This window comes from Flavobacterium sp., assembly GCF_965262375.1.
GTDB lineage: Bacteria > Bacteroidota > Bacteroidia > Flavobacteriales > Flavobacteriaceae > Flavobacterium.
This window is the reverse complement of the sequence record NZ_OZ253527.1, coordinates 864,747-1,326,119: the sequence shown is the minus strand read 5'-3', so window position 1 is coordinate 1,326,119 and position 461,373 is coordinate 864,747. Positions and strand designations below refer to the sequence as shown.

Sequence of the window (461,373 nt, the reverse complement as noted above, 5' to 3'; positions counted from 1 at the left end):
AATTTGGCGCACGTTCTAATGCGCACAACCCTATTGAGGATGTAGCCGAACTGGTAAAATATGCCCATTTATACAACGTACAAGTTTTTGTGGTTATTAATACCATATTATATGACAACGAGTTAGAAACTTGTCGTCAGTTGATTTGGAAATTGTACGAAATAGGCGTTGATGCGCTTATTATCCAAGATATGGGCTTGTTAGAACTGGACTTACCTCCTATTGCTTTACACGCCAGTACACAATCTAACAACCGTGACCCTAAAAAAATCAAATTCTTAGCAGACGCTGGTATCCAACGTGTGGTACTGGCCCGCGAGTTAAATCTTCATCAAATCAAAGAAATAACCGAAGAAACGGATGTAGAATTAGAATTCTTCGTAACTGGTGCGCTTTGTGTTTCGTTTAGTGGAAACTGCTATATGAGTGTGGCTAATGGAGAACGTTCTGCAAACCGTGGTTCTTGTGCACAAAACTGCCGTTTACCTTATAATTTAATAGACGGTAATGGAGATACGCTAATCAAAAATTCACATTTACTTTCTATAAAAGATTTCGATGTGTCGAATCAAATTCCAGAATTAGTAGAAGCAGGTATTGTTTCTTTTAAAATTGAAGGCCGTTTGAAAGACGTGGTGTATGTAAAAAACAATGTTTCGTACTTACGCAAAAAACTGGATGCTTTCTTAGCAGAAAACAGCGATAAATATAGCAAGGCTTCTTCAGGAACCTGCACTTATAGTTTTGAATCGGCTTTAGACAGAACCTTTAACCGTGGATATACTGATTATTTTGTAAACGAAAGACATCAATCCATTGGTTCTTGGGAAAGTCCAAAATCGAAAGGGCAGTACATTGGAAAACTTATCAAAACGGTAGGCAATTCGTACGTAATTGAAAACGGAGAAATGCTTAACAACGGCGATGGTCTTTGTTTCATCAATGCGAATAATGAAGCGGAAGGAATTTATGTCAATAGAGCCGAAAACGGCATTGTATATCCCAATGTATTGAAAGAAATTGCCAACGGAACGGAAATTTATCGTAACAACGATGCTGCTTTCATCAAATTGGTAGAAAGAGAAGATAGTGCGGTTCGTAAAATCAGTACAAAATTGGTTTTAAAAGAAATTGAAAACGGTTTTGAATTGATAGCTACCGATGAAGATGGCAACCTAAGTACCGTACAACTCGAGCATCCAAAAGACCAAACCAAGACAGGGGATTCGCTAGCAGAGAATTTTAAAATAAATTTGGCTAAAACTGGATTTACACCGTATACTGCGGATGAAATTACGATTGATTTCTCTGAAAATTGGTTTCTTCCAATTTCTAAAATCAATGAAATGCGTAGAAAAGTGTACGAACAATTGTCTGAAATTCGTTTAGCAAATTATATTCGACATGAACACCAAATAGAAAAAACATCCCATCCTTATCCAGAAACACATTTGGATTACATGTATAATGTTTCTAATAAATATGCACGTGCTTTTTATGAACGTCACGGCGTGGCTGAAATAGAACAAGCTTTCGAATTGCAATGGGAACCTGGAAAATCACGCGTGATGACTACTAAATATTGCATCAAATACGAATTAGAACGTTGTCCGAAGTACCACCGTGAAAACATGGACCAAAAACTAGCGGAACCACTAGTTTTGAAACAAGGTGAGGTAGAATACAAGCTTAAATTCAACTGTAAACCTTGTGAAATGGAAATTTGGGAAAAAGATGCCGAATTTGAAATTGAAGAAGATTACTTTCATTAATAAACAAAATCCGATGCTCTTTAAAGCATCGGATTTATTATTTTAATTCGTTATCTTTAACATATGAAATCGCATAAAAACTTGCAGTTTGCGTATGCAAACACCTATGAATAAAGGCGATAACATATGTGACCTATAACAAATAAATTTTACACATATGAAATACATTATCTATAAAGCAAACGAAAGAGGTCACGCTAATCACGGATGGCTTAATGCTTACCATAGTTTTAGCTTTGCCAATTGGCATCATCCCGATAAAGTACATTTTGGTGTGTTGCGTGTTTTAAATGACGATACTATTGCTGGCGGTATGGGATTTGGGATGCATCCGCATGATAACATGGAGATTATTACCATTCCTTTAGAAGGTGCTTTAGCACACAAAGACAGCATGGGCAATGCAGCTACTATTGAAACGGGGGACATTCAAGTGATGAGTGCAGGAACGGGCGTGATGCATAGTGAGTTCAATCCGAATCCCGACCAACCTACAAAACTGTTTCAAATTTGGCTATTCCCTAACAAACAAAATGTCACCCCAAGATACCAACAAATCACTCTAGATGTTAATCATAAAGAAAACCAACTTATTCAAATTTTATCACCCAATTCTGAAGATGAGGGTGTTTGGATTCATCAGGATGCTTGGTTTTATTTAGGTAATTACACCCAAAAACTAGAAGCTACCCATCACGTTCAAAAAAACGGAAATGGAGTCTATTTGATGTGTATTGAAGGCTCCGTAAGCGTGAATAATGAAATAATCAATCGCCGTGATGCAATAGGTATTTGGGAAACAGAATTCATCACATTTGAAGTTAACGAAGACACAAAAATCTTATTGATGGATATTCCTATGGAAATTAATCTTTAAATTTCACTAAAATGCACCCAGAAATTTCAGCTTACAACAACAAACAAGTAGAAAACGAGAAATTAATCTGTGAAACCTTAGCTACACTTATCCATACGCAGTTGCCGGAAGCCGAAAACAAAATTTGGCATGCGCATCCCGTTTGGTTTTTAGAAGGAAATCCAATAGTAGGCTATAGTAAACTAAAGGCAGGCATTCGACTAATGTTTTGGAGCGGCATGAGCTTTGACGAACCTCTATTACAAGCAGGCAGTGGAAAATTTAAAGACGCATCATTCACTTACACCGACATTTCTCAAATTAACTCGGATGATTTGAAGCGATGGCTTGAAAAATCACGAATTATTCAGTGGGATTATAAAAATATAGTAAAAAACAAAGGACAATTAGATCGATTAAAATCATGAATTGTTACATTTCCAACAAATTAATAATGATAAATCAAAAAAACAACATATATACTTTTGTCAACTTATTATTTTTTAACATTTACTCAGCATAATTCTTACAAAAAAACAAAACATCTTACAAAAAAAACACAAAATTCTAACAAACAGTTAGTTATATATCAAAAAACTGTAGAAATTCTTCTATTATTGTCAAAAATTTAAATTTTGATAGTAATTTCGCAATGTTAACTTAACCTTATAATAACATGAAAAAAAACCTACATTATTTAAATTTAATGTTTTTTTTAGCTTTCACAACTTTAGTGCTAGCACAAAAAAACGTTAAGATTACAGGTGTTATAAAAAACAGCAGTACGTTAGAAAACATTTATGCTGCAAAAGTAGCAATTGTACCAGCTGATGGAGATAACGAAATTTACTCGACCTATACCGATTTTACAGGGGCTTTTACCCTTAAAGGACTAGTTTCTCAAAATCGTTTAAAAGTGAGTTTTTTTAACTTCAAGACAACTTACATAGTTATTAATGAGATGGCCAGTACTGAGAGTGGTTTAATTGATTTAAAGACAATAACACTTACTCCTGATATTCAGAAGCAAATCGAAAACGCTTCTTCTATTGTTGACGTAGTTCAAAACAGAAAAACCCCAATTGCTTCATCAACCGTTTTTCAATCAGACTTACAGTTAAACGCAACCAACAACGATTTTATCGAACTAGCAAACGACATGTCTGGAGCTTACGTTTCACGCATGGGAGGTGGTTTTGGCGACTCGCAATTGCGATTAAGAGGTTTTGACCAAAACAATATCACTCCTATGACAGAAGGTATATCACTATACGATCTTGAAAATGGAAATGTAGACTGGACTGGCATGGTAGGCTTGACTGACGCATTAAGTTCTGTACAGCTTCAAAAAGGTTTAGGAGCTTCGAAATTAGTTAACTCATCAGTAGCAGGCAGTATCAACTTCCTATTCAAAGATGCTTTTGCTGCAAGAGGTGGCGAAATTTTCACTTCTACAGGTATTAACGGATTTAGAAAATTTGGAGCTTCTTACGGAACGGGTAAACTTAAAAACGGCTTTGGCTTTAATATCATGCTTAACAATATGAGTGGTGATGGATATATCCAAAAAACCGATTTTAATGCGACAAGTTATTTCCTAGCTTTAGGCTATGAGAACAGAAAACATAATTTCCAATTTAAATTAATGGGAACTCCACAATGGCATAATCAAAGAAATACCATGACGACTATTGGCAATTATTTTGACCTAAACGGAGAAAATTTTGACAGAACCTATAATATTGATTGGGGACTTTACCAAGGAAACACTTTTAACGCACAAAGTAACAACAGCCACAAACCAATGGCTATATTACAATGGGATTACAAATTTAACAGCAACGATCAACTTTCTGTAAAAGCCTATAGCTCTATTGGTAAAAGTAGTAATGTTCGATTAATAGGACATGATGTTTTTGCATCTTTTGACAATGTTCCTACGCCTTACTTAACAGACCACCCAGACTTTCAAAACAACCATACTCAGATTGATTTTGATTACGTTAATGGTTTTAATACTGGCAAATATTCTTTTCTAAGATACACAAATTTTAACCTGCCAAAATTCCCTATTAATACAATCAATATAAATTCAATCTTACCATCTTTTATTTTCTATAATTTACCAGATGGCACCCCAACCTACGCTATTGGAGATATAAGCGGTGTAAGTCAATCTGCCGATAACAAAGAAACCAGAACTTACGGAGCCATTGCAAATATCGACAAAAGCCTTACCAAAATATTGAAGATTAATGCTGGGGTTGATTTACGCAAAACTTCTTACAATAATTATCGTACAATTGAAAATTTATTTGGAGCAGATGCTTTTGCAGTAAGTAGCGACTTCACAGCCCTTACAAATGACTTAAGCATTTACAACAATATCATCACTGAAAAAGATCTACACAATACTAGAAACAATATATTAAATTCTTTTAAAAGTGTAAACCAAAGCTCAAAAGTAAATTATGACTTTACTTCTAATATCAACTATGCTGGCGGTTATGCACAAATTGAAGCCAATTTCGAAAAGATAAACCTATTAGCTCAAGGAGGATATAACAGACAGTTTTTAAGCAGAAATACATACAACTTAATCACAAAAGAGGGTCACAATTCAGAACTGGTAACTATAGATGGTTATAATGCAAAAATAGGAGCCAACTTTAACATCACAAACAACCATAATGCATGGCTTAATGGAGGGATTGTTTCAAGAGCACCTATATATACCAATGTATTCTCAAGTTTTTCAGAAACGCCTAATACGAATTACAAAAACGAAGACTTCTATTCTGCCGAGGCTGGATATGGACTTACTTTAAACAATTTACTTTTTAAAGTAAACGGTTACTGGGCCTTACACAAAGATTCAACGATTCCATATGCCGATGCAGCTTCAGGTTTCTTTGGTGCGACAACAGGTATCAATCGTGAAAACTATGGTGTAGAAGCAGATTTGAGTTTTTACCCGTTCAAACAAATGAATATCTTTTCAAACTTCTCATACGGGGTATGGAAATACAAAACGAATGCAGATTTTACTTATTACAACAGCGGAGCTGTAAACACCTTATACGTAAAGAATAACTTTATAGGTGGCATCCCACAAACCATGGCTAACTTAGGTTTTAAAGTATTTGTTGCTAAAGGCCTTCAATTAGGTATGAAAGGAAGATATTACGATCGTTTTTATACAAATTCACCTATTGAACGTTTTGACCCTGTTTTCTACAATACAAATTATTTTGACAACTCTTTACAACTTCCTTCTTATGCTGTGATCGACTGTTTAGCTGACTATACGATCGAACTTAACAATCAACATAAACTGAAGTTAACCTTAAACATGGACAATATGTTTGATGCGGAATATATTATGGAATCTAATTCTAGTTTTGGTAAAGATCAAAACATCCCTAATACACAAACCACTTACGGGACTGTTTTTGGCGATTATAATGGCATTGCAAAAAACAACAGTGCATTTTTCGGGTTTGGAAGAACTTGGAATTTTTCAGCAAGATATTCATTCTAATAAAGTGGATAATAAATTCAAGGGAGGCAATTGCCTCCCTTTTATATTACTACAAACTTAAATTTCTAAAACTCGATACATCTATCACTTCTTCTGTATCCGAATCAAAGAGTATCTCAACTTGATCTCCCACTCGAGTAATCGGTAATTGATTTGACAATTGTGAAGAGCCAATAAAAATTTTACTTTGCCCACTTACAGTAAAATAATAAAAACTATTTCCGTTTTTCACATCATTTTGAATACGAGTAATTGTCGCCACAACACTTCTCTTATCCGTTGCTGCATCAGGTTTTATAATATTTCCCGACATATTATATGCATTTTTGTACGCCATCAATGTTTCACGCATCGTATTCCCTACTCCTACAATAGTGTAATCGTTAATACACACCATGGCATACATTTTCACCAACCCACCACGGTCTTTCAAAGTCATCACATAGGTAGGAATATTATTAATATTGTAAGGTATAGGTGAAGAAGCGTTATAACCTTTTTCCTGAACTTTACCTTGAGCCGAACTTTGTGCCGCAAATTCCGTAGCTCCACTTTGTTTGTAAAAAGTTGCCTCTTTAGTACGAGTATCAACCAACACAAAGCCCACTGCCGATTCATCTTTACCCACAGAGGTCAAACCGGTATACCAATACGATTTGTTATTTTTCCCATACACTAAGGTCATCTCTTCCGTAATCTGTAATTTATCTGTATTGGAAAAATTCCAATAACCATGAATAAACTCACCCCAATCATTCAATTGTTCTTCAATAAAATCAATAGGCTGAATACGATCTACCCATAAAGGTGCGCTTTTAATACTATATTCTTTCATTGTACCTGTTGTCACATCAACAACTAAAACCCCAACAGCATCCTTACCATTAAACCCTATTTTTTTCTCATACAGCGTGACTACCCAATACGGTTTACCCTGATCATCTAATTCAAATGTAAAATCAGTCAATCCAATGTTTGCGTACCCATTCATATAAATATGACGTTTTAGCAAATCTCCAAAATAAGCCTCTGGCTGGTATTTAATTTTCACAGGTTTACCACCAACGTTTTGCACCAATTTCACATCTCTTTCATTAGTTGCAGAAACCATAACATACCCAGGAGTCCCCTCAGTATTATTCATCCATTTAAAAAAACCAGAATGCAATAAAGGAGCTACCCAATACAATTTATTTTGAACTTTTTGAATAAAAAATTCCCCCAAATGTACCTGACTCCCTAAAGCCGGTTGCGAACCCAAAACTTTCTCCCCTAATAGATAAGCTAACTTCTCATCAACCACACGAATTTCATTCATGGAAATAGGAGCAATATGCCGTGCAATTTTATCTCCATTTTCAACTTTACCAATAAGTTTTTGATACGATTGTGTGCGAAACATTTTACTACTCACCATTGGAAAAATAAAAACATACACCAATAACAAATAAATCAAATATTTTATTTTACCCGCCGAATACCCAGTAATCTTTAGCTTTTTCCCATCACGGCTAATTTGAAATTGCGTAAAAACTATCATTATCAACAAACACAAAACCAAAAGAAGCATAGGCAATTGCACAAAACCATAACTTACCACAGGAAGTGTTATATAAAAGAGTAAAAAAGCAATCCCTATTAGAAAAAACACTTTAACAAAATTTTTCATACATACATAATTTAGTTCTTTCTATTATACGCTAAACCATATGAATTGTTACAAAATTTTAGAACAATAAAAAATGTGTACTTTTGTCCTTTGAAATAAAAACTCAACCAAACGAATAGTTAAAAAAATAAAACGATATGAAAGCATACGTATTTCCTGGACAAGGAGCACAATTTACTGGAATGGGTAAAGAACTATACGAAACGTCACCTTTAGCCAAAGAATTATTTGAAAAAGCCAATGAAATTTTAGGCTTCCGCATCACTGACATTATGTTTGAAGGCACGGCAGAAGAACTAAAAGAAACTAAAGTTACACAACCAGCTGTTTTCTTACACTCTGTAATTTTAGCAAAAGTACTTGATGTTCAACCAGAAATGGTGGCAGGTCATTCTTTAGGCGAATTCTCTGCCTTAGTTGTAAATGGCACTTTATCTTTTGAAGATGGTTTAAAGTTAGTTTCAAAAAGAGCCTTAGCAATGCAAGAAGCTTGCGAAATTACACCATCTACCATGGCAGCAGTTTTAAACTTAGACGACAAAGTAGTTGAAGCTATTTGCCAATCAATAGATGGCGTAGTAGTTGCAGCTAATTACAACTGTCCTGGACAATTAGTAATATCAGGCGAATTAAAAGCAGTTGAAGAAGCTTGTAAAAAAATGAAGGAAGCAGGAGCAAAACGTGCTTTAATTTTACCTGTAGGAGGTGCTTTCCATTCCCCTATGATGGAACCAGCAAGAGAAAAACTAGCAGCCGCTATTGAAGCAACAACATTCAGTACACCGTCTTGCCCAGTGTATCAAAATGTTACAGCGAGCGCAGTAAGTGATCCTACAGAAATTAAAACCAACTTGATTGCACAATTAACAGGAGCCGTAAAATGGACACAATCTGTTACACAAATGATTGAAGACGGAGCAAGTAGCTTCACAGAAGTAGGCCCAGGAAAAGTACTAGTAGGCTTAATCAACAAAATCAACAAAGAAGCACAAACATTATCAGCTTAATAAAAAATTTGGAATTATAGAATATTTTTACTAATATTATAACTGAAATAGTTCAAATTATTAATTCTAAAATTTTTAAGAAAAATGAGAAAAACACTTTTTAGCTTAGCCGTAATTGCTGCCTTAATGACATCTTGCAAAGACAAAACTCAAGAAGCTACTGGTGAAGCTGTAGACGCTGCTGCAACAGAAATGACTGAAGCTGTAGATACTGCAACAGCTGCCATGGATTCTGCTGCTACTGACGCTACACACGCTGTAGACGCTGCTGCTGGAGAAATGAAAAATGCTGCTAAAGATGCTGCCGCAGCAGGTGCCGCTAAAGTTGAAGAAGCTGCAAAAGCTGTAAAAGAAGAAGCTAAAAAATAGTTTTAGTACCTCTCAAAAAACAGAAAGGTTGGTTGCAGAAACCAACCTTTTGTTATTTAAAAACAATCAAAAACTAAAAATAGCAAATCCACAGACCAACTTTTAAACCCGCAAACTTTTAAACTTCTAAACTATCACCTATCTTTGCATCGATTTTTAAAAATTTAGCCTTGAGCACTTCACATTCGTCTTTTACATTAAAATCAATGTTTGTTGACTTTAAAGAAATTACCAAAGCTGGCTTGGCGATCAGCGTAGTTTTTTCATCTATGGCTGGTTTTTTACTTGGCGTAGAAGAGATCAACACCCACACATTAAAGACTCTCCTTATGCTTGCCGTAGGCGGCTATTGCATGGTTGGAGCATCAAACGCTTACAATCAAATCATTGAAAAAGATTTAGACGCGCTAATGGATCGAACTAAAAACCGCCCCATTCCTGCAGGTAGAATGTCTGTTAATACAGCTTTTTCAATCGCAACCGTTTTAGCAGTACTTGGCATAATAATCCTGTACAATATCAACGAGAAATCAGCCATGTTTGGTGCCATTTCAATTTTTTTGTACACTAGTGTTTACACACCGTTAAAAACAAAAACCCCATTATCAGTATTTGTAGGTGCTTTCCCGGGCGCTATCCCTTTTATGTTAGGCTGGGTTGCAGCCACAGGAGAATTTGGCATTGAAGCAGGCACCCTCTTTTTAATTCAATTTTTTTGGCAATTTCCACATTTCTGGTCAATCGGTTGGTTTTTGTTTGAAGATTACAAAAAAGGAGGCTATTTCATGCTTCCTTCAGGCAAAAGAGACAAAACTACCGCCATGCAAACGCTACTTTACACACTATGGCTAGTAGTAGCCTCGGTACTACCCAGTTTCGGATATACAGGACAATTGTATTTGTCTGGAATATCAACCTTAATCGTTTTAGCTATGGGAGTTTGGATGTTACTTTACGCTGTAAAACTATACCAACAACAAACCGACAAAGCAGCCAAAAGCCTAATGCTTGTGAGTGTATCCTACATTTCGCTTTTGCAAATAGTATATGTATTAGATAAATTTTTGAGATAAATGGAACTTACAATAAAAGAAGAAAAACAAAAACAAGCCCGTTCATACAAGCTAATCTTATTGTTCGGCATGCTAAGTATGTTTATGATGTTTGCAGGTCTTACAAGTGCTTATTTAGTAAGTGCTTCACGCAAAGACTGGGTACACGACATGATTTTACCCCCCGCTTTCACTATTAGCACCATCCTAATCGTCTTAAGCAGCATAACCATTCACTTAGCAAAACTTTCGACAAAAAAGAACGATAGAAATAAAACAACTTTATTTTTACTAGCAACCCTAATTTTAGGATTATCATTTGTTTTTTTTCAATTCAAAGGGTTTAGCGAAATAATTGCAATGGGGTATTACTTTACAGGTAGCGAAAGCACTGTTACTACTTCGTTCTTATACATGCTAACTTTATTACACTTAGCACACCTTTTTGCTGGAGTAATTTCGCTTTTAATTATAATTTATAATCATTATAAACAAAAATACAACGCGTCTCAAGCCACTGGAATTGAGCTTGGTGCAATGTTTTGGCACTTTTTAGACTTCCTATGGGTGTATTTGTTTGTGTTTTTATATTTCGTATAAAAAATAAAAAATGTAAATTTGACAACTTTTTAAAATGAATTCTATGGCAACGACAGTTACTACAAGTACTGAAGGTAAAGTTTGGGGCGGAGGAAACGAGCCTATGAAAGCAAGCTATGGTAAAATGATGATGTGGTTCTTCATTGTATCAGACGCTTTAACTTTCTCTGGATTCCTAGCTGCTTACGGTTTTTCAAGATTTAAATTTATTGAAACATGGCCTTTGGCCGATGAGGTGTTCACACACTTCCCATTCATGCACGGAGTACCAGCACCTATGTACTACGTAGCTTTAATGACTTTTATCCTTATCTTCTCATCCGTAACTATGGTATTAGCGGTTGATGCAGGTCATCAAATGAAAAAGGACAAAGTAGCTGTTTACATGTTCCTAACCATCATTGGTGGTTTAATATTCGTAGGCTCTCAAGCTTGGGAATGGAAAAACTTCATCAAAGGAGAGTATGGAGCAGTAGAAACTAAAGGTGGTTCAATTTTACAATTCGTAAACAAAGAAGGCAAACGTGTTGCATTACATGAATTTGCATCAATCTTGCCAGAAGAGCGTGTACAACACACTCGTAGCAAAGGTTTATGGTTTGTAGAAGAAGGTACACTTCCTGAAATTTCAGTTGCTGAAGTAGTTGATGGTTTCAAAGCAAACGAAGACATCTTAGTTCGCTCGGAAAAAATTGACGCTACTACAAAACAAAAAATCGTTTTAACTCGTGAAGAATCATTAAAAATGTTAGAATCAGCTAAAACCGTAGTTGAAGGAGCTAACTTAAAACAAAACGAGTACGGAAATAAATTATTTGCTGACTTCTTCTTCTTCATTACTGGTTTCCACGGTTTCCACGTATTTTCAGGAGTAGTTATCAATATCATCATCTTCTTGAATGTATTATTAGGCACTTACGAAAGAAGAGGTAGTTATGAAATGGTAGAAAAAGTTGGTTTATACTGGCACTTTGTAGACTTAGTTTGGGTATTCGTATTCACTTTCTTCTACTTAGTATAATTAAAAAATATAGTTGTAGTTATGGGACACGCACACGAATCAAACGCTGGTAAAATTTGGAAAGTATTCGGGATTTTATCTGTAATCACTATAGTAGAGGTAATTTTAGGTATTTACAAACCTCACAGCTTACACTTTACAAATGTTTTAGGGATGAATTTATTGAACTGGATTTTCATCATCCTTACAGTAGCAAAAGCATACGGAATTATGTGGTCATTCATGCACTTAGAAGGTGAAGTTGCTTCTTTGCGCTGGTCAATTGTGGCACCATTAGTATTCTTAATCATATATCTAGTTTTTATCTTATTAGTTGAAGCTGATTATGTATTCGAGGTGTTTAAAAATTCAACCATTAAATGGAATTTTTAACAAGATATTAATTCAAAAAGAATCCCGATTTACGTCGGGATTTTTTTATTTTTGTAGACATTTAAAATTCTTTTCTTATGAAGAAAATGGTACTCGTTATCCTATTAGTATTACCCATACTAATTTATCTTATTTTTGCTACTGCCACTCACAATCAACTCTTTTTACCCACAATTTCTAAAAACAATTTAGAATTACCGCAATGGAAATCTTTAGACAATAAGCCGATATCTTTTAAAAATAAAATTTCGGTTGTTGGCTTCATTGGAAGTGATATCAAAGCTATCCAAGGAAATATTTTTAACTTGAATCAAAAAATTTACGATAAATATGTTGGTTTCAAAGACTTTCAAGTGGTATTAATCGCTGTGGATGGTGCGCAAAAGGAGGTTGCTGATTTGATTGAAAAACTGAATGGTTTTACAGAAAACATGTCGGGTTATAAAATCGTTTTTACTTCTAAACCCGAAATTCAAGCTTACTATGATTCTTTTAAATTAAAAGGAAAATTGAGCCCAGATTGTATGACCTCGGAGGTGTTTATTTTAGACAAAGACATTAACCATCGCGGTCGAAAAGGCAAAAACAAAGAGGGTAAAGAAGAATACAAAGAAAGCTACAACTCTACTTCTGCAGCCGATTTGCATAATGAAATGACCGACGATATTAAGATTTTATTGCGTGAATATCGTTTGGCATTAAAACGCAACAAAGACAAAGATAATTTCCGTTTACACGAAAAGAAATAATATGAAAAATAAATCATACATAGGTGTTAGTGCCATTATTTTGATTTTCGGAATCCTTTTCATTCCAAAAATCATTTCTAGAATAAAAAATGGTGAAGTTGTAAAAGGCGATCGTTTGAGTACTGTTACCGAAGAAGGAACAGGGAAAAGCGATTTGTTTACAGTAGGAAAAGCACCTGCATTTTCGTTAACCAATCAAGATAAGAAAACTATTTCAAATGCAGATTACAAAGGAAAAGTTTATGTTGTAGAGTTTTTCTTTACCACTTGCCCTACCATTTGTCCAATCATGAATAGAAACATGAAATTAGTACAAGATAGTTTTGCTTCAAACGCTAATTTTGGAATTGCTTCTATCACGATTAATCCTGAAACAGACACACCTCAAGTATTGAAAGAGCATGCAAAAGGATTAGGTTTGAAAGGAATGTATTGGAACTTCTTAACGGGTGACCAAAAATATATTTATGATTTAGCACAAAAAGGATTTAACCTCTACGTAGGAGCAAACAAAAAGGCTAACGGCGGTTTTGAGCATTCAGGTATGTTTGCCTTGATTGATAAAGAAGGGAATATTCGTTGTCGTAAAGACGATTATGGCAACCCAATTGTGTATTACGACGGATTAAAGCCTGAAGGTATCAAACAAATCAAACAAGATATTTCGAAGCTTTTGGCAGAGTAAATTCAATATGCACTAGCAATTTCAAAAGCACAATAATTTCAAAAACGTAATTCTCGCAATAAGTTATCTTTTAATTTTTAATTTATCCTATTTAATTGAATTTATGGAAAACAATAACATCGAAAAAAAATACAGAATTTGGATAATCATATTATCCATCGCCATTCCTTTAGTAGTAGCCTTACTTTTCAGAGTTAAGTTAAAAAACTTCGGAATCGACGTTAAGCCACTAAGCTTCTTACCTCCTATTTACGCAACGATAAACGGTATTACAGCAGCATTATTAGTCTGGGCAGTAATGGCTGTAAAAAAAGGAAACCGCTTGCTACATGAGCGCCTAATGAAATTAGCCATTGCATGTTCGGTAGCTTTCTTAGGGATGTATGTAGCTTATCATATGACTGCCGAGGCAACCTCTTACGGTGGAACTGGACTAATGAAAGTTATTTACTTATTCATTTTAATTACCCACATCATTTTATCCATAGCAATTATCCCTTTGGTTTTAATTACTTATGTAAAAGCTTTAGCAGAACGTTTTGACAAGCATAAGAAAATTGCAAAAATCACATTCCCTTTATGGTTATATGTAGCCGTTACTGGGGTAATAGTATATCTAATGATTTCACAGTATTATGTTAGCTAGTCAAAGGTTACAAACTAAAGCACTATGCGTTAGTAGTGTTTTGCTACCCATGCTCTCTCAGGCACAATGCGCCATGTGTCGTGCATCCTTAGAAAGCACAGGCGATACAGCTCAAGCTGAAGCGGTCAACGACGGTATAGTATATTTGATGGCTATCCCTTATATACTAGTAGCGCTCGCAGGATATTATATTTATAGAATGTACAATAAGAAAAAGAAAAGTTAGCTCTAAGCTAACTTTTCTTTTATCTACTCAAATTTAAGCCAAAATCCATTCTCAGTTTATTTAAAAATTCAACTTTAAGTTTGTACTTTTGTTAGCGATTTATAAAAATTCATCGTATAACCTTATAATAATCAATACAATGCTTAAAGGATTTTTTAACGTACCTAAAGCGGTTAACGAACCCGTAAAATCGTACGCACCGAATTCTCCAGAAAGAGCAGCAGTACTTGCGGCTTATAAAGAAATGTGGAACGCTACTGTAGAAGTTCCTTTATATATTGGAAGCGAAGAAATCCGTACTGGAAACACACGCAACATGACGCCTCCGCACGACCACCAACACGTAGTGGGCACTTACCATTTAGCAGAAAAAGCACACGTAGAAAAAGCGATTGCAAATGCATTAGAAAGCCGTACCAAATGGGCTAATATGGCATGGGAACAACGTGCTGCTATTTTCTTAAAAGCAGCTGAATTGATTGCTGGTCCTTACCGCGCAAAAATCAATGCGGCTACTATGATTGCACAATCTAAAACAGTACACCAAGCAGAAATTGATGCCGCTTGTGAGTTGATTGATTTCTTACGTTACAACGTAGAATTCATGACGCAAATTTACAAAGACCAACCGGCTTCCGATTCATCAGTTTGGAACCGTGTAGAATACCGTCCGTTAGAAGGTTTTGTTTATGCCATTACACCTTTTAACTTTACGGCTATTGCGGCTAACTTGCCTGCAAGTGCTGCTTTAATGGGTAATGTAGTGGTTTGGAAACCATCGGACAGCCAAGTATTCTCTGCTAAAGTAATTATTGATGTATTTAAAGAAGCGGGGGTTCCTGATGGTGTAATCAATGTGGTTTTTGGTGACCCAGTAATGATTACTGACACCGTTTTAGCCTCTCCTGATTTCGCAGGAATTCACTACACTGGTTCGACTTTCATTTTCAAAGAATTATGGAAGAAAATAGGCGAAAACATTCACTCGTACAAAACATATCCAAGAATTGTAGGCGAAACAGGTGGTAAAGACTTTGTAATAGCACACCCTAGCGCTAATGTAAAACAAGTAGTGGCTAATACCATTCGTGGGGCTTTCGAATTCCAAGGACAAAAATGTTCAGCGGCATCAAGAGCTTATTTCCCTGCTTCCTTATGGCCTGCTATTAAAGAAGAAATGGGTAAAGAATTAGCGACTTTCAAACAAGGTTCTCCAGAAGATTTCTCAAACTTCGTAACGGCAGTAATCCACGAAGGTTCATTTGATAAATTAGCAAAATACATTGACCAAGCTAAAGCAGATGCTGATGCAGAAGTAATTTTTGGTGGTGGTTATGATAAATCGAAAGGATATTTTGTGGAACCAACGGTTATCTTAACTACAAACCCTAAATATGCAACTATGGAAACCGAATTATTCGGACCTGTGTTAACAATTTATGTGTATGAAGATGCTACTTGGGCGGAAACATTAAAATTAGTAGACGCCACTTCAGAATACGCTTTAACAGGTGCTGTTTTCAGCGGATGTCGTTATGCTATTGAAGAAGCGACGGTTGCCTTACAAAACTGTGCTGGTAACTTCTATATCAATGACAAGCCAACAGGTGCTGTAGTGGGTATGCAACCTTTTGGTGGTGCTAGAGCTTCAGGAACGAATGACAAAGCAGGTTCAGCTCAAAACTTATTACGTTGGGTATCACCTAGAACGATTAAAGAAACCTTTGTAACTCCAGTAGATTATAGATATCCGTTTTTAGGATAATCCTATCTGATACAATATCCTTATAATACCAAAGAGCCGAATTTGAAATTTCAAATTCGGCTCTTATTTTTATTTAATTCTTCTAATTTGCTATATAAGCATTAGCAATTTCTTTCATAAAATCTTGTGGATGAGACCCCATTAAATTAGTCAAAACCACAATAGCAATATTATCCTTTGGATATATAAACAAAACATTTCTTGCGCCTCCCAAAGAAGCTATTACAGGATTTTTCTCGTTGGTGGATAGCGAAAATCCCATTGAACTTCTATTTAAAAAATTGTTTGTCTCATACACTTCGCCGTTCTTTAATTCTATAGGGCTTAATAAAGTTTTAAGACTTCCAGCATTAAATAAAGTATGATTTTGCAATGCAATAACCCACTGTGCTAATTCTGTTGCCGTTGAATATATTCCTCCAGCTGGATATAAACTATCCGGCATAGGCTGATATACATTGGTCAAAACTCCATTTGGAGAATAATAATAAGGTCTGGCAGAGTGATAGATTATTTCACCAAAGGCTCCAATTCCAGCTTTTATAGAATGCTTCATCCCTGCTTTTTCAAACTGATTTTCTTTGATAAAACGCTCAAAGGATTTTTCACTAATTTTTTCAATTAACTTACCCAGCAGTATAAAATTAGTCTGATTATACCTTACTTCTACACCTGGTTGAAAGTCAAGGGGCATTTCTTTTACTTTTTTAAACAAAGTCTCACTGTTATCTGACAATATATTTCCCTCTGCATCCCAAATATCAGGAATTCCCGAGGTATGGGTAGCCAATTGTTTTATCTTAATGTTTTTCCAAGTTTCAGGTAAACTATCTAAATATTTAGAAATTGGGTCTTCAAGATTGAGCTTTCCTTTTTCTACTAATTGCATAATAGCAACACTTGTAAAAGCTTTAGTTATCGAATTAATACTAAAAACAGTTTTACTATCTACAGCTATTGAATCTTGAATATTTGCAAAACCATAATTACCTGTTTTAATTATCTTACCCTCTTTTACAACTGCTAATTGCAAACCAATGATTTTGTTTTTTTGCATCAAATCCTTTATGAGCATATCAACTTTGTCCGTTTGGGAATAAACAATTGCACTACTCCAAAAAACAATAAATCTAATCAGTACCTTTTTTAAGCAATTCATCATCATTCTATACCTACTGTTTCTTAATTATTAATATTAAAACTTGAAATAGTATGAAACTGGTCAAGTTCTTTATTTTTTTTACCTAAAAAAGTATCATAATTTACCACTAGAAGCTTCCCTTTATAAACAATCGTTTCACACGGATTATCGAGTTGCCCGTCAGCACCATCAGCATTTTCATTTTTCCAAATTAAGGAAATTGTTTGTTTAGTTAAATTAAATTCGTGAACACTATTATCAGTATAATTTGCAATAAAAATGGAGTTACGTAGTTTATCATAATAAAATCCGTCACAACATTGCAATTTATCAGAGCTAAAAACATCCTTTCTAGATATTAACCTTCCTTTTCTATCAAATTCAAACTTAGTAATTACCCCATCACCAAAATTGCCTGCGTATAAGTTACCCTTTGAATCAAAAGCGATTCCGTCAATTCCTATGGTTGGTTCAGTTACAGTAGATTTAAGCGTAAAACTGCATAATAAATAATTAGTCCGATTCATGGGATTTAAAAAAATTTTACCCGAATTCAATTCTTTTAGAGAAAAAGAAAAAATGCTACTTTCTTTATCCTTTTCAGCCAAAGCATCAGTAACAAAAACTCGATTATTTCTCCATCGGACAGCTTCTCCAAAATAAAAGCCTTCAACAAGCACTTCGCAATCTATCGGATTTCCATTTTTGACAATGATTCTAATTAATCGTGATGCATTCTTTTGACCAGCAAAAAATTGATTGTCCATAAAATACAGATTCCCATCTGGACCAAATTCCATTCCCATAGGATGCACCCGTTTTGAAATGGGATGTAAAGGCAATTTATCACACCAAATGAAAGGTTTGTCATTTTCATCAAACTTTAAAATTTTTGCCCCATTTTTTTCATATGAAGTTGGATTCAAAACAGATAAATATAAATTTCCCTTTCTATCAACTGCCATTCCATCAGGTGTGGTACAACTTTCTCCTAAATCTGCAAACAAAGTAGGCTTGATTAGTGGATTAGTATCAATAATTTGAATTTCCTTTGTTTGGGAAATACCACAAGCACTTTGCATAAATGCAATCAATGCAATTATTTTTATTTTCATCTCATTTTTTTGACCAATTTAAAAAAGTCAACCTTTTCTATACTAAGTCAACGACAAAGAGGTGGGCTACGCAAACGTAAAAGCTTTTTGAATAGATGTTCGCATTGGTAGTCCCAAAAGTATCTTTCAACTACGAGAACAATGCATTTATCATCATCCAGTAAGATTGCTGACTAATTTTACTATCTTTCCCTTTTAAATTGGATTATGCTTTTTTTAAAGAATATAAACACCAAAAGAATACTACAACATTTTATTTTTTGGTCATCTATTTTACTCTTATATGTTTCCTCAAAGCCAAGTAATATTAGTTACTCCACATTCCTATATGTTTATATTTGGAAAATAATAATGCAAGCCATAGGCGCTTATGCAATTATCTATTGGATTATACCTAATACACTCAACAAGAAAAAACACATACTGTTTGCAATTACTTCGTTTGCTTGGATATATTTGGTTTTTACTACTTTAATGTTTTTGAAATTCTACTATCTAGAACCCAAATTTGAAGGTTTTTTTGATAATTGGCCAGGACATAGAATGTCTTTATCTCAACGACTAACATCTCCCTATTTAATTTTTGGAGAATTTTCATTTATTACCTACCCCATCATCATTATGGGCTTCATCAGCTTCAACAGAAAGCAACAACAATTATTAAAAATAGAAGAAGAAAAGAAAAATATGGAGTTGAAAATACTAAAGAATCAATTAAACCCTCATTTTCTTTTCAACACACTTAATAATCTTTACACTTTGGCACTAAAAAAAGATGATAAAGCACCTGAAGTTATTGCTAAATTATCTGAAATCTTAGATTTCGTACTATACCGTTGCAATTCTGAATATGTTACAATTTCCGATGAAATTAAATTATTAGAAAATTATATTTCACTCGAAAATTTGCGGTATGGAGATAAAAGAGTTGCTATTGTGTTTGACAAACACATCAACGGAACAACACCTATTTCACCTCTAATTCTTTTAACTTTTTTAGAGAACGCTTTCAAGCATGGAGTGGTAAACGAAACCGGCAAAGCAAAGATTCATATAAGTCTATTTTCGTTTAATGGTACTATTGAATTTAAAATTGAAAATACAATACCCCAAAATGACTCTAATTTGAATTTAAAAAAATCCCAAATAGGGCTAATTAACATAAAAAGACAATTAAATTTATTATACCCTAACAAGCATACTTTAAGTATTGAGGAAACTACTAATTTGTATACTGTAAAACTACAATTAACTATCTGAATGCAATGAAATACAAGTGTTTGATTATTGACGATGAACCGCTAGCAAGAGAATTGATTGCTTCACATTTATCACATTTTGAAAATTTCGAGCTAGTTCATTCTTGTGAAAATGCTCTAGTGGCATATAACTTCTTAGAATTAAACCAAATAGACTTGATTTTTCTTGATATAGAAATGCCCTTGCTAAAAGGAAATGATTTTATAAAAAAATTAAAAAATCCTCCACAAATCATTTTCACTACTGCTTACAGGGAATATGCACTTGAAGGTTATGAACTCAATATTATTGATTATCTCTTAAAACCTATTACTTTCGATAGGTTTTTTACCGCCATTGAGAAATACAAACAGCTACAGACTCCAAAAAACATAGTAGAAAACACAGAAATCAAATATTTATTTCTGTCAACAGCTAATAAAAAAATCAAACTTATTTTTGAAGAAATCATCTTTATAGAAAGCTTAAAAGATTACATAACGATACATTTAGAAAATGGAGTTTCACATCATTTAAAACATAACATTTCGTCTGTAGAGACAATGCTACCCAAAAATTTTGTACGTATCCATCGTTCATTCCTAATAAATTACGAAAAAATTACTGCTTACAGTAAAAATGAAATTGAAATAAATACTATAGAAATCCCTATTGGAAGTAGTTATAGAGAGAATTGGTTGAATTTTTTAGCACTAAAAATTAACTAAACAATTCCCATTATAACGGCACAACTGTCTCTGAAAACACTTTCTAAAAATTGTAGCAGTACCTAACCGCTTTTGCATATTTCAGATCATCGTAGCAGTACGACAACTCTAAGTGTTTCATTTTTGGCTCGTCGTAGCGGTACGATGCTCTCTTGGAACTCAGTTTAAGCCGTCGTAGCGGTACGACGCTCTCTTGGAACTCAGTTTAAGCCGTCGTAGCGGTACGACGCTCTCTTGGAACTCAGTTTAAACCGTCGTAGCGGTACGACGCTCTCTTGGAACTCAGTTTAAGCCGTCGTAGCGGTACGACGCTCTCTTGGAACTCAGTTTAAGCCGTCGTAGCGGTACGACGCTCTCTTGGAACTCAGTTTAAGCCGTCGTAGCGGTACAACGCTCTCTTGGAACTCAGTTTAAGCCGTCGTAGCGGTACAACGCTCTCTTGGAACTCAGTTTAAGCCGTCGTAGCGATACGATGATCAGAAATTTTCTTATACAGGGTATAATTTTTTTGAAAATTTAATTTACAGAAATGCGAACAATTCATTATATTTGAAAGGCAAACAACTAAAAACTAAATCATTATGAAAACAGCACGAAGTACCTCTTGGTTGCAAAGAAATTACTTTAAGTAAGCAAGAACCCCGCAATTCCTAACAAGGAAACTCCCTTTAATTTTAAAATAAAGTGTATTAAAAAATCAAGTTATTCCGTGTGAAATGCTTGGTATGTTTTTTCTATTTCATTCCAAAAATTACTCAAATTGATGGCAAATTATAAAATCAGAATCATCGTTAGCTCGAATGCGAAGCGTATCGAGAGCTAGCACAAAACTTAATGCTTTTATAAAGGCATACCTCAAGATCATAAATTCAAAGTTAGAAATGGCACAACATAAGGTTATACCATGTCAACTAACCGAACAATCAATGAAGTCTTTACACATAAATTATACTAAGGCGCAAACTTAGAAAAGGAAACCATAACACTATAGACATATAAACATAAATAAACAGCTATATTATGAAACTAATTGAAATTTCAACCACCAGATTACAAAACTTAGAAGTTGGACAGTTTATCATCCGTTTTTTGACTGATTTTGAAAATCAAAATTTAGATGTAGCTACCGATACTGATTTTAAGCGCTTATTTGATACTTTAAAAGAGCAATCACCTATTTATGATGCAGCTTTAAATCAGAAACGTGCTAAAACAGAAAGTGAATTGCTACTAAAACTAGACAATTCACGCGACAAAGCCATTCGTTCTTTACGCCGTGCCCATTCTGTGTTTGAGTACACAGATGACACCACGGAACAAGACGCCTATGCAACCCTCAAAATTGTATTGAAAGCTTACAAAGACATACAAGAAGAAAATTATGAAGCTGAAAGTTTAGGTATAGACAACTTGATTGTCGAGTTGCGCCATGCAAAAAACAGCTCAGCTATTCAATTGCTAGGCTTAGAACGTCATATTAACAAACTAGAAGAGACAAATAATGCCTTTAAAAACACCTTCAACCAGCGCTCAACCAATACCATTTCGGCAGAGGTATTTAACACCAAGTTACTACGAAAAAACATATTAGAAACATACAGAAATCTTAGTGAATATGTATTAGTCATGGCAAAAAACAGAAACAATCCTTTTTATACAGATACGCTTACGGTTGTCAATAACGGGCGCAAATATTTTGCTGATTTACTAGCCCGCCGCCACAGTGGACAAGAAGCTAATCCTGAGGAAAATAGTGTAGTAAAGTAGTCATGTTTTAAAGTTATAACGTTATAAAGTTTAAAAGTTGGAATGTTTTAAAGTAGTCATGTTATAATGTACGGAAGTAACTTTACATTTGCCATCCATTTAAACTTTTAGACCTGAGTCCGATGTAAATTTAGTCCTTCCCGTCTGTTCAAGTATTTTTTGTGTAATAAAATGGAACATAAAATGTATCGAGAACTTATGAATGATACTTCTCGATATAATTTTCCTTTATTTCTCTACGGAAAATCACTCGAAGTGACGGATAATCAGACTAAAATTACATCGAACTCATGCTTTAAACTTTTAAACTACTAAACTTTTAAACTACTAAACTTAAAAGTATCTTTGCACCTCAACACAACAATTGAAAAAAATGAAAAATACTCTTATTGCTCCATCGGTATTAGCAGCGGATTTTGCTAATTTACAGCGTGATATTGAAATGATTAATAATAGTGAAGCCGATTGGTTTCATATTGATATCATGGACGGTGTTTTTGTACCCAATATTTCATTTGGTATGCCAGTGCTAGAAGCAATTAAAAAACACGCAACAAAAACTATTGACGTACACTTAATGATTGTAGATCCTGATCGTTATATTTCCACTTTCAGAAAACTAGGAGCTGATGTACTAACCGTTCACTTAGAAGCTTGTACACATTTGCACCGTACACTTCAAGCTATTAAGGCAGAAGGCATGAAAGCGGGTGTAGCTTTAAACCCTCATACTAATATTTCCTTGTTAGAAGATGTTATTCAGGATATTGACTTGGTTTGTATCATGAGTGTTAACCCTGGATTTGGCGGACAATCCTTTATTGAAAACACTTACGAGAAAGTTGAAAGACTAAAAGAATTAATCAAGCACAAAGGAGCATCCACCTTAATTGAAATTGACGGAGGAGTGACTACCAAAAATGCCAAACAATTAGTAGAAGCGGGCGCTGATGTATTAGTGGCTGGAAGTTTTGTTTTCAACTCGGAAAACCCGCAACAAACGATAGTTGATTTGAAAGCGATTACGAAATAATACAAAAGGCGGTCGATGACCGCCTTTTTAACAAACTTAACTTTACTTGCGATAGCTAACTTATTTTGGCACTTTATAATCCTATCGCTAATTATAAATCTTTTAAACAAATTATTTCTTAACCAATTGAGATGATTTAAAACCTCCTCCTCTCACATATACATTCAAAATATAGTTTCCTGAAGGTATATTTCTAACATCAAGGGTAACTTCCTTCTCATTTCCTTTTTGGGTTAAAATTTCTTGCCCTAACAAATTGTACACTATCACTTTTTCAACTTGCTTAGAACATTCTACTTTTACAATATCTGAAGTTGGATTAGGATAAAGTGTAAAATCTCCATCCTGAATAAAGTTTCCAGCACTCAAAGTTCCTAAAGACAAACTATAAGGCGAAGCTTCTAAGTGACTCAACACTAATCCTGGAGGCGACGCAGGGGTAGTCGTACTATAAGCATATTGTGAAGTAGAAGAACCATAAGGATATCCATTAACGGCTGAACGTGTTCTTCCTGACTGAGAAACATCTTGCAACCATAGATTAGCATTACCATCAGCCCAATTCACGGTATTTGAAATACGATAAGTTCCCAGCGTATAGGTAGTTCCTACTGGCATATCTACTGAGGTAGCCCCACTTGAAAAAGCTGAGAGCGGGATACGTATGGTTCCTACAGTAGCCGAGTTTAAAGTTCCAAAAGTCATAGCGGATAGTTCAGGACTCCTAGTTCCAGAAACATAACTAGCGGTTATCGTTCCTCCGTTAATAATAGCGGAATTAAAATTGATACTGGTTTGAAAACCAAACAAACGCATGCCAGACGAAGGTCCCAAGACGGTAATACTTAAAGTTACGTCTATGGTATTACTGGTTGCCGTAGCTGCAGAAATACTCAGTCCATATTGACCATCGGTTACTTGTGCTTGTGCAAATACAGTTGCGAAAACTAAAGCGATTAGAGTTATAATTTTTTTCATGTTGTCTTTTATTTTTATGTTTTATTTTTTTCTTCTACTTGTTAAAAAAGGTTTCAATACCTCTATTAGATTATCGTTATTATTATAAAGTGTTGGCAAATCAAATGAATCTACAAATCCATCCCCATTTACATCAGTAGTTTGATAGCCTTCCACCAGCGCATCGACATCATTTACCACAGGCACTACATCAAATGCATCTACAAAACCATCCTGATTGACATCGCCAGAATAAAAAGCAAAAACTCCACTTTCCATTTCTTTCACGTTAAATCCATAGGTCATATCATTAGCATTTGAAAAATTATACTCATTTATTCCTCCAGTAAGAGCAACACCGTATTTACTCCATGCCTCAATGGAATTTCTATGTTTGATAACTATATAATAAGACCCATTATAATTGGTATTGAACTCGGCAGTAGTATACCCATCAACTTCTAAAACAGCGGATGTACTCGCTACTAAACTGCCATTTGAAGTGTTACGCAACTCCACTGTAATATCATCTACATCATCTGAATCTGTAGATAATCCTAAATTGTATTTAACGGGAGTCATTTCATGCGTAGCCGAATTATAATACCCTTCTAAAAAAAGTTTCAAACTTATAACTGTTGGGTCGTCCTCGTCGTCATAAATAGTAAAGGTTTGTGTTTGAACACCTGATTTTGTTCCGTTAAGTATAGTTAAAATATCAAAAACCAATACCTCATCTCCTTCTAATACAGAATCATTCACTGTATTTAAAGTAATGGAAGCTGACACATTGCCTGCAGGAATGGTTATAATGGTACCCGAAGGGAAAGTTACGTCTGTTCCATAAGCAGTAGAAGCACCCGCATCAATCCCACAAACAACCGTAACTGTTTTACTGGAAACTTCTGAAAGTGTTGCCGTTATAGCAGTCGAACCTCCATATTCATTTAAAAACAAGGTGGAAGCTGACAAACTAACCGTAGGAGGCGCATCATTATCTACAATTGTCAAAGTTGCGTTTGTAAACGATGGATTTACACTACCATTCACCACATTGTTAATTCCTAAAACATACGTCTCGTCATTTTCATCGGTAGTATCGTCTAAAAGGGTCAAGTTAAAATCTTGAGTTAAATTCCCCGCAGGAATAGTAAAAGTACCTCCAAAAGTTTCGGTAAAATCGGCTCCATAAGTCACTGTCCCTGTAGATGTATAATCTATATTTACATCTCTTTCAGATATCGCCGATAGCGAAGCTCGAATTATTGTAGTTGTATTAGCCTCATTGACTGAAGATTCTACAAACTGTAACGTTGCATAAGGCACCTCATCATTATCCATAATAGCAATACTAACTTCTTGAACACCATTTTCTGTTCCATTAGTCACTCCTGCTATATAAACAATGGCAGGTTGGGTGTCTTCATCTGTAGTATCATCGGTTACTGAAAGCGTTACCGATGCTGATGTTTGACCCGCTAAGATGGTAATCGTATTATTACAAGTATAATCTGAATTTCTTATGGCATCGCCACCAAAAGCTAAACTTACCACGGTATTTTGATTATAAATAGCACTCGCAGTAGCCGTAATTGTAATCGCATTGGTATCGCCTTCTGTAATTGTAGTTGCACTTGCAGACAATGAAACAGAAGGCAAAGTATCATCATCAGTTATGATTATCGTTTGCTGTTGTGTTCCATTTTCAGTTCCATTAGTAACCGAAACTATATCTGCAATAATGGTTTCATTACTTTCTGCTACATTATCACTAATAGTTGTAATCGTAATAGATGCAGACAAACTACCAGCTGGTATAACGATACTACTCACATTGGCATAATCTGTTCCGTTAATCGCCGTACCGGAATAAGCCAAATTAACTGTAGTGGCTAACCCTGAAACGGCCGATAAGGTTGCCGTTAAAGTTACACTTCCGCCTGTTTCAATCATACTACTTGCCCCTTTTGTTAAAGTTACCGAAGGCATGGCATCATCATCATTCTGAGTCATAAATGCAATTGAAGGATTTCCAATAGTAGCATTTGTGGCAGAAGCAATAGTCACTCCAATATTTTCAGAACCTCCTTCATAAAGTGTATCCGCAATATTATTCATTGTCACATAACCCGAAGTCGAACCCGCAGGAATAGTAATGGTACTTCCCGTTACCGTGTAATCTGAGTTTAAAGTAGCATTGCCACTCCAAGTCATATTAACCGTAACTTCTTTAGCCGATACTGCTGATAAAGTAGCTATAGCATTAGAATTACCCGTTACCGCTTCGCCTATAGAGGTTTTAGACCAAGCAATAGTAACAGTAGGTTCGGCATCGTTATCTGTAATCGAAACAGTTTGTTGTTGGGTTCCATTTTTTGTACCATTAGTCACTGTAGCAATATCCGCTATTATAGTTTCATCGGTTTCGTCTAAAGTATCTTCGACCGCTGTTACGCTTACAGAGCCAGTGGTATTTCCCGCTGGAATCGTAATACTGGTGTTTGTACGTGTATAGTCTGAAGTTAACGTTGCAGTTCCTGAATAATCAAAATTGACCGTAACATCTTGATAAGAAGTACCTGATAAAGTAGCTGTAAAAGTAGTTGTTCCAGAAGCTTCTGAAATCAAACTAGCACCTTTGCTTAATGAAACGGTTATTGCATCGCCAAAACTTAACAACTCTAAATTTAATTGTTGCGTTCCATTTTCAGTTCCATTCGTAACCGATGTGATATCAACAATAATACTTTCAGTATTTTCTAAATTCGTATCATCAATGGTATTTAACGTAATAGTACCCGTTGTACTACCTGCTGGAATGGTTATGGTTGTTCCTGTAACCGAGTAATCGGAATTATAGGTTGCTGTACCACTAAATCCTAAATTCACTGTAACTGCTGATGAAGGCGCAAAACTTGCAGTTGCAGTTATCGTTACAGTATTTCCTACTTCTCCAAAACTAGTTAAATTACTTGATAAAGTCACCATAGGTTTATCATCATCTATAATGGTCACTGTCTTTTGTTGCGTACCACTTTCTGTACCATTAGTTACCGAAGAAACGTCAACGATTACCGTTTCATCCGATTCCATGGTAGTATCACTAATGGCATTAATAGTCATATTCGTTGATGAAGTTGTTGAACCCGCAGGAATCAAAATATAATTTGAAACCGTACTATAATCGGTGTTTTGAGTAGCAGTACCAGATAAGGAATAATTAATTGTAATATCTTGTTCCGAAACCACGGAAGAAGTAGCCGAGATAGTTGCTGTGCCACCTGTTTCTGCAATAGAAGTAGCCGAAGTCGCTATAGTAATCGTAGGAGAAGCGTCATCATCTGTTATGGTGATGGTCACTTTTTGTGTACCACTTTCTGTTCCATTCGTTACCGCAGTAATATCCGAAATCACGGTTTCGTTAGCTTCGTCAACGGTATCTTGCACCGCAGTACACGTAATCGTAGCTGTAGTACTACCCGCAGGAATGGTTATGGTTGTGGCTTGTGTATAATCGGTAGATTCTGCTGTTCCACTAATCGTCAAGGTTATAGTTGTAGCTACTCCAGAAATAGCCGACTGTGTAGCCGTGATAATCGAACTTCCAGCTGCTTCTGCAATTGAGGTTGGTGTTGCAGACAAAGTCACTGACGGAGCAGAATCATTATCAAACAAACTAATCGTTTTTTGTTGGGTGCCATTTTCTGTAGCATTCGTTACAGAAGCTATATCAATAATTATTGTTTCTGTTCCTTCATATAAGGTGTCATCCGTATTTGTTATGGTCAACGAACCCGATGTAGCACCAGCAGCAATGGTTATGGTTGTTCCTGTACCACTCACTGTATAATCAGTACCATACGTTGCGGTTCCCGAATAAGCCAAGGTTACTGTTGTTGCCACCGAACTAGCTTGCGATAAAGTTGCTGTTACCGTTCTATCCGACAAACCTTCTGTAAAAGAATTATTATCTGTACTTAAAGTAACTGATGGTGCACTTTCATTATCATTAATTGTAATAGTTGCTGTTTGAGTTCCATTTTCAGTCCCATCAGTCACTGAACTTATGTCGATGATTACTGTTTCAGAACCTTCATATATAGCATCGTCGGTTAACGTTAGGGTTGTGCTGGCTGATAGACTGCCTGCAGGGATTGTAATACTACTTACGCTAGTATAATCAGTCCCTGATATTGCTGTTCCCGAATAAGAGAAGTTTACAACTACATCTGCATAGTTTTGTTGGTTTTGCGTAGCAGTAATGGTAAATGAAGTACCGTTTTCATTAATACTACTCACCGACGTACTCAAAGTTACCGATGAGGTACAATTTAAAGTTTTGTGTACGCTCGTACCACAATTTGCTGTAGCTGTACTTTGCCCAACCCAATAGGTACCACCAGTAGATGCTCCTGTATCTATACTTCTACGGTATTGTCCTGTTCCAAGAGCATAATGCATAATTTTTGTTGGGGTTGTAGCGGTATCGATAATATGTCCTAACTGATTCGCATGACCAAGTTCATGTAATACCGCTGTATAATAATCATAGTTTGAGAAACTAGTTGCTGTACCATAATAATACGTCAAACTGCTATTCACTTGAACATCAATTTCATCGACATACCAAGCTAATGAACTTCCTGAAGTACAACCTGAAAATCGAGATACCGCTTGCGCAATAACCCCAGACCCAGTACCCAAGGCGTCGTAATCTACTGTATTTTCATTATCATCGGCTACAGTGGTTGCTGTTGAAGCCGTACTACTAATTAAAAATTGTGCCCCTGTAGTACATCGCCAGGCTCTAGCCGCTGTTTCAAAATAGGTTTTTCCATTGGCAATTACATCTGAAGTATATTTAAACGTATATCCTCCAAATCCGTTTTGGTCTCTTAACTTGGCATTATATTCATAAGTCGAGGAGTTGTAAGTATAATCAAAAGTTGCTATAGCATAATCTACAGTAAGCGTCCCAGAAGAAGTATAATTCGTTCCGCCTACATTGACACGAATGGTTCCTGTCCCTGCATTTCCAGGCACTTTTACCACAATTTGTGTATCTGACCAAGAAACATATTGATTGGAATAGGCTTGAGTATAAGTTCCTCCACCATCATCAGCATTTTTAAAAGCTACATAACTAGTCCCTTGTGTACTCCCGAAACCCGTTCCTGTAATGGTTAACTGTACATCGCGACCAGCCTGCACCGTTGTGGGTGAGAAACCAGAAATGCTTGTTGCTAGTATTCCTTTTTGAGTGGTTTTAGGATTATGTTCTTCCTCTAAACTAGCAATTCGACTGCTTACTTTAGCCCAAGGAATATCTTTATTACGCTGAAAAGTTTGTTTTGTATTTTTTTCAATTTTTGTAAATAAATCACTTTCTAAAGAAGCATAAGAATCGAATATTCCTTTAGCTTTTTTTGATTCGGGCAAATACTGAATAAATCCTTGAGACAAAGCACATAACTCATACACCGTGGTACTTCCTGAAACGTTATAGGTATTCGATTTGAGGATAAATACTCCTGTTTGTCCTACTTCTAAATTTAAAGAAGCACCAAAACTGTGTCTTTTATTCTCTAGCGTACCCCCAGGGGTTGCGATAGCAATGGTTGTAGCTGTATTTGTTCCTTTGAAAACGCCTAATACCTCCACTTGAGAAATGGTGTATATATTTTTGTGAGCATTGTCCCAAGTAGCTTGCTGGCTTTTTACCATACCTTCTACTACAAGAGATGAAGCGCCTATACGTTCTTCTAAGGAAACCTCATACAGGTTGCATTTTTTTTGTCCGAATAAGTAACTCGCGAACAAAATAGTAATGAGCAAGTAAAGTTCTTTTTTCATCATAACTAGACAAAATTTTAGGTTAAATTGTTTGTTATGACTTTAGACGCGAAAAGGTTTTTAAAACTTGCGCAAAATTTTTAAAAAAAATAGCGTCTCCGAAAAAACATTTAAATCAATCGTTTATTCTTCCTTTAAAACTTCAACATCTTGTATCATTTGTTCGACTTCTAAAGCTAAAGTTCCGTTATAAATTCCACGAATGCGCTTGTTTTTATCGACTAAAAGAAAATGTTCAGTATGCAAAAAATCGGTGCTGTCTTTAGTAAAACCTAAACTTTCCTCAGCAAAATAAGACTTGCGTGCTAAATCATAAATTTTTGATTTATCACCTGTTAAAAAGTGCCAATTCTTTTTAGTGATTTGGTTAGTCTCTTTATATTTCTTCAACACTTCAGGTGTATCTATCCAAGGCATCACCGAATAGGATAAAATGACCACCTCATCGTCTTTTTCGAATTGCTTTCCCGCTTTGAACAATTGTTTGGTCATATAGGGACAAATACTGCCACAGGTGGTAAAAATAAAATTGGCTATATGAATCTTACCTTCAATTTCCTGTTGTGAGATGGTTTTTCCTAGTTGATTGGTAAAAGTAAAATCAGCTATGTTGTGCGTGATTTGTTTGTTTATTGCTTCTTCATCCGTTAAAAAAAGAGGAGTAAAATCTGGCGTATTATAATACGGGAGTCTTTCCGATTCGGTTTTACATCCAAAACTCAAAAACAATGTTAAGACAACAAATCTATTTAAATAATTTTTCAGTGACATTTTTGCAATTTTTTGTTCCAAGCAATCCGTACCTTCTCCCATTCTTTATTACATAATTGACTTTTATTCGTCCATCACTATTATAAACTTGTTGAACACCTTCTTCCAATCCATTTACAAAATGCTGGTCCCGATACAATTTCCCGTTTTCATACCATTCTTTATACACCCCATGAAACGCTTCGTTTTTGAATTGATACACAAACATGGGTTTTCCGCTTTCATACCATCCTTTTGCAGTTCCGTTTTGAAAACCATTTTTGAATCTCCGCTTTTCGTTGATTTTTCCAGATACATAACATTTTATCTCCACTCCTTCTTTAACCCCATTTAGATACGTTGCTTTATAAACCGTATCTTTATTAGTATTCAAAGCGAAAAGCTTCCCTGAAAACAGTTGGTTTCCAAGGAAAGCTTGTCCGTTACGGTCGGATAGTTTAATTTTAGTAATATCATAGACTTTCAACACTCTTGTTTCCTTCGGTTCTTTATGGCAAGACAACAGGAAAAACAATAAGAGACTACTTACTCCAAGTACCTGGCGTACCATAATATCCATTTCCATTTATATAAGGAGCATCAGCAGTAATGTGATAATGATAAATCCCGTTGGGGTAGTCTGCCGTAGCAGTGGTGTGCCCATGATATACATCTAGATTACTACTGGTAAGCGTTGCACCATTTTCCATTGGGCCATATACTGGAAAACCGTCTAACAAGAACCCCATCAAAGCACTTGACCCTTTTGAAGTAGTAAGCGCATTAGGTTCTATATGATAATGGTATTCGTTAAACGGTGTGGGGTGTCCGCCATACAAATCAAAAGAAGTATACTCTCCTGAACTAGGTGTGATTAAAGTTCCCTGCATTTGATATTGATTAAATAAAGGCACTCCATTGATAGCTACTCCTATGGTGGCCGCACCCAGCGCAGTATGCGTTGAAGCTAACTTAGGATTTAGAGGTATTTTAAAACTATAATTGAACGTTGCAATTTTATTCCCTGGTGCTTGGGTAAAGCCTGGGCGGGTATCCGCTACATACATAGTACTAGACCATTCCGTATTAGCATAATAGGGACTTTTATGGTCTGGAAGTCCATTTGATTTGATGTACACATAGGTACCATCAGTAGTAATACTCGAAGCCCCGTATATTTTTTTGTAAACAGCGGGCACTTCCGTGGTAGTTGTATTTCCACCTGAATTGGTTGAAGCGTCATTGGAATCGCTACTACAAGCCCAAATTCCAAGTACTAAAGAAAAAAAAGAAGCATAAAAATAGTTGCGATTCATCATAAAATGTTTTTGTGGTTAAAACTGTTATTTATTATTTAGACGTAGCTTACTTTAAAAACTTGCGTTGGAATAAAAAAAAAGCTTCCAAAATATGAAAGTTTTTTTCGTTCACTTAATTTATCTTACGCCATTCAGTTCCATCAGATATAATTTGAACACTTGCTCCAACGGCAATTGAGGTCGCAGTTGTAGCAATAGCTGTTCTATACGTTGAGGTTGTTAAAGCAACACTACCTTGGTTTACTATTAAGTAAATTCTTCCCGTACAAGAAGAGGCCGATGGCAGTGTAAAGGTTGATGCTGAGGTTCCCGTAAAAATCACACAATAATCTGTTCCTGTAAACGTATAATTTGAAGATTTAGTGGCAACTGCTGTCGCTACACTCCCATTGATTTTCAATGTATTTTCAGTTGTACTAGGAGCATTATTTCCGATAGTCACAGTTCCATTTGCTCTTGAGATAGACAATGGTTGTCCATTGTAATTCCCAGAGTCATCATATCTATTGATAAAGAAATCAGCACCTGAGTTACTCCCTGTTTCATTATTTTGTCCTTTTCCTAAAATCCATCTTGAGGGTTGCGAGCTACTCGAGACATAGGTATTAAATTTTATTGCTGCTTCATTTGTACTAGGTGAAGTTGTTGAAAAGTAAGCTTTAGCCCCACTGCTTTGAATACTGGAAATCAAAGGTGAAGCTATATCAGATTGAATATCTAATTTATAAGTAGGAGAAGTTGTACCAATACCAACATTACCTGACAAAGCATTGTATTGATCTGTACCATTTATGGTCCAATTACCATTGCTTAATGAAGTAGGATTTACCCAAATCCCGTTCCCAGAGGCATCTGATTGTAGAACAAAACCATTAGAGGAACCATTAGTTAACTGAAATTCAGTCGCTTTTATTTTACCATTTACTTCAAATTTTTCAGTAGGTGTTGTTGTACCTACACCAATATTTCCAATATTATTTATAGTTAACCTTTCAGTGGAATTATTTGCTCCAACTTGAGTTGTTTTAAATGTTATTTTACTTGGAATGCTATTTGTTGCCACACTTCCATCAACCTTAACTTCAATACTTGCAGTATTTTTGAAATTTGTCCCATCATATCCATTTGAGTTTAACAAAAATAAATCATCCCCATTTTGAACACTTTGCATCGCGGTTAAAGTCCCTCTTGCTTTCCCCCAATTAATCCAGGGTGCATTCTTTGTATTAGTAGCCAAAATATTATTAAAATCGGTTCGATCTTCATCATTACTAGCAATGGTAAATCTTGAATAATTAAAGTCCCCATTAAATAGGGTTTCAGTACCTAAAAACAATCGATCATCAGATTGATTTAACAGGCTATTTTCAAAGACCGTTCCATTCCATTTTGGGATATAATTACTAGTCAGTGTACTTGTTCCCGAAGTTACATTAGGGTTCACCCAGGTTGCATTACCTGAAGCATCTGATTGTAAAAGATAACCATTGGTTGCACCGTTAGTCATTTGAAAATTAGTGGTTTTGGTTTTGCCATTGACTTCTAATTTTTCAGTTGGATTGTTTAAGCCAATTCCAACATTGCTATTCCTCAATGAAAGTAAATCATTTGAATTACCATTATATATTACAAAAGTTTTAGAGATTTGTCCACCAATGGTAAAAGCACCAGCGTAATTACCTGTAAAACGATTTGCTCCTATAAACCAATTTATACCACTTGTATTTGATAAAGCTAATTCAGAAGTAGTATTGTTTCCATTACCAAAAGAGGTATAACCTTCGGTAAAATTAAATAAACCATTACCATCAGATTTCAAGCCTTTGTTGGTACCATCATCACTGATATAATTTGTACCGATATTTATATTTTGTGTAGCAGTATGGTTTCCTAAATTATCTCCTGAACTTGCCCCCGAACTATTGGCATACAGCGCATAAGGCACACTTAACAATTGACTTATTCCTGAAATAGTGTAATTACTCCCGCCTGTTGAGTCGGTCTCCGTTTTGATATAATAATTCCCAGTACTCCAATCAATACTAGAAAATGTTCCAGAAACCACCGCTCCTGTTCCAACTTCTAAAGTAATTAAACCATTTGTGTTTGTAGAAGTAGTATGTGTTTCTGAATACACAACGGTTCCTGCTGATGAGCCTTGCAATACAGAAACTTTTGTTCCAATTAAAGTATTCGTCAATAAGTTATTACTGGCATCACGAATAACGGCTTGATAACTCATTTTATTAGGTGCCTGACCAATCGCTAAGCCCGACACAAGTAACAAAAAAAGGGTAAGTATTTTTTTCATCTTAATGTTGTGTAATTTTATTTTTTACTGATTTTAAAAGTTTTTATCAAGGTATTTTCTTTATGTATTTGAAGAAAATAAGTGGAGGCAGGTAGGGATTCCATGCTAATTTGCGAGGATTCTTGGGATATTGTTGAAAAGGTTAACCTACGCCCCTGTAAATCAAACAGACTATACGAAAGTTGCTCCAACGGATAATTGGAAACCTCCAAAAATACCTGAGCTGTAGTTGGATTGGGATAAACTCTTGCATTTAAAACTATTTGAGGCACCTCATCAGTTCCTAAAGTGGTAATTTCAAACGGTTGTTGCACGCCATGCGATACACTTCCACCTGTTCCACTAATAGTTTGATAAAACACTTGCCCCACACTATAGCTCACATGACCATTGCTTCCAGTAGCTGTCCCCCCTGAACTCATTGTTCCTGATTGAGCGAAAAAACTACTAGTAACCAATAAAAAGGGCACTAAAAATATTTTTGCTTGCATAAAAAATTAAGTTTATAATCAATTAGACGTGGATAGCAAAATAAACTTGCGCGAAAATTTCATATTTTTTCAAAACGAAATAATAAACCTGGTAACTAAACCTACTTCATCAAGAACTTCTCAAAATAAACCATCAATGATGTTTCAAAATAGGGACTCTACAAAAATGAAACATGATGCTACAAAAAAAGCTGCCTTTAAAGACAGCTTCATTTTCTACAAATTAATAAACCTATTATTCAAACTTTGATTTTACTTCTTCTTTTGGCCACGAGTTATTAGTTACATCGATATCTGCCGTTTCCTCTTTAGGATCAACTTTTATCTTTTTGATTGTTTTTTGAGTGGCAAAGATTCGAGAAACTTCCTTTTCATTTTTTGACCAAATTTGAGCAGGAAACTTATAATTATCCATCGTACCATCTTCATAAGTAACTTCTACTAAAATAGGCATCACTAATCCACCTGGTTTATCAAAAGTCACTTGATAGAAATATTTAGGATTAGTTAGTTTAGCTCTTTCTTCGGCTGAAAAATTAGCGGTTAAAAACTCATCTAAAGTTTTAATTTCTTTGGCATCAAATGATTTATTCATTTCAGGTTTAAAATCGGCACTTGCACTATCCACCATATACACTTTAGGGCCAGAGGCTCTAAAACGATTTCTGCGTGTAACTTCCTGTGCTTTGTAACCTGCAGGCTCCTCATTACTTGCATAAAACTGCTTTACCTCTTTAATTCCAATATCGTTATAATCGGTCGTATAAAACCATCCTCTCCAGAACCAATCTAAATCCACCCCCGAAGCATCTTCCATGGTTCTAAAGAAATCCTCTGGAGTTGGGTGTTTGAATTTCCAACGATTCGCGTAGGTTCTGAACGCATAATCAAACAATTCACGCCCCATGATTACCTCACGAAGAATATTCAATCCTGCCGCAGGTTTTCCATAGGCATTATTTCCAAATTGTTTTATCACTTCGGAATTAGACATAATAGGCTCAATCCAAGCTTGGTCACCACTCATGTAAGGTACAATTAACTTGGCAGGACCGCGGTCAACAGGAAAATCGGCTTGCCATTCAATTTCCGCTAAATATTCTAAAAAAGTATTCAAACCTTCATCCATCCAAGTCCATTGACGTTCATCAGAATTAACAATCATAGGGAAGAAATTATGTCCAACTTCGTGAATAATAACCCCCATCATCCCGTATTTTGTATGGTCTGAGGTTACGCCATTTTCATCAGGACGACCAAAATTCCAACAAATCATCGGATATTCCATCCCTTGGTCTTGTGCGTTTACGGACACTGCTTTAGGATATGGATAGTCAAAAGTATGAGACGAATAACTTTTTAAGGTATGAGCAACAATTTTTGTGGAATATTGCTCCCATAATGGATTTCCTTCTTTTGGATAAATAGAAGTTGCCATTACTGTTTTTCCTCCTAATTGCACTGCCATCGCATCTAAGATAAATTTACGCGAAGTAGAAATCCCAAAATCACGTACATTTTCTGCTTTAAAACGCCAGGTCTTCTTTTGGTCTGACCAAGTTGCTTTTTCACGAGCTACGGCTTCGTCTTGCGTTGCAATAATCACAGGCTTGTCAAATGTTTTTTCTGCCTGTAAGTAACGTTGGTATTGTGCAGGAGTGTATACTTCCGCTTTATTTTGCAACACCCCTGTTGCTTCCATTACGTGGTCTGCAGGAACCGTAATATTCACTTCATAATTCCCAAAAGGTAAAGCAAACTCCCCTTGCCCCCAAAATTGCATATTTTGCCATCCTTCTACATCATTATAAACAGCCATTCTTGGGAAAAATTGCGCCAATACATACAAACGGTTGCCGTCTTTGAATTGCTCAAAACCACTACGACCACCGTCCACCATATAGTTCCCGATGTTGTACCACCATTTGATGGTAAACACAAACTTTTCGCCTTTAGCTAAAGGTTTCTTCAAATTGATACGCATCATCGTTTCGTTCACAGTGTACGAAACGGGTTGTCCCAACGCATCTTTTATATATTCAATTTTAAAACCTCCATCAAATTTTTCTTCCATATAGGTGCGCGAAAAACCACGAGCGCTAATGGCTGGTTCAATTTTTTCGCTACGTACTAGAGGTGTTTTTGAGGTTTTCGCAAAAAGATTTTGGTCTAATTGCACCCACAAATAATCAAGAGATTCCTTAGCATTATTGGTATACGTTATCGTTTCAGTACCGTACAAACGTGCCTTTTTATCATCCAACTCCAAGTCCATTTTATAATCGGCGCGTTGCTGATAATATTCTGGACCAGGGGCTCCTGATGCGGTACGATACATATTAGGAGTAGCCATCAAATCGTACATTTGACGGAATTTACTTTGGTCAGTATGACCTTCTTGCTTTGGTTTTTGTGGTTGTTCTTGAGCAAACATTGAAAAACCAAGAGAAACGATTGCGATAACGCTTTTAAAATTTTTCATTTTTCATTTATTGGCACGATAAAAATAAAATCTTTTTCAAATCTTCAGCTATTTTTATCAATACTTTAACATTGCTTTAAAATTTGTTCCCGAAAACAGAAAACTTTTCTTAATTCCTTTGACCTGGGTATGCATGATATTTTGCTGTTCGTCGTTCAGTTCTAGCAACATTGAATTCTCTATTTCCAATTGTTTAATTTTTGAAATATCTTTTATGCTATAATAACACACCAAAACGTTGCCTTCGATTTCTTTAGTCGCTAAGCGAATAGGCTTGATTTTTCCATTAACTTTAAACAAAAAACGTTCAGCTGCATATTTTTTTAGCAATTCTAAATCTTGAACCGATTCAGCAGGTTCACCAAAATTTACTTTGGTTTTATATTTGTCACTCAACACTTTATTAATGTCATCCACAAAAATACGAGAGGTAATTTGAAGCATTTTTTTATCCTCAGCATAGTTAATTTGATAAATGGAAACATAAAATTTATGTAAGGCAAATGATGCCATTGTCAAAACGAGTATAATATATAGGAGTGCTTTTTTCATGAATGTGGTACGTAATTATTTTTCTTGCGTTATCATTTCCTTATACTTAAAAGCCATTTCAATGAGTAAAAACCGAAGAGCTCCCGTATTTTTAGCTTTCAAATTCTGAATTACTTTTGGATTTTCTGACACATATACTAAAAAACCATCGATATATTCTGCAGGCATCGCTAAGGTAGTTGTATAAAAATCCTCTGAGAATAGCGTTCGCAATTTGGCATTATTCATTTCAAAACGCTCTACTTGCACTTCTTTTTTAAGCATCGCCGTACGCCCAGATATACTATTTATAACACCATCCACGCTGATCCCCCCAAAAGGAATCAACAAAGGGCTGTACCATTTAAATTTTTCCGCCGTACGTAATCTTCTTTCCGCAGGGGTATAGGTCTTCACATCACCTACGATTCCTAATCGCTTGGCAGATATGGAGGCTACTTTGATTTCAGCTAGCTCATTTGCTTTTACCCGCACCCGAACATATAACGGATTTTGAAGAAAAGAATTAGAATTTAAACGAATTTCTAAAGGTTCTATTTTTTGTGCCGTAAAAACTATAACATCATTTGGATAGGCTTCTAATTCAAAATAGCCTCCATTTTTTGAAACGGTTTGTATTTTCAAACTACGATTAACCACTAATATCCCGTCTAATTCTCCTAACTCCGAATTAATTTTTCCAACAATTTTATTTTGTGCGAAAAAACACGAACACCATAAAAGAAGAAACCACCAGCTATTTCTCATTTTTCATTTCTTTAAATCTAAAAGCCAATTCAACCAGCCTTAATTTTAACAAAGCTATGTTTTTTTGATGCAACAATTGCGTGATTCCCGAATTTTCAGAAGCCAGTACTAAAAAACCACCCACGTCCTCCGACTTAATTTTCAGCGTATGAAGATAGAAATCCTCTGTTAGTAATGAAAAAAGTTTTTGTGCATCTGTTTCATATTTTTCATATTCGACTGCTTTTTTGAGACTTTTTTTATTTCCAGTTATCCAATTTGAAATGAGACCTACAGGACCACCTGTACTTGCCGTGTACAAACGACGTTCAGCAGGTGTATATTCTTTTATATTTTTAGGTACAATCCCCAAGGATTTGGTGGTAATACTTCGAACTACAATTTCGTCTAATTCTAACGGTTTGACTTTTACATAGACCACTAGTGGCAATTGCTTAAAGGAATTCGCATTGAGTTTAATTTCTAGAGGCTCAATCCGCAACGACGTAACTACGATAATATCATTAACATGCGCTTCAATTTCAAATAACCCGTCCGTAGTGGTCGTAGCAGTTGTTTTTTGAGTTTGATTGACAATTAAGACACCTTGAAGCACTCCTTGTTCTGAATTTACTTTTCCTTTGAGTAAATTTTGAGAAAAAATGAAGCTATTGAAAAACAAAAAAACAAGTACAAAGCGCATAAACATCGGTTTTTGGATGTGGTAAAAATAGCGGACAGCCTTCCCAAAAAGCTATTAAAGGATTGGTAAATATTTGTTAATTAAAATTTTAACCCCCAAAAGAAGTCTTGAAATTCGTTGTAAAAATCTATAAACAATCCACTATTGATTTTAATACGTCTCTTTAAGATAATACCATTCAGAAATCAAAAATCGTTAATCAGAAATCCACCTTCTTTAATTATCTTTGAATTTTAGAACGTTACTTACATGAAAAAAATACTATTAGCCAGCACTTCCACTTTATACAACGGGAGTTATTTAGAATATCTACTTCCTACCTTGGAACAGCATTTTGAAAATGTAAAAACCTTATTGTTTATTCCTTATGCACAACCTAGTGGCATCTCTTACGATGATTATACGACTAAAGTAGGCGAAGCTTTTGCAAAAATTAACATTCAAGTAAAAGGCATACATGAATATGAAAACCCTGCGGATGCTATAAAAAATGCCGAAGGCATATTTACTGGGGGCGGAAATACTTTTTTATTGGTTTCAAAACTTTATGAAAACCATTTGATAACAGTTTTGAAAGAAACTATGGCAAAAGGAACTCCCTATTTAGGCACCAGTGCCGGTAGCAACATTGGTGGAAGAACCATGAATACGACTAATGATATGCCTATCATTCTCCCACCTAGTTTTGACACGTTAGGCTTCATTAATTTCAACTTGAACCCACATTATTTAGACCCTATCGAAGGCTCGACACACATGGGAGAAACCCGAGAAACCCGTATTGCAGAGTTTCATAAAATCAGCACCATACCTGTTTTAGGGCTACGTGAAGGGAGTTGGCTTGAAATATACGGCGACAATGTAATCCTGAGAGGTGATTTAACCGCTCGATTATTCAGAGCAGGTGAATTTGCTGTAGAACTGGCACCGAGTGAAAATTTGAATTTCTTATAAAAACAAAAAACGGATATCGCATTTGAATATCCGTTTTTTTTACTGCATAAAAAAACCTCAAACATAGCTTGAGGTTTATAGAGCGGAAGACGAGGCTCGAACTCGCGACAACCAGCTTGGAAGGCTGGAGCTCTACCAACTGAGCTACTTCCGCATAGTAATTTTTAAAACTTTTCTTGTTTTTAGAGCGGAAGACGAGGCTCGAACTCGCGACAACCAGCTTGGAAGGCTGGAGCTCTACCAACTGAGCTACTTCCGCAATTGTGATTTTTAAAACTTTTCTTGTTTTAGAGCGGAAGACGAGGCTCGAACTCGCGACAACCAGCTTGGAAGGCTGGAGCTCTACCAACTGAGCTACTTCCGCAATTTTGATTTTTAAAACTTTTCTTGTTTTTAGAGCGGAAGACGAGGCTCGAACTCGCGACAACCAGCTTGGAAGGCTGGAGCTCTACCAACTGAGCTACTTCCGCAATTGTGATTTTTAAAACTTTTCTTGTTTTTAGAGCGGAAGACGAGGCTCGAACTCGCGACAACCAGCTTGGAAGGCTGGAGCTCTACCAACTGAGCTACTTCCGCATTGCGGGTGCAAATATAAGAAGCCTTTTCGTCTCTGCAAATACTTTCTTAAAAAAATAAATATTTTTTTTTCACACCATTTCATTTTAAATCCTTACATCGTGTTTTATATCCCAAAAAAAATTATCTTTAATTTATATAACCACAACTATGACAACTATTCAACTGATAGAAAAAGAAGATACTTACCTTATTAGAAACGAAGCACTTAGAAAAGAACTCCCTATTGAAAATTGCTTTTTCGAAGGGGATGAATTAACCACTACCACTCATCTAGGAATCTATAATGGGAAGGAAATTTTTGGGGTCATATCAATTTATAGAAAACTTTCTACAGCTTTCCAAGAAACAAAACAATTCCAACTCAGAGGCATGGCCATACTTGAAAGTGAACAAAAAAAAGGGCATGGCAAAACATTAATACAGTATTTGGAACAATTTTTGAAACCACAAAGTCCATGCTTAATTTGGTTCAACGCAAGAGAAACTGCAGTTCCTTTTTATAAAAGCTTAGATTATAAAATTCAAGGTAATGCTTTTGAAATTCCAAGCATAGGCTCACATTATTTAATGTATAAAGAAATTTAAAATGAAAAAATTCTACCCTGTTTTCTTAGGCGTTTTAATTTATATAGGTTGTGCAAACAATACGAACCTTGACATACTTACAACCGACCAAAACATAGCTAATGCACTTAAAAACGAAGAATTACTAGAAAACTGGGATATAGAAGAGAACAGAAATGCACTTTTAGAAGCCATACGAAAATGCGGAGACGAGGGCCTGTTCCCCGAAGATTACCAATACACGGAATTGATGAAATACGAAGATGCCATTATTTTATCACCCGATCAAAATGAAGCCTACCACAAATTACTTACCATTGCGCTAATCAAATATAGTTCGCATTTAAAAAACGGTAAAATCAACCCTAACGAAATTTACACCGATTGGGAAATTAAAACAAAACCCATAGCAAACGACACAATAATTGAACACATACTTGCAAAAAAACAAGTTGATAGCCTAATCACTGAAAGCAAACCCAAACACTACATTTACAATCAACTAAAAAAAGCATTAGTCAAATTAAACAGTATGCCCGATGAACAATTTGACACTATTAAACCCAAAGAAAAACTGTATTTAGGACTTAAAAACAGCAACACCATAGCTAAAATCAAAAAAAGACTACGCTTTTGGGGCGATTTAAAACCTACAGATACACTGGCTAATAAAAACTTTGATGAAAATTTCAAAAAAGGCATCATCAATTTTCAAAACCGCCACGGATTAGAAGCCGATGGCAAAATAGGTATTGGCACACTCAAAGCTTTAAACACCAGTAAAGAAACCCGAAAACAGCAAATCATCGCTAATCTGGAACGCTGGAGATGGTTTCCAGAAACACTAGGAGAAAATTTCCTAGGTGTTAACTTACCTGATTATAAACTTCAAGTTGTAGAAAACAACGACACCATAAAAACCTACAGGGTAGTTGTAGGAAGAGACAAACGCAAAACACCTATACTATCTTCAAAGGTAGACAACATTGTATTCAACCCTACTTGGACCGTACCCCCTACAATTATCAAGGAAGATTTGATTCCTGATGCCACCAAAAGCAGAAGTTATTTTTATAAAACTAAAATCAAAATCTTTAATTATAAAAACGAAAAAATAGCACCGTATAGCTGGAAACCCGAGGACGCTTTAAAATACAAATATGTTCAAGATCCTGGCTATAACAATTCGCTTGGATTAGTCAAAATCAACTTCAACAACAGTCATTTGGTCTATATGCATGATACAAATCACAGAGAATTATTCGTCAACAATTATCGCGCTTTAAGCTCAGGTTGTGTACGCATAGAAAAACCACTGCCCTTAGCCGAGTATTTATTAAAAGACAAACTAAAAAAAGAGTATATCAAAGAAGAAATAGTCCAAAAAAATAAGAATAAAGACAGCAAACCTATTTACAAGAAAAAACTAATTGAAGTACCTACCTATTCATTAGCTGAAATAGACACTATCATCCAAAAGAAAGAAACAAAAACCGTAAAGGTAAGTCAGAACTTTGGAGTTCATTTCTTATACTTTACGGCTTGGTATGACAAAGATATCTTACAATTCAGATACGACATCTATCAATATGATTCTGATTTATACTTACGACTGAGCAATCAATTTGCTAGCAATATCGTAAGCTCTGTTAGGGTGGAAAATAAATAAACATGTTTTCCCCTTAACGGTATTAATAATTTGATTCTTCACCGCTTCAGGAATCGCAGGACAACCTTGACTTCTTCCTAAATAGCCTTGATTTCTAATGATGGTTGGATTTGCATATTCCGCACCATGCATTACTACCGAACGATTTCTAGCATTATCATTAATCCCTCTTTCCTGACCATCTAATTTCAAAGACAAACCATGTTTCCCTAAATAAGTTTCACCTGTTACATAAAATCCTAAACTGCTTTTATTTGAATTCATTTCATTAGAAAAACTATCAGCATATTCAAGACCTGATTTCATTCCGTGAGAAACTACGGTATTAAACAAAATTTTATTTGCCATTAAATCAATAACCCACATTCTTTTTTTAGTTGATGACATACTAAAGTCAATCACTGTTAATATATCTTTTTCAATTAAGCCTTTTTCTTTTAAAGTATAAAAACCTAACATTGCTTTTTTGAAACACTCGATTTGAGGCATTGCAAAACTGTTTGCATCTAAAGAATTGTAGACCATTTCAATTTTAGCCATCACATTAGAAGCCGAAACGCTTTCAGAAATATTAAAATTTACGTTATTGGTAGTCTTTGGAGCAAAAGACATTAAAAATAACAAAACAAGGGGCAAAAATCTGTAAATCATTGACAATCTTTTAATTACGTTATTAATACTTCATTACAAATATTAATAAAAAAAAATTACCAACCAAATTTTTTTTGCATTTTATCGATATTTTTTTGCATTTCGTCGATATTATAGAAATTCTACTACGTTAAAAATATCACAACTATTCTTCATCTCTATTGACGTACCCTTTTTTTAAGTATATTTAAAACCATCAATTAAACAACAAACGCTTTCATCTATGAAACAGCTTTTTATAGTCATTGCTACAACTCTTATCACTCTTACAACATGGGGACAAAACAGCAAAACCGAGATCCCAGCTATAAAAACTAAAAAAAGTATCCTAGCAACATTAAAATCAAAAAACATCACTATAGATGGCAATCTAAACGAAGAAAACTGGACACAGGCTGAATCCGCTAACAATTTCATCATGCTTGACCCCGATAATGGTAAATCCGAAAACCAAAATCAAAGAACTGAAGTAAAAATTTTATATGATAATCGAGCCATCTATATTGGCGCTATACTTTATGACACTGAGCCGCAAAAAATTCTAAGAGAAATGACAACCAGAGATGAGATAGGAGCAGCTGATTTTTTTGGGGTTTTCATTAACGGTTTCAATGACGGACAACAAGAATACAGTTTTTTTGTCACTGCCAGTAACGGACAAGCCGATTGTATTAGAACATCACAAGAAGAGGAAGATTTTTCTTGGGATGCCATATGGAGTAGTCAAGCAAAAATCACTGATAAAGGATGGGTTGTAGAAATGAAAATCCCTTATGCAGCATTAAGATTCCCTAAAAAAGACATTCAAGAATGGGGATTGCAATTTTTTCGAGAAGTCAGAAGATTGCGTCACAAATACACTTGGAACAGAGTGGACAACAAGGCGGGTACCTTTACCCAACAAGCAGGTATTCTAAAAGGAATTAAAAACATTAGCCCTCCTACTCGTTTATTTTTGATGCCTTACCTTTCATACTACGCTAACACTCCTGCACACGAAAACACAACAGGCACTTTAAAAGGAGGGGTAGACCTAAAATACGGAATCACTGATGCTTTTACCGTTGATGCTATGTTGATTCCTGATTTCGGACAAACAAAGTTTGATAACAAAATTTTAAACCTAGGTCCTTTTGAACAGCAATTCAACGAGAACAGACCTTTTTTCACCGAAGGTACAGATCTATTTAAAAAAGGAAATTTGTTCTATTCGAGACGAATAGGTGCCGAACCTAAATTCGAACTAGATTTAAAAGATAACGACTCTATTGCAGAAGAAATTCCTGCAACTATAAAACTAATCAATGGTCTAAAATTTTCAGGTAGAACCAATAAAGGATTAGGTATAGGTATTTTAAATGCGGTCACTGAAAACACTAACATTACAGTAATTAACAAAGCCCCTAATGATACTAAAAAAACAGAAAGCAGAAGAGAAACTTTAGAACCCCTTACAAATTACAATGTATTTGTACTTGACAAACGTTTCAATCAAAATTCTTCTATTTCATTTATAAATACTAATGTTACTCGAAACGGCGAATGGCAAGATGCCAATGCGTATGCCCTAGTATATGATTTGAATACTAAGAAAAATACTTTTAATCTATCTGGATCCACAAAACATTCAATTGTTCAAAACAGTAAAGCAGGAAAATACCTAAGCGGTTACGCTAATGAAATTAACTTTTCAGAAACATCAGGAAAAGTACGTTTTAACCTTGGCGCAAATTTTGTTTCAAAAGATTTTGACATCAACGATCTTGGTATAAATTATATTAATAACTTCTATGAATTATACGGCAATGTAAATTTCAGAACTTTAAAATCCACAAAAAAACTCAATTCGTTCCGAATCCGTTTTGATTCTTACCAGCAATTTAATCTTGAAAGCAACAAGTTACAAGAACAAAATTTCGGATTAAACGTTAATTTAACAACCAAAAAAAATCACTCCGCAGGGATTGGCACTAACATTACTCCCTTTGAACGATACAACTATTATGACTCAAGAACAGAAGGTCGTTTTGTAATATACCCAAAACATACAACATTTGGGGTTACATTTCATCAAATTTCAACAACAAATTTGCCTTCGAAACCAACCCATATATTGGATTCTTAGAAAAAGAAGGATGGTGGTATTATTACTTGGATTTTTCCCCTAGATATCGATTCAACAACCGCCTGCAATTGACTTTTAGAAACAGCATCAATCAAGAATTCAATGATTTAGGTTGGGTTCAAAATATAGATGACAAAATAATTTTTGCTAGAAGAAATCGCTTAACCTACGAAACAGGTTTAGAGGGAAAATACGCCATCAATTCTAAAATGAACTTTTCTTTAAACACTCGCTTCTATTGGTCATATGCCGAAAACAAAAGTTTCAGAACCCTAGAACAAGATGGATACACCTCGCCGACGGATATAGTTTTAAAAAAAGATTCAGATTTTCAAAGTTGGAATGCTGATCTAAATTTCTCTTGGTGGTTTGCTCCAGGTAGCCAAATGACCATTTTATACAGAAACAATGCCATCAATTCCTCTAATGAAATAGACAAAAGATTTATGCAAAAGTTTGGTTCGGTACTCAATCCAGACAAACTACACCAAACCCTATCCGTCAGTGTACGTTATTTCTTAGATTATAATCAAGCTAAAAAATGGTTCAAAAAATCATAAAAATGATATTATACCGCAAAGCCGAGACACAATTCCGATCTCGGCTTTTTTATTTCAAAAGTGATTTTTTACCTTTGAAAGCTCATTACACAAAAGCACAACACGACAAAAATGAATAAAAAAGTAATCTTAATGATTTTAGATGGTTGGGGAAAATCACCCGACCCGAAAGTTTCCGCTATCGACAACGCTAATACTCCTTATATAGATAGTCTTTACACAAAATATCCTCACGCCACGTTACGTACCGATGGTTTGAATGTAGGTTTACCCGAAGGTCAAATGGGAAATAGCGAAGTAGGACACATGAACCTTGGAGCAGGACGCATAGTATATCAAGATTTAGCTAAAATCAACTTAGCCATTCAAAATAAAACACTGAACCAAGAAAAAGTTTTGAATGACGCCTTTGCTTATGCTAAAAACAACAACAAACCTGTCCACTTTTTAGGTTTAGTTTCTGATGGCGGAGTACATTCACACATTGACCATTTAAAAGGCTTGCTAGACGCATCGACTGATTTTGGGTTGGAAAAAGTTTTTGTCCATGCCTTCACTGACGGACGTGATGTTGACCCTAAATCTGGAATACAACATCTAACGGAATTGGAAGCTCATTGTCAAAAATCATCCGCTAAAATTGCTACAGTAGTGGGACGTTACTACGCTATGGACAGAGACAAGCGATGGGAACGTGTCAAATTAGCCTATGATGTTTTAGTCAATGGTTCAGGAACACCTTCCACAAACATTGTAAAAAGTATCACTGAGAGTTACGAGCAAGCTATTACGGATGAATTCATCAAACCGATTGTACATGTTGATGCTAACGGAAATCCTTTGGCAAAAATTCAAAATGGTGATGTGGTAATCTTCTTCAACTTCCGTACCGATAGAGGTCGAGAACTTACCGAAGTCTTATCACAAGTGGACCGTCATGAGGAGAATATGCACAAATTAGATTTGTATTATGTTACCATGACCAATTACGATGATACCTACCAAAATGTTCACGTTATTTACGACAAAGACAACATTACTGAAACTTTAGGAGAAGTAATTGCAAAAGCAGGCAAGAAACAAATAAGAATAGCAGAAACGGAAAAATACCCACACGTTACTTTTTTCTTTTCAGGCGGACAAGAAGCCCCCTTTGAAGGAGAAAGCCGCATTTTATGTCCTTCGCCAAAAGTTGCCACGTATGACTTACAACCTGAGATGAGTGCTTTTGATTTAAAAGATGCTTTAGTTGATGAATTACAAAAAGGAGATGTAGATTTTGTATGTCTGAATTTTGCAAATGGCGATATGGTGGGACATACAGGCGATATGCAAGCAGCCATAAAAGCTTGCGAAGCCGTAGATGTGTGTGTAAAAGAAGTAGTAGAAACAGCCTTAGCGAACCACTATACCACACTATTAATTGCTGACCATGGCAACTGTGACACTATGATAAATCCTGATGGAAGCCCTAACACCGCACATACAACTAACCCTGTGCCTTTAATTTTAATTGACCAAGATTTAAAAAATATTAACGATGGCGTTTTAGGCGACATAGCTCCTACCATTTTGGATTTAATGGGGATAGCACAGCCAGCAGCAATGACTCGAAGTTCTTTGTTATAAAACAATTTTGAAGATAATGTAAGCCACCATAAGGTGGCTTTTTTTATTAATTAAAAGTTAAACTTCCAATATTAATAGCAATACTATTAATTTTGTTTGTATATTTGTTTAAAATTTAAAATATGAAAAACCTAATTAGTAATTTTCGCATCACCGTACATGATAAATTGTATGTAAAAGACCCTGAAACTTCAGACTTAGGTAAAAAAATCATACAACACAGCATTTTGTTAATTGATGAAATTGGTTTTGAATTATTCACCTTTAAGAAACTAGGCGAGCGTATACAATCCAACGAAAGTTCTATTTATCGTTATTTTGAAAACAAGCATAAACTCTTGCTTTACCTTTCTTCTTGGTATTGGGCATGGATGGAATACAACATTGTATTTACAACAACCAATCTGCAAAATCCAGTTGAAAAACTTGAAAAAGCCATTGAAATCATTACACAAAATGTTTCGGATGACTTAAGCACTCCTCATATCAACGAGGCGATACTGAACCATATAATAGTTTCAGAATTCACCAAAACATTCCTAACAAAAGAAGTTGATGAAGAAAACAAAGAAGGTTTTTTTATAGTATATAAAAGAGTGATACTACGTATCGTGGAAATCATACAAGAAGTAAATCCTGCCTACAAATACGCGCGTACCTTAGCCACCACTATAATTGAAGGGGGATTACATCAACAATTTGTAAAAAAACATTTTAAAACCATTACCGATTTTAATCCTACAGATAATATCTCCGAATTTTATATTGATTTAGCAAAAAATACATTATTATGACCCCGATAGAAAGATTTAAAAACTTAATTCGTTTGGATAAAAAAGATATTTACCAAATCTTTTTATATGCCCTTTTTGCGGGAATTGTAAGCCTGTCGTTACCATTAGGTATTCAATCGATTATCAATTTCATACAGGCAGGACAAGTAAGCACTTCTTGGATAGTATTAGTGGTTATGGTTATTATGGGTGTGGCATTAGTAGGCATACTTAAAATCATGCAGTTCCGAATTACAGAAACCTTACAACAAAAAATTTTCGTGAGAGCTTCTTTTGAATTTGCCTACCGATTCCCAAGAATAAAAAACAGCGAGTTCTATAATGAATATCCACCTGAATTAGCTAATCGTTTTTTTGACACTTTAAACGTTCAAAAAGGCGTATCAAAACTTTTATTAGATAGTTCCACGGCACTTTTACAAATCATTTTTGGAATCCTATTATTATCCTTATACCATTCATTCTTCATTTTCTTTGGCATCCTATTAATTGGATTATTATACCTCATCTACAGCGTTAATTTTAATATCGGTTTAGAAACCTCTTTAAAAGAATCTAAATACAAATACAAAGTTGCCCATTGGCTACAAGAAATCGCTCGTAACCACATTAGTTTTAAAAATCAGAAATTATTTCTATTTTCATTACAAAAAAATGATGCATTAGTAAACGATTATCTTACCTACCGTGAAAGTCATTTTCGTGTCTTAAGAAAGCAATTTATACAGCTTACACTTTTTAAAATCCTACTTACAGCTGGTTTATTAATTATTGGAGGCATCTTAGTACTCAACCAACAAATGAATATTGGTCAGTTCGTCGCCTCGGAAATTATCATTTTAAGTATCATTGCGGCCGTTGAAAAATTATTCTCTGGATTAGAACTTTATTATGATGTTTTAACTTCTTTAGAAAAATTAGGAACTGTTGTAGATAAGAAAGTTGAGAATTTAACTGTAGAAAATTCGCTTTACAAATTAGATAAAAACACGCCGATAACCATTGAAGCCAAAAACCTTAGTTTTCAATACCAAGGAGATGAAAAACCTATTTTAAACAACATCAATTTAACCATAAAACCTAATGATAAAATATTAATTAAAGGCGAAAATGGCGCTGGAAAAACCACTTTAGTCCGCTTATTAGCGAGGCTTATAGAGCCTACTGCTGGAGCCATTTACTTAAACGAAATAGGATATAATAAATATTCTTTAGATGAATTTCGTTCCCAAATAGGAGTTATCACCCTAAACGAAGCGCCTTTTGAAGGTACAATTTTAGAAAATATCACCTGTAACAATCCAGAAATTACTATGGATATGGTGACCGATATACTGAACAAAGTACAACTAACAGAAGTTATTAAAAACTTACCCAATGGTTTAGAAACACAATTATTTCCTGAAGGGAAACAAATCAATTCTTCAGTGGCGCAAAAAATCGTTCTAGCCCGCTGTCTAATTCAACAACCTAGAGTTTTATTCTTAGAAGACCCTGTTGATAAATCAGATGAACAATCAACCAAGGAAATCATTGATTATTTGACAGATAAAAACGCACCTTGGACTTTAATTGTAATCAGTAAAAATACGTATTGGGAAGAAAAATGTACCAAAGTATTTCATGTTCAAGAAGGAAAAATAATTTAAAAAAACTTGTATGCTTAATATCACAAATAATAGAATTGAAAAATCGGTTGACTTACACAAGTATCAGTCAATACGTGTTTTCAAAGAAAACCAGCAGTATAAAATCATCAAAAGAATTTTTATTGCTACTGGTATTCTCTTAGTACTGTTTTTGTTTTTACCATGGACTCAAAACATCAAGGGAAGTGGTTATGTAACAACTTTAAAGCCAAATCAACGTCCCCAAGAAATACACACCGCCATCGCAGGACGTATCGAAAAATGGCATGTACAAGAAGGCGATTTTGTAAAAAAAGGAGACACCATAGTGTATATCTCTGAAATCAAGGAGGATTACTTAGACCCAAACTTAGTTGAAAACACAGGCAATCAAGTAAAAGCTAAAGAAAGCGCTGTCGTATCTTATGGCGAAAAGGTGAAAGCGCTCAACAGTCAAATTGGTGCTATCGATGCCGAAAGAAATTTAAAATTTCAACAAGCACAGAACAAGTTAAAACAAGCTTATTTAAAAGTTAAAAGTGACAGTATAGATTTTGAAGCTGTAAAAACACAATTAAAAATTGCGCGTACACAATACAACCGTTCTGTAAATCTGAATAAAGATGGACTCAAACCATTGACAGATGTAGAAGAAAAAAAAGTTAAACTCCAAGATGTAGAAGCAAAAATCATTACCCAAGAAAACAAATTCATAGCTTCTAAGAATGAAGTTTTAAATGCACGTATGGAATTAAGTCGTATTCAAGCAGAATATTCAGAAAAAACAGCTAAAGCCAATAGCGACCGACAAACCGCAATAAGTACACGATTTGATACGGAAGCACAAGTAAACAAATTAAAGAATCAATATAATAATTATAAAATAAGAAACGGACTTTATTATATCACCGCACCACAGGATGGTTATATCAATCGTGCGTTGCAAACGGGTATTGGGGAAACTCTAAAGGAAGGCACTTCAATTGTGAGTATCATGCCTGCAAATTTTGAAATTGCCGTTGAAACCTATATCGAACCTATTGACTTTCCCTTAGTTCATAAAGGCGAAAAAGTACGTGTGTGGTTTGACGGTTGGCCTACCATCGTTTTCAGCGGTTGGCCAGGAGCTTCTTATGGTACTTTTGGAGGAACTATTGTCGCTAAAGAAAATTTTATTAGCGAAAATGGCAAATACCGAGTGCTCATTGCTCCCGACCCTAAGGACAAAAAATGGCCTGAAATGCTAAGTATAGGTGCGGGTACAAAAAGTTTAGCCCTCTTAAATGATGTCCCTATTTGGTTTGAAATTTGGAGAACACTAAATGGATTTCCTCCTAATTTTTATACAAAAGAAACGAAATCTAAATCTGAAAAGAAAAAATAATGTCACGATTCATAAACCTATTACTCCTATTTCCTTTTTTAATTTTTGGGCAAACCCAAGAGCTGACCTATACGGAATTTTTAGGTTATGTCAAGAAATTTCATCCCCTAGTTAAACAAGCACAATTGAACTTGTCAGAAGCTCAAGCAGAACTGATGCAAGCTCGTGGTGGTTTTGACCCAAAATTTGAAGGTGATTTTAACCAAAAAGAATACAAAAACAAGAATTATTACACCCATTTCAATAGTAGTTTCAAAATCCCAACATGGTATGGTGTGGAACTTAAAGCTTCATTTGATACTAATGATGGTATTTATCTAAATCCTGAAACCAACTTACCTACTCAAGGTTTAATGGCAGTGGGCGTGAGTGTTCCTTTAGGACAAGGTTTACTTATTAATCAGCGCATGGCGGACATTCGAAAAGCGAAAATCGCTCAAACTTTGAACACCGCTGAACGCGATTTGCAAGCATTGGAAGTTATTGTTCAAGCCTCTATTAGTTATTTCAATTGGAAAAGAACGCATCAAGAACTAGAACTATATCAACACTATTTTGAAAATGCTAAAATCAGAAAAAATGGTATTTTGAAACTTATCGAACAAGGCGACAAACCCGCTATAGATAGTGTAGAAGCTGGAATAACGCTGCGTAATCGTGAACTCAACATTGAAGACGCCAAACTAAAATTGACCAAAGCTCGTTTAGAAGTTTCAAACTTTCTTTGGACTAATGATAATATCCCTTTGGAAATAAGTGAAAAGTTAGTTCCAGAAACAAATTTAGAACTATCCATCACAGCCACGCTAAAACAAGAAGATTTAACCTCATTTAAAACGGCCAATCACCCTAAAATAAAAGCCTTACAATCTAAATTAGAAATTCTGGAGGTAGAAAGAAAACTAAAAGCGAATCTGCTCTTACCAAAATTGAATGTCAGTTATAATTATTTGTCTGAACCTAAATATTTTGACAACTACCGTTTTCAAGATTACAAACTGGCATTGAATTTCGCCATGCCTCTTTTCCTGAGAAAAGAAAGAGGAAGTCTGAAATTAGCCCAATTAAAAATTCAAGACACAGAATTCAAACTCCAATTTGAGCAATTGCAATTGCAAAACAAGCTATCAGCACAACAACAAGAAGTAATTTCTATAAACAAACAGCTGAATATTAACAAAAAGCTGGTTAATGATTTTGAAACCTTATTAAAAGGAGAAGAAAAACTTTTTGAAATTGGGGAAAGCTCCCTGTTTTTAATGAATACGCGTGAAAATGCCTTAGTCAGCAGTAAGTTATCGGATATTGCCCTACAAAATCGATTTTATAATACGTTGATTAGTTATTACCAATTGTGGGGTAATCCGAACTTATAAGAAAAGGTTGTCAATACAAGTAGTCTTTGCTCATTTCTTTTTCGTGTTTCTTTGTAAAGTATGTCACATATAGGGTTAAAGTTTCAGACATACTTTTGAGGAAAGCTACTTGTGACAATCTTATAAACATGAATTTTCAAAGTCACAATTAAATTTTTAGAAACTATATTAAAAAGCCATCTCCGAATTTAATCTTGAGATGGCTTTTATTCTATTATTAATTCACAAATTAGTTAGCAAGTTCAGGCATTAACATCCCTATAACTTTATCTCCTGATAAATATTTTTTAGCAACTGCTTGAATTTCTTTTGCCGTCAAAGCATTGACTTTAGCTTCAAAATCAAGAATATTTTCAGCTTTTCCACCATTAGTATAAGATTTAGTGAAATTAGCTAACCAAGTTTTATTTTCTTTAACTTCTTTTTTATAATCCTGTAATTCAGATTCTTTGAATTTAGCTAAATCTTTTTCTTCAGGTCCATTAGTAATTAATTTATTTAATTCATCTAAAGCTGATGCAGTCAATTTCTCCGCATTTTCTGGCCCACAAGGGAAATTAATAGAAAAATTAAATCCGCCATAAGGAATCTTATTCATACTTCCTCTAGCACCTACACCATACACACCGCTTTCAGTTTCACGAAGTCTTTCAATTAATTTAATTGTCAAAACTTCACCAGCTGCCTGTAATGCAAAAGCTTCTTTTTCTGAGTAAGTTGCATCACCATAGAAACTGATTCCCACCATACTCTTAGGGTCTTTACCTTTATTAATTACTTTTTTGTGTGACCCTTTGATGTTACGGTATCCAGTATCTTTGGTCGTTTCTTTAGCTGTTGTAGCAGGTAAACTTGCAATATACTTAGTTACTAAAGTTTCTAACTGCTTTTCATCTACATTTCCAACAAAGAAAAATTCAAAATCGGCAGCATTGCTAAAACGTTCTTTAAATATTTTATGTGCCAAGGTGTAGTCAGTTTGTGCCCAAGTCGTTTCGTTTGGAACTATACCAATAAAGCGCTTATTATCTTTATTTAAAAACGCTTGCAATTCTTGTTGGTAATAAAAATTAGGCATAGCGCTTAAATTTTTATAGAATGCATTTTGTTTTTGTTTGTATGCTTCAAAAGCAGAAGCATCTAAATTTAAATCTGTAAAATACGCATGCGCCATTTGTAGCATATATTCTAAGTCCTTAGGTGTAGTGGAACCTTTCATTCCTTCTGTACTTCCAGACATATACGGATTCACTGACGCAATTTTACCCGTCATGAATTTAGTAATATCATTCAATTTCAATCCAGAAAAACCTGCTTCTGTTAAACCTTGTTGTGCAAACATTACTTTCTTGAAAGTCTCATCGTCATACAAGTTAGTTCCTCCAACGCTGACTGCTTCGAAAACTATTTCATCATTTTTGAAATCAGTTTTCTTATAAGTTACTTTAGCTCCATTAGACAATGTAAGTGTAGTAGCTCCAATTTTAGCATTAGTTTCTCTTTTAACCACAGTTCCTGCTTTAGGCTCCGCTTTCAACAATCCTTTAGCTACTGCTTTATCCTCATAAGCTTTTAAGCCTGTTTCATCTACCTGAATCGCTTTTAATACCTCATTTTCAGAAACTTTAGTCATCCCTTCTTTTTCAGGACCTGTTAAAATCACAACACGGTTTTCATCACTTAAATATTGAGCGATAACTGCATTAACTTCTTTTAAGGATACTGAAGGCAACATTTTTTTAGCTGTTTCAAAAGTCCACTCAATACCAGGTACAGGTTCTTTACTTAAGAAATGCGATTGAAATTCATCAACAAAGTTGTCTGAATCAGTTTTCGTTCTATTGTTAAAGCTTTTTTCTAAATTAGCCATAAACTCTGCTTTAGCTCGCTCTAATTCACCTTCTGTAAATCCAAACTTTTTAACTTTTGCATTTTCTTCCACTAAAACTTTTAAAGCTGATAATTGCTTGTCTTCTCCAACCATAGCGAAAGACTGTAAGGCTTCTTTGTTACGAGCCCAACTCCCTCCATGAAATGTATAACCATAAGTAAATGGTGGTGTGCTAGAGTTCCTTAATTCTTCTAAACGTGCATTAATCATAGAAGAAAATAAATTATCTACTAAATATCCTTTGAAATCCCCTACAGTTACAAGAGGTTTTTTCTCCGTTTTGTCTTTGTACATTAATTGCACTTGAGCACTTGGAGCTTCTTTATCAGTTTCAATTGCTACAAAAGTCTCTTTGTGGTTTGGCACTTCAAAAATTTGACGTGGACGCTCGTTTTTTGGGTTGTCATAGTTAGAAAAATGGTTTTGAATTTTCTTTTCCATTTCAACTACATCTATATCCCCTACTACAATGACACTCATCAAATCTGGACGATACCAATCTTTATAAAAACGTGTTAAAGTAGCGTAATTAAATTTTTCTAAAATTTCTTTTTTACCAATAGGTAAACGTTCAGCATATTTTGAATTGTGCATGATTTTTGGCAAAAATTTACCCATCATACGTTTTTGAGCGCCTAAGCCTAAGCGGTATTCTTCGAGTACTACACCTCTTTCTTTATCAACTTCTTCTGGAGTTAAGACAGCATTAAAAGCCCAATCTTCCAAAATCTGAAACCCTTTTTCAATTTTTTCAGGGTTATCCGCAGGAATCGGTAAAAAATAAACGGTTTCGTCAAAACCTGTGTAAGCATTCAAATGTTGCCCAAATTTTACCCCAATACTTTGCAAATAATCTACTAGAGCATTTTTAGGAAAACGTTTTGTTCCATTAAAACACATGTGCTCCATAAAATGCGCCAATCCTTGTTGGTCGTCATCTTCTAAAATAGAACCAGCATTGATAACCAGACGCAAGTCAACCTTTTTTTCAGGTTTCGCATTCTTTTTAATGTAGTACGTTAATCCATTTTTAAGTTTACCTGTTTTTACTGAAGCATCAAAAGGAATGGTTTTTGTTAAATCCAATTCTTGAGCAGTAACTAAACCTGAAAACAATAAAGCGCTTAGTGCAAGCGTTGAAAACTTTTTCATCTTTTAGTTTATTAAAATTTTGCTCGCAAAACTATAAACTAAACTATCTTTGAAAAAATATTTTAGTAAGAATTTAAGAAAAATGAAAGAATTAATTAAACATATCCCAAAAACTCAAACGCTATTTATACTAAGCGTAATTTCATTTTTTTGTCTAACTACTCAAGCTCAGGCACTAACCGAAACCCCACCTCCTTTCAACATAAAAACCATTTCTTTTAAACAATCGGGAAAAATTATTTTTCCTTTTATACAATTAGGCGATGGCTTCGAATTTAGTTTTGATGATTTATACGGGAATGAAGAAGACTATTACTTCACCCTAACCCATTGTAATTACGACTGGAGTAAATCCGATTTGAGCCGAAACGAATATTTAAGTGGTACTGATGACCAGCGCATCCAAGATTATCAAAACTCGTTCAATACTTTGCAAACGTATTCTCATTATCGCTTAAAATTCCCTAACAACTTCTGCCAAATTATAAAAAGTGGGAACTATTTAATCAATATTTTCAATCATAATAAAGAATTGGTTTTTTCTAGAAAATTTATCCTCTACGAACCCCTTGTAGATGTTCCTATGCAAATCAAACGTTCAAGAAATGTAGCCGATATTCAAGAAAAACAAAATGTAGAGTTTGCCATCAAGTCGCAAAACATTCTTTTTCAAAACCCGAATCAAAATATAAAAGTGGCATTATTTCAAAATGGGAAATGGGAAACCGCTAAATACAACATCAAGCCTCAATATACTGTAGGCAACGACTTGATGTATCGTTATAATAACGAAACGCAATTTTGGGCAGGAAATGAGTATTTGTTTTATGACAACAAAGACATTAAAATCCCATCGAATAACATTGCAAAAGTAGATTCAAATTCAGGATTGTATAACACCTTATTATATACCGCATCAGCCAGAAAAAACAAAGGGTATACCTTTTTCCCTGATGTAAACGGTTTTTTCCAGCCTCGTAATGTTTTCGCACAAGACAACAATGATGTAGAATCCGATTATACTTGGGTTTATTTTTCACTTTATTCTCCAGAAACACTACCAATTAATGAAGTATATGTTACTGGTCTTTTCAACAATTACCAATTGACCGAGGAAAGCAAAATGGATTATAATTCAAAAAAAGGAATTTTTGAAAAAGCTATTATGGTCAAACAAGGTTTTGTCAACTTTAATTTCACCGTTCGCAATGCTCAGAAAGAAATTGACGAAGCACATGCGGTGGATGGAAATTATGCCATGACTGAAAATTTATATACTCTTTTTGTGTATTACAGAGCCAATGGCGAACGTTATGACCGTGTAATTGGAAAAGGAGAAACCAATTCAACCAACATAACCAACTAATATTGCAAAAACAATTCGTCAAGGAGAGTTTTTTCCTCGATATTTTAACAAGAATATAAAACAGCTTTATTTACATTTTCACTAACTTTGTTATATAAAGCTTGTAAGAAATGGTAACGCTAATCACAAACGGCATCAAAATTACGGTGGAAACCGCATTTGAAGGGACTTATTTCAAAAATCAAGTCACTCAATACGCTTTTTCTTACCATATCACCATTGAAAATCACAGCAAAGACCAAGTACAACTTCTAGCCCGACATTGGGACATTTACGATGCCCTCTACCCTCGCGAATCTGTAGATGGTGAAGGAGTGGTTGGAAAAAAACCTATTTTAAAATCAGGAGAAACTTATACCTATAGCTCGGGTTGTTTGCTTTATGCACCTCACGGTAGTATGAGCGGTTATTTTACCATGATAAACTTCACCACAACAAAGATGTTTAATGTAACTGTTCCCGCATTTTATTTAAATGCTGAATATGCATTAAACTAATCCGTTGAATACGCATTCCTTCCATTCATGAACAGTGAACACAATTGTATATAAGGAAACTACAATCCGTTTACATCAACTTTTAAATTCCCATTTATATTCAACAACCCCATTATAGCAGTATCGGTTAACAGCACTTTATCAAAATCTATATCACTTATTTTCCCATTAATAAACACACCTTGCATGGGTGAATAATTATTTAAATAATTAGCAATACTCTTTTTACCTTCTTCTAAATTTGGAGCAATTGAATAACGACAATTCTCTTTAATTTTTTGCAAAACAACTCCCTGAAACAACCAGTTAGCTGTTTTAAGTAAGCCACTTTTTGTTTCCAATGCATAATCCAGATCATCAAAATAGAATTCTTTTTTCTCAGCTTTATATTTTGGAAAACCAGACAAATAAATCCTACCATTTAAACTCCCCGTCATATCCAATGCAATAATCATTTTGCCGCTTTTGTGCCAAATTTCAACATTTTGAATAGTAACTTTGCGCTTACCATTTGCAAATTCTTTACCTTTAAAATTCGCATTCATGATGCGCGATGCATCCTTAAAAGTCGAAATAGCAGCAACTACAACTTGCACTTTGTTAGGAAGTTGACCAATAGTCTTAAGTTGCAAATTCACTTTATTAAAGTCTGATTTTGGACGTTGCCCTACAGTTGATTCCATCAAACATTTTAACCCTACATTCAAAATAACCGAGTTATTCTTTAAGACAGCCTCTGTTGCATGTACTTCTTGAGGAGTCACTTTAAGCCATGTCTCATACGTTTTATTCATTTCAACAGGTTGACTCGCCTTCAACATCAAGTCTGAAATATGGGTTTTAAAATCTAATGACTTAAGCATAACTTCATCAATTAGTCTTTCAATTTTAGACTTAAAAATCGAAATGGCAGGATTGATTAAAAAGGTAATTTTGATATCTTTCCCTGCTATTGCAATGGTAGGACTCTCTTTCCAACTGATATTTTGCAATTGTGTTTGCGTTTGAACTTGCCAGTTGCTCATACCTACTTGACTTAGCAAAGTAACAGCCCCATCCAAATTAAACTCCCGAACATCGTATAAATCGACACCTAACAAAGAAGTACCATATTTAACTTTCGCCCATATTTTCAAAGGAACAACTGACTGTAACTTTCCTCCCACCTCAGTCATTGTTAAGGATTCATTTTTCCAAATTTTTATGGCAATCTTATCGTCCTCTAGATTATTATCCTCATAAATTAATCCACTAAGCGATTTATTAGTTTGAGCTTCTATATCTTTCAATGGCAAATGGATTGGAAAACTAATATAGGACGAAGTAACTGGCAGCACAACGGGATTAGCACCATCCGGCTCAGGTTTCATTAACTCAATTTTTTGGGTGGTCGAACAACTAAATAAACTAAAACACATCGCAAGGAATTGAAAAATGATAACAGATTTTCTCATTGAATTTAAAGAATTTAAAGCAAATGTAAAATTATTTTTGATCAAGCTGTAACAAATTTGAAAGCTTCTTTACTAATAGTATAGTAAACAAACCAGTTTTATTAGAAACTATTAAATGAAAAAATCAAAAATCGTTGTTTCCTTTTTTACATTCTTAACAATGTCTGCTTTTAGTCAAACCAAAAAGTGGACATTGGAAGAATGTGTGAATCATGCCATTGTAAACAACAATGCCATACAACAGTCGCTTCTAGATGTTAAAACAATCAATCTTGCAAAGAATGATGCCATTGGTAATTTTTTACCTAGTTTGAATGCAAATGCTGGACATTCCTGGAATATGGGGTTAAGTAATGACCCTTTAACGGGGGTAAAAACGAATCAAACAACGGAATCTTCAAACTTTGGTGCCAGTTTAAACCTTGATCTTTACAAAGGATTGCAAAATGTAAATCAATTTCGTAAAGCAAATTTGAATAAAATAGCCGCACAATATCAATTAACTAAAATTCAAGAAGATGTAACCTTGAATGTAGTAAATGGTTTCTTACAGATTTTATTCAACAAAGAAAACTTAAAAGCTCAAAAAGAGCAGCTAGCTTTTGACAACAAACAATTACAACGTACCACTGAGCTTGTCAACGCTGGTGTAGTACCTAAAGGAGATTTACTGGATGTAAAAGCCACAATTGCAACGGATGAACAACGCATTGTGAGTACTGAAAATGCTCTTTTGTTAACAAAATTAAGCTTAGCACAATTATTACAACTAAGAGATTATGAGATTTTTGACATTGTTGACACAGATAATGATGTAACTAAAAGTACCGTTTTATCTGAATCAGTACAATCTATAATTGCAAAAGCAAAATTAAACCGCACAGAAATCAAATTAGCAGAAGTAAACAAGACTTTAGCACAAAGTGACATAGCTATCGCAAAAGGGGCTTACCAACCCAGATTATCCTTTTTTTATGGATTAGGAACTAGTATTTTACATAGAAACACCTTAATCCCTAAAAATCTAATTCCTTCATTTGAAAACCAGTTTAAAGACAACATTGGACATAGTATTGGTTTACAATTAAGCATTCCTATTTTAAATGGTCTAACAGTTCGAAATAGCGTTAGTAGAGCTAAAATTGCCTTCCAAAAATCTAAACTGAATTTTGAACAAAAAGAGTTGGATTTAGAACGTACCATCTACACGGCATATAGCGACACTCAAGGCGCTGAAAAAGCCTACGCTACAGCAACCGCAACTTTAGAAGCACGCCAAAAAGCAATGCAGTACGCTAAAGAACGTTATGATGTAGGTTTGATGAATGTCTTTGATTATAACCAAGCGCAAACTCTATATGTAAGCGCACAATCAGAAGTTTTGAGAACTAAATTTGATTATATCTTTAGAACTAAAATTTTAGAATTTTATTTCGGAATTCCAATTGCACAAAAATTAAAATAAAATGACAACAAAAACAAAATACATATTAATGGGTGCTGCGCTATGCAGCGTATTAGGATTGATAGGGCTTAAAAAAGCAGGTTTTTTAGGAGAAACTAAGCAAGGCATTGAAGTTGAATTTGCAAAAGTTAACCAAAGAACTATTATTGAAACCGTTTCCGCAACTGGTAAAATTCAGCCAGAAGTAGAAGTTAAAATATCATCAGAAGTTTCTGGTGAAATTATTGAACTACCTGTCAAAGAAGGACAAATAGTACAAAAAGGCACTTTATTAGCACGCATTAATCCAAAACTATACGTACAAGGTGTAAACCGTTCGCAAGCTGGTTTATCAAACACAAAAGCAAGTTTATCGCAAATAGATGCGCAATTCAAAGAAGCCAAAGCCAGCTACGATAGAAACAAAAAACTATTTGACAAAGGTATTATTTCTGGCGCAGAATGGGATAAAAGCGTAGCAGCATTTGAAGGTGCAAAAGCTGCAAAACAAGCGGCCTATTATACTGTAGCAAGTGCCTCGGCAACAGTAAACGAATCACGTGAAAGTTTAGGAAAAACAGCCATTTATGCTCCTATGTCAGGAACGGTTTCTAAACTGGCTGTAGAATTAGGCGAACGCGTTCTGGGCACACAACAAATGGCTGGAACCGAAATGATGCGTGTGGCAGACTTGAACAACATGGAAGTTGAAGTGGATGTTAATGAAAATGATATTGTAAAAATAGAAATAGGTGATGAAGCCAAAGTACAAGTTGATGCTTACTTAAAAAAAGAATTTAAAGGAAGGGTTACTAGCATTTCAAATTCAGCTAACGCCACAGCATCTGCAGATCAAGTGACAAATTTTAAAGTAAAAGTTAGAATTTTAAAAGAATCCTATGCCGATTTATTAGAAGGAAAACCAAACACCTACTCTCCATTTCGTCCTGGTATGACAGCTACTGTTGATATTGAAACTACACGTAAAGAAAATATTGTAGCCGTTCCTATAGGTGCAGTTGTAATGCGCACGGACACCACCGCGAACCGAAAATCGTACCTAGAAACTGAAGAAGGCGAATACAACGAAGAAACAGAGGAAAATCCTATAAAAAATGAAAAACGATACGAATGTGTTTTTGTTAAAAATGGAGACAAAGTTAGACTGCAAATTGTAACAACAGGAGTACAAGACGACGCTTATATTGAAATTAAAGGAGGTTTAAAAAAAGGTGACGTAATTATAATTGGTCCTTATGCAACTGTCACAAAAGATTTAAACCCTGGAGATAAGGTAAAAAAAATGTCCAAAAAAGAAAAAGAGAATGGTAAAGAAAAGGCTAAAGAAAGCTAACCCTCTCAAAAAAGTAAAATGAATCTCATAGTCAACTATGAGATTTTTTTTATTGTTGTATTTTTGCACCTATAAATTATAGGTAATGGCATATATACTTCATTTGGAAACTGCAACTAAAAACTGTTCGGTTGCATTAGCAAAAGATGGTGAATTAATTGCAATTCGAGAAGTAGCAGAAATGGGATATACTCATTCAGAAAAGCTACATGTTTTTATAGAAACAGTACTAGAAGAAGCTCAAATAACCATGCAAGATTTAAGTGCCGTTGCGGTGAGCAAAGGCCCTGGCTCCTACACAGGACTTCGCATAGGCGTTTCAGCGGCTAAAGGCTTATGCTATGCATTAAACATCCCTTTGATAGCTTTAGATACATTAGAAATACTAGCTCGCAAAATCACTATTTCGGACGGTATAATCATCCCCATGATTGACGCAAGACGCATGGAATGTTACACTGCAATTTTCAACCCTAATTTTGAAACAGTCCGTGATATTGCATCACAAATTATAGACGCTATAACATTTGATACCATAGAAGGCAACATTCATTTTATAGGTGATGGGGCTCCTAAATGCAAAGAAATTCTTAATCAAGATCGCTTCAAATTTCATGACGATGTTATTTTCCCATCAGCTCATGAAATGATTAACATCGCTTTTCACAAATATTTGAATAATGATTTTGTGGATGTAGCTTACTTTGAACCTTTTTACCTTAAAGAATTCATGATAGGCGGAAAATAAAAAAACCGAATTGGGAAGATTCGGTTTTTAAAGATTTGTGTTCAAATGGGCAACTTATTACATCTTCTTTGTAATATCTTTTTTGTATTTATTTAACAACGCTTTTGTCATTCCTAAATTAGCTTTTTTAGCATCAACAGCTAAATAAATAAAATACTCATTATTTTCAGAAATATCAATCAAATGTATCTGAGAACTTAAGTTAATCATGATATTTTCAATAGATTCATTTAAACCTAAAGCATTAATCGCATTTAATTTTGCCTTAACAACTTCTAAATTAAATGCTGATGCTAATTCTGGATCAAAGTTCGGATCAGCTGATAAAGTGTAGTATGAAATACCACTTTTAATTTCTGCTATAGCAACGGCTACAAATCCGGGTACATTGCTTTTTAAATCTTCTCCGAATTGTTTTAAAAAATCTGACATAATGATAAATTTTATGGGGTTATGTTGTACAGGACAAATGTATATTGTTGTCTGTTATAAAAAAAAATTATCCTGTAGAAAGAATTTTACAACAATCTATTTTCCAATCCATTACAAAACAAAAAACCGAATCTTACGATTCGGTTTTTAAAGATTTGTGTTCAAATGGGCAATTTATTACATCTTCTTTGTAATATCTTTTTTGTATTTATTTAACAACGCTTTTGTCATTCCTAAATTAGCTTTTTTAGCATCAACAGCTAAATAAATAAAATACTCATTATTTTCAGAAATATCAATCAAATGTATCTGAGAACTTAAGTTAATCATGATATTTTCAATAGATTCATTTAAACCTAAAGCATTAATCGCATTTAATTTTGCCTTAACAACTTCTAAATTAAATGCTGATGCTAATTCTGGATCAAAGTTCGGATCAGCTGATAAAGTGTAGTATGAAATACCACTTTTAATTTCTGCTATAGCAACGGCTACAAATCCTGGTACATTGCTTTTTAAATCTTCTCCGAATTGTTTTAAAAAATCTGACATAATGGTAAATTTTATGGGGTTATGTTTATAAGACAAATGTATATTGTTGTTTGTTATTTAAAAAAAATAAACTGTAGAAAGAATTTTACAAAACACTCATTTATAACCATTTAAAACGAATCATTTTCAAAACGCCGTTTTTAAGCATTTATAAATACAATTGTTCCAATTTACCATTAACCTAAGTACTACCTTTTTTTAGTTAGATAAAAAACAATAAAACTGCTAAAAAACTACATTTCATCGTTACAAAATAGCATTTTAAAGATAAATTTGTTAAAATTAAAAACCAACACAAACTGATTTTGTAGCTTTAGATATAGAAAAGTTGAAGACCCACGACTTTAAAATGTATTGAGCTGGAAATTGACATCAAACTACGATGTATATAGCAAATTTATGTTGCAGGTCTTTCTATTTTTTCCAGCTTTACTTGAATCCCTAATTTTGATTTTAAAATAGAAACAGCGTAAATGATTTTCATTTAGGCAGCACATACGTTATGATCCATTGGATCAAACTTGAATTATTAAAACTAAATAAACTAGCTATGATTGCACATTTTGTTAATGATTGTAAAAAACTACCTGTCGAGATTTGGTTTTTTGTCTTAATGACATTAATTAACCGCATGGGGGCTATGGTAGTTCCGTTCATGTCGAAGTACTTATACGAAGATTTGCATTTCACTTATGCTCAAATCGGTTCGGTGATGTTTTGTTTTGGGGTAGGTTCTATAGGAGGAACGTTTTTAGTAAGTCGATTAGCACGAACATATAGCGCTTACAAACTCATGGTATTAAGCATGCTATTAAATGGACTAATGCTTTTTTTACTTCGGTATACTAAAGATTTCTACATGCTTTGTGGTATGGTTTTTATTTTAAATGTATTTGCTGATATGTTTAGACCTTCCATGATTGCTACACTTAAAGAATACGTAAAAAAAGAAGAATTAATCATTTGTTTTTCTTTAATTCGATCTGCCACTAATTTTGGGTTCATCATTGCACCTTTGATCGCTGGATTTCTAATTCTTTACCAAGGTTATGATATGTTATTTGTAATTGACAGCATTTCATCCTTCATTGCTATTGGTTTTTTTGTCTATTTTGTAAAAGAAAAGAAACTATTGTATCAGATAAATTTAGTAAACATAAAGTCAGATCCATTTGTTTTCTTTAAAGATAAATTGTTGTTACTACATTGCTTAATTACTGTATTAACTGGTGTTGTCTTCTTTCAAATCTTCACAGTATTACCCTTGTATTACACAGATGTTTTAAAATTAGAAGTAATATTCAACACCTATGCACTCGTTTTCTACGGTTGTGTCTTGTTTTTATTTGAGGTGGCCTTGGTCTCGTTTATCAGAAGAAAAGGAGTACGAACTTTAAATGCAATTTTATACGGATTGCTAAGTATGGCTTTAGGTTACACCTTATTAATGGCATTTTCATCAGTTTACACAGTCTTTTTTGCCTTAATCTTCTTATCTTTTGGAGTGATGCTAACTTTCCCTTTTGCTACAGATTTTGTATTGGAACGAGCGTTTAAAAAACAAGAAGTTGAATTTATGTCTTACTTTCAGATGAGTTATGGTTTGGCACAACTTATAAGTGCAAAGTACAGTCAATTCCTTATAAGCGGATATGGATATGCAACAGACTTTGTAGTCAACGTAGTCATTGCTATTTTAGGCGCAGTCTTAACTTATTTCTTAATAATTAGCGTCATAAAAGAACGCAAACTGAAAAAACAAATGATTTCAGAAGCCGTATTTTCATAATTCTTATTTATGTAAAACAAAATCGAGTTTCATAACTTCAACTCGATTTTGTTTTGCATTATCCTAACTAAAACAATCAATCTTTGATTATTGCAACAAATAATCCAAATTATCACGAATAGCCTCAGGAATACTGCTTTCATCAATAATACTTTCAGAAAGCTCTTTTTTGTTTTCTTGTAATTTAAGAATTTTTTCTTCAATCGTGTTTTGCGTAATAAAGCGCACCACATTGACTTTGTTTTCCTGGCCTATGCGATGGGCTCTAGCTATCGCTTGCTTTTCGGCAAATGGATTCCACCAAGGGTCAAGAATAACAATATAAGAAGCTTTCGTTAAGTTGAGTCCTACACCACCTGCTTTGAGTGAAATAAAGAAAAACAAGGTACTCTCGTCCTCCTGAAATTGTTTCACTGCATTTTCGCGTGCGCCCGAAGCCGTACTTCCTGTTAGCGAGCAATAACGAATGTTGTTAGTCGCACACCAGTTTTCATAAAGTTCTAAATGACTGACAAACGAACTAAACACTAATGTCTTGCTTTTGGATTTGGCTAGCGTTTCTAAATAAGCCGTAACGTGTTCAAACTTTCCAGAATCCATGGCAGAATGAGGTTCTATCAGTTTCGGATGATTACTCCATTGACGTAATTTCATTAAAACGTTCAATACATGGATCGCGGAGGTGTTTTCATCGAGTTTTAATAAATAATTTCGTGCCTTCGATTTTTCCTCTTCGTAGTTTTTTTCTTGTTCCTCGCTCATTTCGCAAAGCACCACTTGTTCTATTACTTCAGGTAAATCTTTTAAAACTTCCGTTTTGGTTCTTCGTAAAATGTAAGGATTGATGATGTTTTTTAGCTCCTCAATTTTGGTTTCATCTTTATGCTTTTCGATGGGTTTTTTAAAATAATGTTCAAAAAAAGCATATTCCCCCAAAATGGAAGGATTTATAAATTGCATTTGCGACCATAAATCGGCTAAAGAATTTTCGATGGGCGTACCACTCAAAGAAATTTTATTATCCACCTGTAGCTGATTGATGGCTTTGAAAATTTTTGAATTTCTATTTTTAATCTGTTGGCTTTCATCCACAATTAAATAACGGAAATGCTGTTTTTCTAATAGCGCAATATCCCTGCTCAACACTGAAAAGCTGGTAAAAACAAGGTCGTAACGAGTGAGTTTTTTGCTGACTAATTTTCGGTCATTGCCCACATATTTGAGACAACTGAAATGGGGAGCAAATTTTTTAGCTTCGCTATACCAGTTAAAAACCAAGGATGAAGGTGCTACGATAAGCACTTTTAGTGGCTCACTTTGAGCTTCGGTACTGCTAAATAAATCAAAAGTAGCTATAGATGCAGGTGCTTCAGCTTTCAAATCCTCCTGAACGGCTATCAATAAAGCCAGCGTTTGCAAAGTCTTTCCTAATCCCATATCATCTGCTAGGCAAGCTCCAAGCCCATTGGCATAATGATTTAACAACCACTGCACGCCTTGCTGTTGATACGGACGCAAAGTAGCTTTTAGCGACGATGAAGGCTCATAAGTAAGGGTTTGTTTGATGGGGGCTTCGTTTTCTAAAGCCACATTTTCTAAATTTAAGTTTTGAAAATGACTTTTGGGCAATGCTATACTTCCATCGTTTCTTTTGGTGCCAAATTGTGCCAACGTTCCATAGGTTTTCATCCAAATCTTCGGAATAATAAAATAGGTATCATCGGGTAACAAGTACCACGGGTTCCCATTTTTGATATGCGAAATGATTTCTGAAAATGGAAAATGATGCGCCCCACAACGAATAGTCATTTTCAAATCAAACCAATCGGATTGCTCGTCACTTTGTAAAGCCAGTGTACTTTTCTTTAATTGGATTTTTTTTTGGTCAATATGAAATGTGGTTAAATCGAAACCTGCTTCTGTAAGCGCTTCATGGTTATCAATGACAAATTCTATGCACGCCATTGTTCCAGTGGCATTAGCAAGTGTGAAATTACCCTCTTTATTCTTTTCAAAACCAAAAGCTATGAGTTGGTTAGCAATTTCTTCCTCTTGTTCAAGATTTCTTTTGTGTTGAATTACCGAAACAGTATTATTTTCATCAAATGAAATAAAAGAATGTTGGTTTTTCTTCTGTGTGGTTTCAAAACAATAGCCCTCATAATCAAACACCAGTTGTAATACATATTGGGTGTTGAAAAAATCGTGACTACCTTTAAGACTAAAGTTGACGATGTTATTTTTGCTGATTATCTCAAAACCATCGGTAGTAACATCGGCTTTTTTTATAATATCATTAATAAAAGTCTTGAAATACGTTTCTTCAATGCGTTTTGGAATGTGTACGGTTTCGTTTTTTAGGAATGGCTTTAATTTTAAGCCATCAATATCAGAAATTGTTACCAATTGTTTGTTCCAAATTGCCCAACAGGGAAATTGATTGATAATGGTAAGTTCTTCTTTTGAAGGAACTATTTTTGTCTCGTTATCGAGTAGCGTTAGTGTGTAATCTATCCCCACTTCATGTTTAGAAAAATGCAATTGCGGTTTTAAAACAATTTCTGAAAAAGTAACTTGATGATGATAAAATTCTTTTTTGCCTCGTAAGTCTATACTCAAAGGGAGTTCTAATTTTTGAGTTAATTCCAATAATTCATTTCCTTTGCGATTGAGGTATTCTTGTAAAATATTCTTTACAGTTTTGTCTTCTTTGAGTAACGCTAACGAGGTGTTTTTTTTGTTTTTAGTTAATTTTTTTAAGATGGTTTCCGTTTTCAAATCATATACGAGATTCCAAATTTTTTCCTCGTCATGATTAATCGTTTTACCCACACTTTTTACGGTTTCTTCGTTGGCAATTTTGAAAACATATAATGGCGGTTTAGTAATATCAACCAGATATAGCGAAGGAATCCAACGGTCTTCATCAGCATTCCACGAAAAATCTATGGCTAAAGAAATTGACATATAATACGTAGGTTAGTAGTGTTTTAGTTTAAAAAGGAGGAATCCCAATTTTTAAATTATGAGATTCCTCCTTAGTAGTGGTTTTATTTTGGAGCAATTTATTTATAACAAACTGGGATGATTTCTCCTGGAGCTAAACAATATTTTTCAACTAAAGTAGCCCCTAGTTTTTTAGTATAGTCTACTTCTTCTACTCGAAAACCGATGCTTCTTAATTTGTCAAAATAGTCCATCCCATATACACGCACATGGTCGTACTGACCAAATATTTTGGCGCGTTCCTTAGCGTCGGTAATACTGTCGTCACTAAAGGTAGTTGCTCGTGAATAATCTTGTGGAATTTGGAAAATCCCCATGCCTCCAGGTTTCAGCACACGATACAATTCCTGCATGGCTTTAGTGTCATCAGGAATATGTTCTAGTACGTGATTGCAAAATATAATATCGTAGGTGTTGTCTTCAAAGGGTAAATTACAGATGTCGGCTTTTACATCGGCTAAAGGCGAAAACAAATCGGTAGTTGTGTACTGAATGTTGTTTTGTTTTTTGAAGCGTTTGTAAAACTCTTGTTCTGGGGCAAAATGAAGCACTTTTTTCTGCATAGAGGCAGTAAAAAAATCGGTTTCATTTTGTAAATACAACCACAACAAACGGTGTCTTTCTAACGAAAGTGTACTTGGTGAAAGCACATTGTTACGCTGATTTCCGTAGCCATAAGGCAAAAACATACGGAAACTCTTCCCATCTATAGGGTCGGTAAAACGATTTCCTTTTAGCAAAAAGGCTAAAATAGGACGCACGATAAAACTAATTCTGATAAGAATTGGTCTCGGAACGATATTTAAAATTAATTTGAATATTTTTTTCATAAATTTTGAACACTAATTTCACGAATTAGCACGAATTAATTATAAAACTATTCTTTGGTATTTTAAGCTGTCTTCTCCGAAGTTAACTAGTATTCCAAGTTTGCATTTAGAAGCAGCCAAATAATTTAATACTTGTTTTGTTTCACTTGAGGATAAAGTTTGAATAGCTTTGATTTCTAATATGATATCATTGTAAATTGTAAAATCAGCAAAATAATAGCTAGATAATGGGATACCCTTATATTCTACCGTGTATTTTTTTTCACGTTCAAATGGAATATGATTTAATTTGAATTCGATTTCTAAAGCATCACCATATACTTTTTCACTATGACCTTTCCCAAGAAAATTATGGACTTCCATGCAAAGACCTATAATTTCATAAGCTTCTTCTTTATAAATCAAATCTCTGTGCATAAATCATTAGTGTAAATTCGTGAAATTCGTGTTTTTACATTATATCGCAAACGGAGTTGCTCTAAATTCGTTTTCTTCAGTGCTTTCAATGCCTAGTGCTTTATAGATATAAGCAAAAGTGGATAACAATTCAGGTTTTCCGTCTACAATGGCTACATCATGTTCAAAATGAGCAGAAGGTTTACCATCAGCAGTGGTAATGGTCCATCCGTCTTTGTGTTGTTTGATGTTTTTTGTTCCCATATTAATCATAGGTTCAATAGCCACGACCATACCTTCTTGGATTAATTTACCACGTCCTTTTTTGCCATAGTTAGGCATTTCAGGAGCTTCGTGCATGGTACGTCCTAATCCGTGACCCACAAGCTCGCGAACCACTCCATAACCATGACTTTCACAATATTTTTGAATAGCATGCCCCACATCTTCGGTACGGTTGCCTGCTTTTAATTCGCGGATACCTACGTATAAAGATTCTTTGGTTGTTTTAAGTAACATTTTGGTCGCTAAAGCCACTTCACCCACCTCAAAAGTATAGGCATGGTCACCATAAAATCCATTTTTTAGCGCGCCACAGTCTACCGAAATAATATCCCCATCTTCAAGAGGTTTGTCGGTAGGGATTCCGTGAACAACTTGTGCATTTGGACTCATACACAAACTGTTTGGAAAACCATACATCCCTAAGAAAGCAGGAGTGGCTCCGTGGTCTCTAATAAAGGTTTCGGCTAATTTATCTAAATACAAAGGGGTAACGCCCGGTTTGATTTCTGAGGCTACCATTCCTAAAGTTTTTGAAACAATTAAAGCACTTTCGCGCATTAATTCGATTTCTTCACGTGTTTTTATAATTATTTTACTCATCTGCTTAAAAGTAAGTGTGCAAAAATACAATATTAGTTTAATTTATTTATACTAAATTAGAGATGAGATTTGTCATTTTTTAGCAATGTTTCTCAAAGTACCTTTGATTAAAATTTTTAGGTTATGGGCAAATATGTTTCGGCAGCAGAGGCTGTCAAAGTTGTAAAATCAGGCGATAGAGTTTATGTACAAGCAGCTGCGGCTACCCCCAGTGTACTTACCAACGCACTAGCGTCACGCGCCTCAGAGTTAGTGAACGTTGAAATCTGTCATTTGCATACGGAAGGAGAGGCTTTATATGCTAAACCCGAGTTAGCTCGCAGTTTTCATGTAAATTCTTTTTTTATAGGTACTAATGTGCGTCATACATTAAAAGCAGGAAACGGTTCTTACACACCAGTTTTTTTGAGTGAATTACCAAATTTATTCCGTAAACGTGTGGTTGTCCTAGATGTGGTTTTTATCCACGTATCACCTCCAGACAAACATGGGTATTGTTCGTTGGGAACATCAGTAGAAGCTACTTTGGCAGCTATCGAACAAGCTAAAATAGTCATTGCTCAAGTAAATCCGCAAATGCCAAGAACTTTTGGCGATGGCATTCTACATGAAACCGAAATTGATTATATGGTGGAAGTAAATCAACCGATTTTTGGGCATGAAGTGGCACCAATATCTGTAGAGGAAGCCAAAATAGGAGCCTATGTAGCCAGTTTGATTGAAGATAAAAGTACGCTTCAAATGGGCATAGGGTCCATACCAAACGCGGTATTAGCACAATTAACCCAGCACAAAGATTTAGGACTGCACACAGAAATGTTTAGCGATGGCGTGATAGATTTGATTGAAAAGAATGTCATCAATTGTAACTACAAAGGGATTTTACAAGGAAGAGCTTTAGCGACCTTTTTAATTGGGTCACAACGGTTATACGATTTTGTGAATGACAATCCATTTATTGAGATGAAAGAATCATCGTTTGTAAATGACACGGCTCGAATTCGCAAAAACAAACGAATGATTGCCATCAATTCTGCCATTGAAGTTGATTTGACGGGGCAGGTTTGTGCTGACTCCATTGGTATGCAAATGTACTCAGGTGTTGGTGGGCAAATGGATTTTATTCGTGGTGCGTCATTAAGCGAAGGCGGTAAAGCTATCATTGCCTTACCTTCTGTAACTAAAAGAGGTGAAAGTCGCATTGTTCCTTTTTTAAAGCAAGGTGCAGGAGTAGTAACCACACGTTCGCATGTGCAATATATTATTACTGAAAATGGTATTGCAGATTTATACGGAAAAATGTTGAAACAACGCGTAAATGAAATGCTTAAAATTGCACATCCGATGCATCAAGAGCGTATTGAAAAAGAATATTCCTTAGCATTGAAAAGTATATAAATGCTTATTGAAAACGAAAGCAAGAGCAAGTCAAAAAAGACTTGCTCATTTTTTATAATTTAATAGCAAAACCAAAATTAATATCTTGTTGTCCTAAGAATTGAGGTGGTATTCTATAATTTTTTGATTGTACCGATTGTAAATGAGGCAACTCTTTGATGGGCACAGGAATTTTTCGGATACTTTTTTGATGTACCGCCAGTTCTTCTAAATGGGTAAGTTTTGAAATGTTTTCAGGTAAATTTTGTTCTTCTATAGTGACTAAGTGTAGTCTTTTTAAATTTGGAAGTAAGGCTAATGCACCTATAGTTTTTTCTAAATTTACAAGCGAACTATGGTCTAGGCGTAATTCTTCCAGTTGTTGAAGATTAGTAAAACTATCAGGTAATTGGGTCAACTCATTTCCACTTAAATCTAAAAATTTCAAATTAGCTAAGGCTTCGATGCCCTTTGGTAGTTCCTTCAAATGGTCGTTTTTAAAGCTTAAAAATTCTAAATTTTTGAATTTTGACCAATCGAAATTCTCAAAACTGATTTGTTGCCCTTCCAAAGAGAGTTTGTGTACTTCTGTTGGCGATTTAGAAGCTTCCTCTAATGATTGGAATACTTTTTTAGCATTTATTTCTTGAGCAATTGCTGAAATTGTAAAGCATGCGAGAAGTACGTAACCTATTTTAAGTATCGCTTTCATGATGTACGGATTTTATACTTAAATTTACGATATTTTTTTTTCAAAAAACTGAAAAAGAGTCATTTAAAAACACAATCCAAATTACTCATTCATATACAATGCTATAGCAACTAAAAAAGCACAGACTTCAACAATCTGTGCTTTCTAACCTTGCAATCAAAAACTTAATTACATTTTTTTTGTAATATCTTTTTTGTATTTATTTAATAATGCTTTCGTCATACCTAAGTTCGCTTTTGTAGAATCTACCGCTAAATAAATAAAATACTCATTATTTTCTGCAATATCAATAATATGAATTTGTGATTTCAAATTAATCATAATATCTTCTATATGCTCATCTAAGCCCAAAGCATTGATCGCATTTAATTTTGCTTTAACCACCTCTAGATTGAAGGCAGAAGCTAATTCAGGATCAAAATTAGGGTCTGCTGACAAAGTAAAATAAGAAATTCCACTTTTAATTTCTGCCACGGCCACAGCTATAAAACCAGGCACGTTACTTTTAAGGTCTTCTCCGAATTGTTTTAAAAAATCTGACATAGTTTATTTGATTATTAGTTAGTATTAGTGTATAATCAAATATAAGAAAAAACTTTAAATATCAAAGAAAAAATTAAACTATTAAAAAACAAAAAAAGCCCCACAAGGGAGCTTTTTTTATGTTATTTAAGATTGATTATCCTAAAGAAACTCTTTTGAAACCAGTGATTTCAACATTGAATCCTTTAACGTAATCACCTACTTTTTTGCTATCTTCTTTGATGAAGTTTTGATCTAATAAAGCTTTTTCTTGATCTAAAGTAGTGTTATCAGAGATAAAACGTTGGATTTTTCCAGGGATGATTTTGTCCCAAATTTGCTCTGGTTTACCTTCTGCTTTTAATTCCGCTTTAGCATCTTCTTCAGCTTGCTTTAAAACTTCTTCAGTTAATTGAGAGTAAGAGATGTATTTAGGAACATTTTTCAATGTTTTTCCTAAACGAGCAGCTTCTTCATTTTCTTTTTCAATGATTGCAATACGAGCAGCTAATTCAGACTCAACAAAAGCAGGATCAAAATCTTTGTAAGATAATGTATCAGCTCCCATTGAAGCTACTTGCATAGAGATGTCTTTAGTCAAAACATCAGCATTAGCGATTGGAGAAGTAATTGCAGTTAAAGCAGCAATTTTGTTTACGTGAACGTAAGAACCAACGTAAGCGCCTTCTAAAATTTCGAAACCACCGATTTCGATTTTCTCTCCAATTACACCAGTTTGCTCGATTAACTTCTCAGCTACAGTGATTCCACCGAAATCTGAAGCTAATAATTCTTCTTTAGTAGAAAAGTTAATTGCTTTTTCAACTAAATCTTTAGCTAAAGTTACGAAAGCTTCGTTTTTACCTACGAAGTCAGTTTCACAGTTTAAAGTAAGGATAGCTCCTTTAGTGTTATCAGCATTAACAAAAGAAACAGCAGCCCCTTCAGAAGACTCACGGTCAGAACGGTTAGCAGCAACTTTTTGTCCTTTTTCTCTAAGGATTTGTATCGCTCTGTCGAAATCTCCTTCAGCCTCAACTAAAGCTTTTTTACAGTCCATCATTCCGGCACCTGTAGATTGTCTTAATTTATTTACGTCTGCAGCAGTGATTGTTGACATAATATAGTGTGTTTTTAATTTTAATTTTTGTTAAAAGTAAAAAATTCCAATCTTCAAATCCCAAATTCCAATTTTAACAAATCATCAAGAATGATAATTTTTTGGAACTTGGAATTTTAGATTGGAATCTTAAATTTATTATTCTTCAGAAGCTGTAGCGGCAGGAGCTGCTTTTGCTTCTTCAGTTGCTTCTACTTCTTTTTCTGAAGTTCTGTTAGACAAACCTTCAGTAATAGCTGTAGTTACTAATGATAATACTTTATCGATAGATTTAGAAGCGTCATCATTTGCAGGGATAACATAATCAACTTGACGAGGGTCAGAGTTAGTATCAACCATTGCAAATACTGGAATGTTTAATTTTTGAGCTTCTTTTACTGCGATGTGTTCAGCTTTGATATCTACTACGAATAATGCAGCAGGTAATCTTGACATATCAGCGATAGACCCTAAGTTTTTCTCTAACTTAGCACGTAAACGCTCGATTTGTAATTTTTCTTTCTTAGAAAGTGTGTCAAATGTACCGTCTTTCTTCATTCTGTCGATAGAAGCCATTTTCTTAACAGCTTTACGGATCGTCACGAAGTTAGTTAACATACCACCTGGCCATCTTTCAGTGATGTAAGGCATGTTAGCCGCTTTTGCTTTTTCAGCAACGATATCTTTTGCTTGTTTTTTGGTAGCAACGAATAAAATCTTTCTACCTGAAGCAGCAATTTTTTTCAAAGCTTCGTTAGCTTCTTCAATTTTAGCTGCAGTTTTGTATAGGTTGATAATGTGGATACCATTACGCTCCATGTAGATGTAAGGAGCCATGTTTGGGTCCCACTTTCTAGTCATGTGTCCGAAGTGAACACCTGCTTCTAGTAATTCTTTAACTTCTACTTTATTTGCCATTTTGTAATAGTTTACGTTCTGTTGAATTAGCAATGGTTGAGTAGCGATTGTCTCGGTCTAAACCATTTAGATGCTAAACTAATCTCCGGCCACAGCGCGGAAAAGCAACAATAACTTAGGTTTTTTAATAAATAATAATAAATATTAACGTTTAGAGAATTGGAATCTCTTACGAGCTTTCTTCTGACCGAATTTCTTACGCTCAACCATACGAGGGTCACGCGTTAATAAACCTTCTGGTTTTAAGATAGCTCTGTTTCCTTCACCTACTTCACACATAGCACGAGCAATAGCCATACGAACAGCTTCTGCTTGACCTGTAGTACCACCACCATAAACATTAACTTTTACGTCAAAGTTAGTAGCGTTTTCAGTCATTGCCATAGGTTGCATTACTTTATACTGTAATGTTGCAGTAGGGAAGTAAGCATCAAATGCTTTTTTGTTAACTGTGATGTTTCCTGTTCCTTCAGTAACATACACACGTGCCACAGCACATTTTCTTCTACCGATTTTGTGAATAACTCCCATTACTTAAGATCGTTTAGATTAACGGTTTTAGGTGTTTGAGCCGCATGTTTGTGCTCTGAACCTACATTTACACTCAAATTACGGAATAATTGAGCACCTAATTTGTTTTTAGGCAACATTCCTTTTACTGCTTTTTCTACTAATAATGCAGGATTTTTTTGTTGCATTACTTTAGCAGTAGTAAATCTTTGTCCTCCTGGGTAACCTGTGTGACGAACGTATACTTTGTCGTCTAATTTGTTACCTGTTAGGTTGATTTTTTCTGCGTTGATAATAATAACATTATCTCCACAGTCCACGTGTGGTGTATAACTTGGTTTGTACTTACCTCTTAAAAGCATAGCAACTTTAGAAGCAAGACGACCTAAGTTATGACCCTCAGCGTCTACAACAATCCACTGTTTGTCAGCAGTAGCCTTGTTAGCCGATACTGTCTTGTAGCTTAATGTGTTCACAATAATTACTTTTTAATTAAACATTCCATTCCCAATTAAGGGAGTGCAAAAGTACAATTATTTATTTATAAACCAAACAGCTTGATACATTTTCTTTCTTATTGCTTTTCAAACACTTGCATTAACCAACAGCTTAGTTATCAAAAAAAAGCAACTTATCAGAATAGAATATTCTAAAACAATCTACTTAAAGTAATTTATTTTGAACTAATTTTAGATTCACAAACCAAGGATAAGCCAACATGCTAAAAGTAAAAAACTTAATTTCTTCTGAAAAACCCATTTTAGATGCCGTACAACTCGTGCGTTGGAAATTAGAATCGAATAGTTATAACTTTAAAGACTTACCCAAGACTGCTATTTTAAGTATTAATCGCTCATTTCTTACCCTAGGTCAACGTGTACTTTCTAAAAAACTAAAAGGTCTTTCAGGACACAATTACCTGCTCAATGCTAATTATATTTTTTGTTGTGAATTCGGGAAAGGAGCCCCAAGCATAACGACACTTATGGAAGAATTAAGGTGTTTTGGGGTAATGAATTTTATCTTCTTAGGATATGCAGGAACGATACAAACTATAGACAGTAAAGAACTTTGCATCGTAAAATCAACATTCAGTACTACTGGCTGTTCATTTCTATATAGCGCAGAAGAAAATATCGCTTCCAATTTTAATTCTTGGTTATTAAAATTAAAAGAACACTTAAATTTAGAAGAAACTGTATGCTGGAGCACAGATGCACCTTTAAGAGAAACCCCTACTTTGGTAAATTATTTTCACAACAAAGGTGCCAAACACATTGATATGGAATGCGCAGCAGTATATGCATTTGCTACTTTTCATAATTTAAATGCCTTATGCCTTGTCGCCCCAGCAGATACTATTCACAACATGCAGTGGACACCCCCAACGAATTTACCTAAAATAAACAGACAAATGAAATCGGTTGTCCAAAAAATTTTGAATTTCAAACATGAAAATTAATACTCCACTGTTCTCAATTATTGTAATTTTTTTCGATGAAGAAGAATTACTAACACGCTGTTTAGACTCGGTAAGAAATCAAAGTTTTCAGGATTTTCAACTTATTTTAGTTAATGACGGTTCGACAGACAATTCATTAACAATTACCAAGTCCTACCATTCATTTTTCAAAAATATAGATATCGTCACTTTAACAAATTCTGGACATGGAAAAGCACGCAATGAAGGAATGAAATTAGTACGCGGTAAATATGTTACTTTTTTGGACGCGGATGATGAATTTTGTAGCACCGCTTTAGAATTATTTGCAAAACAGATTCAAGAAACAAATGCTGATCTAGTAATTTCAGATTTTCACTCAATTGATGAAAATCTGAAAAATTCTTTAAAAACGAAATGGCTTTCGAGTTATAAATCGCAAATGAGTTCTGAAGATGTTTTGAAGATTTTATATTATGGCGGATTAACAGAACCTGTGTGGGCAAAAGCATTCAAAACAAGTATCGTAAATAAAATCGATTTTAAAGAAAATATGCTGTTTGAGGATAGATGTTTTGTTATAGAAGCTATTTTAAAATCAAACTCAGTAAGTTTTTTAGGGAAAAAGCTTGTATACAATTATCGAAGACCCAATTCGTCTACCAGAAAAACTCTTGACAAAAAAAGAATAACAGATGCTTATCATTTATTTTTAAACGAAAGAGACCTCTTGATTCAATATACTATTTTTGATCAATACAAAACCCAAGTTTACAAGAACGCGCTAGATTACCTGATGGACACCTATATTATTATGCTAGTCGATTCAGAAAGAATTATCAATTTGAATGAACTGAGAGCACATTTCAGCAACACTTTCAGTAACTATATTTTAAATTTAAAATCTGATAATATACACTTTTCTCTTAAAAACAGAATTGCAATAGTCCTCCTACAACTTCCTAACTCGCTAGGCTGGAAAATGACAAATTTACTGATTAAAGCACTCAAAAAAAGAAGGCATAAACAGATCGAGATTATTAAAAACAGTGTTAACAAATGAATTCATTTTACCCTATCATAAAAAGGTTTAGTTTATTAACCCTTGCACAGGCGCTAATAACACTATTCCCCTTAACACTTTATTTTTTACTCCTCAATCGGATCGAAATTATCCATATTGGAGCAGTTTTTTCGTGGCAAACCACCTTCATAATCTTAGCTTCATTAAGTAATTACAATTTTCCTTTAAATTTAATTCCTATAAGTAAAAAAATAAAAGAGAGTCCTTTGACATTAAACATTTACTTGAACAGATGTTTTAGCCTTAGAATGTTTTTTTTCATTTTGCTTTTTTTACCCATTTTAATACTCTTGCCAATACTTCCTAATATTGCGCTTTATTCTAGCTTTTTACTACTAGGGAAACTTTTCAATCCTTCTATTTTTCTGACTACATTAGCAAAAAGCAAACAACTATTTATCTTTAACTTCCTTACCAAATTTTTTGCCCTAATTGGCGTTTATTTTTTAATACAGAATAATAATTGGTATTGGACAAATTTTATTATAGGCTTTGCTGAATTAGCAGTTTCCATAGGGATTTGTATTCATTTGCGTTGGCAATTTAATTTCAAAATTGAAGGATTCTGGAAAACAATCACATATTTAAAACAAGAAAAAAAGGTTTTTTTTATACAATGCGTACACTGCTTAATAGTCTTTTTGACTATTCCCTTAACTCATCTTTTCTACGGCCCCTATGTAGCAGGAGTAGTATCTCTTGCAGATAAATTATTATCCGTTGTAAAAAACATCTCAGGAAGTTTATTTTTCACCATTTTACCTAATTTTGAAATCTCCAACAATGATTATAAAAAACAACTACTGACTAGATTAAACAAACTCCTTTTTGGGATGTGCTGCCTAGGATATTTCATTTCTATAATATTAATTCAGTACAATTCGAACTTTATAAATGACAAATTTACTCACAATGACAGCATCCCTTTTTTGCATGTAATCATTTTAACTGGATTCCCAATCATACTAGTAACTCCTTATCAAATTTTAAGTTTTAAAATAAAGAATAACAAGAATATATTCACAATCTCGTTGAAACAAATTGCGATACAAATTTTAGGCTTAATAATTCTAGGAAATTTATGGGGTATTTTAGGCATAGCATTTTCAATTTTAGCTCACGAATTCATAACTTTCTATTTATACAAAAATGAACAAAACACTTAACTCATTTTTTTTTGAAAGTTATGATATAATAATCCCCTATACCAATAGGGAAAACTTTCATTTTTAACATAAATGAATCTATACGTATTAACAATCGTATCAATTTTGAGTATTTTGTTATTGCAGTATGATTAACCGAAGGGAAAAACAAACCCAGATTTTCAGAGCTAACATAATCAAAATTCTCCATCATTACTTCTTTTACTTTTTTAGGCGTATGATAATGAGTCTGAACTTTTTCACCTTCAACATTCGCCAATGTTCCATCTTTCTTAAAACGAATCAGGGCACGTCTAAATTTACCCGTCAACAAATACACCCAATCCCAAGGATAATATTTCCCCATAATTACGAAGGTTACAAAAGCTTGATCCGATAAAACATTTTTTAAACCCTCTGCTACTTTGGATAATTCGTTAGTACAATTTAACCCTCCAAAATTTGAAAACACATAATCAAAACTGCCTTCTAAAGTATCTAGATTTAAAAAAGAACATTTTTTGAAATTCAAATTTAAAATCCCTTCTTCTTTGGCTTTAGCTTCAACATGGGTTTTTGCACCATAGGCAATATCTGTAGCCAAAACAGTATAGCCTTGTTTTGCAAAATACAAAGCATCGATTCCACTACCCGAGTTCAATTCCAATATACGTTGTTCAGGTTTTAAAAAACGATCTATATGGCTATATAATTGATTGCGCATCGTCCGATCAATTATATTAGATCGACTAAGCTCTTCATAATGACTATAAATTTTCGAAAACCCGCTCGCTACTGCCTTTTCTTGTACTGAATTACTCATTTGCTAGTCTTTTCAAAATAAGTTTATCTATAAAAGCGCTTGGATAATAATATGCTAATTTTAAAATTGGTAGAATTCGTATTCTTTTAAAATCATACTGACCTATCGCTTTCACCCCTTGAGATTTCCTAAATTCTTTATGCACATAACGTTGAAGTTTTCTATAATAGTTGGAATTGTATGTTCCTTGGAACATGATTTCAAAATCATCTGAATCTGTCCAATTTGCTTTTAGTTTTAAATCATCTTTTACTTTTTCATGAAATTTTGTGCCAGGTAAAGGATAAGAAACGGAAATTCCAATATTGTCAGGACATAATTCTTTGACCATCGCTATGGTTTTTTGAATGTCTTCTTGTGTTTCTTCCAAAAATCCAAATTGTAAAAAGAAAGCAATTTTTACTTTTTTTGCTTTTAAAATATGGGATGCTTTGTGTATTTCTTCGACAGTAATACCTTTATCCATAGCATCTAAAATCTTTTGCGAACCACTCTCAGCACCTACCCAAACTTCTTCTAGACCAGACTCTGCTAGCGCATCTATCGTATCTTCTTTTAAGAGTAAATCGACGCGACTTTGGATAAAGTATTTAATTTTTAGCTTTTTTTCTTTAAGGAGCACATTAAATTGTTGTGACCAATTCGGTTTCAAACCGAAAATATCATCACACATCCAAAAACGCGTAACGCCAAATGTCTTTTTTAAATATTCAATTTCATTGACAATATATTCCACTGAATGTGCATTGTATCGATTGCCATATATAGGTTTTGCACACCAATTGCATTTATATGGACAACCTCTGGTTGTTGCAATATTTAAAGTGAATTGCTGCCCGCTATTTTTCCAAATAGCTTTATAGGCATCCATAGCAACTAAATCCCAAGCAGGTAATGGTAATTCGTCTAAGTTTTGCAGTACTGTTCTTGCTTTGTTTTTTTGAAATGTTTCTCCTTTTTTAAAAACAATCCCTTCAATTTGATCTGTTAATTCGTTTTTTTCTAATGAATGAATTAATTCGAGTAAAGAGTGTTCTCCTTCTCCTTGTATGATATAGTCAGCTCCTATGTTTAGATATTTTTCATAATGATCTGTTGCATCTGAACTGTTAACAATAATAATGCAGTTGTTTTTTTTTCCTAATTTAATCATTTCAAAACACGCCTCTCTCATGTTAGTCAAACACATTTTGGTTAGATAATTAAATCCATCATCGAAAATAACTAAGTACTTAGGTTTTTGATTTTCTAAGATAGAGGAAATTTCATAGGGATTGTCTCTAAGATTGGTATCAAACAAATTTATATCATAGCCATTTTTTCGTAACAATGCAGCAGCATACAATGTGCCTAAAGGAGGAAAAGGTGTTTTGTTTTTCCATTGTTTAGGGTCTAATTTGTAGTAATAAGAATGTGAAAATAGAATTTTAGGCATGTTCCAATGGAAATTCGATATTATGTTTTTCTTTAACCTCTTTATAATCCAAATTGAGTTTGTCAATGACTTTTTTTTGGTAATTTGACGGGTGATGTTTTGAAACTTCTTTTGAAGATTTGAAGGCTAATTCAAAATCTTCAGAAGTCATTTTATTTTGATATTTTAATTTCCAAAAATTAAAAATGATTTTAAAGGAAATAGTTTCCAACCAATCACCGAGTACGTTATTAGTTAGTTTTTCAAATGCGCTTCGAAAATATGTTTTGTTGCTTGTAAGCAATTTATCTATTGTGATTTTTTTGTTTGGATAAAATTGTTTGTACCAATTATTGATTTCAAAAAAATCATTCAAGATAGTTCCTTGCATAGGAATCATGGTGGCAATTTCGGTGGCCGTAAATCTATTTTTGTCTTTTATTTCTAAAGCATGGTTACTGACAAGGTAATTGATGCAAAAAAACTTTTTTGAATTGAATAAGAAAGTTTTTTTGTAAACCATTAAAATCATTTTACAGAACCAAAGTCTATTCTTTTGTGTGATGATGAAAAAATCTATGTCACTGTCTTTGTCGAAATACCCTTTTGACAACGAACCGGAAATAGCAACACCTTCAATAAACGGAAAATATTTAAATATAAATTCTGCCTTTTGTTTGGCAATTTTCATGACTTTTTTCGCTTCAAGATTTCCCTTTCTTCTTTTCTTAATGTTATTTTGGTTAAGATGCAGATGATAGAATTCTTCTGTTTTTTGAATGATTTGTTTGCTCAAAGCATTTTGTAATTCTAATTGTAAATGCTTTATGTCTTCTAAAGATGAAAAATGAAAGATTTCCTCCTCTGTCAAAGGATGTTGAAAAAGATTAAAGTAAAGTAAAGGTTGTAAAATTTTCAATTTTGGTTCGTTTAGTTCAAATTTAAAAAAAATAAACTTTCGATAGAGTTCATTGAAAATTTAGTTTCAATTTTAACATATTTCAGCGCTAAATGAGCAAACCTTTTTTCTTTTTACCAAAAAAAGAAAAAAAGTATTACAAATACTAGTAACACAACGGGTCTATAATATCTTTGAAACGCTGCTTTTTTGGTATACCCGTCTTTTTCTAATTCCCATGAAAATAAAAACAAAAAAACTTCACTCCAATCAATAAAAGCCTGTTCAGGGGCTAATGTAAAAAAGGAAAATTTTTCATTGGCAAGTTTTGAGGCTTCTATTCTTTCTTTTTTATTTTCTAAATAGCGGACTTGACGAATTTCTTTAGCTTCAATTTTGCGGATTATGATTTCTTCTTGTGCAATTTTTACGGCTTTTTCATTCCATTTATGGGGAGAAGCAACAATAGAGGCTATTTCCTTATTGCTTCTGCTTCGTATCGGTGGTTTAAAATCATCTGTTAAAATCAAATGGCAAACTTTTAAATAACAATAATCCATTTCAAAGAAGTGCTTAAATGCAAAGAATGCGCACAAAGCGCACCAAGCACCTTATTCAAAAATCATAAATCAAATATCACAACTCTAAAATCCTAGTGTGCTTCTAGCCAGTTTTTACCCACACCCATTTCAACTTCTAACGGTACCGCCATTTGAAAGGCATTCTCCATTTCTTGTTTAATCATAGGTTGGATAGTTTCAAGCTCCGAGTTGTGAACATCAAAAACTAATTCGTCATGTACTTGCAGCAACATTTTTGATTTCCAATTTTCCAATTTTAATCGCTTATGAATATTAATCATGGCTATTTTGATAATATCTGCCGCACTACCTTGTATAGGAGCATTCACCGCATTTCGTTCAGCAGCACCACGCACCACTGCGTTGGCAGAATTAATATCTTTCAAATAACGGCGTCTACCCGAAATGGTTTCTACATAGCCATGTTCACGAGCAAAATCGACTTGGTCAGACATATAGGCTTTTAATTTAGGATAAGTTTGATAGTAGGCATCAATCAACTCTGCACTTTCTTTACGAGACAAAGAAGTTTGATTCGAAAGTCCAAAGGCTGACACTCCATAAATAATTCCAAAATTCACCGTTTTTGCATGGCTACGTTGTTCCTTAGTCACTTCTTCTAAAGCCACATTAAACACTTTAGCAGCGGTACTGCGGTGAATGTCTTCTTTATTTTGAAAAGCAGCTATCATATTATCTTCCCCCGAAAGTGCTGCGATGATACGCAATTCAATTTGTGAATAATCGGCAGAAAGCAAGGTGTAGTTTTCATCACGTGCTATAAAAGCTTTACGAATTTGACGACCTCTTTCAGTACGAATAGGAATATTTTGCAAATTCGGATTATTAGAACTCAAACGCCCAGTAGCCGCTACAGTTTGCATATAATCGGTATGCACACGCTTGGTTTTAGCATCTACTTGCGCAGGTAATGCATCTACATAAGTACTCTTGAGTTTCACCAATTGACGCCATTCTAGGATATCTCGAACGATTTGATGGTCGTTAGCCAAGTAACTTAATATTTCCTCACCCGTAGCATATTGCCCCGTTTTGGTCTTTTTTTGTTTAGCGCCTCCAATTTGTAATTTATCAAACAGTATGTCGCCCAACTGTTTTGGAGAGGCTAAATTGAATTTCTCTCCCGCCTGTTCGTAAATGCTATTTTCGAAGGTATCAATTTCTTGTTGCATCTCTACCGACATGGTTTTTAAGAAATCTTCATCCAAGTTTATTCCTTCGCGCTCCATATCAGCAAGTACTTGAACCAACGGAATCTCAATTTCATCGAAAAGCTTCTTGGTACCTACTTTTTCTAAAATGGGCTGAAAATGTTCTTTCAATTGAAAAGTCACATCAGCATCTTCCACAGCATATTCTTTGATGTCTTCTAAAGCCACTTGACGCATCGACAATTGGTTTTTCCCTTTTTTGCCAATTAAAGTTTCTATAGATTTCGGACTGTACTTCAAATACGTTTCAGAAAGCACATCCATATTATGACGCATATCTGGATTTATCAAATAATGCGCAATCATAGTATCAAACAATGCCCCTTGAACCGTTATGCCATAGTTTGCTAAGATTTTTAAATCGTATTTTATATTTTGACCAATTTTTGTAATGTTTTCATTCTCAAAAAAAGGTTTGAATTTATGAATCAATTCTTGTGCTTCCTCTTGATTTTCAGGAAATGGAATATAAAATCCTTTCCCTTTTTCCCAAGACAATGCCAGTCCAACTAATTCGGCATTGATAGCATCTATACCCGTAGTTTCTGTATCAAAACAAACGGCGGTTTGTTGTGCCAAGTTTTGCAACAATAAGTTCGTTGGTAAATTTCCTTGAACGATTTGATAAAAATGCGAAGTGTTTTCCAAAGAAGCATACTGAAACCCTGCTGTAGGTTGGTCATTTTCTTCGTCTGAAAACCCAAATAAATCCATTTGATTTTCCGGTGTTTTTTTAACCGAAGCCTTCTTACCATTTGCGGTATCAGTTCCCCCTTCGGTGGTTAGGGGGCTTGCATATAACTTATCAAACTGCGCTTTCATTTGACGGAATTCCAATTCTTGGAACAACGCATCGGTTTTTTCAACATCAGGTTTGGAAAGTTCAAAAGCTTCTTCATCAAACTCAACCGGGCAATCTAATAAAATGGTAGCTAATTTTTTGGATAAAATGCCTTTTTCCTTGTTGTTTTCAATATTCTCCTTCATTTTCCCTTTGAGCTTATCGGTATTTGCCAAAAGGTTTTCCATAGAACCATATTCTGCTAATAATTTCTTAGCTGTCTTTTCACCCACACCTGGTAATCCGGGAATATTATCCACTGCATCGCCCATCATTCCAAGGAAATCAATGACTTGCAAAGGGTCTTCCACTTCAAACTTAGCTTTTACTTCTTCTACGCCCCAAACCTCAATGTCACCTCCTGCACGCGCTGGACGATACATAAAAATATTTTCAGAAACCAATTGCCCGAAATCCTTATCGGGGGTCACCATAAAAACCTGATAACCTTGTTTTTCAGCTTTTTTAGCTAAGGTTCCTATCAAATCGTCTGCTTCAAAACCTGCCACCTCGATAATAGGAATATGCATAGCATGCAAAAGCTCCTGAATATAAGGCACCGCAATTTTAATTGCTTCAGGGGTTTCATCGCGATTAGCTTTATAATCGGTAAACATTTCTAAACGGTAATCACTTCCTCCTTTATCAAAAGCAACCGCCAAATGGTCTGGTTTTTCACGCTTGATAACATCCATCAACGAATTCATAAAACCTATAATTGCGGAAGTATCTAATCCTTTTGAATTGATTCTTGGATTTTTGATAAATGCGTAATAACCTCTAAAAATCAAGGCATACGCATCAAGAAGGAATACACGTTTTTGTGACATAATAAATAGTAAATTTATAACTGAATCTGATTCAGATTGAAGTGTAAAAATAAACAATCGAAGCGGATGTAAAATCGTAAATCGTTAAAAATTGATTAATAAAAACTTAAGTTGCTGAGTTTCTTTGTTACTTTGCTAAAAAAATAAAAAAAATGTTAGCCCGATTTGTCATCTTAGCTGTTATACTTTTCTTTATTGAGCTTTATGCCCTACAAGCCTTTCGTACATTGTTAAAATCAAAATGGGTTTTGTGGCTCTATGCCTTACTGAGTATATTGGCATATGTCTATATTTTTTACACTATTTTCAATTTTGACCGAAAAGTGGGGCAAACCAAACAGAGTTTGTTCGCATTAGGATTATTACTTACAATTTATTTACCCAAAATCATCTTAGGCTTGCTAATGCTAGGTGAAGATATGTTTCGTTTTCTGTCGGGGGTTACTAATTATTTTATTGAATACGACAATCGCAATACGTTTCTACCCGAAAGAAGAAGGTTTATTAGTCAAATAGCTATAGGCTTAGCGGCTGTACCTTTTCTTTCACTCCTGTATGGAGTTACAAAAGGGAAATATAATTTCAAAGTTTTCAAACAGGTGCTAACTTTTCCTGATTTGCCCGATGCTTTTGATGGTTTTACACTTACCCATATATCGGATATACATTCTGGAAGCTTCGATAATGCTGAAAAAATCAATTATGCAGTTGATTTAATTAACGCACAACAATCGGATGTTTTGTTGTTTACGGGTGATATTGTCAATGCTAAAGCAGAAGAAATGCATCCATGGATTGACACTTTTAATCGTTTAAATAAACCTACTTTTGGTAAATATTCGGTTTTAGGAAATCACGATTATGGCGCATATTTAGAATGGGAATCAGAAGAAGCAAAAGCCAAAAATTTTGAAGACATCAAGGATTTGCACCGTCAAATTGACTTTAAATTGTTACTTAATGAACATATTAAAATAAAAAAAGACGACCAAGAAATTGCATTGGTTGGTGTAGAAAACTGGGGCAAACATTTTGGTTCGATGGGCGATGTTAACAAGGCTTCGGAAGGGCTGTCAGATAAAGATTTCAAAATTTTAATGAGTCACGACCCTAGTCATTGGGAAGAAATTGTAAAACATCATTTCAAACATTTCCAGCTTACCTTGAGCGGACATACACACGGCATGCAGTTTGGTATTGAAATTCCTGGTTTTTTCAAATGGAGTTTAGCCCAGTATATGTACAAACAATGGGCGGGTTGTTACGAATTTTTAGGTCGTTACATTTATGTAAATCGCGGTTTTGGGTTCCATGCTTATCCTGGTCGTGTAGGGATTATGCCTGAAATTACAGTGATTGAATTAAAAAAAGCTGAAAAATTAGCGTAATTCGTTAAAAATAGTATATTTGTATTGCAAACTATAGCTAAAATTGAACAGTTATGTCAAAATTTGGTGAGTTAATTAGTGCCCATGTACCCGTATTAATCGATTTTTACACCGATTGGAACGAGGCTTCACAGTCGATGCATCCTGTGATTAAAGATGTTGCCGCAGCTTTAGGCGATAAAGCGCGTGTGATAAAAATTGATGTAGATAAAAATCAAGAATTGGCAGAAGCTTTACGTATAAAAGGCTTACCTACTTTGATGATTTATAAAGATGGGCAAATGAAATGGCGTCAATCAGGTGAATTAGATGCTAACTCAATTATTACACTTGTACAGGAACAACTTTAGGATATAATCTCAAATTTATATCCTTTTTCTTTATAATAAGCAATCGCTTTTGGTAAAGCATAAATCAAATTGGGTTTAGCTTTTACGCTATCGTGGAAAACAATTACACTTCCGCTTTCTATTTTTTCAGTAGCATTTTTAAAACATTTTTCTTTGGTAATCGTAGTATCAAAATCGGCTGTGAGTACATCCCACATGATGATTTTATAACCTTGTTTGCGTAGAAATTTCGATTGTAATGGTGTTACTTTTCCGTAAGGAGGTCTAAAAAGTTTACAGTGTTCAGTATTCAGTTTATCAAAGCTCCCAAAGTCAAGTATTGCTTTTTCGCACAAATCAACTTCTTCAATATAATCCTTAAAACTAGTTTTCCAACCGTTTTTATGATTAAAGGTATGATTGCCTACAGCGTGTCCTACTGTAATAATTCTTTTAAAAATATCAGGATGATTTTTAATGTTTTTTCCAATGCAAAAAAAAGTCGCTTTTATATTTTCTGCTTGTAAAACATCCAGAACCCAAGGGGTAATTTCAGGAGTGGGACCATCGTCAAACGTAAGATAAACCGTGTTTTCAGCATTCGGAATAGACCAAACCTGATTACGAAACAACCATTTGATAAAGCGATTTGTTTTAACCCAGTAGAACATTTGAGTTTAGAATTTAGAGTTTAGAATTCAGAAGTTGACACACTTAATACCTAGAGTATTTTATGTTTTAAAACCAATTGAATTTCAAAAACTAAGATATAAAAGAAAAACGACCTTAGAAAATTCATCTTCTAAAATCGTTAATCAAATAATCTATAATTTAAAATCAATACTACTCCATTTCCACATCAAAGAACGCATAACGCTTATTAATAGCATTAAAAGCACCTCTTTCTTGATTATGGAACATTTGATCTTTATATGTTTTTGCAATTTCTAACAAACCTTTGTAACGTACTAAATCGGTATAGATATCACTTGCAAAGAATTGACGTTGTTCAGAAGGATCAATTTCACTATAATAACGCAATTCATCACTATATTTAGCAAACAATTGTTTAAGCAGTTTACGAGCCTTATCTTGTTTGCCAATTTTATAATAACCTTCCACAAAAGGATCTAAAACGCTATAAAACCCATAATAATCTAAAGGGGTTTTTGCTAAAGCTAAATCGATAATTTTTTCAGCCTTATCGTTTTTCCCTTCATTAATCAAAGCTGTCATTAATCGAGCCATGTGGGTACGGTAAGAAATACAATTTTTACGTGTTTCTGGATCATGATAAATAGACGTACTTTCACCGTTGCCCCAATCTAAACCAGTAAATATTTTATAAGCTTTATCTGAATCAATGCGCCCCATATCAAAACTATAAGCATCTTCTGGAAGAGTTGTTTTAATAGGAACCAATTTAAAAATCATTCCATCTAATTGTAAATACTCTTTCATCCACACATAATCATCATCTCCAAAAGCACCCGATGAGAAATAAATAGGACGTTTCCATTTGTTCATTCGAATGATATCTAACATCATCAAACGATTTTTATACAAGGCACTTCCCTTAATATCAACATCTATAAAAGGTACTATAGAATCATTATCTTTAGGATTTACAATTTTGTTTGCAATTACATTTTGCTTATCAACAGGAATTCTAACTTTATTTGTTGGATAAAACTGCACTTTTTGACCATTACGCAATTCAATTAAAGTTCTTGGATCGTCCATATGTGCAAAATCCATAAATTCATCAATTGACAAACGCTCTTTCGTACGCTCTTCGTGAATCATATAATCACGTTTCCCATCTACATAATCTTTATGCGTAAACGATAACGGAATTGGGTCTGATTCATACGCTTTTTTCAACATAGAATCAATATACCAGTCTGTCATTAATAAACTTGTATTCACTATACGCACGTCAGTACGATAGCCTTCTATTTCTTGTACATACCATAACGGGAAGGTATCGTTATCCCCTATTGTAAACAGAATAGCATTTTTATCACACGAATCTAAATAGGCTTTTGCATTAGCTACTGCGGTATATTTATCAGAACGATCGTGATCGTCCCAGTTTTGAGATGCCATTAACACTGGTGAACCAAGCAAACAAACTCCAACCACCGCAGGCATAGCAATTGTTTCTGTAATATATTTTTTTACAAAATCATAAATAGCATATACACCTATTCCAATCCAAATAGCAAAGACATAAAAAGAACCTACTAAGGCATAATCACGCTCACGCACTTCAAAAGGTCTTTCGTTCAGGTAAATTTTCAAAGCTAAACCTGTGAACAAGAAAAGGGAAAGCAATACATAAAATGATTTTAAATCTTTTTTAGCATGGAAGAACAAACCGATTAAACCAAGAATAAATGGAATAAAGAAATACGTATTTCTACCTTTATTGTTTTTCCAATCAGCAGGCAGATTTGATTGACTACTCAAACGAATGTTATCTATAAAAGAAATTCCACTCAACCAGTTACCATCTTTTAAATCATATTCGCCTTGATTATCACTTTGACGTCCAACGAAATTCCACATCAAATACCTCCAGTACATATAGCCAAATTGGTATTCAAACATAAAAGAAAGATTATCTACCATCGATGGTTTTTCTACATCTAGGTACTCTCCATACGACTTTAAAAACTTATCGTAATCTGCAAGATCCAGCTTTCCTGCTCTGTAAGCCGTTCTGAATTCAGAAACTATTTGAAGTAATTCCTGCTCTTCATTATATTCTTCTTTTACAGAAAATTCAAGCGGTGAGGTAAACTTCATATAATTCACATTATGCTCCCCACTCCACATACGAGGTAAAAGCGCCTTATGATTATCATCGGTATTTTGAACCGCATTTTTATAATCATTTACAATAACATACTTACCTGATTTGTAATCACGCTCATAGTTAGGTTTTTCATCTAAATACGGATTATCTTCATCTAAACCAGCATAAGCATCAGAAAATTGAGGACCATAGAATAATTTTTGTTCCCCATATTGCTCACGGTTGTAGTACGCCAAAAGCTCACGAGCATCAGATGGTTTGTTTTCATTTATTGGCGTGTCGGCATTAGCACGAATAGGCAACATCAACCAAGTGGAAAAGCCAATAAAAATGAATATAACCGCTAATAAAATTGTATTTAAAATTACTTTCCCTTTTTGACGCGTGTATTTTAACCCAAAAACAAAGAAAGCAATCAATAAAATAGTTGCAAAAATAGTCCCGGAATTAAACGGCATCCCCATTTGATTCACCATAAAAACTTCGGTACTACCAAAGAATGACATAGTCCAAGGCAACAACAATTTGAAGATAAATAATAACACTGAAATCACTACTACATTAGCAATAACAAAACCTTTTAGCGATACTTTTTCGTAATGTTTAAAATAGTATAGGAATCCAATAGAAGGAATCGTTAACAATGCCATGAAATGCACACCAAAGGAAAGTCCAACAACCAATGCAATTAGCAACAACCAACGATTACCTTTAGGCTCATGCATTGCGGCTTCCCAGCGTAAACCTAACCAAAAAAGCAAGGCAATAAACAAGGTAGCCATAGCATACACTTCAGCTTCAACGGCATTAAACCAAAAACTATCGGAAAACGTAAAGGCTAATGCTCCTACAAAAGCACTTCCAAGGATAGCTTTTTCATTATTAACATTTATTTCTTTGACCGAACTTACCATTTTGCGCAAAAGCATCGTGGAAGACCAAAATAAAAACAATATGGTAAATGCACTGGAAACTACAGACATCATGTTTACCATAAAAGCAATATTTTCTTTACCTATGGCAAACATAGAGAAAAAGGCTCCTATCATTTGAAATAAAGGCGCACCTGGAGGGTGTCCTACTTCTAACTTAGCGGAAGTGGCAATGTATTCACCACAATCCCAGAAACTCATAGTTGGCTCAACAGTAAGCGAATAAACAACTAAGGCGATTAAAAAAGAAACCCATCCTAAAAGGGTGTTCCATTTTTTGAAGTTGAAAGACATATAAATAGTTAATGGTTTGTAATTACCACACAAAGAAACTGTTTTTTTAGCTAAAAAAAGGTTAAAAAAAAAATTTTTGATTTTTTTCACAATTCGCTTGCAGAAACAAAAAACATGCGTATATTTGCACTCGCAATACGGAAGCAAACACAGAAGTACTGCAGGTTTAATGGTCCATGGTGTAATGGTAACACTACGGTTTTTGGTGCCGTCTTTCTAGGTTCGAGTCCTAGTGGACCAACAAAAAAGCTCTGAGCAATCAGGGCTTTTTTTATACACCTAAAACAAAAAAAACCTTCTGTGAAATTCACAAAAGGCTTTTTCATAACTGCTACTCAATTTTAAGATAAACAGGATTTTTAAAAAAACTTAAAATTGTAGTATTCTCAAGCGAAAAAGCATCCCTATCATACATTTCTAAACGCTTGATTAATCTTGTATTTTCACCAAAATAAAACTTAATTTTACCATAAATTTCAGCCCGAGCACTTGAACTCTTCTGATTAATTTTACCATCAAAAACATGCTCCTCAACAACATTTTGATAAATATCAACTACTTTAAACTCATACCTCTGAACACCTTCCTCCTCAGAACCCACTGAACGCGTAATCAATTTATAAGATTTATTTTCTGCGATCACAAAAAAACCTTCAAAACTTGAGGAATTATTCAACTTAAACACCTCAAATTTATTCACCCCAAACTCCACAGAAGAAAACTCCTTAAAACTAATTTTAGTAACCACAGTAGCCCCTTCATTCACAAAACATATATTTTTATTCTCTTCATCTATCCTAAACGACTGAGGTTTAATTTTAGCCTTGTTACCACTTCGCAAAGTAATTACATCTTCAAAAGTCGAAGCAACTACTACTTTAGAAAAAAGCAACAAACCGATATAGAAATAATTTTTCATCTTATTTTTCGTTTTTTTTTGACATCCAAAATTACTTTACAAATGTTAACTTTTCAAAAAATCAAAATGAAATAAAAGTTACCATTACAGTTGTTAATATCTTCCTGAATGATATTTCCTAACACCAAAATTCCATTTGTATCTTTGCATTTATGGCAACATTTATGATCACAAAAAGACTTGACGGCTATTACAAATTTGAGTTTGTTTCAAGAAAAGGAAAAACAATCATGACTAGCGATAGTTATGAATTGCGCTTTGAATGCGAAGAAGACATCGACAAATTAAAAGCTATGCTCGATAGCGCAACAGTTATGCGCTTTAGAACTTCGAGCAACAAATTTTATTTTCGATTAATTATTGACAAGAAAGAAATTGCAACCAGCAGAAAATACACCACTCAATTATTGATGCAACGCGGTATAGACGAAATGATGAGAGCCGCATCTAATGCAGAAATTTTAGACTTTGCCGCTAATGAATTCGTATTCCCAGAAGCAGAAGAAATATTCGCTTAACCCTCAAAACCAACATTCAAGTCAGTTTTTTAACTGACTTTTTTATTTCATAAACAGGAAATCATATAAATGAGAAAAGCTCCGCAATGCGGAGCTTTTAAATAAACTAGATAATATCTAATTATTTTTTCTCTTCAGCTTTAACTTCAGTAGCAGCAGAGTCAACAGCAGCAGCAGCAGTATCAACAGCAGCAGCAGCAGTATCTACAGCAGCAGTATCAACAGCTTCTGTAGCTTCAACAGCAGTCTCCTCAGTTTGAGCAGCTTGATCTTTACAAGAAACACTCATCATAGCAACTAAAGCCATAGTTAAAACAACTTTTTTCATCTTACTTAATTATAAAAGGTTAATTATTAATTCGTGTCGCAAAGATATAAATTTTTTGTAATGCAAAACTTTTTTTCAAACTTTTTTTTAAAAAATTTTCTTTACCAACGTTTTAAGGTATTCAATTTATATGCCAAACTTGGTTTAGCTTGCAATATATTTGTAAATATTTGTTTAACAAATGGTTAATTTACTTTTTAACCGTTGTATTTTTTACAATTTTTAGCTCTTCAATCAAGTTTTTAGCTCCTGCAAACTTGTCGATGATGAAAAGGATGTAGCGAGAATCCACCATAATATTCCTACAAATATCTGGACTATAGTAGATATCACTCATAGTGCCTTCCCAAACGCGGTCAAAGTTACATCCTATCAAGTTTCCTTTAGCATCTAAAGCGGGAGAACCAGAGTTTCCACCTGTAGTATGATTTGTAGCGATAAAAGCTACTGGAACTTTGCCATTTTTATCGGTATAGGAGCCAAAATCTTTGGTGTTGTAAAGGTCAATTAACTTTTTAGGTACATCAAATTCATAATCACCAGGGACATATTTTTCCATTACACCATCTAAAGTGGTGAAAGGTTCGTAGTAAACCGCATCGTTTGGTTTGTATCCTTTTACTTTACCGTAGGTCACGCGTAGCGTACTATTAGCATCTGGGAATATTCGTGCCGATTTTGGACTTAGTTCCATAATGGCTTTCATATAGGTGCGTTGCAGAGCTATATTTTTCAAATTCATCTCATTCCATTTTGGTGCTACATTCTTATCATAAGCCTCCGCCATAGTTTTTACTAATATATAGGCTTTATCTTGGTTCATTTTTTCGATAACTGTTTTGCTATCTCCATTTAATAACTCTTGCAAACCTGTATACGTAGTTAATTTTGAATTCTTAAATACATCTGCTGTTAATGCTGCAACATCAATTCCTTTTAATGAAGTAGGTAAAAATTGCTGAGGAGACTTGGTAGCATAAATCTGTACCAATTGTTCAAACACTTTTTCGTCCACTTGAGCATTGAAATCTTTATACGTATCGTGGAATCCTTTGATTAAATTGTTTTTGCGGTCGTTAAATGACTGCTCTCCTTTAGAAGCTAATACTTGCTCTAATTGGTATAATTTATAACCAAAAGTCAAAATTTCACAATTGCGTAAAACTACTTCATTATAGTAATCTCTAGCCAATGCATATTCACGTATATTAGCATAATTGGTTTTAAATTCATTCAACACATGGCCATATTCAGCTTGTTTACCTGCTTGGTTGATTTTTTCAGTTAGAGCGGCCTCAAATTTTTGTTTAGCTCCAACAGCATTGGATTTTTTCAATCCTTTAGCCTCACCTATCCATTTCTTCCAAGCATTCGCAATTGAAGCATTCTTAGCGGCATATTGTATTTTGATGGCTGGGTCTTTTCGCATGAAGGCATTCTGAGTTTTTAAAGTAGCATCGCGCACCTCAATTCTTGCAGGATTCAATTCATTCATGATTTGCTCTACAGCAAAACTTGGCAAATATTCCTGAGTACGGCCAGGATACCCCATAACCATAGTAAAGTCATTTTCTTTTACTCCATTTAAAGAAATTGGGAAAAAGTGTTTGGGTTTATAAGGCACATTGTCCTTTGAATATTCTGCAGGACGGTTGTTTTTATCAGCATAAATACGGAACAAAGAGAAATCGCCCGTATGACGAGGCCACACCCAGTTGTCTGTATCGGAACCAAATTTACCAATCGAACTTGGTGGTGCACCTACTAAACGCACATCTTTAAATGTTTCAGTTACAAATAAAATATATTGATTTCCATCAAAGAAAGTCTTGATAAGATTCTCTTGCCAAGCTTCTTTAGGTAGTGATTTTGTTAGTAGGGTAATGTTTTCTTGAATCTTCTTTTGTTTTTCTGCTTCCGAAGGTAAGTTTGTTACACCTTCTAAAACTTTAGTCGTAATGTCTTCTATACGGATGATGAAGGTTACAAATAAGTCTTTGTTCGGTAATTCTTCATCCATTTTGTACGCCCAAAAACCGTTGGTTAAGTAATCATGCTCTACAGTCGAGTGACTTTGTACATTATCATAACCACAGTGGTGGTTGGTTAAAATTAATCCTTTAGGTGAAATCACTTCGGCAGTACAACCGCCATCAAAGTGAGGCACTGCGTCTTTCATGCTAGATTTGTTCACAGAATAAATATCTTCAGCCGTGATTTTCATGCCTAGATTTTTCATTTCTGTTTCGTTCATTCCCTTAAGTAGTGAAGGAATCCACATACCGCCTTGTTGAGCGAAGGTTGGGAATACGAATAAAATAAGGAGTAGTCGTAAGAATTTCATTATTTTAAATAATTGGTTTTATAAGGTTGCAAGGTACAACATTTAGAGAATAGTATTCGAATTTTAAGTTTTGGTTAAGAATAAACCATTCGTCATCGACTATTTACCGTTCGTCATTTTGTAGGAAAAATAGAAAAACAATCGTTTTACATTTGTTTTATCAAAATCAAATAAATCATTAAAATTCGAAACTATGGAAACAAAAAAAGTAACCACCAAAAAAATAATTTCAGCGCTATTGATAGGATTTGTAGTTGGATTTAGTGTGGTATATACGTTAAAACATTTTGTTTTATAGATTTTATCAAAACAATATTTTATTCAAAATCATCAATCAAAAACGAATAGTAATCATCATTAATCAAAAAAACGAATGGAAAATTTAAGTGTAAAAAAAGTAATTATCGGAATTGTAGTGTTAGTAGCCGTTTCTTTTGCTGTCATTTTCTTGACAGGAGTTGCAGAAGGCTTTACAGCAGAAATAAAATAAGGTACTTCTTAATCAAACAAACATCTCATCTTACTTCAGTTTCAGGAATGATGAAGTCGAAACTGACAAACTAAAAAACTGAACAAACAAATAACACTATCTTTGGCATAGCCTTCAAATGCCAAAGTCTCTAAACTTTAAAATTATGATACAATTTATGTTACATTTGGTAGAAGTAGTCGTGAATTTTATAATCGCTATTTTATTTTAAATGAAATTAATCACCCATTGGAAATACCATGTGCTGAATTTTTTTGGATGGCAAGTGTATGTTTTGTTTACATTGGCATTTGAGAAACTCAGTTACAAATTATCTAACACCGAAAAATGGACTGCTCTTGAAAATAATTCGTTGCGTTATTTTTTAGTGGAAGGTGTTTTATGTGGTTTTTTAGGCTTCTTCCTTTCTAATATTATTTTGCTGTATGTAGATTATAGAATTAATCTCAAAAAATTCAACACCAAAACTTTTTATGGTCTGACCATTAGTTTTGCTATTACCCAGTTTCTGTACCACATCTTTTTGTGGCCTATGTTGAATGTCCCTGCCAGTTATTATTTAGACAGAGAGGTTAAACTTAATGGAGTCATGAAATTAGCCAATGTTCCTTTTTTTACCATTGCATTTCTGGTGTGGCTTTTCGTGGTTATGACCTACAAAGTAATCAAATACCTCAAAGAAATACGCATCAAGCAATTGGAGTTGGAATCAGATTTAAAAGAAAGCACGTTAAATGCTTTGAAAGGACAAATCAACCCACATTTTATGTTCAATAGTTTGAATAATATCCGTGGTTTAATCCTTGAAGACCCGTCCCGTTCTAGAGATATGTTAACCCGGCTTTCTGAAATGTTGCGTTATTCGTTGACTAAAAATGATTTGCACGAAATAAAACTGGAAGACGAGCTGGAAATGGTAGAAAATTACATTCAGATTTCAAAAATACAGTTAGAAGAACGTTTGCAGTACGTTAGTGATATAGCTCCTGAAACCATGTCGCTAAAAATTCCTCCCATGGTTTTACAAATGTTAGTAGAAAATGCGGTAAAACATGGTGTAGCAAACCTTAAAGAAGGTGGCATAGTACGCGTACATACAAAGGTAGAAAATGAAAGACTGCTACTTCAAGTAATTAACACGGGTAAATTACGTATTCAAACAGATTCGACTCATATTGGATTAAAAAACATCGCCTCTCGTTTGAAATTATTATACGGCGACAAAGCCTATTTTGATTTAACCGAAGCCAACAACGAAGTTACAGCTTGCATTACAATTCCCCTAGTCTGATAGCAAATGAAAAAGATACAAACCATTATTGTGGAAGATTCGCGATTGGCTCGAAATGAATTAAAAGAGTTAATTAAGAATCATTCGGAAATAGAAGTCATCGCGGAAGCTGAAAATGTAGACAAAGCCTACGAGTTGATTACACAGTACAAACCCGATTTGATTTTTTTAGACATCAATATGCCTGAGAAAGATGGTTTCGAGCTCTTAGAAATGCTCGATAATGTACCTGTGACGGTTTTTACAACCGCTTTTGACGAGTATGCTATCAAGTCATTCGAATATAATGCGCTTGATTATCTTATGAAGCCTGTGAGTGCTTCTCGATTTGCAAAAGCAGTCGAAAAGGTTAAAGAGAAAGTAACAGCGCAACAAGAACAAGCCGAGCAGAAACTTCAATCAACCAATCAAATTTTTATTAAAGATGGCGAAAAATGCTGGCTGGTAAAAATTGCTGACATCTATTTGTTCGAAGTAGAAGGGAATTATACCCAAGTACATTTCAATAATGAAAAAGCCTTGTTGAACAAATCGCTCAATCAAATTGAAAAAAAGCTACCCACAGAATTCTTTAAAGCCAACAGAAATCAAATTATTAATACAAATTATATCAAAAATATTGATTTGTGGTTTAGTGGCAATCTATTAGTGCATTTAAACGAAGACACCAAAGTAGAAATCTCCCGCAGACAAACCAGTTTGTTTAAAGAATTGATGAGTCTTTAGTTTAAAGTTTGCGGAGTATCTTCTCCGTGGCTCCTTTGTTCATTTGAACAAAAGTACTACACACATGTCCTTTTTCGAATCGTTCGTCTTCATTTTGAATCAATAAATCAAAAGCATTTGAAAGTTGTTCTTGAGTAGCAATACTGATGCAACCTTCTTGATGCACTAAAGCGGTCGCTTCAGCAAAATGGGAGTAATTAGAGCCTATTACAACCGGAACGCCAAAAGTGGCGGGTTCTAAAATGTTATGCACACCTGGATTTCCAAAACCTCCACCCACATAAGCAATATCGGCATAACTGTATATTTTGGTCAAAATTCCAATGGTATCTATGATGAAAACCTCATAATCGGCTAGATTTTTATTTTCCATTTCTGAATATAAAACCGATTTCTTTTTGAGGGAAGACTGAAGAGTTTCAATGGTAGATGCTAGGATGTTATGAGGTGCAATGATAAATTTTACTGGATGCGGGGTTGTATTGATATATTCCACGAGTAATTCTTCATCTTTTGGCCAAGAACTACCAATTACGATAGTAGTTTGGGTATTTTTAAATTGCTCGATAAAATCCAAATGATTATCTCTTTCGAGTATAGTTACCACTCGGTCAAAACGCGTATCTCCAGATACAGTCACATTAGTAAAACCGATGCCTTGCAACAAATTTTTAGAAGAGTCATTTTGAACAAAGAAATGGTTGAAACTTTTCAAAGCATTTCTGTAAAAACCACCATACCATTTGAAAAACGTTTGCTTTTCTCTGAAAATCCCTGAAATTAAATAGGTTTTAATAGCACGTTTTTTTAGCTCATTCAAATAATTAGGCCAATATTCATATTTGATAAAGAAAACCATTTCAGGATTCAGGATTTCAATAAAACGTTGTGCATTGGATGCAGTGTCCAGGGGCAAATAGACCGTGACATCTGCGACCGTATTGTTTTTTCGTACCTCATAACCTGATGGCGAAAAGAAAGTCACCACCATTTTGTGATTTGGAAATTGGGTTTTTACTTTTTCTAGTACAGGTAATCCTTGTTCATATTCTCCCAAAGAAGCGGCATGAAACCAAATAGATTTGTCTCCTTTTTGAATTTTGTTTTCTAAGGTTGTAAATACTGTTTTTCTGCCCGCCACAAATAATTTGATTTTTGGACTAAAAACAGCAACTAACTTTAGCAGTTGGGCTACAACTTGAACCAAGAGATTGTATAGAAAAAACATATCAAAAATTTTATGCGGCTAAATTACATTAGTTTTAGAAAACTTAGAAAATAAGTCATTAAATTAGTAGTTTTGCTTACTAAATTTTTTGACGATGCGAAAACTGCAAATGGTTGACCTAAAAAGTCAATATGAAAAGATAAAAGACGAAGTAAATGCTTCTATTCAGGAAGTTTTAGACACCACAACGTATATTAACGGCCCTTTGGTTCACCAATTTCAAGCCGATTTAGAAAAATATTTAGGCGTAAAACACGTAATTCCATGTGCTAATGGCACTGATGCTTTGCAAATTGCCATGATGGGATTAGGGTTAAAGCCTGGAGATGAAGTTATCACGGCTGATTTTACTTTCGCAGCTACGGTTGAAGTTATTGCTTTGTTGCAACTAACGCCTGTTTTAGTTGATGTAGAAATGGATACGATGAATATTTCTATCGAGGCTATTAAAAAAGCCATCACTCCTAAAACAAAAGCCATTGTTCCTGTACACCTTTTTGGTCGTGCTGCAAACATGGATGCCATTATGGAATTAGCAACTGCTCATAATCTGTTTGTAATTGAAGACAATGCACAAGCAATTGGTGCAAATTACACGTCTGAAAATGGAACAAAAACCAAGTTAGGCGCTATAGGTCATGTGGCTTCTACTTCATTCTTCCCTTCTAAAAACTTAGGCTGTTATGGCGATGGAGGTGCAATTTTTACTAATGATGATGCTTTGGCACACACTTTACGTGGTATTGTAAATCACGGAATGTACGTGCGTTATCATCATGATGTAGTGGGAGTAAATTCACGTTTAGATAGTATTCAGGCGGGTGTTTTAAAGGCTAAATTACCTCATTTGGACCAATATGCTACTGCACGTAGAGAGGCAGCAAGAAAATACAATGAAGCTTTGGCAGTAAACCCAAATATTGTGGTGCCAGCATTTGATGTGGCTGGAGACGACCATGTTTTTCATCAATACGTACTACGAATCACTAATGGAAAGCGCGATGCTTTAATGGAACATTTACAATTAAAAGAAATTCCTTGCGCTATTTATTACCCAATTCCATTACATAGCCAAAAAGCGTATGTAGATACTCGATACAATGAAGCCGATTTTCCAGTTACTAATCAATTGGTTCAGGAAGTTATTGCACTACCAATGCATACCGAATTAGACGACGAACAAATTAAATATATCACGGATGCTGTTTTAGCGTTTGTATAAACTCCTAATCCTAAATGGGGAAAACTGGTGCTTTATGCTCAATTATTATCCATCAAGTAATAATCCTATTTCTTTTGAAATGATTATTCTTAAAATTGAATAACAAATATGAACTACACAGAAGTTCCCCCTTTGGGGGATAGGGGGCTTATCTTAGTAACAGGTGGCCTAGGTTTTATAGGTTCTCATACCGTAGTAGAACTACACAACGCAGGTTTTGAGGTAGTCATTATTGACAATCTTTCCAATTCTTCAATTGATGTTTTAAAAGGTATCGAGAAGATTATTGGTGTTCAGCCCGCTTTTGTACAATTGGATTTGAGAGATAAAAAATCCGTTCAAGATTTTTTTAAAACCCATACGGATATCCAAGGGGTAATTCATTTTGCAGCGAGTAAAGCCGTGGGTGAAAGTGTTGAAAATCCGTTGTTGTACTACGAAAACAACATCAATACCTTGGTCTATCTTTTGCAAGAATTACAACTGAAAGAAAAAGCGAACTTCATCTTTAGTTCTTCTTGTACGGTGTATGGACAAGCTGAAGTAATGCCTATTACTGAAGATGCTCCTGTACAACAACCTATTTCTCCGTATGGAAACACGAAGAAAATAGGTGAAGAAATCGTGAAAGATGTAGCTAAAATATCTAGCATTAATGCCATTTTATTGCGTTATTTCAATCCTATAGGAGCGCATCCGTCGGCTGAAATTGGAGAGCTGCCATTAGGAGTACCACAAAATTTAGTACCGTTTATTACACAAACTGGAGTTGGTTTACGCAAGGAACTTTCTGTTTTTGGTAACGACTATCCTACGCCCGATGGAACTGCTGTTCGTGATTACATACACGTCGTGGATTTAGCAAAAGCGCATGTGGTGGCTCTGCAACGCCTTATTTCAGGAAAGAATACTGAAAAAGTAGAAGTTTTTAATGTAGGTACGGGTAAAGGAAGTTCTGTACTAGAAGTGATTACTGCGTTTGAAACTGTTTCTGATGAGAAATTACCTTATAAGATTGTTGAACGCCGCGAAGGTGACATCACCATTGCTTATGCTAATACAGATAAAGCCAATTCTGTTTTAGGATGGAGTGCACAATCAACATTAGAAGAAGCTTTGGCTAGTGCTTGGAAATGGGAGCGAAAAATTAGAGGTTAACACCACTTATTACCATAAAATATAAAATCCCGTTTTAGCTTTAAAAACGGGATTTTTTTTTTTGACTCCTAAAATTAATAATCGAAATACCAATTAAAAACATCCGAACGTAAACCAATAGAAAACCAGGTAGTCGTTTCTTTGAATACTGTAGGTGTAGTAACGGTAGGATTAAAATCTCTATAGATAAAATTTGCAAATAACTTGAGATTAGCAATGGGATTCACTAGATAACCCGCATTCAAATCGGCAATAAAAATCTTCGTTTTATTTCCTTGCCCCACAATAACACCGTTGTCAGCATAACGGTTTAAATCATAATCTTTATAAATATTAGAACCGTAATTTTTAGTATCCGATAAGCTATCAAAGTCTAAACCTCTCAAACCTATATTCAATTTAGCATCTGCAAACCAACGTCCTTTATTATAACGCGCAATTCCAATAAATTCATTCAAATTAGCCCCCCAATTGTGTCCCATATTTTGGTTATTATGAGCATAGTTAGTAATTATCTCACTATGAGAATACACATACGGACGAACTATATTATACTCGGCTTGGAGGTACAAATTAGGAACTCCAAAAGCATTAAAATATTTACCTCCAATTTGGTAGCCTACTTTATTTTTCCAACTTCCTTTTCCACCAAACATATCACCCACAGAAAATTCATCTATAAAAAATTGACCATAAAAATTAAGATGATTGTTCCACTTATATTTAGAGGTTAAGCCTAAAGCAGCATTTCCGCTCTTTGATGAAGAAGCGAATTCAACAGAACGGTAGAAAATTATAGGATTAATAAAATTAACATCAAAACCTCTATCATTAGTATTTGCCCAAACTACAGACTCAAAAAAGCCCATATTCCAACGCTTAGTAACATTCCAACTCAAATAGTGATTAGCCATATATTTAGTAGCATACGTTTTCTCTAGAGTAACCTCTGGTCGAACGTCTTTTAACCACATATAGGTATTAGTGTATTTTATTTTCCAAAAAGTAGTGTTAATTTTGAAATAAGGATACGGGCTTGCAGCATCGGACTCTAATAAAGAACGGTAACCATCCCCTATAAAATTCCTACCATACCCCAACTGTAAATTCAACTGTTTAGAAGGCGTATAGGACAAATTTGCTTCAGCCGATGGAAAATCAAATTGATTACCTTTAAACTCTTTAGCAATACCAATTCCTGGAATAATAGCTGGGTTTCCACCTGAAGGACGTTGCGCAATTGCTAACCGATTATAATAATCTGGAAAATACCCTTGGCTTTCATAAATTGAAGAAGAAAACACTAAATCAGCCGCCAATCCTCCCTGCAATTGAATCGCACGTGTGTTAGTGTACGTATAGCCGCCAACATTAGGAGAAGTAGTCCCTAAACGCAAATCAAAAATTGGATTCAAAGTAAACCAATAGTCTTTACCTTGAATGGCAACTAAATTTTCGTTAAGCAATTTTCTGCCCCACCAAGATTTTTTAGGCACTAGCAATGAATTAGTATGTTTTTCAAAATCAAAATATCGACTAACTTCCGAATATGTAAATGGTTTTGATCCCGTATGATTATTTGTCCCTACTTGATCCATCGCAGCAGCTATTTGACTATAATAACTGTGACTGAATGGAATGTTGAGATGACTTTTAAATTGAGGGTTTGAAAAAACACTATAATTTTTTTCAACTTGATCAAATTCATGGCTTTCAAGTTCAGGTTTTTTTTCGTTTAAATTTTCTGAATCGACAAGTGCTAATTTTAATGAATCTTTAAGAGGTAAGTCTGTATTTAAAGTATATTTCACATAAGTAGGCACCCCATTAAAAGTACCTGGTTCAACTTTAGGTAAAAGAGAAAAAACGCGCTTTATTTCCGCTTTTAATTCAGGATATAGCGCATCTATATAAATTATTTGAAATTGCCCTTCGGCATCAACTTCAAACAGGGTAATAATTTTACCTACATATTTTTTATCAGCAACTATAGCTGGCGTATTAAAATTATTGAATACAAATTGTTGCAATTGCAAGTCAAAACATGGTTTCTGTTCCTTTTGTAAAACTGATTTGCAAGCAGGAAACACAGGTACTGTTTCTTGATTAACCACTTGCGCTTGAAGTATATTAACCAATAACAACCCCCACAAAAGGAATACATTTTTCATAGATGTAATTTTATATATCATTTTTTTCATAACCAACTCTCAATACTACTTTATCCCAGCGTAGTTAATCAAAACACTATGCGGATAACACTGGTCATTACAACCTGTTTTTCAACAACTTACAACGAATTACAAAATCAACTAATAATCACTATCTGCAATAAAACCAGCTGCAATAGATTTAGCTGAAGATGTTCCAATACGCATCACTCCCAGTTTAATCATTTCAATAGCTTCCTGTTGTGTACGAACCCCTCCCGCGGCCTTCACGGGCAATGGATATGCATTTTCTAACATCAAACTAATGGTGTGTGAGGTTGCTCCATTGGGCAATTGATTTTGAGTAACAAAAAAACCCGTAGATGATTTTACAAATACTTTTTGAAACTCACTTTCTTTAAAATGCGTAACTACACATTGTTTGATCAAACTGGTTAATTGAATAATTTGATCATCAGAAAGTGCAGCCACTTCAATAATAAATTTAACTACTTTATGATGCTCTAATCCTAAACGAGTACATTGATACACTTCCTCTTTAACCGCATCTACAGCCCCGTTCTTAAAAGCCTCATAATTCACCACAAAATCAAGCTCATCCGCACCATTATTGATCGCCTGTTGTGCTTCTGAAAGCTTCTCTTGCAAAGAACCTGTGCCCTGTGGAAAATCAATGACTGTACCCACTAATAGATTAGACGCAGCATCCTGTACTAGCGATTTAGCAAAGGAAACTTGATCTGGGCGGATCATCACCAATTTGAAACCCTCTTGAATGGCTTCTAAAACAACCGATTGAACCACTTTTGTGTTTTCCGATTCAGATAACTGAGCTTGCTGTGCCGTTTTTAAATATGTAGAATCTAGATAGTTTTGAATTGCCTTCATGTTAAAAATTTAAAAGATACCAATAGATAAAAATAAAAAATCCCACCAAAGTGGGAACTGTTTTTTATCATTTTATTAAAAAAAACTTAGTCACAAAAAAACTACTCAGCAAAGCGCCTAAAGTATTGGCTAACATATCTAGCACTTCAGCATGTCGCGTGGTGGTAAATACCTCCTGCGCAATTTCAACAGAACCACCAAGAATTATCGCTATTACAAATAGCCTAAAAAGCCATTTAAAATTCAAATGATTGCGCGCTACTAAAAAGAGACTCCATAAAAAAACAAAGACAAAGTAGAACACAAAATGCGCTACTTTGTCTTGATAAGGAAATATAAATTTTGGATTTAATGAGGGCGCTTTGAAGCTAAGAAGCAACACAAACAGCGTCCATCCTAAAGCCCAAAAAAAGGATTTTTTATTAGGCTCCGATAAGGCTCTTATAATCATCACTTGATAATAAAGAATCGATTTCAGAAGCATCAGAGATTTTTACTTTAATCATCCAAGCCGCTCCATATGGATCTGAATTTACTAATTCCGGATTAGATTCTAATTCTTCATTAAATTCAACGATTTCACCTGATAAAGGCAAGAATAAGTCAGAAACGGTTTTAACAGCTTCTACTGTTCCGAAAACTTCGTCTTTTGCTAAAGTTTGATCCAAAGTATCTACTTCAACATAAACGATATCTCCTAATTCTTTTTGAGCGAAATCAGTAATCCCTACAGTAGCTACATCCCCTTCGATGCTTACCCACTCGTGATCTTTTGTGTACTTTAAATTAGCTGGTATGTTCATTGTGTTTCAATTTTGATTGCAAAAGTATAATTATTCAAAGAATAACCATAGAATTTCTAAAATTAATTTCCTAGCGTATATCGCAAAGTAAAATAAGCTCGAATGTTCGTAATTGGGAACGCAGTAGATATTTCCGATTTATTAAAATTATAATCAAAATTAAACAACGTTGTCAAATTACTACTCATCTTATAATCGCCTGTAAGCTTAGCCGAGATAATATTTTGACCGCCTCCTATTTGATTATTATCATAATCCAAGCTTCTTACTAATGTTTTGTTATTTCTAAAAGACAAATCGGCTCTTAAATTGATATCGCTTTTCACTACTCCACTAGGATTATCAGCTAAACGAGTTCTAAGCGTAACATCTTTAATACGGTAGCCCAACCCTATTACATATTCCTGACCTTTCATTTCAGTCAATAAGTTATTATCAAAACTCATCGACAAGGTACGATCTCTTTTAATCGTTGCTATTAGTTTCATTGAATTTTTAAATTCAAAATCAACCATAATTAACGGATTGAATTGCTCAGTCAAGTTGACATTACCAATAAGATTTTGGCCATAGTAATTCCCTGATACATCTCGTCCATCAGGATTTTTATCATATTCGATATTCGATCGTAATGAATTGACTGTATAAGCTGCTTTATAAGCATGTTGTAAACTGATTTTTTTAAATCGATCTTTAAAAAATTTATAGCGCATTAACCCTGTATATTTCACATTCCAGTTAGGCAACGGAAAACTTCTTTTGTACGATAACGGAATTGTTGCAGCCGAATTAAAATCGCTTGTATAAGCAGCTAAGAAAGCAGGCAATAATACTTGTTGGCTATTTTTACTATACCCATTAGGAAAACCGTAAGGATCAATATTAGCTGGATTTGAAATATCAATACCCCTAGCAGTAGCAAGTCTTCTGGCTATTTCTAATCTATTATCTCTAAAAGCTTGAAAAGCCGCAGAACCATTTTCATCACTTTGAGCAAATGAGTTACCAATCATCATCGTTGAGATGGAAAAATTTCCAGTAGAAAAAGGTGATAACGAATGATACTCATTATCAACTACATTATATTGCTCACTGTAATTTGTAGATTCATTACGATCTGCAGTAATATCAATTTTCAAATCATTGAAAGGTTCCAAATTAGCTGTAGCCTGAATTTGTTTAGTCATCACTTGAGTAAAGTTTTGATTAAATTCAGGATAATTCGTTAAATAACCTCTTTTAGCTGCTTCAAAACGGATATCATCTTGAGAACCAAAAATAAACCCTAAAGAGGGCTTAGTAGAGCCAAAGAAACCAATACTTGGCAAGAAACCCGGTAACATAGTTCCATTTGTTTCTGAATAAGTGATTTGAGTTTGTTTTAAACTCGTTGCTAAACCAATTAAGCCATCTGTAAAAACATTAGCTTTTGCCACTTTCTCTTTTGGTTTTGCTACAATTTTTTCTCCAGGTTTTGGTGGAGCTACAGGCGTTGCCGCTTTAGTGCTTTTTTTGCTTCTCTCAGCAAATTTTACTAAGCCAATGTATTTGTACAAAGTACTCATAGTAAAACTTGTAGACAATTTATGCGTATTAGCATTTTGAACAGTGTTCCCTAAATCATACACCAAATTTGGATTGTTCGAATCCGGTCTGAACTCATGCAAAGCCACCGCACCTCTATTCCAAGAATAGTCACCAGTATAAGTATAATCAGACTTCACAAAAGACAATAACGGAATTTTATTGATAGGCAATTCATAATTCACAGTCACTTTCTGATTGTGTTGATTAGGCTCCCCAATATTCCAGAAATCATCCCATACCGTATATTCTGGACTATCTAAACTATTGGTCAAAATAGGATCCGATGTTCTGATAATATTACCTGTTGAAGCGGAATAATTTGCTTTTAAAGAACGGGTAAAATTAAAATTAAATCCATAATTATAATTGAACAAGAAATTTCTACGGTATTGAGGTCCTACTCCTGCTACAACACCTTCATCCACTTGACGAATCTGCTGCTTATTGAACTGACGCATAATGGCAGAACTGAAATTGATGTTATTAGGCAAATAATTAAAATTAAGATCGCTTAATAGTTTCCAATACGTACTTTTTTTCATAAAAGCAGTAGATTTAAATGGCTCAATTGCTTTTGTTTTAAAGGCATAATTATAATCGGCAGAAGTACGTACTTGCTGATCTAAAACATTTTCCATTTCAAAATCACGATGTTTTGTAGCACTATAAGAATAGGAAACCGTTAGATTTTCTACATCGTAAAAATGAGGTTTTTGCTCAGCATTTCTATCTTTTTTAACACCAATGAAGCTAATACTTTCTCTTTTGGTAAAATTTTCAGATCTTTTCTTTATCGCGTCTTTTTCAGCCTCGCTTTGCGCACGACTTAACACATCATTCAGTTTTAAATCTTGATATAAAGGATCGTACTCAGGAGTAATAGTTTGTTCTCCAATAGCATAATTCATTGGCAGATTAATCCCCCATTTCTTAGGCAATAATTTACCTAACCCAACATTAGTAACCACATCATATTGCCACATATCTTCACGGCTACGTTCATTGGGTTTTTGCTCTATACTTCCAAAACCAACAGTTCCCATTTTTCCAGTAGCGGATAAAGTTAAGAAATCAGCAAAGTTAGTATCTAAACTAGCCGTAGCAGCCATACCGCCTTTGTTATCCATGTCGGCCAAACGTAATTCGTTGAACCATACTTCCCCACGAACAGGATCAGTAGAAATCCCATTTTTAGGATTTTTAAGTCCCACCATTATGGTTCTCACATACCCAATATTAGGATTCCCTTTTACCCCTATAAGTAAATCTTTATTAGAAGAACCGCCATATTCACCAGCATTTTTAACAAAAATACCATCACCACCCACAGTAGTCTTGAAACTATCAATTTTAAGTTTTCCCAAGGCATCTAAAACCACATCCATTTCATTAGCTGCAGGCCAAATTAAATTAGCGTTCCTACCTGCAGTAGTCGCTGTAACTTTTAGTGGAATTTCAATTTGATAGAAATTGTTTGTAAAATCATTACCAAAACGAATAAAAGCATGCATTTCATCATCTTTCAATACATCTTCTGGTAAAGCTTCTGCGTGTAAAAACATTTTCAAACGTTTGTACTGACGCATGTCTACGCTCACGTTTTTAAAAACGGCACGAGAATCACCTTCTGCAAGTCCACTTGATTTACCAGCAACACCGTAAACACGTAGCGCTAACGATTGTTCATTTTGATTGATTATAGTATTATTATTATTAATTTGCTCTCTTTGCACCCCCGGAGGCATCACATAAGGAATAGGGCTACGGGATTCATTCTCCTGTATATTCACGCTTTGTGCATCAAAACCAGTTTCAACTTGTGGAAGAGCTGGATCCAACTGCTGAGTGTATCTACGCCATTCTCCACGCACTAAATCTAAGGCACCAAAACGTACGGTAACTTGTTCATTAAATCCGCTCATCAACATTCGCATGAAACGAATAGAACGTTTATCTGATATCGGACCTACTTTATTGGCACTATTTGGATCAATAGGTATCTTATACTGCAACCAACGTACTTCTGTTGTTTGTCCATTACTCAAAGGAACTGGTTTGATACGTTCACTAACGATATAATTATCGCCAACTTTTGTATTCGGTTTCACATCAATATCATAGAAAAAATATGCTTCTACGGTATTCATCGTATTGTCACGGTTAATATCTTCTACATCTGGGAGCGTCCCATTTCCTCTATTGGTATCGCCCACATCTACAGGGGAGTTATTCTCTGTACCATTATATTTTTTGTATTTTTCTACAATGCCTCCTCTCGTATTTAAGTAAAATTGATAGTTATCTTGTGCTGGGTCTTCTTCATTAGCAAAATTGGCAAATTTTAGTTTTTCTTCTGCATCATTCAAACCGTTTAATCCAACATCTTGATAGGTTCTGTTAGCTGAATCAGCATCAAAAGCATAAATTAAAGATTGATTGATAGGTTGTTTTCCCCACTCATTAGTATTCACCTTTTGATTAGAGCTAGGACCTGGCATTCCATTTTCATAAAACTTTCTTCCATCGTTCAAGACATCTTCCGATACTTCACCTAAGTGGATGGTTAACTTCCCTGTATTTGCAGGAGAAACATTTGTATTATAATACGGATCTAATATCCAAAACTGCATATATTCCACATTCGACTGTTCAAAGTTGGTAGTAGTTATAGGACGCATGATCCCTGCAAACGATTTATTAGTATCTAAAGGCTGATTAGAAATGGCATTAGGATTAAAATTAAAAGGCCCTCTTTCTTTAGGGTAATATGTCAAATCTAACGTATTTACTACTGTAGATTCACCTACTGCAACATTAGTTTGCGGATATAACTCCTCCAGATAAATTCTTCTAGTATCATATTTTGAAAGTTCGTTGTCATTAACATCTGCAGGTCTATCATTAGCATAAAAAACAGGATCGATAGTATACCAATTTAATTTCGCACGATTGTAACCATATGATAATCTATCATTCAAAATACCGCCCTGAAACGCCGTAGGCACACTGGCTAATGACCACGATTGTGGAGAACGCATATCAATAGTTGATTGCGACCCTTCAAAATCATCGACATACACGGTAGATTCGCCATTAAACTGATCGATTTTAGACGTCCCTGGCATTAAATAAGCAAACTCCGCACGTAATGATAAATTTGAAGGCACATCAGTATCTACATTCGGTAGTTTGTTAACCAAACGTGTAAACAAAGGAATTTCAGTAGAGAAATTACCATTTAAACCAAACATAGTATTATTTACCGACTCCTGACCGTAATTAGATTTTACCGTAAAAGGTCGTTCTGATAAATTAATTAGGGTAGCATTCATCTGAATTTTATCAGAAAATTTATGCTCTATATCAAACCCCATAAACCTACGTGTTTGTTGACCAAACACAGAGTTATTTTCAACGGAAACTTGAATAGGAACACCCGAGGCTTGAAGCCCTGGATCTAAAATTTGAACTTTACCAGCCTGATAGTTAACCGTATAATCTAATCCCTCTTTCAAAACCCTTCCTCCAGCAGTTACCACAACAGATCCACGAGGTACATTTACGGCTCCTAAAGATATTCCATCGCCACCAGAGGACTTGAACTTACCTTTTAATTGAAATTTGTTTTTCTCTGATTTTTGTAATGCTGCGGCTTGAGTTTCTCTATATAAACTTCTGAAAACATATTTTTTTTGATTGGCATTATAGGTCAAATCATTATCATTGTTATACACCTCCGCTGGAGATGTTTTCAACTTATTAAAAAGACTTTGCCCAAATGGTTCAACCTTAGTAAATATAATACGAGCATTTTGAGTATCAACGGTTAATCCAGGTAAATAATCAAAATAACCATCAGGACTATTAGGGTCATTGTAATAATTCAATTTGTCGACATCAAAAACCCTAAGCAATGGCAAACCACTAATATCGTTAGTAGGTTTAGGATCGACCAAATTAATATAATTCACCGGTGAAGGATCACTGTATAAAATATTGAATTTAAAATCAGTTTTATCTAACTGATAAGCTCCAGGGATTTGATAGATATTCTTCATCATCAAATTCCATATAGGCTTATTAATATTATTTAAATTAGGCTTAAGCAATTTCAAAATTAAAGCATTACTTGAAGGTATATCATTAGCATCAACCACAGTCGCATCGACACCATCGTTACCAAACTCTCCCACTTGAAACACTTTGTCTCCTTCAGTATACTGATAAGCTACAGCTAGCACCTCATCATTAGTCAAACGCTGATTTAACGATATATACCCCAGTTGTGGATGATATGTATACTCACTAGGATTCAATTTACGAGCATTTTCAAGTTTCGAATAATCAACACCTTCAGTCACATTGACCCCAGTAAACCCAGCAGAAGCATTTGAAACATCACGAATAGCAAGATTTAAATTACTATTACCTATTCCAATTTCTTTAGGGTTGAAAGCATTGTTTTTATTATCAGAAGGAGCATCTGGAACTCCTGTAAAGAAATTAGGAGGAATAACACCCAATCCTACAATTTCATTTGTAGGGATAGCAGCATTACGTTCTTCACCTAAATCGGCAAGAGCCACTACATTTCTTATGTTATTTCCATCCCCTCCAGCTGTAATTCTATTTTGCCTGTTGGTTACCCAAACTTCAAGGCGGGTAATTTGTGTTCTAGCATTAATAACTGGATATGTCTCTAAAGCATTATCATATCGATTTCTGAAATATTGAGATAAGAAAAAGTGTCTATCCGCATCATAATCGAGTGCAAAAAGGCTAAAATCCTGCACCAATCCACCACCTTGAGAAGTCACCGTTTTGGTTTGTGATTTTTGTTCTGAAAACACCCCTGTAAAAGTTGTTTTACCAAACTTAAGTTGTGTTTTAACCCCAAATAAACTTTGCGCACCACGGATCAAACTGTTAGTAACGGGCATGCTCACATTACCTAACTCAATTTTTTGTAAAATATCGTCTTCGGTAGGTGTGTATTCTAATTTGATAAGATTTTGAAAAGCAAAAGTAGATTCCGTATCATAATTCACATTGACTTTTAGCCTAGTCCCCACTTGCCCAGTCAAACTCATACTGATTCTCTGATTAAAATCAAAGTTAAATAATTCACGATTTCGAGGAGATAAAGCGGGATTATCTTGCTTAGAATAGCGCATTCCTAAATCCACCTCAACACTACCAGTTGGTTTGATATCAATAGTATTACTTCCAAAAATAGATTCAAACAAGCCAGATCTGATATAATAACGCGGTAATAAATTCTTTTTCTTTTCTTCAGACCCTTTCTTTTGTCCCGCCAAAGCATCTATTTTTTCCTTAAAATAATTGCGCATTGCCTCTTTCTGAATCAACTTCTGATATTCCTCAGGCGTTAATACAATGGGATAATCTACGTTAAAACCTTCAAAAGTTTTAGTATAAATATATCTATCAGTTACTGGATCATACGTATAGGCTTCAAGGATACTTTTAGGATTTGGCAAATCCATTTTCCCTTTATTATACCCTTTTACCGTATCTTTTTCCTCCTGAGCAAAGACATTTGAAAAAACAAATAAAAACAGTACAAAAAAACTGTTTTTAAGATACATAAGTGGTGAATAAGAAGAATTATTTTTCAAAACTTATAAATTTTTTAAGGCTTGTTTAATGATATTTTCTACAGTAGCATCAGGTGTAGATGCTAAAATTTTATCTACGACTTTTTCGGCGGTTTTACGCACAAAACCTAAAACCTCTAAAGCAGATAACGCTTCATCTTTGTTTGTATTGTTTGGCACTAAAGAAACTTCATCAATCTCATAGATTTTTAACACTTTATCTTTAAGTTCAATGATGGCTCTTTGTGCTGTTTTTGCACCTATTCCTTTAATCGATTGAATCACGCCAACATTTTCGGTCGCTATGGCATTGACGATTTGTTTGGGCTCTAAGGAGGATAACATGGTTCTGGCCGTATTGGCTCCGATTCCTGAAACTGAAATCAATAATCTAAAGATTTCTCTTTCTGATTTTTGCATAAAGCCGAAAAGCGTATGCGCATCTTCTTTTATTTGAAGATGAGTATACAACTTAATCATATCGGTAGCGGGCAATAGTCCAAAAGTGTGTAATGATATATTAATGAAATACCCTACCCCGTTGCAATCAATCACAACGTCGGTAGGGTTTTTCTCTACTAATTTTCCTTGAATATGTGCAATCATTATTGGCTTATAATTATTCCACCAAATATAGTAATTTTATTAGATTGCCAACTTCCTGATTTTCAAATGCATTTTTCAAGAATTTATTTTTGAGTACGTACTCTTTTCTCTTTTTCTTGTGCATCAATTACTGCAATGGTTGCCATATTTACCATCTCTTCCACACTTGCTCCTAACTGGAAAATATGCACTGGTTTATTTAATCCTAACATGATAGGTCCGATGGAATCAACTTTATATAGTTCTTTCAACATTTTATAGGTAATATTCGCCGATTCTAAATTTGGAAACACTAAGGTATTTACTTTATGTCCTGCTAATTTAGAGAATGGGAACTTACTTTTTAACATCTCAGGATTCAAAGCAAAATCCGTTTGAATTTCACCATCCACTATTAAATCTGGATAATTTTGATGTAAATAAGAAACCGCTTGACGCACTTTAGCCGCACTTGCATCTTTTGAGGAACCAAAGTTAGAAAACGACACCATCGCCATTACCGGTTCCATACCAAATAACTTCACCGTTCGAGCAGTCATCAAAGCAATACGCGCTAAGTCTTCCGCTGATGGATTAGGATTAATAGCGGTATCTGCTAAGAACATAGGACCACGTGCTGTCATCATCAAGTTGGTTGTTGCAATACGGCTTACCCCTTGCCCCTTACCTATCAATTCCATCATTGGTTTTACTACCGATGGATAACTGCGAGAATACCCTGTAACTAAAGCATCTGCTTCCCCTTCGTTAATCATCATCGCGGCAAAGTAATTACGCTCACGCATCCATTTTTGGGCATCTAGTAACGTAATTCCTTTTCTACGTCTGCTTTCCCAGTATTTCTCTGCGAAACGATTTTTACGTGCTTCTTCTTCTTTAGATTTAGGGTCGATGATTTCTACCTCAGCCTCAAAACCTAATTCTTCTTTTAATTCTAAGATAATTTCTTTATTTCCTAACAAAATAGGTGTTCCAATACCCTCTTCAAAAACAATTTGAGCGGCTTTCAAGACATCTAAATGGTCTGCTTCGGCAAAAACAACTTTTTTAGGATTTGTTTTAGCACGGTTAACTAGCATACGCACCATTTTATTATCAGAACCTAAACGCTCTAGTAATTGGTCTTTGTAAGCATCCCAATCGGTAATAGGCTGTTGTGCCACACCGCTTTCCATAGCTGCTTTAGCTACGGCAGGAGCAACTTCGGCAATCAAACGAGGGTCAAATGGTTTAGGAATAATATAATCACGACCAAAAACTAATTTTGTTTCCCCGTACGCTACATTTACTTGTTCAGGAACGGGTTGTTTAGCCAAACATGCCAAAGCTTTAACCGCAGCCATTTTCATAGCTTCATTAATCTTGGTGGCTCTTACATCTAATGCTCCTCGGAAAATATACGGGAACCCTAATACATTATTCACCTGATTCGGATAATCTGAACGTCCTGTTGCCATGATGATATCTTCACGCGTACTTATCGCAAGATTGTAATCGATTTCTGGAACTGGATTAGCCATGGCAAAAACAATAGGATTGTTAGCCATAGTTAACAACATTTCGGGTTTTAACACATTACCGGCAGAAAGTCCTAAAAACATATCGGCACCTACAAGTGCTTCCCCTAAGGTTTTTGCCGATTCGTTTTTAGCATATCGATTTTGATGTCCTAGCAAATCGGTACGGTCTGTAGTTAGCATCCCATTGACATCGAACATATAAATATTTTCTGCTTTTACTCCTAAAGCCACGTACAAATTAGCACAAGCTAAAGCTGCAGAACCTGCTCCAGATACAACCAATTTGATTTTATCAATATCTTTTTCAGCTAATTCCAAAGCATTCAACAAAGCTGCCGAGGAGATAATAGCAGTACCATGCTGGTCATCGTGCATCACCGGAATATTTAATTCCTCCACTAATCTTCTTTCAATTTCAAAAGATTCGGGTGCTTTGATATCTTCTAAGTTAATCCCACCAAAAGTTGGCGCAATTGCTTTTACGGTTTCTACAAATTTATCAACATCAGTAGCGTCTACCTCAATATCAAAAACATCGATATCTGAAAATATTTTAAATAGTAAAGCTTTCCCTTCCATTACGGGTTTTGAAGCTTCAGGACCAATATCACCTAGACCTAAAACCGCAGTACCATTAGAAATTACGGCCACTAAGTTTCCTTTGGCGGTATATTTGTAAACTTTATCAATATCTTTTGAAATTTCAATACAAGGTTCAGCTACTCCTGGCGAATAGGCCAATGATAAATCACGTTGTGTAGCATATTTTTTAGTCGGAACCACTTTGATTTTTCCTGGTTGTGGTTTCGCGTGGTACAATAGGGCTTCTCTTCTTTTTTTATCGTCTGACATAGTTTTTTGCCTTTATATGAACCAGCAAAGGTAAGTGTTGCGATAAAAGAATGAAAATTTTTCTGCATTTAATCTTTTAAAAATGCAATGTTTCGTTGTAAACCTGAATGTTTTGCACGTTTAACAGCCGAATTTTTAAATACTTTTCGAAAGACATCTTCGGTAATTTCTTCCCAATCTTTTTTAGAAAATTGAAGTAAATCCTCGTTGGGTTGAAACGCAGCTTCCTGATGTGGTTTGGCAAATCGATTCCAAGGGCACACATCTTGACACACATCACATCCAAACATCCAGTCGTCAAAAGTATTTTTCATTTCCATAGGGATATTATCCTTCAATTCAATGGTAAAATAAGAAATACATTTACTCCCGTCTACTACATAAGGTTGAATAATTGCTCCCGTAGGACAAGCATCAAGACAAGCGGTACATTTGCCACAATGGTCGGTCGTTGGCGTATCGTATTCTAGGTCTAAATCTAAAATGATTTCAGCAATAAAATAGAAAGAGCCAACCTGCTTAGTGATTAAATTACTGTTTTTACCTACCCAGCCTAAGCCACTTTTTGCGGCCCAAGCTTTGTCAAGCACGGGTGCTGAATCCACAAAAACTCTGGCGTTGACTTCTCCGATTTCTTCTTGTATAAAATGCAACAAATCTTTCAATTTATCTTTTATCACAAAATGATAATCTTCGCCATAGGCATACTTTGAAATTTTATAGGAATCGGTATTTTGAATCTCACTTGGATAATAATTCAACAACAAGGAAATCACGCTTTTTGCCCCATCGACCAATAATCTCGGGTCTAAACGCTTGTCAAAATGATTTTCCATGTAGCTCATCTGCCCGTGCATGCTTTTGTTAAGCCAAGCCTCCAAACGCGGTGCTTCGGTTTCTAAAAAATCGGCTTGCGAAATGCCACAGGAAAGAAAACCAAGGCGGAGGGCTTCGGTTTTAATCTTAGTTGTATTTAGGAATTTAGAATTCAGAATTTAGAATTTAGAAACTTACACTTGAAATTAGAATTTGGAATTCAGAATTTAGAAACTTACACTTTAGATTTGAATTTAGAAACATCTTATTTACTATGCATCCTACTTTTAGTATTTTTAATAATCGTTACAAAAATTGCTGTTAGCTCATTAGCTTCTTTTAAAAGCAAATCATCACAATCTTTCCATTTCATCTCTTGGATTATTTCCAACCAGAACAATGTTTCATCAGCTTCTTCTAAAACAATATTCATTTTAGAAAGAAATTCTGCATCACTTCTTCCTCTACAGGCAGAACGATAGTTTGCACCAACTGAAGAACCTGATTTTGCCATTTGATTAACAATAATCTTTTTCACTACTGAATAATCAAGACTTTCTGCAAAACTCAGAACTCTAACCGTAAAGAGTTTGGTTCTTATTTTTAAATCTTTATCCTGATATAGCATCTATTTTTCGGTTTTCTTTCTAAATTCTAAATTCTGAATTCTAAACTCTGAATTCTAAACTCTGAATTCTAAACTCTGAATTCTAAACTCTGAATTCTAACTTAAAACAACTCCCCCTGATTCCCCATACGAACTCTACCCAAATGCTTATATGCTTTTTCGGTGACTTCTCTCCCTCTTGGGGTACGAATGATAAAACCTTCTTGAATTAGAAACGGTTCATACACTTCTTCTATGGTTTCCGCGCTGTCTGAAACTGCAGTGGCTAGGGTGGTAATCCCTACGGGTCCTCCTTTAAATTTATCGATAATGGTAGTTAGGATTTTGTTATCCATTTCATCCAATCCGTGTGCATCTACATGTAAGGCATGCAAGGCATATTGTGCAATTTCTACATCAATCGAACCATTGCCTTTTATTTGAGCGAAATCACGCACACGACGCAATAACGCATTAGCAATACGAGGTGTCCCTCGGCTACGACCTGCAATTTCAATAGCCGCTTCCATGGTAATAGGCATATTCAAAATAGCCGAACTTCGCTGTACAATGGTCGTTAGTAATTCAGTGTTATAATATTGCAAGCGCGATTGAATTCCAAAACGGGCACGCATCGGTGCTGTTAGTAAGCCCGAACGCGTGGTAGCACCGACTAAAGTAAAAGGGTTTAATCCAATTTGCACACTACGTGCATTAGGCCCACTTTCAATCATGATGTCAATTTTATAATCTTCCATAGCCGAGTACAAATACTCTTCCACGACAGGGCTTAAGCGATGGATTTCGTCTATAAAAAGAATATCACGTTCTTCTAAATTAGTCAACAAACCCGCTAAATCACCAGGCTTATCTAGCACGGGACCCGAAGTAATTTTAATCCCAACACCAAGTTCATTAGCTAAAATATTAGCCAAGGTAGTTTTTCCCAAACCTGGAGGTCCATGAAAAAGCGTATGGTCCAAAGCTTCGCCTCGCAAATTTGCAGCTTTCACAAATATGCGTAAATTTTCCAACACTTGGTCTTGTCCGGTAAAATCCTCAAAACTAAGAGGACGTAAAGCACGCTCCACATCCATTTCTTGAGGAGTAAAACGTTCCTTATTGGGATTCAAATTTTCATTCATACCGCAAAGATAGAAAAGTTTATCCTCATAATTTCTTGGCTTACCATCTTAACCAAACGACCCAACCTATTTGTCTTTATTATAATAAATTGTCAATGCTCCAGAGGGACATTTTGAAACTTGCGCAACAATTTCATCCGTGGACGCTCCACTAGGGTCAATCCAAGGTTTTTCAAGGGGTTTAAAAACTCCAGCTAAACCTCTGGCACAATTGCCCGAATGACTACAAAGCGCTGCTTTCCAAACAATGGTTACCTCGCCATTAGAATGTTCTTTACTTGCTTCCATAACAACAGTATTAACTACTTAAAGTTACGAAAAAGCCGCATGTAAAAGTTAGTTTTTATATCTTTAGCCAAACTAACCTAAAATTTATGGAAGAAAAACAACATTTAAAAAGAGAACTCGGCCTGTTAGACGGCACCCTGTTAGTCGTTGGTTCAATGATAGGCTCGGGGATTTTTATTGTAAGTGCCGATATTACAAGAAATATTGGTAGTGCAGGATGGCTGGTTTTAATTTGGATTATTTCAGCCTTGATAACCATGACCGCTGCCATTAGTTATGGAGAATTAAGCGCCATGTTTCCGCAAGCGGGCGGACAATATGTTTACCTTAAAGAAGCCTATAACAAATTGATTGCCTTCCTTTATGGATGGAGTTTTTTTGCGGTGATTCAAACAGGAACTATCGCTGCGGTGGGTGTCGCGTTTTCAAAATTTGCAGCTTACCTGATTCCTGCCTTTAGTGAAAACAATTTCATTATCGATACGCCTTCGTTCAAATTGAGTGTAGCACAAATTGTATCTATCATAACCATCGTCCTACTTACTTTTATCAATAGTCGCGGAGTGAAAAATGGAAAAATTATTCAAAAAGTTTTTACCATTACTAAAATTGCTTCACTATTTGGTTTGATTATTTTTGGATTGTTATTGGCTGCAAAAAGTGACATTTGGGATGCCAATTGGACCAATGCCTGGACTGCACAAAACTTTAACAAAGATACTAACACGTGGACATCAATAGGAGGTTACGCGTTGCTTTCAGCTATAGCAGCCTCAATGGTGGGTTCTTTATTTTCGAGTGATGCTTGGAATGGCGTGACTTTTATTTCTGGGGAAATCAAAAACCCAGAACGCAATGTAGGCTTGAGTTTATTTTTAGGCACGTTGATTGTGAGCATTATTTATGTATTAGCTAACGTAATGTATTTGGCCGTGATGCCCTTGTCGGAAATTGCTTTTGCGCCTTCTGACCGAGTTGCGGTAGTAGCCTCAGAACATATTTTTGGAATCACTGGAACGACTATTATAGCAGTGATGATTATGATTTCCACTTTTGGTTGCAATAATGGTTTGATAATGGCAGGTTCGCGGGTGTACTACACCATGGCTAAAGACGGATTGTTTTTCAAAAAAGCGGCACAATTAAACCAAGCTTCAGTACCAGGTTGGGCATTATGGATTCAATGCATTTGGGCATCTGCTTTATGTTTGACAGGTAAATATGGTGATTTGTTAGATTTTGTAATGATAATTGTAATCATATTTTACATCTTAACCATATATGGGATTTTCATTTTAAGAAAGAAAATGCCTAATGCTGAACGTCCTTACAAAGCTTTCGGCTATCCTGTTTTACCTGCTTTATACATTTTAGTTTCCACCGCCATTTGCGTGATGTTGTTGATTGACCGAACAAGTACTTGTGGATGGGGCGTGTTGATTATGCTAGCGGGGATTCCAGTGTATTATTTGACAAGAGAGAAAGTGTAAAACTTATTCTAAACCATAAAAAAATGACTATAGTTCATAAAGCTATAGTTGTTTTTTATTTAAAAAATTTACTTACAAATTAATTTACTCACAAAATTTTTTACTTTTGTTTTTAATACAAATAAAAAAACCACACTAAACTTAAAACATTTAATTAGTTATTAAATACTCTTATTATAAACAAATATAAAGGTGATAATTAAACTAACAAAATTCCAAAATATCACCTTAAAACGCAATTCTGCGTATTTTGGAAAATCAAAAAAATAAAAAAATGAAAAAAAAGATTCTATTTGGCGCATTATTGCTTTCTTATTTTGCACAAGCTCAAATTAATTTAGAACAAACATTTCCTACTAACGAAAGTTTTAATCCCTTCGCAACTTCCACAGATTTTTTCTACACATCTAACACAAGCTCTTCTTTAAAAATATACAACTCCGACTATTCATTAAGAAAAACAATTAACCTTGTAATTCCTGATGGTTACAGACTTGACTTTTTTGTTGATGCATCTGGAAAGTCTGAAGTTTCAAAAAATATTTTCAATACTGATGACAAATATGAATTTATTGTTTTTTTATCCAATAGAACTACCAATGACTATAAAATGCTTGTAGTTAATGAAGACGGAGATTTGGTATTTGATTTTTCATCTACTGACCCAAACTACAAATACAATCATTATAGAATTTTTAATGATCCGATTTCAAATAAGAATAAAATTTTAGTTACTTATTCTTCTTCAGATTTTTCACAGCAAATACAAAAAGTTTTCACGCTACCAAGCACTACACTTTCTCTATCAGAAGCTCCTAAAACAGGAGAGATTGCACAAAAACTTTTTCCTATCCCAACAAAATCTTTGTTAACTTTCAAAAACCCTGAAAGCGGAAGTAATACTATCGAAATATTCGATGCTACTGGAAAAAAAATTTTAACAAAAGAATATAATACATCAGCTGAAGACATCTCTATAAACGTAGAAAATTTAACTAATGGAATTTACGTGTTAAAATCTGGCAATTATTCTTCAAAATTCATTAAAGAATAAAAATACAACCATCAAACTATCCTAACAGTTTTTAATTTGTTAGGGTAGTTTTCTTTTATAGCTTTTCGATTTCCCTCTACATCAAATCAATTCTGATTATTTAATTTCACTCACCTTTATGTTCGGTTTTAGAGGTAGAGGAACACTATCTTTTTCGTCCAAAGGCATATACTCTCCCATCAAGATTTCATCTTCCACTGTATCCTTAACAACCAATGTACTATCATAAGCTACCACAACTTCTCCCATAGTTTGTCCCGTACTATTACGACAACTGAACAAGCTGGTACCCATTACCACAAAAAGCGCCAAAAGAAATACTTTTTTAAAACTTCTTTGCTGATAAAGCACCGTTTCTTGAATTTTAAAAACAAAAGTGGGTTCAAGCATTTCAGCAGTAAAACGGCCACAAACTTTTTCATTTTTATGCTCTTGCAAATAGGTCTGGGCTTCTTGAATGTTCATTGTGGTAAAATCAACCACTGACTTTGCACATACACTACAAAAACGCCCTTGTTCATCAGGAGTCATACTAGCCCAGTTTTCATTGCAGGGCTTTGGTATGCAAATTTTAATGTTCGGAGTCTTCATTATTCTTTATTTTTTAGAGTGTCTTTTACAATGGTAAGCGAATCGGATACAAATTCAACAGGAATAACTACGGGAGTACCCATCAGAGGCGGTTCTGGAGGCATGATATCCCCTTGTGGTTCACTGATTAGACTGATTTCTGAAACTGAAATTGTTTCTACAGTGGCAACTTGATTTTTCTTTTTAGGTTGAGTAGTTGCTTCTTGAAACTTTCCAGTAAAAACTGGAGCCCCCATAGTTGTTTGAGTTTCGCTTTCAACGTTTATTTCTTGTAACGCTTGTCCCTTTTCATTTTTACAACTAAAAAGTGTGGTTCCCATCACGACAAATAAAGCCAATAAAAAAGCTTTACGAAAACTTCTGTTTTGATACAAAAATGATTCAGAAATACTGATTTTAAAGTTAGGTTCCACCTGCTCCTGACGAAAACGACCACAAATTTTCCGACCTTGATTTTGAATAACAAATTGTTGCATTTCTTGGCTATCCATATTCGTAAAATCAACCACTGACTTTGCACATACACTACAAAAACGCCCTTGTTCATCAGGAGTCATGTTCCTCCAACTTTCATGACAAGGTTTGGGAATACTTATTTTAAAGGATGATTCCATCGTTTAGTCTGTTAATATTTTCTTTTTTTAATGCAACATTCGTACCATAGTGTAAGAATTTTACAATAATTATTTCATTAAAAAGGACTCCGGTGATTAGTTGGTTTTTCATAATAACCTGAGTTCGATTTATAATTATGTGATATTTAGTGTTTCCCTTCTGTTGGAATATTTTTTGTGTGATAAAATGGAACAGAAAATGTATCGAGGATTTATTGATAATACTTCTCGATATAATTTTCCTTTGTTTCTCTACGGAAAATCACTCGAAGTGACGGATAATCAGACAAATTTACATAGAACTCACGTTAATAGGAAAATTCAAAATCATTTTTTAAGACTAAAAACGAAACCTCTGAAACAAAAACGATTCAGCTTCTATAAAAACAAAAACGTATTTTTGCATTATGGAAAACATCTTTACCGACGAATATTTTATGAAAAAGGCTTTGCAAGAAGCAGAAATGGCTTTTGAGCGAGGCGAAATCCCTGTGGGTGCCGTGGTTGTGGTAGACAATCGCATCATTGCCCGCAGTCATAATTTGACCGAAATGCTAAACGATGTTACTGCCCATGCTGAAATGCAAGCCATCACAGCATCAGCTAATTTTTTAGGAGGCAAATATTTAAAAGACTGTACCCTTTATGTAACCTTAGAACCTTGCCAAATGTGCGCAGGGGCATTGTACTGGAGTCAAATTAGTAAAATTGTTTTTGGCGCTTCCGATAACCAACGGGGTTACACAACCATAGGGGGCAAATTACATCCAAAAACTGAAGTGATTTCTGGAGTTTTAGAAAACGAATGCGCCCAGCTGATGAAAGATTTTTTTAAAAGAAAAAGATAAACAACCAATTTCTATAAAAAGAAAAAACCGCCCCAAAATGGAGCGGTGTAACATCATTCGGTAATCAAAAAATACTATATATTATTCGATAACAGCTACATTAATAGCTACTTTACCTTTACGTCCGTCTTCTTCATTGTACGAAACTTTTTGTCCTTCTCTTAATTCTTTACCACCTGTAGCAGTAATATGAACGAAGATATCTTCTCCTGTTTCGTCATTTGTAATGAATCCAAAACCTTTAGACTCAACAAAAAATTTCACTTTGCCTGTTAGCATTTTAAAAAAAATAAATAATTAATAATTATCAAAGATAGAATTTTTAATTTCATATCAAAGTAATTAGTGAATTTATTTTCTGAATTTGAGCAAAATGCCTTATTTGGTGGTTGACAATAAATCGCAAAGTATCGCCTAAACTCAGGCTAATCCAGCGCGAAATGCTAATTTTGATGCGTATTTTTTTTAAATTTTTATTTTGACACAGTTGTAAGATTTCTTCGTATTTTTTTTGATTCGACAAAAATTCTTCAATCACCGCACGTTTTAAAGGCAAGCCAAAAGGGTCTTTATCTTTGAATGTTTTCATCTTAGAAACCTTTGCTTTGGGTAACATGCTATTCGCAAAATAATTCCCTAACCAACCCGAACGAAATTCTTTGGATGCTGCTGCAGTACTATTTTGCATACCTAGCGAAATTTCAGGTAAATAATAGGCACTATACAAATTGAGATGTTCTAAACATTCTAAAATATTCCAAGCTTTTGAATGCGAACGTTTTTGCAATTGTTCATCATCTAACAGCAATAACTGCTGAGCAAAGTCCATTTGCTCCTTAATGATATCTGCTAATTGTTGTACTAATAACTCTGACTGTATTACCATGATTATAAATTTGTACTACAAAGTTCGGCAACCTTCCAAAAATAGTTATTGATGTACATCAAGACTTTTGAGTCGCGATAAAGTTTCGGGTGACATCCGAAGGTAATTAGCAATCAACTTGTGAGGAATTTCTTGAAATACTCTTGGGTTTCTGGTCTGAATACGCTCTAGACGCTCTTTGGCAGATACTGTAAGCAAATCCATTTCACGTTCTAGTTGTTGCAAAATCAATTGTTGTAAGAGGGTGTTCCAAATTTTCAAATTCTCCATATCGGCATGCATCAAAGCCATAAAACCCGCTTTTTTCACCTTTAAAACGGTCGCTTTTTTAAGTGCTTGTATGGAAAAAATGGTAGGTTTTTCTGTTAGAAAACTATCCAAACAAGTAATAAAATCGCCTGGATAGCCAAACCGAATAATTTGTTCTTCGGTTTCAAAGACGGAAATCTTGAAACTTCCGTCTTTTACAAAATAAACATGAGTATCTACACTTCCATTAACGGTCAGATATTCGTTTCTTTTCAGCAAAATTGTTTCTTCAAACAATTGATGTTGGTCAAGAAGTGTAAATAAAGGATTGTCCATACCTTAATATAAAAAGGATTTTAAATCCTTGTACACCCCATTGCCTTCGATAATTACTTGATCGCCTTTTTCTTTCTTATATTGATTAGACACGAATTTTTCATTAGCAACACCTCTTCCTGAGTACTTCGCTGTTTTTTTATTAAAAACAAGTTTTCGCATACCCCTAGATTCGATATTAAGCACGTTCCAACCGTTATTTTTTTCAGCTTTCACAACTACTGGCAAACCAACTAAGCTAAGATCAGCTTTAATTTTCATTGATGAGTCTAGGATTAACGCGGAACAACCCCCATTCCCACAGTCTTCATTAAAGAAAATAAAATAATCTTTCTTCTTGTCGCCATTTAAATCAATTTCACGCAACACGAATTTTCTCTTTCCGCGAAGGCTTTTCTCGTATTCGGCACTCGAGCCAGTTTTTTTTACCAATTCAATCTCACGCTTTTGCAAAAAGTCAGCGATTTTAGCAACTGTTTTTTTGTCTTGAGCAAATGAATTTAAACTACATAAAGCAATAGTTGCTAAGGTTATTATTCTTGTTTTCATTTTTAAAAATTTAGAAATTAAAAAAGGAAGAAACAAGAGCTTCTTCCTTTTATCAAAATTATAAAATTTATACGATTATTCCGCTGTAGTTGCGATAAACAATTCATCCAATTGTTTTGCATCTAAAGCCGAAGGCGCATCTATCATTACATCGCGACCTGAGTTATTTTTAGGGAAAGCAATGAAATCGCGAATGGTTTCTTGACCACCCAAAATAGCTACCAAACGGTCTAAACCAAACGCTAAACCTCCGTGTGGTGGCGCACCATACTGGAACGCATTCATTAAGAAACCAAATTGATTTTCGGCTTCTTCCTTAGAGAACCCTAACAATTCAAACATTTTTGCCTGTAATTCTTTGTCGTGGATACGAATAGACCCCCCGCCAATTTCGTTTCCATTCAATACCATATCATAAGCATTGGCACGGATTTTTCCAGGTTCTGTTGTTATCAAATGAATATCCTCAGGCTTAGGAGAAGTAAATGGGTGGTGCATCGCATGGTAACGCTCACTATCCTCATCCCATTCTAATAATGGGAAGTCAACTACCCAAAGTGGTGCAAACTCATCTGGTTTACGCAAACCCATTTGATTAGCTAACTCCATACGTAAAGCACTTAATTGCGCACGTGTTTTGTTTGCAGGTCCTGATAATACAAAAATAATATCCCCTGTATTAGCTTTAGTCGCCTCAGCCCATTGTTTCAAATCAGCTTGGTCGTAGAATTTATCTACCGATGATTTGAAAGAACCATCTGCTTCACACTTACAATACACCATACCTGAAGCACCAACTTGTGGACGTTTTACCCACTCAATCCATGCGTCAATTTCTTTTCTAGTAAAGGATGCCCCACCAGGAACGGCGATACCTACTACTAATTCTGAGTTGTTAAATACAGCAAATTCTTTATGTTGTGCTACCGCATTCAACTCGCCAAATTCCATTCCGAAACGGATATCTGGTTTGTCGTTACCATAGGTCTTCATAGCATAATCGTAAGTAATTCTAGGGAATTTAGCCACTTCAACACCTTTTACTTCTTTTAATAAATGACGCGTCAAGCCTTCAAACATATTCAAAATGTCTTCTTGCTCCACAAATGCCATTTCACAGTCAATTTGTGTAAATTCAGGTTGACGGTCTGCACGTAAATCCTCATCACGGAAACATTTCACAATTTGAAAATATTTATCCATACCTCCCACCATCAACAATTGCTTGAAGGTTTGTGGGGACTGCGGTAAGGCATAAAACTGCCCAGGATTCATACGGCTTGGCACTACGAAATCACGTGCTCCTTCTGGAGTTGACTTGATTAAATACGGTGTTTCAACTTCGCAAAAACCTTCGTTAGATAAATAGTTACGCACTTCCATAGCCACGCGGTGACGGAACAACAAACTATTTTTCACTGGATTACGACGGATGTCTAAATAACGGTATTTCATACGTAATTCCTCACCACCATCGGTTTCATCCTCAATAGTAAATGGAGGTAATTGCGCTTGATTTAACACAATAAGTTCAGAAACCAAAATTTCAATAGCTCCCGTTGCCATGTTTGGGTTTTTCGATTCACGCTCGATAACCGTACCTTTTACTTGGATTACGAACTCACGACCTAGAGTTTTAGCCATTTCCATTACGGATTTTTCCGTACGACTTTCATCAAAAATCAATTGCGTAATACCATAACGGTCACGCAAATCCACCCAAATCATAAAACCTTTGTCGCGTGATTTTTGAACCCAACCCGCTAGGGTAACTTCTGTATTGATATGTGACGCATTTAATTCGCCACAATTATGACTTCTGTACATGGTAATTAAATTTTGAATGCAAAAATACTATTTTAAACAGTAATTTCTTTTTTTATTGAACTACAAATTAACATATTTTTTAATCCTAGTTATCCTCAAAAAACTATTTTTACCTTTGAATACATTCAAATAATATTTTAAAAATGAAAAAAATACTTTTTGGCTTCTTAGCCTTTTCTAGTGTAGGGGTTTGTGCGCAAGTAGATTTTACCCTTAAAGCAAGCAATAAACCTTCCGACTCTTTACTTATCGCAAATCGCACGACAAAAAAATGGTTAGTCGCGGATAAAGAAGGCGTTTTCAAATCAAAGCTAGAAGTAGTCGATGGTTTTTATCAATTAAAACTCGCAGACCAATACACCAATTTGTATTTAAAAAACGGGCAAGATTTAAACGCTACTTTAGACTATAATAAGTTTGACGAATCGTTAACTTATACAGGAAAGGGCGCAAAAGAAAACAACTTTTTAGCACAACGCTTATTAAACCAAAGCGACAAAGACTATGCTGGTGCTATGAATGCTAAAGACGAGACTTCATTAACCACAGAAATTAATAAAATCAAAGAAGGTATTTTTAATACAATTCCGAAAGACTTGGATGCTTCTTTCATTGCTGACTTCAAGAAGAACACAGAAGCTCAATTAAATGGATTGCGTTTATATGTTCAGAAATCTTTTGAGGTTAAAAAGATAAATAATGCAGCTTCGCCAACGTTCAATTATGAAAACCACAAAGGAGGGACAACGAAGTTGGAGGATTTCAAAGGGAAATATGTTTACATTGATGTATGGGCAACTTGGTGTGGTCCTTGTCGTGCAGAAATTCCTCATTTGAAGAATCTAGAAAAAGAAATGCATGGCAAAAATGTAGAATTTGTAAGTATTTCTATTGACACGCAAAAAGACCATGACAAATGGAAGAAATTTGTAGATGATAAACAATTAGGAGGTGTACAACTAATGGCGGATAAGGACTGGAATTCTGACTTTGCTAAAGCTTTTGGAATTAATAGTATCCCTCGTTTTATTTTAATTGGCCCTGATGGTAAAATTGTCAATGCCGATGCACCAAGACCTTCATCTGAAGAAATTAAAAAATTGCTTAATGATTTAACAAAAGCGTAAAATTTAATAGAGGCTACCCTTTTGGGACAGCCTCTTGTTATTAGAAGCATCCTGATCCTCACTAATCATTAGACCTTAAAACATCGGTTTACTTCTGCAAGCCCACTTCACTTCTATAAATATAATCCCCATGATGAGCTGTAAAGTACTTGCGATAATTTTTGCCAAATTCTTTTCGTTTAGCTTCGTCTTTCCAATATTCTTTTTGCAATTGCTCATTGCGTTCCGTCGATTTTTCTAAATCTGCCAAAGACTCAAAAACAAAAACCTCTATAAATTCATTAGCATGTGAACCCCAAGCATGGCGATAGCTATAATACGCTTTCACTAGTTCGTTTTTGTTGATGATGTTGTCAAAATACTCTTTACTCAATTCGTCGTATTCTTTTGAGTTTCCGTCCTTAGGGCTGGCATATTCACTTTTTCTCACATAGTACACCATGGTTTTTTCAGGGATTTTCACCATTTCTTTACGATGCGCTAGTACCTGATAAATCTCATCGGAATGATTCCCAGTATAAAATGCATCCATCTTTTCGAAGAATTCTTTGCGCGCTTTCTCCTCTGGCCAAATACTCTTGGCTAGTTCCATACTTCTGGCCCACGCCTTATCAATCGCTTCCCAACTTTCATAAACACTCACAGAAATAATCTCGGAATTATCTGCTGTATAATAATGCGATAAAGTATTCGCACGCAGTATCCATTCATTTTTTGAAATCACCTTGTCAAAATATTCCTTTTCGCCTTTAGACCACGCCTCCCAACTCTCTTTGCTGTTCATTTTAGAACCGTCTAAATGGAGTGTGGTCACAGTAATAAATTTAGCTTTTTTGTCCTCTTGCGCCCGATAACTAACTGACACAATGCCTAACAAGATGACTAGGAGTACTTTTAGAAACACTACTTTTTTCATAATTAAAACATTAAAATAAACCAAAAGGGCATTTGTAATTTGAAAATGTAGTGGTAGAAGAACTTAACAGCAACAAAGTTACGCAATTTCTAAACAATCCATTTATTTTCAATGAATTAACCACATTCTTTACTTAATATTCTCACAATAAAATAATAGAATTTCATTTTTTGGCGTTAAATTTGTTACATCATCAATCAAAACATTAAATCATTATGTTACAACGTTTTTTTATTCTGTGCTCAGGCGCAGATAGTCATTTGCTGGAAAGCTGTAGCCAAGGCGAAAAAACCAAATATGTAGGTATTGGCGCTACCGTGTTTTTTACAGCAATCATGGCATTTTTAGCAAGTGCTTATGCTCTATTTACCGTTTTCGATTCGGTATATCCAGCCATCGCTTTTGGAACGGTTTGGGCTTTGCTAATTTTCAACCTCGACCGCTTTATTGTCTCCACGATTCGTAAAAGAGACCATCTTGGACAAGAATTTCTTCAAGCTTCTCCACGAATTATTTTGGCGATGATTATTGCCATTGTAATTTCAAAACCTTTAGAAATTAAAATTTTTGAAAAGGAAATTAACACGGTTCTTTTAAAGGAACGTAATGCGATGGCTATTGCCAACAAAAATCAAGTGACGAATTATTTTAAAGGAGATGTTACTAAAAACCAATCGGAAATAGACAGTATCAAATCTTCCATCAAAGCCAAAGAGAAGCAAGTAGCCGATTTATACCAAGCGTACATAACCGAGGCTGAAGGTACTACGGGAACCAAAAAAATGGGCAAAGGACCTATATATAAAGAAAAAAGAGAAGCGCATGATTTAGCTAAGCGTCAGTTAGATTCTTTAAAAGCTAACTCGGCTAAAACCATTGCTGAAAAAGAAGCCAAAGCCAAAACATTACAGGCGGACTTGGATAAAAAAGTAGCGGATACTAAACCGATTATTGATAATTTTGACGGGTTGATGGCGCGTATTAACGCCTTAGGAAAGCTACCTTGGTTACCATCCTTTTTCATTATGTTACTGTTCTTAGCCATAGAAACTTCCCCTATTATTGCTAAAATGATGGCACCTAAAGGAGAATATGATTTCAAATTAGAAGACAACGAAACGGCGCTAAAAACACATATTGAACAAAACAATCATCAACGCAAGCTTCAAAAAGAAACGGATGCGGAAATTTATAATCGAGTGTATGCAGATATTCGTGAGGAGAAGGAATTGTTTGATTACAAACGCAAACGTGCAAAAGAATTATTAGAAATGCAGGCGGATGCCTATTTGGAAAAACAAAAAAATGTGATTTAAAAACAGTTAAAATCATTCTTACAAACAAGGTGCTTTCATAAAAGATAGCTCCTTAGTTTCCAAATGAATTCAAAATTTCATGTTGTAATTTCTTTGTCAAACTTTTAAACACCAAATCATAGGAATGGTTAATCAACTCCACCATCATTTTATCGGACACATCTTGATGTAAGCTGACTGTATTCCAATGCACTTTACTCATGTGATAACCAGGTTGTATGGCATCATATTCAGCGCGAAGTTCCAAAGCTTTTTCAGGGTCGCATTTAAGATTCAGCGCAGGAGTTCCTTTTTCCCATTCTTTCAAAGAAGTGAGACAAAACATTTTACCACCTACTTTAAACACCAATGTGTCTTCATCGAAGGGAAAATGTTCGGTAACGCCTTTTTTGGATAAACAAAATTCGTAGAGTTGCTGGATGTTCATAATTGTTTAGTTTTCAGTAATCAGTACAAAGTACTCATTTGTAAAGACTAAAATACATATTTTCAGTATTTCTACAATACAATCAGAATATCACCTACTAACAATTTTCTCCATCATTCGTTCGGGATGAGCCAAGGAAGTGAATCCGAATTTTTCATATAAAAACTGGGCATCTTTGCTTGCCAAACGCCATATTTTTACTTGTTGTAACTGGGGTTCGTTGAGCATAGCATCAACCAATTGAGAGGAATAACCATTCCCTCGATACTGCTCCGTTACAAACACATCCATAACATAGGCAAAAACCACATAATCCGTAATTACACGAGCAAACCCAATTTGTTTATCATCTAAATACAATCCAAAACAAATGGAGGCGTCAATGGTTATTTGAATCTCTGCCTTGGTACGTCCTGCTGCCCAGTAGATGTCTTTTAGAAAGTTTTCTAAAAAATCTAGGTCTAATTTACTCTTATCGGTAGAAATCGTTATCATTTAGTCCTTTATTAAAGGGTATAACACTGGTTTACTTGGACTAGCATCATTTTCAAACGAAGCAATCTGTAAGTTTAACAAATAAACACCATCACTAACAGTATCCTCCACAAAAATCATTTCTGTAATCGTGCAATCCATTCGAGCATCTGCGTTGAGCGACTGAGTGTCTTTTACATTCCAAAAAGCTTTATGCCCTAACAATTTACCTTCATCTGATTCTCTATCAACACTCGGAAGGTCAATCAGTAAGTGTTTTACACCATTTTCTACTAGAAACAATACAGCTTCTTCGGTCAAATAAGGCGGATTGGTATGCGAATAGTTTTTTGTTTTTTTAGTGTCACTATTCGGAAAAGTTCTGATTACCAAGGCTTCATTAAATACTACATCTGAAAAGGATTTTTTTCCTATCACCCAGTCTTCCGCTACCTTTTCAGGATAAACAGTAATCACATTGGCTACAAAGAAAAATTGTTTCAAACATTGATTAATACTATAGAAATCCTTAGTAATATGCCCCAAACACTCGGTATGAGTTCCGTGCCCATGTGGATTGAAAAGAATATTATTGAAATTAGTCGAACTCCCTTCGGATACTTTTCCTACCCAATCCCCAAAACGTACAGGTTCAAAAACTGGTTTTTCAAGATACCACGCAATAGGATTTTTATCGTTACTAGACAAAGGAATGGAAATATCCAAAGGTTGGGATAAGTCGAAGGTAAGGTTGTTTATATTTAAAAGCATTTAACCACTAAGACCACTAAGATTTACACGAAGGCACACAAAGTTTCGTGAACACTGTGCCTTCTTGGTGTCCTTTGTGGTTAATCCAAATTTATGAAAAACAAATCACTTGCAATTCCATCACAAAAGAATTTTCCTTTGCGAGTAGTTTTTAGGATATTATTCACAAGTTCTAGCTTTTCCTCTTGTAAGTGCGTCGAAGCATTTTGTAGTAAATAATCCAAATAAATAGAACCAAATTCATTTTCTATGCGTTCCAGCGAAACGCCCCAAATGGTTCGCAAGCCCGTCATGACATATTCGTTGTAACGGTCAGTAGTAGACAATGTTTCTACTTCCTTTGGCACAGTATTTTCGGCAATAGCTTTCATATACAAACTATTATTCGCCACATTCCACGAGCGGTTCGTTCCATCATAACTATGCGCCGAAGGCCCAATACCGATGTATTTTTTACCCAACCAATATGCCGAATTGTTTTTAGAGAAATAACCTTCTTTCCCAAAATTGGACAATTCATAATGCACAAAACCATTTTTCTCTAAAAGGTCCACCAGCATCAAAAACTGTTCATGCGCAATCCCATCATCTGGTGTTGGAATTTTCCCATTTTTAACCAAAGTGGCTAGGGCTGTTTTAGGTTCTACGGTCAAGGCATAACTGGAAATATGCGGAATGCCTAAATCCAAAAGCGTTTGTATATTTTGCAACCATTTTTCATGGGTTAACCCAGGAATCCCATAAATTAAATCGGCGGTAATATTATCAAAATACTGAATCGCAACTTGTAAACATTCCAATGCTTCCGAGGCATTATGCGCCCGATTCATCAGTTTTAAATCTTCTTCAAAAAAGGATTGAATACCTATGGAAAGACGGTTGATTCCAATCATTCGGTATGCTTCTAGTAGATTCCTCGTTCCTCGGAATGACAAGTTGGTGGTTAAATCATCTGGGTTGGCTTCCAGAGTAATTTCTGGATTGTGTACTACATTATAATGCTTATAAACTTCATCAATCAAAAAACTTAAGTCTGCAATCTGCAATATAGAAGGGGTTCCTCCTCCGAAATAAATGGTTTCAACGACCTCATTTTCGAGTTCCTCTTTACGCAATTGAATTTCTTTGGCCAATGCCTGCACCATGTCCTCCTTCTTTTTCATCGAAGTTGAAAAATGAAAGTCGCAGTAGTGACAAGCTTGCTTGCAAAAGGGGATGTGGATATAGATACCGCTCATTTTATAGTATTCAGTGTTCAGCAGATTAGTATTCAGTTTGTGCCCATAAATTAAAACAGTATTCCGTTTTCAAAAGTTAGCACTGAATTCGAAAAAAGTGTTCATTTATAAGCGCTTAGTCTTTTTTCACTCCAAATTTATGGGAATTTAAAATCATGTAGTTAATTAGTTTTCCAACTTCAATACTTTTATTAGTTAATTCTTGAAATTTTTGTTCAGTGATGTATTTACAAGCTAAAGCGTATTCTAGCCAACCTTGTGTTTCTGAATTTTCAGAATCAGCATCTGTTAGTTTACTATGAAAGTGTTTTGGGTATTCTCTTTTTCTATAAGCTTCGCTAATTGTTATTGTGACACTTCTAGAAGACCTTCTTATTTGATCAGTCAGAGAATATGTTTCTTCTTTTGGAAATACTTTTGTAATCTCAAAAATTTCCATTGCTAAACTAAATCCTTTTTGATACGCTAATAAATCTTGAAAACGCATTTTAATTTATTTTTAAATTCAAATTTCACCTCCTAAATACTAAGCACTAAATTCTGAACACTAAAATCCTGACCACTGAACACTAAATATTGAACATTATTTCTTCACTCGATTCTCATTCTGTTTCACAAAAGCATCCCAACCGGAATAACTTTTTCCAATTTCAACACGCCCAGAATTAAAAAAATGACACACAGCCGCTGCCAATCCATCGGTGGAATCGAGGTTTTTAGGAAGTTCTTTCAGCTTTAAAAGTTGTTGAAGCATTTTAGCTACTTGTTCTTTACTAGCGTTACCGTTGCCCGTAATGGCCATTTTTATTTTTTTGGGTTCATATTCCGTGATAGGGATTTGGCGAGACAAACCTGCTGCCATCGCTACCCCTTGCGCACGCCCTAACTTCAACATCGATTGCACATTTTTGCCAAAGAAAGGTGCTTCGATGGCAATTTCATCAGGATGATAGGTATCAATCAATTCGATGGTGCGCTCAAATATTTTTTGTAATTTCAAATAATGGTCGTCGTATTTGCCCAACAAAAGCTCGTTCAGCTGGACAAATTCCATCTTTTTGTTGACTACTTTAATCAACCCAAACCCCATAATGGTGGTTCCAGGGTCGATACCTAATATGATTCGTTCGTTTGCCAAAATTTTTATTTCAAGTTTCAAGTTTCAAGTTCAAAGTTTTGTTACTTTGTCCTGATGCAAAAAATATCCAACAAAACTAAGCAATTCTTAGTACTTCTACTGAAACTTTTGATTGTAGGAGGTGCTTTTTATTTTATCTACGAACGGTTATCGAAAGAAAGTGTTTTAGAATTTGACCGTTTCAAAACAGAGATTTTACCCAAACAATCTTGGGTAGCTATCGTTTTCATCTTATTTCTATCGTTTTTAAATCGCTTTTTAGAAATATTGAAATGGCAAAATTTAGTCAAAACCATTACGACTATTAATGTTGCCGAGGCTTCCAGGCAGGTATTGGGTGCTTTGACTTTGGCTTTATTTACGCCCAACGGGATTGGCGAATATGCAGGAAAAGCATTGTTTTACCCCAAAGAAAAAACTAAGAAAATCATTTTCTTAAATTTAATTTGCAATGGTATTCAGTTGATACTTACTATCCTTTTTGGCACCTTGGGCTTAGTGTATTTCAACATTTATTTCAATGTCATTCCTACGCAGTATTTGGTCATTGGAATTGTTGGCACCTTGCTCCTTATTTTGTTATTATTCCTTTCTAAAAAAATCAATTTTAAAGGCTATTCATTTGAAAAATTAATTCAGAAAATCAATAAAATATCTAAAGGCATCCATCGGAAAAACATACTTTTGGGTGTCTTGCGCTATTTAACTTTCTCACATCAATATTATTTTTTGTTTTTGATGTTTGGTGTCGAGTTGCCATATCTACTAATGCTATCCGCTATTACTTCTGTATATTTTTTAGCATCCGCATTGCCTTCTTTTAATTTCTTAGACTTTGCTGTGAAAGGTAGTGTGGCAGTTTTCTTTTTTAGTTTATTGGGCGTAAAAGATTGGATTGTACTTTTTATCAGTACCTTGATGTGGTTTTTAAACACCGTCTTACCCGTAGTTATCGGGAGTTATTATGTATTGAATTTTAAAATGCAACCTCAAAAAACCGTTTGATGGAAGTTTTACTACTACTAACCTATTTGCTCTTAATAGGATATATACTGAATATCCTATGGCTTTGCATTGGTTTTTCAAAAGTAAAAAACTTCCGAAGAAAAAAAACGACTCCCAAAACCTCGTTTTCTATTATTGTTCCCTTTCGCAATGAAGCTAAAAACCTTCCGCTTCTTTTAGATTCCCTTCAAAAAATAGATTATCCAAAAGAATTGTTTGAAATCATTTTAGTAGATGACGCCTCGGAAGATAATTATGAGTCACAAATTGAAAACAATGATTTTGTCCTAATAAAAAACAATCGAAAAACTAATTCACCCAAGAAAGATGCCATACAAACCGCGATATCACAGGCTAAAAAAGAATGGATACTAACCACCGATGCAGACTGTGTGGTACCTAAAAATTGGTTGAAGACTTTTGATGCCTACATACATGAACATTCGGTTAAAATGGTCGCCTCGGGTGTGATGTATGAAGAACAAACAACTGTCCTGCATACTTTTCAAAACTTGGATTTATTGAGTTTACAAGGCACCACTATGGGTAGTTTTGGCAATGGTCAAGCCTTTATGTGTAATGGAGCCAATTTTTGTTACCAAAAAAAATTTTTCAAAAAATTAAACGGCTTTGAAGGCAATGACACTATAGCTAGTGGCGATGATGTTTTCTTACTACAAAAAGCCATTAGCTGCGATAAAAATGCGGTGGCTTTCCTGAAAAACAACGAAGCTACCGTGGTAACACAAACAGAAGCCACTTGGAGTAAACTCTTTCAACAGCGAGTGCGTTGGGCAAGCAAAACAGCTAATTACAAAGGTTTTTATAGCAAACAATTAGCGCTATTTGTTTTTGCAACCAATGCATTGTTACTACTCCTACTTCTTTCGGGTTCGTTTAGTATTTTTTTGAAGCTCTTTGCTTTAAAATTCTTAACCGATTATTTGTTGTTCCGAAGTACTGCTTTTTATTTCAAAAAACCCTTACGTCTTTTATTTCTCTCAGGCTTGATTTATTTATTCTTCAGCGTTAGCGTAGCGGTATATGCACTTTTTGGCACTTATGAATGGAAAGGAAGACGGTTTTCAAAATAAATCATATCTTTATTCTAATCCTAAAAACAATAAACATGCAAAAGAATCCAACCAAAAAAGGAAAAGTTTTATTATTACTGGGTTTGCTATTTTTAATCTTAGGCAACTCTTTATTTAGAGAAGATAAAACCCCTAAATATTTGATGTTAGGAGCAAGTATTGTAGTCTTATTTCTATCGATTTATTTTAACACTAAAGAAAAAGACACGCAAAATTAATTTTAAGAATCAAGTTTTTGAACTTCGGATGGATTTTCTGTGAACAAATTTCTGAACTCATTTGAAAGCTTTACCTTTGCTTATAATGAATACCAGCATATTAAAAAAAATCGCTTCACCCTCTGATTTAAAAAAATTAGACTTTATACAGTTGTTGGAATTGGCGAAAGAACTTCGTCAATACATAATTGAGATAGTATCGCAGAAGGAAGGACATCTAGGAGCAAGCCTTGGAGTCATCGAGTTGACTATTGCTTTGCATTATGTTTTCAATACACCCGGTGATCAACTTGTTTGGGATGTAGGTCACCAAGCCTATGGACATAAAATTTTAACTGGAAGAAGAGAAGTTTTTCCATCCAATCGTGATTGGGAGGGTATTTCTGGATTTCCCAAGCGTTCTGAAAGCGAATACGATGCCTTTGGCGTAGGACATTCTTCAACTTCCATTTCTGCTGTTCTGGGAATGGCTGTTGCTTCTCAACTAAAAGGAGCCTTCGAACGTCAACATATAGCAGTTATTGGTGACGCTTCCATTGCTTCGGGTATGGCGTTTGAAGCCTTAAATCATGCCGGAGTTACGGATGCAAATGTGTTAATCATCTTGAATGACAATGCAATTGGGATTGACCCAAGTGTAGGAGCTTTAAAAGAGTATTTGACTTCGTTTAAAGGTGGACAGTTACATAAAGAAAATAATATTTTCAAGGCACTCAATTTTGATTATACAGGTCCTGTAGATGGTCACGATTTAGAAGGTTTAATTAAAGAATTACAACGCTTAAGAAAGATAAAAGGTCCTAAATTCCTTCATATTCTTACCACCAAAGGAAAAGGTTTAGCACTCGCAGAAGAAAACCAAGTAAAATATCATGCCCCAGGTAAATTTGACCCCGAAACAGGAAAAATATACCCCAAGGAAGAAGAAGGTCTGCCTCCCAAATTTCAAGATGTTTTTGGACATACCTTAGTCGAGTTAGCAAAAACCAACGACACTATCATAGGCGTTACCCCTGCCATGCCTTCGGGTTCATCGATGAAATTTATGATGGAGGCGTTTCCTAAAAGAGCTTTTGATGTGGGAATAGCCGAACAACATGCCGTAACTTTTTCTGCAGGCATGGCAACCCAAGGGATGACGGTATTTTGTAATATTTATTCCTCGTTCATGCAACGCGCTTACGACCAAGTAATACACGACGTGGCTTTACAGGAATTACCTGTAATATTTTGTTTGGACAGAGCAGGATTTGTAGGAGAAGATGGCGCTACACATCACGGATTGTACGACATAGCTTACATGAATTGCATACCCAATATGATTGTTTCAGCTCCATTAAATGAAGTTGAGCTCCGTAATATCATGTATACAGCGCAACTTGGTTTACAGCAACCAATTTCCATTCGCTATCCACGCGGTCGTGGATTTATGAACAGCTGGCAATTTCCTTTTCAGAAAATAGAAATTGGAAAAGCCGTTTGTTTGCGAAAAGGAAACAAAGTCGCCGTACTTACAACGGGAACCATTGGAAATAATGCAATAGAAGCTTTAAATGAATTGAATTCCGATAAATTTTCACACTATCATTTCCCCTTTGTCAAACCAATAGATGAAAATGCGTTAATTAAAATAGGTAACAACTATCAACACGTGATTACGATAGAAGAAGGGGCTATAAATGGAGGTTTTGGCAGTTTAATCTTAACTTGTTTACAAAAACTAAAACTACATGTCCCTTTAGAAATATTAGGCGTTCCAGATGTATTTATAGAGCAAGGTACTGTAACGCAACTCCATCAAGTATGCGGACTAGATATTAAAAGTTTAAAACAAAAATTTCAAGAATTCATCCGTTTATAACTAAAAACGATAAAAAAACAATTTCATCTATTAAAAAACCCATTAGCATCTACTAATGGGTTTTTATTTGATCTATAAAAAATTATTTCAATTTCTTTTTCACTTCTACGGTTGTGAAACCTTCAATTACATCGTATTCTTGAATGTCATTGTATCCTTTAATCTGCATACCACAGTCATAACCTTTAGACACTTCTTTTACATCGTCTTTGAAACGTTTCAGTGCTACCAGTTCTCCAGTGTAAATTACTACGCCTTCACGGATTAAGCGGATTTTATTAGCTCTGAAGATTTTACCATCAGTAACCATACATCCTGCAATAGTACCCACTTTAGAGATTTTGAATAACTCACGGATTTCAGCTGTACCTGTAATTTCTTCTTTGAATTCAGGCGATAACATACCTTCCATGGCATCACGTAAATCATCAATAGCGGCATAGATAATTGAGTAATGACGGATATCGATTTCTTCTTTTTCAGCTAATTGCTTCGCATTACCTTGAGGGCGAACGTTGAATCCGATGATAATTGCATCAGATGCAGAAGCTAACATAACGTCAGATTCTGTAATTGCACCCACACCTTTGTGGATAATATTGATTTGGATTTCGTCTGTTGATAATTTTGAGAAAGAGTCTGATAACGCTTCTACTGAACCATCCACGTCTCCTTTTAGGATAATGTTTAATTCTTTAAACTGACCTAAAGCAATACGACGTCCAATTTCGTCAAGCGTGATATGACGCTGTGTTCTAACAGACTGTTCACGTAATAATTGCGTACGTTTTGTTGCTATCTGTTTTGCTTCTCTCTCGTCTTCAAACACATTGAATTTATCACCTGCCGTAGGTGCTCCATCTAATCCTAAGATTGAAACTGGAGTAGAAGGACCTGCTTCTTTTACATTGTGTCCACGCTCATCGTGCATTGCACGGATTTTACCATGGTGCTTACCTGCTAACACATAATCACCAATACGTAAAGTACCTGCTTGAACTAATACAGTAGATACATAACCACGACCTTTATCTAAGAATGCTTCTACTACAGTACCTACCGCTGGTTTGTTAGGGTTCGCTTTTAATTCTAAAATCTCAGCTTCTAATAATACTTTTTCAAGTAATTCTTTAACACCGATACCCATTTTAGCAGAAATATCGTGTGATTGATATTTACCTCCCCATTCTTCAACAAGGAAATTCATCGCTGCTAATTTCTCCTTAATTTTTTCAGGATTAGCGGCTGGTTTATCAATTTTATTGATTGCAAAAATTATTGGTACACCTGCTGCTTGTGCGTGACTGATAGCCTCTTTTGTTTGTGGCATGATATCGTCATCGGCAGCTACCACAATAATTGCGATATCGGTAACTTGAGCACCACGAGCACGCATAGCTGTAAAGGCTTCGTGACCTGGTGTATCTAAGAAAGCAATTTCCTGACCGTTGTCTAACTCCACCCCATAAGCTCCAATATGCTGAGTAATACCACCCGACTCACCTGCAATTACATTCGTCTTACGGATGTAATCCAATAATGATGTTTTACCGTGGTCTACGTGTCCCATTACCGTTACAATTGGCGCTCTTGCTTTTAAGTCTTCTGGTCTATCTTCAACTACTTCAATAGTTTCCTCAATTTCAGCAGTAGTAAATTGTACTTCATATCCAAATTCGTCAGCAACAATAGTTAAAGTCTCTGCATCTAAACGTTGGTTCATAGTTACCATGATACCTAACGACATACAAGTTCCGATAACCTTAGTAATAGGCACATCCATCATGGTAGCAATTTCACCTACGGTAACGAATTCTGTTACTTTTAGGACTTTGCTTCCTTCTTCTAGAGCTGCCATTTCCGCTTCATTACGCTCTCTGTGTGAGTCACGTTTGTCGCGACGGTATTTCGCTGCTTTTGATTTATTTCCTTTACCTTGTAATCTTTCAAGCGTTTCTTTGATTTGGTTTTTAACCTCTTCTTCTGTTGGCTCTACTTTAACTACAGGTGCTTTTTTATTAAATCTATTATTGTTCCCGCCACGGTTTCCACCTTGGTTATTCCCACCGCCTTGGTTGTTGTTACGGTTTTGACCTTGGTTGTTGTTTCCTCCTTGGTTATTACCTCCTTGAGCGTTTCCACCTTGTCCAGGTTTTGCAGGAATACGATTACGTTTTTTCTTATCACCACCACCTTGGTTATTACCTCCTTGGTTTGGCTTATTGTCTTCTTTTTTCTTTTTAGGTTTCTCAAATTGAGATAAATCAATTTTTTGACCTGTAAATGTAGTACCAGATAATTTTTGGTACTGAGTTTCATAACGTACTTCTACTGGTTGACCCGCTTCAACTGAAGGACTTGCCGCAGGGTTTTCAGTTTTAGGTTCTATTTTGGACTCAGCAACTGGTTTTTCAACTTTTGTTTCTGCTTTTGGTTCAGGTTTTTCAACAGGTTTAGGAGTTTTAACAACAGGTTTTTCAACCACGGGTTTCACTTCCTCTTTTGCTTCTTTCACCTCAGGTACAGCTACAGTTTCTTTGTCAACTTGTGGCTTAACTTCTGTTTGAACCTCTGGTTTTACTTCTAACACAGGTTCTGGCTTTATTTCAGCTTTTACTTCTTCTTTTGGCGCCTCTTCGACTGGCTTTTGAACCGGTTTAGGGTTTAAGTCAATTTTACCAATTTTCTTAGGCCCAGATAAAGCAGCAGCTTTAGCCTTGATTACCTCTTGACGCGCACGTTCTTCCTCAAGTCGTTTTTGTTCCAACTCGTGTTCGCGTTCTAAACGAAGTGCTTCTTTTTCTTTTCTTTTCTCTTCGCTAACCTCTTTGGAAGCATCTTTGTTTCCTTTGTCTCCAGCAAATTGATTAGATAGAACACCATATATCTCCTCTGTGATTTTTGTATTCGGATTAGATTCAATTGTAAATCCTTTATCCTTTAAAAAATCAACAGCTCTTTCAAGAGATATATTAAATTCCCTTAGTACTTTGTTTATTCTTATTGTTCCTTCAGACATAAATTTGATTTATGGTTTTTTTATTTTTTGTGGATTAAAAAGGTGATTATTAATCTTCAAATTCTTCTTTTAAAATCTTGATTACTTCAAGAATCGTTTCTTCTTCTAAATCGGTACGACGTACTAAATCAGCAACATCTTGGCTTAAAATACTTTTAGCTGTATCTAAACCAACTTTAGCAAACTCATCAATGATCCATGCATCAATTTCATCAGCAAATTCCGTTAATTCTACGTCATCTTCTTCTTGTACATTTCCTTCACGAATTACATCTAATTCATAGCCTGTTAATTGACCTGCTAATTTGATGTTTTGTCCACCACGACCAATCGCTTTAGAAACTTCTTCTAGTTTCAAATAAACTTCAGCAGTTTTCTTTTCTTCATCAATTTTGATTGAAGACACTTTAGCTGGACTTAATGCTCTAGTTATGAATAATTGTGTATTATTAGTGTAGTTAATTACATCAATATTTTCATTACCTAATTCACGAACAATCCCGTGAATACGAGAACCTTTCATACCTACACAAGCACCCACTGGATCAATACGATCATCATACGAATCAACAGCTACTTTAGCTTTTTCTCCAGGAATACGAACCACTTTTTTAATCATAATTAATCCGTCGAAAACTTCTGGGATTTCTTGCTCAAATAATTTTTCTAAGAACTTTTCAGAAGTTCTAGACATAATAATTTGAGGTTTATTTCCTTTTAATTCAACGTTTTCAATTACCCCACGTACATTATCACCTTTACGGAAGAAATCGGATGGGATTTGTTTTTCTTTTGGCAATACAATTTCATTTCCTTCATCATCCACCAAAATCACAGCTTTGGGACGCACATGGTGAACCTCAGCTGTATAAATATCTCCTATTAAATCTTTGAATTGCTTGTATAAGTTCGTGCTATCGTGCTCATGGATTTTAGAGATTAAGTTTTGACGTAAAGCCAAAATTGCTCTTCTACCCAAGTCAATTAATTTAACCTCTTCCGAAACTTCTTCTCCAATTTCGAAGTCAGGTTCAATTTTACGAGCTTCTGTAAGCGTAATTTCTTCATTTTCGAAATCTAAATCCTCATCAGCAACAATAACTCTACGTCTCCAGATTTCCATATCCCCCTTGTCAGGATTGATAATGATGTCGAAATTGTCATCCGAACCATATTTCTTTTTAAGGGCACTTCTAAATACTTCCTCCAAGATAGCCATTAACGTTACACGATCGATAGATTTGTCATCTTTAAATTCTGAAAACGAATCGATTAATGCTAAATTCTCCATACAACTCTTTGATTTTTTTTTAAAATATAATTGTAACTACTGCATCCACAATGTCGCCATACACAATTTTCTCATTGTGAGTTACAGTTTCTTTTCCTTTTCCTATTTTCTTCGGTTCTCTTGCGGTCCACTCTAAAGTTACCGCATCCTCTGAAGCATCTACTAAAGTAGCTTCATAAGTTTGATCCTTTGTACGTAATTTCAAAGTACGCCCAACATTTTTCTTGAATTGACGAACTAATTTCAAAGGTGCTGAAACGCCTGCTGAGGCCACTTCTAGAGCAAAATCAAGTTCTTCTCTATCCAGTTCGCTTTCAACAGCACGGCTAACATCCACACAATCTTGCAATTGCACGCCATTATCACCATCCAAAGTTACGATAATTTTATTACTGTCTGTTATGGTTAAATCAATTAAAAACAACTCTGGTTTGTTTTCCAAAGTTTGATTTAACAACTGTACTACTTTTTCTTTAAATGTCATGGGTATAAAAAGAGGCACGCCATGCGTGCCTCATTATTTAATGTTTAACTTCTAAATAACGGTGCAAATATACAACTTTTTTTAAAATTACCTAATTATTGATTTTTGTTAAAAAATTTCTTATCTTTATCTCTCTGATTAAGAACAACAACCAATAAAAACCAATCTAGCATGAAAAGAATTTTAGTACCTACCGATTTTTCAAAGCACGCCGAATACGCCTTAAAAGTTGCTGCTCAATTTGCCATTAAACACGATGCCGAAATATACTTATTACATCTTTTAGAATTACCTCACCAATCTAATGACCCTGTAACTCATGGTCATGACATTCCTGAGGTTATGTTTTTTAAAAGGGCTGTAAGTCAGAAAATGGAAGATTTACTAACTGAGGATTATCTGAATGACGTTTCTGTGGTAGAAATCATTCAAATTGGACATACTTTCGATGGCATTATGAAAACAATTAATGACAATGACATTGATCTTATTGTTATGGGTTCACATGGCGCAAGTGGAGTGAAAGAAATGTTTGTAGGTTCTAATGCTGAAAAAGTGGTTCGTAATTCTAAAATACCAGTACTTGTCATTAAAGATGAACGTGCGAATTTCAATATTGAAAACTTTGTTTTTGCTTCTGATTTTACAGAAGAAATTAAAGCACCATTCGAAAAGGTTGTGAATTTTGTAAATGATTTTGAATCAACTTTACATCTTGTACATGTAAACACTCCTAATAATTTTAAACCCACAAGAACAACCCAAAAGTTAATGGATGATTTTATTAGTCAATTTAACGTGTCTAATTACAAAACCCATATTTACAACGATGCAAATGTTGAAGCGGGAATCCTTCATATTGCAAGTGATTTGAATGCAGATTTAATTGGCATGTGTACGCATGGGCGTAAAGGGTTAGCCCATTTCCTAAACGGAAGCATTAGTGAAAGTTTAGTAAATCACGCTAAAAAACCAGTGATTACTTTTAAAATATAATTTTTATACCACTTCTTTTCCTACAAAAAAATGGCTGATCATCGTGTCAGCCATTTTTAATTTCATTTTTTTTAATTACTACTTGTTCATATGTTGCATTTCATAAATAAACGTATCTAAATCTACATGCAAAATCAACAACGATAGTGCCTTATCTACAATGTAACTTACATTTCCAGGGGTAAAACCAAGCGCTAAACAGAATTTTGTTAAAATCTCCTTTTGTTTAGGTCCCAAAACATGGTCAGCATAAACCATACGTGCTAAATCGTACAAACGTTCTAAGCGCTGAACATATAATGTAGGCGGGTTGATAGGGTATTTGGTTGGGTTTTCTAAAATCTCTTCGTATTCTTCGTCGGAAATTTCCAACTGACGTTTCAATCGGTCTAAAAATTGTTTTTCCTCGCCCGTCATATCGCCATCAGCAATAGCAACACGCACAATAGCGGAAAAGTGTCCTTTGTTTCTAGCTTTAAATTCGCTATCAAATAAATCTGAAATTGACATAGTTTGTTGTTTTTTATTACCTTAAATATAATCAAAGTAAAACGGATTTCAAAGTAAGTTTGTAAGAATAAATTTGTAAGTTTGAAATTCCATAACCTAACATCATGAATGAATTTTGGCTTTACTTTGAAATTGGTCTCAAGCACGTGCTGAATATCCATGCCTATGACCATATCCTTTTTTTAATTGGAATGACCATTCCTTACTCGTTTAACGATTGGAGAAAGTGGTTAACACTCGTTAGTTTATTCACCTTGGGACATTCTATTTCGTTGTTTCTTTCTGTATTTGGTATCGTATACATCAAAGAAAATTTGGTCGAATTTTTAATTCCGATTACCATTTTAATTGTAGCACTATTTAACTTGTTTACCGCTGGAAAAAACAACAAAAACGAAAGCATCACCCTCATCGCAATAGTAACTCTTTTATTTGGAATTATCCACGGGTTGGGTTTTGCAAATTACTTTAAAACTTTATTATCCGGTACAGCCACAGACAAAATACTCCCTTTATCCGAATTCGCGCTTGGCATCGAATGCGCACAAATCATAGTAGTCATAGCGGTACTGTTACTCTCATTTGTAGTGCAATCTGTATTTCGATTTTCAAAAAGAGATTGGACACTGGTTATGTCTGCCTTTATCATTGGTGTAGTCACACCATTAATCATTCAAAGTCCTATTTGGTATCGATAAGCATGGAAGAAAAATTGAATAAATACGACAAGGCTTATTTGCGTTTAGCCAAAGAATGGAGCAAACTTTCGTATTGTAAACGAAAGCAAGTGGGCGCTATTATTGTTCGCGACCGTATGATTATATCTGATGGGTACAACGGGACACCTTCGGGTTTTGAAAACTGTTGTGAAGACGAAAATAACTTGACACATTGGTATGTTTTGCATGCCGAGGCCAATGCCATCTTGAAAGTAGCTAATTCTACCCAATCCTGTCAGGATGCCACACTTTACATTACCTTATCGCCCTGTAAAGAATGTTCCAAACTAATACTTCAAGCGGGGATTAAACGTGTGGTGTATCACAATGGTTACCGCGACGACGCAGGTTTGCAGTTTTTAGAAAAAGCAGGGGTGGAAATTCAACAGATTGTGGATTTAGAATAGAAGTAAAACAATTTCAAATTTATTTCAACTAAATCTTTTTGAATTAACCATTAAGAAATTAAGAAACAGTAAGTTTTTGAATTTCCTAACACACTTAATTCCTTAATGTCAATAGGGACTTCGTTAAGTAAAGAAGAAACAACTAATTTTCCGTAACTTTATTAAGTGCAATCATAGGTACAATGAAAATCAACAAAATATACCTCCCCATTTTAATCTTTACCGCCATCGCTGTAGGATTTTTATTAGGCGTGTATATGATGAAAGATACTGGCGAAAATCCTTTTATTTCCAAAAACGACAGCAAGCAAAAATTGAACAAACTCATCGATTTTATTCATAGTGATTATGTAGATGCTGTAAACACCGATTCTATTGTAGACCAAACGGTAACAGGAATTTTAGAAAAATTAGACCCACATTCGGTGTATATCAACAAAAGTGAAGCGATGGTCGAGTCAGAATCGATGCGAGGCAATTTTGTAGGGATTGGAGTTAATTTTTTCATTGAAAAAGACACCGTAATGGTCATCAGTCCTATTGCTGGTGGTCCTTCTGAAAAAGCTGGAATTAAAGCGGGTGACCGATTGTTGTATGCAGACAATCATAAGTTGTTTGGCAAACAAATCAACAATGAAAAATTGTATAACTACCTGCGTGGTGAAGCCCAAAGCGCTGTACAATTGACGGTTTATAGAAAATCAGAAAATCGTAAGCTCAAACTGGAAGTCATTCGTAATACTATTCCTATGAAGAGTGTTGACGTGGCATTTATGTTAGACACAACAACGGGTTACATCAAAATTAATCGTTTTGCAGAAACCACCTATCAAGAATTTTCTCAAGGCTTAACAAGACTATTGAATCAGCAGACCAACCATTTGATTTTGGATTTGAGAGACAACAGTGGAGGCTACATGGAAGAAGCGATTAAAATTGCGGACGAGTTTTTAAGCTCTAAGAAGCTTATTGTCTTCACTAAAAACAAAAAAGGTGACATTGAAAAATCCATAGCTACAGCTCAGGGGCGTTTTGAAAAAGGAAAAATCACCCTTTTAATCAATGAAAACTCGGCTTCTGCTAGCGAAATTATCGCAGGGGCGATTCAGGATAACGATAGAGGATTGATTATCGGGCGTCGTTCTTTCGGGAAAGGTCTTGTACAACGCGAAATTACATTTAAAGATGGTTCTTCTGTTCGATTGACCGTTGCCCGTTATTACACGCCATCAGGAAGGTCGATTCAAAAAGCCTATAAAGAAGGTACAGAAAAATACCTGAACGACTTTATGAAACGCTATCACAATGGTGAAATGTATGCTAAAGATAGTATTAAAATTGCTGACACCTTGAAGTTTAAAACCGCTAAAGGACGCATTGTTTACGGCGGTGGTGGTATTATACCGGACGTTTTTGTACCGCTAGAAGCTACTAAAGGAAGTGAACTAGTTCCGCTCATCATGCAGTCGGGTGCGGTAACCAATTTTGTTTTCAAAACGATTGATAAAAACCGTAAGGCTTTTGAAAAATTGAAATACAGCCAAATCATTCAGAAAATAAATGACTCGGATGTGTATTTCAATCTATTCAAAAACACGATTGTAAAACTGGATAACACTATCGATTTAGAGAGTAATAAAGCTTTTGTAAAACGTCATCTTACTGCCGAATTTTGTCGTCAGTTGCTAGGCGAAACCTATTATTATAGAGCCGTGTTGAAAAATGACGCTATGCTAAAAGTTGCGCTAAAACCTTAAGCTTTTTTGCGCAAACTATCGTGGCTATGGGTTTCTACGCCGTTGTTCCAAAGTACTAATATATCAGTAGCCACAGAAGCACCACTCCCCGAAGCAATCGCTAATTGACTGCGATGTCCTGCTAAAGTACCGCACACATACAGGTTTTCGGCAACTTTATGGTCGTCGTTTTTTAATTGGATACGATTCTTTTCAGCCAAAGATTTTTGGTGAGGCATTACATATTGGTTCAATCCTTCTATATCAAACAAATTAGATGCGCCAATCCCAATAACTACAATTTTTGAAACATACGTAGCTTTATTGGTCACAACTTCAAAACCTTCGTGAGTTGGAAGCACTTTCAACACTTTTTCTTCCGGAATTTGTTCGATATGTGGGTAGGTGTTTTGCAATTGCGATACCGACTCTTCAAGCAGTGCCACACCTAATTTGCCAGCTGGTATCCCATAGGCATTATAAAAAATAGCATCTTGTAAAGAAGATGCTTTTTGGTGGGCTATAATTCCAACTTTTTTGTCTTGAACAAAGGCTTTTTTATGCGCCGAGCCCAACACCATAGCGCAAGACATACCTGATACGCCTCCGCCAATGATTAATACATCAAACATTAAGAATGACTTTTTAGCTTTTTATCAATGCTTTTAGAGATATTAAAAATCAACAATATCACTACCGCACAAAGAATGGCTAAAATTCCAATTAAAGCAATCAAGCTATCGCCTTCCATTAAGTTTTTTAAATTCAACATGGAGGCATTTATACCAATCAATACGACTGCTAATGCTAAAACTATGTAAGTAAAGATTTTCATTTCAATGGGATTTATGCCACAAAGTTACATTTTTTGATACTAAACAAACAAGCCTTTAACATTAGCCGCGAATAATTTAACAGCAATAGCTAATAAAACCACCCCAAATACCTTACGAACCACGCCTAAACCTGTTGGGCCAAGCAATTGTTCAATTTTGCCAGACAATTTCAACACGCCATATACAATAATGATATTAATTAGTATAGCAACCACAATATTAATGGCTTGATATTCTGAACGAAGCGACAGTAGGGTAGTCATTGTTCCCGCACCTGCAATTAAAGGGAAAGCTAAAGGCACTATACTGGCGGTTTTGGGTTCGTCGTCTTTATAAATACTGATACCAAGTATCATTTCTAAGGCCAAGAAAAACAACACGATAGAACCTGCCACGGCAAACGACTTAACATCTACCCCAATGAATTTCAACATCCCTTCTCCCACAAATAGGAAGGTAATCATGATAAGTCCCGAAACCACACTGGCGCGCTCGGCATGTATATGACCTATTTTATTTCTTAAATCTACTATAATAGGAATGGAACCTACAATATCAATTACGGCAAATAATACCATCCCCACGGTTAGGACTTCTCTCCAATCGAAATTCATATATTTTTATTTAATTTTTTCGAATATACTAAAAACAGTAGAATGTGAGGGGTTTTTTACAATACAAATTTTAGCAATTGTTATAAAAAGGCTTTTTAGTGCTAAATACTCAGTTGGTCTTACTATAACTCGAAGTGTCTAAATCTCTTATACATCTTTTCGCTAACTAATTTTTAAAAGTATAGAGATAGTCGAAATTTTCACGGATTGCTCAACTTTCCATCTGAGTACCACTATCTGTCATGCTGGGACAAGAAATGTAGAGCATATTAATTTTAAAATCATTGCTCGGACTTAGGAGTGCTGGTCATTCCTGCGCCATCGGGCTACACAATATTTTTCCATACTCTAATCCTAAAAGTATTTTTGTCAAAGCATCAATTAAACTTGTACCATAGTAAATTTCACCAGTAACATCCAAAGAAATATAAACAATACCATCATCATCCATAAATAAAGTCATATACGAATTAGCTGCATATCCAATAATCACAGTGCTTGAAGGCAAAATATTTAAACAGCCCATAATAGGCTCTTTAAGACGAATAACTTCTTTTAAAAATTCAACATCATATGCGGGATTATCAACACCGCTCCATTTCACGGCTATATGTGCTCCATTAAAAATATTTAAAACAGCTTCTGGTAAATTTTTTGAATTTGCTATTATATATTTCAAATCAACATTTTGGTAAAACTCTCCAACTGAAGCAAATAACTTACAATTATTATCGCTTTCCTCAATTAATACTTTTTCAAGTATTAATTTAATCACATCATTATAAATATGTCCATTAGAAAAATTAAAGCTGATTAATTCTACATATGTGTCAATGCCAATTCTTTTTTCTAAATCAGTTAATCCATATAGTATTTTCTCAAATTCTTCTATCTCTATCTTCCCGCCTACAAACTCATAAAATGGAATTTTCCATGCAGGGGGCAATTTATAATTGATTTTATCTAGTTTATCATTTGTTAATGGCATAATCTAATTAATTTGGAAGTATTTCAACGTATTCAAATACCTAGGCTGGCATGAATGTCTCTCTCATGCAAATTCAAAATTCAATTCCTATCAATTTCTAAATAGTATGACTGTTATCTACCCAAAATGCAGCTATACCTATTATTAACACCGAATAGCATTCTGTGTAACAACTGTTTGCAAAACTAAGTAACAAGTTTGTAGTGGTGTGTTTGTTTAAAATCTCCCCGAATATACTAAAACCAAACAATTAACACCCCGTGCGAACCAATTATTATTTCTTATTCGTACTTTTGCAGTCTGAAAAAAAATCGTTTATGTTTCAAATAGGGAAAACCATTGTTTCTGAAGATATTCTTGAAAAAGAATTTGTGTGTAACCTAACCGCTTGCAAAGGCGCTTGCTGTATCGATGGCGATGCTGGAGCCCCCTTACTGAAAGAAGAAACAGCGATTTTAGAAAAAATTTACCCTATAGTAAAACCCTTTTTGCGTCCCGAAGGCATTGCGGCTATTGAAGCGCAAGGCACTTGGGTGACCGATAAAGACAATGATTTAGGTACTCCACTGATTGACAATAAAGATTGTGCTTACGTTATTTTTGATGGACCAACGGCACTTTGCGGGATTGAACAAGCTTACAATCAAGGCTTAGTCGATTGGAAAAAACCAGTTTCTTGTCATTTATACCCTATCCGTATCAAAGAATTTAGTAGTTTTCAAGCGGTAAATTACGACCGCTGGGATATATGTTCGGATGCCTGTAAATTAGGAAAAGAATTAGAAGTACCTGTCTATAAATTCGTTCGCGAAGCCTTAATCAGACGCTTCGGAAAAGAATGGTACGAAGAATTAGAACAAGTTGCAAAAGAGCTAAAAAAATAGCTCTTTTTTTATTTCCTCAAAAGTGCTGATTCTACAGGGGTTTACGGGTTTTTGAATTTATAACACATTGATTTTAAATAAATTACATTTACAGGCTTTTTGCTTACAAAACCCAATTTTTGTTAAAAACTCGCCCAAATTGTGGATAACTTAACTTTCATTATTAACTACAAATTTGAATCTTTGTAGTGCCCAAAAACACCTACTCAAATATTTAATTTTAAACTATAATCGCATATATAGCTATGGCTACTATTGAACCTATTTTACAGGAAAACAAAGACCGTTTTGTTATCTTCCCTATCAAGCATCATGACATTTGGGAATGGTACAAAAAAATGGAAGCGAGTTTCTGGACTGCGGAAGAAATTGATTTGCATCAAGACTTAACCGATTGGAATACCAAATTAAATGACGATGAAAAGTATTTTATCAAGCATATCTTAGCTTTCTTCGCTGCTTCTGACGGTATTGTCAACGAGAATCTTGCTGAAAACTTTGTAAATGAAGTACAATACCCAGAAGCTAAATTCTTTTACGGTTTCCAAATTATGATGGAAAACATTCATAGCGAAACCTATTCGTTATTGATTGATACCTACGTAAAAGATGATGCGGAAAAAAATGAATTATTCCATGCCATTGATGTTTTCCCAGCTATCAAGAAAAAAGCTGAATGGGCTTTAAAATGGATAGCATCCGATTCGTTTGCTGAGCGATTAATTGCTTTTGCTGCGGTGGAAGGGATTTTCTTTTCGGGAGCTTTCTGTTCTATTTATTGGTTGAAAAAACGTGGTTTGATGCCAGGATTAACTTTTTCTAACGAGTTAATTTCTCGCGACGAAGGGGTACACTGCGATTTTGCAGTACACTTGCACAACCACCATTTGGTAAATAAGGTTTCGAAAGAACGTATTACCGAAATTATCGTGGATGCTTTAAATATTGAACGTGAATTCATTACGGAGTCGTTACCAGTTTCATTAATTGGCATGAATGCTACTTTAATGACACAATATTTAGAGTTCGTAGCTGACCGTTTATTGGTTGAATTAGGTTGTGCTAAAGTTTTCAGCTCTAACAACCCTTTTGACTTTATGGATATGATTTCGTTACAAGGAAAAACTAATTTCTTTGAAAAACGTGTGGCAGAATATCAAAAAGCAGGCGTGATGAATACGGAAGAGGATGCTAGTAAATTCTCTTTAGATGCTGATTTCTAAAAAACAGACAAATTGAAAGTGGAAAGAATTGAATAACATCGAAGTTTTCAAACCTTTATTCACAAATAAAAATAAAAAACACCCTTGCAAAAGTCGGGAGACTGGTGTTTAAAGCTTAAGTATTAACAGGTGTACAAGGAAGGGATTGCTTGTAGCCAAAAAACACAAACAAAATGTACGTAGTAAAAAGAGATGGGCATAAAGAGCCTGTAATGTTTGACAAAATCACAGACAGAATTAAAAAACTGTGCTATGGTTTGAATGATATGGTGGATGCCGTAAAAGTAGCCATGCGTGTGATTGAAGGTTTATATGATGGAGTAACTACTTCTGAATTAGACAACCTTGCCGCAGAAACTGCTGCTTCTATGACGGTTACCCACCCGGACTATGCTTTGTTAGCCGCTAGAATTGCTATTTCTAACTTACATAAAAACACTAAAAAGTCATTTTCAGAAACGATGAATGATATGTTTCATTATGTAAATCCTAGAACAGGACAGGAAGCACCACTTATTTCTGACGAAGTACATAAAGTGATTATGGATAATGCTACTTTTTTAGATTCGCATGTTATCTATAATCGCGATTTCAACTACGATTATTTTGGATTTAAAACTTTAGAGCGTTCGTATTTACTAAAAATCAATGGCAAAATTGCCGAACGCCCTCAACATATGTTAATGCGTGTGGCAGTAGGAATTCACTTAAACGACTTAGACTCGGTGATTGAAACCTATGAGTTGATGTCGAAGAAATTCTTCACTCACGCAACTCCTACACTTTTTAACGCAGGAACTCCTAAACCTCAAATGTCTTCATGTTTCTTGTTAGCTATGCAAGATGACAGCATTGACGGTATTTATGACACACTAAAACAAACCGCAAAAATCTCACAATCTGCGGGAGGAATCGGTTTATCAGTACATAATGTACGTGCTACAGGTTCTTACATTCGTGGCACTAACGGAACTTCTAACGGTATTGTGCCGATGTTGCGTGTGTTCAACGACACGGCTCGTTATGTAGACCAAGGTGGTGGAAAACGCAAAGGAAGTTTTGCGATTTATATCGAAACTTGGCATGCGGACATCATGGATTTCTTAGACCTTAAGAAAAATCATGGTAAAGAAGAAATGCGTGCTCGTGACTTATTCTATGCGATGTGGACTTCTGATTTATTCATGAAACGTGTAGAGTCTGACGACAAATGGACGTTGATGTGTCCCAACGAATGTCCAGGATTGTACGACGTTTATGGAGACGAGTTTGAAGCGTTATACCTTAAATATGAAAATGAAGGACGTGGTCGTAAAACCATCAAAGCACGTGAATTATGGGAAAAAATTCTAGAATCTCAAATCGAGACAGGAACCCCATACATGTTGTATAAAGATGCAGCCAACCGTAAATCGAACCAAAAGAATTTAGGAACGATTCGTTCGTCTAATTTGTGTACTGAAATCATGGAGTACACCTCGGCTGATGAAATTGCGGTATGTAACTTAGCATCTTTATCATTGCCTATGTTTGTTGAAAATGGTGCGTTTAACCACGAATTACTTTACAAAGTAACTAAACGTGTAACTCGTAACTTAAACAAGGTAATTGACCGCAACTATTATCCAGTACAAGAAGCTTATAATTCTAATATGCGTCACCGACCTGTGGGATTAGGTGTACAAGGATTAGCGGATGCTTTTATTAAATTACGTATGCCTTTCACCAGTGATGAGGCTAAAAAATTAAACCAAGAAATCTTCGAAACCATGTATTTTGCTGCGGTAACTGCATCAATGGAAATGGCTAAAGAAGAAGGTCCTTATTCAACTTTCAAAGGTTCGCCAATTGCTGAAGGTCAATTCCAATACAACCTTTGGGGAGTAAAAGATGAGGAATTATCTGGACGTTGGGATTGGGCTTCTTTACGTAAAGAAGTAATGGAACACGGAGTGCGTAACTCTTTATTAATGGCACCAATGCCTACTGCTTCCACTTCACAAATCCTAGGAAACAACGAAGCTTTTGAACCATATACTTCAAATATTTACACGCGTCGTGTACTTTCAGGTGAATTTATTGTGGTAAACAAACACTTGTTAGAAGATTTAGTAGAGCGTGGGTTGTGGAACGAGCAATTGAAACAAGAAATCATGCGTCATAACGGTTCGGTTCAAAACATTGACCGCATCCCGCAAGATTTAAAAGAATTATACAAAACCGTTTGGGAAATGTCTATGAAAGACATCATTGATATGTCACGTCAACGTGGGTATTTCATTGACCAATCGCAGTCGTTAAACTTGTTTATGGAAGGGGCAACGTTTGCTAAATTGACTTCGATGCATTTCTACGCATGGAAATCAGGCTTAAAAACAGGTATGTATTATTTAAGAACCAAAGCAGCTGTTGATGCCATTAAGTTTACTTTGAACAATGAGAAAAAGGAAACAATTGAAACCCCAACAGCTAAAATTGAACCTACTCAAGTGGAAGTTGTTTCACCTGAAGGTGAAATGAGTGCCGAAGAATTCCGCTTGATGTTAGAACGTGCGCGTAACGCAGGTCCTGAGGATTGCGAAATGTGTGGTTCTTAAGTCTAATATTAGAATTTAGAATTTAGAATTCATAATAAATAAGTGCCCTTAGTGGTTAAGAAATAGTCAAACAGCTGTCTTCGGATGGCTGTTTTTATTTACAAAAGCTTTACCTTTGATTAAAAATAGAAAACATGTCAAAAGATAAAAAAAACGTATATACGGGAGCTATAGAAAAAGATGAACAAGGAAATTTTTTCTGTGGTCCTTATTTGTTGGATTATAAATATACGGTTGAAAATTTCAAATTGGGTGATGTTGTTAATATCAAAACCATTATTGATAACCCAAGCCACATGAGTAGAGAAAAATACCCGAAAAAATCCCGTGTTTTCTTCCTAAACAGAGACTAATCATGCGTGTTGTAAAAACAAATTCGGATAATCCTGATTTTAAAAAATTATCCGCTCTCTTCGATGAATATTTGGTAGAAATCGATGGTGACGAACGTGATTTTTTTGCTTTTTATAACAATGTACAACTAGACCATGTCTTAGTGGTTTATGAAGATTCGGTTGCGGTGGGTTGTGGAGCATTCAAGAAATATGATAGGCAAACTGCTGAAATTAAACGTATGTTTGTGCATCCAGACCATCGCAATAAAGGCATCGCGCTAAGAATACTGACAGCTATTGAAGACTGGGCTAAAGAGCAACAATTTAATACTTTTATTTTAGAAACTTCTCCCAAGCTTACTGCGGCTATTGCGTTATACCAAAAAACAGGATACACCTTTATTCCGAATTACGGGCAGTATATAGGCGTTGAAAACAGCGTTTGTATGAAAAAAGAAGCATAATTTGTATATTCGCTACTTAAAGTCCTCAATCTAAAATTTTACGCCTATGATGAAATGGGAACAACTCTTGTCGCTAAAAAGACAAGGAGATACAAGCAAACGTTTACGAAAAGAACAAGACGATACGCGTTTAGGGTTTGAAGTAGATTATGACCGTGTCATTTTTTCGGCTGCTTTCAGGAGTTTACAAGATAAAACTCAAGTCATTCCGCTTTCCAAAACCGATTTCGTTCATACACGTTTGACCCATAGTTTAGAAGTATCCGTAGTGGGACGCTCCTTAGGTCGTTTGGTAGGAAAGAAAATTTTAGAAAAATATCCCTATTTACAAGAAATCCATGGTTATCAAGCCAATGATTTCGGTGCTATAGTTGCTGCGGCAGCATTAGCGCACGATATTGGAAACCCTCCTTTTGGACACTCAGGAGAAAAAGCTATAGGCGAATATTTTTCCATTGGGAATGGGCAAAAATTCAAAGAGCAACTTTCTGAAAAAGAATGGCAAGACTTAATAGATTTTGAGGGAAATGCCAATGGATTTTCAATACTTACATCATCTCGACCAGGAGTGGAAGGAGGTTTACGATTAACCTATGCCACTTTAGGTGCTTTTATGAAATACCCAAAGGAAAGTTTACCTAAAAAACCAACAACTAATATAGCTGATAAAAAATATGGCTTTTTCCAGCAAGACAAATCCTTTTTCAAAGAAGTTGCGGAAGAATTAGGTTTGAAAAAAAACAAAGAAGATAATTCCATTGGCTATGAACGCCATCCTTTGGCATATTTAGTCGAAGCTGCTGACGACATCTGCTACACCATAATCGATTTTGAAGATGGAATCAATTTAGGTTTAGTTTCTGAAGATTATGCCTTAGAATACCTCATTAAATTAGTGAAAGACACCATTGATACCTCTAAATACAATGCACTGACCACCAAAGAAGACCGCATCAGTTATTTGCGTGCCTTAGCAATTGGCAGTCTTATTAATGATGCAGTATCTATTTTTGTAGAAAATGAAGAATTGATTCTTAAAGGCGCTTTCCCCTATGCTTTGATGGAAAAATCCAAATACAAAGCACAGATGAACGACATTATCAAACTTAGTGTGAAAAACATCTACCAAAGTCGTGAAGTCATCGAAAAAGAAATAAACGGGTACCAAATTATCAATAATTTATTAGATAAGTTCATCAGCGCCTACAACAATGAATTTGAAGGAAAAGCAACAAATTTTGACCAATTACTTTTAAAAGTACTTCCTGAAAAGCATGCTATTGAAAAAGATACGTTATATGAACGCTTGTTGCATATTTGTCAATTTGTATCTATGCTCACGGATGGGAATGCATTAATCTATAGTAAGATGATTTCTACAAAAAGTTAAAAACATAAGAGATATTATTGTGTAATTCAGTTGTTTGTGTATTTTTGTGAATTAATACCAATTAAAAACCCGAATTATGCAAAAAAATCTACTTTTACCTTTTGCATTTGCGTGTGCTTTGCTTACAAGTAATTTTACTTGTGCTCAAAGTGTATCGGATGCAAAACAAAAGAAAATGGCTAAAAAGGAGATTGCTAAGCTGAGAAAGCAGCATGAATATCATTTAGCCCATAACAAGATTAATAAACATTTTAACATTCCACGTTCACAAAGAAAGGCAGAAGGTTTACCTCCTAATCAGTATTTCGAGCAAGAATGGCTGATGACCATGAATCCTTCAAGAGGATACCCGACTGGTGAAAATTTAGATCTAATCAGGAAAGATCTTGAACAAGCAAGAAGAGAGGCTCTTTCTCAAAGAATCCCTGGTGATGCCAATAACAATAACTGGGTGGAAAGAGGACCGAATAATGTAGGAGGACGTACACGTGCCCTAGTATTTGACCCTACAGATGCAAATGGTAATACCGTCATTGCTGGTGGAGTAAGTGGCGGTCTTTGGAAAAACACCAATATTTCAAGTGCAGCTTCAACTTGGTCTAAAATTGACACTTTTCCAGAACATGTAAATGTTCAAAATATAGCCATTGATCCAAATAATACAAATATTTGGTATGTAGGCACAGGAGAGTCATATGTTGGAGGAGATGTGAATGGTAATGGTATTTGGAAAACAACTGATAAGGGAGTTACTTGGACAAGAGTTTTCGGTGGAGGTACTGTAACTACGACTATTAAGAAGCTAAATAATTTAGATATAATTTCACCGTCTTCTGTCAATACAATTAATCAGTATTCGACTGGAATTGCATTATGGTCAGGAGGGGCAATAACTAATACTTTTACTGCGCCTATTGTTTTGATGAATGATGGAACCGCACCAAATGATGATGGTTGTAGTGCTACAACGCAAAACTATACCGGAAAAATAGTACTTATTAGAAGAGGTACATGTACTTTCGAATCAAAATCGGTTGTGGCAAAAAATGCTGGTGCATTGGGTGTAATTCTAATGAATAATGTCGCTGGTGCAGGAGTTCAAAACATGCCAGATGATGGTGATACAGTAGGCACGATACCTACAGTTATGGTTTCTAAGGAAGATGGAGATTTGTTAATTGCTAATTTAGCAAATCTAACAGGAACTTTCAAACCTTCATTACCAACAGAGTTTGCTGGCATTGAGGTTTCAGGAATAAGTTTAGTTAATGATCTTGTTATAAAAAATAACGCAGGGAATTCTGATATTTACGTTGCCATAGGCGATGGACGTTATTCAGATTCGAGTAGTGGAACTCTTTTTGGTCCAAGTACTTTTGGAGTATATAAGTCGACAAACGGTGGAAGCACATGGACTAAACTAAATCTTCCAGCATTGGCTAATGGTCATCCAATCTGTCCAAATGATATAGAACTTACAACTAATGGGAATATTTGGGTCTCATCTACTGATAGCAATACATTTGGTGATGGAGGTGGAAGAGTATATCAATCAACTGATAATGGCGCCACTTTTACTTTAAGACACACTGTGACTGGATATGCTAGTGGAACAAAGGGGACTGGAGGGACTGGTACTCGTGTAGAAATTGAAGCATCAAATACAAATGCGAATACTTTGTATGTTTTATCTCAAATAGAAGGAATGACAGCTAACGCAACTTCAGGGGTGAAATGGGAAACAAAATTAGAGAAAACAACAGATGCATTTGCTACTACACCCACTCTGATCACATTACCAACTAGTTTTTATTCTGATTCGGCTAGTAAAAGTAGAGAATACATATCTGGTTTTACAGGGTATCAAGCGTTTTATGATTTGATGATTGAGTCAAGCCCTACTAATGATGCAACAATTTATATCGGAGGTATTGATTTGTATCGTTCGACTAATAGTGGTGGAACTTGGACACAAATCTCACGATGGACAACAAATGTACATTCAGATCAACATGCCTTAACATTCAAACCTGGTAACTCTGATATAGGTGTATTTGGGAATGATGGTGGCGTTTATTATTGTGGAGCTTTAACAAGTGCTACTGGCTCATCAACTACAGCTATAACAAAAAGAAATAACGGTTTTAATACAACTCAATTTGTGGGAGTTGCGGTAATGCCTAATAATGTTTCTGGTGCAATTGGTGACTTTTTAGTAGCTGGAGCACAAGATAATGGCACTCAGTATTTTTCGGGATCAACAACTTCTGCATCTTCTGTTGCAGGTGCTACTATAGGCGTAAACGGAACTTATGAAGTGCAAGGAGGTGATGGAGGGAAACCTCTATTTGATCAAGGATCAGATAAATATTATATCACAAATTATGTGAATAATGATAATATGTATATGAGAACCGTTGGAAGTACTAGTACTGTCAAATTAGATGATGACACAGAAGGTATGGGACTTTTCTATGCGGCAATGTGTTTAGACTCTACTAATGATATAGTTTATTCAGATTTTACTGATGCTACTAATCGAATTTATCAAATTAGAAGGTATTCTGATTACAAAGGAGGAACGGTTTCAAGAACTGATTTAACAAATGCACTTTTGACAACTTACCCAACAGCGCTCGCAACAGGAAAAATTACCCCGACTACACTTTATGCTGGCACCATGAATGGCAAGTTGTTAAAAATTACTAGTGCAAATGGAGCTAATCCTGCTTGGTCAGATATCACGGGTTCACAATTTGTAGGTTCTGTTTCTGACATTGAGTTTGGCGCTAACGACAACCAAATTTTCGTATCTATGCACAATTATGGCGTGAATAACATTTGGTACACGGCTGATGGCGGTACTACTTGGTCTAAATTAGATGGTAATTTACCTGATTTACCTGTGAAATGTATCTTGCAAAATCCATTAAATACTGCTGAAATCATGATTGGTACAGATTTAGGTGTTTGGTATGCGAATACTTTTAATCCAAACGGGACTAGTGACCAAGCTTTAAATTGGAAGCAATCTTTCAACGGGATGAGCAATGTGAGAGTAACGGATTTAGATTTACAAGCTAATTCACCAACAGCTCCTAACGCTTACAAGGTTTATGCGGCTACTTACGGTAGAGGTGTTTTCTCAGGCTCGTTAACAGCTTTATTATCGAATCCTGAAAATGTGATTACTAATAATTCGATCAAAGTTTTCCCAACAGTAAATAAAGGAAATGTTACTATAGCTTCAGACAAGGTTTATGGTAAAACTAATATCGATTTGTTTGACATAACAGGTAAAAAAGTGTACTCTAATTCAATAGAAATTAACAGTAATGCACAAGAAGTGAATTTTGGCACTCAAAGTACAGGTAATTACATTTTGAAAGTTTCTGGAAACGGATTTGAAGGAACTCAAAAATTAATTATTGAATAATCTATGTAATTCATAAAATAAGCTCCGCTCAAAAGGCGGAGTTTTTTTTTTATAGACACCGAAACACAATTAACACAAAAACCCATATTTCCCATAGCAAAAAAACTTACTAACTATTACTTATTATTAAAACCAAGGCTTGCAAAGCATTTCATTGAAGAACGAAAAAGCATTTGGAGTTATCCAAAAAAAACAAGTTTCATATACCATAACATTTTATGTCTCTAATAAAATAGTGGAATAACAAGAGAACCCAATCATTTTAGCATTTCAAAACAATACTTTAGGATGATAAATAATAATAGAGTATTCAAACCATTTTCAACAAGAAAACACAACTCAAACACTAATTTTGTCAATATATAAAATCATTGACGTTAGGGATAAAACAACCTTTTAACTAAACCTTGGAATAGGAAATTATTTTTTTAAAAACAAAGGAATTACGAATTGCGACTTGACTTTCATCCCTCTCTTAATCGCAGGTTGAACTTCAGGGAAACCAACTAATTTCGAGCGCAAAATACTGTCAGTATATTCTGGATCTACAGCGCTGGAAGGCAATATAGTTTCAAACTCCATTTGTGAATTAGGCGTAATAATAACTTTTACTTTTAGAGAATCTAAACGCGGTAAGAGCTGCTTCACGGTATCATTAACTAATTTCTCATAAATTGTTTTCGTGAGGACTTGAAAAAAACAATCTTTTTGAAGCTCTTTATCAGTTATATTGTCACATTCTGGCAATGAAGGATATTCATCAACGGTTTGCCAATTGATTTTTTCCAATTCTTTTTTTAACAAATCATCTTTTGTTGGAACTTTCTTTTTTTCAAAATATTGGCATCCAACTACCGTAGTTGCCATAAAAAAAATAAATAATCCTTTTTTAAGCTGATTCATTTTACCAATTTGTATTTTTAAACATTAATTGTAATACCACAAAAGTAAACATTTTTTTATGGATTTAGTATTGACCTGCATCGGTTTTGCATGCATGATTATTGGCATCTTTGGAAGTTTCTTACCTGTACTACCAGGCCCTGGCATCAGCTGGCTAGGATTAGTACTACTCTATTTCACTAAAGCTGTCCCAGATAATTACTGGGTAATAGGCGTTACGTTTATCATCATTCTATTGATAACCCTACTGGATTATATCATCCCTGCGAAGGGAACCAAGCTCTTTGGGGGTAGCAAATACGGAGTTTGGGGCACCAATATTGGACTAATTGTTGGGCTACTGTCACCTATCCCTATGGGGTTTATTATTGGTCCTTTTGTAGGGGCTTTCGTAGGTGAATTATATTATAACTCCCAAGAACAAAAAAGAGCATTAAAAGCCGCCACAGGTTCTTTCATTGGATTTTTAGCTTCCACTTTCATGAAATTTGTTGTATGCATAATATTTTTAGGATATTACATCTATTTATTTTGGCACTATAAATCAGACATTTTTTAAAATAAAAAGAGCTGTCCGAAAAACCGAACAGCTCTTTTTGAAGAAGAAACACTATAATTATTCAATTACAATTTTTTGGATTTCCTCATATCCATCACCACTTAACTTAAGAATATAATTACCTGCAGCCTGAGAACCAAAATTCACATCTACAGTACTTCCGTCCATTTCTAGAGTGTTTGTAAACACACTACGACCTGTGATATCAAACAATTCAATAACAGTCGCACCTTTTCTATCTGGAGCAGAAACTTGAACATTACCATTTGACACAGTAGGATACACTTTAAATCCTTCTGTTTTTTGAACCAACTGAGCTGCTCTAGCACCTGCTGCCGCAACTAAACTTCCTGAAAAAACCCCTCTACCATAAGTAGCTGCGTAAACTTTGTAAGCATTAGGGGCTGTAGGTGAATTAGCTTGCAAATCTAAATCTGTAACTTTCACATTACTCATACCATTAAAAGCTTGTTTCCATGTAAGCGCTTGATCAGTTGCAGAAGCCGCATTGAAGTTATTTGCATACCACACCCCTAAATCAGTACCAATCATTAATTCATTTGCATTCAACGGATTTTGTAAGATTGCCTTAACTGGTAAATCAGGCATGTCTCCATCTAATTGATACCAATTTGTACCGCCATTAGAAGTATACCAAACATTGTTTACCCCATAGTTATGCATGGTCACAAAAATTTGATTATCATTTGCACCAAATTCAATATCTGAAACAGAACCTACAAATGTTGGTCCAGTAATACTCGACCAAACAGGAGCTGATCCATTTGCGCTAGTTACCTTCAACAATTTACTATTCATAGTACCTATATACAAAGTAGTAGGTGTAGCTTTACCAGTTGCTAAGGCTGTTGGATAAGAAGTAAGCAATGCATTCGTTAAATTTGTACGCACAACTGCAGTCTTTGCTTTCAAATTAGAATATCTTCTCACCTGATACGTAGTTGCTGTACCAGTAGTTGTAAAATCAGAGTAAACAATATCATTTGTTGAATCTAAAGTCATAGCTGGATAAAACAACCCTGCACTTGTAGTACTATCATTCAAAGCTTTAGTAGTGGTACTTCCCACATTTCTCAAAACCATGTTGTCATTATAAACATAGTTAGTTATATAGTATTTATCAGAGCCTTGATCAAATAAAGGTTTACCACCGTCACCCCCTTGAACTCTAAAAGTACTATTCACACCAGCTGCTGCTCCTACAGTTGAAGTAGCTCCAGTGGATGAACCTGAATAATATTGTGTCCCGTTATCTTGCGCACCTGCAACAAAGAAATCACCTGCAGCACCTGTCACACCATTAGGCATAGCGGCTACTCCTACAAATTGAGTTACATTAAATCCTGAATTTCTCGCCGTAGCTGGAATTGTTGTTGAAGCTAAATTACTTGAATAATATACTCCACCATCATTTCCGAAAAGCCCCACACTACTATTACCAGGCTTAAACACCATAGCATGTTGATCAGAATGCACATTAGTTGTCCAATTTGAAATGGCCGACCAAGTAACTGCTGGTCCATTAGCATTAGCCGTTCTATAAAGATCAATTCCACCTACATATATAATCTTATCATCTACAGGATCCGATTCAATCATCATATCATAAAACGCTTGAGCACCTGTAAAACCATAAGTAGTTTCACGAGTTTCATTTCCAGTTGGTAAAGTCAATACAATCGGAGGTGTTGTAAAACCATTAGTTGTAACCTCTAATTTTACTTCAATTTTAGATGTGGTAGCAGGATCGTCTTTTAATTGTGATAAAACATAAACTTTATCAGCTGTGGTATTGGAAGCTTCAATTTCAACACGCATTCCTCCACGCTCACCTTGAACAGTATGTCTTAATGCAAAAGTAGCTCCATTATCTGTAGATTGGAATACGCGTCCACCGCCATCACCAAAAGTCCAACTATTAGTACTAGAAACCCAAATATCACCATCAAACCCTAATTCAAGATCATTAGGGCAAGTAGGATGACCAGCATCTGATACAGGTAAATTCAATTTAGTCCAAGTAGAACCTCCATTTACAGACTTATAAAGACCAAAATTAGATGCATTAAACAAAGTACCATTTCGTGAATCAGAATATTGCCCATCACCTAAAGCAGCATAAATTTCAGATACTCCAGCATTGTTTTTTATAACGATATCATTAACAAATTGAACCCCTGAAACTTCCAGTCCTGAAAATTCAGTTGGTAAAGAAGGCTTAAGCGTACCGCGTAATCCTGCCAAATTTGCTACTAACAAATCACCATCTTCTTTTGAAACCATGATTGTAGGGATAGTACCTGTAACTGCTGCATCTTCTGACATACTCATTACTCCAGCACCAGCCGCATTATTCATAATGATAACACCCACTGCACCCGCATTTTGTGCAATCACTGCTTTGGATTCAAAAGAACATGATCCGCGTCTTATCAAAACAATCTTTCCTGCATAATTTTGACTGGTTGCACTACAAGCGTCGTCCGTAGGAGCAACTCCATCATCCATCAAAACAATGTCAGCGGTTAAATTATTTGTTATTGCTCCACCTGCCCAACTTGCAACACCTGTAGAATAAGCACGAATCGTACCCGCTGCTGAAGGAGCAATAATATCTAAATTTTTTAATGTTTTAACTGTAGAAGCAACTGTTCCTCCACCGTATACACGGCTCCAAGTAACACCTCTATCAGTAGTCTTCCAAATCCCATTCCCATTCACATCACCAGCCACATAGGATTCTCCTGTTCCTACATACCAAGTATTTGTATTATTAGGATCAATCGCTATATTTTGAACATTGACATGTTCTGGAAATGTTGCAATTCGCGTCCAAGTTGAAGCTGTATTTGAAATATTATTATTACGCCATAATCCACCACTTACACCACCAGCAACAACAGTGTTACCCGTTGCGTCACCAGGGTCAAATATAATAGCACGAGTACGACCGCCTACATTATTAGGGCCACGCTCCACCCAACTATTACCTACTGCATCTCCTGGAATTCTTTGCATCATTGCATCATGACGCTGTTGTTCTAGATCTTTACGTATTTTAGTTAAATTTTCATGAGCGGGTTTTCCTGTACTAGGATCCATGGTCAACAACCACTCTTGCTCAAAATATTTATTAGGAGGAATGCCTTCAGATTTTCTTTCTTGCTTAGATAGATAAAAAGCTCTGTTAATTTGATTATTCGCTAAATGTTGTTCGTGCTTTTTTTGAAGAATTTTAGCCTCTTTTTTTGTAAGCTTTTTAACAACTTGTGTTTCTTTTTGCTTAAGCAATTCTTTTGAATTTTGACTATGCCCTAGAGCAACACCAAACAATACAAAAAAACTTAAAAGTACTTTCTTTTTCATTCTTATGGTTTTTTGGGATTTAGTTTGACGAAAATATAAAATTTTTAAACACAAAAAACACTTAATATAAAAATAATAAAAAAAAGATGTATTTAATTAAAAAGGCTCAAGCTAAAAAGTTGTGGAGAAATTAAAAAATACATTCTTTTGTATTTTAAATTTTCAGTATGGATTCTTCCTTTAATAATTTAGTTCATCTTTTACTACCTGAATATATTATTGAATATTTTGAGTTAACATTAATAGATAAAAAACAAGAAATACTTCATTTATATTTAGAGGAAATCAATAAGCCTCCTATTGAATATTCTCAGGATAAATTGCAATCGAAAGGTTTTTTTGAAAGCATTACCGTTCAAGACTTTCCAATTAGAGAGCTTAAGGTTTATCTACATATAAAAAGAAGAAGGTGGCTCAATTTAACCACTAATCAAGTTGTTTTTAGAGACTGGAATTTAGTAGCGCAAGGCACTCGGTTTACACAAGAGTTTGCCTCTTTTTTAAAAGAAATCAATCGACACTAACGCTCATGACACAAAAAGCATCGCTACTTTTTATGGTGTTAATGGAAAATTATTGCAAAAACAATACAAAGATTTTTTAAGTGATTTTAAAACTTGGAAACAAAAATCTCATGCAAAAGATTGGTTGCTTTATCCTGAAAACCTAGGAGAATACCTTTCAATTGATGAAACTGCTTTGTCTTATGATGAATTGTATACTATAGTTACAAACAAAAAAGCCAAAGGTAGAAAAGGTAGTATTGTGGCTGTTGTAAAAGGAACAAAGGCAGAAAGTGTTATTGAAGTATTAAATAAAATACCTTTAAAAATAAGGAGTAAAGTTAAAGAGACGACTTTAGACATGGCTCCAAATATGGAACTCATTGTAAAAAAATCATTCCCTAACGCAACCTTAGTTACCGATAGGTTCCATGTTCAAAAACTAGCCATTGAAGCTTTGCAAGAAATAAGAATAAAGCATAGATGGGAAGCAATCGACCAAGAAAATGATTTATTAGAAAAAGCTAAAACACAAAAAAGAAAATATAATCCTGAGATATTAGCCAATGGTGAAACTAAGAAACAACTCCTTGCGAGAAGTCGATATTTACTATATAAGCGAGAAAATAAATAGACATACAATCAAAAAGAAAGAGCTAAAATACTTTTCGAAATCTACCCTGATTTAAAACTTGCTTATCAACTTTCGATAGAACTGGCTAACATCTTTCAAAATACAACAAACAAACTTTACGCATATACAAAATTGGCAAAATGGCACGAAAAAGTAAGTCAATCAAATTTTAAATCATTCAATACAATATCAAGAACAATAACAAATCATTATAAAACAATACTAAATTACTTTGACAACAGAAGTACCAATGCTTCAGCCAAATCTTTTAATGCAAAAATAAAGGCTTTTAGAAGTAAATTTAGAGGCGTAAGAAACATAGAATTCTTTCTTTTTAGACTTACAAATTTATATGCCTAATTTATCAAATCCACAGGTTTTGGACTTGATCCTTGATCCATTAAAAATACAAAACAACATTTTCAAAACAAAAAAAAGCTCTTCATTTCTGAAGAGCTTTCTTGCGGTCTGGACGGGACTCGAACCCGCGACCCCATGCGTGACAGGCATGTATTCTAACCAACTGAACTACCAAACCTTTATAAAAATCATTTCTGATTTCTGAGTGCAAATATACAGCAATTTTCCAGTCTCACAACCCTAAAAAAATTTTTTTTTAAATTATTTTTTAAAACCCAAAACAAAAAAAGCCCTTCATTTCTGAAGAGCTTTTTGCGGTCTGGACGGGACTCGAACCCGCGACCCCATGCGTGACAGGCATGTATTCTAACCAACTGAACTACCAAACCTTGATAAATCATTTCTGATTTCCGAGTGCAAATATACAGCTATTTTCTAGCTCTACAAGCAAAAATTAAACAATTTCTCAACAAAAACTAAAATCAAATCACAACTAACTAAAGATCAGAAAACTCAACAATTCCCACATTCAAAATCTCAAACAACTTCAAAAAGAAAAAAGGAAATTCTACAAATCCCCTTTATTTTATTCAAATCTACCGCACCCATTTTTCCTTTAAAAATTAGATAAAAAAAAAGCCCTCCAAATGGAAAGCTTTTCATTGGTCTAACTACTAAACCATCCACCGAAGTGGACTAAACAACACAACTAATTTTAAAATCTTTATTTGGGCAAAAAAGCGCTCCAAAGAGCGCTTCTTCATTCCAATTTAGCGGTCTGGACGGGACTCGAACCCGCGACCCCATGCGTGACAGGCATGTATTCTAACCAACTGAACTACCAAACCTTTTGCTTAATTGCGGATGCAAATATACAACCGTTTTTGAATTCTGCAAGAAAAAAATTATTTTTTTTTAAATTATTTTACAAAACATTACACAAATGATTGTTTTTCAATCAAATACGTTGTCATTATTTTTTCAAAACTTACGCCTATTTCCACTGGAACATACTTAATTTTATACATAGCACAAGTATCGGCCAAACGCTTAAAATAAGATGTTACCGTATTTTCATACACTTCTTTAATGTTTTCAGAAAACAAATTAATATGCTCCCCTGTTTCTAAATCAATAAATTTTCGAGGATGATTATCAAAATTGAACTCAAATTCTGTCTTTTTATCAAAAACATGAAAAACAACTACTTTATGTTTGTTATGTTTCAAATGTTGCAAGGCTTTAAACAACCGTTCTTCATCACTATCTTGAAACATATCCGTAAACAATACTATCATAGACCTACGATGCATTTTTTCAGCAATTTGATGCAAATACGTAATCGTATCCGTTTGCTTTCCTTGTTTACTGGTCTGCAATATTTCTTCTAATTTATGCAACAACATATTATGATGACGTTCACTTCCCTTTTCAGGAGCATAATATTCATACGCATCTGAATAAACACTCAAGCCCACGGCATCCCGTTGTTTTTTTAGCAAATTCATTAAAACTGCAGAAGCCAAAACAGAAAATCCTATTTTGTTTTCATAAAAAAATTGTTTGGGTTGCAACTTAGGATAATGCATCGAGGAAGAATTATCTATAATGAGATGACAACGCAAATTAGTTTCTTCCTCATAACGTTTGGCATACAACCTATCCGTTTTAGCATATAGCTTCCAATCAATATGTTTGGTACTTTCTCCAGGGTTATAAATTTTATGCTCCGCAAACTCGGCAGAAAAACCATGAAATGGCGATTTATGCATCCCTGAGATAAAACCTTCAACAATTTGATTAGCCAATAGCTCTAAATGCTGAAAACTGGATATTTTTTCTATTTGTGATTCAAGATTCATAACTCAAATATAAAAAAAAGGTCTGACTCTCGTCAGACCTCACAAACACTTTTTATCGTATTACAATAAAGCATCAATTGCTTTAGTATAAGTATCTTTTGGAGCTACCCCTACTTGACGTCCTACTACTTCCCCATTTTGAAAAATTAAAACCGTAGGAATGTTACGTACGCCATATTTAGCAGCAAATTCTTGGTTTGCATCTACATCTACTTTACCAATTACGGCTTTACCGTCATATTCAGTAGCAATCTCATCGATTACTGGACCTACCATACGACATGGACCACACCAAGCCGCCCAAAAATCAACTAATACTGGTTTATCTGATTGCAATACTACTTCATCAAAAGTAGCATCTGTTATTGCTAATGCCATTTTTTTCTTATTTTATAATTTTAGTTAAACAAAATTAGAATTTTATTTTAAATAACCATAATCGATTAAATTATTAATCTTGATGCTTTTATAAAAAAAACTGATGTAAAACAAAAAGAGTTGCCTACTAGACAACTCTTTTTTAATATAATAGGGTTAGAAATTAGAAGTTATAACGCATTCCTAAAGTCAAACCTACACCGCTGATGCTTACATAAGAAGCTAATTCATCTTTAGCACGATTAGCATCAAATGTACCTGTAGCTGAATTATTAGAATTAACATCCAAAACATCAACGTAGTTTGAATGTATCTCAGACACTTTCAATGTTGAAAGATTATCCATACCATTTACAGTACTTGATATCGTCTCTTTAGTTTTTCCTTTAACAGTAAAATTACGATACTCAACTTCGATAAATGCTGACACTGAACTTGAAAACTTATAAGAAGTTCCTAGAGAAGACATAAAGCCAATTGTTGGATTCGGCTTTACACGGTCGGTTTTAGAAAAATCAGCAAATTTATTACCTCCCACAACTATAGATCCCGTAGTTTTTATATCTAGATAACCATAAACTGGCACAATGACACCAACTTTAGCATACGGCTCGAATTTATCTACTTCTCCAAGATATAGCGCAACAGATGGCGAAAGATCAAAAGCACTGATTTGACCCTCTGAAACCGAATTAACTTTTTTAGGCAAATCCCCAAAAATTGGATGCGTAACTACACCATCCGGACGATTAGTATAATCCGCCATAGTTTTAGAATTACTCATGTAATAATGCACCCCCATTTCAAAACCTAAACGTTCTGTAAAACGGTATCCTCCAACTAAGTTAGTTCTAACTCCTTCCCCAAAAGAACCACTTATTTCTTCAGATGACAAAAGCTTACCTGCTGTATTATAAACTGACTTTCTTGGAGCTAATCCTCCAACTTCAGGAAAATTTGTAGGAACTGTTTGAATAAAATAAGATCCACCAGCTTTTAAGTAAAAACCTTTTTTTGAATCCTGAGCATTAGCAGCTAAAGATAAAGCTACTGCGCTTACTAACATTAATTTTTTAAACATAATTTCAAATTTTGTGTTTGTTAATAATAAGCAAAAAAAAACACCTACATTTCTGCAGGTGTTTCATCCACTATGTGGTCCCACCTGGGCTCGAACCAGGGACCACCTGATTATGAGTCAGGTGCTCTAACCAACTGAGCTATAGGACCGTAAATTTACTAAGTAAACTTATCCTTGCAAGTATCGGCAATGCCTCATTGCGAGTGCAATATTAAGGCATATTTTCTATTCTGCAAAATTATTCTGCAATTTCTTGACATAATTCTACCAACACCCCGTTAGTCCCTTTAGGATGTAGAAAAGCAACTAATTTATTATCAGCACCTTTCTTTGGCATTTCATTCAAAACTACAAATCCATTTTTTTTCAATCTTTCTATCTCTTCCACGATATTTTCAACATCAAAAGCGATATGATGTATCCCTTCACCTTTTTTTTCAATGAATTTTGCGATAGGACTTTCTGGATTGGTAGCCTCTAACAATTCAATTTTATTCGGACCATTCATAAAAAAAGACGTTTTCACCCCTTCGCTAGCCACTTCTTCTTCTTTATAGGGAGGAACACCAAAAAGCAATTCAAACAACTTATTGGATTCCTCTAAATTTTTAACTGCAATTCCTATATGCTCTATTTTTCTCATTATTTTTTGTATTTTGTACAAATATAAAAAGTTTGAACCGAGTCTGATTGCAAGAATCCAACTAAAAAATTGTACTTTTGCCCCATGGAAACGAATAGACAAAAAAAAATAGGTAACGTTTTACAAAAAGATTTGGTGGATATTTTACAAGGTGAGGTACGTAAAAACGGAATTTCTAATCTTGTGATCTCAGTTTCAAAAGTAAGTGTTACTACCGATTTATCAATAGCAAAAGTATATTTAAGCATCTTCCCTCAGGACAAGGCAGCTGAAATTCTTGTTGCTATTCGCACTAACACACCGTTAATCAAACACGACTTAGCACAACGTGTAAAATTACAATTACGCAAAGTACCTAACTTAATCTTTTACATAGACGACAGTTTAGATTATATTGAAAAAATTGACAATGCACTTTCTGGGAAAGACAACCCAATTGACAATCCAGATTTGTTAGAAAAAAGAAAGAAATCCTAAATTGTATTTCCCGCTCTACATAGCACAGCGTTATTTACGTACTTCTAGTACGAATAACGCTATTAATATTATTAGCAAAATTGCTTCAGCGGGAATTATTATAGGTGCTATGGCTTTATTTGTGGTACTTTCTGTTTTTAGCGGATTGAAAGATTTCAGCCTATCTTTTAGCAACAATTTCGATCCAGACCTAAAACTATTCCCTGCAAAAGGCAAATCCCTACAAATCAGCACCACCCAACTGAACCGTTTAAAAAAAACGAATGGCATACTATTTTACAGCAAAGTCATCGAAGAAAAAGTGCTTTTTGTTTACAAAGGAAAGGAACAGGTTGCAGAGATCAAAGGAATTGACAACCAATTTACACAGGTAAACCCTATTAACAAATCCATTTACCAAGGTCAGTGGCTTGTACCCGAAACACCACAGGTTGTTATTGGCAATACTATTTGTCAAAAACTATCTTTAGGTTTATTTGACCTCAATAATACCTTTGAAATTTATGTTCCCCGTCCCGGCAAGGGAGCAATTACGGATCCTGAATCTGCATTTAACAAATCTAATTTAATCCCTATTGGTATCTATTCAATCAATGATGAATTAGACAGTAAATACGTTTTTGCCGATTTAAAACTAACTCAAGATCTTTTAGAATATAAATCGAACCAAGTTTCTGCCATTGAATTCAAACTTGACAAAACTGCTAATGAAAACGCGGTAATCAAGGACTTACAATTGATTTTTAAAGACCAAGTAATCATTAAAAACAGAGCACAACTAAATGACAGTTTACACAAAATGCTCAACACAGAAAACACGGCCATTTACCTAATTTTCACCTTAGTAATTGTAATGACATTGTTTACTTTAGCTGGAGCTATCATTATGATGATACTAGACAAACAAGGCAACTTAAAAACCTTATTCAATCTAGGTGTAACTATAAAAGAAATTCAAACCATCTTTTTCCTTCAAGGAAGCCTACTAACTTTTATTGGTGGATTTATCGGCATATTTATTGGACTTATTATTATTTTTATTCAAAGCCAATTCCACCTAATAATGATTACCGAATCATTAGCTTATCCCGTAAAAATTGAATGGATTAACTTCCTTATCGTCTTTGCTACTATCATGATTTTAGGGTTCTTAGCATCATATATTGCTAGCAGCAGAGTAAGCCAGAAATTACTAGCTAATTAAACTGCATTCGACAGAATTACAAAAATTTTCGTAATACGACTACTTTATCCCTCAATACAACAAAAAATAAGTATAAATAATGTCGTTGTATTTTGAAAGAAATCAAAATAATCAGCCAATATATTACTTTCTTCAGAAAAGCAAATTAGCATTCTTCATTATCAATTCGATAAATTTCAAAAGAGCTTTAGTATAAAGAACTCAAAAAAAAGAACTCAAAAAAACAAAGTTTACATTTATACACAAATAACTAAAGAACAAATTAACTTTCAAAAAAAGAAACCTTGCTGAATTATTCGCAAAAACAACTATCCGTATTGCGTATTTTTTAACATATTTTCAACTTTGCAACACAAACAAAAACAAATAATTAAAATTATCATGAAAAAATTCTTTTTAGCTATCACAGCATTAACAGCAATGGCTAGTTGCACAGTTGACCATGCAAACTCAGAAAAAAACAATGAAGCACAAACAATCAACGCACAAAATGAAGCCAAAAAAGCAAATCAAACTTCGAGATTAACTGCACAACGTATTGCTTCGACTACAGAAATCACTGTAACTACACAAGCTAGAGGCTTTTACCAAGCAACTACTTTAAAAGGTAGAACAGTAACCAAATCAAGCTCTGGTATTGTCCCTCCAAGCTCATATACTATATCAACTACAAAGTTCAATACTATTGACAACATTTTCTACGGATTAACAATAGATTTGATTCCTTATTTCAACGCACCTTCAACAACTTTTGTATATGATGGCGCTAGATCAGAAGTGCTTACTGTAGTACACAACGGAATTACATATACTTCAAAAACTTATGACGAAGGAAATCCAAACATTGTCTTAAAAAACTTAGTAAACAACATCAAAGGTTTGTAATACAATTGCAAAAAAGAAACGGTCTAGACAAACATCTAGACCGTTTCTTTTTTATACTAATTAGCAGCAAACTATCTCACCACTACCCCATTTTGCCAAATGTGCGGCACTTCTTCCGTAGCACGTTCGTTGATAGAATTTTGACGGAACGTAAATTTTTTATCGTATAATGTATTCCCTATAAAATAGGTTACCATAAATTCATTATTTAGCGCTAAAACACTATTTTCAATCATTTCAATTTTCAGTGCAGAAACACTAGGCAAAGATTTAAACCCATGTCGTAGCAAAGAAGTTTTGCGCATTTCGCCATCCATTTTACCGTAAGCTTTAGAAACCACGATGATGTTTTCTAAATCAAAATCAGAATCATTTACAAGATATACATTCCATACCTTGTCCATAAAATCATCATTCCACTCTTGAATAGCGGCTAAAAATACATTTTCAACTTTTGGAATAACTATGTCTTTTTTCATATTTTAAGAAGATAAAAGAGAATGGACTAATAGAAAATAGACGGACACATCTTTGATTTATCCGTCTATCATCTATTGTCTTTTATATATTAGATTTAAACTGTTCTAAGAAACGGACATCGTTTTCGTAAAACATACGAATGTCGCCAATTTGGTACAACAACATAGCAATACGCTCAATTCCCATACCAAAAGCAAATCCATTGTATTCCTCTGGATTGATATCACAGTTTTTCAATACATTAGGATCCACCATTCCACAACCCATAATTTCTAACCAACCTGTACCTTTGGTAATACGGTAATCGATTTCATTCTTTAAACCCCAATAAATATCTACTTCGGCACTTGGTTCTGTAAATGGGAAATACGATGGACGCAAACGAATTTTCGACTTCCCGAACATTTCTTTAGTAAAATACAACAAGGTTTGCTTTAAATCGGCAAACGACACATCTTTATCAATGTACAATCCTTCTACTTGATGAAAAATACAGTGCGAACGTGAGGAAACGGCCTCATTACGAAACACGCGTCCAGGAGAAATGGTACGAATAGGCGGTTTGTGGTTTTCCATATAACGTACTTGCACCGACGAAGTGTGGGTACGCAATAAAATATCAGGGTTCGTTTGAATAAAAAACGTATCCTGCATATCCCTAGCTGGATGGTATTCTGGCAAGTTCAAAGCGGTAAAATTATGCCAATCGTCCTCAATTTCAGGACCTTCAGACACGTTGAACCCTACATTTGCAAAAATATCAATAATTTGATTTTTCACTAATGATATCGGGTGTCGTGACCCTAATTTTAAAGGCTCGGCTGGACGGGTTAAATCCCCATAAATACCTTTTACTTCTTCTTTACTTTCTAATTCTTCTTGAATAGCACGAACTTTTTCCTCAGCAATATTTTTTAAGGTATTGATGATTTGACCAAATTCTTTCTTTTGGTCGTTCGGTACATTTTTAAATTCAGCGAAAATATCCTTAACTAATCCCTTGCTTCCAAGAAATTTGATACGGAATTCTTCTAGTTTTTCTTTATTTTGAGCGTTGAACGCTTGTGCCTCAGCAATGTATTCTTTTATCTTATCAATCATCGGTCTTCCTTTGAAAGTTGCAAATTTACTATTTTTTAGTGATTAGTAATTAGTGATTAGTAAAAAGTAGTTAGTTGATCATTGACTATTCACTTTTTACTATTCACTAATTACTCAATAATTTCTTTCTCAACAAAATAATTCACAATGGCTTCCTTCATCAATACCGATTGTTCACCTGCTTTTAAAGGAGGTAATTCTTCCTTAACTTTATAATGTGGCCATCCTTCGGTATCAAAATAATCGAATTCGTAATACCCATAAGGTTCTAACAACCTGCAAATAGCAATGTGCATCAGGTTGACTTTTTCATCCTTTTTGAAAGTTCTGTTGATTTTCCCTAATTCTTGTACTCCAATAATATAAATAATGGCGTCTAAATCCATTTCTTCTCCATCGGCAAATTTGTCGGACAAAAATTTCACAATTTGCTCCCAACGGTTTTTTAATTGTATATCGCGTGACATTAGCTATCGGTTATGAGTTATGAGTTATCGGTTATCGGTTATCAGTTATCAGTTATCAGTTATCAGTTGTCAGTTATGAATCAGATAATCTATGCCTTATAGATTCACAAACTTAAATTCAACGAGCAAAGATACTTAATCCGATTGCTTTTCTATTGTGCGTTGATTCTATTTTACTAAATTTGGAAAAAAAGAATCATGGGATTTATAGATATTTTTATTGGAGCTTTATTGGTACTTGGTTTTTACAAAGGTTTCAAAAATGGTTTGTTTGTCGAATTAGCGTCTTTGGTAGCTTTTTTTATAGGGATATTTATAGCTATCAAATTCTCTTACATCATCAGTAATATAATAGGTCAAAATGTTTCTTGGTCCCCTAAAACCATACAAGTAACTGCGTTCGTGCTTACCTTAGGACTTGTCGTATTAGGTATTCACATGATAGCCAAAATTCTATCCGGGATAGCGAGTTTTGCTTTTATGGGCTGGGTAAACACTTTAGCTGGAGGTGCTTTTGGTGCCTTAAAAACCGCTTTACTCGTAGGAATTGTTTTAAATTTATTCCAAAAAGTAAACATCAACGATATGTTGATAAGTAAAGAAACTCAGGATAGTTCGTTATTTTTTAATCCATGCATGAAAACCTCAGAAACTTTATTACCTGTGTTGGCCGACTGGTTTGCTGATTTAAAAGAAAAAACTGAAAATTTAGAAGAAAAGTAGTAAGCAGTAATCAGTGTACAGTACTCAGTGCCCCACAAAAAAAGTCAATAATCAACTGAATACTGAACACTGAACACTGAATACTGAACACTGAATACTGAACTCTACTTTATCTCCTTCACAGCACTCTTCTCTACCCAACCTTCTTTTTGGTCAGCCAGTTGGATTTTATAAAAATTATCTAAAGCTTCTAAAACAAATACTTTAGTACCCGCATGAAGTACAAAAGCAGTTGAAGCACTTGAATTAGGTTCGCTTTTAACCGTCAAGGTATCCACATAAACAATCGCAGGTTTTTCATTTTGTGTACGGCTAAACTCAAAAAAACCAGAGAATACACTTACTACAACCAAAAACAAAAAAACAAGCATTCCCGAGAAGAAAATTCTTTTGTTACGAGTCGAATAAGCATAAAAGTAAGCCACAAAGCATCCTAGGAAGAGAAAAGCCACCACTATAGCTATCCAAGCCCAAGTATCGAAATGGAAACTGGACGTAAAATCAGAAATCAGCTTAGCAAAACCTACTTGAGGCACTTCTTGAATATCGTCAATTGCCATTTTTTGGGCAAAAGCCAAGTTATTTTGAATCTCCGTATCATTAGGACTTAACAGTAAGGCTTTTTCAAAATTATACACCGCTGGTGCTACTTTATTGAGCTTATAAAAACAATTTCCCAAATTGAAATACACTTCTGCCGATTCTTCTCCTTTATCTAAAATAGATTGGTATTGCGAAATCGCTTCTTGATAATTTCCTTTTTGATAATACTCATTCCCTTTTTCAAATGGAGTTTGTGCCCAAATGAATTGAGAGAATAGGATGAATATGTAAAGTATCTTTTTCATAATTTTAAATTTAATAATAAAGGTCAGAGGTTATCTTAACCACTAAGAACACTAAGTAGGCACAAAGTGCGCTAGGCATTTCATTTAACTGATACACTAAGGGCGCTACGCTTCTTTTTAACCACTAAGGACACTAAGTAGGCATAAAGTGCCCTGAGTATTTCATTTAACTGATATACTAAGGAAGCCTCGTTTCTTTTTAACCACTAAGGGCACTAAGTAGGCACAAAGTGCGCTAAGTATATCGTTTAAAGGCACACTGAGGAAGCTCCACTTCATAGTAAACCATTAAATTTATCGTTCTTACAACTTACCGTTGATGACTCTCCTTACTCCGTTTTTTAACAACTTGACATTAAAATTAATCAGCATTCCTAATTTGCAATCTGACAATCTTAAATAGGTTAAAATCTGTGCTAAATGCACATCATTTAAAGCCTCAACTGATTTTATTTCTATTATAAACTTTTCTTCAACAATAATATCTATCCGATAGCCCACATCCATTTTTACATCTTCATATATCAGAGGAAGTGGTTTTTGCTTTTCTACTTTTAAATCTAATTTCTTTAACTCATAAAACAAACACTCTTCATAAGCACTTTCTAAAAGACCAGGACCTAATGTCTTGTGTACTTTCAACGCACTTTCAAAAACAAGTTTAGAAATTTCATCTTCGCTCATCTGTATTCGTTTTTTTCTTTTACTAGTGTGCTTGGTGCTCTTTGTGGTTAAGAAATCTGTTTTTCCAAATCGGCAATAATACTTACGGCCAAATTATAATCATTTTGAATACTTGTACTGGTTGAAGGCGCATAACGAGCAAATTCGCAACTCTCAACCAAAGCAATAAATTGTTCAATAGTACTTGCATCAGCATTTTTAACCGATAATAATTCTTTGATTTTATCCTTGCTCATGTCCGTTGTTTCGATATGCAATTTGGCTTTCAAGAAATTATGCAATGCACGTTCTAACGCAATATAGAATGGTTCCTTATTTCCTAATTGTTTTTGCGCTTCCGATAAGTATTTTTTAGCCAGTTTGTTTGACATACGGATACGATTACCACTTACATCAGCATTACGTTCGTCTTGCTTACGACGGAAAGCGATAATAAACGGTATTGCCACAAAAGGTAATAACAACAAGACATAAAACCAAAATGAACCTAAAAACGGCGTACTTCCTTGAGCAACCAAATCCGTCTTAGTTTTAATAAACCCAAAAGTGCTGGTTGAAGTTACTTTAGTTTTATTAGTACTTTCATCGTTAGAAGCCAAGGCCTCGCCTTCTTCCACAAAAAGAGTAATTTCTTTAGACGTAATGGTTTTATATGTTTTAGTAGCCAAATCGAAATACGAGAATGTCATCGGCTTTATAAGATACTTGCCTTTGCTTTGCGGAATAATGGTAAATTTATCCGTAATACTTCCCGTCATTCCTGTTAATGGTGTTTGCACATTTTCCTCATGTTCTGGGTCATACATTTCCAAAGCAGGAGGCACAACAGGTTTAGGCAAGGTAAACAATTTCAAATTCCCTTTTCCTGAAACCTGTACTTTCAAATCGATAGATTCCCCAGCACGTACACTTGTTTTAGAAGGTATCACTTTAAAATTAAAACTACCTACTGCGCCTGTAAAATCCTCTGGTTTACCCGCTTCTGGCAAAGGTTTCACCAGGATAGTTTTAGCACCCGCAGAAACTTTTTTATGTCCCATGGTCATAATTGGACGACCAAAGAAATCAGTTTCTCCCGAAGGAACTTCTACTTCAACATCTAGTGTTAACGGTTCGATGACTAACTTTCCAGATTTTTGTGGGTACAACACTGTTTTTCTTAATACCGCATAGCGATACATTTCACCCTTATATTTTCCTTCTTGTACTTGTAGTTGCTTGATGTCAATGTTTTGACTCCAGAAATTATTGTATTTAGGGTTTTGGGTTTCTTGCCAACCGCCAACACCTGTACGATGACTTACATAAATTTTATAAACTACCGTAATCGGTTCGTTCAAATACGGATTAGAATTAGAAATTTCAGCCACTAAATCGACTCCATCTTTCCCCATAGCGGTCGATGGTGGCGTTTGTGGTTGACGTTGTTGCTGGTAATAAGGTGAGCCTCCATAAGGGTCATACGGGTCACGTTCTTCTTGAACAGCATTACCTACCGTAATTTTAACCGAATTAGATTTGACAATTCTTCCGTCAATTTCGATAGAAGCGCCTTTAATAACAAAAGTACCTTTTTTAGAAGGTTGCAAAAAATAAGAATAAGTTAATTCAAATGACCTACGCCCATTAACCCAAACATTACTTACCGATTGATTGGGACCACCTACTATACGAAAACCTTCAAAAGATGGTGGTGTAAAATTATCACCCTCATAATTTGAGGTAAAATCAATACGCAAACGTTCGTTTATACCTAAATTATTCTTACTCACACTGGCCACAAATTGAATTTGAGCCGTGAGTTTCATACAAAATAGTAAAAGTATAAAAAGTAGTTTCTTCATAATTTTTAATTCCATTTACCAATCTTTCCCTTCCTGTTTCGGAGCACCTTTCACCTTACGTGCATTTACACGGTCTTGGATTTTTTTCTCTTCATTATTTACCGCGTCTAACAAATTTTGCATTCTATCTTTAGGCACATTCGTAGGCTTAGGTTGCGGGTTATTTTGGTCTTGATTCTGGTCTTTATTGTTATTAGGTTTGTCTTCCTTGTTTTTATTTTTATCGTTTTCGTCTTTGTTTTTATCCTGATTTTGGTCAGGCTTAGGTTTCTTGTCAGGACTATCCCCTTTTTTATCCTTCTTCTTATCATCATTTTTAGAAGGTGGATTATCTTTAAGCATTTTTTTTGCCAAAACATAATTATAGCGCGATTGTTCATCAGCAGGATTGTTACGTAAGGCATTTTTATAGGCTTCTACTGCTTTATCGTACGCTTTTTCCTTCATGTAGGCATTTCCTAAATTATGATAAGCATAATGCTTCTCATTTTTAGCTTTAGCTGATTCTACTGCTTTTGCGAAAGCAAATTTAGCTTCTCCCGCTTGGTTTTGCTTATAAATAGCATTCCCCAAATTGTACGCTGCAATCGCCTTTTTAGGATTATCACTTTTCGATACCCGATAATTAGCTTCTGCTTCGGCAAATTGCTTTTTATCAAATTGCGTATTTCCATCAGGCAAGGCAAAGTCCTTTTTCTGTTGCGCAAAAATACTAACAGAAATCAATACTAGGAGGTATCTTAATTTTCTTTTCATTTTTTTAACTACCATGCACTTACAAAAAACAAAAAATTCTTACAAGTACTATTTAATTCACTCTAAGAATACGATGCTTATTTCACACTGATTCTTAGAAAGCAACAAAATTATTTTTTTTCATTAAATAAATCCAATTTCTGAACCCATTTGGTTTTTCGCTCTAAAAGGAAAATATCCAAGAAGAACAAGAAGAAACCAAAACCCAAAAACCATTGAAACTGCGATTGAAAATTAGCCAACTCGGTTGCTTCAAATTCTGTTTTTTGGATATTATTAAGCGATTTACGGATAAAATCCACCACTTGTTTGGTATTAGCGCCATTAATGTAACCCCCTTTGGCACTTTTAGCAATAGCTTCTAAGGCTTCAGGACGTAACTTGGTGGTTACCGTTTCTCCAGTTTCTTTATCTTTATGATAACTCACCGAATTACCATTTCGAATAGGTATGGGACCACCTTTTAAGGTTCCTACACCAATAGTGATAATTTTAATTCCCTTTTTACGAGCTTGCGTAGCGGACTCTTGAGCACGCTCAGAATGGTCCTCGCCATCAGTTACCATAACTAGTACTTTGGCTGTATTTCCACTTCCTTCAAAATATTGTTCAGTCAACTGAATCGCCTCATCTAAATTACTCCCTTGTGAAGAAATCATTCCAGGATTCATTCCTTGCAAAAACATTTTAGCCGAGTTATAGTCAGTGGTAATAGGCAATACAGGAAAAGCACTCCCCGAATACGCAATAATACCTATACGGTCATTTCCTAAACTATTGATGATTTGCGAAACTAATTGTTTTCCTTTTTCTAAACGGCTTGGCGCCATGTCTTCGCAAAGCATACTCTTAGAAACGTCCACAGCAAAAACCATATCGATACCTTCGCGTTTCACCTTTTCAACCTTAGTTCCCATTTTTGGATTTACTAACGCCAAAATCAGCATAAACAATCCCGTTGCTATTACCGTGAATTTTAGCACGGGTTTAAAACGTGATTTCTCGGGACTTAATTTTTGCAATAACGAACTGTCTGCAAACAAGGCTTGCTTTTTTCTTTTCCAAACTTCTCCCCACAAGAAAATCGCTACCAATACGGGGATTAGTAACAGAAGGTAAAAATATTTTGATTCGTCTAATTCGTACATTTTAATTATGAGTTTTGAGTTATGAATTATGAGTTAATTTTAATCTTTGAATTAAGAAAATTTACAACTCATCACTTATAACTCATAATTTATAACTTTATATAAAACTTTTAAAAATCGTTTTTCGCAATATCCATTCAACAACTAACAACAAACCTGCCAGTAAAACCCAAGGGCGGAATTTCTCGTCATAATTAACAAACTTTAACTCATCTACTTTGGTTTTTTCAAGCTTATTAATTTCATTGTAAATTTTTTCCAAACCTGCATTATTGGTCGCTCTGAAATATTTTCCACCTGTTTTTTGAGCAATTCCTTTCATGAGTTTTTCGTCAATTTGAACAGGCATCATTTTAAACAAAAAGCCACCATTAGGCGCATAAGCATACGGAAACAAAGCGTTACCGTTGGTTCCTATTCCAATGGTGTATACTTTAATTCCTAAATCCGAAGCAATTTCAGCCGATGTTTGAGGGTCTAAAAAACCAGCGTTATTCACCCCATCAGTCATCAAAATAACTACCTTACTTTTCGCTTTGCTATCTTTCAATCGGTTTACTGCGGTGGCTAACCCCATCCCTATTCCGGTACCATCCTGTAATACATTGTCGTATTTAATATCGTTAATGGCTTGCAATACTACCGATTTATCACTGGTCACAGGTGTTTTTGTATAGGCTTCGGCCGCATACACCACAATTCCTATACGGTCATTGAAGCGTTCTTTAACAAAACTTGAAGCTACATTTTTTAGTGCTTCCATACGGTTAGGTTTTAAATCCTTTGCAAGCATACTTCCAGAAACATCGGAAGCAATAACAATATCTATCCCGTACGTACTATTAGACTTATTACTGATATCCACACTACGTGGTCGTGCCAATGCAACTATCATAGCGCTTAACGCTAACAAGCGCAAAACGAACAAACCGTGCTTGAATTTGGGCAATAAAGAAGTAGTTCCTTTAAACCCTTTGAGTGAACTGATTTTTAAAGTTGGTTTTTCTTGTTTGTGCTTTAACACATACCATAGTATCGCCAATGGCAATAATAGAAATAACCAAAAGAATTCCGGATTTAAAAAAGTAACATTTTTCATTATGGTGCTTTTTTAAGTTCAACAGATTTCAACATACGTTCGGCAATTTTTTGACCATTTTCGTCTCCTTCTTTAAAGGCAATCAATATTTGTTGCAAACCACCTTCTTGACTGAACAATAAGGTTTGGTAAATCATTCGTTCATCATTAAATAGTAATGTGCCATAGCCTTTCAACCCTTGTAATCCTTCTTTGGTTTTGAATTCCTCTTGCTTCACCACCATGTTTTCACAACCTTGCGATTGTAAAGTCTGTATCATTCCAGTCAAAGCTTGATTCAAATCGGCAGTTGTTTTTTGTTTAAATTCTGTAGCAGAAACAACAATGTTAAATTTTTGCAACAAACTTCCGTAATTAAACATCTGCGTTGATTTAATCAAATCCTTCGCATCGGCAGGAATCATTTTAGTCGCATCAATACGCGTGAGTACGGCTGGGGTTTCGATAACAATAGCTGGATTACCATATTCCGATTTAATCCAATCGGTTTGTACCAATTCTTTAGTTGAAGGTCCTGTGAATCCATTTTTAATAAAATCAATTCCTTAGTAATCGACGTAAAAATTAAAAACGCCAATACGACGAAACCTGCAATACCCGCTAAAGCCGTAATTTGCTTTTTGCGTGCTTGTTTCTTCAGCATTTCATCTTGTTCCTTTTGCCATTTCACACTCGTTTCATCAACCACTACAGGAATAGATTCGTGTATGGTGATAATACTTTTCTCGATTTTCTTTCTATCCTCGGCAATTTCAAAATCCAAAGGTTTTGATTGAGCAAATTTCACCAAATCAGCTTGTTTCAACACACGTTCTAACGATTCAACCGTTTCTTTAGACAATTTCAATTTACGTTTGTTGGCCGCTTGACGCAAAGCAATGATTAATTCCGAAGTGGTACTTTCTTTGGCTGGAATTTCGATAGCTTCTTCAATATAATCACGAGCAATATCGGTCATTTCTGAATAGTATGCCTTGATTTCCCCTTTTTCTAAAAATTGTTTTTTTTCTAACAACTGTAGTAAACCTGTTGCTTTTTCTATAGGAGTGCTGTATATAGGCTCTTCACTACTTTGTTTCTGATATTTTTTAAACAGATAAAAGCCTAAATAGACCAATCCGCCAATAAAGACAATGCCTAGTACATATTTCCACCAATCGCCCATGGGTCTTTCTGCTTCAAGTATAGGCTTGATGTCAAACATTTTCTGCTTTAACGTATCTACTTTCACATTAAAAACCTCAACCTTAACACTATCAGAAAATAGTTTTTTACCATTGATAAAAATAGGCATACGAGGAATAACCTGCTTTCCTGAATCAAATTGAATAAGACCGTATTTTTTTATCAATTCCAATCGACTCTCTTCTTTTACAGTATCTATCGGATAGGATTCAATCACCTCAAACGAACCAAAGGTTTTATCCTTCGGGAAATCTACTTTAGGAGTCGTACTTGATTTTACTTTCAGGGTCAACGTAAACTGCGCACCAATCTTATTTTTGGTGGTATCAATTTTCGTTTCCAACGATTGTGCAAAACCGATGGAAGAAAATAGGAGTAATATGTGTAAAAGTCGTTTCATTAATTTATTTTTTTCAACCACAAAGGACACAAGGCTTTTACGAAGCGCACAAAATATGGTGTACTTTGCGCTTTCTTTGTGGACTTAGTGGTTAAATAGCTTTATCTCGATTTGAAATACCCTAATAACTTCGTTACATAACTTTCATCTACACGGGTATGAACCGTTCCTGCTCCGCATTTTGAAAAAATGTCTTTGAAGTAACCTACTTTTTCTTGATAATATTTTTCGTACTGCAAACGCACGTTTTTAGAACCTGTGTTTACCCATTGCGTTTGTCCAGTTTCGGCATCTTGCATAGCAACTAACCCTATATTAGGCATTTCGGTTTCTCGTATGTCAAAAACGCGTACCCCAGTGATGTCGTGTTTCTTGCTGGCGATTTTCAATGTTTTTTCATAATCATCGTCCGTAATAAAATCCGAAATCATGAATACAATTGCTTTATTCTTTTGTGTAGCAGATAAGAATTGTAACGCCTGACCAATATTGGTTTGTTGGCTTTTAGGTTCAAATTCTATCAACTCTCGGATAATGCGCAACACGTGTGATTTTCCCTTTTTGGGTGGAATATACAATTCAATTTGGTCTGAGAACAAAATCAATCCAATTTTATCATTGTTTTGAGTAGCCGAAAACGCCAAGGTAGCCGCAATTTCAGTAACAATTTCGCTTTTCAGTTGATTTTTAGTTCCAAAACTCTCTGAGCCCGAAATATCCACCATGAGCATCATGGTCAATTCACGTTCTTCTTCAAAAACCTTTACATACGGTTCTTTGTAACGAGCCGTCACATTCCAATCGATAGCACGCACATCGTCTCCATATTGGTATTGACGCACTTCAGAAAAAGTCATTCCTCGACCTTTAAACGACGTATGATATTCCCCCGAAAATATATGGTCACTTAACCGACGGGTTTTGATTTCTATCTTACGAACTTTTTTGAGTAACTCTTTTGTTTCCATTGTTTCTTTGTTTCAGGTTTCAGGTTTTGTTTGTTTCAAGTTGCGTTAACATGAAACTTTAAACTTGAAACAAAAAATTAAGGCACTTCAATTTCGTTTACAATCTTGTTTATAATATCCACCGAAGTTACATTTTCAGCTTCCGCTTCATAGGTAATTCCTATACGGTGACGCAATACATCGTGTACTACCGCACGTACATCTTCAGGAATCACATACCCACGACGCTTGATGAATGCATAACATTTAGCGGCCACTGCCAAGTTGATACTACCACGAGGGGATGCACCAAAACTGATTAATGGTTTTAAAGATTCTAATTTGTATTTTTCTGGATAACGAGTAGCAAAAATGATGTCTAAGATGTATTTTTCAATCTTTTCATCCATGTACACCTCACGCACCGCTTCTTGCGCACGAAGAATTTGTTCGATAGAAACCACAGGTTTTACTTTATCGAAACTACCGCTCAAATTCTGACGAATCACCATACGTTCTTCTTCCATTTTGGGATAGTCGATTACGGTTTTCAACATAAAACGGTCAACTTGCGCTTCTGGCAACGGATAAGTTCCTTCTTGTTCAACAGGATTTTGCGTAGCTAATACTAAAAACGGCTTATCTAATTTGAAAGTACTATCGCCAATGGTTACTTGTTTCTCCTGCATGGCTTCTAGTAAAGCCGATTGCACTTTAGCTGGTGCACGGTTAATTTCATCTGCTAAGACGAAATTTGCAAAAACAGGCCCTTTCTTAATCGAAAAAGCATTGTCTTTCATATTGTAAATCATGGTTCCTACCACATCGGCAGGTAACAAATCAGGTGTAAACTGGATACGGCTAAAACTACCATGAACGGCTTGTGACAGGGTATTGATGGCTAAGGTTTTAGCTAATCCTGGCACCCCTTCCAACAAGATATGACCTTGTCCCAACAGTCCAATAAGCAAACGCTCTACCATGTGTTTTTGTCCTACAATGACTTTATTCATTTCCATTGTTAACAAATCGATAAAGGCACTTTCCCTTTCAATTTTTTCATTAATGGCTCTGATATCCAAAGTGGTTGTATTGTCTTCCATTGATTGTTTTTTTAAGGTCGTGAAATTAACATCTTATTCAATACGATGCAAATTGAAAATTTAAATGGTTTTAGGGTGTTAACAATCAGTTAAATATTACCATTTTACCGCTTATTAAGATTCATTTTATGAAAGCATTTTAGTATTTTTAAGAATCCATTGGGAATTAAACACCATGATTAACAAAAGATTACTCATAAAAAACCTATTAGCTCACAACGATGAGAACAGTTTCTATGATAAAAAAAGGCAACTCAACCTTCATAATCGCGAAGGAAAAGCAAAGTTTTTAAAACATATTTGCGCCTTATCGAATTCGAATCCGAATAACAATTCCTATATCGTTGTAGGGGTTGAAGACGAAAGCAACGAAATTGTTGGAGATGATTTTTTTGACGACAGTCGCATTCAAAATCTCGTCAATGCTTTTTTAGAAAATCCGCCAAAAATACAATACGAAAACATTCCTTTTCCTCAATTACCCAAAGAAAAAGTGGTGGGATTAGTCACCATCAAACCCAATCATAAGGTTTCGTATTTTAAAAAAGGAATTCACACGATTGAAACGGGCACTACTTTTAAACGCGTAGGAAGCAATACAGTTCCAACACTTGAAAAAATTGGGCATAGCAAGCTGAATACCCAAACGGTCATCAGTATAGAAAACAACTCCCGAAATAGCATTGAACACACCCTTGAAGGCGTTTTAGATTTTATGAATATCCGTCACAAGGACATGGAAACTCAATATAAAGTTTTTAAAGAACTCTTTATCATTTGCTGGGCAGGAAATAAAAAAACACTCCGCGGAGCGACTTTTTATTCGAGAGTAGATATTGAATTGATTAACGAACAGATTAAACTTTTTTATTCTGCACAAGATGAAGTTATCATTGATTTTTGCGACAGTATTTTTACCATCACTGAGTACATTCAATTGGGTTTAAATGACAAAACGAGTTATTATCCACTGGAAAAAGTAAGCATTTCTTTTTTTGATAATGGCTATTATAAGATGGAAAATGAGATTTTATTTGAACCGCCACAGTACAATAAAAAATTGTTGCATCACATCTACAATACAAACAAATCTTTATTAGAGAAACTAAGCAGAAACACGGCTTTAACAGAAAGAGATTTCAAAGACCTCGAAAACCTTCCACATACCTTGATGTTATGCTATTTGAACGGTTTTGAAAACGCAAAACAAAGGCTTATCGATTCAAAACCATACTTGAAACCTTTTCCTAAAATTTATATTTCGTTTAAAGAGGCTTTGAGGGTATTGCGGAAGATGAAGTATAAATAAAAAGGGCTTTTACTGCTAAGAGAGTAAAAGCCCTTTCACCTAAAAACTAACCATTAACCCTTAATTGATTATTATTTTTTTAGTTACTATACCGTTTTCCGCTTTTAGTTTAACAATATAAGTAGCAGTAGCTTGATCATTAATATTCCATTTACTTACAGATTCATTAGTATTCCCTAAATCTTTTTCAAACACTTTCTGACCAAGCATATTATAAACCTGTAGTTTTTCTAATGTTCTATTCAAAGTATTACTTATATGTATAGCTTTATCTGGATTTGAAAAATAAATAACAAACTCATTTGAAAAATCGGCTTCATGAACACTGAGCGTATTTTTTTCAAAACGAATTGAAAATCTATCTTTATATTCTCCTTTATCTAAAACAATTTTGACAGGATTAGAAAGATCATAATATTGATTTGAAACACTATCAAAAAGATATAAAGGCATATTTTTCTCAAAATTTTCCAATCCATTTAATTGAAAAATACATTCACCGGCATTTTCTAATTGCACCCCCAAAGCAATCTCTGATTTAAGGTTCAACTCATTAACCGCTTGAATAATAAATTTTCCATTTCCTATTGGCCAGAACATATCATCTTTATTTACATCTATCATAGGGGCGTCATAAGCTAAATCATATGAAGATGTGGCAGATTGATCTGCTCCAATAAGCAATTGTCGATTGACACCAGATGCCGAGGTGAATAACAATCTAATTTTTTTTCTAACATCTAGTGTCTCATCCGTTGCACTAGTGCGCATCATTACTGAATTACCACCAGATTCGGTCATAAATACACGTTGACTGTTCTTAAAATTAATTACACCTCCAGTTATTGCAGATAAGTTAGGATTATTAGTTGTCAAAGAACTATCTGCAGAAGCACTTATAAAGAAACCTTGCGCAACTGGGATGTACTTTTTAGGAATTTTAGTACCCGAAGCCCCAGTATTTGCCCCCATTGGATCATTAGAAACTGCTACTACTCCGCCCATTAAACTATAGGTTGCATAGCCACCCACATATGAAGCCAGATAGTGCGAATAGCCACCAAAATGATCCCAAAAATACAATACTCCATTAAACTTGTTTGTACTTGCATTTCCGCCATCTTTAATATTATCTTTTATAAATTTATCTGCATCTAAAGCCGATGGATAAGGATTTCCAACTAAATAAGTCTGATCGACACCCAAAGTTACATTTATATCTCCATTATTAGGTTTGCCTACAAAGACTAAATTTTGCTCAACAAATGGCGTTACACCTCCATCACAACCCTTCATTATAAAACCTTCTCCAACATTAATTGTACTATTACTGTCTATTTTCACCCAATTGGCATAAAGATTTGCACTAGAACTGTATTTATACAACCATCGATTTGAAATCTTGATTGGGTAAGTAGCTGGTCCATCTGCAAAATAAATACCATCACCAAAATTTATAGCTGTAGTATTAAACGGATTAGAAATAACATCAGTTCCATCTTTTAAAACATTTCCCAAGGTATAATTCACATTATTTGTTGATACAGGTGAAGACCAATAAGTATAGTGGAAACTACTTTTCTTTCCTTGCTGATCTCTAAATAAACGACCTGTACCAGCATTATTATTTATACCATTGCCATTTTGAACCAGTTGCGCTTCGTTGGTCAAACGCAAATCGCCACTTTGTAGATACAAACTATTAGCAACTGTTAATTGAAAATTATCAGGCAAAATAATTCCTTTTGCACCATTAGTAGCATTTAAAGTCAAATTATAAAATTGCTCATTATTTTTCACACTTTGATTAATATATTGTATTTGATTAGCAGTGGTACCTGCAAAAACTACTGTACCATTTCCTGAAGTAAATACTCCGTTATTTTTCCAATCCTTCCCAATATTTAATTTAGAAGCATTTGACATGGTCAAACTTGCAGAACCACTAATCAACAAATCTCTTGCGTTTGCAATTCCTGAATACACAATTGCCTTTGGAGTAGAGGCGTCAATATTAGGCATATTTGCTGAACCTGATGGAATCACCACATCAGTTGTAATAGCTGGTGGATTGTCTCCTCCTCCAGACCAATTCAAACAATCAAACCAATCGGTACTTTTCATGCCTGTCCAAACCCCAGGAGTCCCGTTTAATACATTTATATTTGCAACTGTATTAAAATCAGCCGCGATAGCAGTACATTTTGAATCACTTAAAGCAGTAATTCGGTATGTTTTATTTACTGCTAAATTTGGTGTATTAAAAATATATGGATTTACATTTGTTGTAACAGAAGTCGCTGTAGTACCATCGCTATATGTAATATTCCAAGGTCCAGTTCCTGATAATGCAATACTTAATGTGGCTGGTGTACTATTACAAACCGTTTGACTGGGACCAATTGTAGCTGTAGGACGTTGATTAACTGTAACTGTTACATATGAAGTTCCTAATGAACCACTACTTGAACAAGAACTGGTTCCATTGATCAAAAATGTAGAACGTACACCATATGTAGTTGTAACTGGAGGAGTGACCGTAAATGTAGTCCCTGTACCTACTACATTACCATTGCCATCAATCCATTCGGTAGCAATATTTGTAGGGGTAGAAGGAATACTTAATTCATCAATTGCCCATAAACTATCAGTATTATTAGAAAAATAAGTGAATTTCAATCTTAGATTTGATTGCCCTACATAGCTACTTAAATCAATATTTTGTAAAGTTGTAAAAGGATTAAAGTTACCTGTAGTAGCAGCCACACCTGTAAGACTATATATTAACGCTGGGTAGCTTGCCCCTCCATCAAATGATAATTCAATTTTTATAGAAGCTCCTGCCAATAAGTTATAAGCGTGTTTAAATTGTAAAGTAGCAGAAGCTAAACCAGTAGTACTAAAGGTTGAAGTTTCCATATAAGAAGTACCATTGTAAGGCGCATACCATAAATTACCATGAGCAATAGCAAATTTACCATTTGCTGTGCAAACAATTCCTGAATAGGTACCACCATTAGTAGCGCTTAAGGCAAAAGGATTTTCATTCGTATTACTCCCTCCGGAATGAAGGTAATTACCAGAATATTGCCCATCTGTACCCCAACCTGTCGGATTTGCGTCCGAGAAAGCTCCTGCGCTTCCCAAATACTGATTCGTGGCATAACCACTTGTTTGTGCATTTAAAACAGAGCTATCGCCATTACAAATGGTTGCTGGACTTGCAGTAACAGGATTTGGCTTAATGTTAGGAATAACATTAACCATCACTCGGTTAGATTTTACAGAGCCACATAATCCCCCGTCATTTACAGATGCTCTAAAAACGGTACTAATAGTTAACCCCGAATAATTATACGCAACCAAATTAGCCGTATTAGCAATTGTACTCCAAGTTGTCCCACCATCAATAGATCGTTCCCAATATTCAACATTACCTATTTGACCTGTTAAATTCAATTGACCAGTAGGACTACTATAACAAACAGTAGCGGGATTATACCCTGATACATCAGTTAAACTTCCTCCATAAGCAGAAAAATTCACGGTTATAGTACTTCCCAAAGTTGAAGTACCACAACCGCCTGTAGGCGAAACCACATAATTAAATATTCCAGAAGCAGTGGGAATACCAGAAATAGTAACGACTCCCGCATTATAGGTATAACTTACACCTGCAGGCAGATTAGAGACCGTGGCTCCCGTTGCATTAGTTATGGTGTAATGTATAGGGGTTATAGCAGTATTTATACATAGAATTTGATCATCATTATCTATAGATGAAATAGAACTATCAGAGTTTACAGTTATAGTAACCTTTGTACTATTTACTTTTGAACAACTACCTGTATAAATTAGAATATTATAAGTAGTAGTTACACTTGGACTCACTGTAAAGGTAAGATTTCCTCCATTTCCTGCTTGAGGCAATCCTACATTGGCATTATTGGAATCATCGCGCAATTGATAATTCACTCCAGACACACTGAGAAACAAAGTAATACTAGTCGATTGACCTTGACAAATAGTAACTCCAGCCGAAACACCTCTATCCTTACATGTTTGACCCGATGCTAAATGTGAAAATAAAACCAAAACTAAGAAAAGTCTAATCTGTTTCATAAGCAATAATTTTAGTTAACAATAAATTAGTAACCGTATTACAACTGTAGGTAATCTGAGGACTATACTAACAAGTAAACAGAATAGATTTTGGGGTAAATTCGTTTCTGTTTTATAAAGTTATCCATAAATAACTTCTGAATTTCAAAGACTTATCAATTTTCGATTATATGTTTTTATCACCCGATTAATGGAATTTCATTGGTTAAAAAATATAACTGATTTTAGTTAACTTCTTTATATCAATCAAGATTAACGGCAAAAAAAACCGTTTTTATAACTTTACACTCACAGAAATCATTGAGTATAAAAAATTTACAAGTATGTATTTTGAAATAAAATCACTAAATTGTAATTTCTGTCGAAATAAACACTACTAAAAATGCTCTTCAACAGCTTTATTTTTTGGATTTTTCTTGCACTAGTGTTACCCATATATGTTTTTTTGAAAAACGAACGTTTCAAAAAGATATGGTTATTACTAACAAGTTTGTTTTTTTATGGCTATTGGGAATGGAAATGGCTATCTCTTTTAATTTTTTCCATAGCCCTTAATTTTTATTTGGGAAATAAATTAGAAAAATCAGTAAAATACCTGAAAGCCATACTCATTTTTGGTATTTCTTTAAACTTAGGCATGCTCGCCGTTTTCAAATACTTTAATTTTTTTATTGAAAATTTGAATTATTTTTTCCCTATTGAAACACTCCATTTGGTATTACCTATAGGTATTTCTTTCTATACTTTTCACGCCATAGGCTACCTGCTAGATATTTACAGAAAAGACATAGAAAGCACCAAGTCTTGGTTAGATTTTAGCTTGTACATGTGTTTTTTTCCTTTTTTGATAGCGGGACCAATTGTAAGGGCCAAACACTTCCTTCCGCAATTGAAAAATAAACTTATCATTTCTAAAACGCAATGGCAGGAAGCCTTCTTTCTTATTTCCATCGGGTTGTTTCAAAAGGTAATGATTGGAGATGCTTGCGGTAGAATGGTGGATGCTATTTTTTATGATTTCAGCAAATATGCCACCTTTGAAATCATTTGTGCCACGCTACTTTTTTCATTTCAAATTTATGCTGATTTTGCTGGGTATTCTAATATAGCCCGTGGATTAGGAAAACTATTTGGTATTGAGTTCTTACCCAATTTTGCCCAACCTTATTTCAGTAAAAACATCAAAGAATTTTGGTCGCGATGGCATATTTCGCTTTCTAGTTGGTTACGGGATTATCTGTATATCCCTTTGGGCGGAAACAAAAATGGAGAATTTCGTACCTTGCGCAACCTACTTCTAGTAATGACACTAGGCGGTCTTTGGCATGGTGCCGGTTGGAATTTTGTACTATGGGGGTTATACCACGGTACCCTATTAGTATGGTTTCGTAAATGGTCTTGGGATTTCAAGAATAAATATTTGAATATCCTTTTCACTTTTTTTCTCGTTACCATAGGTTGGTTTTTATTCCGAATCCACTCACTAAACGAAATCAACACCTTATATCATAAATTGCTAGCATTTGAATTTGGACAATTCCCATTACGTTATCTAAAAATGGTACTAAGTTTTGGAGTAATTATAACACTGATAGATGGGCTTCAACTAAAACATCGAAACGATGCGTTTTTAGTCGCTTACAAAAACAAAGCCTTTGTAACAGGCATCGCTTGCATGATGATAATTGTAAGTTTTTTATACATTTTTATTAAAAAACCATCTCCTTTTATTTATTTTCAATTTTGAGACAAAAACTAAAAATACTCGTTCAATTTTTGCTAGGTTGTAGCTTTGCCTTTGTGGTATTGGAATGCTTTTTAAAAATTTCAGAAGTTAAATTACCTTATAAAACATTTGACCCACAACTAGGAAAAACCTACCTTCCCAATGCGCTTATCCATGAAAATAGAGAAGCCTTATATATCAACAAAACGAATGCCTTTGGATTTATTGGAAATGCTTTACCTCATAAAAAGCCCAATACCATTCGCATAGCCGTTTTTGGCGATTCGTTTGTAGAAGCGATTCAGTTGGCGCGCAAATATAATTTTTGTTCGATACTTGAGCGTAATTTAAATCAAAACGGGAAACAACGTTTCGAGGTCATCAACTTTGGACTCAGCAATTCGGTATTGCCCGATGTGTATGTGCGAAAAAAACGTTTAGCAGAAAAATTCCACATCGATTATTACATTTACTTTTTCGATAGTTATGATTTGATTTTGGACAGCCAAAGTGTACTTAACCCTATTGCTATTGACGACCATTTAAACATCCAATCAAATACTTCTAAAGCAGTGCAATTTTATTCAAAAATTCAACCAGTGATTGACAATAGTTCGTTTACCAATATGTTTTTAGAAGCTTATATTTTACATACACGTGGCGAAAGCAAAAAGATATTCTTAGACAAATTTTACCAGCCCGATACCACGGCTATCGACTATTCGTACTACGATTATTATTTCAAAAATTTCCCTAAAAAAAACAGAAAAATGCTACAGGCTTTACTTTCCGAAAAGAGTTTGCTAGTCTTTAACGAAAAGGTTGAAAAAGAATTAAAAAAGACCTTAGCCCAAAATAACATTGCTTATTATGAAACAGAAAAGGCACTGGAAACCCTAAGAGAAAAAGGTATAAATCCTTACTATTGGGGCAACTCTAATATGAAAGGGCACTTTAATTATGAAGCCCATCAGGTTGTGGGTAATTTGTTGACTGAACTAGTAAAAAACAAACTCAAAAAAGAAGCCACTCAATGAGTGGCTTACTAAATTATATAAAAACTGCTTAGTTCCTAACAATGGCTACAAATCAAACCCCATATGAACCCCTAATTTTGTAGCAATAATCTTAGCGATTTTTTCTTTTAAATCAGGAATTTTGACACTAGCGGTTACTTCATTCGTAAAAGCGTACATTAATAATGCTTTCGCTTCTTTTTTAGGAATCCCGCGTTGTTGCATATAGAACATAGCACTTTCATCCAATTGTCCTATGGTACAGCCGTGTGAACATTTTACATCGTCTGCATAAATTTCCAATTGAGGCTTCGCGTTAATCGTTGCTTTATCCGTCAATAAGATGTTGCTATTTTGCTGAAAAGCATCTGTTTTTTGAGCTTCTTTTTCTACAAAAATCTTACCATTGAACACTCCTGTTGATTGGTCATTTAAAATACATTTGTAGTTCTGATGACTCTCACAGTTAGGCTGCGCATGGTGTACCAAAGTATAATGGTCGACATGTTGTTTATCGCCTAAAATAGTAATCCCTTTTAAAGTTGAGTCAATACGCTCACCTTGGTGATAGAAATTCAAATTGTTACGCGTGATATTGCCACCAAAAGAAAACGTATGCACCGAAACACGACTTTCTTGTTTTTGAGCAATGTAGGTGTTGTCAATCAAGTTTGCGGTTTGTACATCGTTTTGGATTTTATAATAATCAACGATAGCGCGTTTTTGAGCAAAAATTTCAGTCACTGCATTAGTCAACACAGGATTTTCATTCAAACTTTGGTGACGCTCCACGATTTGCACATGAGCATTTTCACCTACCACAACCAAATTACGCGGTTGTACCATTAAAGCCGCTTCATTTCCTGTTGAGAAATAAATGATTTCAATAGGTTTTTCAACCACAGTACTTTTTGGCACGTTGATATAAGCCCCTTCAAAAGCGAATGCTGTATTCAAAGTCGTCATTGACTCTTCTTTGCTTGCAATTTGATTGAAGTAGGTATCAATGACCATTTTGTATTTTGGTTTAGTTAATGCTGACGACATCAAGCAAACATCTAATCCATCATGAGTCGTAGATGATAAAAATGTACTAAAAACACCATCAATAAAGATTACTTTGTAGGTATCTATATTATTGATGAAATATTTCTTTACATCTTTAATATCAATAGCATGTTCTTTTTTAGGAAAAATGCTAAAGTCGTTCTTTAAAATCGCGTTTAAAGAAGTATATTTCCAAGCCTCCTCTTTTTTAGTAGGGAAACCTTTTTCTTCAAAGTTTTTTAAGGCAGAAGTTCTTAAGTCATGCAACTCCGTAGTTACATCTACTCTTTCTTCAAACGCCATAAATGAGGAAAGTAATTTTTCTTTTAAATCCATTTTTTCAAGTTTACAGTTTACAGTTTTAAGTGTTCAGTGCTCACTGCACACTGAATACTGCCACTGATTACTGAATTTCGTTTTTTATCCAATCATACCCTTTTTCTTCTAATTCTAAAGCTAATTCTTTAGTACCAGACTTCACGATTTTACCGTCCATTAAAACGTGTACAAAATCAGGAATGATATAATCTAATAAACGTTGGTAGTGCGTGATAACTAAAACGGCGTTGTTTTCGTTTTTCAACTTGTTTACTCCATTAGCTACGATACGAAGCGCATCGATATCTAAACCTGAATCAGTTTCATCAAGGATAGCAATTTTAGGTTCTAACATTGCCATTTGGAAAATCTCGTTACGTTTCTTTTCACCACCTGAGAAACCTTCGTTTAAAGAACGCGAAAGGAACTTTCTATCCATTTCTAACAATTCAGACTTCTCACGGATTTTTTTCAACATTTCGTTCGCTGGCATTTCTTCTTCGCCATTGGCTTTACGTTTTTCGTTGATAGCGGTTTTGATGAAATTTGTTACCGATACCCCTGGAATTTCCACAGGATATTGGAACGATAAAAACACCCCTTTGTGTGCTCTTTCCTCAGGAGCCAGTTCAGAAATATCTTCACCTTCTAGAATGATTTCTCCTTCTGAAACTTCATAATTTTCGTTACCCGCAATGATGGATGACAAGGTAGATTTACCAGCCCCATTAGGCCCCATAATGGCGTGTACTTCACCCGCTTTAATTTCAAGGTTGATTCCTTTTAATATTTCTTTGTCCTCTACTGAGGCGTGTAAATTTTTAATCTTTAACATTTTGTTTAAAGTTTAAAGTTTAAGGTTTAAAAGTTATTTGAACTTCGTCCCTTTAAAATCATTATTATTTAAATACGTAATAAAATTATTTATTCTATCACTTAATTTTTCATATTCAGAAACTAGACTATTTAACTTTTCTTGATTGATATAATCATTATCAAATAATCTATATAATTGAGAACGAGTCTCCCCTGCAGAACCTTTAGCAATTGATAAAAATTGTCTAAACTCAAGATTACCATTTCGTTCAAACCCTTCAGCAATATTATCCATAACTGAACCTGCTGATGCTTTAATTTGGTCTTTCAATCTAAAATCTGACTTTAAATCCGTTTCTTTTGAAATTAGAATTATCTCTTTAGAAAGTTTGCGGGCTTCTTGCCAGATATCTAAATCCTCGAATCTCTTAATTGTCGCCATTTTCAGTTGTTTAACGTTAGAAAAACCTTAAACTTTAAACAAATCATTTAGGCTAACCATTTCAATTTCAGCATCCGCATTAAAATGTTTATTTCCAAGATACTGCATTCCTAAATATTCGGCTGATTTTCGAAATGGAATATAAAAATCATAATCCAGCTCGTTTTCAAAATCATGTGAGTTTGAAATCACAGCCATTTTTTTTCCTCTTAGTTTCCGTCCCCAATCTTTTTCAATTTTGAGAAAAGCGGATAATCTATCAAAAAACACTTTCATAATGCCACTCATACTGTACCAATAAATAGGTGTAGCAAAAATGATAGTCTCATACTTTTCAATTATCTCCTTCATTAACGGAAGAAAATCATCATTTATATTTTTGTTCTCGTAATCGTAGTACGAAAAATTATAATCAATTAGATTGACCACTTCAACATTAGTTTGGCTCACAAAAGCATCTACTATTTTTGTCGTATTTCCGTTTTTACGAGAAGAGCCAACAATTATTACACTTTTATTCATTATTCGTAATGTCCTTTTAATGAAATAATACTTAAAATATCGATAGTATTTTCGTCAATTATTTCATAAATAATTCTATGTTCAGCATCAATTCTTCTAGACCAGTAACCAACCAATTCATATTTTAATGCTTCTGGTTTTCCTAGGCCTTCATAAGGATGTAATTGAATATCTTTAATTAATTCCGATATCTTTTTAATAATTTTTTTATTTCCAGATTTAGACCAAAATTCTAGATCGCTTTTTGCTTTTTTAGAATACCTTATTTCCATAGATTATCCAATTCCTCCATAGAAATTTTCACATACTTCCCTTCACGAACTTCTTTTGCTGAGTCTAAAATTTCCTTCACAAACTCAGGATTGTAGGGCTTCTCCTCTTTTTCAATTTCGAAACCTAAAGCTTTTGCTAGCGATTTAATCACAGCAAAATCCTTCTTCTTAACATTTTTCAAAATTATGTCCATATCCTTTTTGTTTAGAGCTTTTGTTTAAAATATAAATTTAATCTTTATATCTTAAATTTTAAACTATTTATCCTACAGAACCTTCTAATGAAATTTCCAATAGTTTTTGTGCTTCTACCGCAAACTCCATTGGTAATTTATTTAAAACTTCTTTACTGAATCCATTTACGATAAGCGCAATCGCCTTTTCGGTAGGAATACCACGTTGGTTACAGTAAAAAATTTGGTCTTCCCCAATTTTGGAAGTGGTTGCTTCGTGCTCAATTTGTGCCGAGGCATTCTTTGATTCGATATACGGGAAGGTATGCGCACCACAATTGTTCCCCATCAATAACGAGTCACATTGTGAGAAATTACGAGCATTATTAGCACGTGAGCTAACTTGCACCAATCCTCTATAGCTGTTTTGTGATTTTCCTGCTGAAATTCCTTTAGAAATAATGGTCGATTTTGTATTATTCCCCAAGTGAATCATTTTGGTTCCTGTATCTGCTTGCTGGAAATTATTGGTAACCGCAATAGAATAAAATTCTCCAATCGAGTTATCCCCTTTCAATATACATGAAGGGTATTTCCAAGTTACTGCAGAACCCGTTTCTACTTGTGTCCAAGAAATTTTTGCATTCTTTTCACACAAACCACGTTTGGTTACAAAGTTGAATACTCCACCTTTACCTTCTTTATTCCCTGGATACCAGTTTTGAACGGTAGAATACTTAATTTCCGAGTCATCCAAAGCAATTAATTCAACCACCGCCGCATGCAATTGGTTTTCATCACGACTTGGTGCAGTACAACCTTCTAAATAAGAAACATAACTACCTTCATCAGCGACTACTAACGTACGTTCAAACTGGCCTGTTCCTCCTTGATTGATACGGAAATAGGTAGATAATTCCATAGGACAACGAACACCTTTTGGAATATAACAAAAACTTCCGTCAGAAAATACCGCAGAATTTAAAGCGGCATAAAAATTATCTGTAGTAGGCACCACAGAACCGATATATTTTTTTACCAATTCAGGATGTTCTTGAATGGCTTCTGAAATCGAACAGAAAATAATGCCTTTTTCAGCCAAAGTCTTTTTGAAAGTAGTGGCTACCGAAACGGAATCCATTACGATATCAACAGCTACCCCAGCTAATTTCTTTTGCTCATCAATAGAGATTCCTAACTTTTTGAAAGTCTCTAATAATTCAGGGTCAACTTCGTCTAAGCTTTCGTATTTATCTTTCTTTTTAGGCGCTGAATAATAAGAGATAGCTTGGAAATCTGGTTTTTCATACTGCACATTTGCCCATTCAGGCTCTTCCATAGCACTCCAAATACGGAAAGCTTCTAAACGCCATTCCGTCATCCATTCTGGTTCATTTTTCTTTTTAGAAATAGCACGAACAATATCCTCGTTTAAACCCGCAGGAAACGTTTCGCTCTCGATATCGGTATAAAAACCGTATTCGTACTCTTTGTTTTCTAAGTCAACTTTTAAATCGTCTTCTGTATACTTACTCATATTTGATTTAAAGATTAAAAAATTTAAAGATTTGGTAAATCAACAAATTTCAAATCACTTATTTATTTCTAATTTGGAACTTAAGTATTTAATGAAGTTTGAAATATTTTGCGAAATTTCGATACTCAAAATTATACTTTCTTGAGTTTCATCAAAGGAATAAAAATCTAATTCTCTCCCTAAGATTAACATATTTCTAACTTCAGCACAACTTCCTTTTGCAATTTTCAAAAATCTAATAAATTGTTTATTGCTATTATATTCCGATCCTTCAGCAATATTATTAGTTATAGAAATTACTGCTCGTTTTAATTGATCTTTAAAACCATATTCTTTGTCAACCGAAGATTGATTCAATAATTTAAATATTTGTTTAGTAAGCAAAACACCCTTTTGATGCACTTCAAATTCTTCAAAAGATTTTGCCATATTTTTTAAATTATTTAATTTTTCAATCTTTAAATTTTACAACGAAAAACTTTCTCCACACCCACACGTACGTTGCGCGTTTGGATTATTAAAAACAAAACCTTTACCATTTAAACCACCTGAATACTCTAAGATAGTCCCAATTAAATAAAGATATGACTTCTTCTCCACAGCAATTTTCACATTACTATCTTCAAAAACTTTGTCGTTGTCACTGATTTCTTTATCAAACTTTAATTCATAAGACAATCCGGAACAACCACCGCTTTTCACCCCTACGCGTACATAATCTTGAGAAGCATCAAAGCCGTCATCCTTCATCATTTCGATGATTTTCTTACTAGCTGATTCTGAAACTTGTATCATTTTTATTTTGATTTTGTCTAAATTAACTGCAAAGGTACAACATAAAATCGCTTTTTCATAATCTCCAAACTTTGAAAAAACTATAGAGTCATAAAATATTTTTATTTTGATCATTTAATTTGTTTATTTGTGACATTACATACAAAACATTAAACTTTATGGAACTTAACAAACAAGAAACTAAAAGTTATTTGATGGATTTTCACGGAAAAGGGGAAAATTTTTTCGGAATCATTATCATTAATTGGTTATTAACCACGATAACTCTAGGTTTTTATTACCCTTGGGCTAAAGAGAAAAAACTTAAATTCCTTTATGGAGAAAGCACACTCGACAATTCACCTTTTGAATTCCACGGTACAGGAAAAGAAATGTTTAAAGGTTTTATAACCGCAGTGGGGATTTTCATCGCACTTTTTGCCATCACTTTTTCTTTAATGAGTATTAACAAAACTGCTGGTATTTTATTTTTATATGCAGCACTTTTCTGCATAATTCCTGTTGCAATTCATGGCACTTACAAATATAGAATGTCTAGAACTTCATGGAGAGGTATTCGTTTTGGGTATCGTGGTGATAGAAAAGAACTAATTGTTAATTTTTTAAAATGGACTGCTTTAACCGTAATTACACTTGGTCTATATGGTTCATGGTTTACTATTAACCTAAGAAAGTATATTGTTAAGAACTTACGCTTAGGTAGTATTGAGATGGATTATGAAGGTGAAGGTACAGAATATTTTATGCTTAATTTAAAAGGTATCTTATTAACCCTAGTTACTTTTGGTATTTACAGCTTTTGGTGGCAAAAGGACATTTTTCACTACTATATCAATAACCTAAAAATGAGAAAAGGGAATGAAGAGTTAAATTTCAACACAAACATTACAGGCGGAGAATTGTTTGTAACTATGCTTATCAACAACTTAATCGTTATGTTTACTTTAGGTATTGGCTATGCTTGGGCACAAATGCGTCTTATGAAATTTGCACTTTCTTCTATAGAACTAGAAGGAAATCTAGATTTAAAAAACATTCAACAAACAGAAGCAGAATACAAAAATGCGACTGGTGAAGACCTTGGGGATATGTTAGACATGGATTTAGTTATCTAGTGATGATTATAAAAAACAATGCTGTTTATTTTGATGGGGTTTCCTCAAAACCCCATCAAACTGAACTTTTTTTAGACAAGAAAAAGAATTCTTTTTATTTTGAAATCGAGAATCTAGGCTGGAAAAACTGGCCTTTAACCGAAGTCAATTTTGTACACAGAGCCGAATTGCTCATTCTACAATTGAAATCAGATGAAATGCAAACGGTGCAAATTTCAGATACCCGTTTTGTGACTCAACTAAAAAGTTACCTATCTGACACCAAACAATTATCTTGGTACGATAAATTAATTAACTCAAGCTTTAAAATTCATTTAACCATTGCTTTTGCAATTCTAGGATTAATTATTTTAACCTACATCTACATAATACCATGGGTGGGTGAAAAATCGGTCTATCTTTTACCTGATAGTTTTGACAAGGAAATTGGGAATACTGCATTTGCAGAGGCTATGCTTACGGAACATGTTGAAAGTAAAAAAACCGCTCTTCTAGAGGATTTTACAAAAGAATTAAAACTTCGTAAAGACAAACCGCTACACTTCACCATAGTAGACTCTGATATTTTAAATGCATTTGCCTTACCCGATGGAAATATTGTAATTTACACAGGTATTCTAGATAAAATGAAATCCTATGAAGAATTAATTGCTTTAATAGGTCATGAATCAGCACATGTTTACAATAGGCACTCCATGAAATTAATGTGTCGTGATTTATCCGGATACATTTTTATCTCTACCATCTTGGGTGATGTAAATGGTGTTATGGCTGTTATAGGCGAACATGCTAACAGTCTACAATCATTATCTTATTCACGGAACTTTGAAAAAGAAGCAGATGAACAAGGTCTCGCTTTTATGATAACCAACAAAGCAAATCCGAAGGGGATTACTGATTTGTTTTCGAGATTGCAAGAAGAAGAAAAAGAAATGGATATTAGCATACCCGAATTTCTAAGTTCTCACCCTGTGACCAAAGAACGAATAAAAAACATGAAAACATTGATTTCGAAATCTAACATCGAATATGAAAAGAATGAAAAGCTAATTCGTATTTTTCAAAATTTAAAAAAAGATTAACCACTCCCAATGAGTGGTTTTTTTTTATTTTAGCCAGATAAAATTTATTTCTAAATGAAAATTCACGCTATAGAATCTGGAAACTTCAAATTAGATGGTGGCGCCATGTTTGGGGTGGTCCCTAAATCCATCTGGAATAAAACCAATCCTGCCGATGTAAACAATCAAATTGAGCTTGCCGCGCGTTGTATGCTAATAGAAGAAGGCAATCGTTTAATCCTTATTGATACGGGTATGGGTAACAAACAATCGGAGAAATTTTTCGGTTATTATTCGCTTTGGGGCGAACATTCACTCGATAATTCTTTACAAAAATTAGGATTTCATAAAGACGATATTACAGATGTGTTTATGACCCACTTGCATTTTGACCATTGTGGCGGTAGTGTGGTGTGGAATAAAGACCGTACAGGATATGAAGTTGCTTTTAAAAATGCAACGTTTTGGACCAATCAAAACCATTGGGAATGGGCAACACAGCCCAATGCTCGCGAAAAAGCCTCATTTCTTTCAGAAAACATTTTGCCCATGCAAGAAAGCGGACAATTAAAATTCGTCGAACGACCAAAGGGTGATTTTGGATTTGCATCCGAATTAGGTTTTGATATTTTTTATGCCGATGGCCATACCGAAAAACAAATGATTCCGCATATAAATTATAATGGGAAAACCATTGTTTTCATGGCCGACCTTTTGCCTACAGCGGGACATATACCACTCCCTTATGTGATGGGATATGACACCAGACCGTTATTGACCTTACCTGAAAAAGAAAAATTTTTGAGAACTGCCGCTCAGAATAACTTTTATCTTTGGCTAGAACATGACGCTCACAACCAAATCATTACCGTGGAAGAAACAGAAAAAGGCGTACGCTTAAAAGAAACTTTTACCTGCGCTGATATATTAATCTAATGTTAAATACTTAATCATTTTTAAATATAAATCTGATATTTATAGCCTAATTACTTACTTATGAGAATTTTAAGACAAATTACTTTTACAGGTGTCATCGGTATGATGATTGCAAGTTGCAGTGCCCCAAAAGGACTTGTTAGTGTTGACCCTGCAAAAATTGACCAACGCCCATTAAAAATGGCTCCCGTAGCAGAAAAAGATTTAAAACGTTGGAGTCACCTCGATTTAGACAAAGATACCATTCCAGGCATGAGTGTAGACAAAGCTTATGCTGAAATTCTGAAAGGAAAAAAAGTAAATAAAATTATTGTTGCCGTGGTCGATTCAGGAATTGACATTGAACATGAAGATTTAAAAGCTGCAGTTTGGAAAAACCCTAAAGAAATTCCAGGTAATAAAAAAGACGATGACAACAATGGCTATATTGATGATATCAACGGTTGGAATTTCTTAGGTGATTCTGATAATGAACAATTGGAAGCAACAAGAATCGTAAAAAAAGGAAATGATGGCTCTGTGCAATATGAAAATGCATTAGCAATTGTTACTCAAAAAAAAGCAGAGATAGAACCTAACAAACAACAGCTAGATGCTATTTTGAATGCCGATAAAATGGTTTCGGAACATCTTAAGAAAACCAATTACACCTTGGCAGAAGTTAAAGCAATTAAAACAACCGAACAAGGTCTGTTACAGTCTCAAAATATCATTACTCAAGTTTTAACTAACATGGGCGGTGACAAGGCTAAGTTTGATTCGGAAATTGGCGAATTTAAAGAATATGTTTACGACCAATTGAACTATAACCTAAACACCGAATTCAACGGTCGTAAAGTGGTAGGTGATAATCCGTATGACTTTAACGACAAAAAATATGGAAACGCCAACGTAATTGGTCCAAAAAAAGAAAGCGGAAAACACGGGACTCACGTAGCGGGTATTATTGCACAAGCGCGTAATAACGGTAAAGGTGGTGACGGAGTAGCTTCTGATTACGTGCAAATCATGGCATTAAGAGCCGTTCCTAATGGAGACGAATACGATAAAGATATCGCTTTAGCTATTCGTTACGCTGTTGATAATGGCGCAAAAGTTATCAATGGTAGTTTTGGTAAAGCCTTTTCTCCTAACAAAGAATGGGTTTATGATGCTATCAAATATGCGGCAGCTAAAGATGTCTTATTTGTACATGCCGCAGGAAATGATGCTGAAAATATCGATGTGAAACCTAATTACCCAAATGATGCTGATGGTAAAAACCCTGAATTTGCAGACAATGTATTAACCATTGGTGCATTAAATTACGAATATGGTTCAAAACAAATGGCTAATTTCTCGAACTACGGTAAAGAAAATGTAGACGTTTTTGCACCAGGCGTAAAAATTTATGCAACGGTACCAGATAACAAATACGAATATTTACAAGGTACTTCAATGGCATCGCCTAATGTGGCAGGTGTTGCCGCTTTAATCCGCGCTTGTTACCCAACACTAACCGCTGCGCAAGTAAAACACATTATTATGGACTCAGGAACACCTTTGACCAATACTTTTACATTAGCAGGGGAAGCGGGCGAAGCAACAACTTTTGATAAGATTTCAAAATCAGCTAAAATTGTTAATGCATATAACGCCTTAAAAATGGCAGAAAAATTAGCTAAAAAATAACTCTTAGTTAAAATTACTATATTTGGAAGGGGAAATTTCCCCTTCCTTTTTATTTCAAAACAGAATGAAAAAATATTTAGTATTACTTTTTCCTTTACTAGGTATGGGTCAAAACAATCCAAATCCTGGGTATTGGCAACAACATGCGGACTACAAGATGGAAGTCAACATGGATGTAAAGAATTATCAATACAAAGGCAAACAAACCTTAGTATACACAAATAATTCTCCAGACACTTTAAAACGTGTGTATATCCACTTATACAACAATGCCTTTCAGCCTAACAGCCCGATGGACGCTAGACTTAAAACCATCAAGGATCCTGATGCGCGTATGGTCAACAAAGTCAAAGTGGGTGATAAAGAGGTCAAAGAAAGTCGTATCAGCGCATTAAAACCCAATGAGATTGGCTATTTGTATGTCAACAACTTAAAACAAGATGGTGTGGCTGTAACAAGCAAACGCGTGAGCACCATTTTAGAAGTGGATTTAGCCCAACCACTTTTACCAAAAAAAGCAACCACTTTAACTATGGATTTTGACGGTCAAGTGCCCGTTCAAATTCGCAGAAGTGGACGCAATAACAAAGAAGGTATTGAATTATCCATGGCGCAGTGGTATCCTAAAATGGCCGAATACGACATAGATGGTTGGCAAGCGGACCCGTATATTGCGCGTGAATTTCATGGCGTTTGGGGGAATTTTGACGTAAAAATTACCATTGATAAAAATTACACTTTGGGAGCAAGTGGCTATCTTCAAAATGGGAACGAAATTGGAAAAGGCTACGAGGACAATGGTTTTAAAGTAGTATATCCTAAAAAAGCAAAGACCTTAACATGGCATTTTGTAGCACCAAAAGTTCACGATTTTACTTGGGCTGCAGATAAGGAGTATTTGCATGATAAGTTAGTTCGACCTGATGGGGTAACTTTACATTTTATTTACCAAAACAAACCTGAATTCATTCAAAATTGGAAGAATTTACAGCCTAAAACTTCTCGTTTAATGGATATTTACAATCAGACTGTTGGTAATTATCCTTACAAACAATATTCTGTCATTCAAGGAGGCGATGGGGGGATGGAATACGCTATGTGTACCCTAATTCTTGGTGAAGGCACTGAAGAAGGTTTAGTGGGTGTAACAGCACACGAAATGGCACACTCTTGGTTTCAACATATTTTAGCTACTAATGAGAGCAAACACAGTTGGATGGACGAAGGCTTCACTACTTGGTTAGAAAACTACGGTTTAAACGAAATTGCTGATAAAAAAGTAGAGAATCCTCACGAAGATTCATACAAAGGGTATTTGTCCTTAGTAAAATCAGGAAAAGAACAGCCGCAAGGCACCCATGCCGACCGTTATGACGAAAACCGTCCGTATAGCATCCAAGCCTATAGCAAAGGAAATCTTTTTCTTACCCAACTAGAATATTTAATTGGAAAAGAGAATTTACATAAAACGTTAAAGCGTTTTTATACCGATTATAAGTTTACACACCCAACCCCTACGGATATTATTCATACCGCAGAGAAAATTTCAGGGGCAAATTTAGATTGGTACTTAACGGAGTGGACAAAAACAACCAATACCATTGATTACGGTTTCAAAGAAGTTACTGCCCAGGAAAACAAAACCAAAGTAACTTTAGAACGCCTAGGAAGAACTCCTATGCCTATGGAAGCTCTGGTGACCTACGAAGATGGTAGTCAGGAATTATTCTACATTCCGCAAACCTATATGCGCTGGTCAAAACCAAATGCAACCAATCTAAAACGCACCGATTTAGATGCTTGGGATTGGGCTTATCCTACTTATGAATTCTACATTCCTGCCGCATTAGCTTCTATTAAAAGCATTCAGTTAAACCCGAGTGGCTTAATGGCGGATATTAATAAGGAGAACAATAGTTATAAAAAATAATCACTATTTAAAAACTCAATACTGATATTTATCAATAATTTTATTTAGTTCTTAAATTAATTTTGCTAATATTGAAGTAGTAACAAAAAACCAACTAACATAAAATGAAACCAGACTTATTTCAATCTCCAGATTATTACCAATTAGACGATCTTTTAACTGACGAACATAAACTTGTACGTGATGCCACGCGTGCATGGGTAAAAAAAGAAGTATCACCCATTATTGAAGAATATGCACAACGTGCCGAATTTCCCCATCAAATTGTCAAGGGACTAGGAGAAATTGGTGGTTTTGGTCCATACATTCCAGAAGAATATGGCGGAGCAGGATTAGATCAAATTTCATATGGTTTAATTATGCAAGAAATTGAAAGAGGTGACTCGGGTATTCGTTCTACATCTTCTGTACAATCTTCTTTGGTTATGTATCCTATTTGGAAATACGGTAATGAAGAGCAACGCAAAAAATATTTACCCAAACTAGCCACTGGTGAATGGATTGGTTGTTTTGGATTAACGGAACCTGATCATGGTTCGAATCCAGGAGGAATGGTAACCCATTTCAAAGACATGGGCGATCATTATCTTTTAAATGGTGCTAAAATGTGGATTTCAAACGCTCCTTTTGCACAAATTGCTGTGGTTTGGGCTAAGAATGAAGAAGGACGTATACACGGACTGATTGTGGAGAGAGGAATGGAAGGGTTTACGACTCCTGAAACACATAATAAATGGTCGCTAAGAGCATCAGCAACTGGAGAACTTATTTTTGATAACGTAAAAGTGCCTAAAGAAAACCTATTACCTAACAAGTCAGGTTTAGGAGCGCCACTGGGTTGCTTAGATTCTGCCCGTTATGGCATTGCTTGGGGTGCTATAGGTGCTGCTATGGATTGTTATGATACTGCTTTGAGATATTCGAAAGAGCGTATACAATTTGACAAACCAATTGGTGCCACACAACTGCAACAAAAAAAATTAGCCGAGATGATTACCGAAATCACAAAAGCACAATTGTTAACTTGGAGATTAGGTGTTTTACGCAATGAAGGTCGCGCCACATCAGCTCAAATTTCGATGGCAAAACGTAACAATGTGGATATGGCATTAACTATAGCACGCGATGCGCGACAGATGCTAGGCGGTATGGGTATTACTGGCGAATATTCAATCATGCGCCACATGATGAACTTAGAGTCAGTAGTTACTTATGAAGGAACACACGACATACATTTATTAATTACAGGTATGGATGTTACTGGCTTCCCTGCTTTCAAATAATTGAATTATAAATAAAATTGATAACAGATGCTTCTCTACATGGAGGGGCATTTTTATTTTTGCATAAATTTTCAAAAAATGAGTATCGAATCTATCCATAAAAACATCCAACCTCTAAAGGATGTCTTACTAAACCATTCCTTATACCCACAAATCACGACTCCTGAAACCCTAAACTTATTCTTAGAACATCACGTTTATGCGGTTTGGGATTTTATGTCGTTATTAAAAGCATTACAAACAAAACTTACTTGCACTACTACCCCTTGGAAAGCATCTATTAACCCTGAAGTGCGTTATTTAATTAACGAAATTGTATTGGCAGAAGAATCGGATTTAACCTTAGATGGAAAACGATTGAGCCACTATGAAATGTATATAGAAGCCATGCAAGATTGTGGTGCTTCCACGACAGCTATAGAATCTTTAATCCAAAGTCTTAATGAGACACAAAATATTTTTGTAAGTATCAATCAAAGCCCAATAGCTGACGCAGTGAAAGAATTCCTTACTTTCACCTTTAAAGTAATAGAAAGAGGTCAAGCTCATGAAATTGCAAGCGCCTTTACATTTGGTAGGGAAGATTTAATCCCAAGTATGTTTACTGCCATTTTAAACAATTTCAAAGAAGCATTCCCTGAAAAAGACTTTTCAAAGCTGATATACTATTTCGAACGTCATATAGAGCTAGATGCAGACGAACACGGACCTATGGCTATGCAAATGATTACCTCACTAGCTGAAAACAATCCTATTAAATGGCAAGAAATGGAAAAAGTAGCTATGGAAGCTTTAGAGAAAAGAATAGCATTATGGGATGCTATTAAAACAACATTACCGGAAAAAACTTTAAGTTTTTAATTTATTCTTTTGTGAGATTTTTTTTCAACCATATAAGACATATAAGAAATTTAAGTTTTGTATTAGACTTATATAACTTATATGCCTTAAATGGTTTAAGCCTTACTCTTCCAATTGCTTCCTATACACCTCAAAATTCGCTTTTACTTTTTCATCTAAATCGGGTTCTTTGATATCTGTATATTTTTGTAGTTCCTCCCAAATAATTTTCCCTACCATATAGCGCGCCATTTCTTTATCATCGGCTGGAATAATATACCAAGGTGCATGAGGTTTTGAAGTTTTATTAATTGCTTCTTCGTAGTATTTCATATAGTCGTCCCAACGCTCACGTTCTTTTAAATCGCCTGGCGAAAACTTCCAATGATGTTCTGGCTCCTCTAAACGACGCAACAAGCGTTTGCGCTGTTCTTCCTTGCTCATATGGAAATAAAACTTTAAGACTATAGTTCCATTTTGCGTGATATGTTTTTCAAAATTATTGATTTGCTCCATTCGATTTTCCCAAAATTCAGGAGTAATATCTTCAACATGGGTAATGTTAGGTAAATTTTCATTCAAAATATACTCAGGATGCACTCGAGTGACCAACACGTTTTCATAATGCGTACGATTAAATACGGCAAACTTACCTTTTTCGGGCAATGCTAAATAATGACGCCATAAATAATCGTGTTCCAATTCTGTACTATTGGGCGTTTTGAAACTATGAACCACTACCCCACGCGGATTGAATTCTTTAAACACCTCACGAATCAAACTATCTTTCCCCGAAGTATCCATGCCTTGTAAGCAAATCAAAACCCCATATTTATTGTGAGCATACAATACATCTTGCCAAGTACTCAATGGCTCTTGAACCTCATCAAGCAATTTTTCTTTTTCTTTATCTTTTAAGGAAGTTTCAACTTCAGTAGGATAATCAGCCAATCGAAAAGGTTTGGTAATTTTATAATCTTCTGAATTAAAAGTAGTCATCGTTTTCAAGTATATTTGTTTATAAAATCAACACAAAAATAGGAACACCAAAAAGTTAATTCTTTTTGTGTTTGTATGCCCATTTTGCTTAAAAGTAAATGTATGGAAAAATTTGAATTATTTGTATTCTTAACACTTAAAGGTATTGGTTCTGCCAGCGGTATTCTTTCTTACAACGACCATTTGTATTTGATTTCCGACAATAGCACTTATTTGTACGAATACCATCAAAAAAGCGAAACGCTAAACAAAATTGCACTCACCCCGCAAGCTCAAGATAATATTCCAAAAAAAGAAAAACCAGACTTTGAAGCCATTACCCAAAAAGGCAACAAACTCCTATTATTTGGTTCTGGTTCCACAGACAAACGTTGTCAAACAGTTTCCTTTCATTTAAAATCAAAAGAGATTAAAACTAAAGATTTAAGCGCTTTATACCAAACTATTAAAAGCCAATGCAAGCTCGATTCCGATGAACTAAATATAGAAGGTGCCCTCTATTTTGGTAAAAATCTTTTACTTTTTCAAAGAGGCAATGGAAATGAAGGCAAAAATGGTATCATTCGTATTTCAGACGAAGACACAATAACTGACTTCACAACGGTTACCCTCCCCAAAATAAAAAATGTCGCCACTACCTTTACTGATGCTATTTTGGTTCAGGATACCATCTATTTTTTAGCTTCGGCGGAAGATACGACCTCAACCTACCACGATGGAGAAGTTTTAGGAAGCATTATAGGCACGCTAAACCCCAAAACACTCCAACTTGAAAACACCCTACAAATTTCAGGCACTCACAAATTTGAAGGACTTACATTATTTCATTCCTCTGAAAATAATTTAGAATTTTTATTATGTGAAGATAATGACACCGATGATAGCAATGCTAAAATTTATAAATTGAAAGTCTCGAAGAAGCTTGATGATTAGTGAAGAGTTATGAGTTATGAGTTATGGGTTATCAGTTATGCGTTATAAGTTATGAGTTATGAGTTATGAATTATGAGTTATGAATTATGAATTATGAGTTATGAGTTATGGGTTATGAGTTATGAGTTATGAGTTATGAGTTATGGGTTATGAGTAAATATTCAATAAAGCTTGGATACTGAACACTGAACACTGACAACTGAACACTGATAACTGACAACTGAACACTGAATACTGATTACTAAAAACTGAACACTAAATTTTTCACCCTCCTTCCAACCTTTTTACGAAAAAACTCCTCTTTAGTTATAAAGACCATAATCGTGATAGACGAACAACTCATAGAAGCCTGTAGAAAAATGCATCGAGATGCCCAGCGTAAGATGTACGAACAGCTAGCGCCCAAACTCTATCAAGTGTGCAAGCGTTACTTAAAAAAAGAAGAAGACATAGAAGAAGTATTAGCCGATGCTTTTTTTATACTATTTACCAAATTAGACCAACTTAAAGAGAACAAAGCTTTTTATAGTTGGGCTAAAAGAATCACGGTGAATGAATGTCTGCATCTATTAAAGAAAAATGTGAATTTCAATTTGTATCTCGAAGAAACTTCGTTACGTGTGCAACCCGAAGTTGCAGAAAACACCCAATTGGAAGAACAAGATATGCTGAAACTATTGCAGTACATCCCTGAAGGATGTCGAACCGTATTTAATTTATATGTTATTGAAGGCTATGCGCATAAAGAAATTGCCAGTATGCTCAAAATTTCGGAAGGTACATCTAAATCGCAATTGAATGTGGCTAAAACGAAATTAAAAGAACTTATCAATAACTTTTATTATCAAAACGCGCAATAAATAGCATTTGAAAATTAATTCAGCTTACAATGGAACATCAAGACAATATATTTGAACAATTTAAGAAAGCATCCGACAACACAGCGGAGACCGATTTTCCTGGAATGGAAAAAGTATGGTCGCGGATAGATGCTAAATTGGACACCGAAGTGTATCAATTACAAAAACGCACGAATAAAGCCTGGCAAAAATATGCCATCGTCGCTTCATTAGTTGTAGGTACCGTTTTTGCTTTTCAATTATGGAAACATTTTGAATCACCTAAAACCTTTGAAAACAATGTTGTAACAACCAAAGAAAACCCAAACAACCTTCCAGTCTTGCCCGACACTACTGCGGTGGTAACGACCGAACCTTCTTTAATTGATAAAAAAGAAATTGAAAAAAGCTTACGCGAACAACTCAAAAATGCCGAAGTCGTTGCAGTTGTAGACACCAAGCCTACGGCTGATTCTATTACGCCTCGTGTTATGGCTACTCCTCCGGTTATGCCGATGGCGGAAGAAAAATCATATACTGATTACAATTACAGCCGTGGTGCCGTAGCTTCCAAAAGAGCAAAAACCGAAGTGGCCGAACAAGACAGCAAGAAAGAGACTTCTAAATCGGCGACTATGGTACAAAAAGCACCGCCATTAGTGGTTATAGATGGCAAGGCAACCGATAAGAAAGTGTCTGATATAGAAAACGAAGACGATTTAGAAACCCTAGTAGAACTTAAAGAACCGCTATACATCATTAATGGTAAAGAATATACCGAAAAGGAACTCTTTGGACCGCATCCTACTTCGCCTTATTACCCATTGAACAAACAAGAAATTGAAGCCATATCGATTTACCAAGAAGACGAAGCCATCGAATTGTATGGTAACAAAGGTAAAAAAGGAGTGGTTGTAATTAAAACTAAAGGAGGGAAACCAACTAAAAAATAAAATATGAAAACAGTAATTCTATATATATCACTATTTTTTTTCTGCCTAATAAGTTGGTCTCAAGAAAAAGTCACAGGTTGGAAAATAAATTCGAATCCAATTTACATACTCGATGGTAAAGAAATAAATCCTTTAGGTTTCAAAAAAATCGACCCTAATACTATTGATACAATTAATGTATTGAAAGGGGAAAATGCTAAGGCTATTTACGGTGAAAGAGGTGTTAATGGCGTAATTCTATTTAAATCGAAAGTGATTGACCCCACTTTCCTAAAATTATACGCTGTAAATTTCACAACTAACGAAAATAAAAAAGTAATCAATTTATCAGGAAAGATAATGGATTGTGAACATACTGTTTTAAATAATATCACAATCACAAATCTAAACACAAATGAAAAAAATACAAATCAAACCGATGGTACTTTTCAATTAAAATGTCATAAAGAAGATGTAATAAGTTTTAAAGGTGTTAACACTGAGGAAGTGCGTATTTTAGCTTTGAAAAAAGATTTAAAATTATCAATTACACTTAAAGAGTCTGATTCTATTATTACCAATCCGACTAGACCAGGAGCCGTTATAATAAAAAAACCTGTGATTTATCTTTATCCAAAACAGCAAACTGAGGTCGATTTAAAAATTAATTTCAATGGAAATTTACTAACCACTTTTCCTAAATACAATAATGGATGGCAAGTAACAGCATATCCTGATGGCAAGATTTACGACAAAACCACTAAACGTTTTTACAATTCCTTGTTTTGGGATGGAAAAAGAAATTTTGATACAGAAAACACACCTACTACAGGATTCCTTGTCGAGAAAGAACAACTATCCTCATTTTTGATTGAAAAACTTGAAACCATTGGATTAAATACTACAGAAACAAATGATTTCATTCAATTTTGGTTACCCATTTTAGAGGCTAATCCGTATAATTTTATCCATTTTAAAATTAATGAAGCTTGTGATAGTATATCTATTAATGAAAACAGACCTCAACCTGATACAGTAATTAGAGTCATGATGGAATTTCATAAATCAGATAAGAATCATCAGGTAAAAGAACAAAATCTTAAATCCACCTCACGAAAAGGATTTACGCTAGTTGAATGGGGAGGCTCAGAAATCCCCAATAATTCTAAACAAAATAGTTTATAAAAAACTCTTATCAAAAGAGAAAAAATCTAGTACTAACATATAAAACCATTACATCATGAAAAGTTTAAAACTTCTTTCATTAGCCCTTGCTATGCTTATAAATTTCATGAGCTGGGCACAAGATTCAAACAACAATGAAGCGAATCTATTAAAAACTATTACAGGAATTGTAAGCGATGCTTCAGGACCATTACCTGGAGTAAGTGTAACGGTAAAAGGTACGAAACGAGGTACGGCAACAGGATTTGACGGAAAATACAGCATCAAAGCAAAAGAAGGCGAACAACTCGTTTTCAGTTTTATGGGCATGCGTGAGGTAACTAAAACCGTGGGCAAGTCAAATATCATCAACACGGTTATGCAAGATGATGCCAAACATTTGGGTGAAGTTGTTGTTGTAGGATATGGCACTCAAAAGAGAAGCAAAAAAATAACATCTTCTCAAACAAGAGTCAAAGGAATTACTATCAGTGCTTCGCCTAATAAAATGGTAATCCGTGGTAATGCTAGTGAATTAGATAAAGAAGAAAAAACGATACCTGGCATAAAGGATACAGTTATCAAAGAGGACAATCACGAAGACTACGGTGTTCTGATTGAAAACATATTTGAAAGTCCAAAACAATCGCCTTTATCTACCTTTTCCATAGATGTTGATAATGCTTCTTACACCAATATTCGTCGTATGATAAACAATGGTCAAAAAGTCCCTAAAGATGCGGTGCGTATTGAGGAAATGATAAACTTTTTCAAATACTATTATCCACAACCTGTAGGAGAACATCCTTTTGGCATCAATACCAACTATAGCGATTGTCCATGGAATCCAAACAACAAATTAGTTCGTATAGGACTGCAAGGCAAAAACATCCCTATGGAACATTTGCCAAATTCTAATTTTGTGTTCCTAATTGATGTTTCTGGTTCAATGAGCGCCGAAAATAAATTACCGTTGCTAAAACAATCGATGAAATTATTAGTAAGCGCACTACGTCCAGAAGACAAGGTTTCTATCGTGGTATATGCAGGTGCCGCAGGTTTAGTATTGCCACCAACATCTGGAAACAAAAAAGATGTTATTATCCAGGCATTTGAAAATTTACACGCTGGAGGGAGTACTGCAGGGGGCGAAGGAATTAATTTGGCCTATAAAATTGCACAAGAAAATTTCATCAAAAATGGTAATAACCGCGTGATTTTAGCAACCGATGGCGATTTTAATGTTGGCGCTTCATCAGACAATGATATGGAACGTTTGATTGAAGAAAAAAGAAAATCGGGGGTATTTCTAACTTGCTTGGGGTATGGCATGGGGAATTACAAAGACAGTAAGTTAGAAACATTAGCCAATAAAGGCAACGGCAATTATGCCTACATCGATAACATCCAAGAAGCCAATCGTTTTTTAAACAAAGAATTCAAAGGGACTATGTTTGCGATTGCCAAAGATGTAAAAATTCAAATTGAATTCAATCCTAATTTGGTACAATCCTACCGTTTGATTGGGTATGAAAACCGAAAATTACGCCCAGAAGATTTTACTAATGATGCCATCGACGCAGGAGAATTAGGCAGTGGGCACACGGTAACTGCTGTGTATGAAATTGTACCTGTAGGCGTCACCTCTCCTTTTTTCAAAGAACCAAAAGATTTGAAATACACAACCAATGAAAAAATGGCAACGAATTTCAACAACGAATTGGCTACCATTAAATTTCGATACAAAAAACCAGAAGAAGAACAAAGCATCGAGATGGTACGTATTATCCCGAACCAATCGGAAAGGGTTGAAAACAGCAACAAAGATTTTCAGTTTGTTAGTGCAGTAGCTTGGTTTGGTTTGTACTTAAGAGATTCTAAGTTGGTGGAGAAAAAATCTATCGAAGACATCCTTCAAATGGCGAAAAATGGGTTGCAAAATGACCCCGACGGCTACCGTTCCGAATTCATCCGATTGGTAGAAAATTATCAAGAGTTTTAAGTTTTAGTTAGGTTCATATTGTTTGGTTGAGTAGTCTCTCGATGGCATGGCTTTCGAGGGACTTACTTTTTAGAGCCATTTTTAAATTTTATCATTTCTTTAACTTTTTTCCTACTAAAATTGGTCTCGAATTTGTAGAGGAAGTTCTACAAGAAGTTACGATTTTCAATCGTTTTAAAAAAATTGAAAAAAAGCATGCAGTTTCAATTCTTTTAAAACTTTTCGATACATCAAAAATCAATAAACATATTTCAAAAAAATGAATTGTTCCGATACAATTCCCACATGAGGTATGTTCGAAACTAAAAAAAATTAGAACCATGAAAAAATCAATTTTAGTAGTAACCAGTTTACTCACCCTAGCATTTACCGCATGCAAACAACATTCCGACTTTGATTCGGCCGCAGAAATGGAAGTTGCCGTTACCGACTTGGCTGAAGAAGCAGAAGAAATTCCCCTTAACCCAACTTCAAATACGGAAAGCTATGCCGAAATTGAAGAGAACAAATTTGAAAGTCCAGCTACAAAACCACTTTCGACTTTTTCTATCGATGTGGACAATGCAGCGTATACAAACATCCGTCGTTTTATCAACAATGGTCAAGAAGTACCTAAAGATGCGGTGCGTATAGAGGAAATGGTAAATTATTTCAATTATTCGTATCCACAACCCGATAGTCAACATCCGTTTTCAATTCATTATGAATACAGCGATTGTGCTTGGAATACTCAACATAAGTTATTAAAAATTGGACTCCAAGGCAAGAAAATAGCCACAGACAACCTGCCCCCATCTAATATTGTATTTTTAGTAGACGTATCTGGTTCTATGAACGATGAAAACAAATTGCCTTTGTTAAAAGAATCGATGCGTGTTATGGTCAAAGAACTCCGAGCTATAGATAAAGTGTCGATAGTAGTTTATGCGGGCGCTGCGGGTGTGGTGTTGCCTCCTACATCAGGTGCTAACAAAACCGAGATTATGAACGCGTTTAACAACTTAACCGCTGGAGGAAGTACAGCGGGGGGCGAAGGCATCGAATTGGCATATCAACTGGCTCAAGAAAACTTCATCAAAAATGGAAATAACAGAATTGTCTTAGCTACTGATGGTGATTTTAATGTAGGTCCTGCATCAGACAAAGAAATGGAACACTTGATTGAAGAAAAGAGAAAATCAGGTATTTATCTGACTTGTTTGGGCTATGGTATGGGGAATTATCAAGATAGTAAAATGGAAATCCTAGCCGATAAAGGCAATGGCAATTACGCTTATATAGATAATATGCAGGAAGCTAACCGTTTTTTAGGTAAAGAATTTAAAGGAACTATGTTTGCAATTGCCAAAGATGTTAAAATACAAATTGAATTCAATCCAAAATATGTGCAATCGTATCGTTTGATTGGGTACGAAAATCGTAAACTAAACGATGAGGATTTTAAAAATGATGCCGTTGATGCAGGCGAATTAGGTAGTGGTCATACCGTGACCGCCTTGTACGAAATTATCCCTACAGGTGTGGAAAGTACGTACTCCCCTGCCAAACTTAAATATACCCAAAACACAACCGTAGCTTCTAATAGCAACGAATTAGCAACCATCAAATTTAGATATAAAAGACCCGACGAAAATTCGAGCCATGAGATTGTAAAAGAGGTCGTTGATACACCCATTGCTTTCGAAAACAGTTCCAAAGATTTCAAATTTGCCTCGGCAGTAGCTTGGTTTGGTCTTAAACTAAGAGATTCTCAATATGCTCAAAATAAAAATCCTGAGGATATCATAACGTTAGCGCGTCATGGCATTGCTAATGATTCCGAGGGCTATAAAGCCGAAATGGTCAGACTTATAGAAAGTAGTAAAAGTTTTTAGTTGTTTATTGTTCCTTTTTGTTCCCCCTTTTCGTTAGCGAGAAGGGGTTACTTTTTTTAAGTCAAACCTATCACATGAAGTTATTTTTTAAAAAACTAAACATAAGATAAGTTCTCGATACATTTTTCTTCATTACATTACGAAAAATCACTCAAACGGACGGTAAAATATACTAACGCGGTTATCGTTAGTTGGAATACGGAGCATATCAGAAGTAATTTATAGTAAAAAATATTTAATGTATTTTATCAGTTAAATAATAACCATTAATGCTACATTGTTTTCATTTTCTTTACCAGAATATTTAAAAAAACCTCCTGCTGGTCAACAAATAAAAAATGAGAACAATTTGGAATGATTTCCAAATGGTTTTGCCCTATCATTTCCCTTAACTCCTGCAATTGTTTTTTTGAAAAAATACCATCATCCTCACCATATATACCGATTACGGGTAGATTTTGTGCAACAATTCGTTTCAATTCAGTCTTAGTATTCGTGTTACTCCTTTTTTCATGGGCAAAGAATTTTAAAGGCGATTCCTGATTGCGAAAACTTGATTTAAAAAAATCAGATTTTTCAAAGGCGCTACGTAGCCCAATACTCTCCGTCGTTGGGTTTGGCATATCAAATAATTTTAATTCACTGGCTATCGCAAAACATTTTTTTCGATATTCAGCAGTATGCTTATCAAGCTTAGCAATATCTATTAACTCATTTCGTTTTAACGCATTCTCTTTGTAAAACAAATTCGCTTGAGTACAAATATAATCATAGGTCTCCTGTTGAGAAAACAACGCTCCCGCCAACACAAGGTTTTCTACTTTTTCAGGATATTTCTCCGTAAACAAAGTTGCTATAATTCCACCAAAACTATGAGCTAACAAAGAAGCCTTTTTTAAATCATATTGCCGATAAATCTGCAACAAATCCTTAAACGATTCTTCAAAAGTCATGGTGGCCATTTCATCCTTAGACCTTCCCTCGCCGCGTCTGTCGTAAACAATGACATAAAAACCTTTATCGGCTAGTAGTTTTGCGGTGGTCCCTTCAAACAAATTTGCATTACCACTAGGGCCACCATGAATAAAAATAATGGCTGGATTTTGAATTTCGCCGTAGGCTTTTGAATATAATTCTTGCGCTTGGATTTTTACTGCATTAAAACACAAGAAAAAGAATAATAGAAATCTCATTAAATTAATTAAAAAAAGTAAGCGCTAGACAAATATGCTTCATTGCAAAAAAAAAGGTAGACTATGTCTACCCTTTATGCCCCAAATCTACCATAACTTAACCTACTTATGTAATGGTAAATCAAATATATACTGCTTTATTCAAATTCAAAAAGAATATCGTTGAAAGACAAATATATCCGTTAAAAGCATTATTTATAATAATTAAATAATTTCTCTAAAAGGAACGCAACTATTTTGTTTTCTTTACATATTGGGTAAGAATAACTATATATTGACCATCAACACGACCTTCAATTTGCTCTGCATTATCCCATACCAACTTAATATTATGGACAGGAGCGCCTCTCTTAGCCGTAAAATTAGCACCTTTAACATCAAGATCCTTAATTAAAACTACCGAGTCACCGTCTTGTAAAATATTGCCATTAGAATCTTTATGTACAATTTTATCATCCTGTGTATCCGCTTCGCCAGTAGCTTTAGCCCATTCTAGAGCATCTTCATCTAAATACATCATATCGACTAAATCGTTTTTCTTTAAACGATTCAGCATACGCCAGGCTACAATTTGAACAGGTAAATTCTCATTCCACATTGCATCAGCTAAACAATGCCAATGATTTGGATCGGTAGCCTCTGGTGCATCTAACTGGGTGATACAAGTAGTACAAGCCAATATACTATGTTCTAAACTTGGTTCAGTGATTGGAGCAACCGTATAAACGGCTAAATCATGTGGATTACCACACAATTCACAAATAGAACCACTTCTATCCTTGAGTTTTTTTTCAACTACACTCATTACAAATTAAATACAGCACTTAAATTAACATGGAATTGATTGTTTAAATAATCAAATTCAGAAATATTGCTTTTATATCTAGCCAATGGAAAGCCTACCTCTGCTTGTAAACCAAAACCATCTGAGAAAAAATAACGAGATCCTAAATGCGCACCGAAGTTTTTCAATCCTAAGTCCAAACCTGGGTATACATCAATTTGTTCAGGTAAATTCATTACTTTTCCTAGATTAGCATTGAATCTAGCTCTAACATCTACTCTGTCTTTAAAGTCAGGTTTTTCACCCAAAATTTCTGTAGCACCTAATAAATAATTACCAGTAAATCCTACAGATATATTTTCACCTAAACCATAATCCATACCTACTACTAAGCCAGTACCACCACTTTGCAAATTTGCACCGATATGTAGCTTTGTATCTTCTTTACCTTTATACGCTTCTTGTGCATTTGACATCAAACCAGCCAATGCAAAAACGATTAATGTTATTTTTTTCATATCAATTGATTTTTTTGGCAAATATACACAGATAGAGACTAATTACGGCCTTTTTCATCAGGATATAACTCAAAAAGCGGTTCGCTTTGCCAAAATTGTTTAGTATCAATATCCATTATGGTTAATCTTCCATGATAAGCCGCTCCAGTATCTAAGTTCCATACATTCGCTCTATTCATTGGAGTTGTTTCTCCAACTTGAGTCACAGAAGTATGTCCAATATAAATTTCTGAGTAATTTTTTAAACGCTTTGGATAAACTACGGAATCAGTGGCTAAATTTGGATCAAGTCCTAAAACAGTTTCCCACAACGTTCTATCCCAATACAAAAAACGAGGGTAATGCTCATGAGTAACCCCTTTCATATTCGTAAAACCTGCATGTACAAACAATCTTCCTTGTTCATCTAAATGATAATTTTTCAAATTTAAAAGAAAAGCGATATGTTTTTCTTTTACACTTAAACTTACCTTTTCATAAGCATTCACAGTCGAATAGCCTCCATGGTCTAACCACATCAGATTATCATGTTTAGTTTGCAACCAATGCAACAGCAATTCATCATGATTACCTCTTAAAAAGACACAATCTATCTTATTATTTAATGCGATAAGAAAGTCTAATACTTCAACAGATTCGCTCCAACCATCAACATAATCTCCAAGAAAAATCAGCTTATCTGTTAATTGAATTCTAGCTTTTTCAACAACTTGAATCAAAGCTTTATACCCTCCATGAATATCTCCTATAACTAAATTTCTCATCCTAAAAATTTAACAAAATACGAGGAAAATCCTCAGTAATTTCTTAGATAAAATCCATAATTTTACCTTATTAACAAATTAAAAATCAAAGCATTATGAAAAATTTATTTTATTTAGCAAGCATGTTTATATTTGTAGTTACATCTGTTTATTCCTTTTATGATACAAATTCAAACATTAACAACAACAAATCAAATCAAACTGAAAAACTTTCAGTAATTTCTTCAGATATGGCTAACGATCACGAACCTATCTTAAAGCCAACTAAACCATAATATTTTTTTTTATTTCCATATTAAACAAATATAATCTTTTTAAATTTGATGAAAATTAAAAATTTGAAGAGGTTATATTTGTTTGTATTTTTTATAGTCGTTTTTGGTTGTAAAGACAACAAAAAAAACGACAACAATTCCCATTCCTTAAACGTATTGCTTTCTGAAGCAAACAATTTCAACTATTCAATAGAAGAACGAAAAAAACTAATACAGAAGTCTGAAAAAATAATTGAAACTTTTCAAAACAACGATTCTATCGTAAGAGAAAATTATTTCAAATTAGCAGGACGGTTCTACAACATTGATGATCTAGAAAATTACCATAGAATTTCAAAAAAAGTACTCACCCTTTCTAAACAAAGTAAAAACCAATACGATATAGCCCGAAGCCTAAATTACGTAGGCGACTACTACTTTACTAAATTCAAAAACGATAGTGCCTATTACTATTTCACAAAAGCTGAAAAGAAATTTGACTCGCTTAGCAAAACAAAAGATTTAATACGAGTAAAATTTTCAAAATCAGATATCTTATTATTTGAAAAAGATTTTTCTGGAGCCGAGGTTGAAACTATTAAGATTTTAAAAATAGCTAAAGCAATAAATGACAACCGTTTAGTTTATGATTGCTTAGTAAACTTAGGAAATGCTTTAGTTGGACTAAACAATATAGACGAAGCCATTGGCTACTACCTTAAAGCACTCACAACGCTGAACGAGCTAACTACAGATCCTCAATACCTAGAACTTAATGCACAAACCTATAATTGCTTAGGAAAAGCTTATGCTAAAAAAGAGGATTATTACGAATCTATAAACTACTACGACAAAGGAATTGAAAGCTTAGAGAACAGCAATACGAATTCGCAAATATATTCTTCCTTAATAGGAAATAAAGCCTATTCACAACTAAAATTGGGCGAATTTGAATTAGCTGAAGTAAAACTTTTCGAAGCTCTACATGATAAAGAAAAGGAAGGTAACATCCCTGGAATTGTTTACCTTGACCTCCATATTGGTGAATTATTTATCACTCAAAAAGAATACAAAAAAGCATATTATTATCTAAATCGTGCTTTAGTCTACGCACAAAAAAATGAAATCCTAGAAGATGAATTAAAAGCATTACGACTACTTTCTAAATTAAATTTACCCAATAAATCCAAATTATACGAAAGATATATCGAATTAAGTGATAGTCTTTTAGATTCTGAAAGAGCCAACAGAAATAAATTTGCACGAATTGAATACGAGACAGATGAGATTTTAAATGAAAAGAAAATCATACAACACCAAAAAGAAGAAATATCATCACAGCGTTGGTACATCCTATTTGGTAGTTCTGGTCTAATTCTTTTATTAGGCTTGATTTACAACAGTAAAATGCAATACAACAAAAACAAACAATTACAGTTTGAAAGGGAACAACAAGAAAGCAACGAACAGATTTACAAATTAATGTTAAGACAACAGACCTTAATAAATGATGTGCGTCAAGAGGAAAAGAAAAGGATTTCTCAGGATTTACATGATGGTGTGATGAGCAGGCTGACCAGTACAAGACTAAATTTATTTATCTTATCCAAAAAAAACGACCCTGAAACCATACGAAAATGCTTAATACACATTGAAAAAATACAAGATATTGAGAAAGAATTAAGAAACATCTCACACGATTTAAACAAAGAAAGTCTACTCGAAAAAGATAGTTTTAAAGTAATCATCAACGATCTTTTTGAAGAATACTGTGAGGCTATAAATGTAACCTATCAGATTAAAATTGATAAAAACATTGCTTGGAATGCTATGGATAATACACTAAAAATTCATTTGTATCGAATTATGCAAGAATGTTTACAGAACATTTACAAATATTCTGAAGCTACTTTAGTAAATTTGTCTATCAAAAAGGTTTTAGATCGCATAATAGTTGACCTAGAAGATAACGGTGTTGGATTTGAAGTTGAAAAAGCTAAAGAAGGAATAGGTTTAAAAAATATGTCTTCCAGAGTTAATGCACTAAATGGAGAATTCAAAGTGTACTCAGCTGTTTCAAAAGGCACCCATATAAACATATCGTTCCCGTACTAATGAATGTAAAAGTATTAATTGTAGACGACCACCCTTCAATGATAGAAGGGTATAAAGTAATTTTGTCCTATAATGATTTCGGTTATGAAATTGAATGCGTTTCTGCTTTTTCAAGTGAATCAGCAAGTTTGAAAATTGTAGACAAAAGTGATTTTGATGTAGCCTTTTTAGATTATAATTTACCTCCTTGCGAAAAAATGCATATTCAAAATGGAGTTGATTTAGCTAAATTAATACGAAAACAAAATCCTAACACAAAAATTATTTTTTTAACATCCCATTCTGAATCTATCATTCTTTTCGATATGATTACAACAATTAATCCCGAAGGAATATTAGTAAAAAGTGATTTCACCGCCGAAGAATTACTTACTGCTTTTGACATGATTGTTCGTGGGCTGACTTACAGAAGTGCAACAGTAGATCATAATGTAAAAGAGCTACTAGGAAACAAAATTTATATAGACGATTATAATCGTCAGATAATATCTTTATTATCCAAGGGGATTAAAACCAAAAATATACCCAATTATTTAAACCTATCTATCAGTTCAATCGAAAAGAGGAAAGCAAATATTCGCACATTTCTAGGTATTGAAGGTGGAAAAGATGAAGAAATCGTACAAGCAGCAAGAAAAGCAGGAGTTATTTAATAGTAAAAAACAGTCACAATAAACTAATTCTTTGCACTTTCCAACTTATAGTAGTATCTTTGCGCTCTAATTTTCAATTCGTTTATGAACAAATTATTGATCGTAGGAACAGTAGCTTTTGATGCTATTGAAACGCCGTTTGGTAAAACTGATAAAATCTTAGGTGGAGCAGCCACTTTTATTGGCTTATCTGCTTCTCATTTTAATTTACAGTCAGCAATCGTATCTGTTGTAGGTGAAGACTTTCCCCAAGAACACATCGATTTATTAAAATCAAGAAATATTGATGTAACTGGCTTAGAAATAGTAAAAGGAGGAAAAACATTCTTTTGGAGTGGTAAATACCACAATGACTTAAACTCACGTGATACTTTAATTACTGAATTAAACGTATTAGCTGATTTCAAACCTGTGGTGCCTGAAAATTTCAAAAATGCAGATGTTGTAATGCTAGGCAATTTACACCCATTAGTGCAGTCAAGCGTTTTAGATCAATTAACTGAAAAACCGAAGTTAGTAGTACTAGATACTATGAATTTCTGGATGGACTGCGCATTACCTGAATTAAAAGAAGTAATGAAACGCGTAGATGTCATTACCATCAACGATGAGGAAGCACGTCAATTATCAGGTGAATATTCACTAGTTAAAGCCGCTGCAAAAATTCACGAAATGGGACCAAAATATGTGGTAATCAAAAAAGGAGAGCACGGAGCTTTACTATTCCACGAAAAACAAGTTTTCTTTGCCCCAGCATTGCCTTTAGAAGAAGTCTATGATCCAACTGGAGCTGGAGACACTTTTGCAGGAGGTTTCTCAGGATTTATCACTCAAAGCGAAAACATCTCTTTCGATAACATGAAAGCAGCAATTGTTCACGGTTCAAACTTAGCTTCATTTTGCGTGGAGAAATTTGGAACAGAACGAATGGTTAGCCTTACCAAAGACGAAGCAAAAAATCGCTTAAAACAATTTAAAGCCTTGACACAGTTCGACATAGAATTATCATAGTTTTACGCCCCGTTTTTTCGGGGCTTTTTATTTTTTATCACTCAAAAAAACCGATGCTTTTCGGGTACAACTACACACAACAACAATAACAACAACACAATGAGCGATGCAATTAAACACGAGTGCGGTATTGCACTTTTGCGATTAAAAAAACCTTTAGAATATTACAAAGAAAAATATGGCACAGCCTTTTACGGTGTTGAAAAAATGTATTTACTTCTTGAAAAACAACACAATAGAGGTCAAGATGGCGCAGGACTTGCAAGCATAAAACTGGATGTAAATCCAGGCGAACGTTACATAAGCCGTGTACGCTCTAATCAAGCGCAGCCTATACAAGATATTTTTGCTCAAATTAATTCACGCATCAATCAAGAATTAGAATTACATCCTGAATATAAAGATAATGTTGCCCTGCAAAAAGAAAACATCCCTTATGTGGGCGAAGTTTTCCTAGGCCATGTACGATATGGAACTTTTGGGAAAAATAGTATTGAAAATGTACATCCTTTTTTACGCCAAAACAACTGGATGCACCGTAATTTAATTGTAGCAGGGAATTTCAACATGACCAATGTGAAGGAATTATTTGCTGATTTAGTGCGTTTAGGTCAACACCCTAAACAGATGGCTGATACCGTTACGGTCATGGAAAAAATTGGTCATTTCTTAGACGACGAAATAACTGATTTATACCAAAAATGTAAAGAAGAGGGTATGTCTAAACAGGAAGCATCTCCTGTTATTGCTGAGCGTTTAGATATTGGCAGAATATTGCGAAGAGCTTCTAAAAACTGGGATGGTGGATATGCTATGGCGGGTATGATTGGTCATGGCGATGCATTTGTTACACGTGATCCTGCTGGAATTCGTCCTGCATTTTATTACCAAGATGACGAGATTGTTGTAGTTGCTTCAGAGCGTCCAGTGATTCAAACCGTCTTCAATGTGCCTTTTGACGCCATTCAAGAAATCACACCAGGTCACGCTTTAATCATTAAAAAAAATGGCACTGTACTCGACGAGAAAGTACGTGAGGCAACTCAAAAGAATGCTTGTTCATTTGAGCGTATCTATTTCTCAAGAGGGAGTGATGCTGAAATTTATCAAGAAAGAAAAGACTTAGGTAAATTAGTCTTACCACAAGTTTTAAAAGCGATTAATAATGATACGGATAATACTGTTTTTTCGTATATTCCTAATACAGCTGAAACCTCTTTTTTCGGTATGGTTGAAGCGGCCAACGACTTCTTGAATCAACGTAAAATAGATACTATTTTGCAGCATAAAGAACAGTTATCCCCAGACAAACTAAAAGAGATTTTAGATGTTAAAATACGTTCTGAAAAGATCGCAATTAAAGATGCTAAATTAAGAACATTTATTACCAATGATGACTCAAGGGATGATATGGTGGCTCATGTTTATGATGTTACTTATGGAGTTGTGAAACCAACAGACAACCTTGTTATTATTGACGATAGTATAGTAAGAGGTACAACTTTAAAAAAGAGTATCATCAAGATGATGGATCGTTTAAATCCTAAAAAGATTGTAATTGTATCCTCAGCGCCACAAATTCGTTATCCAGACTGTTATGGTATTGATATGGCTAAGCTTGAAACTTTAATTGCTTTCCAAGCTATGCTTGAACTATTAAAGGAAAACAACAAATATCATTTAGTAGAAGAAGTTTACGGAAAATGTAAAGCACAAGAACACAAACAAGATTCAGAAGTAGTTAACTATGTAAACGAGCTTTATGGTCAGTTTACTGACGAGCAGATTTCGGATAAGATTGCTGAAATGCTAAAGGAGCCAACCATCAGTGCTGAAATAAACATCATATTCCAATCTGTAGAAAACTTACACAAAGCTTGCCCAAAAAACCTTGGTGATTGGTATTTTACTGGTAATTATCCGACTGATGGAGGTAATCGAGTAGTAAATAGAGCTTTTATGAATTTTTACGAAGGCAAAGACGCGAGAGCCTATTAAGAGGTAGATATTGCATTTTATCGACTTTTTGAACAGTTCAGCGATTTTCTTTGACAATACAATACAAACACCATAAATTTGCCTCACCATTACAATAAGTAGGTTAAGTTTATGGTAGATTTGGGGCAAAAAGGGTAGACAATGTCTACCTTTTTTATTTTACAAAAATTCCTTCTTTAAACGAGTTTTCAAGTCATTCAGCGATTATATTTTTATTACCAATAAATTTTAAATAGTTTTATCTAACCATTACATAAGTAGGTTAAGTTATGGTAGATTTGGGGCAAAAAAGGATAGACAATGTCTACCTTTTTTATTTCACACCAATAACGAAAGTTCTTTATTTATGATTCACCTCAACGAACCCTATACACAAAAGCTCTAAATTATAAATCACACATAAAAAAACCGCTTCAACATAAATTGAAGCGGCTAATACTAAAAGAAATCAACTATTATAAATCGAATTTAATACCTTGTGCTAATGGTAAATCCGTTGTGTAATTGATGGTATTGGTTTGTCTTCTCATGTAGATTTTCCAAGCATCAGATCCAGACTCACGTCCCCCACCTGTTTCTTTTTCTCCACCAAAAGCACCTCCAATTTCAGCACCAGAAGTACCTATGTTTACGTTAGCAATTCCACAGTCAGAACCAGCATGCGATAAGAAAGCTTCCGCTTCACGCAAATTATTGGTCATAATCGCAGAAGATAACCCTTGTGCTACTCCATTTTGAATTTCAATAGCGTTAGTTACTTCACCTGAATACTTCATTAAATATAATACTGGAGCAAATGTTTCGTGTTGTACAATTTCGAAGTGATTTTCAGCCTCAGCAATAGCAGGTTTTACATAACAACCACTCTCATAACCTTCACCAGTTAATACACCGCCTTCAACTAAAATTTTACCACCTTCAGCAACCACTTTTTCTAACGCTTTGTTATACATCGCTACCGCATCTGTATCGATAAGTGGTCCTACGTGATTGTTTTGGTCTAACGGATTACCAATACGTAATTGACCATACGCCGAAACGATAGCATCTTTTACTTTATCATAAATGCTTTCGTGGATGATTAAACGACGAGTAGACGTACAACGTTGACCCGCAGTACCTACAGCCCCGAATACAGCTCCAATAACCGTCATTTTAATATCTGCATCAGGGGTAACGATAATAGCATTATTTCCACCTAATTCTAATAATGAAGTTCCTAAACGTCCAGCCACCGCTTGCGCTACGATTTTACCCATACGCGTAGAACCTGTAGCAGAAACTAATGGCACTCTCTTATCGTGCGACAACAATTCTCCAATTTGGTAATCCCCATTTACAATACATGAAATACCTTCTGGTAAATTATTTTCTTTAATTACTTCGGCAATAATATTTTGACAAGCTACCGCACAAAGAGGTGTTTTTTCAGAGGGTTTCCATACACACACATCACCACAAATCCATGCTAAAGCTGTGTTCCATGCCCAAACTGCAACTGGGAAGTTAAACGCTGAAATAATACCTACAACCCCTAGTGGATGATATTGCTCATACATACGGTGTCCAAAACGCTCCGAGTGCATGGTTAAACCGTGTAATTGACGTGATAATCCTACGGCAAAATCGCAGATGTCAATCATTTCTTGTACTTCTCCTAAACCTTCTTGGTACGATTTCCCCATTTCGTAAGAAACCAATTTTCCTAGAGGCTCTTTATATTTTCTTAATTTTTCACCAAATTGACGAACAATTTCTCCACGTTTTGGAGCTGGCATCGTTCTGAAAGATTTGAAAGCGGTGGTAGCTGCTTCCATTACTTTTTCATAATCTTCTTTAGTAGAAGCCTGAACTTTTCCTATTAATTGACCATCTACTGGAGAATATGATTCAAAAATTGCTCCATTAGCAAACCATTCAGCACCTGTTGAAGATCCTAAATTGATTTCTTTCACTCCTAACTGCTCTAACGCTTCTACAATTCCAAATTGCTGAGCTACTGTCGATTGTGTTATTGTTGACATGATAACTTTTTTATCTGTTTTTGTTAAAAAATGTATGCAAATGTATAACTTATTCTCTAATTTTTACCCTAAGTATTTGTTAATCTTGCACAAATCGTGGATCAGATTCCATCACATGCCCACAATTTTTACAAGTTCTTTTAGTTTCAGATTTATAAAAGTCTTTAAAATGACTTAGAAAATCCTTTTCGATATCTTTTAAATCAAAATAAACTTCGTGTAATTTCTCATTACAACGATCACAAAACCACAAAAGTCCGTCTTTACCTTCGGTTCTTTTGCGCTCAATAACCAAACCTATTGAACCTTCAGTTCTATTAGGGGAATGGGGCACTTTTGCTGGGTGCAAATACATATCTCCCGCTTTGAGCGTCATCGCTCTTTTTTCTCCTTCTTCTTGAATATAAACCGTAATTTCTCCTTCTAATTGATAAAACAATTCTTCCGTTTCATTATAGTGATAATCTTTACGAGCATTAGGCCCACCTACAATCATGACAATATAATCACCAGAATCAACATAAAGATTTTTATTAGCTACAGGAGGCTTTAACAGATGACGATTATCCGCAATCCATTGGTTCAAATTAAAAGGTTTCGCTATAGACATAATTTTTTTGAGTTAAAATTACACATAAAAAAATCCCGAGTTAACGGGATTTGTCATTTTTTATTTAAATTCTTTTACAAGATACACATACGATGGGAAGTGATCAGAAAAACCAGGCCCTACATTAGAATTTCGCAAAGCATATCCTTTATATTGACCAGTTTGCTGAATCATGAATGATTTGTTGTAAACTCCAGCTTTCCAATATTTCCAAGTTGAATAATCTTTATCCTTTGGCAACAAGGCTTCCGTGAAAATAATTTGATCAAAGAAATCCCAAGCATCTCTAAAAGCTAAAGTTCCGATCCCTTTCTTAAGCATTTTCTCTGCGGGATTGTACATTCCCATTGGTTTCACCTCTTCAACTTCACCTTTAGCACCTAAAACCTCTTTCACACTCTTGTTAAAAGGACCATCATTCAAATCACCCATGGTGAAGATTTTAGCTTTAGGATTGATTGTTTGCAAAGAATCGATAATTTTTTTATTCAAAGCAGCCGCTGCTTCACGTAAAGGACTACTTGCCTTTTCGCCTCCACGACGCGATGGCCAGTGGTTGATAATAAAGCTCATTTCTTCACCATCTAAAGTACCAGTAATCAAAACTTCATCGCGAGTATAAATTCTTTTTGTGGTAGCATCTACAGCATTATCGTCGCTCTCAGAAACATTTTTATCCTTATCTTTCGCTTTAGCGTCTTGCTGATTTTCAGAAATAATCAAAGGATAATTATGATGACTGGTAGGATTAAAATGCGCCTTTTGATATAAGAAACCTACATCTATCCCTCGACGATCAGGCGAGTCATAATGCACAATACCATAATTAAAAGGCAACAATAGCGGATGCTTAATTAAATCTTCTAACACACGACGGTTTTCAATTTCAGCAACCCCTAAAACAACAGGAGCATTTTTCTGAGATTCGCTAGTTCCTAATTGAGAGATTACTCTAGCCAAGTTATCTATCTTTTTAGCATAATTTTCTGGGGTGTAAATAAAATCCTCATCGTTAGTATTAGGATCATTCACCGTATCAAAGAAATTTTCAAGGTTATAAAAAGCTATAGTGTTTATAGCCACTCTTTTTGTCTGAGCCACAGCATTTAAGCCTAACAACATGATAAACAGACAGGTAAATTTAGTAATTTTCATACAGTTATATTAAAAAAACATTAATTCGTAGAACAAATTCGACGCCAAAAGTAAATAATTATATTAAAAGTTATACATTTGTCGCCCCGAATTTTTACAAAATTACTGGGTACAAGTAAATTAACTTTAATTTTATTTATGAAAAAACTCGTTTTTAGTACACTATTAGTACTACAGGCCATGTTAGTTTTCGCACAACGACCAACTGGAATTTCTGGTAAGGTCATTGATTCTAAAACCAACAAGCCGCTACAGAATGTAGTTACAACTATTGAAAACACCAATTTGACTCAGCTCACAAACGCTGAAGGGAAATTCACCATTACCGGTGTGAGTGTAGGTCGCCAATTGCTTAAAGTAAAAAGTGATGGCTACAAAGAGCAATTATTAGCTTTAGAAATCCTAGCTAATCAAGTTTTAGATTTAGGTGTTGTAGTGCTAGAGGATGATACTCAAACACAGGAACAACAATTAAACATGGTTAATTTAACTGAAAACGATCTTTCAGATGACAACAGCGGATCTGAAACAACTTCAGGCTTACTTCAAGCTTCAAGAGATGCTTTTCAACAGGCTGCTGCCTTCAATTGGGGGCAAGCTCGTTTTAACATCAGAGGTATAGATAACGAATATTCAAGTGTTCTTATCAACGGAACATTGATGAATAGAGTTTCTGATGGTAGACCACAATATGGCGACTGGGGTGGTTTAAATGACGCAACAAGAAACCAAGAATTCACAAACGGTACTGCTCCTTCTGACTATGTATTTAGTGGCGTTGCGGGTTCTCAACACATTAACACCAAAGCTTCAAATTACAGACCTGGTACAAGAATATCTTTCTTAACTACTAACACTAACTACAGCTACAGAGCAATGGCAACACACGCCTATGCTTTAGACAAAAAAGGATGGGCATTTGTCGTTTCAGGAGGAAGAAGATGGGCTGAACAAGGGTATTTTGAAGGTACAAACTACAGTGCAAATTCATTATTTGCAAGCGTAGAAAAACGTTTTAATGCAAAACACTCTCTAAATTTAACCTCATTCTATACTGAAAACAAAAGAGGTAAAAACTCTCCTAACACAGACGAAATAACTGATTTAGTAGGCTACAAATACAACTCATACTGGGGTTGGCAAGATGGCAAAAAGAGAAATTCAAGATTTAAAGATGTTCAAAACCCAATGGTAATGTTAAATCACTATTGGAAAATTACTGACAAAACGAACTTAAATACTTCAGTATCTTACCAAACTAGCCGAATTGGGAATAGCCGTTTGGACTATATGAAAGCGAACAATCCAGATCCTGTATATTACAAAGATTTACCTAGCTATTATACAACCAATCATTCAAGTGCAGGTGAGTTTTTACCAAACCCTACTGCGGCTGATTTAGCTAAAAATGCATTTATTACAAATCCACAATTAGACTGGAATGATATATATAGAGTAAATATAGAATCTCATGAAGGAAGTAAAGTAGTTCAATATGAAGATCGTAATGACGAAAACATCTTCAATGTAAACATGAATTTAGCATCGCAATTGAGTGATAATATCGCTTTTACAGCCGCTGCTAACTATTTAGACTCACGCTCTAAAAATTTCAAAAATTTATTAGACTTATTAGGCGGTAAATACTACTCTGACATTAGCACTTTTGGTTATGGCGATCCGCAACAAGCATCTGACCAAAACAACATGGGCAGAACAGTTAAAGTTGGTGATCAATATGGTTATAACTACAATTTAGACGCAAAAAAATACGATATTTTCACACAGTTTAAATTTAACTATAGTGCCGCTGATTTCTATTTAGCGCAAACGTACTCTAAATCTATTTATCAAAGAGAAGGATTATACAGAAACGGATATTACCCTAACAATTCATTCGGTAAAGGCCCTGAAATGGAATTCGAAAACTTTGGTTTCAAAGGAGGAGTTACCTTCAAATTAAGTAGCCGTCATTTGTTAGACTTAAACGGCTTGTACATGACTAAGGCACCTAATGAAAAAGACGTTTACCCTAATGCTCGTGTTAATGGAGCAACCACTACGGGTTTAACTAACGAAAAAATACAAAGTGTAGATGCTAGCTACATTATTAGAACCCCTAAATTTAAATCAAGAATCACTGCTTATTACTCGGATATTTTAAACTCTACTGATGTAAACTTCTTCTATACCGATAATGGCAATGGATTTGTTAACGAAGTGGTAACTGGAATAAACAGAAAAAATAGAGGTTTAGAAGCTGGTATCGAATACCAATTGACTTCAACAATCAAATTAACAGGTGTAGCTGCTTATGGCGAATATACTTTTACAAACAATCCTTTTGTAACTTTAAATAGCGATAATGATCCTACTAACTCACAAGGTAAATTTGGCGATAAAGGACAAGCAAATTTAACAGGTTACAGACAAGCGGGTTCTCCGCAACAAGCATATTCATTTGGTATTGAATACAGAGATCCTAAATTCTGGTGGATAGGCGTTAACGGTAATTATTTAGCTGACAATTATGTAGATATTTCTAACTTAGCAAGAACCAGTAGCTTTTACAAAGCAGACTCTATTACAAATGCTGTAACACCAATCCCATTTGATCAAAACATAGCAGATTCTTTCTTACAACAGGAAAAATTAAACCCTTTCTATTTAGTGAATTTAACTGGAGGTAAAAGTTTCCGTTTTAACAAAACAACCTTAGGTATTTTTGCTAACGTAAACAATGTGTTAGACCAAGTGTACAAAACAGGTGGTTTTGAACAATCTAGAAGCGCAACATATTATGACATTTACAGAGATCGTAAAGGTGGCGGTGTAGGTCCTTTCGGAACACGTTATTTTTATGGATACGGTAGAACCTATATGGTTAATGTTTCTTTAACTTTCTAATTTTTTGAAGTCATGAAAAACAATTTAAGAAATATTTTAGGCTTAACATTAGTGTCAAGTGCATTGATGGTGAGTTGTGTAACGGATAGCTTTAAAGATCCTGAAAACACTTGTGTTGAAACTACTTTAACAAAAAACAAAGAAGTTATTGATATCTATAATGCAGCTACTGCTACGGGTACATTGTATAACAATGATGATATCATAGAAGCTGTAGTTACATCGAGTGATGAAGGTGGTAATTTCTTCAAAACCATTTCTTTACGTTCTGTTGACAATAAAGTAGGTTTCAGCATCTCTATTGACGACTACAACTTATACACTCAAAACTACCGCCCTGGAACAAAAGTCTTAATCAAACTAAAAGGTTTATACATTATGAGACCGACGGGTGGAGCGATAGGACTTGTGTTAGGCGGTGTTCCAGGTCCCCCTCCATTTGGAACACTACAACGACTAGGTGCTACTGTATACAAAAACCATGTAATCCCTATGTGTTCAAGTATCAGTGAAGATAATTTAGTGATTAAAGTGGCTAAATTATCTGATTTAAACAACGATGCTTATTTAAATGCTTTAGTGGAAGTTGACAATGTACAATTTGAAAATGAAGGCGTACCATTCGGAAATAATCCTATTCCCGATTCTAATCCAGATATGAATCAAAACATTACAGATGGTTTTTCTAGTTTAGTGACTCGCACTAGTAAATTTTCAAATTTTGCAGGAACAGTATTACCTTCAGGGAGAGGTAAATTAAGGGCAGTACTTACAAAGTTCAACTCTACCTATCAATTAGTATTCAGAACACTAAGAGATATACAATTGGATAAACCAAGAGTAGATCTTTTCGTGCCTAAAGTAGGGAATTCATTAGTATATTCAGCGACACTCAACGAACCCTTTACGAGTTTTAATGACAATACAAATACTTTTCCAAAGTACATAAATGACGCAGATTATGGTCCACGTTATTGGTCTGTAAAATCTAATGCCGGAAATAAATACATTGAAATGACTTCATTTGCTGGAAGAAATATTCCAGGAATTCCTGCAAAAGGATTATTCATTGTACCGGTTGATTTTACCTCAGCAAATACTTTAAGTTTTAAAAAGCAAGTAGCTTTTTATAGAGGCGGAACACCATTAAAAGTGTACTATATCAAAGCTACTGATTACACTGCTGGTGCAGTAGTAGATAGAACAAAACTGGTTGACATCACTACTAGCTTTAACATCACTTATCCTGCCGAAGGAGCTAGTGATTCAGGTTTTGGTAGCGTAGGTACATACAGTTTACCTGCAGCACTTACGGGTAATGGTTTCTTTGTATTTGAATACAACGGTACAACTACACAAACATCAACTTTACAAATAGATGATATTGTGATTAACTAACAAGAATCTATTTTAAATACAACAACCGCTTCAACACAATTTTGAAGCGGTTTTTTTATGCTCTTGAAAAAGCCCATCAAACGAAATAAGGACTATTTTCATTTAATACTGTTTTAACTTTAAATTTATACCATTTGAACTTAAAAAATACTGGATTAAATAGTGATGTCATAAAATGTAGAAGTTCTCGATACGTTTTTTGCATTTCATTTCAAAAACTACTCGAACCGACGGTAATCACCAAAAATGCTATCATCGTCAGCTCGAGTACGAAGCGTATCGAGAGCTTATATAAATTTTAGTTACTTTGCAGGTGCACTCTTCTAAAAGGAAAATTCAAAGTTAAAATGGTATTACTGCAAGCAAACACAACTTTAAAACCATTAAGGAATTAAGAAAATTCAGAAACAATTTAACGAATTAAATACCTAAATGACTAGATTAAAAACAGTAATTTCAAAACTTAAATGGTATTAAATGGTATAACTTTAAAATTTCTTTTAAAAAAACAATTCTTTGCCCCCCTATAACCCCTCCTCAAGGGGACAATCCTCAAAATTATGTTATAGAACTACAAATAATGCTTTTCATAAGATATTCGACAGTTGGTAATACTGTTTTAATATTAAATTTACTGCAAGCAAAAACATCTTTAAAAACATTAAGGAATTAAGAAAATTTAGAAACGAATTAACGAATTAAATACTTAAATGACTAGATTAAAACAGTAATTTCAAAACTTAAATGGCATAAGCATTAATTCTTTTGAATATAAATTTTGAATCTTATTTTCAATACATTAACAAGAGGAAACTTTAAATATAAAAGAAAATATAAAAACCCTATCTTAAAATGGGATTTATTTCAGAAAAACAACTCAAACAGCCTATTCGCATTACACGTAACATGATATTAGGATGTATTCAAGCAAGTAGTCATCATAAATCATCTTATATAACCTATTCGAAATCTTAGATAGTTTATTTTACCTTGTCGTAGCGGTACGACGCTTCTACGCAGTTCGTTTTAGATCGTCGTAGCGGTACGATGCTTCTAGGTGGTTCGTTTTAGATCGTCGTAGCGGTACGATAGCCTCTTGGAACTCAGTTTAGATCGTCGTAGCGGTACGATAGCTTCTTGGAACTCAGTTTAGCTCGTCGTAGCGGTACGATAGCTTCTTGGAACTCAGTTTAGCTCGTTGTAGCGGTACGACAGCCTCTTGGAACTCAGTTTAGCTCGTCGTAGCGGTACGATAGCTTCTTGGAACTCAGTTTAGCTCGTCGTAGCGGTACGATAGCTTCTTGGAACTCAGTTTAGCTCGTCGTAGCGGTACGATAGCTTCTTAGAACTCAGTTTAGCTCGTCGTAGCGGTACGATAGCTTCTTGGAACTCAGTTTAGCTCGTCGTAGCGGTACGATAGCTTCTTGGAACTCAGTTTAGCTCGTCGTAGCAGTACGATAGCCTCTTGGATCTCAGTTTAGTTCGTCGTAATCATACGAAAGTATGCAAACGATTTGTTGATCGTTATTTTCGAACAAAAGAAATACAATCATAACCATAAAAAATACTTTTTCAAGCTACATTTTTCTTATTACTCTTGTTGTAAATTAATTAAATCAACAACCTCCTATTATTCAAAATATATAAACACTAAATACAAATGGTTTGCTCTAATAGCATTTTTCGTGATTTAAATAAAAAATCAAAACGGTATACAAACATGATCATCAGTTATAAAACATTATAATACTGTATTAACTTTAAATTTACTGCAAGCAAACACATCTTTAAAAACCATTAAGGAATTAAGAAAATCTAGAAATAATTTAATGAATTAAATAACTAAATTAAAACGGTAATTTCAAAACTTAAATAGTATAAGTAAATCGCAACAAGAAATACTATACCATTGCAATAGCAAGTAACAGAATAAAAGTATTTGGTTGCGGGTATAGCATAAAAAAAACCGCCTCAATACTGAGACGGTTCTTCCAAGAAAAACGAATTTATAACGAATTAATTCTTAACAATTTTTTGAGTATAATCTAAATCTGAACCTTTCAATTTCAAAATATAAATTCCTTTAGCTAAATCAGCAATATCAACATTCGCTTTAGAATCGAAATCAACAATTTCCTTAGTATAAACAGTTCTTCCGTTAACATCTACTAACTTCACATTAACTGCTCCAACATATGCAGGAACTGAAATGGTAACCTGATCAGAAGATGGAATAGGATACACCGTGGTTCTAGATCCGAAATCACCAAATTCTTCATTCGATAGAATACAATCAGCAGGCACATCAAAACCATTTACTTGGTCTTTGATACCATTGATATAATCAGTTAGTGTTTGACCCGTAGAGGAATTTGAACCAAATGCATTTGTTCCTGAATTCGCACTTAGACCTAAACCTCTACGTGCAAAAACATTCCAAATCATACATTTGTTTTGTCCACCTGTAGTCGCTTGATCGGCTGCAATAATAGCATCACGAGCTTGAGTGAAGCTAGCATTACACGGTTGCAATTTCAATCCATCAATTACTAACTGCATTACTTTATTGTTTCCGCCATTACCGTTAACAACATCTGCATCAAAACCATATTTATCAATATATTTCCATGCTAAATCCCATAACATAGTTGCCCAAACCGAACCTACAGAGTGAATATCAATTTGATCTGCATTAGTAGCATTCTTATAAGTCATTGTGTTAGTGCTTTCAAAAGTAAAAGGATTTACAGCCATATCTGTAGAATACTTATACTTACGAATACCAGGTCCGTCGATGGCTAAACCAGAAGCAAAGTTACCTATACCTCTACCCACAGTTGGACTGTCAGAAGCTTTCATAGTTAACATATATGCAAAAAAGTCAGACCATCCTTCTCCTTGTTGTTCTGAATTACGCAAGCAAGAAGTAGTTAAACGTCCACCTGCTAATCGTGTAGAAACACCATGCCCATATTCGTGCGCGATAATTCCGTTGTCGAAATCACCATCATACATAGCCACACGAGGATCCTGAATAGAAACATTTACAGGACCATTAACTAATTGCGCTGCTAATCGGTCCCCTAATTCTTTTTGAATACGCACAGCTGGTATCGTTATAGTAGCATCAGAACCAGTCATACCAGCTAAAGCACCCACAGCATTATCATAAATTACTACACCAATAGCTCCTGCATTTTGGGCATTTTTGACTTTTATAACAAATGAACAAGTTCCTCTTTTAATCAATGCGATTTTACCATTTAACGCTGCTGCATTAATAGCAGCTGTACAAGCGTCGTTAGTATCTGGAGCACCATCATCATAAAGTACTAAATCACCCGTCATACTATTAGGGAATTTAGGATAATCTACATGTCCTGCTGTAAATGAATTATCGGCCGCTAAGTATGAACCTGCTTCAACAGTATTGTTAACAATAAAGTTAGGCGCTTGTGCGCTAGTATCCCATAAATACATTTGCATTCTACTTCCAAAAGCACCATCAGCTTGCGTTGAAAAGTTAGCATTTTGGGTACCCCCTCCATCTTGCGCTTCAGCAATCACATAATCACCTTGACCAGCATCTCCGGTTTGATCGGTAGCTGTTTTCTCGCCACGACCATAATTATTTCTTTGAAAATTACCATTTTTTTCATCAAATCCATATTTATACATCACATCATGCATCATATTGTTCATGTAAAACAAGTTCGTGATAGAAGCATTAACATGATCTTCTGGTGTTAAGGTACTTCCGCCTGCATATGGAAAATCGAAAACTAGATTTGCTCCACCAGCTGCAAAAGCTCCTACGGTCGTATTATCCCCGTCTCTATCTTCATAAGCAATAACATTGTTACCTCTGGTATTTGTATACTTTAAACCTGCTGTTGCTGATGTATTTCCATCAAGTGTATTGTGCCAGCCGTAAGGAGAAGCCGTTTCATTAGCTGGAGAAACCAACAACTGACGGTTACCATGGAGTGGACTTTCAGTAGTAAACGGTACTACATTATAAGCTGAATTTTCAACTACCATCGGCTGCATCTTTAACATACGTTCTTCAAAAGAAACACCTCTTTCTGGACGTACATTTCCATGATTGTGATTACCAAAGTTACACTTAAGCGTCAAATTTTCTTTTTGTAAAATTTTACCATCCACAGCACTCACTTGATATCCGTATAAATCGTTATCTACAGGGCTATATAATTCGTAAAGCCATACCAAATCTAAAGCTCCATTGGAATTTGGCACATATACCAATTTTGAAGTAACATTAGTCTCTTCAACTTTAAAAGTCAATGTATTTGCTGTTTGACGAGATACTATTTGTTTAGCATTTGCTATCCCTAAATCTTTAGCAACAGCATCAAAAGCTGTATCAATGCTCAAAACAGCTCTTTTATTTTGTGCTGATTTATTACTTACATTTTTGATTAAATTCCCTGTACTATGAATCACTTCACCGTTTTTAACAGCTACAGTAGCTAAAGCATTCAGAATTTCAATTCCATCCTTTTGTTGACTATAATAATAGAAATCTAAACCCGCAGCTTTTGAATCACCAACACTCATCAACTTCAAATCTTGAAGATCCGTTTGATTAACTCCAAATTTCTCAGGATGCTGTTGTACATATTTTCTTACCATTTCTCCTTTTTCTTGCGAAAACGAAAACAATGAAGACAATAAAAATGCACAAAATGTAATTTTTTTCATAATATGATTGTTTTTTGGACGATGCCAAAACTAAGCAATTAATCTTTTAATAACAAAAAAACAATTACAATATAACATTTATCTCAAAAAACCATAAAAAAAACCGACTCAATCAAGTCGGCTCACTTCAAAAGTTGATTCTTTTAGCGAACAACCTTATACGTTTTCCCATCCGCTACGCCTTCAATGGTTTTAGTCAATGAAGCTACCGATTGAATCGTTCCGTCAAATGCTATACTCGCGGTTTTCGTATCAAAGTTAACCGTAGCTTTTTGCACACCTTCTAAACTGTTAAGCTTGCTTTCTATGGTTTTAGCACACCCTATAGCACAAGTCATTCCTTCAATTTTTAGATCCACTTTTTGAGCATCTGCCACAACTTCAGTTTCTTTTTTCTGCACCGTTTCAACCCCATCATTTTCAGCAACTGTAGCGGTTTCTTTTTTACAACTTACAATAGCAACCAAAGTAAGTGTTATCAAAAATATTTTTTTCATACGTTTTCAACTATTTATTTGACAAAATTATGCAAATCCTATGGGCAATTAAAAAAAATAACGGAATTTTGACATTCAATCTATTTCTATGCTCCACAAAGACAACAAATGGCTACTATTAACACTGCTCTCTTTAGTATGGGGAAGCTCCTTTATACTCATGAAAAGAGGTTTAGTAGGACTCACCCCTTTTCAAATGGGAGCTTTACGCCTGATTTTTGCTTTTAGTTTTCTAATTATTGTAGGATTTAAAGCGGTTTTCAAAATCCCTAGTTACAAATGGAAATATGTAGCTTTAACATCCCTTTTTGGAAACGGTCTACCTGTATTCTTATTTGCTTATGCGCAAACAGGTATTAAAAGTTCGGTGAGCGGTATTTTAAATTCTCTTACCCCGTTATATACTTTATTGATAGGAGCTGTTGCTTTTGGGTTAACTTTTGTCCGAAATCAAGTACTTGGTATTTTATTAGGGTTAACAGGTTGTCTTTTTCTTGTTTATTTTGGAAAAGAAGGTAATGGCGAAACCCATTATTTTCATGCTTCTTTAGTTGTAATCGCAACTTTTTGCTATGCCTTAAATGTAAACCTCATCAAGAAGTATTTACCTGATGTAAGTCCACTAGCGATTTCAACTGGTAATTTTTCAGTTATGTTTATTCCTGCTTTGATTATCTTATTCAGTAATGGTTATGGCGACGTTATGATGCAACCTGAAACTATCAAATCTACTCTATTTGTACTTATCCTTGGTATGGTAGGCACTGGTATTGCAAATATTTTATATTACCAATTGATACAAATATCTTCCCCTTTGTTTGCCTCTTCTGTAACTTATTTTATTCCTATTGTGGCTATGAGTTGGGGATTGTTAGATGGCGAAAGCTTGAATTTTATGCAAGTGATTGGCGCAGGAATTATTTTGTGTGGAGTTTATTTGGCGAGTAAAAAATAAAAAAGGTGGGAAATCCCACCTTAAATTTTTCTATATTATATACTACTCAATCGCTTTTACCACAGCTTTCTCCGCTTCTTTGCGAGAACCATCAAAACCATCAATTCCTGAAACCGTAGTGTATTTTAACACATATTTTTTACCTGGATTCAAGCGGTTATACACACTCTGACACATTAAAGTCGCTTCGTGGAACCCACAAAGAATTAACTTCAACTTACCAGGATAGGTATTCACATCACCAATAGCGTAAATTCCTTCAATATTGGTTTGATAATCCAACGCATTGTTTACTTTAATGGCATTTTTCTCGATTTCTAATCCCCAGTTAGCAATAGGCCCTAGTTTAGGTGTCAAACCAAAAAGTGGAATAAAATAATCACACACTACATTCATGCGGGCTGTACCTACTTGAATATCGACAGCAGTCACACGTTCTGAACCATTAAATCCAATCACTTCTGCTTCAGTAATCAACTTGATTTTACCTTGTTGTTTGAGTTCCTGAACTTTTTCTACTGAATCTAACGCCCCACGGAATTCATTTCTTCTATGCACTAAAGTCACTTCTGAAGCCACATTAGACAAGAATATTGTCCAATCTAAAGCCGAATCGCCTCCTCCAGAAATCACAATTTTCTTATCGCGGAATTTTTCAGGGTCTTTTACAAAATATTCCACCCCACGGTCGTCTTGTTCGTAAAATTCTAAATCTTTTAAAGCGGGTTTACGGGGTTCAAAAATTCCTAAACCACCAGCAATAGCCACCGCCTTAGCGTGATGTTCCGTACCTTTATTGGTAGTAACGATAAAGGTTCCGTCTTCTAGCTTTTCAATTTTTTCAGCTACTTCATTCAACGTAAAACCAGGTTGGAACTGTTTGATTTGTTCCATTAAATTATCAACCAAATCCCCTGCATTTACAGATGGGAATCCTGGAATGTCAAATATGGGTTTTTTAGGATACAACTCCGTCAGCTGCCCCCCTGGTTGTGGAAGTCCATCAATCAAGTGGCATTTTAATTTTAATAATCCAGCTTCAAAAACAGCAAAAAGCCCTGTAGGACCAGCTCCTATTATAAGTATATCGGTTTCAATCATAAATAGAGTGTATAAGTTTATAGGGTTATGTATCTCCTCCTATAAACGAATTATGAAATATTAATCACGCTTTCTATTTGTGGAGCATACTTCTTGATAGTGGTTTCTACTCCAGCTTTTAACGTACTAATGCTCAAATTGCAATTGGTGCAAGCACCTTCCAAACGAACTTTTACTAGCTTTTCATCTTCAATACCAATCAAAGTAATATCACCGCCATCGGAATTCAAAAACGGACGAATTTCGTCTAAAGCCTTTAATACGTTTTGTTCTAATTCTGTATTTGTCATATTTTATAGTATTCAGTACTCATTATACAGTGCTCAGTGTAGTATGTTAGCACATACTGGTTACTGAGCACTGATTACTGAGTACTATTTTTTCACAGCTGAACATCCAGCCATAGTTGTTATTTTAATCGCTTCTGTAGGTGGCAAATTGTCATTTCTTTTCACCGTTTCTTCCACTACATTACGTGCAATATCTTCAAACACTTTTTCTAAAGGAGAAGCTGTTTGTAAGGCTGCTGGACGACCATAGTCTCCTGCTTCGCGAATACTTTGCACAATAGGCACTTCTCCTAAGAAAGGTACTTGTAAATCCGCAGCTAGGTTTTTAGCCCCTTCTTTTCCAAAAATGTAATATTTGTTTTCAGGTAATTCTTCTGGAGTAAAGTATGCCATGTTTTCAATAATTCCTAAAACAGGCACATTGATACTTTCAGAAAGAAACATAGACACTCCTTTTTTAGCATCTGCCAAAGCTACGGCTTGTGGTGTACTAACCACTACAGCTCCCGTAATAGGCAACGATTGCATAATAGACAAATGAATATCACCTGTTCCAGGAGGTAAGTCAATTAACAAGAAATCCAAGTCACCCCAAGCTGCATCAAAAATCATTTGATTCAATGCTTTAGCAGCCATAGGCCCTCTCCAAATCACTGCTTGACTTGGCGCTGTAAAGAATCCGATAGAAAGCAATTTGATTTCATAACTTTCAATAGGTTTCATTTTTGATTTTCCGTCCACTTCAACCGAAACCGGTTTTGCATTTTCCACATCAAACATGATAGGCATAGAAGGTCCATAAATATCGGCATCTAACACCCCAACTTTGAAGCCCATTTTTCCTAAGGTCACGGCCAAGTTAGCCGTTACGGTCGATTTACCTACGCCTCCTTTACCTGAAGCTACGGCAATGATATTAGAAATACCTGGAATGGTTTTTCCTTTAATTTCATTTTTCTCGGGTACCTCAACCTTGATATTTACTTTTACTGTGATATCCGCAGAAAAGGTTTCGTGAATTAATTTACGAATATCGTCTTCCGCGCGTTTTTTAATATGCATGGCTGGTGTAGTTAATACTAAATCTACCACAACTTCATCGCCAAAAGTGATAACGTTAGTCACCGCTCCACTTTCAACCATATTTTTTCCTTCACCTGCAATAGAAATAGCTTCTAGAGCTTTCAAGATTTCTTTTCTATCTAATTTCATATCTGTGTATCCTTTGGGGATAATATTTATTTAAACTGATTTTAGATTGCAAAGATAATGAGAAGTTTAGGAGTTTAAAAGTTTAGGAGTTTAAAAGTTTGAGCAAGAAACTGGCAGAAACGCATCTTTAAAAATAAATTTCACAAAACGGGGTAACAATTTTTAATCTCTGTGGATATAGCTATATAAAACAGATTGAAAAAGGTACTCCAAAAAAATAATTTAAAAAAATTAAAAATAAGGGTAACAAAAACAAAATCAAGTTGATATAGTAATATAAAACAAAAAGGAGAACGCTGAAAATCCTAAAACAGAGTAAGCCAAATAAAAAACATTTACATCATGAAAACTTTAAAAACTTTAGCAGTGGTAGCGTTAGTAAGCTTAACAATGAGTTGTCAAAAAGACGAATTACCAACAACATCAGAGGGCGTAAACATTGAAACCCCAAGATTGAACTTATTTAGTGTATATGTAATGGATGCAAGATTTAGTCGTACAACTTGCTGGACAGGACCTGGTGTTTGTTTCAAAGACGGTTTTGGAAATGTTTGGGACTACAACTTTTTTGACAATAAAATCAATAATCCAGATGTTGGTCCTATCGGAGTGACTTTATCAGGTGAAAATTTAAACTTAGGTTTTTACAGAAGTTTGGAAGAAAAAGAATTTATTTTAGAAAGCGATGTAGTGTTAACGTCAAGTTTAGCTAACGCCTTAGGTAAAAAGAGAATCATTATGAAGGCAGGAGCCTATCCGTTAAGCCACACCCGATTAAGAAATGGAGAAGCATCGGTAAAAATCATATCAGAATAAACTTCTTATTCGTATAGAAAAAAATCTACCTTACGTGTAGATTTTTTTTTTGCGTGAAACAATTTGGTAACAGTGCCCTAACCTTTAAACAACAGAAAAAAACTTGATTTGATAAAACTAAAAACATTGAAAAAGAGAAAATTAGATTTAGTCGTACTTTCCGATGTACATTTAGGCACTTACGGATGTCATGCCAAAGAGCTAGTTCAGTATTTATCGAGCATTAAGCCCAAAGTTTTAGTACTCAATGGTGATATTATAGACATCTGGCAATTCAGAAAATCGTATTTCCCTGCAACACACCTCAAAGTCCTAAAGAAAATTATTTCACTTTCTACCAAGGGCACTCAAGTGTATTATATTACTGGAAATCATGACGAGTTTTTAAGAAAATTTAGTGATGTCCACATTGGCAATTTTTCGCTAGTGGATAAACTGGTTTTGGAATTAGACGGCAAAAAAGCATGGCTGTTTCATGGCGATGTTTTTGATGCTTCCATCACTCATACCAAATGGCTTGCAAAACTGGGCGGTTGGGGTTATGACTTACTGATTCTAATTAACCGCTTGATAAATTTTGTTTTAGTCAAAATGGGAAAAGAACCGTATTCCTTGTCCAAGAAAATTAAAAACAGTGTCAAGAAAGCGGTGAAATTCATAGCTGACTATGAAAAAGTGTGTACCGAATTAGCCATCGAAAAGAAATTTGATTATGTGATATGTGGTCATATTCACGAACCCAAAATCGAAGAAATAACTACGTCCAAAGGAAAAACATTGTATTTGAATTCTGGCGATTGGATTGAAAACCTAACCGCATTGGAATATCATAATAAGAAATGGAAATTGTATAACCACAAAGTAGAAGGGCGCTATATTGCAGAGGAAGACGATAAAACGTTTTTTGAATACGAAGAAAAATTAACCGAACAATTTGTGGAGTTTATAAAATAATAAAATCAAATAATTGAACTTATACTGATTTCACTTTTCTATTCTCAAAAATATTCACCATCAAAACCGTCCCTATTTTAGAAGCACGGTTTTTTAATACTATTGCATTATCTCCTTCAAAATGTTCGTCTATGGTTTGCAACCAATAATTCAACCAAATCCCGAATAGAGTAGGTGAAACTGTACCCTTAAATTTCTCATCAACGGCTATATGTGCCAATATCGGATTCCCGGAATAGTTACGTGTTCCAAAAAGGGTGCTCTCCCAAAAATTAACTAATTTCTCCAAGTGTTCTTCCCAATCGGAAATTACTTGATTAAAAAAAGGACCTATTTCTAAGTCCTGACGGATTTTTATGTAAAAGGAATGAACCAATAGCTCAACATCATTTCTGCTATCTATATCTCTTTTGCTCATATCAAATCACCGCTGTATTAAGGATAATAAAAAATGTACTAGAAACTACGCTACTTATAATTAAGTTAAACACTAATTTAGCCTTCTGTTGTGATAAAATAGACCCATTTACAGCCATACAAATCATAACTACTATAGCCAATTGAAACATTTGACCAACTGAAGTACCATTTTTAAGGATATACATTGCAGCTACTGAACCCAAACAACTTTGCCCTAAAATAGCAAGGGTAGCAAAACCTAAATATTTTTCTTTAAAACCTTCAAACATTTGTGAATATAAGCTCATAACTATCTGTTTTTAAATTAACAAGACAAAATTAAAGAGCCATAGCACCTTGGTTTTATGATTCAAATCATATTTGGAAAAATATTTTGCGGTCAATGATTTTTATTTCACCTTCCTTTTCTAGTTTTTTAACCGATTTGATTACGGTTTCAACACGTAAACCTGTTAAATCAGCTATTTGTTGACGGGTTAAATCTATTTTATAACCTTGTATTTCTTTAGGAGCATTCAAATACGTCACATAATAGTTTATCAGTTTTAAAATCCGATGTTCGGGATTTTCAAAAGCAATTTCAACCGCCATGACCGATTTATAATGGAGTCGTTTGGAAAGATTTTCAATCAAATTGATAGCAACTTCAGGGTGTTCATTTAAAAGAATCATGAGTTGTTCTTTGGGTAAACAATATATTGCAACGTCAGTTAAAGCGACTGCATCCGCTGGATAATTTCTGCCGACAAAAAGAGGTGGCTCACCAAAAGTTTGACTTGCACCAAAAATCCCTTGGACAAATTCTTTTCCATCTTCATTCAAATTCATCATTTTTACTTCTCCCTTATGAATTTGGAAGAAAAAACGTGGCACGGTATCTTCTTTTACAATAGTTTCTCCTTTTGGAAAATGAACCAATTGGGCATTATACTTTATAAATAGATTTTCTGGAATCATAAGTTTAAATAAAAGCCTTACTTTTACATCGCTAAAATTAACTAAAATGTCCGTAACGATTTACGAATCCATCAGTAATGCAAGAAAGTTAAAGCAAAAACTATTAGCGGTTTTGATAGACCCCGATAAAATCGAACTTTCTGAAGTTAGCCTTTTAGCTGAAAAAATAAATCAATCATCTGCAACACACATCTTTGTAGGCGGAAGTATCGTTCAGAATTTCATTATTGATGAGTTGATTTTAATATTGAAAAAAGAATCTAATCTTCCCATTTTAATCTTCCCAGGTCATCCCTCACAAATTTCGCAAGAAGCAAACGGCTTGTTATTTTTAAGTTTATTATCGGGAAGGAATCCTGACTATTTAATTGAACATCACATCAATTCTATCGACCTTTTAAAAGATTCTAATTTAGAAATTATTCCAACAGGTTATATCTTAATTGATGGTGGAAAAGAAACGGCTGTACAACGTGTAAGCCAAACCTTACCTATTGCTAGTACCGCTATTGAATTGGCTTATAAAACAGCTAAAGCAGGAGAATATCTTGGTAAGAAATTAATTTATCTAGAAGCTGGAAGTGGTGCACTCAACCCAGTTCCTGTGGAAATGATTAAGGCGGTTGCCAGTCAAATCAACATCCCATTAATTGTTGGTGGTGGTATTCGTTCCAGAGAAGCTATTGAAAATGCTTACGCCTCTGGAGCCGACCTAGTGGTTATTGGTACCGCTTTTGAAAATGATATCAATTTTTTTAATTAAATTATGTTAGACCAAATATTTGCTCAATATCAAAATGTGCCTACTTGGCAAATCATCATGGAAACCATAGCTTTTGTGTTTGGTATTCTTAGTGTTTGGTATGCCAAAAAAGAAAGTTTCTTAGTATTCCCAACAGGTATTGTTGCTACTGCTATTACAGTTTATGTCATGTACAAAGCACAATATTTAGCCGATATGAGTATTAATATTTATTATACTCTTATGAGCATTTATGGTTGGTACAAATGGACAAATTTCACCGCTACTACAGAAGATGATTTACATATTAGCAGAACGAACACTAAAGAGAAAATTATTGGTACACTCATGTTTTTTCTTACAGGAATTGTTTGTATTGTGATTTACAAAGCCTTTGATGTACAGATTCAAAGCAATAACTGGATAGATATTTTCACCACTTGTATCTTTTTCACTGCTATGTGGTTTATGGCATTAAAGAAAATTGAGAATTGGATACTTTGGATTATTGGCGATTTTCTTATAGTTCCTATTCTTTGGTCACGAGAACTTTATATCTTTGCACTCCAATATGTCATTTTCACAATTTTAGCCATATTGGCCTATGCAGAATGGAAGAAAATCTTAGACAAACACACACTAACATCCTAAGAATAACTACTTACGGACCTGAAAGTACTGGCAAGACTACCTTAGCACGTGATTTAGCAACGCACTTTAACACGACTTGGATTGTTGAATTTGCAAGAGATTTTTTAATCGAAATTCTAGACAAGGAAGGTCGTATATGCGAGGAAAAAGATTTACTACCTATTGCAATTGGTCAAGTTGCCATTGAAAATGATGCCCTAAATCGTGCTCATAAATACCTTTTTTGCGATACTAATGCTTTGGTTACAAAAGTATATTCTGATATTTACTACAACCAATGTTCATCTGAATTATTAGAAGCTGCAGAAAAACATCATTACGATTTGTATTTTTTAACAGACAAAGACATCCCTTGGGAAGATGATGGACTTAGAGATAGTGCAGAATATAGAGATTCTGCATTCGAAACATTCAAAAAAAACTTAATTGATTTCAATAAACCATTCATTCAAATAAGCGGAAATAAACAAGAACGCTTAGAGAAAGCAATTACTATTGTAACCGACCTTGAAAAAGCATTAAACGCAGGTTTAACCAGCCATGAGTTTGTAGCATTATACCATCAAAAAAAAAACATTGATTTAGTCATAAAACAGATTGAATCCTTAAAAAAAGGCATAAAAAAAACTCAACTAGAAGCACCTGCAACAATTAATAACGGGATTAATACTTTTAGTTCAGATGAAATGCTACGATTTTCTGATTATTTTGAGCAGGAATCGCAATCTAAAATATTAGAAAAATTTGTACCTGCGTCAGGTGCTGCAACAAGAATGTTTAAATTTTTGAGCGAATTTCTAGTACAATACAATCCTGAAAAAGAAAGTATCAACGCATACATCAACAGAACAGAAAATCATACACTAGAAACTTTTATTGTAGGTATGACTAAGTTTCCGTTTTACACTGAAGTAGTTAATTATTTAAAAAAATCGAATCCAAATTACAAAGACTACTCGATTAACAAGAAACAATATCTTTTCATCAAAACGATACTTACCGATGAAGTCTTTAATTTTTTAAACAAGCCGAAAGCAGTATTACCTTTTCACAAATATCCAGAAGCCATCTTAACGCCCATAGGGGAACATTTCAAAGAATCACAGGCTTATGCGAGTAACGGAAAAGGCAACATCCATTTCACCATTACTGAGGCACATTTAAACTTGTTTGAAGAACAAATAAATAAGCAACCTAAACAGTATAAAGAAATTTCTGAAATCAGTTATTCCTATCAAGATCCATCTACCGATTCAATTGCTATAAACGAAAAAGGTGAGCTTCTAAAAGATGAGAACGACCAATTTATATTTCGCCCAGGAGGTCATGGAGCCTTACTCTACAACCTTAATTTAAGGGATGCGGATATCATTTACATCAAAAACATAGACAACGTCAGTCATAATTCAATCAACGAAATAGCCTTTTACAAAAAATCGCTAGCAGGTTACTTACTTGAAATTCAAAACAAAGTATTTAGTCATCTAAATGCGCTAGAACAAGCCACCGATAAATCAGCTCTCATTAAATCAACCAAAAATTTTATAGAAAATAAACTTTCTGTAAAAATAAATACTGATTTTGAAGACTTCAAAGAAGAAAGTCAAATTAAAATCTTACATCAGTTTTTAAACCGTCCCATTCGCGTTTGTGGTATGGTAAAAAACGAGAACGAACCTGGCGGAGGTCCTTTTTGGGTAAAAGATAAGAAAGGAAACCTTAATCTTCAAATTGTAGAATCGGCTCAAGTGGACATTCAGAATGAATATCAGAAAACTATTTTTTCAGAAGCTACTCATTTTAATCCAGTCGACTTAGTATGTGCAATTAAGAATTACAAAGGTGAAAAATTTGATTTACTGAATTACACCGATCCTGAAACCGGATTTGTTGTAGAAAAAAGTAAAAATGGACAAACTTACAAGTCCTATGAATTACCTGGTTTATGGAACGGTAGTATGGCAAATTGGATTACACTGTTTGTGGAAGTCCCATTACAAACTTTTAATCCCGTAAAAACAGTTAATGACTTATTAAAACCAGCGCATCAACCTCATGAATAAGCAAATATTGCAATCTGAGTTACAATTCAAAGCAGTACGTAGTGGTGGTGCAGGCGGGCAACATGTCAATAAAGTGTCTAGTAAAGTTGTTTTGCGATTTTCCATACAAGACTCAACAGGATTGAATGACATTGAAAAAACAATTCTTAAAGATAAACTCGCTTCAAGGTTAAGCAAAGAAGGCTTATTGACCCTACATGCTGAGGACGACAGAAGTCAGTTTAAAAACAAAGCAATAGTTACACAACGATTTTTTGAACTATTGGAAAAGGCACTTATCCAACCCAAAATTCGCAAAAAAACAAAAACTCCTAAAAGCGCCATCGAAAAACGCTTAAAGGAGAAAAAAATATATGCTGAAATTAAGAAAATCCGTAGAAAGTTAGATTTTTAAAATTACTTTTTAAAAGCGTTTAACGCATTTTTAGTGAAGTCAGAAAGCACTAATTTACCCGAAATTGCCGCTCTTTCATAAAGCAAGGCATCCCAATTTTCGGTACCTTCCCAAAGAACCTTTTTAAACTCATACAAAGCTTCTGGATTGTAAGAAGCCATTTGATTTGCAAAGACTTGCAATGCCTCATCCATCGCAGCAGTTGTATCAAATAATTGCGCATATAATTTATGATCAAAAGCCCATTGTGCAGATTTCCATTCCGTGGGTGCCAAAGTCATTTCTGCCATAGCTGACTTACCTATTTTTCTAGATACCGCGGGTTCAATTACAAAAGGACCAATACCAATAGCTATTTCAGACAATTTTATAGAAGCATTTGTTGTGGCAAAAACATAATCACAAGCAGAAGCTAAACCTACACCTCCACCCACAGCTTTCCCGTGAATTCGACCTATGATTACTTTTTTACAACAGCGCATTGCATTGATAACATTAGCAAAACCACTAAAAAAAGCTTTACCTGTATCCATGTCGTTAACTTGCAATAATTCGTCAAAGGAAGCCCCTGCACAAAAAGCCCCTTCGCCTTCACTTTTAAGAACAATGGTGGTAACCAAATCATTATGGCTTAACGCATTAATTTCATTGGTTAATGCTTGCAATTGATTACTAGGAAAAGAGTTACTTGCAGGATGCGAAAAAGTAAGTGTAGCGATTTTATTTTCAATTGTAGTTGTAATCGTTCCGTTTGTATTCATAAGAGTATTTTAAAAGCAAAAATCCCGATTAATTCGGGATTTTTGGGGTTATTATAGCGATTATTTACCTTTATTAACTTCGGCAACATATTTCTCCAATGCCATCGTCATTGAAGGAGCTCCTGGAGTTGGCGCCATGATATCTACGCGCAAACCATGCTCAAGAGCCTCTTTTTGAGTAGTACTACCGAATACAGCAATACGTGTATTGTTTTGTTTAAAATCAGGAAAATTCTTAAATAATGACTGAATCCCAGTTGGGCTAAAGAACGCCAAAACATCATAATATACATCTTTCAAATCAGAAAGATCACTCATCACGGTTCTGTAAAAAGTACCAGGAGTCCATTCTACTTTTAAATTATTAAGCGTTTGAGGCACATCTGCGTTCAACTTATCAGAAGCGGGCAATAAGAATTTTTCATCTTTATACTTCTTGAAAAGAGAAGACATATCAGCAAAATCCTTTTGACCTACATAGATTTTACGTTTTCTATAAACCACATATTTTTGTAAATAATAGGCTACAGCTTCTGATTGACAGAAATAGCGTAAATCCTCAGGAACTTTGTAACGCATTTCTTCAGCTACTCTAAAGAAATGATCTACAGCGTTTTTACTGGTAAGAATGATAGCAGTAAAATTGTTTAAATCAATTTTTTGCGCGCGAACCTCTTTAGCAGGAACCCCCTCCACATGTATAAAAGGTCTAAAATCAACCTTTATCTTGTGTTTATTTTGCAAATCAGCATAAGGAGAATTTTCCACCTTTGGTTCTGGTTGCGATACTAAAATCGTTTTCACTTTCATAGTCAAAATATTCTAAAGTATTTCCTCAATGCTTATTGTTTGGTTATGAAATAATACATAAAAAAATACGGTGCAATTTCCAGGGCGCAAATATACAAAATAAAATAAAACAACTTACCAAAGAGTAATTTTTGATAATTTCTTAACGACATAAGATATGTAACCAAATTTATTATCAAAATTGCAATCAAAACACTTAGAATCACATATTCATTCATGAAATTAGTGTAATACAAAATCATATTTACAGGAAGTAAAAGCAACCCCATATAAGTTCTATAACTTACTTTAAAGAGATTGAACTGCTCAATAAACGTCTCTGTATCAAACGAAGTAGCAATAATTTTTTCTATTAAATACTTTGAAAGCACAAAAAATGCTAAAAAAGTAGTAATCTGTATATAGGTAATCCAGTTAGTCTTAGTCGTATACCCAAAATAAGAGAGCACTAATTGAATAAAAAAAGCAAAAGAAATCATTTGCACAAAAAACAGCAAAACCGTGAACCAAGTCATTAAGTTACTCGGATCTTTATATATTTTTATGTACTTGTTATTAAAAAGTAAATTAACAAAATCGTTAAATCGTTTTTCAAAAACAGCTTTAGTAATCGTTACTAATGCAATAGCGAAAATAAAAATAAGAGTAATCCAATCTTTATTTTCAACGATTCGAGGAAGTAGCTCATAGTTCTTCATGATACAAAATTACAATTTTTTTAAGCAATTTAATTTTTTAACAATAAACTTTGATTATCAGTTTTTTTTTTTTGATTTGCGTTTAATTAATTTTAACAAACTATTACTTATGAAAAAATTTGTATTTAGTTTAATTGCTTTAGGCATGTTTACTGTAACAAGTGCTTGTAATGGAAAAGTTGAAAAACCAGTAAAAGAAGCTAAGCAACCTGTAAAAAAAGAAGTTTCTAAAGAAACTAAAAAAGAGGATGTTAAAACTGTTACATGTGCTGTTTGGTCAGGATCAACATGGATTCAGCATTCATATTCTTGTTTCTTCTGTTGGGGAGGAGCTATGAATGGATGTATAGCTGAAGCTTCTTTAGAAAACGGATTAGCTCAGTAAAAGCTTTTAAGGTTATTCCAAATTAAACATAAGGAATAACCTTATACCCATTTTTAGCAATTTTATATTATGAAAAAAATATTATTATTTTTTATATCTATCCATTTCCATATTTCTTCAAGTCAAAACATCTTAATTGAATTTCAATTCAATGTGAATTCAACATTTGAACTTGCTTCTGTATCTAAAAAATCTATCCTAAAACAAGATGATAAGTTTTCAATTTTTGAACTTAAAGATATTAGAGATGTAAGAAATTTCAAACATCATGAAAGCATAACCACATTGAAGGAACGTGACACGGTAACTATTTTTAATATTAACGATCAGGGGTTTGCATGCCTTTTCAAAGAACAATGTTACAAAGATTTCGAAAAAAACATTCAGATTGATTCAAAAATAATTGGACTCCAAAAAACTGTATTTATTGAAGACCAAATAAACTTATTCAATTGGGAATTAATTCAAGAGAGTGATACTATAATATCTGGCTACAATTGTAAAAAGGCTAAAACCAACTTTAGAGGAAGAAATTACATAGCTCACTACACTAATGAAATTGCAAATCAAGGTGGACCATGGAAGTTTGATGGTTTGCCTGGATTTATCTTATCAGTCAAGTCCTTGGATGGCTTTATTTCAATAGAACCCACTGAAATAAAAATTAATATTAATCAAAACAAACAAATTAAAAATCCTTACGAAAATAAAAAAACAATAAAGTTTGATAAACTTTATATGGAATTTCTTAATCAAGAAAGGAAGAATTTTGCTAAGGCAAAATCTAAAAACCCTTACTTAGAACAAACAAAAGCTGGGCCATTAGAGTCAATTGAAATCATTGAAGAATTACAGAAAGAAAGAATTTATGAATAATTTTTGCTTAAAATTATTATTTATACTATTCTCAACATATAATTTTGCCCAAGAACTTCATTTTGACATTAAAGATGAAATTGGGCAAAAAATTGTTTTATCCAATATACTTTTTCGAGAGAAGAACTCAAATACTATACTTGAATTTACAAAAATTAACTCAAACAATCCTACTTTTACTTTAAAAAAAGAATATAAAACCCTAATAATAGAGGTTACCTCTACAGGCTATTTTTCTGAAACAATAGAAATTGATAATCCTAAAAAAGACAAAGCCTATGATTTCAGCTTTGTTTTAAAAAAAAATACCACAAAACAGCTTCAAGAAGTTGTTATAAAAACACCAGACAGACCTTATAAAATAAAAAAAGACACCATTGTTTTTGATGTGCAAAAGTATAGAGATGGTACCGAAAGAAAAGTTGAAGACTTGATAAAAAAACTACCAGGAATAGAAGTTGATAATTCGGGAACCATAAAATACAAAGGGAAGCAGCTCGAAACTGTAACTCTTGATGGAGATAACATCTTTAACCGAAACTACAAAGTAGGAACAAAAAACATCAATGTTGATATTGTTGAACAAATAGAAGCAATTGACAACTACACAGACAATAAACTCCTAAAAGGTATAGAAAGTGAAGGAAAAGTAGCTTTAAATTTAAAATTAAAAAAAGGAAAATCAGACTATTCAGGAAGCACTGAAAACGCATTGGGATTTAACACTGATTACAATATAAATCATTATATTCATCTTTATCTTATGCAGATTTCTAAAGATGTAAAATCTTTTATTACTTTAAATTCGAATAATATTGGCAGAAGTGACTCTTACTTTTATGAAAAGAACAAAAGCACAAGTATGGATAGTAAATCTGATGAAGATTTTAAAACTATTCAGCTTATATCAAATGACTTGTTTAGTCCTAATCTTGATCCTATAAGATACAACTTAAACAACCAGTTTTTTGGCAGCTATAACAATCTGTTTAAAATAAATAAAAATATAAACTTAAAATCAAATTTTAATTTTATAAAGGATAAAATAACATCAATTCAAAAAATTTCGACTACTAATTTTCAGGAAACAGGCATCCTTGAAACTAACGATATAAATGATGCAACTAATAAACCTTTTGTTTTAACTGCCGAATTAGAACTTAAAATCAATACTACAAAAAAAACACTATTAGAAATATACAATAAACAATATTGGGAAGATACTAAATTCGAAAATAGTTACACAAAAAACAACGAACTTGGATTCCTTAATTATAATCATACTAAAAATTATTTGTCAATAAATAAATTAGTACATACCTGGAAAGTTTCAAATCATCAAGCTCTTCAAGGTAATTTATATTATACTAGTAATGAAATTCCTCAAGTATTCACTAGCAACAGCAATTCTCAACAACTAAACCAAGAAAACAAATACAAAAAAGATGTATTTCTTTTTAATTATAATTTCTTAGGAAAAGTTAAAAAACATAATTATACGTTTCAATTGGGTTCTAATTTTGAAAAAATAAATTTCAACTCTGAAAATAGTCTGAATTATATTAACAATGATTTTTTCAAAAGTAATTCAACTTACGTTTTTTCAAGGTTAAAATTAAACTTTGGAAAAGTAACTTTTATTCCTTCGGTGTTATTAACCAATTATAATTTGACACTACAAAACCAAATATCAAATCAAAAGGATGTTAATAAGAATGTATTTGAGCCTAATTTAGAACTAAATTATAAACTGGGAAAATCCACAATAGCGTTAATTTATTCCTACAATCAAAAACCTTTTAAAGAAGAAGTTATTTACTCCCAAAATGTAATAACAAATAATAGAACTTTAAATTATAATATTCCTTCTCTAGAATTCAAAGAAAGTCAATCAATAGCTTTTAACTATAGATTTACAAATTTATCTACAAATACTAGTTTATTCTTTAGTGGTTTTTACGAAAAGAGCAATGGGCAATTTTTACAAGATATCACTTTGAATAAAGAGTTCACAATTATAAAAAATCAATTCTATAATGAACAAAATACAAATCTAAATTTAAACATAAAAGCTTCAACTTTTATTGAAAAACTATACACAACTTTTACATACAATTCTTCGTTAAGCATATCAAAATACCCAAACGTTTTAAACAACTCTGATATTAGAAAAAATAGCAATGTTAATTTCAAAAACACATTTGAGTTTAGAACAGGATTTCTATCTAAAATGAATTTTGAAAACTCTTTTACAATCAATTCAATTGAATCTAAATCAGATTTTTTTCAAAATAAGTTGAATACTATTCAAAACAACTTTAAAATAAAGTATAGAATTTCAAAAAAAGTAAGCTCAAGCATAAAATCAGACATTTATTTTCTTGATTTGAAAGAAAAAAGCTACTATAATTTTGTAGATTTTGAGCTTAAATACAAAGCAAACGATAAAACAAATTTCTTTTTTTTAGGCAATAATTTATTAGATTTCAAATACTACAAGCAAAAATCAAACAATGATTTTTCGACATATTCCTCAGAGTTAAATTTAATGCCCAGATATTTTTTAGTTACAATGGAATATAATTTTTAATTGGAAATTATAAATAATTTAAGAATGACATCAATTAAAAAGTTTATTTTTGCATCACAATTTAATTACTCATGCAGGACTCCATCGTCATTATACCTACTTACAACGAAATTGAGAATATAGAAGCTATTATTAGAGCTGTTTTTGCACAATCTAAAGCATTTGACATACTCATTGTTGATGATAATTCACCCGATGGTACTGCTGATAAAGTTATGGAACTTCAAAACGAATTTCCAGGAGCACTTCATTTAGAAAAACGCCAAGGTAAAGCAGGGCTTGGTACGGCTTATGTGCATGGTTTTAAATGGGCCATCCAGCATCATTATGATTTTATTTTCGAAATGGATGCCGATTTTTCACACAACCCTAATGATTTAGAAAAACTCTATGAAGCTTGTAAAACCCAAAATGCAGGCATGAGCATTGGCTCACGTTACATCACTGGGGTAAACGTAGTGAACTGGCCACTTAACCGTGTATTACTTTCGTATTTTGCTTCGGTATATGTACGAATGATTACAGGCATGCAAATTCAAGATGCTACCGCAGGCTTTATATGCTATCAACGACAAGTATTAGAAAAAATCAACCTTGACCGATTAAAATTCACTGGATACGCTTTTCAAATTGAAATGAAATACCGAACATTTGTTAATCATTTCAAAATCGTGGAAGTTCCAATTATTTTTACCGACCGAACTAAGGGCGAATCTAAAATGAGTGGCGCCATTATTCGCGAAGCCGTTTTAGGTGTAATCATGTTGCGCATTCGTAAAATATTTAACTCTCTATAAAAAGATCATGAAAACTATTTTAATTAAAAACGCTCAGATTGTAAATGAAGGTCAAATTTTTAAAGGCGACGTTTTAATTGAAAACGAGTTTATCATTGACATAGCCTCTCATATCGAAGCCCAAGACCACTTCGAAATCATTGACGCGCAAGGCAATTATTTAATACCAGGCGCTATTGACGATCAAGTACATTTTCGCGAACCTGGTTTAACTCACAAAGGGAATATTGCTTCTGAATCTCGTGCGGCAGTTGCTGGTGGTATAACCACTTTTATGGAACAACCTAATACCGTTCCTAATGCCGTTACACAAGAATTATTAGAACAGAAATACGAAATCGCTGCACAAACTTCCTATGCTAATTATTCGTTTATGATGGGCGCAACGAATGATAATTTAGAAGAAGTTTTAAAAACCAATCCGAGAAACGTAGCCGCTATCAAAATTTTCTTAGGATCATCCACAGGTAACATGCTGGTAGACCGAGAAGAAGTATTAGAAAAAATATTTTCAAATACTAAAATGCTCATCTGTACGCATTGCGAAGACGAAGACACTATAAAAACCAACTTAGCACATTATAAAGAAAAATATGGCGATGATATCCCTATGGATTGCCATCATTTAATTAGAAGTGAGGAAGCTTGCTATATTTCTTCTTCAAAAGCAATTGCCTTAGCCAAGAAAACAGGAGCTCGCTTACATATCTTCCATCTTTCTACAGCAAAAGAAATGGAATTATTTGACAACAACATTCCTTTAGAAGAGAAGAAAATTACGGCCGAAGTTTGCGTACATCATTTATGGTTTACAGATAAAGATTATGCTGACAAAGGCACTTTAATCAAATGGAACCCAGCTGTAAAAACAGAAAACGATAAAAACGCACTTTGGGAAGCACTACTTGACGATCGTATTGATGTAATTGCTACGGATCATGCGCCACATACTTTTGAAGAAAAACAGAACCCCTATACTTCAGCACCTTCTGGAGGTCCACTAGTACAGCATAGTGTAGTAGCTATGTTTGAAGCCCATAAACAAGGAAAAATTTCTATCGAGAAGATTGTTGAAAAAATGGCTCACAATCCAGCTAAACTATTCCAAATAGACCGCAGAGGTTTTATCAAAAAAGGATATTATGCTGATTTAGCAATTATTGACACCAACAATCCTTGGACCGTAACTAAAGAAAATATTTTGTATCACTGTGGCTGGTCTCCTTTTGAAAACGTAACTTTTAATTCTAAAATTACGCACACCTTAGTTAATGGAACTTTAGTATATGAAAATGATACTGTAAAAAACATACAGACTGGCAAAAGACTAGAGTTTAACAGATAAATCAACACCCATGAAAAGACTAGCATTATTAGTGGTGATTTTCATTTTTTCATGTAAAAATGAGATTGTAGAAAAGCCTAAAAATCTTATTGACGAATCTACAATGAAAAATATTTTGTACGATTTAGCCATGTTACAAGCTATAAAAGGTCACGACATGATGCTTTTACCCAAAAATAAAATTGACCCTAAAAAATACATCTACCTAAAATACCATATTGACAGCATTCAATTAGTTAAAAGTAACAGATATTATGCCGCCGACATTTCTAATTTCAAGAAAATGTATGAAGAAATTCTAGAAAGAATAAAAATTGAAAAACAGGAAAACGAAAAAACCCTTCAAAGAAAAAACAAACAACCGAAATAACCTATCTCATTTCAAGTTGTTTATATAAGTTTCGACAGTAGTAAATTCATACCCTAATTTTCTCACTATTTCTGAAGCATCATAATTATCCATAACACAAAGAGTCTTTGCCATATTTTTGGAAAGGACTCTTTTTTTTCCAAAAACACCAAGAAACCAATCTAAACGCCATGCCAACGCCAACATCCATGAGGTTGCTTTGATTCGTGGGAGTTGAACATTCATTTTCTTTGCAATTAACGTGGTTATCTCACCGTAGGTTAAAGTTTCCGAAACTAATATATAACGTTCTCCCGCTACAGCTGCATTCATTAGTTGCATCATAGGTTGCACTACATCATTTACACTCACAAAACCTGTTCCCCCTGTGGTATAAAATGGCATTCCATTTCTAACTTTCTTGTAAATATCACCACTCCCCTCTTCCCAAAACAAGGGCCCTAAAATCACTCCAGGATTCACCACTACTACAGAAAGCCCTTCTTGATACCCACGCCAAACTTCCATTTCTGCCCCATATTTAGAAATAGCATAGTCGCTATGAGATACTTCAGGATTCCATTCTGTTTCTTCGGTGATTACCTCTTCAAAATCTTTCAAATCACCCAATGCGGCAATCGAACTGACATAACATAATTTTTCAATTTGATAATCAATACAGAAATTAACAATATTCGCCGTTCCTTCAATGTTTACCTTTCGAAGCTGTTCCTCATCCTTAGGATCAAAAGAAACCAAAGCGGCACAATGGTACACTTTTGTAACCTTTTCAAAAGCCAATTCAAGTGATGGAACATCTAGAATATCACCCATTACCCAATTTATTTTTCCAAATAAATCGCCATAGTTATAATATCTAAACACTTCTTCGACTCGCTTTTTTTTAGATTCCGAACGGTATAAAGCTTTTACTACTTTACCTTTCTTGACAAGTTCTAAAATCAAATGTGAACCGACTAATCCTGTTGCTCCTGTTACTAATATCATATTTCAAAGATAAATAAAGTTATAAAGTGACAAAGATTCAAAATGACAAAAGCATTAATACCCTGATTTCAAAATTGAAATCACTACAAAAATCAATTATCTAACACTACTCCCTCACTATTAAACACTCCTTTTCACTTTCACTAAATTCTGATTTCTAAATTCTAAATTCTAAATTGTAACAACTATCTTTGCAAAAATTTGAATACAATGAAAAACATAATTGCTGAATTACAATGGCGTGGACTGGTACACGATATGATGCCAGGAACTGAAGAACAATTGTTAAAAGAAAGCACTCCAACATATATTGGTTTTGACCCTACTTCTGATTCGTTACACATAGGAAGTTTAGTACCTATTATTTTATTAGTACACTTACGTAATTTTGGACACAAACCATTTGCTTTAGTCGGTGGCGCTACAGGAATGATAGGCGACCCTTCTGGAAAAAGCGATGAAAGAAACTTATTGGACGAAGTAACGTTAAACAAAAATGTGGAAGGCATTCAAAAAGTACTTTCTAAATTCTTAGATTTTGACGCTAGCGATGCTAATGCACCCGTGCTAGTAAACAACTACGATTGGATGAAAACTTTTTCGTTCATCGATTTTGCTCGTAACGTAGGAAAACGTATTACCGTGAACTATATGATGGCAAAGGATTCAGTAAAAAAACGTCTTTCAGGAGAGACTGGCGACGGAATGTCTTTTACGGAATTTACTTACCAATTAATTCAAGGATACGATTTTTACCATTTACATAAAACTTACGGCTGTAAGCTTCAAATGGGGGGTAGCGACCAGTGGGGAAATATCACTACAGGTACTGAACTCATCCGTCGTATGAATGTGGACACCGAAGCTGAGGGCGCAAAAGCTTATGCCTTAACTTGCCCTTTGATTACAAAAGCCGATGGTTCAAAATTTGGAAAAACAGAAGGAGGCAACATTTGGTTAACAGCTGATAAAACATCGCCTTATAAATTCTACCAATTTTGGTTGAATACTACAGATGTTGATGCAGAAAAATACATCAAAATTTTCACATTCCTAGACAAAGAAACGATTGATGCGTTGATTGAAGAACACAAACAAGCGCCTCATTTAAGAGTATTACAACGCAAGTTAGCAGAGGAAGTAACAATTTTTGTTCACAGCAAAGAGGCTTTAGATAAAGCTTTAGCTGCTTCAAATATTTTATTTGGAAATTCAACTTCAGAGGATTTAAAAGGATTAGACGGACAAACGTTTTTAGAAATTTTCGAAGGAGTTCCCCAAGCTACAATAGCAAGAACAGAGATTGAAGCTGGTATTAACATTGTGGAGGTATTAAATGCTAAAACAGGCTTCTTAAAATCAAATGGTGAAGCAAGACGCGCTTTAACCGAAAACTCTATTGCTATCAACAGAGAAAAGATTACAGAAGAATATACTGTTGAAAACAAAGACTTAATCAACAATCAATTTATATTATTGCAAAGAGGCAAAAAGAATTACTTTGTAATAAAAATCGATTAACGACATTCGTAACAGACTAAAAACCACCTCAAATGAGGTGGTTTTTTTATACTACAACCCCAGCAATCGCAATGCCTTAAATTAAATTATTCTCACAATAAGGATACAAAAAAAATATGTTATTCATCGATTTTTAAAAATAATTGAATTATATGTAAAAAAATACTTTTATATTCGCCATCTATTAACCAACCAAACAAAACTATAATGAGAACAAAATTATTCTCCTTAGCCCTATTGGCTACAGGAACTATTTTTGCTCAGGATGGCTTATGGAAGCGAACCAACAGCACTTCCAAAACCCAACTAGAAAGCAAACTACAACTACCAGCAAAAAATCTTTATGATTTAAACATTACTTTAATCAAACAAGAATTAGCTAAGTCCCCTAGTCGTACGAGCCGTATTACTTCGGCAACAATTATTTCACTTCCCAATGCTGAGGGGGCATTAGAAAAATTTAGAGTTTATGAGAACTCTACTATGGATCCAGCTTTACAAGCTAAATACCCGCAAATCAAATCTTATGTAGGTATCGGAATAGATAATCCAACGTCAACAACCTATTTCAGTGTGTCGCCACTTGGTTTAAAAGCCATGACGTTGAATCCTGACAAATCTGCTTCTTTCATTGAGCCTTATTCAAAAGACTTAAAAACTTATTCAGTCTATAAAAAAGCGGATAAAAAACAAGATTTAGATCATTTTGAATGTAATGTTATCGATAAAGTTGAACCTAAATTAGCTTCAAATTCCCATTTGAGAAATGCTGATGACGCAACGTTGAGAACGTTTAGATTAGCCATTTCAACAACGGGCGAATATACAGCACATTTCGGAGGAACAAAGGCGCAAGCGCTAGCCGCTATGAATGCTACGATGACACGTGTAAATGGGGTTTTCGAAAAAGATTTCGCAGTTCGCATGGTCATGATTGCCAATACAGACGCTGTTATTTACACAAACGCTTCTACCGACCCGTATACTACAAGTTACAATAGTCAATTACAAAGCACTTTAACTTCAGTTATTGGCGAAGCAAATTATGATGTAGGCCACTTATTCGTTAAAGCGGGCAACAACGGTAATGCAGGTTGTATTGGTTGTGTGTGTGAAAACGGTTCAAAAGGAAGTGCTTTTACTTCAAGTACTACTCCTACAGGTGACACTTTTGATATCGATTTCGTAGCTCACGAAATGGGACATCAATTTGGAGCAAATCATACATTCTCCATGAATAACGAAGGCACTGGTGTAAATATGGAACCTGGTTCGGGCTCGACCATTATGGGCTACGCTGGTATTACTTCTCAAGATGTTCAACCCAATTCTGACGCATACTTCCACGCAGCGAGCATCCAACAAGTGACTAATAATGTAAAAACAAAAGCTTGTCCTGTAAGTACAGCTACAGGCAATGCAATTCCTACAGCTAATGCGGGATTAGATTTTACAATTCCTAAAAGCACTCCATTTCTATTAACAGGCTCAGGAACTGATGCTGATGGTGATGCTTTAACCTATATTTGGGAACAATACGACAATGCTTCAAGTACTCAAACAGGGGCAAGTTCAGCGGCAAGTGCTACTAAAGCTACTGGACCTATTTTCCGTTCCTACAACCCTTCGGTATCCCCATCTAGATATTTCCCACAAATGGCATCTATCTTAACAGGAGCAACTACTACTCAAGGAACAGAAATCGCCGTAGAGGCTTTACCTTCAGTAGCTAGAACATTAAATTTCCGTTTTACAGTTCGTGATAACAGAGCTGGTGGGGCAGCTAATCGTTCAGACGATATGATTGTAACAGTAAACGGAACTGCTGGACCATTCGCTATTACCTCACAAGGAACAGCTACTTCATATGCCGGAGGCTCTTCACAAGCTATCACTTGGAATGTAGCAGGTACAACGGCTAACGGTGTAAACTGTACAAATGTTGATATTTTATGGTCAACAAATAATGGGGCTTCTTGGACAACTTTAGTTGCTGCAACTCCGAATGACGGTACTGAAAACGTAACTATTCCTAATACCTCTACTTCAACAGGTAGAATCATGGTAAAAGGAACCAACCATATTTTCTTTGATGTAAACAATGCTAACATTACCGTAACTGCTGGTTCATCTGATACGGTAGCACCTACGGCACCAACAAGTTTAGCTGCTTCAGGTACAACTCAAACCGCAACAAATTTATCTTGGACAGCTGCTACTGACAATGTAGGCGTAACAGGATATGACGTATATCAAGGAGCAACTTTATTAGGAACTACTGCTTCAACATCGTATGTTGTATCAGGTCTAACAGCTTCAACTACCTATTCTTTCACTGTAAAAGCTAAAGATGCCGCAGGAAATGTTTCAGCAGCAAGTAATGCGGTAAGCGTAACCACTTTAGCGCCAGTAGCAGACACTACTGCACCAACAGTTCCGACTGGATTAACAGCTTCAGGCACAACTACAACAAGCACCAACTTAACTTGGACAGCCTCTACAGACAATGTAGGCGTTACAGGTTATGATGTATATCAAGGAGCTACCTTAATTGGTTCAGCTACTACAACCACTTTTGCGGTGAGCGGTTTAACAGCTAATACTACCTATACTTTCGCTGTAAGAGCAAAAGATGCTGCAGGAAACGTATCAGCTAACAGCACTTCAGTAAGTGTAACCACATTAACGTCAAGCGTAACCTACTGTGCTTCTCAAGGAAACAGTACCGCAGATGAAAAAATAGGAAAAGTAGTTGTAGGTACTATTAATAATACTTCTACTGGTACGGCTGGTTATGAAAACTTCACCGCACAGTCTACTTCGGCAGCTCAAAGTTCATCACAAACTATTACAATCACTCCGTCATGGACTGCTACTACTTACGCAGAAGGTTATGCCGTATTTATCGATTATAATAAAGATGGTGATTTTGCTGATGCAGGAGAAACCGTATGGACAAAAACAGCTTCTACTACTACACCGGTAACAGGAACCTTTACTATACCAGCAACTGCAACTCTAGGAACTACAAGAATGCGTGTTTCTATGAAATACAATGGCGTACCAACGGCTTGTGAAGCATTCTCTTATGGACAAGTAGAAGATTACACTATCAATATTACAGCTTCGGGTCCTGCACCAGTAACTTACTGTACTTCACAAGGGAATAGTACTGCTGATGAAAAAATTGGAAAAGTTGTTATCGGAAGTATCAACAATACCTCAACAGGAACAGCTGGTTATGAAAACTTTACTGCACAATCAACTTCGGCTGCTAGAGGAGCTTCTCAAACAATAACTGTTACCCCTTCATGGACAGGAACAGTGTATAGCGAAGGATATGCTGTATTTATCGACTACAACCAAAATGGTGTATTTACAGATGCAGGAGAAACCGTGTGGACACTTGCTGCTAGCACAACTACACCAGTTTCAGGAACATTTACTATTCCAGCAACAGCAACTTTAGGAGCTACTAGAATGCGTGTTTCTATGAAATACAACGGAGTACCTACTTCTTGTGAAGCGTTTTCTTATGGTCAAGTAGAAGATTACACCATCAATATTACATCTACTGCTAAAGAAAGCCAAGCGATTGCTAAAGTAGACATCCAAGTATATCCAGTTCCAACAAGCGATTTCTTAAACATCGCCAATGTTTCTGACAAAGCTAGCTACCGTGTGTACAACATTATGGGACAAACCGTTTCTGAAGGAAAAATTAACAACAATATGATTAATGTAACTAATTTCAAATCGGGTAACTACATCTTAGAAGTTACTGATAATGAAACTACCGTTACGAAACGTTTTATCAGAGAATAACTTTGATAATTAACCCAACTCCAACCAAAAAGCTATCTCATTATGAGGTAGCTTTTTATTTTGATTGCTGCTTTAGGATTAACGATTGTTGATTGTTGAAGCACCCCTAACCTAGCGTTCATTGTGACTTCTTTGCGGCCTTTGTGGTTAGAAAAAACACCATCCTTCTAAACTCTTCAACAGAGTACTACCCTCTCAATTTACTTTCCAGCTCCAATATTTTAAGTTCTTTTTCCTTGTTATCTTGAATTAACAACTGTATTTGCTCTAAAATATTTTCAGGAAAATTATTAATGGTGCCTTTATTACAACCTACCACCCCTCCAACATTAGTTTCAACAACATTACTTTTTGCAGGTTTGATAAAATATCCAAAATCCACCCCAAGGGTTTTACATACTTTATCCATTAACTGGAAATCAATTTTTTGGGTTTTATCATTTCCTATATTGCTTAATGCGCCAGTACTTATCCCCAATTTATCTGCCAATTCTGGTTGTGACCAGTGGCTGCGCTCACGCAACTGTTTAATTTTAAAGCCTACACTCATTTTTTTAGTTTTCTATAGTAAGTAGCAAAATTACTTAAAATATTTTTGCGCCATTAAAATTATTGTTTAACAAATTAAAAATTTACTATTTTTGTGAAAAAATTAGAATTGAATCAAATGGAAACATTTGAAGGAGGGAAGAAGGTAAACTGGGCTAAATGTGGAACTGGTGTAGTTGGAGGTGCAATTGCTGGTTTTGCTGCAGGTACAGGAAATGGTGTTGCTTTAACACTTGGACCTGTAGGAGTTACATGGGGCGCAGTTTCTGCTATTGGAGGCGCACTTGTTGGTGCATCAAGTGGTTGTTTCGATTAATAAAAAACTCCAATTACTTATTAATAAGTAATTGGAGAAAAAAAAACATTCTTTAAAATGAAAAAAAACTTAATTAAAATCTCTTTATTTGGAATTGGAATTTCTTTAATAGTATTGTCAGTTAAAAGCTCTATAGGTGGCAAAATTGCAGCAGCTTTAGCTCTATTTGTTTTTATTTTTATTCTATTAAAAGGATATGGCATTTTAACTAAAAAAGATAATTAAAATTGTATGATAATTAATTCTAGAATATTATGATTTTGTAGTATTGACAAAAATTGAATCAGACTATATTTGACTAAAACATCATTAATTATTGCTTTCAATACATATTTGATTACAGAATAATTATTAGTTAGTGTAATTATTCTGTAAGCAAGGCACATCGATTAACTTGAATTTTAACTGTGAATATTTATGCAAACAGCATTAATATTCACATTATTTTTTTGTATCATAATTCACTATAAATGAACTCTTACATCAATAATTTATCAAGACATAAATTAACCCTAATTAGGGTCTGCTGAAAAACTATAATCCTCATAAAAACCAGTAATTCAGAGCTTGAATTTTATTATTAGGTGCAAGGTAAGCTGCACCCAAAATTTAAAGCAACGGTATCTAAAAAATAAGATAGATTTCACATTTATTTTTCGGTTCTACGGGCTAAAACGGGAAATAACTTTTGGCTCATTAAAAGCCTAAAAAGTTATTCTCGTTTTATGCCACGTTTTGTAAATGATAGACCTCATTTGGGGTTTTATTTTTTAAAGACTGGTGAAATCTCTGGTTATTGTAAAACTCAAAATATTCCTCTAATCCTTTACGTAATGTTTTTACATCTTTGTATGCCTGTAAATATACATTTTCATATTTTACCGTCCTCCATAATCGTTCTATAAAAATATTGTCTAATGCTCTTCCTTTTCCATCCATTGAAATTTTGATGTTATTATCAATCAATAGTTGCGTATGTAATTCGCTGGTATATTGACTTCCTTGGTCAGTATTGAAAATTTCTGGTTTTCCGTGTTGTGCTAAGGCATTTTCTAGAACTGTAATACACCAGGATGCATTCATTGTATTACTAATATCCCAACCCACAACGTATCGAGTGTGTAAGTCAATAATAGCTGAAAGATACATAAACCCTTTTTCCATAGGTATATAGGTGATGTCAGTAGCCCAAACTTGGTTTTTCCTTTCAATTTCTAAATCCTTGAGCAAGTAAGGGTATTTTTTATGTTGCTTGTTAACAATAGTGGTGCGTGGCTCACGATAAATAGTTTACCAGCCTACAGCTCGCATCAAGCGTTTAACTCTTTTTTTATTGACTTTGAAACCTTGTTCGTTAATCCATACTGTCATTTTTCGATATCCATAAAATGGTGTTATTTTATATTGAGACAGCAATAATTCCTTGATTTTTTTATTCTCAACAGATTCGCCTTTAGGTGAATAATAAAATAAATTCCTATTTAATGACAATAACTCACAGCGTTTAGATAAACTTAAAAAATCATCTTTAATAACCCAGTCCATACGAACTTCTTTGGCAATCAACTCAGCTTTTTTTTTAAATAATCGTTCTCCATTTTCAACTGACCTATTTCTGCATAAAGCTTCTCGGTAGATATGGGATTTTTGACTATTTCAGGTTTGTCTTTTGCAAAAACGTTAGACATATTTTTTACTGCCTCGGCTTTCCAAATGGATATTTGGGTAGGTAATAATTCATATTTTTTGGCTAAGACTTCAATGGTCGTGCGCTCTCTTAAGGCCTCTAAAACTACTTTGGTTTTAAATTCTTTACTAAAAGTTCTTCTTGTTCTTGACATAATACTAACTTAAGCTTTATATCTTATTTTTAAAAATATTTTTGCTCAGGTTTTGGGGAACAGCATAATCCCTTTTAAACTCATAAACATATAAACTTATAAACATCTAATAAATAATCGTATTTTTAGCCTCCAAACAACAGAAATCAAAAAATGAAAAAATTAGCATTAATAGGTTTAACACTTATGGGAATACATTCTACAGTTGCCCAAGAAGTCATGACACCAGAATTGTTATGGAAATTAGGGCGTGTAACAGCCTTGGGCATTTCTAAAGACGGTAAAAATGTGGTGTACAAAGTTGCCACACCCGTTATGGAAGACAACAAATCTACCAGTAAATATTACCAAATTCCGATTGCTGGAGGCACAGCAACCGAAGTGAAGGAAATCAAAGATATAGTAAAAGATAAAAACATTTCTCCTGATGGCAGTTTTCTTTTGTCACATCAGGAAGTAAAAGTAAGTAATGTATTAGCCAAAGACCTTTACCCGGAACTCAAAAAAGCCGATGCTCAAGTATATGACGGGCTGGATTACCGCCATTGGGACACTTGGAGGGATGGAACCTACAACCACGTTTTCTTTGGAGGAGTACCCGCGCCTAATGTGCGTTTAGCTGCTCCTATCGATATCATGGAAGGCGAACCGTATGACAGTCCACAAAAACCACATGGAGGTGATGAAGATTATATTTGGTCGCCAGACAGCAAGCACATTATTTATGTTTGCAAAAAGAAAGCAGGTACCGCGTATGCAACCAGCACCAACACCGATTTGTACGAATACAACATCGATACCAAAGAAACTAAAAACTTAACCCCAACCAATCCAGGTTACGATACACACCCTGATTTTTCCCCACAAGGCGATTTGACTTGGTTACAAATGAAGCGCGATGGGTATGAAGCGGATAAAAATGACATCATAGTACGTCACAAAGGAGTAGATATTAATTTGACAGCTGCTTGGGATGGAACTGTAGATAGTTTTAAATGGAGTGCGGATGGTAAAAAAGTATATTTTATTGCGCCTGTAGATGGGACTAAACAACTTTTTGAAGTCAACTTTCCAGGTTTGACTAAAATTGCTGTAAAAGTAACCCAATTGACTGACGGGTATTTTGATGTCACCCAAATCGTTGGTTTTTCAGGTACTCAGGTTATCGTAGCACGTAACGATATGAACCATGCTTCGGAAATTTACGCCTACGATTTAAAAAAGAAAGCTTGGAAACAAATCACGAATGTCAATACAGATACGTACAGCAAACTAGCTTTATGTAAGACTGAAAAAAGATATGTAACCACTACCGATGGTAAGAAAATGTTGGTTTGGGTGGTATTGCCTCCTAATTTTGACGCCACTAAAAAATACCCAACCTTATTATACTGTCAAGGAGGACCTCAAAGTGCTTTAACACAGTATTATTCATTCCGTTGGAATTTTCAAACGATAGCTTCACAAGACTATATTGTAGTAGCCCCCAACCGTCGTGGTATGCCAGGTCACGGGGTAAAATGGAACGAGCAAATCAGTAAAGACTGGGGTGGTCAAGTAATGGACGATTATCTTGCAGCCATTGACGATGTGACTAAAGAAGCCTATGTAGATAAAAGCCGTTTAGGAGCTGTGGGAGCTAGTTACGGCGGATATTCAGTATTTTATTTAGCGGGTATTCACAAAAATCGTTTCAAAACGTTTATTTCACATTGCGGTATTTTCAATACTAAAAGTATGTACGGAACTACCGAAGAAGTATTCTTTACCAACTGGGATTCAGGGGGAGCTTACTGGGAAACCGAAAATGCTTTGGCACAAAAAACCTATAACGAATTTAATCCTATCAACTTAATCAATAATTGGAATACGCCTATTTTGATTATTCAAGGAGGTAAAGACTATCGTGTCCCACTAGGACAAGGTCAAGAAGCGTTTCAAGCGGCACAATTAAAAGGTATCAAAAGTCGTTTCTTACATTTCCCTGAAGAAAACCACTGGGTACTTAAACCACAAAATGGGTTGGTATGGCAGCGAGAATTTTTTAAATGGTTAAAAGAGACTTTATAAACTAGAAATCCCGAGCTTGGCTTGGGATTTTTTGTATATGCTATTCCAGACCTAACAGGTTTTAAAAACCTGTTAGGTCTTGTGTTAATTCTTGTAGGCATAAAAGCTTATTAACAACAAAAACCTGACATTTTTTTAAGCCATTCCTAAGTAAATATTTAAAATCCTGTTAAAAGTAATGGCTATTCAGAAGCTATTTTTAATTTTACGGTCAAATTTACTATTAATTCAAACCTATATGTTCAACATTACAAAACCAATGGCAGTAGTGGCTACTATTTTAATAGGAGCTTCGGGATTTGCACAAGACAACTTAGTTAATTCCTTAAAAATTAACGCCAGTGAAAAAAGTAAAGAATCGTTCAAATTCACTGACGTTATCAATGTAGAAAGTACTTCCGTAAAAAACCAAGGTTCATCAGGAACTTGCTGGAGTTATTCTGCTAATTCTTTTTTAGAATCTGAAATGATTCGCATGGGTAAAAAACCTGTAGAATTATCTCAAATTTTCTCTGCTCGTAATGCCTATGTTGAAAAAGGAAAAAACTATGTACGCATGCATGGTTCGGTAGCCTTAGGGGAAGGTGGAGCTTTCCACGATGTAATCAATATGTATCGTAAGTATGGTGCGGTACCTCGCTCAGTATACACAGGTTTAAACTACGGTACCGACAAAAACAAAATGGCCGAAATGAGTGCTTTAACAGAAGCGTTCTTAAAAGCGGTGGTTACTAACCCTAATGGGGAATTAACACCTAACTGGGAAAAAGCCTATACGGCAATTATCGATTCGTATTTAGGCCAAGCACCTAGTTCTTTCCAACATGAAGGAAAAACATATACCCCTGAATCTTTTGCTAAAGAAGTGGTAGGTGTAAATGCCGATGATTATGTTGAAATCTCTTCGTTACAACATTATCCGTATTATTCTAAATTTGTATTAATGGTGCCAGACAACTGGAATTTTGACCAAGTACACAATGTGAAAATGAATGAAATGACAGACATCATTGACCATGCCTTGAAAAATGGATACACCGTTGCTTGGGCGGGTGATGTAAGCGAAAAAAGCTTCTCTTGGAAAAACGGAGTAGCATTTGTACCTGAAAAGAAAGTGGAGGATATGACTGCTGAGGAAAAAGCAGAACTATTCAATGGTCCAAAAAACGAGTTAATGGTAACTGAAGAAATGCGCCAAAAAGCTTTTGACAACTATACAACTACCGACGACCATGGAATGCACATCGTTGGAATTTCAAAAGACCAAAACGGAAAAGAATATTACATCGTTAAAAACTCTTGGGGTACTTCAAACGACCACAAAGGGTATTTGTACATGACTAAAGCTTTTGCAAAATACAAAGCAACTGCCATCATGTTACACAAAAAAGGCTTACCAGCTGGAATAGCAAGCAAATTGAAAGTATAAATCACAACTTTAACAACAGCTCAAAAAAAACGCCCCAAAAGTTAACTACTCTTTGGGGCATTTTTTATCAAAATATATCCTAAAAAACAATTCAACTAACGCCTGCCATAAGTCAAAAAACAAATAGCTGTTACCTTCAAAATATAGATTCACTTATACCTCTTTTCCCTCCTTAGTTAAAATCTTAAGTTTTTTTGACATCTACTACACTATCCGTACCTTTGGAAATTCAGTGGTTTAATTTCAGAATTTAGAAATTAGAATTCAGAAATTAATATTGCCATTGACTCGAAATTTATAATTAGCAATCATTACACCTATGTATTTAATCTTCGATACCGAAACTACAGGTTTACCACGCAGTTGGTCTGCTCCTTTAACAGATACCGACAACTGGCCTCGTTGTATACAAATTGCTTGGCAGTTGCACGACGAGATGGGACAACTTATCGAACATCAAGATTATTTAGTCAAGCCAGAAGGATTTAATATCCCCTATGATGCGGAACGTGTGCATGGTATTTCTACCGAATTAGCCATGGAACAAGGTATTTCGCTTCAGGAAGTTTTAGAAAAGTTCAACATTGCACTTTCTAAAACTAAATATATCGTGGGGCAAAACGTAGGATTCGACGTTAACATTATGGGATGTGAGTTTTATCGTGGGGGTATCAGCACCGATTTGACACAAATGCCTGTACTTGACACTTGTACGGAAACCACTGCCGAGTTGCTTAAACTCCCTGGAGGACGTGGAGGTAGATATAAATTGCCCACGCTTACTGAATTACACCAATATCTTTTTGGAGCCCCTTTTTCAGAAGCGCATAATGCCACAGCCGACGTGGAAGCCACTACCCGTTGTTTCTTAGAGTTGATAAAACGTGAAATTTTCACTAAAGAAGAACTCGACGTTCCCGCTGATTATTACACGCGTTTTCGTGAGAGCAATCCTCAAGAAATAAAATTAATAGGCTTAAAACACATCAATCTTAAGTCGGCATCTGATGAAATTCGTAAAAGATTAAATCAAATCCAGCAAGAAGGTGTGCAAACACCTGTTTCAGAGGAGGCAATCAAGGATTTAGAACATGCCGTTTTTGCGCATCTACATAATCATACCCAGTTTTCGGTTTTACAATCCACTATTTCTATTCCAGCTATTGTGGGCGCTGCAGCTAAACACAAAATGTCAGCAGTAGCCATGACCGATGTAGGAAATATGATGGGTGCTTTTCAATTTGTAAGTGCTGTTTTAAATCATAACAAAGGGGCTAAAGCAAAGAATGAAGAGGCTATTGCTAAAGGGGAAACACCTACAGAAGTAGAAATGAAACCCATAGTAGGTGGAGAATTCTATGTTTGTAATAACCATAAGGACAAATCGGTTAAAGACAATGGTTACCAAGTTGTTTTTTTAGCCAAAAATAAAAAAGGCTATCACAATCTAGCCAAAATGGCTTCAATAGCTTATACCGATGGTTTTTATTATGTACCTCGAATCGACCGTGCTATTGTTGAAAAATACAAAGAAGACATCATAGTACTTTCTGGAAACCTTTATGGAGAAATCCCGAGTAAGCTTTTAAATATAGGTGAAAACCAAGCAGAGGAAGCTTTGTTGTGGTGGAAAGCGCAATTTGGTGAAGATTTTTACCTTGAAGTCATGCGTCACAATCAAGAAGACGAAAATCGTGTCAACCAGTCGATAATTCAATTGGCGCGTAAACACGATGTCAAATTGATTGCCACCAATAATACCTATTATGTAGCTAAAGAAGATGCCAATGCGCACGATATTTTATTGTGTGTAAAAGATGGTGAAAAACAGGCTACGCCTATAGGACGTGGTCGCGGATACCGTTTTGGGTTGCCTAATCAGGAATATTATTTCAAATCGCAAGACGAAATGAAACGTCTTTTTGCTGATTTGCCAGAAGCTATTATCAATATCCAAGAAGTTGTAGATAAAATAGAAGTGTATTCGCTTTACCGTGATGTATTGCTTCCTAAGTTTGATATTCCTGAAGAATTTATAGTAGCAGAAGACAATGAAGATGGTGGAAAACGAGGAGAAAATAAATTTTTAAGACATCTTACCTATGAAGGAGCAAAACGTCGTTATCCTGAAATTGCAGACGAAACGATAAATCCTACGAAAACGGCTGAAATCAGGGAACGACTGGATTTCGAATTGTTAACGATTGAAAAAACAGGATATCCGGGTTATTTCCTTATTGTACAAGACTTTATCGCGGCAGCTAGGGACATGGGGGTTTCCGTTGGACCAGGTCGTGGTTCAGCAGCGGGTTCAGCGGTAGCGTATTGTTTAGGAATTACAAATATTGACCCTATTTTATACGACTTGCTTTTTGAGCGTTTCTTGAATCCTGACCGTGTATCCATGCCCGATATTGATATCGACTTTGATGATGAAGGGCGTGGAGATGTTATGAAATATGTAATCGATAAATACGGGGCGAGTCAAGTAGCGCAGATTATCACTTATGGTAAAATGGCTACTAAATCGGCCATTCGCGATACCGCACGTGTACTCGATTTACCATTATTTGAAGCCGATAGAATTGCGAAGTTGATTCCTGCAATGATGCCTTCTAAATGGAACTTAGCACGTTTCTTAAAAGAAGAAGAAGGCGAGGTTAAAAAAGCATTAAAATCATCGGAAGAATTTGACCGTGTAAAAGAACTCATCGGGATTGCAAACGATGGGGATTTAGCGGGTGAAACCATACAGCAAGCCAAAGTTTTAGAAGGTTCGATGCGTAACACGGGGATTCACGCATGTGGGGTTATTATTACCCCTGATGATATCACGAATTTCGTACCTGTAACCACGGCAAAAGATTCTGATTTATATGTAACTCAGTTTGACAACTCGGTAGCTGAAAGCGCGGGATTGCTTAAGATGGACTTCTTGGGTCTGAAGACCCTTACCTTAATTAAAGACACCGTTAAACTGGTAAAATATAGAAATGGTATCGATTTAGACCCTGACAATTTCCCAATTGATGATGTAAAGACCTATGAGCTTTTCCAAAGAGGGGAAACCGTTGGGGTATTCCAGTACGAATCGCCTGGAATGCAAAAATACATGAAGGATTTAAAACCTACCGTTTTTGCCGATTTAATCGCCATGAATGCCCTATACCGTCCAGGACCTTTGGAATACATTCCTTCCTTCGTCCGTAGGAAAAATGGTGAAGAAGAAATTACTTATGACTTAGATGCCTGTGAAGAGTATTTGGGTGAAACTTATGGAATTACGGTATATCAGGAACAGGTAATGCTCTTGTCGCAAAAGTTGGCGGGTTTCTCTAAAGGGGATGCCGACGTACTGCGTAAAGCGATGGGTAAAAAGCAAAAAGACGTACTGGATAAGATGAAAGGAAAATTCATCGAACAGGCGGTTGCTAAAGGTCACGACGAAAAAAGACTAGATAAAATTTGGACGGACTGGGAAGCATTTGCGAGTTACGCGTTTAACAAATCTCACTCTACTTGTTACGCTTGGGTAGCCTATCAAACGGCCTATTTGAAAGCGCATTACCCCGCAGAATATATGGCCGCGGTACTATCGAATAACATGAATGATATCAAACAAGTATCGTTCTTTATGGAGGAGTGTAAGCGTATGGGATTGCAAGTATTAGGGCCTGATGTCAATGAATCGTTTTATAAATTTACGGTAAATGAAAACTATGCCATCCGTTTTGGTATGGGAGCGATTAAAGGCGTAGGTGAAGGTGCCGTAAATACTATTATTGAAAATAGAAAAGATGGAAAATATCGTTCGATTTTTGACTTAGCCAAACGTATTGATTTGCGTGCGGCCAATAAAAAAGCTTTCGAAAACTTAGCGCTTTCAGGTGGTTTTGACTGCTTTGAAAATACGCATCGTGCACAATATTTTCACCATGATGGCGACAATATTTGGTTTCTAGAAAAAGCCATGAAATATGGTGCCAAAATGCAAGAAAATGAAAACTCCGCACAGGTAAGTTTGTTTGGGGAAGCCACCGAGGTTCAAATCCCTGAGCCAACAGTACCTCCTTGCGAAGAGTGGCATACCATGGAAAAGCTTGCACGCGAAAAGGAAGTAGTTGGGATTTATATTTCTGGGCATCCACTGGATGATTATAAGTATGAAATGAAATATTTCTGTAATACCCGTTTGGAACATTTAGCCAACTTAGAGCAATTGGTAGGGAAAAACATTTCTATAGGTGGTATGGTGAATAATGTGCAACATCGAACAGCTAAAAACGGGAAAGGTTGGGCAACCTTCAACCTAGAAGGATATGATGAAAATTACGAATTCAAGATTTTTGATGAAGAATATTTGAAATTCAGACATTATTTGGTTCAAAACCAGTTTGTTTATCTAAAACTCAACGTTAAAGAAGGCTGGGTAAACAGAGAAACAGGTAAAAAATCAGACCCACGTATTCAATTTCTCGACGGAAAAATGTTGGCCGATGTATTACCTACCTATGCCAAAAGAATAACCATTCTTTTTTCTATTTATGAGTTAAAAGAGAGCTTAGTCAATCAACTTTACCAATTGTTTGTGGATAACAAAGGCGACCATCAAATCACCTTTGAAGTCATGGAATTAGAAAAAATCAAAAAACAACTTCAAATTGAAAGTGCTCCTGTGGAGGATACTACTGCGGAGGATTTGGAAAATCTAGACGCTGAAGTGGATTTAGCTATCCCTGAAGAGAAAGAGGAAATTGTGATTAAAAACATGCTTTCGATGCCGAGTCGAAAAATTAAAATTAAAATAACGTCTGAATTGCTACAAGAATTAGAAAATTTACAAATAAATTTCAAAATTGCTTAATGAATAAAATAACTTTGTCTTTCTTAATAAATTATTACAATATATGATAGCAAAATATTTCTATAATCCATTGTTATTTTACGTCCTAACAACACTTGGAGTATATGCACAGAATAAGCCTGAAAAATGTGGCACTATGGCAAATGAAACATATCTACTAAGCAAAAATCCTAGAAGAGCTACTCCCAAAGAATTTGAACAGCAAATGGCACACTTATTAGAAAAAAAAATCTCTAATAAATCAGAAAATAATGGCGTTATCACTATCCCAATAGTTGTTCACGTGGTACATAATGGTCAGAAAAATGGTGTTGGGGCGAATATAACTGACGAACAAGTAGCATCTCAAATAACTGTTTTAAACAATGATTTCAGAAGAAAAATAGGAACACCTGGAGAGAATTCACATCCAGCTGGTGCAGATACTCGCATAGAATTTGCTTTAGCTCAAGTTGACCCAAATGGAAATCCGATCAATGGAATAAATCGTGTTTATTTTGATCATAAAAAATGGGATCAAAAAGAAATTCAAGAAATATTAAAGCCTCAAACTATCTGGAATCCGGATCAATATCTTAATCTATGGACTGTAGACTTTACTTCAGAAGAATTACTAGGTTATGCTCAGTTTCCAAGTTTATCTGCAATTCCAGATTTACCTCTTTATGACGAAACTGCTCTTACTGATGGTACTGTAGCAAGCTATGGAACTTTTGGCTCAAGAGAAATTTACCCTAAAGGCAATTACAGCGGTTATAGGTTTGACAAAGGCAGAACTATGACTCATGAAATAGGACATTGGTTAGGAGTTCGTCATATTTGGGGTGACGCATATTGTGGTAACGATTATTGCAATGACACTCCAGTAGCACATATAGATAACAAGGGTTGTCCAATTATAAACAGTTGTACTGGACTTGAAAAAGAAATGGTCGAAAACTACATGGATTATACTGATGATATTTGCATGAACATTTTCACACAAGATCAAGCAAATCGTATGATCACTGTTTTAAACAATGCTTTACGCAGAAAAGAATTAAAAACCTCAACAAAGGAAAAGGGTATACCTCTACTGACAAATGATGCAGAAATAATTATTGAAAGAGAATTCACTACATTTTCTAATTCATGTAATATCAGTCCACGCAAGTATTCATTGGTAAATAGGGGTACCAATGTAATAAATAGCATAAAGATAAGTTATAGTTTTAATGGTCAATCTGCTAAAAACATAGATTGGCAAGGAAGTTTACAACCTAATGAATGGGCATTATTTGAAGTACCTGAATCTGGAAACGTAAATGATGAACTAGAAATGAGCATTGTAGATGTTAACGGAAGCGCTGACTCCAGAATTTCAAACAATTTAAGCAAAACTAAAATTACAAACACTTCTGATCCCGAAATTTTTAACTACGAAGAAGTAAACTTAGAATTACAATTAGACAACAAAGGATCTGAAATCTCTTGGACATTTACTGACAAGGATGGTAACATCCTTAATTCTGGCGGCCCTTATGAAGATGATAACCCGCAATTCATTCAAGAAAAATTTGAAATCAAAAACAACTCTTGTTATGTTTTCAAAATCACAGATACACGCGGAGATGGATTGTGTTGCAACCAAGGTGAAGGACATTACAGCTTAGGGTATAATAGCGAAAACATCATTATTAGAGAAGGAAATTTTGGAAGTTCAAGTACCAAAGGTTTTATAATTCAACAATTAAGTGACGAAATTTATTTAGTCGAAAACCCCGTTAACAATGAATTATTATTTCATTACGGAGGTGCTTTAGGCAACATATCAGATGGTAGTATTTATGATATTACAGGTAAATTGGTCAAAAAATTTGAAGCAAAAAAAACAGAATTAAATACGGTAGATATAAGCCTACTTAGCAAAGGACTTTATTTTTTAAATCTCAATTCTGAATACAACACTAAAACGGTAAAGTTCATAAAAAACTAAAGAGAGGCGTCCCCTCTCTTTTTTATTCACTAAATTTGCACCCAAATTCAAAAAAAAGTGAGAGTCATACAGGATTTGTCAACAGCTAGTTTTGATAAAAAAACCATAGTTACCATAGGAACTTTTGATGGGGTCCATCTAGGCCATCAAAAAATAATCCACAGATTACAAACCTGTTCGAGCACAGACACAGAAACAGTGCTGATAACTTTCTCAAACCACCCTAAATCAGTCCTTAACAACAAAAAAAATATCCAATTACTTAACACCAACGAGGAAAAAATAGAAATTCTCAGAAAATTAAGAATTGACAATTTGGTGATTTTAGAATTTAACCAAGCTCTCTCTGAATTAAGTGGAGAGGAATTTGTAAAAGAAATACTTGTTGATAAATTAAAAATTCATAAAATTATAATCGGTTATGATCATCGTTTTGGGAAAAACCGTTCATCTGACATTCATGATCTAATACGACTGGGACAAAAATATCATTTCGATGTAGAACAAATATCGGCGCAAGAATTAGATGAAATCACAATAAGCTCGACTAAAATAAGACAAGCTTTAAATGAGGGAAATATAAAACAAGCTAATGATTATCTAGGTTATCCCTATATTTTTCAAGGAAAAGTAGTTAAAGGTAATCAACTAGGCAGAACTATAGGTTTTCCTACCGCAAATATCTGCATTGAAAACCCCCAGAAATTAGTACCTAAAAACGGGGTATACATAGTCCAAGTGCAACTAAATGATCAGATTTTTCAAGGAATGATGAACATTGGAAACCGCCCCACCATTGATGGAGTACACACCACAATTGAAGTTCATTTGCTAAACTGTAATTTCGAATTTTACGAATCTACCCTTAAAGTAAATATTCTCGATTTCATTAGAGAGGAACAAAAATTTGACTCTTTGGCTAGTTTACAAAATCAACTACAACAGGATAAAAACACTACTATCAACTTTTTCAACAAAACAAAATAAAGGATAACTACTTGTTTATTAGATATTTATTTATTAAATTTAAACAACTAAAACTTCTCTATCGTTTCATTTAATAAATAACATCATGAGTCTATCCAAAGAAGTTAATAATGGCATTATGATTTTCATAGGTATTGGTATTTACTTCCTTACTATGGAGCTCATAGGCTTATCACATGTCTTTTTATTACGCATGTTAAATATTTTAATTGTCATTTACTTTGTAAACAAGGTTATTAAATCAAATTACAGAGAAGGTAGAATAGAATACCTCGACAATTTAATTTCAGGCACAATTACATCCCTTGTAGGTGTCTTCCTAAGTGTAGCAGGACTATTAGCCTATATTTCATTCAAGGGCGGAAACGAATACCTCAATCAACTTTCAAAGAATTTTCTTTTTGGTGGAGGCGAACCGTCTATGTACCAGTATTGCATAGGCTTGTTATTTGAAGGTATCGCTTCTTCTATCATCATTACCTTTACCTTGATGCAATATTGGAAAGATCGACCTTTAAAACACTTTTAAAACACGCAATAACAACCCCTAATAATGTTTTCAATGGAGATTCTATTCATTGAAAACATTTTTTTATTCCCGCTACTCTTCTAGTATTTTAAAACGAAATGTGTATTTTTGACCCATAAACCAAACGATTTATGAATACTACAAGACATAATTGGACTAAAGAAGAGATTATTGCTATTTATAATAAGCCTATGATGGATCTTCTTTATGAAGCAGCAACTATACACAGACAACACCACGACCCGAATACCGTACAAGTTTCCACATTATTATCCATCAAAACAGGAGGCTGTCCTGAAGATTGTGGATACTGCCCCCAAGCAGCAAGATACCATACAAATGTAGAAGGTAATGATTTAATGACAGTTAATCAGGTAAAAGCACAAGCTTTACGAGCGAAAGAATCCGGATCGTCACGTGTTTGTATGGGAGCAGCATGGAGAAATGTAAAAGATGGCCCTGAGTTCGACCAAGTTTTAGAAATGGTACGTACTATTAATAAGCTTGACATGGAAGTGTGTTGTACCTTAGGTATGTTGACTGAAAACCAAGCACACCGTCTAGCAGAAGCTGGATTATATGCTTACAATCACAATTTAGACACTTCAGAAGAATATTACAAAGAAGTAATTTCAACACGCGGTTTTGAAGATCGTATCCAAACCATCGAAAACGTTCGCAAAACAAACGTAACAGTTTGTAGTGGCGGAATTATAGGTATGGGAGAAAGCATTGAGGATAGAGCAGGTATGTTAGTTGCTTTAGCCACTTTAAATCCGCAACCTGAATCTGTACCTATCAATGCTTTAGTAGCCGTAGAAGGAACTCCTATGGAAGATGAAAAACAAGTGGAAATATGGGAAATGATTCGCATGGTAGCAACCACTAGAATTGTTATGCCTGAAACTCAAGTGCGTTTATCAGCTGGTAGAACAGAAATGTCAAGAGAAGGACAAGCTATGTGTTTCTTTGCAGGAGCTAATTCTATCTTTGCAGGAGATAAGCTTTTAACGACACCAAATCCTGATGTAAACGAAGACATGAAGATGTTTGAATTGTTAGGTTTACAACCACAAAAACCTTTCATCAAACTAATGCAACCTAAAACAGTTGAAGCATGTGATTCACAATACCAATCGTTAGGTGAAAAACCTAAATGGTCAAGACCTGGGCATGAAATTGAAAGAAATCTTGCTGCAGCAGGAAAAAAATAAAAAAGAAAAGCTCCTAAATTTAGGAGCTTTTTTTATGATTGTATTTTAAAAAATAAAATGCTGTCAGAATTGCAATTATAGTCAATAATACTAAAAAATCATCAATAGGAGTACCAGGAGGTAGAGTTGGCGGACCTTTCTTAGGATTAGGAACAGGTGGAGCAGGTCGTCCTGCCACAAGCTTTTCCATAAAGCCAAAACTTAGTAAAACCACTTGAGCTATTTTTGTATTAATTGACTTTCTCATATGTTGTAAAAATAGAAAAATTTTTTTACTAACAAAATTTTTTTCGACTAATCACACGAATTAATCTTCATTGTTTTTAATCAATTCTTTTATTTTAACTTCAAGCTCATCCGCAAGTTCTGGATTATCCTTTATTAAACCTTTTACCGCATCTCGACCTTGCCCTAACTTAGTATCTCCATAACTAAACCATGAACCTGATTTCTTAACAATTTCAAATTCTACAGCTAAATCCAAGATTTCTCCTGTTTTAGAAACCCCTTCACCATACATAATATCAAATTCAGCAGTTTTAAATGGAGGCGCAACTTTGTTTTTAACAATTTTCACCTTAGTACGGTTACCTAACACATTTTCTCCTTCTTTAATTTGTGAAGAACGACGAATGTCTAAACGAACTGAAGCATAAAACTTCAAAGCATTACCACCTGTCGTTGTTTCTGGATTACCAAACATTACGCCAATTTTATCACGCAACTGGTTGATAAAAAACACAGTACAGTTTGTCTTGCTAATGGTTGCAGTTAATTTTCGAAGTGCTTGTGACATCAAACGAGCATGTAATCCCATTTTAGAATCCCCCATATCGCCTTCAATTTCACTCTTAGGTGTTAACGCAGCAACCGAGTCAATCACAACAATATCTACTGCCCCTGAGCGAATTAAGCTTTCAGCAATTTCTAAAGCCTGCTCCCCGTTATCAGGCTGAGAAATAATTAAATTATCAATATCTACTCCTAGTTTTTGAGCATAAAAACGATCAAAGGCATGTTCGGCATCTATAAACGCAGCAATACCACCCGCCTTTTGAGCTTCCGCAATAGCATGCAACGTTAGTGTTGTTTTACCTGATGACTCAGGACCATAAATTTCAATGATTCGACCTTTCGGGTAACCTCCTACACCAAGCGCTAAATCAACTCCTAGAGATCCAGAAGAAATAACCTCAACTTCTTCTATGGCTTTATCGCCCATTTTCATAACAGTTCCTTTACCATAAGCTTTGTCTAACTTATCTAAAGTAAGCTGTAATGCTTTTAATTTTGCTTCTTTATCTGCACTCATTACGAAATGAATTTCTTGTAGTTTATAATTGATCTGCTATCGCTTTTGCAATAGCTCTAAATTCCTCTTCAGTTGGTTTTACTTTGTGTATAAATCGTGCTTCATCCATCATATTCAAAGGAATTAAATGCACATGAGCATGTGGCACTTCAAGACCTATAACGGTCATCCCAACTCGCTTGCACGGGATAGCCTTTTCAATAGCAATAGCAACGCGTTTCGAAAAAGCCATTAATCCTAAATAAAGCGCATCATCGATATCAAAAATCTTATCGATTTCTTGTTTAGGAATACACAAAGTGTGCCCTTTAGCATTTGGATTTACATCTAAAAAAGCTAAAAAGTTTTCATCTTCTGTGATTTTATAACATGGAATTTCTCCATTTACAATCTTAGTGAATATAGAAGCCATAACTTAATCTCTTGTAATATCTAAAATCTCGAAATTCAAAGTCCCATTAGGCACTTTAATTTCTGCAATTTCACCCACAGATTTTCCTAACAAACCTTTACCTATAGGTGACGTAACTGAAATCTTCTGTTTTTTTAAATCCGCTTCACTTTCTGCAACTAACTGGTAAGTCAATTCCATGCCGTTAGCTTGATTTTTTATTTTAACATAAGACAATACTAATGCTTTCGACAAATCCAATTGCGATTCATCAATTAAACGGGCATTCGCATATAATTCTTCCATTTTTGCAATTTTCATCTCAAGTAAACCTTGAGCTTCTTTTGCTGCATCGTACTCGGCATTTTCAGATAAATCTCCTTTATCACGAGCTTCAGCTATAGCTTCCGATGCTTTTGGACGTTCTACTGATTTTAAATATTCTAATTCGTCTTTTAATTTTTTTAATCCTTCAGCAGTGTAATAAGATACTTTACTCATAACATCATTTATTGTATAAACAGAAAAAATCCCATTACAACGGGATTTCTTGCAAAGATACTATTTTTATATTCAGTTTGTAATTTTATCGTTTCTATCAACGTTATACAAATGTAATTAAATTAAATTTGCAACAAAACAATTCGGTTTAAATCAATGAAAAAAAATATAATCCTACTGGTTTTATTATGCATGCTCTCGTGCCAAAAAGACAGTGTTAATAATAGCAACCAATACATTAGCAATGTAAATTTTTCAATTGACATTAACAAAACCCTACCCGCCTATAACAAATTGAATTATGCGGGCGAACCTGTTCTTATCAGCATACCAGGAGCTGGTATTCAAGGTATTATTGTCATGAAAACTGGAGGAGGTGATAGTTATGTAGCTTGGGAAGCGAGTTGCCCAATACAATATCCCACGTCTTGTTCAAAATTAAGCCTTGAAGGCGCAAAAGCAACTTGTTCTTGCGATAAAACATCTTACAACATCTTCACAGGCGATGGTGGCCAACAATACCCTTTGAAAGGATATCGAATTGAAGTCAACAACTCCGTAATTAGAGTGTATAATTAACTTTTTATTTTCACTATTTTTTCCGAAATTTGTGGAACTATGGAACCAATTTTTAAAGGATTATTAGCACATCTTAAATTCCTCATCAAGAGAAACCCTGAATGAGTTGTTTTCTTTTTGTTATTACAAAAGTTTAAAACCAGTTTTTAAACTTTTAAACTTTTAACTTTTAAAACTTAAAGAAATGCCTTTTTATCATAAATTAGGAAAAATTCCTCACAAGCGCCATATACAATTCCGAAAAGAAAACGGCGATTTATATTACGAGCAATTGTTCGGAACCATAGGTTTTGATGGGATGTCAACGAATTCTTATCACGAATTCCGCCCAACTATGGTCAAAGAAATCAAAGGACAATACAGTGTTGCGCCTAAAATTGCCAAAGCTAACAACATCCAATCGTATCGATTGAGAGGTTTTCAAGTAGCTCCACAAGATGATTTCTTGGAAAGTAGAAAAATCGTACTGACCAACAGCGATTGTCACATTGTTTTAGCCGCTCCAAAGAAATCGACTACCGATTATTTCTATAAGAACACCGACTCTGACGAAGTTATCTTTATCCATAGAGGTACAGGTAAACTACGCACCATGTATGGAAATTTAGATTTCAAATATGGCGATTACTTAGTAGTTCCTCGAGGTATGATTTACAAAATAGATTTTGACACAGAAGACAACCGTCTATTTATAGTTGAGTCACACCGCCCAGTTTACACTCCTAAACAATATAGAAACTGGTTTGGTCAATTATTAGAACACGCTCCATTTTGCGAACGTGATATTCGTCGTCCAGAGGAATTAGAAACATATTGTGAAAAAGGTGAGTTTTTAATCAAAATCAAAAAGAAAGACGAAATTTTTGATATGATTTACGCCTCACATCCTTTTGACGTTGTGGGATATGATGGATATAACTACCCTTATGCTTTTTCAATTCACGATTTTGAGCCTATCACAGGACGTATACACCTACCCCCTCCCATCCATCAAACTTTTGAAACCGATGCATTTGTAATCTGTTCATTTGTACCTAGGTTATACGACTACCACCCATTATCTATTCCTGCTCCGTACAACCACAGCAATATTGATGCTGATGAAGTGTTATACTATGTTGATGGTGATTTCATGAGTCGTAACGATATAGAAGCAGGTCATATTTCATTACACCCAGCTGGTATCCCACACGGTCCACACCCAGGTGCTGCTGAAAGAAGTATTGGTAAAACAGAAACTCAAGAATTAGCGGTAATGGTTGACACTTTCAAACCGTTGATGGTTACTGAAGAAGCCATGAAAATAGCCGATGAAAAATACTATCAGTCTTGGCTTGATTAAATGTACCAATTTGAAAATTGGACTACTAAAAAAAACAATTTTTATTAATTTAATTTGAAAAAAATCAACTAATTAAATTTTTCAAATTTTAAAATTTTCAAAATTCATCATGAGTAACGAATTAAAATCAGTAGAATACGGATTAGAAAAAATATTTGAAGGCGCACAAGATTTTTTACCTTTATTAGGCACAGATTATGTAGAATTTTACGTGGGTAATGCCAAACAAGCAGCACACTTTTACAAAACAGCTTTCGGTTTTCAATCTTTAGCTTATGCAGGATTAGAAACTGGAGTAAAAGACAGAGCTTCTTATGTATTAAAACAAGATAAAATTCGCTTAGTTTTAACCACCGCTTTAAACAGCGAATCTCCAATTGGTGAACACGTAAAAAAACACGGTGATGGCGTTAAAGTGATTGCACTTTGGGTAGAAGACGCTCGCAAAGCATACGAAGAAACTACAAATCGTGGCGCAAAATCCTATTTTGAACCTGTAGTAGAAAAAGATGAAAATGGAGAAGTGGTTCGTGCAGGTATTTATGGTGCGTATGGTGAAACGGTATTCATTTTTGTAGAACGCAAAAACTATAACGGTATCTTTTTACCTGGCTATAGCGAATGGAAATCAGATTACAATCCAGAACCAGTGGGCTTAAAATTTATTGACCACATGGTAGGAAACACAGGCTGGAACAGAATGAACGAAGCTGTTAAGTGGTTTGAAGATGTAATGGGATTTGTTAACTTCCTTTCATTTGACGACAAACAAATCACTACGGAATATTCTGCATTGATGTCGAAAGTAATGTCCAATGGAAATGGTAGAATTAAATTCCCTATTAACGAACCTGCAAACGGTAAAAAGCGTTCTCAAATTGAAGAATATTTAGACTTCTATGAAGGAGAAGGTGTACAACATATTGCCGTAGCTACAGATGATATCATCAAAACAGTTGCTGATATGCGTGCTCGTGGTGTTGAATTTTTAAGCACTCCGCCACAAGCCTATTATGATGCTATTCCTGAGCGTTTAAAAGACCATATGTCAAAATTCAAAGAAGACATCAACGAATTACAAAAGTTAGGTATTATGATTGATGCAGACGAGGAGGGATATTTATTACAAATCTTTACTAAACCTGTTGAAGACCGTCCTACGTTATTCTTCGAAATCATTCAACGTATGGGAGCAAAAGGATTTGGCGCTGGTAACTTCAAAGCTTTGTTTGAATCTATCGAAAGAGAACAAGAATTACGCGGAACTTTGTAATTCATAATATTCATAAAAAAATGCCATTCAAAACTGTTTGAATGGCATTTTTACTTTAAGAAATCGGATTAACACAATTTCCATTAATTTACGGTATTTTTAAAAACTACTCCTCTGTCAAAGCATTCCAACCACGCGCCTTTAACTCAATTTTTGTATTAGCACGCGTTACCAAATGGCAACCTTCACTTGCCGCTGTCATGTGCCCAATAACCGTGAAATGCGGATTCCCTTTCAATTTATCATAATCATCCATCTTGATGGTGAACAATAACTCATAATCCTCTCCACCATTCAAGGCTATGGTCGTACTATCTATGTTGAACTCTTCACAAACATTAATAAATTGAGGATCTAATGGAAGTTTATCTTCAAATAGATTACAACCTACATTAGATTGTTTGCTTAAATGCAATATTTCAGAAGAAAGCCCATCCGAAATATCGATCATCGCAGTAGGAACAATCTCTAATGCTTTTAGAATTTCTGGTACATCTTTGCGGGCCTCAGGCTTCAATTGACGCTCAATTAAGTAAGTATACTCATCTAAATCAGGTTGATTGTTTGGATTAACCATAAAAACTTGTTTCTCGCGTTCCAATACTTGCAAGCCCATATATGCGGCTCCTAAATCGCCCGAAACTACTAACAGATCATTTTCATTAGCCCCGTTACGATACACAACAGTATTTTCTTCAGCTTCTCCCAAGGCAGTCACCGAAATAATTAATCCTTTTTGAGAAGACGTAGTATCACCGCCGATCACATCAACTCCAAATTGTTTAGATGCCAATGTAATCCCTGCATACAATTCTTCTAAAGCTTCTAATGGAAAACGATTAGAAACTGCTATAGAAACCGTTACTTGAGTAGCTTTAGCATTCATCGCATATATATCAGATACATTAACCGAAATTGCTTTGTATCCCAAATGTTTTAAAGGCATATACGCCAAATCAAAATGCACACCTTCAATCAACAAATCGGTTGAAACAACCACTTTTTTGTTTCCAAAATCTAAAACAGCAGCATCATCACCAATACCTTTAACTGTAGATTCATTTGAAATTTCGAAATGCTGTGTCAAATAGTCTATCAACCCAAATTCGCCCAATTGAGCAATACTTGTTTTTTGAGGAGTTTTATCTTCAATCATAATCCTTACTTTTCTAAAGGACAAAGGTACAAACTTAAATCTAAACTCTTTTAATCGTTTCACGAGACAAAAGTGGATTTACTAATGCAAAACTTGCGTAATTTTGCAATATGTATGCTTTGGTAGACTGTAATAATTTTTACGCTTCTTGTGAACGCGTTTTTCAACCGCAATATAATGGAAAACCCATAGTGGTACTTTCTAACAATGACGGTTGTATCATTGCGCGTAGCGATGAAGCGAAAGCATTAGGTATAGCCATGGGAGCCCCCGAATTTAAAGTTCGAGACGAACTCAAAAAGCACAATGTCAAAGTATTTTCATCTAATTACCCTTTGTACGGTGATTTGAGTCAAAGGGTGATGCGGATTTTAAATCAATTCACCCCAAATTTGGAAGTGTATAGTATAGACGAGGCCTTTTTGCATTTTGACGGAATGTCTATATCTGACTATCATACTTATGGTTTACAAATTAGACAACGCGTATTGCAGTGGGTAGGCATTCCAACCTGTGTAGGATTTGCTTCAACAAAAGCATTAGCTAAAGTTGCCAACAAAATTGCCCGAAAGTTCCCCTCACAAACTCAAGGAGCTTACGTGATTGATACTGATGAAAAACGTCTTAAAGCTTTGAAATGGCTAAAGATTGAAGATGTTTGGGGAATTGGAAGAAGAACTTACAAAAAAGCGATTTTACGCAACATAAAGACAGCTTATGACTTTACGTTACCCCAACACGAAACTTGGATAAAAAAAGAAATGGGCGTAGTGGGTATGCGGTTAAAATATGAATTAGAAGGTAAAAGTGTTTTAGAAATGGAAGGCGAAGTGGAAGCACGAAAATCCATTTCTGTGACCAGAAGTTTTCCTAAGCAAATTTCAGATTATGAAGCACTCAAAGAACGTGTATCGACCTTTGCTACGGTTTGCGCTGAGAAATTGCGCCAACAAAAGTCTTGTTGCCACACTATAATTGTGCTTTTGCTAATTGATCCTCATAAATATCAAACCAGTCAATATTATTTCAATGCCACAGTTACTTTGCCTTTTGCTACCCAGTCTAGTTTGACATTGAGTAACGAAGCTATTAAATTATTGCAACAATTATTGGTTAACAAAAAAGGGATGCAGTTTAAAAAAGCTGGAGTGATTGTTAGTAGTATCATCCCAGAAAACACCAAACAATTCAATCTGTTTACAGAAGAGGACCCAAAACATCTGGCGCTGATGCAAACCATGGATCAGTTGAATAAAAAAATGGGCAACAGAAAAATTAAATTAGCTGGACAGAATTTGGGAAAAACCTGGGACATGAATCAAAATTTCCTCTCCCCTCGATATACTACATGTTTAAACGAAATATTAGAAATTAATGTCGACAAAAGATAAACTTACATTTTTTAAAATTGATACAGAAAGCCAACAAAACATTCCTTTTATCCCTGATGGGGTTTCTGCTGGATTTCCATCACCAGCGGCAGATTTTAACGAAAACACCATTGATTTGAATAAAGAATTGTGCGAAAATCCTTTAGCTACTTTCTATATCAAAGTCAAAGGTAATTCCATGATGGATGCTGGAATACATGATGGGGACATACTTGTAGTAGATAAAAGTATTGAAGCAAGAGATAATAAGATAGCTGTATGTTTTATTGATGGGGAATTTACCGTAAAACGCATTAAAATAGAAGAAGATTGTTTGCATCTAGTAGCTGAAAACCCCTCCTATCCGCCGATAAAAGTCACTACTGAAAACCAATTTATGGTTTGGGGTATTGTAACGTATACTATAAAAAAAATGTAAATCATTAAACAGTACATATAAAAATAAAGCTACCCGAGGGCAGCTTTATTCATTTTTTATTCATTATTCAATTTACTATGTTTCTTACTGTACGCAAAATAAATCACAACACCTACAGCCATCCATACAAATAATCGAACCCAGTTTAACCAACCTAATCCTAAGATCATAACAAAACAAACTAGCGCACCAATCATAGGCAAAACAGGAACGAAAGGAGTTTTAAATTCACGTTTCATTTCAGGATTTGTTCTTCTTAAAACAATTACAGAAATACAAACCAAAATGAATGCAAATAAAGTACCAATACTGGTCATATCTCCAACCACATCACCTGGAACAAAGGCTGCAAACAAACCTACAATTAACAAAATTATTAAGTTAGCTTTATAAGGTGTTTTGTATTTCGGGTGTAATTCGCTAAATGCTTTTGGCAATAATCCATCATTACCCATTGAGTAAAACACACGTGATTGTCCTAAAAGCATCACTAAAATTACTGAAGAAAAACCAGCCAAAATAGCTACAGTTACAAAACTGCCTAACCATTTATAACCTGGCATGAAGTTATTGATTGCAGCAGCTACAGACGCTTCGCCACCTTCATTTCTGAAGAAATCAACATTAGCTACACCAGTCAACACGTGACCAAAAAGTACATACAAAACAGTACAAATAGCTAAGGAACCTAAAATACCAATAGGCATGTCTTTCTTAGGATTTTTTGTTTCTTGTGCCGCAGTTGAAACAGCATCAAACCCAATAAATGCGAAGAAAACAGTAGCCGCTGCACTAATTATCCCCCAAAAACCACCAAAATCATGACTAATTCCTTGCTTATCCACAAAAGTTGTAGCTTCAGGAATATAGGGTGTATGATTTACGGGATTAATGAATTGCCATCCAATTACGATTATCAAAACAACAATGGCTACTTTAACAACAACAATCAAACTGTTTACAAAAGCAGACTCCTGAGTTCCTTTAATAAGCAATAAACTTAGTGCACCAACTATAAACAAAGCAGGTAAATTAATTAAACCATGCACACCGTCTGCAGATGTTTGAAATGGCGAGTGAGACCACTCATAGGGTATGGGCGAAGTATGTAACACATTGACCAACAAATTATTTAAATATTCGCTCCATGCAATTCCTACAGTTGCAGCACCTACAGCGTATTCTAAAATAAGATCCCAACCAATAATCCAAGCTAGAAACTCTCCCATAGTAGCATACGTATAGGTATAAGCACTACCAGCAATTGGAATTGAAGAAGATAATTCAGCATAACATAAACCAGCTAAAGCACATCCTATAGCAGCTACTATAAAACCAATAGTTACTGACGGTCCAGCGCTGTTAGCAGCCGCAGCCGCTGTTCTAACAAATAACCCTGCTCCAATAATAGCACCTATTCCAAGTGCAACTAAGGTCCAAGCGGTTAAAGTTCTTTTCAGACCTTTTTCTGAATCAGAGGCTTCGGCCAATAAAAGATCAATAGATTTTCTTTTCCAAATAGACATAAAATTTTAAAGTTTGGTATTAAGCACACCAAAAATAGTTTTTTTTGTCATTAATTAACCAAAAAAATATTTTTTTATGATTTTATTTAAAAACTCAATCCATATTAAAACCAAAAACCAATACTAAAGGTATAATATAAATTCCCTGTATCTGGGGACCAACTCTGTTTAAATTCTATAGGACCAATAAGTGTTTCCATTCCATATCCAAATCCATATCCTGTATAACTAGGCTTAGTTATCCATTCGCCTGTGTCAAAAATTTTATAACCTATATTAGAAAAATTAGCCATAAAATTCAGATGATGCCTTCTAAAAAAAACATAATCCGCCGTTACACTTCCTCTAACATAACTATCACCTGTTAAACTCAAATAATCGTACCCTAAAAAAGGTTTAAAATTTCCAAATTTATGATGTCCATATCCTCCTAAAACGAAATCATTAATTCTATTAGCATTTTCACCCACTGTAAATCCTCCTTCTGACTGAACTTTCAACGAAATTTTTTTCCAAAATGTCTGTGCTATTGCCATATCTGCCATAAAAACTGAGGAGCGCTTAAAATCGTTTGAAAAATCAGTTGAGTGAAAATAACTATTCGCATCACCATGAAAATACCATCCTTTACGAGGAAAATACTTATTATCAAACGAATCAAATTTTAAGAAACCAAGGAACGAAAAATAGCTGCTTTTTTCAATAAAATTGGAATCAGTAGTATTTATAGGAGCATTAATACTAATAAATTTATGCTCTAATCCCAGACCGAATAAAAATTTTTGAGCAAAAATGGTTTGTACATACGCTCTATTATTCCAAATAATATAATCCATATTCGACTTATCTACCCCTAAAGCGTTGAAAAGCGCACCGCCTTTAAAATCAATATGACTTAATCGTGAAAAACGATCAAAATTTGACTTCAACCCAAAACTCCATCGATACCCGTTATCAATATAATAATCTAGATTAAATCGGGTATTATCGCCAAGTATCAAATCAAAAGAGCCTACATCATTTTTAAACATCAGATTCTTTTTTGTCACATTCAATAAGGCTGAAGATTTAAATAAATTATCGTAATGTACGCCCAACTTGAAATAGGTCTTTATTGGGTTTTCCTCTACTTCAATTATCAAATCATCTTTTCCATTATTTTCAACCAAACGATACTTTATATCCGAGAAATTTTGGGTAGCATTTAAATTATTAATCCCTGATTGGAGTTTTTCATAAGAAATGGTTTGATTCGCATTGAAACGTAATTTACCTAAAAAATAGGAACGTGTATAATTATCAGAGCCATCAATTCCAATCCCATTAATTTGAATATTTTCCTTTTTAGGAGCAAAGTGTACTTTATTTCCATGATCAGCCAACTGAAGCAGTTGGTCTTGAAATGGTTTACACGCTTCCTTACCACTTTGAACAATTTCCTTTCCTAATTCAAAAGAAATGACAGAATATTTTTTTATATCAGGCTTGATATACATATCTATCAAACTTTTCTTTGCTTGTAATCCTTCTAGTGTTTTAAAATTAGAAATCTGATTTAATACTCCAGTAGCGCCATTTATCTGTTGAATATTTTTCAAATCTTCTTGCACATCAACTGCTATTATAAAGTCAGCACCCATTTTTTTAACTTCTTCAACAGGAAAATTATTGGTTACTCCCCCATCAATGAAATATCTATTGCCAATTTTAACAGGAGCGTATAAAGATGGAAAAGCACCACTTGCAGAAAGACATAATGGTAAATAACCATTTTTAAAAACAACTTCTTCACCCGTTTCAACATCAGTAGCGATACACAAAAAGGGAATTTTGAGTTTATCAAAATCAGAAACGTGTCGATAATTATGTGTCAATCTGGTAATTAGATTATAATTATAAAGCCCTTTAGACAAGCCTTTGGGAACAGAAATTTTAAAATTTTGGAAAGGCAAACTTAAAGCGTAAACCTCATCATTATATTTCTCATAAAATGTCTTGTTTCCACGCGGAATCTTATCTTGTAGAATCGCTTCCGCATCGGCAGAGTTAAATATTGAGTCCAGCTCATTTGCAGTATAACCACATGCGTATAAACCTCCTATAATAGCGCCCATACTCGTGCCTCCTATATAATCAATCTTTACACCTGCCTTTTCAATTTCTTTTAACACACCAATATGGGCCAAACCCTTAGCACCACCACCACTCAACACAAGCCCAATTTTAGGACGTTTATTTACTTCCTGCGCAAAATTAACTTTGGGCAAAAGACCTACCACTAATCCTAAAAATACCCAAAAGAGACGTTTCATAAAACTGCTAAATTTTCTTATAAAATTCGTGAATTTTTTTGGCTTTTGAAAGACCTATAACGTCAGAAATTTCTTTTTCTGATGCTTCTTTAATTCTTTTAACACTTTTAAAATGTTTTAGCAACATTTCTCTAGTTTTTTCACCAATTCCGGGTATCAATTCTAGTTCTGATTGGATGGCATTTTTACTTCTTTTATCCCTATGAAAAGTAATCCCAAAACGGTGGGCTTCATTTCTTAAGTGCTGAATAATTTTTAAGGTTTCCGATTTTTTATCCAAATACAAAGGCACCGAATCGCCAGGGTAATAAATCTCTTCCAATCGTTTTGCAATACCAATAATTGCAATCTTGCCTCTTAAACCTAAATCACCTAAACTTTTTAAGGCTGAAGACAACTGTCCTTTTCCTCCATCAATAACGATGAGTTGTGGCAATGGCTCTTTTTCATCAAGCAATCTTTTATATCTTCTATAAACCACCTCTTCCATAGAAGCGAAATCATTAGGACCTTCTACCGTTTTTACATTAAAATGGCGATAATCCTTCTTACTTGGTTTCCCATCTTTAAACACTACACAAGCCGAGACAGGATTGGTTCCTTGAATATTTGAATTATCAAAACATTCGATATGACGAGGTTCGACATGCAAACGCAAATCTTTTTGCATTTGTGCCATAATTCGATTGGTGTGTCTTTCTGGATCAACAATCTTAATTTGTTTGAGTTGGTCTAAACGATAGTACTTCGCATTACGCTCTGACAAATCAAGTATTTGTTTTTTATCGCCAAGCTTCGGAATGGTTACTGTAATTTTTTCTCCCAAATCTAAGTCATAAGGCACAATAATTTCACGTGCATTCAAATGGAATCGTTCTCTAAGTTCCACTACAGCCAATTCTAATATTTCTTGATCCGTTTCTTCCAATTTCTTTTTAATCTCCATAGTATGCGAACGCACTATGGCGCCATGGGAAATTTGAAGAAAGTTTACATATGCCATCGCTTCGTCAGAAATGATGGAAAAAACATCTAAATTGGTAATTTTCGGGTTTAATATAGTGGATTTTGCCTGATAATTTTCAAGTACCGCTATTTTTTCTTTGATTTTCTGAGCCTCTTCAAATCGCAAATCGAAAGCTAAATCCTGCATGATTTTTTTAAAATCGCGTAAACTATCTTTGAAATTTCCTTTTAAAATTTCGCGAATGGCATTAACCTGATTATGATAATTCTCCTGAGTTTCGTAGGCTTCACATGGACCTTTACAATTGCCGATGTGATATTCTAAACACACTTTAAACTTACCGGAACGGATATTTGTTTGACTCAAATCGTAAGTACAAGTACGTAACGGATATAATTCTTTGATTAATTCTAAAATTGTATTTACCGTTTTAAAACTGGTATAAGGACCAAAATACTCAGAACCGTCTTTCACCATTCTTCGAGTAGGAAAAATACGCGGGAAGGCTTCATTTTTAATACAAATCCATGGATAGGTTTTATCATCTTTAAGATTGATATTGTAGCGTGGTTGCAGTTTTTTAATCAAATTATTTTCTAGCAACAATGCATCCGTTTCAGTAGGCACAACAATATGCTTGATTTCAGCAATTTTTTTAACCAATACGTTAGTCTTGCCTGATTCGTGCACTTTATTAAAATAGGACGCTACCCTTTTTTTGAGATTTTTTGCTTTTCCTACATAAAGAATTTTTCCATCTTTATCAAAATACTGATAGACGCCAGGACTATCTGGCAGGGTTTGTATTTGGAGTTCGAGAGCTATCATGGAATAGTATTGAATAAGCGCTAAAACCTCAAAAATGCTTCCTGAAGAATTAATGCTTTCACAAATTTAACGCATTTTTCTTTTTACTTTTGTACAATGAATAAAAAAGAACTACGCCAAAAATACAAAGCGCTTCGCAAGTCACTATCGTTTGATGAAATCATGAATGATAGTTTAATGATAGCTAATCATTGTTTAGATTTACCCATTTGGGAAAAGACCTACTTTCATTTGTTTTTACCTATAGAAAGCCAGAAAGAAATTAATACAGAATTTGTTTTACAAATTTTATCAGGTAGAGACAAAGAGGTAGTGGTTTCTAAATCGGATTTTGAAACTACCACGATGACGCACTACTTATTGACTGAAAACACCAAGTTTCAGAACAATGCCTACGATATTCCTGAACCTGTAGACGGTATAGAAGTTCCGACCTCTAAAATTGAAGTGGTTTTTGTGCCACTATTAACCTACGACACAAAAGGGCATCGAGTGGGGTATGGAAAAGGATTTTATGATCAGTTTTTAAACCAATGCAATCCTGAAACCATCAAAATAGGCTTATCTTATTTTGATCCAGAACAGCTTATCGATGATATTTCAGAAAATGACATTGCCTTAGATTATTGTGTGACTCCTTATGGGGTAATTCAGTTCAAAGCATCAATCTAAAGAAATCTCAATTTTACTAGAGAAGAAATTACCTTCTATAAAATTTTCATCTAAGATTAATTTCTTCTCTATCTCATTTTCAAAATATTTCTCAAAAGGCTTTTTTAATAAAACAAGTGAAAAATCAATAGTATATTTCGATTTCGGATCTAAATAAAAAATATCATCATCATTAACCACAGTTCTAACCTTATTCCAAATTAGATTGTTCTGAAAAGTCAAAATCTCGTTGGGCTCTAAAGTAATTATTTCAGATTTCAAATTCTCTTTTTTCTTTTTTTCAAACTCAATCAAAAGCTGCTCTGGACTCTTCTTACTCTCTTTTTTACCGTTTATTTCTTCAAGAATTTGAATCATCAACTTTTGCTGCTCAATTGAATTTAACTCTGGTCTAACATCGAAAACTTGTGCATTAATCAACGTGTCATTTTTATACATTTTGTAAAAAATAGTATTTGTCAATGCACTATTCAAATGATTTGATATCCTAGATCGATTCAAGAAAAACGAAAGTTTTGATTTGCTAATATTACGTATAGTATAATTAACTTTATAATTAAAAACGGTTTTAAACTCATCTTCAACTCTTAGGATGTTTTGAATTTTAAACTCTAATTTCTCTTGTGAATACCCTTTCAAGCAAGACCATATAAAAAACAAAAAAAGCCATTTTTTCATTATACCACCATCAAATTGCAACCACGAATATCAGAATGGTCAAAACGACCTAAGACTTCAAATGCATTATTAGACACCATCTTTCCTAAATCTTGAGTGGCTATAAAAGAACACGAATTTATATTTGCCAAATCAATCACATTAATCCCACCTGTTTTACCCTCAGGCAGAAGCGTTAAAGCATCTTCAGGATCACGGATTAAAATATGCATCCAAGGTGGACATTCAAAAACACCATTCCCTAGCGAATACGCTTGAGACAACAATTCAGTCATTCCATACTCGGAATGTATTACGGGAACACCAAATCCATCGCACAAAACGGCATGCAATTCCTCACGAATCATTTCCTTTCTACGGCCTTTCATCCCACCAGTTTCCATAATGATGGTATTTTTCAATTGAAATTGATGGATTTCAATCAAATCCAGCAACGCATAAGTAACACCAATTAACAACACATTTTGTCCTTCTGCATCTAATCGTATAAGTTTCTGTATCAGCTCATCGTAATTATTCAAATAAAAGCCAGATTCAGGGTTATTCGTTTGTTGAATCAAATCATCTACCATATAAATCAATGATGACCCTTCACGTTCAAGATAAGAAGGCAACAGGGCTAAGACCACATAGTCTTCAATATTTCCATAAAATTGCTTAAATGCTAAACTATAACTGTATTCATAATAGGAAAGATCAGTAACTAGATGCCTGCTCGTTGTCATTCCTGTAGTTCCACTACTTGTAAAAACGGTTTGAGCAACTAAGTCGTTACTTGTAATCTCGTGTGTTTTAAAAAATTGAATGGGTAAAAAGGGAATATCAACCAAACGTTTTACATTGGACTTATCTTTTTTTAATAATTGACAAAATTTTTGATAAACTGCATTGTTATCGTATTGAAAACGAAAGATTTTCAAGGTTAATTTTTCAAATTCTTTTTTGGAACCAATTTCAAAAATATCTTCAGTAGTGTACATCTTTCAAAAGTACATAAAAAAAAAATTCCGACCAATGCCGGAATTTTATTAACCCAATTCGTATTTACTCAACTTCGTATTCTAAAACATCGGTTTTAGTACCTTCTGTGATTTTAATTTTATAAATGCCTGGTTCAATTGTATCGATTTGAATAGGAGTTCCTACAGTCGTTTTTTTCAACACAACTTCCCCTTTAGCATTTAGAACCTCAACCGTTTTTTCAACATAATAATTTGAAACAACATAAATATGCTTTCCTAATTTTTTAGTTTTATACGTATAAATATCCAATCCCGCAATTCCCTTTTCAGGATTAGAAATAGTATGAGTAGTAGTAGCAAAAATACTTACCGAAAATAACAGAGTGAATAATAGCGTTTTCATAGTCTTTTTGTTTTTGGTTATACTTCAAAATTACTGCGTTAGTAGGATTGCATATAAAATTTTCGACAGACAGAAAACATACTCGATGAACGGTTTCATTTTAATTCTTTAGTGATTTTCACTTCACTAAAAATAGTTACCTCCAAATACCCCATTATCTTAAGAACTTCAAGTTTTAAGTGAGATTTTATTTCTAATTAAAAACAATTAACTAAACTATTGAACCTCATAATAGATTATGGCCGATTTATTATTCTCAGTAATTTTAACTAAATAATTACCTGGTTTTAGTTTACTTAGTTGTATAGGTGAACCCGTAGTATTTTTAGTATATACCACTTGCCCCTTTTGATTAATAAATTCTACCTTTTTTTCAGCATAAAAATCAGAGACAATATAAATATGTGTCCCTAATTTTTTTGTTTTATAAGTTTGGATATCCAAACCTGAAATTGCAGCATCAGTATTTGAAGGTGTACCGTTATTAGCTAAAAAGCTCACAGTAAAAAGCAGAGATAAGAATAACGTTTTCATAACTAGTAGATTTGATTTGTATTTCAAAGATACAACCGAACCAGAAGAAGAAAAGAATAGAATCGACAGCTTGTAAGTAAAATCGTTAAAAAGTAAATTCCTCGAAAAGCAAAAAAGACACTTTCCTTAATTTTAGTTAGGGTACAAAATAGAAAAGAGGCTCAAAGCCTCTTTTTACTCGTTAAATGGTAATTATATAATTATTCAACAACAACTTTTCTAGTTGCTACTCTACCTTCTTCTGTAATTTTAGCTACATAAACTCCTTTTGCTAAACCTGAAATATTTAAAGGTTGGCTAGTCACAGTTGCTTTTAAAGCTACTTTTCCTAACACATCATACATTTCTACAGTTTTAGCAGCAAAGCTATCAGAAAGAATATTTAATTCTGTAGTCGCTGGATTAGGAGAAACTCTTAAACCTGCGATATTGTCGAATTTTTCTGCCGAAAGCATAACATCATTAAAAGTGGTAGATATCTTTAAATTATCAATTGCAACTGCTGGTGTTTCAGTAGCACTATCTTGTCTTAAAAAGAATGAAACAATGCTAGTAAGATCTGCACCCGTGTGAGTATCTGTAATCAATGGACTAGCTTCATCATTAACCGTTGGGTTAATCCATAATTTTGAACTATCATCTGAAGCTCCACCTGTATTAAAAGTATATCCAACTAATACTTTATAGGTAGTCCCTAAATCATAAGAATAAGGTGTAAAGCTAGTCGCAGTTCCAGTAGCTGTTCTAACTTCTGTACCGAAAGCGAATTTTGTATTAGTTGCATCAGCAGGATCTTTCTTAATCCACAAAGTACCACCAAAAGTAGTAGCATTCTGGGTAAATCCAGCCAAATAACCACCATTTGCATCAATTACAGCTGCTAATGCTCCTGTAATTGTTAAATCGAAAGCATAATATACTGTACCTGTTGTTTGTGAAGTAACTGTTACTTGAGCATCAGTTCCTCCTGCTTCGAAAGTAACTTTACTTCCATCTAAAAGGATTTGATCCGTTGCACTAGCTGTACCTAAAACAGACCAAGGAGATGTTTGATGTAAATTACCAGCTGGATAGCTAAAAGAATCAACAAAAGGCAAAGTTTGTTGAGCATTAGTGAGAGACATAGCCAATAACGCCCCTAAAACGTAAATTTTTCTCATGTTTTTTATTATTTGGACAACAAATATATAAACAAATTTCACAAAATCATGGAGTTATGTGTGAAATTTAGGTTAAAAATAAAAAAGGCTTTCACTTCACTATAAGCTTACGTGTTACTTGCTGTTCATTTTCTCTGATTTTGATGATGTAAACCCCTGGATTAAGATTGCTAATATTTAACTCTTTTGTAGTTAACACAGTAACTAAAACTCGTTTTCCTAGCACATCAAAAATTTCAATTTCTTTAGCACCATTAGAGCGTGAGTTAATTGTAATTTTACCTGTACCTACAGGATTAGGATATATGGTTAAATTATCAAGGGGTTGCTCTTGGAGCTTACCATTCCACGAGGTTTCTCTACTTTCTTGAGCTAGAGTAGCTAAAGAAAACAGGAAAAACAAAAAAGTAATATAGAAGTATTTTTTGTGCATTGAATTGAATATGATTGTAAAGTTAACAAAAAACAAATTCTATACCAAAAAAACCGCTTAATTTCTTAAGCGGTTATATTTATGTTGAAAATAGTTATTTTATAAGGTTCAACCCATCAACTGAACTCCAGGCACCAGCCGTTAGAGTAGCTCCTGTTGTAGCGTCTGTTGTTTTATAGTTATCTATTGGAAAGCTCACTTGCACTGACCCATCTTTGAAACCAAAATTAGTAGTACCATCATTAACTTTAATATTCAAAAGTTTGATTTTACCAGTATTTACTTGGTTTGTGTTTGTTCCTGCATCCTGAATTCGTACTGCTACTGCATTTGGATTTACATAACCTGAAACTAAAACATTTTTATAAATACCATTACCTTCTTTTTTGAACTGGATAGCATCATATTCAGCTGCAGAAGACCCTCCTTCGGTTTGTGTTCCAGGCGCACGCTTTAAAGTAATACGATCAACCGTAGGATAAAAGCTATTATTTACATTTTTAGCTTCAATTTCCATACCGTAGTTACCAGTTCCTTCTTGATATGCATACCAGTCAGTATTAAATTCACCCTTCCAGCCATCTTGCCAGTCGAAAGAATCATCAAAATTTCCGTAAGATATTAAGTTTTTAGCACTTACCGTACCCCCATAAAATTCAAAACCATCATCAGCACCTTTATAAGCAACTAAGTTTTCTAAAACCGTTCCAGAACCTACTGAATAGAAAGAAAACCCATTCATTTCACTTGTATTATCTGATAATTTTTTACCTGCAAATTGCACTTGCACATATTTCATAACACCTCCATTATGAGTTGCATTGTTACCCCCATATACTGTGTTAGTCCCATCCTCAGATGTTGCAGTAGTAATTGGATTCCCATTTGCGTCTTTACCGCTCACGATAGGAGCATCCCCAAACATAACAATCCCTCCCCAAGAACCAGCAGTTTTAGATTTTTCTGTAAAAATGATAGGTTCCGCTGCTGTACCTGTAAAATTAACCTTACCACCATTTTCTACTAATACCATATCAAGACCATTTGAAATATCAGCTGTAATTACTGATCCTGCAGCTATCGTTAATGTAGCACCGCTTTTTACACGAACGGTTCCTTTTATTGTATAGTTCCCTTTTTCAAAAGTTTTGTTTGTTGTGATTTCTCCTGTAATTTCGCCTTCAACTACTGGTTTAGTGACCTGAGTAGTATCTGTATCTTCAGAACAAGAAGTTAAAATCAGGGCTAAAGTTGCAAAGCTTAAAACTAATTTTTTCATAGTGTTGTTTTTGTTATTTTTATTTGAAGCAAATGTATAATGTGGATTTTAAAATGGTGTTAAGTCATTATTATTCAATTCTTAAAGTTTTTTAAAACTATTGTAAAATAATTGCAAAGACTTAACGCGAGTTGTAAAAAGAAAAGCGCCTCAGGGGCGCTTTAATCTTAGAAAGTATAACTAACATTTAAATTAAATCCAGTTCCTCTTTTGTAACTTTCCATAAGAAGAGATGATTCATTAATGGTATTTCTGCTATTTTTGCCTAGTTCCACTTTGTATAATGGATTTAAGATATTATCCACACTAAGTTTAGCTTCTATGTTTTTAGATAATTTACTAGCCCAAATAAAGTCTAACTTATGGAATGGCTTTTCATACTTATGATCAATCCCTTGACTACCTACAGCTTGGATGCGATCGCCATATACACCATATACAAGAGTCATTGTGTTTTTTAAATCTTCTGCAAATTCAAAATCATATTTCAAATCTGCATTGATCAACCATTCTGATGCTCCTTGTAATCTACGACTTGCTTTATTTTCCATAGGATTTTGATCTAAATCAACAGAAACATTTGTTAACATTAAAGAAGTATTGAATCCCATTGAGAAATGATCAAGATATTTTGAAATTTTTTCTAATGGCAATACTGTTTCTGCTTCAATTCCTACTAAATTGGCTTCTTTTGAGTTTTGATAGGTGATTAATTGCCCACTTCCTCCTGCACTTGGAATAAAAACCGTTTCAATAGGGTTGTCAATTTTCTTTACAAATGCGCCTACAGCTATCATTTGCTTGTCACTAGGGAAAAATTCATATTTAAAATCTAAATTATAGTTTTTGCTATCTTTTAAATCTTTATTTCCTTTTACAGATGTACCATCAGGATTGATATATACTGTCGGTAAAACTTCTGCAGTCACAGGACGGGTTATGGTTTGCGAAACACTTAATCTTAAATTACTTTTTTCATTAAGTTCGTATTTTGCATTGACAGACGGTAAAATATAATTCAATTTACTATCAATTTTTCTAAAGTTATCATCAAAATTATCATTAACCAATCGGTAACTTATTTTACGCTGTGAATTTTCAATACGCAATCCTCCGTTAACTTCTAATTTTTCTCCAAAATTCAAGAATAGATTTACATAGCCAGCATTCACCATTTGTTTGAATCTATTTTTGTAATCAGGATTACTTTCTTCACGCACCGTTAAAACACCATTGTTAACATCATCTACAATGTAAGTGTCAATTGCATTTAATGGAGCTGTATAATTTTTGTTAAAAGTTCTGAAACCTGAGAAAATACGATACGTAGAATACAAACTATTATTAAACATATTGTGCCCCACCACTAGTTTATTCGATTTCCCATTTGCTTTTTCAGGAAATTTATAACTATACTCTAATAAACTAGAAGCATAATAGTTTCCTTTGATATTCAAATCCTGTCTGTTTAAATGATTTCCACCGTAAGAAGTGTTAATCAAATTATCCGCTAATTTTGTACCAATAATAAACTTACGGTCTGGCTGTTGGTAAGCTGTTTTTACATAAGAAACCCCTCCTTTTAAACTGTGGTTTCCATTTTCGGTTAATTTAACATTAGCAAATAATTGCCCATTTAAATAGTCAGACTGATCAAATTGGTTTCCTCTAATTAACACATTAGGTTCAGCAACTTGATTTGCCGTATATCCTAATTGATCTTTTATTTCGCTTTCAGTTGTTCTTAAATAAAAGGTGTTACCTGAAATTTCAAAACGGTTAGTTTTAAATTTTAACCCTAACAAAGTAGATAGGTTGGTAGCATAATTATAGGTAGTTTTAACAAAGTTATTATCATAATCACCCGAACCTAACATAAAAGTTCTTTCAACACCATTACGAATGGTATATTTATTATCTCCGTTGATAGATAAAATATAACTTAAACTAGATTTTTCAAAGTTAATTTTATCCGAATGTAAAAAACTAATACTATTGTTAATTGGGCTGGTCGTTTCTACAGTATTCCAAGAGTTATCTTTATAAGCATTCACATATTCACTTGAAGTAAGTTTCATAGCGCCAGGAACAGTGCCAAATGCTGACGACAATTCTCTGTCGTTGCCATTTAATCCAAAGAAACCTTGTGTGTTATTTGCATTTTCATGCATAATGAAAGGGGCATTGTTATTATTAGTAGTATAACCGAAACCAACACTTAATTTAGTAACTTTTTTTGGCTGCGTTGTTTCCACATTCATAGTGGCTCCTGCAAAATCACCTGGGATATTAGGGTTAAAAGTTTTATATACGTTTAAAACCCCTACAATGTCCGTGGGAAAAATATCCAAAGGGATGATTTTAGTAAAAGGTGTATTAGAAGGGACTTGTAGCTCGTTAATTAATAAATTATTATAACGATCTTCTAAACCACGCACAAAAAGACCACGCCCATCAACTTTTGTAATTCCCGTGATTTTAGTCAACCCTTCTTCTACATCACTCACCCCTTTACGAGCCATTTCTTGAGCCCCTATACTTTGTTTAATCTCTACCGCCTTTTTTTGTTCAAGCATCAAAGCCGTTTCTTTTTCTCTACTCACTGTAGCTTTAATAACCACATCCTCCATCTTTACACTACCTGACCCAATAGTTTGATTGATTTCTTTAGCTTCACCTGCAGCGATGGTAAATTTCACTTCTTTAGTTTCGTAACCTAAAAACGAAAAAACTAAAGTATGGTAACCCGCAGGAACAGCTAATTTATATTTCCCTTGAATATCAGTAGTTACGGCTATAGTAGTACCTTTTATAGCTACATTTGCAAAAGGCAAAGGCTCATTATTTAAATCCTTATCTGAAACAGTACCTGTAACAATACCCTTTTGAGCAAAAGTCATAAAGCTAAATAATAAGAATAAAAAGCTTAATTTAAATTTCATTGTGTTGTGTGTTTAAAATTTGGTGCAAAGCAAAGGCGTGTTTGTAAATTCCTAGTTAATGTCAGATTACTTTTATGTTTTTATAATGTTAGCAATATGTTACCACATTAAATTTATGTTAGGCGCGATTTTACATTCAAATAATAATTAATTTTACACTCGAACAAACATAACATGGAAATGAAAAAAAAGGATATTCGCATTCTTTTGGTGGATGATGAAATTGATATTTTAGAGATCGTAGGCTACAATCTTACCCAAGAAGGATATCAAGTTTTTACAGCCGAAAATGGTCGTAAAGCAGTAGAAAAGGCAAAAAAACATTTGCCTCACCTAATTATAATGGATGTCATGATGCCTGAAATGGACGGCATGGAAGCTTGCGAAGCGATCCGTAACATCCCAGAACTACAAAATACAGTGATTACTTTTTTAACGGCACGAAACGAAGACTATTCACAAGTTGCCGGTTTTGATGCTGGAGCAGATGATTATATTGCTAAACCTATCAAACCTAAAGTCTTAGTAAGTAAAGTAAAAGCGCTCTTACGTCGTTTTAAAGAAACTGATGTTGCAACTAACGAAAATATCAGTCTAGGTGGTATAGAAATAAACAGAGAGGAATATAAAATTTACAAGCAAGACGAAGAAATCATTTTGCCGAGAAAAGAATTTGAACTATTTTACCTTTTAGCTTCTAAACCTGGAAAAGTATTCAAGCGTGAAGAAATACTAGATAAGGTTTGGGGCAATGAAGTAGTCGTAGGGGGACGCACCATAGATGTACACATACGAAAACTAAGAGAAAAAATTGGAGAAGATTTATTCAAGACCATCAAAGGCGTAGGATATAAGTTTGAATATTAATGGGATTAAAATTAAAAAAAACCTATAAGTTTGCTGTACGATCGTCAGCTTACATCGGATTATTCGCAACAGGGTTAGTAGCAATACTAACCTCTTTGTTTTTCGAATTCTCAGGACTTTTCGTTTTCATTTTTGGTTTATCTACTACAGCTTTTTCGTTTTTCGTGTTACAATATCGTGCTGAAAAATTCATTTACAAGAGAGTAAAAAAAATCTATGATGAAATCTCATTTCTAGATGCAACTGATTTCCACAATCAAACAATAACTACCGATATGGCAACTTTGACACGTAATGTGAAAAAATTTGCCACGGATAAAAAACTAGAAATCGAAATGCTCAAAGATCGCGAGGAATACCGTCGCGAATTTTTAGGAAATGTATCTCACGAATTAAAAACTCCCTTATTCACAGTTCAAGGTTATATTTCAACTTTAATAGACGGAGCGCATAAAGATAAAATTTTAAGAAAAAAATACCTAGAACGTGCCGAGAAAGGAGTTGAACGTTTAGTCTATATCGTACAAGATTTAGACATGATTTCTAAATTAGAAATGGGCGATGTAAAACTCGAGTTAAAAACTTTTGATCTAGTTGCCTTAGCCCAAGAAGTCATGGATCTTTTAGAAATGAAAGCTAATGCCAAAGAAATCGATTTAAATTTTGATCAAAAGTACTTCAAACCTATAATGGTTAAAGCCGACTACCAAAAAATACAGCAAGTAATGCTTAATTTAGTAGTGAATTCCATAAAATACGGAAAAGAAAAAGGATCTACAGAAATTATTTTTAGAAATTTAGAGAACAACAAAATACTCGTTCGGGTAATTGATAATGGTGAAGGAATTGAAAAGCATAACATACCTCGACTTTTTGAACGCTTTTTCCGGGTAGATAAAAGTGGTTCACGCTCTGAAGGAGGATCAGGACTTGGTCTAGCTATTGTAAAACATATAATTGAAGCCCATCACCAAAAAATATTTGTCAAAAGTACTTTCAAAAAAGGGTCTGAGTTCTCTTTTACACTTGATAAAGCATAAATTTTAAAGCTATTCACCATCTTTGAATAGCTTTTTTTGACAATTGAATGTTAAGAAATTGTAAAGTTATTGTTTTATAATTGTAAATTTAAATAAACTTTTATACATTTAGATATAGAAAATGTGTAACCTTTTAAATTTACGGACCATGAAAAAGATAGTATTACTTGTTGCAGTTTTAATCACTGGTAGCTTGACAGCACAAACTATAGAACCAAAATTTGAAATTGAAGGGAACTTAGTAAAAGCAACGTATTATTACGACAATGGAATGGTCAAAGAAACGGGCTATTACAACGACGGAAAGGTAGATGGAAAATGGTATTCTTATAAAGAAGATGGTACACTAAAAATGTCGGGGGAATACAAAAAGGGAATCAAAACAGGTCAGTGGTCAGTAACTGAAGAAAACGATTTGAAAAAAATTGCTTTTTTAAACAATAAAATCCAAAGCGTGAATAGTCAACTTACTCACCACAAAAAATAAATTCATCTTACCTATTTATAACAATAAAGTTAATCTTAGCTCCTAAGGTTAACTTTTTTATTATAACACATTCACTTAATAAAAACCAACAAAAACCAACAAAAATTACAAATAAATCAAAAAAAACAAAAATTAAATACAACATTTTAATAATATTTCAAAAACAACTACTTGATTAACCCAACGTTAAAAACCTCACTTTTATATTAAGCCTCCATTATTCAGCCTATTCAAACGTGTAATGTTAACATATACAACCTCCTATTTACCAGATATTTACCTAAAAAACAAACAAATTATTTTAAAACACCTCTACCTACTTAACACTAAGTTAACATAGTCTTGAAGTTTTAATAATATTCGAATAACAACAACTTAACAAAATAAATACACTTTTGCACTCGAAACACACAACAGCATTGAAATGAAAAAAATTATTGTAAAGTTCCTAATAGTAGTATTCTCAATTTCAAGTTTATCTGCGCAAGAAATAGATAAAAAAGTATTAAAAAAGGAGCTTATGACTTTGTTAGATTCAATTAACAAAGCTAAGGAGGATAAATCGAAAGAAAAAGGACACTCTTGGTTTGATAAAATCTCTATCCGTGGTTATGCACAAGTAAGATATAACGGATTATTTTCTACAAATGATAAAGTAAGTTGTGATCAGTGTGATAAATCTTGGGGTACAACTTCAACAGAAGCTGATGCTAAATCTAATAATGGTTTTTTTATTAGACGCACGAGGGTTATCTTTTCTGGTCAAGTACATCCTAATGTTTATTTTTATATTCAACCTGATTTTGCGAGTTCACCTGCAAGTGGGGTACTTAATTTTGGACAATTGAGAGATGCTTATTTTGATGTATCTATTGATAAGAAAAGAGAATATAGATTCAGAATTGGTCAAAGTAAAATTCCATATGGATTTGAGAATTTACAGTCAAGTCAAAATCGTCTTACTTTAGATCGAAATGACGCTATTAATAGTGCTGCAGCTAATGAGCGTGATTTAGGAGTTTTCTTTTACTGGGCACCAGAAAAGGTAAGGGAGCGTTTTGCTATGCTGGTTAAAGATAATTTAAAAGGATCTGGAGATTATGGAGTTTTTGGTTTTGGTGCTTACAATGGTCAAACCGCAAATAAAGTTGAGTCAAATAGAAATTTACACGTTATTTCTAGAGTAAGTTATCCTTTTTTAATAGGTAAACAAATATTTGAACCAGGTATTCAAGCTTATACAGGTAGATGGGCTATGACTTCCGAAGTTTCTAGTGGAGTTAAGATTGATAATAAAACAGGTATATTTGATCAACGAGTAGCGGTTAGTGCAGTATTATATCCTAAACCATTTGGTATTCAGGCGGAGTACAACATTGGTAAAGGACCACGTTATGATAAATTAACAAATAGTATCAATACAACAGCTCATTTAGAGGGTGGATATGTTACTTTAAATTACAAATATGATATTTCAAAGGATCATGTGATTTTCCCTTTTGCTAAGTTTCAATACTATGATGGGGGCAAAAAGTTTGAAAAAGATGCTAGAAGTTATATAGTTAGAGATTATGAATTTGGTATAGAATGGCAACCATTCAAAGCTTTTGAGCTAGTTGCTGAATGGGTAGTTTCTGACAGAACTTTTGAAGATAGTGCATTAAGAAACAATCGCCAACAAGGTAATTTATTACGCTTACAAGCACAGCTTAATTTTTAATAAAAAAAAGCTAAATATTTAATACCTATAAAGCAAAGCCAGTTGATAACTGGCTTTTTGTTGTTACAATTTTATTCTTCATAAAGTTTTTTTTTGCAATTCAGAAATTTTCAAAACAAAAAGCTAAACAATTAACAATGAAAAGCATATATTAATTTGTCCGCGTATTTTTTTTAAATATAATAAAACGGATAACATTTTCTTTACATACCTATTTATGGCTTAATATTAAAGTAACGTAAAATTGAACTTAACATAAGAACTTCTTAACAATCAATTCACCTTGCTGGATCATTTTTGCAGAGCGTTAAAATACTTTTAATGTTTTATAAAAATTATTATAATATGAAAATCACTTTAAAGAAGTCATTAGAAAGTTTAGTAGTTGTATTAGCGATAATGCCATTTTTGTTTTCGTTTATGGTTAATGGAAAAATTACCATAAAAGGGTCTGATACTATGGTTATCATGTCTCAACGTTGGGCAGAAGCTTTTATGAAGAAAAATCCAGCGATTACAGTACAGGTAACAGGTGGAGGTTCTGGTGTAGGTTTAGCAGCATTAGTGAATGGTTCTACAGATATTGCTAATTCAAGCCGACCTATTAAACCCGCAGAGTTAGCAAAAATTAAACAAAAATTTGGTAGCAATGTTGTTGAAATACCTTGCGCTAAAGATGGTTTATCAGTATTTTTAAATAAAACGAATCCTGTAAGTGAATTATCAATTCCTCAATTAAGTCAAATTTTCTCTGGAAAAATCACAAACTGGAAAGAAGTTGGTGGGCCTGATGCAACGATTAAATTATACGGTAGAGAGAGTAGTTCAGGAACTTTTGAATTCTTTAAAGAACATGTGGTGGGAACTGATTTTGCAGTAAGTTGTAATACGCTACCAGGTACTGCAGCCATTGTAAATGCAGTAAAAAAAGATAAATATGGTATTGGTTACGGTGGTGCCGCTTTTGATGAAGGTGTGAAAGACTGTAAAGTTAAAAAAGATGCTAAATCAAAAGGATATTTGCCAACATTGCAAAACATCAATGCAAAGAAATATCCAATTGCAAGATATTTATATATGTATGTAAAAACGAAACCTACAGGGAATTTGAAAAAATTTGTGGACTGGACGTTAAGTGCAGAAGGGCAAAAAATTTGTGCTGAAGTAGGTTATTTCCCTGTAAAGAAATAATTGCTTATCGGTAATTGTAATTTAGAAAACAACCCAAATGGAAAACACATTTACTCCCGAAAACCTGAAGAAGCAATTCAGGCTTTCGGAGTTCTTAGCCGAAAAAATTATTTCTTCAATAGCATATTTATCTATTGCAATCATTTTATTGATTTTCTTTTTCGTTTTTAGAGAATCTTTACCCATTTTTTCTGCGAAACCAGAGGTTAAAACTGAACAGTCTGCCACCACAGATGTTGCTAAGCCTGAAGCTTACAGTTCTGAAGAAGCTGAATCATTAGTGCCAGAAACCTATGGCGAAGCGACTGAAAACTTAACAGAGAGTGATACTGATGCACCTGAGAGCTATGGTGGTGTCGAAAAGGAGGATTTAACGGAAACCGAAGAGAAAAATTCGCTAGAGCCTGAAAGCTACGGTGGTGTAACAACAGAATCCTTAGTAGAAACAGATAGTGAAAACGTGAATGCTAATAATCTAGATACTGCAACGACTACTAAAAACCCTTTTGCTACTTTTTTAGGAACGCAGTGGGTTCCGGTGTCGGATAATCCTCGTTATGGCTTAATCCCTCTGTTTATCGGCACGCTTAAAGTAACTATCATTTCTATTTTATTTGCTGCTCCCATAGCCATTTTAGCAGCTTTGTATACTTCTACTTTTGCATCAAAAAGAAGAAAAGAATATATCAAACCTATCATTGAATTACTAGCAGCATTCCCATCAGTAGTAATTGGTTTTTTTGCTTTAATGGTTCTAGCATCATTTGTGCAAACTATTTTTGGAAATGAAACGCGATTGAATTCTTTTGTAGGAGGTATCGCCATGGCTTTAGCGGCTATTCCAATTATTTACACCATTACAGAAGACGCTTTGTCCTCTGTTCCCAAAACGTATACAGAGGCAAGTTTAGCGCTTGGTGCAAGCAAATGGCAAACCGCGTTCTTTGTGGTTTTACCAGCTGCTGTTCCTGGAATATTTGCAGCCATCTTATTAGGAATAGGAAGAGTTTTTGGGGAAACGATGATTGCATTGATGGCAACAGGAAATGCAGCCATCAATTCCTTAAACCCAATGGATAGTGTACGTACGTTTGCAGCTACTATTGGGTCAGAAATGGCTGAAACCGTATTTGGCGACACACATTATAGTGTTTTGTTTTTTATCGGGTCAGTATTGTTTATTTTCTCTTTTGGATTAAATGCATTGGCTGAGTTTTATGTAAAAGGACGTTTGATTAAGAAAATTCAAGGAAAGTAAGTATGGAAGCATCTTTTGAAAACACAGTAACAGAGGAGCGAGTAGTAAATTCTACTTTCTTTGATAAAACCGATACCTCAACCATTCGCAAAGGTAAAATGATTGAAGGCGTTACTTTAGCAGCCGTAATTTTGATTGTTTTAGTAATTGCCATTATTCTTGGAATTATTGTTTACAACGGTTGGAGCACTTTTTCATGGGAATTTATATCTAGTTTCCCTACCGATGGGATGACTAAAGGAGGTATTTTTCCTGCCATTATGGGAACATTCATCTTAGTCGTTTTAATGTCATTGGCAGCCGTCCCCTTTGGTACCATTACGGCATTGTATTTAACAGAGTATGCACGTGAGAATTCCAAGATAGCTGCTGCTGTTCGTTTTTCTATACGAACCTTGGCGGTGGTGCCTTCCATCATCTTTGGATTATTTGGTTTAGGTTTTTTCGTACATTTTATGGGTGGCGGTATGGATAATGTTTTTAACGGAGGGCAACTTCGTTGGGGGCAACCTAATATACTATGGGCAAGTTTAACCATGGGTTTATTAACCTTACCAGTAATTATTGTTTCGGTTGAAGAAGCTTTAAAAACTGTGCCCAGAGAACTGCGTGAAGCAAGTTTAGCCTTAGGAGCTACCAAGTGGCAAACCATTTGGAAAGTTGTATTACCAGAAGCTATTTCGGGGATTATGACAGGTACCATCCTAGCGGTGAGTCGTGGGGCAGGTGAGGTAGCACCCATACTATTTACAGGGGCAGCTTATTATTTAGCCACACTACCATCGTCATTGAGTGACCAGTTCATGAATTTAGGGTATCATGTGTATATTATGTCAACGCAATCAGCCGATGTAGAAGGGACTATGCCTATTCAATTTGCAACGACTTTGGTTTTATTATTATTAACCATTTCGTTAAATATCGTTGCGGTTGTCATTCGTTCACGAATAAGAAGTAAGAAAAATTAATTGATTAGTCAGCATAAGATGAAAGACGTTAAAATAGAAGTTAATAATTTGTCCTTATATTATGGAGAAAAGCAGGCTTTAAAAGATATTAACCTGCAAATTCCTAGAAATAAAGTTACCGCATTGATTGGACCTTCGGGTTGTGGAAAGTCAACCTTTCTACGTAGTATCAACCGTATGAACGATTTGATTCCAAGTGTTCGAATTACAGGAGAAATGCTTGTAGAAGGCGTAGATATTTATGATAAAAATGTGGATGTGGTAAATATTAGAAAACGAATTGGAATGGTTTTTCAAAAGTCAAATCCTTTTCCAAAATCGATTTATGAAAATATTGCCTACGGACCAAAAATCAATGGGATAAAAAGTAAATCTGAATTAGACGAAATCGTAGAACGTTCGTTACGTCAGGCTGCAATTTGGGACGAAGTAAAAGACCGTTTAGATGATTCAGCTTTAGGTTTGTCTGGAGGACAACAACAACGTTTGTGTATTGCTAGAACTTTAGCAGTGAGTCCTGATATTATCTTGATGGATGAGCCTGCGAGTGCATTAGACCCTATCTCTACTTCAAAAATTGAAGAATTGGTACACGAGTTGAAAGATAACTATACAATCATCATTGTGACTCACAGCATGCAACAAGCGGCACGTACCAGCGATTATACGGCGTTTTTCTATTTGGGAGAATTGATTGAAATGGGTAAAACCAAAAACATATTTACCAAACCTGAAAAGAAACAAACCGAAGATTATATCACAGGTCGTTTTGGTTAATTGATTTACAAAATTTTACAAACTATGATTTTAGAAACCGAAATAACAAAATTAAGAAACGCCATTATCAAAATTATCAACTTAGCCGAAAACCAAGTGGTTGAAGCTATGAATGTTATGGCTGTTGATGCTGATAAAAAAGCTAAAGGGGTTAAAAAAGTAGAAAACAAAATTGACAAACTTGATGTTAAAATCGATGAAATTTGTCAAAATATTTTCGCTCTACAACAACCCGTAGCTTCAGACCTTCGTTTCATTATGAGTGCTATGCAAATAAGCAATGAGGCGGAACGTATTGGTGACTTATCGTTAAGCATCATTAAAAAGGCTAAAACCGTTAAGGAGCAACCTCAATTGTTAGAAAAATTCAATATTGACAAACTAACTGAAGATGTAAAAGCGACTGCTTACAAAACTTTAGAAGCGTTTGAAAACTTGAATGAGGAAAACATCAATGAAGTATTTGCATTGAACAAAAAAGTAAGACATACTACTGAAGAGTTAATTCAAGATATCATTTCAGAAATGCAAAATAATACCACCTATGTGGTGGCTGGCACACACCTTGTCATGACGTTGAAACACATCGACCGCATTACAAGTCACTGTGCTAATATCGTCGAATCAGTTTATTTTATGATAAATGCCAAAATCATAAAAAACGATAAAAACTGATTTATCAATTTAATTTCACACTTGTAAAGCCGGTTTCTGCCGGCTTTATTATTTTTGGAAAATCGTTAATGTACTAGAAGCTTTTAAATTGGTTATTTAAGACTCTGACCTAACTCTAGACCTAACAGGTTTTTGAAACCTGTTAGGTCTTAAACGGAAAAAGTAAACTTCTTTGAAACTTTAATTTCTTAATCAAAAACCGAAAACAATTTCTTCCAATCTGTTTCGTTTTCAATTTTAGGCAAACCGGTATAATTTTTAATATGCTCTAATTTACCCAAAGTGAACTCCTCCTGTGTACACGTTGGTGCAATACCCATTTTCGCATACAAATCGGCTAAATACACTTGTTCAAATTGTCCAGGAGTAGGAATGAAAAAAGCTTTCTTTTCTAAAAATGCCAAGTCCATCACCGTGGTATAACCAGAACGGCATAGAACTTCTTTGCTTTCATTAAATGCGGTTGCTAATTGGTCAGCATTCATAAAATTATAAAACGTAAAAGGAGGTTGTACTGTTGTCGTTTGTTCCGCTTCAATTTTTCCTTTGACAAAAAGAATATTCCCTTGAAAAGGCTGAAGTTCCGCTATAAGTTTTTCTTCTAAAAAAGTACGTTGAGGCTCAGGACCAGAGAGAATCACCATCAGTTCGTAGCGGATAGGTAAGTCTATTTTTCTTAAACGACTTAAAGGACCTATGTATTCCACATTGGGTAATTTCTTTTTCAAATGGCCTAATGCGCCCGATAAATTCACCGAACCTTCTAAGTCGGGTACCCAACACGCTCTGTATTTTTTAATAATTTGACGATGCATCCATGAACTTAAACGAGTGGCAATTCCCGTCATAACTTGCAATTGATGTGTAATAAACACGCTAGGCACTTTGGAAGAAAAAATACCTAATCGATTATCTGAAATAACCCCGTCTATTTGATGCTCCTTAACAATTTTTTGAATGGCACGCCTTTCGGAAAAGATAGCATAAATCATTTTGTGTCCGTTAGAGAGAATTTTCCAAAGAAAATACTTTCCATTTTTGGGATACACTATGTGATAAGAAGGCAAATGAATATGTTTTAAATCAGGAAATTCCTTTTTTAACAAGTCTAACGCTACGCCATCTGAAGCTATTAGGGGCTCAAAACCTTCGGCTAAAAGCGCACGAATAATAGGGATGCAGCGTGTAGCATGCCCTAAACCCCAATTTAGTGGAGCAACTACTATTTTTTTCTTGTTTTTCAAAAGTGATGCGTATTGAAAGTCAAGGTAAAAATAAAACTCTTTTTATTACCACATATTTAATTAATTTTGCCAAAACTTTAAGAAATCGTGGGAAGTAAGAATAAATTAAAACGTTTCAAAGAAAACGATACTTTTGATAATGTGATACAACCAACTCGCGAAGAGGTGGTTAATGGTGAATTTCCGTATAAAGGGAAATGGCGTTCAGAGTTTTTTAAAAATGACAATCCGATTATTGTAGAGTTAGGTTGTGGTAAAGGCGAATACACCATTGGGTTAGCACAGCGCAATCCAAATACAAACTACATTGGTATTGACGTGAAAGGTGCGCGTTTTTGGAGAGGTGCTAAAACAGCGGTTGAAAGCGGGATGAACAATACAGCTTTTGTACGCACACAAATTGAATTGATTGAAGGTGTTTTTGAAGCTCACGAAGTGGATGAAATTTGGATTACGTTTCCTGACCCGCAAATCAAATACAAGCGTACCAAACACCGTATGACGAATACTGAATTCTTGAAAATGTATAAAAGAATTTTACGCCCTGAAGGTGTGGTGAATTTAAAAACCGATAGCGAATTCATGCACGGTTATACACTTGGGTTGTTGCATGGGGAAGGGCATGAAGTATTGTATGCTAACCACAATGTGTACCATAACGAAGGAGCTCCTGAGGAAGTATTAGGGATTCAAACTTTTTATGAACAACAGTATTTAGAAGTTAATAAAGCGATTACTTACATTCGTTTTAAAATTAAATAATGATTCGTAGTAAATCGGATTTTTTAGAACGTGATATCGAAAAGTTGACGTTGTTATTGCGTAAGCTTTTTGAAAAGGTAGTAAAAACCCCTTTAGCTATCGACGATTTGCAACAGACTATTGTTTTTAATGATGTTACTATCACTCTCGAAGAACTGTTGAAAGGGACTTTAGAGGAGTTTAAAAACAAAGTTAATCCCTTACCCGTTGTGCCTAAAGAATTCGTTTTGAAAATTTTACATCAATGCTATCACAATAAAACTTCTATTGCTGAAGCAGTTGATTTAAAAGAAAAAATACAGTATCTTTTGACCGCTTTAGACGAAGAAACCAAAGTTTTTTCGCTAGAGCGCTCAAAAATCAAAGAAAACCTAAACTGATGTCTATTTTTTTAGCCTTTTTGTTGGCCACTTTTTTCTCAGCCATGGGGGTTTTACCACCGGGAATGTTGAATATGCGTACGGCAACCATTAGTATTAAAAAATCCATTCAAAGCGCAAAAGAATTTGTATTCGGAGCCTGTTTGATTGTGGGATTACAAAGTTTTTTTGGTTTTTATTTTGCAACTTTTATGGAAAGTCATCCCCAAGTGACCAAAAATCTAAAGTTAGTTGGCATTATTATTTTTGTAACCCTTACTATTTTCTTTTTAGGAAAAGGAATACAAAACATAATACAATCGAGTAAATTAGAAACTATTGAAAATGAAAGTAAATTCCCTCCTTTCCTTCAAGGGATCACACTTTCTTTACTCAATGTATTCCCAATCCCCTATTATGCATTTCTAAGTTTATTTTTTTCAACCTACATCGACAACTTTTTTTCATTAGGCACAGGTATAGGATTTGTTATTGGGAGCACAATAGGTTGCGGTAGCATTTATATTTTATATGCTTATTTATTTAAAAAATGGGAGAATAAAGTTGCTTTTTTTGTAAAAAACGTTAATTTCATTATCGCATTTATCACCACCTTAGTGGTAGTATTTACTATCCTAAAATGGTAAAATCCAAACGGGATGTCTAATAGCCAAGAGTCATTTTTTGAACGTGTTTACGAAATCGCTCGTCAAATTCCTTATGGGCGTGTGACTTCGTATGGAGCTATTGCTAAAGCTTTAGGCACAGCACGATCTGCCCGTATGGTGGGATGGGCTATGAATGCTTGCCATGGCAGAGCTGATGTTCCTGCGCATAGAGTAGTTAACAGAAAAGGCATACTAACTGGCAAACACCATTTTGAAGGCACAAATTTGATGCAACAATTACTAGAAAGCGAAGGAATTACCATAGTTGACAATCAAATTATAAATTTCGAAAGTCATTTTTGGGAACCCATGTAAGTTACAAATTGCCATATTTTACTAAAAAGTAGCTTGGTTTACCTTAAAGGGCTTTGGATCCACAAACCAACACATAGTCTTCTACTATTTCAAAACAAATATTGAAATCCTCAGTTTGATGGTTAAAGCGCAGTTGTGCTTTACATTTTTTATCTTCTAAATGAAAGGCGTCTTCAAAAATATGGTCTGGGAAGCTGATGCCTACTTCGTTTTTGATTTTGAAAATGGCTTCTTTTACCCCCCAAATGACGGTGGCTTTTTGGATTTGTTCTTCCTGACTAAGCTGTTCCAAATGTGTCATGTGCATAAAGCGGGGTGCTATGCGGAGTACTTTTTCTTTCGCTTTTTCCAAATCAATCCCTATGGGTTCGCTGCTTAACGCGATGGCTGAAAATTCGGCAGAATGCGAGATGCTGATATGAAGGCTATTGATTTCTGATTTCTGATTTCTGATTTCAGATTTCAGATTAGGTTTCCCTGTAGCGTCATATTCTAAATCAAAATCGGTGTACCCGCAATGTTGCAAGAGCATGCGCACGGCTAGAAAGCCTTTTTGATGGCTTTCGGAACGCATTTTTTCTAGCCGAGCGAGTGAAGTATCTTTTAAGGATACACTACGGAAAAGTTCGTTATAATCTTCGGTTATTTTCCAAAGATAGACTGTGGTTGTGGGCGAAAATTGAATTTCTTTGTAAAAAGGCATCTTCATGAGATTTAGCCCCGATGGAAGCGACATCCTTTCAAAAGACCTTAGGCGGTGTGCTGATTAGGGCTTTTGAAAGATATAGCGGACAGCGGGAAATAGCTCCTAAAAATTAAAACTATTGATTTTTAGTGAGTTACCAATGTGAAACAATTATTAAATTCTTAAAATCTGTTGGCAAATCGAAAACTAATATGTAATTTTGCACTCCAAACAAGAAATTTAATATTTTAAAAACAAATATACTAAATAGATGAGTACTACAACAATTCCGTATGTACCTTATAAAGTTAAAGATATTTCTTTAGCGGAATGGGGAAGAAAAGAAATTCAATTAGCAGAAGCTGAAATGCCAGGTTTGATGGCTATTCGTGCTGAGTATGGCCCTAGCCAACCTTTGAAAGGTGCTCGTATTGCTGGTTGTTTGCATATGACTATCCAGACGGCTGTATTGATTGAAACTTTAGTAGCTTTAGGTGCTGAAGTGACTTGGTCGTCTTGTAACATTTTCTCTACGCAAGACCATGCTGCTGCTGCTATTGCTGCTGCTGGTATTCCTGTGTATGCTTGGAAAGGTATGAATGCTGAGGAGTTTGACTGGTGTATTGAGCAAACGTTATTCTTTGGTGAAGACAGACAACCGTTGAACATGATTCTTGATGATGGTGGTGATTTAACAAACATGGTGTTTGATAAATACACGGAGTTAGTGGAAGGTATCAAAGGTTTATCTGAAGAAACAACTACAGGTGTTCACCGTTTATACGAAAGAATGAAAAACGGTACGTTATACATGCCAGCTATCAACGTAAACGACTCGGTTACTAAATCGAAATTTGATAACAAATACGGTTGTAAAGAAAGTGCTGTGGATGCTGTGCGTCGTGCTACTGACGTAATGTTAGCAGGTAAAAGAGTAGTGGTTTGTGGTTACGGTGACGTAGGTAAAGGTACAGCGGCTTCTTTCCGTGGGGCAGGTTCTATCGTTACAGTTACTGAAATTGACCCTATTTGTGCTTTACAAGCAGCTATGGACGGTTATGAAGTTAAAAAGCTAGATACAGTTATTGGTAATGCAGATATCGTGATTACTACAACTGGTAATAAAGATATCGTAGTAGGTCGTCACTTTGAGGCTATGAAAGATAAAGCTATCGTTTGTAACATTGGTCACTTCGATAATGAAATTGATATGGCTTGGTTAAACGCTAACCACGGTGCTACAAAACAAGAAGTAAAACCTCAAGTGGATATTTATAACGTAAACGGTAAAGAAATTATCATCTTAGCTGAAGGTCGTTTAGTAAACTTAGGTTGTGCTACAGGTCACCCATCGTTTGTAATGAGTAACTCTTTCTCTAACCAAACATTAGCGCAAATTGAGTTATGGACTAACAGTGCAGCTTACAAAAATGAGGTGTATATGTTACCTAAACATTTAGATGAAAAAGTTGCTGCTTTACACTTAACTAAATTAGGTGTTGAGTTAGAAACTTTATCTGATGACCAAGCAGCTTATATTGGTGTTGAAGTGAAAGGTCCTTTCAAACCTGAGTATTACAGATATTAATCTATCGAAAATTCATAAAAAATGCCTCTTAGTTTCTGAGAGGCATTTTTGTTTACATTATATCGGTTTATACTTCGAATTTTTTATCAAAATGATTTTTCAAAAACGAAATTTGAACCCAAAAAAACAGCGTGGTCAACAAAATACTATAAGAAGCCGTTTTAGACATATGAAATACACCCATTAAACTATTATTATAAAATACACTAAAATCAAAATACACAAACCTTTCATTAGTTTGATTTCCATACAACAAACTACAGCCTACTAAAGCAATTAAAATTCCAATAATCCCAACAAATACTGATTTAGAGATCAATGGTTTATATACCGTTTCTGGACTACTATTCGAAACAGCTATTTGCGACATTATTTTTTCGGTAAAATCAAATGAAGGCGAATCTAATTTCTGATCCTTCATAAGCCGATTAACCAATTTTTCTAAGTGTTTATCCTCGTTCCCTTTCATAATAATCTAATATTTCAGGCGCTAATCTTTTCTTTAAAATTGCAGCTAATTTTTTTCGAATTCTAAAAAGTTTGACTTTCACATTATCAGTACTCAAATCAATAACTTTTGCTATTTCTTCCACTGATTGCCCATCAAAATAATACAAAGTTAAAAGAAATGCATCTTCTGATGGAAGTTCACTTAAACATTCCTGTATTGCTTTATTCCTATCGTTTTCATCTATTGTATCCAAAACATTTTCAATGGTTCGCGTTTGATGTTCACTAAAATCCTCGATATAAGCAATTGTTTTCCCTTTTTTATTCTTCTTTAAACGATCTAAACAAGTGTTATACGTTATCTTATATAGCCAAGTAGAAAATTTTGACTCTCCTTTAAATTTATGGAGTGATTGATATGCTTTTATAAATGTATCCTGCGCTATCTCCTCTGCTTCCTCTTTATTTATCACCATTTTCAACGCTAAAGTAAACACCAAGTCTTTGTAACGATCCACCAAAGCCGCAAAAGCATTTGGATTACCGCTAAGGACAAGATTGATATAATGTTGGTCTTCAATAAAAGTCATATAAACGTAAGACGACAATAAAAGGAATTAGGTTACAAGATAAGTCAAAAAAATATTTTTTATTTTTCTTGTAACCAAAATAAAACTCTTATCGTCATAGGTAGAGAAAATCAATTAGAATATCAATTTTTAAAAACATCAATTATGAACGAAGAAATTTTAATACCTATTAGCTTGTTTCTAGCAGTTTTTGGTATAGTGTATCTTTATTTGTCAACCCGAAACAGAGAGCGTTTGGCACTTATAGAAAAAGGAGTAGATGCCCGTATTTTTATGCGTGGAAAAAATGAAGGTCCAGCATTTTATAAAGTTGTACTTTTAAATTTAGCTCTTTTATTAATGGGAATTGGAACTGGTGTGTTTTTAGCACTACTCCTTTCAACTTTTACTTCTCTAGATGAAGATGCATTATATCCTGCAATGATTTTCCTAACAGCTGGCGCATCTTTATTTGTAGGGTTTACCCTGACAAAAAAAATGGAGTAAAAACAAGAGATTACAACTTATACAAAACAGATATGTTAACAAAAATATTCTTAAATCCCGAAAAAAAACTAAGAGAGGGCTGGTGGGTTGTAATCTTCTTTATCATTTTAACAACTTTTTTATTCCCATTAATTTTACTGGCTAACAAATACTCCTTTGAAATTAAATTAGAATATCAAACGCTTTTGATCTTGATTGTTTCTATAATTTGTCAAAAATTAAAAAGAGACACTATAAGCAATTTGATTGGAAAAATCAGTACAAAATGGCTTAATGAGCTATTTAAAGGCATTTTCATTGGAGCTTGTTTAATGATTTTACCAGCATTAACATTAACCCTAACAGGTTTTATTAGCTGGCAAATTAGCGCTATCTCCTACACAACATTAATTTCAGGCTTAACACTTTTTAGTACTGTTGCCATAGCTGAGGAATTATTATTCAGAGGATTTCTTTTTCAAAGACTACATGCCTCTATAGGAAAATGGCCAACTCAGTTAATTATTTCAGGATTATTTTTACTAACCCATTTAAACAACCCTGGAATGGTGGGAATTGTAAAAACATTTGCATCTATCAATATTTTTATAGCTTCATTGTTATTTGGCTTTGCATATTTAAAAACTAAAAGCTTGGCGATGCCCATAGGTTTACATTTCATGGCTAATTTCACTCAGGGCACATTACTTGGGTTTGGCGTTAGTGGCAGCAAAGACCCTAGTTTCTTGTTAGCCAACACAAATCATTTACCCGTGTGGATTACTGGAGGCAATTTTGGCATAGAAGCCAGCAGCGTAGGATTATTATTTTTGATTATAATCACGTTAAGCTTCAATTTTAAAAACCTTAAATCCCAAAGAGTTTCAGCACTTACAGTATAAATTATATAAATATTAGAGTAGCGTATAAATCAATCATCACAATCAAAAAATGAAACAGAAGACACACAAGTCTTAAATTCATTAAAATCAAAAATTACTAACAAATTAACCAAGAGCTCTTTTTAAACCAAACAACTAGACAGGCTGTAAACTTAATAAAAGAAAAAAGAGAAAAAACACCCTTATAGTACAACATCTTGTTTTATTATTGTAAAAAAAATGATCGGCATTCTAACCGATCATTTTTTTTAAACTCATAGAAGCAACAACTTTATTCTATTTCTGAAATTCTCAATGTATTCACCATCCCTTTCTTCACTACAGGCATAGCCGCAAGGTTAACTAAAATATCACCTTGTGAAACAAAGCCATGGTCAACCGCCATTTTGTTAATATCATCAATAGTATCATCAGTACTTACAAACTTATCATAGAAGAATGCACGAACACCCCACAATAAATTAAGCTGTGTTAAAATTCTAGGATTAGAAGTGTACACTAAAATATGCGCATGTGGACGCCAAGCAGAAACTTGAAATGCAGTATAACCACTATTGGTTAAAGTGGTAATTGCTTTTGCTTCGATATCATCAGCTAATATGGCTGCGTGATAACAAATATGTTTGGTTACAAAACGATTTGTTTTTATTTGTGGTTGTTTTTGCGGAACATGTATCAGCGGTGAATCTTCAACAGCTTCAATTATCTGTGTCATTTTTTCAATCACTTGTACGGGGTAATTCCCTACCGAAGTTTCACCAGACAACATTACAGCATCAGCACCGTCCATAACGGAGTTAGCTACATCATTAACTTCAGCACGAGTAGGCGTTAAGCTCGTAATCATAGTCTCCATCATTTGCGTGGCAACTATAACAGGAATACGAGCCAATTTAGCACGGTTAATCAATTTTTTCTGAATTAAGGGTACTTCATGAGCTGGCAATTCTACCCCTAAATCCCCACGTGCTACCATGAATCCATCACAATGCGGCACTAACTTGTCCAAATTCTCAATTGCTTCTGGCTTTTCAATTTTAGCAATAATAGGAATTTTATGATCGGAATGCTTATCAATTAACTCTTTTAAATCCATCAAATCCTCAGGAGTACGTACAAAAGAAAGCGCAATCCAATCTACTTGATTTTCAATTGCAAAAATAGCGTCACGAATATCTTTATCGGTCAAAGCAGGTAAAGAAACTTTTGTATTAGGTAAGTTAACTCCTTTTTTCGATTTCAAAGGACCACCTTGAATTACTTTACACACCACTTTACTAGCAGCCACATCACTTGAGACCGCCTCAAAAATAAGCTTCCCATCATCAAGTAAAATACGCTCTCCTGGATTTACATCATTAGGAAACGCTTTATAAGTCATATACACATTATCCGGAGTACCTGGCACATCGTTAGCCGTTTGAAAAGTCACTAAATCACCTTCACTTACCACTACATCTTCCTTCATTACCCCAACACGCAATTTAGGCCCTTGTAAATCGGCTAAAATAGCAGTGGTATAACCAAACTCTTGATTCAACTCACGAATAATACGAATACGTTCAGCCACATCCGTGTAATCAGCATGTGAAAAATTGATACGGAAAACATCTACGCCCGCATCCATCATTTGTTGTATCGTTTCCTTAGTACTACAAGCTGGGCCTAGAGTAGCAACTATTTTGGTCTTTTTTTGTGTACGCATTGCTTTTAAAAAATTAAATTGTTTTTTGATTTGATTTCATTAGGATCCACCTCATATACCGCCGTAATCAAATCTATTTTTTTTAAATTATAAATAATTTCTCTACAGTCTATTTGTTCGTCATGTTCGATTTTTAAAACATAATCCACCTTTTTTAAATCCGTTACTAGGTTGATTTGCATCGTGATGGTACTTGCACCAAAAAACAAATTATTCGCATCACCTTCGGGCAATTCGACCTCTTGTTTGTTTTGAATCAAGTCCCAAGTCATCATGGCAATTTCATCATCAAAAGTAAAACGCGAAAAAGAAATGGGTTGCTTATTGAATTCGAAAGGTACTTCTTGATCATTTTTAGACAACAAAATCCCTAAGTTTTGATTGATTTTAAAAGCCAAACGATAGTCCTCTAAAGAGGTGTGTATGGCAATCAAGTCGTAATCAACCTGATCAAAATCACCCAAACTTAGTTTATGAACAGCCATCATAATAAATAAAAACAAATATAAACATAATCCTAAATTTACAGCCAAAGTATTAATTTAAATTAACATTAACTCAAAAACATTAAACTAAATATATTCGATAAAATATAACATATACCCGATAAAAAGCAAATTTGAATTTGGAAACGTATTTTTTTTTTTAAATTTTATATACTAAACACTTAAAAAATCATCCTCTAAGTTTAATTTTCATTCACCAAATTTCACATATTATTAATTCACTTATACAAACTAAACTCTATGAAAAAACTATTAATTTCCTTCACAATTATCAATTTCACAATTCTTATACAGTCTTGTCAAAGCGAAAACACACAAAACAACAAATCAATTGAATACACCCTTGCAAAAACCAATATTGTCATCGGTCAATTCAAGAATCAAACTTTCATCCCTAATATAAATCTAAAAGGAAAAAAAATTAAACAATGGAAATGAAATTTTAATTAAAGAGTATGAAACTCAAAACACAAAAATTGAAGGCTTAAAATATCTCGTTATTAAAGGTGTTGGAAAGTCTTTGGATCCCAATGAAAATTTAAGCAACACAAGTTATAATATCGCATTCCCAATAACCAACAATGCATATAGATACGATTTAACCATAGCTGATGATTATGGAAGTTCAGGTGAGGAAACACACACCTGCACATCATATGACAGCATCATATTTGGTTGTTCATGTTGTAAATTTGTAAAAGATAAAGCAGGAAGAATAGTTGGTTGCGAATGTTGTGAATTTGGATAGTGTACCCATACAGTTTCATCTCAAAGAATGAGTAATAAACCAAATAATGACGAGACAAATTTAAACATTTCACTAATCAAACTTTATGAAAAGTAAAATAGCACTATCGTTAGCATCAATGATTGCATTGTATTTCTTAAGTTGTACCTTCAAAATATTTCATGCAGAAACTTTTTTTTCATTTCTTTAATACTTTTTTTTACAAATTGCTTATTCACAATAAAAAAAATATCAGAACTTTTCAAAAAACAGAAATTAAAAAATCAACTAGACTCAAACTCGCGCAAATAAAAAATGGAGGATTACGCTCCATTTTTTATATCTATTTGGCTTTGAAACACAAAATATGCTCGTTTTGAAGCGATTTCCTCCGCTTTTTTCTTAGAAGTCGCTCTAGCCTTAGCCACTACTGCTCCGTCTATATGCAGTTTGACACCAAAATATTTCACATTTCCTGTAGCATTATCGTCATAGGTTTCGTACTGAAAGGCTTTTTTCTCCTTTTGGCACCATTCAATAAGTAAACTTTTATAGCTGATTACTTTACCCTCTAAACGATCAATATCTACATAAGGTTTAATAATTTTGTTTTGAATAAATTTTTCACAAAAATTAAATCCTTTGTCTAAATAAATGGCTCCAATAAAAGCTTCAAAAATGTTACCATGCACATTTTCACCAAAATGCTGCGTAGCAACTTTACTTTCAACGAATTGAATCAGTTTAAAATCTTTACCCAACTCGTTCAAATGCTCACGTGAGACAATTTTGGAACGCATCTTAGTTAAATAACCTTCATCGCCGTTAGGAACTTTACTAAAAAGATGTGCTGCAATTACAGAGCCTAACATAGCATCGCCTAAGAACTCTAATCGTTCATAATTAACCGCATGACCATTTTCGTCCGTTTTATTCATCGAACGATGGGTAAATGCTCGACGATAATGCTCGATGTTATCCGGTTTGAATCCTAATATGGATGTAAGTTTATCAAAAAAAATCCCGTCTTCAGGCGTTTGAAAACGGGAAGTTTTAAATATTTTCTTGATAATTCTTTTCATATGTGTAATATAATTTTCTATAGGTCACATATGGAATCACTTGATAAAGCAATTACATAGAAACGAATTATTCAGCTTTTTTAAACAATACACAAGCATTATGACCGCCAAAACCAAAAGTATTGCTCATTGCTACTTTTACTTCGCGTTTTTGTGCTTGATTTAAAGTCAAATTCAACGATGGATCTATGTTTTCATCTACCACACTATGATTGATAGTAGGTGGAACAATACCGTGTTTAATAGCCATAATAGAAGCAATAGCCTCAATAGCGCCTGCAGCTCCTAATAAGTGCCCTGTCATTGACTTTGTTGAGTTGATATTCATGTTTTTAGCATGTTCTCCAAAAACTTTACTAATAGCTTTCAACTCAGCCACGTCACCTAAAGGTGTAGAAGTACCATGCGTATTAATATGATCTACGTCTTCTGGTCTTAATCCAGCATCTTGTAAAGTATTATTCATCACGGCAATAACTCCAATTCCCTCTGGATGTGGTGCTGTTAGATGGTATGCGTCCGAAGACATACCACAACCGCCTACTTCGCAGTATATTTTTGCCCCACGAGCCTTAGCGTGCTCATATTCTTCTAAAACTAAAGCTCCTGCACCTTCACCTAATACAAATCCATCACGAGTTGCATCAAAAGGTCTCGAAGCAGTTTCAGGACTTTCGTTACGAGTTGACAAAGCTTGCATAGAGTTAAACCCCCCCATACCCGCAATAGTTACAGCAGCTTCAGAACCACCAGAAACAATCACATCACACATTCCTAAACGAATGTAGTTGAAAGCATCTACTAGAGCATTTGCTGAAGAAGCACAAGCTGAAACCGTGGTGTAGTTAGGCCCCATAAATCCATTGCGCATAGAAATATGACCTGGTGCAATGTCGGCAATCATTTTTGGAATAAAGAAAGGATTGAAACGAGGCGTCCCGTCACCTTTAGCGTAACTAAGTACTTCTTCTTGGAAAGTTTCTAAACCTCCAATACCTGCACCCCAAATTACACCTACTCTGTATTTATTGATTTTTTCTAAATCTAAACCAGAATCTTTGATAGCTTCATCGCTGGCAACAATGGCATATTGCGCGAACTTATCCATTCTTCTAGCTTCTTTTTTGTCGATAAACTCTTCAACTTTGAAGTTTTTTACCTCACAAGCAAATTTTGTTTTATGCTTTTCAGTATCATAATATGTTATGGGAGCGGCACCGCTTTTTCCACTGATTAAACCTTCCCAATATTCTTGAAGATTGTTTCCAATAGGGGTTAATGCTCCTAATCCTGTTACTACTACTCGCTTTAATTGCATAGCTTAGCTGGTTTTGTTTAATATAAAAAATCCCAAAGTCTTTTAAAAAACTAAAAGAAACAATGGGTATTACATACTATTTTATGATTGTAATACAATCAATGTTTGAACAAATCTAAAAAAAGATTTTTTAAGTCAGTAAAAAATAAGAACATCTGTGAGTTTAAAACCCACAGATGCTATTATTTATTATTTCTTAGCTTCTTCGATGTAAGAGATAGCTTGACCTACAGTAGCAATGTTTTCAGCTTGGTCATCTGGAATTTGAATATCAAATTCTTTTTCGAACTCCATGATTAGCTCAACAGTGTCTAATGAATCAGCCCCTAAATCGTTAGTGAAGCTTGCTTCAGATACAACTTCGTTCTCGTCAACACCTAATTTGTCAACGATAATCGCTTTTACTCTTGATGCAATGTCTGACATAATCTTTAATTTTAAATTTTAATTAGTTGGCAAAAATAAAAAAATTATTTAATTACCACCTTTTTAGTTAATAAATCTGAACACGAAAGTATAAAATAAATTTCACAAAGCCGACCATTTTTAATTATTTGTCATTAATTATTCTTTTTTTTGCACTATCAAATTCTATGAGGTCAGTATTCACCTTAGGTCATTAACCTTCTGGCTTTGCCATAAAAAAGTAACTTATGAAAAAAATAGTAATATTTGCTTCGGGCTCAGGATCCAATGCCGAAAAAATTATATTACATTTTAAAAACAGTAATCTTGCGAACGTTATCGCTGTATACTCTAACAATCTTAATGCCAAAGTGTTAGAGCGTACTAAGAATCACAATATTCCAAGTTTTACCTTCAACAAACAAGAGCTAAATTCAGACACTGTGGCTCAATTACTAGCAAAGCAGCAACCTGATCTTATCGTCTTAGCTGGTTTTTTATTAAAATTTCCAGAACATTTAGTCAAAGCATTTCCTAATAAAATTATCAATATTCACCCAGCACTTTTACCAAAATATGGCGGAAAAGGCATGTATGGTATGCGTGTGCACGAAGCTGTACTAGCTAATCATGAGGTTGAGACGGGCATTAGCATTCATTTTGTAAACGAACATTATGATGAAGGTGCTATTATAAGCCAACATGCAACTAACATTACAGATTGCACTACAGCGGAAGCAATTGCTCAAAAAGTACACGAGTTAGAACATGAATATTTCCCTTTAGCAATAGAAAAACTTCTAAGCAGCAATTAATAGTAATGGCGTATCAAGTACATATATACACCGATGGTGCTGCAAAAGGAAACCCAGGCCCAGGCGGCTATGGGGTTGTAATGGAATTAGTAGGCACACCCTATAAAAAAGAATTTTTTGAAGGATTCCGCTTGACCACTAACAACCGTATGGAGCTTTTAGCAGCTATAGTTGGATTAGAAAAATTGAAACAACCCAACATGAAGGTTTTGGTAATTTCCGATTCTAAATACGTAGTTGATGCCGTGGAAAAAAAATGGGTGATTGGATGGGAGAAAATAGGCTTTAAAGGAAAGAAAAATCCTGATTTATGGCAACGTTTTTTAAAAATCTATCGCCAACATCAAGTAAATTTTCAATGGATCAAAGGCCATAATAATCATCCGCAAAATGAGCGTTGTGATCAATTGGCAGTAATGGCATCGCAACAAAAAAACCTTTCAATCGATCGTTTTTACGAGCAGGATAGCGATAAATTATTATAACTTTCTAGCAAAAATATCCAAAAAAAATGCTCCTATAAGGAGCATCATTCTATTTTTTAAGGAAGCGTTTACCAGTTACTTTGCAAACACCTTTTTATTAAAAACAATCAAAATCCCCACCCCAGTTGAAATGGCTACATCGGCTACGTTGAAAATGGCGTTAAAGAAAGTAAAGTATTTTCCTCCCCAAATAGGCAACCATTCTGGGAGATTTCCTTGCCAAATAGGGAAGTAAAACATGTCCACTACTTTTCCATAAAACCAGTTCCCGTAGGGTCTTTCTGTAAATAGAGTAGCTAATTGCCCCTCACTATGATCAAAAACAACGCCGTAAAAAACAGAATCTAAAATATTACCAAATGCGCCAGCTAGGATTAAAGCAATAGCAAAAATTAGCAAGTTTGAAGCTTTTTCTTTTACCGATTGCCACAGCCAATAGCCAATTCCTCCAACGGCAATAATTCTAAAAGTAGTTAAAATTAATTTACCATAAATCCCTGGCAACTCAACTCCCCATGCCATACCCTCATTTTCTACAAACAAGAACTTGAACCAAGAAGTTACTTCTACTTCTTCGTGTAGCATAAAATGGGTTTTTACATATATTTTTGAAATTTGGTCAATTAATAAAACCAAGAAAACTATTAAATACGCTTTTTTTAAATTCATCTATATCAATTTACCGCTCCTAAAGCCTTTACATTTATTATCTAAAGCACAAAAATAAGAATATTATATAAAAAACGCTCCAAAAGGAGCGTTTAGTCATATATTTTTCGAAATGTTATTTTTGCATATTTTTTGCTTCGATACTCATAGTAGCGTGAGGCACTAACTTTAAGCGTTCTTTTGCAATTAATTTGCCGGTAACTTTGCAGATTCCGTACGTTTTGTTTTCAATGCGAATCAAAGCATTTTTCAAATCGCGGATGAATTTTTCCTGACGAATTGCCAATTGTGAGTTTGCTTCCTTGCTCATTGTTTCGCTACCTTCTTCAAATGCTTTGAATGTAGGTGATGTATCATCAGTCCCGTTATTCAAATCATTAAGGTAAGCACTTTTAATAAGGTCCAAGTCCACTTTGGCTTTTTCTAATTTAGTCTGGATTAACTCCTTAAATTCCGCTAAATCTGAGTCCGAATATCTAATTTGTTCTTCCACCATAATTTCATGAGTTTTTGGTTAATATATAGTCTAGTTTGTTTTTAAAAACTACGTTTTTATTTTGTAATATAAATTTTAGTTTTAAGGTTATCGAACTCAATTTCTGTGCCATTAGCCACATTTTCAGCAAAAACCAACTCTTCTGTAAGAGTTTCCGCCTTAATATACTCCAAATTGTCAGTCACAGCTAATTGAATTTCCTCATCGAACTGCATCGTTACTTTTATTTTATCAGTTACTTCAAACCCTGAATCCTTACGGATATTCTGAATTCTGTTCACTAATTCGCGAGCAATACCTTCTTTTTTAAGTGCCTCCGAAATCGTAATGTCTAAGGCAACCGTAATTCCCCCTGAATTAGCCACTAACCAACCTTCAATATCTTGAGAAGTAATCTCAACATCTTGAGGTGTTAAAGTAACACTATTTCCTGAAACAACAATACTTATCTCACCTTTTCTTTCAATTTCCGCAATTTGTTCTTGTGAAAAACCTTGAATCTCTTTTGCAATTACACCCATGTCTTTTCCAAAACGAGGCCCTAAAGCTTTAAAGTTTGGCTTGATTTGCTTTACTAAAATACCTGAAGCATCATCAAGCAATTCAACTTCTTTCACGTTTACTTCCGCCTTAATCAAATCAGATACCGCTTCAATTTCTGCACGCTGCACTTCGTCTAACACAGGTATCATTACTTTTTGAAGTGGCTGACGCACTTTTATCATTTCCTTCTTACGTAAAGATAACACTAAAGAAGAAACCGTTTGTGCTTTCAACATCTTGCTTTCTAACGATTTATCAACACAGTTTTCAACGTAAACAGGGAAATTAGCAAGGTGTACACTATCAAAAATTTCTTTTTGAGTCGCTGCATTTAAATCTTTATACAAACGGTCCATAAAGAACGGAGCGATAGGCGCTGCTAATTTAGCTACTGTTTCTAAACAAGTATATAAAGTTTGGTACGCCGCGATTTTATCTGTTCCGTAATCACCTTTCCAGAATCTACGACGACATAAACGTACATACCAGTTACTTAAATTTTCCTGAACAAAATCAGAAATCACACGAGCTGCTTTCGTTGGCTCGTAATCTGCATAAGCTTCATCAACCGTTTGAATTAGCGTATGTAATTCAGATAAAATCCAACGGTCAATTTCTGGTCTTTCCGCCAAAGGCACCTCAGCTTCTTTGTAAGTAAAACCATCAATATTAGCATATAACGCAAAGAACGAGTAAGTGTTGTACAACGTACCGAAAAACTTACGACGTACTTCTGCTACTCCTTCGATATCAAATTTTAAGTTATCCCAAGGATTCGCATTGGAAATCATATACCAACGCGTAGCATCAGGACCATATTCTTTTAAAGTCTCAAATGGATCTACGGCATTACCTAGACGCTTCGACATTTTTTGTCCGTTTTTGTCTAATACCAATCCGTTAGAAACTACATTTTTATATGCTACTTTGTCAAAAACCAAAGTTCCGATAGCATGTAACGTATAGAACCAACCACGTGTTTGGTCAACTCCTTCTGCAATAAAATCAGCAGGGAAAGATTGGTTTCCGTCTATCAATTCTTTGTTTTCAAAAGGATAATGCCATTGCGCATAAGGCATTGCACCTGAATCAAACCAAACGTCAATCAAGTCTGTTTCACGATGCATCGGTTTTCCTGAAGGTGAAACTAAAACGATAGTATCTACTACATTTTTATGTAAGTCAACTAAGTCGTAATTGGTTTCTTCCATATTTCCAATTTGGAAACCTTTGTATGGATTTTCCGTCATGAAACCAGCAGCAATAGCTTTTTCAATTTCGTTATATAGTTCTTCTACCGAACCAATACATATTGTTTCAGTTCCTTCATCATTTCTCCATAATGGCAACGGAATTCCCCAATAACGTGAACGTGAAAGATTCCAGTCGTTAGCATTTTTCAACCAATTCCCAAAACGTCCTTCACCCGTAGCTTTTGGCTTCCAGTTGATGGTTTCATTTAAATCAAACATTCTATCTTTCACCTCCGTTACTTTGATAAACCAAGAGTCTAATGGATAGTATAAAATGGGTTTATCAGTTCTCCAACAATGTGGGTAACTGTGGACATATTTCTCTACTTTGAACGCTTTATTTTGCTCCTTTAATAAAATTGCGATTTCTACATCTACGGATTTTTCAGGGGCTTCGCCTTCGTTGTAATATTCATTTTTAACGTATTTGCCTCCAAATTCTCCTAATTGTGCTACAAATTTTCCTTGCAAATCCACTAAAGGAACCGGATTTCCGTTTTCGTCTAACACCAACATCGGTGGTACTTCTGGAGTAGCTTCTTTAGCTACTTTAGCATCATCCGCACCAAAGGTAGGTGCAGTATGTACAATACCTGTACCATCTTCGGTAGTAACGAAGTCACCTGCAATTACTCTGAACGCGTTTTCAGGCGTTTGGTAAGGCAATGCCCAAGGCAATAATTGTTCGTATTTGATTCCAACTAAATCAGAACCTTTACATTCCGCTAAGATTTGGTAAGGGATTAGCCCCCTAGCCCCCGAAGGGGGAACATGTAGAAACTTATCTTCTAACTCTTTAAATTCTTCATTAGTTTCTACCGACTTATATTTTTTATCAAATTGTTTTGAAACCAAGTTTTTAGCTAATATCACATTAACTGGTTCAAACGTGTATTGATTGAAGGTTTTTACTAAAACATAATCAATTTTAGGACCAACGGTCAATGCAGTGTTACTTGGCAATGTCCAAGGCGTAGTCGTCCAAGCTAGGAAGAAAGCCTCCCCCATTCCTTCCGAAGAAGAAGTGCTCAAACCGAACGCTTTTAACACGCTGTTTGTTCCCCCTTCGGGGGTTAGGGGGCTTCTGAATTGTGCTACAATAGTCGTATCGGTCACATCACGATACGAACCAGGCTGGTTTACTTCGTGGGAAGACAACCCGGTTCCCGCTTTTGGTGAATACGGCTGAATCGTGTAGCCTTTGTATAATAAATCTTTACTATAGATTTGTTTTAGTAACCACCAAACCGATTCCATGTATTTGGATTTATAGGTCACATACGGGTCTTCCATATCTACCCAATATCCCATTTTCTCGGTAAGGTCGTTCCAAACATCGGTATAACGCATCACGGTACGTTTACACGCTTCGTTGTATTCAGTTACAGTAATGGTTTTCCCTATATCTTCTTTGGTAATACCTAATTCTTTTTCGGTTCCTAATTCTACAGGAAGTCCATGCGTATCCCAACCTGCTTTACGCTTTACTTGGAACCCTTTTTGCGTTTTATAACGACAAAAAATATCCTTAATCGCACGTGCCATTACGTGGTGAATACCCGGCAAACCGTTTGCTGAAGGAGGTCCTTCAAAAAACACATACGGGGTAGCTCCGTCACGTGAAGTTACCGATTGTTCAAAGACATTGTTCTCTTTCCAAAAATCAAGTACTTCCTCTGCTACTTTTGGCAGGTTAAGTCCTTTGTACTCGTTGAAATTCATATCGTTATTCGCTATTTAAAAAATCAATCGGCTAAAATAAGAATTTAGATTAATTAGGCAATACATAAAACAAAAAACCTCCCTGTGTAGGAAGGTTTTTATTATTAGTTATTAAAAAACTGCAAAAATTTATAACCTGAAGAAGTTGTAACTCCATCTAATAAAATACCACTCCCATTCACTGTAACTGTAGTAAAATTTGGATTAGTAGTATTTTTGTTTGTCAATAAAGCTTTTAGTGGAGCAAACTCAGAATTAGAAGTAGCAAAAGTATTTGTAAACGTACCCCCAACAATCGAGTATTTTTCAGTTCTAGTTGTAGTTGGGACAACTGTAACGGTTGCTCCTGTTAAAGTATAGTTACAACCAGCCATACCACTAATAGTAAATTTGTCACCTGAAAGATTTTCTCTACGAAATGCTATCGTAGTTCCTTGCGAAGTTCTAAAACTTTTACCGTCTAACCCTGTAGCAACATCAACTCTTTGTGTCGTATTTGCAGTATTTGTTTGAGATGTTTTAGTCTCATCAGCAGAACATGAAATCAAAGCCGTTGCAGCAAGTAAGCTCAAAAATAAATTTTTCATAATATAAATTTAGGGCGGCAAAAGTAATTTAAAATAAAAAAAATACTACAAAAACACAGTTCGAAATATTTCTACAGACTTAGGCTTGATAAAACCATCAATATGACAGTTGTAATATTTAAAAATTAAATTTAAAATCAATGTACGCTGATCACGACTAATGTAGATATCATTAGAATGCCATTTAGTAACTAAAAATTGTTTAAACAATAAAGTACCAATTTCATCGAGTGTATTAGAAGATGGAAATGAAACAAAATTACCTTCTACCAAATCAAAAAAGGGTAAATTTATACAATTTAAATCCGGATAAAAGCCTAAAAATTTCGATAATTCAATCAAGAAAAAAAGATGAAAATTAGCGATATTATCATGTGTATCCAACCATGTTAAACTCGTTTCAAAAAAAATGTAGAGCGAATCGTTTGCTTCTTCTTCACGGATGATTGTATGTAAAATTTCGGCTAAAAAAAGCACTATGGTTCCCTTTACCACATCAAAAGGAATAGTTTGATAAGGAACGGCTATTTTGACTTCTTTAAAATATTCTAACCCTCCTTTATTTTTATGATTTGCCTCAATTTCAAGAATACTCAAAGGTTGAAAATAAGCAATGCGTTGACTGTTTTTCTTACTTGAAAAAGCAGAAGGCACAAAATAGCTAACAATTCCTTGACTTTGTGTGAAACATTTCACAATCAAAGATTTTTCCTGATACCGAAGCGCACTTAGTACTATGGCTCTAGTTTTTACCTGCATCTACAATCTATTTAAAAAGCGTTTCTCTATCAGGTGCCAAGATAAATAGGCACAAGTATACACTAACAGTAACATAAAAATTAGCACTAGATAAGGATTGTATTTCTCAAAAAGTTTGTAATGTACCAACACCTGAATAATTGGAAAATGAAACAAATAAATTCCATAGGTATAATCAGCTTTTTTACTAAAGGACTCGGTAAAAGGAAGACTATAAGCCAAAAATAGAATGATGACACCAAATGCAAATGGGAAAATAACCGAAAAATCGAAATAAGTGAATTGCAACACTAAAAGAAGCACGCTTATCATCAAATAACGCCATTTGTGTTTGATAAAATATTCAAAGTTCATAAAAATATAAATCCCAACTACAAATAAGGATAACTTTCCTGGTAACTGTTTTTCAAGCAAAGGTTTGTCAAAAATCTCTAGCATTACATAGGAATAAGCAATTGAAAGGACATAGATTAAGAATAGACCTAAATTTTTGTTTTTTAGTTTAGTTAAAAACAGAAATAACAAAGGTAATATTAAGTAAAACCCTTCTTCAATTTTCATAGTCCATAAAGATCCATTGATAAAAGGATATGGGTTTTCCAAAAACACACCTGGTAAAACAGGTTGCATAAAGTTTAGAAAAATTAGATTCCAAAACGTGTAACTATACGTTTCTTTGGAAGAAAAATAAGCAGTAAAAGAAAGTGTACTAAACAATGAGAGAAAAAGTACAGAAAGCAATATCACAACGACATAAGCAGGTAAAATTCTTTTAGTGCGTTTCATAAAATATACCTTAAGATCTGGAGTTTTAGACAAACTCTTAGCAACAAGAAATCCGCTAATTACAAAAAAACCACAAACCCCAAGATAAGATTCGCAAAACGTTCCAAGCCATGATAAATCTTCACTCTGACTTAATTCTACCAGATGCGCTAACATAATGACATGCGCCATTACAAATCTTAAAAAATTAAAACTATTCTTCTCCAAACTTTACCTAACAATCAATAGTTTTCTATATGTTGTATCCTCTCCATCTTTATCAGAAACCAAAACCAAATATACTCCTGAAGAAACTAATTGCTTAGAAAAAGAACGCGTATCCCACTCCACAGTCCCCCCTTGCGAAATAGCTTCGAAGACTAAATTCCCTTCAACATCCGTCACTTTAACATTGCTCTTATCTTTGAGCCCTGTAATTTTTACAGTATCTTTATGTTCAGGTCGGTAAGGATTCGGGTAAATAAAGGTTTCATCATAATTTGCAGTCCCCAAGGTTGCCATTCCTTTATAAGAAACCATTCCTTTTGCCGTTACAAAATAGACTTCACCTGTATGTCCATCAATCTCTATATCGTCGACCACATTACTAGGAAGTGGGGAATTTTCTTTAGTAAAATGCAATTTAGTAATTTGACCATCGGCAGAAATCAAAAAAACGCCTGAATCTTCTACAGAAACCCATTTGTTGTTAGCGCCATCTACTTCAATATCTAAAATATTTGATTGATAAAATAATTCCTGAGCTAACGAGTTTTCGAGTATGATAATCTGTTTCGTATCTAGTGCACTATCTGTTAAATAAGAATTAACATTAGGAAGCACTCTAATTCCTTGAAAAGTACCCACCCAAAGCTGGTTATTCAAATCTACCGCCAAACTTTTTACATGTTCATGTGGTAAATTTCCTTTACCCTTTTGGGTACCTAAGACGATATATTTATTATATCTTTCATTAAAAGCTACTAAACCATTCCTGAACGTACCTACCCATTTCGTTCCGTTTTTATCAATAACAATTTCTGAATATCTATCATTTTTAGGATTATTGGTTTGATTCAAAAACGAATAACTCCCCCATTGCCCATCTTTTTTTAACACAAACAAACTTTTTTGTTCCCCTAAATTTGTCATCCATAAATTTCCATCTGCATCAAAACTAACGGGATTTAAAAAACTAGTATTTTTAATCAATTCGTCAGTTAACACACTATTGCTTGAATTAAAAAGAGCTACCGCAGAATCATCCTTCATTTTCAGTAGACCACTGTAATATGAAGAAATAAAATACTCGCCCTTTTTTTTAGGATCAAAAGCGACACTAGTTAAAGCACGCGCTTGGAGCAAATTTTCAAAAGAAATATGCCTCCATAGCCCATTTTCCAGCTTACTAATTCCATATGAACTTGGACCACCACAACAATAAGTAAAGGCGTTATACGACACATTATACCCCCCATAAACAGCCACAAGTGTTCCGTCTGATTTTTCAATTCTAAAAATTTTATTTCGCTGTGGTCCATTAGGAGTTAGGTCAATAACCGAATTATTTTGAAGCACTGAAATCCTTTTCAATCCATTCGCCTCGGTACCTATATACAATTCGCCACCTCGCATCAATGCACTTACAAAAGGAGCTTGCAATTCTAGACTTCCGTCGACTCTTTTTAACAAAACCATTTTTTCATCAAAAACATAAACAGAGTTTGCCGCAGTAAACACGATATAACCTTCCGTAAATTTACAGTCAATAGCTGTAGATAATAAAGTAGTGATATATTTTAAATTATTATTAGCCTCTAATTCATACACATTGGCTGACGTATCAGAAACAATTATTTTTCCATTTACATTAGTTATACTAATCCAGTTTCCTGCTTGAACTACCGACCATTGATTATAATCAACTAAAAAAGGGTTAGTAATCAAAGCACTCAGAATTCCCTGACTTCTACTTATTGCATAAATCTTATTATCCAAAATAGTCGTTTGAAGCACTTCTGCTATTCCACCTCCGGTACCAATAAAATACGTATCGCCTAATTGATTTGTCTGCAAATCTAAAACAGTAATTCCATAATCCGTTGAAAAGTATAAATTACCCTCATACTCTAAGATATGGTTTATCTTCTTTTTATCGGCAGGGATAGTTGTTTTATCCACGATACCCAACAAATAAAAAGTTGAGCCGTCGGTTTCATTCACAATCACAACTAATCCGTTTTGATAGGCTACAATGGTTTTATTATAGCGCTCGCTATGGTGAATTTTACTAATTGTTTCCCCCGAAAGACCTTCAATAGTACTGAATTTGTGAGTTACATTTGTAGTAACATCTAAAGTATAATAGGCATTTTCAGCTGCAGTAAAAACCGTATTACCACTTAAGTCTAAATCTTTTGTATTGGCATAAGAAAAATAGCCCGTCCAACCCTTGGACGACTGACTATAGCTAGTAATAGAACAAAAAATAAAAACAAATAGCGCAAACTTATTCATCATAATTTAGCAAGAATTTCTACTATTTTTAATATTCAAAAGTATAAACTAAAAACGAAACCTTTATACTTTTGGTATATAAATAAAAAACGTCTGAAAAATCCAGACGTTTTAATTATTGTTTCAAGGAAATAAATTATACTACACCTTGCGCTAACATAGCATCAGCAACTTTTACGAAACCAGCAATGTTTGCACCTTTTACATAGTCAACAAAACCATCAGCATCTTTACCATAAGTAACACATGCTTCATGGATATCGCTCATAATGCGTTGTAATCTTTGATCTACTTCTTCTCTTGTCCAGCTTAAACGTAAAGAGTTTTGTGACATTTCAAGACCTGAAGTAGCCACGCCACCTGCGTTAGAAGCTTTACCTGGAGCGAATAAAATTTTGTTTTTGATGAAAATTTCAACAGCTTCTGGAGTAGAAGGCATGTTAGCACCTTCAGCTACACAGATACATCCGTTACTTACTAACAATTGTGCTTCTTCACCGTTTAATTCGTTTTGAGTTGCACATGGTAATGCGATATCACATTTAACTTCCCATGGACGTTTTCCTTCAACGAATTTTGCATTTGGATATTTCGCTACATACTCATTGATTCTTCCGTAACGCTCGTTTTTGATCTCCATGATGAAAGCTAATTTTTCAGCATCGATACCATCAGCATCATAAATGTACCCTGAAGAGTCAGAAGCAGTAACTACTTTAGCTCCTAATTGTGTAGCTTTTTCGATAGCGTATTGTGCTACGTTACCAGAACCAGAAACTACCACAGTTTTACCTTCAAAACTTTGACCTTTAGCAGCTAACATATTTTGTGCAAAATATACATCCCCGTAACCAGTAGCCTCAGGACGGATTAATGAACCACCAAAAGTAATTCCTTTACCTGTTAATACTCCTGTAAACTCGTTACGTAATTTTTTGTATTGACCATACATATACCCTACTTCACGACCACCTACACCGATATCACCAGCTGGAACGTCAGTATCCGCACCAATGTGACGTGCTAATTCTGTCATAAAAGCCTGGCAAAAACGCATGATTTCGTTATCTGACTTTCCTTTTGGATCGAAGTTAGAACCTCCTTTACCACCACCCATTGGTAATGTAGTTAAAGAGTTTTTGAAAACTTGCTCAAAAGCTAAGAATTTTAAGATACTTAAATTTACTGAAGGGTGGAAACGTAACCCTCCTTTATAAGGACCAATTGCAGAGTTCATCTGAATACGGTACCCTTTGTTCACTTGTGTTTGACCTTTATCATCTACCCAAGCTACACGAAACATCATTACGCGCTCTGGTTCAACCATACGCTCTAATAACATTTTCCCTTGGTATTTAGGATTTGCTTCAATAAAAGGTATAACTGTTTCTGCAACCTCTCTTACTGCTTGTAAGAACTCAGGCTCATTAGGATTGTTTTTTGCAACTGCTTCAACAAAAGCTTCAATACTTTGTGACATAATGTTTTAATTTTTACTACGTTTTCTAACCGAAACGTTTTTTGTTTGGTGGAGCAAATATACAGCTATCTAGATTATTTACATAACAAAAAAATCACAAACTTTATTCACTTTTTTTAATAAAAACTATTTTTTCTTTCGAAGAGAATGTTGTTTTTATATATTTGTTCTAGATTGTTTTAAACAAATAAATATATGTCTAAGAAAGTAACCCTTATAGTAATGTTGATTTTTTGGAAATCTACATCTTTACTGGCGCAATTTGGTTTTTCACATGAAATAGGCGCCATTGCTGGGCCAGTTGCCTTTCAATCAGATTATGGTCAAAGAAACAATCTTGAAACAAATTTAGGAAATACTGGTATAGGTGTGGGTTTAATACATTATTTAAACTTTTCTTATAGAGCAGATTGTAACTGTTATACTCCAGAAACTTATTTTAACGATCATTTTAAGGTAAGAACCGAACTTTCTTACAATAAAACTAAACTAAACCATTTCGGTCATTGGGCAGATAAAAACTCTGTTGACGGGGAAAAGTTAAGAGCTATGCAAGGGTCTGCTTCAGTAACTAACTTAGGAATGCAACTGGAATACTACCCGTTTAGCATCCGAGATTTTGCTTCTGCACCAGGATCTTTAGCACCTTTTATAAGCGTAGGTGCACAGTATAATTTTTTCAAACCAGAGGTAAGCACTTCATACGGAGATGGAAGACTTTTAAACCCAAATAACATTTACGCAAAATACTGGGATCCTTCAGAGGGAAAACCACACGGCTTTACGAATGACAGTGGAAGCACTTGGTCAGTAGTTGCGAGTGTAGGAACAAGGTATAAACTAAATTTATTATCTGATTTAATGGTAGATATGCGTTGGCAATATTTCAACAGCAACTGGGTAGATGGTTTAAACCCTAATCCTGCAAAATACCCTGAAAACCGCGCGAATGATTGGCTATTTTGGTTAAACTTTGGATACATTTATTACTTAAATTAGAAAATGATATAAAAAAGCCTGGAAAATGAATTTTCCAGGCTTTTTCATTTAAACTATTTTCTCCTATCAATTAAACGCTTGCTTTAAGTCTTCAATTAAATCTTCTACATCTTCAACCCCAACACTCAAACGTACTAAATCGTCAGAAATACCAATTTCTTTGCGTTTGTCTTCAGGGATAGAAGCATGTGTCATCAAGGCCGGGTGATTCGCTAAGGATTCAACACCTCCTAAAGATTCTGCTAAAGTAAATACTTGTAATTTCTTTAAGAAATCGATAGCATCTTGTTTTTCACCTGATTTGAATGTGAAGGTTACCATACCACCAAAACCACCAATCATTTGCTTTTTAGCCAATTCGTGGAATGGATGACTCGCTAAACCTGGATACAAAACTTTGTCAACTTTAGGATGCGTTTCTAAGAATTCAGCAATTTTAATCCCGTTTTCGCAATGACGTTGTACACGTAAATGCAAGGTTTTAATCCCTCTTAAAACTAAAAAAGAATCATTAGGTCCTAAAGTTGCTCCCGTAGCAAATTGTTGGAAATGCAATTGATTACCCAACGCTTCATCTTTGACAATTAAAGCACCTGCAATAACATCAGAGTGACCTCCTAAGTATTTCGTAGCCGAATGCATCACGATATCAGCTCCTAAATCCAATGGTTTTTGCAAATATGGCGTCGCAAAAGTATTATCCACGGCTAAAAGCAAGTTGTCGTGTTTTTTACAAATTTGAGCGATAGCTGCAATATCCGCCAATTTCATCAATGGATTCGTAGGTGTTTCTACCCAAACCAAACGGGTGTTTGTGTTGATTAAAGATTCAAATTTTACTAAATCATTCATATCCACAAAGTGGAATTTAATTCCAGATTCTTTGTAAATACGGGTAAACATACGGTAAGTTCCACCATACAAATCGTCCATGGCAATTACCTCATCACCTGCTTTTAAGCCACGCAATACGCAATCAGTAGCAGCTAAACCCGATGAAAAAGCTAAACCACGTGTTCCATTTTCGATACTTGCCAAGGCGTTTTCCAAAGCTGTACGCGTAGGATTAGCCGCACGACTGTATTCGTACCCATTATTAGGTTCTCCAGGATGGTGCTGTGCAAAAGTTGATGTATTATATACAGGAGGCATTACAGCACCTGTGCTTGGGTCATGTTGCTGACCCCCGTGTATTGCTTTAGTATTAAATTTCATGGTATTAATTTTTGAGTACAAATTTAAAGATTAAAATCACAAAAATTTCTTAATCTTTAACATAAATCCAAGGTGCGTGCCTTCGTGAAAATTGTTAAACGTAATAGCATCGTCCACCGAGCCTAAATGAAATCCTGTGGTTGTGGTGAATTCTTTGTAGTTTTGAAAAACACCATTGGCATAATCAGTTTTAGTTTTAGCGATGGAATCGATTAAAATTTGTTTAATTATTTCTATTTCTTCTCTAGACGTATGGGCGTTAGGCACTGAACCGTTACGGTATTTTTCAAACAATTCCTCCGATGCCAACATGGGTAATCCAGATAACTTATAAACTAATGCTTGCTGCACCACAGCCACATGTCCTATATTCCAAATTAAATTATTATTCAACCCATCAGGTATAAAATTGAGTTGCTCAAGGGTGTAGGATTCTAAAAACTTCAAATAGACATTCCTACTGGTTTCCCAAACTTTAAAGGTTTCTTTCATATTTTTAGTAGTGTTTAAATCAAAATAAAATCATCGGTTTTCGGAAAAGCATTCATAACTTCCTGAACAATTTCAGGTGTAGGATTCGCTAATTTCCGAATACTGGTGTCCATCCAAGCGCCATCGACAGAGATAATCGCGCACAATTCATCCTTTTCATTTTTCAATTCATGTACAATAGTCCACCGTGAGGCATCAGGTTTCATTTTTCCAATTTTCGTACTAATGGTAATGGTGTTTCCAAGACGAATCTCTTTTCTAAAAACACATTCTTCACGAAATAAGATAGGCCCTATATGATTTTCTTGCATGACTCTCAAGGTTAATCCTTGCTGTTGCAGCACTTCTACACGATGTTGCGCCCCGAAATCATAATAGGCACTGTGACGCATGTGAAAATTAGGGTCTAAATCTGACCAACGAATTGATATTTCTTTTGTGAATATTCCCATAGCTATTGTTTTATTTCAAGTATTCAAACTGAAATCATTCTTTATCTTTTACAGGTTCTAAAGTTGCTTTATACAATCGCAACTCATCCCAAGTAAATTGCTCTCCAAACTTTTCTTTTAATTCGCCCAATCCTTCATTAGCATACCCTTTAAAAGCTTCTTCTAATTCCGAAATCTTTTCAGGAGATAATATATCCGCCAACGCCATATCTCCTTTTGCAATCAATTTAGAAAAATGATTATAAATTGTTTGCGGAGTCAACTTTCTAATTTCAGCAATCTGGTGAATGGTTTTATTTTGTTTCCACAGCTCAAAAGTCGCATCCGTAGTAGGCTTTTTGGGTTCTTTTTCTTCCGCTTGCTTTTTCTTAGCTTTGGTTTGTCTGCTGAAATCAGTTGCGGAACCATCATCAATAAAACCGTTAATTTGTTTGAATTGCTCTGACAGCGAAGCAATTTTATTGATTTTATAAAACCTACTATCGTCCGACTGCATACTCGTTTTAGTAGGCAGTTGCTCTTCCAAAGTATTTTTTAACAACAAACGGATTTTCTTCAAACTTAAAATACTTTTGAGCAAGGTTTCTTCCAATTCGAGTAATTCATCAATAAAGGTTTTGACCTTTTTTAATTGTTTTACTTCAACAATTTTCAACAAAAGTTCCCCAAACAAGCGGTCTAACGTGGAAAAAAAATACGAATAGCCTGCTTCGCATCGTTCTTGTAAATATACTAGGTCCACCGTGGCAACATTGGCAATCTTATATAATTGTTGTATAAATTTTTGTGCCGTTTCGGATAATTCGGCCAACACTTGAACTTGTTTTTCCACCCACGGTCGAAATTTCAATTTAGGCGAATTAGGCAATTCCTCGTTAAACGAAAAAAGAAAATTACGCCAAACTTGCGTAAGCTGTTGGGTATTGAATCCTTTAAGGATTTCCGAAAACAAATATTGTTTGGTCTCCACAGTCAAAGTAGAGGCTAAAAACGCTTCATCCGCTTTCGTTTCGGCGTATTGAAGTACCGAGCGGTCCGATTCGATACCGTTCAATTGCATAGGACGTAACAATGTGAGTCCCTCTAAACTTCGCAAGCGAGACAAGGCTACATACGCCTGCCCTGGAGCAAAAACTTGCGACACATCTAACACGGCTTTTTCAAAAGTCAGTCCTTGACTTTTATGTACCGTTATCGCCCAAGCCAATTTTAAAGGATATTGGCTAAAGGTTCCTAATACTTTTTCTTCAATTTCATTGGTATCTGAATTTACCTCATAAGCAATGTTTTCCCAAACATATAAATCTACTTCGATGGTTTTCTTTTCTTCTGGAAATTCCACCAATACTTCTTCTTTTGATAACGATTTGACCACGCCAATTTTACCATTGTAATAACGTTTCTCCATCGAAGCATCGTTTTTGATAAACATGACTTGAGCCCCCACTTTCAATTCCAATTGGGCTTCTAAGGGATATATTTTTTCTGGAAAATCGGCAACAATTTCTGGTTTATAAAAGACACTCTTGGCTTCCAAAGCTTCCAAGGCTTCTACATTGATAGCATCGGCTTTGGCATTATGCGTCGTAACCACTATAGTTCCCGATTGTTTTTTGATATCAAAATTGGGATGCACATATTGATTTAACACCGTAACATCTTCTGGAGTAATGGTATTGTTGCGTAAATTATTTAAAATAGAAATAAACGCACTATCATCTTGACGGTAAATTTTATCGAGTTCTAGGTACAGCAACGGATTCTGCTGAATGACTTTTGCATTGAAAAAATAAAAACCTTGGTAATATTTATGCAATTCACTCCATTCTTCTTGTTTAATTACGGGGGGAAGTTGCCACAAATCACCAATAAAAAGCACTTGCACGCCACCAAAAGGCAAAGCCGATTTTCGAATCGATTGAAACACAAAATCGATAGCATCCAAAACATCAGGACGCAACATCGAAACTTCATCGACAATTAATAATTCCAAATTTCGGAGTACTTGTTTCTTGGAACCACTCATGCGCGATTGTCGAAACAAATTGCTTTTACTCGCAAAAAGATAACTCCCATTGGAAACTTCTTCCTTAGTATAATCAGGAATAAAAGCTGAAAAAGGCAACTGAAATAAGGAGTGAATCGTAACCCCTCCAGCATTTAAGGCCGCAATACCCGTGGGAGCTACCACAGCGGTGTTTTTGTGTGAAGTGGCTATAATTTCTTTAAGCAAAGTAGTTTTTCCTGTACCTGCTTTTCCTGTTAAAAAAACCGACTTATGCGTCTGATTTACAAATTGCAGGGTAAAGCGAGCGATTTTAGATATATTTTCCACGTGGCGTATAATTTAGACTATCAAAAATACAAAATTATCTACGAGACCTTTTTATTTTTGCAAAAAAGAATTTATGAGAAAAATATATTACCTAAAGACGTGTAGTACCTGTCAGAAAATTTTGAAAGCCCTTCCGCAATTAGACACTTTTACTTTACAAGATATAAAAACCGAGCCTATTACAGTAAAGCAATTGGAAGAAATGCAAGCGTTAGCAGGTTCGTACGAAGTACTGTTCAGCAAACGAGCGACTTTATACAAGGAAATGGGATTGAAAAACGAAACGTTGACAGAAGCAGATTTCAAAAGATACATTTTGGAACATTACACCTTTTTATCCCGCCCCGTTATGCTAATTGACGGTCGAATTTTTGTAGGCAATAGTGCCAAAACCGTTGAGGCAGCTCAAAATTTCTTAAATCATGTCTAAAAGAGCTTGGGCATTACTTGCTGCATGGTCTGTTGCCTTAATTTACGGAGTTACATTTACCATTGCTAAAGATGTAATGCCAAAACATATAGATGCTTTTGGTTTCATCTTTTTACGTGTGGGTGGTTCGATGCTCTTGTTTTGGCTGGCAACTTTATTCGTAAAAACAGAACGTATTGAAAAAGCCGATTTCCCTCGAATAATGGCAGCTTCATTTTTTGGAGTGGCTTTCAATATGCTCACTTTTTTCAAGGGATTAAGCTATACCTCTCCTATAATGGGTGCTGTACTGATGGTTACGACGCCTATGATAGTTTTAGTACTTTCTGCAATTATCATGAAAGAGCGCATGGAAAACCGAAAAGTAGTCGGTATCTTATTAGGACTCGCTGGTACAGTTACCCTCATCCTTTATGGAAAAGCTAAAATAAATGCTCCTAATGCTACTTTAGGAAACTTCTTAGTGTTTGTCAATGCTGTTTCTTATGGGATTTACCTGATTATTGTCAAAAAATTAATGGACAAATACAACGCTTTTTCATTTGTAAAATGGATTTACTTTTTTGGATTTCTAATGGTTATCCCCTTCGGTTGGCGCGAATTTCAGTTGGTAGATTGGACAATGGTTCCTAGCAGTGCTTATTTAAAAATTGGTTTTGTAGTTATTTTTTCAACCTTTCTGACGTATTTGCTCAACTTGCTTTCCATGCGTGAATTGAAACCCACCACGGTGGCGGTATTTATTTACCTACAGCCTTTTTTTGCTTCTATATTCGCTATTGGATTGGGTAAAGATGAACTAAGTTGGGTGAAAATAGGTTCTGCTGTTTTGATTTTTATTGGAGTGTATTTGGTTACTCAGAAAAGAGAAACTATAAAAGAAAAAATCCCAAATTCTAAATAATTGAATTTGGGATTTTATATTTTTCTGTTGAGAGCAATTACATTTTCATCAACCAGTTTCTTACTGAAACTTCATTATTGATAATGTTTCGTAATTCTGAAATAGATACTCGATCTTGTTGCATCGTATCACGGTGACGAATGGTAACCGTTTTATCTTCTAAAGTTTGATGATCCACGGTAATACAGAAAGGAGTTCCTAAAGCATCTTGACGACGGTAACGACGTCCAACTGCATCTTTTTCATCATAAGCCACATTGAAATCCCATTTCAAATCTTCTACTATTTCTTTAGCAAGTTCTGGCAAACCATCTTTTTTAACTAACGGTAAAACCGCAGCTTTAGTTGGAGCTAATACACTTGGCAAACGTAATACGGTACGAGTAGAACCATCTTCTAAGGTTTCTTCCTGTAATGCTTTTGAGAAAACCGCCAAGAACATACGATCTAAACCAACTGAAGTTTCTACTACATAAGGCACATAACTTGCATTTTCTTCGGTATCAAAATACTGTAATTTTTTACCAGAATGCTGTTCGTGTGCTTTTAAATCAAAATCCGTACGTGAGTGAATACCTTCTAACTCTTTAAATCCAAAAGGAAAATTAAACTCGATATCCGCAGCAGCATTAGCATAATGTGCTAATTTTTCATGGTCATGAAAGCGATAATTTTCAGCTCCCAATCCTAATGATTTATGCCATTTTAAACGTGTTTCTTTCCAATATTCGTACCATTTCATTTCCTCTCCTGGTTTTACGAAAAACTGCATTTCCATCTGTTCAAATTCACGCATACGGAAAATAAACTGACGCGCCACGATTTCATTACGGAAAGCTTTACCAGTTTGCGCAATTCCAAAAGGAATTTTCATACGTCCTGTTTTTTGAACATTCAAGAAATTCACAAAAATTCCCTGAGCCGTCTCTGGACGCAAATATAAGTCCATAGCGGTATCTGCAGAAGCACCTAGTTTAGTTCCAAACATTAAATTAAACTGACGTACTTCGGTCCAATTCTTAGACCCTGATTCAGGACAAGCAATTCCTAATTCTTCAATTAGAGCTTTAACATCGGCTAAATCACCACTTTCTAAACCACGAGCCATACGCTCAAGAATCTCTTTTTTCTTACCTAAATATTCAACAACACGAGGGTTAGTAGCTACAAACTGAGCTTCATCAAAAGCATCTCCAAAACGTCCTTTAGCTTTTTCAATTTCTTTTTGCGCTTTTTGATATATTTTTTCGCAATAGTCTTCAATTAAAACATCGGCACGATATCTTTTTTTGGAATCTTTATTATCAATTAATGGATCATTAAACGCATCTACGTGCCCAGAAGCTTTCCAAGTGGTAGGATGCATGAAAATAGCTGCATCAATACCTACTATATTTTCATGCATTTGTACCATTGATTTCCACCAATAGTCACGGATATTCTTTTTTAACTCCACTCCGTTTTGAGCATAATCATAAACTGCGCTCAAACCATCATAAATTTCGCTCGACGGAAATATATATCCGTACTCTTTTGCATGCGAAATTACATTCTTAAATAAATCGTCTTGTTTTGCCATAGTGTTGCAAAAATAAAAAAACGGATTTAAAAAAAATCCGTTTTTCAACCTTATAATTGTAATTTTGAAAAAGTTATTTGAGTGTAAATACCGAATTTCCAATTAAATTAATACCTGAATAGATATTTAGTTCATAATCTCCTTTAGTCATGACGACTTTATTGGGATCAACAAACACGCAAACATCTAATTCTTCATTGTCATAATACACATTTGTCTTTGCACTATAACGCAGCAAACTTTCTTTTGTTTCAAAAACATCAGCTGTTTTAGAAACCACCTCGCCAGCTGGATTCACGATTTGAATGTACAAATCTTTGTTCCCCTTTATCGCTGCGCGATTTTCTAAAAGCGTAAAACAAACTTTCAACTGCTCCAGTGCATTTAACCGTTTGGCTTCTAAAATATTATTACCAACTATCTTTACACCATCGGCAGTAATATTAGTCGCTGTCAAATTTTTTGAAATAGCAATAATTGACTCGTTATCATAATTTTTACGATTCAATTCTTTATTTCTATCGCGCAATACCTTGATTTCTTCTAACAAGTCATTCTTATCAACGACAGCATTTTTTAAAAGCGCAACTAAAGAATCTATTTTTACCAAATCTTTTTTCATTGATCGGTAAACAATTTGACTCTTAATCCCCCCAATTTCTTTAGGTTTTTCAATCCTTTTTTGGCTATTTTTAGTAACAGGTATCGATTCTAATAAAATACCATTTTTTTCTAATTCATCATCATAACGGTTCAAAATTTCACGCAACTCATTACTGTATGTTGCTTGATCCACTTTGCGTTCTTCGACTAGTTTAATATTTTTTTCAACACTTTGATAATACTTCACTCCCAAAGTTGCGACAATAGAGAGCAAAGCAAACGAAGTTAGTTTGTAGGTTGTTAATGAGGATCTTATCGACATTTCTTCTATTTGTTAGGCTCTGCTAAAATATTTTATTATATTTATTTATAAAAATATAATCGACGAAATGCTTAAAAATTTGATTAACCTATTTTTTCCAAAAAGCTGTTTGGGGTGTCAAGGCTTACTTTTCGAAACGGAAGAGCTGATTTGCACAAGCTGTCGTCATCATTTACCACTCACTTATCATCACGAACAATCAGAAAACGAAGCATATAAAAAATTTTACGGTAGACTTCCTCTTGAATATGCCTTATCTATGTTTTACTATCACAAAAAAGGGATAGGACAACAATTGATACATCATTTAAAATACAAAGGAAATCAACAAATCGGAACGCTGTTAGGCAATTGGTATAGTTCCATATTGCTTGAAAAAGGATATTTACAAAATATTGACTACATCATCCCCGTACCGCTACATTCGAAACGCTTGAAGGAAAGGGGTTATAATCAGATTCATTCCTTTTGTGAAGCTTTGTCTGCGAATTTACAAATTCCCCTAGAAAAACAATTGCTGATTAAAACAGAACACACCATTTCACAATCTAAAAAAAACTTAAACGAGAGAAACCAAACGCATCAGCATACGTTTACTTGCGAAAACACCAATCTATTTCACAACAAGCATTTCTTAGTAGTCGACGATGTACTAACTACAGGTGCGACTTTAGAGGCTTGTGGCAAAGCAATTCTAACAATTCCCGAGAGTAAGATTAGTATCCTTACGCTAGGTTTTTCGCAATCTTAAATAAAAGTTGTTATTTTGTAGCTGATTTGCCCACGAGGCAGTACTATTTATGGACAAAAAAATACAACTGATGAAAAACAAAAACTTCGTTTTAATCATCCTTTTTATATTTACTTTTCTGGGTTGTGCCAAAAGAGGTTCTATTACTGGTGGTGAAAAAGACATTACCCCCCCAAAAATTGTGAGCTGCTACCCTAAAAACTTATCCACAGATTTTAAAGAAAACAGTGTGAGAATTACTTTTGATGAATATATCAAAATTAAAGATTTAGATAAAAATCTAGTAGTTTCACCTTTGATGAAAAACCAAATTACCGTTACACCACAAGGGGGAGTAAGCAAACAAATGGTTATCAAATGGAGAGACACCCTTAAAGCCAACACCACTTACAGCTTTAATTTTGGCGAAAGTATTATAGACAACAATGAAGGTAATGCTTTTAAAAACTTAAAATATGTTTTTTCTACTGGAAAAACTTTAGATTCTTTAAAACTAAACGGAAGCATTACAGATGCCATAGACAAAAAAATTCATACCGGAATAAATGTTATGCTCTACGAAGTAGATTCAAAATATAATGATTCTATTGTTTTTAAAGAAACGCCACGTTATTTAGCCAATGTTTCTGATAGTACTGCAACATTTACTATCGAAAATATTCAGGAGGGCAAATACCGTTTGCTTGCACTAAAAGAAACTTCAAAAAATTACAAATATGATGCTAAACGTGATAAAATAGCTTTTCACAGCGAAATTATCACTATACCCACCACCAATCAATACACGCTAAAATTATTTAAAGAAAAAAACAAGTTTAGCACTAAAAAACCCCAACAAGCCTCTGGGAACAGAATATTGCTGCCCTACGAAGGTAACGGTAAAAACATTAAACTTTCAGCCTTATATAAAGGCTCTGAATTCCCTATTCGTTATTCAAAAATAATGGATAAAGATTCGTTACAAATTTGGACCAAACCTATTAAAAACGATTCTTTAATTTTGAATATCAAAAATGACGACTATTCAAAATCATATACGGTTAACTTTAGAGATTTCAAAAAAGACACTTTACATCTGAGTTCTAAAACAACTACTTTAGGACTGAAGGAAAATTTTAAAATCAAAACAGCAACACCATTAGAAAAATGGGATTTAGCAAAGTTTAGTTTAACCAAAAAAGGAGGAGCAAAAGTTGCTTTCAAACCTTTATACGATGCATTCAATCAGAATTTTGAATTAGTTTTTGATAAAGAAGAAAACGAAAAATACGATTTAAAAATTATGCCTCAAGCCATAGAAGATTACTTGGGACAAAAAAACAAAGACACGCTAACCTATCAGTTTTCAACCAAATCATTAGCGGATTATGGTAATTTAAAATTAAGTTTAAAAAATGTAAAATCTTTCCCGCTCATCGTCGAATTGACTGATAATAAAGGAAAAGTAATGTACCAACAATTTGTAACTAAAGTACCCGAAGTTAGTTTTGACCTTATTGAACCTCAGAAATACAACATCCGTGTGATTTACGACACCAATAATAATCAAGAATGGGACAGTGGCTCTTTTATTGAAAATCGTCAGCCAGAGGCGGTTTACCATTTTCCTACCGAGATAGATGTCCGAGCCAATTGGGATGTGAATCAAGATATTGATTTAGGAAAATAATTTTTTATTTCCGATTAACGATTTCAGAAGTTAAAATTTCTGAAATCGTTAATCTAAAATCATCTGTCATAAATTTCAAATTGGTCTATATCATTCAGAAAATTCAAACAACTTCTTGTTTCCAAAAGTGCTTCTTTATCCAAGGTTACTAATTGCACATCTGAAGTTTCAAAAGGTTCAACCATATAATTCCCAAGATAATCTACCACTTGCGAATGTCCTACGTATTCCAGTTGACTGCCATCAGTACCTATACGATTAACGCCTATCACATACGAAAGATTTTCTACCGCACGGGCGCGCAATAAAATATCCCAAGCTTGTACTCTTGGTTTCGGCCAACTGGCTACATAAATGAGTACATCATAGTTTTCGACATTACGTGCGAATACTGGAAAACGTAAATCGTAACAAATTTGGAGACAGATTTTCCAGTCTTTGTATTCTACAATTACTTTTTCTTTACCCGCAGTAAAAACAGCTTCTTCTTTTGCCAAAGTAAACAAGTGACGCTTGTTGTAATACTGCATACTCCCGTCAGGATGCACAAAAAGCATACGGTTGTAGTAATTCCCTTCTTCTTCAATCACCACGCTTCCTGTAATCGCACAGGCATTTTGTATAGCTAGTGTTTGCATCCATTGCACGGTCGCACCCGTCATGGTTTCGGCAACCGCGGAAGGATTCATAGTAAAACCCGTGGTAAACATTTCTGGCAACACGATTAAATCAGTAGCTTCTTGAATAGCATTGATTTTTTCTTCTAAATGATTTCGATTAGCTTGAGGATTTTCCCAAACTAAATCAGATTGTATTAAGGCAATTTTCATTTGCATCTCTTAAATTTCATTAGGTTGCATCCATTGTATTCCTGAACCTTTAAAATAATTCAGAATATACGGTACTGCTGTTTGTGCTTTTTCATGAACATCGTGGAAAAGCAAAATCCCTCTTCGCCACAATAACATCAAACTTATTTGTCTGTCAGCCACTTCCCTAGCGGTGATATGTGCATTCCAATCTTGCGAATCGATATTCCACAAAACCACTTTAGACTGCGTAGCTCCCAAACTTTTAGCTAATTCTTCTGTTCTTTGACCATACGGCGGGCGAAAATATACGGGTTTATCAGAATCGGTCAATTGTTGAATTAAATCACTCGTATAAGTAAGTGAAGTTTTCCATTCCGTCAATCTTTGGTGTGAAACATGTGTTTTTCCATGAGATGCCAACAAATGACCTTGATATAAATTTTGAATTTGTTTATCCGTCTGCATTCGTTTTTGTAAGGCGTCACCAAGAACAAAGAAAACACCTTTTTGATGTTGCTCATTCAGGACTTTAACCATCTTATCCGTATTCCCATTTTTTACCGTTGGCCCATCATCAAAGGTTAATAAGAATTGCTTTGCAGGCAAATTAAAACCATTGATTTCATTTTTTGCCATCAATCCTATTTCACTCGTAATTCTAGGGTACAAAGAGGCTAAACGACATTGCTCATACAGATATTTATCATAAAAATCCAGACTGGCTTGATACCACGCTTTCAAAGCAGAAGGCATTTTTACTTCTGGATGTATTTTAGCAACATCTTCCCATGTATTGATTTCATTTATTGCAATCAAATCTTGAAGCGAAGCTTTCGTTAACGCCTTAAAATTAGCTAGAATGATTTGCTTTGTTTTTGTTTCCCATTCCCGAACGGAAGTCACCGATACTTTTTTCAAATCAAGTTTTTGTTGCAATTCGGCTTCATTAAGTCCTTCATAAGCTTTAAATGCTTTTGAAAAAGCTATCATTTCGCACTTGGATGCCACATCAAAATTATGCGCACTATGGATAGGATACGGCCATAAAGCCCTATCTATTTTTGCAATTTTATCGGGTCCGTTACTTGCCAAACAAAAATTCGTCAGCAACAAGAATCCAATAACTATTGTTTTAGCAAGCTTATAAACGTTGTTGCACTCTGCTAATCGCTTTGTCATACACTGGATTTTGTTTGTGTTGTTTAGCCAATTTATAATTCTCTAATGCTTCCTGGAAATGATTTTTCGCTTCATAAATACGAGCAATATTATAATAAGAACCAGCTTTCACCGTATTAGCCATAGCGCCATTAGCTAAGGCAATCGCTTTACGATTTGCCCATAAAGCCTCTGCTTCTCTCCCTGATTTTTGAAATACCAATCCTAAATTGCTATAAAACAATCCTTCTGTAGGATTCAATTCGATAGCATCCTGATAATAACCTATCGCAGTTTCATAATTCCCTGCATGGTATTGTTCTTCACCTCTTTTATTAATTTGTTTTGCGGTTGCAACATCACCGGCAGAAACCACTGTTTGCTGTTCTGAAGGGCGGTATTCACGTAGTATTGAACGTACCCCTTCCCAAGACGAAGCATCTCTGTAATCATTAATATCAACTAAATTTCCATTTTCATCAATGATAAAAGGAATCCAAACGGTTCCTACTTTACCTGCTTGTGGCGTATAGGTTTTGATTAAAGTATTTCCAATGTACACATATACTTTTGCTCTACTGATGTTGGCCAAATTTGCATTATTTGGATTATCCTTATCAGAAAAATTATGCACCGCATACACATACTTTTTACCTTGTAATTTTTTAGAAATAGTGATGGTTTCCGGTCCAAAACTGTCTGTGTCGTCCACATCTAATTTTGCATTCACCGCATCCATTTGGTAATAACACACGTATCCTCCTTGATAAGACAAGTGCGAATCAATATCCAACGGTCGTTGTCCCCAACTTAACACGATACGCATTCCGTCTAATTCAGTCATAAACGGGCTGATGGCATAAGTTAAACCTCCACAAGGACATTTAGAAACCAAGGTGGAATACCCTTCTTTTTTAATAATAATGGTTAAGTCATTGGTATTTCGAAATTCCTCTGGAATCATCACTTTTCCAGCCGAATTGGTCATTCGTGTTAAGGAAGTTTCACCATTTTTTTGAAAGATAACTTGAGCATTCGGAATCACTTTATCTTTTACCACGGCACTCAACACAAGAATTTCATTATTGTTTTGTGCTAAGAAAGTTTGAACAATAAAAAATAGAGCAATACTTAAAATTTTTTTCATGATTTTTAACTGTTTAATTTGCTTTGTCTAATGTATTCCAAAATGCTAAGAAATCCGTTTTTACCTTTTCGGGCAAAGTCGAAAAATGAGCATCGTATTTTGTTTCTGTAAAATTATCTTCGGCGGTCACCCAAAGTTTGTAAGCCACATTCTTGTAAACAAGTACGCCCCAAATTTTTTGCAACGGACTTTCAGGTCCTGCCTCATTTTCGTCAACTACCAATAACATTTCGGCATTACCATCCTTATCGGCATCGCTATACATCATCCTATTATTAACAAAAGCCAAGGATTTATTTACGGGATGCTTAAAAACGGTAGAAAAAGATTTGGCATAACCTTCTGGTGTTTTAGTGAATTTTTCGATAAAAAGTTCGTCGTTTACAGCACCAGATTTGTTTTTAGAAACTACCAAAACATTCTCGGTTCGGGTATCATTGATTCCTGTGGCAAACATTTTTCGGTCGCCTTGAAAAGGAAGGTCATTCTTGGTCAGATTTTGTGTAAAAGCACTAACTACAGTGGTTACTTGTGCCTGAAAGGAATTCGTAATCCAGAGGGTAGCCAGTAAAAATAGTTTTTTCATTGTTTATTTTTTTAGAACCCAAATTTAAGAATTTGTTGGTCAAAAAGTTCCATAGGGTTTACTTTCTCAAAAGCTAGTTTCAAAGGTGCAAAATTTTTTACTTCAGTTTCTGAGGGCATATCCTCTTTCATGGTATTTACTTGGGTCATTTCAATCTTACCAGTCATCACCTCATAATTAGCGATGGTTTGCCCTCCAGCACCTGCATGAAAACTTTCCATCGACTTAAGAAATAGTTCTCCATTTTCAAATTGAAAAATAATAGTAGTCGTACCCGAAGGTCCCAGTCCCGAAAGCTCCATCATCAACTGATTTTCCACTATAGATATGGTTTCGGAGTCATAAATTTTATATCCTTCACCACTATATTCAACAGGAAAGACTTGTTCTGACTGCTGGAACAACTTCCTTCCTTTTTCCTTATCACCCAAAAACACTAAGGTCTTTCTAGCCATAGTATCGTCTTCTATATTTCTAAGCACATAAGCATAATCTTTTAACCCGTCCTGATTCAAATCGCCATCACATTCGTACTGAATTTCAAAACCCTCAGGAATATACTCTTGAATAGCATTTTGAATTTGCGGAGGATTAGGGTTTTCTTTAGCTACTTTAGGTTGAGGCTTAGCAACCTCTGCAATGGGTTTATCGTTTTTACAGCTTCCTAGCAAAAAACAAAGCATAGAAATACTGAATATAGTTTGTTTCATCGTTTAATTAGTTAAAGTTTACGGAAATAGCACTAAAACATCATTCCCTAAATCGTAAGCGTACAAATCGTCTTTTTCAGCATCATAATACAACCATTTAATTTTAGTTGTTCTACCTTCAAAAGAAGTACCTAAACCTATAAGCGTATAGGTTTTGCCTTCACGTACTTGCTGTTCAATGGAATACTCTAACGCATCTCCTGCTTCGAGATGTGCTTTTAATAATCCATCATCAGAATTAGCCACATAATATTCGACCCAGTAATATAGTTGTTTCAAATATCCTTCGGAATATTCGTTTTCATTAAACCAATGGTATTTGAACTCTTTTTTGCAAGTTTTACGAAATTGAGACAGTTTTCCTTCCTTTATTTTCTTAAAGGAAACCAACCACTCCGCCTGATCAGGTGTTTCACCATCACCTGCAATATAAATAGTGTCTATTTTCCAATGCACTTCTACTTTATCTCCTCGAAGTAATGTTCTATCGTCGTTAGTATCATTGATAAAACTGTATATTTTAGCCTCCTTTCTGAAATTTATCAGATGATAATCACCTTCATCATTATAACTAACAAATTCAAAAACATCTGAAAATAACTTAGAAGCTTGCGTTTTATTTATCTTGGAGGATTGCTCTTGTGGTTCTTTTTGTAATGCAACTGTGTTGTCCTTGCAACTGTACAAACAAACAATCAACAAGGTTACGAAAACATTTTTTAGAAATTGCATATATTAGTTTAGTTTTTAGTGAGCTTAATTAGAAGTATTTGATGCTAAAAATGTCCTTACTTTTTCAAAGCTATAGCCCTTTCCTTCTTCTAAAGAACCTGTTTCTTGCACCTTGACCAATTTACCTGAAGCCTCTAAAATCATAAAAACGGGGTAACCGTGTTTTTCTCCAGGATTGCCCTCATATTGACTAAAGAACTTTTCGTTTTTGTTCTTAGGAGACCAATTCAAATGATAATACAAATAATTGGCATCAACCAGTTGTTTCAATGCCTCATTTTTATTGATAAAATCATTCAATCGCAAACACCAAATACACCAGTTTCCTCCTACTTGAATTAAGACTTTCTTGTGTTCTTTTTGGGCAACAGCCAGCAATTCTTTTACTTTAAGTGAGGCATCTTCCTCTTCATGATACGGTTTGGCTAAAACCGCTTTTTCCTGTTCGACTTTCTTTTTAGCTTCTGCTTTTTCATCGGTGGTTTGAGCGAAACCTACTGCGGAAACCAAAAGCATTACCAATATTATTTTTTTCATAACTGTTTTTTTTTGTGAAGGTAACAAAACAAAACAAAGAAGCCAACTGAAAAAATCAATTGGCTCCACCACTCAACCAGATTAAAATACACTTCCCCAAGTGTTCGAAAATAATTGATTTCCTTTTACTTTTTAATGATTTTAAAGTATTCTTTAGTATTTTCAATAGCAACTTCAACAAAATACGTTCCTGGAACAACATCTAAAACATCAAATTTTCCTTCTATTTGTCGTACTTCTTTCACAAATTTTCCACTCAAATCGTAAATTTTAACTTCCTCTACCTCGATTTGAGATTCTATAGAGAAAAATCCTTCTGTAGGATTGGGATACACTAAAACTTTTTTCTTGCCATTTTCGAAATCTGGATTGCTTAAATTAGCAAAGGCAACATCTAACATGTACCCTCTACTCCCTGAATGACTCCCAAAACTGAAACCTGCCAAACCTCTTTTTGCCCACACAATGTCTACAGATGAATTAGCAATATCAAACGCATAATCGCTTGTACTACCCGTGTTAAAAGCCCTAGTAGCAATTATAGTACGCGTACCTGTAGCCACCGTGTTAGAAGTAACTGTCCAGTTATTTGTATCATTTGTCGGGAATGCACCAACGCCATTAAAAGAAGCATCTACTAAGTTTGTACCATTATAATATACTAAATCTTGACCTGTAGCCATTCCTTCACCATTTGCAAAATCACCAAATTGAATACCAAACCAACGGTCAGAAGGTCCAGTCAAAGTCATGGTAACGGTAGTGTTGGCTTGGTTCAAATCAAATTTAACAGACATCCCCGAAGACGGTATTACCACAACACCTGTTGATTTTGTTTGGGCGTTAACCAAGTTATGTCCTATAAACAATAACGCTAAGAGTACTATTTTTTTCATACTTTTAATTTTTTAAGAGATTAATAATTTCTTCATTTTTAGAAAAAACGGCATATTCAAAAGGTTTTTTTCCAGAACCATCAGGTTTATATTTGTCGGCTTTGAATGATAAAAGCAACTTTACCATTGCTACATTTTTAAACTGAATTGCATAATGCAAGGGTGTTACTCCATTGTCATCAGAAATATCAGGTTGTGCACCGCTTTCCAATAATTTATGTACCAATGTAAGATTCCCTTTAACGGTGGCAGCTGCCAGAGCAGTCCCATTCGAACTCTTAAAATTTATATTCTTTGTTTTTTTCATTAAATATAGAGCCACGTCATTATTCCCTTTATAACAAGCCAGAATTAGAGGATTAAACCCCATAGTATTAATTTCATCAGCCACATTCGCATTCGTTTTTTCTAATTGAATAAGGTCTTCTACCGTGCCTGAACGAGCGATATCAAAAACATCTTTTATTTTTACTTCCTGCGCAAACACAGTTGTTGCGCAATGGAATAAGATAACTAAGAAAAAAAGATTTACTATTTTCATTTTATTGTTCCTGTAATGCGAGTGAATACATAATTTTAACTCTTTCAGCTACTTTTTTGGTCAAAAGCTTTGGAATTTCTATACCAAATTCTTCGGGTTTAACTTCAAAATTACCCGTTAACACAAGCTTATTTTCTTGCAACTGCACTTTAGCCACCGTTACTATTTTCTTTGATTTCCCATGTATTGTTAAATCACCTTGTAGTTTTAAATTCTTAACTCCTTGTGTCAAATCTGATAGCTTAAAATTTTCAATTTTACCTTTGAAATAAGCTTTCGGAAACTTTTCAGATTCCATATAGTTTTCATTAAAATGCTCTTGCATTAATGCTATTTTGAACTGAAAACCTTTAACTAGGGTCACAATTGCCAAATCACCTGTTGTAGTTTGCAAAATGGCTGCAGTGTTTTTATTTTCGGCAGCAACTTCTTCAAATGAAATAACAGAGGCTTCAAATTTTAAATTCCCCGTTTTCGTACTATACTTTTGAGCCGATACTACAAAAAAATTTAGTAGCAATACTATCGCTATAAGTTGTCTCTTCATGATTTTATGTTTTTAAATAAGCTAAAGCTATCCCAAGACTTACAACAAAAACTGCTTACTTTTCAAGTAAACCATCAGTATTCCACTTGAGTAACAAATCAATTTTTTGTTGTGCCATTCTGCCTCCTTTAGGCATTAAACCCGCTTCTCCATTTTGTTTTTGAATTCGAGTTAATAAATCTCCATTTTGTGTGTACTCTTTTAGTTGTTCATACGTTTGCAAGGGTGCAAAAGATGCTGTTCCTGAACTAGAATGGCAGCCTACACAGTTGGCATCAATAATTGTTTTGACCTCTTTGGTATATGTAACCTTGCCAACCACCTCGGTATTATTTTCTAAACTTTCGTAGGTTGTGGAATCACAAGCACATACTGTAAAAAGAATCGAGGTTAGATATAAATACTTTTTCATAACAATGTTCTTTAATGTTAGAATACTCTATATAAATTGAAGCCAAAAAAGAAATCTCCTTTGCCCCAATTTCCTGAAGCATTAGTAAAATAATTTGCTTCCCCCATAGACTGTGAATTAGTAAAAAGTAACTGAAAAATATGTCCTCCTGTATCAATGTCTAATCCAACAGATAATGGGTTTTTGTAAAAATCAGGCTTGTTAAAATTGTAACCATATTCCATATTCAACGATAAGCGCTTACTTAATTTCATTCGCCCACCAGTAGCAAGCACCCACTGGTCATTATTTTCATTTGCAGGTTCAAATAAATTTTTATGAATATAGGTTGGAGCTAATTCTAATGAGATTTTTTCCGAAAACTTTCTAGCGATTAACAATTGGTTAGTATAAGATAAACGGTCATTGAATTGAATTTTAGGATAATTTTGTTTCTTCAAACCTGAATTAATTCCTAACACATTATAACCTACTATTTCAAAAGGAAAAGTATCTGTTTGTTTGAACAAACGATATTTAGTTGAGGCTTCATAAAGTTTAAATAGGGTATGTCTTGAAACACCTACAGAAAGCCATTGCTTTACTCCATACAAACCACCAATTTTAGTCGTTGCACTATCAAACCCAAAGAACTCATTCCAACTTCCTTTTACTGAACCAAACCTATGGGAGACCACCATATAATATTCCCCTTCTGAGGGTAATTTAGTAGACTGCATAGTTACAATTTGCAACCCTTTGAAAGTAGCGCTGACCTCTTTATTAACCACTTGGGTAGAATCTATTTCTTTCAGTAAATCGTCTTGGGCATGACTTAAAAAAGTACACAGCAAGCTTGATATCAAAAAAAACCTTTTATACATAATGAGATGAATTGTCTAGAATTATTTACGCGAAATAGTTATAAACATTCAACAGTATATCGATTAAAATTTGACATTAAAAGCTAAAGCTGATAACGCTATTTGATAAAATTCTTAATCTAAGTAAAACAATCTTACGCTACTGCCGAACTAAAATTATCCTATTTCAGTCCAAACAAAGCTAGTCTACCCTCAGCAAAAATAGGGTTTTTAGTAGGTAGACAAAAGGTAGACAACAAGAGTTATACCAGTATATATAAGGTGTACAATGTGCGTTTAAAGCGATAATATGTAGTCTATTAAAGAAGTTTCGGTTGTAAGATTCATCTTTTTTCTAAGGCGATAACGCGCCGTTTTAACACTATCTGGAGAGATGTTTAAAATAGATGCCATTTCTTTACTGGAAAGATTTAGTTTAATAAGTGCACATATTTTTAGGTCATTGGCGCTAATATCAGGACAAACTTGTTTTAGCTTAGTATAAAATTGCTTATTGACACTTTCAAAATAAACATTAAAATCATTCCAAGTATCATTATGTTCTGAGTGCTTCTGAACCAATTTGATTAAATGTTGCGAGACTTGAGCATCTGACACAAGAGTTTCTTTAACTTCATTTAACAATTCATTTTTTTGAAACATTTGCATCAAAATTGTATTCAGTTGTGATTCTTTGTGTTCTAAATCGCTTTTGTATTGTTCTTCTTCCAACTTACGTTTTTCTTCGGTTGCAACTAATACATCTTCTTTTAACTTCAGGAGTTCTTTGTTTTTAGTGTTGATTTTTTTCACATAAGCATACCATAAAATAAAACCTGTTAGTAAGATAAGAATCCCTAAAATCAACAAATAATTCGAGAGTTTGATAATTTCTTTTTCTTTCGTTACTAAGGCAAGGGTACGGTCCTTTTGAGCAACTTCAAATTTTGTTTCTAAATGTTTAATAGCTTTTTCCTTTTCTACAGAAAAAAGTTGTTCGTTTATAACCAATAATTGTCGTTGATATTCCGCTAATTGTATAAAGTCCTTTTTTATACGATAAGCTTCTATAAGCATTTCAAGGCTTTTCTTTTCAAAACTTTTATTAGATAACTGTTTTGAAATTCCGATGGATTGTTTAAAAAAAGTGAGTGCCTTATTTATATCGGTTCGAAGGAACAATTTTCCTAAGGCTATAAGACTTGATACTTGTGCTTGCTTGTTTTCCGTGGTTTTAGCAATAGCAAAAGCTTTATAAAACAAAGCTAAACTACTTTTTACGTTGGGCAACGCATATTCTCCCAATTTGATATAGGCATTAGGTAAGTATGCCTTAGCGTTAGACTTTACAAAGTCATCAAACCCAAGTTTAAAATACACATAGGCAGAATCTCTTTTTCCTTGAGTTTCAAAAATTTTTCCTAAACTACAATAAGAAAGCCCTAAAGTTCCACTCTTATCAGTATGTTTTTTTAGAACTTTAATGGCACTGGCACTCATTTCAAAAGCCTGATTGTACTTTTTTTGAACACTATAAATTGTACTTATAAGTTGCAAAGATTTTGCTTTACCGATATGAGCCTGATGCACGTTAGGATATTTTTGAATAGCTTTTTCATAAGTCGCTAAAGAAGACAGAGCATACTTTAAACCTTTTTCCAAGTCTGAGCCATAGGTACAAATGCCCAAACAAAGTAAAGCCTCTGCCTCTGCCTTTAAATCTCCTTCTTCTTTAGCTTGAGTATATCCCGCAGAAAAATAATTATAAGCACTTTCCTCATTATCTTTTATTAAAGCTTGCCATCCCTTTTGTAATTGAGGGTAGTCGGAAGACTGTGCCTTTACATTCAATAGGAAGAGGGAACAGAAAATGAAATATAGAATTCGTAAGCTCATAAGTTCAGAAAAAAAGTTTTAAAGCTAAGCTTACAAATGTAAAAAAAAACGCACTTCTTTTACGAAGTGCGTTTTTTTAAAAGTAAAAAGATTTTATTTCAAACTCGCTTTTAAGTATTCACTATTCATACGAGCGATATTTTCTAATGAAATACCTTTTGGACATTCGATTTCACAAGCTCCTGTGTTTGTACAGTTACCGAATCCTTCTTCATCCATTTGACGTACCATGTTTAATACACGTTGGGTAGCTTCTACTTTTCCTTGTGGTAACAAAGCATATTGAGAAACTTTTGCCCCTACGAATAACATCGCAGAACCATTTTTACAAGTAGCCACACAAGCACCACAACCAATACATGCCGCAGCTTCGAAAGCTTTATCAGCATCTACTTTTGCCACTGGTATTGCATTTGCATCAATCGTATTACCTGAAGTGTTTACAGAAACGAATCCACCCGCTTGTTGAATACGGTCAAAAGCTGTTCTGTCTACTACTAAGTCTTTGATTACAGGGAAAGCTTTACTTCTCCATGGTTCTACATAAATTGTATCGCCATCGTTAAACATACGCATGTGTAACTGACATGTAGTAATTCCAGTGTCAGGACCGTGCGCACGACCATTGATAAACATAGAACACATTCCGCAAATACCTTCGCGACAATCGTGGTCAAAAGCAATAGGTTCTTTCTTTTCAGCGATTAATTGCTCGTTTAATTGGTCCATCATTTCTAAGAATGAACTGTCTGTAGATACATTGTTTAATGAATAATCTACCATTTGTCCTTTGTCAGAAGCTTTTTTCTGACGCCAAACTTTTAATTTTATATTGATGGTTTTCTTTGATGCCATTTTCTTTTCGTTTAAAGTGTAAAGTTTAAAGTTTAAAAGTTCACTTACTGAACTGCAAACTGTGAACTGTGAACTGATTACTTATAATTACGAGCTGCAATTTTAATGTATTCGTATTTCAACTCCTCCTTATGTAATACTGATTTGTTGATGTCTTCCCCTTGGTATTCCCATGCGCCTACGAATGAGAAGTTTTCATCATCACGTAAGGTTTCACCTTCAGCATCTTGATACTCCTCACGGAAGTGACCTCCACAAGATTCTTTACGTTGTAATGCATCCATTGCCATTAATTGCCCTAACTCCATAAAGTCAGCCACACGTAATGCTTTTTCTAACTCCGTATTCATTTCGTCAGCAGCTCCTGGAACATACACATCTGCATAGAACTCTTTACGTAATGCATCAATTTCAGCAATGGCTTCCGTTAATCCTTGCGCATTACGTCCCATACCTACTTTATTCCACATAATGTTTCCTAAACGTTTGTGGAAATGGTCTACCGATTTAGAACCATTATTGTTTAAGAACGCATTAATTTGGTCTCTAACATTTTTCTCTGCTTGAACGAATTCTGGCGAATCTGTAGAGATTGCCCCTGTACGAATTTCATCTGCTAAATAGTTAGAAACTGTATAAGGTAATACGAAATATCCATCTGCTAAACCTTGCATTAAAGCTGATGCTCCTAAACGGTTTGCTCCGTGGTCAGAGAAGTTAGCCTCACCTGCTACGAAACATCCAGGAATAGTAGACTGTAAGTTATAATCAACCCATACACCCCCCATAGTATAGTGTACTGCTGGGTAAATTTTCATTGGGGTTTCATAAGGATTTTCATCCGTAATTTTTTGGTACATGGTAAATAAGTTACCATATTTTTCTTCTAACCAAGCTTTACCTAAAGCAACTATTTCCTCTTGAGAAGGATTATGATTTCCTTTTCCATAAGCAGCTTGTTTCCCTTTAGCAATTACTTCAGAAGCGAAATCTAAATAAACCCCTTCATTAGTGTCGTTAGCTTCGATACCAAAACCAGCATCACAACGCTCTTTTGCTGCACGAGAAGCTACGTCACGAGGTACTAAGTTACCAAACGCTGGATATCTTCTTTCTAAGAAATAATCTCTATCTGCTTCTGCAATTTGCACTGGTTTCAATTTTCCTTCACGGATAGCTACTGCATCTTCTATTTTTTTAGGTACCCAAATACGACCTGAGTTACGTAATGATTCTGACATTAACGTTAACTTCGATTGATTGGTTCCGTGTACTGGAATACAAGTAGGGTGAATTTGTACATAACAAGGGTTTGCAAAATAAGCACCTTGTCTATGGATTTTCCACGCTGCCGTTACGTTACTTCCCATCGCATTAGTAGATAAGAAATATACGTTACCGTATCCACCCGATGCAATAATTACAGCGTGTGCTGAATGTCTTTCAATTTCACCAGTAATTAAGTTACGAGCAATGATACCACGTGCTTTACCATCAACTTTTACTAATTCCAACATTTCGTGACGGTTGTACATTTTAACACGTCCTAACCCGATTTGACGAGATAATGCAGAATAAGCACCTAATAATAACTGTTGTCCTGTTTGACCCGCAGCATAGAATGTACGTTGTACTTGCGTACCCCCGAATGAACGGTTATCTAACATACCTCCGTATTCGCGAGCAAATGGAACTCCTTGTGCCACACATTGGTCGATGATGTTACCAGAAACCTCAGCTAAACGGTGTACGTTAGCCTCACGAGCACGGTAATCTCCACCTTTAATAGTATCGTAGAATAAACGGTATACTGAGTCACCGTCATTTTGGTAGTTTTTAGCTGCATTCACCCCTCCTTGTGCCGCAATAGAGTGCGCACGACGTGGTGAATCTTGGAAACAAAATGCTTTTACATTATATCCCATTTCTCCTAAAGAAGCAGCAGCCGAAGCACCTGCTAAACCTGTACCAACCACGATAACATCGATTTTTGGACGGTTGTTTGGAGCAACTAATTTTAAATTATTTTTATGATTTGTCCATTTCTGAGAAATGTGACCTTCAGGTATTTTAGAATCTAACTTCATATCTTATATAGTAAGCTGATTATTTAACAAAGTGAATATAAACCGGAATGATAGCAAACAATAATGGAACGATGATTGCAAATAATTTTCCGAATGTTTTGATAGCTGGCGTGAATCCGTTGTTAACTCCTAACGACTGGAAAGCACTTTGGAATCCATGTAATAAGTGGAAAGCTAATACAGCCATAGCTAACACATATAAAATAGTAGCAATCAAACCAAAAGAAGGGTTCTTGAAGAACTCAATCGTGATTTTGTGTAAATCTTTGTAGCCTTCACCTACTTTGATGTTTGCCATTTTACTATAAATTTCTTTACCATTTTTAATCTCCATACCTTGTTGCTCTAACATCATCTTATCAGCAGGATAGAACTGACCTGGCTGTGTTCCGATGATATAATCAGCTTTTTGCCCCATTTGTTCTACCGTAATGGTTTGTAAAGGCATTTCAGAAAAATGCATTTTAGCCCAAAAGTTAGCCATGTGCGTAATAATGAACACTAAAATAAGGGTTCCTAAAACCGCCATGTTTCTTGAAGCTAAAGAGCTACTGTTTTGAGGACTGCTCATTGCATAAGCCACAGGACGCGCTTTTTTGTTTTGAATGGTCAACATGATTCCATCAACAGCGTGGAATAAAATTGAAATGTAGGTTACGTACGAAAGTAATTTTACCGCTGGATTGGTGGTCATAAATAACGCATACTGGTTGAATTGTAATGCATCACCGAAGATTAACTGTAAGTTACCTGCTAAGTGACCAGCCAAAAACAAGCATAAAAATAAACCCGTAAGAGCCATCCAGTATTTTTTTGCTATAGATGACTTTAAAAGTGCAGATTTTGCCATAGTATTAGATTGATTGTATAGTTTTATTAAAAATCAAGCAAAAATAAACGAAATTAGATGCAAATACAACTAGGTAATTGTTATTTATAATGAATATAAAAAACTACATTCGATTTACTACCGTTAACTAAATAAACCTGAAAGCACTACTATTTACAAGACCTATTCACCAAAAAGTAGCCACAAAAATTCATTTTGTAGTAAACTCCTGAAAATATATTAATTAACTTAAGTTCGATATAAACTTAATCTGATTATTCGTCACTTCGAGTGATTTTTCGTAGAGATACGAAGGGAAATCATATCGAGAAGTACCATCAATAAGTTCTCGATATATTTTCTGTTCCATTTCATTACACAAAAAAAAACTCGAAATGACGCTAACTAGCTAAACTATTTATGAATTCATCTATATAAGCCTCTAAAGAACCTTGATAAATTTGGAAGGCATTTTCATAGGACTGATTACCTAAGAGTATTAAGAATTTATCTTTTTCATCCAAAATCAACTCTGAATTTAGTTTGGTCGCTAAATTTATAACTTTTAATTTTACAAAAATCACTGGATAGAAAAGTTTGGTATTTTAAATCATGAACAACAACCCACTATTAACAGAAATAACTACTGGCTTTGGATTAGAAATGGAAAAATTCAAATCCTTTTTTAATCCTTTGAAATTAAAGAAAAATGAATTTTTAGTAGAACAGGACAAAATCTGCACCCTTTTTTGTTTCATTGTTTCGGGCGTTTTACAACATGCCACAACCCTACATGAAGAAGAAAAAACCACCTATCTTTCCTTAAAAAACACCTTTACGACCTCTTTGAAAAGTTTTCTTACACAAACTCCTTCCAGAAAACACATCAAAGCTTTAGTAGAAACCGAGTTATTGGTTATTGCTCTAGATGACTTTATGCAACTTAGAAATACGAATACGGAATTCCGACAATTTTACTACGACTTAATCGAACGACAAATTTGTTTAATAGATGAATACAGAATCGATTTATTGGCCCTAACTCCAGAGGAACGCTACAAAAAATTACTACTATCCGAACCCAAACTCCTCCAGGAAGTTCCCTTACATTATCTAGCCTCCTTTTTAGGAATTTCAACAAGACACATGAGTCGTATTCGTAAAAACTCACTTTAAGTAGTATTCAGTTTTCAAAATCTATGTAAAAAACAAGCCAAATGTCTTGCTAAAGACACCACAGTTTTGAGTACTTTTGGGTAAATAATTTTAAAACACATGAAATATTTACCTATAAACCGAGACTTGTTTATCAAAAATCGCAAGAACTTCATGGCACAAATGAAGGGCAATGGCGTAGCTGTTTTTAATAGTAATGATATTTACCCCGTGAGTGCTGATAGTACGTTGCCTTTTGCACAGCATCGCGACATCTTCTATTTATCGGGTGTGGACCAAGAGGAAAGTATCTTATTATTATGTCCAAATGCGCCTTATGAACATTTAAAAGAAATTCTGTTCTTAAGAGAAACCAACGAGCATATTGCCATTTGGGAAGGTGAAAAACTAACGAAGGAAAGAGCTTTTGAAGTTTCGGGCATCAAATCTGTGTACTGGTTACAAGATTTCCATAAAGTATTAAAAGAGGTAATGATGTATGCCGATACCATGTACATTAATACGAACGAGCATTATCGTGCAGCAGTAGAAACCGAAACCAGAGAAGACCGTTTTATCAAATGGTGGAAAGAAACCTATCCTGCCCATAAAGTTGAAAAATCAAATCCAATTTTACAGCGTTTACGTTCGATAAAGGACACGATAGAATTGGAATTAATGCAAACAGCATGTAATATTACCGAAAAAGGATTTCGTCGTATCTTAAATTTCGTGAAACCAGGAGTAGCAGAATATGAAATTGAAGCGGAATTTGCTCACGAATTTTTACGCAATCGTTCTAAAGGTTTTGCTTATACCCCTATCATTGCCTCAGGAAACAACGCCAATGTATTGCATTATATCGAGAACAATCAAGTGTGTCAAGCTGGCGATTTACTATTATTAGACGTAGGTGCGGAATATGCCAACTATTCGAGTGATTTATCCAGAACGATTCCGGTTTCAGGACGTTTCACAGATAGACAACGTGCAGTTTACAATGCGGTTTTGCATGTTAAAAATGAAGCTACTAAAATGTTGGTTCCAGGCACACTTTGGAAACAATATCATGTGGAAGTAGGTAAAATTATGACTTCGGAATTATTAGGATTAGGTTTACTTGATAAGGCGGATGTACAAAACGAAAACCCAGATTGGCCAGCGTATAAAAAATATTTTATGCATGGTACTTCACACCATTTAGGTTTAGACACGCACGATTACGGATTGTTACACGAACCTATGCAAGCCAACATGGTGTTCACTGTAGAGCCAGGTATCTATATCCCAGCGGAGGGTTTTGGTATTCGTTTAGAAGACGATGTCGTAATTCAAGAAAATGGCGCGCCATTCAACTTAATGCGTAATATTCCTATAGAAGCCGATGAAATTGAATCGATTATGAATTCTTGATTTAGAGAATAGATAATAGACTAATAGATAATAGACGCCTCACGATTGTGGGGCGTTTTTCATCTAAATTAAATCCTAAAAAAAAAGAGCTACACTAGGCAACTCTTTTTAAATATGCATTTTAATTTTTCAATATTACAACTGAGGTCCAGCTTGTACTAAGTTTTGTCCCTCTTCGTTATCCGTATATTGAACGAAGTTTTTAATAAATCTACCTGCTAAATCTTCTGCTTTTGTTGTCCAGTCAGCTGCATTAGTATATGTATTTCTAGGGTCTAAAATGTTCGTATCCACATTTGGTAAAGCCGTAGGTACATTGAAATTGAATACTGGCACTACAGACGTTTCTGCATTTTCGATAGAACCATCTAAAATAGCATCGATAATTGCACGAGTATCTTTGATAGAAATACGCTTACCAGTACCATTCCATCCTGTGTTTACCATATACGCTTTAGCGTTGTGCTCTTCCATTTTCTTTACTAACTCTTCCCCGTACTTCGTTGGGTGTAAAGACAAGAATGCTTTTCCAAAACAAGCGGAGAAAGTTGGTTCAGGTTGTGTAACCCCACGCTCTGTTCCAGCTAATTTTGCAGTAAATCCAGATAAGAAATAATATTTAGTTTGCTCTGGAGTCAATTTAGATACTGGAGGCATTACCCCAAAAGCATCTGCAGTTAAGAAAATAACTTTAGTAGCATGACCCGCTTTTGAAACTGGAGTTACAATATTATTAATATGGTTAATCGGGTAAGAAACACGAGTATTTTGTGTTACAGAACCGTCTTTGAAATCAATTTTACCCTCAGCATCAACTGTTACATTTTCTAATAAGGCATCACGCTTAATAGCACCATAGATGTCTGGTTCGTTTTCTTTACTTAAATCGATAGTTTTTGCGTAACAACCTCCTTCAAAGTTGAAAACTCCATCGTTATCCCATCCGTGCTCATCGTCACCAATTAATTCACGTTTAGGGTCTGTAGATAAGGTTGTTTTTCCTGTTCCAGATAAACCGAAGAACACGGCTACATCACCATCTTTACCTTTGTTAGCAGAACAGTGCATAGATGCCATACCTTGCAAAGGTAAGTAGTAGTTCATCATCGAGAACAACCCTTTTTTCATTTCCCCACCGTACCAAGTACCTCCAATTAATTGGATTTTTTCCGTCAAGTTGAAAGCAATGTAAACTTCTGAGTTTAAGCCGTGTGCTTTATAATCAGCAAAACCACGTTTTGAAGCATTCATTACTACGAAATCAGGCTCACCATAGTTTGCTAATTCTTCTTCTGTAGGACGGATGAACATGTTTTTTACAAAATGTGCTTGCCATGCTACCTCAACTATAAAACGCACTTTCAGACGTGTGTTTTCGTTAGCACCACAAAAGGTATCTACTACAAAAAGTCTTTTGTCAGACAATTGTGATACTGTGTTCTCTTTAAGCGCCTTCCAAGTATCGGTTGAGATAGGTTTGTTATCATTAACCGCCTTTTCTGAAGTCCACCAAATGGTGTTTTCCGTTACAGCATCTTTAACAATGTACTTGTCTTTAGGAGAACGACCTGTGAACTCACCCGTCATTACATTAACTGCGCCAAGCTCAGTTAACTGCCCTCTTTCGTAACCTTCTAGTGAAGGGTTCAATTCTTCCTGATATAATAATTCGTATGAAGGATTATATACAATTTCTTTAACGCCACTAATTCCGTATTTTTCTAACGAAATCGTTTTCGTAGGTGGTGTGTATGCTTCCATAAAATTATGATGTGTTGTGTTCTAATTTAACGACAAAAGTATAAATATTATTTAAATAGCCTCACAGATTAGGCTTTTTTTGTGAAAATGTAATAAATAGCCATGCCCCATGCACTAATTATCAATAGTCCTCCTATAGGGGTTATTGGTCCTAAAAATTTAAAATTCACACCACTCAAGGTTTGTGTAGCTAACAAATAGATTGAAACTGAAAAACATAGTGTCCCTGATAAAGTCAGATTATATACTACATTTTTTTGTTCAGGAAGTAAAATTGTTGTGGTACCTAGAAACAAAAGAAATAAAGCATGATACATCATATAGCGTACGCCTACTTCAAAAGAATTCAACTGATCTATATTTAAGACTTTTTTTAGGGCATGAGCACCAAAAGCACCTAAAATTATTGAAACGACCCCAAAACTTAAGGCGGTTAACAGAATTTTCTTATCCATTTCATGTAAATTTTCCCCAAATTTAATACAGCTTTTACAAAAAAACGAGATATTTTTTCTATTTCGCTTTCATAAAAACAACATTTGATTACATTTGTGTGATTTTTTATCAAACCAAAAAATGAAAAATGTACTTATAATCGGAGCTGGTCGTTCAGCATCTTCGCTTATCAAATACCTTTTAGAAAAATCTGAAAGCGAACAACTTCACCTGACCATTGGAGATTTGTCATTAGAATTAGCGCAGAGAAAAACCCTAGGACATAAAAATGCTACAGCGATTGCTTTAGATATCCACAACACAGACCAACGTCAAAACGAAATTCAAAAAGCTGATATTGTTATTTCTATGTTGCCTGCACACATGCACATTGAGGTGGCTAAAGACTGTATCGCTTTTAAAAAGCACATGGTTACCGCTTCATACATCAGCGATGCTATGCAAGCATTAGATGCTCAAGCCAAAGAAAACGGGTTGGTATTCATGAATGAAGTAGGTTTAGACCCAGGGATTGACCATATGAGTGCCATGAAAGTATTGGATGAAATTCGCGAACAAGGTGGAAAAATCATCTTATTTGAATCATTCTGTGGTGGCTTAGTTGCTCCAGAATCAGACACCAATCTTTGGAATTACAAATTTACTTGGGCGCCAAGAAATGTGGTTTTAGCAGGACAAGGTGGTGCGGCAAAATTCATACAAGAAGGAACTTACAAATACATTCCATATAACAAATTATTCCGTAGAACTGAGTTTTTGGAAATAGATGGTTATGGCCGTTTTGAAGTTTATGCCAATCGCGATTCTTTGAAATACAGAACGGTGTATGATTTAGATGATGTATTGACTTTATACCGCGGAACCATTCGTCGTGTAGGCTATTCAAAAGCTTGGGACATGTTTGTCCAATTAGGCATGACGGACGATACGTATATCATAGACGATTCTGAAGGAATGAGCTATCGCGAGTTTATCAATTTGTTTTTACCTTATCACGCTACGGATTCTGTTGAAATCAAATTGCGTCATCAATTGAAAATTGACCAAGATGATGTGATGTGGGACAAATTAGTCGAACTGGATTTATTTAGTACGGAAAAGAAATTAGGTTTAAAAAATGCTACACCAGCACAAGCCTTAGAAAAAATATTAACCGATTCATGGTCTTTACAACCAGAAGACAAAGACATGATTGTGATGTATCATAAATTTGGTTACGAATTAAATGGCGAACGCAAACAAATAGACGCTACCATGGTGTGCATAGGTGATGACCAAACCTACACCGCTATGGCTAAAACGGTAGGCTTACCAGTAGCTATGGCAACGCTTCAAATATTAAATGGTAATATTACCACATCTGGAGTTCAGTTACCTATTAAAAAAGAGGTATACGCTCCTATACTAAAAGAATTAGAGGAATACGGGGTTATCTTTCATGAAAAAGAAGTACCGTATATGGGGTATAATTAATCTGCCTACCTACTTATTTCACGAAGACCCGTTTCATATTGAGCGGGTCTTTTTATATGAATTCTTATCACTAATTTTAGTGAGGTCTTACTCCTGAAATTTAGAAAAAAGTGATTTATATCGAGTTTGTCGGTCAACTATCGATTTGATAATTGAAGTATTTTCCTGTTATTATAGATTTGCATCAGAATAATCAAATAAACAAACTACACAACATGAAAACTTTAATTATAACATTATTATTCACTTTAAGTTTAGCTGCCAATACAGATCCTAAGAAAGATTTAACCCGAGGAATCAGGGGATTAGAGATCTTTAGTTATAACACCAAAAAATTAGGAAAACATATTTATGTGGTCTCTGAAATGTATACCGAGAAAAAGGTTGAATTTATCAACGAAAATGGACTTGTTGTACTTTCAAAAAACACCGTTGGAACACCAATTACACTTGAAGACTTAAAACCAGGGGTATACAAAATTAAAATAACGGAAGAAGACAAAACAGACATTGTTTTATACGAACTAAATTAATCCTCCTAAAATATTTATACTTATACAGGCTAAAATCTCAGTCTGTATTTTTTTTGCTTATTTCAAAAATAAATTACCTTTATATTTCATTTTAAAACTTATGCGAGTAAATCACTTACAAATTGAAATTGACGGTATTGACAAAGAAATTCTTCGCTATTTAATGGAAGATGCACGAAAACCTATACTTCAAATTGCTAATAAAATTGGAATTTCCGGAGCTGCTATACACCAACGCTTACGAAAACTAGAAGAAGCCAAGGTGATTTCTGGTTCGAAGTTTATTGTGAACACCAAAGTTTTGGGTTATAGTACTATGGCTTTTGTGGGAATTTATTTAGATAAAGCCTCCAGAAATCCAGAGGCTGTTAAAGACTTAAGAAAAATTCCAGAAGTGTTAGAATGTCATTATACTACAGGAAATTGGAGTATTTTAATCAAGATTATATGTAGGGATAATGAACATCTCATGCAATTGTTGAATACTAAGATACAATCAATAGAAGGGGTTTCTCGAACAGAAACGTTTATCTCTTTAGATCAACAAATAGAAAGGCAAATACAGCTTTAACTGCATTTGCCCTTTTATTAGTAACTCAACTCAATAATTTCACGTACTTTCTCCGGAGTAACATTCTGTTTTTCACCCAAAGCTTTCCATCCTCTAGCTTCAAATCGATCCACAATGATGGTTGCGGTTTCTTGGAAATCGTTTGTGTTTTCAGAAAGCTTGGTTAACATCCCCATAGTCTGAAAAAAAGCTGTTGTTTTTTCAATAGCTAGTTTCGCTACTTCATCCTCATTACCTGACAAGTTCCAAACACGACGTCCGTATTGTGCTAATTTTTCTTTCTTGGTTTCAAACATTACGCGGTATAAATTAGGACCAATAATTGCAAGAGTTCTTGCGTGGTCAATACCGTACAAAGCAGTTAACTCATGTCCAATCATATGGGTAGCCCAATCTGAAGGAACACCTTTTTGAATCAAACCATTCAGCGCCATAGTACAACACCAAGTAAAATTAGAGGCTAATTTATAATCGGTAGGTTGTTCCACTACTGCGGGACCTATTTCAATTAAAGTCTGCAAAATACTTTCAGACAAGCGATCTTGCAATAAGGCGTCATGTGGGTAGGTTAAATATTGTTCCATAACATGAGTAAACGCATCTACGACTCCGTTTTGTAATTGGCGTTTAGGTAGTGACTCTATCACTGTAGGGTCGCAAATAGAAAATTTTGGAAACAAAGCACTACCTCCCAAAGTCAATTTCTCTTGAGTTGCTTCAACGCTAATTACTGCTCCAGAATTCATCTCTGAACCCGTTGCTGGGAGTGTCAAAACCGTACCAAAAGGAATGACTTGGGTCAAATCGGTAAATAAAATACGTTGCTTTAAAATCTCAAGAGCATCCCCACTGTAGTTCACCGCAGCTGAAATAAACTTAGTCCCATCAATAACACTACCTCCACCTATAGCCAAAATAAAACCTACTTCTTGTTCACGGATAATGGTTACGGCTTTCATTAAGGTTTCATAGCGTGGATTAGGTTCTATGCCACCAAACTCAATAATTTCATGATTGGATAAAGCCGTTTTAACTTGGTCATAAATCCCGTTGTTAAAAATGCTCCCGCCACCATACGTCAACAGTATTTTAGTGTTAGCTGGTACTAATTCAGTAAGTTTAGCAATTTGCCCCTTCCCGAAAACATATTTTACGGGATTGTATAATTCAAAATTGGTCATGATCAAAATTTTAAAGGTTAAAGGTACAAGCCTAATCCGAAGAATTGTTTTAATAATATGTTAATTTATAATTCCGTATTTTTGCGTATATAATACAGTAAGTTATGATGCAAAATATTAGAGTTGCCGTAGATGCAGTAGTTTTTGGTTATGCAAATCATAAATTATATGTTTTATTAATACAACAAAAATTTGGCGGTAGTCAATTACAGTGGGCATTGCCTGGAGGACTGGTCCAAAATGATGAAACGCTAAAAGCAGCGGTGGAACGCGAGCTGAAAGAGGAAACCAATGTAAGTGTGAAGTATCTGGAACAGTTATATACTTTTGGTGATGATGTTCATCGTGACCATCGAAATCGTGTTATATCGGTAGCTTATTTAGCCTTGGTGGACTCCTCAAATATCGAAATTCAGGCAAATACCGATGCCTTAGACGTGGCTTGGTTTCCCGTGGACGAATTACCCGATTTAGCATTTGACCATAATACTATTGTTCATAAAGGCTTACAACGACTGCAAGCTAAATTGACCTATGAACCTATAGGTTTTGATTTACTACCGCAGACATTTTTGTTTTCTGATTTAGAAGCATTGTATACGTCTATTTTGAAAAAGGAAATTGACCGTCGAAATTTTAGAAAAAAGATGTTAGGCTTTGGTATTCTTGAAGAAACCGAATTTTATTGCCAACAAAAAGCGGGCCGACCAGCTAAATTATTTCAATTTAAACCCGCAGAATATCAACGTTTACAACAAGAAGGTTTTTACTTTGAAATTAAGTTTGTGTGATTTTTACACAAATTATTTTTTTAATCTAATAATCATTTTTATATTTGTGTCATAATTACGCAAATATAAAAACTATGATACTTAATTTAGATTCGCAATTCAAACCTATACAAGGAACAGAAATTCAATTTCAAGCTTTTACCTTTTCAGGGGGTGAACCCCATATAAAAATTCAGCCCTTTGATACTACTCAAAAAGTTATCGTTACCCATCGTGCAAATAGTTTTAACGATTTTGGTCTAATCATTTTAACGATTGATGCCCTAAGAAGAATGGATGTAAAAGAAGTTGAACTTTTCATTCCGTATTTTCCAGCAGCTAGACAAGATCGTGTAATGATTCCTGGCGAACCACTTTCGGTAAAAGTATATGCTGATATCTTGAACAGTTTAAACCTTTCTAAAGTATATGTGTTTGATGCGCATAGCGAAGTAACTCCTGCGGTACTTAACAATTGCCAAGTCATAACCAATTATAAATTTGTTGAAAAAGTAATTGAAAATATTGGTGATGAAGTAATTTTAATTTCACCAGATGGCGGTGCTTTAAAGAAAATTTACAAAGTATCTGAATATTTAGGCGGTGTAGAAGTAGTCGAAGCAAGCAAAAGCCGAGATGTTAAAACAGGAAAGCTAAAGGATTTTAAAGTTTATACCGATGATTTACAAGGAAAACCTTGTTTAATTGTAGATGATATATGCGACGGAGGCGGAACTTTTATAGGATTAGCCGAAGCATTACAAAAAAAGAAGGCCGGCAAATTATATTTGGCCGTAAGCCACGGAATTTTTAACAAAGGATTCGATCAATTACAAATTTTTGAAAAAATCTTTACAACCAATTCGGTTAAGGATTTTAATGAAGCAAAAGTTCAAACGATTAATATTGAAATAGAATGAAAACACAATTGAAAATATAGATAAAAATGCGAAATTCCTTTTCTTTTGGGGGCATCAACCTTCTAAAGATGGGAGCATAACAAAAGCCTGTTTTAGTCAATGGTGGCAGAGTTCATTTACTGTGGACGGAAATTCTTTTCCAACTGCCGAACATTGGATGATAGCACAAAAAGCAAAATTATTTAACGACGTAGCAATGTTTGATAAAATAATTCACGCTAAATCGCCAGCTCAAGTAAAGCAGTTTGGCAGACAAGTGCAAGGATTTGATCAAAAGATTTGGGAAGACAACCGATTCGAAATTGTGGTTCAAGGGAATTATCACAAGTTCACTCAAAATAAAGCATTGAAAGAATTTTTGCTAAACACTAAAAATAGAGTTCTCGTAGAAGCGAGTCCTGTGGATAAAATTTGGGGTATTGGTTTAACGGGTGATGATACAAAGGCAGAAAATCCAAAGTTATGGATGGGTTTGAATTTATTGGGATTTGCATTGATGGAAGTGAGGGATATATTAAAAAAGTAAAAATGAAATCAAAAATACACAGCGCTCTATTTGGAGTAGCCATTGGAGATGCTTTAGGTGTTCCGGTTGAATTTAAGGATAGAGATGAATTGAAACGATTCCCAGTTACAGGAATGCGTGAATATGGATCACACGGTCAACCTGCTGGAACGTGGAGTGATGATAGTTCTTTAACGTTTTGTTTAGCGGATAGCCTTTGCAATGGTTATGACACCAACCAAATTGGGCAATATTTTGTGAATTGGGCAAATGGGCAAATGTGGACACCGCACGGTAGGGTTTTTGACATAGGAATGGCGACTGGTTTTACCATTCACCAAATAGAAAAAGGAACGCCTCCATTGCTAGCAGGTGGAACATCAGAAAGAGATAACGGTAATGGCTCCTTGATGCGCATTTTGCCTTTGGTTTTTTTTATCAAAGATATGCCTATCGAAAAGCGTTTTGATATAACAAAAGATGTTTCGTCCTTAACTCATCGACATATTCGCTCCGTTTTGGCGTGTTTTATCTATTTGGAATATGCAAGATTACTCATTGAAGGAAAATCAAAAGAAGCGGCATTAGTTATAATGCAAGAAACAGTTAAAGATTTTCTAAACAACAATGCCATTGCTTCTCAAAAAGAAATTGAATTGTATCATCGTGTTTTGGATATCAAAGTTGGAATCTATGAAAAACAATTGATTCACCAATTAGAAGAATCCGAAATAGCTTCCTCAGGATATGTACTTCATAGTTTAGAAGCGAGTATCTGGTGTGTGCTAACTTCAAGTTCATATTCAGAAACCGTTTTGAAAGCAGTAAATCTAGGAGGTGACACAGATACCACAGCCGCAATTGCAGGAGGATTAGCAGGATTGATTTATGGTTATGAAGCTATTCCGAAGGACTGGCTTGAAGTGCTCGCTAGAAAAAATGATATAGAAAAATTATGTAATCGTATGGCTGAAAGATACAGCATCGATAAAAAAACATAACTGCAAAAACATTGCGCACTTGACGTAAAACCTTGCCTCCTTTGCGGTTAAAAAGAAATAAAATGAAACTCACACTACTTAAAGCAGACATCACAAAAATACAAGCCGATGCCATTGTCAATGCAGCTAATACCTCTTTATTAGGAGGTGGTGGAGTAGATGGTGTCATTCACAGAGCAGGAGGTTCAAAAATCCTGGAAGAATGCATCCAAATAAGAAACAGACAAGGAGGCTGCGAGGTTGGGCAAGCCGTAATAACCACGGCAGGAAATTTACCTGCTCAGTATGTAATTCATACCGTAGGTCCTGTATGGAACGGAGATAAAGAAGAAAAGAAAGCACTTTTGGCACATTGTTATAAAAATGCTTTAGACTTGGCAGAGGAACACCAATGCAAAACCATCGCATTTCCCAACATAAGCACAGGAATTTATCGTTTTCCAAAGAAAGAAGCGGCAAAAATCGCTATAGAAACAGTAAAATCATATTCGTTTGAAAATATAGAAGAAGTAATATTCGTCTGTTTTGATGATGAAAATTATAAATGGTATAAACAAATGATGTAAAATTAAATTCCACAGAGAATCACAGAACTTAAAAACTTCGTATGACTTCGTGAAAAACCTTTGTGTAACTCTGTGTAACAAAAAAAAATATGAACTTACAATTAAAAAAATATACAGAACAACTACAAGAATGGCCTCAAAGCGGACACCATATTATGGCGCAATATGACGAGGAAAAAATAATTGTTTATCAATCATACCGACCAGAAATTGGAAATTTTGCAGTCAAGAATCAATATTTTGGTGGCGGTTTTAGCCTCGATCGAATGACGTGGATTAAACCCAATTTCCTTTGGATGATGTATCGCAATGGTTGGGGAAGAAAAGAAGGACAAGAAGTCGTTTTAGCAATTTATTTAAAACTAGAAGCCTTCGAAAAATATTTGGAAAATGCTGTCTATTCATCCTTTAATCAAGTATAAGGTATGTCTATGGAACAATGGCAAGGAGCAGTAAAAACATCCAATGTTCGTTTGCAATGGGATCCAGATCACGACCCTTACGGAAATAAACTAGAAAGAAGAGCCATACAAATTGGATTACGAAACGAATTTAGTCGGTCATTTGCAAAGACGGATATACTTCAAATCGAAGATATAAGCCCATATGTAGCTGAACAATATGAATTCGAAAAAAAGAATGAATTAGAACAACTTCTTATTCCTGAAGAAAAGCCACTTCTGTTTAAAAATGAAGAATTGAATAAAAAATTGAAGTTAGTTTAAATCAAATTTTAAAACTTTGTGTGACTTCGTGAAAAACGTTGTGCAACTTTGTGTAACAAGGAAAAAAATGAAAAAGGATATTTTAATGGAAATCCTTTAAATAAAAATTGAATTATAAAAAAATTAAATGTCACAGGGATTTAAAGAGAAATAACTCAGAGATTCACAGAATTTTTTTAAAAAAACTTCGTGTGACTTCGTGAAAAACTTTGTGGAACTCTGTGGAACAAAACTAATATTACAATGAACGAAAAAGATATAAAAAATATAAGCAAATTCCTGAGTTATGTTCTAAGACATTCCCCAGAAACAATTCATTTGAATCTAGACAAAAACGGATGGGCAATCGTTGACGAGCTCATTGAAAAAGCCAATAAAAATAGAAATGAATTTCACAAAGAATTGGATTTTGAAATTATAAGTCAAGTGGTGGAAACCAATGACAAAAAACGATTCACATTCAATGATGATTTAACCAAAATCAGAGCCAATCAAGGCCATTCCATTACTGTCGATTTAGAACTACAACCACAAACCCCACCCGATGAATTGTATCACGGGACAGTAGCGAAGTTTATGGACACCATTTTGAAAGACGGAATACAAAAAATGAGTCGGCAACACGTACATTTAAGCAAAGACAAAGAAACCGCAATCAAAGTAGGTAACCGACGAGGAGCAGCGATTATTTTAAAAATAAATACCTACCAAATGGTAAAAGATGGTTATCTGTTTTATTGTTCCGAAAATGGTGTTTGGCTAACTGATGAAGTACCACCAAAATATATTCAGAGATGTTAAAAAATATCAATTCCGATTAAATGAAAAGGGGATTGTTAATTAACCATTAAGATATTAAGGTAATTAAGTTAAAAAAATTGTACTTAGATTTCTTAATGAAACTTAGTCTTAATGGTAAAATGAAAAATTATTTAAAGTTGAAAATAGTTCATTAAGCATTTTGAAAAAGAAAAGAACTTAATAGTTATAAGAAGAAAATGAGAACACTAGTTTTTGGCGACATACACGGAGGACTACGCGCTTTAGAACAATTGATAGAAAAGTTAGGTATCACTCCGACTGATAAATTAATTTTTCTTGGTGATTACGTCGATGGATGGAGTGAATCTGCCCAAACCGTAGAATGTCTTATCCAATTAAGTAAAAAATACCAATGCGTTTTTATACAAGGAAATCACGATTTGTGGTGTGGACGTTGGTTGAACTTGGGAGTATCAAACCCTGTTTGGGAAGAACACGGTGGGAAAGCAACCATTCAGAGTTATATCCAGTCAGGTTTACTAGCTTCCGCTGAACACAAGAGCTTTTATCAAAATCTCCAAGAATACCACATCGACGAGGATAACCGACTTTACATTCACGCGGGTTTTACTTCTATGCACGGAGTAGAAAAAGAAGAAAACCGATTGGATTTTTGCTTCGATAGAACCCTTTGGGAAATGGCATTGACAATGGACAAACGAATCAAAAAAGATTCCAAATTATTCCCAAAGCGATTAGTACATTATCACGAAATCTTCATTGGACATACACCTACTCTAAACTATGATGTTGATATTCCGATGCAAGGTTGCAATGTTTGGAATATCGACACTGGAGCAGGTTTTTCTGGGAAACTAACCTGTATGGATGTCGCAACTAAAGAGTTTTGGCAAAGTGATATTGTGTGGGGGTTATATCCAAATGAAAGAGGGAGGAATTAAATATCCCTTAGTGTAACTTTGTGAAAAACTTAGTGTTCTTTGTGTAACAATTTTTGAGTTACACAATCCCGATAGCTATCGGGGCACAAAGTGCAAGCACAAAGTTTATAGAAGTTTTTAATTTTAGAAAAGAATATATGAATCCATTATTATTAACCGACGGTTACAAAGTTGACCACCGTCGTCAGTACCCAAACAACACCTCTTTAGTATATTCCAATTGGACGCCGCGTAAATCCAGAATAGAAGGAGTGAATGAAGTCGTATTTTTTGGCTTACAGTATTTCATTAAAAAATACATTATCGAAGATTTTCAAACCAATTTCTTCAGCCAACCTAAAGAAACTGTAGTGTCGCGTTACGCCCGACGTATCAACAACTACTTAGGCGAAAACCAAGTTGGTACAAAACATATCGAAGACCTGCACGATTTAGGTTATATTCCAATGGTTTTCAAAGCCCTACCTGAAGGAGTGAGCGTGCCTGTTCGTGTGCCAATGTTCACGATGTATAACACCAAATCCGAATTCTTTTGGTTGACCAATTATTTCGAAACCCTATTATCTGCCGTGGTTTGGTTGCCTTGTACCTCTGCAACTATTGCTAAACAATACAGAAAAGTAATAGGCGCTTATGCTCAAGAAACATCTTCTATTCCCGAATTTGTCGATTGGCAAGGGCACGATTTCTCGATGAGAGGAATGGGCGGAATAGAATCGGCGGTGATTTCAGGAATGGGACACTTGTTAAGTTTTACTGGAACAGACACCATACCAGCGATTGATGCTTTGGAAACCTATTATAATGCCAATTCCGATGCTGAATTAGTGGGAGGATCCGTAGCAGCAACAGAACATTCCGTAATGTGTATGGGAACAACCGAAGGAGAGTTTGAAACTTTCCAACGTTTAATCTGTGAAATTTATCCTAAAGGAATTGTATCCATCGTTTCAGATACGTGGGATTTATGGAAAGTTTTAACTGATTATATGCCTCGACTAAAAGAAACGATATTGGCAAGAGAAGGTAAAGTAGTCATCCGACCTGATAGCGGGAATCCAGTGCTTATTTTATGTGGTAACCCTGATGGAAAAACCGAACAAGAGCGCAAAGGAGTAGTAGAATTACTTTGGGATGTTTTTGGTGGAACGACTAACGCTAAAGGTTATAAAGAATTAGCACCACAAATTGGAGCGATATATGGTGATAGTATTACGGTGGAAAGAGCTACTCAAATTTGCGAAAAACTAAAACAAAAAGGATTTGCTTCGACTAACGTCGTGTTAGGAATTGGTTCTTATACCTATCAATATAACACCCGCGACACCTTTGGTTTTGCAATGAAAGCAACTTATGGCGAAGTCAATGGCGAAGGACGCGAAATTTTCAAAGATCCAATAACAGATGATGGTACTAAAAAATCAGCTAAAGGATTAATGAAAGTCGTTTTAAAAAACGGAGTATATCAGTTGGTTGATCAAGTTTCTTGGGAAGAAGAAAAACAAGGCGAATTAAAAGAAGTTTTCCGCGATGGGAAATTGATCATCGACCAAAGTTTAAGTGAGATTAGAAGCCGAATCAAATAAAGAGTTACTAAAAAAGAAGTAAAATGGCTCTTGAAATGAAGAGTCATTTTACTTCTTGTAAAACAAATTATGCTCCACATAGTCCCAAACCTTATTGGGTAGCATAGGAATCACATTCTTATTATTTTTAATACTCTCACGGATAAACGTTGAAGACAATTCAATAACTGGAGCATTCACGCGATGAATATTGGGGTGGTTTTCGAATTGCGTATCCATTTCAGAAGTATGCAAACGCGGATACACATAAATAGCATGCTGAGACACTAGGTGTTCGTAATTCCGCCATTTGTGTAGCGAATTCAAATTATCTTCCCCCATAATCAAGGCAAATTCATGCTGTGGATACTTTTCCTGCAAATGTGCCAATGTATTGACGGTATAATTCGGTTGGGGCAATTTGAACTCAACATCCGAAGGTTTGATTTTTGGATAATCTTCTGTAGCTAAATGCACCATGTGCAAGCGATGGTAATCGTCTAACAACGAACTCTTCTGTTTGTGCGGATTGTGCGGGGTAACCACCATCCAAATTTGTTCCAAATCAGAATGTTCCGCCATGTGATTCGCAATTATCAAATGCCCAATATGAATGGGATTGAATGTACCGAAATATAGTCCTATTTTCATTTTTTATAGTGAAAAGTGATTAGTGAAGAGTAATTAGTTTTTGAGAGTTTTACAAAAAGCATTAATCATTTTTGACTCTTCATCAATTAACAATAAAATTTCATTGTACAAATCTATATCTGTAATGTACATAAGTTCTTTAGCGATAATAAGCTGTGTCTCTAACTCATTTAAAGAGCCTCTTGAAATGTCAATAAAATGACTAAAAGATTTATTCGTATTCCTCCCATAACCTTCAGCTATATTTGAAGGTATAGATACTGCTGCTCTTTTAATCTGATTAGTAAGAGAGTATAATTCTTCAGGTGGGAAAAATCTAGTCAATTGGTACACTTTTACAACCAATGTAATTCCCTTTTGCCAAATCAATAAATCTTTATAAGAATTAATACTACCCATAAAGCTACTAATCACTCATTACTTTTTACTTATCACTATTTCGACACAAACCCCTTCACCAATTCATAAGCCTCTTGTTTAGCCACATCCAAATCATAGTTTTTAATGATGGTGTCAAACTGTGGAGCCGTAGCTAATTCCACGTGAGCTTTAGCAATACGCATATTGATTTTATCTTCGCTTTCTGTCGAACGTTCTTTTAAACGACGCTTCAATTCGTCCACACTAGGTGGTTTTACGAAAACCGCTAAGGTTTGCTCTGGAAATTTCTTTTTGATACGCAAACCACCAGCCACATCAATATCAAAAATCACATTTTTACCCATCGCCCAAATGCGTTCTACTTCTTTTTTCAGTGTTCCATAAAAATTATCGCGATACACTTCTTCCCACTCTACAAAGTCTTCCGCTTTGATGTGTTTTTTAAACTCGTCAATCGAAATAAAGTAATAGTCTTTGCCATTTACTTCCTGTCCTCTGGGTTCACGAGTTGCGGCAGAGATTGAAAATTCTAAATTCAATTCATCAATGCCTAATAAGTGTCTTACTATAGTGGTTTTCCCAGAACCTGATGGTGCTGAGAATACGATTAATTTTCCTTCTTTGTTCATTTCAATAAAGTAAAAAGTGATTAGTAATTAGTGATAAGTCGTATTTTTTATTTGAGTGATTTTGAAAAAGAATTTATCATTTTTGATTCTTCTGTTATTAAACTCATAATTTCATGATACGAGTCCCAATTCGTTACAAAATCTAATTCTTTAGCAATAATCATTTGAGTTTCTAACTCGCATAATGACCCTCTAGCAATATCTACAAAATGACTAAAAGATTTGTCGGTATTTCTACCATATCCTTCACTTATATTTGAAGGAATAGAAATCACAGCTCTTTTCAACTGGCTTGTCAATGCATATAACTCTTCTTGTGGAAATGTTTTTACCAATTGATACACTTTAACGACTAAAACAATGCCTTTTTGCCAAATCAATAAATCTTTATAAGAATTAATACTACTCATAAATGGACTTTTTACTTGTCACTCTTTACTAATTACTAATTTTATAAAACATTCAATACTTGTTCTTTTATTTTCTCTAATTCATCTTTCATCATCACAACCAATTTCTGCATTTCAGAATGGTTCGATTTTGAACCCATGGTGTTGATTTCGCGTCCCATCTCTTGCGTGATAAAGCCTAACTTACGACCATTGGCTTCCTTACCATTTAAAGTTTCTAAAAAATAATCCAGGTGGTTACTTAAGCGTACTTTTTCCTCTGTGATATCATATTTCTCTAGATAAAAAATCAATTCCTGTTCAAAACGATTTTCGTCCACCGTAGCTTCAAGTTCTTCTAAAGCGGTACGCAAACGAGTTTTCACGGTTGTGATGCGCTCACTATCATACGCCACAGCATCTTGCATCAACTGACGAATATTTGCAATGCGCGTTTTAAATTCGTTTTCTAATGATTGACCTTCATCGTTTCGAAATTGGTTGATAGCAATTAAAGCTTCGTTAATTGCTTTTTGAATTTCTGCCCATTCATTTTCATCAATCTCATCACGTTCGGTTTTCAACGCATCAGGCATACGCACCGCCATTTTCATCAATTCAGTAGCGTCTGCTTCAGGTAGAATTTCTTTCATCTGAGCGATATATGCACGAACAATAGGTGCATTTACTTTCGATGAAGTTTCCTCACCCGTCACTTCTATGTACAACGAAAAATCGACCTTCCCTCTTTCTAAATTTTGAGCAATTTGGTTGCGCAATCCTAACTCCATTTCTCGATATACAGAAGGCATACGGACATTCAAATCCAATCCTTTGCTGTTAAGTGATTTTATTTCAACAGTGATTTTTTTGGTCGGCAATTGTAGAGTTGCTTTTCCAAAACCGGTCATTGATAGTATCATAGGCTAAAAATAAGGTGTAAAGATAGTGTTTTTTTTAGTGTCGCGTTTTTAGTAAATTTCATTTAAATCATTAATCACTAACAAAAAAAGACTTCTGAACTCTTCTTTTAAATCGATTATACCAAACGAATCAACTAATTGATCACAAAGTCATTTTATAATATAAAGTATACAGAAATATTTGTTGAGTTTACTAACTCCTCAAACCATGCAATCTAGCCACATATTTGCCAATCACATCAAATTCTAAATTTACTTTAGTACCAATTTCAAAAGTATGAAAATTAGTATGCTCAAAAGTATAAGGAATAATGGCTACACTAAACTCATTCTGTTTTGAATTTACAACGGTCAAACTAGTACCGTTTACAGTAATAGACCCTTTTTCAATAGTAATATTATTTAAAGACGCATCGTAATTAAATGTAAAATACCAACTCCCATCAGCTTCTTCTATATGCACACAAGTTCCTACCTGATCTACGTGACCCTGAACAATATGTCCATCCAAACGATCACCTAATTTCATGGCGCGCTCAAGATTTACCACATCACCTACCTTCCACTCACTTAAATTGGTTTTATCTATAGTTTCTTTAATAGCCGTAACCATATACACATCATTTTCAATAGCTACCACAGTCAAACAAATACCATTATGGGCTACGCTTTGATCAATTTTTAATTCATGGGTTATCGAAGAGGCAACCGAAACATGAATGTTTTCACCTTCTTGTACTAAAGAAACTAGAGTTCCAAGAGTTTCTATGATTCCTGTAAACATTAAGAGATTAATTTTAGTAAATTTGCATTCAAAATTAGCACAAAAAACAAAGCGATGACAAAAAAGGCTGAAAATATAATGCTTGGTATATCCATTGGCGACTTGAATGGCATAGGTAGCGAAGTAGTTTTAAAGACTTTCGAAGATGCACGTATGATGGAATTATGCACTCCTGTTATTTTTGCTAATGTTAAAATTTTATCTTATTTAAAAAAACAATTAAACTTAAATGTTAATCTTCATGGTATAGATAAATTAGACCAAGCCCTTACAGGAAAAATTAATGTTTTAAATGTTTGGCGCGAAGGCGTTAATTTAGAATGGGGAGTTGAAGATGAAAACGTAGGTAAATACGCTATCAAATCATTTGTAGCAGCTACTCAAGCTTTAAAGGAAGACAAAATAGATGTTTTAGTAACTGCTCCTATTAGTAAAGTAAACATTCAAAGTGAAGATTTTTCATTTCCAGGGCATACTGATTATTTGAATCAGGAATTAAATGGAGATGCCTTAATGTTTATGGTGCAAGATGCTTTACGCGTGGGTTTACTAACTGACCATGTACCTATTAATGAAGTAGCCTCTCATTTGACGGAAGAATTGATATTTAAAAAAATAAAAACCATCAATCAATCCTTAATTCAAGATTTTCAAGTTGTAAAACCAAAAATTGCCGTTTTAGGCTTGAATCCGCATTCTGGAGATAATGGTGTTATTGGAAAAGAAGAAGAAACCATACTGAAACCTGCCTTAAAAAAATTGTTTGATAAAGGATACTTAGTTTTTGGTCCTTATTCTGCGGATGGCTTTTTTGGCAGTGGGCAATATGAAAAGTACGATGCAGTTATTGCAACCTATCACGATCAGGGGTTAATTCCGTTTAAAACGTTATCTTTTGGAAAAGGGGTAAATTACACTGCTGGCTTGGACAAAATTAGAACATCACCAGATCATGGCACAGGCTATGATATTGCTGGGAAAGGAATTGCCGACCACAGTTCGTTTTCTGAAGCTGTTTACACCGCATTAGATATTTATAAATCCCGAATGGAGTATCAAATAACCACTCAAAACCCCTTAAAGGTGAAAGAAAAGTAGTTATAAACAAAAAAATGTTCATAACCCTTTTGATTTTACAAATAATTTATATCTTTGCACACCCTAATTAAGGATCAAATTGTTGTCAAGATGAGACGCTTTAAATAAATAGTAGTTTATTTAAGTGCTTAAATGATAAAGCGTTCCACCTGATACCTATAAAAATATAGATTTATCAGATGAAAGTTACAAATGAATATTTAATTCCTTATGTGGGATTAAAAGTAGGAAAACATCAGTTTGAATACCAAATTAGCAAAGCGTTCTTTGATCACTTTGAATACGATGAGTTTGAATCATCTGACATCAAAGTGAGTTTAGTGTTAGAAAAACAATCTACCATGCTTGAATTAAACTTTAAGCATAAGGGTACTGTAAATGTACTATGTGATGTTACGGGTGAACCATTTGATTTACCTGTAAAAGGTAAGTTAAAGCTCATTGTTCGTTTTGGTGATACCTATAACGATGAAAATGAGGAGTTGCTCATATTACCTTTTGGTGAACACCAAATAGACATCGCACAATACATTTATGAAATGATTGCGCTTTCTATCCCTTTGAAAAGAGTGAGTCCTGAAGCTGAGCAATCAGAATGGGAAGAATTTGAAGAAACTGAAGTTTCTCAAGAAGAAGAACAAGAAATAAAAGAAGAAGAAATTGACCCACGTTGGGCAGCATTAAAAAAACTATTAACGGATAAATAATTTTGTAAAATGGCACATCCTAAGAGAAAAACCTCGAAAACAAGAAGAGACAAGAGAAGAACTCACTATAAAGCAACTGTTGCTCAAATCGCAACTTGCCCAGTGACTGGAGAAGCACATTTATACCACAGAGCTTACTGGCATGAAGGTAAAATGTATTACAGAGGTCAAGTAGTTATTGACAAATCAGTAGCTGTTGCTTAATACTTTTAGAAAAAAGAAAAATTAAAACTCTCACTTTGTGGGAGTTTTTTTATTGAAAACGGTTCATTTTTCAAAAAAAACACGTTGTTTTGCATCTATTTTGGATAAAATTCGTAATTTCATCCCCTTTTAGAAACGACCTTTTTTGGAGAGTCCTAAACAAGACTTTATGAATAAAATTACTGCCGCAATAACCGCTATTGGCTCTTATGTTCCTGACTTTGTTTTGTCAAATGAAGTTTTGGAAACTATGATTGATACTACAGATGAGTGGATTACTACTCGTACTGGTATTAAAGAAAGAAGAATTTTAAAAGAGAAAGGAGCTGGCACTTCTTATATGGCTATTAGAGCTGCAAAAAATCTAATTGAAAAATCAGGTATTGATCCTAAGGATATTGATATGGTGATTATGGCTACAGCCACTCCAGATATGCCCGTGGCATCTACAGGTGTGTATGTTGCCACACAAATTGGCGCCGTAAATGCTTTTGCTTATGACCTACATGCTGCTTGTTCAAGTTTTTTATACGGAATGTCAACCGCATCTGCCTACGTGCAGTCAGGAAAATACAAAAAAGTATTACTAATAGGTGCAGACAAAATGTCCTCTATTATTGATTATACAGACCGCGCAACCTGCATTATCTTTGGAGATGGTGCAGGTGCTGTTCTTTTTGAACCTAACGAAGAAGGTCTTGGTTTACAAGATGAAATGTTACGTTCAGACGGAATTGGTCGTGAATATTTAAAAATCGATGCCGGCGGTTCAATCCTGCCTCCTTCAAAAGAAACGGTTGAAAACAAAATGCATACCGTTTTTCAAGATGGTAAAACCGTATTCAAATATGCGGTTTCAGGAATGGCTGATGTAAGTGAAAAAATCATGCAGCGTAACAACCTGTCACACGACGATGTGAACTGGTTAGTAGCGCATCAGGCGAACAAACGTATCATTGATGCTACCGCTGAACGCATGGGACTTGACGAATCTAAAGTGTTAATCAACATTCACCGTTACGGTAATACCACTTCGGCAACCTTACCTTTGGTACTTTGCGATTTTGAAAAACAGCTTAAAAAAGGCGATAATATTGTTTTTGCTGCATTTGGTGGTGGTTTCACTTGGGGAGCCATCTATCTAAAATGGGCTTATAATTCATAAATACTAAACCAAATTCGAATATCATGGATATTAGAGAAATTCAAAACCTAATTAAATTTGTAGCTAAATCTGGTGCTACTGAAGTAAAATTAGAGATGGATGATTTCAAAATCACTATCAAAACTACAGCAGAAGGTGCTGAAACTACTTATGTTCAACAAGTACCTATGGCTGCTATGCCACAAATGCCTGTAGCTGCGGCTCCAGCTCCTGTTGCTGCGGCTCCTGTAGCTGTAACTCCTGTGGCTGAAACACCTGCTGATGACACTTCAAAATATGTAACAGTTAAATCTCCAATGATTGGAACTTTTTACCGCAAACCAGCTCCAGACAAACCAATGTTTGTTGAAGTAGGTTCTTCAATTGGTAAAGGAGATACTTTATGTGTGATTGAAGCAATGAAGTTATTCAACGAAATCGAAAGTGAAGTTTCTGGAAAAATCGTTAAGATTTTAGTAGACGACGCTTCTCCAGTTGAGTTCGACCAACCATTATTCTTAGTAGACCCTTCTTAATTTGACAATTTGAAGATGTGCTAATTTAAAATATTAAGTGCTCTTCAATAATTTTCAAATTTTCAAATTGTTTAATTTTCAAATTAAAAAGGATGTTTAAAAAAATATTAATCGCGAATAGAGGGGAAATTGCACTTCGTGTAATCAGAACATGTCGCGAAATGGGAATTAAAACCGTAGCGGTTTATTCTACTGCGGATGCAGATAGTTTGCATGTAAAATTTGCAGATGAAGCAGTTTGTATTGGACCAGCACCAAGTAACCAATCGTATTTGAAAATGTCAAATATTATTGCTGCTGCTGAAATTACCAATGCTGATGCGATTCACCCAGGTTACGGATTCCTTTCTGAAAATGCTAAGTTCTCAAAAATTTGTCAAGAACATAACATCAAATTCATTGGCGCATCTCCTGAGATGATCGAAAAAATGGGTGATAAAGCTACCGCTAAAGCAACCATGAAAGCAGCAGGAGTGCCTTGTGTACCAGGTTCTGAAGGTATTTTAGAATCGTTAGAAGAAGCTAAAAAAGTAGCAGCTGAAATTGGTTACCCTGTAATGATGAAAGCTACTGCTGGTGGTGGTGGTAAAGGTATGCGTGCTATTTGGAAAGAAGAAGAGCTTGATAAAGCTTGGGAAAGTGCACGTATGGAAGCTGCTGCATCTTTCGGAAACGATGGGATGTACATGGAAAAACTTATTGAAGAGCCCCGTCATATTGAAATTCAAATTGTGGGTGATTCTTATGGTAAAGCATGTCACTTGTCTGAAAGAGACTGTTCGGTTCAACGTCGTCACCAAAAATTAACTGAAGAAACGCCTTCTCCATTCATGACAGACGAATTACGTCATCAAATGGGTGAAGCGGCTGTTAAAGCGGCTGAATATATTAGCTATGAAGGAGCAGGTACGGTTGAATTCTTAGTAGACAAACACCGTAATTTCTATTTCATGGAAATGAATACGCGTATTCAAGTAGAGCACCCAATTACAGAACAAGTTATTGATTACGATTTGATTCGTGAGCAGATCTTAGTGGCTGCGGGTGTGCCAATTTCTGGTAAAAATTATTTACCTCAATTACACTCTATTGAATGTCGTATTAATGCGGAAGATCCTTATAACGATTTCCGCCCTTCTCCAGGTAAAATTACCGTTTTACACGCACCAGGAGGACATGGAGTGCGTTTAGACACTCACGTTTACGCTGGATATACAATTCCACCTAATTACGACTCTATGATCGCTAAATTGATTACTACTGCTCAAACACGTGAAGAAGCAATCAATAAAATGAAACGCGCCTTAGATGAATTCGTAATTGAAGGTATCAAAACAACGATTCCTTTCCACCGTCAATTGATGGACGAAGCAGATTATGTAGCCGGAAACTACACAACGAAGTTTATGGAAAGTTTCAAAATGAAAGAACCTAGAAATTAATACTTAAGCCTTGAGAAATCAAGGCTTTTTTTTATTTACAAACCTCCACTTCCTAGTAATAAATCAAAAATTAGTAAAGTTCTAAATCTAGATAGTATTTTAATAAAATTAAAATAGATATTGTTTATTTATACATTTGTATTCACAATCATCAATCAAAAATTCATTTAAAGAAAGTACATATGAAACTACCTATAGTATGTCCCAGTTGTGAAAGTGCGTTGCGTGTAAGTCAGATGCGTTGTGACCAATGCACTACTGAAGTCAATGGTAATTATGAATTGCCGCTCTATTTAAAACTCAGTCGCGAGGAACAAGAATTTATCTTAGAATTCTTTTTAACCAGTGGCAGCATTAAAGAAATGGCTAAACAAGCCGAACTTTCCTACCCCACCATGCGCAACAAAATGGACGATTTGATTGATAAAATACAAAAACTAAAATAACTATGAACTGGCAACTAATATTCAACCCATTTTCACTTTTTACTGAAAAACAACTAGCTGTAAGCGGTATCGCATTGACTTTTACAGGAACTGTGATAGGTTAACTATGCAATAGCTCGTTTAACGGCACCTTAGATATGCATTTAATAAAAGATAGCAACTTAGCGACTGTAGGTGCAGAAAACGCCATTAACATCAGTATAGTTACCATTTTATTATTTGCTTTAGGGAAATATTTCAATTCCAAAACCAGATTCATCGATATTTTAAATACAGCTTTTTGGTATCGCTTTCCTATTTACATTGTTGCTGTATTAAGTTACTTACTAATACCCAAAAACATTGAAGAACGCATTGTTAAAAATTTAAAAACCCCGGAAAACATTTTCACCAATCCCTTAGAAATTATTATGAGTTTGGTACTTGGCATCGCTATAATGTTATGCTTAACATACAGCATCGTTTTATTGGTTAATGGCTTTAAAACAGCTACAAACACTAAAAAATGGCAACATTGGGTCGCTTTTGGTTTTATCATTTTAATTACCGAGGGCATCACACAGTTTTTAATCAAACAATTACTATAATCATCAAAAATCAATCATTAATCAAAATTCGAACACCTATGGTAAAAATTATCACAACCACAGCTTTAGTATTGTTATCTTTTTTTGGATATAGTCAGGACATCGACGGAAGTTGGTCTGGCGAATTAGAGGTTCAAGGCATGAAACTTCCCCTAGTTTTCAACATCAAAAAAGAAGGTACTCAATTTAAAACCACTTTAGACAGCCCAAAACAAGGTGCAAAAGACATTCCTGTCAAAACCACCACTTTTGAAAATAATATTTTAGCTATAGATGCCAGCGATTTAGGCATTTCTTACACAGGTAATTACACAAATGGTAAAATTGAAGGTAAATTTAAACAAGGTGGTATGGAGTTACCCTTAGTTTTGGAACAAAATAAAGCACAGAAAGACTACACCTTCAACCGACCGCAAACGCCAAAAGAACCTTTTGACTACAACATGGAGGAAGTTACGATTCTAAATCCTATTGATAAAAACACTTTAGCAGGAACGATAACCACTCCAAAAGACAAAAAAAATTTCCCTATCCTTGTGATGATTACTGGTTCTGGCGGACAAAATCGTGACGAGGAATTATTTAATCATAAACCTTTTGCAGTAATAGCCGATGATTTTGCTAAAAAAGGAATTGCAACCTTGCGATTAGACGATAGAGGGGTAGGAAAATCGAGCAAGGTAGATAAAAAATCAACCACGGCGGACTTTGCTACTGATATTAACACGGCTGTAGATTTTTTAGTTGCTAAAGGCTATACAAACATCGGTTTAATTGGGCACAGTGAAGGCGGTATGATTGCACCTATGGTTGCAACGATGAATAAGAATGTAAAATTCATCATTTCTATGGCGGGTCCTGGTATCAAAATCCAAGATTTGATGTACAAACAAATTGAACAAGGAGGTTTATTAGCTGGAGAAAAGCCTGAAAAAGTAAAACTTGACGTCGCTACCACAAAAAAATTATATGCTTTTATAGAAAGCTACAAAGGAGCAGAACTTGCTAAAGATTTGGAAACATTTTACATCAATGAGCTAAAAAAATACCCTACAGGTTTCATCAAACCCGAAAGTTTAGAAGTTGAAGCCAAAGCTGAAATCAAACAAATAACCCACCCTTGGTTCTTATATTTTCTAAAATTCGACCCTGCACTATACATCAGCAAATTGAAAATCCCTGTCTTGGCTATTAATGGTAGCAAAGATTTTCAGGTGGATGCCATAAGCAATTTAGAAGGTTTTAAAAAAGAGCTCACCAAAGCGGGCAACAAACATTTTGAAATCGTTAACTTTGAAGGCTTGAACCATCTTTTTCAAGAATGTACAACAGGTGCCTTTTCAGAATATGTAGAAATTGAACAAACCATAGCTCCAAAAGTTTTAGAAAAGATGAGCGATTGGGTGCTTAAATTGTAAACATTATTAAATATAAGTTAAAGACTCTGATTCTAGGGTCGTTTTTTTATACATTTATTTTTTAAAATCCAATTCAGATGTACGCTTTATATTCAAAAAAACGCTTTTTAACAATTTTGCTTATTTGTTTTAGTCTTTCCCAATTCATAGCTCAAACGGAAGGTTTTGCAACCAATCTAGACAACTCAAAAACGTACTATAAAACCTTTGGTAAAGGGGAGGCTATCTTGATTATTAACGGTGGTCCTGGCATGAATAGCAATGGTTTTGAATATGTTGCTAAGAAACTCGCTACGCAATATCAAACCATTTTGTATGACCAAAGAGGAACAGGAAAATCAACTCTGAAAGAATTGAGTAGCAAAACAATTACCATGAAAGCCATGGCGGATGATATCGAAGCGTTACGCAAACATCTTAAAATAAAAAAATGGACTATCCTCGGGCATTCATTTGGCGGAATGCTCGCCAGTTATTACGCAACTATATATCCGCAAAACATTAACAAATTGATACTTTCAGCTTCTGGTGGTTTGGATTTGGGGTTGAATGAATATGTGGGACAAAATATCCAAAACCGATTGACTAAAACAGAGCAAGATTCTCTTTCATATTATAGCACAAAAATAACGAACGGGGACACCAGTAAAGCCACCATATTAGGAAGAGGTCGTGCTTTAGCTCCCGCATATTTGTACTACAAAAAGCATATTCCTGTTTTAGCTGAACGGTTAACACAAGGAAATAGTCGTATAAACGCTTTAGTTTGGGAAGATTTGCAACGCATCAAATTTGATTGTAAACCCCAACTTAAAAACTTCAAGCAACCTGTTTTGATTATTCAAGGAATGCAAGACATCATTGCACAAAAAACAGCTCTCCAAACTCAAAAAGTACTACCTCAAGCGAAATTAGTTCTCATGGATAAATGCGGGCATTATGGCTGGTTAGATGCCGAAGAAGTATATTTCAAAAATATTTTTGATTTTTTAATCCAATAAATAGATTTTACCTTTGTAGCCTACAAATAAAGATATTTTGAAATTTCACAGCTATAAAAACACCCAAATCGCCTACACACTTCATGGAACTGGAAAGTCAATCGTATTACTTCATGGTTTTTTAGAAAACAGTACGATGTGGCAAACGTATATTCCGCTATTTTCTCAGAACTATCAAGTGGTTTGTATCGATTTATTAGGTCACGGACAAAGCGAGTGTTTGGGTTACCTACATACTATGGAAGACATGGCAGATGCTGTGCATAGCGTTTTGAATCATTTGAAAATAAAAGAAGCGTTTTTTGTAGGACATTCTATGGGCGGTTACGTTTCGTTAGCTTTTGCAGAGCTTTATCCTGAAATACTGAAAGGCTTAGTATTACTCAATTCGACGGCCAAAGAAGACAGTGAGGAACGCAAACGCAATAGAGAACGTGCCATCGTTGCGGTGAAACAAAACTATAGCATCTTTGTGGGTATGTCTATCGCAAATTTGTTCAGCGAAGAAAATCGCGAACGTTTACAAGAAGATATCGAAATGGTAAAAACAGAAGCTTTAAAAACACCCGTTCAAGGTATTGTTTCGGCTTTAGAAGGTATGAAAATTAGAAAAGACCGAGAAAATATTTTACATACCGCTAATTTCGCTATATTTTTAATTTTAGGAACCAAAGACCCTGTACTAGATTACGAATCCAATAAAACACAAATTGAAGGCACAAATACCCGTTTACACACGTTTCCTGACGGCCACATGAGCCATATTGAAAATAAAAATGAATTAGGTGCGGTTTTAATCGATTTTTTTGAGAATTGCTACCCGAGCATTCCCGAAAGCGAATAGCCTTCTGATATTAATTCATTCGTATTTTGAATAGGATGAGTTTTCCCATTTTTCATTAAAATGATTGTATTTGCAACATTGAGTACATTTTGATAATCATGGTCCGTAATTATAATCCCCTTTTGTTTGACCTCTTGAACTAAAAGTGTATTAATTTTTTCTTTCATAAGGGGTGACAAACCATTGTATGGTTCATCTAACAACACAAAACTTGAAGGGTTGTGAAGTACTAATTTGATTTCCAAATAACGCAATTCTCCACCTGAGAGATGCTTAACTTTTTTATCGTAAATCTGTTGCATCATAGTATCATCAAGAAATTGTGGAATAACAGCTTTATCTATACTTAAGTGAACTACTTTTTTTACAGTTAAATACTCCGGTAAAAAACTATCTTGCGGCAAATAACTAATAGTTTTCATAGCATCCGCAATAGATTGTATCACTTGACCATTCACACGTACAAATTTATAATCCGCTGGAATCGCCCAAAAGACAGCTTTAAGAAGTGATGACTTACCTGAACCATTGCGCCCTAAAAGCCCTACAATCTGACCCGCCTGACATTGGAGGTAAACATCTGACACCACCAACCGTCCTGCATAACGCACCTGCACACTATCGACCTCCAGTAAACCTTTATTTTGCATACATTACTATTTGAATTACTTGAAGTACTATAAGCCAAAAGAAATTGAGGCCAAAAACAAACAACCATAATTGTTTTTTTGTCAATCCATTATTAAAATAAAAAAGATAGTAGTCAGAATACTTGACTTCCTTCATTGCATAACAAAAAATAGGTCCTAGCAATAAAAAGAAAATTTGAAAAGCGCTAATCCCAGCAAACAACAACCCTAGCAGTCCCATCCCTAAACTGAAAGGTAAACTTGACACATAAAACGTCCAATAATTTTCTAATCTTCTAAACATCTACTTCTTTGAAACTATTTGAAACATCCAAAATCTCAACAATCAACGCTATCAGTTCGGTTTTAAAAAACTCTAACGTGTCCTCGGTGATTTCAGTTTGCAGTTGTTTATCAACTTTAAATCCAAAAGGCATAAAACCCGCTTTCATATTTTTGAAAGAAATAATTCCTACTTCTAAAGGGAGTTCTTGTAAATGCTGTTGATACATGAGGGCATAACAAAGCAACTGTATAATTTTTTCATTTTTTAAATCTTGGGTCAGTCCCTCCCAAGTTGCAATTTTTAATTGATTTACCTCCACTTTACCCGTTTTATAATCAACAATTCGTACTACATTATTCCGAATTTCAATACGGTCCACATTACCCGATATTTTGATAGGAAAAGGGAGTCTATCATCATCAATCCAAGTGGATAAATTGGTTTCTAATTGCAATACTTTAACCGCATCACCAGCTACCAAAGTTTGTTTTTCTTGTTTTAAAAAATTAAACACATTGCGTTTTGCCACTTCAAATGCCAAAAGGTTTTTTCCTTTGGTCACCTCACCTTCTTTATACACTTCCTTAAATTGAGCATGCACTTCATCATCAGCTTTTGCCATCATTTCTTCTACATCTTGTATGGTCAAAAAACGATTTAAAACAGGTTGATATAATACTTCTAACGTTTGGTGTATAATTGTTCCAAGGGTATTCAAAGCAATGTTTTCCTCGACTTCTTCGGCTTCTCTAATAGATAGTATCCGTTGAAAATAAAACTGAATAGGATTACGAATATAAGCCGTCAAGGCAGAAGGTGAAAATCCTTTATCTGTCGCTATTTGATGCAAACGGCTTTGCACAGACTCTGATTTTGGGATTTCCATTTTTTCATAGGCAATATTTGGAATTTCAGGTTGCAGTGTTCTTTTTGTTATGGTATGATTTTGCTGTTTTTCGACTTCTAGCTGAGTGATAAACCTACTTTTTTCACCGCCATCTAAACCGTCATTTTCGGTATTATACACCAGGTAGATTTGTTTAGCACGCAACAACAAATGGTAAAAGTGGTAGGTATAAATAGCATCCTTTTCTTTGAAAGTAGGCAAACCGATTTCGCGCTTCACATCGTAAGGAATAAACGTATTTCCGCCTTTACCTGCTGGAAACTTGCCTTCGTTCATAGAAGTGATGATAACCGTTTCAAAATCTAGCACACGACTTTCTAAAACCCCCATAATTTGCAATCCAGACAAGGGTTCACCTTCAAAAGAAACCTCAGCCAAATCGATAATTTGTTTGTAAATACTAAACAACATGGTGGGACTTTCTACAAAATCATTCTTTTCGCAATAAGTAATCAGTTTATTAACCACCTTATAAATGGCATACAAAAATGTTTTGCTGATTTTATCCTCCTCGGTTTCGCTCGATAAAAAGCCTTTGATGGTCAACAAAATGGACTGTAAGCGCTGCGCAAGAATGATAGGTGTTTCATCCCATTTAGCAAAAAGCAGCTGAAATAATTCAGAAGGTTGCTCTTGCAGACTCATCAAACGCTGGTGGGTAATAAACGTTAAATTATTTTTCTTAATCACCTGCATTAAATCACTAGCATTGACAAAATTTTCAATAATAGGGTTTGAAAGAATATCTAAAATATCTTTGTAATAAAACACATAACTTGTCGGATTTCGTTGCAAGGCATGGGTATGCATCTTAAACAGTTTGTGCAATAAAACTTGAATGGGGTTATTCTTAGCCGTATATCCCATGGTTATATTCAAGCTTTCCACTTCCTTTGGCAACGAATGCAAGGTTGGAATCAATAAATTTTCATCCCCTAGCACTAAGGCCACTTTATCAAGAGAAGTACTTCCAGAATCGATAATCTCTTTTAGAATATTGGAGACAATTTTAGACTGCCCAATGGATTTCGAGGTTCCAATAATTTGGATATTTTTAGATTTAGAGAATTCGTCTACCGTCCATTCAAATGGATTTTGTTTATAAAAAGGCCAAGCATTTTTAAATCGACGTACGAATAAGCCAGTATCATGCTGGTTATCGTTTAAAAAAACACGGTCGATATCCCAAAGCACTTCTGCTTTATCGATGGCTAGTAAATGTTGAATAATTTTCTCTTCGGCTTGGTTTAAGGCATTAAAACCTGCAAATAAAAGTTTTTCAGCTTTTAATTGCTGGGCAAAAAACTCCAAATTATTAACCGCTTCACGATAAATTAACCCTTGATAACCGACTCCTTTTTGCAATAAGAATTGATAAAAAGTTTCATAATATTCGGGCATTTTTTCCCAGAATACAATTTGTTTATGAATAAGATCTGTTTTATCCTGCGGTTCAAGATTCCATCGCTTGATGACTTCAATTTCCTTTAAATAAGAAAAGACATAATCAGGTTTGATTAAATAACGGTCAATTTCGTTAAAATCTTGAATGATAATTTTAGCCCAATTCGAAAATTGTTCAAAGTCTTGAATTTCCGTTTTAGGAGTTAAGCTCAAATAAACCTCATAAAAAGAGAATAACAACTCGATATTATCCAACTGTCGAATACCTGCCAAATCTTGAACAAACTCTTCAATACTAATAATATTAGGAGCGAAAGTAAATTCAGGTAGTTGCTGTTTAATTTTATCCAACAAAAATACCCTAGCGCGCTTGTTAGGTAAAATTACCGTGGTGCTATTTAAGGCATCAGCGTATTTCGAAAAAAGATGTGCGGTGAGTTTATCAAGAAAAGTTGTCATAGGGTAAAAATAAAAAAAACGCTCCGAAATTCGGAGCGTTTCATTTAGAATATAGTAAAGAAATTATTTTACTAATTTCACTTCAACTCTTCTGTTTAATGCTTTACCAGCAGCAGTTTTGTTAGAAGCAACTGGCATAGTGTCACCGTAACCTTCAGAAGTTAAACGGTCAGCAGCGATACCTTTAGACTCTAAGTAAGCTTTAACTGCAGCAGCTCTATCTTTAGATAACTGTAAGTTTTTATCTTTTTTACCTGCGTTATCCGTGTGACCTTCAATAGCAAATTTAGCTGTTGGGTACTCGTTTAAGATAGCTGACATAGCTTCTAAAACTGGCATAGTTTTTTGTTGGAATGATGCTTTACCAGTGTCAAATAAGATAGTTTTAGCGTAATCGTTTAATCTTTTGATAGCTTCTTCAGAAACTTCAGGACATCCGTTGTTAGCAACAGTCCCTTTAACTGAAGGACATTTGTCATCTTTATCTAAAACTGAGTCACCATCAGTATCTGGCCAAGGACAACCTGCGTTATCTCTAGGACCTGCTTGGTTAGGACATTTATCTTTGTTATCAGCAATTCCGTCACCATCAGCATCAGGACAACCTTGTAAGTTAGCTAAACCAGCAACTTCTGGACAAGCGTCATCTTTATCAGCAACACCATCACCGTCAGTATCAGGACAACCGTTTAATTCTTTTTTACCAGCATCATTAGGACAAGCATCTTCTTTATCAGTAATACCGTCTTTATCTGTATCAGGACAACCGTTGAATTCTTTTAAACCAGCTAAATCTGGACAAGCATCATCCTTGTCATAAATTCCATCACCGTCAGTATCTTTTCCACCAAATTGGAAAGTTAAACCAACCATGTTTTGGATAACTGAAGGCACTCCGAAAGAGGCAACATCACGATCTGTAAAAGCTCTTTTGTATGTAGTGCTTAAAGATAAACCTACTTGCTCAGTTAACCAGAAAGTTAAAGCACCTCCAAAGTTAGCATTACCTGCAGATTGTTTACCCAAGAAAGTATAACCTCCACCAACATGTAAAGATGGATCAAACCATTTTGATCCTAATAAATTTTTCAAGCTGTAAGCAATTTTACCATCAACACCATAGTACATAACGTCTGGGTTTAAGTAAGTTACATTCCCTAGAGCATCTGCATCAGCATACTTAGTAATTTTATTTACTGACCCAACTACTCCGAAAGACCAGCTTCCGCCTACATTTCTAGCAACTGACAAATAAGAAACTGAAGGAATAATGTTTTGATTTTTAAAATCGCCATATCCAGCGAATTTGTCTTTAAAAGCTTCGAAAGAATCGAATGCACCTTTTGGTCCAGCACTTGTTCTTGTGTCTACTGAATTAACACCAAAAGATATTGCCCACGGATTGTCACTGCTTTGTGCATTTGCACCTAAACCAGCAACCATCATCATAGAAACAAAAAGTTTGTTAAGATGTTTCATACTAAATTTTTATTTGATTACAATACGTTATTGCTGACAAATGTAATAGATAGGTATTTAATTACAAAATGTATTCTTAAAAAAAATACATTTATTAGAATTATTTCTACTTAATTACCCCTAATTCTTTGCCAATTTTTGAAAAAGCAGCTATTGCTTGGTCTAAATGTTCTTGTGTATGTGCTGCCGAAAGCTGCACTCGTATACGTGCTTTATCCTTTGGAACAACTGGATAGAAAAAACCGATAACATAAATTCCTTCCTCTAATAATTTATCAGCCATTATTTGAGAAAGCTTCGCATCGTACAACATTACGGGTACAATAGCAGAATCCCCATCAACGATATCTAACCCTGCCTTTTTCATTCCTGCTTTGAAATAATTTGTATTCCACTCTAATTTATCTCTAAGCGAGGTATCCTTTTCTAATAATTCAAAAACCTTCAAGGAAGCCCCAACAATAGCCGGTGACAATGAATTAGAAAACAAATACGGTCTTGAACGTTGACGTAAGATTTCTATAATTTCTTTTTTAGCTGTTGTATAGCCACCCATAGCGCCGCCTAAAGCTTTACCTAAAGTTCCTGTGATGATATCTACGCGTCCCATTACTCCTTTGGCTTCTAGAGTACCTTTACCTGTTTGACCAATAAATCCAGCCGCATGACATTCATCTACCATGACCATCGCATCATACTTATCTGCTAAGTCACAAATTTTATCTAATGGCGCTACTAAACCGTCCATAGAGAAAACGCCATCAGTCACGATTAATTTAAAACGATGTCCTGCTTCAGTTGCTTTGATGAGTTGCGCTTCTAGTTCAGCCATGTTGTTATTTTCATAACGGTAACGAGCTGCTTTACACAAACGCACTCCATCAATAATAGAAGCATGATTTAAACTATCTGAGATAATACAGTCTTCTTCTGTTAATAAAGGTTCGAAAACACCACCATTAGCATCAAAAGCAGCAGCATACAAAATCGTATCTTCTGTCCCGTAGAATTTAGCAATGGCAGCTTCCAAATCCTTATGAATATCTTGCGTCCCACAGATAAAACGCACCGATGACATACCAAAACCATGGGTATCCAAAGCGTCTTTTGCAGCCTGTACCACTTCTGGATGCGAGGACAATCCTAAATAATTATTAGCACAAAAATTTAAAACCGTCTTCCCGTTAACAGTAATTTCAGCCCCTTGAGGAGAGGTGATAATTCTTTCTTTTTTACACAACCCATTAGCCTCTATAGAAGCTAACTCCTGCTGTAGATGTTCTTTAATTTTTCCGTACATTTTTTAAATTTTATAAAAGTTGGTTGTCTTATTTTTAAAAACGCAAAGTTCGCAAAGTAGTTGCAATGAACATAATGATTTTTGATGAATTATAAGATGATTTAAAAAATCACAAACACACAATCTCAATACCTTCTCCAATATATACCAATGCTTTTTTCTTCACCTGAAATCCCATCGCCATCAAAACCATTTCGTATTCTTCTAACTGTTTGACATATTTAGGCTGATGCATCCCGGTTTTGTAATCTAACAAATATGCATCTTTTCCATGTAGGACAATACGGTCGGGAATATGCGTTTTAGTTTCCTTTTTCAAAATCGTTTGCTCATTATACACTTGAGCCAATGGGTCAAAGTAAGCTTCCAAATCAGGATGTTTTACGATTTCCGAAACTGCTTGCTGTACCTCGGAACGTTGACCTTCGGTTATCAAACCATTTTCCACCGCTTTCGTCACCGCTAAATCAATATCATATTTGGTTTTGACATACGATAACACTTCATGCATGGTATTCCCGTACTCGATGGCTTCCAACTGTTTGCTTCCCCACATCATCGCCTCACGTTGAGCAATTTTAATACTTTCAACTGCTATTGTAGAGGTCACAGGAGCAATTGGTTCGACATGTGTTGTTTTTTTATGTCTTTCAGAAACACGCATGGCATTTCCAAAACTATACTGTTGCACATTTGGGTCAAAATCTACGCGGTCTTCGACAAATTCTATAAAATAAGACGCCAAGCTATTAGGCAAATTACCTTGTTTGTTTCGCTCTTTCCAAGAAGTAATGATATACAATTGCTCCTCTGGACGGGTTAGCGCCACGTACAACACATTAATATTGTCAAGCAAATCTTCCTGTGTTTTTTGCTGATAGACCACGGAAGCTTCTTCGCCATATCCACTCACCTTACTCGATTTGTCAATCAAGAATTTATCAAAATTGTCCGCTTCCTCTGGAGCATCCAACCACATTTTTTCGCGTTTATTGCGACTGTAATTTTCATCGGCAAAAGGAAAAATAACCACAGGGAACTCTAGACCTTTAGATTTATGGATGGTCATAATTTTAATAGCATCGGCTCCCTCTGAGGTAGGCACACTAAGTTTGTGACCGCTTTTTTCCCAATATTCAAGAAAATCAGGAATTGAAAATTGGTTTTTCACATCTTTTTCCAAAACTACGTCAAGAAAATATTGCACGTAGGCATTATTTTTAGAAAACGGAATCCCATTCAAAATCAAATATTCCACCAATTCATACAGCGATTTTCTGCGGATGTTTTGAAAATCTATCTTAATTTCAAAATCAGCCAACCAGTTTTGCAACGCCACTTCGGTAGGTTGGCCTATGCCTTGTGCAATAAAATCATGTACGGGCAAGTCGATAGCAAACGCTTTTACCAAATAATACATAGCTTCCGCAAGTGCTTCCTTATCTTTAGCATCATTAAGGTAATGCAACATATTGAGTAAGAACTTAACTTCGGAAGCTGTGTTTAACAACAAACTTTCGGAAGATATTACAGGCACATCTTGCTCAGTCAAATAATTAGCCAATAAAATCCCTTTGCTATTGCTACGAACTAAAATTACGATATCGTTTAGTGCAAAACCTTTTTGCTGTACCTCTCGAATAGTTTGTAAAGTCTTTTGCAAATACAAATCATCTTGAGTGATGTCCTCTTCCTCTACATCCGTTTCTGAATTATCAGGTTTAGGCAGAAAACTGATATGTACAAAACCTCCTTTTTTATTGGTAGGATGCTGGTAACTGTACTTTTCATACAATTCCTTATACTTTACGTCCTCAAACTTTTCTGATAAGAACTTAAAAAAATCATTATTAAAAGCAATAACTTCCTGATAACTACGATAGTTAGTTTCCAGATGCACCACTTCTTTATCGTCGTTACTGAAAGGATTAGCTTCTTTTGACAAATCGATAAATTGTTCCGCCTTACCACCACGCCAGCGATAAATAGATTGCTTAGGGTCGCCCACTAAAAGCAAAGACCCCTGAACTCCTTGTAAATCCTCGCTGGACAAGGCATTGTCAATTAACGGAATCAGATTATGCCACTGCATTTCCGATGTGTCTTGAAACTCATCAATAAAGAAATGCTTGTATTTTTCCCCCAAACGCTCATAAATAAACGGTGCAGGTTGGTTTTGAATTTGTTCGTTGATAAGTTTATTAAATTCAGCAATCGATAAAATATTCTGTTCCTCTTGAATGTTTTTAAGGCGGTTGCTCACCGTATTCAATAGCGACAGCGGTGTGATGTTTTTCAAAAAAGCTTCATACAGATTTTTCTTTTGGAACTTTTCATAAATCAACGCTACTTGTTGCAACATTTCAGGAATAATAGCTTCAATCAAGTCCTTATCTTTTGCCGTTTTATTTATCTTAATGTCATCCGCTTGATGGTAGGTTTTATTGGCTGGATTGAATTTACCTTCCGTTATGCTTTGCAAATGCTTCGGAAAATAGGCCCCTGAAAACGATTTTGTATCTATTCCTCTACTTTCAATCAAATCCAAAATGGCTTGCGCCTGTTGTTTGGTTTCAGATTCAATAGCTTCGCTCCAATCTAACAACTTATTTTTTAGGGTAATAAAATCCTGAATCGATTTATCCTGTAAAGCTATTATCTCTTCACGGTTGTTTTCGTTGGTAATTAATTTGCCCGTATTAAAAATCTCCCCAGAAACATCCCAAGACTTATCATCATCGGTTTTTTCCATGGTAAAATCGACTAACAACTTTGTCAATTCAGCATCATTACCTGCTTCAGCTACAATAGCATCAACCGCTTCTTGCAATAGTTTATCCGTGTCCAAGGATACTTCGAAAGTGACTGGCAAATTCAAATCAATAGCAAAAGAGCGAATAACTTTATGTGTAAACTTATCAATCGTCGAGATATCAAATGCCGCATAGTTGTGAATGATGTTTTTGATAATGGATTTGGCTTTAGTTGTGATTTCCGCCAAATTCAGTCCCGTATCTCGGGCAATATCCTGCATCAAATCCAAAGATTTCATAGCAGGCTCTTCTTTTGTAAAATCAAAAAGACTGTCTACAATACGGCTTTTCATTTCTTGAACCGCCTTATTGGTAAATGTGATGGCTAGAATATTTTTATACGCATCATCTTTGGGTGATGTCAATATAATTTTTAGATACTCTTTTACCAAAGTATAGGTTTTTCCTGAGCCCGCAGAGGCGTTGTATATGGTGAAGGCGTGTTTAGACATTCTATAATTTTTGAATAAGGTCTGTAGTAACGAAATACTTTTGTTTTGCGAGTTTTTCTAGATATGGCTTAAATTCAGATTTATTTTTTAGCATCATCAAAATAACCACCCTGTTTTTTTTATCTCTAAAAGCAATTACTTCAGATTTCCTATTGTATATAACCGTCTTAATTTCTGGAATATATTTTTTTACTTCAAGCAAATTCTTTTGATGATTTGAATCAAGTAGAATTAATCTAGTATTTTCGGAATTTTGAATTTTATCTTTTAGATTATTAAAACTCGTAAATAATTCTAAACTATATATTTGAAAATACTCACTTAATTCGTTTACAACTTCCATTTCTTTAAAATTTGGAGCAAACACTTGAACGGAGTTTAGTGCTATACTGTATTCATTTATAGCATTAGGCAAGGTCACTTCAAAAATTTGTATTGCTTTAACAATAAAATCTAAATCAATTTTTTTATTGGTTTCAATATAGGATTCAACCAAAGGGTAGATAGCTTTAGCAAAGGAATTAATTGTAGGTTGTGCATACCACTCACCATCATCAAGTTTCCCATTTAATTTTTTATACGTCCAACCATTTCCTATAGCAGTAGCCAAAGCTTCATCAAAGAAGGAATAAGCATATTTAGCATACATCGATTTACTACTTTTAAATGCCTCCTCTATCAAAAATTGGGTTTGTTTGTTTTGCTCTTTATAAAGTATATGGCACATTTCATGCAATACCACCCCATTATCACCAATAAGGTCTGTACTTTCAACAAAATTCCCTACACACAAGGTGTTTATATATGGATTTGCCGTTGAATGACCATTTTTACCAGGAAGCGGTGAAAGTACCACTTGAAAAGGAATGTCACGAGTCCAAGGTGTATTATAAAAATTATTTATTTTCAAGAAAAATGATGCATTAGTTGTTTCAAACTTTTTCAAGTTCTCTAATTGTATCATCGCTTTTTCTTTAATATCATTCCAAACCATTTTATCATAATAAATTTCCGCCTTTTTTAGTTGCTGATATAACTGTTGAATGGTTTCTAAGGGGAGAACCCCCATGCATTTTACTCTCATTTCTTCTAAAGTGGTTGATTCTGCTGCCGTTTTAGAAAGTAAATCATAAGTAGACATACCGAATTTTCGTGATTCTGGGTAATCTTCCTTAATTATGTTATAATAAAAATTAAGATTTTTATATTCATTACAGAGCATTTTGAATTCTGCATCGTTCAAACCGTTTTGGTCGATAAACTCTTTATAAGTAATTGAAACCCCTTGCGATGAGGGTGAAGCTGTTTCCATAAAATGAAGCACACAATAAGGCTTACTTATTTTATAAGTAAAGAAATCTTGACCGAAGCCCAAACTGCTCGTTAATAAAATTAAAGTGATTAAAATTTTTTCCATTTTAAGAATTTAATGTTTGTTTATACAGAAATAAAAAATAACTATTTCCTTATCCAAAGTTAATTGATTAATTTTGAATTCACATTTTATTAATTTTTTAAAACAAACAATATTATGGCATTTGAATTACCGCAATTACCTTATGCATACGATGCATTAGAACCACATATTGACGCTAGAACTATGGAAATCCACCATACAAAGCACCACAATGCTTATACTACTAACCTAAATGCAGCTATTGCAGGAACGGAATTAGAAGGTAAGTCTATTGAAGAAATTTTGAAAAATTTAGACCTGTCTAAGGCAGCTATTCGTAATAACGGTGGTGGTTTTTTTAATCACAACTTATTTTGGACTGTAATGTCGCCAAATGGTGGTGGTGAACCTACAGGTGAAATAGCTGAGGCTATCAACGCGGCTTTTGGAAGTTTTGCTGCTTTTAAAGAAGCATTCACTAAAGCGGGTGCAACACAATTTGGTTCAGGATGGGCTTGGTTATGTGTTAAAGATGGCAAATTAGAAGTTTGTGCTACAGCAAACCAAGATAACACTTTAATGCCAGGAATTGGTTGTGGTGGAACTCCTATCTTAGGGATGGATGTTTGGGAACACGCTTATTACTTAAATTATCAAAACCGTCGTCCGGACTACATGGAAGCTTTCTTCAATGTTATTAACTGGGATGAAGTAACAAGACGTTTCAACGAAGCAAAGTAATTAAATAATACATTTTTCACTTTAGGCTTGGGGTAACCTAAGCCTTTTGTTTTTTATTCGATCACATATGTAATGAAAAATTAAAAGTGTGTCTCAATTTTACAAGACAGAAAAAGTATCTTTGCAAACTATGAAACTTTCTACTTATACTCGCGAATTTAAAGAAAATATCAAACTGGCTTATCCCATCGTATTAGGAATGCTAGGACACACCTTGGTTGCTATTATCGATAACGTCATGGTAGGTAAATTAGGAGCTAAAGAGTTGGCCGCAGTTTCACTTGCTAATAGCTTTGTCTTTATTGGTATGTCGCTTGGAATTGGTTTTTCTACAGCTATTACACCTTTAGTCGCTGAAGCTGATGGTGAAAATAGCATTGTCAAAGGGCGAAGTGTTTTTCATCATGGGTTGGTTTTATGTACGTTTTTAGGGGTGTTTTTATTTGGTATCATCTATTTAGCAAAGCCTTTAATCGTGTATATGGGACAACCAAAAGAAGTTGTGGAGTTGGCCAAACCGTTTTTAGATTTAGTCGCTTTTTCCTTAATTCCATTAATTATATTTCAGGGATATAAACAGTTTGCCGATGGTAAGAGTGCTACAAAATATGGTATGTGGGCTAATTTGATTTGTAATGTGGTACATCTTCTGTTAAACATAGTATTGATTTACGGTTTTTGGATTTTTCCAAAAATGGGGATGTTAGGCGCTGCCGTGGGAACTGTTTTATCTAGAATCGTAATGGTCATTTATATACATTTTGCCTTACAAGAAGACCATACTATTAAACCTTATTTTGAAGGATTCAGTATCAAAGCAATTGGGAAAACCATGAGTAAGAAAATTATTGCTTTGGGCTTACCCTCGGCCATGCAAATGTTTTTTGAAGTAGCCTTGTTTACGGGTGCTATCTGGTTATGTGGCACCATAGGAACTGCGAGCCAAGCCGCTAATCAAATTGCATTAAGTTTAGCTACGTTTACTTTTATGTTCGTTTCTGGTTTAGGAGTAGCAGGAATGGTGCGTGTAGGAAATTTCAAAGGACTGCAAGACTATAGAAGATTGCAAGTGGTGGCGCGTTCTGTATTTATGTTGGCAATCATCGTACAAGGTTTTTTTGCGATTGCTTTTATGATAACCAACAATTGGTTGCCCGATTTTTTTGTGGATGCTTCTGAAGTAAGTAAAATCAAATCTAATGCGGAGGTGGTTGCTATCGCTTCACAATTAATAGTGATAGCCGCTATTTTTCAAGTTTTTGATGGGATACAAGTTACTGTGCTAGGTGCTTTGCGAGGGATACAAGATGTAAAAGTGCCAATGTATTTGACTTTTGTGGCATATTGGTTATTCGGATTCCCAATTTCTATATATCTAGGATTATTTACCTCTTTAAAAGCTACTGGTGTATGGATTGGGCTATTAGCAGGTCTGGCGGCAGCTGCAATTTTGTTATACGTCCGTTTTGAGCAATTGACAAAAAAACTAATAACACATAATGTTTAATTCTTAATTTTTAATTCAAAAATATGAGCTTACCAAAATTTGTTTTAGCCGATAATTCTGATTATCCAGATGATATTTTCATTATCCACTTAGAATATCCTCGTTTTCTTATTAACTTAAAAGATGATTCTGTGGAGTTTATTGAAGAATTAGATGATGAAGATGAATCAGAAATTGAAAGAGAAATGGAGCATTTAATCACTTTGGCGGGTGAGTTTTATGACCGCGAAATGGAACGTTACGAAGAGTAATCAGAAAGGGCAAAATTTCTTTTGCTCTTTTTTTATCAAAAAAATATACCAATTGGTATAAAAAACACGCAAAAATATACCAGTTGGTATAAAATTTTATATATTTGCAACTAAATCAGAAAGTTGCCATGACTAAAGCTGAAAAAACAAAACAGTTTATTATAGAAAAAACAGCACCCATCTTTAATGCAAAAGGGTATGCTGGAACTTCTATTAGTGATTTAATCAAGGCAACAGGATTGACAAAGGGAAGTATATACGGCAATTTTGAAAATAAAGATGAAGTAGCAATTGCTGCTTTTGAATACAATTTTCAAAAAATAGTGACTTTAGTACGTCGCACTATGGAAGACAAACCCTTAGTGGTGAACAAACTTTTAGTCTATCCAGAGATATATAGAAATTTCTTAAGTAATCCAACTTTAGCAGCAGGATGTCCAGTCACTAACACTTCTACAGAAGCCGATGATACGCATCCGATGCTACGTGCAAAAGTAGAAGAAGCATACACTTTTTGGAAAAGCACATTGGAGAATCATTTGAAAAATGGCATAGAAAATGGAGAATTAAAAAAGGATATAAATATTAACGAATTTGTCTCGGTTTTTATATCCATCATTCAAGGTGGAATTATTCAAGCAAAAGTGACCGGAAAAACCATTTCGCTAAATTATTCAATGGATTACCTAGAAAAATATATTAAATCATTAAGTATTTGATTTTGAGTGAAATTTCGTAAATTTATTATGAAAAAAGTATTAGAAAGTAAAGTTAAAATAAGATTTCCTGATTGTGATCCCTTTAATCATCTGAACAATTCAAGGTATTTGGATTATATGATTAATGCCCGTGAAGATCAATTAGCGATGCATTATGATTTTGATGTGTACCAAATGGCCAAAGAAACAGGCTTGAGCTGGGTGGTCGCTCAAAATCAAATTGCTTATTTGTTTCCTGCTTTTTTAATGGAAGAGGTGATTATTGAAACCCAACTTTTTCAAGTTTCAGAAAAAGCATTAATGATAGAAGCGAAAATGTGGGATAACAAAAAAGAAATTCTTAAAACGGTTTTATGGACCAAACTGGTGCATTATGACTTAAAAACCAACAGAAGCGCTGTACATTCAGAAGAATTAATGACCTTTTTTGGTCAAATAGTTAAACCGCTTGAGAAAGAATTGTCATTTGAAGAACGACTTGAAGAAATAAGAAAAAAATAATTAAAAATAGCCCCAATTAAAATATTCAAAAAATTAAAGTAATGGAAAAAATGAAAAAAATCTACCTTGCACTAGCCGTGATTTCGGGAGTTTTATCCGCAAATGCGCAAAATTTTAAAAAAGTTATTGGCTTTAACCATATCGAAAGTGTTACTCATGATGATGAGTTTCTATACATATCAGACATTGGTGTTGCCATGAAACCTACTGATAAAGATGGAGATGGCAAAATTTTAAAGTTAGATAGAGATGGTAAAATAGTCGATGCTAACTATATCAAAGAAAAGCTGAATGCTCCAAAAGGGCTAACTATTGCTAACGGAGTATTATTTGTAGCCGATATTGACAAGATAATTGCTTTTGAAGTAAAAACAGGCAGCAAATTATATGAAGTAGATTTTGCTGGCGAAACGACTTTTCTAAACGATATTATTGTTTGGAATGATACTACGCTTTATGTTACTGCAACTGATAAAAGTAAAATCTACAAGGTTGATTTATCGGAAAATAAATTTGAACCAATCGCGACTGATGTTGAAATAAAAGGTGCAAATGGTCTTTTTGCTGATAAAGAAAACAATAGAATTTGGGTTAATGGATTTGGCGCTAATAGTGAGGCTAATGGAGTCATGGGATATATTTCTTTAGCTGATAACAAATTCTCCGCTATAACACCTATTGAAGGCTATTATGATGGTCTATATGTTTATGATGGTGTAGTTTATTTTTCAAATTGGATGGCATTTGAAAAGAAAGGGATTATAGCCTCAATGTCATTGATTGATAAAAAAGTAAAAACGGTTGAATTATCGGAACCTATTAGTGGCCCCGCTGATTTTACTGTATTCAAAAACAGAATCATCGTACCTGGTATGCTCGATGGTAGCTTGAATTTTATCACAATTCAAAAAGAATCTCTATATATTCACTAAATATTTTAATTAGTTTGGTTTGAACCGTGTAAAGACAATCTTTACACGGTTTTTTTATTACACTCTAAATTGCTTTACTAAATGTACATCTCTTTTTATGTATAATTGGACTAAAATTTTTCCAAAGATTATGAATCGCATGATTTTCTTCTAATTCAGGAGTACGGATACACTTCGTAATCCCTTTCTTTTCAAAAACCTTATAATATTCATCAAAAACAACCGCTGTGACTCCTTTACTTTGATATTCAGGGGCAATGCCAATCAAATAAAAAACAGCCTCTTTATTGTTCTTTTTTGCATCCAGCATTTTCAAAAATCCAAATGGGAATAACTTACCTTTTATTTGTTGTTGTGCTTTAGCGTAATTAGGCATAACTATAGCAAAGGCGATAATATTTTTATCCTTATCTTCAACAAACTTAATATACTCAGGATTAATAAATGGAATGTATTTTTTCTTAAAATATTCAATTTGATTAGGACTAACGGCTACAAATGACTGCAATTTCGCGTAAGTATCATTAAACAAGGCAAACATAGCATCTACATAAGGCACTATGGCTTTAGTAGATGTAAAATTAATAGGCGTTAATTCATATCTAGCTTTAATCAATTGTGCTGCTTTGGCAATAGGCGCATGAGGTATATTTTCAAAAGGGAATTCACTTTCAATATATTTTTTCTCAACTTTTAAACCTAAGGATTCGAAATGGGTAGTATAATATGGCCAATTGTACCATCCAATCGCTGTGGATACTTCTTCAAAACCTTCAGTCAAGCAACCTACTTTATCTAAATTAGAAAAACCCATAGGGCCTTCTATATGATCCATAGCATTGCGCTTCCCAAGTTGTACAACTTTATCTAACAAAGCACGTGTAACCTCAATATCGTCAATAACATCAAACCAACCGAAACGGGTTTTTCTTTTCCCTAATTGTTCAACCTCAGCCCAATTAATAATGGCTACGATTCTACCTACAATTTCATTGTTCTTGTAAGCCAAATAAAAATAAGCCTCTGCATTTTCAAAGACTGGATTTTTAGTTTTGTCAAAAGTTTCAAGATCATCGCTAATCAATGAAGGCACCCAATACGGATTATCTTTATATAATTTGAAAGGAAATTTAACAAACTCCTTTAATAATTTTTTTGAATTTACTTCAACAATTGTAATCATACTCATTAATTTCCTGAATCAAGATCATCTACACGTTTTTTCTTCTCTTCAACAGGCTTCACTTCTTCAACAGGATTATTTTTTTGGTTCTTAAGTCGTTTCTTTTCAGCTTTATCGGCAGCCTTTTGCAATTCTTCTTCCGATAGCACACCTGATTTAGATTTGGCATTTCTAGCTTTCTTTTGCTCTTTGGTTTCTTTTCCTTCTTTTATTGGCTTATCTTCATGTTTTTTGTCTAAACGCCAAGAAACCCCCAAACCACCATATAATAAATCAGGAGTATTTTTAATATTTTTACTGATTGAAGCATCTAGTTGTAAGTTATTCTTTAACAAATAAGTGGCTCCAGCGGTAAAAATACCATCTGAATAGTAATCGCCTTTAATCCCTCTGTTCTCAACAAAAGCAGACCATTTATCATTCAAGCCATAAGTAGCGGTTACTACATAGCCGTAATTAAATGTTTTAGATGCAATTTTATCTGCTACTAAATTCGTAACAATAACCAAGCCTGGTACTATGTGTTGCTGTGCAATCACAACAATTTTTGGAGAAAAAGTAGATTCACCATCAATACTGTATTCGTTATTCATAGTATAATTTAGACCCGCGTAAGCAGAAACAGCAGGAATCAATCGTTTCCATCTAAATTTATGATTTGCACGCCAGCTGTAAATATTTGGTTTCTCATCAGCTTTTTTAAAGGGATCATAAACTAAATATTTAGCACCCAAAGTTGTTTGACGCAGTCCATTTCTTTGCTTTGAAAAAAATTCTGTTACATAAGTATCCCTTTGATATTGGAGATCCAAATTAACTTCAAATTGTTCCTTCCATAAACCATATCTAGCTGTCAAATCTATACCAAAACCATTAGCATCATAACCTATTAGCTTGTGGTTTTCATGACTCAAATAAAAACCAGATTCGAGTTGGAACACCTTTTTTCCTACCGAGAATGCCCCAGCAGAATTACCAGGTCGATTCGTATTAATTTCGTCCGTAAATTGTCCATGCATTTGACTAAACAGCAAGCAAGAACCGATACTGAACATTGTTTTAATAAAGTTCATACTATTTTGATTAATGGGGATCATAAAATAAAAACGCAAAGTAGCTGTTTCTATTTCATTCAACCAAAAATACACAAATTATTATTGAAATGGGAGGTGCAACAAAAACAAATCGATAAGAAAATAGTGTTTATACTGAGATCTAATTGTTGTGTATATAAAACCAATGATGAGGAATACCATCATGGATGAAAACTTCCTTCCATTGAAAACCAACTTTTTCCAGTACTTTTCTAGAATTCAAATTCTCACAATCACAAATAGCATAAAGACTGTCTGTAGTCAAATTAGCAAAAGCATAAGCTATCAAGGAACGAGAGGTTTCTGTCGCTATCCCTTTACCCCAATGTGTTTCTAAAAACCGATATCCTAATTCATGAAAATGCAGCTGATTGTTGATAGGCTCGGTAATCCATTTGAAACCTGCCCATCCCACAAAAGCATCTGATTCCTTTTCTATCACAGCCCAGCGCGCAATACCGTTTGCGGCGTATTGCTTTTGCAAATTTTCAATCCGATTTATAATTTCGCTTTTGGTTACAACGCGAGTGTTCCCAACATATTTTTGAACCTCAGGATTACTATCTAATTCAAAAAAAGCATCTACGTCCGTTAGCAAAACTTCTCGTAAAATAAAGCGTTCGGTTTCTAGTTTAATCCTGCTACTATTCTTCATCATTACCTCTCCTACCAAAAACTTGCATTGCCCAATACAACATAGAAGCTACCGCTCCAATTGCCGCCACTAAATAGGTTCTCGCAGCCCATTTTAAAGCATCTTCCGCCCCTGCATATTCTTGTTGTCCTAACATATTTTTGTTTTTAAACCATGCCAAAGCACGATTACTAGCATCGTATTCTACAGGTAGTGTGATTAATGAAAACACCGTTGCCACAGCCATTAATGCCAAACCTATAATTGCTACGATATACCCCAAAGAAAGCCCTTTTGCTGCAATTCCTAAAATTAATCCTCCCATAATCAACCATTGCGACAAACTTGAAGAAACATTTACCATAGGCACTAGTTTCGAACGCATGGTCAACCACTGATAAGCTTGTGCATGTTGTACCGCATGACCTACCTCGTGTGCTGCTACGGCTGCCGCTGCGGCATTACGCTGATTATAAACCGCTTCTGATAAATTGACGGTTTTATCTACAGGATTGTAATGGTCTGTCAAACGTCCAGGGGTTGAAATCACACGCACATCACGAATGCCATGGTCGTCCAACATTTTTTGGGCTATTTCCGCTCCACTCATGCCATTGCGCAATTGTACTCTCGAATAAAAATCAAATTTGCTTTGCAAACGTTGGCTTACCAACATACTTACCAAGGCAATCCCTCCTAATAAAATATAATAACCGAACATATTTTTTAATTTTTAGTTGTATATAAATTTACAAATTTTGAACCATTTTTTTGGGATGTCAAAATGACATTAAATGTTTACTATTATACTCCATATTCTTGAAAAAGTTACAATTATACAACCATAAAAAAAGAGCCTCCCAAATGGAAAGCTCTTTTAAAATATTAAATCGTATAAAAATTATCCCACCAAGTTAATAATTTTTCCTGGTACAATAATTACATTTTTAGGTGTACGTCCTTGTAATTGTGCTTGGGTACGCTCATCTTTCATGATGATTTCTTCGATTTGCGCTGCGGTTAAATCCAAAGGCAATTCGATTTTGAAACGCATTTTCCCATTGAAGGAAACAGGATATTCTTTACTGCTTTCTACTAAATATTTTTCTTCGAATTTAGGGAAAGGTTGTTGAGAAATACCTTTGTAATCTTTCAATTCTTCAATTTTTAAATCTTTCAATCCTAGCCATAACTCCTCAGCAATGTGTGGCGCATACGGAGAAACTAAAACAGCCAAAGGCTCAAGTATCGCACGGTGATGGCATTTTTGTTGTGCTAATTCATTCACACAAATCATAAACTGCGATACCGATGTATTGAAAGAAAAATTCTCGATATCTTCCGTTACTTTTTTGATGGTTTTATGCAACGATTTGTACATCTCTGCCGTAGGTTCATCGTTGGTAATTACAGCACCATTATCATCAAAATACAAACGCCATAATTTTTTCAAGAAACCATACACTCCCGTAATACCCGCCGTATTCCAAGGTTTCGCTTGCTCTAATGGCCCTAAGAACATTTCGTATAAACGTAAGGTATCCGCTCCGTATTCATTACAAATGTCATCTGGATTTACTACGTTGTATTTCGATTTCGACATTTTTTCGACTTCGCGACCTACGATATAAGCCCCATCCGACTTCCCCGAAGGGGAAGAGACTGGTGCGTATACCTCACCATTTTCTAAAACATATGTTGCGTCTTTATAATCCGCATATAAAGGATGCGCTTTGAATTTTTCAATATCTAATTCGTTGGTGATGTCATTAATACAAGATAAGTCCACATGAATCGGATGAACCTTTTTATCTTTTATTAATCCTTTTGAATATAGAGTTTTGGAATCTTCACTTCTATACACAAAAGCACTCATCCCCAAAATCATCCCTTGGTTAATCAATTTTTTGAATGGTTCTTCAGTAGGGGCAAAACCTCTGTCTTTTAGGAATTTATTCCAAAAACGAGAGTACAGTAAGTGTCCTGTTGCGTGTTCGCTACCGCCTATGTATAAGTCTACATTTTCCCAATATTTTAAAGCCTCTTCGCTTGCAAATTCGTTTTCATTAGACGCATCCATATATCGCATCCAGTACCAAGACGACCCTGCCCAACCTGGCATGGTGTTTAACTCTAACGGGAAAACTTTCACGTTATCTATTAACTGATTACTAACCACTGAACACTGAACACTATCCCAAGCCCAAACTGTTGCATTTCCTAAAGGCGGTTGCCCATCTTCTGTTGGCAAATATTTTTCAACTTCTGGTAAAACAATTGGCAAATGTTTCGCATCAATCATTTGTGGCAAACCATTTACGTAATACACAGGGAAGGGTTCACCCCAATAACGTTGACGCGAGAAAACCGCATCACGTAAACGGTAGTTTACTTTTTTAGCACCTACACCTATAGCCTCTAATTCAGTAATGACTTTAGTAGTAGCTTCTTTATACTCTAATCCATTTAAAAAATCAGATTCTACCAATTCGAATCCCGTTTTTTCTGTAAAAGGTTGTTCTGAAATATCGTGATTGAATATGTTTTTGATAGGAATATCAAAATGTTTAGCAAAAGCATAATCACGGTCGTCTCCACAAGGCACCGCCATTACTGCTCCTGTTCCATACCCTGCCAATACATAATCACCAATCCAAACTGGGATAGGCTCTTTTGTAAAAGGATGTTCCGCATACGCTCCTGTAAATACCCCTGAAATAGTTTTTACATCCGCCATACGCTCTCTTTCCGAACGTTTAGCAGTCGCTTCGATATAAGCCACTACCGCATCCTTTTGTTCTGGCGTAGTTATTTGCAATACCAATTCGTGTTCTGGCGCCAATGTCATAAAACTTACCCCAAAAATAGTATCAGGGCGAGTGGTGAATACTTCAATATAATTTTGTTGTCGGTTATCAGTTATCGCTTCATCCACTGACGACTGAGAACTGAAAACTGAAAACTTAACAGTAGCTCCTACACTTTTCCCAATCCAGTTACGTTGCGATTCTTTCAACGATTCCGTCCAATCGATAGTGTCTAAACCTTGTAACAAACGCTCCGCATAAGCAGAAATTCGCATCGACCATTGGGTCATTTTTTTACGAATCACTGGATGTCCACCACGTTCCGAAACACCATTTACGATTTCGTCATTTGCCAAAACAGTACCTAAAGCAGGACACCAGTTTACTTCGGTTTCGGCTAAATAAGTTAGTCTATACTGTAAAAGTATTTTCTGTTGCTCTTCTGATGAAAAAGCGTTCCACTCTGCAGCAGTAAAAGGTGCAATATTGTCATCACATACCGCATTTACATTGGCATTTCCTTCTTTTTCAAAAAAGGCAATCAACGTACTAATAGCTTCTGCTTTATCACTTGAAATATTATACCAAGAATTGAACAATTGGATAAAAATCCATTGGGTATGCTTATAATAATCAGGATTTGACGTGCGTACCTCTCTATCCCAATCGAAGGAGAAACCAATTTTGTCTAACTGCTCTCGATAACGCGTAATATTTTCACGAGTAGTATTTTCAGGATGTTGTCCTGTTTGAATGGCATATTGTTCCGCTGGTAAGCCAAACGAATCGTACCCTTGAGGGTGCAAAACATTAAACCCTTGGTGACGTTTGTATCGTGCTACAATATCAGAGGCAATGTATCCTAGAGGATGCCCCACATGCAATCCTGCTCCAGATGGATAAGGAAACATGTCTAACACATAATATTTTGGTTTATCTGAGGTGTTCTGAGCAGCAAACGTTTTGTTTGTTGCCCAATATTGTTGCCATTTGGCTTCGATTTCGTTGTGAAAATACTTCATGCTAATTTGCTATCAATATTTATTATTATCTCTTATTTAATTGAATATGGCTTCTTCTAAAACGGTTTAAAAGAAGTAACTTATTTGAATTTTCCTACCCATCCTATTCCGTAGATTTTGTCATTAATAATAGGATAAGTTATAGAGGAAATTCTTTTATGTTGTTTTTTTGCATCCCATTGCAATGGACTCCAATAGTGTACGACCAAAGCCGTGGCCATTCCGATACCAGCACCCGCAGCAACATCTCCAGGCCAATGACGCGTATTTGCCACACGCAATACACCCGTGGCAACGGCAAAAACAAAACCAGAAGAAGCGAACCATTTGTTACTATCTTTATACTCTAAATAATGTATCATCGCATTGTTAAAAGCTGTTGCGGTATGACCAGAAGGAAAAGAATTAGCTGCAGAACCATCAGGACGAACGTCTTTAATTGTATTTTTAAGTCCATAGACTATTCCGCCAATCATTAAGTTAGAAACAAGTTCATTCGTAACCATTTGAGCATACCCATGTTTCGATTGAAAACCTAAACTATTTCCAAGTAAGGTTTCACTGATAGGAACAAACTGCAAATAATCGTCTATACGTGTATGAAAATCGGCTCCAAAAGTATTGTCTTTTAATTGTAACAGATCTGCACGCCAAGCAGGATTACGTAATACCAAACCAGCTGCTATACAAGTAGTAGGAATTATCATTTTTTTAAGCGTTAATTTATCGCTTGAACGTGCAACACTTATACTATCTTGTTGTTGGCCTCTACTTAAATGACAAAATAGTCCGAGGCAGATGATTTGAATCAAAAAAAAATTTTTCATTTCTAGAAAGTTAAATTCAAGCCTAACAATTTATAATCTCTAATTTGAGAACCTGTTATATGCAAATCATATTTCTTTTCTCTAAACGAAGCAGCATTGGTTTTTACTTCTTTAAAGCGATTTCTTGCTATGTTTTTTCCAGAAAAATAACCAACTAACAACGCTAAGGGATAATCTGAAGCCCAATGTACTTCACTTTGCATCATTTGAAAACACATCCCCGCAATAAGCGTATACCCTACAGGTTTTATCCATTTATATTCTGGATAATTAGTAGCAATAACTGTTAATCCAGACATAATAGTGGTTAAGTGTCCCGAAGGCATAGCATCATAATGAGGTGTACTTTTAGCATAAGCAGCAAAACTTGGAAAAGGGTTCCAATCGCCTCCTGGATGTCCATTTTCTCGGGCAATAAATGGACTTTCACGTCCTGTAACTCTTTTTAAGAACTGTACATATACCCCCGAAACCGCCATACTTTCAATTAACCCACTGGCGGTAGCTTGTGCTCTGTAGTTATTAGCTAACAAACCATAAGTGACAAATCCAGTACTTAATAAAATAACTGTGGTACCATTGCCTACTAGATACAGTCCCGAACCAAAATCTTTAGGTATATTTTGTAAAGGGCCAAATTTGCCATAGGTATTATCAGGCCCCATTCCTAGTTGATCTGCAAATTTTCTGGAATTATCCGTCAGCGATTGATCAATAGGAATTAAAGCAGCAGTACTAGCTATAGCCCCACCCAAATACCATGCGTGATCTTGCGCTACAAAGTCCTTGGCCGTTGCTATAAAATCTTTTGGAATATGAGTAACCATATCCAAAATACGAGGGCGTTCATAAATACGAACGGTATTAGCATCAATAGAAACCTTTTGAATCTTTAAAGAACTATTGAATTTTTCCTTGAGCGTGTCAGCTTTTATGATCTGTAAAGAATCTACTGATTGAGCATAATTTACTGTAGCAATACCAATAAAAAAAATGCTTAAAAACCTTCGTAACATAAATCTTTTTAAAAACAGCAACAAATTTACATTATATTATAAGAAACTCGAAACTTTGTAGCGTATTTAAGTCGAAAACATAGGTTTAAATCATATCTTCTGGTTTAACCCAATCGTCAAATTCTGTTGCAGTTATATAACCTAATCGTATTGCCTCTTCTTTTAGTGTGGTACCATTCTTATGTGCCGCTTGTGCTATTTCAGCTGATTTGTAGTAACCAATTTTTGCGTTCAATGCAGTTACTAACATGAGTGAATTATTCAAAAGTTGTTGAATACGTGCGTAATTAGGACTGATGCCTTGAACACAATGTGTATCAAACGAAGTACATGCATTTCCTAACAAAAGAGCGGATTCTAGTATATTTACAGCCATCAGTGGTTTATATACATTCAGTTCTAATTGTCCTTGCATACCACCAATAGTTAGGGCTACATCATTGCCCATAACCTGAGCGCAAACCATAGTAAGCGCCTCACATTGTGTAGGATTCACTTTTCCAGGCATAATAGAAGACCCCGGTTCATTTTCAGGAAGTAAAATTTCACTAATGCCTGAACGTGGTCCTGAAGCTAGTAGTCGCAAGTCATTGGCTATTTTATGTAATGATACGGCTAATTGTTTTAAGGCTCCATGAGTTTCAACGATGGCATCATGAGCTGCTAAGGCTTCAAATTTGTTGGGTGCGGTTTGAAAAGTGTATCCTGTAAATTTTGATATATATTTCGCTACTTTTACATCAAACCTTTTGGGGGCATTGAGCCCTGTACCCACAGCTGTACCCCCCATTGCAAGATGAGACAAATGAGGAAGTGTGTTTCGTAAACTTTTCAATCCATAATCCAACTGAGCTACATAGCCTGAAAACTCCTGTCCTAATGTCAATGGGGTTGCATCCATTAAATGTGTTCTTCCTATTTTCACAATTGAAGCAAATGCAATGGATTTATTTTGAAGTGAATTTCGTAACTTTTCTATACTTGGAATCGTAGTTTCCATAATTCGTTTATAAGCTGCAATATGCATACTTGTAGGGAATGTATCATTAGATGATTGTGATTTGTTCACATCATCGTTAGAATGGAGTAATTGCGGAGTTTCGCCTATTTTTAATCCAGCAAGTACTTGTGCTCTATTAGCAATAACTTCATTCACATTCATATTGGTTTGTGTACCTGAGCCTGTTTGCCAAATCACTAAAGGGAAATGCTCATTCAAGTCTCCGGCTAAAATTTCATCGCATACCTCACAAATTGCATTTTTTTTCTCTGCTGTTAATACACCCAAATCAAAATTTGCGTGAGCGGCTGCTTTTTTTAAATAAGCAAAGCCTTCAATAATCTCAATAGGCATAGAAGCGCTTCTGCCTATTTTAAAATTATTTCTAGAGCGCTCCGTTTGTGCGCCCCAATACTTGTCTGCTGGAACATTTACTATACCTAATGTATCTTTTTCAATTCGATATTCCATGTTTGAGCAGTTTGAATAGTATCGTAATAAACAATGAAAACAAAAACATCTTATAAATTTACGTTATATTATAAGAAACATGAAACTTTGCACGTTAATTAAGAGTAAATAAAAAAATTCTTTGTTATTTTTACCCCAAATAATTTTGTAGTATGAGTTCATCATTTGATAAATTTCAAAAACGTCGATTAATTACATCTTACCTTTCAGTTGTTGTAAGTGTAGGATTAGTTCTATTTATGTTAGGTCTTTTAGCCTTATTCATAGTAAATGCGAAAAAACTATCGGATGATTTTAAAGAAGGTATTACCATGACCGTTTTCTTTAAAGATGACGCTAAGGATACCACACTTACGAAATATGGCGATATGCTTAAAACTGCAAAATTTGCAAAAAACTATGTGTTTGTTTCTAAAGAACAAGCGGCAAAAGAACATGAAAAAACCCTAGGTGAAAATTTTACCGAATTTTTAGGTTTGAATCCGTTGAAAAATTCATTTGATATTCATTTACGCGCAGATTATGTAGAAAACGATTCTGTGGCTAAAGTAGAAAGACAATTACGTGAAAATCCATTAGTAGCTGATATTTTCTATGATAAACAATTAGTAAAAATGGTGAATGAGAACGTTAAAAAAGCCAGTATGTGGGTGTTAATTATCAGTGGATTCTTAACTGTTATTGCGGTATTATTAATCAACAGTTCATTGCGTTTATCAATATATGCTAACCGTTTTATCATTAAAACCATGCAAATGGTGGGAGCTACAAAGGCTTTTATTAGAAAACCATTTATCTGGAGAAGCGTAAAATTAGGTATGATTGGTGCTGGTTTAGCCATAGTGTCCTTGTTAGCTGTTTTATTCTATGTGGATAGTATTTGGCCAACATTGGGTGTGTTTAATGATATGTTTTCAATTTTCTTGATTTTGATTGGTGTTTTTGGAATAGGAGTTTTAATCACTTGGTTAAGCACTCACTTTGCTACCCAACGTTTCTTGAACTTAAGAACTGACGATTTATATTAATTTTAGATTATTGATTTCAAGGGATAAATCCTTAATCTCCGGCATCTAAAATCTAAAGTCTAAAATTTATTTTATGGAAAATAATAAACAAGAATTTCTTTTTGAGAAAGTAAATTATAAATTTTTATTAATTGGTATCGCGGTTATTGCCTTGGGATTCATCTTGATGGCAGGGGGTGGTAGCGATAATCCTAATGTTTTTAACCCTGAAATTTTCAGCTTCAGAAGAATTCGATTAGCACCTACGGTAGTCCTGATGGGTTTCGGAATTACAATTTATTCAATATTTAAAAAGAATAAGTAAAAAGTGATTAGTAATTAGTGAATAGTGTATTGACTAATTACTAATCACTCTTCACTAATTACTCAAAAAATGGATTTACTCAAAGCAATACTCATTGCCATTGTAGAAGGTTTAACAGAATATTTACCTGTTTCTTCAACGGCGCACATGATTTTTACAAGTTCTTTTTTCGGCATCCAAGAAGATGATTTTGTAAAATTATTTCAAGTTTCTATACAGTTTGGAGCGATACTCGCCGTGGTTTTTTTGTATTGGAAAAAGTTTTTCGATTTCACTAAAATTAACTTTTATATCAAATTAGCTTGTGCAGTTATGCCTGCTCTTGTTTTAGGGAAACTTTTTGATGATAAAATAGAAGCGGTTTTAGAAAAACCTGTACCTATTGCAATAGTTTTAATTGTTGGGGGGATAGTTTTACTATTTATCGATAATTTTTTCAAAAATAGCACCATCACAAAAGAAGAAGATATTAGCATCAAAAAAGCAGTGACTATAGGTTTTTGGCAATGTTTAGCCATGATGCCAGGGACAAGTCGTAGTGCGGCTTCTATCATTGGAGGGATGCAACAAGGACTAACGCGTCATACCGCTGCTGAATTTTCATTCTTTTTAGCAGTTCCTACCATGATGGCGGTTACCTGTTATTCGGTTTTCTTGAAAACATACGAGCATACCCAAATGAAAGGCTATGAATTAATCCTACAATCTCAAGATACTATTACCATGTTTTTAGTAGGTAATGTTGTGGCTTTTATCGTAGCGGTATTGGCAATCAAATTTTTCATAGGCATCATCAAGCAATACGGGTTTAAACCTTGGGGTTGGTACCGAATTATTGCTGGAACCTTATTATTGATTTATTTTTCAGTTATTAAATAAATAGCTTTGTATACAAAAGAAGATATATTAAACGGTCAGATTTTAGTCATTGACAAGCCGTTAACTTGGAGTTCTTTTCAAGCCGTTAACAAATTAAAGTACGTACTTAAAAACCGTTTGGATTTGCCTAAAAAATTCAAAATTGGTCATGCAGGTACTTTAGACCCATTAGCAACAGGGCTTTTAATTGTTTGTACTGGAAAATATACCAAAAGGATTCCAGAGCTGATGGGACAAACCAAAGAATATACTGGTACCATTCATGTAGGAGCAACTACCCCTTCGTATGACTTGGAAACTGAAATAGACGCAACTTTCCCTACCGAGCATATAACCGAAGATTTGATACATAAAACGGTGGAGCAATTCCTAGGTGAAATTGAACAAAAGCCACCCGTATTTTCTGCCCTTAAAAAAGATGGAAAACGTTTGTATGAACATGCGCGCGCGGGTGAAGAAGTTGAAATAGAAGCTAGAAAAACCACCATTTACCAATTTGAAATTACCCGTATTGCATTACCTGAAATTGATTTTAGGGTAAGTTGTAGTAAAGGAACGTATATTCGCTCATTAGCTTATGATTTTGGACTAGCCTTACAATCTGGGGCGCATCTTACAGCATTGAGACGTACTAAAAGTGGTGATTTTTCAGTAGAAAATGGTTTAACACCCGAAGCTTTTGCTGCTTTGATCCCGAATAGAGAATAAAAAAACTCTATTAACGTTGACTTCAAATTAATAGCTCTGAATTCTCAACTATTTTAACAATACGATATATTAGAAGAGCTGATTTAGACAAAAAATAAAAGCCGATTGCGAAATTTCACAATCGGCTCTATTCATTATAGTGGTCGGTTATATTTTTTGGTGTATTAATTCTTCAATATGCACCATGATGGTAGCTAATTCATCCATCGTACTGTGTCCTTTATCGTGCAAATACCACAATTGCAATTCTGTTTTAGCCGTTTGGTCTACCACACCGTATTGTGCTTTATAACTTTTAATAAGATTCGTTGCACCTTCTGGTCTAGGTCCCCAAATTCCTTTAAGCTCATTATGTCCTTTGTCTAGAATAATCACTTTGGGTATTGAACGACTACCATTGGTTAAAAAACAACTCATCAAGGGATCATTGGCATCTCTAAACACCATTCGCAAATCAATTTTATCGGTAACGGAGCTCATTTTAAATAGAATGGGTGCGATTTGGGCTACATCGCCACACCATCCTTCAGCCAAAACCAACCAAATGTATTCTTTTTCTAAATTCTTTAATTTATTTGTAATTTCTTCAGGCACTTGCAACGTTTTATCCAAACGGTTCATACGCGTTTGATTTAATTGACTGTAATACAAATGATCTTCGGATTGGTCATCACCAGAAGATTTACTTTGTGCTAATAAATCAGCAACAACTTTTCGATACTCTAAATAAGAGTAACTATTTAGTAAACCTTGAGCAATTTCTGTTTTCATAAAAGTTAATTAGTTTTTTTTTTATTGATTTACAACTACTTAATAGCTATTAAATTACAAAAATCAAATCAAAAAGCATAGTCTTTAGGAAATAAATTCTTGTTTGCGTAAATTTATAGGGAAATATATTACAACTCTGTAACAAAAATCACATAAGATGGAAAAAAAGCGCTGTGACTGGTGTGAAAAAGATGATTTATACCGTAACTACCATGATAATGAATGGGGTAAACCGGTATATGACGACCCTACAATATTCGAATTTTTAATTTTAGAAACCTTTCAAGCAGGTTTAAGCTGGTATACCATTTTATCTAAAAGAGAAAATTTTAGAAAAGCATTTGAAAATTTCGATGTAAATAAAGTATCACAATTTTCAGATGCCAAACTTGAAAGTCTTATGCAAGATGCGGGTATCATCAGAAATAAACTCAAAATAAAAGCTGCCGTGACTAATGCACAAGCATTTATCAAAATACAAGAAGAATTCGGGTGTTTTTCAAAATATATTTGGGGTTTTGTGGGAGGCAAACCTATAGATAACCAACCTACAGACCTAAAAGATGTACCCGCAACAACGGAAATATCAGATGTATTAAGCAAAGACTTAAAAAAAAGAGGGTTTAAGTTTGTAGGTTCTACCGTGGTTTATGCACATATGCAGGCAACGGGAATGGTAAACGATCATGTGGAAGATTGTTGGACGCGAACCCATAAATTATAATTATATTTAAAAGTTTAAAAACTGCTTATTTTTATTTTGTATTCAATGGCTTATTGGGTTTTTTACTGATTGTAATTACACCAATAGGAATCCGAAATTATATTCCTATTCTTTTTGGATGTGCCACTTTTGTCATTTTTGGGATCAATGCAAATGGATACTGGTATAAATTTAGCAAAGAACCTGAAATTTTTAAAAACAATGAAGTCCCCTTTGGTTACAATAAGGGGAAGTTAGTACAATTTACCACCATTTTCGAAGATGATACATTCAAAAACATATCAGATAAAGAACTCTATAAACGCTATCTTGATTTAAAAACCTATGGGCTTTTAGTAATATATGCTTTTTTACAACCTTTTTTTAGCCCTTTTTCTAATTAAAACCAAGCCTTTATTTTAGAACTAACAAGTTAGACATTAAACAAATGACAAAATTGTTAATAATTTCAGAAGGTTTATAAAAACATTTGGAAGACTTACTTAAATTGGGGTATTTTTGAAAAAATTTGTAACTCATGCAAGAAGCCTCATTAGTTGGATTAGTCAAAAATATTATTTGGATTATTGGCGTGTACTATTTCATTAAGATTGTTGCAAAATTACTCATGCCCATTTTAATGCGAAAGGTGGTGGAAAAAGCACAAAATAACTTTAACCGTCAGTATCAACAAAACACTTATAATACGGGTCAAACCGCTTATAACCAAGAACCTGAAAAACAACCTAAAGATTTTTCAAAACCCACTAAACAGGTTGGGGAATACGTAGATTTTGAAGAAATAAAAGAATAGTCTCTGAATTACTTCTAAGCAAAAAACTAAAATCAGATATCTAAAATCTAAATTTTGGTTATCTTCACACCTTCATTTTATCAAGCCAATTTTATGGACAAATTAAAACGTTTTTATCCGCACTTACTAGCGTTAGTTGGTTTTGTGCTAATATCGTTGATTTATTTTTATCCTGTGTTAAGCGGAAAGAAAATTCTGCAATCGGATATTGTACAATATAAAGCAACTGCCAAAGAATTAATTGATTATAGAGAAAAGACAGGGGAAGAAACCTATTGGTCAAACAGTGCTTTTGGAGGGATGCCTACCTACCAGTTAGGGGCACATTACCCCCACAATTATATCAAAAAAGTAGACGAAGCCCTTCGTTTTTTACCACGTCCAGCGGATTACTTGTTTTTATACTTCGTTGGTTTTTACATACTGTTATTAGCCTTACGCATTGATCCTTTAAAAGCCTTTTTCGGCGCATTGGCCTTTGGTTTTTCAACTTATATGATTGTGATTTTAGGTGTTGGGCACAATGCTAAAGCGCATGCCATAGCGTATATGCCAATGGTTGTGGCTGGGGTAGTGCTCGTTTTTCAAAAAAGATGGATTATTGGAGGTTTGCTAACCATGTTGGCGGCGGCTCTGGAATTGAATGCTAACCACTTTCAGATGACCTATTATCTGTTGATTTTCTTATTGGTTCTAACGGTTTATTTTATTTATAAAGCTATTAAAGAAAATGATTTAAAAGAACTGATCTATAGTTTTGGCATTTTTGTGGTTACAGGAATGGTTGCCGTTGGGGTAAATGCTACAGGAATTTTAGCTACTCAAGAATATGCAAAAGAAAGTACACGCGGTAAAAATGAATTGACTTACACCCCTGATGGTAAAAAAGCAACTTCAGACTCTTCGATGACGTACGATTATATTACAGAATACAGTTATGGCTTGGCTGAAAGTTTCAACTTATTATCTCCTCGAATTTTTGGGGGTTCTAATAGTGAAAACTTAGGAACTAAATCGGCGATGTATGAATTTGTACTTTCACAAGACGTTCCAGAAGACCAAGCTAAGGAAATTGTAAAAGGCTTACCAACCTATTGGGGCGACCAGCCTATTGTTGCTGCTCCTGCGTATATAGGTGCTATAGTGTTTTTCTTGGCTGTATTAGCTTTGTTTGTCGATAAACGCAAAATTAAATATGCTTTTTTAGCAGGAGCTATCGTTTCTTTGGTACTTTCATGGGGTAAAAATTTCCCTTTATTAACCGACTTTTTTATTAATTACGTGCCTTTATACAACAAGTTCCGTGCGGTTTCTTCTATTCAAGTCGTATTAGAAATGTGTATGCCAGTATTAGCTATTTTAGGCTTGCAAGCCTTTTTTAAAGCCGATGCTAATGAGCAAAAACAAGGTTTACTAAAAGCTTTAGGCACTTCAATTGGTATATTAGTATTGTTATTGCTTGGTAAATCTGCTTTTAGTTTTGCAGGTTCGGGTGATGGTTATTTCATACAGACTTATGGGCCCGAGTTTATCGATGCATTAAAAGAAGATAGAAAATCTTTATATACATCAGATTTATTGCGTTCTATACTATTGATTGCTCTTGCAGGGGGAACATTGTTCTTAACTTTTAAAAATACTATTTCCAAGCAAGCAGGTACCCTAGTGGTTGGATTATTAATGGTAGCCGATTTGTTTTTGATTGCTAAAAACTATGTCAATGCCTCTGATTTCACCAATGCAAGTGAAGTAGATACTCCGTTTGTAATGGCTCCTTTTGATGAAATGATTTTGAAAGACAAATCTTATTATAGAGTTTTTGAGGTATCACCTAATGTCATGAGTGACCCACGTGCGTCGTATTTTCATAAATCAATTGGAGGGTATCATGCGGCTAAGCCAAAAGCGATGCAGGAATTGTTTGATTATCAAATTGCTAAAAACAACATTGAAGTATTGAACATGCTTAATGTGAAGTATTTGATTCAAAAAAATGAAAAAGGAGAACAGTTTCCAGTTCAAAATACTGAAGCGAATGGCAACGCTTGGTTTGTGAAATCGATTAAAACGGTAGCAACGGCAGATGAAGAAATGAAGTCTTTAGACCATATAAAATCTAAAGAAGTGGCTATTTATCGTCGAGCGGAAGCTACAAAAGGTACTTTCGGTGTTATTGGTGCCGATGCAAATGCCTTTATAAAATTAACCTCGTATAAGCCAGATGCTTTAGTTTACCAAGCTTCGAATAGCCAAAATGGGTTTGCCGTTTTCTCGGAGATGTATTACGGAAAAGGTTGGAATGCTTATATTGATGGAAAATTAACCGACCACTACCGTGTGGATTACGCTTTGAGAGGTTTACCAATTCCTGCGGGTAAACATACTATAGCATTCAAGTTTGAGCCTCAAGTGGTTAAAACAGGAAGTATGATTGCACTCGTTAGTTTTATATTGATGTTAGGATTAATTGGCGGTGGAATTTATTTGTTAAGAAAAAAGTAAGCTGAAAAATATTTTTTACATAGCATTAGGAGGCGGGTTAGGTAGCGTGTTGCGTTATCTAACCGCTTTGTTTTGTATGCGTTTTGCTTTTAATTTCCCATTAGGAACATGGATCGTTAATTGCATCGGATGTTTATTCATTGGAATGTTTTTTGGTTTTTTTGAAAAGAACACCCATTTGAATCCTGATTTAAAATTCTTTTTTATTACGGGATTATGCGGAGGGTTTACCACTTTTTCTACTTTTTCCATTGAAAATGTCCAATTGATGCAAAATAATCAATTCGGTTTGGCTTTTCTTTATACTGGTTTGAGTGTCGTATTAGGATTCAGCTTGACTTTTTTAGGGCTTTTTATAAGTAAAAATTTGATTTAAAATAAGGAACACTTAAGGTTTACTTAAAGTGTTATATTGTAATATATGGTTTCGAATACAAAAAAAGTACTAATCATAACGTATTATTGGCCCCCAGCTGGAGGACCAGGGGTGCAACGTTGGTTAAAGTTTGTGAAATATCTGCCTGAGTTTGGGGTAAATCCAGTGGTTTACATCCCTGAAAACCCAACCTATCCGTTGGTAGATACACAACTGCAAGAAACCTTATCCAATAAAGTTGCAATTCTCAAAAAACCGATTACAGAACCGTATGCTTGGGCTTCCTTTTTGTCCAAACAAAATGCGAATAAAATGAGTTCCGGGATTATTCCTGCCCAAAAAAAACAATCGTTCGTTCAAAAAATGATGCTTTGGGTAAGAGGAAACTTGTTTATCCCTGATGCGCGCGTGTTGTGGGTAAAACCATCGATAGCTTTTTTGGAAAAATACATACAAGAAAATCAAATAGAAACGGTAATTACTACTGGACCGCCTCATAGTTTGCATTTGATAGGATTGGGATTAAAAGCCAAGTGTAACATCAAATGGATAGCCGATTTTAGAGACCCATGGACAACCATAGGCTATCATAAAGCGTTAAAACTGACGAAGAAATCGGCACAAAAACACAAAGACTTGGAGTCACAAGTTTTGAATACTGCCGATGCGTTATTGGTTACAAGTCCCACCACTAAAAAAGAATTTGAAGCCATAACATCGAAACCCATTCACGTTATAACAAATGGATACGATGTTGAAAAGGTTGTAAAAGAACCATTGGACGAAAAGTTCACTTTAGCGCATATAGGTTCGTTTTTGTCTGATAGGAATCCGCAAATACTATGGCAAGTCTTGCAAGAATTAGTAACGGAAAACGCTGCGTTCAAGCAAGATTTTGAATTAAAATTAATAGGTGCAACCAGTCAAGAAGTCTTAGCTTCTATTGAGAAGTATCAATTAGCTAGTTATGTAAATAATTTAGGCTATGTTTCGCATCAAGATGCTGTGGTACACCAACGTAAATCTCAAGTACTATTACTTATCGAAATTGATTCAGAAGAAACCAAGAGTATTATCCCTGGTAAAGTTTTTGAATATATCGTTTCTGAGCGACCTATCGTGGCGATTGGCCCTAAGGATTCTGATTTTGCTTCGATTATTACGCGTACGAATACGGGACAATTTTTTACATATTTAGAAAAAGACCCCTTAAAAAACTCTATTTTGCAATTGTATCAAAGTTATCAAAATGGTAATTTAAAAGTACATGCAGTAGGTTTACAACAGTATTCTAGAAAGAAATTGACGGAGACATTAGTTGAAATAATAAAATAACCCATTTGACTAAATAAAAAAAGCCCAAATGAGAAATCGTTTGGGCTTTTATATTAATCTAACTTTTCAGTTAGTTTTTTAAATACTTTTTTAGCTTCTTTATTTTCGTATAACACTTGATAAACAGCATCCAAAATAGGTGTCTTAGCTTTATATTCTTGATTTAAATTCCAAGCACTTTTAGTAGCATAATATCCTTCTGCAACCATACTCATTTCCATTTGAGCAGATTTAACCGTGTAGCCTTTTCCAATCATATTACCAAACATACGGTTTCTTGAAAATACAGAATAACCCGTAACTAACAAATCACCCAGGTAAGCCGAATTATTAATATTACGTTTCATTCGATGTACTTGCTTTATGAAACGCTTCATTTCACGTATAGCATTACTCATCAAAACAGCCTGAAAATTATCACCATAACCAAGACCATGAGCAATACCAGCAGCAATAGAATAAATATTTTTCAGTACAGCGGCATATTCAGTACCTACAATATCATCTGAAGTTTTCGTTTTAATATAATAACTCGAAAGATTATCCGCTACAACCTTAGCTTTTTGTAAGTCACCACAAGCAATTGTTAAATACGAAAGACGTTCTAAAGCTACTTCTTCTGCATGACATGGTCCTGTAATAACGCCAATATTCTCATAAGGAATATGATATTGATTATGAAAATGCTCACCAACGATTAAACTACTTTCTGGAACAATTCCTTTAATAGCAGAAAAAATCACTTTACCTTCTAACGATTCCGTCATTTTTTCAAGTTCTGTACTTAAGAAAGCAGAAGGAATGGCAAAAATTACAAAATCTGCATCTTTTACAGCAACATTTATATCATTGGTTAATTGTAATTTATTAATATCAAAAGCTACAGAGCTCAAATAATTCGGATTATGCTTGTGCAATTTAAGATGCTCTAAAGCATAAATACTTCTCATGTACCATGCAACTTCGTTAACATTTTCGCATAACATCTTAACAATAGCAGTAGCCCAGCTACCACCACCTATAACAGCAAATTTGGGTTGTGTATTCATAAAATTTAATTTACCCATGAAACTGCCCATGGGATTTCATTATTAATTTCTAATCAAATCGGAATAAACATTCACATTTAACACAGAAAATATCTAAAAAGAACAGAAAATCAAAGGTACAAAAAAAATGGCACGCATCTTGAATGTCTTTGTTAGGAAACTTTAAATTCTAGAAATTATGAAGACAATAAAACTACTTCTATTAGCTATCATAACTCCATTTATACTAAACTCATGCACTGCCGATGTAATCATTGCCGATGATTATCATTCACACGGAATAAGTTTACCCGAATTAATGGAAAGTTATGATCTATGGTATGTTGATTACGATGCTACAACTGGAACTGGTGATGTACCATTTTTAACCCGAGCTTTCACAATTTCACTTCAAGACGGTCGATTATTCGCAAACAACAATCTTTCTGGCATAGGCACAACGGGTAACGGTTTTGGCATACGCATAGGCTCTTATGGATATTATCCTAATTCTATACGATTTTATCATGATGTATATGGCACCTTTGAATTAGAAGTGATTCAAATAAACAGTAACAAAATTAAGCTGTATAGTCCATCTAAAAATGTAACCTATTATTTAACAGGTTATCAGCGTAACACATTTGATTACAATCGTTTATTCAATGATAACATTCATTATTTCCTACAAGAATATAAGGCATGGGAGAAAGTATACACCAGTCGCATAGGGGCATTGAATGATTTTGATAAAGAAAACTACATCCAATTTATAGCAGGAGGTAATGATAAAAATTTCCGTTCATCAAAAGATTTACGAGGTACTAGCATCAATACTCTCTATTGGGATTTTACAGGTTTGTATGGCATTACGAATACTTCAAATCCGTATCTAAAAAATTTAACACTAGATTATGATTTTTGGAGCAATGAATCCTTCACATTAAGCGTTATTAATGACCATCGTATTCGATTATATCATAATGCAAGTGGAACAACTTACGAATTTGAAGGCAGAGGCTTTATTCAATATATGCGAAATGCTGCCTCTAGAACAAAATCAGATGAAGTAGTAAGAGAAAAGAATACTATTTAATAATAAAAGTTAAGTTAATTACGTTTTGTTTTTGGTGTTTAGTAAAAAGGCGCGCTAGGAGGTAAACTCATGGTGTGCCTTTTGAAGTATTTAGCACTAATCTTTTAATCTTTTAATCTTTTAATCTTTTAATCTTTTAATCTTTTAATCTTTTAATCTTTTAATCTTTTAAATAAAAACAAACTACTATATTTGCCACACACTTTAGGGGTGTCTGCAATGCAGGCTGAGATTTTACCCTTTGAACCTGATCTAGTTCATACTAGCGTAGGGAAAAGTAACGGACTTCTTGTATAGCTTTCTGGCTATACGTGTAGCCATTCCTAAAGTATATCTAATTTATAAGGAATGGAACTCATCATCAACCAAGTACAAAAAACATTTGAGCAAGAAGCACTCACAGTGCAACAATTGCTGGATATTGAATTGCCCGAAAAACAAAAAGGCATCGCCGTCGCCATAGAGCACGAAGTAGTCCCAAAAACTTTATGGGAAACTACTATACTTCATCCTAATCAAAAAATCATCATTATTAAAGCCACCCAAGGGGGATAAAATTTCTGAGTTTAGAATTTAGAAATCAGAAACTTTGAACTTTTCAACCTTAAAATAAAGTAACTTATGGAAAATAAAATCACACGTACGCCTTTCCCTAATTCAAAGAAAGTGTACATATCAGGGGAATTACACGACATACAAGTAGCCATGCGTGAAATTAGCTTGTCGGATACCAAGCTGACCAATGGACAAATAGAACAAAACCCACCCGTAACGGTTTATGATACTTCTGGAGCTTATACCGACCCAAATATCGAGATTGATGTTCGTAAAGGGTTACCACGCTTGCGTGAGCAATGGATTCTAAACCGTAACGATGTAGTTGTTTTGGATGAATTGAGTTCGGAGTATGGAAAACAACGTTTGGAAGATGAAAAATTAGACCCTTTGCGTTTTGAATACCAACACAAACCTAAACGTGCCAAAGAGGGTGCTAATGTGACCCAATTGTATTATGCTAAACAAGGCATCATCACTCCCGAAATGGAGTACATTGCCATTCGTGAAAATCAACGCATCGAACAATTGGAAACGGCTCAAAAAGCTATGCGCTGTCAACATGCAGGAGAAAGTTTTGGAGCAAGAACACCCAAGGGAAAAATCACCCCTGAATTTGTACGAAGCGAAGTGGCTGCTGGCCGTGCAGTAATTCCTAACAACATCAACCATCCAGAAAGCGAACCGATGATTATTGGTCGTAATTTCTTAGTAAAAATCAATGCCAATATTGGTAATTCTGCGGTAACTTCTAGCATAGAGGAAGAAGTAGAAAAAGCCGTTTGGGCATGTCGCTGGGGGGCTGATACCATTATGGATTTATCCACAGGGAAAAATATCCATGAAACCCGCGAATGGATTATTCGTAACTCTCCCGTGCCCATTGGTACCGTGCCTATTTACCAAGCTTTAGAAAAAGTAAAAGGGGTAGCCGAGGATTTAACTTGGGAAATTTTTAGAGATACTTTAATTGAACAATGTGAGCAAGGGGTTTCCTATTTCACTATCCACGCTGGTGTATTATTGCGTTATATCCATTTGACGGCTAACCGTGTAACAGGTATTGTGTCTCGTGGCGGTTCTATTATGGCTAAATGGTGTTTGTTTCACCACAAAGAAAACTTCCTTTACACGCATTTTGAAGACATTTGCCAAATATTAAAACAATACGATGTTGCCTTCTCTTTAGGCGATGGCTTACGTCCAGGTTCAATTGCCGATGCCAATGATGCCGCGCAATTTGCCGAATTAGAAACTTTAGGCGAGTTGACCAAAATTGCATGGAAACACGATGTACAGGTTTTTATTGAAGGACCAGGTCACGTACCGATGCACCTCATCAAAGAAAACATGGAAAAACAATTAGAATGTTGTTCGGAAGCGCCTTTTTACACCTTAGGACCATTAACTACTGATATTGCTCCAGGATACGACCACATTACATCTGGTATTGGAGCTGCAATGATTGGTTGGTACGGTTGTGCCATGTTGTGCTATGTAACACCAAAAGAGCATTTAGGTTTACCCAACAAAAAAGATGTCAAAGATGGAGTGATTACCTACAAAATTGCAGCACATGCCGCCGATTTAGCCAAAGGTCATCCAGGGGCACAATACCGCGACAATGCTTTAAGTAAAGCCCGTTTTGAATTCCGTTGGGAAGACCAGTTTAACCTTTCGTTAGACCCTGATACGGCACGCGAATTCCACGATGAAACTTTACCTGCCGATGCCGCCAAAGTGGCCCACTTCTGCTCGATGTGTGGTCCTAAATTCTGCTCGATGAAAATTTCACAAGAAATTAGAGATACGGCGGTGGAAGAAGGTTTGAAAACTAAATCGGAAGAGTTTATTGAAAGTGGTAAAGAGATTTATGTGTAATAATTTACACCACAGAGAAGCACAAAGAAACTCAGAGATACACAAAATTTCTATGCAAACTTTGTGTGACTCTGTGAAAAAAACTCTGTGAAACTCTGTGTAAAAACTTTGTGTGACTTCGTGAAACTAAAAAAATGATTCTCATTTCAACAGAACATAGTATACAGCATGAAATCCAAACCCTGCATCAGCTATTTGATGCAGGGCTAAGTCATTTTCATATTCGAAAACCGAGTTTCAGTGCGTTAGAAACCAAAAACTATTTGAAGAAAATTGACAAGGCTTTTCATCCGTATTGTGTGGTCTATCACGCGGAATTATTTGAAGATTTTGATTTGAAAGGTCTACATCAAAAAAGCGTTGAAAGAAATGCTGTTTTGATGAAGGAACATCAAAGTTTATCCACCTCAACACATAGTATAGTCGAATTTAACAGCTTAACAGAAACGTATCAATATGCATTTGTAAGTCCCTTATTTCCGAGTATCATCAAAAAAAATTATGAAAGTAAACACCTATTGGAATCCTTAGAAAACAGAACGAATTTCAAAACACAATTGATAGGATTGGGAGGAATTACCCTTAATCATATACCTGAATTATACCAAAAAGTAGATGCTATTGCCTTATTAGGGCATATTTGGATGCATGAAAACCCAGTAAACCAATGGAAAAAATGTCAACAGCTCGTCCTATCGTACTCAGTTTAGCGGGATTTGACCCATCGGCGGGTGCGGGCGTACTGGCTGATATCAAAACTTTTGAAATCCATAAAGTATATGGCTTATCAGTGATTACAGGAAATACGATACAAACTGAAAACCGTTTCTTGAAAATAGAATGGGTAAACACGGATTGGGTTATAGATAGCTTGAAATTTCTATCTGAACAATATCGCGTGGATGCGGTTAAAATCGGCATAGTACCCAACTTAAAAACACTGGATGAATATGTAACTATAATTAGACAGCATTGGCCGAATTGCAAAATAGTATGGGACCCTGTTTTAAAAGCTACAACCGATTTTGAGTTTTTGAAAATAGAAAATGAAATGCTGTATACCCTACTCACAAAAATTGATTTGATTACGCCCAACCATATCGAGTTGGAAACTTTAGTGCCTATAGCAAACACCCATGAAGAAAGAGCTAAACAACTCGCAAAACACACGGCTGTTTTATGGAAAGGCGGTCACAACACCCATCAGCTGGGAACTGATGTGTTATATTACCAAGGGAAACAGTATGTTTTCAAACCAAAAGTTGAAAAAATATTCCCTAAACACGGCTCAGGATGCATACTATCCTCAGCCATTACTTCTCAATTGACCTTGGGAAACTCTTTGACAACAAGTTGTCAACTTGCCAAGGATTTTATTGAACAAACACTAAACACAAACCATACTTTACTTGCTTATTATGTTACCTAAAATACAATTCATCTCGCAAGGAAATTCGCCCGAAGCACAACTCCATTCATTACAAAAAGCATTGGATGCTGGTGTGACTTGGGTGCAATTGCGTTATAAAAATGTAGCCGAAATTGAAGTTTTCCGATTAGCCGAAGAAGTCAAAAAACGTACAGAAAATTATAAAGCCTTGTTAACCATTAACGATTTTTCGGCAGTAGCCAAAGCGGTGGATGCAAACGGTCTGCATTTAGGACTTACTGATGGAAGTATAAACCAAGCGAGAAGCTTGCTGGGCAATGCAAAAATCATAGGTGGAACTGCAAATACCTTGACTGATGTGCAACAACGCATGACGGAAACCTGTGATTATATAGGCTTAGGTCCTTTGCGATTTACAACAACCAAAGCACAATTAAGTCCCGTTTTAGGAGTTGAAGGTTACAAAAACATCCTTACAAGTTTAGACAAACCAGAAAACCTGAAACCCATTTTTGCTATTGGAGGAATAACGGTCGCAGATGTACCTGAATTAATAGAAATAGGACTCTATGGAATTGCGGTTTCAGGATTAATATGCAATGCCGAAAAACCGAATCAAATAGTCACACAACTTAACGAAATATTATACACGTATGCTTAAAATAGGAAGTGCTACCTTCAATTCACGTTTGTTTGTAGGTACAGGCAAATTTGGTTCTAGTCAAGTGATGGAAGAAGCTATCTTGGCATCAGGTTCCGAATTAGTAACGGTGGCCTTGAAACGAGTGGATTTTGAAACAGATACGGATGCTATACTTTCACACCTAAATCATCCGAATATGCAGTTACTGCCCAATACTTCTGGAGCTAGGAATGCTAAGGAAGCTGTTTTTGCGGCGCAATTAGCTCGTGAAGCCATGGAAACGAATTTGATTAAATTAGAAATTCATCCTGACCCAAAGTATTTATTACCCGACCCGATAGAAACACTGAAAGCTACCGAGGAATTGGCTAAACTGGGTTTTGAAGTATATCCGTATATCCATGCTGACCCTGTATTGTGCAAACTGTTAGAAGAAGCAGGAACAATAGCCGTGATGCCATTAGGTTCGCCGATAGGCAGTAACAAAGGGTTGCGCACGATAGATTTTTTAGAAATTATCATTGAACAAAGCAAAGTACCTGTGATAATAGATGCGGGCATAGGTGCGCCAAGTGATGCGGCCAAAGCTATGGAACTGGGCGCTGATGCGGTTTTAGTGAACACCGCTATGGCGGTGGCTGGAAATCCGGTAGCCATGGCACAAGCTTTTAAAGAAGCGGTTCTGGCTGGACGTAGAGCTTTTGAAGCACAATTAGGAAGCCCGTTGTTGCATGCGGAAGCTTCAAGTCCGTTGACTTCATTCTTGTAGGGACTTAGACCTAACAGGTCTTTGAGACCTGTTAGGTCTCGAGTTAGGTCACGATTTGACTTGAGGTTAGGTCTTGACCGTGGGCCCGCACCCCGACGTAGGTGGAGCTCTTTTACTATGAAACGCAGTGGAATAGTAAAAAGCGGGAACCGAAGGCGGATAAGGTGCCCAAATAAATAATTAACCATTTGACACAATATTAAAAAATGAGTTTTAAAACGGTTTTTGATACGTATTCTTGGGAAGCTGTAGCCGAGCGGATAGCAAAGGTAACCGCTGTAGATATTGAACGGGTGTTACACAAACCCAAACGTACTGTAGAAGATTTTATGGTGCTATTGTCCCCTATAGCACAAGACTATTTGGAACCTATGGCACAATTAGCACAGCGGTTGACTCAGAAACGTTTTGGAAAAACCATTCAGTTATATGCGCCGATGTATTTGAGCAACGAATGTCAGAATATTTGTACGTATTGTGGGTTTAGCTTAGACAATAGAATCAAACGCAAAACGCTTAGCGATACGGAAATTCGTCAGGAAGTAGCAGCTTTGAAAACGATGGGTTATGAACATGTGCTGTTGGTTACTGGTGAAGCCAACTATACCGTGCATATAGGTTATTTTTTGAATGCGATCGAGGTGATTAAAAAAGATTTTGCTAATATTTCGGTGGAGGTGCAACCGCTTTCGCAGGAGGAATATGAGCAATTACACGAGGCTGGTGTGTATTCGGTACTGGTTTATCAGGAAACCTATCATAAGGAAGTGTACAAACAATATCATCCGAAGGGGAAAAAATCGAATTTTGATTTTCGATTGGATACGCCTGACCGTGTGGGAGGTGCGGGTATACACAAAATTGGCTTAGGAGTTTTGTTAGGCTTGGAGGATTGGCGCGTGGATAGTTTTTTCAATGCCTTGCATATTGACTATTTGCAGAAAACGTATTGGAAAAGTAAATACTCGGTTTCGTTTCCACGATTGCGACCAGCTGAAGGGATTATTGAACCCAATTTTATTATGGAGGATAAGGATTTGTTGCAGTTGATTTGTGCCTACCGGATTTGGAATGAGGATTTGGAAATTTCTATTTCTACTCGCGAAAATGAGCATTTTAGAAATCATATCATCCCCATTGGGGTGACCACCATGAGTGCGGGTTCTAAAACCAATCCTGGAGGCTATGTGGTGGACCCTGAAACTCTGGAACAGTTTGAAACCAGTGATGAACGTTCGGCTAGTGAAATAGCTGCCTTGATTGCTTCCAGAGGGTATCAACCTGTTTGGAAAGATTGGGATAGGGTGTATTTTTAAACATTTTTTTAAATTAACTATCAAATCCGTCTAAAACAAAGTAATTTTGGAGCACAATTGTAATTTTAATCGTTTTAAAATTTTGGCAACATGAAAATCGTTTTAGTACAAAATTCAAAACTACCAGTAACTTTATATGGTGGTACCGAAAGAGTGGTGTGGAGTTTAGGTAAAGCATTGAGTCAGTTAGGGCACAGTGTTGTTTTTGTGTGCCAAAAAGTTTCAGATTGCGATTTTGCTGAAATCATAGATATTACCAATATTACAGATATAGCAAGTGTGATTCCTAAAGATGCTGATATTATACATTATCATTCAAATTTAGAAATTGCCGATCAAGTCAATATCCCTTATATTTTTACTTTACACGGGAATATAAAAGAACAGGCTCCTATGAACAAAAATGTAGTTTTTGTATCCAAGAGCCATGCTGAACGTTATGGTTCTGATTCTTATGTGTATAATGGATTGGATTGGAATGACTATACCATTCCAGATTTTACAGTAAAAAGGCAAGGTTTTCATTTTTTAGGTAAAGCAGCATGGCGCATCAAAAATGTAAAAGGGGCTATAACAATCATCAAAAAGATAAAAAGTAAACTAAAAGTTCTAGGAGGCTACCGTTTTAATATATCTATGGGAATTCGTTTTACTTTTTCCCCTAGAATTCAGTTTTATGGTATGATTGGTGGTGCTGCTAAAGATAAGCTAGTGAATAGTTCCAAAGGGCTTCTATTCCCTGTAAGATGGCACGAACCCTTTGGTTTAGCTATTATTGAAAGTTTATATTATGGTTGTCCTGTATTTGGCACACCTTATGGTTCCTTACCTGAATTAATCACTCCTGAATATGGTTTTTTAAGTAACTCATCGGAGGAATTAGCTAATGCAATGTTGCATGTAGACCAATACGATCGAATGGCATGCCACGAATATGCTAAAACCAAATTTAACGCGCTTACTATGGCTGAAAACTATTTGGAAAAATATCAATTAATTTTATCAGGAAAAACCCTGAATACAGAAAATCCAATACTTAAAGAGACTACTGAAGACAAATTTTTACCTTGGACATAAAATGTTACAAATTACCGACTACCTCCGTTTTTCCAAACATTTACTCGTACCCGAAATAGGAGAATCGGGTCAAATGAAGATAAAAAACGCTAAAGTTTTAGTAATTGGTGCAGGAGGTTTAGGCTGTCCTATTCTACAATACCTTACCTCAGCGGGTGTTGGTACTTTAGGTATCGTCGATTTTGATACCGTAGCTTTACATAATTTACATCGTCAAATTTTATACACCGAGACGGCTATAGACAAACCTAAGGTTCAAGAAGCTAAAAAAGTATTGGAAAAACTCAACCCACTAATCAATATTGAGGTCTTTGAAGAGAAAATAACGAAAGAGAATATTGAACGTATCCTAGCGCCTTTTGACATTATCGTGGACGGTTGCGACAATTTTAGTACGCGTTATTTAGTGAATGATACTTGCGTAAAGATGGGAAAACCTTTGGTTTACGGTAGTATTTTCAGATTTGAAGGACAACTAGCCGTTTTTAACCATCAAGGAAGTAAAGACTTAAGAGCAATTTTCCCTGAAGCTCCTCCTGCAGAGGATGTCCCTGATTGTTCTTTAAATGGTGTTATGAGTAGCTTACCTGGAATTATTGGCACCATGATGGCGCAAGAAACACTTAAAGTAATTATAGGTTTACCCACATTGCGCAACGAACTGTTGGTGTTTTCAACTTTAGAATGGAACTTACAACGACTGCGATTTTAGGCATCTAAAATTAGTGCTTGTTGCATTTCCTCTTCTGTAGGTTCTGCGACTTCTTCTAAGGCAAAATACCTGAAATTGATATTGATAATATCCGAATTGGGTATCACTAAATAGCGACTTGGAATGACATAATAATCGGCATCTTCTGCATTGTCTTTTTCGAAATAACGACGAATAGGATTGCGCAAATGCACCGCTTCTAAGTCTCCATTATTATTGACGTAATAATTAAAATATTCACCCGTATAAAGTACTGTCTTACCATTGACTTTACAAAGTACATTGATGATTTTATCGGTGATTTCCTCGTAATGGTCGGGTACATCAGGAAAATCCAAACATTCGCCTGTGAAAATATAATGCCATTTATTTGAAAATCGGAAGTATCGAATGGAAGTATCCAATTTCATTTTACGTACAAACTTTCTAAAAAAGTAGCCTAGAACGAAAGACAAGCCAAACAAACTGAAATTATACGCAAAAATAGCATATTTGTATTCTCCTAATTGTCGGAAACTCTCTTCGGCTTTGTTAGAGGCGGTAACCCCTAAAATTAGATTACCTAATTGTTCAAAATCGACATAGTAAGTAGAACTATTTTGTAGAATTCCAATAAAAAGCGTGTGTAGCGTAAGCGATGGAATAATAGACCAAGTGAGTTCGTTTACCAAATTAATATTGGCACTATTCACACTGAGTTTAGAAGAATTGTAAGCACTACGTGCCAAAAAGCCAGGGGCTAATATGATAAAAAGCAGTATGGTAGTAAAGGCAATATTCACTTTTTATCCCAGTTCTCTGACTTTAAAGTATTTTTCACCAATTTTAATCAATTGGGTTTGTCCACTTGCTGAACTGATTTTATGAGCAATACGCACTAGTCCGCTACCTATTTCAGGGCTTCTGTGCGCATTTGGTTTATAAAACTTGATGCCAAAAAGATTTAGCCTACTCATTTTTGTAACTATTTAGAATTCAAATATACAGTATTTTCTTTTAGATTATCAAAAACTGTACAAGTTTAGTTTATTTAACTAATTTAAAATTTTGTCCATAGAATTTGAATCAATTTTTTAAATATTTTAATTACTAATGTTAAATGTTTAAATTCAACAATCCAAATAATAATTGTATTTTTACACATACAAACTAGTGATTAAAAAGGAGTTAAGATAAAAATTTTGAATTACTATATTCGAGAAGTTGAAATCTTTAAAATCATAATTTGAAAAATCATAATTAAAAAAAATGAGTCAAGCTACTTTTAAACCCTATGACTTGAGACTGATTATACCAAGTTTCGATTCTAAGTTAACAGACTTAATTATTGAACTGGAACATTTAAGAAAGAAAACACTAGGAGGTTCAACTCATCCTCAAGTATTTTTCCAATTAAAACATTTATTCCATACGTTGGAAAGTATTGGTTCAGCAAGAATTGAAGGCAATAACACCACCATAGCAGAATATATTGAAAGTAAACTCGATACAAATGATTCAGAAAAAAAACTAGCCTATAACATAATTGAAATTCAGAATATAGAGAAGGCTATGAAGTTTATTGAAGAAAACATCCAAGACTACCCAATAAACAAAAATTTCCTAAGTGAAATACACAAAATTATTGTTAAAGATTTACCTCCTCCTCCCCATGGCGAAGGTGACTTGACTCCAGGAATTTATAGAAATAAAAACATCAAGATTTCAAACTCTACACACATACCTCTTGAATCTTTTCTGATGGATACATATATGGATGAACTTTTAACATTCATTAATACTGAAAACGCGACCAAATATGACTTATTGAAATCAGCTATAGCCCATCATCGATTTGTTTGGATTCATCCATTTGGAAACGGAAACGGTAGAACCGTTCGGCTATTTACCTATGCAATGCTAATAAAAAATGGATTTAATATTAATGTAGGTCGAATAATAAATCCAACAGCTGTATTTTGTAGTAATAGAAACGATTATTACAACTATCTTTCCAAGGCTGAAGAAGGTAACGAACAAGGCATATTAGAATGGTGTGAATATGTACTAAGAGGATTGAAAGAAGAAATTGAAAAGATTGACAAATTAAGTGATTACGAATATCTAAAAAAAGAAATACTTATTCCATCCATTCATTTCTCATTGGATAGGCATATAATTAATGAAATGGAATCAAAAATTTTAAAGGAAACCATTGAGAAGCAAGTTGTACAAAATTTAGATTTTGAAAAATTTTTCAAAGGAAAAGCAAAGTCCGAAATTTCTAGACAAATCAAAAAATTGATTGACAAAAAAATGCTTATCCCTGAACATAAATCAGCAAGGAAATATGTACTCAGATTTGACAACAATTTCCTATTAAGGGGTATCATTAAAATGCTTGATGAAAAAGGGTTTTTACCGATTAGAGACTAAGAAAATAAATATTTGAGTAGTTTGTAATAGGAAATAATCAAAATGAAAAAGTTAAAAGTCATTTTTCGACTAAATTTGTTGACCAATAATTCCAATACAACCAAATATGCAACAAACCTCAAACGACCCACTTCACGGCAAAACATTAAAAGTAATTGTAGAAACTTTAGTTGATTTTTATGGCTTTGATACCTTGGCTGAATTGATACCCGTCAATTGTTTTACAAATAACCCTTCTATCAAATCGACTTTGACTTTCTTACGCAAAACCGATTGGGCTAGAAAAAAAGTGGAAGAGTTGTATGTAAGGACTTTACCGAAGTTAGAGGGTTAACCCTTCAAAACCCTCAAAAAATCCGCTCTCGAAATTTCAAAGCACCCCAAACTCGCTAAATGGTCGTTATACACTTGACAGTCCAGTAAAATATAATTATTGGTTTTCAAGTAATTAACCAATGCTATAAAAGCTACTTTAGAAGCGTTACTCCTCAAGGCAAACATACTTTCCCCACAAAATACAGGTTTCATATCCACTCCATAAAGACCGCCTACCAGCGTGCCATCCTGCCACACCTCAACCGATACGGCTTTACCCATGGTATGTAATTCGGTATACGCCTCAATCATTTCGTCCGAAATCCAAGTACCATATTGTCCTGGTCGATATACCTGTTGGCAATTGAGCATTACCTCTCGAAAAGCAGTATTAAATGTAACCTGATAAATGCCTTGATTCAACACATTACGCATACTTTTTGAGGGTTTGAACGTTTCAGGAATCAAAACCATACGTTCCTCAGGACACCACCACATAATGGGGTCACCATCATCAAACCATGGAAAAATACCATTTTGGTATGCCAACAATAATCGCTCAATAGACAAATCGCCACCCATGGCTAAAACACCTTCTGGAGAAGTTTCTGTTGCAGGTGGAAAATAAAGTTCTTTGGTTAGGAAATACATTCTTTTGAGAAAATAGAAAATAGACTGAAAGAAAATAGACTCGAAGAAAATAGATTAAATAGAAATGTCACACCTCGACAAGCTCAGTATGACATTTTTATAATTAAATTCTAAAATCTAAACCTGAAATTAGAATGGTAAATCATCGTGTTCTTCTTCATTAAAGCTAGGCGCTGGTTCAAATGCTTGAGCCGCAGGCATTGGAGGCATTTGCTGAGACATTGCTGGTTGTCCCATTGGCGCTTGTTGCATAGGTTGCATACGCTCAATTCTCCATCCTTGAATAGTGTTGAAATATTTAGCCTCACCCTGTGGGTTTATCCACTCACGGCCACGTAAATTGATAGATACTTTTACCATTTCTCCTACTTGAAAGTGATTCAAATCATCCACTTTAGCCTGAGTAAATTCAACCATAATATGTTGTGGATATTGCTCATCTGTAGTAACCACTAACTCTCTCTTCTTGAATGATGCACTAACCTCTTGTGTTGGGTTAATCACTTTAATTCTTCCTGTAACTTCCATAAAACGTGTATTTATATTTTTGCTAACAACACTTTCCAAGCAGAAAGGATGTCTTGTTTTTCTAAATAATCTTTAGCCAATTGATTTACATTTAATCGGTCATCAGAACTCAATGCACCCTTTAGTGCAATACTTTCTTGGGCAAAGATAGCAATTTCTTCCTCGCTTGGCAAGGCTTCGATATTCCCAAGCATCCCTAAATCGTTTCCGCTGAAAAAAGCATCGTTTTTAATATGCGCTGGAATTGCATCCACCCCAATACCAAGAGTTACCAAAGGTTTAGGCACTTCAAACAAACCCATGTTAGAACGGCTGTACCAATTACCTCCTAAACGTGCCACTAAGTCAATTTTGTGTTGGTCAATCACCCCATTTTCATCTAAAATAGCTTCACTGATGTGCAATTTTACCACTTCACAAATTATCAAGTTCCCTGCACCACCTTCGGTTCCTAAAGCGATTACTTCGTTTACTTTACATTCAAATTGCACAGGCGATTCCGCTACTCGGAATGGTTTTACCACATCCGAAGCGATAGGGGTTAAACCTGCTTTTTCAAACTCATTAACACCTTCAGCATATTCCGTACTTGAAAGCGACATCTGCTGAACGATGTCATAATTCACCACATTTATAACTACTTCTTTAGTGGCCAAAGCATTTTCTAAAGTATGCTTAGTGGTATTGCCACGCACTCTTCTTGCGGGTGAAAACACCAAAATAGGTGGATTGGCACTAAACACATTAAAAAAACTAAAAGGCGACAAATTTTGTCGTCCTTCCGCATCTACGGTACTCGCAAAAGCAATAGGACGCGGTGCAATAGCTCCTTGCAAATAAGCTTGCAATTGTGGAGTAGCTAATTCAGCTGGTGAAAAACTTTTCATTCGTTAAACAGATTTGGAACAAAAATAAGAAAAGAAGCAAGATTACAACGTGCTCCATTTCAATTTAAATTTAGTAAATCGTAAAAAATAAAATTTATAAAAAAAGACACCATCACAAACAATACACTCAAACAAAAGCAGTTAAAGTAAACACACGGCTAAAAAAGGGAGCATTACTTTACTACAAAACTTTTCAATACGTTTTACTATATTTACCATTCAACAATACGCATGAATTTTTCAGAAAAAAACAATACTGTTCGTTGGCTCCTCGTAGGCTTTTCTTTCCTCATCATTCTTTTGATTTTGTGGAATACGTATGTTTTGGTAAAAATATTCCGAAATGAAGAACGCAACAAAATGGAACTTTGGGCAACAGCACAAAAAACTTTACAAAACGCTACCGATGAAACGGAAGTGGATTTGCCTTTACAAATTTTAACTAATAATCAAACCATTCCAACCATCCTTTTGGATGAGAAAGACAACCTAATAGGGCATGCCAACACACCACTTAGCGAAGAGGATTTTAAAAAACCTACGAAAGTAAAAGAGCTTATTGCCTTATTCAAACAAAGCGGAAACAAAATTGACATTGAATACGTGGAAGGTCAGCATCGCTATTTGTATTATACCGATTCCGCTTTGCTCAAACAGTTGAAATATTACCCTATTGCACTCATTTCCATTATAGTATTATTTGGTGCTTTGGTGTACAATTATTATCGAACAAATAAAATTTCTGAACAAAGTAAACTTTGGGCAGGTATGGCTAAAGAAACCGCCCATCAAATAGGCACCCCGCTTTCCTCCTTAATTGGTTGGGTAGAAATCATGAAGGCTGATAATGTAGATGAAACCATCGTCACCGAAATTGAAAAAGATGTTATTCGCTTACAAAATATCACCGACCGTTTTTCTAAAATTGGTTCAGAACCTAACTTAGAAGAAAAAGATTTGGTTACTGAAACCAAACTTATTTACGACTATCTCGCTTCGCGTTTCGAAGGGCAAGTCTTGTTTCAATTTTATGCCCCAGAAAAACCTTTGACGGTACGTTTGAACCCAACTTTACACAGCTGGACCATAGAAAATTTAGTCAAAAATGCCATCGATGCTATGCGTGGTCGCGGAAGCATTGGCATCATATTAGAAGAACAAGGAGATTTTGTTAAAATAAAAATTTCAGATACGGGTAAAGGAATAGCGCGAAATCAGTTCAAGAAAATATTTGAACCCGGTTTCACAACTAAAAAACGCGGTTGGGGTTTAGGGCTATCGCTTACTAAACGCATCGTCGAAGAATATCATAAAGGCAAAATAAAAGTATTACATTCTGAAATCAACAAAGGGACAACCTTCCAAATTAGTTATAAAAAATGCATTTAAGTTATTGGGAATTAAAAAACTGGTTTTCATCTATTGATTATACCATCGTAGGAAGTGGTATAGTAGGGCTACATACCGCTTTACGATTGCGCGAGCGCTTTCCTGAAAGTCGAATTCTTATCCTTGAAAAAGGAATGCTCCCCGAGGGTGCCAGTACTAAAAATGCAGGTTTTGCTTGTTTTGGTTCCTTGTCTGAAATTATCGACGATTTAAAAACACATACCGAAGAGGAAGTGTTACAATTAGTTGAAAAAAGATGGAAAGGTCTACAATTACTCCGTAAAAATCTAGGAGATACTACCATCGATTTCAAACCTTATGGGGGTTACGAATTATTTTTAGAAGACGACGATAGTACGTATCAAGAGTGTTTGCAAAAGATGCCTTTTGTCAACGAGATGTTGCGTCCGTTATTCAAAACTGATGTTTTTGAAAAACAAATCGACCGATTCAACTTTGCAAAAATCAAAGAATACAGTATTTTCAATACGTTTGAAGGACAAATTGATACAGGGAATATGATGCAAGCTTTAGTCAAAAAAGCCCAAGAGAACCGTATTTTTATTTTAAACAATCAAACCGTAACTGATTTTTCGGACAATAGTAATCTAGTGACCGTAGCTCTAGGTGATTTTAGTTTTACTACAAAAAAACTGTTGTTTGCTACCAATGGTTTTGCCAGTGCACTCACACAAGGCGAAGTAAAACCCGCACGCGCACAGGTATTAATTACCGAGCCCATCCCTAATTTAGACATCAAAGGGACTTTTCATTTGGATAAAGGTTATTACTATTTCCGAAATATTAATGACCGTATCCTTTTCGGTGGGGGACGCAATTTAGACTTCGAAAGCGAAACCACTACTAGCCTTGAACAAACGGCTTTAATTCAAAACCGATTGGAAGAAATTTTAAAAACCGTAATTTTGCCCCAGCAAGATGTCAAAATCGCCCACCGTTGGAGTGGCATTATGGGCGTAGGCGCTCATAAAAAACCTATAGTAAAACCATTATCAGATAATGTATTTTGTGGCGTACGCATGGGCGGCATGGGCGTAGCTATAGGCAGTATAATAGGACAAGAATTAGCAGATTTGGTTTAAAATTTAAAAGTAACATACAACAAAAAATGTCTTGGTATTATATTGCTTTGAAAATACGTATTTTGAATATCGGTAGCTGTATTTTCGAAATAATTTTCAACATTAAGAATATTATTACCTTTTAAAACAAAATCAAAATCTTTCAACTTCGGTATTTTAAATTTAAAATTACAATCGACAATCTTAAAAGTATTACCATTAGCTAAATTTGGAGAAATGAATTTTAATTGACTACTAAAAACAGCTTTCTTAGAAAATTTACAAATCATTTTAAATTGATTTTCTAATGATTTATTTTCAAAACCTAAATTATTGTTACTTGTTGAAGAGAATTTATTATAAAGAATTTTATAATGAAAATTAAGAGGAAATTCTAATATAGTGCTAAAGAAAACATTACAGCTAAGATTTGAAATTATATTATTACGATTTTCTCCCTCAAAAATATTATTATAATCACTTATCGAATATGCCAATCCTCCTTTTATTACAGTTTTTAAAGGAGAAATTAGCTTCTCAAAATTTGAATCAATAGACTTGGTGTATTGTTTATTTTCACTCTGAAAAAAGGTTGAAACAAAATAATTATCAGTAATAGCGTTTTCACTAATTAGATTATTATTTGTAACAGTATAACTCAAATTAGTCATTATATTTATATGCTTTTCCTCATCGATGAATCTGTAAGTAAAGTCAACAGATTGATTTCTCTGAAAGCGCAAGGAATGATTATATTTTAAAACATTTCGATTGCTCGATATTATAAAATTGGTAAACAAATTCCCATCATTTGGTTCTGAATGTTTATTATTGAAAGCTAATACAAATCGATTCTTTTTTAAAAACACATATTTTAATAATAAATTAGAATTCAAGTATGTTGCTCTTTTTTCGTTCTCATTATTTAAAACTTCATCTACTAAAGCTTGATTGACATAAAAAACCTTTACACTCGGGGCAACTGAAAAATCTTTGTATTTATAAAACAACCCAAATTCTGAAAATACATCTTTAGTGTTATACTTAACATCATTAGTACTATTGAAAGTATCACTGCTTATTAATTTAGATGAATTAATAACTTCTTTATAATTAAAACCAGCGCTAAAAGAATACTTTAAACCTCTATAGTTCCCAAGAACAACAAGTTTATTTAATATAGATACCTTTTTAAAATTCGACTCTTGAAAGCTAAAAAAACTGGCATTTTCATCATTTTTAATAGTTAAATTTTGAGGTAAATTATGATAAGCAGTAATCGTACTGTACGTTAAAGCAGTATTTTCATTTAATCGTTTAGTCAAATCAATTTTAATTTTTTCAAAAAAACTATAAGTAGTTATATCAGTTTTGAAAAGATTAAGATTATTTTGATTCTGCAACAAAAAAGAATTAACGTTATCTTCCTGAAATTGATTTTCAACAATTAATAAAGATTTAGAGGTAAAAAAACTATTTAGAGTAAGTTTTATTTTTTTTGAAAATGGCTTATATGAATAATTATTTGAATCATCGAAAACTACATTGTTTGAAAAAAAAGATTGGTTTCTTTCAAATTGTGTAAAAGCGTCATTAGAAGCGTATAATTCAGTTTTTAAGTTAGTTTTTTTATTAAATTTTACTAAAAAATTATAATTTCCTTCTAATTCATTATTTTCAGAAGAATAAATCAAGTCCATTCTTTTAGATACCTTAATATCATTTAACAGACTTTTAGCGAACACATCTTCCTCATCAAAAAATGATTTAGTTTTTTTATAAATAGGTTCAATTTGACTATAATTTTCACCCACGTTATTATAGCCAAATTGAAAAAAAGATTTGTAATCATTAATTAAGAAAATATTATTCAAATTAAGGTCATTTCTAGGTTTGATATTACTATCGTAACCCGAACCATAAGTACAATCCCCAGAAACACCAAAACTTCCTTTTTTTAATTTTAAATTAATTGCAACTACATCAGAATTCTCTATTCCTTTCAATAGTGGATTTGCAGAGAAATTATCAATGGCTTCAATTTTGTCAATCATGGCAAGAGAAATATTCTTGGTGCCTACAGCATAATCTTTACCAAATAAATCATCATCTTCTATTTTAAGTGCGGTAACAGTTTTCCCATTGTATTTAATATTTCCATTATTAACTTCAAATCCAGGAATTTTAGTCAATATCTCACCCAGCTTTCGTTCAGTACCATCACTATACATTTTAGGATTATAAACTACTGTATCTTTCTTAACTACAACTTTTTCATTTTTTATAACAACTTCATCTAAGATTTTAGATTTTTTAACGAGCTTGAAATCAAACGTATAATTCTTAGACTTATCAAAGTCAAAAAGAGTTTCAGATGCAATTTCATAACCATAAGCAGACACTTCAAGTTTAATTTTTTTATACTCTTTTTTAAGGTTAATTTGAAATCGACCTATACTATCCGTTTTAAAATATTCACTAATAACATTGTCTTTTTCAATGTCTCTTATATAAATATTCGCTCTTAATGCAATTTGATTATCAGACACTTTACCTGTTAAAGTTTGTGAAAAAGTCACCGTCGATATTAGTAATAATGCTAATAGTATTCTTAACATTACTGACTAATTTTATTTAAAGCGGGAATTAAACCTTCAGGAATATCAATTAAAAACGCTGTCGATGACTTTTCATGAGTAGGAAAAGTAATAGTTGCACCATTTTCGTTCATTTTTGCTATTTTTGCTCTCTTTTTATTAGTCAAAATCTCAGTTACTTTTTTGTCGTATTCCTCTTTCATTAGATATTTTTTACTCAACATATAATCTTTAAGTTTATTAAAGAGAACAATATCAACTTTATTTTCTATTTTATTGAGAATATATTTACGATTTATAGTTACATCTGTAACTTCTACTAAAAGTCCAGGATTATTGTTTAACTTAATAGGGCCAAAATTCAAAGGAACCTCAGTAGTAAACCAAATATCGTATTCTTTTCCATATGCTTTATGAATTAATTGTTCACAATCAAAATCTCCAATTTTTTTATGTTTACCCGTAAATTTATATGCTCCATCTACATCCAAACCAACTTGATAAATTATTTCATTTCCATAAAGTGGAATTCTAACGATAGAGCTTTTTTCTGTAGAATAAATTACTTTTGAGATTTCATCATTCTGTGCAAAATGGAAAACATCATCTGTTGAATGCTTTTCATCCAAACCACTAGTTCTCAAATCATTTAATTTAAATATAGACTCATTGTTTTGAATTAACAAAATAGCCGTACATATAGACATATCGTTTTCAAAATAATCGTATGTAATTTGTGTTTGAGCAAATAAAGCAAAGGATAAAAAAGAAAATACACTTAAAAAAATAGTTTTCATAGTTTCAAAAATTTAAAAGGCTGTTAATATAACAGCCTTTTGTAAATAATATTGTATTAATTTTATTACTCAACAGCAAGTAATTTTTTTAATTTCTGATAACATTCACTTCCTGTACAACTACATTGAATAGTTATTCTATCACCATCAGAATTTGTTCCAGTACAAGAAACTACATTAACTTTAGTAACTTCAGTTTTTGGCAACTCAATTTTAATTGTTTTAGTCTCTTTAGTGTTTGCAAAAGTAGTTACACTAGCTAGCATAAGCATGCCAAATAATAATTTTTTCATAATAATTTTTTAAAATGTTATAAAGCAAAATTATACCCTGTGCAATTTATAAAAAAACACTTATTAAAAATAAAAAGTACTTTTTGGTAAAAAATAATTACTTTTACGAAAAAATCCTAAAATGGAAATAGAAGATATTTTAAGCAAGATAAAAGAAAATCGAAAAAAAAAGGGCTTTTCATATGAAACTATGGCACTCGAAATGAATACTTCAACTGCTGCATATAGAAAAATTGAGATGAATCAAACAAAATTAACGGTTGAGCGATTATTTCAAATTTCTGAAATTCTTGAAATTCCCTTAGCGAACCTTTTAGACATCAATAATAAAAACATTCTGCATCAGATAAATAGAGAAACTTCAACTGGTTATTTACAGCAAATAGAAAATTTTCATCAAGAGAATATTGATAAATCTCAAAAAATAGAAAATTTATATGAAGCAAGATTAAGAGACAAAGATATTTTAATAGAGAACTTACAAAAAACCATTGAATCACTTACTAAATAAATGGCAACCAAAAAAACAACCAAATCAAAATCCAAAACACAACCAGTAACTTTTATGGGCAAGGTGAAACGTTTTATATGGAAATGCTTCCTTTGGTTCAATCTTATTTCTATAGCCATGGTGGTTTTATTCAAATTTGTCCCTGTTCCTTTTACGCCACTTATGCTTATCCGAGCTATAGAGAATAAGGCAGAAGGCAAAGAAATGAAATGTGCTCACGACTGGGTGCCCATTGAAGATTTATCTATGAATTTGCAAAAAGCGGTTATCTCTAGTGAAGACGGTCTTTTTTTACGTCATAACGGTTTTGATTTCACCGCTATGAACAAAGCATTTAAAGGCAATTTGAAAGGAAAAAAGTTAAAAGGGGGAAGTACAATTTCACAGCAAACAGCCAAAAATGTATTCTTATGGCAAGGACGCAGTTATGTGCGTAAAGTTTTAGAAGCCTACTACACCGTGCTTATCGAATTGATATGGGGTAAAAAACGCATTATGGAAGTGTATCTCAACAGCATCGAAATGGGCGATGGAGTGTATGGGGCTGAAGCGGCTTGTCAATATTGGTTTCACAAAAGTGCTAAAAGCTTAACCAAATACGAGGCAGCCTCTATTGCAGCAATTTTGCCCAACCCTCGTAAATACAAGGCCGTAGGTTCGTCGAGTTATGTGGAACGCAGAAAAAACAAAACCATACGTGTGATGCGTCATGTGGGACAATTAGAGTATTAGCTTTATGAAACAAATACTATCAAAGAAAAGTCTATGGCTTTTACAAAAGTTTTTTTGGATTATCATTGCCCCACTACTCGTAGGTGTATTTGCATTTTTTATCGGAACGTTATGCTCTTTCCTACTCAGCCAAATGGGTTTCGTATCGCACATAGATGCGCTAGAAACTAAACGAATCATTCAAGCTATCCACCCTTCTTTATTTCTAATTATTGGGTGTTTTGTAGCTCCAATCTTCGAAGAATATATTTTCAGATTCCCACTAACTAAATTCACATACAAACAACTACTCTATTCCTTTTCAGCCTACTTCATTTTAAAGTCATTTAGCAACCGAGAATTTTTATTGCATCCTAGTTGGAAAAACTTCGACTTAGCATTTTTAGCCATTGGTTTAACCATCATAATTGTTGTTTATTTTTCTAAAGTAAACATCCTTGAAAAAGCTATTCCTTGTAAATTCAAAACCCCTTACCTAGTAATTTCAGTTCTATTTTTTGGATTTTTACATACCTATAAATTAATTACATTTCAACAAATACTAAGCGTACAATTGTTGTTCCTCACCACACTAACACTTCCATATATAGGCTTAGGAATCTATTTTTCATTTTTAACGCAACGCTTTAATTACAACCACGCTGTTTGGGCACATATTCTTAATAATTTAAGAACTTTTTTGATACTATATTTTATCACAAAAACATAGTTGGCTACATTTTTGATATAGAAATTAATACGTCTAATCTTATCATTTCTATATCATGAAAAAGTATTCATTTTTTCTCATATTATTGTGCTACAGCATAAGTTGCAAAGATGAAGTAGCAAGCGCCGAAGAGGCCGTAGCTGTCAAAGAAATTAATATTCAATCTTCAGAACTAAAAGACAAGAAAGTTGCTTATGATGTGGCAGCACAAAAAGAAACAAGCTTGAGTACTCCTAGTGAAAACACAAAAATTATAAAATCAGCACAGCTACGATTTGAATCAAACAACATCGACGAGACTTATCTTCAAATTCAAAAAATTGCTACAACTGCAAAAGCTACGATTACTAGTGATATTTCAGGAAAAGAATATGATGCTATTTTTAGAAATTTAACTATTCGTATCCCTAATAAAAATTTCGATTCATTTATTGCAACTATCAGTCAGGGTGTTAAGCATTTTGATACGAAAGAAATTACACAGCAAGATGTAACCGAAGAATATATTGATGTTGAATCTCGAATGTTAGCCAAGAAAAAGCTAGAAGCGCGTTACTTGCAACTCTTGCAAAAAGCAACCAAAATCTCCGAAATGTTGGAAATTGAAAAACAATTATCCGCCATTCGAGAGGAAATAGAAGCCAAAGAAGGACAACTTAATTATATGCAAAACCGCGTGTCATTTAGTACAATTACTATTGAAATGTACACTTCAAGTCCAACAGAAAGTGGTGCCACCATTTCTTATGGAGGTAAAATTTGGAATGCTATACAATCCGGTTTTAATGGTTTATCCAATTTTCTGTTAAGTGTGCTTAGTATTTGGCCCTTTCTTCTTATTTTCGTGGGACTATATTTCTATATCAGAAAAAGGTTTATAAAGAAAAAAGACTAACTATGTTGCAATCCATTAAAAAACGCTATATCCTTCCGGCAATTGCTGGAGGTTTCCTTTTTGTAGGTGCAAGTTTCAAAGACGATTTCTTTGAAATTGCGAAACAAATAGAAATCTTCACTACGCTATTCAAAACGGTTAACATGAATTATGTTGACCAGACTAATCCTGGACAATTGATGGATAAAGGCATCAAAAGTATGTTGGCAGAACTTGACCCTTACACCAACTATTTTAACGAAGCCGATGTGGTGCGCTTTAAAATTAACAACACTGGCGAATACACCGGTATAGGTGCTATGATTACCCGCAAAGATGGAAAGACTTTCATACGCGAACCCTATAAAGGCTATCCTGCCGATAAAGCGGGTTTGAAGGCAGGGGATGAAATCGTTCAGATAAACGATGTACTCTTGACCGAATTCAAAGAAGATGTTTCGCAACTACTCAAAGGAGCTAAAAACACCAAAATTGATGTCAAATACAAACGAAATGGTGAACTCAAAACAGCTCAAATTATTTTAGATGAAGTAGATGTTAAAGCAGTTCCTTATTTCGGCATGACCGATGCGAAAACGGGTTACATCGTATTATCGCAATTCAATGCTAAAGCTTCTTCAGAAACACGGGAAGCACTTGAAAAATTGAAAGACCAAGGCGCAACACAAATTATTTTAGATTTACGTGGGAATCCTGGCGGTTTACTTCACGAAGCCGTTAATATTTGCAACCTATTTGTGCCTGCTAATGAAGTTATCGTAACTACAAAATCAAAAATTGAAAAACACAATAATGTGTATAAAACCTCTAAACAACCTGTTGATTTAGAAATTCCATTAGCTATCATTGTCGATGGAAAAAGTGCTTCGGCCAGTGAAATTGTTTCAGGTGCCTTACAAGACCTAGACCGTGCTGTGGTGTTAGGAAGCCGTAGTTTTGGTAAAGGTTTAGTACAACGTCCAATCGATTTAACCTATGGTACTCAGGTAAAAGTAACCATATCGCGTTATTATACTCCGTCTGGAAGATGCATACAAGCCTTAGATTATTCGAAACGCGATGCTAATGGCAAAGCGATTAAAACAGATGCTAAAAATTTCAATGCGTTTAAAACCCGTAAAGGAAGAACAGTTTATGATGGAGGTGGTATACAACCCGATATCGAATTAGAAGATACTAAAACCAGTACTATTGCGGAAGCTTTACAAAGAGGTGACGCCATTTTTAATTATGCAACGCAGTACTATTACAAAAAACCAAACTTAGGTACTGCAATTCCAACCCTTACAGAAGCAGACTTTGTTGATTTTAAAAACTTTTTAAAAACTCAAAAATTCTCTTTTGATACCAAAACGGAATTGGCATTAAAAGAAGTTTTGGAACAAGCTAAAAAGGAAAAAATTGATGCCAACATCAAGTTACAATACGAAGCTTTACAAAGTGCATTACAAAAATCGGATGAGATAGAGTTAGATAAAAACAAATCTGAAATTATCCATTTACTTAAAGACGAACTTATCAAACGATACCAGTACAAAGAAGGTTTGTATGAATATTATACAAAAAACAATTCGGTTATAAAACGTGCTACCCAATTACTGAATACAAATGGAGAGTATAATAAAATTTTATTGAAGTAAAGAAACAAAATTTGATTAATAGCTGTGAAATAAAAATAATGATTAATAAATAACTATTCGTTTTTTTTCATTTTCAATATAATTAATAACATTGTTTTATTAAGTCCTATATGTATATCATAAAAACACTCTTTTAATCACAAAAACAACATATGTAGAAATCCGACTACAATAAAAACAAAGTGTTAACTGTAATTTTGACCGAAATTTTAGCTATAAATGAAGAACAAAATTACTTATTTATTTTTTGCTTTAAGCATAGGTACATTTGCACAAAATCAAGTAGAAAAGAGCAAGGTAATCAAGAATTATAACTTGAAGCTTTTGACTGAATTTGAAAAAAAAATACGTGTACAAGAAAATAAAGATAGAAAAGCAGTTAAGGAATATGCAACAAAAAAAAATATTCCTTTAAGAACAGTAGATAGCACAGGTACAGTACGTGAATTGCAACGTATTTATAACGGGAAGCCTATTTATTTTGAAACAAATAATGAAGCTGCAGCAATTTCTACACGTACACGTTCTTTGAATTCTGGGGGCAGCCTCGGTTTGAATTTAGAAGGACAAAACATGAATATTGGCGTATGGGATGCAGGTTATGCAAAATTAACTCACCAAGAATACGACGGGATAGGTGGTCAAAATAGAGTTCAAAGTATGGATACTGCTTTTGAAAATATTGCAGGTCAAACTATGCAGGTAAGTCACTCTGCACATGTAATAGGTACAATAGCCTCATCTGGAGCTAATCCATTAGCAAAAGGAATGGCACCACAAGCGAAGGTAAAAAGCTATATATGGAACAATGCACTATCTGAAACAACGACAGAAGCAAAAAACGGTCTACTGATCTCAAGTCATTCCTATGGTGATTCAGCATATGATGGCGCAGGAAATTATCTAGTGGACGATTATTATGCAGGTGCTTATATAGATTTATCTAGGGATTGGGATAACTTAATGTATAATTCACCTTCATACCTAATGGTTACATCAGTAGGTAATAGTGGTGCTCAAAACACTTCAAGTAGACCATTATTATCTGGCTATGATAAAATTCTAGGGTACAAAACCTGTAAAAATGCTCTTGTCGTAGCAAATGGACAAGATGCAGTTATAGATACGAATGGTAATTTGATTAGTGTAGAAATTCATCCCACAAGTAGTCAAGGACCAACAGACGATTTACGTATTAAGCCAGACATTACTGGAAATGGAACACAGGTATTTTCGACGAATCATGATGGAGACACAAATTATACCACTAAAACGGGTTCCTCAATGGCAACACCTAATGTTTCAGGAACAGCCTTATTGCTTCAACAACATTTTAATAACTTGAATGGTCGTTATATGAAAGCGTCAACCTTAAAAGGGTTAATCTTACATACCGCTGACGATGCAGGTATAGCTGGACCAGACGCAGTATACGGTTGGGGTTTGATGAATGCTAAAAAAGCTGCAGAGGTAATTACTAACAAAAATAAATTTTCTAGAATTCAAGAATTGTCTATTTCTAATGGTCAAACACTTGAATTTCAAGTAGAAAGTGATGGTATAAACAATCTTGTTGCTTCAATTTCTTGGACAGATCCAGCAGCTACAACATTATCCACATTAGTGAATGACAATACTGCTAAATTAATCAATGACTTAGATATAAGAATTTCTAAAGACGGAATTAACTTTTTTCCTTGGAAATTAACTAGTGCAACAACTAATGAATTAGGTGATAACAATAGAGATCCCTATGAAAAAATTACAATAGCAAATGCTAGTGGTTTATACACTGTTAGAGTGAGTCATAAAAAAGCGAGTTTACAAGGGCGTTTACAAAATTTTTCTCTGATAATTTCAGGTTTAAAAGAATTACCATCTTGCGTATCTAATATTCCTACAAATATTAAACTTCATAAAATTAACACCACCAGTGTAACATTATTTTGGGATTCAAATGTAAACAACCATTATACTGTAAGCTATAAAAAAGCCATTGCTTCAACATGGACAGATATTAATACTACAACAAATAGCATAAATTTAACTGGATTATCTTCGTATACTAATTACAATTTACGAATCAGAAATACTTGTGATTTTTCAGAATATTCAGATTTTTCACAAATATTCGATTTCAAAACACCACTGACTAACGATAACACTGCTCCAACAGCACCTACTAACCTATCAAGTGCTAATATTACAACCAATACTGTACAACTAAATTGGTCTAGCTCAACTGATAACATAGCGGTTAGAAATTATGAAATCTACCAAAATAATATTTTAATTGGAACTAGCCTTAATAATTCCTTTACAGTTTCAGGTTTGACGGCTAATACCAATTATACATTTTCTGTAAAAGCAGTAGATACCAATAACAATTATTCTACAAGCAGTAATACGATTAATGCAACCACATTAAGCAATATTGTAATCGATACAACTGCTCCAACTGCACCTACTAACCTATCAAGTGTTAATGTTACCACCAATTCAGTTCAGTTAAATTGGACTCCATCAATTGACAATGTAGCAATAAAAAATTATGAAATCTACCAAAATGGCATTTTAATTGGAACTAGCCTTAATAATTCCTTTACAGTTTCAGGTTTGACAGCTAATACCAATTATACATTTTCTGTAAAAGCAGTAGATACCAATAACAATTATTCTACAAGCAGTAATACGATTAATGCAACCACATTAAGCAATATTGTAATCGATACAACTGCTCCAACAGCACCTACTAACCTATCAAGTGTTAATGTTACCACCAATTCAGTTCAGTTAAATTGGACTCCATCAACTGACAATGTAGCAATAAAAAATTATGAAATCTACCAAAATGGCATTTTAATTGGAACTAGCCTTAATAATTCCTTTACAGTTTCAGGTTTGACGGCTAATACCAATTATACATTTTCTGTAAAAGCAGTAGATACCAATAACAATTATTCTACAAGCAGTAATACGATTAATGCAACCACATTAAGCAATATTGTAATCGATATAACTGCTCCAACAGCACCTACTAACCTATCAAGTGCTAATATTACTACTAATTCTGTTCAGTTAAATTGGACTCCATCAACTGACAATGTAGCAATAAAAAATTATGAAATCTACCAAAATAGTATTTTAATTGGAACTACAATAACTACTTATTTTGCAGTTTCAGGTTTGACGGCTAATACCAATTATATATTTTCTGTAAAAGCAGTAGATACCAATAACAATTATTCTGCAAGCAGTAATACTATTTCGATTAAAACTCAAGAAAATATAATAGTTGTTCCTAATTATTGTAATTCAAAAGCAAATTATAGTACTTCAGAATGGATTGATTATGTAGAATTAAATCAAATAAAAAATCAAACAGTTTCAGCTAATGGATATTCAGATCATACCGCAATAGAAACAAATTTACCAATAGGAAACAATACAATAACGCTTAGTACGGGTATGCGTTATGCAAGCAGTTATACGAAATTTAATTTTACAGTTTGGATTGATTATAACAAAAATGGAGCATTTGAAGTAACTGAAAAAGCAGTTAACACAAGTAGCTATTCAAATTTGAATTTAACAAATCAGTTCACAGTACCTGCAAATGCGAGTTTAGGTAAAACGAGAATGCGTATTCAAATGAAAACTACTAGTCCGACAACTTCAGCTTGTGATACATTCTTATATGGCGAAGTAGAAGACTATACAGTTAATATTACAAGTACAATAACAAATCAATCTGT

General features: G+C 34.7%; 423 protein-coding genes, 10 tRNA genes, 4 pseudogenes and 1 riboswitch (2 of these 438 running past the window's edge). Of the genes and pseudogenes, 212 read left to right on the top strand and 225 right to left on the bottom strand.

Annotation, left to right across the window (positions count from 1 at the left end; all coding sequences use genetic code 11):
- The 4 genes from ACQY29_RS06160 to ACQY29_RS06145 form a co-directional block, all read left to right on the top strand.
- A protein-coding gene (locus ACQY29_RS06160) for a peptidase U32 family protein (RefSeq protein ID WP_428224355.1) crosses the window boundary here: on the top strand, window positions 1-1,772 show its 3' portion. Its footprint begins 100 nt before the window's first position; only the last 1,772 of its 1,872 coding nucleotides appear in the window; its start codon lies beyond the left edge, outside the window; its stop codon occupies window positions 1,770-1,772.
- A gap of 157 nt (window positions 1,773-1,929) precedes the next feature.
- The gene (locus tag ACQY29_RS06155) at window positions 1,930-2,649 is read left to right on the top strand and encodes a pirin family protein (RefSeq protein ID WP_428224354.1); all 720 of its coding nucleotides are present in this window, start codon (window positions 1,930-1,932) and stop codon (window positions 2,647-2,649) included.
- Between the two features lie 11 nt (window positions 2,650-2,660).
- Window positions 2,661-3,056 (top strand): DUF1801 domain-containing protein, encoded by a 396-nt coding sequence (locus ACQY29_RS06150; protein ID WP_428224353.1) that lies wholly within the window; start codon window positions 2,661-2,663, stop codon window positions 3,054-3,056.
- Window positions 3,057-3,304: 248 nt separating this feature from the next.
- Complete coding sequence (locus ACQY29_RS06145) at window positions 3,305-6,169, top strand: TonB-dependent receptor plug domain-containing protein (RefSeq protein ID WP_428224352.1); 2,865 nt, start codon at window positions 3,305-3,307, stop codon at window positions 6,167-6,169.
- 49 nt (window positions 6,170-6,218) lie between these two features.
- On the opposite strand, the gene ACQY29_RS06140 is transcribed toward ACQY29_RS06145, so the two are convergent.
- Entirely contained in the window at window positions 6,219-7,838 is a 1,620-nt protein-coding gene (locus ACQY29_RS06140) for a hypothetical protein (protein WP_428224351.1), read from the bottom strand.
- 137 nt (window positions 7,839-7,975) lie between these two features.
- Here ACQY29_RS06140 and fabD point away from each other — a divergent pair, with 137 nt between their 5' ends.
- Together fabD and ACQY29_RS06130 are read left to right on the top strand one after the other, a co-directional pair.
- On the top strand, window positions 7,976-8,845 hold the full coding sequence (gene fabD, locus ACQY29_RS06135; protein ID WP_428224350.1) for an ACP S-malonyltransferase: 870 nt from the start codon (window positions 7,976-7,978) through the stop codon (window positions 8,843-8,845).
- Between the two features lie 84 nt (window positions 8,846-8,929).
- Window positions 8,930-9,214, top strand: a complete 285-nt coding sequence (locus ACQY29_RS06130; RefSeq protein WP_428224349.1) for a hypothetical protein — start codon at window positions 8,930-8,932, stop codon at window positions 9,212-9,214.
- A gap of 118 nt (window positions 9,215-9,332) precedes the next feature.
- Here the strand turns inward: ACQY29_RS06130 and ACQY29_RS06125 are convergent, their stop codons facing one another.
- Window positions 9,333-9,518 carry a hypothetical protein gene (locus ACQY29_RS06125; RefSeq protein WP_428225925.1) on the bottom strand — a complete coding sequence of 62 codons (186 nt, stop codon included), beginning with the start codon at window positions 9,516-9,518 and terminating at the stop codon, window positions 9,333-9,335.
- Here ACQY29_RS06125 and cyoE point away from each other — a divergent pair.
- The 9 genes from cyoE (at window position 9,442) to pruA (ending at window position 16,330) form a co-directional block, all read left to right on the top strand.
- Window positions 9,442-10,287 (top strand): heme o synthase, encoded by an 846-nt coding sequence (gene cyoE, locus ACQY29_RS06120; RefSeq protein WP_428225880.1) that lies wholly within the window; start codon window positions 9,442-9,444, stop codon window positions 10,285-10,287. The two genes, ACQY29_RS06125 and cyoE, sit on opposite strands and share 77 nt — an antisense overlap.
- Complete coding sequence (locus tag ACQY29_RS06115; RefSeq protein ID WP_428224348.1) at window positions 10,288-10,866, top strand: cytochrome c oxidase subunit 3; 579 nt, start codon at window positions 10,288-10,290, stop codon at window positions 10,864-10,866.
- A gap of 43 nt (window positions 10,867-10,909) precedes the next feature.
- Entirely contained in the window at window positions 10,910-11,887 is a 978-nt protein-coding gene (locus ACQY29_RS06110; protein ID WP_428224347.1) for a cytochrome c oxidase subunit 3, read from the top strand.
- 21 nt (window positions 11,888-11,908) lie between these two features.
- Window positions 11,909-12,259, top strand: a complete 351-nt coding sequence (locus ACQY29_RS06105; RefSeq protein WP_428224346.1) for a cytochrome C oxidase subunit IV family protein — start codon at window positions 11,909-11,911, stop codon at window positions 12,257-12,259.
- A gap of 77 nt (window positions 12,260-12,336) precedes the next feature.
- Complete coding sequence (locus ACQY29_RS06100) at window positions 12,337-13,008, top strand: hypothetical protein (RefSeq protein ID WP_428224345.1); 672 nt, start codon at window positions 12,337-12,339, stop codon at window positions 13,006-13,008.
- A 1-nt stretch (window position 13,009) separates the two neighbouring features.
- Window positions 13,010-13,693 carry an SCO family protein gene (locus ACQY29_RS06095; protein WP_428224344.1) on the top strand — a complete coding sequence of 228 codons (684 nt, stop codon included), beginning with the start codon at window positions 13,010-13,012 and terminating at the stop codon, window positions 13,691-13,693.
- Window positions 13,694-13,796: 103 nt separating this feature from the next.
- Window positions 13,797-14,339, top strand: a complete 543-nt coding sequence (locus ACQY29_RS06090; protein ID WP_428224343.1) for a DUF420 domain-containing protein — start codon at window positions 13,797-13,799, stop codon at window positions 14,337-14,339.
- Window positions 14,329-14,565: a hypothetical protein gene (locus ACQY29_RS06085; protein ID WP_428225924.1), complete on the top strand. Its 237-nt coding sequence runs from the start codon at window positions 14,329-14,331 to the stop codon at window positions 14,563-14,565. The genes ACQY29_RS06090 and ACQY29_RS06085 overlap by 11 nt, the downstream gene beginning before the upstream one ends.
- A 139-nt stretch (window positions 14,566-14,704) precedes the next feature.
- On the top strand, window positions 14,705-16,330 hold the full coding sequence (pruA, locus tag ACQY29_RS06080) for an L-glutamate gamma-semialdehyde dehydrogenase (protein ID WP_428224342.1): 1,626 nt from the start codon (window positions 14,705-14,707) through the stop codon (window positions 16,328-16,330).
- Between the two features lie 82 nt (window positions 16,331-16,412).
- On the opposite strand, the gene ACQY29_RS06075 is transcribed toward pruA, so the two are convergent.
- Together ACQY29_RS06075 and ACQY29_RS06070 are read right to left on the bottom strand one after the other, a co-directional pair.
- Window positions 16,413-17,405: a serine hydrolase domain-containing protein gene (locus ACQY29_RS06075; RefSeq protein WP_428224341.1), complete on the bottom strand. Its 993-nt coding sequence runs from the start codon at window positions 17,403-17,405 to the stop codon at window positions 16,413-16,415.
- A gap of 107 nt (window positions 17,406-17,512) precedes the next feature.
- The gene (locus tag ACQY29_RS06070) at window positions 17,513-18,586 is read right to left on the bottom strand and encodes a hypothetical protein (RefSeq protein WP_428224340.1); all 1,074 of its coding nucleotides are present in this window, start codon (window positions 18,584-18,586) and stop codon (window positions 17,513-17,515) included.
- A 351-nt stretch (window positions 18,587-18,937) separates the two neighbouring features.
- On the opposite strand from ACQY29_RS06070, the gene ACQY29_RS06065 reads away from it, so the two are divergent.
- The 4 genes from ACQY29_RS06065 to rpe all read left to right on the top strand — a co-directional run bounded on the left by ACQY29_RS06065 (window position 18,938) and on the right by rpe (window position 23,353).
- Window positions 18,938-19,846 (top strand): sensor histidine kinase, encoded by a 909-nt coding sequence (locus ACQY29_RS06065; RefSeq protein WP_428224339.1) that lies wholly within the window; start codon window positions 18,938-18,940, stop codon window positions 19,844-19,846.
- Between the two features lie 5 nt (window positions 19,847-19,851).
- The gene (locus tag ACQY29_RS06060) at window positions 19,852-20,553 is read left to right on the top strand and encodes a LytR/AlgR family response regulator transcription factor (protein WP_428224338.1); all 702 of its coding nucleotides are present in this window, start codon (window positions 19,852-19,854) and stop codon (window positions 20,551-20,553) included.
- A gap of 1,020 nt (window positions 20,554-21,573) precedes the next feature.
- Complete coding sequence (locus tag ACQY29_RS06055; RefSeq protein ID WP_428224337.1) at window positions 21,574-22,320, top strand: DUF6261 family protein; 747 nt, start codon at window positions 21,574-21,576, stop codon at window positions 22,318-22,320.
- Between the two features lie 373 nt (window positions 22,321-22,693).
- Window positions 22,694-23,353 carry a ribulose-phosphate 3-epimerase gene (gene rpe / locus ACQY29_RS06050; RefSeq protein WP_428224336.1) on the top strand — a complete coding sequence of 220 codons (660 nt, stop codon included), beginning with the start codon at window positions 22,694-22,696 and terminating at the stop codon, window positions 23,351-23,353.
- Window positions 23,354-23,464: 111 nt separating this feature from the next.
- Here rpe and ACQY29_RS06045 read toward each other — a convergent pair whose 3' ends face one another.
- The 11 genes from ACQY29_RS06045 to ACQY29_RS05995 all read right to left on the bottom strand — a co-directional run bounded on the left by ACQY29_RS06045 (window position 23,465) and on the right by ACQY29_RS05995 (window position 39,497).
- Window positions 23,465-24,331 (bottom strand): T9SS type A sorting domain-containing protein, encoded by an 867-nt coding sequence (locus ACQY29_RS06045; protein ID WP_428224335.1) that lies wholly within the window; start codon window positions 24,329-24,331, stop codon window positions 23,465-23,467.
- A gap of 21 nt (window positions 24,332-24,352) precedes the next feature.
- Complete coding sequence (locus ACQY29_RS06040) at window positions 24,353-30,166, bottom strand: beta strand repeat-containing protein (RefSeq protein WP_428224334.1); 5,814 nt, start codon at window positions 30,164-30,166, stop codon at window positions 24,353-24,355.
- A gap of 120 nt (window positions 30,167-30,286) precedes the next feature.
- Window positions 30,287-30,934 carry an SCO family protein gene (locus ACQY29_RS06035; protein WP_428224333.1) on the bottom strand — a complete coding sequence of 216 codons (648 nt, stop codon included), beginning with the start codon at window positions 30,932-30,934 and terminating at the stop codon, window positions 30,287-30,289.
- Entirely contained in the window at window positions 30,909-31,499 is a 591-nt protein-coding gene (locus ACQY29_RS06030) for a toxin-antitoxin system YwqK family antitoxin (RefSeq protein WP_428224332.1), read from the bottom strand. The genes ACQY29_RS06035 and ACQY29_RS06030 overlap by 26 nt, the downstream gene beginning before the upstream one ends.
- The gene (locus tag ACQY29_RS06025; protein ID WP_428224331.1) at window positions 31,456-32,232 is read right to left on the bottom strand and encodes a YHYH protein; all 777 of its coding nucleotides are present in this window, start codon (window positions 32,230-32,232) and stop codon (window positions 31,456-31,458) included. Before ACQY29_RS06025 ends, ACQY29_RS06030 begins: the two co-directional genes overlap by 44 nt.
- Before the next feature lie 112 nt (window positions 32,233-32,344).
- A complete protein-coding gene (locus ACQY29_RS06020; protein WP_428224330.1) occupies window positions 32,345-34,543 on the bottom strand; it encodes a beta strand repeat-containing protein in 2,199 nt (732 codons plus the stop codon).
- A 17-nt stretch (window positions 34,544-34,560) separates the two neighbouring features.
- Complete coding sequence (locus ACQY29_RS06015; protein WP_428224329.1) at window positions 34,561-35,034, bottom strand: T9SS type A sorting domain-containing protein; 474 nt, start codon at window positions 35,032-35,034, stop codon at window positions 34,561-34,563.
- A gap of 235 nt (window positions 35,035-35,269) precedes the next feature.
- Entirely contained in the window at window positions 35,270-37,516 is a 2,247-nt protein-coding gene (locus ACQY29_RS06010; protein WP_428224328.1) for a M1 family metallopeptidase, read from the bottom strand.
- A 57-nt stretch (window positions 37,517-37,573) separates the two neighbouring features.
- Window positions 37,574-38,068, bottom strand: a complete 495-nt coding sequence (locus tag ACQY29_RS06005) for a DUF6702 family protein (protein ID WP_428224327.1) — start codon at window positions 38,066-38,068, stop codon at window positions 37,574-37,576.
- A 15-nt stretch (window positions 38,069-38,083) separates the two neighbouring features.
- Window positions 38,084-38,815, bottom strand: a complete 732-nt coding sequence (locus ACQY29_RS06000; protein WP_428224326.1) for a hypothetical protein — start codon at window positions 38,813-38,815, stop codon at window positions 38,084-38,086.
- Entirely contained in the window at window positions 38,805-39,497 is a 693-nt protein-coding gene (locus ACQY29_RS05995) for a hypothetical protein (RefSeq protein ID WP_428224325.1), read from the bottom strand. Before ACQY29_RS05995 ends, ACQY29_RS06000 begins: the two co-directional genes overlap by 11 nt.
- A 249-nt stretch (window positions 39,498-39,746) precedes the next feature.
- On the opposite strand from ACQY29_RS05995, the gene pepE reads away from it, so the two are divergent.
- Window positions 39,747-40,451: a dipeptidase PepE gene (gene pepE / locus ACQY29_RS05990; RefSeq protein WP_428224324.1), complete on the top strand. Its 705-nt coding sequence runs from the start codon at window positions 39,747-39,749 to the stop codon at window positions 40,449-40,451.
- 81 nt (window positions 40,452-40,532) lie between these two features.
- Here the strand turns inward: pepE and ACQY29_RS05985 are convergent.
- The 5 genes from ACQY29_RS05985 to ACQY29_RS05965 form a co-directional block, all read right to left on the bottom strand.
- Window positions 40,533-40,605: transfer RNA gene (locus ACQY29_RS05985), tRNA-Gly, on the bottom strand.
- Window positions 40,606-40,637: 32 nt separating this feature from the next.
- Window positions 40,638-40,710 (bottom strand) — tRNA-Gly (locus ACQY29_RS05980).
- Window positions 40,711-40,742: 32 nt separating this feature from the next.
- Window positions 40,743-40,815, bottom strand: a tRNA-Gly gene (locus tag ACQY29_RS05975).
- A 33-nt stretch (window positions 40,816-40,848) separates the two neighbouring features.
- A tRNA-Gly gene (locus ACQY29_RS05970) sits at window positions 40,849-40,921 on the bottom strand.
- A gap of 33 nt (window positions 40,922-40,954) precedes the next feature.
- Window positions 40,955-41,027 (bottom strand) — tRNA-Gly (locus ACQY29_RS05965).
- 150 nt (window positions 41,028-41,177) lie between these two features.
- On the opposite strand from ACQY29_RS05965, the gene ACQY29_RS05960 reads away from it, so the two are divergent.
- Together ACQY29_RS05960 and ACQY29_RS05955 are read left to right on the top strand one after the other, a co-directional pair.
- Window positions 41,178-41,615: a GNAT family N-acetyltransferase gene (locus ACQY29_RS05960; RefSeq protein WP_428224323.1), complete on the top strand. Its 438-nt coding sequence runs from the start codon at window positions 41,178-41,180 to the stop codon at window positions 41,613-41,615.
- Between the two features lies 1 nt (window position 41,616).
- The gene (locus ACQY29_RS05955; protein WP_428224322.1) at window positions 41,617-43,263 is read left to right on the top strand and encodes a L,D-transpeptidase family protein; all 1,647 of its coding nucleotides are present in this window, start codon (window positions 41,617-41,619) and stop codon (window positions 43,261-43,263) included.
- Here ACQY29_RS05955 and ACQY29_RS05950 read toward each other — a convergent pair.
- Window positions 43,201-43,914: a murein L,D-transpeptidase catalytic domain family protein gene (locus tag ACQY29_RS05950; protein ID WP_428224321.1), complete on the bottom strand. Its 714-nt coding sequence runs from the start codon at window positions 43,912-43,914 to the stop codon at window positions 43,201-43,203. The genes ACQY29_RS05955 and ACQY29_RS05950 overlap by 63 nt on opposite strands.
- 223 nt (window positions 43,915-44,137) lie before the next feature.
- Between ACQY29_RS05950 and ACQY29_RS05945 the strand changes: the two are divergent.
- The 6 genes and pseudogenes from ACQY29_RS05945 to ACQY29_RS05920 all read left to right on the top strand — a co-directional run bounded on the left by ACQY29_RS05945 (window position 44,138) and on the right by ACQY29_RS05920 (window position 53,410).
- A pseudogene (locus ACQY29_RS05945) lies at window positions 44,138-46,599 on the top strand (DUF5916 domain-containing protein).
- Window positions 46,600-46,710: 111 nt separating this feature from the next.
- Window positions 46,711-48,228 (top strand): 2,3-bisphosphoglycerate-independent phosphoglycerate mutase, encoded by a 1,518-nt coding sequence (gene gpmI, locus ACQY29_RS05940; RefSeq protein ID WP_428224320.1) that lies wholly within the window; start codon window positions 46,711-46,713, stop codon window positions 48,226-48,228.
- 122 nt (window positions 48,229-48,350) lie between these two features.
- Entirely contained in the window at window positions 48,351-49,022 is a 672-nt protein-coding gene (locus ACQY29_RS05935) for a TetR/AcrR family transcriptional regulator (protein WP_428224319.1), read from the top strand.
- Window positions 49,019-50,671, top strand: a complete 1,653-nt coding sequence (locus tag ACQY29_RS05930) for a peptidase domain-containing ABC transporter (RefSeq protein WP_428224318.1) — start codon at window positions 49,019-49,021, stop codon at window positions 50,669-50,671. The genes ACQY29_RS05935 and ACQY29_RS05930 overlap by 4 nt, the downstream gene beginning before the upstream one ends.
- A gap of 10 nt (window positions 50,672-50,681) precedes the next feature.
- Complete coding sequence (locus ACQY29_RS05925; RefSeq protein WP_428224317.1) at window positions 50,682-52,034, top strand: HlyD family secretion protein; 1,353 nt, start codon at window positions 50,682-50,684, stop codon at window positions 52,032-52,034.
- Complete coding sequence (locus tag ACQY29_RS05920) at window positions 52,034-53,410, top strand: TolC family protein (protein ID WP_428224316.1); 1,377 nt, start codon at window positions 52,034-52,036, stop codon at window positions 53,408-53,410. Before ACQY29_RS05925 ends, ACQY29_RS05920 begins: the two co-directional genes overlap by 1 nt.
- Window positions 53,411-53,639: 229 nt before the next feature.
- Here ACQY29_RS05920 and ACQY29_RS05915 read toward each other — a convergent pair whose 3' ends face one another.
- The gene (locus ACQY29_RS05915) at window positions 53,640-56,453 is read right to left on the bottom strand and encodes a M16 family metallopeptidase (protein WP_428224315.1); all 2,814 of its coding nucleotides are present in this window, start codon (window positions 56,451-56,453) and stop codon (window positions 53,640-53,642) included.
- 82 nt (window positions 56,454-56,535) lie between these two features.
- Between ACQY29_RS05915 and ACQY29_RS05910 the strand changes: the two genes are divergently transcribed.
- Together ACQY29_RS05910 and apaG are read left to right on the top strand one after the other, a co-directional pair.
- Window positions 56,536-57,819 (top strand): DUF5103 domain-containing protein, encoded by a 1,284-nt coding sequence (locus tag ACQY29_RS05910; protein ID WP_428224314.1) that lies wholly within the window; start codon window positions 56,536-56,538, stop codon window positions 57,817-57,819.
- A 110-nt stretch (window positions 57,820-57,929) separates the two neighbouring features.
- Window positions 57,930-58,316, top strand: coding sequence for a Co2+/Mg2+ efflux protein ApaG (apaG, locus tag ACQY29_RS05905; RefSeq protein ID WP_428224313.1), 387 nt, complete (start codon window positions 57,930-57,932; stop codon window positions 58,314-58,316).
- Window positions 58,317-58,375: 59 nt separating this feature from the next.
- On the opposite strand, the gene ACQY29_RS05900 is transcribed toward apaG, so the two are convergent.
- Window positions 58,376-59,770 carry a DUF4403 family protein gene (locus ACQY29_RS05900; RefSeq protein WP_428224312.1) on the bottom strand — a complete coding sequence of 465 codons (1,395 nt, stop codon included), beginning with the start codon at window positions 59,768-59,770 and terminating at the stop codon, window positions 58,376-58,378.
- 115 nt (window positions 59,771-59,885) lie between these two features.
- Here ACQY29_RS05900 and ACQY29_RS05895 point away from each other — a divergent pair, with 115 nt between their 5' ends.
- From ACQY29_RS05895 to tsaB, 3 genes are all read left to right on the top strand, one after another.
- Window positions 59,886-61,235, top strand: a complete 1,350-nt coding sequence (locus ACQY29_RS05895) for a TolC family protein (protein ID WP_428224311.1) — start codon at window positions 59,886-59,888, stop codon at window positions 61,233-61,235.
- Window position 61,236: 1 nt separating this feature from the next.
- Window positions 61,237-62,568, top strand: coding sequence for an efflux RND transporter periplasmic adaptor subunit (locus ACQY29_RS05890; RefSeq protein WP_428224310.1), 1,332 nt, complete (start codon window positions 61,237-61,239; stop codon window positions 62,566-62,568).
- An 85-nt stretch (window positions 62,569-62,653) separates the two neighbouring features.
- Complete coding sequence (tsaB, locus tag ACQY29_RS05885; RefSeq protein WP_428224309.1) at window positions 62,654-63,316, top strand: tRNA (adenosine(37)-N6)-threonylcarbamoyltransferase complex dimerization subunit type 1 TsaB; 663 nt, start codon at window positions 62,654-62,656, stop codon at window positions 63,314-63,316.
- A gap of 57 nt (window positions 63,317-63,373) precedes the next feature.
- Here tsaB and ACQY29_RS05880 read toward each other — a convergent pair whose 3' ends face one another.
- Together ACQY29_RS05880 and ACQY29_RS05875 are read right to left on the bottom strand one after the other, a co-directional pair.
- Window positions 63,374-63,748 (bottom strand): hypothetical protein, encoded by a 375-nt coding sequence (locus ACQY29_RS05880; protein WP_428224308.1) that lies wholly within the window; start codon window positions 63,746-63,748, stop codon window positions 63,374-63,376.
- A gap of 177 nt (window positions 63,749-63,925) precedes the next feature.
- Complete coding sequence (locus tag ACQY29_RS05875; RefSeq protein ID WP_428224308.1) at window positions 63,926-64,300, bottom strand: hypothetical protein; 375 nt, start codon at window positions 64,298-64,300, stop codon at window positions 63,926-63,928.
- 550 nt (window positions 64,301-64,850) lie between these two features.
- Here ACQY29_RS05875 and ACQY29_RS05870 point away from each other — a divergent pair.
- On the top strand, window positions 64,851-66,089 hold the full coding sequence (locus tag ACQY29_RS05870; protein WP_428224307.1) for an MFS transporter: 1,239 nt from the start codon (window positions 64,851-64,853) through the stop codon (window positions 66,087-66,089).
- 87 nt (window positions 66,090-66,176) lie between these two features.
- On the opposite strand, the gene ACQY29_RS05865 is transcribed toward ACQY29_RS05870, so the two are convergent.
- From ACQY29_RS05865 to map, 4 genes are all read right to left on the bottom strand, one after another.
- Window positions 66,177-69,056 (bottom strand): DEAD/DEAH box helicase, encoded by a 2,880-nt coding sequence (locus ACQY29_RS05865; protein ID WP_428224306.1) that lies wholly within the window; start codon window positions 69,054-69,056, stop codon window positions 66,177-66,179.
- Between the two features lie 98 nt (window positions 69,057-69,154).
- Window positions 69,155-69,925: a class I SAM-dependent methyltransferase gene (locus tag ACQY29_RS05860; RefSeq protein ID WP_428224305.1), complete on the bottom strand. Its 771-nt coding sequence runs from the start codon at window positions 69,923-69,925 to the stop codon at window positions 69,155-69,157.
- A 39-nt stretch (window positions 69,926-69,964) separates the two neighbouring features.
- Complete coding sequence (locus ACQY29_RS05855; RefSeq protein WP_428224304.1) at window positions 69,965-70,342, bottom strand: GxxExxY protein; 378 nt, start codon at window positions 70,340-70,342, stop codon at window positions 69,965-69,967.
- A 39-nt stretch (window positions 70,343-70,381) separates the two neighbouring features.
- A complete protein-coding gene (gene map, locus ACQY29_RS05850) occupies window positions 70,382-71,206 on the bottom strand; it encodes a type I methionyl aminopeptidase (protein WP_428224303.1) in 825 nt (274 codons plus the stop codon).
- Window positions 71,207-71,329: 123 nt separating this feature from the next.
- Here map and ACQY29_RS05845 point away from each other — a divergent pair, with 123 nt between their 5' ends.
- A complete protein-coding gene (locus ACQY29_RS05845) occupies window positions 71,330-72,604 on the top strand; it encodes an acetyl-CoA hydrolase/transferase family protein (RefSeq protein ID WP_428224302.1) in 1,275 nt (424 codons plus the stop codon).
- Window positions 72,605-72,656: 52 nt separating this feature from the next.
- Here ACQY29_RS05845 and ACQY29_RS05840 read toward each other — a convergent pair whose 3' ends face one another.
- The 6 genes from ACQY29_RS05840 to rplM all read right to left on the bottom strand — a co-directional run bounded on the left by ACQY29_RS05840 (window position 72,657) and on the right by rplM (window position 76,820).
- Window positions 72,657-73,295 (bottom strand): leucine-rich repeat domain-containing protein, encoded by a 639-nt coding sequence (locus ACQY29_RS05840; protein WP_428224301.1) that lies wholly within the window; start codon window positions 73,293-73,295, stop codon window positions 72,657-72,659.
- A 168-nt stretch (window positions 73,296-73,463) separates the two neighbouring features.
- Window positions 73,464-73,838 (bottom strand): hypothetical protein, encoded by a 375-nt coding sequence (locus ACQY29_RS05835; RefSeq protein WP_428224300.1) that lies wholly within the window; start codon window positions 73,836-73,838, stop codon window positions 73,464-73,466.
- 136 nt (window positions 73,839-73,974) lie between these two features.
- Window positions 73,975-74,937 carry a translation elongation factor Ts gene (tsf, locus tag ACQY29_RS05830; RefSeq protein ID WP_428224299.1) on the bottom strand — a complete coding sequence of 321 codons (963 nt, stop codon included), beginning with the start codon at window positions 74,935-74,937 and terminating at the stop codon, window positions 73,975-73,977.
- A 138-nt stretch (window positions 74,938-75,075) separates the two neighbouring features.
- Window positions 75,076-75,834 carry a 30S ribosomal protein S2 gene (rpsB, locus tag ACQY29_RS05825; RefSeq protein ID WP_428224298.1) on the bottom strand — a complete coding sequence of 253 codons (759 nt, stop codon included), beginning with the start codon at window positions 75,832-75,834 and terminating at the stop codon, window positions 75,076-75,078.
- A 144-nt stretch (window positions 75,835-75,978) separates the two neighbouring features.
- Complete coding sequence (gene rpsI / locus ACQY29_RS05820; protein WP_428224297.1) at window positions 75,979-76,365, bottom strand: 30S ribosomal protein S9; 387 nt, start codon at window positions 76,363-76,365, stop codon at window positions 75,979-75,981.
- Complete coding sequence (gene rplM, locus ACQY29_RS05815; protein WP_428224296.1) at window positions 76,365-76,820, bottom strand: 50S ribosomal protein L13; 456 nt, start codon at window positions 76,818-76,820, stop codon at window positions 76,365-76,367. The genes rpsI and rplM overlap by 1 nt, the downstream gene beginning before the upstream one ends.
- 242 nt (window positions 76,821-77,062) lie before the next feature.
- Between rplM and ACQY29_RS05810 the strand changes: the two genes are divergently transcribed.
- From ACQY29_RS05810 to ACQY29_RS05800, 3 genes are read left to right on the top strand one after another with little or no spacing between them, the layout of a single operon-like run.
- Window positions 77,063-77,806 (top strand): hypothetical protein, encoded by a 744-nt coding sequence (locus ACQY29_RS05810; RefSeq protein ID WP_428224295.1) that lies wholly within the window; start codon window positions 77,063-77,065, stop codon window positions 77,804-77,806.
- The gene (locus ACQY29_RS05805) at window positions 77,796-78,848 is read left to right on the top strand and encodes a glycosyltransferase family 2 protein (protein ID WP_428224294.1); all 1,053 of its coding nucleotides are present in this window, start codon (window positions 77,796-77,798) and stop codon (window positions 78,846-78,848) included. Before ACQY29_RS05810 ends, ACQY29_RS05805 begins: the two co-directional genes overlap by 11 nt.
- The gene (locus ACQY29_RS05800) at window positions 78,845-80,035 is read left to right on the top strand and encodes a hypothetical protein (protein WP_428224293.1); all 1,191 of its coding nucleotides are present in this window, start codon (window positions 78,845-78,847) and stop codon (window positions 80,033-80,035) included. The genes ACQY29_RS05805 and ACQY29_RS05800 overlap by 4 nt, the downstream gene beginning before the upstream one ends.
- A 1-nt stretch (window position 80,036) precedes the next feature.
- On the opposite strand, the gene ACQY29_RS05795 is transcribed toward ACQY29_RS05800, so the two are convergent.
- The 5 genes from ACQY29_RS05795 to polA all read right to left on the bottom strand — a co-directional run bounded on the left by ACQY29_RS05795 (window position 80,037) and on the right by polA (window position 86,633).
- A complete protein-coding gene (locus ACQY29_RS05795) occupies window positions 80,037-80,837 on the bottom strand; it encodes a class I SAM-dependent methyltransferase (RefSeq protein ID WP_428224292.1) in 801 nt (266 codons plus the stop codon).
- Window positions 80,830-82,272 carry a B12-binding domain-containing radical SAM protein gene (locus ACQY29_RS05790; protein WP_428224291.1) on the bottom strand — a complete coding sequence of 481 codons (1,443 nt, stop codon included), beginning with the start codon at window positions 82,270-82,272 and terminating at the stop codon, window positions 80,830-80,832. The genes ACQY29_RS05795 and ACQY29_RS05790 overlap by 8 nt, the downstream gene beginning before the upstream one ends.
- Window positions 82,265-83,170 carry a nucleotidyltransferase domain-containing protein gene (locus ACQY29_RS05785; RefSeq protein WP_428224290.1) on the bottom strand — a complete coding sequence of 302 codons (906 nt, stop codon included), beginning with the start codon at window positions 83,168-83,170 and terminating at the stop codon, window positions 82,265-82,267. The genes ACQY29_RS05790 and ACQY29_RS05785 overlap by 8 nt, the downstream gene beginning before the upstream one ends.
- A 113-nt stretch (window positions 83,171-83,283) precedes the next feature.
- Complete coding sequence (locus ACQY29_RS05780; RefSeq protein WP_428224289.1) at window positions 83,284-83,679, bottom strand: hypothetical protein; 396 nt, start codon at window positions 83,677-83,679, stop codon at window positions 83,284-83,286.
- Window positions 83,680-83,801: 122 nt separating this feature from the next.
- Window positions 83,802-86,633, bottom strand: coding sequence for a DNA polymerase I (gene polA, locus ACQY29_RS05775; RefSeq protein ID WP_428224288.1), 2,832 nt, complete (start codon window positions 86,631-86,633; stop codon window positions 83,802-83,804).
- A gap of 152 nt (window positions 86,634-86,785) precedes the next feature.
- Between polA and ACQY29_RS05770 the strand changes: the two genes are divergently transcribed.
- A complete protein-coding gene (locus tag ACQY29_RS05770; RefSeq protein WP_428224287.1) occupies window positions 86,786-88,021 on the top strand; it encodes a metallophosphoesterase in 1,236 nt (411 codons plus the stop codon).
- 53 nt (window positions 88,022-88,074) lie between these two features.
- Window positions 88,075-88,371, top strand: a complete 297-nt coding sequence (locus ACQY29_RS05765; protein ID WP_428224286.1) for a thioredoxin family protein — start codon at window positions 88,075-88,077, stop codon at window positions 88,369-88,371.
- On the opposite strand, the gene ACQY29_RS05760 is transcribed toward ACQY29_RS05765, so the two are convergent.
- Window positions 88,368-89,021 carry a polysaccharide deacetylase family protein gene (locus ACQY29_RS05760; RefSeq protein WP_428224285.1) on the bottom strand — a complete coding sequence of 218 codons (654 nt, stop codon included), beginning with the start codon at window positions 89,019-89,021 and terminating at the stop codon, window positions 88,368-88,370. The genes ACQY29_RS05765 and ACQY29_RS05760 overlap by 4 nt on opposite strands.
- Window positions 89,022-89,193: 172 nt before the next feature.
- The gene (locus ACQY29_RS05755) at window positions 89,194-92,397 is read right to left on the bottom strand and encodes a protein O-mannosyl-transferase family (protein WP_428224284.1); all 3,204 of its coding nucleotides are present in this window, start codon (window positions 92,395-92,397) and stop codon (window positions 89,194-89,196) included.
- A 170-nt stretch (window positions 92,398-92,567) separates the two neighbouring features.
- Here ACQY29_RS05755 and ACQY29_RS05750 point away from each other — a divergent pair.
- A tRNA-Gln gene (locus ACQY29_RS05750) sits at window positions 92,568-92,638 on the top strand.
- Between the two features lie 90 nt (window positions 92,639-92,728).
- On the opposite strand, the gene ACQY29_RS05745 is transcribed toward ACQY29_RS05750, so the two are convergent.
- A complete protein-coding gene (locus ACQY29_RS05745) occupies window positions 92,729-93,316 on the bottom strand; it encodes a hypothetical protein (protein WP_428224283.1) in 588 nt (195 codons plus the stop codon).
- A gap of 152 nt (window positions 93,317-93,468) precedes the next feature.
- On the opposite strand from ACQY29_RS05745, the gene ACQY29_RS05740 reads away from it, so the two are divergent.
- Window positions 93,469-93,834 carry a DUF1508 domain-containing protein gene (locus tag ACQY29_RS05740; protein WP_428224282.1) on the top strand — a complete coding sequence of 122 codons (366 nt, stop codon included), beginning with the start codon at window positions 93,469-93,471 and terminating at the stop codon, window positions 93,832-93,834.
- Window positions 93,835-93,955: 121 nt separating this feature from the next.
- On the opposite strand, the gene ACQY29_RS05735 is transcribed toward ACQY29_RS05740, so the two are convergent.
- Together ACQY29_RS05735 and ACQY29_RS05730 are read right to left on the bottom strand one after the other, a co-directional pair.
- Window positions 93,956-94,162, bottom strand: a complete 207-nt coding sequence (locus ACQY29_RS05735; RefSeq protein WP_428224281.1) for a hypothetical protein — start codon at window positions 94,160-94,162, stop codon at window positions 93,956-93,958.
- Window positions 94,163-94,352: 190 nt separating this feature from the next.
- Window positions 94,353-96,506, bottom strand: a complete 2,154-nt coding sequence (locus tag ACQY29_RS05730; protein WP_428224280.1) for a S46 family peptidase — start codon at window positions 96,504-96,506, stop codon at window positions 94,353-94,355.
- 701 nt (window positions 96,507-97,207) lie between these two features.
- Between ACQY29_RS05730 and ACQY29_RS05725 the strand changes: the two genes are divergently transcribed.
- Window positions 97,208-98,287, top strand: coding sequence for a sensor histidine kinase (locus tag ACQY29_RS05725; protein WP_428224279.1), 1,080 nt, complete (start codon window positions 97,208-97,210; stop codon window positions 98,285-98,287).
- 6 nt (window positions 98,288-98,293) lie between these two features.
- Window positions 98,294-99,013, top strand: a complete 720-nt coding sequence (locus tag ACQY29_RS05720; protein WP_428224278.1) for a LytR/AlgR family response regulator transcription factor — start codon at window positions 98,294-98,296, stop codon at window positions 99,011-99,013.
- Between the two features lies 1 nt (window position 99,014).
- On the opposite strand, the gene ACQY29_RS05715 is transcribed toward ACQY29_RS05720, so the two are convergent.
- Window positions 99,015-100,241 (bottom strand): 3-deoxy-D-manno-octulosonic acid transferase, encoded by a 1,227-nt coding sequence (locus ACQY29_RS05715; protein WP_428224277.1) that lies wholly within the window; start codon window positions 100,239-100,241, stop codon window positions 99,015-99,017.
- Window positions 100,242-100,335: 94 nt separating this feature from the next.
- Between ACQY29_RS05715 and ACQY29_RS05710 the strand changes: the two genes are divergently transcribed.
- A complete protein-coding gene (locus tag ACQY29_RS05710) occupies window positions 100,336-101,463 on the top strand; it encodes a DegT/DnrJ/EryC1/StrS family aminotransferase (protein ID WP_428224276.1) in 1,128 nt (375 codons plus the stop codon).
- A gap of 108 nt (window positions 101,464-101,571) precedes the next feature.
- Entirely contained in the window at window positions 101,572-102,621 is a 1,050-nt protein-coding gene (gene galE / locus ACQY29_RS05705) for a UDP-glucose 4-epimerase GalE (RefSeq protein ID WP_428224275.1), read from the top strand.
- Window positions 102,622-102,695: 74 nt separating this feature from the next.
- Here the strand turns inward: galE and ACQY29_RS05700 are convergent, their stop codons facing one another.
- From ACQY29_RS05700 to ACQY29_RS05650, 11 genes are all read right to left on the bottom strand, one after another.
- The gene (locus ACQY29_RS05700; protein ID WP_428224274.1) at window positions 102,696-104,813 is read right to left on the bottom strand and encodes a gliding motility protein RemB; all 2,118 of its coding nucleotides are present in this window, start codon (window positions 104,811-104,813) and stop codon (window positions 102,696-102,698) included.
- A 120-nt stretch (window positions 104,814-104,933) separates the two neighbouring features.
- Window positions 104,934-105,680, bottom strand: a complete 747-nt coding sequence (gene deoC / locus ACQY29_RS05695; RefSeq protein WP_428224273.1) for a deoxyribose-phosphate aldolase — start codon at window positions 105,678-105,680, stop codon at window positions 104,934-104,936.
- 67 nt (window positions 105,681-105,747) lie between these two features.
- Entirely contained in the window at window positions 105,748-106,131 is a 384-nt protein-coding gene (locus ACQY29_RS05690; RefSeq protein ID WP_428224272.1) for a VanZ family protein, read from the bottom strand.
- A complete protein-coding gene (gene gcvH, locus ACQY29_RS05685; protein ID WP_428224271.1) occupies window positions 106,103-106,483 on the bottom strand; it encodes a glycine cleavage system protein GcvH in 381 nt (126 codons plus the stop codon). The genes ACQY29_RS05690 and gcvH overlap by 29 nt, the downstream gene beginning before the upstream one ends.
- 62 nt (window positions 106,484-106,545) lie before the next feature.
- Window positions 106,546-113,679 carry a cell surface protein SprA gene (sprA, locus tag ACQY29_RS05680; protein ID WP_428225879.1) on the bottom strand — a complete coding sequence of 2,378 codons (7,134 nt, stop codon included), beginning with the start codon at window positions 113,677-113,679 and terminating at the stop codon, window positions 106,546-106,548.
- 33 nt (window positions 113,680-113,712) lie between these two features.
- Window positions 113,713-114,294 (bottom strand): Holliday junction branch migration protein RuvA, encoded by a 582-nt coding sequence (ruvA, locus tag ACQY29_RS05675; RefSeq protein ID WP_428224270.1) that lies wholly within the window; start codon window positions 114,292-114,294, stop codon window positions 113,713-113,715.
- Between the two features lie 83 nt (window positions 114,295-114,377).
- Complete coding sequence (locus tag ACQY29_RS05670) at window positions 114,378-116,666, bottom strand: NADP-dependent malic enzyme (protein ID WP_428224269.1); 2,289 nt, start codon at window positions 116,664-116,666, stop codon at window positions 114,378-114,380.
- 68 nt (window positions 116,667-116,734) lie between these two features.
- The gene (gene queG, locus ACQY29_RS05665) at window positions 116,735-117,658 is read right to left on the bottom strand and encodes a tRNA epoxyqueuosine(34) reductase QueG (protein WP_428225878.1); all 924 of its coding nucleotides are present in this window, start codon (window positions 117,656-117,658) and stop codon (window positions 116,735-116,737) included.
- Window positions 117,659-117,747: 89 nt separating this feature from the next.
- A complete protein-coding gene (locus ACQY29_RS05660) occupies window positions 117,748-118,110 on the bottom strand; it encodes a four helix bundle protein (RefSeq protein ID WP_428224268.1) in 363 nt (120 codons plus the stop codon).
- A gap of 101 nt (window positions 118,111-118,211) precedes the next feature.
- Window positions 118,212-119,234: a Holliday junction branch migration DNA helicase RuvB gene (gene ruvB, locus ACQY29_RS05655; RefSeq protein ID WP_428224267.1), complete on the bottom strand. Its 1,023-nt coding sequence runs from the start codon at window positions 119,232-119,234 to the stop codon at window positions 118,212-118,214.
- Window positions 119,235-119,300: 66 nt separating this feature from the next.
- Entirely contained in the window at window positions 119,301-119,522 is a 222-nt protein-coding gene (locus tag ACQY29_RS05650) for a (4Fe-4S)-binding protein (protein WP_428224266.1), read from the bottom strand.
- Between the two features lie 86 nt (window positions 119,523-119,608).
- Here ACQY29_RS05650 and ACQY29_RS05645 point away from each other — a divergent pair, with 86 nt between their 5' ends.
- Both ACQY29_RS05645 and ACQY29_RS05640 read left to right on the top strand, forming a co-directional pair.
- On the top strand, window positions 119,609-121,012 hold the full coding sequence (locus tag ACQY29_RS05645) for an APC family permease (RefSeq protein ID WP_428224265.1): 1,404 nt from the start codon (window positions 119,609-119,611) through the stop codon (window positions 121,010-121,012).
- A 274-nt stretch (window positions 121,013-121,286) separates the two neighbouring features.
- Window positions 121,287-122,066, top strand: a complete 780-nt coding sequence (locus ACQY29_RS05640) for a T9SS type A sorting domain-containing protein (protein WP_428224264.1) — start codon at window positions 121,287-121,289, stop codon at window positions 122,064-122,066.
- Window positions 122,067-122,162: 96 nt separating this feature from the next.
- On the opposite strand, the gene ACQY29_RS05635 is transcribed toward ACQY29_RS05640, so the two are convergent.
- Both ACQY29_RS05635 and ACQY29_RS05630 read right to left on the bottom strand, forming a co-directional pair.
- Window positions 122,163-122,597, bottom strand: coding sequence for a hypothetical protein (locus tag ACQY29_RS05635; RefSeq protein WP_428224263.1), 435 nt, complete (start codon window positions 122,595-122,597; stop codon window positions 122,163-122,165).
- 59 nt (window positions 122,598-122,656) lie between these two features.
- Window positions 122,657-123,271, bottom strand: a complete 615-nt coding sequence (locus ACQY29_RS05630; RefSeq protein WP_428224262.1) for a hypothetical protein — start codon at window positions 123,269-123,271, stop codon at window positions 122,657-122,659.
- Between the two features lie 407 nt (window positions 123,272-123,678).
- On the opposite strand from ACQY29_RS05630, the gene ACQY29_RS05625 reads away from it, so the two are divergent.
- Window positions 123,679-124,119, top strand: coding sequence for a nucleoside deaminase (locus ACQY29_RS05625; protein ID WP_428224261.1), 441 nt, complete (start codon window positions 123,679-123,681; stop codon window positions 124,117-124,119).
- An 81-nt stretch (window positions 124,120-124,200) separates the two neighbouring features.
- Here ACQY29_RS05625 and ACQY29_RS05620 read toward each other — a convergent pair whose 3' ends face one another.
- The 5 genes from ACQY29_RS05620 to aspS form a co-directional block, all read right to left on the bottom strand.
- Window positions 124,201-124,398 carry a cold-shock protein gene (locus tag ACQY29_RS05620; protein ID WP_428224260.1) on the bottom strand — a complete coding sequence of 66 codons (198 nt, stop codon included), beginning with the start codon at window positions 124,396-124,398 and terminating at the stop codon, window positions 124,201-124,203.
- A gap of 49 nt (window positions 124,399-124,447) precedes the next feature.
- Complete coding sequence (locus tag ACQY29_RS05615) at window positions 124,448-125,005, bottom strand: DinB family protein (protein ID WP_428224259.1); 558 nt, start codon at window positions 125,003-125,005, stop codon at window positions 124,448-124,450.
- Between the two features lie 45 nt (window positions 125,006-125,050).
- Window positions 125,051-125,590, bottom strand: coding sequence for a Crp/Fnr family transcriptional regulator (locus tag ACQY29_RS05610; RefSeq protein ID WP_428224258.1), 540 nt, complete (start codon window positions 125,588-125,590; stop codon window positions 125,051-125,053).
- Window positions 125,591-125,593: 3 nt separating this feature from the next.
- A complete protein-coding gene (locus ACQY29_RS05605) occupies window positions 125,594-126,139 on the bottom strand; it encodes a hypothetical protein (protein ID WP_428224257.1) in 546 nt (181 codons plus the stop codon).
- A 75-nt stretch (window positions 126,140-126,214) separates the two neighbouring features.
- Window positions 126,215-127,966 carry an aspartate--tRNA ligase gene (gene aspS, locus ACQY29_RS05600; protein ID WP_428224256.1) on the bottom strand — a complete coding sequence of 584 codons (1,752 nt, stop codon included), beginning with the start codon at window positions 127,964-127,966 and terminating at the stop codon, window positions 126,215-126,217.
- Window positions 127,967-128,109: 143 nt separating this feature from the next.
- On the opposite strand from aspS, the gene ACQY29_RS05595 reads away from it, so the two are divergent.
- Window positions 128,110-129,093 carry a TlpA family protein disulfide reductase gene (locus ACQY29_RS05595; protein WP_428224255.1) on the top strand — a complete coding sequence of 328 codons (984 nt, stop codon included), beginning with the start codon at window positions 128,110-128,112 and terminating at the stop codon, window positions 129,091-129,093.
- Window positions 129,094-129,181: 88 nt separating this feature from the next.
- On the opposite strand, the gene ACQY29_RS05590 is transcribed toward ACQY29_RS05595, so the two are convergent.
- Window positions 129,182-130,009, bottom strand: coding sequence for a hypothetical protein (locus tag ACQY29_RS05590; protein ID WP_428224254.1), 828 nt, complete (start codon window positions 130,007-130,009; stop codon window positions 129,182-129,184).
- Between the two features lie 215 nt (window positions 130,010-130,224).
- On the opposite strand from ACQY29_RS05590, the gene ACQY29_RS05585 reads away from it, so the two are divergent.
- Window positions 130,225-131,325, top strand: coding sequence for a DUF4407 domain-containing protein (locus tag ACQY29_RS05585; protein ID WP_428224253.1), 1,101 nt, complete (start codon window positions 130,225-130,227; stop codon window positions 131,323-131,325).
- 52 nt (window positions 131,326-131,377) lie between these two features.
- Here the strand turns inward: ACQY29_RS05585 and ACQY29_RS05580 are convergent, their stop codons facing one another.
- From ACQY29_RS05580 to ruvC, 6 genes are all read right to left on the bottom strand, one after another.
- The gene (locus tag ACQY29_RS05580; RefSeq protein ID WP_428224252.1) at window positions 131,378-131,752 is read right to left on the bottom strand and encodes an MmcQ/YjbR family DNA-binding protein; all 375 of its coding nucleotides are present in this window, start codon (window positions 131,750-131,752) and stop codon (window positions 131,378-131,380) included.
- 90 nt (window positions 131,753-131,842) lie between these two features.
- A complete protein-coding gene (locus ACQY29_RS05575; RefSeq protein ID WP_428224251.1) occupies window positions 131,843-132,247 on the bottom strand; it encodes a GNAT family N-acetyltransferase in 405 nt (134 codons plus the stop codon).
- Complete coding sequence (locus ACQY29_RS05570) at window positions 132,248-132,997, bottom strand: cyclase family protein (protein ID WP_428224250.1); 750 nt, start codon at window positions 132,995-132,997, stop codon at window positions 132,248-132,250.
- An 80-nt stretch (window positions 132,998-133,077) separates the two neighbouring features.
- Window positions 133,078-134,235, bottom strand: a complete 1,158-nt coding sequence (gene hemW / locus ACQY29_RS05565; RefSeq protein WP_428224249.1) for a radical SAM family heme chaperone HemW — start codon at window positions 134,233-134,235, stop codon at window positions 133,078-133,080.
- A 115-nt stretch (window positions 134,236-134,350) separates the two neighbouring features.
- Window positions 134,351-134,722, bottom strand: coding sequence for a four helix bundle protein (locus tag ACQY29_RS05560; protein WP_428224248.1), 372 nt, complete (start codon window positions 134,720-134,722; stop codon window positions 134,351-134,353).
- A 96-nt stretch (window positions 134,723-134,818) separates the two neighbouring features.
- A complete protein-coding gene (gene ruvC / locus ACQY29_RS05555; protein ID WP_428225877.1) occupies window positions 134,819-135,373 on the bottom strand; it encodes a crossover junction endodeoxyribonuclease RuvC in 555 nt (184 codons plus the stop codon).
- 54 nt (window positions 135,374-135,427) lie between these two features.
- On the opposite strand from ruvC, the gene ACQY29_RS05550 reads away from it, so the two are divergent.
- From ACQY29_RS05550 to ACQY29_RS05535, 4 genes are all read left to right on the top strand, one after another.
- Entirely contained in the window at window positions 135,428-136,378 is a 951-nt protein-coding gene (locus tag ACQY29_RS05550; RefSeq protein ID WP_428224247.1) for a hypothetical protein, read from the top strand.
- A complete protein-coding gene (locus ACQY29_RS05545; RefSeq protein WP_428224246.1) occupies window positions 136,378-137,472 on the top strand; it encodes a glycosyltransferase family 2 protein in 1,095 nt (364 codons plus the stop codon). Before ACQY29_RS05550 ends, ACQY29_RS05545 begins: the two co-directional genes overlap by 1 nt.
- Before the next feature lie 35 nt (window positions 137,473-137,507).
- The gene (locus ACQY29_RS05540; protein WP_428224245.1) at window positions 137,508-137,690 is read left to right on the top strand and encodes a hypothetical protein; all 183 of its coding nucleotides are present in this window, start codon (window positions 137,508-137,510) and stop codon (window positions 137,688-137,690) included.
- An 85-nt stretch (window positions 137,691-137,775) separates the two neighbouring features.
- Window positions 137,776-139,551, top strand: a complete 1,776-nt coding sequence (locus ACQY29_RS05535) for a 1-deoxy-D-xylulose-5-phosphate synthase (RefSeq protein WP_428224244.1) — start codon at window positions 137,776-137,778, stop codon at window positions 139,549-139,551.
- Between the two features lie 82 nt (window positions 139,552-139,633).
- On the opposite strand, the gene infB is transcribed toward ACQY29_RS05535, so the two are convergent.
- Genes infB through rimP form a run of 3 tightly spaced genes read right to left on the bottom strand, consistent with a single transcriptional unit; the run spans window position 139,634 to window position 144,345 of the window.
- Window positions 139,634-142,570 carry a translation initiation factor IF-2 gene (infB, locus tag ACQY29_RS05530; protein ID WP_428224243.1) on the bottom strand — a complete coding sequence of 979 codons (2,937 nt, stop codon included), beginning with the start codon at window positions 142,568-142,570 and terminating at the stop codon, window positions 139,634-139,636.
- A 49-nt stretch (window positions 142,571-142,619) separates the two neighbouring features.
- Window positions 142,620-143,861: a transcription termination factor NusA gene (gene nusA / locus ACQY29_RS05525; RefSeq protein WP_428224242.1), complete on the bottom strand. Its 1,242-nt coding sequence runs from the start codon at window positions 143,859-143,861 to the stop codon at window positions 142,620-142,622.
- Between the two features lie 19 nt (window positions 143,862-143,880).
- Complete coding sequence (gene rimP, locus ACQY29_RS05520; protein ID WP_428224241.1) at window positions 143,881-144,345, bottom strand: ribosome assembly cofactor RimP; 465 nt, start codon at window positions 144,343-144,345, stop codon at window positions 143,881-143,883.
- Window positions 144,346-144,516: 171 nt separating this feature from the next.
- Here rimP and ACQY29_RS05515 point away from each other — a divergent pair, with 171 nt between their 5' ends.
- The gene (locus tag ACQY29_RS05515) at window positions 144,517-145,341 is read left to right on the top strand and encodes a universal stress protein (RefSeq protein ID WP_428224240.1); all 825 of its coding nucleotides are present in this window, start codon (window positions 144,517-144,519) and stop codon (window positions 145,339-145,341) included.
- Window positions 145,342-145,419: 78 nt separating this feature from the next.
- Here ACQY29_RS05515 and ACQY29_RS05510 read toward each other — a convergent pair whose 3' ends face one another.
- The gene (locus ACQY29_RS05510; protein WP_428224239.1) at window positions 145,420-145,851 is read right to left on the bottom strand and encodes a TerB family tellurite resistance protein; all 432 of its coding nucleotides are present in this window, start codon (window positions 145,849-145,851) and stop codon (window positions 145,420-145,422) included.
- A gap of 104 nt (window positions 145,852-145,955) precedes the next feature.
- Here ACQY29_RS05510 and ACQY29_RS05505 point away from each other — a divergent pair, with 104 nt between their 5' ends.
- From ACQY29_RS05505 to ACQY29_RS05495, 3 genes are all read left to right on the top strand, one after another.
- Entirely contained in the window at window positions 145,956-146,549 is a 594-nt protein-coding gene (locus ACQY29_RS05505) for a HupE/UreJ family protein (RefSeq protein WP_428224238.1), read from the top strand.
- A gap of 2 nt (window positions 146,550-146,551) precedes the next feature.
- Window positions 146,552-146,977 (top strand): deoxycytidylate deaminase, encoded by a 426-nt coding sequence (locus ACQY29_RS05500; RefSeq protein ID WP_428224237.1) that lies wholly within the window; start codon window positions 146,552-146,554, stop codon window positions 146,975-146,977.
- Window positions 146,978-147,159: 182 nt separating this feature from the next.
- A complete protein-coding gene (locus ACQY29_RS05495) occupies window positions 147,160-148,734 on the top strand; it encodes a S41 family peptidase (RefSeq protein WP_428224236.1) in 1,575 nt (524 codons plus the stop codon).
- On the opposite strand, the gene ACQY29_RS05490 is transcribed toward ACQY29_RS05495, so the two are convergent.
- The 4 genes from ACQY29_RS05490 to ACQY29_RS05475 all read right to left on the bottom strand — a co-directional run bounded on the left by ACQY29_RS05490 (window position 148,731) and on the right by ACQY29_RS05475 (window position 151,151).
- Window positions 148,731-149,345, bottom strand: coding sequence for an FAD-dependent oxidoreductase (locus tag ACQY29_RS05490; protein ID WP_428224235.1), 615 nt, complete (start codon window positions 149,343-149,345; stop codon window positions 148,731-148,733). The two genes, ACQY29_RS05495 and ACQY29_RS05490, sit on opposite strands and share 4 nt — an antisense overlap.
- A complete protein-coding gene (locus tag ACQY29_RS05485; RefSeq protein ID WP_428224234.1) occupies window positions 149,345-149,548 on the bottom strand; it encodes a hypothetical protein in 204 nt (67 codons plus the stop codon). Before ACQY29_RS05485 ends, ACQY29_RS05490 begins: the two co-directional genes overlap by 1 nt.
- 39 nt (window positions 149,549-149,587) lie before the next feature.
- On the bottom strand, window positions 149,588-150,163 hold the full coding sequence (locus tag ACQY29_RS05480; protein WP_428224233.1) for a MarC family protein: 576 nt from the start codon (window positions 150,161-150,163) through the stop codon (window positions 149,588-149,590).
- A 307-nt stretch (window positions 150,164-150,470) separates the two neighbouring features.
- Complete coding sequence (locus ACQY29_RS05475) at window positions 150,471-151,151, bottom strand: SUKH-3 domain-containing protein (protein WP_428224232.1); 681 nt, start codon at window positions 151,149-151,151, stop codon at window positions 150,471-150,473.
- 317 nt (window positions 151,152-151,468) lie between these two features.
- On the opposite strand from ACQY29_RS05475, the gene ACQY29_RS05470 reads away from it, so the two are divergent.
- From ACQY29_RS05470 to ACQY29_RS05440, 7 genes are all read left to right on the top strand, one after another.
- On the top strand, window positions 151,469-152,035 hold the full coding sequence (locus ACQY29_RS05470) for a DUF3109 family protein (protein WP_428224231.1): 567 nt from the start codon (window positions 151,469-151,471) through the stop codon (window positions 152,033-152,035).
- Between the two features lie 245 nt (window positions 152,036-152,280).
- The gene (locus ACQY29_RS05465) at window positions 152,281-153,258 is read left to right on the top strand and encodes a ribonucleotide-diphosphate reductase subunit beta (RefSeq protein ID WP_428224230.1); all 978 of its coding nucleotides are present in this window, start codon (window positions 152,281-152,283) and stop codon (window positions 153,256-153,258) included.
- 173 nt (window positions 153,259-153,431) lie between these two features.
- Window positions 153,432-155,855, top strand: a complete 2,424-nt coding sequence (locus tag ACQY29_RS05460; RefSeq protein WP_428224229.1) for a ribonucleoside-diphosphate reductase subunit alpha — start codon at window positions 153,432-153,434, stop codon at window positions 155,853-155,855.
- Window positions 155,856-155,989: 134 nt separating this feature from the next.
- Window positions 155,990-156,208 (top strand): hypothetical protein, encoded by a 219-nt coding sequence (locus ACQY29_RS05455; protein WP_428224228.1) that lies wholly within the window; start codon window positions 155,990-155,992, stop codon window positions 156,206-156,208.
- A 2-nt stretch (window positions 156,209-156,210) separates the two neighbouring features.
- On the top strand, window positions 156,211-156,654 hold the full coding sequence (locus ACQY29_RS05450; RefSeq protein ID WP_428224227.1) for a GNAT family N-acetyltransferase: 444 nt from the start codon (window positions 156,211-156,213) through the stop codon (window positions 156,652-156,654).
- A gap of 49 nt (window positions 156,655-156,703) precedes the next feature.
- A complete protein-coding gene (locus ACQY29_RS05445) occupies window positions 156,704-158,044 on the top strand; it encodes a deoxyguanosinetriphosphate triphosphohydrolase (RefSeq protein ID WP_428225876.1) in 1,341 nt (446 codons plus the stop codon).
- 76 nt (window positions 158,045-158,120) lie between these two features.
- Window positions 158,121-161,480 (top strand): PA domain-containing protein, encoded by a 3,360-nt coding sequence (locus ACQY29_RS05440; RefSeq protein ID WP_428224226.1) that lies wholly within the window; start codon window positions 158,121-158,123, stop codon window positions 161,478-161,480.
- A 420-nt stretch (window positions 161,481-161,900) separates the two neighbouring features.
- Here the strand turns inward: ACQY29_RS05440 and ACQY29_RS05435 are convergent, their stop codons facing one another.
- The gene (locus ACQY29_RS05435; RefSeq protein WP_428224225.1) at window positions 161,901-162,383 is read right to left on the bottom strand and encodes a hypothetical protein; all 483 of its coding nucleotides are present in this window, start codon (window positions 162,381-162,383) and stop codon (window positions 161,901-161,903) included.
- A gap of 58 nt (window positions 162,384-162,441) precedes the next feature.
- On the opposite strand from ACQY29_RS05435, the gene ACQY29_RS05430 reads away from it, so the two are divergent.
- The gene (locus tag ACQY29_RS05430) at window positions 162,442-162,942 is read left to right on the top strand and encodes a DUF456 domain-containing protein (RefSeq protein WP_428224224.1); all 501 of its coding nucleotides are present in this window, start codon (window positions 162,442-162,444) and stop codon (window positions 162,940-162,942) included.
- 57 nt (window positions 162,943-162,999) lie between these two features.
- On the opposite strand, the gene ACQY29_RS05425 is transcribed toward ACQY29_RS05430, so the two are convergent.
- Entirely contained in the window at window positions 163,000-166,329 is a 3,330-nt protein-coding gene (locus ACQY29_RS05425; protein ID WP_428224223.1) for a PA domain-containing protein, read from the bottom strand.
- 167 nt (window positions 166,330-166,496) lie between these two features.
- Here ACQY29_RS05425 and ACQY29_RS05420 point away from each other — a divergent pair, with 167 nt between their 5' ends.
- Window positions 166,497-166,853: an ISAon1 family transposase N-terminal region protein gene (locus ACQY29_RS05420; RefSeq protein WP_428223790.1), complete on the top strand. Its 357-nt coding sequence runs from the start codon at window positions 166,497-166,499 to the stop codon at window positions 166,851-166,853.
- Window positions 166,843-167,826 (top strand): annotated as a pseudogene (locus tag ACQY29_RS05415) (ISAon1 family transposase). Before ACQY29_RS05420 ends, ACQY29_RS05415 begins: the two are co-directional and overlap by 11 nt.
- A 104-nt stretch (window positions 167,827-167,930) precedes the next feature.
- Here ACQY29_RS05415 and ACQY29_RS05410 read toward each other — a convergent pair.
- The 8 genes from ACQY29_RS05410 to mce form a co-directional block, all read right to left on the bottom strand.
- A tRNA-Asp gene (locus ACQY29_RS05410) sits at window positions 167,931-168,004 on the bottom strand.
- A 137-nt stretch (window positions 168,005-168,141) separates the two neighbouring features.
- Window positions 168,142-168,215: transfer RNA gene (locus ACQY29_RS05405), tRNA-Asp, on the bottom strand.
- Window positions 168,216-168,600: 385 nt separating this feature from the next.
- Window positions 168,601-168,674 (bottom strand) — tRNA-Asp (locus ACQY29_RS05400).
- Between the two features lie 87 nt (window positions 168,675-168,761).
- The gene (locus ACQY29_RS05395; RefSeq protein WP_428224222.1) at window positions 168,762-169,688 is read right to left on the bottom strand and encodes a DUF58 domain-containing protein; all 927 of its coding nucleotides are present in this window, start codon (window positions 169,686-169,688) and stop codon (window positions 168,762-168,764) included.
- A gap of 60 nt (window positions 169,689-169,748) precedes the next feature.
- The gene (gene trxA, locus ACQY29_RS05390) at window positions 169,749-170,066 is read right to left on the bottom strand and encodes a thioredoxin (protein ID WP_428224221.1); all 318 of its coding nucleotides are present in this window, start codon (window positions 170,064-170,066) and stop codon (window positions 169,749-169,751) included.
- A 163-nt stretch (window positions 170,067-170,229) separates the two neighbouring features.
- Window positions 170,230-171,147 carry an outer membrane beta-barrel protein gene (locus tag ACQY29_RS05385; protein ID WP_428224220.1) on the bottom strand — a complete coding sequence of 306 codons (918 nt, stop codon included), beginning with the start codon at window positions 171,145-171,147 and terminating at the stop codon, window positions 170,230-170,232.
- Window positions 171,148-171,222: 75 nt separating this feature from the next.
- A tRNA-Ile gene (locus ACQY29_RS05380) sits at window positions 171,223-171,296 on the bottom strand.
- A gap of 89 nt (window positions 171,297-171,385) precedes the next feature.
- Window positions 171,386-171,790 carry a methylmalonyl-CoA epimerase gene (gene mce, locus ACQY29_RS05375; protein ID WP_428224219.1) on the bottom strand — a complete coding sequence of 135 codons (405 nt, stop codon included), beginning with the start codon at window positions 171,788-171,790 and terminating at the stop codon, window positions 171,386-171,388.
- Window positions 171,791-171,874: 84 nt separating this feature from the next.
- Here mce and rbfA point away from each other — a divergent pair, with 84 nt between their 5' ends.
- From rbfA to ACQY29_RS05360, 3 genes are all read left to right on the top strand, one after another.
- Window positions 171,875-172,267: a 30S ribosome-binding factor RbfA gene (gene rbfA / locus ACQY29_RS05370; RefSeq protein WP_428224218.1), complete on the top strand. Its 393-nt coding sequence runs from the start codon at window positions 171,875-171,877 to the stop codon at window positions 172,265-172,267.
- A 1-nt stretch (window position 172,268) separates the two neighbouring features.
- The gene (locus ACQY29_RS05365; protein WP_428224217.1) at window positions 172,269-173,471 is read left to right on the top strand and encodes an ABC transporter permease; all 1,203 of its coding nucleotides are present in this window, start codon (window positions 172,269-172,271) and stop codon (window positions 173,469-173,471) included.
- 381 nt (window positions 173,472-173,852) lie between these two features.
- Window positions 173,853-174,356, top strand: coding sequence for a hypothetical protein (locus tag ACQY29_RS05360; RefSeq protein ID WP_428224216.1), 504 nt, complete (start codon window positions 173,853-173,855; stop codon window positions 174,354-174,356).
- 71 nt (window positions 174,357-174,427) lie between these two features.
- Here the strand turns inward: ACQY29_RS05360 and ACQY29_RS05355 are convergent, their stop codons facing one another.
- From ACQY29_RS05355 to ACQY29_RS05345, 3 genes are all read right to left on the bottom strand, one after another.
- The gene (locus tag ACQY29_RS05355; protein ID WP_428224215.1) at window positions 174,428-174,835 is read right to left on the bottom strand and encodes a hypothetical protein; all 408 of its coding nucleotides are present in this window, start codon (window positions 174,833-174,835) and stop codon (window positions 174,428-174,430) included.
- An 82-nt stretch (window positions 174,836-174,917) separates the two neighbouring features.
- Complete coding sequence (gene pheS, locus ACQY29_RS05350; RefSeq protein ID WP_428224214.1) at window positions 174,918-175,937, bottom strand: phenylalanine--tRNA ligase subunit alpha; 1,020 nt, start codon at window positions 175,935-175,937, stop codon at window positions 174,918-174,920.
- A 110-nt stretch (window positions 175,938-176,047) separates the two neighbouring features.
- Complete coding sequence (locus ACQY29_RS05345) at window positions 176,048-176,404, bottom strand: hypothetical protein (RefSeq protein WP_428224213.1); 357 nt, start codon at window positions 176,402-176,404, stop codon at window positions 176,048-176,050.
- Between the two features lie 198 nt (window positions 176,405-176,602).
- Between ACQY29_RS05345 and ACQY29_RS05340 the strand changes: the two genes are divergently transcribed.
- Complete coding sequence (locus ACQY29_RS05340; RefSeq protein WP_428224212.1) at window positions 176,603-177,127, top strand: CvpA family protein; 525 nt, start codon at window positions 176,603-176,605, stop codon at window positions 177,125-177,127.
- A gap of 104 nt (window positions 177,128-177,231) precedes the next feature.
- Here the strand turns inward: ACQY29_RS05340 and ACQY29_RS05335 are convergent, their stop codons facing one another.
- The 9 genes and pseudogenes from ACQY29_RS05335 to ACQY29_RS05295 form a co-directional block, all read right to left on the bottom strand.
- Window positions 177,232-177,975, bottom strand: coding sequence for a tetratricopeptide repeat protein (locus ACQY29_RS05335; protein WP_428224211.1), 744 nt, complete (start codon window positions 177,973-177,975; stop codon window positions 177,232-177,234).
- A gap of 303 nt (window positions 177,976-178,278) precedes the next feature.
- Window positions 178,279-178,659 carry a GxxExxY protein gene (locus ACQY29_RS05330; protein WP_428224210.1) on the bottom strand — a complete coding sequence of 127 codons (381 nt, stop codon included), beginning with the start codon at window positions 178,657-178,659 and terminating at the stop codon, window positions 178,279-178,281.
- 47 nt (window positions 178,660-178,706) lie between these two features.
- A complete protein-coding gene (locus ACQY29_RS05325; protein ID WP_428224209.1) occupies window positions 178,707-180,503 on the bottom strand; it encodes a BatD family protein in 1,797 nt (598 codons plus the stop codon).
- A 15-nt stretch (window positions 180,504-180,518) separates the two neighbouring features.
- Entirely contained in the window at window positions 180,519-181,259 is a 741-nt protein-coding gene (locus ACQY29_RS05320) for a tetratricopeptide repeat protein (protein WP_428224208.1), read from the bottom strand.
- 110 nt (window positions 181,260-181,369) lie between these two features.
- Window positions 181,370-182,407, bottom strand: a complete 1,038-nt coding sequence (locus tag ACQY29_RS05315) for a vWA domain-containing protein (RefSeq protein ID WP_428224207.1) — start codon at window positions 182,405-182,407, stop codon at window positions 181,370-181,372.
- A gap of 97 nt (window positions 182,408-182,504) precedes the next feature.
- Complete coding sequence (locus ACQY29_RS05310; protein WP_428224206.1) at window positions 182,505-183,506, bottom strand: vWA domain-containing protein; 1,002 nt, start codon at window positions 183,504-183,506, stop codon at window positions 182,505-182,507.
- Window positions 183,506-185,091, bottom strand: a pseudogene (locus ACQY29_RS05305) (hypothetical protein). Before ACQY29_RS05305 ends, ACQY29_RS05310 begins: the two are co-directional and overlap by 1 nt.
- Window positions 185,092-185,192: 101 nt before the next feature.
- On the bottom strand, window positions 185,193-186,059 hold the full coding sequence (locus tag ACQY29_RS05300; protein ID WP_428224205.1) for a DUF58 domain-containing protein: 867 nt from the start codon (window positions 186,057-186,059) through the stop codon (window positions 185,193-185,195).
- A gap of 77 nt (window positions 186,060-186,136) precedes the next feature.
- Complete coding sequence (locus ACQY29_RS05295; protein WP_428224204.1) at window positions 186,137-187,141, bottom strand: AAA family ATPase; 1,005 nt, start codon at window positions 187,139-187,141, stop codon at window positions 186,137-186,139.
- A gap of 175 nt (window positions 187,142-187,316) precedes the next feature.
- Here ACQY29_RS05295 and ACQY29_RS05290 point away from each other — a divergent pair, with 175 nt between their 5' ends.
- Window positions 187,317-188,450 (top strand): ATP-binding protein, encoded by a 1,134-nt coding sequence (locus ACQY29_RS05290; protein WP_428224203.1) that lies wholly within the window; start codon window positions 187,317-187,319, stop codon window positions 188,448-188,450.
- A gap of 60 nt (window positions 188,451-188,510) precedes the next feature.
- Here the strand turns inward: ACQY29_RS05290 and ACQY29_RS05285 are convergent, their stop codons facing one another.
- On the bottom strand, window positions 188,511-192,572 hold the full coding sequence (locus tag ACQY29_RS05285) for a T9SS type A sorting domain-containing protein (RefSeq protein WP_428224202.1): 4,062 nt from the start codon (window positions 192,570-192,572) through the stop codon (window positions 188,511-188,513).
- A 562-nt stretch (window positions 192,573-193,134) separates the two neighbouring features.
- On the opposite strand from ACQY29_RS05285, the gene ACQY29_RS05280 reads away from it, so the two are divergent.
- Window positions 193,135-194,319, top strand: coding sequence for an MBOAT family O-acyltransferase (locus tag ACQY29_RS05280; protein WP_428224201.1), 1,185 nt, complete (start codon window positions 193,135-193,137; stop codon window positions 194,317-194,319).
- Window positions 194,316-195,335 (top strand): hypothetical protein, encoded by a 1,020-nt coding sequence (locus tag ACQY29_RS05275; protein ID WP_428224200.1) that lies wholly within the window; start codon window positions 194,316-194,318, stop codon window positions 195,333-195,335. The genes ACQY29_RS05280 and ACQY29_RS05275 overlap by 4 nt, the downstream gene beginning before the upstream one ends.
- A 45-nt stretch (window positions 195,336-195,380) precedes the next feature.
- On the opposite strand, the gene sufD is transcribed toward ACQY29_RS05275, so the two are convergent.
- The 9 genes from sufD to ACQY29_RS05230 all read right to left on the bottom strand — a co-directional run bounded on the left by sufD (window position 195,381) and on the right by ACQY29_RS05230 (window position 201,236).
- Window positions 195,381-196,697 carry a Fe-S cluster assembly protein SufD gene (gene sufD / locus ACQY29_RS05270; RefSeq protein WP_428224199.1) on the bottom strand — a complete coding sequence of 439 codons (1,317 nt, stop codon included), beginning with the start codon at window positions 196,695-196,697 and terminating at the stop codon, window positions 195,381-195,383.
- A gap of 67 nt (window positions 196,698-196,764) precedes the next feature.
- Window positions 196,765-197,514 (bottom strand): Fe-S cluster assembly ATPase SufC, encoded by a 750-nt coding sequence (gene sufC / locus ACQY29_RS05265; protein ID WP_428224198.1) that lies wholly within the window; start codon window positions 197,512-197,514, stop codon window positions 196,765-196,767.
- Window positions 197,515-197,547: 33 nt separating this feature from the next.
- Window positions 197,548-197,937: a four helix bundle protein gene (locus tag ACQY29_RS05260; RefSeq protein ID WP_428224197.1), complete on the bottom strand. Its 390-nt coding sequence runs from the start codon at window positions 197,935-197,937 to the stop codon at window positions 197,548-197,550.
- 27 nt (window positions 197,938-197,964) lie between these two features.
- Window positions 197,965-198,459 (bottom strand): flavodoxin family protein, encoded by a 495-nt coding sequence (locus tag ACQY29_RS05255; protein WP_428224196.1) that lies wholly within the window; start codon window positions 198,457-198,459, stop codon window positions 197,965-197,967.
- Window positions 198,459-198,731 carry a Txe/YoeB family addiction module toxin gene (locus ACQY29_RS05250; protein WP_428224195.1) on the bottom strand — a complete coding sequence of 91 codons (273 nt, stop codon included), beginning with the start codon at window positions 198,729-198,731 and terminating at the stop codon, window positions 198,459-198,461. Before ACQY29_RS05250 ends, ACQY29_RS05255 begins: the two co-directional genes overlap by 1 nt.
- Window positions 198,722-198,925 (bottom strand): DUF2683 family protein, encoded by a 204-nt coding sequence (locus tag ACQY29_RS05245; RefSeq protein ID WP_428224194.1) that lies wholly within the window; start codon window positions 198,923-198,925, stop codon window positions 198,722-198,724. Before ACQY29_RS05245 ends, ACQY29_RS05250 begins: the two co-directional genes overlap by 10 nt.
- A 67-nt stretch (window positions 198,926-198,992) precedes the next feature.
- Window positions 198,993-200,441 (bottom strand): Fe-S cluster assembly protein SufB, encoded by a 1,449-nt coding sequence (gene sufB / locus ACQY29_RS05240; RefSeq protein ID WP_428224193.1) that lies wholly within the window; start codon window positions 200,439-200,441, stop codon window positions 198,993-198,995.
- 54 nt (window positions 200,442-200,495) lie between these two features.
- On the bottom strand, window positions 200,496-200,870 hold the full coding sequence (locus tag ACQY29_RS05235) for a four helix bundle protein (protein WP_428224192.1): 375 nt from the start codon (window positions 200,868-200,870) through the stop codon (window positions 200,496-200,498).
- Between the two features lie 36 nt (window positions 200,871-200,906).
- The gene (locus ACQY29_RS05230; protein WP_428224191.1) at window positions 200,907-201,236 is read right to left on the bottom strand and encodes a HesB/IscA family protein; all 330 of its coding nucleotides are present in this window, start codon (window positions 201,234-201,236) and stop codon (window positions 200,907-200,909) included.
- Between the two features lie 158 nt (window positions 201,237-201,394).
- Between ACQY29_RS05230 and ACQY29_RS05225 the strand changes: the two genes are divergently transcribed.
- The 7 genes from ACQY29_RS05225 to ACQY29_RS05195 all read left to right on the top strand — a co-directional run bounded on the left by ACQY29_RS05225 (window position 201,395) and on the right by ACQY29_RS05195 (window position 210,093).
- Window positions 201,395-202,351, top strand: coding sequence for a YjgN family protein (locus ACQY29_RS05225; protein WP_428224190.1), 957 nt, complete (start codon window positions 201,395-201,397; stop codon window positions 202,349-202,351).
- A gap of 2 nt (window positions 202,352-202,353) precedes the next feature.
- The gene (locus ACQY29_RS05220; RefSeq protein ID WP_428224189.1) at window positions 202,354-203,433 is read left to right on the top strand and encodes a M48 family metallopeptidase; all 1,080 of its coding nucleotides are present in this window, start codon (window positions 202,354-202,356) and stop codon (window positions 203,431-203,433) included.
- Window positions 203,434-203,487: 54 nt separating this feature from the next.
- Complete coding sequence (locus ACQY29_RS05215) at window positions 203,488-204,348, top strand: MBL fold metallo-hydrolase (protein ID WP_428224188.1); 861 nt, start codon at window positions 203,488-203,490, stop codon at window positions 204,346-204,348.
- A 60-nt stretch (window positions 204,349-204,408) separates the two neighbouring features.
- The gene (locus ACQY29_RS05210; protein ID WP_428224187.1) at window positions 204,409-206,019 is read left to right on the top strand and encodes a S8 family peptidase; all 1,611 of its coding nucleotides are present in this window, start codon (window positions 204,409-204,411) and stop codon (window positions 206,017-206,019) included.
- 64 nt (window positions 206,020-206,083) lie between these two features.
- The gene (locus ACQY29_RS05205) at window positions 206,084-207,949 is read left to right on the top strand and encodes a M1 family metallopeptidase (protein WP_428224186.1); all 1,866 of its coding nucleotides are present in this window, start codon (window positions 206,084-206,086) and stop codon (window positions 207,947-207,949) included.
- A gap of 104 nt (window positions 207,950-208,053) precedes the next feature.
- Window positions 208,054-209,232, top strand: a complete 1,179-nt coding sequence (locus ACQY29_RS05200; RefSeq protein ID WP_428224185.1) for an acyl-CoA dehydrogenase family protein — start codon at window positions 208,054-208,056, stop codon at window positions 209,230-209,232.
- Between the two features lie 78 nt (window positions 209,233-209,310).
- Window positions 209,311-210,093 (top strand): DUF3050 domain-containing protein, encoded by a 783-nt coding sequence (locus ACQY29_RS05195; protein WP_428224184.1) that lies wholly within the window; start codon window positions 209,311-209,313, stop codon window positions 210,091-210,093.
- A 102-nt stretch (window positions 210,094-210,195) separates the two neighbouring features.
- Here the strand turns inward: ACQY29_RS05195 and ACQY29_RS05190 are convergent, their stop codons facing one another.
- The gene (locus tag ACQY29_RS05190) at window positions 210,196-211,071 is read right to left on the bottom strand and encodes a PPK2 family polyphosphate kinase (protein ID WP_428224183.1); all 876 of its coding nucleotides are present in this window, start codon (window positions 211,069-211,071) and stop codon (window positions 210,196-210,198) included.
- A 102-nt stretch (window positions 211,072-211,173) separates the two neighbouring features.
- Between ACQY29_RS05190 and ACQY29_RS05185 the strand changes: the two genes are divergently transcribed.
- The 6 genes from ACQY29_RS05185 to ACQY29_RS05160 all read left to right on the top strand — a co-directional run bounded on the left by ACQY29_RS05185 (window position 211,174) and on the right by ACQY29_RS05160 (window position 218,815).
- Window positions 211,174-212,004 (top strand): DUF6929 family protein, encoded by an 831-nt coding sequence (locus tag ACQY29_RS05185; protein ID WP_428224182.1) that lies wholly within the window; start codon window positions 211,174-211,176, stop codon window positions 212,002-212,004.
- Window positions 212,005-212,363: 359 nt separating this feature from the next.
- The gene (locus ACQY29_RS05180) at window positions 212,364-212,864 is read left to right on the top strand and encodes an RNA polymerase sigma factor (protein WP_428225875.1); all 501 of its coding nucleotides are present in this window, start codon (window positions 212,364-212,366) and stop codon (window positions 212,862-212,864) included.
- Between the two features lie 29 nt (window positions 212,865-212,893).
- Complete coding sequence (locus ACQY29_RS05175; RefSeq protein ID WP_428224181.1) at window positions 212,894-213,796, top strand: hypothetical protein; 903 nt, start codon at window positions 212,894-212,896, stop codon at window positions 213,794-213,796.
- A gap of 3 nt (window positions 213,797-213,799) precedes the next feature.
- Entirely contained in the window at window positions 213,800-214,960 is a 1,161-nt protein-coding gene (locus ACQY29_RS05170) for a hypothetical protein (protein ID WP_428224180.1), read from the top strand.
- Between the two features lie 106 nt (window positions 214,961-215,066).
- Entirely contained in the window at window positions 215,067-216,941 is a 1,875-nt protein-coding gene (locus ACQY29_RS05165; protein WP_428225874.1) for a YfbK domain-containing protein, read from the top strand.
- A 320-nt stretch (window positions 216,942-217,261) separates the two neighbouring features.
- The gene (locus tag ACQY29_RS05160) at window positions 217,262-218,815 is read left to right on the top strand and encodes a vWA domain-containing protein (RefSeq protein ID WP_428224179.1); all 1,554 of its coding nucleotides are present in this window, start codon (window positions 217,262-217,264) and stop codon (window positions 218,813-218,815) included.
- A gap of 272 nt (window positions 218,816-219,087) precedes the next feature.
- On the opposite strand, the gene ACQY29_RS05155 is transcribed toward ACQY29_RS05160, so the two are convergent.
- The 4 genes from ACQY29_RS05155 to ACQY29_RS05140 all read right to left on the bottom strand — a co-directional run bounded on the left by ACQY29_RS05155 (window position 219,088) and on the right by ACQY29_RS05140 (window position 222,074).
- Window positions 219,088-220,008 (bottom strand): alpha/beta fold hydrolase, encoded by a 921-nt coding sequence (locus ACQY29_RS05155; RefSeq protein ID WP_428224178.1) that lies wholly within the window; start codon window positions 220,006-220,008, stop codon window positions 219,088-219,090.
- A gap of 232 nt (window positions 220,009-220,240) precedes the next feature.
- Window positions 220,241-220,813: a PhnA domain-containing protein gene (locus ACQY29_RS05150; protein WP_428224177.1), complete on the bottom strand. Its 573-nt coding sequence runs from the start codon at window positions 220,811-220,813 to the stop codon at window positions 220,241-220,243.
- Window positions 220,813-221,310, bottom strand: a complete 498-nt coding sequence (locus ACQY29_RS05145; protein ID WP_428224176.1) for a DUF6646 family protein — start codon at window positions 221,308-221,310, stop codon at window positions 220,813-220,815. Before ACQY29_RS05145 ends, ACQY29_RS05150 begins: the two co-directional genes overlap by 1 nt.
- 38 nt (window positions 221,311-221,348) lie before the next feature.
- A complete protein-coding gene (locus ACQY29_RS05140; protein WP_428224175.1) occupies window positions 221,349-222,074 on the bottom strand; it encodes a metallophosphoesterase family protein in 726 nt (241 codons plus the stop codon).
- Window positions 222,075-222,169: 95 nt separating this feature from the next.
- Between ACQY29_RS05140 and ACQY29_RS05135 the strand changes: the two genes are divergently transcribed.
- From ACQY29_RS05135 to ACQY29_RS05115, 5 genes are all read left to right on the top strand, one after another.
- Window positions 222,170-222,349: a hypothetical protein gene (locus ACQY29_RS05135; RefSeq protein WP_428224174.1), complete on the top strand. Its 180-nt coding sequence runs from the start codon at window positions 222,170-222,172 to the stop codon at window positions 222,347-222,349.
- A gap of 48 nt (window positions 222,350-222,397) precedes the next feature.
- Window positions 222,398-224,443: a tetratricopeptide repeat-containing sensor histidine kinase gene (locus ACQY29_RS05130; protein WP_428224173.1), complete on the top strand. Its 2,046-nt coding sequence runs from the start codon at window positions 222,398-222,400 to the stop codon at window positions 224,441-224,443.
- Complete coding sequence (locus ACQY29_RS05125) at window positions 224,443-225,096, top strand: response regulator (RefSeq protein WP_428224172.1); 654 nt, start codon at window positions 224,443-224,445, stop codon at window positions 225,094-225,096. The genes ACQY29_RS05130 and ACQY29_RS05125 overlap by 1 nt, the downstream gene beginning before the upstream one ends.
- A gap of 84 nt (window positions 225,097-225,180) precedes the next feature.
- The gene (locus ACQY29_RS05120) at window positions 225,181-226,107 is read left to right on the top strand and encodes a PfkB family carbohydrate kinase (protein ID WP_428224171.1); all 927 of its coding nucleotides are present in this window, start codon (window positions 225,181-225,183) and stop codon (window positions 226,105-226,107) included.
- A gap of 99 nt (window positions 226,108-226,206) precedes the next feature.
- Window positions 226,207-228,105, top strand: coding sequence for an amidophosphoribosyltransferase (locus ACQY29_RS05115; protein WP_428224170.1), 1,899 nt, complete (start codon window positions 226,207-226,209; stop codon window positions 228,103-228,105).
- 455 nt (window positions 228,106-228,560) lie between these two features.
- Here ACQY29_RS05115 and amaB read toward each other — a convergent pair whose 3' ends face one another.
- From amaB to ACQY29_RS05100, 3 genes are all read right to left on the bottom strand, one after another.
- Window positions 228,561-230,129: an L-piperidine-6-carboxylate dehydrogenase gene (gene amaB / locus ACQY29_RS05110; protein ID WP_428224169.1), complete on the bottom strand. Its 1,569-nt coding sequence runs from the start codon at window positions 230,127-230,129 to the stop codon at window positions 228,561-228,563.
- 79 nt (window positions 230,130-230,208) lie between these two features.
- Window positions 230,209-230,739 (bottom strand): 3-hydroxyanthranilate 3,4-dioxygenase, encoded by a 531-nt coding sequence (locus ACQY29_RS05105; RefSeq protein ID WP_428224168.1) that lies wholly within the window; start codon window positions 230,737-230,739, stop codon window positions 230,209-230,211.
- Between the two features lie 60 nt (window positions 230,740-230,799).
- Window positions 230,800-231,894, bottom strand: a complete 1,095-nt coding sequence (locus ACQY29_RS05100; RefSeq protein ID WP_428224167.1) for an endonuclease/exonuclease/phosphatase family protein — start codon at window positions 231,892-231,894, stop codon at window positions 230,800-230,802.
- 138 nt (window positions 231,895-232,032) lie between these two features.
- Here ACQY29_RS05100 and ACQY29_RS05095 point away from each other — a divergent pair, with 138 nt between their 5' ends.
- The 3 genes from ACQY29_RS05095 to ACQY29_RS05085 all read left to right on the top strand — a co-directional run bounded on the left by ACQY29_RS05095 (window position 232,033) and on the right by ACQY29_RS05085 (window position 237,174).
- Window positions 232,033-234,801, top strand: a complete 2,769-nt coding sequence (locus ACQY29_RS05095) for a carboxypeptidase-like regulatory domain-containing protein (RefSeq protein ID WP_428224166.1) — start codon at window positions 232,033-232,035, stop codon at window positions 234,799-234,801.
- Window positions 234,802-234,813: 12 nt separating this feature from the next.
- A complete protein-coding gene (locus ACQY29_RS05090) occupies window positions 234,814-236,199 on the top strand; it encodes a DUF5689 domain-containing protein (RefSeq protein WP_428224165.1) in 1,386 nt (461 codons plus the stop codon).
- Between the two features lie 852 nt (window positions 236,200-237,051).
- Window positions 237,052-237,174, top strand: a complete 123-nt coding sequence (locus tag ACQY29_RS05085; RefSeq protein WP_428224164.1) for a hypothetical protein — start codon at window positions 237,052-237,054, stop codon at window positions 237,172-237,174.
- Window positions 237,175-238,215: 1,041 nt separating this feature from the next.
- Here ACQY29_RS05085 and ACQY29_RS05080 read toward each other — a convergent pair.
- Together ACQY29_RS05080 and ACQY29_RS05075 are read right to left on the bottom strand one after the other, a co-directional pair.
- The gene (locus ACQY29_RS05080) at window positions 238,216-240,924 is read right to left on the bottom strand and encodes a T9SS-dependent M36 family metallopeptidase (protein WP_428224163.1); all 2,709 of its coding nucleotides are present in this window, start codon (window positions 240,922-240,924) and stop codon (window positions 238,216-238,218) included.
- A 143-nt stretch (window positions 240,925-241,067) separates the two neighbouring features.
- A complete protein-coding gene (locus ACQY29_RS05075; RefSeq protein ID WP_428224162.1) occupies window positions 241,068-241,421 on the bottom strand; it encodes a cation transporter in 354 nt (117 codons plus the stop codon).
- An 88-nt stretch (window positions 241,422-241,509) separates the two neighbouring features.
- Here ACQY29_RS05075 and ACQY29_RS05070 point away from each other — a divergent pair, with 88 nt between their 5' ends.
- The gene (locus tag ACQY29_RS05070) at window positions 241,510-242,376 is read left to right on the top strand and encodes a DMT family transporter (protein WP_428224161.1); all 867 of its coding nucleotides are present in this window, start codon (window positions 241,510-241,512) and stop codon (window positions 242,374-242,376) included.
- 42 nt (window positions 242,377-242,418) lie between these two features.
- Here ACQY29_RS05070 and ACQY29_RS05065 read toward each other — a convergent pair whose 3' ends face one another.
- The 3 genes from ACQY29_RS05065 to ACQY29_RS05055 form a co-directional block, all read right to left on the bottom strand.
- The gene (locus ACQY29_RS05065) at window positions 242,419-243,477 is read right to left on the bottom strand and encodes an NAD(P)/FAD-dependent oxidoreductase (RefSeq protein ID WP_428224160.1); all 1,059 of its coding nucleotides are present in this window, start codon (window positions 243,475-243,477) and stop codon (window positions 242,419-242,421) included.
- Between the two features lie 50 nt (window positions 243,478-243,527).
- The gene (locus tag ACQY29_RS05060; RefSeq protein ID WP_428224159.1) at window positions 243,528-243,767 is read right to left on the bottom strand and encodes a NifU family protein; all 240 of its coding nucleotides are present in this window, start codon (window positions 243,765-243,767) and stop codon (window positions 243,528-243,530) included.
- An 84-nt stretch (window positions 243,768-243,851) separates the two neighbouring features.
- Window positions 243,852-244,979, bottom strand: a complete 1,128-nt coding sequence (locus tag ACQY29_RS05055) for a P-loop NTPase (protein ID WP_428224158.1) — start codon at window positions 244,977-244,979, stop codon at window positions 243,852-243,854.
- A gap of 342 nt (window positions 244,980-245,321) precedes the next feature.
- Between ACQY29_RS05055 and ACQY29_RS05050 the strand changes: the two genes are divergently transcribed.
- A complete protein-coding gene (locus ACQY29_RS05050) occupies window positions 245,322-245,795 on the top strand; it encodes a hypothetical protein (RefSeq protein ID WP_428224157.1) in 474 nt (157 codons plus the stop codon).
- A gap of 126 nt (window positions 245,796-245,921) precedes the next feature.
- The gene (locus ACQY29_RS05045) at window positions 245,922-246,749 is read left to right on the top strand and encodes a UDP-2,3-diacylglucosamine diphosphatase (protein WP_428224156.1); all 828 of its coding nucleotides are present in this window, start codon (window positions 245,922-245,924) and stop codon (window positions 246,747-246,749) included.
- 19 nt (window positions 246,750-246,768) lie between these two features.
- Here the strand turns inward: ACQY29_RS05045 and ACQY29_RS05040 are convergent, their stop codons facing one another.
- The 3 genes from ACQY29_RS05040 to ACQY29_RS05030 form a co-directional block, all read right to left on the bottom strand.
- Window positions 246,769-247,167: a group III truncated hemoglobin gene (locus ACQY29_RS05040; protein ID WP_428224155.1), complete on the bottom strand. Its 399-nt coding sequence runs from the start codon at window positions 247,165-247,167 to the stop codon at window positions 246,769-246,771.
- Window position 247,168: 1 nt separating this feature from the next.
- Window positions 247,169-247,456 carry a hypothetical protein gene (locus ACQY29_RS05035; RefSeq protein ID WP_428224154.1) on the bottom strand — a complete coding sequence of 96 codons (288 nt, stop codon included), beginning with the start codon at window positions 247,454-247,456 and terminating at the stop codon, window positions 247,169-247,171.
- 67 nt (window positions 247,457-247,523) lie between these two features.
- A complete protein-coding gene (locus ACQY29_RS05030) occupies window positions 247,524-248,126 on the bottom strand; it encodes a Crp/Fnr family transcriptional regulator (RefSeq protein WP_428224153.1) in 603 nt (200 codons plus the stop codon).
- Between the two features lie 46 nt (window positions 248,127-248,172).
- Here ACQY29_RS05030 and ACQY29_RS05025 point away from each other — a divergent pair, with 46 nt between their 5' ends.
- Genes ACQY29_RS05025 through arfB form a run of 4 tightly spaced genes read left to right on the top strand, consistent with a single transcriptional unit; the run spans window position 248,173 to window position 251,976 of the window.
- Window positions 248,173-248,889 (top strand): geranylgeranylglyceryl/heptaprenylglyceryl phosphate synthase, encoded by a 717-nt coding sequence (locus ACQY29_RS05025; RefSeq protein WP_428224152.1) that lies wholly within the window; start codon window positions 248,173-248,175, stop codon window positions 248,887-248,889.
- Window positions 248,890-248,892: 3 nt separating this feature from the next.
- A complete protein-coding gene (gene pnuC, locus ACQY29_RS05020; protein ID WP_428224151.1) occupies window positions 248,893-249,519 on the top strand; it encodes a nicotinamide riboside transporter PnuC in 627 nt (208 codons plus the stop codon).
- A complete protein-coding gene (locus ACQY29_RS05015) occupies window positions 249,480-251,582 on the top strand; it encodes a DUF4301 family protein (RefSeq protein ID WP_428224150.1) in 2,103 nt (700 codons plus the stop codon). Before pnuC ends, ACQY29_RS05015 begins: the two co-directional genes overlap by 40 nt.
- The gene (gene arfB / locus ACQY29_RS05010) at window positions 251,575-251,976 is read left to right on the top strand and encodes an alternative ribosome rescue aminoacyl-tRNA hydrolase ArfB (protein ID WP_428224149.1); all 402 of its coding nucleotides are present in this window, start codon (window positions 251,575-251,577) and stop codon (window positions 251,974-251,976) included. The genes ACQY29_RS05015 and arfB overlap by 8 nt, the downstream gene beginning before the upstream one ends.
- Window positions 251,977-251,978: 2 nt before the next feature.
- On the opposite strand, the gene ACQY29_RS05005 is transcribed toward arfB, so the two are convergent.
- Genes ACQY29_RS05005 through ACQY29_RS04995 form a run of 3 tightly spaced genes read right to left on the bottom strand, consistent with a single transcriptional unit; the run spans window position 251,979 to window position 254,245 of the window.
- Window positions 251,979-252,737 (bottom strand): enoyl-CoA hydratase/isomerase family protein, encoded by a 759-nt coding sequence (locus ACQY29_RS05005; protein WP_428224148.1) that lies wholly within the window; start codon window positions 252,735-252,737, stop codon window positions 251,979-251,981.
- Between the two features lie 60 nt (window positions 252,738-252,797).
- A complete protein-coding gene (locus ACQY29_RS05000; RefSeq protein WP_428224147.1) occupies window positions 252,798-253,547 on the bottom strand; it encodes a uroporphyrinogen-III synthase in 750 nt (249 codons plus the stop codon).
- A 32-nt stretch (window positions 253,548-253,579) separates the two neighbouring features.
- The gene (locus ACQY29_RS04995) at window positions 253,580-254,245 is read right to left on the bottom strand and encodes a DUF4271 domain-containing protein (RefSeq protein ID WP_428224146.1); all 666 of its coding nucleotides are present in this window, start codon (window positions 254,243-254,245) and stop codon (window positions 253,580-253,582) included.
- Window positions 254,246-254,354: 109 nt separating this feature from the next.
- Between ACQY29_RS04995 and ACQY29_RS04990 the strand changes: the two genes are divergently transcribed.
- The 6 genes from ACQY29_RS04990 (at window position 254,355) to ACQY29_RS04965 (ending at window position 260,608) form a co-directional block, all read left to right on the top strand.
- Window positions 254,355-254,630 carry a hypothetical protein gene (locus ACQY29_RS04990; RefSeq protein ID WP_428224145.1) on the top strand — a complete coding sequence of 92 codons (276 nt, stop codon included), beginning with the start codon at window positions 254,355-254,357 and terminating at the stop codon, window positions 254,628-254,630.
- A gap of 69 nt (window positions 254,631-254,699) precedes the next feature.
- Complete coding sequence (locus ACQY29_RS04985; RefSeq protein WP_428224144.1) at window positions 254,700-255,506, top strand: GLPGLI family protein; 807 nt, start codon at window positions 254,700-254,702, stop codon at window positions 255,504-255,506.
- Entirely contained in the window at window positions 255,499-258,096 is a 2,598-nt protein-coding gene (locus ACQY29_RS04980; protein ID WP_428224143.1) for a hypothetical protein, read from the top strand. Before ACQY29_RS04985 ends, ACQY29_RS04980 begins: the two co-directional genes overlap by 8 nt.
- Before the next feature lie 71 nt (window positions 258,097-258,167).
- Complete coding sequence (locus ACQY29_RS04975; protein WP_428224142.1) at window positions 258,168-258,893, top strand: polyprenol monophosphomannose synthase; 726 nt, start codon at window positions 258,168-258,170, stop codon at window positions 258,891-258,893.
- A gap of 7 nt (window positions 258,894-258,900) precedes the next feature.
- Window positions 258,901-260,238 carry a dihydroorotase gene (locus tag ACQY29_RS04970; protein WP_428224141.1) on the top strand — a complete coding sequence of 446 codons (1,338 nt, stop codon included), beginning with the start codon at window positions 258,901-258,903 and terminating at the stop codon, window positions 260,236-260,238.
- 10 nt (window positions 260,239-260,248) lie between these two features.
- Window positions 260,249-260,608, top strand: a complete 360-nt coding sequence (locus ACQY29_RS04965) for a DUF4296 domain-containing protein (RefSeq protein ID WP_428224140.1) — start codon at window positions 260,249-260,251, stop codon at window positions 260,606-260,608.
- A gap of 6 nt (window positions 260,609-260,614) precedes the next feature.
- Here the strand turns inward: ACQY29_RS04965 and ACQY29_RS04960 are convergent, their stop codons facing one another.
- Window positions 260,615-261,595 carry an NAD-dependent epimerase/dehydratase family protein gene (locus ACQY29_RS04960; protein WP_428224139.1) on the bottom strand — a complete coding sequence of 327 codons (981 nt, stop codon included), beginning with the start codon at window positions 261,593-261,595 and terminating at the stop codon, window positions 260,615-260,617.
- A gap of 210 nt (window positions 261,596-261,805) precedes the next feature.
- On the opposite strand from ACQY29_RS04960, the gene tyrS reads away from it, so the two are divergent.
- Both tyrS and ACQY29_RS04950 read left to right on the top strand, forming a co-directional pair.
- Window positions 261,806-263,116 carry a tyrosine--tRNA ligase gene (gene tyrS / locus ACQY29_RS04955; protein ID WP_428224138.1) on the top strand — a complete coding sequence of 437 codons (1,311 nt, stop codon included), beginning with the start codon at window positions 261,806-261,808 and terminating at the stop codon, window positions 263,114-263,116.
- Between the two features lie 207 nt (window positions 263,117-263,323).
- Window positions 263,324-266,941 carry a reprolysin-like metallopeptidase gene (locus ACQY29_RS04950; RefSeq protein ID WP_428224137.1) on the top strand — a complete coding sequence of 1,206 codons (3,618 nt, stop codon included), beginning with the start codon at window positions 263,324-263,326 and terminating at the stop codon, window positions 266,939-266,941.
- Window positions 266,942-267,128: 187 nt separating this feature from the next.
- On the opposite strand, the gene ACQY29_RS04945 is transcribed toward ACQY29_RS04950, so the two are convergent.
- Window positions 267,129-267,491 (bottom strand): helix-turn-helix domain-containing protein, encoded by a 363-nt coding sequence (locus tag ACQY29_RS04945; RefSeq protein ID WP_428224136.1) that lies wholly within the window; start codon window positions 267,489-267,491, stop codon window positions 267,129-267,131.
- A 93-nt stretch (window positions 267,492-267,584) separates the two neighbouring features.
- Here ACQY29_RS04945 and ACQY29_RS04940 point away from each other — a divergent pair, with 93 nt between their 5' ends.
- The gene (locus ACQY29_RS04940) at window positions 267,585-267,806 is read left to right on the top strand and encodes a hypothetical protein (protein WP_428224135.1); all 222 of its coding nucleotides are present in this window, start codon (window positions 267,585-267,587) and stop codon (window positions 267,804-267,806) included.
- 57 nt (window positions 267,807-267,863) lie between these two features.
- A complete protein-coding gene (locus tag ACQY29_RS04935; protein WP_428224134.1) occupies window positions 267,864-268,031 on the top strand; it encodes a hypothetical protein in 168 nt (55 codons plus the stop codon).
- Between the two features lie 498 nt (window positions 268,032-268,529).
- On the opposite strand, the gene ACQY29_RS04930 is transcribed toward ACQY29_RS04935, so the two are convergent.
- Genes ACQY29_RS04930 through ACQY29_RS04920 form a run of 3 tightly spaced genes read right to left on the bottom strand, consistent with a single transcriptional unit; the run spans window position 268,530 to window position 269,647 of the window.
- Entirely contained in the window at window positions 268,530-269,093 is a 564-nt protein-coding gene (locus ACQY29_RS04930) for an IS3 family transposase (protein WP_428225873.1), read from the bottom strand.
- Between the two features lie 3 nt (window positions 269,094-269,096).
- Window positions 269,097-269,372, bottom strand: a complete 276-nt coding sequence (locus ACQY29_RS04925) for an IS3 family transposase (RefSeq protein WP_428224133.1) — start codon at window positions 269,370-269,372, stop codon at window positions 269,097-269,099.
- The gene (locus tag ACQY29_RS04920) at window positions 269,369-269,647 is read right to left on the bottom strand and encodes a transposase (protein WP_428224132.1); all 279 of its coding nucleotides are present in this window, start codon (window positions 269,645-269,647) and stop codon (window positions 269,369-269,371) included. Before ACQY29_RS04920 ends, ACQY29_RS04925 begins: the two co-directional genes overlap by 4 nt.
- 153 nt (window positions 269,648-269,800) lie before the next feature.
- Here ACQY29_RS04920 and ACQY29_RS04915 point away from each other — a divergent pair, with 153 nt between their 5' ends.
- The 7 genes from ACQY29_RS04915 (at window position 269,801) to bioB (ending at window position 282,715) form a co-directional block, all read left to right on the top strand.
- Window positions 269,801-271,717: a S9 family peptidase gene (locus ACQY29_RS04915; protein WP_428224131.1), complete on the top strand. Its 1,917-nt coding sequence runs from the start codon at window positions 269,801-269,803 to the stop codon at window positions 271,715-271,717.
- A gap of 259 nt (window positions 271,718-271,976) precedes the next feature.
- Window positions 271,977-273,146 carry an aminopeptidase C gene (locus ACQY29_RS04910; protein ID WP_428225872.1) on the top strand — a complete coding sequence of 390 codons (1,170 nt, stop codon included), beginning with the start codon at window positions 271,977-271,979 and terminating at the stop codon, window positions 273,144-273,146.
- A 319-nt stretch (window positions 273,147-273,465) separates the two neighbouring features.
- The gene (dnaE, locus tag ACQY29_RS04905) at window positions 273,466-278,010 is read left to right on the top strand and encodes a DNA polymerase III subunit alpha (protein ID WP_428224130.1); all 4,545 of its coding nucleotides are present in this window, start codon (window positions 273,466-273,468) and stop codon (window positions 278,008-278,010) included.
- A 43-nt stretch (window positions 278,011-278,053) separates the two neighbouring features.
- On the top strand, window positions 278,054-279,985 hold the full coding sequence (locus tag ACQY29_RS04900) for a M43 family zinc metalloprotease (protein WP_428224129.1): 1,932 nt from the start codon (window positions 278,054-278,056) through the stop codon (window positions 279,983-279,985).
- 57 nt (window positions 279,986-280,042) lie between these two features.
- Window positions 280,043-280,972, top strand: a complete 930-nt coding sequence (locus ACQY29_RS04895; RefSeq protein WP_428224128.1) for a bifunctional riboflavin kinase/FAD synthetase — start codon at window positions 280,043-280,045, stop codon at window positions 280,970-280,972.
- Window positions 280,973-281,057: 85 nt separating this feature from the next.
- Window positions 281,058-281,501 (top strand): hypothetical protein, encoded by a 444-nt coding sequence (locus ACQY29_RS04890; RefSeq protein ID WP_428224127.1) that lies wholly within the window; start codon window positions 281,058-281,060, stop codon window positions 281,499-281,501.
- 131 nt (window positions 281,502-281,632) lie between these two features.
- Entirely contained in the window at window positions 281,633-282,715 is a 1,083-nt protein-coding gene (gene bioB / locus ACQY29_RS04885; RefSeq protein WP_428224126.1) for a biotin synthase BioB, read from the top strand.
- 19 nt (window positions 282,716-282,734) lie between these two features.
- Here the strand turns inward: bioB and ACQY29_RS04880 are convergent, their stop codons facing one another.
- The 4 genes from ACQY29_RS04880 to greA are packed head-to-tail and all read right to left on the bottom strand — an operon-like array spanning window position 282,735 to window position 284,919.
- On the bottom strand, window positions 282,735-282,962 hold the full coding sequence (locus ACQY29_RS04880) for a hypothetical protein (RefSeq protein ID WP_428224125.1): 228 nt from the start codon (window positions 282,960-282,962) through the stop codon (window positions 282,735-282,737).
- 60 nt (window positions 282,963-283,022) lie between these two features.
- Window positions 283,023-284,027 carry a recombinase RecA gene (gene recA / locus ACQY29_RS04875; protein ID WP_428224124.1) on the bottom strand — a complete coding sequence of 335 codons (1,005 nt, stop codon included), beginning with the start codon at window positions 284,025-284,027 and terminating at the stop codon, window positions 283,023-283,025.
- 22 nt (window positions 284,028-284,049) lie between these two features.
- Complete coding sequence (locus tag ACQY29_RS04870) at window positions 284,050-284,439, bottom strand: HIT family protein (protein WP_428224123.1); 390 nt, start codon at window positions 284,437-284,439, stop codon at window positions 284,050-284,052.
- 3 nt (window positions 284,440-284,442) lie between these two features.
- Window positions 284,443-284,919, bottom strand: coding sequence for a transcription elongation factor GreA (gene greA, locus ACQY29_RS04865; protein WP_428224122.1), 477 nt, complete (start codon window positions 284,917-284,919; stop codon window positions 284,443-284,445).
- 156 nt (window positions 284,920-285,075) lie between these two features.
- On the opposite strand from greA, the gene ACQY29_RS04860 reads away from it, so the two are divergent.
- The 3 genes from ACQY29_RS04860 to hppD all read left to right on the top strand — a co-directional run bounded on the left by ACQY29_RS04860 (window position 285,076) and on the right by hppD (window position 288,113).
- Window positions 285,076-285,498 carry a Rieske (2Fe-2S) protein gene (locus ACQY29_RS04860; protein ID WP_428224121.1) on the top strand — a complete coding sequence of 141 codons (423 nt, stop codon included), beginning with the start codon at window positions 285,076-285,078 and terminating at the stop codon, window positions 285,496-285,498.
- 184 nt (window positions 285,499-285,682) lie between these two features.
- On the top strand, window positions 285,683-286,840 hold the full coding sequence (locus ACQY29_RS04855; protein ID WP_428224120.1) for a homogentisate 1,2-dioxygenase: 1,158 nt from the start codon (window positions 285,683-285,685) through the stop codon (window positions 286,838-286,840).
- 109 nt (window positions 286,841-286,949) lie between these two features.
- Window positions 286,950-288,113: a 4-hydroxyphenylpyruvate dioxygenase gene (gene hppD / locus ACQY29_RS04850; protein ID WP_428224119.1), complete on the top strand. Its 1,164-nt coding sequence runs from the start codon at window positions 286,950-286,952 to the stop codon at window positions 288,111-288,113.
- Between the two features lie 106 nt (window positions 288,114-288,219).
- Here the strand turns inward: hppD and thiL are convergent, their stop codons facing one another.
- Entirely contained in the window at window positions 288,220-289,269 is a 1,050-nt protein-coding gene (gene thiL / locus ACQY29_RS04845; protein WP_428224118.1) for a thiamine-phosphate kinase, read from the bottom strand.
- Between the two features lie 110 nt (window positions 289,270-289,379).
- Between thiL and ACQY29_RS04840 the strand changes: the two genes are divergently transcribed.
- Both ACQY29_RS04840 and ACQY29_RS04835 read left to right on the top strand, forming a co-directional pair.
- Complete coding sequence (locus tag ACQY29_RS04840) at window positions 289,380-290,660, top strand: Y-family DNA polymerase (RefSeq protein ID WP_428224117.1); 1,281 nt, start codon at window positions 289,380-289,382, stop codon at window positions 290,658-290,660.
- Window positions 290,644-291,078 (top strand): LexA family protein, encoded by a 435-nt coding sequence (locus ACQY29_RS04835; protein ID WP_428224116.1) that lies wholly within the window; start codon window positions 290,644-290,646, stop codon window positions 291,076-291,078. The genes ACQY29_RS04840 and ACQY29_RS04835 overlap by 17 nt, the downstream gene beginning before the upstream one ends.
- Before the next feature lie 56 nt (window positions 291,079-291,134).
- Here the strand turns inward: ACQY29_RS04835 and ACQY29_RS04830 are convergent, their stop codons facing one another.
- The 3 genes from ACQY29_RS04830 to uvrC form a co-directional block, all read right to left on the bottom strand.
- Window positions 291,135-292,604, bottom strand: a complete 1,470-nt coding sequence (locus tag ACQY29_RS04830) for an amino acid permease (protein WP_428224115.1) — start codon at window positions 292,602-292,604, stop codon at window positions 291,135-291,137.
- 104 nt (window positions 292,605-292,708) lie between these two features.
- Window positions 292,709-294,916: a patatin-like phospholipase family protein gene (locus tag ACQY29_RS04825; protein WP_428224114.1), complete on the bottom strand. Its 2,208-nt coding sequence runs from the start codon at window positions 294,914-294,916 to the stop codon at window positions 292,709-292,711.
- Window positions 294,917-294,923: 7 nt separating this feature from the next.
- Window positions 294,924-296,711 (bottom strand): excinuclease ABC subunit UvrC, encoded by a 1,788-nt coding sequence (gene uvrC, locus ACQY29_RS04820; protein WP_428224113.1) that lies wholly within the window; start codon window positions 296,709-296,711, stop codon window positions 294,924-294,926.
- 96 nt (window positions 296,712-296,807) lie between these two features.
- Between uvrC and ACQY29_RS04815 the strand changes: the two genes are divergently transcribed.
- Window positions 296,808-297,383 (top strand): 5-formyltetrahydrofolate cyclo-ligase, encoded by a 576-nt coding sequence (locus ACQY29_RS04815; protein ID WP_428224112.1) that lies wholly within the window; start codon window positions 296,808-296,810, stop codon window positions 297,381-297,383.
- Here ACQY29_RS04815 and ACQY29_RS04810 read toward each other — a convergent pair.
- From ACQY29_RS04810 to ACQY29_RS04775, 8 genes are all read right to left on the bottom strand, one after another.
- On the bottom strand, window positions 297,375-298,061 hold the full coding sequence (locus tag ACQY29_RS04810) for a hypothetical protein (protein ID WP_428224111.1): 687 nt from the start codon (window positions 298,059-298,061) through the stop codon (window positions 297,375-297,377). The genes ACQY29_RS04815 and ACQY29_RS04810 overlap by 9 nt on opposite strands.
- The gene (locus ACQY29_RS04805; protein ID WP_428224110.1) at window positions 298,061-299,041 is read right to left on the bottom strand and encodes an acyl transferase; all 981 of its coding nucleotides are present in this window, start codon (window positions 299,039-299,041) and stop codon (window positions 298,061-298,063) included. The genes ACQY29_RS04810 and ACQY29_RS04805 overlap by 1 nt, the downstream gene beginning before the upstream one ends.
- Before the next feature lie 64 nt (window positions 299,042-299,105).
- On the bottom strand, window positions 299,106-299,426 hold the full coding sequence (locus ACQY29_RS04800; RefSeq protein WP_428224109.1) for a hypothetical protein: 321 nt from the start codon (window positions 299,424-299,426) through the stop codon (window positions 299,106-299,108).
- A 216-nt stretch (window positions 299,427-299,642) separates the two neighbouring features.
- Window positions 299,643-299,960 (bottom strand): T9SS type A sorting domain-containing protein, encoded by a 318-nt coding sequence (locus ACQY29_RS04795; protein WP_428224108.1) that lies wholly within the window; start codon window positions 299,958-299,960, stop codon window positions 299,643-299,645.
- 200 nt (window positions 299,961-300,160) lie between these two features.
- Window positions 300,161-301,120 (bottom strand): T9SS type A sorting domain-containing protein, encoded by a 960-nt coding sequence (locus ACQY29_RS04790; RefSeq protein WP_428224107.1) that lies wholly within the window; start codon window positions 301,118-301,120, stop codon window positions 300,161-300,163.
- Between the two features lie 91 nt (window positions 301,121-301,211).
- Entirely contained in the window at window positions 301,212-301,553 is a 342-nt protein-coding gene (locus tag ACQY29_RS04785) for a T9SS type A sorting domain-containing protein (RefSeq protein ID WP_428224106.1), read from the bottom strand.
- A gap of 94 nt (window positions 301,554-301,647) precedes the next feature.
- Window positions 301,648-302,832: a hypothetical protein gene (locus tag ACQY29_RS04780; protein ID WP_428224105.1), complete on the bottom strand. Its 1,185-nt coding sequence runs from the start codon at window positions 302,830-302,832 to the stop codon at window positions 301,648-301,650.
- 167 nt (window positions 302,833-302,999) lie between these two features.
- Complete coding sequence (locus tag ACQY29_RS04775) at window positions 303,000-305,774, bottom strand: TonB-dependent receptor domain-containing protein (RefSeq protein ID WP_428224104.1); 2,775 nt, start codon at window positions 305,772-305,774, stop codon at window positions 303,000-303,002.
- Between the two features lie 180 nt (window positions 305,775-305,954).
- On the opposite strand from ACQY29_RS04775, the gene ACQY29_RS04770 reads away from it, so the two are divergent.
- The 9 genes from ACQY29_RS04770 (at window position 305,955) to phoU (ending at window position 314,757) form a co-directional block, all read left to right on the top strand.
- Window positions 305,955-306,641, top strand: coding sequence for a response regulator transcription factor (locus ACQY29_RS04770; protein ID WP_428224103.1), 687 nt, complete (start codon window positions 305,955-305,957; stop codon window positions 306,639-306,641).
- Window positions 306,641-307,681, top strand: a complete 1,041-nt coding sequence (locus tag ACQY29_RS04765; RefSeq protein ID WP_428224102.1) for a sensor histidine kinase — start codon at window positions 306,641-306,643, stop codon at window positions 307,679-307,681. Before ACQY29_RS04770 ends, ACQY29_RS04765 begins: the two co-directional genes overlap by 1 nt.
- 148 nt (window positions 307,682-307,829) lie before the next feature.
- On the top strand, window positions 307,830-308,168 hold the full coding sequence (locus ACQY29_RS04760; protein WP_428224101.1) for a toxin-antitoxin system YwqK family antitoxin: 339 nt from the start codon (window positions 307,830-307,832) through the stop codon (window positions 308,166-308,168).
- Window positions 308,169-308,592: 424 nt separating this feature from the next.
- Window positions 308,593-309,888: a porin gene (locus tag ACQY29_RS04755; protein ID WP_428224100.1), complete on the top strand. Its 1,296-nt coding sequence runs from the start codon at window positions 308,593-308,595 to the stop codon at window positions 309,886-309,888.
- Between the two features lie 345 nt (window positions 309,889-310,233).
- Complete coding sequence (locus tag ACQY29_RS04750) at window positions 310,234-311,079, top strand: PstS family phosphate ABC transporter substrate-binding protein (protein WP_428224099.1); 846 nt, start codon at window positions 310,234-310,236, stop codon at window positions 311,077-311,079.
- Between the two features lie 37 nt (window positions 311,080-311,116).
- Window positions 311,117-312,337: a phosphate ABC transporter permease subunit PstC gene (gene pstC / locus ACQY29_RS04745; RefSeq protein WP_428224098.1), complete on the top strand. Its 1,221-nt coding sequence runs from the start codon at window positions 311,117-311,119 to the stop codon at window positions 312,335-312,337.
- 2 nt (window positions 312,338-312,339) lie between these two features.
- Window positions 312,340-313,305, top strand: a complete 966-nt coding sequence (gene pstA, locus ACQY29_RS04740) for a phosphate ABC transporter permease PstA (protein WP_428224097.1) — start codon at window positions 312,340-312,342, stop codon at window positions 313,303-313,305.
- 18 nt (window positions 313,306-313,323) lie between these two features.
- Entirely contained in the window at window positions 313,324-314,082 is a 759-nt protein-coding gene (gene pstB, locus ACQY29_RS04735) for a phosphate ABC transporter ATP-binding protein PstB (RefSeq protein WP_428224096.1), read from the top strand.
- Window positions 314,083-314,106: 24 nt separating this feature from the next.
- On the top strand, window positions 314,107-314,757 hold the full coding sequence (gene phoU, locus ACQY29_RS04730; protein WP_428224095.1) for a phosphate signaling complex protein PhoU: 651 nt from the start codon (window positions 314,107-314,109) through the stop codon (window positions 314,755-314,757).
- 188 nt (window positions 314,758-314,945) lie between these two features.
- On the opposite strand, the gene ACQY29_RS04725 is transcribed toward phoU, so the two are convergent.
- Window positions 314,946-316,001 (bottom strand): glycosyltransferase, encoded by a 1,056-nt coding sequence (locus ACQY29_RS04725; RefSeq protein ID WP_428224094.1) that lies wholly within the window; start codon window positions 315,999-316,001, stop codon window positions 314,946-314,948.
- An 87-nt stretch (window positions 316,002-316,088) separates the two neighbouring features.
- On the opposite strand from ACQY29_RS04725, the gene trmB reads away from it, so the two are divergent.
- The 4 genes from trmB to ACQY29_RS04705 are packed head-to-tail and all read left to right on the top strand — an operon-like array spanning window position 316,089 to window position 318,105.
- Window positions 316,089-316,763: a tRNA (guanosine(46)-N7)-methyltransferase TrmB gene (trmB, locus tag ACQY29_RS04720; protein WP_428224093.1), complete on the top strand. Its 675-nt coding sequence runs from the start codon at window positions 316,089-316,091 to the stop codon at window positions 316,761-316,763.
- Window positions 316,763-317,143, top strand: coding sequence for a hypothetical protein (locus ACQY29_RS04715; protein ID WP_428224092.1), 381 nt, complete (start codon window positions 316,763-316,765; stop codon window positions 317,141-317,143). The genes trmB and ACQY29_RS04715 overlap by 1 nt, the downstream gene beginning before the upstream one ends.
- The gene (locus ACQY29_RS04710; protein WP_428224091.1) at window positions 317,143-317,769 is read left to right on the top strand and encodes a hypothetical protein; all 627 of its coding nucleotides are present in this window, start codon (window positions 317,143-317,145) and stop codon (window positions 317,767-317,769) included. The genes ACQY29_RS04715 and ACQY29_RS04710 overlap by 1 nt, the downstream gene beginning before the upstream one ends.
- A gap of 12 nt (window positions 317,770-317,781) precedes the next feature.
- A complete protein-coding gene (locus tag ACQY29_RS04705) occupies window positions 317,782-318,105 on the top strand; it encodes an MGMT family protein (protein ID WP_428224090.1) in 324 nt (107 codons plus the stop codon).
- A 43-nt stretch (window positions 318,106-318,148) separates the two neighbouring features.
- Here ACQY29_RS04705 and ACQY29_RS04700 read toward each other — a convergent pair whose 3' ends face one another.
- On the bottom strand, window positions 318,149-318,808 hold the full coding sequence (locus ACQY29_RS04700) for a 4'-phosphopantetheinyl transferase family protein (protein ID WP_428224089.1): 660 nt from the start codon (window positions 318,806-318,808) through the stop codon (window positions 318,149-318,151).
- Between the two features lie 253 nt (window positions 318,809-319,061).
- Here ACQY29_RS04700 and ahcY point away from each other — a divergent pair, with 253 nt between their 5' ends.
- Entirely contained in the window at window positions 319,062-320,378 is a 1,317-nt protein-coding gene (ahcY, locus tag ACQY29_RS04695; RefSeq protein ID WP_428224088.1) for an adenosylhomocysteinase, read from the top strand.
- Between the two features lie 67 nt (window positions 320,379-320,445).
- Here ahcY and ACQY29_RS04690 read toward each other — a convergent pair whose 3' ends face one another.
- Both ACQY29_RS04690 and ACQY29_RS04685 read right to left on the bottom strand, forming a co-directional pair.
- Window positions 320,446-320,799: a hypothetical protein gene (locus ACQY29_RS04690; RefSeq protein WP_428224087.1), complete on the bottom strand. Its 354-nt coding sequence runs from the start codon at window positions 320,797-320,799 to the stop codon at window positions 320,446-320,448.
- Between the two features lie 28 nt (window positions 320,800-320,827).
- Complete coding sequence (locus ACQY29_RS04685; protein ID WP_428224086.1) at window positions 320,828-321,436, bottom strand: RNA polymerase sigma factor; 609 nt, start codon at window positions 321,434-321,436, stop codon at window positions 320,828-320,830.
- A 126-nt stretch (window positions 321,437-321,562) separates the two neighbouring features.
- On the opposite strand from ACQY29_RS04685, the gene ACQY29_RS04680 reads away from it, so the two are divergent.
- Both ACQY29_RS04680 and ACQY29_RS04675 read left to right on the top strand, forming a co-directional pair.
- On the top strand, window positions 321,563-321,904 hold the full coding sequence (locus tag ACQY29_RS04680) for a DUF6249 domain-containing protein (RefSeq protein ID WP_428224085.1): 342 nt from the start codon (window positions 321,563-321,565) through the stop codon (window positions 321,902-321,904).
- Between the two features lie 32 nt (window positions 321,905-321,936).
- Window positions 321,937-322,785, top strand: a complete 849-nt coding sequence (locus ACQY29_RS04675) for a lysostaphin resistance A-like protein (RefSeq protein WP_428224084.1) — start codon at window positions 321,937-321,939, stop codon at window positions 322,783-322,785.
- Window positions 322,786-323,056: 271 nt separating this feature from the next.
- On the opposite strand, the gene pyk is transcribed toward ACQY29_RS04675, so the two are convergent.
- Window positions 323,057-324,490: a pyruvate kinase gene (gene pyk, locus ACQY29_RS04670; RefSeq protein WP_428224083.1), complete on the bottom strand. Its 1,434-nt coding sequence runs from the start codon at window positions 324,488-324,490 to the stop codon at window positions 323,057-323,059.
- Window positions 324,491-324,495: 5 nt separating this feature from the next.
- A complete protein-coding gene (locus ACQY29_RS04665) occupies window positions 324,496-325,023 on the bottom strand; it encodes an IPExxxVDY family protein (RefSeq protein ID WP_428224082.1) in 528 nt (175 codons plus the stop codon).
- 213 nt (window positions 325,024-325,236) lie between these two features.
- Here ACQY29_RS04665 and ACQY29_RS04660 point away from each other — a divergent pair, with 213 nt between their 5' ends.
- A complete protein-coding gene (locus ACQY29_RS04660; RefSeq protein ID WP_428224081.1) occupies window positions 325,237-325,434 on the top strand; it encodes a hypothetical protein in 198 nt (65 codons plus the stop codon).
- Between the two features lie 612 nt (window positions 325,435-326,046).
- Here the strand turns inward: ACQY29_RS04660 and rnc are convergent.
- The 3 genes from rnc to ACQY29_RS04645 all read right to left on the bottom strand — a co-directional run bounded on the left by rnc (window position 326,047) and on the right by ACQY29_RS04645 (window position 328,549).
- A complete protein-coding gene (gene rnc, locus ACQY29_RS04655) occupies window positions 326,047-326,805 on the bottom strand; it encodes a ribonuclease III (protein WP_428224080.1) in 759 nt (252 codons plus the stop codon).
- Between the two features lie 67 nt (window positions 326,806-326,872).
- The gene (gene fabF, locus ACQY29_RS04650; RefSeq protein WP_428224079.1) at window positions 326,873-328,123 is read right to left on the bottom strand and encodes a beta-ketoacyl-ACP synthase II; all 1,251 of its coding nucleotides are present in this window, start codon (window positions 328,121-328,123) and stop codon (window positions 326,873-326,875) included.
- Between the two features lie 189 nt (window positions 328,124-328,312).
- Entirely contained in the window at window positions 328,313-328,549 is a 237-nt protein-coding gene (locus ACQY29_RS04645) for an acyl carrier protein (RefSeq protein ID WP_014166687.1), read from the bottom strand.
- A gap of 227 nt (window positions 328,550-328,776) precedes the next feature.
- Between ACQY29_RS04645 and purN the strand changes: the two genes are divergently transcribed.
- Together purN and rnhA are read left to right on the top strand one after the other, a co-directional pair.
- Window positions 328,777-329,343 (top strand): phosphoribosylglycinamide formyltransferase, encoded by a 567-nt coding sequence (purN, locus tag ACQY29_RS04640; protein WP_428224078.1) that lies wholly within the window; start codon window positions 328,777-328,779, stop codon window positions 329,341-329,343.
- 5 nt (window positions 329,344-329,348) lie between these two features.
- The gene (gene rnhA / locus ACQY29_RS04635; protein ID WP_428224077.1) at window positions 329,349-329,828 is read left to right on the top strand and encodes a ribonuclease HI; all 480 of its coding nucleotides are present in this window, start codon (window positions 329,349-329,351) and stop codon (window positions 329,826-329,828) included.
- A gap of 75 nt (window positions 329,829-329,903) precedes the next feature.
- On the opposite strand, the gene ACQY29_RS04630 is transcribed toward rnhA, so the two are convergent.
- From ACQY29_RS04630 to gdhA, 8 genes are all read right to left on the bottom strand, one after another.
- Complete coding sequence (locus ACQY29_RS04630) at window positions 329,904-330,497, bottom strand: lipoprotein signal peptidase (RefSeq protein WP_428224076.1); 594 nt, start codon at window positions 330,495-330,497, stop codon at window positions 329,904-329,906.
- A gap of 115 nt (window positions 330,498-330,612) precedes the next feature.
- A complete protein-coding gene (locus tag ACQY29_RS04625; RefSeq protein ID WP_428224075.1) occupies window positions 330,613-330,993 on the bottom strand; it encodes a TraR/DksA family transcriptional regulator in 381 nt (126 codons plus the stop codon).
- A gap of 56 nt (window positions 330,994-331,049) precedes the next feature.
- Window positions 331,050-334,511, bottom strand: coding sequence for an isoleucine--tRNA ligase (gene ileS, locus ACQY29_RS04620; protein ID WP_428224074.1), 3,462 nt, complete (start codon window positions 334,509-334,511; stop codon window positions 331,050-331,052).
- 104 nt (window positions 334,512-334,615) lie between these two features.
- The gene (locus ACQY29_RS04615) at window positions 334,616-335,098 is read right to left on the bottom strand and encodes a hypothetical protein (protein ID WP_428224073.1); all 483 of its coding nucleotides are present in this window, start codon (window positions 335,096-335,098) and stop codon (window positions 334,616-334,618) included.
- Window positions 335,099-335,143: 45 nt separating this feature from the next.
- Window positions 335,144-335,857 (bottom strand): DNA repair protein RecO, encoded by a 714-nt coding sequence (gene recO / locus ACQY29_RS04610; protein WP_428224072.1) that lies wholly within the window; start codon window positions 335,855-335,857, stop codon window positions 335,144-335,146.
- Window positions 335,858-336,850: an acyltransferase family protein gene (locus ACQY29_RS04605; RefSeq protein WP_428224071.1), complete on the bottom strand. Its 993-nt coding sequence runs from the start codon at window positions 336,848-336,850 to the stop codon at window positions 335,858-335,860.
- A gap of 3 nt (window positions 336,851-336,853) precedes the next feature.
- A complete protein-coding gene (locus ACQY29_RS04600; protein WP_428224070.1) occupies window positions 336,854-339,142 on the bottom strand; it encodes a T9SS type A sorting domain-containing protein in 2,289 nt (762 codons plus the stop codon).
- A 133-nt stretch (window positions 339,143-339,275) separates the two neighbouring features.
- A complete protein-coding gene (gene gdhA / locus ACQY29_RS04595; RefSeq protein WP_428224069.1) occupies window positions 339,276-340,619 on the bottom strand; it encodes an NADP-specific glutamate dehydrogenase in 1,344 nt (447 codons plus the stop codon).
- A gap of 195 nt (window positions 340,620-340,814) precedes the next feature.
- On the opposite strand from gdhA, the gene ACQY29_RS04590 reads away from it, so the two are divergent.
- Entirely contained in the window at window positions 340,815-341,618 is an 804-nt protein-coding gene (locus tag ACQY29_RS04590; RefSeq protein WP_428224068.1) for a THC0290_0291 family protein, read from the top strand.
- Window positions 341,619-341,684: 66 nt separating this feature from the next.
- Here the strand turns inward: ACQY29_RS04590 and ACQY29_RS04585 are convergent, their stop codons facing one another.
- From ACQY29_RS04585 to ACQY29_RS04570, 4 genes are read right to left on the bottom strand one after another with little or no spacing between them, the layout of a single operon-like run.
- Complete coding sequence (locus tag ACQY29_RS04585) at window positions 341,685-342,833, bottom strand: cystathionine gamma-synthase (RefSeq protein WP_428224067.1); 1,149 nt, start codon at window positions 342,831-342,833, stop codon at window positions 341,685-341,687.
- Window positions 342,834-342,869: 36 nt separating this feature from the next.
- On the bottom strand, window positions 342,870-343,325 hold the full coding sequence (locus ACQY29_RS04580) for a DinB family protein (protein ID WP_428224066.1): 456 nt from the start codon (window positions 343,323-343,325) through the stop codon (window positions 342,870-342,872).
- A gap of 14 nt (window positions 343,326-343,339) precedes the next feature.
- Window positions 343,340-343,777, bottom strand: a complete 438-nt coding sequence (locus ACQY29_RS04575) for an acyl-CoA thioesterase (protein WP_428224065.1) — start codon at window positions 343,775-343,777, stop codon at window positions 343,340-343,342.
- A gap of 34 nt (window positions 343,778-343,811) precedes the next feature.
- Entirely contained in the window at window positions 343,812-346,112 is a 2,301-nt protein-coding gene (locus ACQY29_RS04570) for a helix-turn-helix domain-containing protein (RefSeq protein ID WP_428224064.1), read from the bottom strand.
- A gap of 73 nt (window positions 346,113-346,185) precedes the next feature.
- Between ACQY29_RS04570 and ACQY29_RS04565 the strand changes: the two genes are divergently transcribed.
- Together ACQY29_RS04565 and ACQY29_RS04560 are read left to right on the top strand one after the other, a co-directional pair.
- Window positions 346,186-346,542 carry an arsenate reductase family protein gene (locus ACQY29_RS04565; RefSeq protein ID WP_428224063.1) on the top strand — a complete coding sequence of 119 codons (357 nt, stop codon included), beginning with the start codon at window positions 346,186-346,188 and terminating at the stop codon, window positions 346,540-346,542.
- Window positions 346,535-347,446: a DMT family transporter gene (locus ACQY29_RS04560; protein ID WP_428224062.1), complete on the top strand. Its 912-nt coding sequence runs from the start codon at window positions 346,535-346,537 to the stop codon at window positions 347,444-347,446. Before ACQY29_RS04565 ends, ACQY29_RS04560 begins: the two co-directional genes overlap by 8 nt.
- 37 nt (window positions 347,447-347,483) lie before the next feature.
- Here ACQY29_RS04560 and ACQY29_RS04555 read toward each other — a convergent pair whose 3' ends face one another.
- Entirely contained in the window at window positions 347,484-349,025 is a 1,542-nt protein-coding gene (locus ACQY29_RS04555; RefSeq protein WP_428224061.1) for a glycine--tRNA ligase, read from the bottom strand.
- A 73-nt stretch (window positions 349,026-349,098) separates the two neighbouring features.
- Entirely contained in the window at window positions 349,099-349,875 is a 777-nt protein-coding gene (locus ACQY29_RS04550) for a hypothetical protein (protein ID WP_428224060.1), read from the bottom strand.
- A gap of 142 nt (window positions 349,876-350,017) precedes the next feature.
- Between ACQY29_RS04550 and ACQY29_RS04545 the strand changes: the two genes are divergently transcribed.
- Together ACQY29_RS04545 and ACQY29_RS04540 are read left to right on the top strand one after the other, a co-directional pair.
- Window positions 350,018-350,701, top strand: coding sequence for a ComF family protein (locus tag ACQY29_RS04545; protein WP_428224059.1), 684 nt, complete (start codon window positions 350,018-350,020; stop codon window positions 350,699-350,701).
- 70 nt (window positions 350,702-350,771) lie between these two features.
- On the top strand, window positions 350,772-352,370 hold the full coding sequence (locus ACQY29_RS04540; protein WP_428224058.1) for an Ig-like domain-containing protein: 1,599 nt from the start codon (window positions 350,772-350,774) through the stop codon (window positions 352,368-352,370).
- Window positions 352,371-352,429: 59 nt separating this feature from the next.
- Here the strand turns inward: ACQY29_RS04540 and ACQY29_RS04535 are convergent, their stop codons facing one another.
- The 17 genes from ACQY29_RS04535 to ACQY29_RS04455 form a co-directional block, all read right to left on the bottom strand.
- Complete coding sequence (locus ACQY29_RS04535; RefSeq protein WP_428224057.1) at window positions 352,430-353,200, bottom strand: nitrilase family protein; 771 nt, start codon at window positions 353,198-353,200, stop codon at window positions 352,430-352,432.
- Between the two features lie 9 nt (window positions 353,201-353,209).
- On the bottom strand, window positions 353,210-354,361 hold the full coding sequence (locus ACQY29_RS04530; protein ID WP_428224056.1) for a polysaccharide deacetylase family protein: 1,152 nt from the start codon (window positions 354,359-354,361) through the stop codon (window positions 353,210-353,212).
- A complete protein-coding gene (locus ACQY29_RS04525; RefSeq protein ID WP_428224055.1) occupies window positions 354,324-355,487 on the bottom strand; it encodes a tetratricopeptide repeat protein in 1,164 nt (387 codons plus the stop codon). The genes ACQY29_RS04530 and ACQY29_RS04525 overlap by 38 nt, the downstream gene beginning before the upstream one ends.
- Before the next feature lie 13 nt (window positions 355,488-355,500).
- On the bottom strand, window positions 355,501-356,073 hold the full coding sequence (locus ACQY29_RS04520; RefSeq protein ID WP_428224054.1) for a hypothetical protein: 573 nt from the start codon (window positions 356,071-356,073) through the stop codon (window positions 355,501-355,503).
- Window positions 356,074-356,084: 11 nt separating this feature from the next.
- Window positions 356,085-356,783, bottom strand: a complete 699-nt coding sequence (locus ACQY29_RS04515) for a hypothetical protein (RefSeq protein ID WP_428224053.1) — start codon at window positions 356,781-356,783, stop codon at window positions 356,085-356,087.
- A gap of 18 nt (window positions 356,784-356,801) precedes the next feature.
- On the bottom strand, window positions 356,802-357,515 hold the full coding sequence (locus ACQY29_RS04510) for a hypothetical protein (protein ID WP_428224052.1): 714 nt from the start codon (window positions 357,513-357,515) through the stop codon (window positions 356,802-356,804).
- 24 nt (window positions 357,516-357,539) lie between these two features.
- Entirely contained in the window at window positions 357,540-358,052 is a 513-nt protein-coding gene (locus ACQY29_RS04505) for a thioredoxin family protein (protein ID WP_428224051.1), read from the bottom strand.
- A 125-nt stretch (window positions 358,053-358,177) separates the two neighbouring features.
- Entirely contained in the window at window positions 358,178-358,948 is a 771-nt protein-coding gene (locus ACQY29_RS04500) for a T9SS type A sorting domain-containing protein (protein ID WP_428224050.1), read from the bottom strand.
- A 4-nt stretch (window positions 358,949-358,952) separates the two neighbouring features.
- Window positions 358,953-359,489 (bottom strand): ankyrin repeat domain-containing protein, encoded by a 537-nt coding sequence (locus ACQY29_RS04495; RefSeq protein WP_428224049.1) that lies wholly within the window; start codon window positions 359,487-359,489, stop codon window positions 358,953-358,955.
- 1 nt (window position 359,490) lies between these two features.
- A complete protein-coding gene (locus tag ACQY29_RS04490) occupies window positions 359,491-360,036 on the bottom strand; it encodes a YceI family protein (RefSeq protein WP_428224048.1) in 546 nt (181 codons plus the stop codon).
- Between the two features lie 55 nt (window positions 360,037-360,091).
- Window positions 360,092-360,448, bottom strand: a complete 357-nt coding sequence (locus ACQY29_RS04485; protein ID WP_428224047.1) for a cytochrome c — start codon at window positions 360,446-360,448, stop codon at window positions 360,092-360,094.
- Between the two features lie 17 nt (window positions 360,449-360,465).
- On the bottom strand, window positions 360,466-361,311 hold the full coding sequence (locus ACQY29_RS04480; RefSeq protein ID WP_428224046.1) for a DUF5777 family beta-barrel protein: 846 nt from the start codon (window positions 361,309-361,311) through the stop codon (window positions 360,466-360,468).
- Window positions 361,312-361,587: 276 nt separating this feature from the next.
- Complete coding sequence (locus tag ACQY29_RS04475; protein ID WP_428224045.1) at window positions 361,588-363,186, bottom strand: tetratricopeptide repeat protein; 1,599 nt, start codon at window positions 363,184-363,186, stop codon at window positions 361,588-361,590.
- A 93-nt stretch (window positions 363,187-363,279) separates the two neighbouring features.
- On the bottom strand, window positions 363,280-364,041 hold the full coding sequence (locus ACQY29_RS04470) for a succinate dehydrogenase/fumarate reductase iron-sulfur subunit (RefSeq protein WP_428224044.1): 762 nt from the start codon (window positions 364,039-364,041) through the stop codon (window positions 363,280-363,282).
- A 77-nt stretch (window positions 364,042-364,118) separates the two neighbouring features.
- Window positions 364,119-366,128, bottom strand: a complete 2,010-nt coding sequence (locus ACQY29_RS04465; protein ID WP_428224043.1) for a fumarate reductase/succinate dehydrogenase flavoprotein subunit — start codon at window positions 366,126-366,128, stop codon at window positions 364,119-364,121.
- Between the two features lie 19 nt (window positions 366,129-366,147).
- Window positions 366,148-366,978 carry a succinate dehydrogenase cytochrome b subunit gene (locus ACQY29_RS04460; RefSeq protein WP_428224042.1) on the bottom strand — a complete coding sequence of 277 codons (831 nt, stop codon included), beginning with the start codon at window positions 366,976-366,978 and terminating at the stop codon, window positions 366,148-366,150.
- 223 nt (window positions 366,979-367,201) lie between these two features.
- Complete coding sequence (locus ACQY29_RS04455) at window positions 367,202-367,327, bottom strand: hypothetical protein (protein WP_428224041.1); 126 nt, start codon at window positions 367,325-367,327, stop codon at window positions 367,202-367,204.
- Between the two features lie 242 nt (window positions 367,328-367,569).
- Between ACQY29_RS04455 and ACQY29_RS04450 the strand changes: the two genes are divergently transcribed.
- Window positions 367,570-368,133 carry a Crp/Fnr family transcriptional regulator gene (locus ACQY29_RS04450; RefSeq protein ID WP_428224040.1) on the top strand — a complete coding sequence of 188 codons (564 nt, stop codon included), beginning with the start codon at window positions 367,570-367,572 and terminating at the stop codon, window positions 368,131-368,133.
- A 99-nt stretch (window positions 368,134-368,232) separates the two neighbouring features.
- Window positions 368,233-369,525 (top strand): aminopeptidase P family protein, encoded by a 1,293-nt coding sequence (locus ACQY29_RS04445; RefSeq protein WP_428224039.1) that lies wholly within the window; start codon window positions 368,233-368,235, stop codon window positions 369,523-369,525.
- Window positions 369,526-369,660: 135 nt separating this feature from the next.
- Here ACQY29_RS04445 and pckA read toward each other — a convergent pair whose 3' ends face one another.
- Both pckA and ACQY29_RS04435 read right to left on the bottom strand, forming a co-directional pair.
- Window positions 369,661-371,286, bottom strand: a complete 1,626-nt coding sequence (gene pckA, locus ACQY29_RS04440; RefSeq protein WP_428224038.1) for a phosphoenolpyruvate carboxykinase (ATP) — start codon at window positions 371,284-371,286, stop codon at window positions 369,661-369,663.
- Window positions 371,287-371,354: 68 nt separating this feature from the next.
- The gene (locus ACQY29_RS04435) at window positions 371,355-371,741 is read right to left on the bottom strand and encodes a DUF423 domain-containing protein (RefSeq protein WP_428224037.1); all 387 of its coding nucleotides are present in this window, start codon (window positions 371,739-371,741) and stop codon (window positions 371,355-371,357) included.
- A 121-nt stretch (window positions 371,742-371,862) separates the two neighbouring features.
- Here ACQY29_RS04435 and ACQY29_RS04430 point away from each other — a divergent pair, with 121 nt between their 5' ends.
- The 3 genes from ACQY29_RS04430 (at window position 371,863) to ACQY29_RS04420 (ending at window position 374,319) form a co-directional block, all read left to right on the top strand.
- A complete protein-coding gene (locus ACQY29_RS04430) occupies window positions 371,863-373,215 on the top strand; it encodes a saccharopine dehydrogenase family protein (RefSeq protein WP_428224036.1) in 1,353 nt (450 codons plus the stop codon).
- A gap of 215 nt (window positions 373,216-373,430) precedes the next feature.
- Entirely contained in the window at window positions 373,431-373,748 is a 318-nt protein-coding gene (locus ACQY29_RS04425; RefSeq protein WP_428224035.1) for a hypothetical protein, read from the top strand.
- Between the two features lie 100 nt (window positions 373,749-373,848).
- Window positions 373,849-374,319 carry an Lrp/AsnC family transcriptional regulator gene (locus ACQY29_RS04420; protein ID WP_428224034.1) on the top strand — a complete coding sequence of 157 codons (471 nt, stop codon included), beginning with the start codon at window positions 373,849-373,851 and terminating at the stop codon, window positions 374,317-374,319.
- Window positions 374,320-374,336: 17 nt separating this feature from the next.
- On the opposite strand, the gene ACQY29_RS04415 is transcribed toward ACQY29_RS04420, so the two are convergent.
- The gene (locus ACQY29_RS04415) at window positions 374,337-375,500 is read right to left on the bottom strand and encodes an iron-containing alcohol dehydrogenase (protein ID WP_428224033.1); all 1,164 of its coding nucleotides are present in this window, start codon (window positions 375,498-375,500) and stop codon (window positions 374,337-374,339) included.
- A 107-nt stretch (window positions 375,501-375,607) separates the two neighbouring features.
- Between ACQY29_RS04415 and ACQY29_RS04410 the strand changes: the two genes are divergently transcribed.
- From ACQY29_RS04410 to ACQY29_RS04370, 9 genes and pseudogenes are all read left to right on the top strand, one after another.
- Window positions 375,608-376,291 carry an NUDIX hydrolase gene (locus ACQY29_RS04410; protein ID WP_428225871.1) on the top strand — a complete coding sequence of 228 codons (684 nt, stop codon included), beginning with the start codon at window positions 375,608-375,610 and terminating at the stop codon, window positions 376,289-376,291.
- A gap of 74 nt (window positions 376,292-376,365) precedes the next feature.
- On the top strand, window positions 376,366-377,190 hold the full coding sequence (prs, locus tag ACQY29_RS04405) for a ribose-phosphate diphosphokinase (RefSeq protein WP_428224032.1): 825 nt from the start codon (window positions 376,366-376,368) through the stop codon (window positions 377,188-377,190).
- A 7-nt stretch (window positions 377,191-377,197) separates the two neighbouring features.
- Window positions 377,198-377,716: an NADAR family protein gene (locus ACQY29_RS04400; RefSeq protein ID WP_428225870.1), complete on the top strand. Its 519-nt coding sequence runs from the start codon at window positions 377,198-377,200 to the stop codon at window positions 377,714-377,716.
- Window positions 377,717-377,718: 2 nt separating this feature from the next.
- Complete coding sequence (locus ACQY29_RS04395) at window positions 377,719-378,696, top strand: ADP-ribosylglycohydrolase family protein (RefSeq protein WP_428224031.1); 978 nt, start codon at window positions 377,719-377,721, stop codon at window positions 378,694-378,696.
- A 62-nt stretch (window positions 378,697-378,758) separates the two neighbouring features.
- A complete protein-coding gene (locus tag ACQY29_RS04390) occupies window positions 378,759-379,262 on the top strand; it encodes an O-acetyl-ADP-ribose deacetylase (RefSeq protein ID WP_428224030.1) in 504 nt (167 codons plus the stop codon).
- Between the two features lie 89 nt (window positions 379,263-379,351).
- Window positions 379,352-379,987 (top strand): annotated as a pseudogene (locus tag ACQY29_RS04385) (DUF4291 domain-containing protein).
- A gap of 243 nt (window positions 379,988-380,230) precedes the next feature.
- A complete protein-coding gene (locus ACQY29_RS04380; RefSeq protein ID WP_428224029.1) occupies window positions 380,231-380,788 on the top strand; it encodes an RNA 2'-phosphotransferase in 558 nt (185 codons plus the stop codon).
- A 197-nt stretch (window positions 380,789-380,985) separates the two neighbouring features.
- Entirely contained in the window at window positions 380,986-381,711 is a 726-nt protein-coding gene (locus tag ACQY29_RS04375) for a metallophosphoesterase family protein (RefSeq protein ID WP_428224028.1), read from the top strand.
- A gap of 137 nt (window positions 381,712-381,848) precedes the next feature.
- Window positions 381,849-383,297 (top strand): nicotinate phosphoribosyltransferase, encoded by a 1,449-nt coding sequence (locus ACQY29_RS04370; protein ID WP_428224027.1) that lies wholly within the window; start codon window positions 381,849-381,851, stop codon window positions 383,295-383,297.
- Window positions 383,298-383,345: 48 nt separating this feature from the next.
- On the opposite strand, the gene nadD is transcribed toward ACQY29_RS04370, so the two are convergent.
- The 6 genes from nadD to ACQY29_RS04340 form a co-directional block, all read right to left on the bottom strand.
- Window positions 383,346-383,927, bottom strand: a complete 582-nt coding sequence (nadD, locus tag ACQY29_RS04365; RefSeq protein ID WP_428224026.1) for a nicotinate (nicotinamide) nucleotide adenylyltransferase — start codon at window positions 383,925-383,927, stop codon at window positions 383,346-383,348.
- A gap of 33 nt (window positions 383,928-383,960) precedes the next feature.
- Entirely contained in the window at window positions 383,961-384,341 is a 381-nt protein-coding gene (locus ACQY29_RS04360; RefSeq protein WP_428224025.1) for a four helix bundle protein, read from the bottom strand.
- 20 nt (window positions 384,342-384,361) lie between these two features.
- Complete coding sequence (gene gmk, locus ACQY29_RS04355) at window positions 384,362-384,937, bottom strand: guanylate kinase (RefSeq protein WP_428224024.1); 576 nt, start codon at window positions 384,935-384,937, stop codon at window positions 384,362-384,364.
- A 47-nt stretch (window positions 384,938-384,984) separates the two neighbouring features.
- Window positions 384,985-385,347: a four helix bundle protein gene (locus ACQY29_RS04350; protein ID WP_428224023.1), complete on the bottom strand. Its 363-nt coding sequence runs from the start codon at window positions 385,345-385,347 to the stop codon at window positions 384,985-384,987.
- Between the two features lie 41 nt (window positions 385,348-385,388).
- Window positions 385,389-386,237, bottom strand: a complete 849-nt coding sequence (locus ACQY29_RS04345) for a YicC/YloC family endoribonuclease (RefSeq protein ID WP_428224022.1) — start codon at window positions 386,235-386,237, stop codon at window positions 385,389-385,391.
- 205 nt (window positions 386,238-386,442) lie between these two features.
- Complete coding sequence (locus ACQY29_RS04340; RefSeq protein WP_428224021.1) at window positions 386,443-387,033, bottom strand: riboflavin synthase; 591 nt, start codon at window positions 387,031-387,033, stop codon at window positions 386,443-386,445.
- Window positions 387,034-387,087: 54 nt separating this feature from the next.
- On the opposite strand from ACQY29_RS04340, the gene pdxA reads away from it, so the two are divergent.
- From pdxA to ACQY29_RS04285, 11 genes are all read left to right on the top strand, one after another.
- Window positions 387,088-388,131, top strand: a complete 1,044-nt coding sequence (gene pdxA, locus ACQY29_RS04335) for a 4-hydroxythreonine-4-phosphate dehydrogenase PdxA (RefSeq protein ID WP_428224020.1) — start codon at window positions 387,088-387,090, stop codon at window positions 388,129-388,131.
- A gap of 179 nt (window positions 388,132-388,310) precedes the next feature.
- Window positions 388,311-388,838, top strand: coding sequence for a YceD family protein (locus ACQY29_RS04330; protein ID WP_428224019.1), 528 nt, complete (start codon window positions 388,311-388,313; stop codon window positions 388,836-388,838).
- A 9-nt stretch (window positions 388,839-388,847) separates the two neighbouring features.
- On the top strand, window positions 388,848-389,042 hold the full coding sequence (gene rpmF, locus ACQY29_RS04325) for a 50S ribosomal protein L32 (protein ID WP_073308476.1): 195 nt from the start codon (window positions 388,848-388,850) through the stop codon (window positions 389,040-389,042).
- Between the two features lie 169 nt (window positions 389,043-389,211).
- Window positions 389,212-390,207: a beta-ketoacyl-ACP synthase III gene (locus ACQY29_RS04320; RefSeq protein WP_428224018.1), complete on the top strand. Its 996-nt coding sequence runs from the start codon at window positions 389,212-389,214 to the stop codon at window positions 390,205-390,207.
- Window positions 390,208-390,230: 23 nt separating this feature from the next.
- Window positions 390,231-390,722, top strand: coding sequence for an acetyl-CoA carboxylase biotin carboxyl carrier protein (accB, locus tag ACQY29_RS04315; protein WP_428224017.1), 492 nt, complete (start codon window positions 390,231-390,233; stop codon window positions 390,720-390,722).
- A gap of 92 nt (window positions 390,723-390,814) precedes the next feature.
- Entirely contained in the window at window positions 390,815-392,164 is a 1,350-nt protein-coding gene (accC, locus tag ACQY29_RS04310; protein ID WP_428224016.1) for an acetyl-CoA carboxylase biotin carboxylase subunit, read from the top strand.
- A 182-nt stretch (window positions 392,165-392,346) separates the two neighbouring features.
- Window positions 392,347-392,610: a DUF2089 family protein gene (locus ACQY29_RS04305; protein WP_428224015.1), complete on the top strand. Its 264-nt coding sequence runs from the start codon at window positions 392,347-392,349 to the stop codon at window positions 392,608-392,610.
- Window positions 392,611-392,747: 137 nt separating this feature from the next.
- Window positions 392,748-393,197 (top strand): YIP1 family protein, encoded by a 450-nt coding sequence (locus tag ACQY29_RS04300; protein ID WP_428224014.1) that lies wholly within the window; start codon window positions 392,748-392,750, stop codon window positions 393,195-393,197.
- A 38-nt stretch (window positions 393,198-393,235) separates the two neighbouring features.
- Entirely contained in the window at window positions 393,236-394,615 is a 1,380-nt protein-coding gene (locus ACQY29_RS04295) for an alpha/beta hydrolase family protein (RefSeq protein ID WP_428224013.1), read from the top strand.
- A gap of 77 nt (window positions 394,616-394,692) precedes the next feature.
- Window positions 394,693-395,616 carry an alpha/beta fold hydrolase gene (locus tag ACQY29_RS04290; RefSeq protein ID WP_428224012.1) on the top strand — a complete coding sequence of 308 codons (924 nt, stop codon included), beginning with the start codon at window positions 394,693-394,695 and terminating at the stop codon, window positions 395,614-395,616.
- 37 nt (window positions 395,617-395,653) lie between these two features.
- Window positions 395,654-396,460, top strand: a complete 807-nt coding sequence (locus ACQY29_RS04285; RefSeq protein ID WP_428224011.1) for an alpha/beta fold hydrolase — start codon at window positions 395,654-395,656, stop codon at window positions 396,458-396,460.
- Here the strand turns inward: ACQY29_RS04285 and ACQY29_RS04280 are convergent.
- From ACQY29_RS04280 to ACQY29_RS04250, 7 genes are all read right to left on the bottom strand, one after another.
- Window positions 396,433-397,110, bottom strand: coding sequence for an ATP-binding cassette domain-containing protein (locus ACQY29_RS04280; protein ID WP_428224010.1), 678 nt, complete (start codon window positions 397,108-397,110; stop codon window positions 396,433-396,435). The two genes, ACQY29_RS04285 and ACQY29_RS04280, sit on opposite strands and share 28 nt — an antisense overlap.
- Window positions 397,100-397,393: a hypothetical protein gene (locus tag ACQY29_RS04275; RefSeq protein ID WP_428224009.1), complete on the bottom strand. Its 294-nt coding sequence runs from the start codon at window positions 397,391-397,393 to the stop codon at window positions 397,100-397,102. Before ACQY29_RS04275 ends, ACQY29_RS04280 begins: the two co-directional genes overlap by 11 nt.
- Window positions 397,386-400,145 (bottom strand): PD-(D/E)XK nuclease family protein, encoded by a 2,760-nt coding sequence (locus ACQY29_RS04270; RefSeq protein ID WP_428224008.1) that lies wholly within the window; start codon window positions 400,143-400,145, stop codon window positions 397,386-397,388. The genes ACQY29_RS04275 and ACQY29_RS04270 overlap by 8 nt, the downstream gene beginning before the upstream one ends.
- A gap of 63 nt (window positions 400,146-400,208) precedes the next feature.
- Entirely contained in the window at window positions 400,209-401,624 is a 1,416-nt protein-coding gene (locus ACQY29_RS04265) for an OmpA family protein (RefSeq protein ID WP_428224007.1), read from the bottom strand.
- A 106-nt stretch (window positions 401,625-401,730) separates the two neighbouring features.
- The gene (gene kbl, locus ACQY29_RS04260; protein WP_428224006.1) at window positions 401,731-402,924 is read right to left on the bottom strand and encodes a glycine C-acetyltransferase; all 1,194 of its coding nucleotides are present in this window, start codon (window positions 402,922-402,924) and stop codon (window positions 401,731-401,733) included.
- Window positions 402,925-403,033: 109 nt separating this feature from the next.
- On the bottom strand, window positions 403,034-406,189 hold the full coding sequence (locus tag ACQY29_RS04255) for a UvrD-helicase domain-containing protein (RefSeq protein WP_428224005.1): 3,156 nt from the start codon (window positions 406,187-406,189) through the stop codon (window positions 403,034-403,036).
- Window position 406,190: 1 nt separating this feature from the next.
- On the bottom strand, window positions 406,191-407,606 hold the full coding sequence (locus tag ACQY29_RS04250; protein WP_428224004.1) for a hypothetical protein: 1,416 nt from the start codon (window positions 407,604-407,606) through the stop codon (window positions 406,191-406,193).
- A 114-nt stretch (window positions 407,607-407,720) separates the two neighbouring features.
- Between ACQY29_RS04250 and ACQY29_RS04245 the strand changes: the two genes are divergently transcribed.
- From ACQY29_RS04245 to ACQY29_RS04220, 6 genes are all read left to right on the top strand, one after another.
- A complete protein-coding gene (locus ACQY29_RS04245) occupies window positions 407,721-408,326 on the top strand; it encodes a superoxide dismutase (protein WP_428224003.1) in 606 nt (201 codons plus the stop codon).
- Between the two features lie 130 nt (window positions 408,327-408,456).
- Entirely contained in the window at window positions 408,457-409,833 is a 1,377-nt protein-coding gene (locus tag ACQY29_RS04240; RefSeq protein ID WP_428224002.1) for an MATE family efflux transporter, read from the top strand.
- 23 nt (window positions 409,834-409,856) lie between these two features.
- On the top strand, window positions 409,857-410,084 hold the full coding sequence (locus ACQY29_RS04235) for a hypothetical protein (RefSeq protein ID WP_428224001.1): 228 nt from the start codon (window positions 409,857-409,859) through the stop codon (window positions 410,082-410,084).
- 104 nt (window positions 410,085-410,188) lie between these two features.
- A complete protein-coding gene (locus tag ACQY29_RS04230) occupies window positions 410,189-410,803 on the top strand; it encodes a TetR/AcrR family transcriptional regulator (RefSeq protein WP_428224000.1) in 615 nt (204 codons plus the stop codon).
- Window positions 410,804-410,830: 27 nt separating this feature from the next.
- Complete coding sequence (locus tag ACQY29_RS04225; protein ID WP_428223999.1) at window positions 410,831-411,304, top strand: acyl-CoA thioesterase; 474 nt, start codon at window positions 410,831-410,833, stop codon at window positions 411,302-411,304.
- Window positions 411,305-411,345: 41 nt separating this feature from the next.
- Complete coding sequence (locus ACQY29_RS04220; protein ID WP_428223998.1) at window positions 411,346-412,236, top strand: hypothetical protein; 891 nt, start codon at window positions 411,346-411,348, stop codon at window positions 412,234-412,236.
- Window positions 412,237-412,300: 64 nt separating this feature from the next.
- On the opposite strand, the gene ACQY29_RS04215 is transcribed toward ACQY29_RS04220, so the two are convergent.
- The 8 genes from ACQY29_RS04215 to fumC form a co-directional block, all read right to left on the bottom strand.
- Window positions 412,301-413,419 carry a GTP cyclohydrolase gene (locus ACQY29_RS04215; protein WP_428223997.1) on the bottom strand — a complete coding sequence of 373 codons (1,119 nt, stop codon included), beginning with the start codon at window positions 413,417-413,419 and terminating at the stop codon, window positions 412,301-412,303.
- A 5-nt stretch (window positions 413,420-413,424) separates the two neighbouring features.
- On the bottom strand, window positions 413,425-414,492 hold the full coding sequence (locus tag ACQY29_RS04210; RefSeq protein WP_428223996.1) for a transporter: 1,068 nt from the start codon (window positions 414,490-414,492) through the stop codon (window positions 413,425-413,427).
- A gap of 142 nt (window positions 414,493-414,634) precedes the next feature.
- On the bottom strand, window positions 414,635-415,171 hold the full coding sequence (locus tag ACQY29_RS04205) for a GNAT family N-acetyltransferase (RefSeq protein WP_428223995.1): 537 nt from the start codon (window positions 415,169-415,171) through the stop codon (window positions 414,635-414,637).
- A complete protein-coding gene (locus ACQY29_RS04200) occupies window positions 415,158-415,868 on the bottom strand; it encodes a zinc metallopeptidase (RefSeq protein ID WP_428223994.1) in 711 nt (236 codons plus the stop codon). The genes ACQY29_RS04205 and ACQY29_RS04200 overlap by 14 nt, the downstream gene beginning before the upstream one ends.
- A 180-nt stretch (window positions 415,869-416,048) precedes the next feature.
- Entirely contained in the window at window positions 416,049-418,976 is a 2,928-nt protein-coding gene (locus ACQY29_RS04195) for a leucine--tRNA ligase (protein ID WP_428223993.1), read from the bottom strand.
- Window positions 418,977-419,056: 80 nt separating this feature from the next.
- The gene (locus tag ACQY29_RS04190; protein ID WP_428223992.1) at window positions 419,057-419,803 is read right to left on the bottom strand and encodes a phosphatase PAP2 family protein; all 747 of its coding nucleotides are present in this window, start codon (window positions 419,801-419,803) and stop codon (window positions 419,057-419,059) included.
- A gap of 2 nt (window positions 419,804-419,805) precedes the next feature.
- Complete coding sequence (locus ACQY29_RS04185; RefSeq protein ID WP_428223991.1) at window positions 419,806-420,819, bottom strand: phosphatase PAP2 family protein; 1,014 nt, start codon at window positions 420,817-420,819, stop codon at window positions 419,806-419,808.
- An 85-nt stretch (window positions 420,820-420,904) separates the two neighbouring features.
- Window positions 420,905-422,290 carry a class II fumarate hydratase gene (gene fumC / locus ACQY29_RS04180; RefSeq protein ID WP_428223990.1) on the bottom strand — a complete coding sequence of 462 codons (1,386 nt, stop codon included), beginning with the start codon at window positions 422,288-422,290 and terminating at the stop codon, window positions 420,905-420,907.
- 152 nt (window positions 422,291-422,442) lie between these two features.
- On the opposite strand from fumC, the gene ACQY29_RS04175 reads away from it, so the two are divergent.
- From ACQY29_RS04175 to truB, 4 genes are all read left to right on the top strand, one after another.
- Window positions 422,443-423,318, top strand: a complete 876-nt coding sequence (locus ACQY29_RS04175; protein WP_428223989.1) for a cell division protein FtsX — start codon at window positions 422,443-422,445, stop codon at window positions 423,316-423,318.
- A 73-nt stretch (window positions 423,319-423,391) separates the two neighbouring features.
- Window positions 423,392-423,622, top strand: a complete 231-nt coding sequence (locus tag ACQY29_RS04170) for a DUF3098 domain-containing protein (protein WP_428223988.1) — start codon at window positions 423,392-423,394, stop codon at window positions 423,620-423,622.
- A 69-nt stretch (window positions 423,623-423,691) separates the two neighbouring features.
- The gene (locus ACQY29_RS04165; protein ID WP_428223987.1) at window positions 423,692-424,501 is read left to right on the top strand and encodes an undecaprenyl-diphosphate phosphatase; all 810 of its coding nucleotides are present in this window, start codon (window positions 423,692-423,694) and stop codon (window positions 424,499-424,501) included.
- A 6-nt stretch (window positions 424,502-424,507) separates the two neighbouring features.
- The gene (gene truB, locus ACQY29_RS04160) at window positions 424,508-425,209 is read left to right on the top strand and encodes a tRNA pseudouridine(55) synthase TruB (RefSeq protein WP_428223986.1); all 702 of its coding nucleotides are present in this window, start codon (window positions 424,508-424,510) and stop codon (window positions 425,207-425,209) included.
- A gap of 147 nt (window positions 425,210-425,356) precedes the next feature.
- Here the strand turns inward: truB and ACQY29_RS04155 are convergent, their stop codons facing one another.
- On the bottom strand, window positions 425,357-425,980 hold the full coding sequence (locus tag ACQY29_RS04155; protein ID WP_428223985.1) for a thioredoxin family protein: 624 nt from the start codon (window positions 425,978-425,980) through the stop codon (window positions 425,357-425,359).
- A 157-nt stretch (window positions 425,981-426,137) separates the two neighbouring features.
- Here ACQY29_RS04155 and ACQY29_RS04150 point away from each other — a divergent pair, with 157 nt between their 5' ends.
- The 6 genes from ACQY29_RS04150 (at window position 426,138) to ACQY29_RS04125 (ending at window position 431,710) form a co-directional block, all read left to right on the top strand.
- Window positions 426,138-426,704 (top strand): DNA-3-methyladenine glycosylase I, encoded by a 567-nt coding sequence (locus ACQY29_RS04150; RefSeq protein WP_428223984.1) that lies wholly within the window; start codon window positions 426,138-426,140, stop codon window positions 426,702-426,704.
- Between the two features lie 53 nt (window positions 426,705-426,757).
- Window positions 426,758-427,087 carry a hypothetical protein gene (locus ACQY29_RS04145; protein WP_428223983.1) on the top strand — a complete coding sequence of 110 codons (330 nt, stop codon included), beginning with the start codon at window positions 426,758-426,760 and terminating at the stop codon, window positions 427,085-427,087.
- Window positions 427,088-427,221: 134 nt separating this feature from the next.
- A complete protein-coding gene (locus tag ACQY29_RS04140) occupies window positions 427,222-427,497 on the top strand; it encodes a DUF4834 family protein (RefSeq protein ID WP_428223982.1) in 276 nt (91 codons plus the stop codon).
- A 93-nt stretch (window positions 427,498-427,590) separates the two neighbouring features.
- Entirely contained in the window at window positions 427,591-429,999 is a 2,409-nt protein-coding gene (locus ACQY29_RS04135; protein WP_428225869.1) for a YfhO family protein, read from the top strand.
- 76 nt (window positions 430,000-430,075) lie between these two features.
- The gene (gene crcB, locus ACQY29_RS04130) at window positions 430,076-430,375 is read left to right on the top strand and encodes a fluoride efflux transporter CrcB (protein ID WP_428223981.1); all 300 of its coding nucleotides are present in this window, start codon (window positions 430,076-430,078) and stop codon (window positions 430,373-430,375) included.
- Between the two features lie 45 nt (window positions 430,376-430,420).
- Complete coding sequence (locus tag ACQY29_RS04125; protein WP_428223980.1) at window positions 430,421-431,710, top strand: glycosyltransferase family 4 protein; 1,290 nt, start codon at window positions 430,421-430,423, stop codon at window positions 431,708-431,710.
- Between the two features lie 53 nt (window positions 431,711-431,763).
- On the opposite strand, the gene ACQY29_RS04120 is transcribed toward ACQY29_RS04125, so the two are convergent.
- A complete protein-coding gene (locus tag ACQY29_RS04120) occupies window positions 431,764-432,759 on the bottom strand; it encodes an NAD(P)H-dependent glycerol-3-phosphate dehydrogenase (RefSeq protein ID WP_428223979.1) in 996 nt (331 codons plus the stop codon).
- A gap of 178 nt (window positions 432,760-432,937) precedes the next feature.
- Here ACQY29_RS04120 and ACQY29_RS04115 point away from each other — a divergent pair, with 178 nt between their 5' ends.
- The 10 genes from ACQY29_RS04115 to ACQY29_RS04070 all read left to right on the top strand — a co-directional run bounded on the left by ACQY29_RS04115 (window position 432,938) and on the right by ACQY29_RS04070 (window position 442,177).
- Complete coding sequence (locus tag ACQY29_RS04115) at window positions 432,938-433,834, top strand: nicotinic acid mononucleotide adenyltransferase (protein WP_428223978.1); 897 nt, start codon at window positions 432,938-432,940, stop codon at window positions 433,832-433,834.
- A gap of 196 nt (window positions 433,835-434,030) precedes the next feature.
- Window positions 434,031-434,125: riboswitch (TPP riboswitch) on the top strand.
- A gap of 57 nt (window positions 434,126-434,182) precedes the next feature.
- Window positions 434,183-434,389: a sulfur carrier protein ThiS gene (thiS, locus tag ACQY29_RS04110; protein WP_428223977.1), complete on the top strand. Its 207-nt coding sequence runs from the start codon at window positions 434,183-434,185 to the stop codon at window positions 434,387-434,389.
- Between the two features lie 66 nt (window positions 434,390-434,455).
- A complete protein-coding gene (gene thiC, locus ACQY29_RS04105; protein WP_428223976.1) occupies window positions 434,456-436,270 on the top strand; it encodes a phosphomethylpyrimidine synthase ThiC in 1,815 nt (604 codons plus the stop codon).
- A 134-nt stretch (window positions 436,271-436,404) separates the two neighbouring features.
- Entirely contained in the window at window positions 436,405-436,980 is a 576-nt protein-coding gene (locus ACQY29_RS04100; RefSeq protein WP_428223975.1) for a thiamine phosphate synthase, read from the top strand.
- On the top strand, window positions 436,938-437,699 hold the full coding sequence (locus ACQY29_RS04095) for a hydroxymethylpyrimidine/phosphomethylpyrimidine kinase (RefSeq protein WP_428223974.1): 762 nt from the start codon (window positions 436,938-436,940) through the stop codon (window positions 437,697-437,699). The genes ACQY29_RS04100 and ACQY29_RS04095 overlap by 43 nt, the downstream gene beginning before the upstream one ends.
- Complete coding sequence (gene thiE / locus ACQY29_RS04090) at window positions 437,689-438,321, top strand: thiamine phosphate synthase (protein WP_428223973.1); 633 nt, start codon at window positions 437,689-437,691, stop codon at window positions 438,319-438,321. Before ACQY29_RS04095 ends, thiE begins: the two co-directional genes overlap by 11 nt.
- The gene (locus ACQY29_RS04085; protein ID WP_428223972.1) at window positions 438,314-439,072 is read left to right on the top strand and encodes a thiazole synthase; all 759 of its coding nucleotides are present in this window, start codon (window positions 438,314-438,316) and stop codon (window positions 439,070-439,072) included. The genes thiE and ACQY29_RS04085 overlap by 8 nt, the downstream gene beginning before the upstream one ends.
- A gap of 206 nt (window positions 439,073-439,278) precedes the next feature.
- Window positions 439,279-440,388: a 2-iminoacetate synthase ThiH gene (gene thiH / locus ACQY29_RS04080; protein WP_428223971.1), complete on the top strand. Its 1,110-nt coding sequence runs from the start codon at window positions 439,279-439,281 to the stop codon at window positions 440,386-440,388.
- 90 nt (window positions 440,389-440,478) lie between these two features.
- On the top strand, window positions 440,479-441,465 hold the full coding sequence (locus tag ACQY29_RS04075; protein ID WP_428223970.1) for a glycosyltransferase: 987 nt from the start codon (window positions 440,479-440,481) through the stop codon (window positions 441,463-441,465).
- Between the two features lies 1 nt (window position 441,466).
- Window positions 441,467-442,177 carry a HesA/MoeB/ThiF family protein gene (locus ACQY29_RS04070; RefSeq protein WP_428223969.1) on the top strand — a complete coding sequence of 237 codons (711 nt, stop codon included), beginning with the start codon at window positions 441,467-441,469 and terminating at the stop codon, window positions 442,175-442,177.
- Here the strand turns inward: ACQY29_RS04070 and ACQY29_RS04065 are convergent.
- On the bottom strand, window positions 442,174-442,959 hold the full coding sequence (locus tag ACQY29_RS04065; protein WP_428223968.1) for a hypothetical protein: 786 nt from the start codon (window positions 442,957-442,959) through the stop codon (window positions 442,174-442,176). The genes ACQY29_RS04070 and ACQY29_RS04065 overlap by 4 nt on opposite strands.
- Window positions 442,960-442,962: 3 nt before the next feature.
- Window positions 442,963-443,133, bottom strand: coding sequence for a hypothetical protein (locus ACQY29_RS04060; RefSeq protein WP_428223967.1), 171 nt, complete (start codon window positions 443,131-443,133; stop codon window positions 442,963-442,965).
- A gap of 292 nt (window positions 443,134-443,425) precedes the next feature.
- Here ACQY29_RS04060 and ACQY29_RS04055 point away from each other — a divergent pair, with 292 nt between their 5' ends.
- Together ACQY29_RS04055 and ACQY29_RS04050 are read left to right on the top strand one after the other, a co-directional pair.
- The gene (locus tag ACQY29_RS04055) at window positions 443,426-444,592 is read left to right on the top strand and encodes a Fic family protein (protein ID WP_428223966.1); all 1,167 of its coding nucleotides are present in this window, start codon (window positions 443,426-443,428) and stop codon (window positions 444,590-444,592) included.
- Window positions 444,593-444,698: 106 nt separating this feature from the next.
- Window positions 444,699-444,926 (top strand): VF530 family DNA-binding protein, encoded by a 228-nt coding sequence (locus ACQY29_RS04050; RefSeq protein WP_428223965.1) that lies wholly within the window; start codon window positions 444,699-444,701, stop codon window positions 444,924-444,926.
- On the opposite strand, the gene aat is transcribed toward ACQY29_RS04050, so the two are convergent.
- The 3 genes from aat to ACQY29_RS04035 all read right to left on the bottom strand — a co-directional run bounded on the left by aat (window position 444,923) and on the right by ACQY29_RS04035 (window position 446,973).
- Window positions 444,923-445,558, bottom strand: a complete 636-nt coding sequence (gene aat, locus ACQY29_RS04045; protein WP_428223964.1) for a leucyl/phenylalanyl-tRNA--protein transferase — start codon at window positions 445,556-445,558, stop codon at window positions 444,923-444,925. The genes ACQY29_RS04050 and aat overlap by 4 nt on opposite strands.
- 129 nt (window positions 445,559-445,687) lie before the next feature.
- Window positions 445,688-446,086, bottom strand: coding sequence for a DUF3127 domain-containing protein (locus ACQY29_RS04040; RefSeq protein WP_428223963.1), 399 nt, complete (start codon window positions 446,084-446,086; stop codon window positions 445,688-445,690).
- An 11-nt stretch (window positions 446,087-446,097) separates the two neighbouring features.
- The gene (locus ACQY29_RS04035) at window positions 446,098-446,973 is read right to left on the bottom strand and encodes a flavin reductase family protein (protein WP_428223962.1); all 876 of its coding nucleotides are present in this window, start codon (window positions 446,971-446,973) and stop codon (window positions 446,098-446,100) included.
- 231 nt (window positions 446,974-447,204) lie between these two features.
- Between ACQY29_RS04035 and ACQY29_RS04030 the strand changes: the two genes are divergently transcribed.
- Both ACQY29_RS04030 and ACQY29_RS04025 read left to right on the top strand, forming a co-directional pair.
- A complete protein-coding gene (locus tag ACQY29_RS04030; protein WP_428223961.1) occupies window positions 447,205-448,362 on the top strand; it encodes a sensor histidine kinase in 1,158 nt (385 codons plus the stop codon).
- Window positions 448,353-449,465, top strand: coding sequence for an NAD(P)/FAD-dependent oxidoreductase (locus ACQY29_RS04025; RefSeq protein ID WP_428223960.1), 1,113 nt, complete (start codon window positions 448,353-448,355; stop codon window positions 449,463-449,465). The genes ACQY29_RS04030 and ACQY29_RS04025 overlap by 10 nt, the downstream gene beginning before the upstream one ends.
- Here the strand turns inward: ACQY29_RS04025 and ACQY29_RS04020 are convergent.
- The 3 genes from ACQY29_RS04020 to ACQY29_RS04010 form a co-directional block, all read right to left on the bottom strand.
- Window positions 449,462-452,062: a hypothetical protein gene (locus ACQY29_RS04020; RefSeq protein WP_428223959.1), complete on the bottom strand. Its 2,601-nt coding sequence runs from the start codon at window positions 452,060-452,062 to the stop codon at window positions 449,462-449,464. The genes ACQY29_RS04025 and ACQY29_RS04020 overlap by 4 nt on opposite strands.
- Window positions 452,062-452,838, bottom strand: a complete 777-nt coding sequence (locus ACQY29_RS04015; protein WP_428223958.1) for a GLPGLI family protein — start codon at window positions 452,836-452,838, stop codon at window positions 452,062-452,064. The genes ACQY29_RS04020 and ACQY29_RS04015 overlap by 1 nt, the downstream gene beginning before the upstream one ends.
- A gap of 65 nt (window positions 452,839-452,903) precedes the next feature.
- Window positions 452,904-453,131 (bottom strand): hypothetical protein, encoded by a 228-nt coding sequence (locus ACQY29_RS04010; protein ID WP_428223957.1) that lies wholly within the window; start codon window positions 453,129-453,131, stop codon window positions 452,904-452,906.
- Window positions 453,132-453,252: 121 nt separating this feature from the next.
- Between ACQY29_RS04010 and ACQY29_RS04005 the strand changes: the two genes are divergently transcribed.
- The 6 genes from ACQY29_RS04005 to ACQY29_RS03980 form a co-directional block, all read left to right on the top strand.
- Window positions 453,253-453,642: a helix-turn-helix domain-containing protein gene (locus ACQY29_RS04005; RefSeq protein ID WP_428223956.1), complete on the top strand. Its 390-nt coding sequence runs from the start codon at window positions 453,253-453,255 to the stop codon at window positions 453,640-453,642.
- Window positions 453,643-454,374 carry a monofunctional biosynthetic peptidoglycan transglycosylase gene (mtgA, locus tag ACQY29_RS04000; protein WP_428223955.1) on the top strand — a complete coding sequence of 244 codons (732 nt, stop codon included), beginning with the start codon at window positions 453,643-453,645 and terminating at the stop codon, window positions 454,372-454,374.
- A 4-nt stretch (window positions 454,375-454,378) separates the two neighbouring features.
- Window positions 454,379-455,083: a hypothetical protein gene (locus ACQY29_RS03995; RefSeq protein WP_428223954.1), complete on the top strand. Its 705-nt coding sequence runs from the start codon at window positions 454,379-454,381 to the stop codon at window positions 455,081-455,083.
- Window positions 455,084-455,138: 55 nt separating this feature from the next.
- Window positions 455,139-455,978, top strand: coding sequence for a DUF4349 domain-containing protein (locus tag ACQY29_RS03990; RefSeq protein WP_428223953.1), 840 nt, complete (start codon window positions 455,139-455,141; stop codon window positions 455,976-455,978).
- 2 nt (window positions 455,979-455,980) lie between these two features.
- Window positions 455,981-457,618: a S41 family peptidase gene (locus ACQY29_RS03985; RefSeq protein WP_428223952.1), complete on the top strand. Its 1,638-nt coding sequence runs from the start codon at window positions 455,981-455,983 to the stop codon at window positions 457,616-457,618.
- A 219-nt stretch (window positions 457,619-457,837) separates the two neighbouring features.
- A protein-coding gene (locus tag ACQY29_RS03980; protein ID WP_428223951.1) for a fibronectin type III domain-containing protein crosses the window boundary here: on the top strand, window positions 457,838-461,373 show its 5' portion. Its footprint extends 217 nt past the window's final position; only the first 3,536 of its 3,753 coding nucleotides appear in the window; it begins with the start codon at window positions 457,838-457,840; its stop codon lies off the right edge, out of view.

Bases quoted from the DNA above. Each gene is read 5' to 3' on its own strand.
- ACQY29_RS05100 (WP_428224167.1), bottom strand. From the start codon at position 231,894: ATGAAAATTACTAAATTTACCTGTCTGTTTATCATGTTGTTAGGCTTA.
- ACQY29_RS04765 (WP_428224102.1), top strand. From the start codon at position 306,641: ATGGGATTAAAATTAAAAAAAACCTATAAGTTTGCTGTACGATCGTCA.
- ACQY29_RS04025 (WP_428223960.1), top strand. From the start codon at position 448,353: ATGCATTTAAGTTATTGGGAATTAAAAAACTGGTTTTCATCTATTGAT.
- ACQY29_RS03985 (WP_428223952.1), top strand. From the start codon at position 455,981: ATGTTGCAATCCATTAAAAAACGCTATATCCTTCCGGCAATTGCTGGA.
- ACQY29_RS04870 (WP_428224123.1), bottom strand. From the start codon at position 284,439: ATGGCTTCTATATTCACTAAGATTGTAAATGGAGAAATTCCATGTTAT.
- ACQY29_RS05835 (WP_428224300.1), bottom strand. From the start codon at position 73,838: ATGTCAGATTTTTTAAAACAATTCGGAGAAGACCTTAAAAGTAACGTG.
- ACQY29_RS04700 (WP_428224089.1), bottom strand. From the start codon at position 318,808: ATGCCTTTTTACAAAGAAATTCAATTTTCGCCCACAACCACAGTCTAT.
- ACQY29_RS04300 (WP_428224014.1), top strand. From the start codon at position 392,748: ATGCATTTAATAAAAGATAGCAACTTAGCGACTGTAGGTGCAGAAAAC.
- ACQY29_RS04830 (WP_428224115.1), bottom strand. From the start codon at position 292,604: ATGTCTATTTGGAAAAGAAAATCTATTGATCTTTTATTGGCCGAAGCC.
- ACQY29_RS04330 (WP_428224019.1), top strand. From the start codon at position 388,311: ATGAAAGTTACAAATGAATATTTAATTCCTTATGTGGGATTAAAAGTA.
- ACQY29_RS04350 (WP_428224023.1), bottom strand. From the start codon at position 385,347: ATGAGTAGTATTAATTCTTATAAAGATTTATTGATTTGGCAAAAAGGC.
- ACQY29_RS04375 (WP_428224028.1), top strand. From the start codon at position 380,986: ATGAGAACACTAGTTTTTGGCGACATACACGGAGGACTACGCGCTTTA.
- gpmI (WP_428224320.1), top strand. From the start codon at position 46,711: ATGAATAAAAAAGTAATCTTAATGATTTTAGATGGTTGGGGAAAATCA.
- ACQY29_RS04915 (WP_428224131.1), top strand. From the start codon at position 269,801: ATGAAAAAATTAGCATTAATAGGTTTAACACTTATGGGAATACATTCT.
- ACQY29_RS05860 (WP_428224305.1), bottom strand. From the start codon at position 69,925: ATGAAAAAAATATTCAAATTAATTTTAAATATCGTTCCGAGACCAATT.
- ACQY29_RS05065 (WP_428224160.1), bottom strand. From the start codon at position 243,477: ATGATTGAAACCGATATACTTATAATAGGAGCTGGTCCTACAGGGCTT.
- ACQY29_RS05840 (WP_428224301.1), bottom strand. From the start codon at position 73,295: ATGAAAGCGATACTTAAAATAGGTTACGTACTTCTCGCATGCTTTACA.
- pdxA (WP_428224020.1), top strand. From the start codon at position 387,088: ATGACAAAAAAGGCTGAAAATATAATGCTTGGTATATCCATTGGCGAC.
- ACQY29_RS04505 (WP_428224051.1), bottom strand. From the start codon at position 358,052: ATGAAAAAAATAATATTGGTAATGCTTTTGGTTTCCGCAGTAGGTTTC.
- ACQY29_RS04525 (WP_428224055.1), bottom strand. From the start codon at position 355,487: ATGAAAAAAATTTTAAGTATTGCTCTATTTTTTATTGTTCAAACTTTC.
- ACQY29_RS05255 (WP_428224196.1), bottom strand. From the start codon at position 198,459: ATGAATAAAAGTGTAATAATTGTTGGCTCTTCTCGTAAAAACGGAAAT.
- ACQY29_RS05125 (WP_428224172.1), top strand. From the start codon at position 224,443: ATGAATGTAAAAGTATTAATTGTAGACGACCACCCTTCAATGATAGAA.
- ACQY29_RS04780 (WP_428224105.1), bottom strand. From the start codon at position 302,832: ATGAAAAAATTAGTTTTAAGCTTTGCAACTTTAGCCCTGATTTTAACT.
- ACQY29_RS04465 (WP_428224043.1), bottom strand. From the start codon at position 366,128: ATGAAGTTAGATTCTAAAATACCTGAAGGTCACATTTCTCAGAAATGG.
- ACQY29_RS04880 (WP_428224125.1), bottom strand. From the start codon at position 282,962: ATGAGAAAGTCAATTAATACAAAAATAGCTCAAGTGGTTTTACTAAGT.
- ACQY29_RS05865 (WP_428224306.1), bottom strand. From the start codon at position 69,056: ATGTCAATTTCTTTAGCCATAGATTTTTCGTGGAATGCTGATGAAGAC.
- ACQY29_RS05720 (WP_428224278.1), top strand. From the start codon at position 98,294: ATGAAAAAGATACAAACCATTATTGTGGAAGATTCGCGATTGGCTCGA.
- ACQY29_RS06150 (WP_428224353.1), top strand. From the start codon at position 2,661: ATGCACCCAGAAATTTCAGCTTACAACAACAAACAAGTAGAAAACGAG.
- ACQY29_RS04965 (WP_428224140.1), top strand. From the start codon at position 260,249: ATGAAAAGACTAGCATTATTAGTGGTGATTTTCATTTTTTCATGTAAA.
- ACQY29_RS04450 (WP_428224040.1), top strand. From the start codon at position 367,570: ATGAACAACAACCCACTATTAACAGAAATAACTACTGGCTTTGGATTA.
- ACQY29_RS04120 (WP_428223979.1), bottom strand. From the start codon at position 432,759: ATGAATACACAACCCAAATTTGCTGTTATAGGTGGTGGTAGCTGGGCT.
- ACQY29_RS04815 (WP_428224112.1), top strand. From the start codon at position 296,808: ATGAATAAAAAAGAACTACGCCAAAAATACAAAGCGCTTCGCAAGTCA.
- ACQY29_RS05770 (WP_428224287.1), top strand. From the start codon at position 86,786: ATGTTAGCCCGATTTGTCATCTTAGCTGTTATACTTTTCTTTATTGAG.
- ACQY29_RS04455 (WP_428224041.1), bottom strand. From the start codon at position 367,327: ATGGAACAGAAAATATATCGAGAACTTATTGATGGTACTTCTCGATAT.
- ACQY29_RS04435 (WP_428224037.1), bottom strand. From the start codon at position 371,741: ATGGATAAGAAAATTCTGTTAACCGCCTTAAGTTTTGGGGTCGTTTCA.
- trxA (WP_428224221.1), bottom strand. From the start codon at position 170,066: ATGGCATTAGCAATAACAGATGCTACTTTTGATGAAGTAGTATTGCAA.
- ACQY29_RS05140 (WP_428224175.1), bottom strand. From the start codon at position 222,074: ATGAGAAATTTAGTTATAGGAGATATTCATGGAGGGTATAAAGCTTTG.
- ACQY29_RS06045 (WP_428224335.1), bottom strand. From the start codon at position 24,331: ATGAAAAAAATTATAACTCTAATCGCTTTAGTTTTCGCAACTGTATTT.
- ACQY29_RS04070 (WP_428223969.1), top strand. From the start codon at position 441,467: ATGTTACAAATTACCGACTACCTCCGTTTTTCCAAACATTTACTCGTA.
- ACQY29_RS04530 (WP_428224056.1), bottom strand. From the start codon at position 354,361: ATGACAAAGCGATTAGCAGAGTGCAACAACGTTTATAAGCTTGCTAAA.
- ACQY29_RS04415 (WP_428224033.1), bottom strand. From the start codon at position 375,500: ATGACCAATTTTGAATTATACAATCCCGTAAAATATGTTTTCGGGAAG.
- ruvA (WP_428224270.1), bottom strand. From the start codon at position 114,294: ATGATTGCACATATTCAAGGAAAATTAGTAGAGAAAAACCCTACCGAC.
- ACQY29_RS06040 (WP_428224334.1), bottom strand. From the start codon at position 30,166: ATGATGAAAAAAGAACTTTACTTGCTCATTACTATTTTGTTCGCGAGT.
- ACQY29_RS05735 (WP_428224281.1), bottom strand. From the start codon at position 94,162: ATGAAAAAAGTTGTTTTAACTATGGCTTTAGTTGCTATGATGAGTGTT.
- ACQY29_RS04115 (WP_428223978.1), top strand. From the start codon at position 432,938: ATGAAGACAATAAAACTACTTCTATTAGCTATCATAACTCCATTTATA.
- ACQY29_RS05480 (WP_428224233.1), bottom strand. From the start codon at position 150,163: ATGAATTTCGATTGGAGAGAAGTCCTAACCGTGGGGATGGTATTATTT.
- ACQY29_RS05360 (WP_428224216.1), top strand. From the start codon at position 173,853: ATGAAAAAATTCTTTTTAGCTATCACAGCATTAACAGCAATGGCTAGT.
- ACQY29_RS05900 (WP_428224312.1), bottom strand. From the start codon at position 59,770: ATGAGAAAATCTGTTATCATTTTTCAATTCCTTGCGATGTGTTTTAGT.
- ACQY29_RS05060 (WP_428224159.1), bottom strand. From the start codon at position 243,767: ATGACAAATACAGAATTAGAACAAAACGTATTAAAGGCTTTAGACGAA.
- ACQY29_RS05135 (WP_428224174.1), top strand. From the start codon at position 222,170: ATGAAAAATTTATTTTATTTAGCAAGCATGTTTATATTTGTAGTTACA.
- ACQY29_RS05650 (WP_428224266.1), bottom strand. From the start codon at position 119,522: ATGGAAGCAAGTAAAGAACATTCTAATGGCGAGGTAACCATTGTTTGG.
- ACQY29_RS04340 (WP_428224021.1), bottom strand. From the start codon at position 387,033: ATGTTTACAGGAATCATAGAAACTCTTGGAACTCTAGTTTCTTTAGTA.
- ACQY29_RS05730 (WP_428224280.1), bottom strand. From the start codon at position 96,506: ATGAAATTCTTACGACTACTCCTTATTTTATTCGTATTCCCAACCTTC.
- ACQY29_RS06105 (WP_428224346.1), top strand. From the start codon at position 11,909: ATGGGACACGCACACGAATCAAACGCTGGTAAAATTTGGAAAGTATTC.
- ACQY29_RS05245 (WP_428224194.1), bottom strand. From the start codon at position 198,925: ATGGACATAATTTTGAAAAATGTTAAGAAGAAGGATTTTGCTGTGATT.
- ACQY29_RS04960 (WP_428224139.1), bottom strand. From the start codon at position 261,595: ATGATATTAGTAACAGGAGCAACAGGATTAGTCGGTTCACATTTGATT.
- purN (WP_428224078.1), top strand. From the start codon at position 328,777: ATGAAAAAAATAGTAATATTTGCTTCGGGCTCAGGATCCAATGCCGAA.
- ACQY29_RS05030 (WP_428224153.1), bottom strand. From the start codon at position 248,126: ATGATTCCAGAAAATCTATTTATAAAGTATAATGCCCAATTGGTTCAT.
- ACQY29_RS05960 (WP_428224323.1), top strand. From the start codon at position 41,178: ATGACAACTATTCAACTGATAGAAAAAGAAGATACTTACCTTATTAGA.
- ACQY29_RS04840 (WP_428224117.1), top strand. From the start codon at position 289,380: ATGTATGCTTTGGTAGACTGTAATAATTTTTACGCTTCTTGTGAACGC.
- arfB (WP_428224149.1), top strand. From the start codon at position 251,575: ATGAATAAGCAAATATTGCAATCTGAGTTACAATTCAAAGCAGTACGT.
- ACQY29_RS05070 (WP_428224161.1), top strand. From the start codon at position 241,510: ATGCTCCACAAAGACAACAAATGGCTACTATTAACACTGCTCTCTTTA.
- ACQY29_RS04755 (WP_428224100.1), top strand. From the start codon at position 308,593: ATGAAAAAAATTATTGTAAAGTTCCTAATAGTAGTATTCTCAATTTCA.
- ACQY29_RS04420 (WP_428224034.1), top strand. From the start codon at position 373,849: ATGCGAGTAAATCACTTACAAATTGAAATTGACGGTATTGACAAAGAA.
- ACQY29_RS05765 (WP_428224286.1), top strand. From the start codon at position 88,075: ATGTCAAAATTTGGTGAGTTAATTAGTGCCCATGTACCCGTATTAATC.
- ACQY29_RS06090 (WP_428224343.1), top strand. From the start codon at position 13,797: ATGGAAAACAATAACATCGAAAAAAAATACAGAATTTGGATAATCATA.
- rpsB (WP_428224298.1), bottom strand. From the start codon at position 75,834: ATGGCAAATAAAGTAGAAGTTAAAGAATTACTAGAAGCAGGTGTTCAC.
- ACQY29_RS04805 (WP_428224110.1), bottom strand. From the start codon at position 299,041: ATGTACACTACTGAAGATATTTTTGAAATTGGTTCCAAAAAAGAATTT.
- ACQY29_RS05895 (WP_428224311.1), top strand. From the start codon at position 59,886: ATGAAAAAATCAAAAATCGTTGTTTCCTTTTTTACATTCTTAACAATG.
- ACQY29_RS04140 (WP_428223982.1), top strand. From the start codon at position 427,222: ATGCAAGAAGCCTCATTAGTTGGATTAGTCAAAAATATTATTTGGATT.
- ACQY29_RS05590 (WP_428224254.1), bottom strand. From the start codon at position 130,009: ATGAAAAAAGTAGTGTTTCTAAAAGTACTCCTAGTCATCTTGTTAGGC.
- ACQY29_RS04250 (WP_428224004.1), bottom strand. From the start codon at position 407,606: ATGGAAAAAATTTTAATCACTTTAATTTTATTAACGAGCAGTTTGGGC.
- recO (WP_428224072.1), bottom strand. From the start codon at position 335,857: ATGCAGGTAAAAACTAGAGCCATAGTACTAAGTGCGCTTCGGTATCAG.
- ACQY29_RS05795 (WP_428224292.1), bottom strand. From the start codon at position 80,837: ATGAGTAATTCAGTACAAGAAAAGGCAGTAGCGAGCGGGTTTTCGAAA.
- ACQY29_RS05175 (WP_428224181.1), top strand. From the start codon at position 212,894: ATGGAACATCAAGACAATATATTTGAACAATTTAAGAAAGCATCCGAC.
- ACQY29_RS05500 (WP_428224237.1), top strand. From the start codon at position 146,552: ATGGAAGAAAAATTGAATAAATACGACAAGGCTTATTTGCGTTTAGCC.
- ACQY29_RS04660 (WP_428224081.1), top strand. From the start codon at position 325,237: ATGAAAAAACTATTAATTTCCTTCACAATTATCAATTTCACAATTCTT.
- aat (WP_428223964.1), bottom strand. From the start codon at position 445,558: ATGTATTTCCTAACCAAAGAACTTTATTTTCCACCTGCAACAGAAACT.
- ACQY29_RS05395 (WP_428224222.1), bottom strand. From the start codon at position 169,688: ATGAATCTTGAATCACAAATAGAAAAAATATCCAGTTTTCAGCATTTA.
- ACQY29_RS05180 (WP_428225875.1), top strand. From the start codon at position 212,364: ATGCATCGAGATGCCCAGCGTAAGATGTACGAACAGCTAGCGCCCAAA.
- ACQY29_RS05120 (WP_428224171.1), top strand. From the start codon at position 225,181: ATGAACAAATTATTGATCGTAGGAACAGTAGCTTTTGATGCTATTGAA.
- ACQY29_RS04855 (WP_428224120.1), top strand. From the start codon at position 285,683: ATGCCTTTTTATCATAAATTAGGAAAAATTCCTCACAAGCGCCATATA.
- ACQY29_RS04515 (WP_428224053.1), bottom strand. From the start codon at position 356,783: ATGAAACAAACTATATTCAGTATTTCTATGCTTTGTTTTTTGCTAGGA.
- ACQY29_RS04185 (WP_428223991.1), bottom strand. From the start codon at position 420,819: ATGTTACGAAGGTTTTTAAGCATTTTTTTTATTGGTATTGCTACAGTA.
- ACQY29_RS05870 (WP_428224307.1), top strand. From the start codon at position 64,851: ATGATTGCACATTTTGTTAATGATTGTAAAAAACTACCTGTCGAGATT.
- ACQY29_RS04750 (WP_428224099.1), top strand. From the start codon at position 310,234: ATGAAAATCACTTTAAAGAAGTCATTAGAAAGTTTAGTAGTTGTATTA.
- ACQY29_RS05535 (WP_428224244.1), top strand. From the start codon at position 137,776: ATGAATACCAGCATATTAAAAAAAATCGCTTCACCCTCTGATTTAAAA.
- ACQY29_RS03990 (WP_428223953.1), top strand. From the start codon at position 455,139: ATGAAAAAGTATTCATTTTTTCTCATATTATTGTGCTACAGCATAAGT.
- rpmF (WP_073308476.1), top strand. From the start codon at position 388,848: ATGGCACATCCTAAGAGAAAAACCTCGAAAACAAGAAGAGACAAGAGA.
- ACQY29_RS04205 (WP_428223995.1), bottom strand. From the start codon at position 415,171: ATGATGAAGAATAGTAGCAGGATTAAACTAGAAACCGAACGCTTTATT.
- fabD (WP_428224350.1), top strand. From the start codon at position 7,976: ATGAAAGCATACGTATTTCCTGGACAAGGAGCACAATTTACTGGAATG.
- ACQY29_RS05320 (WP_428224208.1), bottom strand. From the start codon at position 181,259: ATGAAAAGAAAATTAAGATACCTCCTAGTATTGATTTCTGTTAGTATT.
- ACQY29_RS06130 (WP_428224349.1), top strand. From the start codon at position 8,930: ATGAGAAAAACACTTTTTAGCTTAGCCGTAATTGCTGCCTTAATGACA.
- ACQY29_RS06085 (WP_428225924.1), top strand. From the start codon at position 14,329: ATGTTAGCTAGTCAAAGGTTACAAACTAAAGCACTATGCGTTAGTAGT.
- ACQY29_RS04800 (WP_428224109.1), bottom strand. From the start codon at position 299,426: ATGAAAACGCTATTATTCACTCTGTTATTTTCGGTAAGTATTTTTGCT.
- ACQY29_RS05745 (WP_428224283.1), bottom strand. From the start codon at position 93,316: ATGAAAAATTATTTCTATATCGGTTTGTTGCTTTTTTCTAAAGTAGTA.
- ACQY29_RS06015 (WP_428224329.1), bottom strand. From the start codon at position 35,034: ATGCAAGCAAAAATATTTTTAGTGCCCTTTTTATTGGTTACTAGTAGT.
- ACQY29_RS04690 (WP_428224087.1), bottom strand. From the start codon at position 320,799: ATGAAGGATCAGAAATTAGATTCGCCTTCATTTGATTTTACCGAAAAA.
- ACQY29_RS05490 (WP_428224235.1), bottom strand. From the start codon at position 149,345: ATGTTTGATGTATTAATCATTGGCGGAGGCGTATCAGGTATGTCTTGC.
- ACQY29_RS05625 (WP_428224261.1), top strand. From the start codon at position 123,679: ATGGAAAACATCTTTACCGACGAATATTTTATGAAAAAGGCTTTGCAA.
- ACQY29_RS04555 (WP_428224061.1), bottom strand. From the start codon at position 349,025: ATGGCAAAACAAGACGATTTATTTAAGAATGTAATTTCGCATGCAAAA.
- ACQY29_RS05155 (WP_428224178.1), bottom strand. From the start codon at position 220,008: ATGAGATTTCTATTATTCTTTTTCTTGTGTTTTAATGCAGTAAAAATC.
- ACQY29_RS05095 (WP_428224166.1), top strand. From the start codon at position 232,033: ATGAAAAAACTCGTTTTTAGTACACTATTAGTACTACAGGCCATGTTA.
- thiS (WP_428223977.1), top strand. From the start codon at position 434,183: ATGGAACTCATCATCAACCAAGTACAAAAAACATTTGAGCAAGAAGCA.
- ACQY29_RS04500 (WP_428224050.1), bottom strand. From the start codon at position 358,948: ATGAAAAAAATAGTACTCTTAGCGTTATTGTTTATAGGACATAACTTG.
- ACQY29_RS06035 (WP_428224333.1), bottom strand. From the start codon at position 30,934: ATGTCACTGAAAAATTATTTAAATAGATTTGTTGTCTTAACATTGTTT.
- accB (WP_428224017.1), top strand. From the start codon at position 390,231: ATGGATATTAGAGAAATTCAAAACCTAATTAAATTTGTAGCTAAATCT.
- mtgA (WP_428223955.1), top strand. From the start codon at position 453,643: ATGGCAACCAAAAAAACAACCAAATCAAAATCCAAAACACAACCAGTA.
- ACQY29_RS05235 (WP_428224192.1), bottom strand. From the start codon at position 200,870: ATGGCAAAATCTTTTGAAGAATTTGAAGTGCATCAAAAGGGTGTTTTG.
- ACQY29_RS06110 (WP_428224347.1), top strand. From the start codon at position 10,910: ATGGCAACGACAGTTACTACAAGTACTGAAGGTAAAGTTTGGGGCGGA.
- ACQY29_RS04460 (WP_428224042.1), bottom strand. From the start codon at position 366,978: ATGGCAAAATCTGCACTTTTAAAGTCATCTATAGCAAAAAAATACTGG.
- ACQY29_RS04900 (WP_428224129.1), top strand. From the start codon at position 278,054: ATGATAGCAAAATATTTCTATAATCCATTGTTATTTTACGTCCTAACA.
- ACQY29_RS04975 (WP_428224142.1), top strand. From the start codon at position 258,168: ATGCAGGACTCCATCGTCATTATACCTACTTACAACGAAATTGAGAAT.
- ACQY29_RS05660 (WP_428224268.1), bottom strand. From the start codon at position 118,110: ATGCTATATCAGGATAAAGATTTAAAAATAAGAACCAAACTCTTTACG.
- ACQY29_RS05440 (WP_428224226.1), top strand. From the start codon at position 158,121: ATGCAAAAAAATCTACTTTTACCTTTTGCATTTGCGTGTGCTTTGCTT.
- ACQY29_RS05015 (WP_428224150.1), top strand. From the start codon at position 249,480: ATGGAAGAAAATCTTAGACAAACACACACTAACATCCTAAGAATAACT.
- kbl (WP_428224006.1), bottom strand. From the start codon at position 402,924: ATGTACGGAAAAATTAAAGAACATCTACAGCAGGAGTTAGCTTCTATA.
- ACQY29_RS05160 (WP_428224179.1), top strand. From the start codon at position 217,262: ATGAAAAAATCAATTTTAGTAGTAACCAGTTTACTCACCCTAGCATTT.
- ACQY29_RS04475 (WP_428224045.1), bottom strand. From the start codon at position 363,186: ATGAGCTTACGAATTCTATATTTCATTTTCTGTTCCCTCTTCCTATTG.
- pyk (WP_428224083.1), bottom strand. From the start codon at position 324,490: ATGCGTACACAAAAAAAGACCAAAATAGTTGCTACTCTAGGCCCAGCT.
- ACQY29_RS05640 (WP_428224264.1), top strand. From the start codon at position 121,287: ATGAAAAAAAAGATTCTATTTGGCGCATTATTGCTTTCTTATTTTGCA.
- ACQY29_RS05485 (WP_428224234.1), bottom strand. From the start codon at position 149,548: ATGAAAATCTTTACTTACATAGTTTTAGCATTAGCAGTCGTATTGATT.
- ACQY29_RS04210 (WP_428223996.1), bottom strand. From the start codon at position 414,492: ATGAACTTTATTAAAACAATGTTCAGTATCGGTTCTTGCTTGCTGTTT.
- ACQY29_RS05570 (WP_428224250.1), bottom strand. From the start codon at position 132,997: ATGCTTTTAAATATAAACAACCTTACCTTCGACTTATCCCAACCTTTG.
- ACQY29_RS04910 (WP_428225872.1), top strand. From the start codon at position 271,977: ATGGCAGTAGTGGCTACTATTTTAATAGGAGCTTCGGGATTTGCACAA.
- pepE (WP_428224324.1), top strand. From the start codon at position 39,747: ATGAAAAAAATACTATTAGCCAGCACTTCCACTTTATACAACGGGAGT.
- ACQY29_RS05165 (WP_428225874.1), top strand. From the start codon at position 215,067: ATGAGCTGGGCACAAGATTCAAACAACAATGAAGCGAATCTATTAAAA.
- ruvB (WP_428224267.1), bottom strand. From the start codon at position 119,234: ATGAATGAAAATTTGAATCCCAATAAGGAACGTTTTACTCCTCAAGAA.
- ACQY29_RS05545 (WP_428224246.1), top strand. From the start codon at position 136,378: ATGGAAGTTTTACTACTACTAACCTATTTGCTCTTAATAGGATATATA.
- ACQY29_RS05145 (WP_428224176.1), bottom strand. From the start codon at position 221,310: ATGAAAAAAATAACATTAATCGTTTTTGCATTGGCTGGTTTGATGTCA.
- ACQY29_RS04280 (WP_428224010.1), bottom strand. From the start codon at position 397,110: ATGCAAAATAAAGGTTTACTGGAGGTCGATAGTGTGCAGGTGCGTTAT.
- ACQY29_RS04050 (WP_428223965.1), top strand. From the start codon at position 444,699: ATGCAACAAACCTCAAACGACCCACTTCACGGCAAAACATTAAAAGTA.
- ahcY (WP_428224088.1), top strand. From the start codon at position 319,062: ATGAGTACTACAACAATTCCGTATGTACCTTATAAAGTTAAAGATATT.
- ACQY29_RS06055 (WP_428224337.1), top strand. From the start codon at position 21,574: ATGAAACTAATTGAAATTTCAACCACCAGATTACAAAACTTAGAAGTT.
- crcB (WP_428223981.1), top strand. From the start codon at position 430,076: ATGCGTTTTGCTTTTAATTTCCCATTAGGAACATGGATCGTTAATTGC.
- ACQY29_RS04015 (WP_428223958.1), bottom strand. From the start codon at position 452,838: ATGAAAACTATTTTTTTAAGTGTATTTTCTTTTTTATCCTTTGCTTTA.
- ACQY29_RS04945 (WP_428224136.1), bottom strand. From the start codon at position 267,491: ATGAGTGTAGGCTTTAAAATTAAACAGTTGCGTGAGCGCAGCCACTGG.
- ACQY29_RS05435 (WP_428224225.1), bottom strand. From the start codon at position 162,383: ATGAATCAGCTTAAAAAAGGATTATTTATTTTTTTTATGGCAACTACG.
- ACQY29_RS05080 (WP_428224163.1), bottom strand. From the start codon at position 240,924: ATGAAAAAAATTACATTTTGTGCATTTTTATTGTCTTCATTGTTTTCG.
- ACQY29_RS04790 (WP_428224107.1), bottom strand. From the start codon at position 301,120: ATGAGAAAAATTTACGTTTTAGGGGCGTTATTGGCTATGTCTCTCACT.
- rbfA (WP_428224218.1), top strand. From the start codon at position 171,875: ATGGAAACGAATAGACAAAAAAAAATAGGTAACGTTTTACAAAAAGAT.
- greA (WP_428224122.1), bottom strand. From the start codon at position 284,919: ATGAGTAAAGTATCTTATTACACTGCTGAAGGATTAAAAAAATTAAAA.
- ACQY29_RS04920 (WP_428224132.1), bottom strand. From the start codon at position 269,647: ATGTCAAGAACAAGAAGAACTTTTAGTAAAGAATTTAAAACCAAAGTA.
- ACQY29_RS04560 (WP_428224062.1), top strand. From the start codon at position 346,535: ATGTCTAAAAGAGCTTGGGCATTACTTGCTGCATGGTCTGTTGCCTTA.
- ACQY29_RS04470 (WP_428224044.1), bottom strand. From the start codon at position 364,041: ATGGCATCAAAGAAAACCATCAATATAAAATTAAAAGTTTGGCGTCAG.
- rnhA (WP_428224077.1), top strand. From the start codon at position 329,349: ATGGCGTATCAAGTACATATATACACCGATGGTGCTGCAAAAGGAAAC.
- ACQY29_RS06065 (WP_428224339.1), top strand. From the start codon at position 18,938: ATGCAAGCCATAGGCGCTTATGCAATTATCTATTGGATTATACCTAAT.
- ACQY29_RS05580 (WP_428224252.1), bottom strand. From the start codon at position 131,752: ATGAACATCCAGCAACTCTACGAATTTTGTTTATCCAAAAAAGGCGTT.
- ACQY29_RS06025 (WP_428224331.1), bottom strand. From the start codon at position 32,232: ATGATGAATCGCAACTATTTTTATGCTTCTTTTTTTTCTTTAGTACTT.
- ACQY29_RS06145 (WP_428224352.1), top strand. From the start codon at position 3,305: ATGAAAAAAAACCTACATTATTTAAATTTAATGTTTTTTTTAGCTTTC.
- ACQY29_RS04825 (WP_428224114.1), bottom strand. From the start codon at position 294,916: ATGAAACGTCTCTTTTGGGTATTTTTAGGATTAGTGGTAGGTCTTTTG.
- ACQY29_RS04600 (WP_428224070.1), bottom strand. From the start codon at position 339,142: ATGATGAATAAGTTTGCGCTATTTGTTTTTATTTTTTGTTCTATTACT.
- ACQY29_RS04190 (WP_428223992.1), bottom strand. From the start codon at position 419,803: ATGAAAAATTTTTTTTTGATTCAAATCATCTGCCTCGGACTATTTTGT.
- ACQY29_RS04410 (WP_428225871.1), top strand. From the start codon at position 375,608: ATGCAAAATATTAGAGTTGCCGTAGATGCAGTAGTTTTTGGTTATGCA.
- ACQY29_RS04615 (WP_428224073.1), bottom strand. From the start codon at position 335,098: ATGAAAAATTTATTTTTGAGCTTACTTGCTGCAACGGCTTTGATTTCA.
- pheS (WP_428224214.1), bottom strand. From the start codon at position 175,937: ATGATTGATAAGATAAAAGAATACATTGCTGAGGCACAAGCGTTCAAC.
- ACQY29_RS05790 (WP_428224291.1), bottom strand. From the start codon at position 82,272: ATGCCTAAAATTCTATTTTCACATTCTTATTACTACAAATTAGACCCT.
- ACQY29_RS05385 (WP_428224220.1), bottom strand. From the start codon at position 171,147: ATGTTTAAAAAATTAATGTTAGTAAGCGCAGTAGCTTTATCTTTAGCT.
- aspS (WP_428224256.1), bottom strand. From the start codon at position 127,966: ATGTACAGAAGTCATAATTGTGGCGAATTAAATGCGTCACATATCAAT.
- thiC (WP_428223976.1), top strand. From the start codon at position 434,456: ATGGAAAATAAAATCACACGTACGCCTTTCCCTAATTCAAAGAAAGTG.
- map (WP_428224303.1), bottom strand. From the start codon at position 71,206: ATGAGTAAAATAATTATAAAAACACGTGAAGAAATCGAATTAATGCGC.
- ACQY29_RS05130 (WP_428224173.1), top strand. From the start codon at position 222,398: ATGAAAATTAAAAATTTGAAGAGGTTATATTTGTTTGTATTTTTTATA.
- ACQY29_RS05285 (WP_428224202.1), bottom strand. From the start codon at position 192,572: ATGAAACAGATTAGACTTTTCTTAGTTTTGGTTTTATTTTCACATTTA.
- ACQY29_RS05420 (WP_428223790.1), top strand. From the start codon at position 166,497: ATGGATTCTTCCTTTAATAATTTAGTTCATCTTTTACTACCTGAATAT.
- ileS (WP_428224074.1), bottom strand. From the start codon at position 334,511: ATGAATTTCAACGAGTACAAAGGACTTAACCTGCCAAAAGTAGCAGAG.
- ACQY29_RS04990 (WP_428224145.1), top strand. From the start codon at position 254,355: ATGAAAAAATTTGTATTTAGTTTAATTGCTTTAGGCATGTTTACTGTA.
- ACQY29_RS06030 (WP_428224332.1), bottom strand. From the start codon at position 31,499: ATGGAAATGGATATTATGGTACGCCAGGTACTTGGAGTAAGTAGTCTC.
- ACQY29_RS04095 (WP_428223974.1), top strand. From the start codon at position 436,938: ATGGAAAAAATGTCAACAGCTCGTCCTATCGTACTCAGTTTAGCGGGA.
- ACQY29_RS05055 (WP_428224158.1), bottom strand. From the start codon at position 244,979: ATGAAATTAGATAGAAAAGAAATCTTGAAAGCTCTAGAAGCTATTTCT.
- ACQY29_RS04100 (WP_428223975.1), top strand. From the start codon at position 436,405: ATGATTCTCATTTCAACAGAACATAGTATACAGCATGAAATCCAAACC.
- ACQY29_RS04295 (WP_428224013.1), top strand. From the start codon at position 393,236: ATGGTAAAAATTATCACAACCACAGCTTTAGTATTGTTATCTTTTTTT.
- ACQY29_RS05610 (WP_428224258.1), bottom strand. From the start codon at position 125,590: ATGGACAATCCTTTATTTACACTTCTTGACCAACATCAATTGTTTGAA.
- ACQY29_RS04770 (WP_428224103.1), top strand. From the start codon at position 305,955: ATGAAAAAAAAGGATATTCGCATTCTTTTGGTGGATGATGAAATTGAT.
- ACQY29_RS05620 (WP_428224260.1), bottom strand. From the start codon at position 124,398: ATGCTAACAGGCAAAGTGAAATTTTTTGTTGAGTCTAAAGGTTTTGGA.
- ACQY29_RS05710 (WP_428224276.1), top strand. From the start codon at position 100,336: ATGCGAAAACTGCAAATGGTTGACCTAAAAAGTCAATATGAAAAGATA.
- ACQY29_RS05465 (WP_428224230.1), top strand. From the start codon at position 152,281: ATGGCTACTATTGAACCTATTTTACAGGAAAACAAAGACCGTTTTGTT.
- ACQY29_RS04775 (WP_428224104.1), bottom strand. From the start codon at position 305,774: ATGAAATTTAAATTAAGCTTTTTATTCTTATTATTTAGCTTTATGACT.
- ACQY29_RS05115 (WP_428224170.1), top strand. From the start codon at position 226,207: ATGAGCGATGCAATTAAACACGAGTGCGGTATTGCACTTTTGCGATTA.
- ACQY29_RS04040 (WP_428223963.1), bottom strand. From the start codon at position 446,086: ATGGAAGTTACAGGAAGAATTAAAGTGATTAACCCAACACAAGAGGTT.
- ACQY29_RS06100 (WP_428224345.1), top strand. From the start codon at position 12,337: ATGAAGAAAATGGTACTCGTTATCCTATTAGTATTACCCATACTAATT.
- ACQY29_RS05510 (WP_428224239.1), bottom strand. From the start codon at position 145,851: ATGTCAATTTCAGATTTATTTGATAGCGAATTTAAAGCTAGAAACAAA.
- ACQY29_RS04215 (WP_428223997.1), bottom strand. From the start codon at position 413,419: ATGATTACAATTGTTGAAGTAAATTCAAAAAAATTATTAAAGGAGTTT.
- ACQY29_RS05005 (WP_428224148.1), bottom strand. From the start codon at position 252,737: ATGAATACAAACGGAACGATTACAACTACAATTGAAAATAAAATCGCT.
- ACQY29_RS05335 (WP_428224211.1), bottom strand. From the start codon at position 177,975: ATGAAAAAGATACTTTACATATTCATCCTATTCTCTCAATTCATTTGG.
- ACQY29_RS04535 (WP_428224057.1), bottom strand. From the start codon at position 353,200: ATGAAAATTGCCTTAATACAATCTGATTTAGTTTGGGAAAATCCTCAA.
- ACQY29_RS05330 (WP_428224210.1), bottom strand. From the start codon at position 178,659: ATGAGCGAAGATGAAATTTCTAAACTTGTTTTTGAAAGTGCGTTGAAA.
- ACQY29_RS04490 (WP_428224048.1), bottom strand. From the start codon at position 360,036: ATGAAGAGACAACTTATAGCGATAGTATTGCTACTAAATTTTTTTGTA.
- ACQY29_RS04485 (WP_428224047.1), bottom strand. From the start codon at position 360,448: ATGAAAAAGTATTTATATCTAACCTCGATTCTTTTTACAGTATGTGCT.
- ACQY29_RS04035 (WP_428223962.1), bottom strand. From the start codon at position 446,973: ATGAAAAGTTTTTCACCAGCTGAATTAGCTACTCCACAATTGCAAGCT.
- ACQY29_RS05715 (WP_428224277.1), bottom strand. From the start codon at position 100,241: ATGTTTTTTCTATACAATCTCTTGGTTCAAGTTGTAGCCCAACTGCTA.
- ACQY29_RS04705 (WP_428224090.1), top strand. From the start codon at position 317,782: ATGTCTAATAGCCAAGAGTCATTTTTTGAACGTGTTTACGAAATCGCT.
- ACQY29_RS05880 (WP_428224308.1), bottom strand. From the start codon at position 63,748: ATGTCAGATTTTTTAAAACAATTCGGAGAAGATTTAAAAAGCAATGTA.
- ACQY29_RS04520 (WP_428224054.1), bottom strand. From the start codon at position 356,073: ATGAAAAAACTATTTTTACTGGCTACCCTCTGGATTACGAATTCCTTT.
- ACQY29_RS05295 (WP_428224204.1), bottom strand. From the start codon at position 187,141: ATGGAAGACAATACAACCACTTTGGATATCAGAGCCATTAATGAAAAA.
- ACQY29_RS05290 (WP_428224203.1), top strand. From the start codon at position 187,317: ATGATTAACAAAAGATTACTCATAAAAAACCTATTAGCTCACAACGAT.
- pstB (WP_428224096.1), top strand. From the start codon at position 313,324: ATGAAAGACGTTAAAATAGAAGTTAATAATTTGTCCTTATATTATGGA.
- ACQY29_RS06060 (WP_428224338.1), top strand. From the start codon at position 19,852: ATGAAATACAAGTGTTTGATTATTGACGATGAACCGCTAGCAAGAGAA.
- ACQY29_RS05355 (WP_428224215.1), bottom strand. From the start codon at position 174,835: ATGAAAAAAGACATAGTTATTCCAAAAGTTGAAAATGTATTTTTAGCC.
- ACQY29_RS05000 (WP_428224147.1), bottom strand. From the start codon at position 253,547: ATGAAAGTGAAAACGATTTTAGTATCGCAACCAGAACCAAAGGTGGAA.
- apaG (WP_428224313.1), top strand. From the start codon at position 57,930: ATGGTAACGCTAATCACAAACGGCATCAAAATTACGGTGGAAACCGCA.
- ACQY29_RS05195 (WP_428224184.1), top strand. From the start codon at position 209,311: ATGAGTATCGAATCTATCCATAAAAACATCCAACCTCTAAAGGATGTC.
- ACQY29_RS04710 (WP_428224091.1), top strand. From the start codon at position 317,143: ATGTCTATTTTTTTAGCCTTTTTGTTGGCCACTTTTTTCTCAGCCATG.
- ACQY29_RS05170 (WP_428224180.1), top strand. From the start codon at position 213,800: ATGAAAACAGTAATTCTATATATATCACTATTTTTTTTCTGCCTAATA.
- ACQY29_RS04020 (WP_428223959.1), bottom strand. From the start codon at position 452,062: ATGTTAAGAATACTATTAGCATTATTACTAATATCGACGGTGACTTTT.
- ACQY29_RS04625 (WP_428224075.1), bottom strand. From the start codon at position 330,993: ATGGTGGAAGAACAAATTAGATATTCGGACTCAGATTTAGCGGAATTT.
- ACQY29_RS04575 (WP_428224065.1), bottom strand. From the start codon at position 343,777: ATGGGAATATTCACAAAAGAAATATCAATTCGTTGGTCAGATTTAGAC.
- ACQY29_RS05955 (WP_428224322.1), top strand. From the start codon at position 41,617: ATGAAAAAATTCTACCCTGTTTTCTTAGGCGTTTTAATTTATATAGGT.
- ACQY29_RS06070 (WP_428224340.1), bottom strand. From the start codon at position 18,586: ATGAAAATAAAAATAATTGCATTGATTGCATTTATGCAAAGTGCTTGT.
- hppD (WP_428224119.1), top strand. From the start codon at position 286,950: ATGAGTAACGAATTAAAATCAGTAGAATACGGATTAGAAAAAATATTT.
- ACQY29_RS05210 (WP_428224187.1), top strand. From the start codon at position 204,409: ATGAGAATTTTAAGACAAATTACTTTTACAGGTGTCATCGGTATGATG.
- dnaE (WP_428224130.1), top strand. From the start codon at position 273,466: ATGTATTTAATCTTCGATACCGAAACTACAGGTTTACCACGCAGTTGG.
- ACQY29_RS04010 (WP_428223957.1), bottom strand. From the start codon at position 453,131: ATGAAAAAATTATTATTTGGCATGCTTATGCTAGCTAGTGTAACTACT.
- ACQY29_RS05470 (WP_428224231.1), top strand. From the start codon at position 151,469: ATGTTTCAAATAGGGAAAACCATTGTTTCTGAAGATATTCTTGAAAAA.
- ACQY29_RS04890 (WP_428224127.1), top strand. From the start codon at position 281,058: ATGAGTCTATCCAAAGAAGTTAATAATGGCATTATGATTTTCATAGGT.
- ACQY29_RS04165 (WP_428223987.1), top strand. From the start codon at position 423,692: ATGGATTTACTCAAAGCAATACTCATTGCCATTGTAGAAGGTTTAACA.
- tsf (WP_428224299.1), bottom strand. From the start codon at position 74,937: ATGTCAACAATCACTGCTGCAGACGTAAATAAATTAAGACAATCTACA.
- ACQY29_RS04175 (WP_428223989.1), top strand. From the start codon at position 422,443: ATGAGTTCATCATTTGATAAATTTCAAAAACGTCGATTAATTACATCT.
- ACQY29_RS05725 (WP_428224279.1), top strand. From the start codon at position 97,208: ATGAAATTAATCACCCATTGGAAATACCATGTGCTGAATTTTTTTGGA.
- ACQY29_RS05450 (WP_428224227.1), top strand. From the start codon at position 156,211: ATGCGTGTTGTAAAAACAAATTCGGATAATCCTGATTTTAAAAAATTA.
- pruA (WP_428224342.1), top strand. From the start codon at position 14,705: ATGCTTAAAGGATTTTTTAACGTACCTAAAGCGGTTAACGAACCCGTA.
- ACQY29_RS05875 (WP_428224308.1), bottom strand. From the start codon at position 64,300: ATGTCAGATTTTTTAAAACAATTCGGAGAAGATTTAAAAAGCAATGTA.
- ACQY29_RS04390 (WP_428224030.1), top strand. From the start codon at position 378,759: ATGAAACTCACACTACTTAAAGCAGACATCACAAAAATACAAGCCGAT.
- rpe (WP_428224336.1), top strand. From the start codon at position 22,694: ATGAAAAATACTCTTATTGCTCCATCGGTATTAGCAGCGGATTTTGCT.
- ACQY29_RS05475 (WP_428224232.1), bottom strand. From the start codon at position 151,151: ATGCCATTAACAAATGATAAACTAGATAAAATCAATTATAAATTGCCC.
- ACQY29_RS05300 (WP_428224205.1), bottom strand. From the start codon at position 186,059: ATGGAAACAAAAGAGTTACTCAAAAAAGTTCGTAAGATAGAAATCAAA.
- ACQY29_RS04270 (WP_428224008.1), bottom strand. From the start codon at position 400,145: ATGACAACTTTTCTTGATAAACTCACCGCACATCTTTTTTCGAAATAC.
- ACQY29_RS05505 (WP_428224238.1), top strand. From the start codon at position 145,956: ATGAATGAATTTTGGCTTTACTTTGAAATTGGTCTCAAGCACGTGCTG.
- ACQY29_RS05150 (WP_428224177.1), bottom strand. From the start codon at position 220,813: ATGAGTGTAGTTGAAAAAAAACTCAAGGATAGAAGTGGTTCTATTTGT.
- ACQY29_RS05515 (WP_428224240.1), top strand. From the start codon at position 144,517: ATGAAAAGAATTTTAGTACCTACCGATTTTTCAAAGCACGCCGAATAC.
- ACQY29_RS05050 (WP_428224157.1), top strand. From the start codon at position 245,322: ATGAAAACTTTAAAAACTTTAGCAGTGGTAGCGTTAGTAAGCTTAACA.
- ACQY29_RS04170 (WP_428223988.1), top strand. From the start codon at position 423,392: ATGGAAAATAATAAACAAGAATTTCTTTTTGAGAAAGTAAATTATAAA.
- ACQY29_RS04590 (WP_428224068.1), top strand. From the start codon at position 340,815: ATGTCTAAGAAAGTAACCCTTATAGTAATGTTGATTTTTTGGAAATCT.
- ACQY29_RS05760 (WP_428224285.1), bottom strand. From the start codon at position 89,021: ATGTTCTACTGGGTTAAAACAAATCGCTTTATCAAATGGTTGTTTCGT.
- ACQY29_RS04395 (WP_428224031.1), top strand. From the start codon at position 377,719: ATGAAATCAAAAATACACAGCGCTCTATTTGGAGTAGCCATTGGAGAT.
- ACQY29_RS04495 (WP_428224049.1), bottom strand. From the start codon at position 359,489: ATGAAAATAGTAAATCTTTTTTTCTTAGTTATCTTATTCCATTGCGCA.
- ACQY29_RS04370 (WP_428224027.1), top strand. From the start codon at position 381,849: ATGAATCCATTATTATTAACCGACGGTTACAAAGTTGACCACCGTCGT.
- sufB (WP_428224193.1), bottom strand. From the start codon at position 200,441: ATGAGTAAGTATACAGAAGACGATTTAAAAGTTGACTTAGAAAACAAA.
- ACQY29_RS05220 (WP_428224189.1), top strand. From the start codon at position 202,354: ATGATTATAAAAAACAATGCTGTTTATTTTGATGGGGTTTCCTCAAAA.
- ACQY29_RS06000 (WP_428224326.1), bottom strand. From the start codon at position 38,815: ATGAGAAATAGCTGGTGGTTTCTTCTTTTATGGTGTTCGTGTTTTTTC.
- amaB (WP_428224169.1), bottom strand. From the start codon at position 230,129: ATGTCAACAATAACACAATCGACAGTAGCTCAGCAATTTGGAATTGTA.
- ACQY29_RS04985 (WP_428224144.1), top strand. From the start codon at position 254,700: ATGAAAAAAATATTATTATTTTTTATATCTATCCATTTCCATATTTCT.
- ACQY29_RS05190 (WP_428224183.1), bottom strand. From the start codon at position 211,071: ATGACTACTTTTAATTCAGAAGATTATAAAATTACCAAACCTTTTCGA.
- ACQY29_RS05200 (WP_428224185.1), top strand. From the start codon at position 208,054: ATGAAACCAGACTTATTTCAATCTCCAGATTATTACCAATTAGACGAT.
- gdhA (WP_428224069.1), bottom strand. From the start codon at position 340,619: ATGTCACAAAGTATTGAAGCTTTTGTTGAAGCAGTTGCAAAAAACAAT.
- ACQY29_RS05315 (WP_428224207.1), bottom strand. From the start codon at position 182,407: ATGTACGAATTAGACGAATCAAAATATTTTTACCTTCTGTTACTAATC.
- ACQY29_RS05185 (WP_428224182.1), top strand. From the start codon at position 211,174: ATGGAAAAATTTGAATTATTTGTATTCTTAACACTTAAAGGTATTGGT.
- ACQY29_RS05560 (WP_428224248.1), bottom strand. From the start codon at position 134,722: ATGCGTTTTCAAGATTTATTAGCGTATCAAAAAGGATTTAGTTTAGCA.
- ACQY29_RS04060 (WP_428223967.1), bottom strand. From the start codon at position 443,133: ATGAGTAGGCTAAATCTTTTTGGCATCAAGTTTTATAAACCAAATGCG.
- ACQY29_RS05075 (WP_428224162.1), bottom strand. From the start codon at position 241,421: ATGAAAAAAATATTTTTGATAACACTTACTTTGGTTGCTATTGTAAGT.
- ACQY29_RS04675 (WP_428224084.1), top strand. From the start codon at position 321,937: ATGTTAACAAAAATATTCTTAAATCCCGAAAAAAAACTAAGAGAGGGC.
- thiL (WP_428224118.1), bottom strand. From the start codon at position 289,269: ATGATTGAAGATAAAACTCCTCAAAAAACAAGTATTGCTCAATTGGGC.
- prs (WP_428224032.1), top strand. From the start codon at position 376,366: ATGATACTTAATTTAGATTCGCAATTCAAACCTATACAAGGAACAGAA.
- ACQY29_RS04235 (WP_428224001.1), top strand. From the start codon at position 409,857: ATGAGCTTACCAAAATTTGTTTTAGCCGATAATTCTGATTATCCAGAT.
- ACQY29_RS05755 (WP_428224284.1), bottom strand. From the start codon at position 92,397: ATGTCTTTCAACTTCAAAAAATGGAACACCCTTTTAGGATGGGTTTCT.
- ACQY29_RS05915 (WP_428224315.1), bottom strand. From the start codon at position 56,453: ATGAAAAAGTTTTCAACGCTTGCACTAAGCGCTTTATTGTTTTCAGGT.
- ACQY29_RS04200 (WP_428223994.1), bottom strand. From the start codon at position 415,868: ATGTTCGGTTATTATATTTTATTAGGAGGGATTGCCTTGGTAAGTATG.
- fabF (WP_428224079.1), bottom strand. From the start codon at position 328,123: ATGCAATTAAAGCGAGTAGTAGTAACAGGATTAGGAGCATTAACCCCT.
- hemW (WP_428224249.1), bottom strand. From the start codon at position 134,235: ATGAGCGGTATCTATATCCACATCCCCTTTTGCAAGCAAGCTTGTCAC.
- pnuC (WP_428224151.1), top strand. From the start codon at position 248,893: ATGTTAGACCAAATATTTGCTCAATATCAAAATGTGCCTACTTGGCAA.
- ACQY29_RS04480 (WP_428224046.1), bottom strand. From the start codon at position 361,311: ATGTATAAAAGGTTTTTTTTGATATCAAGCTTGCTGTGTACTTTTTTA.
- ACQY29_RS04935 (WP_428224134.1), top strand. From the start codon at position 267,864: ATGAAAAAAAACTTAATTAAAATCTCTTTATTTGGAATTGGAATTTCT.
- tsaB (WP_428224309.1), top strand. From the start codon at position 62,654: ATGGCATATATACTTCATTTGGAAACTGCAACTAAAAACTGTTCGGTT.
- ACQY29_RS04225 (WP_428223999.1), top strand. From the start codon at position 410,831: ATGAAAAAAGTATTAGAAAGTAAAGTTAAAATAAGATTTCCTGATTGT.
- ACQY29_RS05800 (WP_428224293.1), top strand. From the start codon at position 78,845: ATGAATTCATTTTACCCTATCATAAAAAGGTTTAGTTTATTAACCCTT.
- ACQY29_RS04545 (WP_428224059.1), top strand. From the start codon at position 350,018: ATGCTTAAAAATTTGATTAACCTATTTTTTCCAAAAAGCTGTTTGGGG.
- ACQY29_RS05550 (WP_428224247.1), top strand. From the start codon at position 135,428: ATGCAAAAAATATCCAACAAAACTAAGCAATTCTTAGTACTTCTACTG.
- ACQY29_RS05925 (WP_428224317.1), top strand. From the start codon at position 50,682: ATGCTTAATATCACAAATAATAGAATTGAAAAATCGGTTGACTTACAC.
- ACQY29_RS04150 (WP_428223984.1), top strand. From the start codon at position 426,138: ATGGAAAAAAAGCGCTGTGACTGGTGTGAAAAAGATGATTTATACCGT.
- pstA (WP_428224097.1), top strand. From the start codon at position 312,340: ATGGAAGCATCTTTTGAAAACACAGTAACAGAGGAGCGAGTAGTAAAT.
- phoU (WP_428224095.1), top strand. From the start codon at position 314,107: ATGATTTTAGAAACCGAAATAACAAAATTAAGAAACGCCATTATCAAA.
- ACQY29_RS04585 (WP_428224067.1), bottom strand. From the start codon at position 342,833: ATGAAATTTAATACTAAAGCAATACACGGGGGTCAGCAACATGACCCA.
- ACQY29_RS04645 (WP_014166687.1), bottom strand. From the start codon at position 328,549: ATGTCAGACATTGCATCAAGAGTAAAAGCGATTATCGTTGACAAATTA.
- ACQY29_RS05105 (WP_428224168.1), bottom strand. From the start codon at position 230,739: ATGTCTATAGCGAAACCTTTTAATTTGAACCAATGGATTGCGGATAAT.
- ACQY29_RS05635 (WP_428224263.1), bottom strand. From the start codon at position 122,597: ATGACTCCTGATGAACAAGGGCGTTTTTGTAGTGTATGTGCAAAGTCA.
- ACQY29_RS04580 (WP_428224066.1), bottom strand. From the start codon at position 343,325: ATGAAAGAAACCTTTAAAGTTTGGGAAACCAGTAGGAATGTCTATTTG.
- thiH (WP_428223971.1), top strand. From the start codon at position 439,279: ATGAGTTTTAAAACGGTTTTTGATACGTATTCTTGGGAAGCTGTAGCC.
- ACQY29_RS04425 (WP_428224035.1), top strand. From the start codon at position 373,431: ATGAAAACTTTAATTATAACATTATTATTCACTTTAAGTTTAGCTGCC.
- ACQY29_RS05460 (WP_428224229.1), top strand. From the start codon at position 153,432: ATGTACGTAGTAAAAAGAGATGGGCATAAAGAGCCTGTAATGTTTGAC.
- ACQY29_RS05845 (WP_428224302.1), top strand. From the start codon at position 71,330: ATGGGCAAATATGTTTCGGCAGCAGAGGCTGTCAAAGTTGTAAAATCA.
- ACQY29_RS05700 (WP_428224274.1), bottom strand. From the start codon at position 104,813: ATGATATATAAAATTACATCTATGAAAAATGTATTCCTTTTGTGGGGG.
- ACQY29_RS05930 (WP_428224318.1), top strand. From the start codon at position 49,019: ATGACCCCGATAGAAAGATTTAAAAACTTAATTCGTTTGGATAAAAAA.
- ACQY29_RS05810 (WP_428224295.1), top strand. From the start codon at position 77,063: ATGCTAAAAGTAAAAAACTTAATTTCTTCTGAAAAACCCATTTTAGAT.
- rnc (WP_428224080.1), bottom strand. From the start codon at position 326,805: ATGAAAAGAATTATCAAGAAAATATTTAAAACTTCCCGTTTTCAAACG.
- ACQY29_RS04030 (WP_428223961.1), top strand. From the start codon at position 447,205: ATGAATTTTTCAGAAAAAAACAATACTGTTCGTTGGCTCCTCGTAGGC.
- ACQY29_RS05995 (WP_428224325.1), bottom strand. From the start codon at position 39,497: ATGCGCTTTGTACTTGTTTTTTTGTTTTTCAATAGCTTCATTTTTTCT.
- ACQY29_RS05455 (WP_428224228.1), top strand. From the start codon at position 155,990: ATGTCAAAAGATAAAAAAAACGTATATACGGGAGCTATAGAAAAAGAT.
- ACQY29_RS04860 (WP_428224121.1), top strand. From the start codon at position 285,076: ATGAAAAAAAATATAATCCTACTGGTTTTATTATGCATGCTCTCGTGC.
- ACQY29_RS04305 (WP_428224015.1), top strand. From the start codon at position 392,347: ATGAAACTACCTATAGTATGTCCCAGTTGTGAAAGTGCGTTGCGTGTA.
- ACQY29_RS04075 (WP_428223970.1), top strand. From the start codon at position 440,479: ATGAAAATCGTTTTAGTACAAAATTCAAAACTACCAGTAACTTTATAT.
- ACQY29_RS05540 (WP_428224245.1), top strand. From the start codon at position 137,508: ATGCAAAAGAATCCAACCAAAAAAGGAAAAGTTTTATTATTACTGGGT.
- ACQY29_RS04255 (WP_428224005.1), bottom strand. From the start codon at position 406,189: ATGTCTAAACACGCCTTCACCATATACAACGCCTCTGCGGGCTCAGGA.
- ACQY29_RS04290 (WP_428224012.1), top strand. From the start codon at position 394,693: ATGTACGCTTTATATTCAAAAAAACGCTTTTTAACAATTTTGCTTATT.
- ACQY29_RS05920 (WP_428224316.1), top strand. From the start codon at position 52,034: ATGTCACGATTCATAAACCTATTACTCCTATTTCCTTTTTTAATTTTT.
- ACQY29_RS04785 (WP_428224106.1), bottom strand. From the start codon at position 301,553: ATGCACAAAAAATACTTCTATATTACTTTTTTGTTTTTCCTGTTTTCT.
- ACQY29_RS04540 (WP_428224058.1), top strand. From the start codon at position 350,772: ATGAAAAACAAAAACTTCGTTTTAATCATCCTTTTTATATTTACTTTT.
- ACQY29_RS05340 (WP_428224212.1), top strand. From the start codon at position 176,603: ATGGGATTTATAGATATTTTTATTGGAGCTTTATTGGTACTTGGTTTT.
- nadD (WP_428224026.1), bottom strand. From the start codon at position 383,927: ATGAAAATAGGACTATATTTCGGTACATTCAATCCCATTCATATTGGG.
- ACQY29_RS04220 (WP_428223998.1), top strand. From the start codon at position 411,346: ATGGAAAAAATGAAAAAAATCTACCTTGCACTAGCCGTGATTTCGGGA.
- fumC (WP_428223990.1), bottom strand. From the start codon at position 422,290: ATGGAATATCGAATTGAAAAAGATACATTAGGTATAGTAAATGTTCCA.
- ACQY29_RS06020 (WP_428224330.1), bottom strand. From the start codon at position 34,543: ATGAAAAAAATACTTACCCTTTTTTTGTTACTTGTGTCGGGCTTAGCG.
- ACQY29_RS05615 (WP_428224259.1), bottom strand. From the start codon at position 125,005: ATGGTAATACAGTCAGAGTTATTAGTACAACAATTAGCAGATATCATT.
- ACQY29_RS06075 (WP_428224341.1), bottom strand. From the start codon at position 17,405: ATGCTCATAAAGGATTTGATGCAAAAAAACAAAATCATTGGTTTGCAA.
- ACQY29_RS04795 (WP_428224108.1), bottom strand. From the start codon at position 299,960: ATGAAAACGTTATTCTTATCTCTGCTTTTTACTGTGAGCTTTTTAGCT.
- sufC (WP_428224198.1), bottom strand. From the start codon at position 197,514: ATGTTAAAGATTAAAAATTTACACGCCTCAGTAGAGGACAAAGAAATA.
- ACQY29_RS05445 (WP_428225876.1), top strand. From the start codon at position 156,704: ATGAAATGGGAACAACTCTTGTCGCTAAAAAGACAAGGAGATACAAGC.
- ACQY29_RS04835 (WP_428224116.1), top strand. From the start codon at position 290,644: ATGTCGACAAAAGATAAACTTACATTTTTTAAAATTGATACAGAAAGC.
- ACQY29_RS04320 (WP_428224018.1), top strand. From the start codon at position 389,212: ATGAATAAAATTACTGCCGCAATAACCGCTATTGGCTCTTATGTTCCT.
- nusA (WP_428224242.1), bottom strand. From the start codon at position 143,861: ATGGAGAATTTAGCATTAATCGATTCGTTTTCAGAATTTAAAGATGAC.
- ACQY29_RS04980 (WP_428224143.1), top strand. From the start codon at position 255,499: ATGAATAATTTTTGCTTAAAATTATTATTTATACTATTCTCAACATAT.
- ACQY29_RS05585 (WP_428224253.1), top strand. From the start codon at position 130,225: ATGTTACAACGTTTTTTTATTCTGTGCTCAGGCGCAGATAGTCATTTG.
- ACQY29_RS06005 (WP_428224327.1), bottom strand. From the start codon at position 38,068: ATGAAAAAAGCACTCCTATATATTATACTCGTTTTGACAATGGCATCA.
- ACQY29_RS06010 (WP_428224328.1), bottom strand. From the start codon at position 37,516: ATGAAAAATTTTAAAAGCGTTATCGCAATCGTTTCTCTTGGTTTTTCA.
- ACQY29_RS04155 (WP_428223985.1), bottom strand. From the start codon at position 425,980: ATGAAAACAGAAATTGCTCAAGGTTTACTAAATAGTTACTCTTATTTA.
- ACQY29_RS05935 (WP_428224319.1), top strand. From the start codon at position 48,351: ATGAAAAACCTAATTAGTAATTTTCGCATCACCGTACATGATAAATTG.
- ACQY29_RS04995 (WP_428224146.1), bottom strand. From the start codon at position 254,245: ATGAAGAACTATGAGCTACTTCCTCGAATCGTTGAAAATAAAGATTGG.
- ACQY29_RS05040 (WP_428224155.1), bottom strand. From the start codon at position 247,167: ATGAGCAAAAGAGATATAGATAGCAGAAATGATGTTGAGCTATTGGTT.
- ACQY29_RS06095 (WP_428224344.1), top strand. From the start codon at position 13,010: ATGAAAAATAAATCATACATAGGTGTTAGTGCCATTATTTTGATTTTC.
- accC (WP_428224016.1), top strand. From the start codon at position 390,815: ATGTTTAAAAAAATATTAATCGCGAATAGAGGGGAAATTGCACTTCGT.
- mce (WP_428224219.1), bottom strand. From the start codon at position 171,790: ATGAGAAAAATAGAGCATATAGGAATTGCAGTTAAAAATTTAGAGGAA.
- ACQY29_RS04760 (WP_428224101.1), top strand. From the start codon at position 307,830: ATGAAAAAGATAGTATTACTTGTTGCAGTTTTAATCACTGGTAGCTTG.
- ACQY29_RS05250 (WP_428224195.1), bottom strand. From the start codon at position 198,731: ATGGAAATAAGGTATTCTAAAAAAGCAAAAAGCGATCTAGAATTTTGG.
- ACQY29_RS05215 (WP_428224188.1), top strand. From the start codon at position 203,488: ATGAAAATTCACGCTATAGAATCTGGAAACTTCAAATTAGATGGTGGC.
- bioB (WP_428224126.1), top strand. From the start codon at position 281,633: ATGAATACTACAAGACATAATTGGACTAAAGAAGAGATTATTGCTATT.
- ACQY29_RS05260 (WP_428224197.1), bottom strand. From the start codon at position 197,937: ATGGCGACAATTAAGAGATTCGAGGATTTAGATATCTGGCAAGAAGCC.
- ACQY29_RS05575 (WP_428224251.1), bottom strand. From the start codon at position 132,247: ATGATAACGATTTCTACCGATAAGAGTAAATTAGACCTAGATTTTTTA.
- sufD (WP_428224199.1), bottom strand. From the start codon at position 196,697: ATGGATTTAAAAGAAAAATTACTTTCCTCATTTATGGCGTTTGAAGAA.
- ACQY29_RS04950 (WP_428224137.1), top strand. From the start codon at position 263,324: ATGAGAACAAAATTATTCTCCTTAGCCCTATTGGCTACAGGAACTATT.
- ACQY29_RS05670 (WP_428224269.1), bottom strand. From the start codon at position 116,666: ATGTCAGACGATAAAAAAAGAAGAGAAGCCCTATTGTACCACGCGAAA.
- ACQY29_RS05025 (WP_428224152.1), top strand. From the start codon at position 248,173: ATGTCCGTAACGATTTACGAATCCATCAGTAATGCAAGAAAGTTAAAG.
- ACQY29_RS05605 (WP_428224257.1), bottom strand. From the start codon at position 126,139: ATGAAAACAAGAATAATAACCTTAGCAACTATTGCTTTATGTAGTTTA.
- ACQY29_RS06155 (WP_428224354.1), top strand. From the start codon at position 1,930: ATGAAATACATTATCTATAAAGCAAACGAAAGAGGTCACGCTAATCAC.
- ACQY29_RS04810 (WP_428224111.1), bottom strand. From the start codon at position 298,061: ATGAAAAAATGGCTTTTTTTGTTTTTTATATGGTCTTGCTTGAAAGGG.
- pstC (WP_428224098.1), top strand. From the start codon at position 311,117: ATGGAAAACACATTTACTCCCGAAAACCTGAAGAAGCAATTCAGGCTT.
- ACQY29_RS05230 (WP_428224191.1), bottom strand. From the start codon at position 201,236: ATGATACAAGTTTCAGAATCAGCTAGTAAGAAAATCATCGAAATGATG.
- ACQY29_RS05085 (WP_428224164.1), top strand. From the start codon at position 237,052: ATGGGATTTATTTCAGAAAAACAACTCAAACAGCCTATTCGCATTACA.
- ACQY29_RS05325 (WP_428224209.1), bottom strand. From the start codon at position 180,503: ATGAAGAAACTACTTTTTATACTTTTACTATTTTGTATGAAACTCACG.
- ACQY29_RS04970 (WP_428224141.1), top strand. From the start codon at position 258,901: ATGAAAACTATTTTAATTAAAAACGCTCAGATTGTAAATGAAGGTCAA.
- galE (WP_428224275.1), top strand. From the start codon at position 101,572: ATGAACTACACAGAAGTTCCCCCTTTGGGGGATAGGGGGCTTATCTTA.
- gcvH (WP_428224271.1), bottom strand. From the start codon at position 106,483: ATGAACATACCAGCTAATTTAAAGTACACAAAAGATCACGAGTGGGTA.
- ACQY29_RS06140 (WP_428224351.1), bottom strand. From the start codon at position 7,838: ATGAAAAATTTTGTTAAAGTGTTTTTTCTAATAGGGATTGCTTTTTTA.
- ACQY29_RS04085 (WP_428223972.1), top strand. From the start codon at position 438,314: ATGCTTAAAATAGGAAGTGCTACCTTCAATTCACGTTTGTTTGTAGGT.
- ACQY29_RS05425 (WP_428224223.1), bottom strand. From the start codon at position 166,329: ATGAAAAAGAAAGTACTTTTAAGTTTTTTTGTATTGTTTGGTGTTGCT.
- ACQY29_RS04430 (WP_428224036.1), top strand. From the start codon at position 371,863: ATGAAAAATGTACTTATAATCGGAGCTGGTCGTTCAGCATCTTCGCTT.
- ACQY29_RS04630 (WP_428224076.1), bottom strand. From the start codon at position 330,497: ATGAATTTAAAAAAAGCGTATTTAATAGTTTTCTTGGTTTTATTAATT.
- uvrC (WP_428224113.1), bottom strand. From the start codon at position 296,711: ATGATAGCTCTCGAACTCCAAATACAAACCCTGCCAGATAGTCCTGGC.
- ACQY29_RS04275 (WP_428224009.1), bottom strand. From the start codon at position 397,393: ATGTTTAGAAGATTAGAAAATTATTGGACGTTTTATGTGTCAAGTTTA.
- infB (WP_428224243.1), bottom strand. From the start codon at position 142,570: ATGTCTGAAGGAACAATAAGAATAAACAAAGTACTAAGGGAATTTAAT.
- rimP (WP_428224241.1), bottom strand. From the start codon at position 144,345: ATGACATTTAAAGAAAAAGTAGTACAGTTGTTAAATCAAACTTTGGAA.
- ACQY29_RS04055 (WP_428223966.1), top strand. From the start codon at position 443,426: ATGAGTCAAGCTACTTTTAAACCCTATGACTTGAGACTGATTATACCA.
- ACQY29_RS04135 (WP_428225869.1), top strand. From the start codon at position 427,591: ATGGACAAATTAAAACGTTTTTATCCGCACTTACTAGCGTTAGTTGGT.
- ACQY29_RS05090 (WP_428224165.1), top strand. From the start codon at position 234,814: ATGAAAAACAATTTAAGAAATATTTTAGGCTTAACATTAGTGTCAAGT.
- ACQY29_RS05910 (WP_428224314.1), top strand. From the start codon at position 56,536: ATGAAAGAATTAATTAAACATATCCCAAAAACTCAAACGCTATTTATA.
- ACQY29_RS05690 (WP_428224272.1), bottom strand. From the start codon at position 106,131: ATGATTATAAGAGCCTTATCGGAGCCTAATAAAAAATCCTTTTTTTGG.
- ACQY29_RS05205 (WP_428224186.1), top strand. From the start codon at position 206,084: ATGAAAAAATATTTAGTATTACTTTTTCCTTTACTAGGTATGGGTCAA.
- ACQY29_RS04380 (WP_428224029.1), top strand. From the start codon at position 380,231: ATGAACGAAAAAGATATAAAAAATATAAGCAAATTCCTGAGTTATGTT.
- ACQY29_RS04510 (WP_428224052.1), bottom strand. From the start codon at position 357,515: ATGCAATTTCTAAAAAATGTTTTCGTAACCTTGTTGATTGTTTGTTTG.
- pckA (WP_428224038.1), bottom strand. From the start codon at position 371,286: ATGGAAGCATACACACCACCTACGAAAACGATTTCGTTAGAAAAATAC.
- tyrS (WP_428224138.1), top strand. From the start codon at position 261,806: ATGAAAAACATAATTGCTGAATTACAATGGCGTGGACTGGTACACGAT.
- ACQY29_RS05035 (WP_428224154.1), bottom strand. From the start codon at position 247,456: ATGAGCTTATATTCACAAATGTTTGAAGGTTTTAAAGAAAAATATTTA.
- ACQY29_RS04265 (WP_428224007.1), bottom strand. From the start codon at position 401,624: ATGAAACATCTTAACAAACTTTTTGTTTCTATGATGATGGTTGCTGGT.
- ACQY29_RS04195 (WP_428223993.1), bottom strand. From the start codon at position 418,976: ATGAAGTATTTTCACAACGAAATCGAAGCCAAATGGCAACAATATTGG.
- ACQY29_RS05950 (WP_428224321.1), bottom strand. From the start codon at position 43,914: ATGATTTACAGATTTTTGCCCCTTGTTTTGTTATTTTTAATGTCTTTT.
- ACQY29_RS05430 (WP_428224224.1), top strand. From the start codon at position 162,442: ATGGATTTAGTATTGACCTGCATCGGTTTTGCATGCATGATTATTGGC.
- ACQY29_RS04565 (WP_428224063.1), top strand. From the start codon at position 346,186: ATGAGAAAAATATATTACCTAAAGACGTGTAGTACCTGTCAGAAAATT.
- ACQY29_RS04680 (WP_428224085.1), top strand. From the start codon at position 321,563: ATGAACGAAGAAATTTTAATACCTATTAGCTTGTTTCTAGCAGTTTTT.
- sprA (WP_428225879.1), bottom strand. From the start codon at position 113,679: ATGTATCTTAAAAACAGTTTTTTTGTACTGTTTTTATTTGTTTTTTCA.
- ACQY29_RS05805 (WP_428224294.1), top strand. From the start codon at position 77,796: ATGAAAATTAATACTCCACTGTTCTCAATTATTGTAATTTTTTTCGAT.
- ACQY29_RS04345 (WP_428224022.1), bottom strand. From the start codon at position 386,237: ATGACCGGTTTTGGAAAAGCAACTCTACAATTGCCGACCAAAAAAATC.
- ACQY29_RS04005 (WP_428223956.1), top strand. From the start codon at position 453,253: ATGGAAATAGAAGATATTTTAAGCAAGATAAAAGAAAATCGAAAAAAA.
- ACQY29_RS05495 (WP_428224236.1), top strand. From the start codon at position 147,160: ATGAAAATCAACAAAATATACCTCCCCATTTTAATCTTTACCGCCATC.
- ACQY29_RS06115 (WP_428224348.1), top strand. From the start codon at position 10,288: ATGGAACTTACAATAAAAGAAGAAAAACAAAAACAAGCCCGTTCATAC.
- ACQY29_RS04125 (WP_428223980.1), top strand. From the start codon at position 430,421: ATGGTTTCGAATACAAAAAAAGTACTAATCATAACGTATTATTGGCCC.
- ACQY29_RS05890 (WP_428224310.1), top strand. From the start codon at position 61,237: ATGACAACAAAAACAAAATACATATTAATGGGTGCTGCGCTATGCAGC.
- ACQY29_RS05645 (WP_428224265.1), top strand. From the start codon at position 119,609: ATGGAAGAAAAACAACATTTAAAAAGAGAACTCGGCCTGTTAGACGGC.
- ACQY29_RS04445 (WP_428224039.1), top strand. From the start codon at position 368,233: ATGAAATATTTACCTATAAACCGAGACTTGTTTATCAAAAATCGCAAG.
- recA (WP_428224124.1), bottom strand. From the start codon at position 284,027: ATGAGTGCAGATAAAGAAGCAAAATTAAAAGCATTACAGCTTACTTTA.
- ACQY29_RS05345 (WP_428224213.1), bottom strand. From the start codon at position 176,404: ATGTCACGCGATATACAATTAAAAAACCGTTGGGAGCAAATTGTGAAA.
- ACQY29_RS05595 (WP_428224255.1), top strand. From the start codon at position 128,110: ATGAAAAAAATACTTTTTGGCTTCTTAGCCTTTTCTAGTGTAGGGGTT.
- ACQY29_RS05225 (WP_428224190.1), top strand. From the start codon at position 201,395: ATGGAACTTAACAAACAAGAAACTAAAAGTTATTTGATGGATTTTCAC.
- ACQY29_RS04240 (WP_428224002.1), top strand. From the start codon at position 408,457: ATGAAACTTTCTACTTATACTCGCGAATTTAAAGAAAATATCAAACTG.
- ACQY29_RS05740 (WP_428224282.1), top strand. From the start codon at position 93,469: ATGGCAACATTTATGATCACAAAAAGACTTGACGGCTATTACAAATTT.
- thiE (WP_428223973.1), top strand. From the start codon at position 437,689: ATGTTACCTAAAATACAATTCATCTCGCAAGGAAATTCGCCCGAAGCA.
- ACQY29_RS03995 (WP_428223954.1), top strand. From the start codon at position 454,379: ATGAAACAAATACTATCAAAGAAAAGTCTATGGCTTTTACAAAAGTTT.
- ACQY29_RS05630 (WP_428224262.1), bottom strand. From the start codon at position 123,271: ATGGAATCATCCTTTAAAATAAGTATTCCCAAACCTTGTCATGAAAGT.
- polA (WP_428224288.1), bottom strand. From the start codon at position 86,633: ATGTCACAAAAACGTGTATTCCTTCTTGATGCGTATGCCTTGATTTTT.
- deoC (WP_428224273.1), bottom strand. From the start codon at position 105,680: ATGAAGGCAATTCAAAACTATCTAGATTCTACATATTTAAAAACGGCA.
- ACQY29_RS05855 (WP_428224304.1), bottom strand. From the start codon at position 70,342: ATGCACAGAGATTTGATTTATAAAGAAGAAGCTTATGAAATTATAGGT.
- ACQY29_RS05310 (WP_428224206.1), bottom strand. From the start codon at position 183,506: ATGAAAAATGTTACTTTTTTAAATCCGGAATTCTTTTGGTTATTTCTA.
- ACQY29_RS04245 (WP_428224003.1), top strand. From the start codon at position 407,721: ATGGCATTTGAATTACCGCAATTACCTTATGCATACGATGCATTAGAA.
- ACQY29_RS04715 (WP_428224092.1), top strand. From the start codon at position 316,763: ATGATTCGTAGTAAATCGGATTTTTTAGAACGTGATATCGAAAAGTTG.
- rpsI (WP_428224297.1), bottom strand. From the start codon at position 76,365: ATGGGAGTTATTCACAAAATCGGTAGAAGAAAATGTGCTGTGGCACGT.
- gmk (WP_428224024.1), bottom strand. From the start codon at position 384,937: ATGAACAAAGAAGGAAAATTAATCGTATTCTCAGCACCATCAGGTTCT.